Source organism: Stenotrophomonas sp. LST15-1-1.1 (assembly GCF_040815575.1).
Classification (GTDB): domain Bacteria; phylum Pseudomonadota; class Gammaproteobacteria; order Xanthomonadales; family Xanthomonadaceae; genus Stenotrophomonas; species Stenotrophomonas lactitubi_B.
This window is the reverse complement of sequence record NZ_JBFPNJ010000030.1, coordinates 1-425,672: the sequence shown is the minus strand read 5'-3', so window position 1 is coordinate 425,672 and position 425,672 is coordinate 1. Positions and strand designations below refer to the sequence as shown.

The 425,672-nt window shown below is 66.8% G+C and carries 376 protein-coding genes, 1 tRNA gene, 1 pseudogene and 2 riboswitches; of the genes and pseudogenes, 213 read left to right on the top strand and 165 right to left on the bottom strand.

Annotation, left to right across the window (positions count from 1 at the left end; genetic code table 11):
• Positions 1-601 precede the first annotated feature (601 nt).
• Positions 602-1,792: a benzoate/H(+) symporter BenE family transporter gene (locus MRBLST15_RS16700; protein WP_265954337.1), complete on the top strand. Its 1,191-nt coding sequence runs from the start codon at positions 602-604 to the stop codon at positions 1,790-1,792.
• On the opposite strand, the gene MRBLST15_RS16695 is transcribed toward MRBLST15_RS16700, so the two are convergent.
• From MRBLST15_RS16695 to egtB, 4 genes are all read right to left on the bottom strand, one after another.
• Positions 1,786-2,346: a DUF2628 domain-containing protein gene (locus MRBLST15_RS16695; RefSeq protein WP_265954339.1), complete on the bottom strand. Its 561-nt coding sequence runs from the start codon at positions 2,344-2,346 to the stop codon at positions 1,786-1,788. The genes MRBLST15_RS16700 and MRBLST15_RS16695 overlap by 7 nt on opposite strands.
• Before the next feature lie 30 nt (positions 2,347-2,376).
• Complete coding sequence (locus MRBLST15_RS16690) at positions 2,377-4,545, bottom strand: lytic murein transglycosylase (RefSeq protein ID WP_414716153.1); 2,169 nt, start codon at positions 4,543-4,545, stop codon at positions 2,377-2,379.
• A 95-nt stretch (positions 4,546-4,640) separates the two neighbouring features.
• Positions 4,641-5,618: an L-histidine N(alpha)-methyltransferase gene (gene egtD, locus MRBLST15_RS16685; RefSeq protein ID WP_089241992.1), complete on the bottom strand. Its 978-nt coding sequence runs from the start codon at positions 5,616-5,618 to the stop codon at positions 4,641-4,643.
• On the bottom strand, positions 5,615-6,886 hold the full coding sequence (gene egtB / locus MRBLST15_RS16680; protein ID WP_367786858.1) for an ergothioneine biosynthesis protein EgtB: 1,272 nt from the start codon (positions 6,884-6,886) through the stop codon (positions 5,615-5,617). Before egtB ends, egtD begins: the two co-directional genes overlap by 4 nt.
• Before the next feature lie 146 nt (positions 6,887-7,032).
• On the opposite strand from egtB, the gene MRBLST15_RS16675 reads away from it, so the two are divergent.
• Positions 7,033-8,334: a GGDEF domain-containing protein gene (locus tag MRBLST15_RS16675; protein WP_367786856.1), complete on the top strand. Its 1,302-nt coding sequence runs from the start codon at positions 7,033-7,035 to the stop codon at positions 8,332-8,334.
• Here MRBLST15_RS16675 and MRBLST15_RS16670 read toward each other — a convergent pair.
• Complete coding sequence (locus MRBLST15_RS16670; protein WP_367786854.1) at positions 8,316-8,708, bottom strand: YchJ family metal-binding protein; 393 nt, start codon at positions 8,706-8,708, stop codon at positions 8,316-8,318. The genes MRBLST15_RS16675 and MRBLST15_RS16670 overlap by 19 nt on opposite strands.
• Before the next feature lie 72 nt (positions 8,709-8,780).
• Here MRBLST15_RS16670 and MRBLST15_RS16665 point away from each other — a divergent pair, with 72 nt between their 5' ends.
• On the top strand, positions 8,781-9,560 hold the full coding sequence (locus MRBLST15_RS16665) for a sulfite exporter TauE/SafE family protein (RefSeq protein WP_367786852.1): 780 nt from the start codon (positions 8,781-8,783) through the stop codon (positions 9,558-9,560).
• Between the two features lie 155 nt (positions 9,561-9,715).
• Here MRBLST15_RS16665 and MRBLST15_RS16660 read toward each other — a convergent pair whose 3' ends face one another.
• The 4 genes from MRBLST15_RS16660 to folE form a co-directional block, all read right to left on the bottom strand.
• Positions 9,716-13,096, bottom strand: a complete 3,381-nt coding sequence (locus MRBLST15_RS16660) for an ATP-binding protein (RefSeq protein WP_099821648.1) — start codon at positions 13,094-13,096, stop codon at positions 9,716-9,718.
• A gap of 16 nt (positions 13,097-13,112) precedes the next feature.
• On the bottom strand, positions 13,113-13,814 hold the full coding sequence (locus MRBLST15_RS16655) for a DUF4194 domain-containing protein (RefSeq protein WP_100461634.1): 702 nt from the start codon (positions 13,812-13,814) through the stop codon (positions 13,113-13,115).
• On the bottom strand, positions 13,801-15,270 hold the full coding sequence (locus MRBLST15_RS16650) for a DUF3375 domain-containing protein (RefSeq protein WP_367786849.1): 1,470 nt from the start codon (positions 15,268-15,270) through the stop codon (positions 13,801-13,803). Before MRBLST15_RS16650 ends, MRBLST15_RS16655 begins: the two co-directional genes overlap by 14 nt.
• A 109-nt stretch (positions 15,271-15,379) precedes the next feature.
• Positions 15,380-15,991, bottom strand: coding sequence for a GTP cyclohydrolase I FolE (folE, locus tag MRBLST15_RS16645; RefSeq protein WP_089241981.1), 612 nt, complete (start codon positions 15,989-15,991; stop codon positions 15,380-15,382).
• A 611-nt stretch (positions 15,992-16,602) separates the two neighbouring features.
• Between folE and MRBLST15_RS16640 the strand changes: the two genes are divergently transcribed.
• The 6 genes from MRBLST15_RS16640 (at position 16,603) to MRBLST15_RS16615 (ending at position 22,282) form a co-directional block, all read left to right on the top strand.
• Entirely contained in the window at positions 16,603-17,058 is a 456-nt protein-coding gene (locus MRBLST15_RS16640; RefSeq protein ID WP_025875653.1) for a MarR family winged helix-turn-helix transcriptional regulator, read from the top strand.
• A gap of 108 nt (positions 17,059-17,166) precedes the next feature.
• The gene (locus MRBLST15_RS16635) at positions 17,167-17,376 is read left to right on the top strand and encodes a DUF1656 domain-containing protein (protein WP_010487502.1); all 210 of its coding nucleotides are present in this window, start codon (positions 17,167-17,169) and stop codon (positions 17,374-17,376) included.
• Positions 17,373-18,290, top strand: coding sequence for an HlyD family secretion protein (locus tag MRBLST15_RS16630; protein WP_265955972.1), 918 nt, complete (start codon positions 17,373-17,375; stop codon positions 18,288-18,290). Before MRBLST15_RS16635 ends, MRBLST15_RS16630 begins: the two co-directional genes overlap by 4 nt.
• Complete coding sequence (locus tag MRBLST15_RS16625; RefSeq protein ID WP_312705133.1) at positions 18,287-19,747, top strand: efflux transporter outer membrane subunit; 1,461 nt, start codon at positions 18,287-18,289, stop codon at positions 19,745-19,747. Before MRBLST15_RS16630 ends, MRBLST15_RS16625 begins: the two co-directional genes overlap by 4 nt.
• Positions 19,748-19,750: 3 nt before the next feature.
• Positions 19,751-21,790 (top strand): FUSC family protein, encoded by a 2,040-nt coding sequence (locus tag MRBLST15_RS16620; RefSeq protein ID WP_367786844.1) that lies wholly within the window; start codon positions 19,751-19,753, stop codon positions 21,788-21,790.
• Positions 21,791-21,883: 93 nt separating this feature from the next.
• The gene (locus MRBLST15_RS16615) at positions 21,884-22,282 is read left to right on the top strand and encodes a hypothetical protein (protein ID WP_312705135.1); all 399 of its coding nucleotides are present in this window, start codon (positions 21,884-21,886) and stop codon (positions 22,280-22,282) included.
• Between the two features lie 408 nt (positions 22,283-22,690).
• On the opposite strand, the gene recD is transcribed toward MRBLST15_RS16615, so the two are convergent.
• The 3 genes from recD to recC are packed head-to-tail and all read right to left on the bottom strand — an operon-like array spanning position 22,691 to position 31,580.
• Positions 22,691-24,571, bottom strand: a complete 1,881-nt coding sequence (recD, locus tag MRBLST15_RS16610) for an exodeoxyribonuclease V subunit alpha (RefSeq protein WP_367786842.1) — start codon at positions 24,569-24,571, stop codon at positions 22,691-22,693.
• Positions 24,568-28,242 carry an exodeoxyribonuclease V subunit beta gene (gene recB, locus MRBLST15_RS16605; protein ID WP_367786840.1) on the bottom strand — a complete coding sequence of 1,225 codons (3,675 nt, stop codon included), beginning with the start codon at positions 28,240-28,242 and terminating at the stop codon, positions 24,568-24,570. Before recB ends, recD begins: the two co-directional genes overlap by 4 nt.
• The gene (gene recC, locus MRBLST15_RS16600; protein ID WP_367786838.1) at positions 28,239-31,580 is read right to left on the bottom strand and encodes an exodeoxyribonuclease V subunit gamma; all 3,342 of its coding nucleotides are present in this window, start codon (positions 31,578-31,580) and stop codon (positions 28,239-28,241) included. The genes recB and recC overlap by 4 nt, the downstream gene beginning before the upstream one ends.
• Positions 31,581-31,774: 194 nt before the next feature.
• Here recC and MRBLST15_RS16595 point away from each other — a divergent pair, with 194 nt between their 5' ends.
• From MRBLST15_RS16595 to MRBLST15_RS16570, 6 genes are read left to right on the top strand one after another with little or no spacing between them, the layout of a single operon-like run.
• Positions 31,775-32,563, top strand: coding sequence for an ABC transporter ATP-binding protein (locus MRBLST15_RS16595; RefSeq protein WP_099821638.1), 789 nt, complete (start codon positions 31,775-31,777; stop codon positions 32,561-32,563).
• Complete coding sequence (locus MRBLST15_RS16590) at positions 32,563-33,312, top strand: MlaE family lipid ABC transporter permease subunit (RefSeq protein WP_367786836.1); 750 nt, start codon at positions 32,563-32,565, stop codon at positions 33,310-33,312. The genes MRBLST15_RS16595 and MRBLST15_RS16590 overlap by 1 nt, the downstream gene beginning before the upstream one ends.
• A 58-nt stretch (positions 33,313-33,370) precedes the next feature.
• Positions 33,371-33,895: an outer membrane lipid asymmetry maintenance protein MlaD gene (gene mlaD / locus MRBLST15_RS16585; protein WP_006404090.1), complete on the top strand. Its 525-nt coding sequence runs from the start codon at positions 33,371-33,373 to the stop codon at positions 33,893-33,895.
• Positions 33,892-34,554, top strand: coding sequence for an MlaC/ttg2D family ABC transporter substrate-binding protein (locus tag MRBLST15_RS16580; RefSeq protein WP_312705139.1), 663 nt, complete (start codon positions 33,892-33,894; stop codon positions 34,552-34,554). Before mlaD ends, MRBLST15_RS16580 begins: the two co-directional genes overlap by 4 nt.
• Positions 34,544-34,855 (top strand): STAS domain-containing protein, encoded by a 312-nt coding sequence (locus MRBLST15_RS16575; RefSeq protein WP_025875628.1) that lies wholly within the window; start codon positions 34,544-34,546, stop codon positions 34,853-34,855. Before MRBLST15_RS16580 ends, MRBLST15_RS16575 begins: the two co-directional genes overlap by 11 nt.
• Before the next feature lies 1 nt (position 34,856).
• The gene (locus MRBLST15_RS16570) at positions 34,857-35,858 is read left to right on the top strand and encodes an MlaA family lipoprotein (RefSeq protein WP_265952080.1); all 1,002 of its coding nucleotides are present in this window, start codon (positions 34,857-34,859) and stop codon (positions 35,856-35,858) included.
• Positions 35,859-35,968: 110 nt separating this feature from the next.
• Here MRBLST15_RS16570 and MRBLST15_RS16565 read toward each other — a convergent pair whose 3' ends face one another.
• The 3 genes from MRBLST15_RS16565 to rmuC form a co-directional block, all read right to left on the bottom strand.
• A complete protein-coding gene (locus MRBLST15_RS16565) occupies positions 35,969-36,514 on the bottom strand; it encodes a glutathione peroxidase (protein ID WP_025875625.1) in 546 nt (181 codons plus the stop codon).
• A gap of 125 nt (positions 36,515-36,639) precedes the next feature.
• A complete protein-coding gene (locus tag MRBLST15_RS16560) occupies positions 36,640-37,041 on the bottom strand; it encodes a hypothetical protein (RefSeq protein WP_367786833.1) in 402 nt (133 codons plus the stop codon).
• Between the two features lie 71 nt (positions 37,042-37,112).
• Positions 37,113-38,663, bottom strand: a complete 1,551-nt coding sequence (gene rmuC / locus MRBLST15_RS16555) for a DNA recombination protein RmuC (protein ID WP_367786831.1) — start codon at positions 38,661-38,663, stop codon at positions 37,113-37,115.
• 45 nt (positions 38,664-38,708) lie between these two features.
• Here rmuC and MRBLST15_RS16550 point away from each other — a divergent pair, with 45 nt between their 5' ends.
• Positions 38,709-39,314: a glutathione S-transferase family protein gene (locus tag MRBLST15_RS16550; RefSeq protein WP_265952074.1), complete on the top strand. Its 606-nt coding sequence runs from the start codon at positions 38,709-38,711 to the stop codon at positions 39,312-39,314.
• A 145-nt stretch (positions 39,315-39,459) separates the two neighbouring features.
• On the opposite strand, the gene MRBLST15_RS16545 is transcribed toward MRBLST15_RS16550, so the two are convergent.
• A complete protein-coding gene (locus MRBLST15_RS16545; protein ID WP_367786829.1) occupies positions 39,460-40,467 on the bottom strand; it encodes a zinc-binding alcohol dehydrogenase family protein in 1,008 nt (335 codons plus the stop codon).
• Positions 40,468-40,556: 89 nt separating this feature from the next.
• Between MRBLST15_RS16545 and MRBLST15_RS16540 the strand changes: the two genes are divergently transcribed.
• Together MRBLST15_RS16540 and leuE are read left to right on the top strand one after the other, a co-directional pair.
• Positions 40,557-41,531 carry a LysR family transcriptional regulator gene (locus MRBLST15_RS16540; protein ID WP_367786827.1) on the top strand — a complete coding sequence of 325 codons (975 nt, stop codon included), beginning with the start codon at positions 40,557-40,559 and terminating at the stop codon, positions 41,529-41,531.
• 12 nt (positions 41,532-41,543) lie between these two features.
• Entirely contained in the window at positions 41,544-42,173 is a 630-nt protein-coding gene (leuE, locus tag MRBLST15_RS16535; protein ID WP_265952071.1) for a leucine efflux protein LeuE, read from the top strand.
• Here the strand turns inward: leuE and MRBLST15_RS16530 are convergent.
• Complete coding sequence (locus MRBLST15_RS16530) at positions 42,111-43,079, bottom strand: LysR family transcriptional regulator (RefSeq protein ID WP_265952070.1); 969 nt, start codon at positions 43,077-43,079, stop codon at positions 42,111-42,113. The two genes, leuE and MRBLST15_RS16530, sit on opposite strands and share 63 nt — an antisense overlap.
• A 111-nt stretch (positions 43,080-43,190) precedes the next feature.
• Between MRBLST15_RS16530 and MRBLST15_RS16525 the strand changes: the two genes are divergently transcribed.
• The 3 genes from MRBLST15_RS16525 to MRBLST15_RS16515 all read left to right on the top strand — a co-directional run bounded on the left by MRBLST15_RS16525 (position 43,191) and on the right by MRBLST15_RS16515 (position 46,309).
• On the top strand, positions 43,191-44,267 hold the full coding sequence (locus MRBLST15_RS16525) for an aldo/keto reductase (RefSeq protein WP_414716154.1): 1,077 nt from the start codon (positions 43,191-43,193) through the stop codon (positions 44,265-44,267).
• Positions 44,268-44,313: 46 nt separating this feature from the next.
• A complete protein-coding gene (locus tag MRBLST15_RS16520; RefSeq protein WP_312705147.1) occupies positions 44,314-44,727 on the top strand; it encodes a hypothetical protein in 414 nt (137 codons plus the stop codon).
• A 154-nt stretch (positions 44,728-44,881) separates the two neighbouring features.
• Positions 44,882-46,309 carry an amino acid permease gene (locus MRBLST15_RS16515; protein ID WP_265952068.1) on the top strand — a complete coding sequence of 476 codons (1,428 nt, stop codon included), beginning with the start codon at positions 44,882-44,884 and terminating at the stop codon, positions 46,307-46,309.
• Positions 46,310-46,379: 70 nt separating this feature from the next.
• Here the strand turns inward: MRBLST15_RS16515 and MRBLST15_RS16510 are convergent, their stop codons facing one another.
• Positions 46,380-47,621 (bottom strand): dipeptidase, encoded by a 1,242-nt coding sequence (locus MRBLST15_RS16510; RefSeq protein ID WP_367786823.1) that lies wholly within the window; start codon positions 47,619-47,621, stop codon positions 46,380-46,382.
• A gap of 157 nt (positions 47,622-47,778) precedes the next feature.
• Between MRBLST15_RS16510 and MRBLST15_RS16505 the strand changes: the two genes are divergently transcribed.
• Complete coding sequence (locus MRBLST15_RS16505; RefSeq protein WP_367786821.1) at positions 47,779-48,597, top strand: protein klaA; 819 nt, start codon at positions 47,779-47,781, stop codon at positions 48,595-48,597.
• Positions 48,594-49,460 carry a hypothetical protein gene (locus tag MRBLST15_RS16500; protein WP_312705150.1) on the top strand — a complete coding sequence of 289 codons (867 nt, stop codon included), beginning with the start codon at positions 48,594-48,596 and terminating at the stop codon, positions 49,458-49,460. Before MRBLST15_RS16505 ends, MRBLST15_RS16500 begins: the two co-directional genes overlap by 4 nt.
• A gap of 70 nt (positions 49,461-49,530) precedes the next feature.
• Here MRBLST15_RS16500 and MRBLST15_RS16495 read toward each other — a convergent pair whose 3' ends face one another.
• Positions 49,531-50,700, bottom strand: coding sequence for a class I SAM-dependent rRNA methyltransferase (locus MRBLST15_RS16495; protein WP_265952063.1), 1,170 nt, complete (start codon positions 50,698-50,700; stop codon positions 49,531-49,533).
• A gap of 349 nt (positions 50,701-51,049) precedes the next feature.
• Here MRBLST15_RS16495 and MRBLST15_RS16490 point away from each other — a divergent pair, with 349 nt between their 5' ends.
• Together MRBLST15_RS16490 and MRBLST15_RS16485 are read left to right on the top strand one after the other, a co-directional pair.
• The gene (locus MRBLST15_RS16490; protein WP_025875596.1) at positions 51,050-52,006 is read left to right on the top strand and encodes a TerC family protein; all 957 of its coding nucleotides are present in this window, start codon (positions 51,050-51,052) and stop codon (positions 52,004-52,006) included.
• Between the two features lie 106 nt (positions 52,007-52,112).
• Positions 52,113-52,883 (top strand): rhomboid family intramembrane serine protease, encoded by a 771-nt coding sequence (locus tag MRBLST15_RS16485; RefSeq protein ID WP_089241925.1) that lies wholly within the window; start codon positions 52,113-52,115, stop codon positions 52,881-52,883.
• A gap of 149 nt (positions 52,884-53,032) precedes the next feature.
• Here the strand turns inward: MRBLST15_RS16485 and MRBLST15_RS16480 are convergent, their stop codons facing one another.
• The 6 genes from MRBLST15_RS16480 to rpmH form a co-directional block, all read right to left on the bottom strand.
• On the bottom strand, positions 53,033-54,148 hold the full coding sequence (locus tag MRBLST15_RS16480; protein WP_367786818.1) for a glycerophosphodiester phosphodiesterase: 1,116 nt from the start codon (positions 54,146-54,148) through the stop codon (positions 53,033-53,035).
• A gap of 277 nt (positions 54,149-54,425) precedes the next feature.
• Complete coding sequence (mnmE, locus tag MRBLST15_RS16475) at positions 54,426-55,775, bottom strand: tRNA uridine-5-carboxymethylaminomethyl(34) synthesis GTPase MnmE (RefSeq protein WP_367786816.1); 1,350 nt, start codon at positions 55,773-55,775, stop codon at positions 54,426-54,428.
• 3 nt (positions 55,776-55,778) lie between these two features.
• The gene (locus tag MRBLST15_RS16470; RefSeq protein ID WP_265952060.1) at positions 55,779-58,448 is read right to left on the bottom strand and encodes a polysaccharide deacetylase family protein; all 2,670 of its coding nucleotides are present in this window, start codon (positions 58,446-58,448) and stop codon (positions 55,779-55,781) included.
• A gap of 130 nt (positions 58,449-58,578) precedes the next feature.
• The gene (gene yidC / locus MRBLST15_RS16465; RefSeq protein WP_265952059.1) at positions 58,579-60,294 is read right to left on the bottom strand and encodes a membrane protein insertase YidC; all 1,716 of its coding nucleotides are present in this window, start codon (positions 60,292-60,294) and stop codon (positions 58,579-58,581) included.
• Positions 60,294-60,788 (bottom strand): ribonuclease P protein component, encoded by a 495-nt coding sequence (gene rnpA, locus MRBLST15_RS16460; protein ID WP_025875580.1) that lies wholly within the window; start codon positions 60,786-60,788, stop codon positions 60,294-60,296. Before rnpA ends, yidC begins: the two co-directional genes overlap by 1 nt.
• 5 nt (positions 60,789-60,793) lie before the next feature.
• Positions 60,794-60,934, bottom strand: a complete 141-nt coding sequence (gene rpmH, locus MRBLST15_RS16455; protein WP_006404565.1) for a 50S ribosomal protein L34 — start codon at positions 60,932-60,934, stop codon at positions 60,794-60,796.
• 253 nt (positions 60,935-61,187) lie between these two features.
• On the opposite strand from rpmH, the gene dnaA reads away from it, so the two are divergent.
• The 15 genes from dnaA to MRBLST15_RS16380 all read left to right on the top strand — a co-directional run bounded on the left by dnaA (position 61,188) and on the right by MRBLST15_RS16380 (position 78,295).
• Positions 61,188-62,519 (top strand): chromosomal replication initiator protein DnaA, encoded by a 1,332-nt coding sequence (dnaA, locus tag MRBLST15_RS16450; RefSeq protein WP_089241915.1) that lies wholly within the window; start codon positions 61,188-61,190, stop codon positions 62,517-62,519.
• Between the two features lie 276 nt (positions 62,520-62,795).
• Entirely contained in the window at positions 62,796-63,896 is a 1,101-nt protein-coding gene (gene dnaN, locus MRBLST15_RS16445) for a DNA polymerase III subunit beta (RefSeq protein WP_005411731.1), read from the top strand.
• Positions 63,897-64,822: 926 nt separating this feature from the next.
• Entirely contained in the window at positions 64,823-65,917 is a 1,095-nt protein-coding gene (gene recF, locus MRBLST15_RS16440) for a DNA replication/repair protein RecF (RefSeq protein WP_265952057.1), read from the top strand.
• 112 nt (positions 65,918-66,029) lie between these two features.
• Positions 66,030-68,489 (top strand): DNA topoisomerase (ATP-hydrolyzing) subunit B, encoded by a 2,460-nt coding sequence (gene gyrB, locus MRBLST15_RS16435; protein WP_265952056.1) that lies wholly within the window; start codon positions 66,030-66,032, stop codon positions 68,487-68,489.
• Between the two features lie 67 nt (positions 68,490-68,556).
• A complete protein-coding gene (locus MRBLST15_RS16430) occupies positions 68,557-69,375 on the top strand; it encodes a CPBP family intramembrane glutamic endopeptidase (RefSeq protein WP_312705156.1) in 819 nt (272 codons plus the stop codon).
• A gap of 71 nt (positions 69,376-69,446) precedes the next feature.
• Positions 69,447-70,253, top strand: a complete 807-nt coding sequence (locus MRBLST15_RS16425; protein ID WP_312705157.1) for a M48 family metallopeptidase — start codon at positions 69,447-69,449, stop codon at positions 70,251-70,253.
• A gap of 131 nt (positions 70,254-70,384) precedes the next feature.
• Positions 70,385-71,572, top strand: coding sequence for a tetratricopeptide repeat protein (locus tag MRBLST15_RS16420; protein WP_265952054.1), 1,188 nt, complete (start codon positions 70,385-70,387; stop codon positions 71,570-71,572).
• Positions 71,573-71,715: 143 nt separating this feature from the next.
• Positions 71,716-72,384 (top strand): energy transducer TonB, encoded by a 669-nt coding sequence (locus tag MRBLST15_RS16415; protein ID WP_032951834.1) that lies wholly within the window; start codon positions 71,716-71,718, stop codon positions 72,382-72,384.
• A gap of 94 nt (positions 72,385-72,478) precedes the next feature.
• The gene (exbB, locus tag MRBLST15_RS16410; RefSeq protein WP_025875552.1) at positions 72,479-73,240 is read left to right on the top strand and encodes a TonB-system energizer ExbB; all 762 of its coding nucleotides are present in this window, start codon (positions 72,479-72,481) and stop codon (positions 73,238-73,240) included.
• 56 nt (positions 73,241-73,296) lie between these two features.
• Positions 73,297-73,722 carry an ExbD/TolR family protein gene (locus tag MRBLST15_RS16405; RefSeq protein WP_033832642.1) on the top strand — a complete coding sequence of 142 codons (426 nt, stop codon included), beginning with the start codon at positions 73,297-73,299 and terminating at the stop codon, positions 73,720-73,722.
• 3 nt (positions 73,723-73,725) lie between these two features.
• On the top strand, positions 73,726-74,139 hold the full coding sequence (locus tag MRBLST15_RS16400) for an ExbD/TolR family protein (protein WP_025875547.1): 414 nt from the start codon (positions 73,726-73,728) through the stop codon (positions 74,137-74,139).
• A gap of 226 nt (positions 74,140-74,365) precedes the next feature.
• Positions 74,366-75,826 carry a cardiolipin synthase gene (cls, locus tag MRBLST15_RS16395; RefSeq protein WP_312705415.1) on the top strand — a complete coding sequence of 487 codons (1,461 nt, stop codon included), beginning with the start codon at positions 74,366-74,368 and terminating at the stop codon, positions 75,824-75,826.
• A 40-nt stretch (positions 75,827-75,866) separates the two neighbouring features.
• A complete protein-coding gene (locus MRBLST15_RS16390; RefSeq protein ID WP_367786806.1) occupies positions 75,867-76,127 on the top strand; it encodes a hypothetical protein in 261 nt (86 codons plus the stop codon).
• A gap of 9 nt (positions 76,128-76,136) precedes the next feature.
• The gene (locus MRBLST15_RS16385; protein WP_312705413.1) at positions 76,137-76,880 is read left to right on the top strand and encodes a pyridoxine 5'-phosphate synthase; all 744 of its coding nucleotides are present in this window, start codon (positions 76,137-76,139) and stop codon (positions 76,878-76,880) included.
• A 302-nt stretch (positions 76,881-77,182) separates the two neighbouring features.
• Positions 77,183-78,295: a PA0069 family radical SAM protein gene (locus tag MRBLST15_RS16380; RefSeq protein WP_089241897.1), complete on the top strand. Its 1,113-nt coding sequence runs from the start codon at positions 77,183-77,185 to the stop codon at positions 78,293-78,295.
• A gap of 30 nt (positions 78,296-78,325) precedes the next feature.
• Here MRBLST15_RS16380 and MRBLST15_RS16375 read toward each other — a convergent pair whose 3' ends face one another.
• The 3 genes from MRBLST15_RS16375 to MRBLST15_RS16365 all read right to left on the bottom strand — a co-directional run bounded on the left by MRBLST15_RS16375 (position 78,326) and on the right by MRBLST15_RS16365 (position 81,642).
• Positions 78,326-79,036: a 2OG-Fe(II) oxygenase gene (locus MRBLST15_RS16375; RefSeq protein WP_367786803.1), complete on the bottom strand. Its 711-nt coding sequence runs from the start codon at positions 79,034-79,036 to the stop codon at positions 78,326-78,328.
• A 108-nt stretch (positions 79,037-79,144) separates the two neighbouring features.
• Positions 79,145-80,161 carry a class 1 fructose-bisphosphatase gene (locus MRBLST15_RS16370; protein WP_176019180.1) on the bottom strand — a complete coding sequence of 339 codons (1,017 nt, stop codon included), beginning with the start codon at positions 80,159-80,161 and terminating at the stop codon, positions 79,145-79,147.
• Between the two features lie 278 nt (positions 80,162-80,439).
• The gene (locus MRBLST15_RS16365; protein WP_367786801.1) at positions 80,440-81,642 is read right to left on the bottom strand and encodes an aromatic amino acid transaminase; all 1,203 of its coding nucleotides are present in this window, start codon (positions 81,640-81,642) and stop codon (positions 80,440-80,442) included.
• Between the two features lie 171 nt (positions 81,643-81,813).
• On the opposite strand from MRBLST15_RS16365, the gene MRBLST15_RS16360 reads away from it, so the two are divergent.
• On the top strand, positions 81,814-83,928 hold the full coding sequence (locus MRBLST15_RS16360) for a TonB-dependent receptor family protein (protein WP_367786799.1): 2,115 nt from the start codon (positions 81,814-81,816) through the stop codon (positions 83,926-83,928).
• Positions 83,929-84,036: 108 nt separating this feature from the next.
• On the opposite strand, the gene MRBLST15_RS16355 is transcribed toward MRBLST15_RS16360, so the two are convergent.
• Positions 84,037-84,363: a hypothetical protein gene (locus MRBLST15_RS16355; protein WP_089241889.1), complete on the bottom strand. Its 327-nt coding sequence runs from the start codon at positions 84,361-84,363 to the stop codon at positions 84,037-84,039.
• Positions 84,364-84,504: 141 nt separating this feature from the next.
• Between MRBLST15_RS16355 and MRBLST15_RS16350 the strand changes: the two genes are divergently transcribed.
• From MRBLST15_RS16350 to ligD, 3 genes are all read left to right on the top strand, one after another.
• Entirely contained in the window at positions 84,505-84,903 is a 399-nt protein-coding gene (locus MRBLST15_RS16350) for a hypothetical protein (protein ID WP_265951052.1), read from the top strand.
• 91 nt (positions 84,904-84,994) lie between these two features.
• Positions 84,995-85,924, top strand: a complete 930-nt coding sequence (locus MRBLST15_RS16345; protein ID WP_367786797.1) for a Ku protein — start codon at positions 84,995-84,997, stop codon at positions 85,922-85,924.
• 3 nt (positions 85,925-85,927) lie between these two features.
• Positions 85,928-88,405 carry a DNA ligase D gene (gene ligD / locus MRBLST15_RS16340; RefSeq protein ID WP_367786795.1) on the top strand — a complete coding sequence of 826 codons (2,478 nt, stop codon included), beginning with the start codon at positions 85,928-85,930 and terminating at the stop codon, positions 88,403-88,405.
• A 71-nt stretch (positions 88,406-88,476) separates the two neighbouring features.
• Here the strand turns inward: ligD and MRBLST15_RS16335 are convergent, their stop codons facing one another.
• The 3 genes from MRBLST15_RS16335 to adh form a co-directional block, all read right to left on the bottom strand.
• Positions 88,477-88,866: a hypothetical protein gene (locus MRBLST15_RS16335; RefSeq protein ID WP_312705407.1), complete on the bottom strand. Its 390-nt coding sequence runs from the start codon at positions 88,864-88,866 to the stop codon at positions 88,477-88,479.
• Positions 88,867-88,970: 104 nt separating this feature from the next.
• Positions 88,971-89,999, bottom strand: coding sequence for an alcohol dehydrogenase AdhP (adhP, locus tag MRBLST15_RS16330; protein ID WP_265951056.1), 1,029 nt, complete (start codon positions 89,997-89,999; stop codon positions 88,971-88,973).
• Positions 90,000-90,073: 74 nt separating this feature from the next.
• Positions 90,074-91,603 carry an aldehyde dehydrogenase gene (gene adh / locus MRBLST15_RS16325; RefSeq protein ID WP_100461717.1) on the bottom strand — a complete coding sequence of 510 codons (1,530 nt, stop codon included), beginning with the start codon at positions 91,601-91,603 and terminating at the stop codon, positions 90,074-90,076.
• Between the two features lie 222 nt (positions 91,604-91,825).
• On the opposite strand from adh, the gene MRBLST15_RS16320 reads away from it, so the two are divergent.
• Positions 91,826-93,676: a sigma-54-dependent Fis family transcriptional regulator gene (locus tag MRBLST15_RS16320; protein ID WP_367786792.1), complete on the top strand. Its 1,851-nt coding sequence runs from the start codon at positions 91,826-91,828 to the stop codon at positions 93,674-93,676.
• A 51-nt stretch (positions 93,677-93,727) separates the two neighbouring features.
• On the opposite strand, the gene eda is transcribed toward MRBLST15_RS16320, so the two are convergent.
• On the bottom strand, positions 93,728-94,366 hold the full coding sequence (gene eda, locus MRBLST15_RS16315) for a bifunctional 4-hydroxy-2-oxoglutarate aldolase/2-dehydro-3-deoxy-phosphogluconate aldolase (protein ID WP_100461719.1): 639 nt from the start codon (positions 94,364-94,366) through the stop codon (positions 93,728-93,730).
• Complete coding sequence (locus tag MRBLST15_RS16310) at positions 94,353-95,372, bottom strand: sugar kinase (RefSeq protein ID WP_367786790.1); 1,020 nt, start codon at positions 95,370-95,372, stop codon at positions 94,353-94,355. Before MRBLST15_RS16310 ends, eda begins: the two co-directional genes overlap by 14 nt.
• Positions 95,373-95,657: 285 nt before the next feature.
• Here MRBLST15_RS16310 and MRBLST15_RS16305 point away from each other — a divergent pair, with 285 nt between their 5' ends.
• Positions 95,658-98,420, top strand: coding sequence for a TonB-dependent receptor (locus MRBLST15_RS16305; RefSeq protein WP_367786788.1), 2,763 nt, complete (start codon positions 95,658-95,660; stop codon positions 98,418-98,420).
• A gap of 136 nt (positions 98,421-98,556) precedes the next feature.
• Entirely contained in the window at positions 98,557-102,360 is a 3,804-nt protein-coding gene (locus tag MRBLST15_RS16300; protein WP_367786786.1) for a LamG-like jellyroll fold domain-containing protein, read from the top strand.
• Positions 102,361-102,452: 92 nt separating this feature from the next.
• Here MRBLST15_RS16300 and MRBLST15_RS16295 read toward each other — a convergent pair whose 3' ends face one another.
• From MRBLST15_RS16295 to MRBLST15_RS16285, 3 genes are read right to left on the bottom strand one after another with little or no spacing between them, the layout of a single operon-like run.
• Complete coding sequence (locus MRBLST15_RS16295) at positions 102,453-103,040, bottom strand: cysteine dioxygenase family protein (RefSeq protein ID WP_205404633.1); 588 nt, start codon at positions 103,038-103,040, stop codon at positions 102,453-102,455.
• A gap of 51 nt (positions 103,041-103,091) precedes the next feature.
• The gene (locus tag MRBLST15_RS16290) at positions 103,092-104,714 is read right to left on the bottom strand and encodes a carboxylesterase/lipase family protein (RefSeq protein ID WP_367786784.1); all 1,623 of its coding nucleotides are present in this window, start codon (positions 104,712-104,714) and stop codon (positions 103,092-103,094) included.
• The gene (locus MRBLST15_RS16285) at positions 104,711-105,676 is read right to left on the bottom strand and encodes an alpha/beta hydrolase (protein WP_414716156.1); all 966 of its coding nucleotides are present in this window, start codon (positions 105,674-105,676) and stop codon (positions 104,711-104,713) included. The genes MRBLST15_RS16290 and MRBLST15_RS16285 overlap by 4 nt, the downstream gene beginning before the upstream one ends.
• A gap of 175 nt (positions 105,677-105,851) precedes the next feature.
• Between MRBLST15_RS16285 and MRBLST15_RS16280 the strand changes: the two genes are divergently transcribed.
• From MRBLST15_RS16280 to MRBLST15_RS16240, 9 genes are all read left to right on the top strand, one after another.
• Entirely contained in the window at positions 105,852-106,679 is an 828-nt protein-coding gene (locus MRBLST15_RS16280) for a 2-keto-4-pentenoate hydratase (RefSeq protein WP_265951063.1), read from the top strand.
• A gap of 39 nt (positions 106,680-106,718) precedes the next feature.
• Positions 106,719-107,723, top strand: a complete 1,005-nt coding sequence (locus tag MRBLST15_RS16275) for a TRAP transporter substrate-binding protein (RefSeq protein WP_265951064.1) — start codon at positions 106,719-106,721, stop codon at positions 107,721-107,723.
• A 10-nt stretch (positions 107,724-107,733) separates the two neighbouring features.
• Positions 107,734-108,270: a TRAP transporter small permease gene (locus MRBLST15_RS16270; RefSeq protein ID WP_367786780.1), complete on the top strand. Its 537-nt coding sequence runs from the start codon at positions 107,734-107,736 to the stop codon at positions 108,268-108,270.
• A 3-nt stretch (positions 108,271-108,273) separates the two neighbouring features.
• A complete protein-coding gene (locus tag MRBLST15_RS16265; protein ID WP_265951066.1) occupies positions 108,274-109,557 on the top strand; it encodes a TRAP transporter large permease in 1,284 nt (427 codons plus the stop codon).
• 17 nt (positions 109,558-109,574) lie between these two features.
• Positions 109,575-111,164 carry a family 43 glycosylhydrolase gene (locus MRBLST15_RS16260; protein ID WP_367786778.1) on the top strand — a complete coding sequence of 530 codons (1,590 nt, stop codon included), beginning with the start codon at positions 109,575-109,577 and terminating at the stop codon, positions 111,162-111,164.
• A 38-nt stretch (positions 111,165-111,202) separates the two neighbouring features.
• Entirely contained in the window at positions 111,203-112,261 is a 1,059-nt protein-coding gene (locus tag MRBLST15_RS16255) for a LacI family DNA-binding transcriptional regulator (protein WP_025875485.1), read from the top strand.
• A gap of 229 nt (positions 112,262-112,490) precedes the next feature.
• Positions 112,491-113,339, top strand: coding sequence for a 5-dehydro-4-deoxy-D-glucuronate isomerase (gene kduI, locus MRBLST15_RS16250; RefSeq protein WP_089241851.1), 849 nt, complete (start codon positions 112,491-112,493; stop codon positions 113,337-113,339).
• An 80-nt stretch (positions 113,340-113,419) separates the two neighbouring features.
• A complete protein-coding gene (gene kduD, locus MRBLST15_RS16245) occupies positions 113,420-114,175 on the top strand; it encodes a 2-dehydro-3-deoxy-D-gluconate 5-dehydrogenase KduD (protein ID WP_367786775.1) in 756 nt (251 codons plus the stop codon).
• A 92-nt stretch (positions 114,176-114,267) separates the two neighbouring features.
• Positions 114,268-115,365 (top strand): GDSL-type esterase/lipase family protein, encoded by a 1,098-nt coding sequence (locus tag MRBLST15_RS16240; protein ID WP_367786773.1) that lies wholly within the window; start codon positions 114,268-114,270, stop codon positions 115,363-115,365.
• 29 nt (positions 115,366-115,394) lie between these two features.
• Here MRBLST15_RS16240 and MRBLST15_RS16235 read toward each other — a convergent pair whose 3' ends face one another.
• Both MRBLST15_RS16235 and phhA read right to left on the bottom strand, forming a co-directional pair.
• Positions 115,395-116,045: a DMP19 family protein gene (locus MRBLST15_RS16235; protein ID WP_367786771.1), complete on the bottom strand. Its 651-nt coding sequence runs from the start codon at positions 116,043-116,045 to the stop codon at positions 115,395-115,397.
• A 91-nt stretch (positions 116,046-116,136) separates the two neighbouring features.
• Complete coding sequence (gene phhA / locus MRBLST15_RS16230; protein ID WP_367786769.1) at positions 116,137-117,030, bottom strand: phenylalanine 4-monooxygenase; 894 nt, start codon at positions 117,028-117,030, stop codon at positions 116,137-116,139.
• Positions 117,031-117,155: 125 nt separating this feature from the next.
• Between phhA and MRBLST15_RS16225 the strand changes: the two genes are divergently transcribed.
• Complete coding sequence (locus tag MRBLST15_RS16225) at positions 117,156-117,638, top strand: Lrp/AsnC family transcriptional regulator (protein ID WP_025875473.1); 483 nt, start codon at positions 117,156-117,158, stop codon at positions 117,636-117,638.
• Between the two features lie 104 nt (positions 117,639-117,742).
• Positions 117,743-119,746, top strand: a complete 2,004-nt coding sequence (locus MRBLST15_RS16220; protein WP_367786767.1) for a hypothetical protein — start codon at positions 117,743-117,745, stop codon at positions 119,744-119,746.
• A gap of 27 nt (positions 119,747-119,773) precedes the next feature.
• Here MRBLST15_RS16220 and MRBLST15_RS16215 read toward each other — a convergent pair whose 3' ends face one another.
• Complete coding sequence (locus MRBLST15_RS16215; RefSeq protein ID WP_265951075.1) at positions 119,774-120,766, bottom strand: patatin-like phospholipase family protein; 993 nt, start codon at positions 120,764-120,766, stop codon at positions 119,774-119,776.
• Between the two features lie 123 nt (positions 120,767-120,889).
• Positions 120,890-121,882, bottom strand: coding sequence for a TIGR00266 family protein (locus MRBLST15_RS16210; protein ID WP_367786765.1), 993 nt, complete (start codon positions 121,880-121,882; stop codon positions 120,890-120,892).
• Between the two features lie 159 nt (positions 121,883-122,041).
• On the opposite strand from MRBLST15_RS16210, the gene MRBLST15_RS16205 reads away from it, so the two are divergent.
• On the top strand, positions 122,042-124,312 hold the full coding sequence (locus tag MRBLST15_RS16205) for a TonB-dependent receptor (RefSeq protein ID WP_312705396.1): 2,271 nt from the start codon (positions 122,042-122,044) through the stop codon (positions 124,310-124,312).
• Positions 124,313-124,444: 132 nt separating this feature from the next.
• Here MRBLST15_RS16205 and MRBLST15_RS16200 read toward each other — a convergent pair whose 3' ends face one another.
• Positions 124,445-125,284, bottom strand: coding sequence for an acid phosphatase (locus tag MRBLST15_RS16200; protein ID WP_205404645.1), 840 nt, complete (start codon positions 125,282-125,284; stop codon positions 124,445-124,447).
• 233 nt (positions 125,285-125,517) lie between these two features.
• Between MRBLST15_RS16200 and MRBLST15_RS16195 the strand changes: the two genes are divergently transcribed.
• A complete protein-coding gene (locus MRBLST15_RS16195) occupies positions 125,518-126,396 on the top strand; it encodes a hypothetical protein (RefSeq protein ID WP_265951078.1) in 879 nt (292 codons plus the stop codon).
• An 11-nt stretch (positions 126,397-126,407) separates the two neighbouring features.
• A complete protein-coding gene (locus MRBLST15_RS16190) occupies positions 126,408-127,607 on the top strand; it encodes a DUF4785 domain-containing protein (protein WP_367786762.1) in 1,200 nt (399 codons plus the stop codon).
• Positions 127,608-127,653: 46 nt separating this feature from the next.
• Here MRBLST15_RS16190 and MRBLST15_RS16185 read toward each other — a convergent pair whose 3' ends face one another.
• Positions 127,654-128,412, bottom strand: a complete 759-nt coding sequence (locus tag MRBLST15_RS16185; RefSeq protein ID WP_243379997.1) for an ABC transporter ATP-binding protein — start codon at positions 128,410-128,412, stop codon at positions 127,654-127,656.
• A gap of 215 nt (positions 128,413-128,627) precedes the next feature.
• Here MRBLST15_RS16185 and MRBLST15_RS16180 point away from each other — a divergent pair, with 215 nt between their 5' ends.
• From MRBLST15_RS16180 to MRBLST15_RS16150, 7 genes are all read left to right on the top strand, one after another.
• On the top strand, positions 128,628-129,830 hold the full coding sequence (locus tag MRBLST15_RS16180) for a DesA family fatty acid desaturase (RefSeq protein ID WP_099819458.1): 1,203 nt from the start codon (positions 128,628-128,630) through the stop codon (positions 129,828-129,830).
• Positions 129,827-130,162, top strand: a complete 336-nt coding sequence (locus MRBLST15_RS16175) for an EF-hand domain-containing protein (protein WP_100461743.1) — start codon at positions 129,827-129,829, stop codon at positions 130,160-130,162. Before MRBLST15_RS16180 ends, MRBLST15_RS16175 begins: the two co-directional genes overlap by 4 nt.
• A 227-nt stretch (positions 130,163-130,389) precedes the next feature.
• Positions 130,390-131,214 carry a hypothetical protein gene (locus MRBLST15_RS16170; protein WP_367786760.1) on the top strand — a complete coding sequence of 275 codons (825 nt, stop codon included), beginning with the start codon at positions 130,390-130,392 and terminating at the stop codon, positions 131,212-131,214.
• Between the two features lie 84 nt (positions 131,215-131,298).
• The gene (gene mutM / locus MRBLST15_RS16165) at positions 131,299-132,111 is read left to right on the top strand and encodes a bifunctional DNA-formamidopyrimidine glycosylase/DNA-(apurinic or apyrimidinic site) lyase (RefSeq protein ID WP_089241821.1); all 813 of its coding nucleotides are present in this window, start codon (positions 131,299-131,301) and stop codon (positions 132,109-132,111) included.
• 68 nt (positions 132,112-132,179) lie between these two features.
• Entirely contained in the window at positions 132,180-132,746 is a 567-nt protein-coding gene (locus MRBLST15_RS16160) for an ECF-type sigma factor (protein ID WP_025875449.1), read from the top strand.
• A gap of 18 nt (positions 132,747-132,764) precedes the next feature.
• Positions 132,765-135,230, top strand: coding sequence for a serine/threonine-protein kinase (locus MRBLST15_RS16155; protein ID WP_367786758.1), 2,466 nt, complete (start codon positions 132,765-132,767; stop codon positions 135,228-135,230).
• 48 nt (positions 135,231-135,278) lie between these two features.
• Positions 135,279-136,883 (top strand): glucan biosynthesis protein, encoded by a 1,605-nt coding sequence (locus MRBLST15_RS16150; protein WP_312706047.1) that lies wholly within the window; start codon positions 135,279-135,281, stop codon positions 136,881-136,883.
• A 37-nt stretch (positions 136,884-136,920) separates the two neighbouring features.
• Here the strand turns inward: MRBLST15_RS16150 and MRBLST15_RS16145 are convergent, their stop codons facing one another.
• Together MRBLST15_RS16145 and MRBLST15_RS16140 are read right to left on the bottom strand one after the other, a co-directional pair.
• Positions 136,921-137,625, bottom strand: a complete 705-nt coding sequence (locus MRBLST15_RS16145; RefSeq protein WP_265951084.1) for a sel1 repeat family protein — start codon at positions 137,623-137,625, stop codon at positions 136,921-136,923.
• A 98-nt stretch (positions 137,626-137,723) separates the two neighbouring features.
• Complete coding sequence (locus tag MRBLST15_RS16140; RefSeq protein ID WP_108266019.1) at positions 137,724-138,344, bottom strand: thymidine kinase; 621 nt, start codon at positions 138,342-138,344, stop codon at positions 137,724-137,726.
• Positions 138,345-138,446: 102 nt separating this feature from the next.
• Here MRBLST15_RS16140 and MRBLST15_RS16135 point away from each other — a divergent pair, with 102 nt between their 5' ends.
• The 3 genes from MRBLST15_RS16135 to MRBLST15_RS16125 all read left to right on the top strand — a co-directional run bounded on the left by MRBLST15_RS16135 (position 138,447) and on the right by MRBLST15_RS16125 (position 142,101).
• Positions 138,447-140,423 carry a UvrD-helicase domain-containing protein gene (locus tag MRBLST15_RS16135; RefSeq protein ID WP_265951085.1) on the top strand — a complete coding sequence of 659 codons (1,977 nt, stop codon included), beginning with the start codon at positions 138,447-138,449 and terminating at the stop codon, positions 140,421-140,423.
• 87 nt (positions 140,424-140,510) lie between these two features.
• Complete coding sequence (locus tag MRBLST15_RS16130; protein ID WP_265951086.1) at positions 140,511-141,047, top strand: GNAT family N-acetyltransferase; 537 nt, start codon at positions 140,511-140,513, stop codon at positions 141,045-141,047.
• A 46-nt stretch (positions 141,048-141,093) separates the two neighbouring features.
• On the top strand, positions 141,094-142,101 hold the full coding sequence (locus tag MRBLST15_RS16125) for a DUF4272 domain-containing protein (RefSeq protein ID WP_265951087.1): 1,008 nt from the start codon (positions 141,094-141,096) through the stop codon (positions 142,099-142,101).
• 44 nt (positions 142,102-142,145) lie between these two features.
• Here MRBLST15_RS16125 and MRBLST15_RS16120 read toward each other — a convergent pair whose 3' ends face one another.
• Positions 142,146-142,802 (bottom strand): YceH family protein, encoded by a 657-nt coding sequence (locus MRBLST15_RS16120; RefSeq protein WP_312706049.1) that lies wholly within the window; start codon positions 142,800-142,802, stop codon positions 142,146-142,148.
• Positions 142,803-142,902: 100 nt separating this feature from the next.
• Between MRBLST15_RS16120 and MRBLST15_RS16115 the strand changes: the two genes are divergently transcribed.
• The 6 genes from MRBLST15_RS16115 to MRBLST15_RS16090 all read left to right on the top strand — a co-directional run bounded on the left by MRBLST15_RS16115 (position 142,903) and on the right by MRBLST15_RS16090 (position 149,846).
• Positions 142,903-143,823, top strand: coding sequence for a 5'-nucleotidase, lipoprotein e(P4) family (locus MRBLST15_RS16115; RefSeq protein ID WP_367786754.1), 921 nt, complete (start codon positions 142,903-142,905; stop codon positions 143,821-143,823).
• Positions 143,820-144,545 (top strand): orotidine-5'-phosphate decarboxylase, encoded by a 726-nt coding sequence (pyrF, locus tag MRBLST15_RS16110; protein ID WP_265951090.1) that lies wholly within the window; start codon positions 143,820-143,822, stop codon positions 144,543-144,545. The genes MRBLST15_RS16115 and pyrF overlap by 4 nt, the downstream gene beginning before the upstream one ends.
• A 219-nt stretch (positions 144,546-144,764) precedes the next feature.
• On the top strand, positions 144,765-145,589 hold the full coding sequence (locus tag MRBLST15_RS16105) for a S1 family peptidase (RefSeq protein ID WP_367786752.1): 825 nt from the start codon (positions 144,765-144,767) through the stop codon (positions 145,587-145,589).
• A gap of 314 nt (positions 145,590-145,903) precedes the next feature.
• Entirely contained in the window at positions 145,904-146,857 is a 954-nt protein-coding gene (locus tag MRBLST15_RS16100; RefSeq protein WP_367786750.1) for a hypothetical protein, read from the top strand.
• Positions 146,857-149,493, top strand: a complete 2,637-nt coding sequence (gene plsB / locus MRBLST15_RS16095) for a glycerol-3-phosphate 1-O-acyltransferase PlsB (protein ID WP_367786748.1) — start codon at positions 146,857-146,859, stop codon at positions 149,491-149,493. Before MRBLST15_RS16100 ends, plsB begins: the two co-directional genes overlap by 1 nt.
• Complete coding sequence (locus tag MRBLST15_RS16090; protein ID WP_312705977.1) at positions 149,490-149,846, top strand: hypothetical protein; 357 nt, start codon at positions 149,490-149,492, stop codon at positions 149,844-149,846. Before plsB ends, MRBLST15_RS16090 begins: the two co-directional genes overlap by 4 nt.
• A 181-nt stretch (positions 149,847-150,027) precedes the next feature.
• Here the strand turns inward: MRBLST15_RS16090 and MRBLST15_RS16085 are convergent, their stop codons facing one another.
• Complete coding sequence (locus MRBLST15_RS16085; RefSeq protein WP_265951095.1) at positions 150,028-150,231, bottom strand: YdcH family protein; 204 nt, start codon at positions 150,229-150,231, stop codon at positions 150,028-150,030.
• A 90-nt stretch (positions 150,232-150,321) separates the two neighbouring features.
• On the opposite strand from MRBLST15_RS16085, the gene ttcA reads away from it, so the two are divergent.
• The 3 genes from ttcA to MRBLST15_RS16070 are packed head-to-tail and all read left to right on the top strand — an operon-like array spanning position 150,322 to position 152,999.
• A complete protein-coding gene (ttcA, locus tag MRBLST15_RS16080) occupies positions 150,322-151,218 on the top strand; it encodes a tRNA 2-thiocytidine(32) synthetase TtcA (protein ID WP_367786746.1) in 897 nt (298 codons plus the stop codon).
• Positions 151,219-151,254: 36 nt separating this feature from the next.
• Positions 151,255-152,160: a recombination-associated protein RdgC gene (locus MRBLST15_RS16075; protein ID WP_089241793.1), complete on the top strand. Its 906-nt coding sequence runs from the start codon at positions 151,255-151,257 to the stop codon at positions 152,158-152,160.
• Between the two features lie 59 nt (positions 152,161-152,219).
• Entirely contained in the window at positions 152,220-152,999 is a 780-nt protein-coding gene (locus MRBLST15_RS16070; RefSeq protein ID WP_180164681.1) for a M48 family metallopeptidase, read from the top strand.
• Positions 153,000-153,441: 442 nt separating this feature from the next.
• Here the strand turns inward: MRBLST15_RS16070 and MRBLST15_RS16065 are convergent, their stop codons facing one another.
• Positions 153,442-154,311, bottom strand: coding sequence for a methylglyoxal synthase (locus MRBLST15_RS16065; RefSeq protein WP_265951969.1), 870 nt, complete (start codon positions 154,309-154,311; stop codon positions 153,442-153,444).
• Positions 154,312-154,465: 154 nt separating this feature from the next.
• Between MRBLST15_RS16065 and MRBLST15_RS16060 the strand changes: the two genes are divergently transcribed.
• Entirely contained in the window at positions 154,466-156,898 is a 2,433-nt protein-coding gene (locus MRBLST15_RS16060; protein WP_414716157.1) for a response regulator, read from the top strand.
• Here the strand turns inward: MRBLST15_RS16060 and MRBLST15_RS16055 are convergent.
• From MRBLST15_RS16055 to MRBLST15_RS16045, 3 genes are all read right to left on the bottom strand, one after another.
• Positions 156,884-158,329 carry an FAD-dependent oxidoreductase gene (locus MRBLST15_RS16055; RefSeq protein ID WP_180164675.1) on the bottom strand — a complete coding sequence of 482 codons (1,446 nt, stop codon included), beginning with the start codon at positions 158,327-158,329 and terminating at the stop codon, positions 156,884-156,886. The two genes, MRBLST15_RS16060 and MRBLST15_RS16055, sit on opposite strands and share 15 nt — an antisense overlap.
• Before the next feature lie 28 nt (positions 158,330-158,357).
• Positions 158,358-162,812, bottom strand: coding sequence for a glutamate synthase large subunit (gltB, locus tag MRBLST15_RS16050; protein WP_367786741.1), 4,455 nt, complete (start codon positions 162,810-162,812; stop codon positions 158,358-158,360).
• A 172-nt stretch (positions 162,813-162,984) separates the two neighbouring features.
• Positions 162,985-163,374 carry an I78 family peptidase inhibitor gene (locus MRBLST15_RS16045; RefSeq protein ID WP_367786739.1) on the bottom strand — a complete coding sequence of 130 codons (390 nt, stop codon included), beginning with the start codon at positions 163,372-163,374 and terminating at the stop codon, positions 162,985-162,987.
• Positions 163,375-163,490: 116 nt separating this feature from the next.
• Here MRBLST15_RS16045 and MRBLST15_RS16040 point away from each other — a divergent pair, with 116 nt between their 5' ends.
• Positions 163,491-164,552 (top strand): DNA topoisomerase IB, encoded by a 1,062-nt coding sequence (locus tag MRBLST15_RS16040; protein ID WP_265951973.1) that lies wholly within the window; start codon positions 163,491-163,493, stop codon positions 164,550-164,552.
• On the opposite strand, the gene MRBLST15_RS16035 is transcribed toward MRBLST15_RS16040, so the two are convergent.
• Positions 164,540-164,848: a hypothetical protein gene (locus MRBLST15_RS16035; RefSeq protein WP_100461762.1), complete on the bottom strand. Its 309-nt coding sequence runs from the start codon at positions 164,846-164,848 to the stop codon at positions 164,540-164,542. The genes MRBLST15_RS16040 and MRBLST15_RS16035 overlap by 13 nt on opposite strands.
• 217 nt (positions 164,849-165,065) lie before the next feature.
• Here MRBLST15_RS16035 and MRBLST15_RS16030 point away from each other — a divergent pair, with 217 nt between their 5' ends.
• Positions 165,066-166,193 (top strand): SDR family oxidoreductase, encoded by a 1,128-nt coding sequence (locus MRBLST15_RS16030; protein WP_367786737.1) that lies wholly within the window; start codon positions 165,066-165,068, stop codon positions 166,191-166,193.
• On the opposite strand, the gene MRBLST15_RS16025 is transcribed toward MRBLST15_RS16030, so the two are convergent.
• On the bottom strand, positions 166,190-167,248 hold the full coding sequence (locus MRBLST15_RS16025) for a serine hydrolase domain-containing protein (protein WP_367786735.1): 1,059 nt from the start codon (positions 167,246-167,248) through the stop codon (positions 166,190-166,192). The two genes, MRBLST15_RS16030 and MRBLST15_RS16025, sit on opposite strands and share 4 nt — an antisense overlap.
• A gap of 229 nt (positions 167,249-167,477) precedes the next feature.
• Between MRBLST15_RS16025 and MRBLST15_RS16020 the strand changes: the two genes are divergently transcribed.
• Both MRBLST15_RS16020 and MRBLST15_RS16015 read left to right on the top strand, forming a co-directional pair.
• On the top strand, positions 167,478-167,864 hold the full coding sequence (locus MRBLST15_RS16020) for a BlaI/MecI/CopY family transcriptional regulator (RefSeq protein WP_025876036.1): 387 nt from the start codon (positions 167,478-167,480) through the stop codon (positions 167,862-167,864).
• A gap of 3 nt (positions 167,865-167,867) precedes the next feature.
• A complete protein-coding gene (locus MRBLST15_RS16015) occupies positions 167,868-169,808 on the top strand; it encodes a M56 family metallopeptidase (RefSeq protein WP_367786733.1) in 1,941 nt (646 codons plus the stop codon).
• 96 nt (positions 169,809-169,904) lie between these two features.
• Here MRBLST15_RS16015 and MRBLST15_RS16010 read toward each other — a convergent pair whose 3' ends face one another.
• The 3 genes from MRBLST15_RS16010 to MRBLST15_RS16000 all read right to left on the bottom strand — a co-directional run bounded on the left by MRBLST15_RS16010 (position 169,905) and on the right by MRBLST15_RS16000 (position 173,823).
• A complete protein-coding gene (locus MRBLST15_RS16010) occupies positions 169,905-170,228 on the bottom strand; it encodes an I78 family peptidase inhibitor (protein ID WP_367786731.1) in 324 nt (107 codons plus the stop codon).
• A gap of 89 nt (positions 170,229-170,317) precedes the next feature.
• A complete protein-coding gene (locus MRBLST15_RS16005) occupies positions 170,318-171,337 on the bottom strand; it encodes a ribonuclease H-like domain-containing protein (protein WP_265951979.1) in 1,020 nt (339 codons plus the stop codon).
• Positions 171,334-173,823, bottom strand: coding sequence for a DEAD/DEAH box helicase (locus MRBLST15_RS16000; protein WP_265951980.1), 2,490 nt, complete (start codon positions 173,821-173,823; stop codon positions 171,334-171,336). Before MRBLST15_RS16000 ends, MRBLST15_RS16005 begins: the two co-directional genes overlap by 4 nt.
• A gap of 182 nt (positions 173,824-174,005) precedes the next feature.
• Between MRBLST15_RS16000 and MRBLST15_RS15995 the strand changes: the two genes are divergently transcribed.
• Together MRBLST15_RS15995 and MRBLST15_RS15990 are read left to right on the top strand one after the other, a co-directional pair.
• Entirely contained in the window at positions 174,006-174,527 is a 522-nt protein-coding gene (locus tag MRBLST15_RS15995) for a hypothetical protein (RefSeq protein WP_265951981.1), read from the top strand.
• Between the two features lie 37 nt (positions 174,528-174,564).
• Positions 174,565-175,239, top strand: a complete 675-nt coding sequence (locus tag MRBLST15_RS15990) for a hypothetical protein (protein WP_367786728.1) — start codon at positions 174,565-174,567, stop codon at positions 175,237-175,239.
• A 100-nt stretch (positions 175,240-175,339) separates the two neighbouring features.
• Here MRBLST15_RS15990 and MRBLST15_RS15985 read toward each other — a convergent pair whose 3' ends face one another.
• The 9 genes from MRBLST15_RS15985 to MRBLST15_RS15945 are packed head-to-tail and all read right to left on the bottom strand — an operon-like array spanning position 175,340 to position 187,679.
• Positions 175,340-177,145: a hypothetical protein gene (locus tag MRBLST15_RS15985; RefSeq protein ID WP_367786726.1), complete on the bottom strand. Its 1,806-nt coding sequence runs from the start codon at positions 177,143-177,145 to the stop codon at positions 175,340-175,342.
• Entirely contained in the window at positions 177,142-179,307 is a 2,166-nt protein-coding gene (locus MRBLST15_RS15980) for a hypothetical protein (protein ID WP_367786724.1), read from the bottom strand. The genes MRBLST15_RS15985 and MRBLST15_RS15980 overlap by 4 nt, the downstream gene beginning before the upstream one ends.
• Positions 179,304-180,425, bottom strand: coding sequence for a BatA domain-containing protein (locus MRBLST15_RS15975; protein ID WP_367786722.1), 1,122 nt, complete (start codon positions 180,423-180,425; stop codon positions 179,304-179,306). Before MRBLST15_RS15975 ends, MRBLST15_RS15980 begins: the two co-directional genes overlap by 4 nt.
• Entirely contained in the window at positions 180,422-181,318 is an 897-nt protein-coding gene (locus MRBLST15_RS15970) for a DUF58 domain-containing protein (RefSeq protein WP_367786720.1), read from the bottom strand. Before MRBLST15_RS15970 ends, MRBLST15_RS15975 begins: the two co-directional genes overlap by 4 nt.
• Positions 181,319-181,325: 7 nt before the next feature.
• Entirely contained in the window at positions 181,326-182,309 is a 984-nt protein-coding gene (locus MRBLST15_RS15965; protein ID WP_367786718.1) for an AAA family ATPase, read from the bottom strand.
• Between the two features lie 13 nt (positions 182,310-182,322).
• Entirely contained in the window at positions 182,323-183,030 is a 708-nt protein-coding gene (locus tag MRBLST15_RS15960; protein ID WP_165375911.1) for a DUF4159 domain-containing protein, read from the bottom strand.
• The gene (locus MRBLST15_RS15955; protein WP_367786716.1) at positions 183,030-184,364 is read right to left on the bottom strand and encodes a TldD/PmbA family protein; all 1,335 of its coding nucleotides are present in this window, start codon (positions 184,362-184,364) and stop codon (positions 183,030-183,032) included. Before MRBLST15_RS15955 ends, MRBLST15_RS15960 begins: the two co-directional genes overlap by 1 nt.
• Before the next feature lie 21 nt (positions 184,365-184,385).
• Positions 184,386-186,020 (bottom strand): TldD/PmbA family protein, encoded by a 1,635-nt coding sequence (locus tag MRBLST15_RS15950; protein ID WP_025876010.1) that lies wholly within the window; start codon positions 186,018-186,020, stop codon positions 184,386-184,388.
• 27 nt (positions 186,021-186,047) lie between these two features.
• Positions 186,048-187,679: a TldD/PmbA family protein gene (locus MRBLST15_RS15945; RefSeq protein WP_367786714.1), complete on the bottom strand. Its 1,632-nt coding sequence runs from the start codon at positions 187,677-187,679 to the stop codon at positions 186,048-186,050.
• A 693-nt stretch (positions 187,680-188,372) separates the two neighbouring features.
• Here MRBLST15_RS15945 and MRBLST15_RS15940 point away from each other — a divergent pair.
• Complete coding sequence (locus tag MRBLST15_RS15940; RefSeq protein ID WP_367786713.1) at positions 188,373-188,987, top strand: DUF938 domain-containing protein; 615 nt, start codon at positions 188,373-188,375, stop codon at positions 188,985-188,987.
• 88 nt (positions 188,988-189,075) lie between these two features.
• On the opposite strand, the gene MRBLST15_RS15935 is transcribed toward MRBLST15_RS15940, so the two are convergent.
• Positions 189,076-192,762 (bottom strand): indolepyruvate ferredoxin oxidoreductase family protein, encoded by a 3,687-nt coding sequence (locus tag MRBLST15_RS15935; RefSeq protein WP_367786712.1) that lies wholly within the window; start codon positions 192,760-192,762, stop codon positions 189,076-189,078.
• A gap of 171 nt (positions 192,763-192,933) precedes the next feature.
• Between MRBLST15_RS15935 and MRBLST15_RS15930 the strand changes: the two genes are divergently transcribed.
• Positions 192,934-193,569, top strand: a complete 636-nt coding sequence (locus MRBLST15_RS15930) for a tetratricopeptide repeat protein (RefSeq protein ID WP_265951993.1) — start codon at positions 192,934-192,936, stop codon at positions 193,567-193,569.
• A 568-nt stretch (positions 193,570-194,137) separates the two neighbouring features.
• Here the strand turns inward: MRBLST15_RS15930 and MRBLST15_RS15925 are convergent.
• Positions 194,138-195,622, bottom strand: a complete 1,485-nt coding sequence (locus tag MRBLST15_RS15925; protein WP_265952868.1) for an AAA family ATPase — start codon at positions 195,620-195,622, stop codon at positions 194,138-194,140.
• A 123-nt stretch (positions 195,623-195,745) separates the two neighbouring features.
• Between MRBLST15_RS15925 and MRBLST15_RS15920 the strand changes: the two genes are divergently transcribed.
• The 9 genes from MRBLST15_RS15920 to MRBLST15_RS15880 all read left to right on the top strand — a co-directional run bounded on the left by MRBLST15_RS15920 (position 195,746) and on the right by MRBLST15_RS15880 (position 204,717).
• On the top strand, positions 195,746-196,375 hold the full coding sequence (locus MRBLST15_RS15920) for a ParA family protein (protein WP_367786710.1): 630 nt from the start codon (positions 195,746-195,748) through the stop codon (positions 196,373-196,375).
• Positions 196,376-196,412: 37 nt separating this feature from the next.
• The gene (locus MRBLST15_RS15915; RefSeq protein ID WP_032977995.1) at positions 196,413-196,889 is read left to right on the top strand and encodes a SixA phosphatase family protein; all 477 of its coding nucleotides are present in this window, start codon (positions 196,413-196,415) and stop codon (positions 196,887-196,889) included.
• A 4-nt stretch (positions 196,890-196,893) separates the two neighbouring features.
• Positions 196,894-197,511, top strand: a complete 618-nt coding sequence (locus tag MRBLST15_RS15910; RefSeq protein WP_265952870.1) for a YceI family protein — start codon at positions 196,894-196,896, stop codon at positions 197,509-197,511.
• Entirely contained in the window at positions 197,508-199,562 is a 2,055-nt protein-coding gene (locus MRBLST15_RS15905) for a phospholipase D family protein (RefSeq protein ID WP_367786707.1), read from the top strand. Before MRBLST15_RS15910 ends, MRBLST15_RS15905 begins: the two co-directional genes overlap by 4 nt.
• A 10-nt stretch (positions 199,563-199,572) precedes the next feature.
• Positions 199,573-200,007, top strand: a complete 435-nt coding sequence (locus MRBLST15_RS15900; protein WP_099819508.1) for a hotdog fold thioesterase — start codon at positions 199,573-199,575, stop codon at positions 200,005-200,007.
• Positions 200,008-200,126: 119 nt separating this feature from the next.
• Complete coding sequence (locus tag MRBLST15_RS15895; RefSeq protein ID WP_089241724.1) at positions 200,127-200,918, top strand: lysophospholipid acyltransferase family protein; 792 nt, start codon at positions 200,127-200,129, stop codon at positions 200,916-200,918.
• A gap of 7 nt (positions 200,919-200,925) precedes the next feature.
• The gene (locus tag MRBLST15_RS15890; protein WP_265952872.1) at positions 200,926-201,960 is read left to right on the top strand and encodes a YheT family hydrolase; all 1,035 of its coding nucleotides are present in this window, start codon (positions 200,926-200,928) and stop codon (positions 201,958-201,960) included.
• Positions 201,961-202,016: 56 nt separating this feature from the next.
• Positions 202,017-204,095 (top strand): tetratricopeptide repeat protein, encoded by a 2,079-nt coding sequence (locus tag MRBLST15_RS15885; RefSeq protein ID WP_367786705.1) that lies wholly within the window; start codon positions 202,017-202,019, stop codon positions 204,093-204,095.
• Positions 204,096-204,105: 10 nt separating this feature from the next.
• Positions 204,106-204,717, top strand: coding sequence for a YbhB/YbcL family Raf kinase inhibitor-like protein (locus tag MRBLST15_RS15880; RefSeq protein ID WP_367786703.1), 612 nt, complete (start codon positions 204,106-204,108; stop codon positions 204,715-204,717).
• A 110-nt stretch (positions 204,718-204,827) separates the two neighbouring features.
• Here MRBLST15_RS15880 and MRBLST15_RS15875 read toward each other — a convergent pair whose 3' ends face one another.
• From MRBLST15_RS15875 to MRBLST15_RS15865, 3 genes are all read right to left on the bottom strand, one after another.
• Complete coding sequence (locus MRBLST15_RS15875) at positions 204,828-205,292, bottom strand: META domain-containing protein (protein WP_312704913.1); 465 nt, start codon at positions 205,290-205,292, stop codon at positions 204,828-204,830.
• 143 nt (positions 205,293-205,435) lie between these two features.
• Complete coding sequence (locus MRBLST15_RS15870; RefSeq protein ID WP_100461799.1) at positions 205,436-206,263, bottom strand: META and DUF4377 domain-containing protein; 828 nt, start codon at positions 206,261-206,263, stop codon at positions 205,436-205,438.
• Between the two features lie 73 nt (positions 206,264-206,336).
• Positions 206,337-207,131, bottom strand: a complete 795-nt coding sequence (locus MRBLST15_RS15865) for an undecaprenyl-diphosphate phosphatase (RefSeq protein WP_180164621.1) — start codon at positions 207,129-207,131, stop codon at positions 206,337-206,339.
• Between the two features lie 219 nt (positions 207,132-207,350).
• On the opposite strand from MRBLST15_RS15865, the gene glnA reads away from it, so the two are divergent.
• The 11 genes from glnA (at position 207,351) to MRBLST15_RS15810 (ending at position 219,503) form a co-directional block, all read left to right on the top strand.
• Positions 207,351-208,760, top strand: coding sequence for a type I glutamate--ammonia ligase (glnA, locus tag MRBLST15_RS15860; RefSeq protein ID WP_205406109.1), 1,410 nt, complete (start codon positions 207,351-207,353; stop codon positions 208,758-208,760).
• Positions 208,761-209,109: 349 nt separating this feature from the next.
• Complete coding sequence (locus MRBLST15_RS15855) at positions 209,110-209,448, top strand: P-II family nitrogen regulator (protein WP_164275288.1); 339 nt, start codon at positions 209,110-209,112, stop codon at positions 209,446-209,448.
• Between the two features lie 22 nt (positions 209,449-209,470).
• Positions 209,471-210,901, top strand: a complete 1,431-nt coding sequence (locus MRBLST15_RS15850) for an ammonium transporter (RefSeq protein WP_367786700.1) — start codon at positions 209,471-209,473, stop codon at positions 210,899-210,901.
• 143 nt (positions 210,902-211,044) lie between these two features.
• Complete coding sequence (locus MRBLST15_RS15845; RefSeq protein WP_367786698.1) at positions 211,045-211,791, top strand: N-acetylmuramoyl-L-alanine amidase; 747 nt, start codon at positions 211,045-211,047, stop codon at positions 211,789-211,791.
• 70 nt (positions 211,792-211,861) lie between these two features.
• On the top strand, positions 211,862-213,019 hold the full coding sequence (locus MRBLST15_RS15840) for a murein transglycosylase A (protein WP_367786696.1): 1,158 nt from the start codon (positions 211,862-211,864) through the stop codon (positions 213,017-213,019).
• A gap of 108 nt (positions 213,020-213,127) precedes the next feature.
• Complete coding sequence (locus MRBLST15_RS15835) at positions 213,128-213,430, top strand: hypothetical protein (protein WP_033832709.1); 303 nt, start codon at positions 213,128-213,130, stop codon at positions 213,428-213,430.
• Positions 213,431-213,513: 83 nt separating this feature from the next.
• A complete protein-coding gene (locus tag MRBLST15_RS15830; protein WP_367786694.1) occupies positions 213,514-215,559 on the top strand; it encodes a TonB-dependent receptor in 2,046 nt (681 codons plus the stop codon).
• 112 nt (positions 215,560-215,671) lie between these two features.
• A complete protein-coding gene (locus MRBLST15_RS15825) occupies positions 215,672-216,733 on the top strand; it encodes a two-component system sensor histidine kinase NtrB (protein ID WP_367786692.1) in 1,062 nt (353 codons plus the stop codon).
• A complete protein-coding gene (ntrC, locus tag MRBLST15_RS15820) occupies positions 216,726-218,174 on the top strand; it encodes a nitrogen regulation protein NR(I) (protein ID WP_265952885.1) in 1,449 nt (482 codons plus the stop codon). Before MRBLST15_RS15825 ends, ntrC begins: the two co-directional genes overlap by 8 nt.
• Before the next feature lie 93 nt (positions 218,175-218,267).
• Complete coding sequence (locus MRBLST15_RS15815) at positions 218,268-218,837, top strand: superoxide dismutase family protein (RefSeq protein ID WP_099819526.1); 570 nt, start codon at positions 218,268-218,270, stop codon at positions 218,835-218,837.
• A 33-nt stretch (positions 218,838-218,870) separates the two neighbouring features.
• Entirely contained in the window at positions 218,871-219,503 is a 633-nt protein-coding gene (locus tag MRBLST15_RS15810) for a superoxide dismutase family protein (protein WP_367786690.1), read from the top strand.
• Positions 219,504-219,629: 126 nt separating this feature from the next.
• Here the strand turns inward: MRBLST15_RS15810 and MRBLST15_RS15805 are convergent, their stop codons facing one another.
• Entirely contained in the window at positions 219,630-220,634 is a 1,005-nt protein-coding gene (locus MRBLST15_RS15805) for a TonB family protein (RefSeq protein ID WP_367786688.1), read from the bottom strand.
• 165 nt (positions 220,635-220,799) lie between these two features.
• Positions 220,800-221,687, bottom strand: a complete 888-nt coding sequence (locus tag MRBLST15_RS15800; protein WP_367786686.1) for a hypothetical protein — start codon at positions 221,685-221,687, stop codon at positions 220,800-220,802.
• 93 nt (positions 221,688-221,780) lie between these two features.
• Here MRBLST15_RS15800 and MRBLST15_RS15795 point away from each other — a divergent pair, with 93 nt between their 5' ends.
• Positions 221,781-223,076: an acetyl-CoA C-acetyltransferase gene (locus tag MRBLST15_RS15795; RefSeq protein WP_088100805.1), complete on the top strand. Its 1,296-nt coding sequence runs from the start codon at positions 221,781-221,783 to the stop codon at positions 223,074-223,076.
• Positions 223,077-223,236: 160 nt separating this feature from the next.
• Here MRBLST15_RS15795 and MRBLST15_RS15790 read toward each other — a convergent pair whose 3' ends face one another.
• The 3 genes from MRBLST15_RS15790 to MRBLST15_RS15780 form a co-directional block, all read right to left on the bottom strand.
• On the bottom strand, positions 223,237-224,544 hold the full coding sequence (locus tag MRBLST15_RS15790) for a heme biosynthesis HemY N-terminal domain-containing protein (protein WP_367786684.1): 1,308 nt from the start codon (positions 224,542-224,544) through the stop codon (positions 223,237-223,239).
• Positions 224,545-224,550: 6 nt separating this feature from the next.
• Complete coding sequence (locus tag MRBLST15_RS15785; RefSeq protein ID WP_265951680.1) at positions 224,551-225,534, bottom strand: uroporphyrinogen-III C-methyltransferase; 984 nt, start codon at positions 225,532-225,534, stop codon at positions 224,551-224,553.
• Positions 225,535-225,638: 104 nt separating this feature from the next.
• Positions 225,639-226,427 (bottom strand): uroporphyrinogen-III synthase, encoded by a 789-nt coding sequence (locus MRBLST15_RS15780; RefSeq protein ID WP_265951681.1) that lies wholly within the window; start codon positions 226,425-226,427, stop codon positions 225,639-225,641.
• Positions 226,428-226,460: 33 nt separating this feature from the next.
• On the opposite strand from MRBLST15_RS15780, the gene MRBLST15_RS15775 reads away from it, so the two are divergent.
• From MRBLST15_RS15775 to MRBLST15_RS15755, 5 genes are all read left to right on the top strand, one after another.
• Complete coding sequence (locus MRBLST15_RS15775; protein ID WP_100462718.1) at positions 226,461-226,928, top strand: YiiD C-terminal domain-containing protein; 468 nt, start codon at positions 226,461-226,463, stop codon at positions 226,926-226,928.
• Positions 226,929-226,960: 32 nt separating this feature from the next.
• The gene (locus tag MRBLST15_RS15770) at positions 226,961-227,392 is read left to right on the top strand and encodes a hypothetical protein (RefSeq protein WP_025875935.1); all 432 of its coding nucleotides are present in this window, start codon (positions 226,961-226,963) and stop codon (positions 227,390-227,392) included.
• 57 nt (positions 227,393-227,449) lie between these two features.
• Positions 227,450-227,887 carry a rhodanese-like domain-containing protein gene (locus tag MRBLST15_RS15765; protein ID WP_025875933.1) on the top strand — a complete coding sequence of 146 codons (438 nt, stop codon included), beginning with the start codon at positions 227,450-227,452 and terminating at the stop codon, positions 227,885-227,887.
• Between the two features lie 99 nt (positions 227,888-227,986).
• Complete coding sequence (secB, locus tag MRBLST15_RS15760; protein WP_176019295.1) at positions 227,987-228,505, top strand: protein-export chaperone SecB; 519 nt, start codon at positions 227,987-227,989, stop codon at positions 228,503-228,505.
• A gap of 20 nt (positions 228,506-228,525) precedes the next feature.
• The gene (locus MRBLST15_RS15755) at positions 228,526-229,551 is read left to right on the top strand and encodes an NAD(P)H-dependent glycerol-3-phosphate dehydrogenase (RefSeq protein ID WP_025875929.1); all 1,026 of its coding nucleotides are present in this window, start codon (positions 228,526-228,528) and stop codon (positions 229,549-229,551) included.
• Between the two features lie 94 nt (positions 229,552-229,645).
• On the opposite strand, the gene MRBLST15_RS15750 is transcribed toward MRBLST15_RS15755, so the two are convergent.
• Positions 229,646-230,107, bottom strand: a complete 462-nt coding sequence (locus MRBLST15_RS15750) for an SgcJ/EcaC family oxidoreductase (RefSeq protein WP_367786680.1) — start codon at positions 230,105-230,107, stop codon at positions 229,646-229,648.
• A 108-nt stretch (positions 230,108-230,215) separates the two neighbouring features.
• Here MRBLST15_RS15750 and MRBLST15_RS15745 point away from each other — a divergent pair, with 108 nt between their 5' ends.
• Complete coding sequence (locus tag MRBLST15_RS15745; RefSeq protein ID WP_265951683.1) at positions 230,216-230,902, top strand: hypothetical protein; 687 nt, start codon at positions 230,216-230,218, stop codon at positions 230,900-230,902.
• A 30-nt stretch (positions 230,903-230,932) separates the two neighbouring features.
• Here MRBLST15_RS15745 and MRBLST15_RS15740 read toward each other — a convergent pair whose 3' ends face one another.
• A complete protein-coding gene (locus MRBLST15_RS15740) occupies positions 230,933-231,301 on the bottom strand; it encodes a hypothetical protein (protein ID WP_367786678.1) in 369 nt (122 codons plus the stop codon).
• A gap of 645 nt (positions 231,302-231,946) precedes the next feature.
• Here MRBLST15_RS15740 and MRBLST15_RS15735 point away from each other — a divergent pair.
• Positions 231,947-232,711 carry an EAL domain-containing protein gene (locus tag MRBLST15_RS15735; RefSeq protein WP_414716155.1) on the top strand — a complete coding sequence of 255 codons (765 nt, stop codon included), beginning with the start codon at positions 231,947-231,949 and terminating at the stop codon, positions 232,709-232,711.
• Positions 232,712-232,923: 212 nt separating this feature from the next.
• Entirely contained in the window at positions 232,924-234,120 is a 1,197-nt protein-coding gene (locus MRBLST15_RS15730) for a GAF domain-containing sensor histidine kinase (RefSeq protein WP_367786676.1), read from the top strand.
• A 55-nt stretch (positions 234,121-234,175) separates the two neighbouring features.
• Here the strand turns inward: MRBLST15_RS15730 and MRBLST15_RS15725 are convergent, their stop codons facing one another.
• Positions 234,176-234,877, bottom strand: a complete 702-nt coding sequence (locus MRBLST15_RS15725; protein WP_367786872.1) for a hypothetical protein — start codon at positions 234,875-234,877, stop codon at positions 234,176-234,178.
• Positions 234,878-235,035: 158 nt separating this feature from the next.
• Positions 235,036-235,305 carry a hypothetical protein gene (locus MRBLST15_RS15720; RefSeq protein ID WP_099819538.1) on the bottom strand — a complete coding sequence of 90 codons (270 nt, stop codon included), beginning with the start codon at positions 235,303-235,305 and terminating at the stop codon, positions 235,036-235,038.
• 526 nt (positions 235,306-235,831) lie between these two features.
• Here MRBLST15_RS15720 and MRBLST15_RS15715 point away from each other — a divergent pair.
• From MRBLST15_RS15715 to MRBLST15_RS15685, 7 genes are all read left to right on the top strand, one after another.
• Complete coding sequence (locus tag MRBLST15_RS15715; protein WP_367786870.1) at positions 235,832-236,404, top strand: Ax21 family protein; 573 nt, start codon at positions 235,832-235,834, stop codon at positions 236,402-236,404.
• A 115-nt stretch (positions 236,405-236,519) separates the two neighbouring features.
• Positions 236,520-237,287 (top strand): DUF6597 domain-containing transcriptional factor, encoded by a 768-nt coding sequence (locus MRBLST15_RS15710; protein WP_265951686.1) that lies wholly within the window; start codon positions 236,520-236,522, stop codon positions 237,285-237,287.
• 69 nt (positions 237,288-237,356) lie between these two features.
• Positions 237,357-237,725, top strand: a complete 369-nt coding sequence (locus MRBLST15_RS15705; protein WP_367786673.1) for a VOC family protein — start codon at positions 237,357-237,359, stop codon at positions 237,723-237,725.
• A gap of 54 nt (positions 237,726-237,779) precedes the next feature.
• Positions 237,780-238,106, top strand: coding sequence for a hypothetical protein (locus MRBLST15_RS15700; RefSeq protein ID WP_367786671.1), 327 nt, complete (start codon positions 237,780-237,782; stop codon positions 238,104-238,106).
• 9 nt (positions 238,107-238,115) lie between these two features.
• Positions 238,116-238,388 carry a hypothetical protein gene (locus MRBLST15_RS15695; protein WP_367786669.1) on the top strand — a complete coding sequence of 91 codons (273 nt, stop codon included), beginning with the start codon at positions 238,116-238,118 and terminating at the stop codon, positions 238,386-238,388.
• 91 nt (positions 238,389-238,479) lie between these two features.
• Positions 238,480-239,454 (top strand): Dyp-type peroxidase, encoded by a 975-nt coding sequence (locus tag MRBLST15_RS15690; protein WP_367786667.1) that lies wholly within the window; start codon positions 238,480-238,482, stop codon positions 239,452-239,454.
• Between the two features lie 140 nt (positions 239,455-239,594).
• Positions 239,595-240,011, top strand: coding sequence for a hypothetical protein (locus MRBLST15_RS15685; RefSeq protein WP_367786868.1), 417 nt, complete (start codon positions 239,595-239,597; stop codon positions 240,009-240,011).
• 60 nt (positions 240,012-240,071) lie between these two features.
• Here MRBLST15_RS15685 and pnuC read toward each other — a convergent pair whose 3' ends face one another.
• From pnuC to MRBLST15_RS15650, 7 genes are all read right to left on the bottom strand, one after another.
• Positions 240,072-240,656 carry a nicotinamide riboside transporter PnuC gene (gene pnuC / locus MRBLST15_RS15680; protein ID WP_367786665.1) on the bottom strand — a complete coding sequence of 195 codons (585 nt, stop codon included), beginning with the start codon at positions 240,654-240,656 and terminating at the stop codon, positions 240,072-240,074.
• Positions 240,653-242,833, bottom strand: coding sequence for a TonB-dependent receptor (locus MRBLST15_RS15675; RefSeq protein WP_367786663.1), 2,181 nt, complete (start codon positions 242,831-242,833; stop codon positions 240,653-240,655). Before MRBLST15_RS15675 ends, pnuC begins: the two co-directional genes overlap by 4 nt.
• 70 nt (positions 242,834-242,903) lie before the next feature.
• A riboswitch (TPP riboswitch) is annotated at positions 242,904-242,999 on the bottom strand.
• Positions 243,000-243,154: 155 nt separating this feature from the next.
• A complete protein-coding gene (locus MRBLST15_RS15670; RefSeq protein WP_367786661.1) occupies positions 243,155-244,282 on the bottom strand; it encodes a phosphotransferase enzyme family protein in 1,128 nt (375 codons plus the stop codon).
• Positions 244,283-244,411: 129 nt separating this feature from the next.
• A complete protein-coding gene (locus tag MRBLST15_RS15665) occupies positions 244,412-244,822 on the bottom strand; it encodes a glycine zipper 2TM domain-containing protein (RefSeq protein ID WP_059063181.1) in 411 nt (136 codons plus the stop codon).
• Positions 244,823-245,065: 243 nt separating this feature from the next.
• Positions 245,066-247,093 carry a peptidoglycan-binding protein gene (locus tag MRBLST15_RS15660; protein WP_265951698.1) on the bottom strand — a complete coding sequence of 676 codons (2,028 nt, stop codon included), beginning with the start codon at positions 247,091-247,093 and terminating at the stop codon, positions 245,066-245,068.
• Positions 247,094-247,200: 107 nt separating this feature from the next.
• Positions 247,201-247,977: a hypothetical protein gene (locus MRBLST15_RS15655; RefSeq protein ID WP_367786658.1), complete on the bottom strand. Its 777-nt coding sequence runs from the start codon at positions 247,975-247,977 to the stop codon at positions 247,201-247,203.
• A gap of 362 nt (positions 247,978-248,339) precedes the next feature.
• Positions 248,340-248,978, bottom strand: coding sequence for a response regulator transcription factor (locus MRBLST15_RS15650; protein ID WP_265951700.1), 639 nt, complete (start codon positions 248,976-248,978; stop codon positions 248,340-248,342).
• Between the two features lie 75 nt (positions 248,979-249,053).
• On the opposite strand from MRBLST15_RS15650, the gene MRBLST15_RS15645 reads away from it, so the two are divergent.
• The gene (locus MRBLST15_RS15645) at positions 249,054-252,662 is read left to right on the top strand and encodes an ATP-binding protein (RefSeq protein WP_367786656.1); all 3,609 of its coding nucleotides are present in this window, start codon (positions 249,054-249,056) and stop codon (positions 252,660-252,662) included.
• On the opposite strand, the gene MRBLST15_RS15640 is transcribed toward MRBLST15_RS15645, so the two are convergent.
• On the bottom strand, positions 252,656-253,057 hold the full coding sequence (locus MRBLST15_RS15640) for a c-type cytochrome (RefSeq protein WP_367786654.1): 402 nt from the start codon (positions 253,055-253,057) through the stop codon (positions 252,656-252,658). The genes MRBLST15_RS15645 and MRBLST15_RS15640 overlap by 7 nt on opposite strands.
• Positions 253,058-253,122: 65 nt before the next feature.
• Positions 253,123-254,799: an electron transfer flavoprotein-ubiquinone oxidoreductase gene (locus MRBLST15_RS15635; protein ID WP_367786652.1), complete on the bottom strand. Its 1,677-nt coding sequence runs from the start codon at positions 254,797-254,799 to the stop codon at positions 253,123-253,125.
• 303 nt (positions 254,800-255,102) lie between these two features.
• Between MRBLST15_RS15635 and MRBLST15_RS15630 the strand changes: the two genes are divergently transcribed.
• Positions 255,103-256,266, top strand: a complete 1,164-nt coding sequence (locus tag MRBLST15_RS15630) for an acyl-CoA dehydrogenase family protein (protein ID WP_108267387.1) — start codon at positions 255,103-255,105, stop codon at positions 256,264-256,266.
• 82 nt (positions 256,267-256,348) lie between these two features.
• A complete protein-coding gene (locus tag MRBLST15_RS15625) occupies positions 256,349-256,813 on the top strand; it encodes a hypothetical protein (RefSeq protein ID WP_265951703.1) in 465 nt (154 codons plus the stop codon).
• Positions 256,814-257,134: 321 nt separating this feature from the next.
• Here MRBLST15_RS15625 and MRBLST15_RS15620 read toward each other — a convergent pair whose 3' ends face one another.
• The gene (locus MRBLST15_RS15620; RefSeq protein ID WP_367786650.1) at positions 257,135-257,614 is read right to left on the bottom strand and encodes a tRNA (cytidine(34)-2'-O)-methyltransferase; all 480 of its coding nucleotides are present in this window, start codon (positions 257,612-257,614) and stop codon (positions 257,135-257,137) included.
• A gap of 70 nt (positions 257,615-257,684) precedes the next feature.
• Positions 257,685-258,161 (bottom strand): hypothetical protein, encoded by a 477-nt coding sequence (locus MRBLST15_RS15615; RefSeq protein ID WP_265951704.1) that lies wholly within the window; start codon positions 258,159-258,161, stop codon positions 257,685-257,687.
• 404 nt (positions 258,162-258,565) lie between these two features.
• On the opposite strand from MRBLST15_RS15615, the gene MRBLST15_RS15610 reads away from it, so the two are divergent.
• The 4 genes from MRBLST15_RS15610 (at position 258,566) to MRBLST15_RS15595 (ending at position 264,046) form a co-directional block, all read left to right on the top strand.
• Positions 258,566-261,415 (top strand): M16 family metallopeptidase, encoded by a 2,850-nt coding sequence (locus MRBLST15_RS15610; RefSeq protein WP_312704941.1) that lies wholly within the window; start codon positions 258,566-258,568, stop codon positions 261,413-261,415.
• Between the two features lie 162 nt (positions 261,416-261,577).
• Positions 261,578-261,895, top strand: a complete 318-nt coding sequence (locus tag MRBLST15_RS15605) for a DUF4156 domain-containing protein (protein WP_025875855.1) — start codon at positions 261,578-261,580, stop codon at positions 261,893-261,895.
• A gap of 102 nt (positions 261,896-261,997) precedes the next feature.
• Entirely contained in the window at positions 261,998-263,014 is a 1,017-nt protein-coding gene (locus MRBLST15_RS15600) for a 3-oxoacyl-ACP synthase III (RefSeq protein WP_025875853.1), read from the top strand.
• Between the two features lie 141 nt (positions 263,015-263,155).
• Positions 263,156-264,046, top strand: coding sequence for an alpha/beta fold hydrolase (locus MRBLST15_RS15595; RefSeq protein ID WP_312704942.1), 891 nt, complete (start codon positions 263,156-263,158; stop codon positions 264,044-264,046).
• Between the two features lie 76 nt (positions 264,047-264,122).
• Here the strand turns inward: MRBLST15_RS15595 and MRBLST15_RS15590 are convergent, their stop codons facing one another.
• Positions 264,123-264,548 carry a YkgJ family cysteine cluster protein gene (locus MRBLST15_RS15590; RefSeq protein ID WP_004135417.1) on the bottom strand — a complete coding sequence of 142 codons (426 nt, stop codon included), beginning with the start codon at positions 264,546-264,548 and terminating at the stop codon, positions 264,123-264,125.
• 102 nt (positions 264,549-264,650) lie between these two features.
• Between MRBLST15_RS15590 and oleC the strand changes: the two genes are divergently transcribed.
• The 3 genes from oleC (at position 264,651) to MRBLST15_RS15575 (ending at position 267,569) form a co-directional block, all read left to right on the top strand.
• Positions 264,651-266,309, top strand: coding sequence for an olefin beta-lactone synthetase (oleC, locus tag MRBLST15_RS15585; RefSeq protein WP_367786646.1), 1,659 nt, complete (start codon positions 264,651-264,653; stop codon positions 266,307-266,309).
• Positions 266,306-267,292: a 2-alkyl-3-oxoalkanoate reductase gene (gene oleD, locus MRBLST15_RS15580; RefSeq protein WP_265953654.1), complete on the top strand. Its 987-nt coding sequence runs from the start codon at positions 266,306-266,308 to the stop codon at positions 267,290-267,292. The genes oleC and oleD overlap by 4 nt, the downstream gene beginning before the upstream one ends.
• A 121-nt stretch (positions 267,293-267,413) precedes the next feature.
• Positions 267,414-267,569: a DUF1328 domain-containing protein gene (locus MRBLST15_RS15575; protein WP_025875842.1), complete on the top strand. Its 156-nt coding sequence runs from the start codon at positions 267,414-267,416 to the stop codon at positions 267,567-267,569.
• Between the two features lie 48 nt (positions 267,570-267,617).
• Here the strand turns inward: MRBLST15_RS15575 and ddlA are convergent, their stop codons facing one another.
• A complete protein-coding gene (ddlA, locus tag MRBLST15_RS15570; protein ID WP_312704944.1) occupies positions 267,618-268,715 on the bottom strand; it encodes a D-alanine--D-alanine ligase in 1,098 nt (365 codons plus the stop codon).
• 390 nt (positions 268,716-269,105) lie between these two features.
• Between ddlA and MRBLST15_RS15565 the strand changes: the two genes are divergently transcribed.
• Entirely contained in the window at positions 269,106-269,741 is a 636-nt protein-coding gene (locus MRBLST15_RS15565) for a ubiquinone biosynthesis accessory factor UbiJ (RefSeq protein WP_099819562.1), read from the top strand.
• The gene (ubiB, locus tag MRBLST15_RS15560; RefSeq protein ID WP_367786643.1) at positions 269,738-271,393 is read left to right on the top strand and encodes a ubiquinone biosynthesis regulatory protein kinase UbiB; all 1,656 of its coding nucleotides are present in this window, start codon (positions 269,738-269,740) and stop codon (positions 271,391-271,393) included. Before MRBLST15_RS15565 ends, ubiB begins: the two co-directional genes overlap by 4 nt.
• Positions 271,394-271,443: 50 nt before the next feature.
• On the opposite strand, the gene MRBLST15_RS15555 is transcribed toward ubiB, so the two are convergent.
• Genes MRBLST15_RS15555 through MRBLST15_RS15540 form a run of 4 tightly spaced genes read right to left on the bottom strand, consistent with a single transcriptional unit; the run spans position 271,444 to position 274,577 of the window.
• Positions 271,444-272,229 (bottom strand): YaiO family outer membrane beta-barrel protein, encoded by a 786-nt coding sequence (locus MRBLST15_RS15555; protein WP_312705126.1) that lies wholly within the window; start codon positions 272,227-272,229, stop codon positions 271,444-271,446.
• A gap of 5 nt (positions 272,230-272,234) precedes the next feature.
• The gene (locus MRBLST15_RS15550) at positions 272,235-272,840 is read right to left on the bottom strand and encodes an acetyltransferase (protein WP_367786641.1); all 606 of its coding nucleotides are present in this window, start codon (positions 272,838-272,840) and stop codon (positions 272,235-272,237) included.
• Positions 272,827-273,966 (bottom strand): glycosyltransferase, encoded by a 1,140-nt coding sequence (locus MRBLST15_RS15545; protein ID WP_367786639.1) that lies wholly within the window; start codon positions 273,964-273,966, stop codon positions 272,827-272,829. The genes MRBLST15_RS15550 and MRBLST15_RS15545 overlap by 14 nt, the downstream gene beginning before the upstream one ends.
• On the bottom strand, positions 273,966-274,577 hold the full coding sequence (locus MRBLST15_RS15540; protein ID WP_367786637.1) for a PIG-L deacetylase family protein: 612 nt from the start codon (positions 274,575-274,577) through the stop codon (positions 273,966-273,968). Before MRBLST15_RS15540 ends, MRBLST15_RS15545 begins: the two co-directional genes overlap by 1 nt.
• A gap of 308 nt (positions 274,578-274,885) precedes the next feature.
• On the opposite strand from MRBLST15_RS15540, the gene MRBLST15_RS15535 reads away from it, so the two are divergent.
• Together MRBLST15_RS15535 and MRBLST15_RS15530 are read left to right on the top strand one after the other, a co-directional pair.
• A complete protein-coding gene (locus MRBLST15_RS15535; RefSeq protein WP_312705122.1) occupies positions 274,886-275,467 on the top strand; it encodes an O-methyltransferase in 582 nt (193 codons plus the stop codon).
• A 107-nt stretch (positions 275,468-275,574) separates the two neighbouring features.
• Positions 275,575-276,315, top strand: a complete 741-nt coding sequence (locus tag MRBLST15_RS15530; protein WP_099819567.1) for a pseudouridine synthase — start codon at positions 275,575-275,577, stop codon at positions 276,313-276,315.
• A gap of 116 nt (positions 276,316-276,431) precedes the next feature.
• Here MRBLST15_RS15530 and MRBLST15_RS15525 read toward each other — a convergent pair whose 3' ends face one another.
• Positions 276,432-276,950: a DUF2059 domain-containing protein gene (locus MRBLST15_RS15525; RefSeq protein WP_265953635.1), complete on the bottom strand. Its 519-nt coding sequence runs from the start codon at positions 276,948-276,950 to the stop codon at positions 276,432-276,434.
• A gap of 134 nt (positions 276,951-277,084) precedes the next feature.
• Between MRBLST15_RS15525 and arfB the strand changes: the two genes are divergently transcribed.
• From arfB to dcp, 3 genes are all read left to right on the top strand, one after another.
• On the top strand, positions 277,085-277,516 hold the full coding sequence (gene arfB / locus MRBLST15_RS15520; protein WP_089241560.1) for an alternative ribosome rescue aminoacyl-tRNA hydrolase ArfB: 432 nt from the start codon (positions 277,085-277,087) through the stop codon (positions 277,514-277,516).
• Positions 277,517-277,520: 4 nt separating this feature from the next.
• Positions 277,521-278,123 (top strand): lysophospholipid acyltransferase family protein, encoded by a 603-nt coding sequence (locus tag MRBLST15_RS15515; protein ID WP_312705119.1) that lies wholly within the window; start codon positions 277,521-277,523, stop codon positions 278,121-278,123.
• Between the two features lie 111 nt (positions 278,124-278,234).
• On the top strand, positions 278,235-280,391 hold the full coding sequence (dcp, locus tag MRBLST15_RS15510; RefSeq protein ID WP_176019336.1) for a peptidyl-dipeptidase Dcp: 2,157 nt from the start codon (positions 278,235-278,237) through the stop codon (positions 280,389-280,391).
• 170 nt (positions 280,392-280,561) lie between these two features.
• On the opposite strand, the gene MRBLST15_RS15505 is transcribed toward dcp, so the two are convergent.
• Positions 280,562-281,008: a hypothetical protein gene (locus tag MRBLST15_RS15505; protein ID WP_025875822.1), complete on the bottom strand. Its 447-nt coding sequence runs from the start codon at positions 281,006-281,008 to the stop codon at positions 280,562-280,564.
• A 3-nt stretch (positions 281,009-281,011) separates the two neighbouring features.
• Positions 281,012-281,413: a hypothetical protein gene (locus MRBLST15_RS15500; protein ID WP_312705117.1), complete on the bottom strand. Its 402-nt coding sequence runs from the start codon at positions 281,411-281,413 to the stop codon at positions 281,012-281,014.
• A 253-nt stretch (positions 281,414-281,666) separates the two neighbouring features.
• Here MRBLST15_RS15500 and lepB point away from each other — a divergent pair, with 253 nt between their 5' ends.
• Both lepB and MRBLST15_RS15490 read left to right on the top strand, forming a co-directional pair.
• Complete coding sequence (gene lepB, locus MRBLST15_RS15495; RefSeq protein ID WP_312705116.1) at positions 281,667-282,293, top strand: signal peptidase I; 627 nt, start codon at positions 281,667-281,669, stop codon at positions 282,291-282,293.
• Between the two features lie 121 nt (positions 282,294-282,414).
• The gene (locus MRBLST15_RS15490) at positions 282,415-283,671 is read left to right on the top strand and encodes an MFS transporter (RefSeq protein WP_367786633.1); all 1,257 of its coding nucleotides are present in this window, start codon (positions 282,415-282,417) and stop codon (positions 283,669-283,671) included.
• 82 nt (positions 283,672-283,753) lie between these two features.
• Here the strand turns inward: MRBLST15_RS15490 and MRBLST15_RS15485 are convergent, their stop codons facing one another.
• Positions 283,754-284,662, bottom strand: coding sequence for a LysR family transcriptional regulator (locus MRBLST15_RS15485; protein ID WP_230113378.1), 909 nt, complete (start codon positions 284,660-284,662; stop codon positions 283,754-283,756).
• Between the two features lie 328 nt (positions 284,663-284,990).
• Positions 284,991-285,959, bottom strand: a complete 969-nt coding sequence (locus MRBLST15_RS15480) for a LysR family transcriptional regulator (RefSeq protein WP_099819576.1) — start codon at positions 285,957-285,959, stop codon at positions 284,991-284,993.
• Positions 285,960-286,068: 109 nt separating this feature from the next.
• On the opposite strand from MRBLST15_RS15480, the gene aceB reads away from it, so the two are divergent.
• The 4 genes from aceB (at position 286,069) to MRBLST15_RS15460 (ending at position 293,002) form a co-directional block, all read left to right on the top strand.
• Positions 286,069-287,706, top strand: coding sequence for a malate synthase A (gene aceB, locus MRBLST15_RS15475; RefSeq protein ID WP_265955502.1), 1,638 nt, complete (start codon positions 286,069-286,071; stop codon positions 287,704-287,706).
• A 68-nt stretch (positions 287,707-287,774) separates the two neighbouring features.
• The gene (gene aceA, locus MRBLST15_RS15470) at positions 287,775-289,076 is read left to right on the top strand and encodes an isocitrate lyase (RefSeq protein WP_367786630.1); all 1,302 of its coding nucleotides are present in this window, start codon (positions 287,775-287,777) and stop codon (positions 289,074-289,076) included.
• Between the two features lie 368 nt (positions 289,077-289,444).
• Positions 289,445-290,485: a GGDEF domain-containing protein gene (locus MRBLST15_RS15465; RefSeq protein WP_265955505.1), complete on the top strand. Its 1,041-nt coding sequence runs from the start codon at positions 289,445-289,447 to the stop codon at positions 290,483-290,485.
• Positions 290,486-290,500: 15 nt separating this feature from the next.
• On the top strand, positions 290,501-293,002 hold the full coding sequence (locus MRBLST15_RS15460; protein WP_205405706.1) for a putative peptide modification system cyclase: 2,502 nt from the start codon (positions 290,501-290,503) through the stop codon (positions 293,000-293,002).
• 7 nt (positions 293,003-293,009) lie between these two features.
• On the opposite strand, the gene MRBLST15_RS15455 is transcribed toward MRBLST15_RS15460, so the two are convergent.
• Positions 293,010-293,294 carry an NHLP-related RiPP peptide gene (locus MRBLST15_RS15455; protein ID WP_180164498.1) on the bottom strand — a complete coding sequence of 95 codons (285 nt, stop codon included), beginning with the start codon at positions 293,292-293,294 and terminating at the stop codon, positions 293,010-293,012.
• Between the two features lie 120 nt (positions 293,295-293,414).
• On the opposite strand from MRBLST15_RS15455, the gene MRBLST15_RS15450 reads away from it, so the two are divergent.
• Positions 293,415-294,578 carry a putative peptide maturation dehydrogenase gene (locus tag MRBLST15_RS15450; RefSeq protein WP_367786627.1) on the top strand — a complete coding sequence of 388 codons (1,164 nt, stop codon included), beginning with the start codon at positions 293,415-293,417 and terminating at the stop codon, positions 294,576-294,578.
• 24 nt (positions 294,579-294,602) lie between these two features.
• Here the strand turns inward: MRBLST15_RS15450 and MRBLST15_RS15445 are convergent, their stop codons facing one another.
• From MRBLST15_RS15445 to MRBLST15_RS15435, 3 genes are read right to left on the bottom strand one after another with little or no spacing between them, the layout of a single operon-like run.
• The gene (locus MRBLST15_RS15445; protein WP_367786625.1) at positions 294,603-296,585 is read right to left on the bottom strand and encodes an acetyl-CoA carboxylase biotin carboxylase subunit; all 1,983 of its coding nucleotides are present in this window, start codon (positions 296,583-296,585) and stop codon (positions 294,603-294,605) included.
• A 26-nt stretch (positions 296,586-296,611) separates the two neighbouring features.
• On the bottom strand, positions 296,612-298,222 hold the full coding sequence (locus tag MRBLST15_RS15440) for a carboxyl transferase domain-containing protein (protein ID WP_265954799.1): 1,611 nt from the start codon (positions 298,220-298,222) through the stop codon (positions 296,612-296,614).
• A gap of 8 nt (positions 298,223-298,230) precedes the next feature.
• Positions 298,231-299,394 carry an isovaleryl-CoA dehydrogenase gene (locus tag MRBLST15_RS15435; protein ID WP_367786623.1) on the bottom strand — a complete coding sequence of 388 codons (1,164 nt, stop codon included), beginning with the start codon at positions 299,392-299,394 and terminating at the stop codon, positions 298,231-298,233.
• Positions 299,395-299,554: 160 nt separating this feature from the next.
• Here MRBLST15_RS15435 and MRBLST15_RS15430 point away from each other — a divergent pair, with 160 nt between their 5' ends.
• From MRBLST15_RS15430 to MRBLST15_RS15420, 3 genes are all read left to right on the top strand, one after another.
• On the top strand, positions 299,555-300,163 hold the full coding sequence (locus MRBLST15_RS15430) for a TetR/AcrR family transcriptional regulator (RefSeq protein WP_089241525.1): 609 nt from the start codon (positions 299,555-299,557) through the stop codon (positions 300,161-300,163).
• Positions 300,164-300,367: 204 nt separating this feature from the next.
• Positions 300,368-300,886: a c-type cytochrome gene (locus tag MRBLST15_RS15425; protein ID WP_088100772.1), complete on the top strand. Its 519-nt coding sequence runs from the start codon at positions 300,368-300,370 to the stop codon at positions 300,884-300,886.
• Positions 300,887-300,995: 109 nt separating this feature from the next.
• Positions 300,996-302,435, top strand: a complete 1,440-nt coding sequence (locus MRBLST15_RS15420; protein ID WP_265954791.1) for an ExeM/NucH family extracellular endonuclease — start codon at positions 300,996-300,998, stop codon at positions 302,433-302,435.
• A gap of 124 nt (positions 302,436-302,559) precedes the next feature.
• Here MRBLST15_RS15420 and MRBLST15_RS15415 read toward each other — a convergent pair whose 3' ends face one another.
• Complete coding sequence (locus MRBLST15_RS15415) at positions 302,560-303,417, bottom strand: EamA/RhaT family transporter (RefSeq protein WP_367786620.1); 858 nt, start codon at positions 303,415-303,417, stop codon at positions 302,560-302,562.
• Positions 303,418-303,460: 43 nt separating this feature from the next.
• Between MRBLST15_RS15415 and MRBLST15_RS15410 the strand changes: the two genes are divergently transcribed.
• From MRBLST15_RS15410 to MRBLST15_RS15400, 3 genes are all read left to right on the top strand, one after another.
• Positions 303,461-304,132, top strand: a complete 672-nt coding sequence (locus MRBLST15_RS15410; RefSeq protein ID WP_100554413.1) for an alpha/beta hydrolase — start codon at positions 303,461-303,463, stop codon at positions 304,130-304,132.
• On the top strand, positions 304,129-305,229 hold the full coding sequence (gene zapE, locus MRBLST15_RS15405; RefSeq protein ID WP_088100770.1) for a cell division protein ZapE: 1,101 nt from the start codon (positions 304,129-304,131) through the stop codon (positions 305,227-305,229). Before MRBLST15_RS15410 ends, zapE begins: the two co-directional genes overlap by 4 nt.
• Positions 305,230-305,381: 152 nt before the next feature.
• The gene (locus tag MRBLST15_RS15400; RefSeq protein ID WP_367786618.1) at positions 305,382-305,642 is read left to right on the top strand and encodes a hypothetical protein; all 261 of its coding nucleotides are present in this window, start codon (positions 305,382-305,384) and stop codon (positions 305,640-305,642) included.
• A 229-nt stretch (positions 305,643-305,871) separates the two neighbouring features.
• Here the strand turns inward: MRBLST15_RS15400 and MRBLST15_RS15395 are convergent, their stop codons facing one another.
• On the bottom strand, positions 305,872-306,708 hold the full coding sequence (locus MRBLST15_RS15395) for a DUF2884 family protein (protein ID WP_367786616.1): 837 nt from the start codon (positions 306,706-306,708) through the stop codon (positions 305,872-305,874).
• A gap of 574 nt (positions 306,709-307,282) precedes the next feature.
• On the opposite strand from MRBLST15_RS15395, the gene MRBLST15_RS15390 reads away from it, so the two are divergent.
• Complete coding sequence (locus MRBLST15_RS15390; RefSeq protein WP_265955513.1) at positions 307,283-309,694, top strand: ribonucleoside-diphosphate reductase subunit alpha; 2,412 nt, start codon at positions 307,283-307,285, stop codon at positions 309,692-309,694.
• 128 nt (positions 309,695-309,822) lie between these two features.
• A complete protein-coding gene (locus MRBLST15_RS15385; protein WP_025875781.1) occupies positions 309,823-310,842 on the top strand; it encodes a ribonucleotide-diphosphate reductase subunit beta in 1,020 nt (339 codons plus the stop codon).
• Between the two features lie 143 nt (positions 310,843-310,985).
• Here the strand turns inward: MRBLST15_RS15385 and MRBLST15_RS15380 are convergent, their stop codons facing one another.
• Positions 310,986-311,621, bottom strand: a complete 636-nt coding sequence (locus MRBLST15_RS15380) for a LysE family translocator (protein WP_100461880.1) — start codon at positions 311,619-311,621, stop codon at positions 310,986-310,988.
• A 92-nt stretch (positions 311,622-311,713) separates the two neighbouring features.
• Between MRBLST15_RS15380 and MRBLST15_RS15375 the strand changes: the two genes are divergently transcribed.
• The 3 genes from MRBLST15_RS15375 (at position 311,714) to MRBLST15_RS15365 (ending at position 314,179) form a co-directional block, all read left to right on the top strand.
• Positions 311,714-312,124, top strand: coding sequence for an acyl-CoA thioesterase (locus MRBLST15_RS15375; protein ID WP_089241503.1), 411 nt, complete (start codon positions 311,714-311,716; stop codon positions 312,122-312,124).
• 43 nt (positions 312,125-312,167) lie between these two features.
• Complete coding sequence (locus MRBLST15_RS15370) at positions 312,168-312,971, top strand: NAD-dependent protein deacetylase (RefSeq protein ID WP_367786613.1); 804 nt, start codon at positions 312,168-312,170, stop codon at positions 312,969-312,971.
• Positions 312,972-313,075: 104 nt separating this feature from the next.
• Positions 313,076-314,179, top strand: coding sequence for an NADH:flavin oxidoreductase/NADH oxidase (locus MRBLST15_RS15365; RefSeq protein WP_367786611.1), 1,104 nt, complete (start codon positions 313,076-313,078; stop codon positions 314,177-314,179).
• A gap of 3 nt (positions 314,180-314,182) precedes the next feature.
• On the opposite strand, the gene MRBLST15_RS15360 is transcribed toward MRBLST15_RS15365, so the two are convergent.
• Positions 314,183-315,091, bottom strand: a complete 909-nt coding sequence (locus MRBLST15_RS15360) for a LysR family transcriptional regulator (protein WP_367786609.1) — start codon at positions 315,089-315,091, stop codon at positions 314,183-314,185.
• 113 nt (positions 315,092-315,204) lie between these two features.
• Between MRBLST15_RS15360 and purU the strand changes: the two genes are divergently transcribed.
• Positions 315,205-316,056, top strand: a complete 852-nt coding sequence (purU, locus tag MRBLST15_RS15355) for a formyltetrahydrofolate deformylase (RefSeq protein WP_312110709.1) — start codon at positions 315,205-315,207, stop codon at positions 316,054-316,056.
• Positions 316,057-316,143: 87 nt separating this feature from the next.
• Here purU and pncA read toward each other — a convergent pair whose 3' ends face one another.
• From pncA to MRBLST15_RS15330, 5 genes are all read right to left on the bottom strand, one after another.
• The gene (gene pncA, locus MRBLST15_RS15350; protein ID WP_367786866.1) at positions 316,144-316,788 is read right to left on the bottom strand and encodes a bifunctional nicotinamidase/pyrazinamidase; all 645 of its coding nucleotides are present in this window, start codon (positions 316,786-316,788) and stop codon (positions 316,144-316,146) included.
• An 848-nt stretch (positions 316,789-317,636) separates the two neighbouring features.
• Positions 317,637-318,305: an epoxyqueuosine reductase QueH gene (locus tag MRBLST15_RS15345; RefSeq protein WP_367786607.1), complete on the bottom strand. Its 669-nt coding sequence runs from the start codon at positions 318,303-318,305 to the stop codon at positions 317,637-317,639.
• Between the two features lie 141 nt (positions 318,306-318,446).
• Positions 318,447-318,661: riboswitch (cobalamin riboswitch) on the bottom strand.
• Positions 318,662-318,785: 124 nt separating this feature from the next.
• Positions 318,786-320,312 carry a hypothetical protein gene (locus MRBLST15_RS15340; protein WP_367786605.1) on the bottom strand — a complete coding sequence of 509 codons (1,527 nt, stop codon included), beginning with the start codon at positions 320,310-320,312 and terminating at the stop codon, positions 318,786-318,788.
• Between the two features lie 331 nt (positions 320,313-320,643).
• Positions 320,644-322,053: a nicotinate phosphoribosyltransferase gene (locus MRBLST15_RS15335; RefSeq protein ID WP_367786603.1), complete on the bottom strand. Its 1,410-nt coding sequence runs from the start codon at positions 322,051-322,053 to the stop codon at positions 320,644-320,646.
• Between the two features lie 80 nt (positions 322,054-322,133).
• The gene (locus MRBLST15_RS15330) at positions 322,134-323,183 is read right to left on the bottom strand and encodes a bifunctional nicotinamide-nucleotide adenylyltransferase/Nudix hydroxylase (protein ID WP_218946528.1); all 1,050 of its coding nucleotides are present in this window, start codon (positions 323,181-323,183) and stop codon (positions 322,134-322,136) included.
• A 338-nt stretch (positions 323,184-323,521) separates the two neighbouring features.
• On the opposite strand from MRBLST15_RS15330, the gene MRBLST15_RS15325 reads away from it, so the two are divergent.
• Positions 323,522-325,399: a patatin-like phospholipase family protein gene (locus MRBLST15_RS15325; RefSeq protein ID WP_367786601.1), complete on the top strand. Its 1,878-nt coding sequence runs from the start codon at positions 323,522-323,524 to the stop codon at positions 325,397-325,399.
• A gap of 79 nt (positions 325,400-325,478) precedes the next feature.
• Here the strand turns inward: MRBLST15_RS15325 and MRBLST15_RS15320 are convergent, their stop codons facing one another.
• Positions 325,479-326,432: a DUF1028 domain-containing protein gene (locus MRBLST15_RS15320; protein ID WP_367786599.1), complete on the bottom strand. Its 954-nt coding sequence runs from the start codon at positions 326,430-326,432 to the stop codon at positions 325,479-325,481.
• A 377-nt stretch (positions 326,433-326,809) separates the two neighbouring features.
• Positions 326,810-328,204 (bottom strand): helix-turn-helix domain-containing protein, encoded by a 1,395-nt coding sequence (locus tag MRBLST15_RS15315; protein WP_367786597.1) that lies wholly within the window; start codon positions 328,202-328,204, stop codon positions 326,810-326,812.
• An 87-nt stretch (positions 328,205-328,291) separates the two neighbouring features.
• Between MRBLST15_RS15315 and MRBLST15_RS15310 the strand changes: the two genes are divergently transcribed.
• From MRBLST15_RS15310 to mmsB, 5 genes are read left to right on the top strand one after another with little or no spacing between them, the layout of a single operon-like run.
• Positions 328,292-329,797, top strand: a complete 1,506-nt coding sequence (locus tag MRBLST15_RS15310; RefSeq protein ID WP_025875748.1) for a CoA-acylating methylmalonate-semialdehyde dehydrogenase — start codon at positions 328,292-328,294, stop codon at positions 329,795-329,797.
• Between the two features lie 14 nt (positions 329,798-329,811).
• Positions 329,812-330,978, top strand: a complete 1,167-nt coding sequence (locus MRBLST15_RS15305) for an acyl-CoA dehydrogenase family protein (protein WP_367786594.1) — start codon at positions 329,812-329,814, stop codon at positions 330,976-330,978.
• Positions 330,975-331,772: an enoyl-CoA hydratase gene (locus tag MRBLST15_RS15300; RefSeq protein WP_100554433.1), complete on the top strand. Its 798-nt coding sequence runs from the start codon at positions 330,975-330,977 to the stop codon at positions 331,770-331,772. The genes MRBLST15_RS15305 and MRBLST15_RS15300 overlap by 4 nt, the downstream gene beginning before the upstream one ends.
• Positions 331,769-332,947: an enoyl-CoA hydratase/isomerase family protein gene (locus MRBLST15_RS15295; protein WP_367786592.1), complete on the top strand. Its 1,179-nt coding sequence runs from the start codon at positions 331,769-331,771 to the stop codon at positions 332,945-332,947. The genes MRBLST15_RS15300 and MRBLST15_RS15295 overlap by 4 nt, the downstream gene beginning before the upstream one ends.
• On the top strand, positions 332,944-333,834 hold the full coding sequence (gene mmsB, locus MRBLST15_RS15290; RefSeq protein ID WP_049435499.1) for a 3-hydroxyisobutyrate dehydrogenase: 891 nt from the start codon (positions 332,944-332,946) through the stop codon (positions 333,832-333,834). The genes MRBLST15_RS15295 and mmsB overlap by 4 nt, the downstream gene beginning before the upstream one ends.
• A 288-nt stretch (positions 333,835-334,122) precedes the next feature.
• On the opposite strand, the gene MRBLST15_RS15285 is transcribed toward mmsB, so the two are convergent.
• Both MRBLST15_RS15285 and MRBLST15_RS15280 read right to left on the bottom strand, forming a co-directional pair.
• Entirely contained in the window at positions 334,123-334,548 is a 426-nt protein-coding gene (locus tag MRBLST15_RS15285; protein ID WP_004153735.1) for an organic hydroperoxide resistance protein, read from the bottom strand.
• Between the two features lie 111 nt (positions 334,549-334,659).
• Positions 334,660-335,616, bottom strand: coding sequence for a cation diffusion facilitator family transporter (locus MRBLST15_RS15280; protein ID WP_265953212.1), 957 nt, complete (start codon positions 335,614-335,616; stop codon positions 334,660-334,662).
• Positions 335,617-335,848: 232 nt separating this feature from the next.
• On the opposite strand from MRBLST15_RS15280, the gene MRBLST15_RS15275 reads away from it, so the two are divergent.
• Positions 335,849-337,303 carry a SulP family inorganic anion transporter gene (locus MRBLST15_RS15275; RefSeq protein ID WP_367786589.1) on the top strand — a complete coding sequence of 485 codons (1,455 nt, stop codon included), beginning with the start codon at positions 335,849-335,851 and terminating at the stop codon, positions 337,301-337,303.
• Positions 337,304-337,449: 146 nt separating this feature from the next.
• Here MRBLST15_RS15275 and MRBLST15_RS15270 read toward each other — a convergent pair whose 3' ends face one another.
• Together MRBLST15_RS15270 and MRBLST15_RS15265 are read right to left on the bottom strand one after the other, a co-directional pair.
• On the bottom strand, positions 337,450-338,346 hold the full coding sequence (locus MRBLST15_RS15270) for a hypothetical protein (protein WP_367786587.1): 897 nt from the start codon (positions 338,344-338,346) through the stop codon (positions 337,450-337,452).
• 12 nt (positions 338,347-338,358) lie between these two features.
• On the bottom strand, positions 338,359-338,601 hold the full coding sequence (locus tag MRBLST15_RS15265) for a hypothetical protein (protein ID WP_367786585.1): 243 nt from the start codon (positions 338,599-338,601) through the stop codon (positions 338,359-338,361).
• 431 nt (positions 338,602-339,032) lie between these two features.
• On the opposite strand from MRBLST15_RS15265, the gene MRBLST15_RS15260 reads away from it, so the two are divergent.
• The 3 genes and pseudogenes from MRBLST15_RS15260 to MRBLST15_RS15250 form a co-directional block, all read left to right on the top strand.
• Complete coding sequence (locus MRBLST15_RS15260; RefSeq protein WP_367786583.1) at positions 339,033-339,932, top strand: hypothetical protein; 900 nt, start codon at positions 339,033-339,035, stop codon at positions 339,930-339,932.
• The gene (locus tag MRBLST15_RS15255; RefSeq protein ID WP_367786581.1) at positions 339,910-340,443 is read left to right on the top strand and encodes a hypothetical protein; all 534 of its coding nucleotides are present in this window, start codon (positions 339,910-339,912) and stop codon (positions 340,441-340,443) included. The genes MRBLST15_RS15260 and MRBLST15_RS15255 overlap by 23 nt, the downstream gene beginning before the upstream one ends.
• A 245-nt stretch (positions 340,444-340,688) precedes the next feature.
• Positions 340,689-341,111: pseudogene (locus MRBLST15_RS15250) on the top strand (Presumed portal vertex protein); the annotation flags it as partial.
• A 151-nt stretch (positions 341,112-341,262) separates the two neighbouring features.
• On the opposite strand, the gene MRBLST15_RS15245 reads toward MRBLST15_RS15250, so the two are convergent.
• The 3 genes from MRBLST15_RS15245 to MRBLST15_RS15235 form a co-directional block, all read right to left on the bottom strand.
• Positions 341,263-341,796 (bottom strand): hypothetical protein, encoded by a 534-nt coding sequence (locus MRBLST15_RS15245; RefSeq protein WP_367786579.1) that lies wholly within the window; start codon positions 341,794-341,796, stop codon positions 341,263-341,265.
• Between the two features lie 3 nt (positions 341,797-341,799).
• A complete protein-coding gene (locus MRBLST15_RS15240) occupies positions 341,800-342,429 on the bottom strand; it encodes a hypothetical protein (protein WP_367786577.1) in 630 nt (209 codons plus the stop codon).
• Between the two features lie 269 nt (positions 342,430-342,698).
• Positions 342,699-342,989, bottom strand: a complete 291-nt coding sequence (locus MRBLST15_RS15235; protein ID WP_367786575.1) for a hypothetical protein — start codon at positions 342,987-342,989, stop codon at positions 342,699-342,701.
• 813 nt (positions 342,990-343,802) lie between these two features.
• On the opposite strand from MRBLST15_RS15235, the gene MRBLST15_RS15230 reads away from it, so the two are divergent.
• Positions 343,803-344,138 carry a hypothetical protein gene (locus MRBLST15_RS15230; protein WP_367786573.1) on the top strand — a complete coding sequence of 112 codons (336 nt, stop codon included), beginning with the start codon at positions 343,803-343,805 and terminating at the stop codon, positions 344,136-344,138.
• 72 nt (positions 344,139-344,210) lie between these two features.
• Here MRBLST15_RS15230 and MRBLST15_RS15225 read toward each other — a convergent pair whose 3' ends face one another.
• Together MRBLST15_RS15225 and MRBLST15_RS15220 are read right to left on the bottom strand one after the other, a co-directional pair.
• Positions 344,211-344,882: a hypothetical protein gene (locus MRBLST15_RS15225; RefSeq protein ID WP_367786571.1), complete on the bottom strand. Its 672-nt coding sequence runs from the start codon at positions 344,880-344,882 to the stop codon at positions 344,211-344,213.
• Positions 344,879-345,445: a site-specific integrase gene (locus MRBLST15_RS15220; protein WP_367786863.1), complete on the bottom strand. Its 567-nt coding sequence runs from the start codon at positions 345,443-345,445 to the stop codon at positions 344,879-344,881. Before MRBLST15_RS15220 ends, MRBLST15_RS15225 begins: the two co-directional genes overlap by 4 nt.
• A 169-nt stretch (positions 345,446-345,614) precedes the next feature.
• Here MRBLST15_RS15220 and dusA point away from each other — a divergent pair, with 169 nt between their 5' ends.
• The 4 genes from dusA to MRBLST15_RS15200 all read left to right on the top strand — a co-directional run bounded on the left by dusA (position 345,615) and on the right by MRBLST15_RS15200 (position 349,430).
• Positions 345,615-346,646 carry a tRNA dihydrouridine(20/20a) synthase DusA gene (gene dusA, locus MRBLST15_RS15215; protein WP_312705086.1) on the top strand — a complete coding sequence of 344 codons (1,032 nt, stop codon included), beginning with the start codon at positions 345,615-345,617 and terminating at the stop codon, positions 346,644-346,646.
• A gap of 212 nt (positions 346,647-346,858) precedes the next feature.
• A complete protein-coding gene (locus MRBLST15_RS15210; RefSeq protein ID WP_180164427.1) occupies positions 346,859-347,227 on the top strand; it encodes a hypothetical protein in 369 nt (122 codons plus the stop codon).
• Between the two features lie 72 nt (positions 347,228-347,299).
• Entirely contained in the window at positions 347,300-347,983 is a 684-nt protein-coding gene (locus MRBLST15_RS15205) for a response regulator transcription factor (protein ID WP_004136763.1), read from the top strand.
• A gap of 22 nt (positions 347,984-348,005) precedes the next feature.
• On the top strand, positions 348,006-349,430 hold the full coding sequence (locus MRBLST15_RS15200; RefSeq protein ID WP_032978238.1) for a sensor histidine kinase: 1,425 nt from the start codon (positions 348,006-348,008) through the stop codon (positions 349,428-349,430).
• An 85-nt stretch (positions 349,431-349,515) separates the two neighbouring features.
• Here MRBLST15_RS15200 and MRBLST15_RS15195 read toward each other — a convergent pair whose 3' ends face one another.
• Complete coding sequence (locus tag MRBLST15_RS15195) at positions 349,516-350,307, bottom strand: zinc-dependent peptidase (RefSeq protein ID WP_367786566.1); 792 nt, start codon at positions 350,305-350,307, stop codon at positions 349,516-349,518.
• The gene (locus tag MRBLST15_RS15190) at positions 350,274-350,549 is read right to left on the bottom strand and encodes a hypothetical protein (protein ID WP_099819617.1); all 276 of its coding nucleotides are present in this window, start codon (positions 350,547-350,549) and stop codon (positions 350,274-350,276) included. The genes MRBLST15_RS15195 and MRBLST15_RS15190 overlap by 34 nt, the downstream gene beginning before the upstream one ends.
• Before the next feature lie 143 nt (positions 350,550-350,692).
• Between MRBLST15_RS15190 and birA the strand changes: the two genes are divergently transcribed.
• The 6 genes from birA (at position 350,693) to MRBLST15_RS15160 (ending at position 355,174) form a co-directional block, all read left to right on the top strand.
• On the top strand, positions 350,693-351,658 hold the full coding sequence (birA, locus tag MRBLST15_RS15185; protein ID WP_089242004.1) for a bifunctional biotin--[acetyl-CoA-carboxylase] ligase/biotin operon repressor BirA: 966 nt from the start codon (positions 350,693-350,695) through the stop codon (positions 351,656-351,658).
• Entirely contained in the window at positions 351,655-352,386 is a 732-nt protein-coding gene (locus MRBLST15_RS15180) for a type III pantothenate kinase (RefSeq protein WP_089241444.1), read from the top strand. The genes birA and MRBLST15_RS15180 overlap by 4 nt, the downstream gene beginning before the upstream one ends.
• 9 nt (positions 352,387-352,395) lie before the next feature.
• Positions 352,396-353,229: an SPOR domain-containing protein gene (locus MRBLST15_RS15175; protein ID WP_367786563.1), complete on the top strand. Its 834-nt coding sequence runs from the start codon at positions 352,396-352,398 to the stop codon at positions 353,227-353,229.
• Positions 353,230-353,270: 41 nt separating this feature from the next.
• Positions 353,271-353,346, top strand: a tRNA-Thr gene (locus tag MRBLST15_RS15170).
• 643 nt (positions 353,347-353,989) lie between these two features.
• Positions 353,990-354,622 (top strand): hypothetical protein, encoded by a 633-nt coding sequence (locus MRBLST15_RS15165; protein ID WP_367786561.1) that lies wholly within the window; start codon positions 353,990-353,992, stop codon positions 354,620-354,622.
• A gap of 3 nt (positions 354,623-354,625) precedes the next feature.
• On the top strand, positions 354,626-355,174 hold the full coding sequence (locus MRBLST15_RS15160; RefSeq protein WP_367786559.1) for a hypothetical protein: 549 nt from the start codon (positions 354,626-354,628) through the stop codon (positions 355,172-355,174).
• 200 nt (positions 355,175-355,374) lie between these two features.
• Here MRBLST15_RS15160 and MRBLST15_RS15155 read toward each other — a convergent pair whose 3' ends face one another.
• Together MRBLST15_RS15155 and MRBLST15_RS15150 are read right to left on the bottom strand one after the other, a co-directional pair.
• Complete coding sequence (locus MRBLST15_RS15155; RefSeq protein WP_088100779.1) at positions 355,375-355,584, bottom strand: S24 family peptidase; 210 nt, start codon at positions 355,582-355,584, stop codon at positions 355,375-355,377.
• Between the two features lie 29 nt (positions 355,585-355,613).
• On the bottom strand, positions 355,614-355,946 hold the full coding sequence (locus MRBLST15_RS15150) for a hypothetical protein (RefSeq protein ID WP_367786557.1): 333 nt from the start codon (positions 355,944-355,946) through the stop codon (positions 355,614-355,616).
• A gap of 161 nt (positions 355,947-356,107) precedes the next feature.
• Between MRBLST15_RS15150 and MRBLST15_RS15145 the strand changes: the two genes are divergently transcribed.
• Together MRBLST15_RS15145 and MRBLST15_RS15140 are read left to right on the top strand one after the other, a co-directional pair.
• Positions 356,108-356,884 (top strand): DUF3011 domain-containing protein, encoded by a 777-nt coding sequence (locus MRBLST15_RS15145; protein ID WP_312706065.1) that lies wholly within the window; start codon positions 356,108-356,110, stop codon positions 356,882-356,884.
• 58 nt (positions 356,885-356,942) lie between these two features.
• The gene (locus tag MRBLST15_RS15140; protein WP_367786555.1) at positions 356,943-357,887 is read left to right on the top strand and encodes an ankyrin repeat domain-containing protein; all 945 of its coding nucleotides are present in this window, start codon (positions 356,943-356,945) and stop codon (positions 357,885-357,887) included.
• Between the two features lie 18 nt (positions 357,888-357,905).
• Here the strand turns inward: MRBLST15_RS15140 and MRBLST15_RS15135 are convergent, their stop codons facing one another.
• Positions 357,906-358,253, bottom strand: coding sequence for a hypothetical protein (locus MRBLST15_RS15135; RefSeq protein ID WP_088100734.1), 348 nt, complete (start codon positions 358,251-358,253; stop codon positions 357,906-357,908).
• A gap of 130 nt (positions 358,254-358,383) precedes the next feature.
• Between MRBLST15_RS15135 and rocF the strand changes: the two genes are divergently transcribed.
• The 3 genes from rocF (at position 358,384) to MRBLST15_RS15120 (ending at position 360,042) form a co-directional block, all read left to right on the top strand.
• Positions 358,384-359,304, top strand: a complete 921-nt coding sequence (rocF, locus tag MRBLST15_RS15130; protein ID WP_049464163.1) for an arginase — start codon at positions 358,384-358,386, stop codon at positions 359,302-359,304.
• 167 nt (positions 359,305-359,471) lie between these two features.
• A complete protein-coding gene (locus MRBLST15_RS15125) occupies positions 359,472-359,609 on the top strand; it encodes an entericidin A/B family lipoprotein (RefSeq protein WP_019661832.1) in 138 nt (45 codons plus the stop codon).
• A 211-nt stretch (positions 359,610-359,820) separates the two neighbouring features.
• On the top strand, positions 359,821-360,042 hold the full coding sequence (locus MRBLST15_RS15120; RefSeq protein WP_025878332.1) for a CsbD family protein: 222 nt from the start codon (positions 359,821-359,823) through the stop codon (positions 360,040-360,042).
• 78 nt (positions 360,043-360,120) lie between these two features.
• Here the strand turns inward: MRBLST15_RS15120 and MRBLST15_RS15115 are convergent, their stop codons facing one another.
• Positions 360,121-360,927 (bottom strand): hypothetical protein, encoded by an 807-nt coding sequence (locus MRBLST15_RS15115; protein WP_367786552.1) that lies wholly within the window; start codon positions 360,925-360,927, stop codon positions 360,121-360,123.
• A 108-nt stretch (positions 360,928-361,035) separates the two neighbouring features.
• On the opposite strand from MRBLST15_RS15115, the gene MRBLST15_RS15110 reads away from it, so the two are divergent.
• The 4 genes from MRBLST15_RS15110 (at position 361,036) to MRBLST15_RS15095 (ending at position 365,675) form a co-directional block, all read left to right on the top strand.
• Positions 361,036-362,331: a tryptophan--tRNA ligase gene (locus MRBLST15_RS15110; RefSeq protein ID WP_099819623.1), complete on the top strand. Its 1,296-nt coding sequence runs from the start codon at positions 361,036-361,038 to the stop codon at positions 362,329-362,331.
• A 172-nt stretch (positions 362,332-362,503) separates the two neighbouring features.
• On the top strand, positions 362,504-362,800 hold the full coding sequence (locus MRBLST15_RS15105) for a hypothetical protein (RefSeq protein WP_265952137.1): 297 nt from the start codon (positions 362,504-362,506) through the stop codon (positions 362,798-362,800).
• Positions 362,801-362,983: 183 nt separating this feature from the next.
• Positions 362,984-363,916, top strand: a complete 933-nt coding sequence (locus MRBLST15_RS15100; protein WP_367786549.1) for an MBL fold metallo-hydrolase — start codon at positions 362,984-362,986, stop codon at positions 363,914-363,916.
• Positions 363,917-364,022: 106 nt separating this feature from the next.
• Complete coding sequence (locus MRBLST15_RS15095; protein WP_367786861.1) at positions 364,023-365,675, top strand: M28 family metallopeptidase; 1,653 nt, start codon at positions 364,023-364,025, stop codon at positions 365,673-365,675.
• A 184-nt stretch (positions 365,676-365,859) separates the two neighbouring features.
• Here the strand turns inward: MRBLST15_RS15095 and MRBLST15_RS15090 are convergent, their stop codons facing one another.
• Positions 365,860-367,194, bottom strand: a complete 1,335-nt coding sequence (locus MRBLST15_RS15090; protein WP_099819627.1) for an MFS transporter — start codon at positions 367,192-367,194, stop codon at positions 365,860-365,862.
• A gap of 222 nt (positions 367,195-367,416) precedes the next feature.
• On the opposite strand from MRBLST15_RS15090, the gene yedA reads away from it, so the two are divergent.
• Together yedA and rarD are read left to right on the top strand one after the other, a co-directional pair.
• Positions 367,417-368,322: a drug/metabolite exporter YedA gene (gene yedA, locus MRBLST15_RS15085; protein ID WP_312705488.1), complete on the top strand. Its 906-nt coding sequence runs from the start codon at positions 367,417-367,419 to the stop codon at positions 368,320-368,322.
• Positions 368,319-369,245 (top strand): EamA family transporter RarD, encoded by a 927-nt coding sequence (gene rarD, locus MRBLST15_RS15080; RefSeq protein ID WP_367786547.1) that lies wholly within the window; start codon positions 368,319-368,321, stop codon positions 369,243-369,245. The genes yedA and rarD overlap by 4 nt, the downstream gene beginning before the upstream one ends.
• Before the next feature lie 125 nt (positions 369,246-369,370).
• Here rarD and MRBLST15_RS15075 read toward each other — a convergent pair whose 3' ends face one another.
• Positions 369,371-372,229 (bottom strand): TonB-dependent receptor domain-containing protein, encoded by a 2,859-nt coding sequence (locus MRBLST15_RS15075; RefSeq protein ID WP_265952132.1) that lies wholly within the window; start codon positions 372,227-372,229, stop codon positions 369,371-369,373.
• Between the two features lie 354 nt (positions 372,230-372,583).
• Between MRBLST15_RS15075 and MRBLST15_RS15070 the strand changes: the two genes are divergently transcribed.
• Positions 372,584-372,883: a YrhB domain-containing protein gene (locus tag MRBLST15_RS15070; RefSeq protein ID WP_367786545.1), complete on the top strand. Its 300-nt coding sequence runs from the start codon at positions 372,584-372,586 to the stop codon at positions 372,881-372,883.
• A 72-nt stretch (positions 372,884-372,955) separates the two neighbouring features.
• On the opposite strand, the gene MRBLST15_RS15065 is transcribed toward MRBLST15_RS15070, so the two are convergent.
• The 4 genes from MRBLST15_RS15065 to MRBLST15_RS15050 all read right to left on the bottom strand — a co-directional run bounded on the left by MRBLST15_RS15065 (position 372,956) and on the right by MRBLST15_RS15050 (position 377,497).
• On the bottom strand, positions 372,956-374,272 hold the full coding sequence (locus tag MRBLST15_RS15065) for an ABC transporter permease (RefSeq protein ID WP_089241407.1): 1,317 nt from the start codon (positions 374,270-374,272) through the stop codon (positions 372,956-372,958).
• A 13-nt stretch (positions 374,273-374,285) separates the two neighbouring features.
• Entirely contained in the window at positions 374,286-375,443 is a 1,158-nt protein-coding gene (locus MRBLST15_RS15060; RefSeq protein WP_312705484.1) for an ABC transporter permease, read from the bottom strand.
• A gap of 14 nt (positions 375,444-375,457) precedes the next feature.
• Positions 375,458-376,147: an ABC transporter ATP-binding protein gene (locus MRBLST15_RS15055; protein ID WP_025878346.1), complete on the bottom strand. Its 690-nt coding sequence runs from the start codon at positions 376,145-376,147 to the stop codon at positions 375,458-375,460.
• Positions 376,148-376,249: 102 nt separating this feature from the next.
• Positions 376,250-377,497, bottom strand: coding sequence for an efflux RND transporter periplasmic adaptor subunit (locus tag MRBLST15_RS15050; protein WP_367786542.1), 1,248 nt, complete (start codon positions 377,495-377,497; stop codon positions 376,250-376,252).
• Between the two features lie 202 nt (positions 377,498-377,699).
• Here MRBLST15_RS15050 and MRBLST15_RS15045 point away from each other — a divergent pair, with 202 nt between their 5' ends.
• Genes MRBLST15_RS15045 through MRBLST15_RS15030 form a run of 4 tightly spaced genes read left to right on the top strand, consistent with a single transcriptional unit; the run spans position 377,700 to position 381,195 of the window.
• Complete coding sequence (locus tag MRBLST15_RS15045) at positions 377,700-378,596, top strand: ABC transporter ATP-binding protein (RefSeq protein WP_367786541.1); 897 nt, start codon at positions 377,700-377,702, stop codon at positions 378,594-378,596.
• Positions 378,593-379,375, top strand: coding sequence for an ABC transporter permease (locus MRBLST15_RS15040; protein WP_367786539.1), 783 nt, complete (start codon positions 378,593-378,595; stop codon positions 379,373-379,375). The genes MRBLST15_RS15045 and MRBLST15_RS15040 overlap by 4 nt, the downstream gene beginning before the upstream one ends.
• Before the next feature lie 6 nt (positions 379,376-379,381).
• Positions 379,382-380,596 carry a sensor histidine kinase gene (locus tag MRBLST15_RS15035; RefSeq protein ID WP_367786537.1) on the top strand — a complete coding sequence of 405 codons (1,215 nt, stop codon included), beginning with the start codon at positions 379,382-379,384 and terminating at the stop codon, positions 380,594-380,596.
• The gene (locus MRBLST15_RS15030; protein WP_025878350.1) at positions 380,593-381,195 is read left to right on the top strand and encodes a response regulator transcription factor; all 603 of its coding nucleotides are present in this window, start codon (positions 380,593-380,595) and stop codon (positions 381,193-381,195) included. Before MRBLST15_RS15035 ends, MRBLST15_RS15030 begins: the two co-directional genes overlap by 4 nt.
• A gap of 673 nt (positions 381,196-381,868) precedes the next feature.
• Here MRBLST15_RS15030 and MRBLST15_RS15025 read toward each other — a convergent pair.
• From MRBLST15_RS15025 to MRBLST15_RS14980, 10 genes are all read right to left on the bottom strand, one after another.
• Positions 381,869-382,405 (bottom strand): cytochrome b, encoded by a 537-nt coding sequence (locus MRBLST15_RS15025; protein WP_100554479.1) that lies wholly within the window; start codon positions 382,403-382,405, stop codon positions 381,869-381,871.
• Complete coding sequence (locus MRBLST15_RS15020) at positions 382,402-383,508, bottom strand: catalase family peroxidase (protein WP_367786535.1); 1,107 nt, start codon at positions 383,506-383,508, stop codon at positions 382,402-382,404. Before MRBLST15_RS15020 ends, MRBLST15_RS15025 begins: the two co-directional genes overlap by 4 nt.
• A gap of 193 nt (positions 383,509-383,701) precedes the next feature.
• A complete protein-coding gene (locus MRBLST15_RS15015; RefSeq protein ID WP_265952122.1) occupies positions 383,702-385,069 on the bottom strand; it encodes a leucyl aminopeptidase family protein in 1,368 nt (455 codons plus the stop codon).
• A gap of 3 nt (positions 385,070-385,072) precedes the next feature.
• A complete protein-coding gene (locus MRBLST15_RS15010) occupies positions 385,073-385,801 on the bottom strand; it encodes an HAD family hydrolase (protein ID WP_265952121.1) in 729 nt (242 codons plus the stop codon).
• Between the two features lie 68 nt (positions 385,802-385,869).
• A complete protein-coding gene (locus MRBLST15_RS15005) occupies positions 385,870-386,337 on the bottom strand; it encodes a hypothetical protein (RefSeq protein WP_346558826.1) in 468 nt (155 codons plus the stop codon).
• A gap of 93 nt (positions 386,338-386,430) precedes the next feature.
• Positions 386,431-387,537, bottom strand: coding sequence for an AI-2E family transporter (locus tag MRBLST15_RS15000; protein ID WP_100461931.1), 1,107 nt, complete (start codon positions 387,535-387,537; stop codon positions 386,431-386,433).
• A 67-nt stretch (positions 387,538-387,604) separates the two neighbouring features.
• The gene (locus MRBLST15_RS14995) at positions 387,605-388,060 is read right to left on the bottom strand and encodes a protein sip-5 (protein ID WP_265952119.1); all 456 of its coding nucleotides are present in this window, start codon (positions 388,058-388,060) and stop codon (positions 387,605-387,607) included.
• On the bottom strand, positions 388,057-388,527 hold the full coding sequence (locus MRBLST15_RS14990) for a phage holin family protein (RefSeq protein ID WP_265952118.1): 471 nt from the start codon (positions 388,525-388,527) through the stop codon (positions 388,057-388,059). Before MRBLST15_RS14990 ends, MRBLST15_RS14995 begins: the two co-directional genes overlap by 4 nt.
• An 8-nt stretch (positions 388,528-388,535) precedes the next feature.
• Positions 388,536-388,898: a hypothetical protein gene (locus MRBLST15_RS14985; RefSeq protein ID WP_025878359.1), complete on the bottom strand. Its 363-nt coding sequence runs from the start codon at positions 388,896-388,898 to the stop codon at positions 388,536-388,538.
• A 102-nt stretch (positions 388,899-389,000) separates the two neighbouring features.
• A complete protein-coding gene (locus tag MRBLST15_RS14980) occupies positions 389,001-390,434 on the bottom strand; it encodes a Do family serine endopeptidase (protein ID WP_099819644.1) in 1,434 nt (477 codons plus the stop codon).
• Positions 390,435-390,922: 488 nt separating this feature from the next.
• Here MRBLST15_RS14980 and MRBLST15_RS14975 point away from each other — a divergent pair, with 488 nt between their 5' ends.
• Entirely contained in the window at positions 390,923-391,834 is a 912-nt protein-coding gene (locus tag MRBLST15_RS14975; protein WP_312705474.1) for a histone, read from the top strand.
• 137 nt (positions 391,835-391,971) lie between these two features.
• The gene (locus MRBLST15_RS14970) at positions 391,972-392,667 is read left to right on the top strand and encodes a hypothetical protein (RefSeq protein ID WP_367786530.1); all 696 of its coding nucleotides are present in this window, start codon (positions 391,972-391,974) and stop codon (positions 392,665-392,667) included.
• Between the two features lie 15 nt (positions 392,668-392,682).
• Here MRBLST15_RS14970 and MRBLST15_RS14965 read toward each other — a convergent pair whose 3' ends face one another.
• Positions 392,683-393,042, bottom strand: coding sequence for a DUF1428 domain-containing protein (locus tag MRBLST15_RS14965; protein ID WP_312705472.1), 360 nt, complete (start codon positions 393,040-393,042; stop codon positions 392,683-392,685).
• Between the two features lie 279 nt (positions 393,043-393,321).
• On the opposite strand from MRBLST15_RS14965, the gene MRBLST15_RS14960 reads away from it, so the two are divergent.
• Both MRBLST15_RS14960 and MRBLST15_RS14955 read left to right on the top strand, forming a co-directional pair.
• Positions 393,322-393,894: an Ax21 family protein gene (locus tag MRBLST15_RS14960; protein WP_265953114.1), complete on the top strand. Its 573-nt coding sequence runs from the start codon at positions 393,322-393,324 to the stop codon at positions 393,892-393,894.
• A gap of 191 nt (positions 393,895-394,085) precedes the next feature.
• Entirely contained in the window at positions 394,086-394,763 is a 678-nt protein-coding gene (locus MRBLST15_RS14955) for a response regulator transcription factor (protein WP_265953115.1), read from the top strand.
• Positions 394,764-394,772: 9 nt separating this feature from the next.
• Here the strand turns inward: MRBLST15_RS14955 and MRBLST15_RS14950 are convergent, their stop codons facing one another.
• Positions 394,773-395,162 carry a DUF6165 family protein gene (locus tag MRBLST15_RS14950; protein WP_312705471.1) on the bottom strand — a complete coding sequence of 130 codons (390 nt, stop codon included), beginning with the start codon at positions 395,160-395,162 and terminating at the stop codon, positions 394,773-394,775.
• A gap of 165 nt (positions 395,163-395,327) precedes the next feature.
• On the opposite strand from MRBLST15_RS14950, the gene MRBLST15_RS14945 reads away from it, so the two are divergent.
• Complete coding sequence (locus MRBLST15_RS14945) at positions 395,328-396,026, top strand: TorF family putative porin (RefSeq protein WP_312705470.1); 699 nt, start codon at positions 395,328-395,330, stop codon at positions 396,024-396,026.
• Here the strand turns inward: MRBLST15_RS14945 and MRBLST15_RS14940 are convergent.
• On the bottom strand, positions 396,023-397,171 hold the full coding sequence (locus MRBLST15_RS14940; protein ID WP_414716145.1) for an MFS transporter: 1,149 nt from the start codon (positions 397,169-397,171) through the stop codon (positions 396,023-396,025). The two genes, MRBLST15_RS14945 and MRBLST15_RS14940, sit on opposite strands and share 4 nt — an antisense overlap.
• Positions 397,172-397,315: 144 nt before the next feature.
• On the opposite strand from MRBLST15_RS14940, the gene MRBLST15_RS14935 reads away from it, so the two are divergent.
• Positions 397,316-398,203, top strand: a complete 888-nt coding sequence (locus MRBLST15_RS14935; RefSeq protein WP_367786527.1) for a LysR family transcriptional regulator — start codon at positions 397,316-397,318, stop codon at positions 398,201-398,203.
• Here the strand turns inward: MRBLST15_RS14935 and MRBLST15_RS14930 are convergent.
• Positions 398,172-398,639, bottom strand: a complete 468-nt coding sequence (locus tag MRBLST15_RS14930; RefSeq protein ID WP_367786525.1) for a DUF1456 family protein — start codon at positions 398,637-398,639, stop codon at positions 398,172-398,174. The genes MRBLST15_RS14935 and MRBLST15_RS14930 overlap by 32 nt on opposite strands.
• Positions 398,640-398,724: 85 nt before the next feature.
• Between MRBLST15_RS14930 and MRBLST15_RS14925 the strand changes: the two genes are divergently transcribed.
• Positions 398,725-399,219: a hypothetical protein gene (locus MRBLST15_RS14925; protein WP_265953119.1), complete on the top strand. Its 495-nt coding sequence runs from the start codon at positions 398,725-398,727 to the stop codon at positions 399,217-399,219.
• A gap of 88 nt (positions 399,220-399,307) precedes the next feature.
• Positions 399,308-400,060, top strand: a complete 753-nt coding sequence (locus MRBLST15_RS14920; RefSeq protein ID WP_089241353.1) for an SDR family NAD(P)-dependent oxidoreductase — start codon at positions 399,308-399,310, stop codon at positions 400,058-400,060.
• 133 nt (positions 400,061-400,193) lie between these two features.
• Here the strand turns inward: MRBLST15_RS14920 and MRBLST15_RS14915 are convergent, their stop codons facing one another.
• The 4 genes from MRBLST15_RS14915 to MRBLST15_RS14900 all read right to left on the bottom strand — a co-directional run bounded on the left by MRBLST15_RS14915 (position 400,194) and on the right by MRBLST15_RS14900 (position 404,314).
• Positions 400,194-401,087 (bottom strand): SPOR domain-containing protein, encoded by an 894-nt coding sequence (locus MRBLST15_RS14915; RefSeq protein ID WP_367786522.1) that lies wholly within the window; start codon positions 401,085-401,087, stop codon positions 400,194-400,196.
• Between the two features lie 21 nt (positions 401,088-401,108).
• Complete coding sequence (gene argS, locus MRBLST15_RS14910) at positions 401,109-402,797, bottom strand: arginine--tRNA ligase (protein ID WP_367786520.1); 1,689 nt, start codon at positions 402,795-402,797, stop codon at positions 401,109-401,111.
• Between the two features lie 114 nt (positions 402,798-402,911).
• Positions 402,912-403,616: a RadC family protein gene (radC, locus tag MRBLST15_RS14905; protein ID WP_265953122.1), complete on the bottom strand. Its 705-nt coding sequence runs from the start codon at positions 403,614-403,616 to the stop codon at positions 402,912-402,914.
• Positions 403,617-403,687: 71 nt separating this feature from the next.
• A complete protein-coding gene (locus MRBLST15_RS14900) occupies positions 403,688-404,314 on the bottom strand; it encodes a response regulator transcription factor (RefSeq protein ID WP_312705465.1) in 627 nt (208 codons plus the stop codon).
• 223 nt (positions 404,315-404,537) lie between these two features.
• Between MRBLST15_RS14900 and coaBC the strand changes: the two genes are divergently transcribed.
• Genes coaBC through MRBLST15_RS14885 form a run of 3 tightly spaced genes read left to right on the top strand, consistent with a single transcriptional unit; the run spans position 404,538 to position 408,646 of the window.
• Positions 404,538-405,800, top strand: coding sequence for a bifunctional phosphopantothenoylcysteine decarboxylase/phosphopantothenate--cysteine ligase CoaBC (coaBC, locus tag MRBLST15_RS14895; RefSeq protein ID WP_367786517.1), 1,263 nt, complete (start codon positions 404,538-404,540; stop codon positions 405,798-405,800).
• Positions 405,797-406,285 (top strand): dUTP diphosphatase, encoded by a 489-nt coding sequence (dut, locus tag MRBLST15_RS14890; protein ID WP_265953125.1) that lies wholly within the window; start codon positions 405,797-405,799, stop codon positions 406,283-406,285. Before coaBC ends, dut begins: the two co-directional genes overlap by 4 nt.
• Positions 406,286-406,297: 12 nt before the next feature.
• Positions 406,298-408,646, top strand: a complete 2,349-nt coding sequence (locus tag MRBLST15_RS14885) for a phosphomannomutase/phosphoglucomutase (protein ID WP_367786515.1) — start codon at positions 406,298-406,300, stop codon at positions 408,644-408,646.
• Between the two features lie 350 nt (positions 408,647-408,996).
• On the opposite strand, the gene MRBLST15_RS14880 is transcribed toward MRBLST15_RS14885, so the two are convergent.
• The 8 genes from MRBLST15_RS14880 to pyrE all read right to left on the bottom strand — a co-directional run bounded on the left by MRBLST15_RS14880 (position 408,997) and on the right by pyrE (position 418,485).
• Positions 408,997-409,710: a response regulator transcription factor gene (locus MRBLST15_RS14880; RefSeq protein WP_265953127.1), complete on the bottom strand. Its 714-nt coding sequence runs from the start codon at positions 409,708-409,710 to the stop codon at positions 408,997-408,999.
• Positions 409,691-412,351 carry a sensor histidine kinase gene (locus tag MRBLST15_RS14875; protein WP_251477492.1) on the bottom strand — a complete coding sequence of 887 codons (2,661 nt, stop codon included), beginning with the start codon at positions 412,349-412,351 and terminating at the stop codon, positions 409,691-409,693. Before MRBLST15_RS14875 ends, MRBLST15_RS14880 begins: the two co-directional genes overlap by 20 nt.
• A gap of 51 nt (positions 412,352-412,402) precedes the next feature.
• Positions 412,403-413,047: a potassium-transporting ATPase subunit KdpC gene (gene kdpC / locus MRBLST15_RS14870; protein ID WP_367786513.1), complete on the bottom strand. Its 645-nt coding sequence runs from the start codon at positions 413,045-413,047 to the stop codon at positions 412,403-412,405.
• Positions 413,044-415,104, bottom strand: coding sequence for a potassium-transporting ATPase subunit KdpB (gene kdpB, locus MRBLST15_RS14865; protein WP_367786511.1), 2,061 nt, complete (start codon positions 415,102-415,104; stop codon positions 413,044-413,046). The genes kdpC and kdpB overlap by 4 nt, the downstream gene beginning before the upstream one ends.
• Before the next feature lie 10 nt (positions 415,105-415,114).
• Positions 415,115-416,824 (bottom strand): potassium-transporting ATPase subunit KdpA, encoded by a 1,710-nt coding sequence (gene kdpA / locus MRBLST15_RS14860; RefSeq protein WP_165376054.1) that lies wholly within the window; start codon positions 416,822-416,824, stop codon positions 415,115-415,117.
• A gap of 12 nt (positions 416,825-416,836) precedes the next feature.
• Positions 416,837-416,929, bottom strand: coding sequence for a potassium-transporting ATPase subunit F (locus MRBLST15_RS14855; RefSeq protein ID WP_005407770.1), 93 nt, complete (start codon positions 416,927-416,929; stop codon positions 416,837-416,839).
• A 218-nt stretch (positions 416,930-417,147) separates the two neighbouring features.
• Positions 417,148-417,807: a hypothetical protein gene (locus MRBLST15_RS14850; protein ID WP_312705956.1), complete on the bottom strand. Its 660-nt coding sequence runs from the start codon at positions 417,805-417,807 to the stop codon at positions 417,148-417,150.
• 18 nt (positions 417,808-417,825) lie between these two features.
• Positions 417,826-418,485, bottom strand: coding sequence for an orotate phosphoribosyltransferase (pyrE, locus tag MRBLST15_RS14845; RefSeq protein ID WP_025879424.1), 660 nt, complete (start codon positions 418,483-418,485; stop codon positions 417,826-417,828).
• A gap of 163 nt (positions 418,486-418,648) precedes the next feature.
• On the opposite strand from pyrE, the gene MRBLST15_RS14840 reads away from it, so the two are divergent.
• The 3 genes from MRBLST15_RS14840 to MRBLST15_RS14830 all read left to right on the top strand — a co-directional run bounded on the left by MRBLST15_RS14840 (position 418,649) and on the right by MRBLST15_RS14830 (position 421,058).
• Positions 418,649-419,449, top strand: a complete 801-nt coding sequence (locus MRBLST15_RS14840; protein WP_089241327.1) for an exodeoxyribonuclease III — start codon at positions 418,649-418,651, stop codon at positions 419,447-419,449.
• Complete coding sequence (locus MRBLST15_RS14835) at positions 419,446-420,750, top strand: AmpG family muropeptide MFS transporter (protein WP_265955568.1); 1,305 nt, start codon at positions 419,446-419,448, stop codon at positions 420,748-420,750. The genes MRBLST15_RS14840 and MRBLST15_RS14835 overlap by 4 nt, the downstream gene beginning before the upstream one ends.
• Before the next feature lie 77 nt (positions 420,751-420,827).
• A complete protein-coding gene (locus MRBLST15_RS14830) occupies positions 420,828-421,058 on the top strand; it encodes a hypothetical protein (RefSeq protein ID WP_025879428.1) in 231 nt (76 codons plus the stop codon).
• Positions 421,059-421,145: 87 nt separating this feature from the next.
• Here MRBLST15_RS14830 and MRBLST15_RS14825 read toward each other — a convergent pair whose 3' ends face one another.
• Both MRBLST15_RS14825 and MRBLST15_RS14820 read right to left on the bottom strand, forming a co-directional pair.
• Entirely contained in the window at positions 421,146-422,273 is a 1,128-nt protein-coding gene (locus MRBLST15_RS14825; protein WP_265955570.1) for an anhydro-N-acetylmuramic acid kinase, read from the bottom strand.
• A 64-nt stretch (positions 422,274-422,337) separates the two neighbouring features.
• A complete protein-coding gene (locus MRBLST15_RS14820) occupies positions 422,338-423,807 on the bottom strand; it encodes a M23 family metallopeptidase (protein ID WP_367786505.1) in 1,470 nt (489 codons plus the stop codon).
• A 167-nt stretch (positions 423,808-423,974) separates the two neighbouring features.
• On the opposite strand from MRBLST15_RS14820, the gene tyrS reads away from it, so the two are divergent.
• On the top strand, positions 423,975-425,183 hold the full coding sequence (gene tyrS, locus MRBLST15_RS14815) for a tyrosine--tRNA ligase (RefSeq protein WP_265955572.1): 1,209 nt from the start codon (positions 423,975-423,977) through the stop codon (positions 425,181-425,183).
• Positions 425,184-425,672: the final 489 nt, after the last annotated feature.

Below are 425,672 nucleotides of genomic sequence, written 5' to 3'. Positions count from 1 at the left end.
AATGATTCTGGCAACGTATCGCTTGCTTTAAAACAATTAATAGTTGCTTGATCAAACGTCTGCAAGATGGACAATCATCCTTCCTGCAGGCGCCTTCACAAGATACCTGCGCATACTTTCAAAGATCCGGGGAAGTGGCCTCAGCGCCGTTCCCGTGTGCTGCGAAGTTTCCTTCGTAGCGAGCCGCCCATTATAGCCGGCTTTTCCGCTTCGTCAACACCTTTTTTCAAGGCCGCCTCACCGAAGTGGACGTTGTTGCCGATGCTGCTTCGTCGTTGGACCCGAGGGCCTTTCGTCGTTGCGAGCCGCCTATTATGCCGGACTTTTCGAGTCCGTCAACACCTTCGTTCGATCATCTCGTCCGGCGGTGGTGGCGTCGCTGTTCGCGTTGGTGGCTTCCGAAGAAGTCGCCGTGCTGCAGCAAGGGAGCGAATTCTAGAGATCCTGCAGATTTCGATAAATTTTTTTTTCTTGAAGTTGACTTAAAACGGGGTGCGCGCTGTTTGGCGGGGGCTCATAGGTCCCTGGGGGTTTGCCGGGGGTTTGGGCGGCCAACGCCGCAGGCGCTATCAATACACCGATGCATAGCGAAGAGAAGAGCATGGATACGCAGAAACGACAGGGATGGTGGCGGGATCTCTCGATGCCGGCGATCGTCGCCGGCTTCATCACCGTGCTGGTCGGCTTCGCCAGTTCGGCGGTGATCGTGTTCCAGGCGGCGCAGGCCGTGGGTGCAGACCAGGCGCACATCGCCTCGTGGATGTGGGCCCTTGGGCTGGGCATGGGCGTGACCTGCATCGGCCTGTCACTGCGCTACCGCGTGCCGGTGGTCACCGCATGGTCGACGCCGGGTGCGGCGATGCTGGTCGTCGGTGCCGGTGGCGCGTCTCTGTCTGAAGCTACCGGTGCGTTCCTGCTGGCGGCGGTGCTGGGCATGCTCGCTGGCTTCTCCGGGGTGTTCGCCCGGTTGATGAAGCGCGTGCCCATGGCCTTGGCCGCGGGCATGCTGGCCGGTGTGCTGCTGCGCTTCGGCCTGGAGGTGTTCGTGGCAATGAACACCCAGCGCGTGCTGGCGTTGGCCATGTTCGCTACCTGGCTGCTGGGCCGCCGCCTGTTCCCTCGTTATGCGGTGATCGCCACCCTGCTGGTCGGCATCGCCATCGCCGCCAGCCAGGGTCTGCTGCATGCACAACAGGTGCAGCTGCAACTGGCGGTGCCGCAATGGGTCACTCCTTCGCTGTCGTGGACGGCGATGGTCGGCATCGCCCTGCCCCTGTTCGTGGTCACCATGGCCTCGCAGAACATCCCCGGTGTGGCGGTGATGCGCGCCTCCGGCTACGACGCACCGGTGTCGCCCGTGATCGGCTGGATCGGCGTGGTCAACACGCTGCTGGCACCCTTCGGCGCCTATGCACTGAACCTGGCGGCCATCACTGCGGCGATCTGCATGGGCCGTGATGCCCACGAGGATCCGGCACGGCGCTACACGGCGGCGATGGCGGCGGGTGCCTTCTATATTGTCATCGGCCTGTTCGGGGCCACCGTAGCGGCCCTGTTCGCTGCCTTCCCCAAGGAACTGGTGGCCTGCGTGGCCGGTATCGCCCTGTTCGGCACCATTGGCAACAGCCTGGCCAGTGCATTGGCAGTGGAGCGCGACCGTGAGGCCGCGCTGGTCACTTTCCTGGTGACCGCCTCGGGGATGACACTGGCCGGTATCGGTTCTGCGTTCTGGGGCCTGGTCGCCGGGACGCTCTGCCTGTGGGTTTTGCGACCGCGTTCGCCGGCTCAGTGATAGGTCTGCAGGAGACCCTGGATGATGTAACGGAGCGCGTAGATCAGGCCCAGGCAGACCACCACGGCCGAGGCCTTGGTGCCACCACGGCGAAGCAGCTCGGCGCGGATGCGGTTCGGCTGGCCGGCGTAGATCACCTGCACCCGTGCCAGCAGGCGGCTGCAATGGCGGAGATACAGGCTGTTGGCGAAGATGGCCAGCGCGATACGCGGGAGCAGCATGCCAAAGGCGATCTGCGGTACGCCGGCGTCAGCCAGCAGCATCAGCATCGGCAGCAGCGTGGTGACCAGATAGAAGCCGATGGCGGCCAGGTACATCCGGCGATGCACCATCCACAGCGTGCCGAACAGGAAGGCGGGCCAGTTCCAGCGGCGTGGGGGCTTCGGCAGCGCACTATCCACATGCCAGAAGCGACGGTAGGCGGCGGCGTTGGGACCGACCACCAGCGTCAGGTAATCGGCATCTTCCAGCGCGGTGTCTACATCGGCGTCAGCGCCGGGCGCCAGATAGGGGTTCCCGTTACCAGGCGAGGTCTGCGGATCGAGGGTGCTCATGCTGGCCATCCATGCCAAAGGGGGAGCCTGCTATAGCGGCGCGCTGGACAGGATCTGAAGCAGGACATGCCGCCCGCCCGCTGCCACGGTGACTACGTCGGGCCCGGCGTTGGCAGCTTCCAGGCAGACGTAGTCGCGCCAGCCGTCACCGACATCGGCCATCTTCGCGGCAGCGTCGGCGCCAGGGTTCCATGCCACCAGCGAGCGGCTGCCTTCGGTGCGGATGTCGATGCGGCGCTTCAGCACCGGGTCGCGCAGCACATAGTGCCCGCCGGCCTGGGTGTAGATGCGGTCGCTGCGGCCCGGATCGCGTGGATCGCGTAGCGACCAGGGGCCCTGCTGGCGACGCGGCTGGGCGTAGTTCTCGAACTTGTCGAGGTAGTCCAGGCCATCGACGCCGTCGACGTCGACCTTGCTGGCATCACCGACACGGAAGTAGTTGTGCAGCGCCTGGGTGATAGTGGCCGGGGCCTTGCCCGTGTTCTCGGTAACCAGCTGCTGGCGCAGTTCGCGGCCGACGCGCACCGTCATGCTCAGACGCAGGCCGAGGTTGTCCAATGCGGGCGGCGCCAGGGTCAGTTCGATGCTGCCATCGTCGAGGCGGCGCGACTGCTGCAGTTCCCAGGGCAGGGTGCGCACGAAGCCATGGGCCGGCACATCATCGCCCTGCCCCTGGCGGCCGAAGTACGGCCAGCACACCGGGCTGCCGCCGCGGATGGGCGTGGGCAGTGCCGCGCGCTTGGGCGAGAGCCACATCACATCGGGTTGGCCCTTGGGCACGAACGAGAGCAGTTGGCCGCCGAACACACTGATGGCGGCGGTGGCCTGCGGGGTTTCCACCAGCCAGGCATCAAGTCCCTGGAACTGGCCGCTGCTGACACCCTTTATCTGTTGCACGCTGGATCGACTCCGGATGGCCGGCGACTGCGCGGCACTGTAGTTGGTGGGAAGGCTGAAGCGGGTGGATGTGGCCGGAACCTTCGCCTGCGGTTCGCTCTGCAGCGCGCGCAGGATGCGCTGGCCGGCGCGACCATCGGCGTTGGCCCAACCGAGCCGGCGCTGTTCGACCTGGATGGCACGACGGCTGGCGGTACCGATCATGCCATCGGCGGCGCCGATGTCATGGCCGCGCGCCAGCAACAGCGTCTGCAGCTGGCGGCGCTCATCGCGGCCAAGGCCGGGATCATCGGTTGGCCAAGCGGTGGCCAGGCCGCTGCCGCCACGCAGGCGGTCGGCCAGGGTGGCGATGGCCAGGGCATAACTCTCGGCGGCGTTGTAGCTGTAGATCGCGTCGTAGTTGCGGAACACCAGCAGTGCCGGGCCTTTGTTACCGGCCGGCAGCAACAGCGCGGCGCGGGCATCGGCGGGCAGGCCGGCCGGCGCCAGCGCGCTGCCGTCCAGGCCGGTCACGCCCAGTGCGCGCCAGTCGGCCAGTGCCCGGCGCTGGGTGCGGCCGGCTTGGCTGGCGTTGAAACCAACGGGGACGCGGACTTCCATGCCCCAGGGTTCACCGGTCCGCCAGCCGGCGCGCTTCAGATAGTTGGCGGTGGACGCCAATGCATCGGGAATGCTGCCGACCAGATCGCGACGGCCATCGCCATCACCATCCACGGCAATGCGTGCGTAGGTGCTGGGCATGAACTGCGTGTGGCCGAAGGCGCCGGCCCAGGAGCCGGTCAGGCCCTGCGCCTGCAGGTCACCCTTGTCGATGAGCTTGACCAGCGCCAGCAGTTCGCCGCGGAAGAAGGGTTGCCGACGGCCGGCGCAGGACAGCGTGGCCAGCGACTGCAGCAGTGGGCGCTTGCCGAACACGCGGCCGTAGTCGCTCTCCACGCCCCAGACGGCGACGATGGTGACTGGATCGACGCCGTACTGCGCCGAGACACGCTGAAGCAGATCGCGGTGCTGCTGCAGCATGGCGCGACCGTCGTCCACGCGCTGTCGATCAACCAGCGCGGCCAGGTAGTCCCATATGGGCGTGGTGAACTCCGGCTGCGCGTCGAGCAGCGGCAGCACGCTGGGATCAGGCTGCAGTCCGGCGGTGATGGCCGTGAAACGGTCAGCGGCAATGCCCTGGGTGGCGGCAGTAGCCTGCAGGCCCGCCATGCAGCGGGCGAACGCGGGATCCGCGGTTGCCGGCGCTGCGGCCGCTGGCAAGGCAAGCGCGGCGGCCAGGCCGAGCGTGGTCAGAAAGGGCATGGCGTCCTCCGTGTTGCCGGTGCTGGAGCCATGGTAACGCGGAGGGCAGGCAAGGTTGGTCGAGACTGCCGGCCAGCGACCGGCACTACCGGTGGCTAGGGTGAGGGGCGCAGCAGGCGCAGGCCGTATGCAGGATGGTCAGCGTTCCAGTGCGCCACCACCTCCAGCCCTGCCTGCTGCAGCAGGTGGCCGAAGCTGGCGTCGGTGTACTTGTGGCTGTACTCCACGCGGATCGGTTCGCCCACGCTGAAGTGGAAGGTGCGGCCGTCGAGATGGACGTCCTGCTCGCGCTGGCTGACCAGGTCGGTTTCGATGCGCAGGCGCGCAGTGCTGTAACGGGCCTGGTGACGGAAGCCGTCTAGATCGAAGTCACTGCCGACCTCGCGGTTGAGACGCGCCAGCAGGTTCAGGGTGAAGGCGGCGGTGACACCGTCGGCATCGTTGTAGGCAGCCTCGATCAGTGCCGGGTCCTTGTGCAGATCGATGCCGACCAGGGCCAGGCCCTGCCGGCCCATCGTCTGGCGCATCGCGCGCAGCAGCGCGATCGCATCCTCATCGGCGAAGTTGCCCAGCGTGGAGCCCGGGAAGAACAGCAACCGGCGCGCGGCAGGCCGTTCCGGCGCAGGAACCTGCACCGGCCGGGTGAAGTCGGCGCACACCGGCAGCATTTCCACCTCCGGCAGCGCCGGTGCCAGGTGGTCGATGCTGGACAACAGCGCCGCGCGCGATATCTCGATGGGCGTGTAGGCCACCGGATCCTGCAGGGCGGCCAGCAGGCGGGCGGTCTTGCGGCCGCTGCCACTACCCAGTTCGACCACATGTACGCGCGGCCCCACCGCCTGCGCGATCTGCGGCAGTACCCGATCCAGCAGGGCCAGCTCGGTGCGTGTGGGGTAGTACTCGCGGGTGTGGGTGATCTGCTCGAACAAGCGCGAGCCGCGCGCGTCGTAGAAGTACTTGGACGGCAGCTGGCGCGAGGCGTGCGATAGACCCGCCACGGCATCGGCAAGAATCTGCTGGCGGCCGGGGGTAAGGTCGGTCAGCGCCTGCAGCGCATCCTGGACGGTACTCATGAAAGATCCCTTGCCAGGCGCAGGCCTGAGAACTGCCAACGCGCCGGTGGCATGAAGAAGTTGCGGTAGCTGGCGCGTACATGTCCGCGCGGGGTGGCACAGCTGCCACCGCGCAGTACCCACTGGCCACACATGAATTTGCCGTTGTATTCGCCGAGGTTGCCGGCGAAGGGACGGAAACCGGGGTAGGCGCCATAGGCGCTGCTGGTCCATTCCCACACGTCGCCGAACAGCTGGCGCAGTCCGTCGCCCTGCCCTGCCATCGGGTGCAGATGATCGTCATCGGCGAAGTGGCCTGCGACCGGCTGCGTGGCAGCGGCCGCCTCCCATTCGAATTCGGTGGGCAGGCGGGCGCCGGCCCAGCGTGCGCAGGCATCGGCTTCGTAGTAGCTGAGATGACAGACCGGTGCGTGCGGATCGAGCTCGCGCCAGCCACCCAGGGTGAACTCGCGCAGCAGGTCGTCATCCCAGTACAGCGGATGCTGCCACTGCTCGGCCTCGCGCAGCGCCCAGCCTTCGCTCAGCCACCAGCGCGGATCGCGGTAGCCGCCCGCGTCGATGAAGGCGCGGTACTCGGCGTTGCTGAGGGGGCGTTCGGCGATGGCATGCGCAGGAAGCAGCACGCGATGCACGGGCGATTCATTGTCATAAGCGAAGGCCGCGTGCTGCGGCCAAGCGGACGCACCGATGCTGACGATGCGTTCGCCCTGTTCGACCCAGCCCTGCGCGCTGTGGGCGCTGACGGCGACGGGCAGGTCATCGCGATACGGCGGCTGCAGCGGATTGCACCAGAAGGCGTGCTTGATGTCGGTGAGCAGCAGCTCCTGGTGCTGCTGTTCGTGGTGCAGCCCCAGCTGCAGGTGCTGCAGGGCATCGCTGCCCAGATCGCCATCGCGCAGTTGTGCCAGCACCTGTTCATCCACGTGTCGGCGGTAAGCGTGGACCTGCTGCAGCGAGGGCCGCGAGAGCAGACCGCGCTGTGGCCGCGCATGGGCGGGGCCGAGACTCTTGTAGTAACTGTTGAACAGATAGTCCCAGGCCGGATCCCACGGCGTGTAGCCGGGCCGGCTGGCGAGGACGAAGCGCTCGAAGAACCAGGTGGTGTGGGCCAGGTGCCATTTGGCCGGGCTGGCATCGGCCATGCTCTGCAGCAGGGCGTCTTCCGGGCTGAGGGGTGCGGCCAGCTGCACGCTGCGCCCCCGCACGTGGGCGAAGTGGCGGGCGAGGTCACGCTGCGGGGCAGCGACGGCGGCGGGTACGCTGTCCATGTGAGCAGCTTCGACCGCGGCCGGTGAGCGCGATGTCATGGCCCGGTGCCGTGATGTTCACATCAGCGCCCGCGCATTCAAGAAGGGCGCCGTTGCGCCGCTAACGGCAGTGCTGCGGCCGCGTCGTGACCGCGCTGGAATTCCGCGTGTCCCATCATCCGCTCCGACAGCCTGTGCACTATCTGTTCGTGCTGCCCGCCGTGCTGGTCGCGCTGGTGCTGTGGGCGAGCCTGGAAAACGATGATGTCGGCCGAGCCGGGCAGCGCATCCTGCCGTGGTTGCTGGCCTGCCTGGGTGCAGGACTTGCCCTGCTGTACAACCAGGTGCGCACGCTGTGCCTGCTGCTGCTGGTGGCGCTGGCCTTCGCGGTGCTGCACCAGGATCTGGGGCACTACCTGCGCGATGGCCGGGTAACGGCGCTGACGCCACTGCGCTTCCACGCGATCTCGACGTGGCTGCCGTTGTTGTTCGCCGTCCATGCGCTGTGGCCCGAACGCGGACGACGCCGCCAGGACCTGCTGCTGAGGGCCACGACCAGCGGTATTGCCTTGGCGATCTTCATCCTGCTTGCTGCACAGCAGCCGCAGGGCATGCACGACCTGCTGTCGAACCGGCACTTCCCGTGGCTACCGAGCGACTGGAACGCGCTGGCGCAGCTGCCCGCCGTGTTGTTCCTGCTGGCCACCGCTGCACTGGGGTGGCAGGCATGGCGCCAGCCGCGGCCGCTGCATACGGCGATGCTGCTGGCCCTGCTGTGCCTGTGGTGGATGCTGCCGCGGATCTTCCTGCAGCCGGTGCTGCTGCCGGCGCTGAGCGTGGCCGCGCTGCTGCTGATGTTGGCGGCGACCCTGCAGGAGTCCTTCCACATGGCGTTCGGCGACGAGCTGACCGGCCTGCCCGGCCGCCGAGCATTCAACGAAACGCTCAAGCGTGCCACCGGCACCTACAGCATCGCGATGATCGACGTCGATCATTTCAAGAAGTTCAACGACACCCACGGCCACGACACCGGCGATGACGTGCTGAAACTGGTGGCCTCACGGTTGTCGCGGGTGGGCGACGGCGGCCGCGCGTTCCGTTATGGCGGCGAGGAATTCGCCGTGGTTTTCCTCGATCGCCCGGCATCGGCCTGCGTGGACGCGTTGGAGGCGCTGCGGCAGGGCATCGAGCAGAGCCGGATGCAGCTGCGCGACCGCAGCACCCGCAGCCGTGACGATACGCTCGGCCAGCAGCAGCGCGGGCGCGGCGGTGGCGGTGCGGTAGTGCAGGTGACCGTCAGCATCGGCTTGGCCGACAGCCGGGTCGATCCGCGCCCGGCCGGGGTGGTCAAAGCAGCCGACCAGGCGCTGTATGCGGCCAAGGAGGAAGGCCGCAACCGCGTGTGCGCGCATGGCGGCCAGCGCGTGCTGGCCGTGCGCGGCAGCCACGCTCAGACGGCGTCGAGGTAGTACCAGCGGCCGTCGATCCGCAGGAAGCGGCTGTGCTCTGTCATTTTCACTGCGCTGCCGCCGCCGACGCGGTAGCGGGCGGTGAAGCGGACCTCGGCACTGTCGGTGCCGGTAACCTGGTGGTCCTGCACGGTCAGGCCCAGCCACTGGGTGCGCTGGCCGGGGGCATTATCGAGTGACAGTTCTGCCGGACGGGTGTCCGGATGCCAGGTGGCACGCAGGTAGTCCGGGAGATGACGCACATAGGCGCTGTAGCGCGAGCGCATCAGACGCTCGGCATCGGGCGCGGCGTCGCCGGCATGGAAGCGGCCGCAGCAGGCCGCGTAGTCGGCGGCCAGGCCGCAGGGGCAGGGATCAGGGGCGGTTCGGCTCATGCGGGTATTGTCGCGCGGGCGGCAGCAATGTGACAGGCGTATGCTGTCGCGCCCTCACTTCGATCGATCGCCGTGCTGGAACTGATTCCTCCTGAGTTGTGGTGGTTGGTGGTGATCGCCTTCGTTGCCGGTCTGGTCGATGCGGCCGTGGGTGGTGGTGGACTGGTGCAGTTGCCCGGTCTTTTCACGGTGCTGCCGCAACAGACCCCAGCAATGCTGTTCGGCACCAACAAGTTCAGCTCCATGTTCGGTACCGGCGCGGCGGCATGGCGTTATGCACGCAACGTGCGCTTCCCGTGGAAGCCGGTGCTGTTTGCCGCCGGTACGGCCTTCGTGTTCTCCTTCCTTGGCGCTACGGCGGTCAGCCTGCTGCCCAAGGACGCCGTGCGGCCACTGGTGCTGGTGCTGCTGGTGGCGATGCTGGCCTACACGCTGTGGAAGAAGGACTTCGGCGCGCTGCACCGGCCACAGGAGATCGGCCGCCGCGAGCTGGTGATCGCGCTGGCGATCGGTGCGGCGATCGGTTTCTACGATGGCTTCTTCGGCCCCGGCACCGGCAGCTTCCTGATCTTCCTGTTCGTGCGCTTCTTCGGGCTGGACTTCCTGCGTGCGTCGGCGGCGTCGAAGGTGGTGAACCTGGCAACCAACGTGGCGGCGATCTCGTTCTTCGTGCCGACCGGCAACATCCTGTGGCTGTTCGCGCTGCCGATGGCGGCGGCCAACATCATCGGGTCGGTGGTGGGCACGCGGTTGGCGCTGAAGGGCGGCACGCCGTTCATCCGCAAGCTGTTCGTGGGCCTGGTGGTGGTGCTGATCGCGCGGATGGCGTGGGATACGTTCCGAACGTCGTGAATGAGCGTCATGACCTGGGAGGTGCCAACCTTTGTTGGCACGCGGTTTCCGGTCGCGAAGAGCAGCCGAGCATGGCTCGGCTCTACAGGTTCACATGATGATTCCGGCCGCAAGCGCCGCCGGGCATGGCCCGGCGCTACCGCAGGCCGAAGCGGTCAGGCCTCGGCTTCTTCCGGTTCGTCGGCCTGCTGGCGGCTGCGCTCCGGCAGCTTCAGGCGCTTGCCTTCTTCGTCGTACTCGATGAGCAGCACGCCCGAATCGTGGCGGCCGCTGATTTCGACGAAGCAGGCGCCACCGATGAACGGCTCCAGCGTCATCACCGATTTCAGCGGGGTGGCGACCACCATCTGGAAACCGAAGTTGTCGAAGATGTTCATTGCCAGCGCGGTGAACTCGTTGTCGGCCTTGTCGAAGGCTTCGTCGAGCACGACCGCGGCATAGCTGGGCAGCTGGCTGTCGGCACCGCCGAGCTGGTAGCGAAGTGCCGCCGCCAGGCAGGTGGTGGCCAGCTTCTGCCGCTGGCCACCGGACTTGCCGGCGCCACTGCGGTAGATTTCGACCTGCTGGCGCGTTTCCACGTCCAGCTCCACGCCGATGAACTCCACGTGCAGGCGCACGTCCAGCACAATCTCTCGCCAGCGCTTGTCTTCGCCTTCCTGCGAGCCCAGCCGGTTGACCAGCTGGCGCAGGACGGTGAACTGCGTTTCGGCGACGTCGCGCTGCTCGGTCTGCTGCTGCGACAGCACCTCGCGCAGCTGTTGGTGGAACTCCTGCACTTCCGGCAGGCGCCGGTCGTTCAGCTCGATGGTCAGCAGGGTGCCACGGTTGAAGGGCACCTGCTCGAGGCTGGCGTTGACTTCGTCCAGGCGCTGGCCGATCGACTTGCGGGCCTCGGCGCTGTGCCGCTGCAGCGCCAGCAGGTTGTTCTTGCTCTGGTTCTGCAGCAGGTCGAAGAAGCGTTCTTCGTGCTGCGGCAGGCCATCGCGTTCAAGGCGTTCGAGGCGGGCGAGGAAATCCTCGGCCGAGGCCACCGACACGGTGAAGTCGCCCGATTCTTCCGGCCACTGCTGGATGAAGCGACGGAAGCAGCCCAGCAGCAGGTTCTCGACGCGGTTGACGTCCTGCTGCGAGGACGACAGCTGTTCGTTCAGCGCGTTGCTGACCTGGCGCATGTGCGCTTCCAGCGTTTCCAGGCTGAGCGGGCCCTGCTCCTGCAGGCGCTCGGCCAGGCCGGCTTCCTGGTCTTCGGCCAGTGCCGGCAACACCAGTGCACGGCTCTGCTGGCGGGCCCGGTCCAGGCGGTCGCGTTCGCGCACCAGCTGGCCGCGCTCGACGCGGGTGTCTTCGTAAGTGCGGCGGGCCTGTTCGATATCGGCGCGGGTGGCGTCGATCTGCTGGGCGATCCTGGCCAGGTCAGCATTGCCTTCGCGCAGGGCGTGCAGGCTGGCCTCGATGTCGGCCAAGCGCTGTTGAGGCGCGGCGACGTCGATTTCGTTCCAGCTGATGCCGACCAGCTGATGGCAGGCCAGGCGACGTTCGTTGTCGCGGTCACGCTGGCTGCGCAGGCGCGCGATGTCGGTATCGCAGCTGGCGATACGGGCGGCCAGTTCCTGCGCTTCCTTCTCGAAAACAGCAAGCTTGTCGCGGTTGCTGAAGCCCAGCAGCCAACGGCGGCGATCGTTCACCGCACTGCGATCGTCTTTCTCGAAGCGGTCACCCGGATGCTTGACCTGGCCTTCGCGGGTGATGCCGCGGTCGACGTTGCGCAGCTGCTTGGCGTCCACGCATTCGTAGTCGAAGCGCTTGCCCAGTTCGCGGCGCAGCCAGCTTTCGAACACGTGGTCGCGCAGTTCCAGTTTGTGCAGCAGCGACTTCGCGGAGGGCTCGCGAGCGAACGCTTCGTCATTGCGGCGCACGCGGTAGTAGGTGAAACGCATGCCCAGGTGGGTACGGTTCACCCACTCGGCGACGTCGTTGTAGTGCTTGTCGTCGACCAGCAGCGATTGCGCGAAACCACCGAGCACACGCTCGATCGCGCCCTGCCAGCTCTGCTCTTCCGAGCGGACCTGGATCAGTTCGCCGACGAACGGCAAGGCCGCTTCGGAGATACCGGTTTCTTCGGCCAGGCGCGCACGCAGCTTCTGCATCGGTGCCGGAATACTGGAGGGCGTGCGCTGCATGGCCTCCAGTTCGCCACGCACTTCGGAGAAGCGCCGCTCATCGTCACGTTTGCCGCCCAGCCGTTCGCTGATGGCATCGTCCAGAGCGCTCGACGCGCGCTGACGGTCTTCCAGTTCGGACTGCGCCTGCTCAAGCAGCTCGGCGAAGCCATGTGCATCCTCGGGCAGCGCGGCCTGCAGCTTCTGTGCGGCGTCACGCGCCTGCGCCTGCTTGGCCAAGCGGCGGTCGCGCTCCGCTTCGGCGCGGCCCTGTTCGCGTTCCAGTTCCTCGATGCGCTCACCGCCCTGCTGGCGGCGCTGCAGTTCCAGCTCGGCCAGGCGTTCGGTGTGGTTGTCCAGCGCCGCACGACGCTGCGCCTCTTCACCCAACAGGCCACGATCACGCGTGTCCATCTCGCGCAGGCGCGCTTCGATCAGCAACTGGCGGCGGCTTTCGCGGAAGCTGTCGATACCGAGCTTGAGCGCTTCGTCGTCGCCGCGACGGCGGCTCATCGCCTGCAGGTCGCCGTAATGTTCGCGCGCCGGCTGCAGGGTTTCGACCTGACGCCGCGCGGTGACCACGGCCTGGTGCGCGCCATCGAGTTCGGCGAAATCGCTGACCAGTCGTTCGGCGGCGTCAAAGGTCTTCGGCGTGTCGAGCATGAAGTCGCGCAGGAAGACGTTCAGGTCGCCCAGGTTCTTCGCGGACTGCGTCTTGTGCAGCAGCCGCAGCGCCATCTCGTTGTCGATGCCGAGCAGGTGGCGGAAGCGTTCGGCGTAGCCGGAGAACGTATCGAAGTGATGGACGTCGGCCAGCTTCTGCTTGAGCTTGCGCAGATCCAGGTCGAAGCCGCCCAGATCCTTGGCGATGTCGAACGGACGCTCGGCGATCATGTAGTGCTTGCGCACGTCACCGGCGGAGGTGCTGCTGCCGGCGATCCAGAGCAGGCGTACCAGGCTGACCACGCGGCCATCACCGGCCCGGTACTCCAGCACCAGCGCGGTCCAGGTGGCGCCCTTGCGCAGGTACTGGGTGGCGATTTCGCCGGTGCCACTGTCCTGCTGGTCGGCCCATGCGCCGCGCACGTAGGACACCAGGTTGCGGTCGCGGCCACTGCGCTCGGCTTCACGCGCAGCGGCGTTGAAGTCGACGATGGCCGGTGGCGTCAGCAGTGCGGACATGGCATCGAGCAGGGTCGATTTGCCAGAGCCGGAGCGGCCGACGAACAGGAAGCCACGCTCGGCGATCGGCACTTCGGTCAGGCCGTTGAACGTGCCCCAGTTGTGCACCTGCAGGCGACGCATGCGGAACTGCTGCAGGCGCGGGTCCGGCAGGCCGTCGTTGAACAGGGCGGGAGTGTGCTTGGAAATGGCCATGCGGTGCTCGGGTCTCTCAGGCTTCAGCGGCCGGGGTTTCACGCAGCTGGCGGTAGACCGCCGAAAGCTGGGATACGTCTTCGGCGGAGAACAGCAGCTTCAACGCCGGCGAGACTTCGTGGCGGTCTTCCTGGCCGCCGAGGCGGGTCAGGATGTGGTTGTCCTTCATCTTCTGCACCGCCGAGGCGACACGGCGGTTGAAGCCGGCGCGGTCGGTGGACAGATTCTTCTCGTAGATGGCCAGCGCCTCGGCCATTTCGGCGTCGGCGACCACGGCACGGTTGCCGCGTGCATCGGCTTCGCCCAGCTGCTGACGCAGGTACAGCAGCAATACCGAATCGATGAAGGTCAGCGGCGACGTGCGCAGCAGTACCGGCGCATCGACGTCCTCGGTATCGGCCTGGCGGGTGAACGCCACGCCACTGTCGCGGTCGAGCACCAGTTCCAGGAACAGGTCCGACAGTGCCGAACGGATGCCGGCTTCGCTGCGGATCAGTGCCGGCCACAGTTTGGCGTGGCGCAGCTGGTCGATGCTGGGGCCGATCAGCAGCTGGCACAGCGCGCGGCGCGCATCCAGCGGCAGGCGGCCGGTGTCGCCCATGTAGTAGACGTCGTTGCCGCGCCGGGGCTGCACCACGGTCGTCACCGGCTCTGCCTCGTAAGCGTCTTCGGCCAGGTCGGCATGCGGTGCGTCGATGGGGTCTTCATGCCAGCTCATGGCGTCTCTCCTGGGTAAACCAAACCAGCGGGATGCGGGCGCGACGGATCTGCCCGTCGCCACCACGCCATTCGGCAAGCTCCTGCTCGCCGGCGATCACGCTGCCAAAGCGCGTGCCCAGCGAGAGGTAGCCAATGACACTGCCCAGCCCCTGCGGCGCTTCGCGCTGCGACAGGGCCTGGGCGATGCTGAGTTTCGGCTGCGCGTCGAGCAGGTCGTGCAGGTCGCGGCGCAGGGTGCGGAAATCGATTTCCGAGGAGGCCACCAGGTCGCCCACGCTTTCCAGGCTGATGCTGGCCGCATCGTTGTATTCGACGTTGCCATCGACCTGGGCGCTGCGCGGGTCGTGCAGCTTCCACTGCGACCACGAGCGCAGGCGGCTGGTGGTCAGCTGCAGGTCGCGGCCGATGGCGCGCTGCGCCGGGAAGTCATCGCGCAACGCCAGTGCTTCGGACTGCGCCTGTTTCAACAGTTGGTTGAGGCGGCGCTGTTCCAGGTAGCCACGGCTCTGCACGAAACCGCGCAGGCTGCGCGCGAAGTTCTGCAGCACGTCATGCACCTGGCCACCGCGCTCGAGCATGGTGCTGGTGAAACCACGCAGGAAATTGCGCTCGTTGCGGTCCAGCCGTCGGGCAAAGCCACGGGCCAGCAGCGTCTCCAGCGCAGCATCGAGCTGGGCGCTCTGTTCGGCGTCGTTGAGCAGGCGCCAGAACGCCTGGAAGCTACGACCCGCGTCGCTCTCGCCGATCACGTCCACGCCCTCAAAGAGCTTGGACAGCACGTCGCCGCGCTCGCCCTCGTCATCGATGATGCGTTCGCGGAAATCACGGTTGAGCTGTTCGAAGTCGTCGCGCACGCGGCGGAAGTCTTCGGTCAGTTCGTCGGCCAAGCCGATGATCTGCCGCGTACGTTCCAGCGCGCGCTTGCCATCCAGCGCGGTCACACGGCCGGCGCCGACACGGGCGATCTCGGCATCGATGCGGTCGCGCTCGTCGCGCAGTGCGGACAGGCGTGCGTCCGGATCGGCCTCGGTCTGCGCGGCGAGCTGCGAGAGCTGTTCGATCACCAAGGCCAGTCGGCTCTCGGTGGCGGCCACGCGGGCCTGCTCCATGCTGTCGGCGAAGCGGATCGCCTGCAGCGCCTGGGTCGACAGTTCGTACTGTTCCTGGTCGGCGCCTTCGGGCAGCCGGCGTTCCAGCCAGCCCTGCGCCAACCAATGGGCGACGTAGGCCTGCGCGGTCCGCGGCAGCTCGCGCGACAGCTCGTCACCGTTGAGCTGGTCCAGCGCGCGCTGCAGGCGCTCGTTGAGGACCGACGCCGGCAACGTGCGATCGCCTTCCATCAGCAGGCCCTGCAGCAGGCCGATGATTTCCGGTGCGTGGTCGGCGGCGAGCAGCTTCCATTGCGGCTGTTCGCGCAGGTGGCGATAACGGGTGATGCGTTCGCGGTGCTTCATGCAGCGAGATCGGTCCGAAGGGCGCGGCGGCCAGCGCGCGCGCGCAGGCGCGGCGCAGGCACGGCGAAAGCGGCGGCCACGCAGGGCCGCCACCGGGAGGCGACGGCGCTCAGCGCTTGCCGCCCACTTCGATGAAGCGCAGGAACTCGGCGCGGGTGCGGGCGTCTTCACGGAAGCTGCCCAGCATCTTCGAAGTGACCATGCTGACGCCACGCTTGTGGATGCCGCGGGTGGTCATGCACTCATGGGCGCCTTCGACGACGACGCCGACACCAACCGGCTGCAGCACATCCTGGATGCACTGGGCGATCTGCGCGGTCATCTTTTCCTGCACCTGGAAGCGGCGGGCGTAGGCTTCGACCACGCGCGCCAGCTTGCTGATGCCCACCACCTTGCCGGCTGGCAGGTAGCCGACGTGCACGCGGCCGATGATCGGCGCCATGTGGTGCTCGCAGTGGCTTTCGTATTCGATGTCGCGCAGGACGATCAGTTCGTCGTAGCCGGCCACTTCCTCGAAGGTGCGTTCCATATAGGCGCGCGGGTCGTCGCGGTAACCGCTGAACCAGTCGCCATAGGCTTCAGCCACGCGGCGCGGGGTATCCAGCAGGCCTTCGCGGGTGGGGTCCTCACCGGCCCAGCGCAGCAGGGTGCGCACGGCATCCTCGGCCTGGACCTGGGTCACATCGCCCTGCGGGGCGGCCTTTTCGTTGTTCTTGCTCATTGCATACAGCGCCCGAACGGGGGGCGAGCATCGTACCCGACCGGGGGGTGGGTCGTCCTCTGGGGACGGTTCATCGGGGGTGACGCGCGGCGCCGGACTGCTATCGGTTTGGAGCGGGAAGGGCGGCAGGGCAGGACACGCCGTAAACCCATCCCTGGGGGCTCGGTCGGCGCATCCATGCGCCTCACGGTCCTGCCCTGCCGCCCTTCCCGCTCCCTGACGGTTTCCTGCGGGCGCGGCCGGACCGCCCGAAAGCGGGGTCAAAAGCTGGGGTTCATGGCTTCGGAGACTGCGCGCGCCGCCTTGGTGGTTGCGGACCGTTGGTCCGCCCTGCTTCTGCCCTTGCCTTTAAGCCCTTGCCTTTAAAGAGCCAACCCTCCGCGCTCGCGGGGTGATGGGTGAGTGGTGGAGGGCCGGGCGGGGCAGGTCCGTGAGGCGCATGGATGCGCCGATCGAGCTTACAGGGACGTACTTGCAGCGTGCCCTGCCCCGCCCGGCCCTCCGCCGCCCGAACCGAGACCCAGCAGTCGCAACGCCTTCCTCACTACACCTCACCCATTCAGCAAAACCTATTGATAGGAATGAAATTAGTAGTATCCTATCTATTACTTATGGACCGACCCCTCGACGAGCGCACCGTGCTGCAGATGCAGCTCAGCTCCGGCCTGCTGTACGCAGGGCGGCAGTGGCAGCGCTTGGCCGACAGCCGGTTGGGCAGCTACGGCATCTCCACCGCCTGCACCATGCCCCTGCTGATGATCGGCCGCTCCGGCGGTGGCATCCGCCAGGTTGCACTGGCCCAGCAGCTGGGCATGGAAGGCCCGTCGCTGGTGCGCCTGCTGGACAAGCTCTGCGCCAGTGGGCTGGTCCGCCGCGAATGCGATGCCAGCGACCGCCGCGCCAACCTGCTGTGGCTGACCGAGGAAGGCCAGGCGCTGGTGCGCGAACTGGAAGATCAGTTGATCGGCCTGCGCCAGGACGTGTTCGGCGAACTGTCCATGGATGAACTGCACGCCGTACTGAAGGCGTGGCGCCTGCTGGCCGAGGCTGCCGACCGCATCACGTAAGCCCGCTGTCCGTGAACACCGCCGCTGCCGTGCATGCGCCAGCGGCTTTTGCCCGTTGCCGTTGTTCTGTTCCGCCTCCCCTTCCCCATACCGCCCCCGCCCCTACCGATGCCCGGTGAATTCAGTCTCCACGGAGTGTTCGTCCCGACCCTGCTCGGGTTGATGCTGCTGGCCTACCTGGTCAACAGCGGCCTGCACGCGCTGCTGCAGCGTGCCGGCGCCTATCGCCACGTATGGCACCCGGCGCTGTTCAACCTGGCCTTGTACGGGATCGTGCTGGGCCTGCTGTTCCACCTCCTGCGTTGGATGCAATCGTGAACAAGATCGTGAAGAAAACCCTGCCGGTGCTGCTCACCTGCGCAGCCGTGATCGTCGCCCTGCTGGTGCTGCGCCAGCTGTGGGTCTACTACATGGACGAGCCATGGACCCGCGATGCGCACGTTGGCGCCGACGTGGTGCAGGTAGCGCCGGATGTGTCCGGCCTGGTCGAAACCGTGCAGGTGGCCGACAACCAGGCAGTGAAGAAGGGCGACCTGCTGTTCGTGATCGACCGCGCGCGCTATCGCATCGCACTGGAGCAGAGCCGCGCCAGCCTGGCCGAACGGCAGGCGTCGGTGGCGCAGCTGCGCCGCGAGATCGGCCGCGACCGCAGCCTGCAGGATCTGGTTGCCGCCGAGGACGCCGAAGTGCGCCGGGCCAAGCTGCAGGCCGCACAAGCCGCACTGGCCACTGCACAGGCCGCGGTGGACCTGGCCGAGCTCAACCTGGCCCGCACCGAAGTGCGTGCGCCGGCCAATGGCCGGGTCAACGACCGCACCATGCGCGTGGGCGACTACGTGGTGGCCGGCAAGCCGGTGCTGGCGCTGCTGGATACCGGTTCGTTCCGCATCGATGGCTACTTCGAGGAAACCCGCCTGCGCGGCGTGGCCCCGGGGCAACGCGTGGACATCCGCCTGATGGGCGAGGACACGCCCCTGCATGGCCATGTCGAGAGCATCGCCGCCGGCATCGAGGATCGCTACCGCAGCAACGGCAGCACCCTGCTGCCGAACGTGACCCCGGCCTTCGACTGGGTGCGGTTGGCGCAACGCATTCCGGTGCGCATCGCCATTGACGAAGTGCCTGCCGGGGTGGAACTGATCGCCGGGCGCACCGCCACGGTGACCGTGGACACCGGCCGCCGCGTGCAGAACAAGAAGGCCGGCGCTGCGCCGACACAGGCGGGCCTGTGAACACCGCCCTGCCCCGCCTTGGCCTGATCGTCGCCCTGACCAGCCTGGCCGCGTGCAAGACCGTCGGCCCGGACTATGCATTGCCGGAAGGCTCGGCGTTCAAGCGCCCGCAGGCCAATGCGGCCTTCATCGACACCGATAACCCGCAGGTAGCCGCCAACCAGGCGCTGCCGGCGCGCTGGTGGTCCCTGTACAACGACCCGGTGCTGGACGGGCTGATCACCCAGGCGCTGCGCGACAACGTCGAACTGAAGGCCGCCGATGCGCACCTGCGTCGCGCCGCCGCCGTGTACGAGCAGGCGATGGATGCCGGTGGCTTCGAGTACGAGGCCGAAGCCGGGGTCAGCCGCGCACAGTTGTCGGCCGAGTCGTTCCTGCAGGAGCACGAGCTGCCGGTGATCAACCTCGCCGACGGCAAGTTCGCGGTCAGCTACCAGTTCGACCTGTTCGGCAAGCTCAAGCGCGGTGCCGAAGCGGCGCGCGCCGACGAACAGTCGGTGGCCGCCGCACGTGATCTGGCCCAGGTGAGCGTGGTGGCCGAGGTGGCCGACAGCTACCTGGAGATCTGCCACGCCAACCATGAGCTGCATGTCGCCGAGCACTCGCTGCAGCTGCAGCAGCGCAGCCGCTCGGTCACCCAGCGGTTGATCAGCGCAGGCCGCGGCACGCCGCCGGAGCTGGCCCGCGCCAATGCGCAGGTGGCCCTGTTGGAAGCCGCGCTGCCGCCGTTGCGCGCGCAGCGTTCGGCCGCGGCCTATTCGCTGGCGGCACTGCTGGGGCAGACCCCGGGCCAGCTGCCGGCCGGGGTGATCGACTGCGCGCACGCACCGACCCTTGCCCAGCCGCTTCCGGTCGGTGATGGTCGCGCCCTGCTGCAGCGCCGTCCCGACATCCGCCAGGCCGAACGCAAGCTGGCCTCGGCCACCGCGCGGATTGGCGTGGCCACTGCCGAGCTGTACCCGGACATCCGCCTGGGCGCCTCGGTCGGCGCCGCCGGCCTGCTGGAAGACTTCGGCCAGCCGATGACCCAGCAGTGGTCGTTCGGCCCGCTGATCTCGTGGACGCTGCCGTCCTCGGGCACGCATGCACGCATCCACGCCGCCGAGGCTGGCGCCGATGCAGCGCTGGCCGAGTTCGACCATGCCGTGCTGCAGGCGCTGCGCGAAACGCAGACCGCGCTGGACCGCTATGCGCAGGATCTGCGCCGCCTGCAGTCGTTGAAAGTGGCGCAGGAGCAGGCCGCGCTGGCCGCCGAGCAGAACCGCCGGCTGTACCAAGGCGGCCGCACGCCGTACCTGTCGAGCCTGGATGCCGACCGCAGCCTGGCCAGCAGCGATGCCACCCTGGCCGCGGCCGAAGCACAGGTCTCGCGCGACCAGATCCACCTGTTCCTGGTACTGGGCGGTGGCTGGCAGGACAGTGCCGCTGCTATGGCTGCGCCGACGGCGGCGAGGTAAGCGATGAACGGGCTGACCGACCGCCAGGCCTGGCTGTTCTCGATCAAGACCTACCTGGCAGCAATCGTTGCGCTGTACATCGCCATGGCCGGCAACCTGTCGCGCCCGTACTGGGCGATGGGCACGGTGTACATCGTCAGCCAGCCGCTGCTGGGTCCGACCCGGGCCAAGGGCGTGTACCGCATCCTCGGCACGCTGGCCGCCGGCCTGGCCACCCTGCTGATGCTGCCCGCGCTGGTGGAAACACCCCTGGTGCTGAGTGCGGCGATGTCGATCTGGCTGGCCGGCTGCCTGTTCCTGGCCCTGCTCAACCGAGGCCCGCGCGGCTACGCGTTCCTGCTGGCCGGCTACACCACTGCGTTCATCGGCTTTCCGGCGGTGACCTCACCGGAGACCATCTTCGATACCGTGGTGGCGCGCAGCGAGGAGATCATTCTGGGCACGGTAGTGGCGGTGCTGTTTGCTTCGCTGCTGTTCCCGGCCTCGGTGCGGCCGATGCTGGGCGCGCGCATCGGCAACTGGATGGAGGACGCGGCGCAGTGGTGCCGGCAGATCCTCGAACGCGGCCGTGCGCATGCGCCGCGCAACCGGTTGGCGGCCGACCTGGTGCAGTTCGAGGCACTGATCGAGTTCCTGCGCCGCGATGACCCGCGCCACGCCGGTGCGGCGGTGTCGATGGAGCGCCTGCGCGAGCGCATGCTGTTGCTGCTGCCGGTGCTGTCATCGATCGCCGATCGCCTGAGTGCGCTGCGCAGCGATGGACAGCCCCTGCCCGAGGGCCTGCCGACGCTGGTCGATGACATCCACGACTGGATCGACACGCCGTCCAGTGCCAGCGACTACGCGCGCCTGCGCGCACGCATCAGTGCGCTGAAGCCGCAGGTGGACCGCGATCTGCAGCACCTGCAGCTGGCCAGCCTGCTGCTGCGCCTGGAGGAGCTGGTGGACCTGTGGCAGGACTGCCGCACCCTGCAGCACGCGATCGACCAGGGCACCGCGCCACTGGACCGTGCGCACTACCGCATCCGCACCGAACGCACCGCCACCGACAAGCACGTGGACTACGGCATGGCGCTGTTCTCCGCGCTCAGTGCCGGCGTGGCGCTGATGAGCTACTGCGTGCTGTGGATCGGCCTGGGCTGGGAGGGCGGTGGCAACGGCGCGATGATGGCCGCGGTGACCGCCGCCTTCTTTGCTGCCCAGGATGACCCGGCGCCGAGCATGGTCTCGTTCCTGGTTTGGGCGATGGTGGCGTCACTGGTGGCCGGTGTGTACCTGTTCGGCGTGTTCCCCGCCGTGCACGACTTCGGGCTGCTGGCGCTGGTGCTGGCGGTGGTGTTCCTGCCACTGGGCCTGCTGCTGCACCACCCGAAGAGCGCGCTGTTCGCGCTGCCGCTGACGGTCAACCTGGCCGCACTGCTGAGCCTGCAGAACACCTACAGTGCCAACGTGCAGACCTTCGCCAACTCGTCGATCGCGATGTTCATCGGCATTGGGTTTGCCGTGGTGATGACGCGGTTGTTCCGCTCGGTGGGTGCCGAATGGACCGCGCGCCGGCTGGTACGGCAGGGCTGGACCACGTTGGCTGAAGCGGCCGAGGGCCGTGGCCAGCAGGATCGCCAGCGCTTCGCCGCGCGCATGCTGGATCTGCTCGGCCTGCTGGCACCGCGCCTGGCGGCGACCCCGGAAGGTAGCGACATCGCCTCGGTGGACATGCTCAACGAAGCCCGCATCGGCCTGAACATCCTGCAGCTGCGCCGCGCGCGGCTTGAGCTGCCGGAGCGCAGCCGCGAGGCGGTCGAGCACATCCTGGAGGAGATCGCCGCGCATTACCGCCGGCAGATCGCCGCGCGCAGGCCGATCGCCGCTGCCGAGGCGCTGCGCGAGCGACTGGACACGTCCTTGGGGCGGGTCGGCAGCGTCGCGGCGTGCAAGGCGCGCGACGAGGCGCTGATGGGCCTGGTCGGCCTGCGGTTCGCGCTGTTCCCGGAGGCCAAGGCGTTGACGGTGGGGCTGCTGACAGCCGAGGCACCGCAGCCCTAGCACGCTACCCTGTGCGGCCACAGACTCCGCACCGGGGTCGGACCCTTCTCCGTAGGAGAAGGCTCTGACCCCTGCACTGCACAGGACGTTTCAATGAGTTACGACATGATGGTGTTCGAGGCCAGCGTCGCCCCGCGTGAAGCGGCGGCCTTCATCGCCTGGTTCGAGAAGCAGACGCAGTGGAACGAGCGCCACGAGTACGACGATCCGGCGGTCAGCAGCCCTGCGCTGCAGGCCTGGTTCGCGGAGATGGCGGCGGTCTTTCCGCCGCTGAACGGGCCGCTGAGCAACGACGATGACGATCGCGCCGAAGTGACCGAGTACAGCATCGGCCGCGATGTGATCTATGGCGCGTTCGCGTATTCGGTGGCCGAGCGCGCGCATGGGTTGGTGCAGGACCTGGCCGAGAAGCACGGCGTGGGGTTCTTCGATGTCAGTGCTGACGAAGCGGCGATCGTGTATCCGGATGGGCTGGTGTTGATGCCGGAGTAGGTTTGGCGGCAGGGCTGCGCCCTGCACCTGCCGAGGCAACATCAACGTCAAGGTCAAAAGCCGGCATTCCGTGGGATGGCGGGGTGGGTCCGGTGGCGGGGGACGCCGCAAGTACGTCCCTGTAAGCTCGGTCGCGCCATCCATGGCGCTCACGCCCCCGCAACCGGACCCACCCCGCCTTCGACAGGTTTCCGCGATCTGTCGGAATTGCATGGCCTGCTGTTGGTGGGTGTCGACCTTGGTCGACACATGGATCCACGCCATCCGTGGATGAACGCCAAAATGATCGAAGTGCGCCGTTGTAGAGTCGAGCCATGCTCGACTGCTTCTGGCTAGTGATTCCAGAAGGGCAAATGCGACATCGGAGAGACGAGGTCAGAGGCCTTGGGAAAGGGATCCGACCCCGGTTCAGAACAATTGGCCCTGCACCGTGGGTTGTTCGATGCGCGTTGGTTCGTCGGGCTCTTCTTCCGCGCCCAGCCGCCAGGCCAGTCCGCCGAGGCGGCTGGCATGCCGCTTCAACGCGGCCTCCAGTACGTCGGCGCTGCCGGCTACCTGCAGGCGCTGGCGGGCGCGGGTCAGGCCTGTGTAGACCAGTTCGCGTGAGAGCACGCGGCTATCCTGCCGTGGCAGCTGCAGCCACACTTCATCGAACTCCGAGCCCTGCGCCTTGTGCACGGTCATGGCGAAGGCGCTCTCGTGTGCGGGCAACGCTGCCGGGTGGAAGGCTCGGGGCTGGTCTGCGGTCTCGCCAGGGAACCAGGCCACCATCGCGCCGCTGCCATCGCGCAGGCAGATGCCGATATCGCCGTTGAACAGGCGATGGCGGTAACTGTTCTCGGTGATCAGCAGCAGCCGGCCCTGGAAGTAGCCCGGGGTGTTGCCGGCCAGCAGCTGTTCGATGCGGCTGTTGAGGCCGCGCGCGCCCTGCGGGCCTTCGCGCAATGCGGTCAGCACCCGCAGGCGGCCAGCCTGCTGCAGCGCCTGCGCCGGATCCGCCGCGTCGGCCAGCGCGCGCCAATGATCGAGCAGATGCTCGCGCTGGCCGCGCAACGGATCGGCTTCGCCTTCATGGAAGCGGACGCCGGCCAGTTCACCACTGCGCAGCAGGCGAAGGGCGGTGCCACTGTCGCCGCCGCGCACGGCCTGCGCCAGTGGTGCCAGGTCCAGCGCATCACTCTGCCGGTAGCCACGCTGCAACTGCACACGGCGGCCAGCGAACGCGCGCGGTGCTACCTGCGGCTGCAGCGTGGCCGGTGCCAGCAGGCCATGCAGCGCTTGCGCGTCGTCGGCGCGGGTGCCGATGCCATCGCCGCTGGCGCGCAGGATGGCGCTGAGCACATCGCCGGCTTCCACCGATGGCAGCTGGTCGGGATCGCCGAGCAGGATCAGGCGGGTGCCGCTGGCGATCGCGTCGACGAGCTTGGCCATCAACGGCAGGTCGATCATCGAGGCTTCGTCGACCACCACCACGTCCACCGGCAACGGGTTGTCGGCGTGATGGCGGAAGCGCGGTGAATCGGGAATCACCCCGAGCAGGCGATGCAGGGTGGTGCCAGTGCTGGGCAGCGCGGTGCACAGCGCCGGGTCCAGCCCCTGCTCCTGCAGCCGCTGCACGGCCAGTCGCAGGCTTTCGGCCATGCGCTCGGCGGCGCGGCCGGTAGGTGCAGCCAGCGCTACCTTCGGTACGGGCAAGCCCTCGTGCACCGCCTGTGCAGCCAACAGCAGCAGCAGACGGGCGATGGTGGTGGTCTTGCCGGTACCGGGGCCACCGGTGACCAGAGCCAACGGGTGGCGCAGGGTCACGCCGGCGGCGCGTGCCTGCTGGTCTTCGCTGGTGGCGGCCTGCGGGAACAGCCGCGCGAACAACGGCGCCACGGCAGCCATCTCCGGTGCGGGCAGCGGATGGCGGCCGATGCGCTGCAGGCCGACCGCCAGCTGCCGCTCGTACTCGCGGTAACGGCGCAGGTACAGCAGGCCGTTCTCCAGCACCAGCGGCGCTTCCTCTGCGGCGACGCTGGCGTCCTGCGGCGTCGCTACCCAGGGCGAGGCCTGCAGCTGCGCCAGCCACTGCGCAGGCTCGGGCCATGCTGGCACGCCGTCGATCAGGCGCTGTGGCTGGCGTGGATCGAAGCCAGCGTGCCCCTGCGCCACGGCCAGCGAGGCCAGTGCGGCCGCCAGCGCCACGTTGTCCGGGGTGTCCTCGCGCAGGCGCTTGAGGCTGGTGGCCAGGGCGTGGTCCAGGGTGCGCAGCTGGCCACCGCGATGCAGATCGCGCAGCAGGCTCATGCGGTTTCTCCGCGCGCGCGCGCCGCCATATCGGCCTGGGCCGCTTCGCCGCCGGCAAACAAGGCATCCAGCGCATCCACCAGTTCCGGTGCGAAGCGCTGCACGTGCACGCCGTTGCCGGCAACGTCCAGACCCCGGCAGAACAGATAACGGATACCGCCCATGTCGCGCGCGTAGTCGTAGGCCGCGCCCAGGCGGAAGCGCAGCCAGCGATGCAGTGCGACGGTGTAGATCAGCGCCTGCAGGTCGTACTCGCTGTGGCGCATTGCGATCTCCAGCAGGTCCGGGCTGTAGCCCGGCAGCCGGTTGGATTTGTAGTCCAGCACATACCAGCGGCCATCACGCACGTAGGTCAGATCGATCTTGCCGGTCATCAGGCCTTCCAGCCTTCTGCGCAGGCCAAAGCCACGCCGCGCGCTGGAGATGCCGTGGTCGTGCAGCAGCTGCAGCAGCACCGGCACCGCGGTCGGCTCGATGGCGAAGTGGAACTCGATCTCGGCGCGGCGCTCATGCTCGGGCACGCTGCACAGCGCGCCGCCTTCGGGCAGCGGCACGGTGAGGGTGTGGCCCACCAGCGGCACCAGCACCGCCACACCGTCGTCCAGATCCTCGTCGGCATAGCCTTCGTCGTGCAGCGAGCGGCGCAGTACCTCGGCCTGTCCTTCCGGTGCCGGTTGCTCAGGCTGCCAGCCGGTCCACAGTGCGAAGTCGACGTTCTCCAGTGCATCGTGCAGGACGTTGCCGAAGCGGCTGCCCATGAAGCGCGGATCCGGCGGCGCCGTGTCTTCCGCAGCGGCTTCGGGCAGTGCCGGTTCCAGCGGCAGCTCGGCACCGGCGGGTTCGTCGGCGGCCGGTGCCGGCAGCTCGGTGGCCGCCGCTTCGATGTCGTCCCCGTTGCCCGCATCGGCATGTGCCAGCTGGGTAAAGCTGTAGACCCACCAGTCATGGGGCACACGCCGGGTCAACGCACGCACTGCGGGCAGCTCGCCTTCGGTTTCGGCCAGCAGCTGTGGCAGGCGGCCCGGCAACGCGCTGTCATCCAGCTCCACGTCCGCGTGCGCGCGCAGCGCCTGCAGATCGCCCAGCAACGGGGCCAGGCGGGTTTTCGCGTGGCCAGCCAGATCGCCGGTGGCGATCCATAGCGCATGCTCGGCGCGGGTCAGGCCGACGTACAGCAGGCGCGCGTCTTCTGCCCGCTGTTCGCGCTCGCGCTGGCTGCTGGCCGCTTCCCAGGCGTCGTCCTTGTCCAGCTTCCAGTGCAGCTGGCGCTCGCCCTGCAGATGCACGGTGCAGTGGGTGGCCGTGTTCGGCGCGCCACCATCGATCCCCACGAACGGCAGGAACACGAGCGGGTATTCCAGGCCCTTGCTCTTGTGCAGGGTGATGATCTGCACCCGCCGCGCGTCGGACTCCAAGCGCAGCAGCTGCTGCTCATCGTCCTGGTCGGCGTTGGCCATCTGTCCCTGCAGCCAGTCCAGCAGGCCGTGCATGCCCAGTGCCTGCGCCGAGGCTTCCTGCAGCAGCTCGCCCAGCTGCAGGTAGTTGGTCAGGCGCCGCTCGCCATCGATCAGCGCCAGCAGGCGTTCGCCCTGCGCCGCGCAGACATCGGCAACCACCGCGAACGGACCGCCTCGCTGCCAGCGTTCACGCCAGTGCAGCAGCTGCGACTGGAACCCGCGTTGCAGGTCCCCTTCCCGTTCCATGCTGGCAATCGCGCTTGCGCGCTGCCCCAGCAGCACGGTTGCCAATGCGGTGCGCAGGCGCCCTTCGTCGGCCGGTTGCAGCAGGGCCAGCAGCAGCGCACGCAGGTCACGGGCCTCGCTGGTGGCGAACAGGCTCTGCTTGCCGGCCGCCACTGCGGGAATGCCGACCGCAGCCAGCGCGCGCTGCACCAGCGTGGCTTCGCGATGCGAACGCACCAGCACGGCGATATCGCCAGGCTGCAGCGGGCGCCCACGCAGCAGCGCAGTGCCAGCACGCGCCTCCAGCAGGATCTGGTGGATCGCGGCGACGCAGGCCTGGGTCGCCGCGTCGCGCGACGCATCGGCGCCGAAGGCCTTTTCACCCTCGCTGCGCAGCAGGCGCAGGGTGAGTGCAGGTGCGGCCCGGCCATCACGCAGGTAATCCTCATCGGCACGCACGCCGCCCGGGCGCACCGGCTCGAACTGGATGTCGCGTTCAAGGAACGCGTCTTCGCCAGCGTTGTCGTACAGCGCCTGCAGCGCGCGCAGCACGGATGGGCGCGAGCGGAAGTTCTGGTCCAGCGCCGGTGCCTGCTCGGCCACCTGCTTGGCTTTCAGATAGGTATGGATGTCGCCGCCGCGGAAGCCATAAATGGCCTGCTTGGGGTCACCGATCAGGAACAGCGCCGGCTGCAGCCCCAGTTCGTCCACCTCCGGCGAGGCGCCGAACACGGTATGGAAGATGCCCCACTGGCGGTCGTCGGTATCCTGGAATTCATCGACCAGGGCGATGCGGTACTGCGCACGCAGCTGCTTGACCAGGGTCAGCCGCTGCGGTCCTTCCAGCGCGCGAGCCACACCGTCGATCAGATCGTCGTAGGTCTGCACGCGGCGCAGGCGTTTCAATGCAGCCAGGCGCTGGGTGGCTTCCTCGCGCAGCGCATGCAGGAGCTTCAGTGCACTCGCCCGCAGCCACTGTTCGCGCTGGGCCAGCAGTGCCACGTAGCGCTGCAGCGGTGCCTGCAGTGGCGAGGACGGTGTGCGCTCGGTGAACTTCTTGTTGGTCTTGGCCACCAGTGCATCGGGCAGTAGCGCCGGCAGGCGGTCGCTGGACAGCAGCTCGGCGGCGTCGCCGCGCTCGGCCCAGCCCAACAGCTGCCGGCCCAGCGGGTGCAGCCAGCCCAGCTTGTAGGAGACGCCGTTGATCCACTTGTTGTCGACCGCTTCGCACAGGTCCAGGAAGAAGCGCTCACCGTGCTCGCGCACGGCCATCGACAGCTCCACCGCCGCGTCCTGCAGGGCCGGGTGCGGGTCGTCCACCGCCAGCGGCTGCGGCCGCGGGTGCAGGGGGGGCGAAGCCAGCAGCGCGCGCAGGTCAGTCGCCAGCGCATCCGGGGTGGACCACAGCCAGGTCAGCGGTTCCAGCGTGGCCGGGTCGTTGGCGTGCACGCGCCAGAGATCGGCGGCCAGTTCTTCCAGCAGCTCGCGATCGCTGGCCAGCAGCTCCGGCGGGTCGAAGGTATGCCCGCTCTCCAGCGCATGTTCGCGCAGCACGCGGGTGCAGAAGCCGTGGATGGTGAAGATCGCCGCCAGGTCGATTTCATCGGCAGCCACCTGCAAGCGCCGCTTCAACGCCTTGGCGCTTTCAGTGCCGTCCTGCAGATGGCGTTGCAGCACCTGCCGGGTCAGCGCCGCGTCGGGCGTTTCATCATCGCCGGGCGGCAGATCGACCAGGCGTGCGGCCAGGGCCAGGCGTTCGCGGATGCGCTTGCGCAGCTCCTGGGTAGCCGCATCGGTGAACGTCACCGCCAGGATCTGGCCGATGCGCAGACCCTGCTCGACCACCAACCGGGTGAACAGCGTCGCCAGGGTGAAGGTCTTGCCGGTGCCGGCACTGGCTTCGATCAAGCGCGTGCCGTGCAGCGGCAACGCCAGGTAAGGGTCGGGCAAACGCGTGTCGATGAAGGGGTCCCCGGCAACGCTGCTCATGCGTGGCCTGCCTGTGGGTCAATGCCGAAGCTGCGGCCCTCGCGCACGGCGCTGAAGACCACTTGGCTGTTGCGCAGCAGGTCGGCGTAACTGGCGTCGTCGGCAAACGGATCGGCGCCACGCAGCAACAGCTGCCACGCATCACTGTTGGCTTCACCCCAGCTGCGGTCGCTGCCATGCCATTGTTTCCAACCTTCGCTGCGCTGCTTTTCCACCGGCGCGTTGAACAGCACCCAGCCGGTGTAAGGCGCGAAGCGCAGCGGCTCGCGCAGACCACGCTGGCGCAGCTGCAGCAGCGCGCGCAATGCCGCGCGGGCTGCGGTCACGGTCAGCGCAGGCAACACATGCGGACCGGGGCCGGCATCACCACCGTCGTGGAACTGCACCAGCGGCAAGGCATCGCCTGCGGCGTTGGCCAACAGCCAGTCCAGCCCTTGGCGGATCACCGCGTTGCCGTTGAGGGCACCGGCGCGCAATCGCACCAGGCCGTCGGGATGACGATCGCCGACCCGGCCATGCAGGCGCACACCGTCGATCTCCACTTCGTAGCGGCGGCTCTCCAGCGACGTGCCCTGCAGCCAGCCGAGCATGGCCGTGGCGTACGGCCGTGTCTTGAGCTGCTCCATTTCAAACTGACGCTCGCCGAGGATGCCCGACGGCAGCAGCCCGCGTGCGCGCAGCCGCGGGTACAGCGGCTCGCTGTCGCCGGCGAGGGTGGCCTGCACCACGGCCAGCTGCACGCTGCGCTTCTCCGGCCCGCGCGAAGACAGCACCAGCGGCTCCAGGTCGTCGACGTCCTCGACGTCATCAGCCAGGCGCAGGCCCAGCGACTGCGCGAGGAACTGGCCGGCCGGATCGCACAGGAAACGTCGCAGGCTGTCCAGCGGGACCTCTTCTTCCACCGCGTCGTCCGCCGGTGGCGGCAGTGTGGTGTCGAACCACGGCAGCAGGCCGCCGCGCTCCCCACCCAGCCGCCCGGCGGCCGGATGCCACTGTCGGCGGTAGCTGAAGCGGCGCGGATCGCCATCGCCGAAGGCGGCCGGCGAGAACGGCTGCAGCGCGTGGCGCACGGTGAAGTCCCGCGTGGCGGTCAGCGGATCCAGGTGATAGGCCGCGGCGGCATCGATCAGTTCGCTGACCAGCACCGAGGGTTCGCGCACGCTGCCATCGCGCGGGTCCGCGCCAAGATAGCTGAGGTAGAACACATCCTGCGCGGCAGCGAACAACTGCAGGAACAGGAAACGATCGTCTTCGCGGGTGGAGCGGTCGCCCGGGCGGCGGCGAGGGGTATCCAGTTCGGCGGTGAGCTGGTTGAGGCCGGCGGCAGGGTCACGACGCGGGAAATCACCGTCGTTGAGGCCGAGCACGCAGATCACCCGGAACGGCAGCAGGCGCATCGGCACCATGCGGCCGAAGCTGATGCCACCGGTCAGCAGCGGCGCCCGCGTATCGGCCTCGGCGAGGGCACCGGCGAAGTGCGCACGCACCACTTCCGGCGGCACGCCGTCGACGAACCCGGCCCTGTACGCGTCCTCGGCGAACTGGTTGAGCAGCTTGCGCAGGCGCTCCAGCGCGCGCTGGCTGTTGGGTGAGCTGGGCGGCGTCGGCAGCAGCGCATCGAGCAGCGACAGCAGGCGCTGCCGCCACTGCGTCGGCGTCAGCAGCTCGCCGAGCCGGCGCTGGTAGATGGCCAGCACACGCAGCAGGCGCAGCAGCCGATCCAGCGCATCCAGCGCACCGCCTTCCAGTTCGATCCACGGCGCCACCCCGGCCAGGTCCACCTCGCTGCCGGTGGCGTGGCCCAGCAGCAGGCGATCCAGCGCGAACTGCCAGGTGTAGGCGTCATCGCTGGGTGCCTGCAGCTGGTCGCGATGATTGGCATCCAGGCCCCAGCGTGCGCCCGCCTGCTGCAGCCAGCCATGCAGCCGATCAAAGTCGACCGCTTCCAGACCGGCGGCCTCGGCCAGCGGCGCACTGGCCAGCAGGTCCAGCACCTCGTTCAGGCCGAAGCGCGAAATCGGCAGGCCGAGCAGGTGCACGAACACATCGGCCAGTGGCTCGCCGGCCAGGGGGCTGCTGTCGGCCAACGCGTAGGGAATGTGCTCGTCGTCGCCCCCCCGTCCGCCGAACACCGCTTCCAGATAGGGCACATACGGATCGATGTCCGGCGCCAGCACGGCGATCTCACGCGCCTGCAATGGTGGGTCGAAGCGCGGGTCCTGCAGCAGGCTGCGCAGCTGGTCGTGCAACACCTGCAGCTCGCGCAGGCGGGTGTGGCAGGCATGCACCTGCAGGCTCGGGTCGTCGCTGCGCAGGCCGTCGCGCAGTTCGCCCGACGGCAATGCGCGGCGGTGGAACAGGTCACGCTGCAGGCGGTGCAGCAGGCTGTCGGACAGGCCGCCCTGGTCCATGGTCGGCCGCGAATCTTCTTCCGGGTCGGAATAGGCGGCGATCTCACCGGCCGGATGCACCACCTCGTAGCTGCCCAGCACCGCCATGAAATCGCGGCCGGCCGCACCCCAGGCTTCCAGCAGGCGGTTCTCGCCGGCGGCCTCGCCAAACGGGTCCGGCGCACCGCTGCGCAGGCGCTCTGCCAGGGTCTGCAGGTCGCCCCAGTAGGACTGCACCGGCGTGGGCAGGTAGAAATGCAGTTCGCCCACCCGCGACTGGGTGGCCATCACCCGCAGCACGTCGGGCGAGATGTTGAGCGTGGCGAACGCCGACATCCTCGGTGGCAGGCCCTGCGGCAGGGGTTGGCCGGCGCCCTCGAAGCGGTCCAGGTAGGCCTGGATGCGGCGCGCGCGGTAACCATGGCCGGTGGCGATGCTGCGCCACAGGATGGCCTGCGGGTCGGCCGCATCGGCGCCGGCTTCCCAGCGCAGCAGCCAGTCGCGGCGCCAGGCCTGGTACTTTTCGAACACCGACGCCAGTTCACCGGCCAGGGCCCAGGGTTTCAGTGCGTCGCCACCGGCAAGATAGGACTGCAGCGCACGCATCGGTGGCTGCGCCAGGAGTTGCGGATCGCGCAGGGCCTGGTACAGGCGCCAGTGCAGGGCGGCCGCGTCCAGGTCGTCGGCTTCGCCATCGACATTGGCGTTCAACGCACGGGCGACGAACTCACCGGGGGTCAGGAATTCCAGATTGGCGGCCACGCCATACTCGGCAGCCAGGGTGGCCTGCAGCCAGCGCCGCATCGCCACCTGCGGGATCAGCACCACCTCCGGCGCCAGCAGCGGCTGTCCCGGCACCGGCACACGCACGTTGCGCGCCAGCAGGGCGGCCAGCACGTCCAGCGAATTGGAATGGTAGAGACGGAAATCGCTGCGCGGATCACTCATTGTGCACAGTGTGCAGCACACCCGGCCGTATTCAATCCCGGGGTACGGTGATCGCGACGGATTGTTCCGGCCGTTTCCGGAATTGTCCCGGTCTGGCGGCGGCCCGGCCGTGCAACAATACTGGACCGTCCAGTCTGCTTATGTTCAGCAGCCTGACCCGATGCTTCAATGTCGAAAAAACGTTAAGGGTGCCCATGTCGGCTTCCACTCCCAGTCTGGTGCAGTTGTCCAACGTCCGCATCGACCGGAGCGGGCGCACGATCCTGCGCGACGTTTCGCTGCAGGTGCCCAAGGGCAGCATCACCGCGGTGCTGGGTCCGTCCGGCAGCGGCAAGTCGACCCTGCTGGCGGCGCTGACCGGCGAACTGCGCCCGGTCACGGGTGATATCACCCTGTTCGGCAAGCCGATCCCGCAGCGCACCGCCGAACTGCTGGAGATGCGCAAGAGCGTCGGCGTACTGCTGCAGGGCAATGGCCTGCTGACCGACCTGACCGTGGCCGAAAACGTCGCCCTGCCGTTGCGCACCCACACCCGCCTGCCGGCACCGGTGCTGCGCCGGCTGGTGCAGATGAAGCTGCATTCAGTGGGCCTGCTGGCGGCCGCCGATGCCTGGCCGCGTGAACTGTCCGGCGGCATGGCCCGCCGCGTGGCCCTGGCCCGCGCGTTGGCCCTGGACCCGCCGCTGATGATCTACGACGAACCGCTGACCGGGCTGGACCCGATCGCCTCGGGTGTGATCATGAGCCTGATCCAGCGCCTCAACCACAGCCTGGGCCTGACCAGCATCATCGTCAGCCACCACGTGCACGAGACCCTGCCGATCTGCGACCAGGTGATCGCGATCGCCAATGGCGGCATCGTATTCCAGGGCACGCCCGAGGCGCTGCAATCCAGCCAGGACCCGCTGCTGCGGCAGTTCCTGCACGGCCAGCCCGACGGTCCCATCCCGTTTGATGCCGCACCGCGTGCGAGGGTTGCCTGATGCCGTTCGTGCAAGCCACCCGCTCGCTGGGTCGTGCCGGCCTGTTCTCGTTGACCGTGCTGCGCGGTTCGCTGCCGACCCGTGATTTCCTGGCCGAGCTGACCCGAGAGATCTACAAGATCGGTGCGCGCTCGCTGCCGATCATCGCCGTCGGCGGCGCCTTCGTCGGCCTGGTGCTGACCCTGCAGGGCTACCGCACGCTGACCACCTTCGGTGCGGCCGACGCGTTGTCGACCCTGCTCGGCCTGTCGCTGTACCGCGAACTGGCACCGGTGCTGACCGCGTTGTTGTTCATCGGCCGCGCCGGCAGTTCGATCGCCGCCGAGCTGGGCCTGATGCGCGCCACCGACCAGATCAAGGCGCTGGAGCTGATGGCCATCGACCCGGTGGCCAAGGCCGTGGCACCGCGCTTCTGGGCGGCGGTACTGACCGTGCCGCTGCTGACCGGCATCTTCTGTTCGCTGGCGATCAGTGCCAGCTACTTCGAAGCCGTGCACGTGCTGGGCCTGGACAACGGCGTGTTCTGGTCGGCACTGCGTGGCAGCGTGGACTTCTGGGACGACTTCGGCGTGGCGATGCTGAAGTCGGCGATCTTCGGTGGCACCGCGGCCCTGGTGGCCTCCTATGTCGGTTTCCACGCCGAACCGACCATCGAAGGCACCTCCGTCGCCACCACCCGTGCGGTGGTCAACGCCTCGCTGCTGGTGCTGATGTTCAACTTCGTGCTGTCGGCAATGTTGTTCACCTAACCCCTCCATCGGCGGTGCGCATCGGCGCGCGGCCACCACGACTGATCAGGTAATCCACATGGCCATCCGCGGTCCCAGACTCGAATTCTCCGTCGGCGCTTTCCTGCTGCTGGCCCTGGCCTCGCTGATGGTGCTGGCCGTCGCCTCGACCAACCAGCGCTGGAGCTGGGGTGGCGAAGGCTATGAACTCAAGGCCCGCTTCTCCCAGGTCGGCCAGCTGCGCAAGCAGGCACCGGTGAAGATCGGTGGTGTCACCGTCGGCCAGGTCGCCGCGATCGACCTGGACCCGGTGAAGTTCGAATCGATCGTGACCCTGCGCATGGACAGCAAGGTCAAGGATCTGCCGGCTGATACCTCCGCCGGCATCTTCACCAGTGGTTTGCTCGGCGAGAGCTATATCGGTCTGCAACCCGGCGGCGATCCGGACGTGCTGAAGCCCGGCGAAGAGATCGTCTTCACCCAGCCGGCCGTGGACCTGATCCAGCTGGTCGGCAAATACATGTTCAGTGGCGGCGCCGGTGGCGGCGCTGCTCCGAAGCCCAACGATGGCGCGCAAGCGCCTGCAACGGAACCGCAACCATGAAGATGAAACTGATCCCGGCCCTGCTCGCCTCGTCGCTGCTGCTGGCCACCCCGATCCTGGCCCAGGCGCAGGCCGCCGCCCCCGCTGCTGCCGCCCCCCAGGGCCAGGCTGGCAAGGTGGTGATCGACGCCAGCACGCGCATCCTCAACACCCTGCAGCAGCGCCGTGCCGAATTCAGCGGCAACCCGGCCAGCCTGCGCAGCTACATCGACAGCGAGCTCAACCGCACCTTCGACCGCGACTATGCCGCGCGCCTGGTGCTGGGAACGCACGCCCGTGGCGCTGCCGACGCTGACATCAAGCTTTTTGCCAATGCGATGGCCGACAACCTGATGCAGCGCTATGGCTCGACCCTGCTCAACATCCAGGGCAAGCCGAGCTTCCGCCTGAAGGGCGAGAGCCCGCTGCCGGGCAACCGCGGCGTGCGCGTGAGCACCGAGCTGGTGCGTGCCGGCAGCGAGCCGACGCCGGTCGAGTACTGGATGCGCAATGAAGGCGGCCAGTGGAAGATCTTCGACGTCAACATCGAAGGCATCTCCTACGTGCAGACCTTCCGCAACCAGTTCGATGCCCCGCTGCGACAGAAGGGCATCAAGCAGGTGGCCACCGAACTGCGCAGCGGCAGCATGCAGGCCGGGCCGGCCGGCAATGGCAAATAAGGCGCTGGCGCTGCTGGAAGGTGACACCCTGCGCCTGCGCGGGGTGCTCGACCGTGCCGCGGTGATCGCGCTGTGGCCGCAACTGCAGGCCCTGCCGGCGCAGCTGTCGCGGCTGGAACTGGCAGAGGTCGAGCGCGTCGACAGCGCCGGCCTGGCGTTGCTGGCCGAGCTGGCCGCACGCGCGCGCCAGGGCGGCCATCCGCTGACAATCTCCGGCGCCCCCGCCGGCTACAACGAACTGAGCGCGGCCTACCGGCTGTCGCCCGACCTGGACTTCAACGCTACTTCTGCTGCGAGCTGACATGAACGTCGTGCGCGTTTTCCCTCTGATCCTCCTGGCCGCCGCGCTCAGCGCCTGTGCCGGCAAGCCGGCACGCAGCGACGCGCCGGTGGCCGACACCGTGGTGCCGGCGACGAGTACCGCCCCCGTCGATAGCACAGCGGGTGCCGATGCACCTGCTGCGAGTGCTATTGCCGACGCCCCCGTACCTGCAGCGGCCACGCCGGCTTCGGCTACCGCTTCGCAGGGTGCAAGCGGCAATGATGCCGCCGCCACCGCTCCGGGCGGCGATGACGACTTCGACGCGTTGTACGGCGCCAACGGCAGCACCACCAGCACCACTGCGTACGACCCGTGGGAACCGTTCAACCGCAAGGTGCACGGGTTCAACAATGCGGTCGACCGCGGTATCGCCCGTCCGCTGGCAACCGCCTATACCCACGTGGTGCCGCGCTTCGCCCGTACCGGCGTAAGCAACTTCTTCAGCAACCTGCGCGCGCCGCTGACCATCACCAACCAGCTGTTGCAGGGCCGTCCGGCCGATGCGTGGGACAGCCTGGGCCGGTTCCTGATGAACAGCACGCTGGGCATTGGTGGCCTGTTCGACCCGGCCAGCAAGGCGATGGTGCCGCGTCGCAACGAGGACTTCGGGCAGACCCTGGGTGCCTGGGGCTGGCGTCGTTCGCGTTATGTGGAACTGCCGTTCTTCGGCCCGCGTACCGTGCGTGATGTGTTCGGCCTGGCCGGTGACATCCCGCTGTCGCCGATCCGCCGCATCGAGAGCGACAAGTACCGCATCGGCCTGCAGGGCCTGCAGCTGGTCGATACGCGTGCACAGCTGCTGGCGATCGACGACCTGCGCGATACCGCGGTGGACGAATACGCCCTGGTCCGCGATGCCTGGATGCAGCGCCGCAACTACCAGATCGAGAACGATCTGCGCGGCAAGCGCGAGCGTGGCAGCGACGATGCGAATTCGCCGATCCCGGTCGATGCAATGCCGATGCCGCAGTGGACCAACTGATCCACGTTGGCCCCGCATGAACGAAAAACCCCGCCTCGGCGGGGTTTTTTTTGGGCGCTGTGGGTCGGGTCGGAGCCCTTTCCCGTGAAAAGGGATCCGACCCTGGCCGATCAGGCTGCCAGTGCCGCCTCGACCGCTTCGCGCAGGCGCGCATCATCGGCGGCAACGTCCGGGGCGAAGCGGGCGATGACCTTGCCATCGCGGCCGACCAGGAACTTCTCGAAATTCCACAGCACCGCCGGTGCCGGGTGGATCGGAATCTCCTTGCTGGCCAGGCGCTCGCGCAGCGGGCCTTCGCCGATCGCCTGCGGCTGCGCGGCGGTCAGCTGCTGGTACAGCGGGTGGGTGTCTTCACCGGCCACGCTGATCTTGGCGAACATCGGGAAGCTCACGTCGTAGGTCAGCTGGCAGAACTGCTGGATCTCCGCCTCGCTGCCCGGCTCCTGGCCGAGGAAGTTGTTGGCCGGGAAGCCCAGCACTTCCAGGCCCTGCGCGTGCTTCTCCGCGTACAGCGCCTGCAGGCCTTCGTACTGCGGGGTCAGGCCGCACTTGGACGCCACGTTGACCAGCAGCAGGACCTTGCCCTGGTAGTCAGCAAGCGAGGACGGCTGGCCGTCGATGGTGGTGAGGGAAATGTCCTGGATCGAGGTGCTCACGCGGGGCTCCGGCTACAGCGGGGAAAGGCCCACCAGCATACCGCCGCACGCGCTGTTGTAGAGCCGAGCCCATGCTCGGCTGATGCCACGGTAGCCGAGCATGGGCTCGGCTCTACAGGACGTCCTCAATCAACGCAGATCGTGCCCTGCGCCTTGCCACCGTCGATGCGCTGGCGGCAACCAAAGGTCTGGCTGGCATCACGCTGGCAGGTGCCGGTCGCCACCGCACCGGCAGCGACCTCGCCCGTCGCCAGGCACTGGCCACTGCAGTCGCTCTTGCTGCCGCAGGACTTGCCGGCGTCGGCATAGGGAATCACGCACTGCACGCGTTGCAGGCGTCCCAACGGCTGCAGCGTGCCGCCAGCCGCGCGACAGTCCACATCGCGCGCTTCTTCCAGGGCTGCAGCGGCTTCAGGGCTGACGGCCGCTGTGGCTGCCGCGCCGGCATCTTCACTGGCCGGTGGGGTGCTGCTGCAGCTGGCAAGCAGCGCGCTCAGCGCAAGGCAGGCAAGAAATCGGAGGCGCATGGCGGTACCTGATTCGGTATGGACGGCGCCAGCATACGCATCCGCCCATGCAGGCGGCGTGTCAGCCGGCGTCAGGCGTCCTCACCCTCGCCTTCTGCCGCCTCTTCGTCGCTGGGTGCTTCGCTCAGATCGCCCAGCAGGCCCTGCGCCTGTTCGGTCGCCAGTGATTCCACGCCACGCAGTCGGCGTTCGATGGTGCGGGTCTTGCGGCTGGCCTCGCCGATGCTGCGGCCCACGGTGGTGATCTGCTTCTCGGCCTTCTCGAGGATGCCGGCGAACTTGCCGAACTCGCTCTTCACTGCGCCCAGCAGCCCCCACACTTCGCTCGATCGCTGCTCGATCGCCAGGGTACGGAAGCCCATCTGCAGGCTGTTGAGCAGCGCGGTGACGGTGGTCGGCCCGGCCACCACCACGCGATGCTCGCGTTGCAGCAGGTCGACCAGGCCCGGACGCCGGATCACCTCGGCATACAGCCCTTCGGTAGGCACGAACATCACCGCGAAATCGGTGGTGTGCGGCGGCACGATGTACTTTTCGCTGATCGACTTGGCCTGCACGCGGATCGCGCGTTCCAGCTGGATGCCCTGCAGGCGCACGCCCTCGGCATCGCCCTGTTCCTGCGCATCGAGCAGGCGCTCATAGTCTTCGCGCGGGAACTTGGAATCGATCGGCAGCCAGACCGGCGTGTCGTCGTCGCGACGGCCCGGCAGGCGCACGGCAATGTCGACCATCTCGTTGCCGTCAGGACGCACCTTGACCCCACGCGCGTACTGTTCCTGGGTGAGGGTCTGCTCGAGGATGTTCTCCAGCTGCACTTCTCCCCAGCTGCCGCGGTTCTTGACGTTGGTCAGTACCCGTTTCAGGTCGCCCACGCCGGTTGCCAGCTGCTGCATTTCACCCAGCCCGCGCTGCACCTGTTCCAGGCGTTCGGACACCAGCTTGAACGAATTGCCCAGCCGCGTTTCCAGCGTGGACTGCAGCTTCTCGTCCACAGTGTGGCGCATCTGCTCGAGCTTCTGCGCGTTGTCGGCCTGCAGCGCGCGCAGCTGTTCTTCCAGGGTGGTGCGCATTTCCGAGATGCGCTGTTCGTTGCGCTGGGTCAGCTCCTGCAGGCGCAGGCCCAGGCTCTCGGTCAGGCGCTGCTGCGACTGCGCGCCCTCTTCGCGGCCCTTGCGCGCGTCCTCCACCAGGGCCTGCCGCAGCGCACCGAACTGGGTATCGGTACGGGCGGTCAGTTCCTGCAGCTGCTGGCCGAAGGCATGGATGCGCGCCTCCTGCTGCTGGCCGAACACATCCAGCTGCACGCGAAGTTCCTGCAGGCGTTCGCCCAGCGAGACGGCACTGCGTTGCTGACTGTCGGCCGCCTCGGCGCGGGCCTTGCGCGCATCTTCGCCCAGCGCTTCACGCAGCAGATCCAGGCGCTGATCGGTGCGGGTGGACAGATCGGTCAGCGCGCGCGCGAACCCATCGAGCTGCTCGCGCAGCTCGCTGCGGCCGACGCGCGCTTCATCACGCACGGCCTGTTCCAGGCGGTCGTGGGGCGGGCGGCGCAGCAGCGCCACCAGTTGCAGGACGAGCACGACCAGCAGCAGGCCGGCGACGAGGAGGAATTCGGTTTGCATGTGGCAAGTGTAGGCTGGCCGAGTCTCAGCTGCTGAAACGAGCCCATGATTGTTCTGTACGGAAAGCCCACCTCGATCAACGTGCGCAAAGTGCTGTGGCTGTGCGCCGAACTCGATCTCGCGTTCACGCATGACCCGGCACCCGCGCCGGACCTGTTGGTCACGCTCAACCCGAACCGGCAGGTGCCGGTGCTGCGCGACGGCGACTTCGTGCTGTGGGAGTCCAACAGCATCTGCCGCTACCTGGCCGCACGCCAGGGCCGCGATGACCTGCTACCCACCGTGGCGGAGGACCGCGCCAGGGTCGAGCAGTGGATGGACTGGCAGGCCACCGACCTCAACAGCGCCTGGCGCCACGTGTTCATGGCCCGCGTGCGCCAGCACCCCGACTTCGCTGATGACGCGCGCGCGGAGGCCAGCCTGACGCACTGGAACCAGCTGATGGGCACGCTGGACGCGCAACTGGCGGCCAGCAACGCCTACGTGGCGGGAAGCACCTTCACCCTGGCCGACATCGTCCTGGGCCTGTCGGCGCAGCGCTGGCGCAGCACACCGGGCAACAAACCGGCGCTGCCCCACGTGGAAGCCTGGTTCGAGCGCCTGCGACAGCAGCCGGGTTTCAGCGCCTACGTGGACAACGGCGTGGCCTGAGGAGAGGTTCTCGCCGCTGTTGGCAGGTGTCGACCTTGGTCGACACGTTGGAAGGTACGTGTGTAGAGCCGAGCCTATGCTCGGCTGAACGGCATGTGCCAACAGCAGCCGAGCGTGAGCTCGGCTCTACAGGAAGGGCGTGGCCTTACCAGCCTTCCAGCACGATCTTGCCCTTCGCCCGATGGCTCTCCAGCAGCGCATGCGCACGCCGCAGGTTGGCCGCGTCGATGCGCCCGAAGTGCTCACCCAGCGTGGTCTGCAGCACACCGGCATCGACCAGTTCGGCGACCCGGTTCAGCAGGTCATGCTGGCGCTGCATGTCCGCGGTCCTGTAAAGCGGCCGGGTGAACATCGATTCCCAGTGCAGCGACAGCGCCTTGCGCTTCAGCGCCATCACATCGATCTGGCCCGGGTCATCGATCAGTCCCAGCTGCCCCTGCGGCGCCAGCAGCTCGACGATCTGTGCGTAGTGCTGGTCGGTGTGGGTCAGACTGGCCACGTGGTCCACCTCGGTGATGCCGAGCCGGGCCAGGCCCTCGGCCAGCGGCCGGGTGTGGTCGATCACATGGTGCGCGCCCATCGCCTGCACCCAGTCCTGGGTCTCCGGGCGCGAGGCGGTACCGATCACCGTCAGCTTGGTCAACCGACGCGCCAACTGCACCAGGATCGAACCGACGCCGCCCGCTGCACCGATCACCAGCAGGGTCTGGCCATCGCCGCCGCCTTCGGCAATGCGCAGGCGGTCGAACAACAGTTCCCACGCGGTGATCGCGGTCAGCGGCAGCGCCGCCGCGGCGGCATCGTCCAGGCTGGCCGGCTTGCGGCCAACGCTGCGCTCGTCCACCAGCTGGTATTCGGCGTTGCTGCCCGGGCGATCGATCACGCCGGCGTAGTACACCGCATCGCCAGGCTGGAACAGGGTCACTTCGCTGCCGACCGCATCGACCACACCAACCGCATCCCACCCCAGCACGCGCGGGCCGTCGGTGGCAGCGCCGCGTCGCACCTTGGTGTCGACCGGGTTCACCGCCACCGCGCGCACCGCCACCCGCAGGTCGCGTGGGCCCGGCTGCGGTACGGGCAGGTCGAGGTCGATCAGGGCCTGCGGGTCGTCGATCGGCAGGCCGGCATGGGTGTAGGCAATAGCGCGCATGGGGGAGATCCAGTGAGGAGAGGCCACAGCGTGCGCCGTGCGCAGGGAGGCAGAAAGGCGCAGAATCGGTCAACACTTTCACTGCAGCAATGAAAATGGTCCGTTTCGACGATCTGCAGCTGTTCGTCCGCACCGCCGCGCTGGGCAGCTTTTCGCAGGCCGCGCGCGAGGCCGACCTGCTGCCGGGCCAGGTGGCCGCAGCGGTGGCGCGGCTGGAACGCGAACTGGACCTGCGCCTGTTCGTACGCACCACCCGCAGCCTGCGGCTGACCGCCGAAGGTGCGCTGTACCTGCCCTACGCGCAGGACGTTCTGACCACCCTGCGCGAAGGCCAGGCGCGGGTGCAGGGCGAGGATGCGGAACTGCACGGCACCCTGCAGCTGTCGGCGCCCTCGGACTTCGGCCGCAACCTGCTGCTACCGTGGCTGACTGCGTTCCGCGCCGCGCATCCACGGCTGCGCCTGCACCTGCGCCTGTCCGACGAAGTGGCCGACGTGTTCCGCGACCCGGTCGACGTGGCCATCCGCATCGGCCACTTCGACGACGCCAGCTACGTCGCCCTGCCGTTGCTGGAAGGCAACCGGCGCGTGCTGGCCGCATCGCCCGAGTACCTGCGGCGGCGTGGCACGCCGACCCGGCTGGACGATCTGCGTGAACACGATTGCCTTGTCTACCAACTCGGCGGGCGCGCCTACGATCGCTGGTCGTTCGAGCTGGAGGGGCGCCGCGTAGTGATCCCGGTGCGCGGGCCACTGGTCTGCGACGACGCCGACGTGGTGCGGCGCTGGGCGGTCGCCGGCGAAGGCATCACCTACAAATCCTGGCTGGACGTGCGCGAGGACGTGCTGGGTGGACGCCTGCAGGTGCTGCTGGATGGCATCGGCAGCCACATCCCCCTGCAGCTGGTGTGTCCGCACCGCAAGCAGTTCTCACCGGCGGTGCGGCAACTGCACGCGCAGCTGCGCCAGTACCTGCAACCGCTGCTGTCCGCGATACCCGGCCATGGCGACGTGCCCCTGTCGCCTGCAACGTCACTGGCCGACAATGGCGCTCCCCCGTTGTAAGAGAATCGCGCCATGCCGTGGATGGGCATCCAGGACCTGTGGACATTTCTGGTCGCCGTGCTGGTGTTTCTGGCCCTGCCCGGGCCGGGCACCTTCACCCTGCTGACCGCCACCGGTCGTGGCGGTGTGCGCGGCGGCTACACGGCGCTGGCCGGCCTGCTGGTCGGCGACCAGATCCTGATGTGGCTGGCGCTGGCCGGCGTGGCCGCGCTGCTGAAGGCCAATCCGACGGTGTTCCATGCCGTGCAGTATCTCGGCGCGGCGTACCTGGTGTGGGTCGGCATCAGCCTGCTGCGCACGCCCAAGGGCGACGGTGCCGAGGTTGGCCCGGTGCGCATGCAGCCGGGCCGCTACTTCCACCAGGCGATCCTGGTCAGCCTGCTCAATCCGAAGGCGATCCTGTTCTACATGGCCTTCCTGCCACTGTTCATCGACCCGAAGGCCCACCAGGGCATCGCCACGTTCGCCGCGCTGGCCGGGATCATCTTCGTGGTCAGCATCGCCTACTGCTCGCTGCTGATCTGGGTCGGCAACCTGGCCCGCCGTCGGTTGATCCAGCACCCGCGGGTCAGCGATGCGCTACGGCGTGTGGCCGGCCTGTTCCTGGTCGGCTTCGGCATCCGCCTGGGCCTGAACGGCTGAGAGCCCGTCGGCGCGGAGGGCCGCGCGCAGGTGGTCGATGAACACCCGCAGCTTGGGCGCCATATGCTCGCGCGCCGGGTAGTACAGATGAAAGCCGGGGAACGGCGGCTGCCAGTCCTCCAGCACGCTGCGCAGGCGGCCGGCAGCCAGGTCGTCGGCGACCAGCGAAGCAAAGCCCTGTGCCATGCCGAGCCCAGCCAGCACCGCCGCATAGGCCAGTTCGGCATCGTTGAACACCAGCCGCCCCGCGACGGCTACGTCCAGGTCACGCCCCTCACGGCTGAATTCCCAGGGCATGAGCCGGCCATTGGCGCGGCGATGGACGATGCAGTCGTGGCCCTGCAGCTCCTGCGGGCTCAGCGGCACCCCGTGGCGCGCGAAGTAGCCCGGCGTGGCCACCACCACCTGGCGCTCGGGCGGCCCGATCGGCACCGCGATCATGCCCTGCGCCAACGATTCACCCAGGCGGATGCCGGCGTCGAAACCCTCGGCGACCAGATCGGTCAGCGCCGGCTCCACGCACAATTCCACCTCTACCTGCGGATACCGGGCCAGGAAGGACGGCAGCGCCGGCAGAACCCGGCGTTCGGCAACGATGCGTGGCAGGGTGATGCGCAGCCGACCGGCCGGCACCGTCCGCGCGCTGTCCAGGTCGTCGAAGGCCGATTCGATCTGTGCCAACCCGCCACGCACGCGCTGCAGGAAGCGTGCGCCGTGCTCGGTCAGACCCACCCGGCGCGTGGTCCGTTGCAACAGGCGCACGCCCATCCGCGCCTCCAGCGCACGCACGCTCTGTGACAGCGCCGAGGTCGAGACGCCCAGGGCATCGGCGGCGCGGGTAAAGCTGGCGTGGTCGGCCACGTGGACAAAGGCAACCACCGCAGACAGCGGTGCGGAGGGATCCATTGTGAAGCCTTCCTTCATTGTCAGTTCGACTGCATCCAGTTTATCCACAAGATCATCGGACGGATGCTTGGCCTCCCGGCGGAACACCCGCCTCCTCCGATGGAATGCCACATGTCACTTGATCACTACCGCCTGCTCGGCCGCTCCGGCCTGCGTGTCAGCCCGATGGCGCTGGGCACGATGACCTTCGGTGCCGACTGGGGTTGGGGCGCGGACGAAGCCGAGGCCCGCCGCATCTTCGATGTCTACGTCGAACGTGGTGGCAACTTCGTCGATACCGCAAACAACTACACCAATGGCAGCGCAGAGACCCTGCTCGGGCGGTTCGCCCAAGGCCGCCGCGAACGGCTGGTGATCGCCAGCAAGTACACCCTGGCGACCGTGCCGGGCGATCCGAACAACGCCGGCAACCATCGCAAGAGCATGATGCGCTCGGTGGAGGACAGCCTGCGCCGGCTCGGCACCGACTACCTGGATCTGCTGTACCTGCACGCCTGGGACGACACCACCGGGGTGGACGAGGTGATGCGCGGTTTCGACGACCTCGTGCGCAGCGGCAAGGTGCTGTACGCCGGCATCTCGGACACGCCAGCCTGGCAGATCGCGCGCATGCAGACCCTGGCCGATCTACGCGGCTGGTCGCCACTGGTGGCGCTGCAGATCGAATACAGCCTGATCCAGCGCAGCGTCGAACACGAACTGCTGCCGATGGCCGATGCGCTCGGGTTGGGCGTGGTGGCGTGGTCGCCGCTGGGCAGCGGCGTTCTGACCGGCAAATACAGCGCGGCGGACCTGGCCGCAGCCGAGACCGCCGAGGCCGCGCCGGGTGGTTCCAGACGCAATGTCGCGCTCATCAATGGCGCGTTGACGCCGCGTTCGTTGAACATCGCCGGGGAAGTCGCTGCGATCGCGGCAGAGCTGTCGCACTCGGCTGCGCAGGTCGCTCTGGCCTGGTTGCTGCAACGACCCGCGGCCGGGGCCATGCCGATCGTCGGTGCACGCACCCTGGACCAGTTGGAACACAACCTGGCGGCGCTGGAGCTGGCGCTGCCGGCTGAGGCGTTGGCACGGCTGGATGCGATCAGCGCGGTCGCGCCTGCCTTCCCGCACGACTTCCTGCAGATGCCGCTGCCGCGCATGCTGATGAGCGGTGGTACGCGTCTGCAGCCACGCGCACCGGGCAGGTAATACCGGGGGCGCGCTATGCTGGCGCCCCATGCTGGAAGGAGGCGCCATGGCCGCAACACCAACACTCGCGGTCGCTGCAGCCCTGGTGTTGCTGCTTGCCAGTGCACCGGCCACGGCCGCACCGGATCACCGCTGCCTCACCGGCGGTGCCAACGGCACGATCCACCTGGAATGGCGCTGGCTGGACGATGGCCGCGCCGATGTGCGCTACGCCGGGCACCGCGAGCGCCTGCCGCTGCACCGGGTTTCCGAAGAAACCACGGTGCTGGACGAAGACCGCCCCTACCAGTTCGATACCGTCTGGGAAGAGCGCGTGGAGGGCCGCATCAACGGTCACTACACGCTGAGCACGCAGGGCGCACGGATCTACAGCTTCAGCTACGTGCGGGCCCGAGACGGTCGCCGAACGGATTTCGAAGAAGACTTCAACGCCTTCCAGGACGACGGCTGTCACTGGTAGCCGCCTGGACTGAGGCCGTTTGTGCCGATTCCGGCAGCGTGCCCACAGTCCAGCGCGCGCTGTGCCGGCCATGCCCCCCGTCAGTGGCAATGCTGCGCTGCGTTCGGTCACACTCGGGGACTTGTCGTTCTCAGTCACCCCTTCCGAGGCCTGCATGTCCCTGCTCCGGCGCAAGTCCCTAGATTCCGTCACCGTCCATGAAGCCGGCCGGCGCCTGGTCCCGACCCTCAGCTGGCCGCACCTGATCGCGCTGGGCATCGGTGCCATCGTCGGCACCGGCATCTATACCCTGATCGGCGTCGGTGCCGACCGCGCCGGCCCCGCCGTGCTGATCTCCTTCGCCATCGCCGGCGCGGTGTGTGCCTGCGCGGCACTGGCCTACGCCGAACTGTCCACGATGATGCCGGCCGCCGGCAGCGCCTATACCTACAGCTACAGTGCCCTGGGCGAAGTCTTCGCCTGGGTGGTGGGCTGGAGCCTGATCCTGGAGTACTCGCTGGTGGTGAGTACCGTGGCGGTCGGCTGGTCGGGCTATTTCGTCGGCTTCCTTGAATGGGTGCATACCCAGTTCGGCTGGGACCTGCGCCTGCCGGCCATGCTCGCGGCGGGCCCGCACGTCGACGGCGGCATGATCAACCTGCCCGCCATCGTCATCACCTGGCTGGTGGCACTGATGCTGATGGCCGGTACCAAGGAGAGCGCCACCCTCAACGCGATCCTGGTCGTGTTCAAGCTGATCGCGCTGGCCATCTTCGTGGCGGTGGCCCTGCCGGCGTTCGACGCCAACAACCTGCAGCCGTTCATGCCCTACGGGTTCGCCAAGACGCTGGGACCGGATGGCGTCGAACGCGGCGTGATGGCCGCGGCGGCGATCATCTTCTTCGCGTTCTACGGCTTCGATGCGATCTCCACCGCCGCCGAAGAAACCAAGAACCCGGCGCGCGACCTGTCCATCGGCATCATCGGCTCGATGGTCGGCTGCACCATCGTGTACGTGCTGGTGGCGCTGGCCGCGATCGGCGCGATGAGCTACACCGTGTTCGGCCAGAGTGCCGAGCCGCTGGCACTGATCATGCGCCAGCTGGGCCAGCCGACCGCCGCGATGCTGATCGGCGTGATCGCCATCATCGCCCTGCCGACCGTGCTGCTGGCCTTCCTGTACGGCCAGAGCCGCATCTTCTTCGTCATGAGCCGCGATGGCCTGCTGCCGCGTGGCCTGTCCAAGGTCAACGCGCGCACCGGCACGCCGGTGGCGACCACGCTGTTCACCGCCGTGGTGGTGTCGGCGCTGGCCGGTGTGGCGCGCCTGGACGAGATCGCCGCGCTGGCCAATGCCGGCACCCTGGCCGCGTTCACTGCCGTTGGCATCTGCCTGGTGGTGCTGCGCGTGCGTGAGCCGAACCGCGAGCGCACCTTCCGCACGCCGTTGGCCTTCATCGTCGGCCCGCTGGCGGCACTGGGCTGCATCTACCTGTTCATCAGCCTGCCGCACACCACCCAGCTGTACTTCCTGGCGTGGAACGTGGTCGGCCTGGTGCTGTACTTCGCCTACAGCCGTCGCAACGCGCTGATCGGCCGGTAAAGGTAGCGCCGGGCCATGCCCGGCGGTCTTTGGGGATTGCCGGCCAGCGGCCGGCCCTACCGCAGGGCGGCTAGCCGCCCTGCTTTGCCGCGTAGTCCTGCGCCTGGCGCATCACCCGCAGCAGGTTGCCGCCCCAGATGGCGGCGATCTGCTGCTCGGTGTAGCCCTTGCGCAACAGCCACGCGGTGATCTTCGGCAACTGGCTGACATCGGGCAGGTCGCTCAGGCCACCGCCGCCATCCCAGTCCAGGCCGATGCCGACGTGCTCGGGGCCGACCACCTTGAGGATGTGCTCGAAGTGGGCGAAGAAGTCGTCCAGGCTGGCGTGGCGCACCGGATGCTCGTGGTCCAGTGCCTGTTCGGCCTTCTGCAGCGCCACGCCCTGTTCGATGGTCATGCCTTCCCAGCCACCCAGCTGCTTGCTCAGGGCTTCTTCGGCCTGCTTGCGCTCGGGCGACTTGGCGGTGTCGATCAGGTAGCCGCCATACGCGTTCACCTGGATCACGCCGCCGGCCTTGGCCAGGCGGCGCAGGCGCGCGTCATCGAGGTTGCGTGGGTGGTCGTAGATCGCCTTGGCCGAGCTGTGCGACAGCACGAACGGCACCGGCATCATCGCCAGCAGATCATCGAATACGGCATCGGATGCGTGCGACTGGTCGATGACGATGCCCAGCTTCACCGCCTGCCGTACCAGGTCCTTGCCGGCCGGGCTCAGGCCTTTCCACTCCGCGCCCTTGGGGTCGGTGGCCGAATCGGCGAACTCGTTGTTGGCGAAGTGCACGGTGCTGAGCAGGCGCAGGCCCGCACGGTGATAGAACGAGAGCAGGCTGGGATCGGCCACCAGCGGGCTGGCGTTCTCCATGCTGATGTAGACCACGCGCTTGCCGGCGGCCTTGATGCGCGCCGCATCATCAGCGGTCAGCGCCAGCGCGAAGCGCTCGGGGTTGGCGGCCAGCATTTCTCGGATCTCCAGCAGACGCTGCAGGCCGTGATCGCGCTCGGCCAGATGCTCCGCGGCAGTGCGATCGCCCTGGTCGGTGTAGATCGCAAAGAAGCCGCCATCCAGCGCGCCTTCGACCATGCGCGGGTAATCCACCTGCGAGAGCGCGTTGCGGTCGTGCCGCTGCTCGATGTCGAAGCCGTCGCGGCCGAAGTTGGCCGGCGTATCCAGATGGCTGTCCAGGGTCAGCAGGCGCTGCTGCAGTGCCTTGGCCCGGGCCAGTTCCTGCGCGCTGAAGTCGATGGCATGGGCGGACAGCGGCGCACTCAGCGCCAGCGCGAGCAGCAGGGAGAGACGACGCAACGACGGCATGGGCATCCACCGGCAATGGGAAGGACACGACCATAGCGCCGGGACAGCCAACGCGGGTAGTGCCGCATTGGCCAGCCAGCTCCATTACACTCGCCCGCAGCCGATAAGGGCAGCGTGCAGCACCGCGTGCTGCGTCGACCATGGAATGGAAACACCGATGTCGAAGTCCCAGCCTCCGGCGCTGCCCGTGCAGGGCGAAGCGCCTGTCCCCGCCAGCATGGTCACCGTTGAACAGCTCAAGCGTGATGTGCTGCCAACGTTGTTCGCCGGGCGCACCGATATCGGCCGCTATGGCCCGGCCGACCTCGCCAGTGCCAGTGCCGAGCCGGCCTGGCAGGATGGCAGCGCCAACGCGCTGGCCCAGGCGCTCGCTGAGCTGGTCAGCCGGCTGTCCGAACACGATCCCAATGCGCTGCTGCAGCGCGCGGGGTGGTGGGAGCGGTTCACCGGTGCCGATATCGAAGACCGCCTGCGCCGGCGCATCGCCATGGGCAGCAACGGCGATGTACTGGCCAGGATCGAGCGCGAGGCCATCGCTGTACGCGCCAGCGTCGATCGACTGGATGCGCAGCTGCACGAACATGACGTGCAGGGTGTGCGACTGCAGGTGTACATCGATGCAGGCGTGCAGTTCCTGCAGGAACTGCCAGCGACCGTCGACAGCGCCGATGATGCGCCGGTGCTCGACCGCCCGGTTGAGCGCCTGCAGCGCCGGGTGGCCAACCTGACCGCCCTGCTGGCCAGCCATTCGATGAGCCGGATGCAGGTGCAGCTGGCTCGCAGCAATGCCATCGACCTGTTGGACCGCTACAGCGAGACGGTGCAGATCCTGCTGCCGATCTGGCGCCAGACCCTCCAGGCGCTGCACAACAGCGACAACGCCAGCCCACAGATGATCGCCAGTGCTGCGCAGGCGCAGGACCAGCTGAAACAGGCCCTGCAGCAGTTGCTGCGCGCGTCCGGGGTGCCGGCATGAGCGCGTCGGTACGCGATCCGCTGCAGATCCCGCCGGATCTGCAGGCGCGGGTGGAAGCTGTTCCGGGCCTGCGCGCGTTCTACCGGCGGGTCTCGCTGCTGCGGGTCTTCGGCCTGGCCTGCCTTCCGCTGGCGGCCACGGCGCTGGCCTACATGGCGCTGGCATTCACCGGCACCGAGCTCGGTCCGCCGTCATGGGCGCACGTGCCGGCGGGCTATGGGGCGAAGGACACAGGCAAGCAGCTGCTCACCCTGATGGTCATGGCCCCCTTGCTGCTGGTGTGGATGTTCTTCGGCGTGCGCGACCTGCTCGGCCGCCATCGTGTTCGCCACTTCGCCTGGTCGTTCGCGCTGGGTTCGATGCTGCTGTGCGGTGCATTGGGAAGCATGGGCATCACCGCACCCGCCATGGGCCAGGGCGATCGGCTCGACCATCGGCAGCTGGACGCGCTCATCGCCAGTCCAGACTTCAGCAGCTTCAGCCCGCAGTGGCAGGCCTATCTGCGGGCACAGCAGGAGCTGCCCTACGGCGTGGCCTCGCCGGCCGTGGTTGCCACCGCACGCGCGCTGGCCAATGGCGAGGACATCGGCGTTCCGGTATCGCCGGCAATGCAGTCCCGCTTCGAGAAGGCAGCCGGTCTGCCCCGCTCCGAACGGTCACAGCGATGGCACGGCCAGCGTCTGCTGAGCTGGCTTCTGTTCGACGTTGGCTGGGTGCTGGCACTGCTGGCCGTACCGGCGCTGCTGGCGCTGGGTACGGTGGCGATCGTGCTCGGCCGCCACCTGCGCCGCAGGTCCGAGGTGATCAACGGGCTACTGCAGCAGCTGCAGCCGGTTCCTGCGCCGCCGCGCGCGCAGCCCTGAGGCTGGCGCGCGGACAGTCTTCCGCACCGTGTGCGGGCGCCGGGCATGGCCCGGCTTCACCTGCCGTGGGTCAGTCCACCACGCGGCAGAACACGGCCTTCAGGTAACGCGATTCCTGCACGTGGGCCATGAACGGATGGTCCGGACCAGCGCCGGCCACCTTCAGGATCTGGATGGTGCGGCCGGAGAAGTACGCTGCACGACGCAGCATGTCCAGGAACTGGTCCTCGGCCACCAGGCCGGTGCAGGAGAACGTGGCGAACAGGCCACCGGGCTTGACCACGCCCAGCGCCAGCTTGTTCATGTCCAGGTACTTCTTCAGCGCGGTGATCACCTGCTCGCGGTCGCGGGTCATCTTCGCCGGGTCCAGGATCACCACGTCGTACTGCTCACCACGGTTGGCCGCATCACGCAGCCACGGGAAGATGTCGGACTGGACGAACTTCGGGCGCACGTTGTTCAAACGCGAATTGCCCTTGGCGATCTGGATGACGTCTTCATCGATGTCGATGCCAACCACTTCCGATGCACCGCGCGCGGCCGCATACACGGCGAAACCACCGGTGTTGCAGCACAGGTCGAGCACGCTCTTGCCTTCCACCTGCTGGCTCAGCCACTCACGGTTCTCGCGCTGGTCGGCGAAGAAACCGGTCTTGTGCGCACCGGCCGGGTCGGCGCGGAACTTGATGCCGTACTCGGTGATCACCGACGCTTCGGTGGTGGTGTTGCCGTGGAAGTCGAAGCTTTCCTGCTTCTGCACGTGTTCGTCGGCGAAGCTGTGGAAACGGCAGCCCGGGAACTGTTCGCGCAGGGCGTCGTAGATCCATTCGCGGTGACGGAACATGCCGGCGGCAAAGAACTCCACCACCACCAGGTCGTTGTAACGGTCCACCACCAGGCCGGACAGACCGTCGCCTTCGCTGTGTACCACGCGCCAGGCGTCGGACACCGCATCAAGCTTCAGCACCTCACGACGCAGCGACACCGCCTGGGCGATCTTGCGCGAGAACCAGCCGGCATCCAGCGGGATCTGCGGGTCGGTTTCGAGGATGCGTACGGCAATACGCGAATGCCCGTTGTAGAAGCCACGGCCGATGAACTCGCCATCCACGCCGACGACGTCGACGAGAGAGCCGGGCTTGGGCCGGACGGTCGGCTTCTCGACCAGTTTCTGGAAGATCCACGGGTGGCTGGAACGCCACGCGTTCTTGAGGCGGACAACGGGAAGGGGGGTAGTCATCCACCTATTGTAAACCGGGCGCCGGGGTCAGATCCCCACAGGGGCTCTGACCCCGGCCGGTGTGCCAACCCAGGTTGGCACCTGCCAGAGCTGGCCCCGGCAGCCGGGCATTTGACGCCGGCCCGGCCAGGCCGCAGAATCGGCGGCAGAAGGGGAGTAGCTCCCAGACGTTGTCGCCGTCAATTCGAGCCCGCAGGCTCCGGTGCAACGGCAGTTCCGGCCCATCGGAACTGCGAGCGAGACCTTCGCCGTACTGGCGAAGCTCTGTCCCTGGATCCCCTCCCGATCCTCCGTTGCAGATCCTCGCCGTCCGGCTTGAGGCATTTTTCATTTCCCAACGGACAAACCCATGCAGACGATCGGTAATTTGTGGTTGTGGGGCGGCTTCGCAGCGGTGGTGGTCATCGCCCTGCTGGTCGACCTCGTGTTGATGCGCCACGGTGGCCCGCACAAGGTCACCTTCAAGGAAGCCCTGTGGTGGTCCATCGGCTGGGTCGCGCTGGCGCTGGCCTTCAACGGCGGGCTCTGGTTCTACCTGAACGAAACCGCCGGCCAGGTCGTGGCCAACAAGGTCGGCCTGGAGTTCCTGACCGGCTACCTGGTCGAGAAGGCGCTGGCGGTGGACAACATCTTTGTCTTCCTGATGATCATGAGCTACTTCGCGGTGCCGGAGGAACAGCGCCAGAAGGTGCTGATCATCGGCATCCTGGGTGCGATCGTGCTGCGTACGATCATGATCTTCGCCGGTAGCGTGCTGATCACCCAGTTCCATTGGCTACTCTACGTATTCGGCGCCTTCCTGCTCTTCACCGGCTGGAAGATGTGGTTCGCCGCGGGCCAGGAACCTGACCTGGAAGCCAACCCGGCCCTGCGCTGGATGCGCAAGCACCTGCGCCTGCTGCCGGATTACGAAGGCAACGCCATGAGCGTCAAGCGCGACGGCGTGCGCTGGTTCACCCCGCTGTTCGCGGTGCTGATCCTGATCGCAGTCACCGACGTGATCTTCGCGGTGGACAGCATCCCGGCGATCTTCGCGATCACCACCGACCCGTTCATCGTGCTGACCTCCAACGTGTTCGCGGTGCTCGGCCTGCGTGCGATGTTCTTCCTGCTGGCCGGCATGGCCGACCGCTTCCACCTGCTGCCGTACGGCCTGGCCCTGGTACTGGCCTTCATCGGCATCAAGATGATGATCATCGACCTGTTCAAGATCCCGACCCCGATCTCGCTGGGCGTGGTCGCGGTGATCATCGCTGCCACGGTGGTGCTGAGCCTGAAGAACCCGCCGAAGGAAGGCGGCGCCTGATCCAGGCGGATTGAAGGATGCGGCCGGTGGATTGTCCCGCCGGCCGCAGCCACTCTCCCGCAGCGGTGGCCTTGGTTTCGCGCCGGCCACCGCCATTGCTGAGGGTATGAACACGAACGCGCCCCTGCCCGCCGGCGACGCGCCGGCCGACCGCAACGACCGCACGCGCATCCTGCGCGCCTTCAATGCCAGCCTGGCCGCCGTGCTGGTGCTGGTGGCCGTGTTCGCCCTGCAGGACCATTTCGACTGGCGGCCCTGGGCCGTGGCACCGCTGGAAGCCAAGGGCCTGCTCGGCCTGATCGGCGGGCCGCTGCTGCATGCCTCGGTCGAACACATCGCCGCCAACAGCGCCGCGATCCTGATCCTCGGCACCCTTGCCGGCAGCGTTTATCCGAAGGCCACGCTACGTGCCCTGCCCCTGCTCTGGGTCGGTTCGGGCATCGGTGCGTGGATGCTGGGCAATCCCGGCAGCTTCCATCTCGGCGCCAGTGGTGTCACCCACGGCCTGATGTTCCTGCTGGCCAGCCTCGGCCTGCTGCGCCGCGACCGCGCGGCCATCGCCACCGGGCTGATCGGCATGCTGTTCTACGGCGGCATGCTGATGACCGTGCTGCCGCACGCCGACGGCGTGTCCTGGCAATCGCACATGGGCGGTGCCTTCGCCGGCATCATCGCCGCGCTGCTGTTCCGCAACGCCGACCCGTTGCCGCCGCGCCCGCGCTACAGCTGGGAGGACGAGGAAGAAGAGGTCGAGCCGCTGGCCGACGACGAACTCGAGCCGCCGTCGCCGCAGCGCGTGCCGGTACTGTGGCAGCCGCGCGAAGGGCAGGACTATGTGGTCGTCCCGTTCCGCCGGCCGGAAGATCCGCGCGGTTGAGCTGTGACGGGGTCGGATCCCCGAAGGGGCTCTGACCCCGATCACCGATGGCCTGGTAGCCGCCGACCTTGGTCGGCGCTCCTGCCTCCGGCGTTCATGCCCCTGCGGCGACCGTGTGCCAACCAGGGTTGGCATCTACCACCGGTGCATCAATTCGCCGCGTTTCCCGCCGCGCCCATTCCATCCACCGCCTGCCGGCCCAGCGCCGGGTCATCGGTGAAGAACGCATCGATGCCGGTCGCCAGGTAGGCGCGCATCTCGGCGATCGACCCTTCCGCATTGCGCGCAGTGTCCGCGCCCTTGCGCAGGTTGCTGGCCTGGAAATGGTTCTCCGGGCGGAAGGTGTACGGGATCACCATCAGGCCCACCGCGTGCGCATCGCGCACCAGCGACGTCGGCGTACCCAGCGCACCGTTGGCATCCAGCGGGATGATCGAGCGCAGCTCCGGGCCGATGCCATCGGCATAGGCCGCGATGTCCTTCAGCCCTGCCGGAGTCATCATCTGCGCATAGGTCAGCGCACCGCCGGCCTTGGCGATGTCGGCCGGCTGGGTATCGCCCTTCCACAGCAGCTGCAGCAGGCGGATGTTGCTGCCACGCGGGATCTTGCCGCGCAGGTAGCGCAGGTTGGCGGTCTCGAACGACTGGATGGTGACCGGGCCGACGTTGGTATAGGCGTTGCCACGCAGCGCAGCCAGCAGCGTGTCTTCCATCGGCAGGCCGATCGACTGGAAATAGGTCGGGTGCTTGATCTCCGGCACCAGGCCGATGCCACGGTTGGCACGACCGGCCTGCTGGACCAGGAACGCCAGGATCTCGTCCAGGCTGGCGATGCGGAACTGGCCGTCATAGGCGGTGCTGCGGAATTCCGGCAGTCGCTCGCGGGAGTACAGGGTCTTCAGTTCGGCCAGGGTGAAGTCTTCGGTGAACCAGCCTTCGACCGTCTGCCCGTCGATGACCTTGCGGGTCTTCCGCTTGGCGAATTCCTTGTGCTCGGCCACATCGGTGGTGCCACCGATCTCGTTCTCGTGGCGGGCCACCATCACCCCGTCCTTGGTCATCACCAGGTCCGGTTCGATGTAATCGGCGCCGTCGGCGATCGCCTGCGCATAGGCCGCCAGCGTGTGCTCGGGCAGCAGCGCGCTTGCGCCGCGATGACCGTAGACCGACACCTTGGGCGCGGCCGCAGGGGAGGATTCAGCACTCATGGCCACCGATGGTGCCACGGCCAGCGACAACAGCAACGCACGACCCCACGACTTCACTGCGACTTCCCCAAGCGGTTTGTGATGGGCGTCAGTATGCGGCGGGAATGTGACAGGTTGGGGGAGCCGGGGTCGGATCCCCGAAGGGGCTCCGACCCCAATCTGCCAGATGCGGATCTCCAGGATCCGGTAGTCGCCGACCTTGGTCGGCGCTCTGCTATTGGGGGGCCATGGCCCCGGATGCCCAGTGCCAACCAAGGTTGGCATCTACCAGAGCGTGAGCCGCGCGGTTGATCGATGTCGAGGATCACAGGCCGTTCGGGGATCTGACCCGGGCTTACTTGCCGATGCAGAAGCTGGAAAAGATCCTTCCCAGCAGATCGTCCGCACTCATCTGCCCGGTGATCTCACCCAGCGCATCATGCGCCAACCGCAGTTCCTCGGCGGCCAGCTCCAGGCGCTCATGCACCAGCTCTGCATCAGCGCGATGCGCGTGTTCCTGCGCACGCTCGATGGCATCCACGTGACGGGTGCGCGCCGAGAACTCACCGTCCACCTGCTCGCCCGCGCCGGCCGAGGCGATCAAACGCAGGCGCGCATGCAGGTCGTCCAGTCCCGCGCCGGTGGCAGCGGAGACGAACACGCGGTCCGGGTCGTCCAGCAGCGGCATCGCATCCAGCAGATCCGACTTGTTGTGGATGAACACCTTGTGCGGTACCGCCAGCACGGCCTCACCGATGGCCGCTTCACCCGCCGCCGGCTCGCGTGCATCCAGCACGATCAAGGCAAGGTCGGTACGTTCGATCTCCGCGCGCGCGCGGCGCATGCCTTCGCGTTCGATGGCGTCGCCGCCATCACGCAGGCCGGCGGTGTCGACCAGGGTCAGTTCAAGTCCGTCCAGTCGGATCGTCTCGCGCAGGGTGTCGCGGGTGGTGCCGGCGATGTCGGTGACGATGGCGCGCTCACTGCCGGCCAACGCGTTCAACAGTGAACTCTTGCCGGCATTCGGTGGGCCGATCAGCACGGCATGCAGCCCATCGCGCAGGCGACGGCCGCGCTCGGCATCACGGCGCAGCAAGGCCAGGTCACTACGCGCCTGCTCCAGCCCACGCCGCACCTGCGCGCCGCCGAGCGTATCCAGCGGTTCGTCGGCGAAATCGATCGCCGCTTCCACGTGGATGCGCAGCAGCACCAGCTGTTCGACCACAGTGTCGATGCGATGCGAGAACACGCCATCCAGCGAACGGCGTGCCGCACGTGCGGCGCGGTTGTCACCGGCGGCGATCAGATCGGCGATGGCTTCGGCCTGGGCCAGGTCGAGCTTGCCGTTGAGGAACGCGCGCTCGCTGAACTCGCCGGGCCGGGCCTGGCGCGCACCCAGTGCGATGCAGCGCGCGACCAGCTGCTGCAGCAGTACGGGGCTGCCATGCCCCTGCAGCTCCACCACTTCCTCGCCGGTGAAGCTGTTCGGCGCCGGGAACCACAGCACGATGCCGTCGTCGATCACTTCACCGTCTACATCGCGCAGGCGCGCGTAGTGCGCATGGCGCGGGCGCAGCGTCGGCGCACCGAGCGCGTTGGCAATCGCTGCGGCGCGCGGGCCCGACAGGCGCAGCAGGCCGACGCCGCCCGCACCCGGTGCGCTGGCAATGGCCACGATGGTCTCGGTGCGCGTCATCTCATTCATCGCTCAGAGCTTCTCCAGCTGTGCACGCGCCTGTGCCGCACCACTTCCCTGCGGCTGCAGCGCCAGGTAGGTGGTGTAGGCCTGCTTCGCCTTGGCCTTGTCGCCCGCGTGGAAGTACGCATCGCCCAGGTTGAGGTGGGCCACCGCGCGCGACGGATCGATCTTCAGTGTGTTCTCCAGCCAGCGCGCCGCTTCGGCGTAGCGTTGCTGGCGGTAGTAGACGAAGCCGAGATTGTTGGCCGCCTGGGCGAAGTCCGGGCGCAGCTTCAGCGCCTCGGTGAACTGGAGGGCGGCTTCGTCGTACTGCTTCTCGCGGTACAGCTGCAGGCCACGGTCATTGGCCTGCTGCGCACGCTGGCGGTCGGAGGCCGGGCCGGCAGTGGGCACCACCAGCTTGGCCTTGCCGCCCTGCAGGTCGGCCACGGTCACCGGCGCCTGGGCGCCCTTGGCATCCTGCGCGGCGTCAACCTTGTTGTTCAGTGCAATCGCATCGGGCGTCAGCTGCCGGGTATCGGCGTTGAGGTATTCCTGGCTGTCCGGCACCTGGAACACGAACTCGCCCCCCTGCGAGCCGGGCAGGCTGCCGAACGCCGGTGTCTGGTGCGAGACCGCCGACACCGCCGGCGCCACATAGGCGGCCAGCTCGGTGCCGGTGATCAGGCCATCGCCATTGAGATCGCCTTTGCCGGCCAATGCCTGCAGCAGCACCCAGGTAAACACCGAGTGTCCGTTCGGGCCCGCATCTGCCACCTGCTGGTCGGCGCCACCGGCGGTCAGCATCTGTCGCGCGCTGCGGCGTGCGTTCTCGCGCAGGAACGACGACGAGGATGGGCCGCCGCGGGTCAGGCCGAGGCCGCTGTAGCAGGCATCCATAACGAACATCACATGCTTGGCCTGCATGCTCTCGGCAATGTTCTGGATGTCGGTCATCGCGATGGCATCGGTGGCGAATTCCTTCGGGTCCGAATCGACCGGGATGATGTAGCCCAGGTCACGGCCGGAGGCGAGCTGGCGCGTTGCGCCGTGGCCGGCAAAGAACACGAACACGCGGTCGTTCTTTCCCGTGCGGTCATCGGACAGGCGGTCGTGGAAGGCGGCCAGGATGTTGTTGCGGGTGGCCTGCTCGTTCTTCAGCACGATCACCTGCGAGGACGGGAAGCCGAACTGCCCGGTCAGTGTATCGGCCACGGCCTGCGCATCGTGGCTGGCATATTCCAGCTTCGGCCACTTGGCGTAATTGTCGATGCCGACCACGATCGCCCACGATTTTTCATAGCCGGTGGTGACGGTGGCATCGCGGTCGCTGCCCTTGCGCGGTCGGGCGACGCTGAAGTCGCGGCCATTCCAGCCGGCGAACTGGTAGCCGTCGGCGATCAGGCGATCCAGGATCTGCGGCAGTGCCTTCACCGCGCGGTCGTGGATATCGTGGAACAGGATGATGCCGCGCTGTTCCTTGTTCACCTGGTCGAGCACGCGCTGCACGATCGATTCTGGCACCGGGTCGGCCCAGTCCATCGAATCGATGTTCCACATGATCGACTTCAGGCCCGCTTCGTTGAGCAGCTGCAGGCCTTCGGCGTTGCGCGCGCCGTACGGGAAGCGGAACAGCGGCGCGCGCTTGCTGTCGACGTCCTTCAGCAACGTGTCGGTGTCCAGCACCTGCTGGCGCAGTGCATCGCCAGTGGTACGCGACAGCTGCGCATGGGTCAGGCTGTGGTTGCCGACGGCGTAGCCCTCTTCCATCAGGTTGCGGCTGATCTTCGCCATCGGCCCAAGGCTGACCTTGCCGTCGGTCTCGACCTTGCCCAGGTTGCGGCCGACCTCGAAGAACACGCCCGGTACGTCGTAGCGCTTGAGGATGGCCACCACCTCATCGGTGTAGGCCTTGTGCGGGCCATCGTCGAAGGTCAGCACCACCGTCTTCGGCGGCAGGTCGCGACCGAAGATCTCGCGGTCGCTGTCCTTCATCGACATCGGGTACGGCTCGATCACGCCGTAGTCGCGCAGGATCGCTTCGCGGCTGTAGTCCTTGTGCAGGTGCGCGATGTAGTCGTCCCACTTCTCGCGCTTCAGTTCGATGGCACGGGTGCGCTCGAAGCGGCTGAAGATGCGGGTCAGTTCCTGGTTGTAGTTGCGCTCGATCTCGTCCAGCGCCTCCAGGTCTTCGCCGATGCGCTGGTGCAGCTTCACCGCCGGCAACGAGGAATCGGCGCCGATGCGTTCGTGCAGATCACGCAGCACTTCGCGGAACGCCAGGCGATCGGCATCGAACAGTTCCGGCGCCGACTCGATGTAATCCAGCACCGTGCCCAGGGTAGCGAAGCGCTGCGGGCTGGTACCCCGCAGCAGCATCTCGAACTGCGTGGCGATGGCGCTGCGCTGTTCCAGGCCATCGTGGAACAGCTGCTGGCCGATGCGGGTGGAGGTGGTGCGATCGGCCGCGGACTGCTGTTCCTCGTCAGCCAGCAGCACGATGATCCGGCGATAGCCGTCGAGCTGCTTCTGCAATGCGCCAAGCAGCGGTGCAGCGGCCGGGTCGGCGGCAGCGGCAGCCTGTGCGCTCGGCTGGGTGACCGCCGCTGGTGCCTGCGCATCCTTGTCGCCGCAGCCAGCCACAAGCAGGGTCAGCAGCAGGCTGGGCAGGAACAGGCGGAACGACGGCGCACGCGGCATGGCGGACTCGAACAATGGGGAATGGTGTGCCGGCGATTCTAACGCCGCATGCGAAAAGCCCGCCTTGCGGCGGGCCTTTGCTGGGTCGATCGACCCTGGGAAGCAGTCGACCAAGGTCGACGTCTACCTCTTACTTCTTCTTGGCCGGAGCGGTGGCCACCGTGGCCGGCACCGGATCGCTACCGTGGCGCTTGGTCATCCACCACTGCTGCAGCAGGCCCAGGCCACCGTTGACCACCCAGTACAGGACCAGGCCGGACGGCATGAAGGCCATCATGACGCCGAACACCAGCGGCATGAACTGCATCATCTTCTGCTGCATCGGGTCCATGCCCGGCGCCGGCGTCAGCTTCTGGGTGAACCACATCACCGCCACGTTGATCACCGGCAGGATGAAGTACGGGTCGCGGGCGGTCAGGTCCTGGATCCAGCCGAACCAGGGCGCCTGGCGCAGTTCGACCGATTCCACCAGCACCCAGTACAGGGCGAAGAAGATCGGCATCTGGATGAGGATCGGCAGACAGCCGCCCATCGGATTGATCTTTTCCTTCTTGTACAGCTCCATCATCGCGGTCTGGAACTTCTGGCGGTCATCGCCATAGCGTTCCTTCAACTGCGCGATGCGCGGCTGGAAGCGACGCATCTTGGCGCCACTCTTGTACTGCGTCGCCGACAGCGGGTACAGCACGATCTTCAGCAGCACCACCAGGCCAACGATGGCCCAGCCCCAATTACCCACCAGCTTGTGCACCTGGTTGAGCACCCAGAACAGGCCCTGGCCGATCACCGCCATCATCGAGAAGCGGCTGTAGTCGACCACACGGTCCAGACCCGGCACGTCTTCCTTGGCGATCAGGTTGACCAGCTTCGGGCCGACCCACAGGCGGGCCTCGGTGCTGGTGGACTGGCCCGGGGCCACGGTGAAGGCCGGGCCGCGCGCTTCGATCAGGTCACGACCGGCCACCTGCGACAGCACGTAGTGTGCGGTCTGGTCCTTCTGCGGGATCCAGGCGGTGAAGAAGTGGTGCTGCAGCATCGCCAGCCAACCACCGGTGATGTTCTGGTTCAGCGCGCCATCGTCCAGGTAATCCTTGAACGCACGACGCTGGTACTTCTTGTCGTTGTCGTACCAGGTGGCACCGTTGAAGCTGAACGAGTCCGGGTTGGTCATGCTCCGCGACAGGATCGTCGGGGTGCGGTCCAGGGTGCGGTAGACGTAGCCGTTCCACGGCGCGGCGCCAGCGTTGCTGACCTCGTCCTTGAAGCGGATCGCATACTCGTTGCGGCCCACGATCAGGGTGCGCTTGATGGTCACGCCGTTATCGGCGGTCCACACGAACGGGACCTGCAGTTCGTCCTGGCCCTTGGCCAGCACGAAGTCGCGGGTGTCACCGACCAGCTTGAAGCCGTCGGCGCCCGGCACGGGGGTGTTCTTGTCTTCGCTGGCCCAACCACTGATCGCGCTGTACGGATGCGCGGGGTCTTCGGTCAGCAGGCGCACCGGCGGGCTGCCTTCGTCCTTGCTCTGCGGGAACTGCAGCAGTTCGGCATCAAGCACGCGGCCGCCATCGAGCACCAGGCGCAGCACGTCGGTGGTGATGGTCACGCGCTGTGCGGACGGGGTGGCGCTGGCCTGGGCCTGGACAGCGGGCTGGCCCGGAGCACCGGGAACCTGCGCGCTGGGGATGCTGCCCGGGGCTGCACCAGGGACGCTCTGTGCGGCGGCCGGGGCCGAGCTGGTCGTCGGCGCCGGGGTCGGGGCGGACTTCTCGCGGCTCCACTCCATCCACAGCAGCACGGCCACCATCAGCCAGGCAAAGATCAGGAAAACACGGGTCTGGTTCATCAGCAGGCAGGCTCAGCGGGGCCGGGACGCGGTGCCGGCTCGGTGACGGAGGAAATGGCAATGCCATCAGGCGGCGGCATTGTGCCGTCCACGCCCGGCGCGGGCAATGCGCGCAGGCGCCGCAACAGGCGCAGGAAGGCCTGGCGGATATCTTCGTTGCTGGCATGACGCGCAGCAGTACGAGCCACGACGACGAAGTCGCCTGGCTGTATGTCGGTTCGTGTCTGACGCAAGGCGTCGCGCAGGACGCGCTTGATCCGGTTACGCCCAACGGCGTGAGGATCGACCTTGCGGGAAACCGCCAGACCCAGCCTGGCCGGCCGGTCAGCCGGTAGCCAGTGCAGGGTCATCAGCGGATCGGACACACGGCGGGCGCCGTTGAAGACCGTTGAATATTCGGCACGCGTGCGAACCCGCGCAGAGCGAGGGAATCGCTTGCGCGGGTCTGCAGTATTCACTGTCGAATGGATTGCGTCTGCCGCTGGATGCGGCATGGCAATCAGGCGCTCAGGACTTTGCGGCCCTTGGCGCGGCGACGCGACAGGATCTTGCGGCCGTCAGCGGTCTTCATACGGGCACGGAAGCCGTGGTCGCGCTTACGCTTGAGGTTGCTGGGCTGGAAGGTGCGCTTGGTGGCCATGTGGGCCTCTCGTATGAATGGGACGGAAAGAACCGGAAATTTTAGAGAGGTGTCCCCCCTCCCGTCAACCCCTGTCTGCTACGCCAATTCACCGGGCTGTGCAATAGCTGTGGATCTTTTTGTGAATAAGTAGGGGACAAGCATTCCGAAGGCGGGCGCTCGGTGGTAGGCTGAGCCATCCATTTCCCCCTTTCAGGCCTGTGTTTGGGCGCCTTTTCGCGCCTATGCATCGGCCACCGGACAATTATTGCTGATGGATGCCTGGTCACGTAGTCTCGAGCGACTCGAGGCGGAGTTCCCGCCCGAGGATGTTCACACCTGGTTGAAGCCGCTGCAGGCCGATCTGCGCGCTGACAGCCTGGTGCTGTATGCACCGAATGCCTTCATTGTCGATCAGGTGCGCGAACTGTACCTGCCGCGGATCCGCGAGCTGGTCACCCACTTTGCCGGTTTCGGCGACGTTTTTCTTGAAATCGGCTCGCGCCCGCGGCCCGTGGACGCGCAGATCGCGCCGGTTTCCAGCCATTCGGCGCAGGCGCCGGTGCAGCCGCAGGTCCCGTTCGCCGGCAACCTGGACAACCACTACACCTTCGCCAACTTCGTCGAGGGCCGCAGCAACCAGCTGGGCCTGGCCGCGGCATTCCAGGCGGCTCAGAAGCCGGGCGACCGCGCGCACAACCCGCTGCTGCTGTACGGGGGCACCGGCCTGGGCAAGACCCACCTGATGTTCGCCGCCGGCAACGCGATGCGTCAGGCCAATCCGGGTGCCAAGGTGCTGTACCTGCGTTCGGAACAGTTCTTCAGCGCGATGATCCGGGCCTTGCAGGAAAAGACCATGGATCAGTTCAAGCGCCAGTTCCAGCAGGTCGACGCGCTGCTGATCGATGACATCCAGTTCTTTGCGGGCAAGGACCGTACCCAGGAGGAGTTCTTCCACACCTTCAACGCGTTGTTCGATGGCAAGCAGCAGATCATCCTGACCTGCGACCGCTATCCGCGCGAAGTCGAAGGCCTGGAAGCGCGCCTGAAGTCGCGTCTTGCCTGGGGCCTGTCGGTGGCGATCGAGCCGCCGGACTTCGAGACCCGCGCTGCGATCGTGCTGGCCAAAGCCCGCGAGCGTGGTGCCGAGATTCCCGATGACGTTGCGTTCCTGATCGCCAAGAAGATGCGCTCCAATGTGCGCGACCTCGAGGGCGCGCTGAATACCCTGACCGCCCGCGCCAATTTCACTGGCCGCGCGATCACCACCGAATTCGCCCAGGAAACCCTGCGCGATCTGCTGCGCGCCCAGCAGCAGGCGATCAGCATTCCCAACATCCAGAAAACCGTTGCCGACTACTACGGGCTGCAGATCAAGGATCTGCTGTCCAAGCGTCGGACCCGGTCGCTGGCCCGTCCGCGTCAGGTTGCCATGGCGCTGACCAAGGAACTGACCGAACACAGCCTGCCCGAAATCGGCGACGCCTTTGCCGGTCGCGATCACACCACGGTGCTGCATGCCTGCCGGCAGATCCGCACCCTGATGGAAGCCGACGGCAAGCTCCGCGAGGACTGGGACAAGCTGATCCGGAAGCTGAGCGAATGATGCACGTACGCCGATGAGGCGTCACCGCATAAAACGGTGCAGAATCCGGTAGCAAGCGCGGGACAGGGTGTGGATAAAAATGCCGTTGGATTTCGCGGAGAATTTATCCACAGCTTTCCCCACCCCTTGGGGGCTGGTAATGCAGAGGGTTTCGAAGCGTGAAACCCCTTTGTTTACAAAGACTTAGCTGTGTTTTCCAGCGATTCTGGCTCTACCAGCACCACCAAGCTTTTGATTTATTCCACATTTTTTTAAAGCATAGGGGCACGGAACCACATGCGTTTCACACTGCAGCGCGAAGCCTTTCTCAAGCCGTTGGCACAGGTCGTCAACGTGGTCGAACGCCGCCAGACCCTTCCGGTTCTGGCCAATTTCCTGGTGCAGGTGCAGAACGGCCAGCTGTCGCTGACCGGTACCGACCTGGAAGTGGAGATGGTGTCGCGGATCGCGGTTGAAGATGCCCAGGACGGCGAAACCACCATTCCGGCCCGCAAGCTGTTCGAGATCATCCGTGCACTGCCCGATGGCAGCCGGATCACCGTCTCGCAGACCGGTGACAAGATCACCGTGCAGGCAGGTCGCAGCCGCTTCACCCTGGCCACCCTGCCCTCCAACGACTTCCCGTCGGTGGACGAAGTGGAAGCCACCGAGCGCGTTGCCATCGGCGAAGCCACCCTGAAGGAGCTGATCGAGCGCACGGCGTTCGCGATGGCCCAGCAGGACGTGCGCTATTACCTCAATGGCCTGCTGTTCGATCTGCGGGGCGATGCCCTTCGCACCGTCGCGACCGACGGTCATCGCCTGGCACTGTGCGAAACCGATCTGGCCAAGCCCAGCGGTTCCAAGCGCCAGATCATCGTGCCGCGCAAGGGCGTCACCGAACTGCAGCGCCTGCTGGAAAGCGGCGATCGCGAGATCGAGCTGGAAGTCGGCCGCAGCCACGTTCGTGTCAAGCGCGACGATGTCACCTTCACCTCGAAGTTGATCGATGGTCGCTTCCCGGATTATGAGGCAGTGATTCCGATCGGTGCCGACCGTGAAGTGAAGGTCGACCGTGAAGCACTGCGTGCCTCGCTGCAGCGTGCCGCGATCCTGTCCAACGAGAAGTACCGCGGCATCCGCGTGGAAGTCTCGCCTGGCAACCTGAAGATCAGCGCGCACAACCCGGAGCAGGAAGAAGCCCAGGAAGAAATCGAAGCCGACACCACGGTCAGCGATCTGGCTATCGGCTTCAACGTGAACTATCTGCTGGATGCCCTTTCCGCTCTGCGCGACGAAGAGGTGATCATCCAGCTGCGCGACTCCAACTCGTCGGCGCTGGTGCGTGAATCGAGCAGCGAGAAGTCGCGTCACGTGGTGATGCCGTTGCGTCTCTGACCTTCGCGCAGTTCCACGTGGAACACATGGACGCTCGGGATTTCCCGGGCGTCTTTTTTTTGTTCCACGTGGAGCATCGTTGCCGAATGTTCCTGGCATCGTTCACGCGTTCGCGCTGTCGAGTTGTTCCAAACTTTCCTGCACTTGCAGGTGATCCTGGTCCCGACGGAATCAGTTGCGCAGTTCTGGCCCGGCGGAATGCTGAGACGCTTTGCATGCGAGTGGAGACTGCGTTCGATCAAGGCACTTCCGATGTCTGCTGACCTCTCTGTCCACAGGCCTCATTCTCGGAAATTCGGGGCCTCCCTAGCTTCTAAATCTGGGTATAAATCAAAAGCTTGGTGGTGATGGTAGGGCCAGATTTCATGTAAAAGTAGGCTATGTTTTTGATTTAAAAGAAATTTATAGGGCTGAAACCCCCTGTATATGGGCCATCAAGCCTGGGGGGGAACCTGTGGATAGTTTTGGTGCGAGGGAAAAGTGCCTTTTTTATCCACAGTTCGCCCACACCTTGTGTATAAGTCATACAGTCCCGCTGTGGATGGCGTGGAACGGATGCTTGGAATTTCTTGAAATCTGTGAAACCTGGCAGGGACGCTGTCAGCAGATTTCAAAGAATTTTCGGAGTACCGACGGTCACCGCGGCGCACCGTCAGGCCGGGTGCGCGTGCAAGGGCCCGCCGGATCGTTGAAATCTGGGCTCCTTGAGACTTGTCGGGCTGCTGGATTTGAACGATTTCGGCCGCTGTCCGGTCGCCTGTCGCTGGCAGTCACACCCCCAATCACGTGAAACACGTGTTCTCCGACGTCGCGAAGGGTCACTGATGCCGGCCCGCGTCCCGCCATGACGGCCGGCTTGACCAATGCAGTAAGCTGGGTGATTCCCTGCCCCTCTACCGCCATGTGCGGATGGTCTGTCGCATCCCATGCAGATTCGTCGTCTTGCCCTCCATCAGTTGCGTCGATTCGATGCGGTGGAGCTGTCGCCCCAGCCAGGGGTGAATCTGCTGACCGGTGACAACGGCGCTGGCAAGACCAGCGTCCTTGAGGCGCTGCATCTGATGGCCTATGGGCGGAGTTTCCGCGGGCGGGTACGCGACGGTCTGGTGCGTCAGGGCCATGAAGCGTTGGACGTCTTCGTGGAATGGGACGAACAACGCGGTGATCTGCCCGTGCAGCGGCGAAAGGCGGGGCTGCGGCACAGTGGGCAGGAGTGGAAGGGCCGTCTGGACGGCGAAGACGTCGCCCAGCTCGGAAACCTGTGCGCTGCCTTGGCGGTGGTGACCTTTGAACCGGGCAGTCACGCTCTGGTGAGCGGCGGTGGTGAACCGCGTCGGCGGTTTCTGGATTGGGGCCTGTTCCACGTGGAACCAGACTTCCTTTCCCTGTGGCGGCGCTATTCGCGGGCGCTGAAGCAGCGCAATGCACTGCTCAAGCAGGGCGGGCCTTCCCGGATGCTCGATACCTGGGATCACGAGCTGGCAGAGGCAGGAGAGCCGTTGACCAGTCGCCGGCAGCACTATCTGGAGCGGCTTCAGTCCCGAACGATCGCGCTGGCCGAGGCATTGGCTCCGCAACTGGGTATCGTGGGCCTGAATCTGAGCCCCGGCTGGCGCCGGAACGAGGTTCCACTGGCAGATGCCCTGCTGCTGGCGCGGGAACGCGACCGACAGGCGGGCTATACCTCGCTGGGCCCGCATCGGGCGGACTGGAGCGTGGCGTTCCACAGCATTCCAGGTCGCGATGCGCTCTCACGAGGCCAAGCCAAGCTCACCGCCCTCGCCTGTCTGCTGGCACAGGCGGAGGATTACGCCGAGCAGCGTGGCGAGTGGCCGGTCATTGCGCTCGACGATCTGGCCTCGGAGCTGGATCGCACCCACCAGGCCCGGGTCCTGCACCGCTTGTTGGCGGCGCCGGCGCAGATATTCATCACCGCAACAGAAACGCCTGCGGCGCTGGAGACGCTGAGCAACATCACCCGGTTCCACGTGGAACATGCACAGATCGTGGCTGTGCCATAGTGGGCACGGCAAGGCCGCTCAGCCCCGGCTGGTATAATTCAGGCTGCTATCCCTTCATTCTCGGCACATCGCTCAAAGCGGTGTCCGACCTGCGGAGCCTACGGCAAGCGCAATGACCGACGAACAGAACACCCCGGCAAACAACGGCAACTACGACGCCAACAGCATTACGGCCCTGGAAGGCCTGGAGGCTGTCCGCAAGCGCCCAGGCATGTACATCGGCGACGTCCATGACGGCACCGGCCTGCATCACATGGTGTTCGAGGTCGTCGACAATTCAATCGACGAAGCCCTCGCCGGCCATGCCGACCACGTCTCGGTGACGATCCATGCCGATGGCTCGGTAGGCGTGTCCGACAACGGTCGCGGCATCCCGACGGGCAAGCACGAGCAGATGAGCAAGAAGCTCGACCGCGATGTGTCTGCAGCCGAAGTGGTGATGACGGTCCTGCACGCAGGCGGCAAGTTCGACGACAACAGCTACAAGGTTTCCGGCGGCCTGCACGGCGTGGGCGTCAGCGTGGTCAACGCGCTGTCGCAGAAACTGGTCCTGGATATCTACCAGGGTGGCTTCCACTACCAGCAGGAGTACGCCGACGGCGCAGCACTGCATCCGCTGAAGCAGATCGGCCCCAGCACCAAGCGCGGGACCACCCTGCGCTTCTGGCCCTCGGTAAAGGCTTTCCACGACAACGTGGAATTCCACTACGACATCCTGGCCCGGCGCCTGCGCGAACTGTCCTTCCTCAATTCCGGCGTCAAGATCGTGCTGGTGGACGAGCGTGGTGATGGCCGCCGCGACGACTTCCATTACGAGGGCGGCATCCGCAGCTTCGTGGAGCATCTGGCGCAGTTGAAGACGCCGTTGCACCCGAACGTGATCTCGGTGACCGGCGAATCCAATGGCATCACCGTGGAAGTGGCGCTGCAGTGGACCGACTCCTACCAGGAGACGATGTACTGCTTCACCAACAACATTCCGCAGAAGGACGGCGGTACCCACCTGGCCGGCTTCCGTGGCGCATTGACCCGCGTGCTCAACAACTACATCGAGCAGAACGGCATCGCCAAGCAGGCCAAGATCAACCTGACCGGCGATGACATGCGCGAAGGCATGATCGCGGTGCTGTCGGTGAAGGTGCCGGATCCCAGCTTCTCCAGCCAGACCAAGGAAAAGCTGGTCAGCTCGGATGTGCGCCCGGCCGTGGAAAGCGCGTTCGGCCAGCGCCTGGAAGAGTTCCTGCAGGAAAACCCGAACGAAGCCAAGGCCATCGCCGGCAAGATCGTCGACGCTGCCCGTGCCCGCGAAGCGGCGCGCAAGGCCCGCGACCTGACCCGCCGCAAGGGTGCGCTGGATATCGCCGGCCTGCCGGGCAAGCTGGCCGACTGCCAGGAAAAGGATCCGGCGCTGTCCGAACTGTTCATCGTCGAGGGTGACTCGGCAGGTGGTTCGGCCAAGCAGGGTCGCAACCGCAAGAACCAGGCGGTGCTGCCGCTGCGCGGCAAGATCCTCAACGTGGAACGTGCGCGCTTCGACCGCATGCTGGCGTCCGACCAGGTGGGTACGCTGATCACCGCGCTGGGTACCGGCATCGGTCGTGACGAGTACAACCCGGACAAGCTGCGGTACCACAAGATCATCATCATGACCGACGCCGACGTCGACGGCGCGCACATCCGCACCCTGCTGCTGACGTTCTTCTACCGTCAGATGCCGGAGCTGATCGAGCGCGGTTATGTCTATATCGGCCTGCCGCCGTTGTACAAGATCAAGCAGGGCAAGCAGGAGCTGTACCTGAAGGACGACCCGGCGCTGGACAGCTATCTGGCCAGCAGCGCGGTGGAGAACGCTGGGCTGGTGCCGGCCAGCGGCGAGCCGCCGATCGACGGCGTGGCACTGGAAAAGCTGCTGCTCGCCTACGCTGCCGCGCAGGACACGATCAACCGCAATACCCACCGCTACGACCGCAACCTGCTCGAAGCGCTGGTCGACTTCATGCCGCTGGAGCTGGAAAACCTGCGCACTGCAGGTCCTGGCGAAGGTCTGGACGCGTTGGCCAAGCACCTCAACCAGGGCAACCTCGGCAGCGCCCGCTTCACCCTGGAACTGCAGGAACCCAACGAGCAGCGTCCGGCGGCCGTACTGGTGACCCGCAGCCACATGGGCGAACAGCACATCCAGGTGCTGCCGCTGTCCGCGCTGGAAAGCGGCGAACTGCGCGGCATCCATCAGGCAGCGCAGCTGCTGCACGGTCTGGTCCGCGAAGGCGCGGTCATCACCCGTGGCGCCAAGTCGATCGAGATCGACTCGTTCGCACAGGCCCGCAACTGGCTGTTGGACGAAGCCAAGCGCGGCCGGCAGATCCAGCGATTCAAGGGTCTGGGCGAAATGAATCCGGAACAGCTGTGGGATACCACCGTCAATCCCGATACCCGTCGCCTGCTGCAGGTGCGCATCGAAGACGCGGTGGCCGCTGACCAGATCTTCAGCACCCTGATGGGTGATGTGGTCGAACCGCGTCGTGACTTCATCGAAGACAACGCGTTGAAGGTCGCCAACCTGGATATCTGACACAATCGGATCGTGGCCGGCGCACGGGGAGGTGCGCCGGCTTTTGTCCCTTGATCGCAGGTAATCGATGTCCGCTTCCGCCCCGGTTTCCGCTCCGCCGCCGGTCCCGCCGGCAACCGCAGCCGCCCGCGCCTCCTCGCCGCTGGCAGGTTTTTTCATTGATCTGGGCATCGCGACAGTCGCCCTGTTCGGGTTGAGTGTCATCTGCGGGGCGATCTGGGGGCTCTACCGCAGCCTGCAGATCAGCGCGGCCAATGCACAAGGCGCTGCCACCTCGGTTGGCCAACCCGGTGCGCTGGGACAGATCCTGATGGCATTGATCGCCACCGGTGGCGCAGCGCTGCTGGTCTACTTCTGGCGACGCCCGGCCAATGCCGCCGAACGCCAACTCTCGCGCCAGGCACTACGGCGGCCCTCCACCTGGGGTTGGACCCTGCTGGTCGCCGCACTGATCGTGCTGGGCAGCAATGGCATCGCCTTCCTGGCCAAGCAGATGGGCATCGAGCCGGTACCCACCAACCTGGAACTGATGCAGAACGCGATCGCGCGTTTCCCTGTGTTCCTGGCGTTGTTTGCGATTGTGTTGGCACCGGCCTACGAGGAACTGCTGTTCCGCCGCGTCCTGTTCGGGCGCCTCTGGCAGGCGGGGCGTCCCTGGCTTGGCATTGTTCTCAGCAGCCTGGCGTTTGCCCTGGTCCATGAAGTGCCCGGGGTCAGCAAGAATTCCCTGCTCGGGACTGCACAGCTGTGGCTGGTTTATGGCGGTATGGGCGCTGCATTCTGCTGGCTGTACCGCCGCACCGGCACCTTGTGGGCCGCGATCACCGCACATGCACTGAACAATGCCGTGGCGCTTGCGGCCCTGGTGTTTTTCGGGGCAACGTAAGGCGCTGTCCGCTTGACGAAAGATTAAGCAGACCCGTTACACACTGGGCTTCTGAACACGGGGGTGGGTCCATGAAACAACTGCTGCTGGCCATCGTCATCACCACTCTGGTCAGCGCCTGCGCGACCACCACTTCACCCACCGGCCGTCGGCAGATGGTGGGCGGTGTGTCGCAGGCTCAGCTGGACCAGCTGGGTGCGCAGGCGTTCGCCGAAACCAAGCAGAAAGAGAAGATCAGCAGCGACGGCCGCCAGAACGGCTACGTGCAATGCGTGGTCAACGCGCTCGTTGCACAGCTGCCGCCACAGTACCGTGGCGTACGGTGGGAGACGGCCGTATTCGTCGACAAGGAACCCAACGCCTTCGCCCTGCCCGGCGGCAAGGTCGGGGTCAACACCGGCATCTTCACAGTCGCCAGGAACCAGGACCAGCTGGCCGCAGTGATCGGCCATGAGATCGGCCATGTGATCGCCCGCCACCACGAAGAGCGCATTACCCGGCAGATGGGCGCGCAGACCGGATTGGCGGTGCTGGGCGCGTTGGCTGGTGCGTATGGTGGGGAAGGCGCGGCCAGCACGGTCAACCAGCTGGGCGGGATGGGCGCGCAGACCGCGTTCCTGTTGCCCGGCTCACGCACCCAGGAGAGCGAGGCTGACGTGATCGGTCAGCGGTTGATGGCCGAGGCCGGATTCAACCCCGCCCAGGCGGTCGATCTGTGGCAGAACATGATGGCCGCCAGTGGCGGTCGCAGCCCGCAATGGTTGTCCACCCATCCCGATCCAGCCAATCGGATCAGGGAGTTGCAGCGTGATGTACCGGCGCTCGGCCCCGTCTACCAGCAGGCCCAGGCCGCCGGACGCCGGCCAAAGTGTGGCTGAGTGCGCAGATTCATGCTGTATTGCAGCACATAAAACGATTTCTCACGCCATCTGTTTCTGATACGTTTGGCGGCTCAGATTTTTCTGACAGTCCGACTTTGCCGCTACCGGCGGTTCGATCGAGGTGAACGATGATTTTCCGTAACCACAAAGCTGTGCTTTCCGTCCTCATCGCCACTGCCCTGACCGGCGCCGTGGTCACCGATGCGTTCGCGCAGTCCTCGCGTTCGTCCGAGCGTGGCAACCGTGGCGGCAAGCAGGCCAAGGCCGAAGTGCTGTTCCCGAACGCGACCCGCCAGGAACCGGCAGCGAAGTCGTCGGCCAAGCTGGGCAGCAAGCTTCAGAAGATGATTGACAGCTACAACAAGGAAAAGTTCCCGGAGACCCGCACGCTGGCCGACGAGATCCTGGCCACCGACGGCGCCAACGAGTACGACAAGTCGCTGGCCGCGCAGCTCGCCTCGCAGGCCGCCTACCAGACCGACGACACCGCCGCCGCCATCGCCTACCTGAAGCAGGTGCTGCAGTTCAACGGCCTGGACAACAACGGCCACTTCCAGTCGATGCTGATGCTGGGCCAGCTGCAGATCCAGGAAGACAAGACCGCTGAAGGCCTGGCGACCCTGGACAAGTACTTCGCCGAGAGCAAGTCGACCAAGCCGGAAGAGCTGATCATCAAGGGCCAGGCGCTGTACCAGCTGGAGCGCTACCAGGAAGCGATCCCGGTGCTGAAGCAGGCCATCGCCGGCGCTGCCGAGCCGAAGGACAACTGGAACCAGCTGCTGATGGCCGCGCTGTCCGAAGCCGGCCAGACCGGTGAGGCGGTGCAGGCTGCCGAAGCACTGGCCGCCAAGAACCCGAATGACAAGAAAGCGCAGCTGAACCTGGCCAACATGTACATGCAGGCCGACCAGATGCCGAAGGCCGCCGCGGTGATGGACAAGCTGCGCAGCAGCGGTCAGCTCACCGAAGAGCGGGAGTACAAGCAGCTGTACTCGATCTATGCCAACACCGAGAACAAGGAAAAGGACGTCATCGCGGTCATCAACGAAGGGTTGCAGAAGGGCATCCTGAAGCCGGATTACCAGGTCTACCTGGCACTGGCCCAGTCCTACTACTACTCCGACCAGGTACCGCAGGCGATCGAAGCGTGGCAGAAGGCCGCCCCGCTCTCCAAGGACGGTGAGACCTACCTGAATCTGGCACGTGTTTTGCACAGTGAAGGTCGTGTCCCGGAGGCCAAGCAGGCCGCCCAGCAGGCGCTGGCGAAGGGCGTGAAGAACCAGGCGGATGCCAAGAAAATCATCAACCTGAAGTAAGTAGGAATAACGCCTGAACGCCTGCCCAGTTGATGCGCAAGCGCTCAGGATTGGTATAAGCTTGGAGGTTCCTGCGGTGTCATGCACCGCTGATCAGGGATCCCGCCCCCGGGATTCCGGCCCCACTATTGAGCTCTTGGCGCATGACGGAACAACTAGTCGTTCACCGGTACGAACAACCCGATGACAAGGGGCTGAGCTGGCCTCGCATCGTCGGTATCGCGTTTGTAATCGCCCTGCATCTGGCCGCCTTCATGATGCTCCTGATTCCTGCCGTGGCTCCCAAGGCCGTGGCGGAGAAGGAGCGCAACGTCATGGTGACCATCGTCGACGCGCCGCCGCCGCCGCCACCGCCGCCGCCGCCGCCGCCGCCGCAGGACACCCCGCCGCCGCCGGTGAAGAATCTGTCGCCGCCGAAGCCGTCGCCCGTCCCGCCGCCGCCGCAGGCGCCGGTCGTCGACGTGCCGGAACCGCGCCCGAACGATATCGTCACCCCGCCGTCGCCGCCCTCGCCGCCGGCACCGCCGACCTCGATCGAGGCCAGCGTGGACATCTCGTCGAAGGCCATGAATCCGCCGCGCTATCCGCCGGCCGCCTTCCGCGCTGGTATCCAGGGCGAAGTGATCCTGATCATTGATGTCGATGCCAGCGGCAACGTCACCAATGTCACGGTGGAAAAGTCCAGCCGTAACCGCGACCTGGACCGTGCTGCGATGGAAGCTGCCCGCAAGTGGCGTTTCAACGCCGCCGAAGCTGGCGGTAAGAAGGCTGCTGGCCGCGTCCGCGTCCCGGTCAACTTTGCGCTGAACTGATGCGCCCGGGTGGCCACCTGGCCACCCTCGCCTCCAGTTCGATTGTTTAGCTTAGCTACACCCTTTATCACCACACACAACAAAGGTAAGCGTCATGCTGCAGGAAATTTTCATCGCCGCTGCTGCCGGGGGCAATCCGTCCAACGCCCTGTCGCAGATGGGCTTCGAGCATCTGATCCACGAAATGACCACCAAGCCGGGTGATTTCGCGGTTTCCTGGGTCGTGCTGCTGACCCTGGTCGTCATGTCCGCCATGTCCTGGTACTGGACCGTCATCAACATCTTCCGTGCTACCCGCCTGAAGAGCGCCGCTGATCGCGTCGTCAGCCTGTTCTGGGATACCCCGAACGCGCAGGACGCCATCCGTGCAATGGAAGAGCAGCCGGCTTCGGAGCCGTTCTCGAAGATCGCACTGGACGCTGCACAGGCTGCTGCGCACCACCAGCGTGCTGAAGGCGGCGCTGTCGGCGGCGTGGGTGAGAACCTGAGCCGTTCGGAGTTCGTCGACCGCGCTCTGCGCCAGGCCGTGACCCGCGAAAGCAACAAGCTGCAGTCGGGCATGACCCTGCTGGCTACCGTCGGTGCAACCGCTCCGTTCGTCGGTCTGCTGGGTACCGTGTGGGGCATCTACGGCGCGCTGATCAAGATCGGTGCCACCGGCTCCGCTTCGATCGACGCCGTTGCCGGCCCGGTGGGTGAAGCGCTGATCATGACCGCCATCGGTCTGTTCGTCGCGATCCCGGCCGTGTTCGCCTTCAACTTCTTCAGCAAGATCAACAGCGCGACCATCAGCAAGTTCGATACCTTCGCGCACGACCTGCACGACTTCTTCGCCACCGGTTCGCGCGTCCGCTAATTGCGACGCGCTGTACCCGCGAGAACGTAGTCACCAAGATCTAGACGGAGCCCGTTATGGCTTTCAGTAGTGGTAACAGCGGCGGCCCCATGGCCGACATCAACGTTACGCCCCTCGTGGACGTGATGCTGGTGCTGCTGATCATCTTCATCATCACGGCGCCGCTGATGTCCCACAAGGTCAAGGTGGATCTGCCGGAGGCCAATCTGGTCCAGAAGCCGGACGACACCAACGACCGCAAGGGTCCCATCACCCTGGCAGTCAAGGAAGACGGTTCGATCTACTGGAACGACGAGAAGATCGACAAGCAGACCCTCGAGTCGCGCTTGGCGACCGCCGCCCAGCAGACCCCGCAGCCGCCGTTGAACCTGCGTGGTGACCGCACCACCAAGATGCGTGTCATCAACGAGATGACCAAGGTCGCGCAGGAACAGGGCATGCTGGACGTCGGCTTCGTGGCGACCAAAGAGAAGGGGCAATAAGCCATGGCATTCAGTAGTGGTGGTGGCAAGGGCCCCATGGCAGACATCAACGTCACGCCCCTCGTGGACGTGATGCTGGTGCTGCTGATCATCTTCATCGTGACCGCGCCGATCATGACGTACCCGATCGCCGTGGACCTGCCGCAGCGCGTGCTCAACCCACCGCCGCAGCTGGTCGAACCGCCGCCGCCGATCGAGTTGAAGATCGACGCCAGCAACCAGGTCTCGTGGAACAACAGCCCGATCGGTACGCACGAGCTGCAGCAGCGGATGGAGCAGGAGGTCCAGCGTGACCCGACCAACCAGCCGGAACTGCGGATCGATGCCAGCCCGGATTCGGAGTACGACGTGATGGCCAAGGTTCTGGCCGCCGCGAAGAATGCTCAGATGAAGAAGATCGGCTTCGTGCAGCAGTAAATCGCTACACCGCAATACATCAGTCATGACGCGACTGCAGACGCCCCTGGAAACAGGGGCGTCTTTTTTTTGCTTGGTGGTGGTCTGCCGGCCCTACCTCGCTGCCATTGGTAGGTGTCGACCTTGGTCGACACGTGGATCCACGCCATGCGTGGATGTGTCTTCCTGGGAACGCGCCTGGGAACAAATGCCTCTGACCGGTGCGTGTCCCCGCTATGATCGGCGGATGCTCGCCCTCTTCGATTCCGTGCGCCATTGGCTTGATGGCATCGCCCACCTGGGAACGATCCTGGCAGTGGCCTATCTGCTGTACCTGCTCGCCCTGACCGGTTGGATCATGCTGCAGAAGCGCGAGCCGGTGGCCACGCTGAGCTGGATCCTGTCGCTGGCGCTGCTGCCCTACCTCGGCCTCTTCATCTACTACCTGCTGGGACCGCAGAAGGTGAAGCGGCAACGGCTGCGTCGCGGTCGCGCGCGCTCGGGCATGGAGCACTACAGCGATGTGTGCCCGCCCGATGCCGACTGCACCGAGCTGGCCAAGATCGCGCAGGCGACCACCGGGTTGGCGCCAAGCACCGCCACCGAAGTGACCTGGCTGGTCGACGGCGCGACCACCTACGCCACGCTGTTGGAAGCAGTGGCGCAGGCGCGTGACCACGTGCATCTGGAGTACTACATCTTCAATCCCGACCACGCCGGCACCGCGTTGCGGGACGCCTTGGTGGAACGGGCCCGTGCCGGTGTGCAGGTGCGGCTGCTTCTCGACGCAGTGGGCTCCTCCACCGTACGCAAGCGCTTCCTGCAGCCGCTGCTGGATGCCGGCGCGGAAGTGGTCTGGTTCCATCCGCGGCAGCTGCTGAAACCGTTCAAACGCCCTTGGTTGAACCTGCGCACGCACCGCAAACTGGTGATCATCGATGGCCGGCTGGCCTTCACCGGCGGCATCAACATCACCGACGACGAAGACGAAAGCCGCAACCCGAATGCCTATCGCGATCTGCACATGCGCCTGCGCGGGCACGTGGTGCGCAGCCTGCAGCTGGTGTTTGCCGAGGACTGGTTGTACGCCAGTGGCCAGGATCACTCGCGGTTCGACATCGCCCGGCTGTGGCCGAGCGATATGGCCCTGCGCGGCGACGGCGCGATCGACGCGCAGGTGCTGGTCTCCGGCCCGGATTCGGGATGGGAGACGATCCACAGACTGCATGTGGCCGCCATCCAGGAAGCACGTGAGCGGGTCTGGCTGGTGACCCCTTACTTCGTACCTGGCGAGGCGGCGCGGATGGCGCTGACGTCGGCGGCACTCGGCGGCCTGGACGTGCGCCTGCTGGTACCGAAGATGAGCGACTCCTGGTTCGTCACCCAGGCCGCCCGCTCGTACTTCGACGAACTGCTGCATGCGGGAGTGAAGATCTACGAGTACGGTCCGCGCATGCTGCATACCAAGGCGTTCATCGCCGACGACGATGTCTGCATCGTCGGCAGCGCCAATTTCGACCACCGCAGCTTCCGCCTGAACTTCGAGCTGTCGATGATGATCAGCGACCGTGGCCGGGTGGCGGAACTGTCTACGTTGCTGCAGTCAGAATTCGAGCGTGCCACCCGCGTACACGACCAGGCAGGACGCTCGTTGTGGCTGCATCGGTTGCCCGAGGCCTTCGCGCGATTGGCCTCGCCGCTGCTGTGAGGCAGCGCTACACTGCGGCGGTGGCCCGGGGAGACTGACAATGTACTGGCTGTACCTGCCGTTGGCGCTGGGCTGCTTCGCCTTTGCCCTGAAAACACCGAACATGGGGTTGATGTCACTGGCCCTGCTGGGCGCCCTCGCCTTCCTGCTGGCGTGGGTGCGCGGTCGCTACGTGGCACGCTTTGGCGACCTTCAGTGTGATCCGGCGACACTGGTGGACAGCGATGAACTGCGGCGGCTGCGCGAACAGGCCAAGGTGACTCCGACCGATGGCAGCGACCCTCCCTCTCACTCCTCGTAGTCCCGTTCCATGACCCAGCTCAGCGTCAACGTCAACAAGATCGCCGTCCTGCGCAATTCGCGTGGCGGTGCCGAACCGGACGTGGTGCGTGCCGCCCAGGCCTGCCTGGACGCGGGCGCGCATGGCATCACCGTGCACCCGCGGCCGGACCGCCGCCACATCACCGCCGAGGACGTGCTGGCACTGTCGGCGCTGACCCGTGCGCGGGGCGTCGAGTTCAACATCGAAGGCAACCCGTTCGCGCCGCCGCGTGAGGGCTACCCCGGGCTGCTGCCGCTGTGCGCGCAGACGCGCCCGGCACAGGCCACGCTGGTTCCCGATGGCGATGGCCAGATCACCTCCGACCATGGTTTCGACTTCGAGCGCGACGCGCAGCGACTGCGCCCGCTGGTGGCCGAGTTGAAGGCAATGGGCTGCCGGGTGAGCCTGTTCGTGGATGCCGGCAACCCGCTGCTGGAGCAAGCGGCCGAGGTCGGTGCCGACCGCATCGAGCTGTACACCGGCCCGTATGCCGAGGCCCATGCTGCCGGCGACGCCCGGGCCATGCTGCAACTGTTCGCCACTGCCGCGCGCCGTGCACAGGCCGTCGGCCTGGGTGTGAATGCCGGACACGATCTGTCGCAGGACAATCTGCGTGACTTCCTGTCCGATGTGCCGGAGGTGCTGGAAGTGTCGATCGGCCACGCCCTGATCGGCGAGGCGCTGTACGACGGCCTGGATGCCACGGTGAAGGGCTACCTGGCACTGCTGTAGCAGTGCATGGGACTTCCCCTCCAGATTGAAGCCGGAGGACGTGCGGCAGGTCGCCGTATTCCGGCCTGGCATGCGCCCCTGTAGCGGATCTTCCCATCGCAGCTGTTGAGACACCCGTGGCCCATGCTGGCCTGCCGCGGCGATGGCGCGCGCCCGGTCGCAAGCCACGCAACCCTGTGGACAAGTCTGGGGTCAACGTGCGGTCCCATACGCCTCCGCGCCTACAGCTACGTGAATCCTGGCCGCTTGCGCCGCCTGTGGTTAGCAATAATACTAATGTTCCGTAACGGCCGGAGGGCAACATGCAGCACCCCCCTCGCAACGCCCAGGCCGCCATCAAGGGCCGGGGTTCCACGTCCCACCTTGCCGGGCGCTTCGAAAGCACCGTCAGCGAGGCGGTGGACGACGGCTGGGCGATGGACGAGAGCGAAGAATTCCTCGCTCCGCGCCTGCGCACCGAAGTACGCGCGGAGACCGCGCGCAGCATCATCAGCCGCAACAACTCCCCGGACGTCGGCTTCAGCCAATCGGTGAATCCGTATCGCGGCTGCGAGCATGGCTGCTCCTACTGCTTCGCGCGCCCCTCGCACGCCTATCTGAACCTGTCGCCCGGGCTCGACTTCGAGACCAAGCTGTTTGCCAAGACCAACGCGCCGCAGCTGCTGCGCAAGGAACTGTCGAAGCCGGGCTACGTGCCGCAACCGATCGCGCTGGGCATCAACACCGACGCGTATCAGCCGATCGAGCGCAAGTTCAAGCTGACCCGTCAGCTGATCGAAGTGATGCTCGAAACCAAACACCCGTTCTCGCTGATCACCAAGAACGCGCTGGTCGAGCGCGACATCGATCTGCTCGCACCACTGGCGGCGGAGAACCTGGTCAGCGTGCATTTCTCGGTGACCTCGCTGGATCCGCACCTGTCGGCGAAACTGGAGCCGCGTGCCTCGGCACCCCATGCGCGCCTGCGTGCGATGAAGCGCCTGCATGAAGCGGGCATTCCCGTCGGTGTAATGGTGGCACCGGTGATTCCGTGGATCAACGACAGCGAACTGGAAGCTGTTCTGGAGGCTGCGCATGATGCCGGCGCCAGTACTGCAGGCTACGTGCTGCTGCGCTTGCCGCTGGAAGTGGCGCCGTTGTTCCGCGATTGGCTCGATACCCATCATCCGGATCGTGCCGCGCATGTGATGAGCACGATCCAGCAGCTGCGTGGCGGCAAGGATTACGACAGCCAGTTCGGCACGCGCATGCGTGGCCAGGGCGTCTATGCGGAGTTGTTGAGCAACCGCTTCAAGCTGGCGCGCAAGCGCCTCGGGTTCAATGCGCAGAACAGCCACTGGCCGAAGCTGGATTGCAGCCGGTTCGAGAAGCCGTTGCCGCCGAAGGTGGATACACCGCAGGGCAGCCTGTTCTAGGTAGCGGCGGTCACAGCGCGGTGCAACTGGTCAGCCGCCACCGAACAACTTCTGCGCGCTCTGGAACAGGATCCAGCTGGTCGCGATGAACTTGTCGCCGCCCTGCGGCCGGTTGCCACGATGCGTGTGGGTGAACGCCGTCGGCGCGATCAGCAGGCTGCCGGTGCGCGGTGCGATCTTCCGACCTTGGAACAGGAACTCGGTTTCGCCTTCGTGGAAGTCGTCGTTGAGGTACAGCGTCCACAGCACATGCCGGTGCAGCGTCTCGGCCTGTGCGTCCTTCGGGTACAGCTCGCAGTGCCAATACGGGTAGCCGCCCTCGCCCGCTGCGTACCACTGCAGGTTGATCGCGCCCGGGCGCAGGCAGGTGCGCGCCAGATCCGCGAGCTGCTCCGGCGCCATGTCGGGAAAATCCTCGGCCGACAGACGTCGCGGCTGGCCGTTGCTGTCCTGGATCTGCAACATCAGCGGCGCGATCAATGCCTGTGGATAACGGCGTAGATAAGTCTGCAGACCGGCAAAAACCGCCTGCTGCAGCTGCTGGTCCACATCCTGCCATCCCTCCAGGCCGCTGATCCGCAGATCCTTGCTGTGCTTGAGTTCCGGGAATACACCGCTGCCCACTGCACCGGGTTTCAGGCCCTGACTTGCACGCATGCGGGCGACGATCGCAGCGCATACATCGCTGGGGACGGCGTTGTGGATGACCTCGATGAAATCGACAGGGCCCGGCTCGTGCATGCGTGCATTCCTTCGACGGCAAGGGCTTGATGGTGCCGCTTGCCGCCGCTGCTGTCACCCTGCGGTCATGTCATCGATCTGCCATGACCGCTGTAGGGATGGCCGCAGTCAGACGCTCTTCGCGTCATGCTCCTGGTGATAACGCACGGCCTCGGCGACCTCTTCGCGCGAACCGAGGAACACCGGCACGCGCTGGTGCAGCTGGTCGGGTTGCAGGTCGATGATGCGTTCGCGACCAGTCCAGGCCGTACCGCCCGCCTGCTCCACCAGCAGCCCCATCGGGTTGGCTTCGTACATCAGGCGCAGCTTGCCGGCCTTGCCCGGTTCCTTCTTGTCCCACGGGTAGATGAAGATGCCGCCGCGGGTCAGGATGCGATGCACGTCGGCGACCATGCTGGCGATCCAGCGCATGTTGAAGTTCTTGCCGCGCGGGCCGTCCTTGCCGGCCAGCAGATCTTCCACATAGGCCTGCATCGGCGCTTCCCAGTGCCGCTGGTTGGACATGTTGATGGCGAATTCCTGGGTGGCCGCCGGGATCTGCATGTTCTCGGTGGTCAGCAGGAACTCGCCGGTTTCGCGGTCGAGGGTGAAGGCGTGGGTACCGTGGCCGACGGTCAGCACCAGCTGCGTGCTGGGCCCGTAGATGCAGTAGCCGGCGGCGATCTGCTTGCTGCCCGGCTGCAGGAAGGCATCATCGCCAGGCAGTTCGACGTTGGTCGGGCAACGCAGCACCGAGAAGATGGTGCCGACGGAGACGTTGACGTCGATGTTGGAGCTGCCATCGAGGGGATCGAACAGCAGCAGGAAATCGCCGCGCGGGTAGATGTCCGGCACCGGCTGGCTGTGGTCCATTTCCTCCGATGCGCAGGCAGCGAGGTGACCGCCCCAGGCATTGGCTTCCAGCAGGATCTCGTTGCTGATGACATCCAGCTTCTTCTGCGCTTCGCCCTGCACGTTGCCGGTGCCGGCCTCGCCGAGCACGCCACCGAGGGCGCCCTTGCTGACGGCGATGGAGATGCTGGTGCAGGCGCGGGCGACGACCGCGATCAGCTGGCGCAGGTCGGCGTTGATGCGGCCGGCGTGCTGCTGCTGGATCAGGAAGCGGGTCAACGAGGTACGGGACATGGGCGGGCAGGTCTCGGCAACGGGAAAACGCCTATTGTCGCTGGTCTGACTTGCGCGTGGGTGAGCGCGGGGAAGGCGTAATCGTTTCCAGAGGCGTTGCGCTGCAGAAGCGGGGCGCTCTGCTTCTGTAGAGCCGAGCCCGCGCTCGGCTGCTCTTCGTCCGTCACGCCGCGCAAGCCGAGCGCAGGCTCGGCTCTACAGCAACCCTTGGCGAAACCAGGACCCAAAAACAAAGGCGCCTTGCGGCGCCTTTGTCTTCAAACCACTGGAGTGGTGCTTCAGCCCTTGGCGACGGTGGCCACGGCCTTGGCGACGTACTCCAGGTTGTTCTGGTTCAGCGCGGCCACGCAGATGCGGCCGGTGCCGACGGCGTAGATGCCGAACTCGTCGCGCAGGCGCTCGACCTGTTCGCGGCTCAGGCCGGAGTACGAGAACATGCCCGCCTGTTCGTTGATGAAACCGAACTGCGGGGCACCGGCGGCGGCCAGCTTCTCGACCAGGCCCTGGCGCAGGGCGTGGATGCGCTCGCGCATCTCGGTCAGTTCCTGCTCCCACATCGCACGCAGTTCCGGGTTGGTCAGCACGCCGGCAACCAGTGCAGCACCGTGGGTGGACGGGCTGGAGTAGATCGTGCGGATCACGCGCTTGACCTGCGACTGCACGGCCTTGGCGTCAGCGGCGGTCGGCGCCACCATCGACAGCGCACCCACGCGCTCGCCATACAGCGAGAACGACTTGGAGTACGAGTTGGCGACGATGAAGCTGTCGATGCCGGCCTCGGCGATGATGCGCACCGCGGCGCCGTCCTGCTCGATGCCCTTGTCGAAGCCCTGGTAGGCCATGTCGATGAAGGGGAACAGCTGGCGATCCTTCAGCAGCTGCGCGACCTGCTTCCACTGGGTGACGGTGAGGTCGGCGCCGGTGGGGTTGTGGCAGCAGGCATGCAGCAGCACCACGGTGCCCGCTTCCAGCTTGCCCAGGTCGGCCAGCAGGCCGTCGAAGTTGACGCCATGGGTGGTCGGGTCGAAGTAGGTGTAATCCACCACCTCGAAACCAGCGGCGCTGAACACGGCGCGGTGGTTTTCCCAGCTCGGGTTGCTCAGCGCGACGGTGGCATGCGGCAGCAGCTTCTTCAGCACGTCGGCGCCGACGCGCAGCGCACCGCTGCCACCGACGGTCTGTGCGGTGGTGACGCGACCGGCGGCCAGCAGCGGCGAATCCTTGCCGAACACCAGCTCACGGGTAGCCTGGGTGTATGCCGGCAGGCCATCGATCGGCAGGTAGCCGCGCGGTTTGGCTTCGTTGGCGAGCTGCTGCTCGATCTGCTTGACGGCGCGCAGCAGCGGAATGCGGCCGCTCTCGTCGTAGTAGATGCCCACACCCAGGTTGACCTTGGTCGGGCGGCTGTCGGCGTTGTACGCCTCGGTCAGGCCCAGGATCGGGTCGCCTGGGACCAGTTCCACGTTTGCAAAGAAGGACACGGCGGTACTCGTTCGGTAGACGGAAAGGGGGAGGAATTGCGCCACGCGGTTCGCGGCCTGTCGGCCGAAACCGACCCATCGTAACAAAGCCTGCCGGGGCTGGCCGCCGCCATCGTCATCCGCCTGCCCGTACCATGGCGTGCGTTGCCGCCCGATCCATCAACCTGAATCATGAATTCCGCCGCACGACGTCATTGCCTGCCGCTGTCCGCCCTGCTGCTGTCGCCTTTTTCGGTGGCGGCCGCGCCCTCGCCCACCGCGCTGCCGGCTGTGCAGGTGCAGGCAGCGCGGGTGCCGGGCGTGGATCCCTTCGCCCTGCCCGCCAGCCTGGATACGGTGTGGATCGATGCCGACCGTACCGGCCCCAACGCGCAGCTGTCCGAGGCGCTGGACGGGGTGCCGGGCCTGCTGGCCCGCGACCGGCAGAACTTCGCGCAGGACACCCAGTTGTCGATCCGTGGCTTCGGCGCCCGCTCGACCTTCGGCGTACGCGGGGTGCGGGTGCTGATCGACGGCGTGCCGGCGACCATGCCCGATGGCCAGGGCCAGCTGTCGCACGCCAGCCTGCTCGGTGCCGAGCGCATCGAGGTGTTGCGTGGGCCGTTCTCGGCCCTGTACGGCAACTCGTCCGGTGGCGTGCTGCAGGTGTGGAGCGCGCAGGGCCAGGCCGGTGACCCCTGGCGGCTGCGGGTGAATGCCGGTGCCGACAACACGCTCAGCGTCGGCGCGCAGCTGCGCGGCGCGGGCAAGGGCATCGACTACAACGTGGCCGCCAACCATTTCAGCACCGATGGCTGGCGTGACCACAGCCGTGCGCGCCGCGAATCGTTGAACGCGCGTCTGGGCACCGAGCTCGCTGGCGGCCGCCTGGAGCTGCTGCTCAACGCCCTGCACGCACCGAACGCGCAGGACCCGCTGGGGCTGGCCCGCGTGCAGGTGGCGGCCGACCCGCGCCAGGCCACGGCGGTGGCCCACCAGTACAACACCCGCAAATCGGTTCGCCAGCAGCAGGCCGGCCTGCGCTGGACCCGGGAAGCCGGTGCGCAACGCTGGCAGCTGATGGGCTATGCCGGGCAGCGCGCGGTGACCCAGTACCTGCCGATTCCGCCGGGACCGCAGGCCAACCCATTGCACGCCGGTGGTGTGATCGACCTGGATGGCGGTTACGGCGGGCTGGACGCGCGCTGGGGCTGGAACGGCGATCTGTGGGGGCGCCCGCTGGATCTGGTGGTGGGCGTGAATGCCGATCGCCAGCGCCAGCACCGCACCGGCTATGAGAACTTCGTCGGCACCACCGTGGGGGTACGCGGCCGCCTGCGTCGCGACCAGATCGACATCGTGCAGAACGTGGACCAGTTCGCGCAGGCGTGGTGGCAATGGAGCCCGCGCTGGTCGCTGCTCGCCGGAGTCCGCCACAGCACGGTGCGCTTCGAATCGGATGATCGCTACATCGTCGGGCGCAACCCGGACGACAGCGGTCGCCGCCGCTACCAGGCCACCACGCCGGTGGCGGGTGTCAGCTTCGAGGCAAGCCCGCAGTGGCGCCTGCACGCGGCCGTGGGCCGTGGTTTTGAAACCCCGACGTTCAACGAACTGGGCTACCGCGCCGACGGCCAGGCCGGGCTGGCGCTGGATCTGGCGGACGCCCGCAGCCGCAGCCTGGAAGTGGGCAGCAAGTGGCACGCACAGGATGGAAGGCAGCTCGATGTCAGCCTGTTCCGTGCAGATACCGACGATGAGCTGGCCGTTGCCAGCAACACCAATGGCCGCAGCACTTACCGCAACATCGGCCGCACCCGCCGCCAAGGTGTGGAGCTGCAGTACCGCCAGCCGCTGGCCGAGCAGCTGGAGCTGCAGCTGGCCTGGACCTGGCTGCAGGCGCAGGTGCGTTCGTCGTACTTGGCCTGTGCGGCCAGCAACTGCGCCGTGCCCGACACCGTGGTTGCCGCTGGCAGCCGCCTGCCCGGCGTGCCCCGGCAGCAGGCGTATGCCCGCCTGCAGTGGTCGCCGGGGGACTGGCAGTGGGCGCTGGAAGCTGCCGCCAGCAGCGACGTGGTGGTGAATGACATCGCCACCGAGCGCGCACCGGGATACGCGCTGCTGAACCTGGAGGCCGGCCACAGGTGGACGCTGCAGTCCGGTGACCTGCGCGCATTCGCGCGTATCGACAACGTGCTGGACCAGCGCTACATCGGCTCGGTGATCGTCAACGACGGCAACGGCCGGTTCTTCGAACCGGGGCCGGACCGCCGCGCCAGCGTCGGCCTGCAGTGGTCATGGCGCTGAAGCGGTAGTGCCGGCCGCTGGCCGGCATCGCTCCGTGCAGGAGTCAAGGAGGTTGCCGGCCAGCGGCCGGCACTACCCGTCAATCGGTGGCCTTGGCCGGCGTGGCGATCAATCCGGGGCCTTGGCTGGCACGAACGGTGAGGTCGGGTCGCTGGCCGGGAAGGTCTCTTCCAGCGCCTCGTCCTGGTTGTCGCTGGCGTGCTGCTTGCGCTCGCGCCGCTTCAGCGGGCTTTCCTGGCCACCGCGGTTGCGATCGCCACAGTCCTTGCGGTCCTGTGCGGCCTGCTCAGGCCGGCGCACGACCGGCAATGCACCCTCGTCGGGTGTCGACATGCCGGCGCCACGGTCCTCGGCGTCGGCCAGATCGTGTTTGCCGCGCTGCTCGCCCGGCTCGGGGGTGTGGTTCTCACGCAGGGGGTCACGGGTGGTGGTCATGGGGCATTCCTCCGGTAGGCCTCCACTACAGCGCGGACGAGGTAAAGCCACTGCGAACCCCGCGTCATGAACATCTTTGTCACGACTGGATAACGGCACCGCGCGTATTCCTGCCCACCCGCCCTGCTGCAGGAGCCGGCCATGCCCCGTCTTGAACGCCCCGCCCCGTCCGTGTTCAACGCCCTGCTGGATCCGCTTGGCCAGCGCAGCACGCAGCGCCGGACGCGCCGCCTGGAGGATCCGCAGGCGGTGGCGCAGGATTACCTGCAGTACATGCTGAGCGACTACGAGGAACGCCGCGGACAGGGGCATCGCAACTGGCGCGATCTGTGCCCGGTGTATGCCTTCGCGCTGACTACCCATGCTGCCGACTGGCCGCGTGGCGGTGGTGCCGATACCTGTGGCGAGCTGGCCGAGCACTGGGACCAGATGCGCGGACAGTCGCGCCTGAACTGGGCACAAGCGCAGCCGGTGGTGGAAGATGCCTGGCGCGCGCTGGACCACATCCCTGCCGCTGCGGTGAGGCCGCTGCTGCAGTAGCGCCACCCGCACGGCGTGCACGTTGCCGACACGGTTGTTTCACGGTAGCCGGCCGAAGCTGGCTACCCCTGCTGAAACCCAGGTGCGCATCATGGCCCGCCCGATCTGGACCGGTACGCTTTCCTTCGGCCTGCTCAACGTACCGGTCTCGCTGATGTCCGGTGAGCGCAAGGTCGACCTGCACTTCCGCATGCTCGATTCGCGCGACCGCAAACCGATCCGCTTTGAACGGGTCAACGCCGATACCGGCGAGGAAGTGCCGTGGAAGGACATCGTCAAGGCCTTCGAGTACGACAAGGGCAGCTACGTCGTGCTGGAGGAAGACGATATCCGTTCGGCGGCACCGGAAAGCCATGAAGCGGTAGAGGTGGAAACCTTTGTCGACGCCAGCCAGATCGACCCGCGCTACTACGAGAAGCCCTACCTGCTGGTGCCGGGTAAAAAGGCCGAGAAAGGCTACGTGCTGCTGCGGGAAACGCTGCGCAGCACTGGCAAGGTCGGTATCGCGCGGGTGGTGGTGCGAACGCGCGAGTACCTGTGCGCGGTGATGCCCAACGACGACGCACTGGTGCTGATGATCCTGCGCTATCCGCAGGAACTGGTCGAGCCTGACGACTACAAGCTGCCCAGTGGAAAGCTCGCCGATTACCGCATCACCAGCAAGGAAACGGCGATGGCCGAGCAGCTGATCGAGTCGATGGCCGGTGAGTGGGATCCGTCGCAGTATCACGATGAATTCCGCGAACGCCTGCAGCAGGTGCTGAACAAGCGCATCAAGTCCAAGGGCGGCACGACGAAGGTGGAGGACGAGCCGGCACCGCGCGAAGATGCCACCACCAACGTGGTGGATTTCATGTCGCTGCTGCAGAAGAGCCTGGATGCCAACAAGCGCACGCCGGCGAAGAAGGCGACAGCGGGCAAGGCACCGGCCAGGAAGACGGCGGCGAAGAAGACACCGGCAAAGAAAGCCCCTGCGAAGAAGGCTGCAAAGAAGACCGCCGCGCGACGCAAGGCAGGTTGAGCCATGTCGTTGCATCAGTACCGGCGCAAGCGTCGGCTGGGCGGAGGCAGCGGGCAGACCCCCGAGCCGGATGACGCACCTGCACGGGGCAACCCGAAGCGACGGCCGATCTTCGTGGTTCAACTGCATCACGCCAGCAGCCGCCACTACGATTTCCGCCTGGAGATGGATGGCGTGCTGAAGAGCTGGGCGGTGCCGAAAGGGCCGTCGCTGCGGGTGGGCGAGAAGCGCCTGGCGGTGGAAGTGGAAGACCATCCGCTGTCCTATGCCGGCTTCGAAGGTGACATTCCGGAAGGACACTACGGCGCCGGCCACGTCGATGTATTCGACCACGGCAGCTGGGCCTGCGAAGGCGATCCGCTGCAGGCGATGGCGGCCGGCAAGATCGACTTCGTGCTGCATGGGCAGCGTCTGGCGGGTGGCTGGAAGCTGGTGCGCACGGCGATGAAGGGCCGCCAGGTGCAGTGGCTGCTGATCAAGCGCGATGACGAGCAGGCACGGGATGCCGAAGCGGATGATCTGCTGCACGCGCCGCCCCGGAAGCCTGCGAAGACCAATCGGGCCTCTACGAAGAAGGCGGCGCCAGCGCCGCGTACCGCACATCCACGCAAGGCCGATGCACGCTGGCATGCGCGCGCGCTGAAGCTGGATGGGGCGCGTGACAAGAGCTACCCGCGCCAGTTCAAACCACAGCTCACCGATCATCGCGACACCGCGCCCGATGGTGAGCGTTGGCTGCACGAGATCAAGTGGGATGGCTACCGGCTGCTGGCCGATCTGCACGAGGGCGAGGCAAAACTGCGCTCGCGCAATGGCCTGGACTGGACCGCGGATTTTCCCGAAGTGGTGCAGGCCGTACAGGCGCTGCCGGTACGCGATGCACGTCTGGATGGGGAACTGGTGGTGCTGGACGACAACGGCCGCAGCGACTTCGCCGCGTTGCAGCGGGTGATCGACGGCAGCTCGAAACAACCGCTGCGCTACATCGTGTTCGATCTGCCGGGCGTGGCCGGGGTCGACATCAGCCGCGCGCCGCTGCTGGAACGCAAGGCACTGCTGAAAGCGCTGATTGGCGATACGCCTGGCACGCTGGCTTTCAGCGAGCATGTCATCGACCACGGCCCGGCGGTGTTCGAGGCCAGCGGCAAGGCGGGCTTCGAAGGCATCGTCAGCAAGCAGGTCGACGCGCCCTACGTGAACACCCGCGCGCGCAGCTGGGTGAAGGTGAAGCACGAGGACACCGATGAATTCCTGATCATCGGCCATACCGCACCAAAGGGATCGCGGGTGGGGTTCGGCTCGCTGCTGCTGGCCGCACCGGACAAGGGCGGGCTGCGCTATGTCGGTCGGGTCGGTACCGGCTTCGATGATGAAAGCCTGCGTGCGCTGTCGGCAGTGCTCGCGCCGCTGGCGGTGAAGGCAGCGGTGCTGCAGTTGCCCGCGCACGTGCCGTTCCGCGCGGCCAGCGTGCGCTGGGTGAAGCCGGTGACCGTGGCCGAGGTCGCGTTCCGTGGTTGGGGCAAGGAAGGATTGCTGCGCCAGGCCAGTTTCAAGCGACTGCGCAGTGACAAGAAGGAGGAGGACCTGGCGATGAGTGCAGCACCGGCCGATGACGGCGACGATGTGGCCATCACCCATCCCGAGCGTGTGGTGTTTGCGAAGAAGAAGCTCAGCAAGGGCGACGTCGCCGACTACTACCGGCAGATGGCACGCTGGATCCTGCCGGAAATCAGTGGACGACCGCTGTCACTGCTGCGCTGTCCCGATGGCGTAGGCAAGGCCTGCTTCTTCCAGAAGCACCACGGCCAGGGCCTGGGCGACGCCGTGCATGCGGTGCCGCTGCAGCAGAAGAGCGGGCGCGAGGACTACGTCTACATCGATGACGAACGCGGGCTGCTGCAGCTGGTGCAGATGAACACCCTGGAGCTGCATCCCTGGGGCGCGACGGTGGCCGATCCCGAACATCCCGACCGGCTGGTATTCGATCTTGATCCGGGTGAGGGCGTGAGCTGGGCCGACGTGAAGCGCGGCGCGCGTGATGTGCGCGACCGGCTGCAGGAGACCGGGCTGCAGAGCTTCGTGCGGTTGTCGGGTGGCAAGGGTGTGCATGTGGTGGTGCCATTGCAGCCGAAGGCGGACTGGGAGGACGCGAAAGCGTTCTGCGAGGCGTTCGCGCAGGCGATGGCCGAACAGGCGCCGGACTGCTACGTGGCGACGATGAGCAAGGCCAAGCGCAGCGGCGTGATCTTCATCGACTGGCTGCGCAATACACGCGGTGCGACAAGCGTATGTTCGTGGTCGCTGCGTGCGCGCGAGAGCGCGGGCGTGGCGGTGCCGCTGCGCTGGGAAGAGCTGGCGCGGGTCAGCGCTGCCGACGCGTTTCCGATGGACAAGGCATTGGCACGGGCGAAGCGATTGAAGTCGGACCCGTGGCAGGGCATCGACGCGTTGAAGCAGATGCTGCCGACGCTGAAGCGGTAGTGGCGGCCGCTGGTCGGCAACTGAAGGTTCGCTGGGGTTGCCGGCCAGCGGCCGGCACTACCGGTATGCGCTCAGCGCGGATCGCGCGACGCGCGACGACCGAACCACCAGCCAACCAGCAACTGCACCGGCAGCGAAACCAGCAGGCCGATGACGAACCATTGTGGGAAATCGCCTCCCATCACCCACAGGCCATAGCCCGCGCCGAGCACCAGCAACGACCAGATCGAAGTGCCATGCGCGCGCGGCCAGCACGGTGCGTAGTAGGTGGCAAAGGCAATGGCGGCGATGCCGCCGAGCACGGTGAACGCCAGGTCCCAGCCGAGCTGCACTTCGCTTCCCGGCGTCAGGCCCAGCAGCGACGGCAGCCAGCCGGCGGCGCTGCTGACCAGGGCCAGCGCGAGCAGCGCCCCGATCAGGGCGAGCAATGAGAGAAAGATGGTCTTGAGCGTGGCGGGCATGCGCGCATTGTACGGCCGCCAGGCTGCCCGACGCTGCCGGTGGATCGGCATGGCCGCCGTGCCCGTGGGAGAGGGAAACGGGCACGGCGGCCATGCACAGGGGGTCAGGCAGCGAAGTCGATCACCACGCGGCCTTCGATGGTGCCGGCGTGCATGCGCGCGAACACCTCGTTGACGTTCTCCAGGCGGTCGGTGCTGACCGTCGCCGCAACCTTGCCTTCGGCGGCGAACTGCAGCGACTCCTGCAGGTCCAGACGGGTGCCGACGATCGAACCGCGCACGGTGACGCCGTTGAGCACCATGCCAAAGATGTCCAGCGGGAAGTTGCCCGGTGGCAGGCCGTTGAGCGAGACCGTCCCGCCGCGACGGACCATCCCCAGCGCCTGTTCGAACGCCTTGGGCGAAACTGCGGTGACCAGTGCACCATGCGCGCCGCCGATTTCCTTCTTCAGGAAAGCAGCCGGATCGGTGGTGCGCGCGTTGACGGTGACCTGCGCGCCCAGGCGCCTGGCCAGGGCCAGCTTGGCGTCGTCCACGTCCACCGCAGCAACGTTCAGGCCCATCGCGCGGGCGTACTGCACGGCCATGTGGCCGAGGCCGCCGATGCCGGAGATCGCCACCCAGTCACCGGGCTTGGTGTCGGTGACCTTCAGGCCCTTGTACACGGTGACGCCTGCGCACAGCACCGGCGCGATCTCGATAAAGCCCACTTCCTTTGGAAGCAGGCCGACATAGTTGGCATCGGCCAGTGCGTACTCGGCGAAGCCGCCGTTGACCGAGTAGCCGGTATTGCGCTGCGTTTCGCACAGCGTCTCCCAGCCCCCCAGGCAGTGTTCGCAATGGCCACACGCCGAGTACAACCAGGGGATGCCGACCCTGTCACCTTCCTTGATGTGCCCTACCCCGCCTCCCACGGCCACGACGTGCCCCACGCCCTCGTGGCCGGGGATGAACGGCGGGTTCGGTTTCACCGGCCAGTCGCCCTCGGCGGCGTGCAGGTCGGTGTGGCAGACGCCACAGGCCTCGATCTTGACCAGCACCTCGCCCGCCCCCGGGCGCGGTACCACGACTTCCTCGATGACCAGCGGCTTGCCGAACTCACGGACAACGGCGGCCTTCATGGTTCTATTCATGCGTGCTTCTCCGTAGTGCGCTTGCAGACAGGATGGCGCCGGCCCCATGCCCGCGCCTTGATCCCGATCAATCCTCAGAAGAAGCCGAGCTTCTTCGGTGCGTAGCTGACCAGCAGGTTCTTGGTCTGCTGGTAGTGGTCGAGCATCATCCGGTGGTTCTCGCGGCCGATGCCGGACTGCTTGTAGCCGCCGAACGCGGCGTGTGCGGGGTAGGCGTGATAGCAGTTGGTCCATACCCGCCCGGCCTGGATCGCGCGGCCCACCCGGTACAGGCGCGCGGCATCGCGGCTCCAGACGCCGGCACCCAGTCCGTACAGCGTGTCGTTGGCGATCTGCAGCGCTTCTTCCTCGGTCTTGAACGTGGTCACCGACACCACCGGCCCGAAGATTTCCTCCTGGAACACACGCATGCCGTTGTGGCCCTTGAACACGGTGGGCTGCACATAGAAGCCGCCGGCCAGATCACCACCGAGCGCGGCCTTGTCGCCACCGATCAGCACCTCGGCGCCTTCCTCGCGGCCGATGGCGATGTAGGACAGGATCTTCTCCAGCTGTTCGCCCGATGCCTGCGCCCCCACCATGGTGTTCGGGTCCAGCGGATTGCCCTGCCGGATCGCTGCCACGCGTTCGAGCACGCGCTCCATGAAGCGTTCGTAGATCGATTCCTGCACCAGCGCGCGCGACGGGCAGGTGCAGACCTCGCCCTGGTTGAAGGCGAACATGACGAAACCTTCCACCGCCTTGTCGAGGAAATCATCGTCCTCGGCCATCACATCGGCGAAGAACAGGTTCGGCGATTTGCCCCCCAGTTCCAGCGTCACCGGAATCAGGTTCTGGCTGGCGTACTGCATGATCAGGCGGCCAGTGGAGGTCTCGCCGGTGAAGGCGATCTTGGCGATGCGCGGGCTGCTGGCCAGCGGCTTGCCCGCCTCCAAGCCGAAGCCGTTGACCACGTTGAGCACGCCCGGCGGCAGCAGGTCGCCGATCACTTCCATCAGCACCAGGATCGATGCCGGCGTCTGCTCCGCGGGCTTGAGCACCACGCAGTTGCCAGCGGCCAGTGCCGGCGCCAGCTTCCAGGCCGCCATCAGCAGCGGGAAGTTCCACGGAATGATCTGCCCGACCACGCCCAGCGGCTCGTGGAAATGGTAGGCCACGGTGTCGTCGTCGATCTGCGACAGGCTGCCTTCCTGCGCGCGCAGGCAACCGGCGAAATAGCGGAAGTGGTCGGCCATCAGCGGCACGTCGGCGTTGAGCGTCTCGCGGATCGGCTTGCCGTTGTCCCAGGTCTCGGCGTGGGCCAGCAGTTCCAGGTTCTGTTCGATGCGATCGGCGATGCGGTTGAGCAGCAGTGCACGGTGTGCGGCTGATGTGCGGCCCCAGGCATCCTTGGCGGCGTGCGCGGCATCGAGTGCGGCGTCGATGTCCTCGGCGTTGGAGCGGGCCACTTCAGTGAACACCTGGCCGTTCACCGGCGAGATGTTGTCGAAGTACTGGCCGCTGCGCGGGGCGATCCATTCGCCACCGATGTAGTTGCCATAGCGCGGCTTGAACAGGGAGCGCGGATCGGTGGCATGCGGGCGGGTGGACGGTACGGCGTTCATGGCGGCTCCTGTGGTGGGCGTGGTGCATCCACAGGCGCAAGGACGATGCCAACCCTGGCCTGCTGCGCTGCATCACGCCTTCATCGCCCGGCCATCGGTCATCGTGTCGCGCAGGCTGCCGCAGTGCAGCAGGCGTGGCCGTTGCAGGCCGGCGCGGGGTGTGCTGTTAATCGGGACAGGTCCCGCAACAACTGTCGCAATGTGCGACACAGGAGGCTGTCGGTGTCCCCGCTTGCTCCCGATCCCCGCCTGGGCAGTGCCCGGCGCAGTTTCTTCGAGCGCGGCGCTGCCCCGGTCGGCGCGGTGCCCGAGGCGATCCTGCATTCGTGGCAACGGTGTCAGCGGCATGGCCTGCTGGTGGATGCGCAGCCGGCCGCCGAACCACTGACCGACCACCGCCTGCGCGAACTGCGCCAGCGCCGCGAGCGCCTGTGGCGACAGGCGCGCCCGGAGCTGGATGGACTGGCGGCGGAAATGACCCACAGCGGCAGCATCGTGCTGCTGACCGATGAAGACGGCTGGATCCTCGACGCCGAAGGCAGCACCGGTTTCCTCGACAAGGCCGGTCGTGTTGCGCTGATGCCGGGCATGCGCTGGGACGAAGGCACGGTCGGCACCAACGCGATCGGCACCGCGCTGGTGGATGGACGTGCGCTGCAGGTGCGTGGCGGTGAACACTACTTCGCCCCGCACGGCATCCTCACCTGTTCGGCGGTGCCGATCCTCGATCCCTACGGGCAGTGCCTGGGTGTGCTCGATGTTTCGGGCGACGCGCGGCTGCCACACGTGCACGCGCTGGCGCTGGTGCGGCAGGCGGTAGCGCAGATCGAGCACCGCAGTTTCGCCGACGGCCTGGCCGACTGCGAGCTGCTGCGCCTGCATCATCAACCCGCGCTGCTCGGCAGTGCGCGTGAGGGTGTGCTCGGCTTCCGCGGCGGTCGTCTGGTCGCGGCCAATCGTGCTGGTTTGGCCTTGTTCGGACTGGATCGGCAGGACATCGGCCGCACGCCGTACGAAGCGTTGTTCGAACAACCGCTGTCACGGCTGGCCGATGACGGTGTGCTGCTTGATCGCCAGGGGCGTCGTCTGTACGGCGTGCGCGAAGCACGCGCGTCGCGACGCAGTGTGGCCACGCCGGTGGCGACCGCGCAGGCGCCGGCCCGTGCGCAAGGGCCGCTGTTCGATACCGTGCAGCAACAGCAGCTGGCCACAGCCGGGCGTGTGCTGCAGGCCGGGTTGCCAGTGCTGCTGCAGGGCGAGACCGGCACCGGAAAAGAAGTCTTCGCGCGTGAACTGCATACACGCAGCGCGCGCGCGGGGAAGTCCTTCGTCGCGGTGAACTGTGCTGCGTTGCCGGAAGGCCTGATCGAAGCAGAGCTGTTCGGCTACGAGGAGGGTGCCTTTACCGGTGCGCGCCGGCAGGGTAGCCCGGGCCTGCTGCGGCAGGCCGAGGGCGGCACGTTGTTCCTCGATGAGATCGGCGACATGCCGTTGGCGCTGCAACCGCGCCTGCTGCGCGTGCTGCAGGAACGCGAGCTGTCACCGCTGGGCGGCGGCAAGCCAGTGAAACTGGATTTCGCACTGGTCTGCGCCAGCCACTGCGAACTGCCGCAGGCGGTGGACGCAGGCAGCTTCCGTGCGGATCTGTATTACCGCATCGCCGACCACGTGGTGACCCTGGCGCCGTTGCGGCAGCACCCCGATCGCGCTGCCATGGTGGATGCGCTGTGGCAGCAGCTGGGACACGGCCATGTGTTGTCTGCGCAGACGCGGGCGGCACTGGTGGCCCATGCCTGGCCCGGCAACCTGCGCCAGCTGAGCGCCTGCCTGCGCACGCTGGCCGCCCTGGCTGAGCCGGGTCAAGCGGTGGATCCGCAGCTGCTGCCGGCGGACGTACGTGCTGGCACGGTGGCCGGGCCAGCACTGCCTGCCAGCGGTGCGCTGGAGGAGATCGCCGAGGCGGCCATGCGCCAGGCGCTGGCCGAGTGCCAGGGCAACGTCAGCGCGGCGGCCAAGCGGCTGGGGATCAACCGCAGCACCCTGTATCGACGGCTGGGTACGCCACGCGGCTGAGCGGATGCACTGGCGCCGGGTCCGTGCCCGGCTCCAGCAGGGGCCGAGGGATCAGCCCGCCAGCACTGCGGCTTCGCGCGCCAGGCGCTCGACGCTGTCCCAGTCGCGGGTCTGCATCAGCGCGGCGGTGGTCAGCCAGGAGCCGCCCACGCACAGCACGTTGGGCAGATGCAGGAACTGGCTGGCGGTCTGCGCACTGATGCCGCCGGTCGGGCAGAAACGCACGTCAGCGAACGGGCCGTGCCACGCCGACAGCATCGCGGCACCCCCGGCCTGCACGGCGGGGAAGAACTTGAAGGTATCCAGGCCATGTTCCAGGCCGACGATCAGCTCCGAACCGGTGGCCACGCCCGGCAGGTAGGGCAGATCGGCATCGCGCGCGGCGGCGTACAGCCGTGGGGTCGCCCCGGGCGACACCGCGAAGCGGCCACCAGCTTCCTTCACGGCCTGCATCTGTGCAGCATCGAGCACGGTGCCGGCACCGATCACCGCATCCGGCACCGCTTCGACCATCGCCTTGATGGCCTCCAGCGCACGGGGCGTGCGCAGGGTCACCTCGATCACCGGCAGGCCGCCACGGAACAGTGCCTGCGCGACCTGCACCGCATCGTCGATGTCATCGGGGGTGAACACCGGAATCACCGGTGCCAGTTTCAGTACCGCACGAACACGTGGATCAGCGCCGGACATCGAATCGCTCCTCGCCCATCAGGGCCAACACATCAGCTTCGCTGACGGGATTGAAATCGCCGGGAATGGAGTGCTTCAGGCCCCCGGCGGCCAGGCCGAAGCGCACGGTGGCGTCGGCATCGAAGGCGGACAGGATGCCATGCAGGATGCCTGCCGCGAAGGCATCACCGCCGCCGATGCGGTCGACGATGCCCTGCAGCTGGCGCACCGGCGCCTGTGCACGGGTGCCATCGCGGCCCAGCAGCAGCGCGCCCAGCGCGTGGTGGTCCACGCTCAGCGTCTGCCGCTGGGTGCAGGCCAGCCACTGCAGCTGCGGGAATGCGTCGAATGCCGTTGCGGCTGCCGCTTCCACCCGCGCGACCACGTCGGCCTGTTCGAAACGCTGGCCGAGGATGACTTCGATATCGCGGTAATCGGCAAAGACGATGTCGGCCTGCGCGAACAGTTCGTGCAGGATCGCCTGCGCATCGCCGCCCCAACGCTGCCACAGCTTCGGCCGGAAGTTGCCATCGAAGGACACACGCACGCCCTGCGCACGGGCGGCGCGCGCTGCGGCCAGCGTGGCCTGGGCCACGTCCGGGCCCAGCGCCGGGCTGACCCCGGACAGGTGCAGCCACTGCGCGCCCTGCAGCAGCGTCGGCCAGTCGTAGTCGGCGGCAGTGCTGTTGGCGAATGCGGAATCGGCACGGTCATAGACCACTTCACTGGCCCGTTGCACCGCGCCGGTGGTCAGGAAATACAGGCCCATGCGACCGTCGGCATCCTCGCGCACGCTGCGCGTATCGACGCCATGCCGGCGCAGTTCGGCCAGCGCATGCGCGCCGAGCGCGTTGCCGGCGACGGTGCTGACCATGGCCACGTCATGTCCAAAGCGGGACAGCGAGACAGCCACGTTCGCCTCGGCGCCGCCGACGTGCACCTGCAGCTGCGGCGACTGCAGCAGCAGTTCGCGACCGGGTGCACCCAGGCGCAGCAGCAATTCCCCGAAACACACGATACGACCCATTTCTGCTCCTTCACGCGTGCCGCCCGCATGTGACACTGGGCGGCGTGGTAGTGGACCACGCGTGGGGCGTGGAATTGGCTAGCGGTGTCATTTCAATCCCGCTCGGCCTTGCCCTAAGCCTACCAAACTGTTGGAAGCATTGTCCTGCAAGCGTCTTGGAGACATTTCAGATCTGTTGCGGTGCAAGATGCCGGATCGGGAACGTGCTGTTAACGTCCGGCCTGACCAGCGGTGTCATCACGCTGAAACAGCCGCGATACCAGACCTTTGGGAGAGGGGAAAGGCATGCATTCTCGGAACCATGAAAAAAAGACACCGGTTACCTTGCTCGCGATGGCCGTAGCACTGGCCCTGGCAGGCAACGCCGGCGCGCAGCAGCAGAGCGCCAACCCGAACGCCACCGACCTGGATACGGTCACCGTCACCGGCTACCGCGCCAGCGTGGAGAAGGCGCTGGACATCAAGCGCGGCGAAGCCGGCGTGGTCGATGCCATCGTGGCCGAGGACATCGGCAAGTTCCCCGACCTGAACCTGGCCGAGTCGCTGCAGCGCATCCCCGGCGTGGTCATCACCCGCGAGGCCGGCGAAGGCCGCAACATCTCGGTGCGTGGCCTCGGCCCGGAATTCACCCGCGTGCGCATCAACGGCATGGAAGCGCTGACCACGGTCGGCGCCGGTGACCAGAGCGGCGGCACCAACCGCGGCCGTGGCTTCGACTTCAACGTGTTTGCCTCGGACCTGTTCTCGCAGCTGCTGGTGCGCAAGACCGCCTCGGCCGATGTAGAGGAAGGCTCGCTGGGCGCTACCGTCGATCTGCGTACCGCGCGCCCGTTCGACTACGACGGCTTCACCTTCGCCGCCAGCGGCCAGGCCAGCTACAACGCGATGGCCGAGAAGGCCGACCCGCGCATCGCCGCGCTGGTCTCCAACACCTTCGCCGATGGCACCTTCGGCGCCTTGCTGTCGGTTGCCTATTCCGAACGGCAGGCGCTGGAGGAAGGTTCCAACACCGGCCGCTGGGCCAACGGCCCGAGCAACGGCAACTTCGCCGCGTCCTCGCCGTTCGCCGCCGCGCGTGGCGCCAACGTGTTCCATCCGCGCTTCCCGCGCTACGTGCAGATGGAACACGAACAGAAGCGGCTGGGCGTGACCGGTTCGCTGCAGTGGAAGCCGAACGACGCCACCGAGATCTCGCTGGATGCGCTGTACTCGAAGATCGATGCGACGCGCGACGAGCACTACATCGAAGCGATTTCCTTCAGCCGCGGCGCCAACGCGAGCGCACGCCTGTCGGGCAAGCCGACCACCATCGTCAAGAACGGCGAGATCCGCGACAACGCACTGCTCTACGGTGAATTCGACAACGTCGACATCCGCACCGAGAACCGCCACGACGAGTGGAGCACCGAATTCAAGCAGATCGCGCTGAACGGCCAGCACCGCTTCGGCGATGACTTCACGCTGTCCGGCAAGCTCGGCATCTCACGCTCCAAGCACGAGAACCCGGTGCAGACCACCGTCATCATGGACAAGTACGACGTCAAGGGTTACAGCTACGACTACCGTGGCAACAGCCGTGCGCCGGTGCTCAACTACGGCATCGACCCGACCAATCCCAACGGCTGGGAACTGGCCGAGATCCGCCTGCGTCCGCAGTACGTGGACAACGACTTCGACACCGGCCAGATCGACTTCAACTGGAACATCAGCCCGGGCTTCCGACTGAAGGGCGGCGTGCTGGCCAAGGACTACACGTTCAAGACCGTCGAACTGCGCCGCGCCAGCGAACTGGCCGTGCCCAACTTCGCCGGCGGCAGCAAGATCGTGCCGGTGAACCTGACCGAGCAGGCCGGACTGAAGGGCATCAGCGGCAGTCCGTCGAACTGGGTCGTGCCGGACCTGGATGCGATCGCCGAACAGCTGGACATCTACAGCAACAGCGGCACCTTCGCCGTTGCCCCGCGTGCCAACAACGTGCGCAGCGTTGAAGAGAAGGACCGTGGCGCCTACCTGATGGGTGAGTTCTCCACCGAACTGGGTTCGCTGCCGCTGTCGGGCAACTTCGGCGTGCGCTACGTGCGCACCAAGCAGTCGTCCACCGGGCAGTCGACGCTGGCCAACGGCACCGTCGAAACCACGGTCAGCCGCACCTACGACGACACCCTGCCCTCGTTCAACCTGGTGGCTGAAGTCACCCCGGACTTCCTGATCCGGCTGGGTGCGGCCAAGGTGATGAGCCGTCCGGGGCTGGGCAGCCTGACGCCGGGCGCGACGGTGGCTGTGGCCGGTGGTGCACGCACCATCTCCAGTGGCAACCCGGTGCTGGATCCTATCCGTGCGACCAATGTCGACCTCGGTTTCGAGTGGTACTTCGCCGAAGGCGCGATGGCCGGCATCGGCCTGTTCTACAAGGACATCGAGAGCTTCGTGCAGACCACCCGCGAAGTGCGTCCGTACAGCGACAGCGGCCTGCCGGCTTCGCTGCTGGCCGGCACCGGCGCCTCGGCCAGCGATGACTTCACCTACAGCAAGCCAGTCAACACTCCGGGCGGTGAGCTGCATGGCGTGGAGGCCAACTACACCCAGCCCTTCACCTTCCTGCCGGGCAAGTGGGCCAACCTGGGCGTGCAGTTGAACTACACCTGGGTGGAATCGAAGATCCAGTACATCAACGCGGCCGGGCAGCCGGTGATGAAGACCGACCTGACCGGCCTGTCGAAGTCGTCGTGGAACGCCACGCTGTTCTATGAAGGCGAGAAGTTCGCCGGGCGCATCTCGGCCACCAACCGCGATGACTACCTGACCCAGGCACCAGGCCAGGAAACCGGCTTCAACCTCGATGGCTACCACGGCATGACCGGTACCACGGTGTTCGATGCGTCCATCCGCTACAAGATCAGCGACCAGCTGGAACTGAGCCTGGAAGGCATCAACCTGACCAACGAAGCCTCCGACGAGTGGGTGTACTCGCCGCTGACCGGTCGCCTGCCGCTGCAGTACACCGAGACCGGCCGCCAGTACCTGCTCGGGCTGCGCTACAAGTTCTGAGCAACGCCGACGGCGTGCCACCCGGCACGCCGTCGTTCGCCACGATCGCTGCTGCGCCGCAAGGTGCCGTCGCGGCGTGGCCTTGCTACGGTCCGGCGGCCCTTGCCGGCCGTCGCCCGTTGAAAGGAAACGCCTGATGCCGCACCGCTCGATCCTGTCCCGCTGCCTGTTGCTGGCGGTGGCCCTGGCTGCCGGCCCCGCGATGGCCGCCGCCGATGCGCCCACGCTGCTGTTCCATGTCGATGCCGGCAAAGGCCTTGAGGCCGTGGTGGCGCAGGGTGAGGCAGTGCCGAACTTCCGCGACAAGGTCGACATCGTCGACGACGGAGCGCGCGGCAAGGCGATCCAATGGCAGGACGACGGCGTGCTGGCCTGGGATGCGCCGGGAAACATCCTTGCACAGCGCGGCACCCTCACCTTCGACTGGCGCGCGCGCTACGCGGTGGGCGAAGCACCGTTCGTGATCTTCCGCGTCGGCTATGCCGACCACAGCAGCTGGGACATGGCCTGGCTGCGCATCGACTGGAACGGGCACGGCTTCGATGCGTTCGTCACCGATGCCAACCTCGCCCGCACGCGCGTGTCGTTCCGCATGGACACGCCGCCACGCGCGGACCAATGGTTGCACCTGGCCTTCGCCTGGGATGAAGACCAGGGCGTGCGCCTGTTCGTCGATGGCCGCGAGGTGGCGCGTGTGCAGGCCAGCGGTGACTACGATGCAGCGCTGGACCAGCTTGGCCTGGCCGGACGGGTGATGGCGCCCTACCAGGTGCAGAGCCGCTACAACTTCCTGCGCGGCAGCGATTTCCAGCACATCCGCGTGTATGACCGCATGCTTGATGCTGCGGCGGTCAGTGCGCTCGCGCGTGGCAAAGCTGTCAGCAGCGCCGTTGCCAACGCTGCAGATGACCGCGCCTGGCGCCATCGCTTCGGCTGGGACGGCGCACCGCCACCGGCATTGACCGCCGCCGGCACGCGCATCCGCAAGATCGAGTTCGCCGATACCCGCGATATGAAGGCGTGGATGTGGAAGGCCACCGACGGCATCGCCGAAACCACCTGGCCCGGCGTCTACAACCGCTCGCGCCTGCCCGGCCGCAACGACTACTTCCAGTTGCCGGACTGGAACACCTATGTGGAAAGCGGCCAGCATCTGGACCTGACTGTGCCGGCGGGCGAGACCGTCAACCGCGTGGAGATCCGCGGTGCGGCGTTCGGCACGCTGGCCCACGGCCGTGATGCGGCGCACGCCACGCAGGTGCTGGCAACGCGTCCCCAAGGCGTGGTGCGCAGCGTCGACGATATTCCGGCGCAGACCGGCGGCGTGCTGCGCTTCAGCAACGTCGAACAGGAAACGCCGATCCAGGAGATCTGGGCGTATGACGTGAGCGAAGGTGCCGAGCCCGATGGCACGGTCAAGCAGACCTATGTCATCGACAGCCAGGCGCTGCCCGACTACACCAATCTGGACACCCTGCGCCGCTACATCGAGGGCCGCTACCCGATGGCCGAACGCAGCACGGTGATGGCATTGCCGAAGGGCGCAGGCTCGCGGCGCCGCAGCGCCGACACGCTGCCGGCCCAGCCGAAGCCGATCGTGCACGTGCTGATTCCCTCCGGCGTGGGCGATGCGCCGGCCAACCAGCCGTTGATCCGCAGCTGGGCCTACAGCTGGGAAAACATGCATGACGGCCTGGACGGCGTGGCCATCGACATCCCCGCGCTGGACCTGCCGGCTACGCACGATGGGCTGATCCCGCTGAACATCCGCATCAAGGATCCGATCTGGCCGGCACGCGACATGATCGATGTTTCGGTCTCGGTACAGCCCGGGCAGAAGCGCACGCTGTGGCTGGACCTGCGCGACCGCATCCTGACGCCCGACAGTCTGTGGTTGAGCATCGCCTCGGCTGCGCCCGGCTTCGACGCCAAGGCACTGGACGGTGCGCAGGTGCGTCTGGTGTTCAAGCCACGCGCCGAGGCGATCAAGGAGCACGTGGCCGACCGCTTCAACCAAGTGCGCGACAACTGGGGCTTCCTGGTGGAGGAACACACCACCTCCAAGCGCCAGCGCCTCTACGCGCGCGTATACGCGGACCTGAGCGATCTGCTGCGGGTCGACCCGGACCACGAGCTGGGCCGGTTGTATTGGAACTACATCAGCTACAACAGCCAGGGGCGACCGCCGTACACCGCGCCGGAGGTGCCCAAGGGGGTACCGGCGTGGGCGTTCCACCAGGTGCAGGATCTGGCCCAGGTGCGGCAGTTCGTCGACTGGTGGATCGATCAGCGGCAGGTGGCCTACGGCGATTTCGGTGGCGGCATCTCCGACGATTCCGACCTGACCCAGCAATGGCCGGGGCTGGCCCTGATGGGCGTGCAGCCGGACCGCCTGAATGCCTCGCTGACCGCATTGTCCGATGCGGTGTACCGCAATGGCATGTTCAGCAATGGCCTGAGCACCATCGAGACCGACGAGCTGCATGCCTACGAGGAAGGCATCAACACCAACAGCGCGATGCTCTACCTCAACTGGGGCGATCCGCTGACCCTGGAACGACTGATGGAAACGGTGAAGGCGTTCGAGGAGCGCATCATCCTGCGCAATCCACAGGGTCATCTGCTGTTCTCCAGCAACTGGTTCGGTGGCAACAAGGTCTATCGCGAACCGAACTGGCAATGGCAGAAGCCGTACTCGTTCCCGGTGCTGCATCCGGCCTTCCTGCTGGGCCAGTACAACGCCGACCCGACCGGGCGCCGGCTGGTGATCGGCCTGGCGGATGGCTATCTGGCCCACGCCGGTACCGACGACAAGGGCCGCTTCACCCTGCCCAACGAAATCAACTGGGCGACCGGTGAGACCCGCGGCGGCGAACTCAACAACGGCTCCGGCAGCGGCGACACCATGCATACGTTCTGGGCGGCATGGCGCTGGACCGGCGACGCAAAGTACCTGCGGGCGTTGGACTACCGCGTGCAGCGCGGAGGGCCCGGCGCGCTGGCCAACCTCGGCGAGAACTACGTGGAGGCGCTGGGCCGGCAGCAGGACTGGTACCCGCTGCTGACTGCCGAGGCCGATGCCGGAAAGACCGGCTTCGCCAGCCTGATGGCCTGGCAGGCCAGCGGCGACCGCAAGTACATCGACGCGCTGCATGCCGAGGGCCTGCAGGCCAAGGCGCAACGCGCGTACATGAACACCGAGGGCCATTGGTGGTCCGACCGGGTGGAAGCGCCGAGCGAGTTCCTGCAGCGTGCACGGCTGGGTGGCATCGCCCTGAAGCGCAACCAGAGCTGGCCCGGTCACACCGTCAGCTGGCGCTTCGATCGTGAGGGTGCCGCCGAACAGGTGGCGCTGCTGGTGCATGCGCCCTCGCGCGAGCGTTTCACGGTCACCAGCCACAACCTCGGCGCGCGCGTGATCGCCGCCGACATGACCGGTTGGAACGTGGGCAGCGGTACCTGGCGGGTGCGCAGTGGCGTGGATGCCAACGGCGATGGTCGCATCGACGGTACGCCGCGCGAGCGCATCGTGCAGCTGGAGACGAGTGCTTCGGTACCGATGCAGTTCCAGCCTGGGCGCACCGAGGTCTTCGAGTTCGAGCGTGTGTCCGCGGGGACGCCGGTGGAAACGCGTCCGGATCTGGGCGTAGGCCGTGGTGATGTGCGGGTGGACGGGCGCCAGGTACACGTGACAGTGCACGGCCTTGGGCATGTGGCCAGCGGCGTGGGCGTTGCGGTGCTGGAAGATGCGCGTGGCCGCGAGATCGCACGTACCGAAGTACCGGCGATGGCCGCACCGACCGACCTGCTGCCGAAGACCGCAGTGGTGTCGTTGCCGTTGCCGGCGGGTGATCGCAGCGGCCTGCGTGTGCGGGTTGCGCTGGCCGATGGCGGTGAGGAAGTGACGCGGCTCAACAATCTGGTGGATGTGCCGCGATGAATTCCGCGTTCCGCCGGGCATGGCCCGGCGCTACCGATGAATCGGTTGCCCACAAGCCCTGGTAGCGCCGGGCCATGCCCGGCGGAACGCTATCAGGACGCCTCGGTCTCCATCACCTTCACCCGGCGCTGGTACCAGCCGTCATCCAGCGGATCGAACACAGCGCTGCGCTCCATCACGCCCTGGTAGACGTGGACGGATACGGCTATGTCCTCGTCGCTGGCGTTGCGCAGCGTGTGGTACTCGTACGGTGGAATCAGGCTGCCGGCGCTGCCACGGTGCCCGTACAGCGTGTCCTGCGCGGCGAAGCGGTGACGCTCGCCACGCTGTTCCAGCAACGCATACGGGGTCACGATCAGCTCGCCCTGCCAGACGCCCTCCACGCACCACATCGCATCGTGGTCGTGCAGTGGCGTGCCCTGCCCCGGGCCCCAGCACATCGCGATCACGCTGTAGCCCAAGGTAGGGCTGCGGTGCAGTTCGCGGCGTGCGTAATGGCCATCCACCGGACGACGTACGCAGGGAGGCAGCTCGATCAGGGGATCGATGATGGCCTCGCGCAGCACCCGCTGCAGCGCATCGGTGATCGCCTTCGGATCAACCAGGCAGACGGCGCCGTCGATCCCTGCAATCAAGCGTTCGCGGCCGGCGAACGGCGGTGGCGTGAACATCGCTTCCATGAACCGACTCTAGCCGAGGCGGGTTAACAGAATGTTTGCATCGCGGTGTCATCACTGCGTGCCGCGCTGCACGAAGGGCACTTTCGCATAGAGCGCACGCTCTCCCGCGCGTGGATCGTCAACCACGCGGCTGTGCCGATCGAACAGCATCGTCTGCCGTTGTGGCAGTGAATACGGGGCCCATTGCGACATTCCTGCGTGATTCGGATCACCAGAACGCGCAAACGCAATCAGGGCATCGCTCATCGTCGCCGCCAGTGCAATGGCGTCGTCACCACCGCCGGTGCGGGCACCGGGCAGGCCAGCGTTGTCGAACACCAGCGGGATATCGAGCGTGTGGAACGCACGCAGACGTCCCTCTTCCACCGGTGACGGCCAATCGAGCTGGTAGGCCCAGGTCGGTGCGGCACCGGTTGTCTGCCGGGCGCGTGCTTCCAGCTCTTCCACCGCGCCGCGCCAGGAACGGCCGGCCGTGGTGGCGGCAAAGAACACCTCTGATGGCGTGTAGTGCGGGTACAGGCGTCGATATTCTGCGATCACCACCGAGGGCAGAAGATCGACGAACTGCTGCTTCTGCAGCTGCGCCGGCAGACTCTCCCAGGTCAGGCTGAAGTTGGCCGGGTCGTTGCCAAGAAACGCGCGTGTCTCATCGCGGGTGTTGCCGATCACCATCGGAATCGACGCGGACTGCGCCGGTGCCTGTGGCCAGAATGGATGCACCGGCAGCACCACCTCATCCAGCACCGGTCCGAAGTACAGCGCGGTGCTTTCCACCCGCGAAGGATCGCGTGCGCGCGTAGCGGCCAGCAGGTCAGCCGTCGGCAAGCGCAGCAGTGCCTGCAGGTCGCGCGCGCCCACCGCGTCCATTGCAATGGACGCCCGTTGCGCCGCCGCACGTGGACCGGCTGCGGTGACCTGCTGCCCACTCATCGTCCACGCGCGCTGGAACAGGCCCTTCGCCGCGGGCATCGCCATCAGCGTGGCGATCTTGGCGCCGCCACCGGATTGCCCGAACACGGTGATGTTGCCGGCATCGCCACCGAACACCGCGGCGTGCTCGCGCACCCACTGCAGTGCCTGCACCAGGTCGAGCTGGCCGACGTTACCGGAGGCCGCATAACGCGGGTCGCCCAGCGCGCCCAGGTACAGGTAGCCGAAGGTGTTCAGGCGATGATTGACGGTGACCACCACCACGTCGCCACGCCGGCACAGCGCGCTGCCTTCGTACAACGGATCGCTGCCGGAACCGTTGTTGAAGCCGCCGCCATGGATGTAGACCAGGATCGGCCGCTTGCCGCCGTCGCCCAATGCCGGCGTCCAGACGTTGAGGAACAGGCAGTCTTCGCTGCCCGGTCCGTCCGCTCCGGTCTGGGGCGCAGAGGCGGCGTATTCCAGCGCGTCGGCGATGCCACGCCAGGCCGTCTCGCGGCGCGGTGGCTGGAAACGGTAGGCGGAGGTGTCCGCGCCGTAACGCAGGCCACGGAACACGTGCACGCCGTGCTCGCGCTGGCCACGCGCGCGGCCGCCACGGACGCGCGCAACGAACTGCGTGTCATCGCGTGGTCCGGGCGTCGCGGATACTGGAAGCGCTGTGAGGGTAGCGGTGGCCAGCGCCCAGCGTGCACTGTCGCGCAGGAAACGGCGGCGCTGCAGGTTGGTATCGGCTTGGTTCAATGTGCCGCCTCCGTTGCCTGCAGCCAGCGTTGTGCCAGCAACGGCCACACCGCCAACGTCGAATCGGGTGGCATGCGCATGCCGAAGCCATGGCCGCCGTGGGCGAACAGATGCAGTTCGTGCTCGACGCCCGCTTTGGCCAGCGCCTGCGCCATCACCTCGCTGTTGTGCACGCTGACCACGCGGTCGTCGTTGGCGTGGATCAGCAGCGTCGGTGGCATGTCCGCGCGTACGTGCTGCTGCATCGAGTACTGCGCGGCCAGCGCCGCATCGGCCTGCCCGCCCAGCAGGCGTCCGCGTGAGCCGCTGTGTGCATGCGGGCCCATGTCGATCACCGGATACACCAGCACCGCGCGGGCGGGACGCGCGCTGAGGCGGTCGATGGCATCGCGCGGCGGGTAGACCGGTGCATCGAAGCCGGTGGCCAGCCGTGCGGCGACGTGGCCACCGGCGGAGAAGCCCATCACCGACACGCTGTCGGCATCCAGCCTGCGCCGTGCGGCCTGGTCGCGCACCACGCGCAATGCGCGCTGTGCGTCTGCCAGCGCCGCCTGGCGGTCGCGGCCGGCCTGCGGCAGGCGGTAGCGCAGCACGAACAGGGTGTAGCCGGCGCGGTCCACCCACGCCGGCACCAGCGCACTGTCTTCCTTGTCGATCACCACGCGCTGGTATCCGCCACCGGGAATCACCAGCAGCGCGCGGCCGTTGCCGTGGGCCGGCGTGTGCACCAGCAGGTAGGGCGCATCGACCTGGTCGATGAAACGATCGGGGTGGGCCGGATCTGTGCTGCGCTCGACCACGCGGGCCGGTCGCGCAGTGCCGGTTTCACCGGGCACCTGCCCGGCCGGCCACAGGGGTATCTGTTCTCCAGCCAGCTCCTTGCCCAACCGCTCGCCCGCGCGCAGCGGCGCATCAGTAGCGGACGCAGGGATGGCCAGCAGCAGACCGGACAGCAACAACAGCACACGGGAAAAACGCATGGTGGGCAGGGCTCCGACGGGGATGCAACAGAGTGGCCGAGGTCACCGGCAAGCGCTCGTGATGCGCTGCGGCTTGCACGATGACACCGGTTTACCATATACACCTCCTGCAGACGCTGTCGATGGGCAGTGCAACAACGCCAGAGGGAGACCGTTCTTGAGCAACGAACACGGCATACATGGGCAGACGCCGCCGCCGGACGATGCGGCCGCGATCGCCCACGCCTTCACCACCGCGCGCCGCGCCGGCCAGGCCCTGTCCGGCTTCCCGGGCCTTGTCCCGCCTGACCTGGTGGCTGCCTACCAGGTGCAGGATCTGGCCATTGCCCGCTGGGATGACCAGGTGGTGGGCTGGAAGGTTGGCTACATCGCTGCCGAGCGCCGAGACGCATCCGGCGACGACCGCCTGCTGGGCCCGGTTTTCTCGCGTCAGCTGAAAAATGCTACCGGTGGAACAGTGGACATCCCGGTGTTTGTCGGCGGCTTCGGCGCGGTCGAGGCCGAGTACGTGCTGGAGCTGTTGGAGGACGCTCCGGCCGCACAGCTGCACTGGTCACCCGAGCAGGCTGAAGCGCTGCCGGCGCGCCTGTACATCGGCGTGGAAGTGGCCAGCAGCCCGCTGGCGACGATCAACGAGCTTGGCCCGCGCGTGGTGGTGTCCGACTTCGGCAACAACAACGGCCTGGTGCTGGGGCCGGAGATTGCCGACTGGACCGCCCGCGACGAGACCGGCCTGCGCGCCGAAACCCTGATCGAGGGCGAGGTGGTCGGCACTGGCGGAGCGACCCGCCTGCCCGGCGGCCTGCGTGCGGCGTATGCGTTCGCGCTGTCCCGTTCGGCGCTGCGCGGCCGGCCGTTGCGGCGCGGCGACCTGATCGCCACCGGCAACGCCACCGGCATCCATGACATCACCGCAGGACAGACGGCGCTGGTGCGGTTTGCCGGCTTCGGCGAGATTGCCTGCAGGGCCGTGCCGGCCGGGTAACCGCCGCACGATCCGGTGAACACGCGCGGGAGGGCGCAGATGATCACACGACGACACTTCCTGGCCGGTGGCGCTGCTGCGCTGGCCACCCCGATGCTCGCGGCCTGTGGCCGTGGGCCCGCCGATGCCATCGACGGTGGCCAGCTGCTGACGGCCACCGACGTGCATGTGGCCGACTACCCCACCGTGACCGCGGTGAAGTGGATCGGCGAAACGCTGCAGCGCGAAAGCAACGGTCGCCTGCGCCTGCGGCAGTACCATTCCGGCCAGCTCGGTCGCGAATCGGAAGCGATCGACATGGCCCGTTTCGGTGCCATCGACATCACCCGCGTGTATGCCGGTGCGCTGAACAACGCATTTCCGCTGACCCAGGCACTGTGCCTGCCGTATGTATTCGAGTCGGTGGCGCACCAGCGCGCCGCACTCGATGGCGGCATCGCCGAGGCGGTGCTGCGGGGTTTCGAGAGCCGTGACCTGGTCGGCCTGGCGATCTACGATTCCGGCGCGCGCTGCTTCTACAACACCAAGCATCCCATCGTGCAGCCCGGTGATCTGCACGGGCTGAAACTGCGCGTGGCGTCCTCGGACATCTTCATCCAGCTGATGCGCCTGCTCGGCGCCAACCCGACGCCGATGTCGCTGGGCGATACGTTCTCCGGCATGGAGACGCACATGATCGACGGCGCCGAGAACAACATGCGCAGCTTCCATTCCAGCCGGCATTTCGAGGCCGCGCATTACTGGTCGCAGAGCGATCACTCGTATGCACCGGACGTGCTGCTGATGTCGCGCGCCAGCTTCGAGCGCCTGCAGCCGGCCGACCGCCAGCTGCTGCTGGAGACCGCACGCGCTTCGGTGAAGGTGATGCGCGAGCAATGGGATGCGTCTGAAGATGCTGCGCGCCGCGCGGTGCTGGCCTCTGGCGTGAAAGCCAACGAGGTGGACCTTCCCGCGTTCCGCGCTGCCGCCCAGCCGCTGCTGCAGCAGTACCTGCAGCAGCCCGAACTGGCCGCGCTGGTCAACCGCATCCACGCCGCCGCCTGAGGACACTGCCATGACCGAGACGACGATTCCCGCCGCGGGCCCCGGCCAGCGCCTGCTGGACCGCATCGCCGACATCGCCATCTACTTCGCCGTGACTGCGCTGCTGGGGCTGGTGGTGGTGCAGGGCTGGCAGGTGTTCGCCCGCTACGTGATCAACGATTCGCCCAGCTGGACCGAGCCGGTGACCCTGCTGCTGCTGGCCACGGCGATGAGCCTGGGCGCGGCCTGCGGCGTGCACACCAACCGCCACTTCGGCTTCTTCCTGCTGCACGCCTACATGGGTGCTGGTCTGCGCCGGGCCGTGGATGTATTCACCCAGCTGGTGGTGGCCGTGCTGGGCGGCTTCATCGCGTTCTGGTCGGCCGACCTGCTGCTCGATGGCATGGACATCAAGACCGCAGGCGCCAACCTGCCGCAAAGCATCAACTACCTGCCGCTGGCCGTGGGCGGTGCGCTGATGCTGCTGTTCGCACTGAACCGTGCGTGGAAGGCGCTGCATGCCACGGCAGCTGACGCCGACGCTGCCGACGCTGAAGGAGATCGTTGATCCATGGGTATCACCATCCTGTTCTCTGTTTTCGCCGCGCTGCTGCTGCTGGGCGTGCCGGTGGCCTACGCGCTGGCCGCCGCCGCGCTGGCTACCCTGCTCTACCTGGACATTCCCAGCATCGTGCTGGTCCAGCAGATTTCCGCCGGCACCGGTTCGGCCTCGCTGATCGCCATTCCACTGTTCATCTTCGCCGGCGAGATCATGATGCGCGGCGGCATCTCCGAACGCCTGATCGCCCTGGCTTCATCGCTGGTGGGGCGCATGCGTGGCGGCCTGGGCCAGGTGTCGATCCTGTCCTCGCTGTTCTTCGGCGGTGTGTCCGGCTCGGCCATCGCCGATGTCTCGGCCGTGGGCGGCACGATGATTCCGCAGATGGTCAAGCGCGGCTACGACCGCGATTTCGCGGTGAACGTCAGCATCACCGCCGCGCTGGTGGCGCTGCTGGTGCCGCCGTCGCACAACCTGATCCTGTTCTCGGCCGCTGCCGGTGGTGGCCTGTCGATCGCCGATCTGTTCGCCGCAGGCATCGTGCCGGCGCTGCTGATGACGCTGGCATTGATGATCACCGGCTATGTGGTCGCGCGTCGCCGTGGTTATGGCGTGGAAGTGTTCCCGGGCTGGCGCGCAGTACTGCTGCGCATCGTCTCCGCCCTGCCCGGTCTCGGCCTGGTGGCGCTGATTTTCGTCGGTATCCGCGCCGGCATCTTTACCGCGGTGGAGAGCGCGGCCATCGCCGTGGTCTACGCCCTGCTGGTCACCACTGTGCTGTACCGGCAGCTGCGCTGGCGCGAGTTCTTCGACACCGTGATCCATGCCGCGCGCAGCACCGGCGTGATCCTGTTCGTGATCGCCACTGCGGCAGTGTTCGGCTGGCTGCTGGCCTACCTGCAGGTGCCTGCGGCGGCCGTGGACTTCCTGCAGTCGTTCGCGCACAGCCAGTTCATGGTGCTGCTGATGATCGTGGTGATGCTGTTGCTGCTGGGCACCTTCATGGACCTGGCACCGATGATCCTGATCTGCACGCCGATCTTCCTGCCGGTGGCCAAGGCCTATGGCATCGATCCGATCCACTTCGGCCTGGTGCTGGTGCTGACCGGTGGCCTTGGCCTGGTCACCCCACCGGTGGGCTCGGTGCTGTTCATCGGCACTGCCATTGGCAAGATCAGCGTCGGCCAGAGCATGCGCACGATCTGGCCGTTCTGGTTCGCCGCGTTGGGCGTGCTGCTGATCGTCACCTTCTTCCCGTCGCTGTCGCTGTGGCTGCCCACCGCGCTGCGCGCCTGATGACCGGAGCCGATCCCATGACACAGACGCTGCACCGCGCAGCTGCAACCGCCCTGCTCGGCCTGCTGCTGGCCGCGTTGCCCGCACTGGCTGCCGATCCCGCGCCCGCGCAATGGAAGCGCGGCATCGAGCAGCAGCGTCAGGCTGACCTCGGCGATGGCACCTTCCTGAATCCGGTGCTGGCTGGTGACAGGCCCGATCCGTCGGTGCTGAAGGACGGCGAGGACTACTACCTCACCCTGTCTTCGTTCGACGCCTACCCCGGCCTGCCGATCTGGCACTCGCGCGACCTGGTCAACTGGCAGCCGCTCGGTCATGCGATCACGCAGAACGTGGGCGCGATCTGGGCGCCGGACATCGTCAAGCACCAGGGCCGCTACTTCATCTACTTCCCGGCACGCACCGGTGAGCGCCGCAGCAACTTCGTGGTCTGGGCCGATGACATCACCGGCCCCTGGAGCGCACCGATCGACATCGGCCTGGGCGGCTACATCGACCCCGGCCACGCGGTGGGTGAAGACGGCAAGCGCTACCTGTTCCTCAGCGGTGGCGACTACGTGCAGCTGGCCGATGATGGCCTGAGCGTGGCGGGTACGCCGAAGCATGTGTACGACGGCTGGCGCTACCCGGAAAGCTGGGACGTGGAGGCCTATGCGCAGGAAGGCCCGAAGATCCATTTCCGCGATGGCTGGTACTACATGACCACTGCGGTGGGCGGCACTGCCGGCCCACCGACCGGGCACATGGTGATCACCGCGCGCTCGCGCTCGATCCACGGCCCGTGGGTGAACGCGCCGAACAACCCGATCATGCGCACGCAGTCGGCCGCCGAACCGTGGTGGTCGCGGGGTCATGCCACGGTGATCGAAGGCACCGACGGACGCTGGTGGATGATGTACCACGGCTACGAGAACGGCTTCTGGACGCTGGGCCGGCAGGCCCTGCTGGAGCCGATCGAGTGGACCGCCGATGGCTGGTTCGTGGCCAAGGGCGGGGACCTCGGGCAGCCGCTGCGCAAGCCATCGGGCAGCGCGCTGACGCCGCACGGGATGGCCCTGTCCGATGATTTCAACGGCCGCACGCTCGGCCCGCAGTGGGCGTTCTTCAACCCGGCGGTGGATGAATACCGGCGCCTGCGCTTCAGCGGCGACGGCCTGGTGCTGCAGGGCAAGGGCAGCACGCCGCGCGATGCCTCGCCGCTGACCACCATCGCCGGCGACCCGGCCTACCAGTTCGAGGTGGAGATGGAGATCGCCCCCGGCGCGGTCGGCGGTGCCCTGCTGTTCTACAGCGACCGCCTGTACGTGGGCGTGGGCAGCAATGGCGAGCAGTTCGTCATGCACCGCTATGGCGAGGAGCGCCCCACCCGGCTGGCGGCCAGTGCCAAGGGCGGCCGGCTCTGGCTGCGGGTGACCAACAACCGCCACATCGTCACCATCCACTCCAGCGCCGATGGCCAGCGCTGGCAGAAGTATCCGGTTCAGATGGAAGTGTCCGGTTACCATCACAATGTGGCCGGCAGGTTCCTGGCACTGAAACCGGCGCTGTATGCGGCCGGCAACGGTGCGGTAACCTTCCGCAGCTTCCGCTATCGCGCGCTGGACTGAGCGCGCGCTGGAATCCCCAGGCTTATCGGGTTCACTACATGTCAGTGCGCAACAAGAACGATGCCGCTACGCCGGCATTGGCAAAGGGCAAGGCAGCCACGATCAACGACATCGCGCGACTGTCGGGTGTATCCAAGAAAACGGTTTCAAGGATCATCAACAACTCGCCGCTGGTGCGCAAGGACACGCGCGACAAGGTGGAAGCGTTGATGCGCGAGGTCGGTTACACCCCCGACCCGCTGGCCCGTGGCCTGGCCTTCCGCCGCTCGTTCCTGATCGGCATGGTCTACGACAACCCCACCGCGCAGTACATCGTGGACATGCAGTACGGCGCACTGGATGCGCTGCGCGGCTCCAGCTTCGAACTGGTCGTGCACCCCTGCGACAGCCGCAGCCCGGGTTACATCGACGGCGTGCGCCGTTTCGCCCAGCAGCAGAAGCTGCATGGGGTGATCCTGGTGCCGCGTGCATCCGAAGACCAGGCGCTGGCGGACATGCTGGACGAGATCGGCTGCCGCTTCACCCGCGTGGCGGCGCTGCCGCTGGATGAAACCTCGCAGATGGTGGTCACCCACGACCGCGACGGTGCCGCCGAAGCGGCCGATTACCTGCTTTCGCTGGGCCACCGCGATATCGCCCTGGTAACCGGCCCGAGTGCCTACCGCTCGGCGCACGAACGCACCGCCGGCTTCATCGAGGCGCTGTCGCAGCGTGGCATCGAGCTGCCGAAGGATCGCATCATCGAGGCCGGCTACACCTTCGAATCCGGTGTGGCCGCCGCCGAGAAACTGCTGCTGGGCAAGCGTCGGCCGACCGCCATCTTCACCGGCAACGATGAAATGGCCGCCGGCATCTACAAGGTTGCACTGCGCGCGGGCATTAACATTCCGCGCCAGCTGTCCATCGTCGGCTACGACGACAGCCCGCTGGCCTCGCGCCTGTGGCCGTCGCTGACCTCGGTGCGCCGGCATACCCGCGATACCGGCCGCACCGCAGCGGCGATGCTGATCCAGCCCGAAGGCCAGCCTGCGCTGCAGATCGCCAGCGTGCGTCCGCACCTGATCGTGCGCGATTCCTGCCAACCGCCGGAGGACTGATTCCGAAGGAATCAGTCGTGTAGGTCGCCAGCTTGCTCGCGACGCGTCCAAAGGGATCAATCCGGTAGGTCACGACCTTTGGTCGTGACACTCCACCCGCCCCACCCCGCCGAAGCCGCCTGACCGGTATCGTGCGGCGCAAAATGACACCGGTTTCCTGTCTGGCTAGAATCGACCGTGAACCGTGCCGGGGCCGAACCATCGGCCCGCCCCCTGCTCTGGAGAAGCCATGTACTGCAAGACCCATTACGCCACTCATCCCGATGCCATCAAGGGCGCCAGCAACGATCAGCTGCGCGAGCTGTACCTGCTCGATGGCCTGTTCAACGCCGATGCGGTGACCCTGAAGTACACCCACTACGAGCGCTTCGTGCTGGGGGGCGCCGCGCCGGTCAACGGCCCGCTGGCCCTGCCCGCGCAGACCGAACCGGCCTCGGCCGCCGGCCATCCGTTCCTGGAGCGCCGAGAGCTGGGCATCATCAACGTCGGCAGCGGCACCGGTACGGTCACCGTCGATGGCACCGTGTACACGCTGGGGCCGAAGGATGGCCTGTACGTGGCGATGGGCAGCAAGGACGTCGTCTTCGCTTCGCAGGATGCGGCCAACCCGGCGCAGTTCTACCTGGCCTCGACCCCGGCCCATGCGCGCTTTGAAACCAAGCAGCTGTCGATCAAGGACGCGGTGGCACTGGATCGTGGCGCGCTGGAAACCAGCAACGAACGCACCATCTACCAGTACATCGTGCCGGCCACCTGCCAGTCCTCGCAGCTGCTGCTGGGCCTGACCGTGCTCAAGCCTGGCAGCGTGTGGAACACCATGCCGCCGCACCTGCACGACCGCCGCAGCGAGGTCTACTTCTACTTCGACCTGGGCGACAGCGACCGCGTCTACCACTTCATGGGCGAGCCGGACGCACAGCGCCACATCGTCATCCAGAACAACGAAGCGGTGGTATCGCCGCCGTGGTCGATCCACATGGGTGCCGGTACCAGCAACTACGCCTTCATCTGGGCGATGGGTGGCGAGAACCTGGACTACACCGACATGCACGTGCTGGACATCTGCCAGCTCAAGTAAGCGCTGACGGGCCACCGCGCACGGCGTGCGGTGGCCGCTTGCCTGCATCACGCACGCCTCTACCAAGGAACGCATACGCAATGACCAATCCCTTCAGCCTGGATGGAAAAGTCGCTCTGGTAACCGGTGGCAACACCGGCCTGGGCCAGGGCATCGCGGTGGCACTGGCCGCCGCCGGCGCCGATGTCGCCGTGGCCGGCATCGCTCCGCCGACCGAAACCATCGAAAAGATCACCGCACTGGGCCGCCGCTGCCTGGCAGTGGAAGCCAACCTGATCAGCATCGAGCCGGTCGAGCGCGTGGTGCGCGAAACCATCGAAGGCCTCGGCAGGCTGGACATCCTGGTCAACAACGCCGGCCTGATCCGTCGTGCCGATGCGGTGGACTTCAGCGAGCAGGACTGGGACGACGTGATGAACGTCAACATCAAGTCGGCATTCTTCATCTCGCAGGCTGCCGGCCGCCATTTCATCGCCCAAGGCAGCGGCAAGATCATCAACATCGCCTCGATGCTGTCGTTCCAGGGCGGCGTCCGCGTGCCGTCGTACACCGCCAGCAAGAGCGGTATCGCCGGCATCACCCGCTTGCTGGCCAACGAGTGGGCCGGCAAGGGCGTGAACATCAACGCCATCGCGCCGGGCTACATGGCCACCGACAACACCGCCGCGCTGCGCGCCGATGCAGACCGCAACAAGGCGATTCTGGAGCGCATTCCGGCCGGCCGCTGGGGCAACCCGGAAGATCTGGCCGGTGCGGCGGTGTTCCTGGCCTCGTCGGCGTCGGACTACGTCAACGGCGCAGTGCTGCCGGTCGATGGTGGTTGGCTGGCGCGCTGAAGCACACCGGTCTGTAGAGCCGAACCATGCTCGGCTGTCGCGCTCTGATCAAAAAACAGCCGAGCGTGGCTCGGCTCTACAGGGGGCTGGCGATGCGAAGGCTGTTGTTGCTGTTGCTGCTGTCGAGCGCCGCCGCGCATGCGGCGCCGGTGCGGTTGTTCATTGCCGGTGACTCCACTGCGGCCGAATACGGGCCCGAGCGTGCGCCGCAGGCGGGGTGGGGCCAGGCGCTGCAGAGCTACCTGGATCCGGCGCGCTTCGAAGTGCGAAACCACGCCAAGGGTGGGCGCAGCACGCGCAGCTTCATCGACGAAGGACGCCTGGATGCCATTGGGCGCGAACTGCGTCGCGGCGATGTGCTGCTGATCCAGTTCGGCCACAACGATGCGAAGTTCGAAGACCGGACGCGTTATACCGATCCGGACAGTGACTACCCGCGGATGCTGATGCGCTACGTGCAGGTGGCGCGTGACAAGGGTGCCACGCCGGTGCTGGTCACGCCGGTGGCACGGTTGCTGTACGACTTCGGTTCGCTGCTGGATACGCACGCGCGTTACACGTTGGCGATGCAGCAACTGGCCACACGCGAGCACGTGGCACTGATCGACCTCAACGACCGCAGCATGCGCTGGATCCGGGCGCTGGGCGAGCAGGGTGCACGCCCGTACTTCCTGTTCGTGCCGGAACAGCACAAGGCCGACGGCACCCACTTCAGCGTGGCCGGCGCCAACGCGGTGGCGTGCCTGGTGCTGCGCGAGGCGGTGCAGGTTCTGCCGGCGCTGCAGCCTGCACTGGTGCGCGATATCGACTGCGATGTAATGGGGGTGGGGCAGGGCGGCGATCCTGCGCGTGCCTCGCAGGTGGTGCACGAAGACACTCTGGCGCGCGCACAACCGGGCCCACATGGCGGCGCCGGGCCGACCACGGCGTACCCGTTCTTCGCCGATGCGCAGGGCCTGCCGTTCGTGCTGCGCAAGCGCGTGCTGCACAAGGGCGCGGGCATCGGCCTGCATCCGCAGCACAAGGATGAGATCTACTACATCGTGAGCGGGCAGGGCAGCTATGTGCTGGACGGAAAACAGCACGACGTGCGTGCGGGGCATGCGTTGCTGACGCGCAAGGGCAGCAGCCATGCGCTGCAGCAGGTGGGTGATGAGGATCTGGTGGTACTGCTGGCGTATCCGCGGTAACTGAAACGCAGCCGAGCGTGCGCTCGGCTCTACAACGGCTCCGGGCCGAAATGCTTCAAACCCAACCGGGCCAAGTCTTCCGGCCGCGCGAAATACGCTTCATCGAAGGCATGCAGTGCCTCCTGCTCCTGCTCGGTCATCGCGCCATACAGGTCGGTCAGTTCCTTGATCGCCGGGTCGTCTTCCAGACGATCCAGCAGCCCGCGCATGCCCGCCAGGATCGCGTGGGTCTGTGTTGCGCTCATCGCCTGCAATGCGCGCAGCGCCAGCTGGCAGGTGGGGTCGCCCCAGTTGCACAGGAACTGCATGAAGCCGCCGTTGTTGATGTCTGCTTCCATCCGCCACAACGCGACCAGCTGCTGGTCTTTGTCAGACAGCGCATCCAACTTCCAGGCATGCGTTTGCAGGCGGGCGAGGGCGGCTTCATAGCGGTCAATCCACACCTGGTTCGGAACATCGACCACGCCGCGCTCCTGCGCCGACAGCAGCGCCGGCCAGTTCACGCCCAGGCCATCGGCGGTGGTGACCCACTGCGCACGTTGTTCGGCATTGGCTTCGAACAGGGCTGGCGCCCAGCGCAATGGCTGCCGGGTGTGGCGGCCATCGGCCAGGGTCAACAGGACGAAGTCGTCGTTGAAGGCAACGTCGGTAACCCGCAGGTCGGTAAACAAATCGGTCATGGCCTGCAGGATACCAGAGGCCTGAACCAGGCCCCTTAAACTTCAAAAGCTGCAGATGCTTTTGAAGTTCAGCCGGACCTCTGCTGCCTACTCACACATCCCCACCATCAGCCCAGCCTTCGCCCGTACCCGCCTGGAACACGCGGTCGTCGGCCTGCACGTCGCCCGCCGGCAGGTGCGCCTGGTCGGCCAGCGCGGCATAGATCGGGGTGAAGTCCGGCGACGTCGCCTGCATCAGCTGCTCGAAGCTGTCGATGACGAAGTAGGTCTTCTGGAAGGTGTCGATGCGGTAGCGCGTGCGCATGATCCGCTGCAGGTCGAAACCGATGCGGTTCGGTGCGGCCGACTCCAGCGAGTACAGCGATTCGCCCTTCGAGGAGACGATGCCGGCACCGTAGATGCGCATGCCTTCGGGCGTGGCGATCAGGCCGAACTCGACCGTGTACCAGTACAGGCGGGTCAGGTTCTGCAGCGCCTCGGGGCCGATCGCGTGCGCTTTGACGCCACCACGGCCGTACGCCTCCATGTAGTTGGCGAACACCGGGTTCATCAGCAGCGGCACGTGGCCGAACAGGTCGTGGAACAGATCCGGTTCGGCGATGTAGTCGATCTGGTCGGGGCGGCGGATCCACCAGGTGACCGGGAAACGGCGGTTGGCCAGGTGATCGAAGAAATCCAGCTCCGGCAGCAGGCCTTCCACGCCCACCAGTGTCCAGCCGGTGGCCGCACCGAGCACTTCGTTGAGCTGGTCGAAGCGCGGGATCATGTGCGCGCTCATGCCCATTTCGTCCTGTGCATCCAGGAATTCCTGGCAGGCGCGGCCGACCAGCAGCTCGCGCTGGCGCTGGTACAGCGTGCTCCAGGTAGCGTGGTCGTCGGCGCTATAGGTGTCCCACGGCTGCTCGACGAGCGCGGTGGTGTACACCGGCACGTAGCCCTTGTCGGTCTGCTGGTGTTCGACGCGGCGGGGCTGGGCGAGGTCCATGGAAGACTCCTTGACGGGATACCGTTGATGCTAGGGCAGGGGGCGCGCAACAGGGTTGCAAAAGTTGCGCGGATCAGCCGCCTTGGCGCAATATCATTGCGTACTCACCATGTTGCGGGGCAACAATGGCCGGAGAAGTCCAGTTCGATCGCACGGATATACGTCTGCTGGCCGAAATTCAGCGTGATGGTCGCGCCACCAACGCCGAGCTGGCGACACGGGTGAACCTGTCGCCGTCGGCCTGCCTGCGTCGCTTGCAGCGGCTGGAAAGCGAAGGGGTGATCGTCGGCTATGGCGCGCGCCTCGAGCCGCGCCGGCTCGGCTTGGGGCTGCAGGCCTTCGTGCGCGTGCAGCTGGAAAAGCATGACCAGGCCGCGATCGGGCACTTCGTCGACAGCGTGCAGGCCTGGGATGAAGTGGTGGCCTGCCACGCCCTGACCGGCGACATGGACTACCTGCTGCATGTCTATGTGCGCGATCTGGAGCACTTCTCGCGTTTCCTGCTGGACAGGCTGCTCAACGCCGGTGGCGTGGCCGACGCCAATTCCAGCTTCGTGCTGCGCACGGTGAAGGGTTTCCAAGCGCTGCCGTTGTCGCAGCTTGAATGAGCGGGACGCCGTGATGTTTGACGGCGCGCGCGCACTGGTCGAGCATCGTGCCCCGCGACGGCCGTCAACACGCAGGCAGCGCAGTGATTCCTTCTGGCTCCGGCATGTCTGATACCCCATCCTCGACGTCTTCCCTGGTGTTCCTTCCGCTGCGCGAGCAGAGCCTGCTGCGGCACCTGACCGACGGTACGCCGCCGGACACCCCGCTGGAGCAGGCCGGCCTGCTGGTGGCCATGCTGTGTCGCCGGCAGAAGCAACCGGCCGCCCAGCTGCAGCGCGTGCTGCACGATGCCTGTGCGTTGTTCGCTGCGGATGATGGCCATGCTGCGCAGGCACAGCTCGCGGCCAGCGCTGGACAGGATGCGCGTGCGCTGGAGGCCTGGCTGGGCGTGCTGGCCGCGCAGGACGTGCTGCTGGCACCGGACGAGGTGATGGAGGCGGTGCTGGCCGTGTCGCCGCACGCATATCCCGGCGCAGACTTCCAGGCGGCCTGCAGTATCACCCTGGAAGAACACACGATCCATTTCCCGGCGACATCGCTCGCCGAAGGCGATGACGAAGACGCCGGCGATGACGAACAGACGACGCACGCGACCCAGCACAACGGCCTGTTCACCTCCGAACAGGCACGCGTGCTGCGCGCGATCGCGGCCAATCCCGATGAGCTGATCGACCTGCAGGCCTATGCCGGCACCGGCAAGGGCCATCTGGTGCTGGCGCTGCTGCAGGCGCGCCCGGGCCGCTACACCTACGTGGCGCCCACGCGTGGCCAGGTCGAGGCATTCCGCGCGCGGCTGCCGGCCGACGCACGCACGCGCCTGCTGACCCAGATCGAGTTCGCCAACACGATCGCCCGCCATGCCGCCGCCAACGGCCTGACCGGCGGCTTCGTACCCACCTACCGGCAGAGCACGCTGACCCTGCGCGAAGCGGCTGCCCGCCTCGGCCTACCGGCGATCGGCGTGCGCCGGCCGGACCAAGTGTTGATGATCGCGCTGGATGCGATCAACCGCTGGTGCGCGTCGTCAGCGCCGAACCTGCAGGCCTGGCATTTCCAGCGCTCGCTGGGGGCAGCGCAGCAGGAAGCCACGCCGTTTGTCGCGGCGGCGGAGTTCGTCTGGCGCTGCATGTTCGATGCGGTGGTGCAGAAGGGGGGGTGCCTGCGGCTGGATGCGGGCCATATCGGTAAATGGCTGGCGCTGCGTGGCGTGCCGCTGCCGGTGTCGCTGGGCATGGTGCTGGTCGATGAGGCGCACGATCTCAGCCCGGCGTGGAAACAGCTGCTGGCCACCCACGCGCCCGGCGTCGTCAGCCTGGGCGATCCGCATCAACGGCTGAGCGGACGGGTACAGCGCTGGTCGTCGGCGAAAACGCTGGAGATGCACCAGTCGGTGCGCCAGGGGCGCCAGGTCGATGCGCTGGTCAACCAGTCGCTGGCGCTGGACGATCTCGGCGAGCCGGCACCGTTCATGGGGGCCAGCGACCGCGCCACCGGCCTGCGCCGCTACGACGACTGGTCGGTGGTGCCCAGCACTGGCGCCCGCCTGTACGGCAGCCTGTGGCGGATGCTGCTGGAAGCCAACGAGTTGGTTGCGCGCGGCGCGCGCGTGCACCTGCATCCGACGTCGCGGCAGGCCCTGCTGAAAGAGGTGGACGGCCCGATCGATGCATGGCGCAGCGCCGCCGGTGGTGGCCCCGGACAACGCTGGGAGAGCTTCGTGCAGGTCTGCGCCAAGCGTGGGCAGGCGGATATCCCCGCGTTGTTTGCCGGCGGCTTCGATGCTGCCGCGTTGCAGCGCCTGCTCGGGCAGCTGGTCGATGCGGGCGAGGCCAGCATCGTGCTGTGCCTGGCCCAGCATGCCAAGAACCTGCAGTTCGCCACGGTGTCCATGGCGCCGTGCTGCTTCGACAGCGGCCATGATGCGCGCGCGCTGCACAGCCCGGTGCGCGCAGCCTACGTCGCGATCACCCGTGCGCAGCAGCAGCTGTGGCTGCCGGGCGACGCGATGGAACAGTTGCAGCTGAGTGCACAGCGGCACGACCGGGCGGTCGATGAGCGGCGCCGGCAGCGACGCCTGGCCAGTGGCTACCCGCCGCCGCGGCGCTGACCGCGGCGGTCGTTCAGGCAGCGCGCTTCAGCACTTTTCCTTGCGGCCCATCAGCTTGCCCAGGCGCGACGGCTCGTCGCACTTCGGTGCAGCCACCGGGGCCGGTGCCAATGCGGCGGCGCGGGCCTTCTGCAGCTGCTGGATCTTGGCGCGGATCTGCGGCATCGCCGCCATCGCGGCCTTCTCGCCTTCCAGGATGGCAGTGCCACGCTGGCTGAAGTCGGCCGCACCGATGTCCAGCACCTTCGGCCGGATCACGATGTCGGCGCGTGCCAGTTCCTGCTCGCCCAGGCGCTGGCCCATGATCGCGATCGACTGGTTGACGATGCCGAGCATGCCGGTCGGCGCCTTGCCGCTGGCCTTGCTGGAGATGTCCACGGCGATCACGAACTCGGCGCCGAGCTGGCGCGCGGCGTCCACCGGCACCGGGCTGACCACGCCGCCGTCGATGTAGTTGCGGCCGCCGATCTTCACCGGTTCGAACACGCCGGGGATGCTGCTCGACGCGCGCACCGCCTGGCCGACGTTGCCGCGCACGAAGATCGAACGCTCGCCGGTTTCCAGCTGGGTGGCGACGGCAGCGAACGGCTTCTTCAGGCGCTCGGCCGGGCGGTTGGCCACCTGTTCGTTGACGTAGTCCTGCAGCTTCTGGCCCTGCACCAGGCCACCGGAGAACAGGCGTACGTCGCGGATGCTGGCTTCATCCAGCGCCACCGCCTTGCTCTGCATCTGGAAGGCGTCCATGCCGCTGGCATACAGGGCGCCGACCACGCTGCCGGCACTGGTGCCGGACACCACCACCGGTTCGAAGCCGTTGGCCTCGAGCATCTTGATCACGCCGATATGCGCAAAGCCCTTGGCCGCGCCGCCGCCGAGTGCGATACCGATCTTCACCGGCTTGGCCTGCGGCACCACGGTCGGCTGCGCGGGCGGGGTGGGGCGGACCTCTTCGCCACCGCAGCCGGCCAGCAGGCCGAGCAGGGCGACGGACAGCAGCACACGGGGGCGGAACAGGCTCATCGGCAGTGCGCTCGCGGCGCCGGATTCAGGAAAGGGCGCCAGCATACCGAAGGCGTGGCGGAGCGGGCAGAGTGGGTCGGCTCCCCATTCATGAAATCACCCGCCGTCCGGCCTCCGGTTCACTCAGCCCAGCAGCGAACTCTCGCCGCGGCTCTTGCCGCCACCCTGCGGCGCGGCCATCCACATGCGGCCGGCCAGGCGCGAGAACGGCAGCGACTGCAGCCAGACCTTGCCCGGCCCGGTCAGGGTGGCCAGGAACACACCCTCGCCACCGAACAGCACGCTTCGGATGCCTTTGACCCGGCGTACGTCCATGTCCACGGTCGGGTGATAGGCGACGATGCAGCCGGTATCGACATCCAGGCGTTCGCCGGCGGCCAGCTCACGCTCGACCACGCAGCCGCCGGCATGGATGAACACCCAGCCGTCGCCCTCCAGCTTCTGCATGATGAAGCCCTCGCCGCCGAACAGGCCGGTCATGATCTTGCGCTGGAACTGCACGCCGATCTGCACGCCGCGCGCGCCGGCCAGGAAGCTGTCCTTCTGGCAGATCAGGCGCCCGCCGTGCTGGTCCAGCTTCATCGCCAGCACGGTGCCGGGATAGGGCGCAGCGAAGGCAACCTTGCCGCGGCCCTGGCCGGTCTGCGTGTAGACGGTGGCAAACAGGCTCTCACCGGTCAGCACGCGCTTGCCGGCGGCCATCACCTTGTCCATGAAACCGTTGCCCTGGCCACCGCGTGCGCCGCCGCCGAAGACGGTATCCATCTGCACCGACGCGTCCTTGAACATCAGCGCGCCGGCCTCGGCCACCGCACCTTCGCCAGGGTCCAGTTCGATTTCCACGAACTGCATTTCATGGCCGACGATGCGGAAGTCGATGCGGTCGGCACGGCTGCCGGTTGATGCTGTTGCGGCTGCGGGCATCGGCGGCGGAACTGCCGTGGCGGTGCTGGCCTGCTGCAGGGCGACGATTTCGGACACCGGTGTCCACCCTGTCATGCCCTGGCACCAGGCCAACGCGCGTGGATTGGCCTGTGCGAAGCGGTGCGCGGCCTCCTCGTCGAACGGACCGACACGGTCGGCCTGGCCGGGAGCATGGAAGTACCACTGGGTCATCGCAGCAGGTCCGTTGCGGGGGAAAACCCCGAGTCTAGCGGCAGCTTCCGGCGGCGCGCGAGGCGGCCATGAACGATCGGCATTTGCGAGGGAGGTGCTGTATTGCAACAATTATCTGGTAGCGCCGTTTTACCACCCCTCCAAACACAGCCTACCGCCATGTCTCCGACCCGTACTTCCCGTGGCCGCTCTCCGGTCGCGCGCCCGCTCGTTGTCGCTCTTTCCGCCCTGCTGCCGCTGGCAGCAGCCGCCCAGGAAACCCCCGCCGCCAAGGATCCGGTCGCCCTCGATGCGCTGCAGGTGACTGCACAGCGTCGCGTCGAGAACGCCAAGGACGTACCGGTTGCGATCAGCGCGATCCAGGGCGAAAAGCTCGACGTGCTCGGTTCGGCGGGCGATGACATCCGCTTCCTTGCTGCGCGCGTGCCGAGCCTCAACATCGAGTCTTCCTACGGCCGTGCCTTCCCGCGCTTCTACATCCGCGGCCTGGGCAACACCGATTTCGACCTCAATGCATCGCAGCCGGTCTCGCTGGTGTACGACGATGTGGTGCAGGAAAGCCCGCTGCTGAAGGGCTTCCCGCTGTTCGACCTGGCCGGTGTGGAAGTGCTGCGCGGTCCGCAGGGCACCCTGTTCGGGCGCAACACCCCGGCCGGCGTGGTCAAGTTCGATTCGGCGCGTCCGTCGCAGGATGCCGATGGTTACGTGCGCGTGGGCTATGGCACCTACAACAGCTGGAACGTGCAGGGTGCCTACGGCGGTCCGCTGACCGACCGTTGGTCCGCACGCGTGTCGGCCATCTACCAGCGTCGTGACGACTGGGTCGACAACACCCGTGCCGGTGCGCCCAACAGCGGCTTCGAAGGCTATGACGAAGCCGCCGGCCGCGTGCAGTTCCTGTACGAAGGCGATGATTTCGAAGCGCTGTTCAACCTGCACAAGCGCAAGCTCAACGGCACCGCCCGCCTGTTCCGCGCCAACATCATCGAGAAGGGCGGCAATGCGCTGGTCGAGAACTTCGACCGCGACAAGGTCGCCAATGACGGCGTCAACTTCTCCGACCTGGAAACCTGGGGTGGCAGCGCGCGCCTGCAGTGGAACCTCGGTTCGGTGACCCTGCATTCGATCACCGGCTATGAGACCGCCGAATCGCTCAACCGCGGCGACATCGATGGTGGCTACGGCGCTGCGTTCCTGGGTGCAGGCAATTCCGGCCCCGGCCTGATCCCGTTCCCGTCCGAGTCGGCCGACGGCCTGCCGCACCACCGCCAGTGGACCCAGGAATTCCGCGTGGAATCCAACGAATGGGGCCGCTTCGACTGGCAGGCCGGCGTCTTCTACTTCGATGAAGACGTCACCATCAACAACTTCAACTACGACTCGCTGACGCCGGGCAACCCGCAGACCGGCCACGTCGTGCAGCAGCAGCGCAACAAGGCGTGGGCGGTGTTCGCCTCGGGCGACTTCGATGTCACCGACCGCTTCAAGCTGCGTGCCGGCGTGCGCTACACGCAGGACAAGAAGGACTTCAGCGCCAGCGTGCTGCAGCAGACGCCGGGCGGCACGCCGGTCAGCGGCCCGTACCTGGCCAACACCGACGTCAACGACGTCAGCTGGGATGTCAGCGGCGTGTACAAGCTGACCGACAACGTCAATGCCTATGCCCGCGTGGCCAAGGGCTTCCGCGCGCCGTCGATCCAGGGCCGCCTGGCATTCGCGCCGGGCCTGTCGCAGGCCGATTCGGAGAAAGTGATCTCCTACGAAGCCGGCATCAAGGCCGATCTGTTCGAGCGTCGCGCACGCCTGGGCTTCAGCGTGTTCCGCTACGACGTGGACGGCCAGCAGCTGATCGCCGTCGGCGGCGGCAACAACACCGCCACCCTGCTCAACGCCGACAAGACCATCGGCCAGGGCGTGGAGCTGGACCTGGAGGCCTACCTGGCCGACAACGTCCTGCTGACCTTCGGCAGCAGCTACAACGACACCGAGATCAAGGACAAGAACCTGGCGGTGGCGGTCTGTGGCGGCGGCTGCACCATCACCGACCCGACCACGATCATCAATGGTGGCACCTACGCGCTGGTCAACGGCAATCCGCTGCCGCAGGCGCCGAAGTGGATCCACAACGCGACCCTGCGCGTGGGCTTCCCGCTCAGCGATGGCAGCGAGCTGTATGCCTACACCGACTGGGCCTACCGCAGCGCGGTCAACTTCTTCATCTACGAGTCGCCGGAGTTCCGCGGCCGCAGCTCGCTGGAGGGGGGCCTGCGCCTGGGCTACAACTGGGATTACGGCCAGTACGACGTGGCCGTGTTCGGCCGCAACCTGACCAACCAGACCCGCGTGGTCGGCGCGATCGACTTCAACAACCTGACCGGCTTCCTCAACGAGCCGCGTACCTGGGGCGTGGAGTTCACCGCAAAGTTCTGATGCGGTTGCTGCGGTAATGCAATGAAGAAGGGCCGGCGCAATGCCGGCCCTTCTGTTTTCTGCTTCCTGTAGAGCCGAGCCTGCGCTCGGCTGCTCTGAGCCGAGCATGGCTCGGCTCTACAGAGGCATGGCTTACAGCGCGCTCTGCGGGCGCACCTTCAGCACCGCGTTCTCGGTGGCGCAGTCGCGGCTGGAGTGCAGGCCTGCCTTGCGTGCGGCAGCGATTTCCCTGCGTGCCGCCAGCAGATCCTTGTTGAACGCGGCATTGTCATGCAGGCGGGCGACGGCGGCCGCAGCCATGAAACGGCCTTCGAGGATGTCGCTCTGCCAGTGCACGTTGCACACCAGGCGGCTCTCGCCGTAGTTGCGGCCGCGGGCCTGGATGGCATCGGCGCGGTCCGGTGCGATCTCCGACAGGATCAATGCCCATGCCCAGCCGATCGAGGTGTGGCCGGACGGGTAGGAGCCGTTGCTGCGCAGACCCTCTTCATCCTTCGGCGAGCAGGTCGGCTCGCCGTTGACCATGAACGGACGCGGGCGCTTGTACGTGTTCTTGGCAGCCTTGGTAGCCGCACTGGCATCGATCCGGCTGCGCTCCAGCAGGCGGTACAGCGCCGGAGTCTTCACTGCATCGACGTCGATGTCGGCGGCACAGGAAAAGTGGTTGGCGCCTTCCGGGAAGCCCAGTTCGGCATCGACACCGGCCTGGGCGAAGCGCGGGCTGCCGCGCAGCGCACGTGCCTCGCGGCTGACCTGTTCATCCAGCGCGAAGGCGGCCGAGCCGGCGGCCGGTGGTGCCGGTACCAGATCGATGCTGGCCGGCACTGCGCTCTTGTCCAGGTAACCCACGGCCTTGGTGGTGATGTTGGCTTCGACGGCGGTCGGCTTGCTGGCGGTGGCGGCACAGCCGGCCAGCGACAGCGCGATGGCCAGGCCCAGCAGTGGACGGGCAGGGGGAAGGATCGACGACATGGGCAGACTCGGGGAGGAAACTCGCCGGCCATGATCGCAGCCTCGATTGCCGGCCGCAGCGCCCATCGGTCAAACGGCCAGACCCGGCATGGTCAGTCGCTGGGCGATGAAAACCGTCATCAAATGCCGGCAATCTCCTGAATCCGGGCGCAGCGCACGGACTTTCACGCGACGCCGCCATGAGCATCAGGTCACAGCCGGGCCGGGGGGATCCGCTGAAAGGGAGAGAAGCGATGCGCAGCACCGCAACAGGAAGTACCGTCCTGGCCTTGGCACTGGGGCTGGCGGCCGCCCCGGCGCAGGCCGCCGACGTCTACGGCGTGGCCTTCGTGCATGGCACCGGCGCGCAGACCAATGCCACGCAGGACTACTGGCAGCCGGCGATCATCGACACCGTCCGCCAGGGCCTGCCGAACAGCAGCAACTACGTGGTCATCAACTGCGATTTCACCCAGTACATGTGGAAGCCGGAAGCGGCCGGTTGCCTGGCCAACCAGCTCACCGGCTTCATCGACAGCCGTGGCATCACGCAGCTGGTGGTGATCACCCATTCCAACGGCGGCAACGTGATGCGCTGGATCCTGTCCAACCCCACCTACGACAGCCGCTACCCGAAGATCATCAACCGGCTGCGCAAGGTCACCGCGCTGGCGCCCTCGTCGGCAGGTACGCCGCTGGCCGACGCCGTGCTCAACGGCAACACCTTCGAAACGTCGCTGGGCTGGTTGCTGGGCTACAAGAATGATGCCGTGCGCATGCAGCAGGTGGGACACATGGCCACCTACAACGCGCAGAACCTGTATGGCACCGCCGGCCGCCCGGCCCTGCCCAAGCCGTTCCGCGCAGTGGTTGGCAGCGATGTCGAATCGGCGGTGTGGGACAGCAACAGCTACTGCGGTGGCTATGCCGCCAACGTCGGCCTGGAGTTCACCCAGAACTGGCTGTCGTCGTGCTCGGACGGTTTCCTGGAATGCAGCAGCCAGAAGGCGGCCGGCACCCTGTGGTTCACCGACAAGGCGCGCACCCAGGGCGCCGAGCCGCTCAGCCACAACCAGAGCCGCCGAGAGTGCTTCGGCCTCGGCAGCATCCTGCGCAACGACCTGACCCAGTGAGGGAGATGACCATGACGATCCATTCCACCCTGCTGGCTGCCGCCGTGCTGGCGGTCCTTTCCACCGCATCGGCGCAGGCCGCGCAGCCGCTGCGCGTCGCCGCTGGCGACCAGATTCCCGCCGGCCTGGTTGCCGCGCCGCTGCCGGCCGATGAAAGCGAACACGCGCCGCTGGCGTTCGCCTGGGCGCTGGACCCGGCGCAGCTACTGCAGGCCCCCGGCCCCCAGGCCGCGATCAGCCGCAGCTACTGGCAGCAGGTCGACGGTGCCGAGCTGCAGCGCGGCCTGGAACTGCCGCTGAGCGCACCGGATGCGGTGATCCAGCTCAGCCCGGCGCCGGGTGCCCGCGCGCTGCCGGCCAGCGCACTGCAGGTGCGTGATCCGGCGGGGCGCAGCAGCATCGCGCGCAGTGTCGATGCACGCCAGCTGCAGGATGCGGGCATGCCGGTCAGCGATGGCAGCAGCATGCTGCGCACCGGTGCCACCAGCGCAGCCGGTGCTTACCGCCTGCAGAGCGCGCAGGCGCAGGGCCGCTACGTGGTGCAGGTGCTGGAGCCCAACAGCCCGCTGCGGTTGGAAGTGCAGGCCAGCCAGACGCAGGTGCTGGCCGGTGGCAACGTGCAGCTGCAGGCACGGCTGCTGGAAGACGGTGTCAGCGCGGCGGCGTTGCGCACACGACGCGGCAGCCTCGGCGGTGAAGCACTGCTGGTCGCACCCGATGGCCGCAGCTGGCCGCAGCGGCTGCTGCGCACCACCGATGGCAGCCTGCGCGCACAGGTGAGGATTCCGGCCGAGGCCAGCAACGCACAGGGTTTGTGGGAACTGCAGGTGTTCGCCCAGGCCGACGGCGTGCTGCGCGATGGCAAGGTTGCCTTCGCGGTGGCCAGGCCGACCGCCCGCTTCGCTGGCGAGGCCATGCCTGATCCGGCCAGCCGCCGGGTCAGCCTGCCGTTGCAGGTGGCCGCCGCCGGCCGCTACGAGGCGCGCGGCACGCTGTATGCCACCGCAGCCAACGGCCAGTTGCAGCCGGTGGCGCAGGCCCATGCCGCAGCGTGGTTCGATGGCCCGGGCCGCGGCGCGCTGGTGCTGCCGTTCGACCAGGCCGCGTTGCCTGCCGGCTTCGGTGCGCCGTATGAACTGCGCGACCTGCAGCTGCAGGACCAGAGCCGGATGGCACCGATCGAGTCGCGCGCGCTGGCGTTGCGGTTTTGAAGCAGGGCGTGGCGGGCCGGATGTCCGGCCCGCCACCGATGCGCTGTCACCCCGCGTAGGCGGTCAGCCGTCCTTCCTGTTCCACCACCGTGATCGCTCCGCCGAACACGGCCGACAGCGGTTCGTCGCGCAGCAGTTCGGCGCGCGCGCCATCGGCCACCACGCGGCCGTCGCGCAGCAGCACCACCCGCTCGATCTCGGGAATCACTTCCTCGATGTGATGGGTGACCAGCACCAGGGTGATGCCCTGCTGCGCAAGCACGCGCATGGTGGCGATCAACTGCTGGCGGGCCACCAGGTCCAGCCCGGTGGAGGGTTCATCCAGCAGCAGCGCCTGCGGCCGGTTGACCAGCGCACGGGCGATCAGCACGCGGCGGGTCTCACCGGCCGACAATTCGGCGTAGGCACGCTCACGCAGGCCCGACGCACCGGTCATGGCCAGGGTCTCGCCCACACGCCCGCGCATGTCGGCGGTCACCTCGCGGAAGGCCGGCACCATGTAGCTGGCGAAGAACCCCGACAGCACTGCCTGTTCCACCGTCAGCCCCGGCATGTCGGCCAGGTTGCTGCTGAGGTCGCCAGTGACGATGCCCAGCTGCGAACGCAGACGGTCGACCTGCCAGCGGTTCTGCCCCAGCACCTTCACCGCCACCGTGCCGTCGGCCTGCGCCAGCGGGTACAGCTCGCGGGTGATCAGCTTGATGAAGGTGGACTTGCCACAGCCATTGGGGCCGAGCAGGGCGGTGTGCTGGCCCTGCGCGATGCGCAGGCTCAGCCCGTGCAGGACCTTCACCTGGCCGCGCATCACGCTGGCGCGGTCCAGTTCGATCAAGGGCGGCAGGTCCCCGGCGGATGGGGCAGGGTCTACGGCGCGGATGCGCGGATCAAGGCTCGACAACACGGGTCCCCAACTGTGAACGAAGCCACGGAATGGCGCTGCCAATCCAGCGGTGCAAGGTGCAGTTTGCAACGCAAGCGCCCATGATGTCTTCCACACCTGTGTCGCTCTGGAGAGCCGCCATGCCTGATGCCCTGATGTCCCTGCTGACCGGTGGCGTGCTGGGCCTGGGCTGGTGGCAGCTGGCCCTGGTGCTGCTGGTCTTCACCCAGCTCACGATCTTCTCGGTCACCCTCTACCTGCACCGCAGCCAGGCGCATCGGGGCGTGGACTTCCACCCGGTGGTCGCGCACTTCTTCCGCTTCTGGACCTGGCTGACCACCTCGATGATCACCAAGGAATGGGTGGCGATCCATCGCAAGCACCACGCCAAGGTGGAAACCGAGGACGACCCGCACAGCCCGGTCACCCGTGGCATCGGCCAGGTGTTCTGGCGCGGCGTGGAGCTCTACCGCGAAGCACGCGGCATGCGCGAGGACATCGAACAGTACGGGCGCGGCACGCCGGACGACGCGATCGAGCGCCGCCTGTACACCCCCTATGCCACCTTCGGCCCGGTGCTGCTGTTTGCGATCAACACGGTGCTGTTCGGCCTGCCGGGCATCGCCCTGTGGGCGATCCAGATGGCGTGGATTCCGTTCTGGGCCGCCGGCGTGGTCAATGGCCTGGGCCACTGGTGGGGCTACCGCAACTACGAGTCGGCCGACACCTCCACCAACCTGACGCCGTGGGCGTTCTGGATTGGCGGCGAGGAACTGCACAACAACCACCATGCGTTCCCCAGCTCGGCGCGCTTTGCGATGCGGCGCTGGGAGTTCGACATCGGTTGGAGCGCGATCCGCCTGCTGCAGGCTCTGCGCCTGGCCAAGGTATTGCGGGTGGCGCCGGCCATGGACGTGCGCCCGAACATCGCCGTGCCCGACGCCGACACGCTGAAAGCCCTGTTGTCGCATCGTTTCCAGGCGATGACCGACTACCAGCGCAACGTGTTCATGCCGGCATTGCGCGAGGAAGCACGGTACGCCGGTGCCAAGCTGCGCCGGTTGCTGCCGCGCCGGCTGCGCCGTGGCCTGGTCAACGACGGCCGCTGGTTGAAGCCGGACAGCCGCGCGCAGCTCAGCGAATGGGTCGCCCAGCGCCCGCGCATCCGTACCCTGGTGGAATACCGCGCGCGCCTGGCAACGCTGCTGGAAGCGCGTGGCCACGATGCCGCCGAGCGTCTGCGCCAACTGCAGGCCTGGTGCCGCGAGGCCGAGGAAAGCGGCATTGCCGCGCTGCAGGCCTATGCCGCGCGGCTGAAGGGTTACACCCTGGTGGGCGGATGAGGGCTGCGCTGACGGTGTTGTTGCTGGTCGCGGTGTGGGCGCCTGCCGTGCAGGCCCAGGTCAGCGACACCGCCAGCTACCTGCAGCGCATGGACAGCGACGGCGACGGCAAGGTCAGTGAAGCCGAGTACCTGCAGTGGATGCTGTACGCCTTTGATCGCATGGATCGCAACGGCGATGGCGTGCTGAGTGCCGACGAGCTGCCCGGCGGCAAGGGCAGGGCCATCACCCGCGAACAGCAGCGGCAGACCATCGTGCAGCGTTTCCACAAGCAGGACGCCAACGGCGATGGGTTCCTGGATGCGCGCGAACTGGCTGCACCACCACGCTGAGCGGCGCCAGTCGTAGCGTGTCCGGCTAAAGTTCGTCGGCGCGCTGCCGATGGTCTCTACGACTCGAACCCGGCGTACCGGTCGATCAGCAGAGACAGTGCGGGCTTGGCATGTCGACCGTGATGGAACGCGGTTGTGGGGACATGGAGGTTGGAGCAGTGCCGTTGCGATGATCGCTGCGCGTTGGGATCGCCCGCACTGACCTGACCGAAGCCCAAGACCCCCCAATGAAAGCGAAACCTACCCTTCTCACCGCCATTCTGCTTGGCGGCGTCGCCTGGTCTGCACCGGCACCGGCACTGGCCGACGAGCCGGCGATAGCCGTGGCGGCCGACGCCGAACCGCAGCAGGCCTCGGATACCGCACCGGCAGCACCTGCCTGGGAGCATCGGGTTCCGACCAGTACCAAACTGGAGACCAATGCCGATGGCCAGCCGATCGGCGACCGGACGCTGCGTCTGGTGCAGCGTTCCACCACCGGCAAGGTCATCGCCGCACAGGCTGCCGTATCGCTGTTCGCCGGTGTCATAGGCGGCAGCGGCTTCAGGAAGGACCAGCTGAAAGGCACCCGCGTGGACGCCGTGCCGAACCCGGCCTTCAGTTCGATGGAGCAGCAGGCACGTGCGGCCCTGGCGGCCTACTTCAGCGCCCATCCTGGCGCCATTCCCGAGCAGTCGCGGCCGGTGCAGGTCACCGTGGGGGACTTCACCCTGATCTACAAGGAGCTCGGCAATGCCGGGACCGAATACGAACTGCGCCAGAACGTCGACCTGGGCTTTCCATACCGACGCAAGCTGCCGACCATGCGCCTGACCGGTGGCGAAGGCGCGCATTGCCGCATTGCCGAACCGGTCTCGGCGTCGCTGGAAGCGTGGCAGGCCGATGACTACGCGTTGGCCCGGCAGACTGCCGAGCGCTACGCCGAAGCGTGCGTGGCCAGCTTCGCCGCCACACTGCCGACCCTGTTCCCGGACGGCACCCCGGCGGCGACCGTGACGCCGCCGCAAGAGGCTCCCGACGCGGCCTCGGCCGCAGTGGGCCAGGACGCCTGAGGGCGGCACACCGCCGGGGTGCGCGTTGCACCCAGGCGGTGGTGGCCGCGCTGCCCGCAGGGCAGGAGGGCATAGAATCGTCCCATGCCCGAACTGCCCGAAGTAGAAACCACCCGCCGCGGCCTGGCGCCGCACCTGCAGGGCCGCCGCGTGCACGGGGTGATCCTGCGCCGTGCCGATCTGCGCTGGCCGATCCCGCCGGAAGTGGCCGAGCTGCTGCCCGGCCAGCGCATCGAAGACGTGCGCCGCCGCGCGAAGTACCTGCTGCTGGATACCGCCATCGGCAGCGCTGTGCTGCACCTGGGCATGTCCGGCAGTCTGCGCGTGCTGCCCGGCGACACCCCGCTGCGCGCCCACGACCATGTGGATATCAGCCTGGACAACGGCCGCCTGCTGCGTTTCAACGACCCGCGCCGCTTCGGCAGCCTGCTCTGGCAGCCGGCCGGCGAGATCCATCCGTTGCTGCAGGGGCTGGGCCCGGAACCGCTGGATGACGCCTTCGACGGCGACTACCTGTTTGCCCGCAGCCGGGGCCGCAGCGCGCCGGTGAAGACCTTCCTGATGGACCAGGCAGTCGTGGTCGGCGTGGGCAACATCTACGCGGCCGAAAGCCTGTTCAAGGCCGGTATCAGTCCGTTGCGCGAGGCCGGCAAGGTCACCCGCGAGCGCTACCGGCGGCTGGCCACGGCGGTGAAGGAAACGCTGGACTACGCCATCACCCGCGGTGGCACCACCCTGCGCGATTTCATCAGCCCCGATGGGGCGCCCGGCTACTTCGAGCAGGAGCTGCTGGTGTACGGCCGCGATGGACTGCCGTGCCCCAGCTGCGGCCGCCCGCTCAAGCACGCGATGATCGGCCAGCGCGCAAGCGTGTGGTGCAGCCGCTGCCAGCGCTGAACGTCTTCATGCGCTGCACACGCGCAGCGCTATAGTCCAGCCGACATCCGCTGCGGGGAGCGTTGGCGATGGACGAAGGCCCGGATATCACCGTCTGGCTGGATGCTGCGCGCGGCGGTGACCGCGCAGCGCTCGACCGCGTGCTGACCACCCTGTACCAGGAGCTGCACAGCATGGCCCGGCGGCAGTTGGCCGGGCAGCAGGGGCGCACACTGGACGCGACCTCGCTGGTCCACGAGTCCTACCTGAAACTGCTCGGCAGTCGCGGTGCGGCGCGCTTCGAGGACCGCGCGCACTTCTTCGCCTATGCCGCGTCGGCGATGCGCAGCGTGGTCGTCGATTACGCGCGCAACCGCTTGGCGCGCAAGCGCGGTGGCGACCTCAAGCGGGTGGCTGAGATTCCCGAGAACAGCAGCAGCGGCGTGCGCCTGGACGAGGATCTGCTGGCCCTCGACGTTGCGTTGGAACGCCTGCAGGCCGTCGATGCGCACCTGGCCAAGGTAGTGGAACTGCGCTATTTCGCGGGCTTGTCCGAGCTGGAGATCGCCGAGTTGAGCCAGCGCTCGGAGCGCAGCATCCGCCGCGACTGGCAGAAGGCGCGACTGTTCCTGCTGGCCGCGATGCGCAGCGACTGAGTCGCCGCCGCCGACGTCATGGACACCGCCCGCTGGCAGCAATTGTCGTCCTGGCTGGATCAGCTGCTGGAGCTGGCGCCGGAGGCCCGACAGCTGCGCCTGCAGCGCTTGAGCGCGCAGGACCCGACGCTGGGGCGCGAACTGGAACACCTGTTGCAGCAGGAAGCCGACAGCCACGAGTTCATGGCCCAGCCGCTGTGGACCGCCACGCCACCGGGCCGCGCTGGAAGCGAGGTCGGGCCCTATCGACTTCTGCACCCGCTCGGTGAAGGTGGCATGGGGGAGGTCTGGTTGGCCGAGCGCTGCGATGGCCTGTACCAGCGCCAGGTCGCACTGAAGCTGCTGCGCAGTGGCGTCGCCGATCCCGGCCTGCGCCAGCGCTTCGGCCGCGAGCGGCAGATCCTGGCCCGCCTGCAGCACCCGCATCTGGCACAACTGCTGGATGCCGGGGTGGACCAGCACGGGCAGCCCTACCTGGCGCTGGATTACGTGGAAGGCGAGCCGATCAGCGACTACTGCCGGCGCCTGCAACCTCCGCTGGAAACGCGTCTGCAGCTGATGCTGCAGGTGTGTGCGGTGGTCAGCCACGCGCATGCCAACCTGGTGGTGCACCGCGACCTGAAGCCCTCCAACATCCTGGTACGCGCCGATGGCACGGTAAAACTGCTCGACTTCGGCATCGCCAAGCTGCTCGACCACGACGATCCAAACGCGGCCCATCCGGCCACCGAAATCCGCGCTTTCACCCTGCATTACGCCGCGCCGGAACAGGTGCGGGGCGAGGCGGTGACGACCTTGACCGACGTCTATTCGCTGGGCGTGGTGCTGTTCGAGGTGGTCACCGGGCACAAGCCCTATCGCCTGCGCCGGCACAGCGACGCGGAATGGGAGCGCTCGATCCTGGATGTGCAGGCACCGCGCGCCTCGGCGCTGCTGCAACGGCTGGCCGCCGAGCCCGGAGCGCCAAAACGCGCCCTGCAGCGGCAGGCGAAGCGATTGCGGGGCGATCTGGACGTGCTGTTGGAAAAAGCCCTGCAGAAGGACCCGCAGCAGCGCTACAGCTCGGCCGAAGCGCTGGCCGGCGACCTTCGCCGCTACCTGCAGGGGCAGCCGATCCAGGCGCGACCGCCCGGCGTGGGCTACCGGGTGCGCAAGTACATTGGCCGCCATCGCTGGGGCGTGGCCTTGGCAACGCTGTCGGTGCTCGCGCTGCTGCTGACCACGTCCATCGCCCTGTGGCAGGCGCGCCAGGCGCGGGTGGAAATGGCGCGTGCGCAGGCCATGCAGGATTTCACCGTCGGCCTGTTCGACAAGGCGGCCAGCCAGCGCCACGGCCATTTCGACGTGCCGCAGCTGCTGGCTACCGGCCAGCAACGCGGCGAAGCCGAACTGGCTGACCAGCCGCTGGCGCTGGCCGAGCTGCAGGGGGTGATCGGCCGCCTGCGCATCGGCCTGGGCGACTACCAGCTGGCGCTGCAGACGCTGGACCAGCAGCGGCGGCTGCTGCAGGCAGTGGGCGAGGTGCCGCCGGCACTGCAGATCGAGGCGGTGACCCAGCGTGGGCGCGCGTTGCGCATGCTTGGCCGCGCGCGCGAGTGCCTGGCTCACCTGCAGCCGCTGCAGCCGCTGGCGGCCAGCGAGGCGGCGGCCCTGCCGGCGGCCGTGGCCGAATTCCACAGCCAGCTGGGGCGGTGTCAGGCCCAACTGGGTGACGCCGATGCGGCGCGCCGCTCCTTCCAGCAGGCGCTGGCGCTGCGCCACCAAGGGATGGTCGAGCGCTTCGGGCGTGCGGAATCACTGGCCGACCTGGCCGCGCTTGACGCCACCGCTGGGCGCCTGCCGGCCGCGCTGGCCGGGTACCGGCAGGCGCTGGCCCTGCTCGGCCAACGCGCCGACGCCAGCAGCCCGCAGGTGATCAGCCTGCACCGGCAACTGGGCGATGTGCTGGCCCGCCAGGGCGACACCAAGGCGGCAGCGGCCGAGCTGGAGCTGGCCTGGCAGGCAGCACAGGATGCATGGGGCCCGCGCCACCCGGAGGCGCTGGTGGTACGCCGCGCACGCGCGCTGCTGGCCCTGCAGCGTGGCCAGCACGCGCTGGCCGGCCAGGAACTGCGGCAGGTGCAGGCACAGCTGCTCGGCGCCCTGGGCCCGGATCATCGTGAGATCGGCTACGGCGAATTCGCCTTGGGGAAATGGGCCAGCGCCAGCGACGACCCCTCGGCAGCGGCGGCGCACTACGCCCGTGCAGTGGCGATCTGGCGCCAGCCTGACCACGTCGCCTTGCTGCCGCAGGCACTGCTGGCGCAGGGGCAGGCCCTGCAGGAGGCCGGCCAGACCGCACAGGCCCGCAGCGTGCTGGCCGAGGCACGACAGCTGCTGCTGGCCCAGCGTGGGCCACAGGCGCCGGCCCTGCAGGAGCTCGACGCGCGCCTCGCGGCATTGGCACAGGCTGAACAGCGCATCGATTCCACCGCTACCCGTTAACGTTTGTCTGCCTATGATGGCCGACCTTCCCTTTGCTCCCGCGCCTGCATGCAACGACGCGACTTCATCCGCAATGCCTCCCTGGCCTTGGCCGCCTTCGGCCTGCCGTCACTGCCGGCCTGTGCGGCCAGCAAGAGTGGCCAGCTTGGGCTGCGCCGGCTTGGCCAGCCGCAGCCGTTCGATTTCGCCACCCTGAAGGGCCAGGCGCGCGCGCTGGCGCAGGCGCCGTACAAGAGCCACAAGCGGGTGCTGCCAGGCAAGCTGGAAGCGCTGGACTGGGATCAGTACCAGTCGATCGGCTACCGCCAGGACCATGCCCTGTGGGCCGACCAGCCGGGAAAATTCCAGGCCAAATTTTTCCATCTGGGCCTGTACTTCCATTCGCCGGTGCGCATGTACGACGTGGTCGACGGCAAGGCGCAGGAACTGGCCTATGACGGCGCTGCGTTCAACTACGGCAAGAGCGGGTTGAAGAACGGTGAGCTGCCGGCCGACCTCGGCTTTGCCGGGTTCCGACTGAACACGCGCAAGGACACCGACCGCGATTTCGCCGCGTTCCTGGGTGCCAGCTACTTCCGCGCCGTGGGCAAGGAAGGCCAGTACGGCCAGTCCGCGCGTGGCCTGGCCATCGACACCGGCATGGGCAAGCCCGAGGAATTCCCGGACTTCATCGCCTATTACCTGGAACAGCCTGCGGCCGACTCGGACACGATCATCGTCTACGCGCTGCTGGACTCGCCCAGCGTTGCCGGCGCCTACCGCTTCGCCGTCACCAACGGCGATGTGCTGCTGATGGACATCGACAGCGCGTTGTACCCGCGCAAGACCATCGAGCGGCTGGGCATCGCGCCCTGCACCAGCATGTACCAGGTGGGCGAGAACGACCGCCGCATGGGCTGGGACTGGCGCCCGGAGATCCACGATACCGATGGCCTGTCGCTGTGGACCGGCGCTGGCGAATGGATCTGGCGGCCGCTGCTGAACCCGCGCAACCTGCGCTTCAACATGTTCGTCGACCGCAATCCGCGTGGCTTCGGCCTGCTGCAGCGCGACCGCAACTTCGATCACTACCAGGACGACGGCGTGTTCTACGAGAAGCGCCCGTGCCTGTGGGTGGAGCCGAAGGGTGACTGGGGCGAGGGCTCGGTGCAGCTGGTGGAGATTCCCACCGTCGATGAAACCTTCGACAACATCGTGGCCTTCTGGAACCCGAAGGAAAAGCCGCAGCCGGGCCAGGAACTGCTGGTCGGCTACCGGCTGTACTGGGGCGCACAGCCGCCGGCGCATACGCCGCTGGCCCACTGCGTGGCCAGCCGCACCGGCCTGGGCGGGGTGATCGGCAAGAAGCGGGAGTATTTCTCGTGGCGTTTCGCGGTGGACTTCGAAGGCGGCGAACTGGCCGGCCTGATCGACAAGGCCGACGTCGAAGCGGTTGTCGAGACGAGCCGTGGCCGGGTGGAGATCGTCTCGGCGCGGCCGTTGCGCGAGATCAAGGGCTACCGAGCGATGTTCGACCTGGTGCCGCCGGAGGGCAGCAGCGAGCAGATCGACATCCGCCTGTACCTGCGCAGTGGCGGCAAGACCCTCACCGAAACCTGGTTGTACCAGTACACCCCGCCGCCGGCCGGTGCGCCGGAGCGCACGCTGTACTGACGCGTAGCGGTGCCGGCCAAGCGCCGGCACCCTTGTTTCACGGCTTGGCGTCGGTGGCGTGCGATTGCGTAGGCACGCCCACTTCCACCGTGCCACGGCGGATCTTCATCCAGGTTTCGTCCTGCCAGCGCTCGTACTGCTTCGGATCCCAGTACTTGGGGTCGTACAGGCGGTCGGCCTTGATCGTGCGGGATATGCCGCCGTCCATGTACACGATGTCCACATTGTTGGACATCGAGCCTACGCGGCTGCCGGTCATCTCGCGCCGTCCCTTCCTCAGCACTTCGGCCATGCGTGGGCGCGCGACCTCGTCGCCATACTCGGCGCGCAGCGCGCTTGCCTGCGCCCGCGCGGCGTCGTGCTGTTCCAGTGGCAGGGTGGCCCAGTACTCGTTGCGCAGGTCCACGAACAGCGGATAGCCACGTTCGGCGGCGACGTCCATCCAGGCATAGGCCATGACCGGATTGCGCGGTTGTTCGACGCCATACCAGTACATCTCGCCCAGGTAACCCTGCGCGGGCTTGTCGGCATAGCGTGCGGCCAGCCGGAAGTTGTCCATCGCACCGTTGACGTCGTTGCGGCGCAGGGCGTTGACGCCCCACTGCCGATACATCATGTCCGGATGGCTGTCCATGAAACCAGCACCGATCACGGCCGCGTCCTCTTCGCCGGACGGGCGCTCGGTCGCCGTGGCAAACAGGGGCAGGAACAACACAGGAAGCAACAGCAGGGCGGGGCGCATGACGGACATCCAGTTCGGCAGCAGGTAGTGCCGCAGCCTAGGCCCGACCACGCGGCCTTGTAAACCGCAGGACGTCATGGCCAGCGCAGGACCACGGGCTACAACGGCAGCGGTGCCTGCGCCGGATCGATACGGCCTTCACCCCGGGTGATCTTCTTGAACTCGGCCCGGCTGACCGACACGTAGCGCTCGTTGCCGCCGATCTCCACCTGCGGGCCGTCCTGCACGGCATGGCCGTGCTCGTCCACGCGCACGGTCATGGTCGCCTTCTTGCCGCTGTGGCAGATCGTCTTGATCTCCTGCATCTCGTCGGCCCAGGCCAGCAGGTACTGGCTGCCCTCGAACAACTCGCCGCGGAAATCGGTGCGCAGGCCATAGCACAGCACCGGGATGCGCAGCTGGTCGACCACTTCGCTGAGCTGCCAGACCTGGCTGCGGCTGAGGAACTGCGCCTCGTCCACCAGCACGCAGCCCAGCGGCCCGTTGGCCTGCAGATCCTGCGCGACCCACTGCTGCAGGTCGGTGTCGCGTTCGAAGGCCATGCCGTCGGCGCGCAGGCCGATCCGCGAGGCGACCACGCCCGCGCCGGCACGGTCGTCCAGGCGCGGGGTCAGGATCGCCACGCGCATGCCGCGCTCGCGGTAGTTATGCGCGCTCTGCAGCAGGGTGGTGGTCTTGCCGGCGTTCATCGCCGAATAGTAGAAATAGAGCTTGGCCATCGGCCGATTGTACGACGCCACCCGGCACCGGCCGAAGCCGTTCAGCAAGCCCACCGGCCGGCGGCTGTGGCCGCCATCAACGCCCGCTACAATCCCCACCCAATGCACGGTCTCAATCCCCCCCAAGCTGCCGCCGTCCTCCACATCGAAGGACCGCTGCTGGTGCTCGCCGGTGCCGGCAGTGGCAAGACGCGCGTGATCGTGGAAAAGATCGCCCACCTGATCGGCTGTGGCCGCTACCCGGCCAAGCGCATCGCCGCGATCACCTTCACCAACAAGTCGGCCAAGGAAATGCGCGAGCGCGTGGCTAAGCGCCTGCGCGAGCAGGACGCCGATGAAGTGACCATCTGCACCTTCCATGCGCTGGGCCTGAAGTTCCTGCAGATCGAGCATGCCGCCGTCGGGCTCAAGCGCGGCTTCTCGATCTTCGATGCCGATGACGCGGCCGCGCAGATCAAGGACCTGATGTACGGCGCCAAGCCCGACGACATCGAGGACATGAAGAACCTGGTGTCGCGCGCCAAGAACGCCGGCCTGTCGCCGGAGCAGGCGATGGCCGCTGCGCGCAGCAACCGTGAAAAGGAAGCGGCCGGCATCTACGAGCGTTACCAGCTGCGCCTGAGCGCGTTCAACGCAGTGGACTTCGACGACCTGATCCGGTTGCCGGTGCAGATCCTGGAAGAGAACCCGGACATCGCGCTGGCCTGGCGCGAGCGCATCGGCTATCTGCTGGTCGACGAATGCCAGGACACCAACGATGCACAGTACCGCCTGCTCAAGCAGCTGGCCGGTGACAAGGGCAACTTCACCTGCGTGGGCGATGACGACCAGTCGATCTACGCCTGGCGTGGCGCCAACCCGGAAAACCTGCAGCAGATGGGGCGCGATTACCCGGCGCTGGAAATCATCAAGCTGGAGCAGAACTACCGGTGTTCCAACCGCGTCCTGCGCGCGGCCAATGCGCTGATCGCCAACAATCCGCACGAACACCTGAAGAAGCTGTGGAGCGACCAGGCCGATGGCGAGCGCATCCGTGTGTGGGAGTGCCGCAACAGCGAACACGAGGCCGAGAAAGTCGCCGCCGAGATCGCGTTCGTGGCGCAGACGCGCAACGTACCGTGGAGCGATTTCTGCATCCTGTTCCGCGGCAACTTCCAGTCGCGCCCGCTGGAAAAGGCGATGCAGCTGCTGCGCATCCCCTACCACCTGACCGGCGGCACGATGTTCCTGGAGCGCCAGGAAGTGAAGGACACGCTGGCGTGGCTGCGGCTGCTGGTGAACCCGGACGATGACACCGCGTTCCTGCGCGCGGTGCAGTCACCCAAGCGCGAGGTCGGCGCCGGCACCCTGGCCAAGCTGGCCGAGCTGGCCTCGGAAAAAGACATGCCGATGGCGCAGGCCGCCGAGGCAATCGGCGCGCTGCAGCAGTTGCCACCGCGCGCGGCCAACAGCCTGGCGCGCTTCACCGACATCCTGCGTGACCTGCGCGCGCAGACGCGGCAGATCAGCTCCGGCGACATGATCCGCAAGGTCGCCAAGGAATCGGGCCTGCTCAGCGAGCTGCGCCAGCAGGCCAAGGAAGAAGCCAGCTACCAGCGTCGTGCCAACAACATCGAGGAGTTGGCGCAGTGGTTCGAGGGTGGCCCGCGTGGCGCCACCGCTGCCGATCTGGCCGGCCAGCTGGCGTTGTTGTCGCGCAGCGACAAGGACGAGGGGGGCAACCAGGTGCGGATGATGACCATGCACGCCTCCAAGGGCCTGGAATTCCCGTACGTGTTCATCGTCGGCTGCGAGGATGGCGTGCTGCCGCACCAGGTCAGCCTGGACGAGGGCAACCTGCAGGAAGAGCGGCGCCTGCTGTACGTGGGCATCACCCGCGCCAAGATCCAGCTGTGGATGAGCTACAGCAAGCTGACCCGCAAGTTCGGTGAGCATGTGCGGCTGAAGCCGAGCCGCTTCTTCGACGAGATTCCGGCCGAGGAGATCCAGCGCGATGGCGCGGATCCGGTGGCCGATGCGGCGCGCAAGAAAGAGCGCGCCAGCGCCGGCCTGGCCGCGATCGAAGCCCTGTTCGATTGACCCGGGGTCGGAGCCCTTCCCGCAGGGAAGGGCTCCGACCCCTGCACATCGCCCTACAATCAGGCCTCTCCCTCAACAGGTCTGCGCATGCACCCCATCGAAAGCGAACGCCTGCGCCTGCGTGCCCTGGAGCCCGATCGCGATGCGGCGCCGATGCTGGCGCTGCTCAATGATCCCGGCTTCCTGCGCTTCATCGGTGACCGCAACGTGCGCACGGAGGAACAGGCGCGCGAGTACATCGCGCTGCGGGTGCTGCACAGCTATGCGTTGAACGGGTTCGGCATGTACGCCATCGAGCGCCTGTCCGATGGCGCCTGGCTGGGCAATGCCGGTCTGGTGCGGCGTGATGGCCTGCCGGGGCCGGATATCGGCTATGCGGTGCTGGCGGCGTTCGGCGGCCAGGGCTATGCCAGCGAGGCGGCGCGGGCCGTGTTCGCGCATGCGCGTGCGGAGCTGGGCATCAAGGATCTGTACGGCATCACCGACCTGGACAACGTGGCCTCCGGGCGCATCCTGCTGGGCCTGGGCATGCAGGAACGCGGGGTGATCCAGCTGCCGGGCGTGGACGCGGCCAGCCGCTTGTATGCCACCGCGGGCGCTGCGGCGGTTCAACAGCCAGCATGAGCCAGTGGAGTAAGGTGCAGGTCTGTTTTCCTGCACGGATGCTCCCATGCTGATCAACGCGTATTCCACCCTCGGCCACGTACTGGCACCGCCACCACAGGCCGACGCTGCCAACGTCCGTGGTCTGGATGACCCTGCACTGGCCCCGCACCTGGGCGGCTTCGTCAACTACGTGCTGGGCCATGGCGACGGGCAGATGACCGCCGCGCGCTATCACCTGATGCGGCACGTGCAGCGCGTGCGCCAGCACTACCTGTTCGAGCTGGCCGAAGCTGATCTTGAGGCGCTGCAGCCTTGGCTGCTCCAGGCCAACGCGGTGTGCTTCCTGGAAGATGGCAGCGTCCGCGATCCGGCCGGCAAGGTGCTGTTGGGTGACGCGTTCGATCCGCAGGCGCAGGTGCCCTATCCCGTCGACGCCGAGCAGCGCCGGGCGCGCAGCCAACAGCAGTTGCAGGCCCACGCGGTGCATGCCCCGCCGTCATTGCCACCCGTGGTGGGCGCGGCCGAGGCACAGCTGCGCGCGCCTGCGCAGGTCTGGGCCAGAGCGCAGGCGCTGCTGGCGTGTGCGCTGCGCGCCGAGGCGCTGCAGGCCGGTGACCGACCGTTGAGCCTGGCCGAGTTGGCCGAGCGCCTGCCGGCCCTGCCCGAGGCCTTGAGCCCGGCCGAGGCCGCCTTCATCGAGCACGGGGACGCCGAGGCTGCTCTGCCGTTCGGCTGGCGCTACGAGAGCCTGGCGGTACTGTTGTGGGCGCTGGGCCTGTCCGAGGCGCTGCCGTGGCCGCAGGCGACCTGTGCCGTGCCGGATGTGGTGGGTGCCTTGCTGCAGAAGGCTGACAGTGGCAGCGAGCCTGCGACCCTGCGCGATACCGCCGAGCTGCTGGATGCGCTGGATCTGCACTACCGCCTGCACTGGGCTGCGCGCGAGGCCCAGCGCCAAGGTGCACCGATGCCCGGTGCGCTGGTGGGCGGCGTGATCTACGAGCGCCACTACGCGCTGAACTGGTTGTTCTGCTTTGAACAGGCCGACTGGGACGACGTGGATACGCCGACCTGAGTCTGCAGGGCGAGGGCGGTCAGGCCGCCCTCGCCGGAACCCCCTCAGCCGCGCAGTTCCGCCAGCTGGGCCTGCAGTTCTGCCACGGTGGCTTCCAGCTGCTCCACCCGGGCCAGCAGGTCCGGGTCGGCGCCGGCGGGACTGCTGCCACCGCCGCTGCTGGCGTACTTCGCTGCCAACGCCGCGCCGTCCACTTCACCGCACAGCAGGTGCATGTAGCGGTCTTCGCGCTGGCCGCTGGCGCGCGGCAGCACCACCAGCAGCGCACGCTGCTGCAGGCGCTCGATCGCGTGGCGGGCTTCGTCGGTATCGGCGAAGCGGTGCAGGCGCTCGGCGCGGGTGACCAGTTCGCCAAGGGTCTGCGGCCCGCGCAGCAACAGCAGGGCCAGCAGCACGGTCTGCTGCCGGGTCAGGTCCAGCGCGCTCTGCAGGCGGTGCTCGTAGCGGTCGGCGCGCGAAGAGAAGTGCTGGCGGGCCAGGCCCAGGGTCTCCAGCTGGCGCAGCGCATGCTCCACGCTGCCGGCGCTCACGTTCATCACCGGCTCGCGGGCGGTCTTCTGGTTGGCGGCCGATTGCGCGGCATTGACCGTCAGCGGGTAGGTGTCCGGGGTGGTGGCTTCCTTCTCCACCAGGCAGCCCAGCAGGCGGGCCTGTACGGCATCCAGCAGCGGAACGTCGGGGGGCTGGGCAGGGTCGGTCATGGCGGCTTCCGGAAGACAACGGGTCAACCGCCAAGCATAGCCGTCCCGGCGGCGCCTTTGCCGGTAAAATGGGCCGGTATATCTGATTGCCGGTGAATCCATGCGTCGTCCCGTTTCCTTGTCCCTGACCCTGCTCGCCACTGCGGCGCTGGGCCTGTCCGCCTGCAAGCGCGTGGAAGCGCCTGCCGAAGCTGCCACCCCGCAAGCGCCGGCCGCTGCCGCCAAGGCAGACGGTGCGCTCGACGCGACCGCCAACGACAACCTCAACGCGGTGCTGTGGATGCAGCGCGCGCAGGAATACAAGGCGATCACCGAGCAGACCTACCGTGCCGCCGCCGACCACTTGGACGTCGCGCTGAGGGAAGCCCACTGGGATGCGCTGGTGCCGGAAGAGCGCGGCAACGACGCCAAGGGCCTGAAGCCGGCCGTGGTGCTGGACGTGGATGAGACCGTGCTGGACAACTCGCCCTACCAGGCGCGCCTGGTGCGTGACGGCAAGGAATACGACGAACTCAGCTGGGACCAGTGGGTCGCCGAAAAGAAGGCCAAGGCCATTCCCGGCGTGGTCGACTTCGCCAAGGCCGCCAACGCCAAGGGCGTGACCCTGCTGTACATCTCCAACCGCGCCGTACACCTGAAGGACGCGACCCTGGCCAACCTGCGCGAGCAGGGCCTGCCGGTGGCCGATGACAGCGTGTTCCTCGGTCTGGGCACCGTGGTGGAAGGCTGCGAGCAGGCCGGCAGCGAGAAGAACTGCCGCCGCCGCCTGGCCGGCCAGAAGTACCGCGTGCTGATGCAGTTCGGCGACCAGCTGGGTGACTTCGTGGAAGTGACCGCCAACACCAATGATGGCCGCGACGCGCTGCTGCAGCAGTACCACGACTGGTTCGGCGAGCGCTGGTGGATGCTGCCGAACCCGACCTACGGCGGCTTCGAGCCGGCGCAGTTCAACAACGATTACTCGCAGTCGCGCCAGGCCCGCCATGACGCCAAGCGTGCCGCGCTGGACTACGCGCCGTGAGCCGCGCCCCGCTGCCGCTGCGTGACCACGAGCGTCTGATCTTCGCGCTGGACGTGCCTGACCGCGTGCAGGCGTTGGAGTGGGTGGACCGCCTTGGCGACAGCGTGGCGTTCTACAAGATCGGCATGGAACTGCTCGCCTCCGGTGAGTACTTCCAGGTGCTGGACGAGCTGGCACGTCGCGACAAGCGCGTGTTCGTCGACCTCAAATTCTTCGACATTCCGGCCACCGCCGCAGCGGTGATCAAGCGCCTGGCGCAGTGGCCGGTCAGCTACGCCACCATCCACGGCTGGCACCCGGCGATGATGGAGGCCTGCGCGGCCGCCAACAGCGGCGATATGCGACTGCTGGCGGTGACCGTGCTGACCTCGATGGGTCGCCCGGACCTGGCGCAGATGGGCATCGACCGCGAGCCGGTGGAAGTCGTGGTCGAACGCGCGCTGGCCGCACAGGCTGCGGGCATCGACGGCGTGATCGCTTCCGGCCAGGAAGCGGGTCCGATCCGCACCGCGACCGGCGCCGGTTTCTCGATCGTCTGCCCGGGCATCCGCCCCGGTGGCCCGGTCGGCGATGACCAGAAGCGCACCGTGGGGGTGGCGCAGGCCTTTGCCGATGGCGCCGATGCCATCGTGGTCGGTCGGCCGATCCGCCTGGCAACCGATCCGCAGGCCGCAGCACGGGCGATCCAGCAGGAAATCGCGACGGCTCTGACCGCGCGCTGAGCCCCGCTCCGACGGCAGTCACGCCGGCACCACGAACGCCATCCCGTTGAATGCGGGATGGCGTTCGCATTTGTTCCTGTTGCCCTGACGCACCCGACCCCAGCCCGGAAAACTGTGCGCCACATCGCGCTGCGCGGGTAGAGCGACCTCTATCAATCGATGCACCGGCACGGACCGCGGCCGCGCCGGTTCCCATCATCGATAGAGGAATACACGGATATGTATCGCAGCACCTCTTTGCTGTTCGGCAGCCTGCTGGCCGCCGCCATCGCCTTTCCCGCTGCGGCGGCCCCCCAGCCCCGCGAAGTGCCGCGCATCATCGGCGGCGAGGCTGCCAAGCCCGGGGACTACCCCTTCATGGTCAGCCTGCAGGGCGTTTCCCGTGGTGATACCGATTACGACCGGCACTTCTGCGGCGGCACGCTCATCTCACCGTCCTGGGTGCTGACGGCCTCGCACTGCGTGGAAGGCGATCGTCCCGGTGATCTGGCCGTGCTGGGCGGCGTCACCGCGTTGTCCACCGAACCGTCGGCACGCGCATCCAATGTCAAGGCCATCCATGTCCATCCAGCGTTCAACAGCGGCAATTCGCTGGAGCATGACGTCGCCCTGATCCACCTGAGTGCGCCGTTGGCCGATGCGCAGCCGGTGGCGCTGCGGTTGCGACCCGATGCCAGCTATCTCAAACCGGGCCGGGAGTTCACGGTGATCGGCTGGGGCGACACCGATATCACTGACGGGCGGGTCTATCCCACCCAGCTGCAGACGGTGCAGACCCCGTTCGTGCCCTTCGCCACATGCCAGCAGGCGTATGCGGGCGAGCTGGCACGCGGCAAGGTCATCTGCGCCGGGCGCGAGGGCATCGACAGCTGCCAGGGCGATTCCGGTGGTCCGCTGCTGCTGCGCCTGCGCGAGGGCTGGACCCAGTTCGGTGTCGTCAGCTGGGGCGAAGGCTGCGCGCTGGCCGGCTACCCCGGCGTTTATGCCCGAATCGCCGAAAAACATGCCGTAGATTTCATTGAATCGGTCTGGCAACGCGATTGACTCAATAAAATCAATGAGTTGAATGATGTTTTGTCATGTGTTGCGTTAACTTTGCGGGCAGCGTAGGATCGCCGCCATCCGGTCTTCGGGCCGGACATGCGCCACAACTGTCCACCGGCCTTGCGCCGGTTTGAAGAGTCCGCGATCCCTGTGATCCGGGCTCTTTTTTTATCCGCCCGGTGCGGGCAGGACCCGTCGGCACATGGCGCGAATCCACCGCGCAGCGCGGGCCATGGCAGAAACCGTGACGCCCCGGCTTGCCGCTGTCACGTCGCAGGCCGCAAGATGCGGACCGGTCCGGGGAGTCCGATTGCATGAGCGTTGTAGTGCGAGGAAGGTCTGCGCGGGGATGGGGGCTGGCGGCCATGCTGCTGCTGGCCATCGCCGCGTGCCGTGAATCCGGCAGTGATCCGGCCGCCGCGCCGGCCGAGCCTGTCGCCGCGGTGCAGGCGATGGCGCAACGGCTGGCCGAGGACGACCTGGTCGGCTACGCAAAGCTGTCGGTGCCCCCCAGCCAGTACCAGCGCCTGCAGCAGGCCTGGGCCGACGGCCACAGCCAGTGGCCGCTGACGGGGCTGCCGCTCGGCGACCAGCTGCTGCCGATGCTGGCCGCGCTGCGCGAGCCGGGTGCCAGCGTGCAGCTGCAGCGCAGTTTCGATCGCCAGCTGGCCGGCCAGGCCCGCGCCGTGCGCCAGGCCGCGCAGTCGATGGGCAACTTCGGTGTGCAGTACCTGCGGCACCAGAAGGGCTACACGCCTGGCCAGCAGGCGCATTACATCCAGCTGGTGCAGACCCTGGCGGCGTGGGCCCAGGACGCGCCGATCAGCGACCGTGCCAGGGCCCGCAGCAGCATCGCTGCGCTCGTCGGTGCCGCGGCCAAGGTCGGCTTCCAGGACGACGCCGGCCTTCAGGCTGCGGGCATGGAAGGCAGCCTGCAGCAGCTGGCGCCCTTCATCCAGACAGTGAAAGCCGTGCTGGCCAGCTACGGCCTGGGCGTGGACGAGGCGCTGCGCAGCGTGCGTGGCGAGCTGTTGTCGGTAGAAGGCGACAACGCCCTGGTGCGCCTGCAGTACGAGCTTGCCGGCCGCGCAATGACCGTGCAGGTGCCGCTGAGCCGGCGCGAGGGCCACTGGTACCTGACCCGCACTCTGGCCGATACCGACGCCCTGTTGCGCCAGGCCGATGCCGCGCGCGCCGCCGCTGCTCCGGACCCTGTGCCCGCCCCCACAACCGATGGGGAAGCGGCAACGCCATCGGCTAAGCCATAATGACGTCGATGTCGAAACAGAACCCGCTGCCGTTCCCCGGCGAAGAATCCCAGCCGACGCCCGCCGACATGGCGCCGGCGTCCCCCTCGACCGACGCCGGCACCCCGCCGGCGGCGACGCCCGCGCACGCGCGTCCTGCCGGCCGCCGCCCGCTGTGGGCGCGCCTGCTGGGGCGCCTGGTGGAACCCTGGCTGTCGCTGAAGATCGAGCCGGAAGACCCGGGCCAGTACAACGATGGCCGCCCGGTCGTGTACGTACTGGAAGACTACGGCCTGTCCAACGCGCTGATCCTGGACAAGGCCTGCCGCCAGGCCGGCCTGCCGTCGCCGCTGGTGCCGCTGGCCGGTGACCCCACCGGCCGCAAGCGCGCCTACCTGGCCCTGTCGCGCCGCAGCTCCAGCAACTCGCTGATTCCCGAACAGCGCGGCGCCAAGACCCATTCCGATTCGCTGGCCAAGGTCCTGCAGGCCCATCGCGTGCGCGACGACCTGGATGTGCACCTGGTGCCGGTATCGATCTTCGTCGGTCGCGCCCCGGACAAGCAGAGCGGCTGGTTCGCCGTGCTGTTCTCGGAAAACTGGGCGCTGGTCGGACGTTTCCGCCGCCTGCTCGGCCTGCTGCTGAACGGCCGCAACACCATCGTCCGCTTCGCACCGCCGATCTCGCTGCGTTCGACCATCGACGAGGGCCTGGAGCCGGAGCGTACGGTGCGCAAGCTGCAACGCGTGCTGCGTACCCATTTCCGCCGCATCCGCGAGTCGGTGATCGGTCCTGACCTGTCGACCCGGCGCCTGCTGGTGGACCAGGTGCTGGCCGCCGAGACGGTGCGCGAAGCGATCGCCTCCCAGGCCAAGCGCGACAACAGCAAAACCAGCGATGCCTGGAAGAAGGCGCACGCCTACGCCTGGGAAATCGCCGCGGACTATTCCAGCCCGGTGGTGCGCTCGGCCAGCTTCATGCTCAGCCACGTGTGGAACCGCATCTACGCCGGCGTGCTGGTGCATCACCTGGACAAGTTCAAGGCCGCCGCGCCGGGCCACGAAGTGGTCTACGTGCCCAGCCACCGCAGCCACATGGACTACCTGCTGCTGTCCTACCTGCTGTACGACCGCGGCATCGTGCCACCGCACATCGTGGCCGGCATCAACCTGAACCTGCCGGTGGTCGGCACCCTGCTGCGCAAGGGCGGTGCGTTCTTCATCCGCCGCTCGATCCGTGGCAACGCGCTGTATTCGGCGGTGCTGAGCGAGTATGTGGCGCAGCTGGTCGCAGGCGGCTATTCCATCGAATACTTCGTCGAGGGCGGGCGCTCGCGTACCGGTCGCCTGCTGCAGCCCAAGGGCGGCATGATCTCGATGACCCTGCGTGCGTTCCTGCGCCAGCCCCGCAAGCCGGTGCTGTTCCAGCCCATCTACATCGGCTACGAGAAGCTGATGGAAGGCGGCAGCTACCTGGATGAACTGTCCGGGCGGCCGAAGGAAAAGGAATCGATCTGGCAGCTGCTGTGGGGCATCCCCAAGGTGCTCAAGCAGAACTACGGCCAGGTGGTGGTGAACTTCGGTGAGCCGATCGCGCTGAACGACGTGCTGGCCGAGAAGGCCCCGGAGTGGGGCGGCGAGGCGGTGTCCGAGGACGAGAAGCCCTCGTGGCTGTCGACCACCGTCGACACCCTTGCCGAACGCATCCAGGTGCGTATCAACGGCGCCGCCGACGTCAATCCGATCAATCTGCTGGCGCTGGCCCTGCTGTCCACGCCCAAGCATGCGATGGGCGAGGCCGACCTGATCGCGCAGATCGAGCTGTGCAAGACCCTGCTGGTGGAGATGCCGTATTCGGGCCGGGTGACGGTGACCCCGCACTCGCCGGAGCGGATCATCGCCCACGCCGAAGAGATCAACGTCCTTACCCGCATCAAGCACCCGCTGGGCGACGTGCTCAGCGTCAGTGGCGATACCGCGGTGCTGCTGAGCTATTTCCGCAACAACGTGGTGCACCTGTTCACCGCGTCGTCGTGGGTGGCCTGCTGCTTCCAGAACAACCGCCGCATGAGCCGCACCGGCCTGGTCCAGCTGGGCCGCACGGTGTACCCGTTCCTGCAGGCCGAACTGTTCCTGCCCTGGACCGAGGACGAGTTCGCCCAGCGCATCGACCAGACCATCGACGTGTTCGTGCGAGAGGGCCTGCTGCAGAACGTCAACGAAGACGACGGCGGCATCCTTGCGCGCAACACCGGGCAGACCGACGAAGTGTTCCGCCTGCGGGCGATCGGGCATTCGCTGCAGCAGGCGTTCGAGCGCTATTACATCGCCATTTCGGTGCTGGTGAAGAATGGCCCGGGCACGCTCGGCGCCGCCGAACTGGAAAGCCTGTGCCAGCAGGCCGCGCAGCGCCTGAGCCTGCTCTATGCGCCGGCCGCGCCGGAGTTCTTCGACAAGTCGCTGTTCCGCGGGTTCATCCAGAAGCTGCGCGAGCTGCGCCTGGTGTGGCCGGACGAGAACAGCAAGCTGCTGTTCGACGAGCGGCTGGATGCCTGGGCCAAGGATGCCAAGTTCATCCTCGGCCGCGAACTGCGCCACACCATCGAACGGGTGAGCCCGGAAGCCGCGCGCCCGGACGAACCGGCACCGCAGGATTGAACCTGCGGCGCCTGTCGGGCCTGGCCGCGTTGATCGCGGCCGCAGGCCTTGCGGCTGCTTCGGTGCAGGCTGCAGAGGTCTGCGTGGACGATAACCTGCCCGGGCGGCTGGCCGATGCCCCGGTGCGCCTGTGTATCGAGGCAAAGGCCGGGCAACCGGCGCACTACCACCTTTGGCTGGCCGACGAGGTGCGCATCAGTGGTGATGAACCTGCTGCGCGACAGGGTCTTGCCGGGGACTGGTACGGCCATCCGCTGGGGCTGCGCTGTACCGGTGCCGGCAACGTGCGCCGCTGCGATCTGACCGTGGACGGCGAGGCGGCCTGGAATGCGGAGCTGGTGCTGCCGCGTTGAAGCAGGCCGCATCCACGCATGGCGTGGATCTACCGGGATGTGCCGGCATGGCGTGGATCCAGGTGTGCCGGGTCGCGTCATCCACGCATGGCGTGGATCCACAGATTGTCGGGTCGTTACCGGACTTCGGGCCGGGCACGGGCCTGCAGTAGATCCACGCCATGCGTGGATGGGCCACCGGTTACGCCGGCTCGTCCGGAATCTGCAGGCTTTCCAGCTTGGTGATGCAGTCCTTCAACTGCAGCTTGCGCCGCTTCAGCCGCTTGAACTCCAGCTCATCCTCGCCGTTGGCGGCCATGCGCGTGATCTGTTCATCCAGCGAGCGATGCTCCGCGCGCAGGGCGAGCAGGCGTTCGACGATTTCGGCGGGGTTGTAGGTGTCCACGGTCTCCGAGCATACACAGCGACGATGACTGCCGGGAGAGGGGAATCCCGACCCCGGGTCCGGGCTGCCGCAAGCCGGTAGAATGGAGCCATGTCCGCCGTGATCTCCCTGCCCGATCCCCCGCAGCGCGTTTCGCGCGACCCGCGCGTGGCCGGGCACGGGGCGGACAAGCTGGGCAAGCGCCTGCGCCGCCAGGTCGGCCAGGCCATCGCCGACTTCGGCATGATCGAAGCAGGCGACAAGGTCATGGTCTGCCTGTCCGGCGGCAAGGACAGCTACACCCTGCTGGACCTGCTGCTGCAGCTGCAGAAAAAGGCGCCGGTGCCGTTCGAACTGGTAGCGGTGAACCTGGACCAGAAACAGCCCGGGTTCCCCGAGCACGTCCTGCCGGAGTACCTGGCAGGGCTGGGCGTGCCGTACCAGATCATCGAGCAGGACACGTATTCGGTGGTCAGCCGGGTCATCCCGGAAGGCCGGACGATGTGTTCGCTGTGCTCGCGCCTGCGCCGGGGCGCGCTGTACAACCACGCCAAGGTGCACGGCTTCAGCAAGATCGCCCTGGGCCATCATTGCGATGACGTGGTGGCCACGTTCTTCCTGAACCTGTTCCACCATGCCAAGCTGGCCGCCATGCCACCGAAGCTGCTCAGCGACGATGGACAGCACGTGGTGATCCGCCCGCTGGCGTACGTGCGCGAGCACGACATCGCGCAGTACGCGCAGGCCCGCCGCTTCCCGATCATCCCCTGCACCCTGTGCGGCAGCCAGGAAAACCTGCAGCGTCGGCAGGTCGGCCTGATGCTCAAGCAGTGGGACCAGGACCATCCCGGGCGCATCGAACAGATCGCACGGGCGATGGCCGACGTGCGACCTGCGCAGCTGGCCGATGCCGCCCTGTTCGATTTCATGGCCCTGGGCCGCCGTGGCGATGCGGCGCTTGCCGATGCCTGGCTGGCCGACGCAGTTCCCGAGACGCCTGCCGTTTAAGGTCGGGCGCCCTTCTTCTTCAGACACCGGAATTCCATGTTCTTTCGCAACCTGACGTTCTTCCGCTTCCCGACCTCCACTGATTTTTCCGAAGTCGATACCCTGCTGCCGCACGCCCTGCTCAAGCCGGTCGGCGCGCTGGAAATGAACTCGCGTGGTTTCATCTCGCCGTTCGGCCGCGAAGAGAAGGAAGCCCTCTCGCACCGCATTGCCGAACACCTGTGGCTGACCGTCGGTGGCGAGGACAAGATCCTGCCCGGCGCGGTGGTCAACGACCTGCTCGAGCGCAAGCTGGAAGAGATCGAAGAGAAGGAAGGCCGCCGCCCCGGTGGCCGCGAGCGCAAGCGCATGAAGGACGACCTGCTGCATGAACTGCTGCCGCGCGCCTTCGTGAAGTCCTCCCGCAACGACGCTTTCATCGACCAGTTGCACGGCTACGTGGTGGTGGACACCTCCAGCCGCAAGACCGGCGAATACTTCATGTCCGACATCCGTGGCCTGCTCGGCAGCTTCCCGGCAATGCCGCTGAATGCCGAAGTCGCGCCGCGCTCGATCCTGACCGGCTGGATCGCCGGCGAGCCCCTGCCCACCGGCTTCAGCCTGGGCGAGGAGTGCGAGATGAAGGACCCGGTGGAAGGCGGCGCGGTGGTCAAGTGCCAGCACCAGGAACTGCGCTGCGACGAGATCGACAAGCACCTGGACGCTGGCAAGCAGGTGACCAAGCTGGCCCTGGTGTTCGAGGACAACCTGTCCTTCGTGCTGGGCGACGACCTGATCGTGCGCAAGCTGAAGTTCCTGGACGGTGCGCTGGACCAGCTGGAGCACGCGGACGAAGACGGCCGCCGTGCCGAGTTCGACGCCCGCTTTGCCCTGCAGAGCGCGGAGATCCGCCGCCTGTTCCTGCTGCTCGAAGAAGCCTTCAAGCTCAGCAAGGCTGACTGAACAGGCAGGCCGTCGGCCGCCGGTCATCCGGCGGCCCCGCACGGCGCTATGCTGGGACCATGAGCCGTCTGCTGCGCCGCCTGATCTCGCCGGTCCCTCCCGCCACCGTACAGCGCGACACCGTTCGCCTGCGGCTGGAGGATGTCGAGATCGAAGTACTGCGCGTGCGCGATCCGCGCGCGCGCCGGATCAAGCTCAGCGTCGATGAGCGCGGTGCACGACTGACACTGCCGCCGCGCGCCAGCCTGGTGATGGGCGAGCGCTTCCTCGAACAGCATCGTGACTGGCTGGGCCTGCAGCTGCGCCTTTACCAGGGGCATGGACTGCCCGCCGCGTTGCAGCCTGGTGTCGACGGTGTGCTGCCGCTGCGCGGCGAACTGTTACCGCTGCGCTGGCAGGAAGGCCGCTACGCACGACTGGAAATCGACGAACACGGCGCCTGCGTGCAATGGCCGAGCCGTGGCGGCGACGCGACCCTGCGCCGCCTGCTGCGCGAGTTCTACGAAGCACAGACCCGCGCCGACGTCGGCCGCTGGCTGCCGAAGTACCTGCCCGGCCTGCCGCGCGCGCCCAGCCGTCTGCGCCTGAAGGTGATGTCCTCGCAATGGGGCTCGCTGGCCCCCGACGGCAGCATGGCGTTGGACCTGGCACTGGTACTGGGCAGCCCCGCCGCCTTCGAATACGTGCTGGTGCACGAACTCTGCCACCTGATCCAGGCCAATCACTCGCCGGCGTTCTGGCACGAAGTGGAACAACGCTTCCCTGACTGGCGTGCGCAGCGCGACTATTTCCAGCTGGAAGGGCGCAGATTGAAAGCAATGCTCCGGCAGCTGCTGTAGCGCCCGCGCTACAGCAGCTGCCCGCGCATTCTTCCTCTACCCCCGCCTTCGGCGCGCCCCTTCAACAGAAGGGGCTCCACTCCAGAGAGGGTATCGAGCGGCCGAGCATGGGCTGTGGCTACTGAAGCGCGCACAGCGCGCGACCCGCTTTGCCCCTGCTCTTCTTTTTCTCTTCCGTGGTGGCACGGAAACTGTCTGAGGTCGGGCGGGTGGGTCATGCAGGGGCGTTGGCGCCATGGATGGCGCCATCGAGCTTACAAGGGTGAGGGCGCTTTGCTTGCGAAGCACTGCTTCGCAAGCGACCGAACGCACAGCCGCCAGCGGCTGGGCCGGGCCCCGGAGGGGTACTTGCAGCGTCCCCTGCATGGCCCACCCGCCCGGCCAAGCGCGGCTTTTGATTGTGCCCCTGCGCCACGAGGGGCTCAGCCGTTGGCCGCAGACCTTATCGACCCGCGCGCAATGCCGCCGCCTCCGCCCATCGCGCCGCCACCCGCGGAGCGGTGATGCACACCGCCTGATCGGTCACCGTGGTCACCGCCCGCTCCAGCAGCTGGATGTCCGCTTCGTGCTGGCGCGCCACATGCGGATCCTCGAAGAAGATCGCGCGCTGGCAACGACCTTCCAGCACGCGGTCGGCAATCTGCGCATCGCCGCCCATCGGACCGCTCTGGTAGCGCGTCACCCACGCCCTGTCCGCGGGCCAGCCGCGGCTCCAGGCCAGCTCGTTCAAGCGCTGGCCGGTGGTGCCGGTAGCTACGCGTTCGCCGAAGCGCGCCAGCACGTCAAAGTGCTCATCGGCGAAGGCCAGCATCGCTGGCTTCATCGCATCGTGTGCGATCAGCGCCAGCGTCTGCCCTTCGAACGCATGCAGATTGTCGGCGCCTGCATCGGCAGCCAGGCCCGAATGGATGCGCTCAACCTCGATCCAGTCGCGGGCGGTGGCCACGGTGGAAATGAACGGCTTGCCGTGGATCACGCACTGGCGCTTGAGCGCGGTCGCCTCGGGGAACACCGAGGAGGGATCGACCGGATCCATCAGGTAGACCGCACCGTCCAGCGTACGCTCGGCGCCCATGCCCACCACTTCGGCCACCAGCTTCATCAACCCGCCTTCGCGACCGTACGGATAGCGCTGCAGACCGTCGTAACCGGCAAGAAACCCGTTGCGCTCGATCGCCTCGTGGGTACGCCCGACCGCACACAGGGTCACGCCCAGTTCGCGCAGCCCGGGTTCGCTGGCGCGCAGCCAGCGGAACAGTGCCGCGCGCGCGTCGTGGTGATGGAGACGGTTGGCGGCCAGGCCGATGCGCATCGAGAGCTCCGGGATCGGTAGAAGCGGCAGTGTATGTCGCTATTGGCGGTTTCGGAGCGTTTTACACATTTCCTCATTGTTGCTGGGAAATGCTTCGCTAGCGTGGCAGGAGGTCGTACCGCGATGCGGCCATGCCCCTGCATGCGACATGAGGATGTCCACCGTGAATGTCGCTGGCGCCCTGGCCCGCATCGTCGCCCTGTCGTTGTTGTCGGCGCCGGCCTGGGCCGGACAGTGCCAAGGCCCCATCCTGCTTGCCTACCCCGCCGATCGTGCACCGCTGTCATCCAGTCTGGACGACGCGCCACAGGGCCTGGTGGCGGTCTACCTGGCGCTGCTGCAGGAGCAGTACGCCACGCTGCGCGCCACACCGGTCGCGGCGACGGCGCTGGCTGCCGGCGCGCTGCCTGCCGGGACGCACGCCGTGCTCGGCTGGCCACGCGCGCAGAAACCGAAAGGCTGGGTGGTCAGCGTGCCCTACCTGCAGGTGCCGCAGGTGATCGTGCGACGCCCTGATGCGCTGCCGATCATCGGCCTGGATGGACTGCACGGTCGCGGCGTGGCCAGCCCCGACATCGTGCCACTTGCCCGGATGCTGGAGGAATCGGGTGCGGAGGTGCCACTGCTGCAGGTGGCGTCGCTGGACAAGGCACTGCAGCTGCTGAGCAGCGGCCAGGTCGATGCGGTGGTGGGCAATCTTGTGGAAGTGGAAGCCACGCTGCGCAGTCAGCCTGGCGGCGGGTTGGACGTGGCAGCGCCGGCCGGCTTCAGTGATTCACTGGTATTGGCCGCACTGCCGGCATGCGCGCATCTGGTGGCACGCTTCAACCAGCTGCAGGCAGGCATGACGCCGGAGCAGCGCGAGGCCTTGCGGGCACACTGGATCTCGACATCCCCTCGCCGTGGCTTCGCGCCGGTGTCGCCCCTGCGCGGGTCGATCGCCGTGCTGCTGGCGCTGCTGACAATGGGCCTGGTGTATGCATTCGGTTACTGGCGACTGCACCGCGAAGGCCTGCGCAGGCAGGCGCTGGAACAACGCCTGCAGGAGGTCACCGCCAACCTGCCGGCGGTGGTGTACCAGGCGCGGCGCAGCAGCACCGGCGAGTACAGCGTTCCCCACATTGCAGGCGACGTGCACGCCCTGTTCGGGGTCAGCGTGGATACCGCGCGGGTCGACCATGGAAGCCTGCTGGCTGCAGTCCATCCGCAGGATCGCCGCTCGGTACTGGCCTGCGTTGACGCCGCCGCGCTGGTGCGCGGGCCCATCGACATCACCTTCCGCACGCGCGGCCCCAACGGCTGGCGCTGGGTACGTTCCCACGGGCGGCCGATTGCCTGCAGCGACAGCGGCGTGGAATGGAGTGGATACTGGATGGACGTCACCGAGGCGCGCGCACGTACGCAGGCACTGAACGATGCCCGCCGTGATGCGGAGCAGGATGCGGCCGCGAAGGCCCATTTCCTGGCCACCATGAGCCACGAGATCCGCACGCCGATGAGCACGCTGCTGGGGATGCTGGAGTGCCTGGGCAGCGGCGCACTGGATGCGCGCCAGCGCCAGGTACTGGCGACCATCGATGATGCCGCGCAGATGCTGCGCCAGATCCTCGATGACGTGCTGCACAGCCAACGCCTGCAGTCCGGGCCACGGTCACCGCAGTGCCTGCCCACCGATCTGGCCGGACTGCTGCGGGCGGTGCAGCGCCTGCTGGCTCCGGTGGCGGCAAGCAAAGGTCTGCATCTGCGCTGCGAGGTGGATCCCGTGCTTCAGCGTGGGTCGTTGGCGGATGCGCTGCACCTGCGCCAGATCCTGTTCAACCTGGCGGGCAATGCGCTGAAATTCACCCTGCAGGGCGGGGTGGACCTGCAGGTGCGGGTGCTGCAGCAGCACGAGCATGGCCAGCAGCTGCGGCTGCAGGTGACCGACACCGGAGTGGGTATCAGCCGCGAGCGCCAGCGGGCGGTATTCGCTGCGTTCACCCAGGCCGATGCGTCCACCACCCGGCGCTTTGGTGGCAGCGGCCTGGGCCTGGCGATCTGCCGTGAACTGGCGGTATCGATGGGCGGACAACTGCACCTGTGCAGCACGCCGGGCGCGGGCACCACGGTGTGGCTGGACCTGTACCTGCCGGCCTGCGAGGCGCCATTGGTGGAGCATCGTGATGATGCGGCGGGCCTGCCAGTGTTGCCGCCGGTGCGGGTACTGGTCGCCGAAGACCATCCCACCAACCTGCAGCTGCTGGTCCAGCGGCTGCAGGAACTGGGCCTGCAGGTGCATGCCACGGCCAATGGCGAGCAGGCATGGCAGGCGTGGCAGGCACACCGCTTCGCGCTGGTCATCACCGATTGCCACATGCCGGGCATGGACGGCTTTGCCTTGGCCCGCGCGATCCGCGCCGATCCACGGGCCGACGCAGCGCGGGTACCGATCATCGCGTTGACCGCCAGCGTGCTCGACAGTACCCGTCAGGCCTGCCTCGACGCTGGCATCGATCATTTCATCGCCAAGCCGGTCGAGCGCGACGCACTGCACGCCACGCTCGCCGCAGTGCTGACACCGCTGGCCGGTCTGTCAGTGCGCCAGTAGCCGGACGATGCTGGCGGCGGCGTCGCGACCTTCGGCCACTGCGGTCACCACCAGGTCGGCACCACGCACCGCGTCGCCACCGGCGAACAGGCGCGGATGGGCGGTCTGGAAGGGCAGCTTGCCCTTGCCTCCGGCGAGGATGCGCCCGTTCGCCTGGCCCTCCACGCCATGCTCGGCCAGCCACGATGGCACGCTGGGCGAGAAACCGAACGCGATGATCACCACGTCCGCTTCCAGCAGCGATTCGCTGCCCTCGATCTGCACCGCGTTCTGGCGGCCGTTGGCATCGGGCTCGCCCAAGCGCGTCTCGATGACGGTGACCCCGATCACTTCGTCATCGGCACCGGCTTCGATCGACAACGGCTGACGGTTGAACAGGAAGCGCACGCCTTCCTCGCGCGCATTGGCTACTTCGCGCGCGCTGCCCGGCATGTTGGCTTCGTCGCGGCGGTAGGCGCAGGTGACCTTGGCTGCGCCCAGTCGCACCGCACTGCGCACGCAGTCCATGCCGGTGTCGCCACCGCCGAGGACCACCACGCGCTTGCCATTGAGGTCAGGCAGGGCGATCTGGTCTTCCCAGCCGGCGATCGGCCGGCCCTGCGGATCATCGCCGCCGACGATGCGGCTGTTCTGCACCAGGAACGGCAGTGCCGGCAGCACGCCTTTCAGGTCCTGGCCGTCGAGGCCACCATCGGTGTAGCGGTAGGCGCCGGTACCGACGAACACCGCATCATGGCTGTCCAGCAGCTGCTGCAGGCTGATGTCGCGGCCGATCTCCACGCCGAGGCGGAACTGCACGCCCATGCCTTCGAGCACGTCGCGGCGGCGGCGGATCACGTCCTTGTCCAGCTTGAAACTGGGGATGCCGAACTGCAGCAGGCCACCGACCTGCTCGTAGCGGTCGTAGACCACCGCGGTGATGCCGGCATGCGCCAGGCGATCGGCACAGGCCAGGCCTGCCGGGCCGGCACCGATCACGGCCACCGTGTGGCCGGTGGGCTGCACCGCCGTCATGTCCGGCCGCCAGCCGGTGGCCAGTGCCGTGTCGACGATGTACTTCTCCACCGCGCCGATGGTGACTGCGCCAAACTCCTCCAGCGTGCAGCTGCCTTCGCACAGGCGATCCTGCGGGCACACCCGGCCGCACACTTCCGGCAGCGGGTTGGTGCTGTGGCACAGCGTGGCCGCTTCGTGGATGCGGTTTTCCTGCACCAGCTGCAGCCATTGCGGGATGGCGTTGTGCACCGGGCACTTCCAGCTGCAGTACGGGTTGCCGCAGTCCAGGCAACGGCCGGCCTGGTACTGCGCATCTTCCTTGCCGAACTTTCCGTACAGCTCGCCCCAGTCGCCGGAGGTGCGCAGTTCGACCGGGATGCGCTGCGGCATGGTCCGGGGCAGGTCGAGGAACTGGAAGGCGTGCTTGCGGCTCATGATCGTCTCGGCAGTGCGGTGCGCGCGCTCACGCGGCGCGGCGCAGGGTTTCGGTCAGCGACTCGATGCTGGCGGCCTTGGGTTTGACCAGCCAGAACTTGCCGATGTAATCGCGGAATTCGTCCATGATCTGCTGCGCCCAGATGCTGCCTGTCAGCTCGCGATGACGGCCGATCAGGCGGTGCAGGTGCTGGCGGTAGTTCTCGAAACCTTCGGCGGACACGCGATGGATGTCGATCAGCTCGTGGTTGTAGCGGTCGACGAAATCGCGGTCCACGTCCAGCACGTAGGCCAGGCCACCGGTGAAGCCGGCACCGAAGTTGAGGCCGACCTTGCCCAGCACCAGCACCACGCCGTCGGTCATGTACTCGCAGCAGTGATCACCGGCGCCTTCCACCACCGCCAGTGCGCCGGAGTTGCGCACGGCGAAACGTTCACCGGCGCGGCCGGCGGCGAACAGCTCGCCACCGGTGGCGCCGTACAGGCAGGTGTTGCCGATGATCGCGGTGCTGCGTGCCTCGAAGCGTGCGCCACGCGGCGGACGCACCACCAGGCGGCCGCCGGCCATGCCCTTGCCGACGTAGTCGTTGGCTTCACCTTCCACTTCCAGATGCAGGCCACCGACGTTGAAGGCACCGAAGCTCTGCCCGGCGCTGCCACGGAAGCGCAGGTCCAGCGGCGATTCGGCCATGCCCTGGTTGCCGTGCGCGCGTGCCACCGCGCCGGCCAGGCGGGTGCCGACGCTGCGGTCGGTGTTGTGGATCAGGAAGCGGTGTTCGCCGCCGCGCTTGTGCTCGATGGCCTCGGCCAGCAGGCCGTCCATCTGCGTGGCCAGGCTGTCCGGTGATTCGTACAGGCGCTGTGCGGCGCAGTGGCTGCCCGGGTAGTTGGCGTCGGCCAGCAGCCGCGACAGATCCACGCGCACGTCCTCGCGTGGCGAGACCTCAAGCTGGCGCAGCAGGTCGGTACGGCCGACGATCTCCTGCAGCGAGCGTGCGCCCAGCACCGACAGCCAGCCGCGCACTTCCTCGGCCAGCAGGCGGAAGAAGTTCTCCACGCGCTCGGGTTGGCCGGTGAAATGGTTCTCGCGCAGGCGCTCATCCTGGGTGGCCACACCGGTGGCGCAGTTGTTGAGGTGGCAGATGCGCAGGTACTTGCAGCCCAGCACGATCATCGGCGCGGTGCCGAAGCCGAAGCTGTCCGCGCCCAGCAGCGCCGCCTTGACCACGTCCAGGCCGGTCTTCAGGCCGCCGTCGGTCTGCAGCAGGGTGCGCCCGCGCAGGTCGTTGGCCACCAGCGCCTGGTGCGCCTCGGCGATGCCCAGTTCCCACGGCACGCCGGCATAGCGGATCGAACTGACCGGCGACGCACCGGTACCGCCGTCGTGGCCGGAAATGGTGATGAGGTCAGCGCCGGCCTTGACCACGCCGGCGGCGATCGTACCGACGCCGGCATGGCTGACCAGCTTCACCGACACCAGCGCGGTCGGGTTGACCTGCTTGAGGTCGTAGATCAACTGCGCCAGGTCTTCGATGGAGTAGATGTCGTGGTGCGGCGGCGGCGAGATCAGGCCGATACCGGGCCTGGCATAGCGCAGCCGCGCGATCAGTTCATTGACCTTGTGCCCGGGCAGCTGGCCGCCTTCGCCGGGCTTTGCGCCTTGCGCGACCTTGATCTGCAGCACTTCGGCATTGACCAGGTATTCGGCGGTGACGCCGAAGCGACCGGACGCCACCTGCTTGATCTTGCTGCGCTTGTCGGTGCCATAGCGTGCCGGGTCTTCGCCACCTTCGCCGGAATTGCTGCGGCCACCGAGGCGATTCATTGCAATGGCCAACGCCTCATGTGCCTCGGGCGAGAGCGCACCGAGGCTGATCGCTGCGGTATCGAAGCGCGGGAACAGCTCGCCGGCCGGTGCGACCTCGTCCAACGGTGTCGGCGTGGCCGCCGGCACCAGCTGCAGCAGGTCGCGCAGCGCCGACGGCGGCCGCGCATGCACGGCATCGCAGTACTGCTGCCACGCACGCGGGTCACCGCTGCGCGCCGCGCGCTGCAGGGTGGTCACCACGTCCGGGTTGTACATGTGGTATTCGCCGCCGTGCACATACTTCAGCAGGCCGCCGACATCCACGCCCTGCTGCGCATCCCAGGCCTGCGCGCACAGTTCACGTGCATCGGCATCCAGGCGCGCGAAGCCGGCGCCGCCGATGCGCGAGGCGGTATCGGGGAAGCACAGGTCGACGACCTCCGGCTCCAGGCCGATGATCTCGAACAGCTGCGCACCGCGATAGCTGGCCACGGTGCAGATGCCCATCTTCGAGATGATCTTCGACAGGCCCTTGTAGATGCCCTTGCGGTAGCGGCGGCCGATCTGCGACTGCTCGCCGCCCTTGCTGAGCTTGAGGATGCCGCGACGACCCAGGTCGAACAGGGTCTGGTAGGCCAGGTATGGATAGACCGCCGTGGCACCGAAGCCGAGCAGGCAGGCCATGTGGTGCGCGTCGCGCGCGGTGCCGGTTTCCACGATCAGGTTGACGTCGCAGCGCAGGCCCAGGCGCGACAGGTGGTGGTGGATGGCACTGGTGGCCAGCAGGGCGTGCACCATCGGCCGCCCAGCCACCGGGTAGCGGTCGGACAGCAGCAGCATCACCATGCCATCGCGCGCGGCCTGTTCGGCTTCGGCGCAGATGCGTTCGATGCCAGCACGCAGGCCTTCCTCTTCGCTGTAGGACAGGTCGAGCAGGCGGTTGGCCTGCACGTACTGGTCCATCTTCAGCAGCTGGCGCAGCTTGCGCTGGCTCAGCACCGGCGAATTGAGGATGACGTGGTTCACCGTCTCCGGGCCGGCATGGAAGATGTTGGTCTCCTTGCCGAGCTGGGTGGACAGGGACATCGCGCAGTCTTCGCGCAGCGGATCGATCGGCGGGTTGGTGACCTGCGCGAAGGCCTGGCGGAAGTAGTCGTACAGCGGACGGCTGCGCTGGCTGAGCACGGCCATCGGCGTGTCATCGCCCATCGAGCCGGTGGCTTCCTGCTCGGTCTCGGCCAGCGGCCGCAGCACCTGCTCCACTTCCTCGCTGCTGAGCTGGTACAGCTTGTGGTAACTGCGCAGGGTGCTTTCGTCGAACGGCTCTTCCACCAGCGACGGATCGATCAGTTCGGTCTGCAGGTAGGTGACGCCCTGCTGCAGCCACTGCTTGTACGGTGCGCGGCCGCGGTTGATGCGATCGATGGCTTCCGAATCGAGCAGGTCTCCGCGCTTGAGGTCGATGGCGATCATCTCGCCCGGACCGAGCTTGCCCTTGCGCACCACGCGCTCGGTCGGCACTTCCCACACACCCGCTTCGGAAGCGACCAGGAAATGGCGATCGGCAGTCAGCATCCAGCGCGCCGGGCGCAGGCCGTTGCGGTCGAGGGTACACACGGCGTAGCGGCTGTCGCAGGCGACGATGCCGGCCGGGCCGTCCCATGGCTCGCTGTTGAGGCCGTGGAATTCGTAGAACGCCGCCAGGTCCGGGTCCTTGAATTCCAGCGACTGCGTTGCCGGCGGCACCAGGATGCGCAGGGCCTGGATGAGTTCCATGCCCGCGGACACCATCAGTTCCAGCATGTTGTCCAGGCTCTGCGAATCGGAGCCGTGCATGGAGATGACCGGATCGAATTCGCCGATATCGAAGCGCGGCGTCTTCCACACCTTGCTGCGCGCCTGCGCCCAGCGCCGGTTGCCTTCGATGGTGTTGATCTCGCCGTTGTGGGCGAGCATCCGGAACGGGTGCGCCAGCGGCCAGCGCGGCAGCGTATTGGTGGAGAAGCGCTGGTGGAACACGATGGCGCTGGAGGCCAGTTCGCGCCGCTGCAGGTCCGGGAAGAAGCGGCTGAGCTTGTCCGGCAGCACCATGCCCTTGTAGCTGATGGCGTTGGGGCTGAGCGTGGTGACGTAGTAGTCGGCATGCGCGCGCAGCTGCTGTTCGCTGCGGCGGCGGGCCAGGAACAGGGCCAGGCCGAAGCCGGCGTCATCCTGGCCGACGCCGGCATCGACGAACACCTGCTCGATGCGCGGCAGGGTGTCGCGTGCCAGTTGGCCACAGACGCTGTCGTCGGTCGGGACCTCGCGCCAGCCGGCCACCTTGCAGCCCACCGCTTCGATCTGCTGCTGCAGCTGTGCACGGCAGGCCTGCGCGGCGTCGGCATCGTGCGGCAGGAACACCAGGCCGGCGGTGAAGCGCGCGCCGACGGCAATGCCCGCTTCACTGGCCAGCAGTTTCAGGAAGGCATCGGGGCGGCGCAGCAGCAGGCCGCAGCCATCACCGGTCAGGCCGTCGGCGGCGACACCACCACGGTGGGTCATGCGCGAAAGCGCGGCGATGGCGGTATCGACCAGCAGGCGCGAAGGCTGGTCGTCGAGCTGGGCGACCATGCCAAATCCACAGGCATCGCGCTCGGAGCGCGGGTCGTAAAGCCCTTGGCGGTTGCGGGGGGCCATCTCTACCTCGATGCAGATTGAAATGAACGGGGACACTCCTGCCCGCCCAATCCCTGGAGCGCATCGTGAGGCCACCGGATGCCTCGACTAGATCACAGGTTGCTGCAACGCCGCAATACACGGTTGCAGCCGCAACCAAAGCGCCGGCAAACGCATGCCGGCGCGGGATGGGTCAGCCGCAGCGGACGCCGCTGACCACGTCCTTTGCGTCCACTTCGATGTTCAGGCGATCGCCCAGGAACTCCATCGTGGTGACGTCATTGGGGTGCAGGACGCGGATCTGCTTGGCCGCCGCATCTTCCTGGGCCTGCTTGCCCAGCGCATCGGTATAAGCCTGGCCGACCAGGCTCTGCACCTGGCTGGCGTCGCAGTTGCCAACCGGCGGTGCTTCGGTGGCCTTGCCGGCTTCGTCGGCCGGCGCCTTGGCAGCTTCGGCGGCCTGCTGTGCGTGGGCGGTGGCCGAGTCCTGCTCATCCAGCGACGGCGCCTGGCAGGCGGTCAGGGCCAGCACGGCCGGCAGCAGCAGGGCGGAGAGGGAACGGGCGCGGATCGGGAACGACATCATGACTCCGGAAGGGAAGGGACGGTGAAAGGCCGAGCATAGCGGCGAACCCACCCTCACGTGTTTGTCTTGCGTTATTGACGTGGCCACGCCGCGTCGATCGGCAGACTGATGGCATGCCCGCCACCCCTACACCCGAACGCCAGGCCGCGCGCGCCGCCGGCCTGCGCTACGTCGATGACACCCAGCCCGGGTTCAGCCGTGTCCGCGCCGGCAAAGGCTTCTCCTATCGCGATGCCGATGGGCATGCCGTGCGCGATGCCGCCACGCTGCAGCGCATCCGCTCACTGGCGGTGCCCCCGGCCTACACCGCGGTGTGGATCTGTGCCCATGCCAACGGCCATCTGCAGGCCACCGGCCGCGACGCACGCGGGCGCAAGCAGTACCGTTACCACGCCGACTGGGCGGCGGTGCGTGATGCGGGCAAGTTCGACCGCATCATCGCCTTCGGCGAAGCGCTGCCGGCGCTGCGGCGGCGTCTCGGCCGTGACCTCAAACGCAGCGGTTTCCCGCGCGAGAAGGTGCTGGCGGTGGTGGTCGCGCTGCTGGCAGACACGCTGGTGCGCGTGGGCAACGAGACCTATGCGCAGGAGAACAAGTCGTACGGCCTGACAACGCTGCGCAACCGTCACCTGGACCTGCTTCGGGGGGGCCGGGTGCGCATGCGCTTCCGCGGCAAGTCCGGCCAGTTGCATGAGGTGACGGTGGGCGATCGTCGGCTGGGCGCGCTGGTGCGCAGCGTGCAGCAGCTGCCGGGGCAGGCCCTGTTCCAGTACCGCGACGACGTGGGCGAGGTGCAGCCGGTGGATTCGGGCGCGGTGAACGACTACCTGCGCGAGGTGATGGGTGAGGATTTCACTGCCAAGGACTTCCGCACATGGGGCGGCACGATGGCGGCAGTGCAGGCCTTCGCCGCAACCGAGCTGCCCGAACCGCCCAGCCAGCGCGCGCTGGCCAAGGCGCAGCGCGAGGTGGTGTGCCAGGTGGCCGCGCGGCTGGGCAATACTCCGGCGGTATGCCGCAAGGCCTACATCGATCCCTGCGTGTTTGCCGGCTGGGAACGCGGCGAGCTGACCGCACTGGCGGGCCTGCGCGGCCCGCGGCAGTGGGAACAGGCGACGCTGAAAGTGCTGCGTCGGGCGCGGCGGCTGAGCCGCAAGGCAGGTCAGCCGCAGTAGATCGCGGTGATGTTGTTGGTGCGGCCCTTTTCGATGGTCAGGCGCTCACCGCCTTCGCTGGCCGGCGGCACGCGCGGACCGTCGTGACGCAGTACCTGCACGTGCAGGCTGTCGCTGTCGACGCGGGCGCGCTCGACGGTGGCATCCGATGCTGCCAGACCGACCGCGCCGCGCACCATGTCCGAATGGCACTGGCCGGAAATCACGCCATCGATCGGCTGGATCTGGGCGACGGGGCTGCTGCTGCAGGCGGCGAGAGCGAAGCAGACGGCGGCGGTGGCAATGGCATGTTTCATGGGGGACGTTCCTCGTGTTGTGGCCTGCAGGGTGCGACGACACGCGTGGTGGCGGAATGAATGCCGTACACGCGATGGACACGGCGCGATCACTGCCGCCAACAGCCTGCGTGGGGACACTGCACGAGCGGCGCACGCCGCCCCCGGTACTGCGGCCCACGCGCCCCGGTAGTGCCGGCCGCTGGCCGGCAACCCCAATTCCCCCGAGGAGACCTGCATGGCCACCACCAGGAAGACCCCCGCCCGCCGCAAGGCATCGCCGAAGGTTCGCAAAGGCACCCAGGCCGCCCCAGCCGCCGCCGAAGCCACCACGTCCGAGCGCCTGCGCGTGGTGAAGACCGCCACCCGCAAGGCCGCTGCTTCCGACCCGCGCGCCGCGCGTGTGGCAGCGCGGCAGCGGCGCCTGCAGGACCAGGAAAAAGCGAAGGACATACGCGCAGCGAAGAAGGCAACGAAAAAGGCGGCAAAAAAGACCGCCACCCAGGCCGGTCCGCGCCGTCAGCCGGAGGCGATGCCGGCGCAGCAACTGGCCAAGCCGGGTCATGAGCATGCGCTGGAACTGGCGCCGCGCTTCCTCGCCCCGGACTACGTCGGCAGCGGCAAGCTGCAGGGCATGCGCGCGATCGTCACCGGTGGCGATTCCGGCATCGGCCGCGCGGTGGCGGTGCTGTTCGCCCGCGAAGGCGCTGACGTTGCGGTACTGCATCTGGACGAAGCCGAGGACGCCGAGCTCACTCGCCAGCACGTGGAGAAGGAGGGCGGCCGCTGCGTGGTGATCGCCGGCGATGTGCGCGATCCGCGCTTCTGCAACAAGGCAGTGAAACAGGTGGCCAAGGCCTTCGGCGGCATCGACATCCTGGTCAACAACGCGGCGTTCCAGCTGCACTGCGAGCGCCTGGAAGACCTGGAAGACGCGCACCTGCAGGAAACCCTGCAGACCAACATCGGCGGCTACATCCAGATGGCGCGTGCGGTGCTGCCACATCTGGGCGAGGGCGCCAGCATCATCAATACCGGTTCGGAAACCGGCCTGTTCGGCAGCAAGGCGCTGATCGATTACTCGGCCACCAAGGGCGCCATCCATGCGTTCACCAAAGCACTGGCCAGCCAGCTGCTGCCGCGCGGCATCCGCGTCAACTGCGTGGCGCCGGGCCCTGTGTGGACACCGCTGAATCCCGCCGACAAGCGGGCAAAGGACGTGGCCGAGTTCGGCAAGGACAGCGACATGGGCAGGCCGGCACAGCCCGAAGAACTGTCGCCAGCCTATGTGTTCCTGGCCTCACCAGCCTGCGCCAGCTACATCAACGGGGTGATCCTGCCGGTGATGGGCGGGCCGCGCGGTTAGCGCGCGGCGGAATAGAAACCGGCGATGCGCGGGATGAACTGCTGCGGATTGGCGCCGACCAGATTGGTCAGCACGACAACAGCGAGGTCGCGCTCGGGATAGACGATGAAGGCCGAGCGCGCGCCGCCCATGCCACCCACCTGCAGGTCGGGCGCGGTGTTGAACACCGGCCAGCCTGCGGCCCAGTCGCCGGCGCTGCCATCGTTGAGGCGCTCGCCCGTCCACATCTGCTGCACCGCGCGCCGCTCCAGCAGGCGTCCATCCTGCAATGCAACCAACCAGCGCGCGGTGTCGTCGGCCGTGGTGAGGATGCCGCCCCCGGCCCACAGGCTGGGCGGCATGTCGTAGAACCAGTGCGACAGCCGTGGTGTCGCATCCTTCGCATCGGTTGCGCGTGGCAGGTAGCTGTACATCGTCGCCGCATCCGGGACCAGGTCGTAGCTGTCCCCAAACGTGGTGCGTGCCATGCGCGCGGTGGAAAACTGGCGGGTGGCCAGGAAGCGTTCGTAGGGCATGCCGGATTGCTGCGCGATGATCCGCGCCAGCAGCACGTAGTTGGTCTGGTTGTACTGGAAGCGCTCGCCCGCCGCGGCCTCTGCCGGCAGCGCGCGGACTGCCTGCCATGCGTCCTGTTCCGAGCCACCGCCCAGCAGTCCTTCTGCATCGAGGATATCGGGCAGGCCAGAGGTGTGGGCAAGCAGTTGGCGCACGCGTACCGCACGCCAACTTCCGGGCAGGTCATCGAGATAGCGCGAGGCCGGTGCGTCGAGATCCACCCGCCCGTCCTCTGCCAGCTGCGCCAAAGCGACGCCGGTGAAGGATTTGGTGGCCGAGTTGAGCGGGAACCGTGTGCTGCGGGTAGCGACTACGCCGTTCTCGACGTTGGCCAGCCCGTAGGTTTCCGACAGCACCACCTGGCCATCCTTGACCACGGCGATCTGCAGGCCCGGAATGCGCTGTTCCTGCATGGTCTGGCGGATGAAACGGCGGGTCTGGTCGTTGGCCTGGTCCTGGTTGGCGGAGACAGCGGCGAAGGGCAGCAGGCTGATGATCATGAGCAGGGTTCGTAGCGTCTGGCGAGGCATGCGGGATCCCGGAGGGCAGGAAGATCGGCGGCGATGACGGCCGCCGCAGGTGTCAGGCCAGGGATCGGATGCGCGCGCGGCGTAAAAGGTTTAAGCCGGCCGCGCGCCCTACCGTTTGTCGGCCCATGACTTCCGGGGGGTTGACTACAGGTGTCGTCATGGCAACAGTAGCGACACGTGTAGTCAAGGGAGTGTTGTCATGCGTGGCAAGACCATCGGGGACCAGGAACTGGCCCTGCTGCAGTATGTGGATGAGCAGGCGCCGGCCAGCGTCGGCGAGGTCGCCAGCGGCTATGGCGAACCGCGCGGACTGGCCCGCTCCACGGTGTTGACGATGATGGAGCGCCTGCGCGCCAAGGGTTACCTGCAGCGCCGGCAGCAGCAGGGCGTCTACCGTTACCAGCCCACCCGCGGCCCGGAGAGCGTGCTGCAGGGCGCCGTCGCCCAGTTCGTCGACAACACCCTGCAGGGCTCGGTCTCGCCGTTCGTGGCGTACCTGTCGCAGCGGCAGAAGGTCAGCGACAACGAACTGGCCGAACTGGAAGCGCTGGTGGCCGAACTGCAATCGCGTCGCCAGGAGGACTGAGCCATGGATACCTCGATGTTGATTCCGATGCTGGAGCGGCTGGGCTGGACCAGCCTGCAGACCGTGCTGCTGGTGGCGCTGGTGTACCTGCTGTGCCGCGCATTGCCGTCGCTGTCGGCGGCCACCCGTTGCCGCTTGTGGTGGCTGGTATCGCTGCAGGCCGTGGTCGGCCTGTTGTGGAGCCAGCCGCTGCAGTTGGCCTGGCTGCCCGCACCCGATGCGGTGGCAATGACGACCGTGGATCTTGCCGCAGACGCCATGTACACGATGGCACCGGAGGCATCGGCGCACCTGCTGGCGAACACGCCGATGGGCGATGTCGGCAGCACGCCGGTGGCCTGGTGGGCATTGGCACTGGCCGCGCTGTGGATGTCCGGCGTCCTGCTGATGGCGTTGCGGACCTTCGGCGAATGGCGCCGTTGCCGCGCGCTGCTGGCTGCGTCGTATCCGTGCGAGGACCAGGCACTGGTGCAGGCGCTGCAGCTGGCCGCGGATGCGCACGGCCTGCGCCGCGCACCACGCCTGTGGATGAGCGACCAGGTTGATGCGCCGCAGCTCGTCGGGCCGTTCCGTCCGGTGCTGCTGCTGCCGGCGGGAATGAACGCCCTGCAGGGCGATGCCCTGGATCTTGCGCTGACCCACGAGCTGCAGCACCTGCAGCGTCGTGACCTGCAGTGGGGACTGCTGCCGGCCCTGGCCCAGCACCTGTTCTTCTTCCATCCGCTGCTGCGCCTGGCCGTGCGCGAATATGCCCAGGCCCGCGAGGAAGCGGTGGATGCGGCCGTGGTCGGCCAACATGGTGCCAGCCGCCATGCCTATGGCCGCCTGTTGCTGCAGCTGGGTGTGGCGCCGCAGCCGCACCTCGGCGTGGCCAGCGCAGCGCCCAGCACCACCAGCCTCAAGCGCCGCCTGCTCTCGCTGCAGTCGCACCGGGCGTGCCCGCGCCTGCTGGCCGTCGGCTTGACCCTGGTGGTGTTGGCCGTGGGTGTGGCGCCGATGCGCCTGGTGGCCGCCCCAGTTCCGCCCGCGCCGCCGGCACCGCCGCGTGCTGTGCCAGCGCCGCCGCCGCCAGCCGCGCCTGCCGCCCCCGCGGCCCCCGCGGCACCGCCAGCGGCCGCCGTGCCTGCAGAGCCTGCCGACTGGGCTGAGCCGGCTGAGCCGGAAGAGCCTGCCGATGCTGACGAGTACGACGAGCAGGACACGAGCACCCACACGCGCTCCGAAACCACGATCGTCACCCACGGCCAGCTCGATCTCGGCACGCCGCCGCAGCAGGCCTTTGTGCTCGTCGATCATGGGCAGGCGTTCGCCAATGCCGGCATGGACGATGTAATGCAGGCGCGCAGCCGGATTGGTGACGGCCCGGCACTGTGGTTCCGTCAGGGCGACAAGCGCTACGTGGTACGTGATCCGATGCTGATCCAGTCGTTGCAGCGTGCCTATGCCGGCGCCGCCGATCTGGGCCGCCAGCAGAGTGAACTGGGGCGCCAGCAGAGCGCGTTGGGCCGTCAGCAGGGTCAGCTCGGCCGCGAGCAGGGCGAGCTGGGCAGGCTGCAAGGTGAAGAGGCGCGTGAGATCGCCCTCGCCGCCGCACGGGCTGCGCGCAGTGCGCTCAACGATCGCGACATCAACCGTGAAGCGGCCGCCGAAGCGGCGCGGGCCACCCGTGGCGCGGTGGATGATGCGGCGATTGCACGGCAGGCAGCGGCTGAAGCACAGCGCGCGTCACAGGTTGCCCGCAACCAGGGGCTGCAGTCCGAGCGCAGCCGCGAGATGAGCCGTCTCGCCAGTCAGCAGGCTGCGCTGGGAAGCCAGCAGGCCGTGCTGGGCAGCAAGCAGGCGGCATTGGGTGAGCGCCAGGCACGCCTGCAGGTGCAGGCCGCGAAGCAGGCAGAGCAGGTAATCGCGCGTGCGCTGGCCAGCGGCAAGGCCGAGCGGCTCTGATCGTGCGGTAGCGCCGGGCCACGCCCGGCGAGCGCAGCGGTGCAGTTGGCAAGGGAAGTCGCCGGGCATGGCCCGGCGCTACCCGAAGGGCCCGGATCAGCCGCAGCTGGCGCGCTCGATGCGGTTCTGCGCGTCCACCTGCACGGTCACGCGGTCCTGGCGGAAGTCCATGGTGACGGCCATGCCGGGCTTGACCACGCGTGCATTGCGCGCGCCGCTGTCTGCAACCAGCTTCTTGATCGTCGCTTCGTCGGCGGTCTTGCCGGTGAAGCTTTCCAGCTTTTCAGGCTTGCACTCCTGGGGGCCGTCAGACACCTTGGCCGGCAGACTGCCGACCTCGGCGGAGGCGTTGCCACCGGCATGGCTGCAGGCCGCCAGCGGCAGGATGGCCGCAAGCAGCAACAGGGAGGATCGACGCATGGAAGTACTCCTGGGTGGTGTTCAGTAGCGGCAGTGTCGCCGGGACGTGTGTCAGTGATGTCAACGCGGCCTGAACCCGCCCTTCCCGATCATCCGCTTACCAGCGCCAGCGTCTCCCGCTCGCGCTGCTCTTCCCGCACCAGCCGCTGCAGCAGCAGCGCCAGGGTCACCACGTCCTGGTGGTTATGCTCGGCCACCCGGCGCAGGTTCACCGCATCGCCGCCGCGCAGGAAACGCAGCCACGCAGCGGGGGCTTCCGAACCGGGCAGATCGTCCTCGCGCACCACGCGCAGCAGTTGCCGCTCGATGGTGGACAGCTTGCAGTTCTCCCACGTGCCGCGATAACGGCGGCGGGTGGGATAGAGCAGGTCGACGTGGTCCAGTGCGGTGATGGGATCGGCTTGCCGGGCCAGCCGGTAACGCGTCTTCAGCAGTGGTGCGTCGTAGCTGCGGCCGTTGTAGCTGCAGAACACGGTATGCGGCTGCAGCCAGTGGGCGAAGGTGGCCAGCATGGCTTCTTCAGCGGCCATCGTGGAGATCAGCAACTGGCGGATGCGCAGGCCCTCGCCGCGCTGCGGGCACACGTGCCAATCGGCGGCGCCGATCATGAAGGCGCGGGTGCCGGTGCCGCCGGCCAGGCCGGTGGTTTCGGTATCGAAGAACAACAGGTCGCGCGCGGACACGTGCTGGTCTTCGCGCTTGGCGAACGCCAGCGACAGCGGCATGGTGGGAATGGCCTGCGGCTGCAGTGACTCGATCAGGAACAGGCCGGGCGCGATTTCTTCGCCGGGCAGCTGGCGGTCCTGCGCATTGGCGCGTGCCGGCGCCGGGCCGCCACGCGAGCGCATGCCGAGCAGGCGATGCAGGCTGCCGACCTCGGGCCGTCGCAGTGTTGCCGGCGCAGGCGCGGAGGTGGCCGGGCCGGTCGGCTTGTGGCGGATCTCCTGTTCCACCCAGGCAAACACCGAACGCTCGGCCGGCGGCTGCCGCGCATCGTTGGCGGCCACGGGGGCCGGTGGCGTGTCCTGTGCCGGCGCGGCAGGCGTGGCTGCTTTCGGGTCACCGGCCTGCTTCCGCAGCAGGCGCAGCTTGTCCAGGCTCAGGCTCACGGGGCGATCAGCTCCACCGGGTCGCGCGTGCTCACCACTGCGTCGGCGACATGCTGGCAGGCATCGGCATCGAACAGGTCGAGCACGCGCAGCGCCAACGCACGCGGCGAGGTTTCATCTTCTTCCTGCGCGGCCAGCACCGGGCCGACGCAGGCCGGGCAACCCGCCCTGCAGTCGCAGCGCTGTACCAGTTCGCGCGCGCGCTGCACCAGCTCGGCCTGGCGCTGCCACAACGGCTCGCTCAGACCGACGCCACCGGGGAAGTTGTCGTACAGGTAGACGGTCGGCACGAACTCCTGCAGCAGTTCCACCGCGCCAGGCTCGCCATCGCTGCCACGCAGCTGGCCGCGGCCGCTCTGGTCGGCAATCGCGATCCAGGTGCCATCGCCGTTGCCCACCGACTTCTGCAGGTCGCGCGCATCGGCCATCACCGCCACCGTGGCAACGATATGCAGTGCATAGGCCGCACCGAGGAAACCATCCAGCGCGTCCTGCTTGCTGGCGAAGGCGCGCAGCAGCAGCGCCTGCGGCAGCTGCCACCATACTGCGGTGGTGTGCAGTTCCTGGTCGGGCAGGTTGACCGGGCCGTAGCCGATGTTCTCGTGGGTGTAGTAGCGGATCTTCTTGTAGCCGGCCACGCGCCGCACCACGTGCACTTCGCCATGGTGCGAATCACCACGGCCGGCCACGCCGCCATCGAAACGGTCCAGCACCTTGAGCTTGGTGAAGTCGATGCTGTCGGTGTAGTAGTCCACGTGGGTGCGGGTGACGTAGGCCTTGCGGCCTTCCCAGTCCAGCGTTTCCACCTGGTAGGGGGTGGACTGCACCATGTGGATGGCGCCTTCGTACAGGGTGAGCGCGGCAGCCGAATAGTCGACCTCGGCGATGATCTGCTGGCGGCCATCGCTGCGGTCGACCACCACGAAGTTGCCGTCGGCCACCGCGCGCAGGCTGACCGCGTTGGCCGGGTAGCTGTCGGCGATCCATTCCCAGCGCTCACCTTCGCGGTGGATCACCTCGGTTTCGGCCAGTGCTTCCAGGAACACTTCCGGATCGATCGGGCCGAAGCCATCGCCGACCCGGAACGGCAGTTCAAACGCCGCGCAGCGGATGTGGTCGAACAGGATCAACGGCTGGTCGGGCGCGATGCGCGCGTGTTCCGGCGACGCTTCGGCGAAGAAGTCCGGATGGCGCACCACGTACTGGTCCAGCGGCTGCGAGCTGGCCACCATCACCCCGAGTGCAGGTTGCTGGCGGCGACCGGCGCGGCCGAAGCGCTGCCAGGTGGCGGCCACGCTGCCCGGATAACCGTTGAGGATCACCACGTCCAGGCTGCCGATATCCACGCCCAGCTCCAGCGCCGAGGTGCTGACGATGCCGTCGATGTTGCCGGCACGCATCGCACGCTCGGTTTCGCGGCGCTCGGTGGGCAGGTAGCCGCCGCGGTACGCGCGGATGCGCGCTGGCTTGCGCGGGTCGTGGTCGAAGATGTCCTTCAGGTACTTGGTCAGCACCTCCACCATCAGCCGGGTCTGCGCGAACACAAGCGTCTTCAGCCCGGACTTGATCGCGATGCGGGCGATGCGGTTGCTCTGCGAACGCGCCGAGGCACGCAGGCCCAGGTCCGGGTTGATCACCGGCGGGTTCCACAGCAGCACCTGCTTCGGCCCACTCGGTGCGCCGGATTCAGTGATGGCGGTGACCGGCGCTTCGATCAGCGCCTCGGCATGCGCCTGCGGGTTGCCGATGGTGGCCGAGCACAGGATGAACTGCGGTTGCACCCCATAGAACGCGCAGATGCGCTTGAGCCGGCGCAGCACGTTGGTGACGTGGCTGCCGAACACACCGCGATAGGTGTGCACTTCGTCGATGACGATGTAGCGCAGGTTCTCGAAGAACTGCGCCCACTTGGTGTGATGCGGAAGGATCGCCTGGTGCAGCATGTCCGGGTTGGAGACCACGATGTCGCCATGCAGGCGGATGGCCTGACGGGCATCGCCGGGGGTGTCGCCGTCGAAGGTGAAGGCCTTTACCCCGAGGTCGCCGGCGCGGTTGAGCTCCAGCAGCTCGGCCACCTGGTCCTGGGCCAGTGCCTTGGTCGGGAACAGGTACAGCGCCTTGGCCTTGTCCTGCATGGCGGCGCTGACCACCGGCAGGGTGTAGCACAGCGACTTGCCGCTGGCAGTGGGGGTGACGATGGCCACGTGCTCGCCACGCTGGCTGGCATCCCAGGCCTCGGCCTGGTGGCTGTAGAGCTGCTCGATGCCACGTGCCTTCAGTGCCGCGGCGAGCGCCGGTGGCACCGAAGCGGGAATCGGCGCATAGCGGCCTTCGCGGCCGGCAATGGCGAAGCTGCCGGTGATGCGGTCCTGGTAGCGGCGCTGCAGGCGTGCGCTGAGCAGGGCGCCATCGCGGGCGGGCAGGCCGTCGCGGGTGGCGAGCTGCTGCTCCGCATCGGCGGTGCGCTTGGCGAGTTCGTAGGCCATGGGAAGAGGATTTTCAGGGGGTCACATGGCACCACAGATGGGTCTCAGCATGTGAGACACCGTGACGGGAGGGAGTGAATCATTCAGTGCGGCGCGCTGTGCGCTGAACGCCCGTGCCACCGCCAACGAAATCTGAAGCCCGCATCCGTATCCTTGGTCGCTGGACGCAACCAACAGGGTGGATGGCTGTGGTACGACGTGGAACGCAGGGAGCACTTCTGGCCAGCCTGCTGCTGACCGGCATCGCGCAGGCGCAGCAGGCCGCGCCGGTCACAGTGCCCGACCCTGCGCCTGCTCCCCCTGCGGACGCACCGGCAGCAATCACCGCGCCGGTTTCCAGCACCCTGCCGCACGACAACGTCACCACCCTCGGTGAAGTGCGTGCGCTCAAGCCTGAAGACGACCAGCCGCTGGACCTGTACCGCTTCAAGAATCCGCTGAAGGCCGAGAACAACCGCTTCAGCCGCAACTGGAGCGAGCCGCCGTCGCCCGAACAGGTCAGCATGGCCGGGGGCTACATCATGATGGGCGTGGTCAAGGGCGTGATGGCGGCCGCAAAGGGAGTGAACAAGCTCACCGGTGGCCCGGACCAGATCCAGTCGGCCATCGCGCGGCCGCCACCGGAACTGAGCGCCGAGCAGCAACGGCGCGCACTGCAGTTCTGCGCGCAGCAGGACGGTTGCGGGGCACCGCCTCAGAAGTAGGCGGTATCCTGCGGACCTTCCCTTCGAGGCTGCCTGGATGCTGCTGCGTACCCTGTTCCTGCTTGCAACGCTGAGCCCGCTTGCCGCGTCCGCCAGCGAGCTGACCGATGGTGGCTCCTGCCGCAATGGCGCGTTTCCTTCGGAGCAATCGGGCTTTGCCCTGGCCAAGGTGGTCGGCACGCCGCGCCTGTACCTGCTGGGTGATATGGACGGCTGCCCCGCGAAGGGCGAACCCGCCTGCCGCCAGCGCAGCTACGTGGTGAGCGGCGATACGGTGGTGACCGGGCGCGATCTTGGCGATTACCGCTGCGCGTTCTTCCCGAACAAGGTGGGTGGCAGCGCAGGCTGGGTGGATCGCAGCAAGCTGCAGGCGTTGCCGGTTCCCGCCCCTACGCTGCAGGCCTGGTCGGGAGACTGGAAGGACAGTGACAACGGCCTGCGGATCCGCGTGCGCGACGGCCAGCTGCACGTGGAAGGCGATGCTTACTGGCCCTCGGCCAATCCGACGCTGGCCGAACGCCCGGGCGGCCCGAACATCGGCGCGGTGAGCGCGCAGGCGGTGCCGCGTGGCGCCCGGGTCGACTTCGTGGAGGACACCTGCACGGTGCACGCGCAGCTGTTGGGGGACGTGCTGATCGTGGCCGACAACAGCGAGTGCGGCGGCATGAACGTGCGCTTCAACGGTGTGTACCGGCGCGCGGGGAAACGTTGAGCGGCGCATTCCGTTGATCCACGCCGTGCGTGGATGGTGTTTGCGATCCAGTCGGTGGGGTCAGAGCCCTTTCGCACGCGAAAGGGATCCGACCCCGCGATCAGCGTCGTCGCTCAAGCCACCACAGCAGCGATGCGCACAGCACGAAGGCCAACCACCACGGCCAGCGCGGCCCCGGCACGCGCTGGTCCGCCTGCGTGGGTGCAGGTGCGGCAGCGGCCAGCCGTTGTGTGGTGGCATCGATCATCGCTTGCCGGTGCAGCGCTGGGGCCTGCTTCGGATCGAACACGTAGCGCCAGTGCGTGCGGTCGCCGTGCTGCAGGCGCTGCCAACCGGCCTGGCGTGGCCACCAGCCTGCGCATCGCGCTGTGCCGGTGCTGCTGTCGACGATCAACTGCACGCCCTTGCCGTGTGCGTCGAAGGCCTGCAGCGGTGCCTGCACGCCACACAGCGACTGGCGTTCGCCGGCCCAGGCCAGTGCCTGTGGCGACCATGGGCCTTCGGTGCCAGCCTGCGCGCGTGCCAGGGTGGCGAACACCGAGCTCCACAACTCGCCGTGGCGATCCTCGCGACCGGCCAGTACCCAGCGCCAGCTGTCAGTGATCGGCAGCATGCCGATGCGACCCTTGCCGACGGCGCGCCAACCGCCGATGGGCTTGCCGTCGCGATCCTGCAGCAGGGCGCGGCTGTCGGCAGCCTGCAGTGCCAGATACTCCAGCGCCGGCAGCGCCGCTGCATGGGACGCGCGGTCCGCTTCTTCGCCATCACCGGTGGGCAGGGTGCCGGCGGCAAGGGGCCCGCGACGTGCCTGCAGCATCGTGGCGTCACCCTCGCCTGGCATCGCCGCGACCTGGCTGCTGGCATCGCCCTGCAAAGACAGGCCGAGATCGCGCAGGCGTTGCCGTGCGCTGGCCGATGGCGCGCCGGTACTGCGCACCAGCAGGCCCAGGCCATCGCGCAGCGCCTGGCGCACGACTGCCATCTGACCCGCGCCGAGCGCGGCCAGGCTGCGTTCGTCGAGCAGCAGCAGGTCGCTGCGCGCCAGCGTGGCTGCGTCCAACGCCACGCTGCCATCGCCCAGGCTGAGGCCCGCACCGGTCTCGGCCTGCAGCTGCACGCGGATGCCGGCATCGGTGGCCCAACGACGCAGGTACTTCAGCTCGGCGCCCGGTGCAGCAGCGCGCACCAACAGGCGTAGCGGAGCGGCGGCCAGTGTCTGCTGCGGTACCGGCACGCTGTCGGCCACATGGCCCTGCGCATCCAGCAGGCGCAGCTGGAACACGCTACGGCCTTCGGCGCGGGCGACGCCGCTGAGCTGTACACGGCCATCGGCCGCCAGCGGTGCACGATCAACCACCGCGCCGGCCGGATCGAGCAGCTCGGCCTGCGCACGTTCCACGCCGCGTGCCTGTGCGTGCACATCGAAGCGCGCACCGGGAGCTACGTCCGCAGGCGGATGCAGCGTGATCCAACCGTTGAGCGCAGGCGCTGCCTGCCAGCGCGTATCGGTGGGCAGTGCGGCATCGCGGTCACGTGCGGCCAGGCCGGCACCGACCAGGGTCACCGTGGAGGACGGATAGCGGCGCAATGCGGTGGCCAGGTCCGGAACGCGCGCTGCACCCGCCACGTCCGTTGCTTCCGGCAGCAGCACCCGGGTGGCGCCGGCCGGCAGTGCACCCGCCTTGTCGGCCTCGGCGCCGATCACCACCAGGCCGGTCGGGGCAACGCGTTGTGATGGCGGCAGCAGGCAGACGTACAGCAGCGCAGCGGCGGCGGCCTGCAGCGTGAGTACGGCGATCAGACGGCCGCGACCCCGCGTGGGCGAACGCAGCTGGCGGGCACTGGCGACGAGCACGATCAGCCCCAGCACGAGCGCGATCCACACATTCAATGCCGATGTGCTCATGGCTGGGCCTCCAGCGCGTCGAGGTAGCGCTGCCCCATGGCATCGGCTGCACTGCGTCGCATCACCTGCGGCAGTGGCCGCTGCAGTGCGCGCCACAGCTGCGCACGCAGGCGCTGTCGGCACTCGGTGCAGCCGGGTTCGATGCGCAGTTGCTCGATGGCGGCAGCCAGGTCCAGTGCCTCGGGCAGGAAGGCGCTGTTGCGCTGCTGCCAAGCGGCCAGCATGTTCAGGTCGGGCGTACCGCCCTCGTCGCCCAATCGCTGCCAGGCCTCGACGACGGCTGGGTCAAGGGGCGTGCGCGCGGCCAGCGGCAGTGCGCGGCTGGCCAACCCGGCACGGTCGCCACTCAAGCGTCGGCCCTCGTCGATCGGCGGCAGCTCCGGGCCGACGCGGGCGAGGTAGATGCGCTCGGCCTGCTGCACCTGCTTGATGAATGCCAGCGCTTTGTAGGCAAACGGCAGGGCCTGCTCGGGGCGCCCCTGGCGCAGCTCGCCTTCGGCCGACCACATCTGGTCCAGTGCTGCCTTCAGTGTGGCGCGCGTCTGCGGGTCAAGCAGTGTCGCCGCCTCGGCGTGGTCGTGGGTATGCCCGTACTCGGACAGCACGTCGGTGGCACTGCCGAACACCGGCGGCGTGTCGCTGCCGTTGGCCGCGCCGCCGTGGTCGTGGCCGTGCTCGTCATGTGCGCCTGCCTGCGCCTCGTGATCGTGGTCATGATCGTCATCGTGCGCGTCCGCCGCGGGGGTATCGCTGGTGGGCAGGTCGCTGGTCGGCGGTGGCTTCGGCGCGCCCTCGCTTTCCTCGCCCAGGAACTGGCCGTAGCGCAGGCGCAGGATGCGCTGGTCGACGCCGATGGCATCGCTGCGCTTGATGAAGATATCGGCGGCAACGCCCCGGCGTTCGCGGATCAACGCCTCGGCATCGATGATGATCTGCCGCTGGCTGCGGAAGTACGCAGGCAGGGTCTTCTTGATGCGGCCTTCCAGTTCGGCACCGAGCACCGCTTCGGTGCTGGGCAGGCGCAGGATCACGCTGCTGCTGCGGCCGACCTGTGCTGTCGGCGCGTGGTTGTCGCGCACTTCCAGCTGGGCGATCACATCGTTGCCGGGCTGTGCGCCCAGCGCGGCCAGGTCGAGGGTGTGGGCAAAGCGCCGCGCCGTCGACTCGCCACTGCCGTTGAGGGTCACGCTGCGCCGGACGAAGGTGATGTTCTCGCCGCTGCCCTGGGTGGTGGTGATCGACAGTGTCGCCTGCGGGACGACGCCATGATCGTCGCTGGCCTCGAAGCGCAGCGCCCACTGCCGCTGTCCGGGACTGCCCAGCACCAGGCTGGCAGCGGGTTCGATCACGCGTACCGTGGGCGCACGGTCGGCGACCACGTCGAGCCGATGCAGGCGGGTGTCGGCCAGTGCCGGTTCGCTGACCACGCGATACAGCAGCGGGGTGCGCGCCACGTCCTGCGCCTGCCACTCGCCGTCGTGCTCGCGCAATGGCAGGCGACGGCCATCGTGGAACTGCAGCCAGGCCTTGCTGGGTGCACGGTCGAAGCGCAGCGACCAGGACAGGCGACTGTCGGCGGCGACCTTCGCGTCGAGTGCGTTCTGCGTACGCGTGGGTTGACCGGTGTAGGCCGGTGCATCGATGCGCAGGCGGGTGGACTGCAGGCGCAGTGGACCGGCCTGGCTGCTGCCTTGCGGCGGCGCAAGGGCGGCAGTGCGCGGTGCCGTGTTGTGCGGCCAACCCAGCGCCAGCACAGCGACGGCGATGCCGCCGATCCAGCCCAGCGCCATTGCCCTGCGCGGCCAACGTGGTCGCAGCTCGGGGAGATTGCGTTCAAGCGCCGCCAGCACGTGCATGCGCTGGCGTTGCTGCAACGGGTTGAGCGCAGTGACATCAGCAAACAGCAGGTCGGCGCTGTCTTCGCTGGCACCACTGGCATCCAGCCTGCGCTGCAGCCAGCGTCGATCCAGCTGCCGGGCGCGCGCGGTTGCCACGGCCGCAATGACGAGCAGGGACACGGTTGCGACGACGCAGGCGCTATCGAAACCGGACAGGCGCAACGCCAGTGCCGTTGCCGCCAACGCCCATGGCAGGCCCAGCAGCAGAGTGATCGCGGCGCGGCGCCGGCGTGCGCGCTGCCATGCCTGTTGCAGCGTCTTCATGGTGCAGCCCTGCGTCGCGCGCTGCTCGCCATCCAGCGCTCAAGCGCGAACAGCAGCGCGATCATCAACAGCAGCCAGGAGGTCGGTTCACGCAGGGGCGTCGTCGCCGCTGGCAGCGGCGCGCGACGTGGCGCCTGGTCCTGCGCATCGCCCAGGTGCGGGGTCGTTGGCGGTTGCAGGGCGTGCAGCAGGTCGCGCGGCAGGCGGACATCGCGGAGTGCACTGTTGCGGGCCACGTTCCATTCGCCGCGCAGATGCAGCAGTCGGCCTTGGCCGATGCGCTGCTGCCACAGCAGCGGTGCATTGTCTGCATCACGCAGCAGGACGGCTGCACCCGCGGGCGGCTTGGCAGCGGTCAGCACTGTGCCGCCCTGCTGCAGCCAGCGCTGCCAGGTGCCAGGCAGTACATCGGTGCCGGTCCACACGCCGATCTCGCCGCGACCCGGCAACGCATCGTCGGCCAGGGGCGCCGCCAGTGGTTGCGTGCTCCATGCGCGGTGCAACGCGCCCAGCCATTGCTGCGCTGCCGCCGGTGCATCGCTGCGCGTACGCAGGCGTGGCGCCATGGAGGCGTGCGCTGGTGCGGTGACGGCCAGCGTGTGCGGCTGCCACTGCACCTCGCGCGACAACTGCAGGCGGGCGCCATCAAGGCCGGGCAAGGGATCGGGTACGTGTACGGTCAGCGCGGTGCCGGCCGGCAGCTGCGCATCCAGCTCGCGCAGCAGGCTGGGCAGGGAAGCAGCGTCTGCCGGCGCAGGCTGGTCGATGGTGGGGAAGCCCGGCGCCAGCCAATGCCAGTTGCGTGCATCGGTGCTGCCGCGCAGCGCGGTCGCGTCCAGGCCCGGTGCCACCACCGTCCACGCCGCTGGCACCGGTGCAGGCCCGGTCAGCGCCGGGCGCGCCAGCAGCAGGGCCAGTGCGGCCAGCAACAGCAGGCGCACCAGCAACAGCGGCCAATCATCGAAGCGGATGCGCTGGCGTGGCCGTACCTGGGCGCGCAGCCAGCGCAGCGCGGCGAAATCCAGCGGCGTATAGGGATGACGACGGGCGAGGTGGATCAGCAGTGGCAACAGCCATGCGGCCAGCGCTGCCAGGCCCAGCGGAAACAGCAGGCTCATGCGCCGCCCCTGCGGCCGAACAGCGCCTGCAGCGGTTGGTCCAGCGGCTGGTCGAGCCAACCGGTGGCGGTGGCGATGCCACTGGACTGCAACCGCGCCCGCAGCGCGGCATGGGCCTCGGCGAAGCGCTGCAGGTAATCAGCGCGGATCGCGGCGCCATCGCCGAGCAGTTCCTCGCCCGTTTCCGGGTCGCGGAAACGATGGCCTGCGTCGAACGGGAAATCGCGCTCGTCGGCGGTCAGCACCTGCAGCAGCATCACCTCGCGGCGCGCGCTGGCCAGCTGCTCCAGCAGCACGATGCCCGCGTCATCGAAGCCATCGCCGATGGCCAGCAGCAGATCGCCGGGGCGAACGCGCTCCCACAATGGCCGCAGGCGCTCGGCGGCCGGCCATCCGCCACGCGCCTGCAGGGCCTGCAGGTGCAGGTGCACGCGGTCGCGCTGGCGCGCGCCATGTGCGGCTGGCACCAGCTGCAGGCCTTCGCCATCGATGGCCAGCAGGCCGAAGCGATCACCCTGCTGCAGCGCCAGCTCGACCACGCAGGCTGCCAGTTGCCGCATGTGATCCAGGCGGCTGCGTCCAGGTGCCGCACGGTCGGCCTGGCCCGCCGAGGCGGTGGCATCAAGCAGCAGCCAGACCGTGACGGGGCTTTCGCGCTCCGATTCGCGCACGAAGAAGCGGTCCGAGCGCGCGTACAGCTTCCAGTCGATCTGGCGTAGTTCGTCACCGGGTTCGTAGGCGCGGTACTGGGCGAACTCCAGGCCGGCACCGCGGCTGCGGCTGGCGTGCTGGCCGATGCCGCTTGCACCACTGGCCAGGCGTGGCCACAGCCGCAGTGCACGCAGTCGCGCACGCAGGTCGGGTGGCAGCAGCAGCGGCGCGCCGACGGTCACCAGTGGATCAACCCGGGAATGGAACGGCCTGCAGCAGTGCGGCGACTACGTCGTCGGCCCGCTTCTGCTCGGCCTCGGCGGCGAAGGACAGCAGCAGGCGATGACGCATCACCGGTGCGGCCAGCGCCTGCACATCCTCGCGGGTGGCGGCGAAACGTCCCTGCAGCAGTGCGCGCGCCTTGGCGGCCAGCACCAGCGACTGCCCGGCACGCGGGCCCGCACCCCATTTCACCCACTGGTTGATCGCCGCCGGCGCGCCCTCTCCGGGACGGCTGGCGCGCACCAGCCGGGTGATCCAGGCCAGTACGTCGGGGCTGACATGCACCTGGCGCACCGCCGCCTGCAGCGCGATCACCGCTTCGGCATCCATCACCTTTGGCACGCTTCCAGTGGCGTTACCGGTGGTCTGTTCCAGGATCTGCCGCTCTTCTTCCTCGCTGGGGTAATCGACCAGCACGTGCAGCAGGAAGCGGTCCAGCTGAGCTTCGGGCAACGGATAGGTACCGGCCTGTTCGATCGGATTCTGCGTGGCCAGCACGAAGAACGGCGCCGGCAGCGTGTAGGTCGTGCCGGCGTAGCTGACCGTGCGTTCCTGCATCGCTTCCAGCAGCGCCGCCTGGGTCTTCGGCGGAGTACGGTTGAGCTCGTCGGCCAGCAGCAGGTTGGTGAAGATAGGGCCCTGCTGGAAGCGGAAATGGCGATGGCCGGTACCGTGGTCTTCTTCCAGCAGTTCGGTGCCGAGGATGTCGCTGGGCATCAGGTCCGGGGTGAACTGCACGCGCCGGAACTGCAGCTCCAGTGCCTGCCCCAGCGAGCGAACCAGCAGGGTCTTGCCCAGCCCCGGCGCGCCTTCCAGCAGGCAGTGACCACCAGCCAGCAGGCCGATCAGCAACTGCTCAACCACCGTGTGCTGGCCGACCACGGCGTGGGCGAGCGCAGCGCGCAGATCGTGCAGGCGCGGCAGCAGGGTATCGAGGTCGGGGGAGGTCATGGGCGTGGTCCGTTCAATTGTTCAATGCGTACATCACGATGTTGACGCCGAAGCGGGTGTTGTCTTCGGCCAGGAAACGCTTGTTGCGCCAGTCGTAGTCCCACTCGCAGCCGTAGTCCTTGTTGCTGTAGAGCAGACCCAGCCGGCCATCGACGTCGATGCCCTTCAGGTAGTCGTGCACCAGGTCATCGCCCCAGCCGTTGAGCTCGAAGCTGGTTGCGGGAGGGCCGTCGGGGAAGCGGAAGAAGCTGCGGTACAGCGCGTGGCTGTTGGGCAGCTTCTGCAGCGCCTTCGGCCCGAACAGCCGGCCCATCTGCGCTTCGAACGAGGTGGCAAACAGGCCATCGATATCGTGGTTGCAGTCGTCGACGAATACGAAGCCCCCATTGCGCACGTAGCGCACGAAGTTCTGCCGTTCGGCGGCGTTGAACTCGACCAGGGTGTGCCCGGCCAGGTAGCAGAACGGCGCCTCCAGCATGCGTGGGTCGGCCAGGGCCACCACGCGTTCCTGCGGGTCCACACGCAAAGAGGTGTAGTCGATCAGCGAGGTGATCAGGTTGGACGGCATGCGCGCATCCACGTCCCAGTCACCGGAGTCGTACTGCAGACGGGTGAACCAGAAGTCGTAGCGCGAACTGCGCGGGCCTGCCTGCGCCCATGCCGGCAGCGCCGCCGCCGAAGCGGCAGCGGCCAACCAGCGCAGGCAGGCCCGCCGATCCATCAGACCGCGTCGGACAACGAGGTAAAGGTGAAATCGCGCAGCTTCATCGGCGGAATCATCATCACGAAGCTGGACTCGTCACCGGCCACGCGTACCGGCTTGCCCAGCTCTTCGATGTTGTTGAGCATGATCACCGGCGATTCGTTGAAGCGGAAGTTCTTCACCGGGTGCTTGATCTGCCCGTTCTCGATGTAGAAGGTGCCATCGCGGGTCAGGCCGGTCAGCAGCACGGTCTGCGGATCGACCATGCGGATGTACCAGGTGCGGGTGACCAGGATGCCCTTCTGGGTGCCGCGCACCAGTTCGGCGGTGTTCTTCTCGCCACCACTCATCAGCAGGTTGCCGGACGTGGCCTTGGCGGTCTTGCCCTGCTTCTGTGCCCAGAAGCGCGAATAGTCGAGGTTGGCGATCTTGCCGTTCTCGATGATGGCGATACGCTCGCGCGGCATGCCCTCGTTGTCCCACGGCAGCACCGGCGCATCCGGATGCCACGGGTCGGCATGCATGTTCACACGCGGATCGTAGACCTGCTCGCCCAGCTTGTTGCCGCCACCCTTTTTGGACAGGAAGCTGCGGCCTTCATCGGCCGAGCGAGCGCTGAAGAAGTTCATCATGAAGCTGATCAGGCCCGCAGCCGCCGCTGGCTCCAGGATCACCGTGTACTTGCCGGGCTCCAGTGCCTTGGCCTCCTGCGACTCGGTCGCCTTGCGCATGGCGATGCGGATGTCCTGGTCGGCCTTGAAGTCGGCCGCGTCTTTCAGGTTGCGACCCACCCAGCCCGAGCCACGGCCGTCTTCGGTGCGCACGGTGCAGGTGTAATCGAAGTTGGTAGTGCGCTGGTAGCCGAAGTTGCCGTTGCTGTTGGCCGTAGCGTAGAAGCCTTGGCCATCCTCGAGGAAGCCCGCAGCGATCAGCCCGTTGCCACGGCACGGCGCGATCGAATCGGCGGCGACCTTGGCGCGGAACGCCGGATCGATGGCGGCAGTGGATTCGCTGAAGGTCGGGCTGGCGCGGTAGCTCTGCTTGCCGATGGCCGGCATGAATTCCGGGTTCTCCGGGGCCAGGCGGGCCAGGTCTTCGGCGCGGCGCACCACGCGCTGCAGCGCGGCGTCGTCGAACTCGTTGATCGAAGCGGTACCCACGCGCTTGCCGAAGGCCACGGTGACGGCCAGTTCGGTGTTGTCGACGATGCCACTGGTGGACACGTTGTTCAGTGCGAAACGGATGTTGCCGTTGATCGATCCTGCCAGTACGGCGGTGCACTCATCGGCCTTGGACAGGGCGATGACCTTGTCGAGGATGGCCTTGGCCTGGGCTTCGGTGAAGATACTCATGGTGTAAGGGCTCCTGACCGGTCAGCCGAGGCTGCGTGCGGTGTTGATGACGTTGATGCCGTTGAAGCGCGCGGTCGACGACCCGTGCGAGACCGCCGAGACTTGGCCGGGCTGGCCCTTGCCGTCGAAGAACGAACCGCCCAGGCGGTAATCGCGCTCGTCGGCGACGGCGCTGCAGGCGTTCCAGAACTCCGGCGTGCGGATCTGGTAGGCCACGTCTTCAAGCATGCGGGTGATCTTTCCGTTCTTGATCTCGTAGAACAGCTGGCCGCCGAACTGCGCGTTGTAGCGCTGCTGGTCGATCGAGAACGAACCGTCACCGATGATGTAGATGCCGTTCTCCACGTCCTTGATCATGTCCGACACGCTCAGCGGCGACTTGCCCGGCGCCATCGACACGTTGGCCATGCGCTGGAACTGCACGCTGGACCACGAGTCGGCGTAGCAGCAGCCATCGGATTCGGTCTTGCCGAGGATGTGGGCCTGGTCGCGGATGGTCTGGTAGTCCACCAGTTTGCCGTTGCTGATCAGGTCCCAGCGCTTGCACTTCACGCCTTCGTCGTCGTACGCGACTGCGCCGAGGCTGCCCGGCTGGGTCTTGTCGGCGAAGATGTTCACGTGTTCGCTGCCGTACTGGAAGTGCTGCTCGCGCTTGTCCAGGGTGGCGAAGCTGGTGCCGGCATAGTTGGCTTCGTAGCCGAGCACGCGGTCCAATTCCAGCGGGTGGCCGATCGACTCGTGGATGGTCAGCCAGGTATGCGACGGATCCAGGATCAGGTCGTACTTGCCAGGCTTCACCGACGGCGCCTTCAGCTTCTCCTGCGCCTGCTTGGCCGCTGCGATGGCGTCTTCCTTCATGTCGTAGGACGAGCCGTAGTTGACCACGCCGTTGGGCGTGAGCACCTTGCCGGCAGCTGCGCCATCGAGGTACTCGTAGCCCAGGCCCATCGGTGCGGACAGGCCTTCGCGGGTGCGGAACTTGCCGCTGGCCTTGTCGATGGCGGTGATCGTCATCGGTGCCCAGATGCGGTGCACGTCCTGGTCGATGTAGGAGCCGTCGGTGGAGGCGAAGTACTTCTGCTCGTTCACCAGGAACAGCATCGAATTGACGAAGCTGGCGCCAGCGCCCATCGCCGCAGCGTTGACGTCCAGCAGCAGGTCGACCTTCTCCTTGATCGGCACCTCCATCGCATTCTTGCGGATCGGCGTCTTCCAGCTGACTTCGCCCACGCCCGGCGCCTTGGCCAGCTGCACCGGCGCGGTCTGCACGCCCGCGTTGGCCTTGGCGATGGCCGCCGCCTGCTGCGCGGCACGGGCCACGTCGGCAGTGCTGAGCGCATTGGTGGCGGCAAAGCCCCAGGCGCCGTTGACGATCACGCGGATGCCCACACCGGTGGACTCGGTGTTGACCACGTTCTGCACCTTGTCTTCGCGGGTGATCACGAACTGCCGCAGGTAGCGGCCGATGCGCACGTCGCAGTAGGTGGCGCCGGCGCTGCGTGCGGCCTGCAGGGCGGCGTCGGCCAGGCGCTTTTTCAGCGCAGGGTCGAGGCTGGACTGCAGTTGCTCGGCGGCGATCGCCTTGCCGAAGAACGACGGCACGATCAGGCCGCCAGCGGTAAGCCCGGTCAGGGCCAGGAAGTCACGTCTGTGCAAGGCTGCTCTCCATGAAGGACGGGTGGCTCAAGCGCCGAGACTGCGCGCGGTGTTGATGATGTTGATGCCGTTGAAACGGGTGGTGGACGAACCGTGCGAGACCGCTGACACCTGGCCGGGCTGGCCCTTGCCGTCGAAGAACGAACCGCCGAGGCGGAAATCGCGTTCATCGCAGATGGCGGTGCAGGCGTTCCAGAACTCCGGCGTGCGGATCTGGTAGGCCGCATCCTCGACCATGCCGGTGATCTTTCCGTTCTTGATCTGGTAGTACAGCTGGCCGCCGAACTGCGCGTTGTAGCGCTGCTGGTCGATGGAATAGGAGCCACGGCCGTGGATGTAGATGCCGTTCTCCACGTCCTTGACCATGTCCTCCACGCTGAGCGGCGCCTTGCCCGGTGCCAGCGAGACATTGGCCATGCGCTGGAACTGCACGCTGGACCACGAGTCGGCATAGCTGCAGCCATGCGAGGCGTCGCGGCCGAGGATGTGCGCTTCATCGCGGGTGGCCTGGTAATCGACCAGGATGCCGTCGCGCACCAGGTCCCAGCGCTGGGTCTTCACCCCTTCGTCGTCGTAGCCGACCGCACCGAGGCTGCCCGGCTGGGTCTTGTCGGCGAAGAAGGTGACGATGTCGCTGCCCCAGCGGAAACCGGCATCGCGCTTGTCCAGGGTGGCGAAGCTGGTGCCGGCGTAGTTGGCTTCGTAGCCGAGTACGCGGTCCAGCTCCAGTGGATGGCCGACGTTCTCGTGGATGGTGAGGAACAGGTTGGACGGATCCAGCACCAGATCGTACTTGCCAGGCTTCACCGAGGGCGCCTTCAGCTTCTCGCGCGCGTGGCGGGCGGCGGCGATGGCGTCCTCGACCGGGTCATAGGAATCGCGGTACGCGGTGATGCCACCGGGCAGCTGCACCTTGCCACGTGCCTCGCCATCGAGGAATTCGTAGCCCATGCCCATCGGCGAGGACAGGCCGGCGCGGGTGCGGAACCTGCCGCTGGCCTTGTCGATGGCGGTGGCGGTGAACGGCAGCCAGATACGGTGGATGTCCTGGTCGATGAACGAGCCGTCGCTGGAAGCGAAGTACTTCTGCTCGTTGACCAGGAACAGGGTGGAATTGATGTAGTCGGCGCCCGCATTCAGCGCGGCGGCATTGAGCGCCAGCAGCAGCTCGACCTTGTCCTGGATCGGCACTTCCATCGCATTGCGGCGGATCGGCGTCTGCCAGCGCACCTCGCCTACCGCCGGGGTGGGCGCCAGCTGCACCGGACGGGTCTGGATGCTGGCATTGGCGCGGGCGATGGCGGTGGCCTGCTCGACGGCGGTGCGCACCGCCGCTTCGGTCTGCTGGTGGGTGGCGGCGAATCCCCAGGCACCGTTGACGATCACCCGCACGCCCACACCGGACGATTCGCGGTTGGTCACGTTGCCGACCTGGTGCTCGCGGGTGATCACCGACTGGTTGAGGTAGCGGCCGATGCGCACGTCGCAGTAGCTGGCCTTGGCCGCGCGTGCGGCGGCAAGGGCGACCTCGGCCAGGCGTCGGCGTTTGGCCAGGTCGACCGGGGCCAGCAACTGCTCGGCGGCGATCAGCCGCGAATGCGGCAGGACCAGGCCCGCCAGGCCCAGACCGGAAAATGCCAGGAACTCACGTCGTTGCACTGCGTCTCTCTCTCACTTCCGTGCGGCCGGCAAAGGACCGATCCGATCACGTCAACTCCTCGACTTTCGCCAGCGGCGGGCATTCGGGCAAGTGACTGCAGTCATGGTAGGGGTGGGTTCGGCAGGGCTGCGCCCTGCACCTGCAGAGGCCGAATCAACGGCAACAGCCGAAGCAACGGCAACAGCGGGCTATCTGTGGGATGGCGGGGCGGTGTGGGCTGGCAGGACACGCCGTAAACCCGTCCATGGGGGCTCGATGGCGCCATCCATGGCGCCAACGGTCCTGCCACCCCACACCGCCCCACCTCTGACAGTTCCCTGCGGCTGTTGGTAGGTGTCGACCTTGGTCGACACATCTGTCAGATATCGAAATAAATCTGGGGTCAGATCCCGTTGCGTAGCAACGGGATCTGACCCCGTGCCGTTCCGACAGATCGCGGTCAACTGTCGAAGGCGGGGTGGGTCCGGTTGAGGGGGTGTGAGCGGCATGGATGCCGCGACCAAGCCCCCATGGATGGGTTTACGGCGTCCCCCTCAACCGGACCCACCCCGCCAACCCACAGGGAACCAGCTTTTGCTGTTGCTTCGGCTGTTGCTTCGGCCGTTGCCGTTGCCTCTGCGGGTGCAGGGCGCAGCCCTGCTCAGTAACCCCCTCGTGCACAATGAGGCTGACCCCGCCTGGACGCCGTCTCGATGTCGAGCAAGCCGTATTCAGAAGCCTGCGAACGTAACCGCGAACCGATCGCAGCTGCGCTCGACCCGTGGATGGGCGATCGCCACCGGGTGCTGGAGATCGGCAGCGGCACCGGCCAGCATGCGGCCTTCTTCGCCGAGCGCTGGCCATGGCTGCGCTGGCAGCCCAGCGACCATCCCGATCATCTGTCCGGCATCGAGGCCTGGCGCGCGGAGGCGGCGCTGCTGAACCTGCTGCCGCCAGTGGCGCTGCAGGTCGAGTTGCCGCCTGCCACCGGCCTGAGCCTGCCGGAAGGCAGCACGTTCGATGCCGCCTTCAGTGCCAATACCCTGCACATCATGAGCTGGGAACACGTGCAGGCCCTGTTCGCCGCACTGCCGCCACTGCTGCGCCATGGCGCGCTGCTGTCGGTGTACGGCCCGTTCAATTACGGCGGCCGTTACAGCAGCGACAGCAATGCGCAGTTCGATGGCTGGCTGAAAGCGCGTGATCCGCGCAGCGGCATCCGCGATATCGAAGCAGTGCAGGCGCTGGCCGCAGACAACGGCTTTACCCGACTGGGTGACGTGGCCATGCCGGCCAACAACCGCCTGCTGCTGTGGCGCCTGGGCTGAACCACCGGTAGTGCCGGCCGCTGGCCGGCAACACATTGTCCGGGAAGGGCAGATGCCGGCCAGCGGCCGGCACTACCATCTGCCGCTATTACGCCACCTGCACGATATGCAGCGCTTTCGGGTTGCGCCACTGCGCCAGCAGCACCGCTTCGCGGGCCTTGGCCTTTTCGAAGTGCGCTTCCTTGACGTGACCGAAGCCACGGATGTGCTCGGGCACGCTGGCGATCTCCACTGCCAGTGCCAGGCGATCGTCATCCAGGCCGTCCAGCAGCACCTGCACGGTCGCCTCGTAATCGCCGATCAGCTTGCGCTCCATGCGGCGCTCCTCGGTGCGGCCGAACACATCCAGGCGACCGCCTCGCAGGAACTTGAGTTTCGCCAGCAGGCCGAACGCCTTGAACATCCACGGGCCATATTCCTTCTTCAGCAACCGGCCCTGTTCGTCCTTCTTCGCGAACAGCGGCGGCGCCAAGTGGAAGCGCAGCTGGTAATCGCCCTCGAACTGCTGCTGCAGGCGGCGTTGGAAATCGCCGCTGGTGTACAGGCGCGCCACTTCGTACTCGTCCTTGTACGCCATCAGCTTGAACAGGTAGCGGGCCACGGTCTCGGTCAACGCGGTGGAGCCGCCGATGCGCTCGGCCTCGGTCGCGCGCACGCGTTCGACCAGCGTGCGGTAGCGGTTGGCGTAGGCGGCATCCTGGTAGTCGGTCAGGAAGGCCGAGCGGCGCTCGATCATCTCGTCCAGCGAGCGTGACAGGCGCGCGTCGTCCAACGGCAGGAAGGCGACATCGCCGCCATGGGTCGGCAGTCCACGCAGCTCGCGCTCGTCACCGGTGTTGCGCGGTGCGGCGGTCGCGCCCCACTCGTTGCCTTCCCATTCGCCCGGCGGCAGTGCATGCAGCGGGCCCGGCGTGTTTTCGGTGTCGGTATGGCGGTTGCGCACCACGCCTGCCGCCTGCTGCACGGCCTGCGGATCGACCGCGGCCAGGCGTCCCCAGGCGAAGGCCTGCTGGTTCATCGCCACGGCCGCGCCATTCAGTTCGATGGCACGCATCAACGACTCGAACGACAGCGGCACCAGGCCCTGCTGCCAGGCGTAGCCGAGGATGAACAGGTTGGCGGCGATCGCATCGCCGAGCAACGCGGTGGCCAGCTGGGTCGCGTCCAGCAGCAGCGGATCTTCGCCACCCAGAGCCACGCGCACGCCGGCGATGATGTCGGCGGCGGGGAACTGCATGTCCGGGCGTGTGGTGAACGTGCCCGGCATCGCTTCATAGGTGTTGAGCACCACCTGCGAACGGCCGGCGCGCACCTTCGACAGCGCCCAGTAGTCGTTCACCACCACCATGTCGCAGCCCAGCACCAGGTCGGCTTCACCGGCGGCGATGCGCACCGCATGGATGTCGTCCGGGCGGCGGGCGATGCGGATGTGCGTGGTCACCGCGCCACCCTTCTGCGCCAGGCCGGTCTGGTCGAGCACCGAGGCACCCTTGCCTTCAAGGTGACCGGCCATGCCCAGCAGGGCGCCGATGGTCACCACGCCGGTGCCGCCAACGCCGGTGATCAGGATGTTCCAGGGCTGCTCCAGGGTGCCGCGCACCACCGGTGCCGGCAGGTTGTCCAGCAGCGTGGAGGCATCGCGCTTGCTGCCCTTGCGTGGCTGGCCACCGTGCACGGTGACGAAGCTCGGGCAGAAGCCGTTGACGCAGGAATAGTCCTTGTTGCAGTTGGACTGGTCGATGTCACGCTTGCGCCCGAACTCGGTTTCCTTTGGCAGCACCGACACGCAGAAGCTCTTCTTGCCGCAGTCGCCACAGCCTTCGCAGACCAGCGAATTGATCATCACCCGCTTCTGCGGATCTTCCAGCTTGCCGCGCTTGCGGCGGCGGCGCTTCTCGGTGGCGCAGGTCTGTTCGTAGATCAGGATCGAAACGCCCTTCACTTCGCGCAGGCGCTTCTGTACCGCATCCAGCTCGCTGCGGTCGTGGAACTCCACGTCGCTGGGGAAATGCTCGCGCTGGCGCGTCCACTTGGTGATGTTGTCCGACAGCACCATGATGGTGTGGATGCCCTCGGCACGCATCTGCCTTGCGATGTCCGGCACGCTCAGCGGACCGTCCACCGGTTGTCCGCCGGTCATCGCCACCGCATCGTTGTAGAGGATCTTGTAGGTGATGTTGACGCCGGCGGCGATCGCCTGGCGGATCGCCAGTGAACCGCTGTGGAAATAGGTGCCGTCGCCCAGGTTCTGGAACACGTGCTGGGTATCGGTGAACGCGGCCTGCCCGGCCCACGTCACGCCTTCGCCACCCATGTGGGTGAAGGTATCGGTGCTGCGGTCCATCCAGGTCACCATGTAATGGCAACCGATGCCGGCCAGCGCACGCGAGCCTTCCGGCACGGTGGTGGAGGTGTTGTGCGGGCAGCCGGAGCAGTAGTGCGGAACGCGCGGGAAGCTGGCGCGTGGCAACGCGAGCTCGGCTTCCTTTTCCTGCATCCACTGCAGGCGCTGCTCGATGGAGTCGTTGTTGAAGAACTTCTGGATGCGGCGACCGATCACGCCGGCGATGGTGGCGGGGGTCAGTTCGCCGGTGGACGGCAGGATCCACTCGCCGGCCTCGTCGTACTTGCCGACGATGGACGGGCGCTGGCCCCAGCTGGCCGGCCAGTTGAAGAACTGTTCCTTCATCTGGCGCTCGATGAAGGCGCGCTTCTCCTCCACCACGATGATGTCTTCCAGGCCCTGCGCGAAGCGCGCGATGCCTTCCGGCTCCAGCGGCCAGGTCATGCCGACCTTGTACACGCGGATGCCGATGTCGGCGCAGGCCTGCTCGTCCAGGCCCAGGTATTCCAGCGCCTGCAGTACGTCCAGGTAGCTCTTGCCGGTGGTGACGATGCCCAGCCGCGCACGCGGCGCGTCCATCACCACCTTGTCGATGCCGTTGGCACGGGCGAAGGCCTGCGCGGCTTTCACCGCGTAGCGGTGCAGGCGCATCTCCTGGTCCAGCGGCGGATCGGGCCAGCGGATGTTGAGGCCACCGGCGGGCATGTCGAAGTCTTCCGGCAGCACGATGCGCCGGGCCAGTGGATCGACCTCGACCGAGGCCGACGATTCCACCGTCTCGGCGATCGTCTTGAAACCGACCCAGCGCCCGGTGTAACGGCTCATCGCCCAGCCGAGCAGGCCCATGTCGAGGATGTCCTGCACGCCGGCCGGGTTCAGCACCGGCATCATCGCGCTGACGAATTCGTCTTCGCTGCCATGCGGCAACGTCGAACTGCGGCAGGCGTGGTCATCGGCAGCCAGTGCCAGCACACCACCATGGCGCGAGGTGCCGGCGGCATTGGCGTGCTTGAACACGTCGCCGCAGCGGTCCACGCCTGGGCCTTTGCCGTACCACATGCCGAACACGCCCTGCACGTTGGCGCCGGGGAACAGGTTGGTCTGCTGGGTGCCCCACACCATGGTCGCGCCCAGGTCCTCGTTGAGGCCGGGGGTGAACTTCACCTTGGCCGCTTCCAGATGCTTGCGCGCACGCCACAGTTCCAGGTCGAAACCGCCCAGCGGGCTGCCGCGATAGCCACTGATGAAGCCGGCGCTGTCGATGCCGGTGGCCTCGTCGCGCAGGCGCTGCATCAGCGGCAGCCGCACCAGCGCCTGCACGCCACTCAGGTAGATCCGTCCTTCGTTGCGGGTGTACTTGTGGTCGAGCGTGTAATCACGGTCGAGCAGGTCGGCGGAGGCGGGTGAGGTGAGTTGCGCGGTACTGGTCATGGCTGGCCTGGTCAGGATCGGCTGGCACCGGCCGCGCAGGTACACGCGGCGGGAAAGGCGCGAATTGTAACAGTGGGGGGCGAAGGCCCCGGCACTCGCGCCAAGGACGTGCTGGGGTTAGGATCGGGGTGAGAGAGGGAGGGTTGGTGTTTCAACCTTGGGGGAATCTGGATGTCAGTTGCAGGACAGTTCCTGGCCGGCGTGTTGCTGGTCTCGGGAGCGGCCACTGCGTGGGCCGCGCCGGCATTGCCGGCACCGCAGGAGTTCTATTTCGACAGCGACGCCGCCGCCGCGCCGATCATAGTGGTGCAGGGTGAAGGCGAAGACCTGGTGGCACAGCTGCTGAAGCACCGCGAGCGTGGCCGCAAGGGGTTGGAAGCTACGGCGCAGCTGGCGTCGGTGGCCATCGCACAGGGGCGCGCGGAGCTGGGCGACAAGCTCTACCACGAGGCACTGGCCGAAGCGCCGGTGCAGAGCGCGCTGGGCCGCGGCGTACGCTGGAACTATGGCTGGGACCTGTTGCGGCAGGGCCAGGCACTGGCTGCGCTGGAGCAGTGGCAGGCCGCGGCCAGCACCCTGCGCAGCAATCCCGGCTGGGTGCCGCCGAGCTATGCGTTGGCGCTGTGGCGGGCAGGCCAGCAGCAGGAAGCAGTGAAGTGGTACGCCGCTGCCGTACGCACCGAGCCGGGGCAATGGCGCGACAGCAGTCGTTACGCGCAGCTGTTGCCGGGCTGGCGCGATGACGAACGCGCGACGCTGGCCGAAGTACAGCAGGCCTGGGCGGCCGCGCCACCAGCCTGGCCCTGAGGGTGGGGGTTCGGCCGGGTTGCACCCGGCACCCGCAGAGGCAACGGCCAAAGCCAAAGCCAAAGCGGGTTTGCTGGGGGATGGCGGGGCACTGTGGGTTTGCGGGGCCGCCGTAAACCCGTCCATGGGGGCTTGGTCGCGGCATCCATGCCGCTCACACCCCGCAAACCCACAGTGCCCCGCCTTCGACAGGTTTCCGCTGCTGTTGGTAGGTGTCGACCTTGGTCGACACGTAGATCCACGCCATGCGTGGATGAATCTGCATCGGAATCGAATGATCGATATCTGATCGAAATGCAGCCGAGCGTGGGCTCGGCGCTACAAAAAGCGGCCAGAAAACCGGCTTTTGCTTTTGCTCTTCTTTTTTCTTTTCCGTGGCTGATCGCCCCCGGAAACTGTTCGTGGCCGGGCGGGTAGGCTGCGCAGGGGCGTGAGCCGCATGGATGCGGCGACCGAGCTTACAGGGACGTACTTGCAGCGTCCCCTGCGCAGCCTACCCGCCCGGCCAACCCACAGCTGGCGCCTTCAGCGACCACCCACGAGGGGCTGCGCCGTTCGCAGGAAACCCTCAGTCGTCCGCGGACACCGTGCGCCCCGACGCCCACTCCCGCAACGCCGCCACCTGCTCGGCCATCAACACCGACAACGGCCGCGTCGTGCGGATCTCACCCATCAGCAGCTCGGTATCCAGCGGCCGGCCTTCGGCGTGCGCCGAATACAACCCGGCCACGATCGCCTGCTCGATTTCCGCACCGGAAAACCCGTGGGCCGCCGCTGCCAGTGCCGGCAGCGCGAAGTCGTCGGCATTGAGCTGGCGCCGCCCCAGGTGCAGCCGCAGCAGTTCCACGCGCACATCGGCCGAGGGCAGGTCGACGAAGAAGATCTCGTCGAAGCGACCCTTGCGCAGCAGCTCGGCGGGCAGTTCGTGTACCTGGTTGGCGGTGGCCACGATGAACACCGGCGCCTTGCGCTCGGCCATCCAGGTCAGCAGATAACCGAGCACGCGGCGCGACACGCCGCCATCCTCGGTGCCGGTGGCCAGGCCCTTCTCGATCTCATCCATCCACAGCACGCACGGTGCCAGCTGCTCGGCCGAGGCCAGCGCCTGGCGCAGGTTGGCTTCGGTCTCGCCGTGGTACTTGTTGTACAGCGCACCCACGTCCAGGCGCAGCAGCGGCACGCCAAAGCCTGCAGCAGTGGCCTTGGCCAGCATCGATTTGCCGCAGCCCTGCACGCCCAGCAGCAGCATGCCGCGTGGTGGGTCCAGCCCGGCCGGTGCCGAGCCGGCGATGAAGGCGACGCGACGCTGGTTGATCCAGCGCTTCAGCCGATTGGCCCCGGCCACATCGCCGAAGCGGGCGCTGTCATGCTCGAAGAACAGGTGACCGCTGCGGTTGAGCAGCTCGAACTTCAGCCGCGCCAACTGTGGCAGGTCGTCATCGCGCAGCGCGCCATCGGCGTAGATCAGCTGCCGCGCGATGCGCCGCGCATCGACCAGGCTCAGCCCCTGCAGGTTCTTCAGGATCTTCTTGACCGCCTCGCTGTCCACTTCCACCCGGCGCCCGCCGTGTTCGCGTGCATAGGCATCGGCTTCCTCGCGCAGCATCTTCAACAGCGCATTGGCGTCGGGCAGGCGCGGGTTGAAGCGCACCGCCAGCGCTTCCAGTTCGGCCGGGAGCTCCACCTTGGCGCCGATCAGCACCAGCACGTGCGGTTCGCTGTGGCGGCGCTGGATCAGGTCGCGCAGCGCACGCTGGTGGCTGGCATAGCCCAGGTAAGGGTGGAAATCGAGCAGCAGGTACACCCCGCGCTGGTCGGCCTGGCGGATCATCTGCAGTGCGGCGCTGGCGTCGGGCGGGCCCACAGGCTCGTCCTCGCGTTCCAGGTCGATGCGGCGCAGGCCCTCGGTGATCGACCAGCGGTGCAGGGCCCGCCAGACATGCATCAGCGTCTGCCGGAACAGCTCGACGATGCGACCCTCATCCTGGGTCTCGACCACGATCAACGGCGTGTTGGCGCGGATCAGTGCGCTCAGGTCCTGCAGTTCGCTCATGGCGGTTCGGTCCTTCGGGGGCGCCACGATAGCAAAGGCAGGGGGCGCTGGTTCAGCACGGCTCTACCTTCCGTCACCATCGGCGGTGTACGCTCGGGGCACGTACCCGGAAGCGAGGCTGGCATGAAGACGATCCTGGTGGCCGGTTCCAAAGGCGGGGTGGGCAAGTCCACCATCGCCACCCACCTGGCCGCGTACGCGGCATTGCAAGGCAAGGCCACGGTGATCGCCGATGCCGACCCGCAAGGCTCCAGCACCCGCTGGGCACAGCGCCGGGCCGGGCTGGAAAGCGCGGTGCTGCCGATCGACGTGTACCGCAAGAAGCAATGGGCGCAGAAGCTGCCCGACGGTACCGAAACCGTGGTGATCGATGCACCGGCCGGCGCACTGGCCGACGATATCCCGCATTTCCTCGACGCTGCCGATGCCGTGGTGGTGCCGGTGCTGCCCTCGGCACTGGACATCGAAGCCATCGTCGGCTTCCTCAACAGCCTGGCCCAGGTACCGCGCGTGCACAGCCGCAAGCTGCCGGTCGGGCTGGTGCTGAACCGCACCAAGCCCTGGACCCAGACCTCGCAGCAGGCCCAGCAGATGCTGGCTGACTGGCCCTATCCGGTGGTCGCCCAGCTGCGCGACAGCCAGAGCTATGTGGTCATGACCGGCCTGGGTCGCAGTCTTTTCGATTACCGCTCCGCCCAGGTGCGCGAGCACCAGGCCGACTGGGAACCCCTGTTGTCCTGGCTGAAACTGTAAGAGCCGTAGGTCTCCATCCCTTTATTGGAATCCCGCAATGCGCGAACTGATCCTGCTCCGCCACGCCCACGCCGAACCGGCCACTACCGGCCAGGCCGACCTCGACCGGCCGTTGTCGCCGGTGGGGCTCGCCGAAGCCGAAGCCGCCGGCAAGTGGCTGAAGGAGAACAACCTGCTGCCCGATTGCGTGCTGTGTTCCCCCTCGCGGCGGACCCGCGAAACCCTGGAAGCGGTGATGGCAGCCATCGGCTATGTCGAAAAGCGCCTGGAAGACCGCATCTACGAGGCCACCCCGGGCACCCTGGCGGCGCTGGTGGACGAGCGCCGTGACCTGGACCGGGTGCTGATCGTCGGCCACAACCCCGGGCTGGAGCAGCTGGTGGCACTGATGACCGATGGCACCAGCAGTGATTACCGTGGCATGCCGCCGGGCGGCGTGGCCGTGCTCGGTTTCGCCCGCGAGGCAACGATCGAGCCGGGCGTGGCCAGCCTGAACGCCTTCTGGTGGCCGTGAGCCGATGAGGGTGGCGTTGCCGGGCCGCTGCCTGCTGCCAGTCGTTCTGGCGATCGGCCCGGCCTGGGCCGCCGCACCGCCACCGACCGCGCTGCCGGCGGTCGTGGCCGAGTCGCCGCGTACGCTGCAGCTGGATGTGGTGCGCTCGCAGATCGGTTTCGAAGTCCGCACCCGTTTCGGCCAGCGCATCGAGGGCGTGTTCCCGCGGTTCGAGGGGCGTATCGAGGTGCTGTCCGATGGCCGTCACCAGGTTCACCTGAAGATGTTCACCCGCACCGTGGAGATCCCCGGCAAGGACCGCTATACCGGCTGGATGCGCGGCCCGGAGTTCTTCGACGCTGGCCGTTACCCGTTCGTGGAGTTCGACTCGCTGCCGTACTGGCCGGAGACGGTCGCCGAGGGAGGCGGCATCGATGGCCGGCTGACCCTGCGCGGCGTCAGCCATCCGGAGACACTCAAGGTCGAGAAAGCGGAATGTGCCCGACCGGGCTATGATTGCGACGTCGTCAGCCGCGGTACCGTGCAACGAGGTCGGTATGGCATGGACAGCTGGCAGCTTGCCTTGAGTGACCGAGTGACTTTCGTATTGCGTGCGCGCCTCAGCGAGGCGCCGAAACCGTGAATCCCTTGCTGCGTGTATTGGCGCTGGCAACCGTGTTGCTGGGCAGCGGCTGCGCGTCGCTGTCGCATGCCCAGCGTGATCGCGCCGAGGCGATCGCCGTACAGGCACGCTCGACCCAGGTGGATTGCCAGCAGGCCGACCGCTGCGCGCTGGACTCACCCCTGCGGGCCTTGGCCGGCAGGGCGTTCAGCGAATCGACCCCGGAACAGCCGCGGCACTACGCCACCCTGCTGGACGAGGGCGAAGGCGCGCTGGTCGCGCGCCTGAACCTGCTGCGCAGCGCCACCCGCAGCATCGACCTGCAGACCTACATCTTCGACAAGGACGACAGCGCCCGCCTGGTCATCGACGAATTGCTGGCGGCGTCGCGGCGCGGGGTGAAGGTGCGGCTGTTGATCGACCAGCTTTCGGCGATCTCCGACCTGCAGATCCTCGGCGCACTGGCCGGCGCCCACCAGAACTTCCAGCTGCGGGTCTACAACCCGACGTTCGGCAAGGCCCGGTTGAACTACTTCGACTATGCCGGCAGCGTGCTGTGCTGCTTCCGCCGCTTCAACCAGCGCATGCACAACAAGCTGCTGGTGGTCGACGATGCGGTTGGCGTGGTCGGTGGGCGCAATTACCAGGACGACTATTACGACTGGGACCGCGAATACAACTTCCGCGACCGTGACGTGCTGATCGCCGGGCCCGAAGCACGGGCGATGGCGGCCAACTTCGATGCGTTCTGGCGCGCGCAGCGCAGCGTGCCGGCCGAGCGCCTGAACGATGTCGGCCGTACCTTGCTCAAGCAGGGTGTGCCGGTGCTGCCGCCCGCGCAGTTCCGCAGACCCGAACGAGTGGAGCGGGTCAGCGAGGAGGCCAACGACGTCGACTTCGTCACCCGATCGTTCGTGGACACTGCCTTGCCGGTCGCCTCGGTGCGCTATGTGGCCGATCTGCCGCGCAAGCACCGCCGCGAGCGCGCCGACGCGCCCCTGGCCGGGCAGCATGTCACCGAGCCGCAGCTGGATGCACTGATTTCCAACGCGCAGCACGAAGTGATCCTGCAGACGCCCTACCTTGTGCTGTCCAAACCGGCACAGAAGCTGTTCCGCGAGCTGCGCAAGCGCCCGCAGCCACCCCGCGTGGTGGTGTCCAGCAACAGCCTGGCCGCCACCGACAACCCGATCGTGTATGCGCTGTCGTACAAGTACAAGCGGCGCAACATGCGCGAACTCGGCTTCAACATTTTCGAATTCAAGCCGTTCCCGCTGGATGCTCCGGTCGATTACCGCAACCTGCTGCCCGACCCGATCGCCGCGCCGGGCAGCGATACCGGCCGCAACCCGCTGCTCGGTGGCAGCGCGGCGGGCAGCAATGCCGGTGGCGGCGGTGGCGATGTGGTGGCCACTGCGGAAGCGGACGCCCCGCCGGCGCGGGTGATCCATCCGCGTACCGGCAGCGCCTATGAGAACGGTCGTGCGCGTCGGCGTGCCGCCGGCAGCGAAGTCGAGACCCGCCTGCTGCGTACCGAAACGCGCCCTTCGTTCCTGGGCAGCAAGGCGGTCAACAAGCCGCTGCCGGTCACCCGCAAGGGCGCGCGCATGGGCCTGCATGCCAAGTCGCTGGTGGTCGACCGCCGCATCGGCGTGGTCGGTACCCACAACTTCGACCCGCGCAGCGAGAACTACAACACCGAAGGCGCGGTGATCATCGACGATCCGGCCTTCGCCGAGCAGCTGGCCCAGAGCATCCTGCGCGATACCCATCCGCAGAACTCCTGGACGGTGGCGCCGCGTGCCAAGCCGCCGGTCCTGTCCGGTCTGAACTACAGCGTCGGCAAGGCCTCCGAGGCGCTGCCGATCCTCGACTTCTGGCCGTGGCGCTACGCCACCGACTACGAGTTCAAGCCGGGCCCGGACTGCCCGCAGCCACTGCCGCGGCAGAGCGCCGATTTCCACCGCTGCTATGTCGCGGTGGGCGACTTCCCCGAGGTCAACGTCGGGCCGAAGTGGCTGCTGGTACGCATGCTGACCGCATTCGGCGCCGGCCTCGTCCCCATCCTCTGAAGGTAGCCGCATGACCCAGGTATTCCGCGAAGCCGTTTCCATCGAGCAGCTCAACGCACTCAGCCACAACACTGCCATCAGCACCCTGGGCATCGTCTTCAGTGCCGCTGGCGAGGACTGGCTGCAGGCGACCATGCCGGTGGATGAGCGCACCCGCCAGCCGTACGGCATCCTCCACGGCGGCGCCTCGGTGGTGCTGGCTGAAACCCTGGGCAGCAGCGCCGGCAACCTCTGCGTGGATACCGCCAAGCAGGTCTGCGTGGGCCTGGAGATCAACGCCAACCACGTCCGCGCCGTGCGTTCGGGGACGGTCACCGGCACCGCGCGCGCGGTGCACGTGGGCCGCAGCACCCAGCTGTGGGAAATCCGCATCGAGGACGAGCAGGGCCGGCTGGTCTGCATCTCGCGGCTGACCCTGGCCGTGGTGGCGGCCGGCCACGGTTGAGTCCTGGCGGCAGCAGTGACGGCGGCGGAACCCAGCGTTCCCCGCCAATGGCCGCCGTCAATGAGACTTATGGCCGAATTCGGCTGGCAGCGATGGCAGCCCTCCGGTATCGTGCGCGGATGACTTCCCCCACTCCGGCCCCCCGCGGCGGCGTGGCGCGTGTGTGCCGTTACCTGTACCGCGTACCGCTGCTGTTGGTCCACATCACCGTGTTCCTGCCGCTGATCCTGATCGGCATGCTTCCGCCATGGGGCGAGCTGCGCGTGGGCGACGATACCTTCGGCGCCAAGGTGGTGAACTGGTGGCAGGGCGGGCTGATGTGGATCTTCGGCTTCCGCCTGTCGCGTGTCGGCCAGCCGCTGCCGGGCGCGGTGCTTTTCGTCGCCAACCATGTCAGCTGGGTCGATATCTCCATCCTGCACAGCCAGCGCATGATGGGCTTTGTCGCCAAGCGCGAGATCGCCAGCTGGCCGGTGGTCGGTTGGCTCGCCGCGCGCGGCCAGACCATCTTCCACCAGCGTGGCAACACCGAATCACTCGGTGGGGTGATGCAGGTGATGGCCGACCGCCTGCGCGCCGGCAAGGCCGTGGGCGTGTTCCCGGAAGGGCGTACCCGCGGCGGTCACGACGTTGGCCCGTTCCATGCGCGCATCTTCCAGGCGGCAGTCGAAACCAGCGTGCCGGTGCAGCCGGTGGCGCTGGTCTATGGCGTGCGCGGCGATGCACAGACCATCGTGGCCTTCGGCCCGGGCGAGAGTTTCTTCGCCAATTTCCTGCGCCTGCTCGGTGAGCCGGCGCGGCATACCGAAGTGCATTTCCTGGAGCCGATCGGCACCCAGGACCTGGAAGGCCGTCGGCGCATCGCGGAAACCTCGCGCGCGCGCATCGTGGCGGCCATGAGCGGGGATTGAGGCGAGGGTGGCCGTGTTTCCGCCACCGACCCTCGACGCTGATGCGCCGATGCTTACCGCGTCCGACTATCAGCCGCCGCGCTGGCTGCGCAATCCGCACCTGCAGTCGATGCTCAGCTCCAGCCGCATGCGCCTGCAGCGCGGCCTGCTGCTGCTGGCCGCCACCGGCGCGGTCAGCGAGGAGCTGATCCTCGATGGTGGCGAGGGGGTGCGCCTGCAGGGCTGGCACAGCCATGTCGAAGGGCGCGAACCGCGCGGCATCGCCCTGCTGCTGCACGGCTGGGAAGGCAGCGCCGAATCGAGCTACATGCGCATGGCCGCTGCCCGCATGCTGGAGCAGGGGTTCGACGTGGTGCGGCTGAACTTCCGCGACCACGGCAATACCCATCACCTCAATCCCGGCATCTTCCACTCCAACCTCATCGACGAAGTGGTGCATGCCGCGGGCGATGTCGCCCAGCGCTGGCCTGATCTGCCGATGGTTGCGGCCGGCTATTCGCTGGGTGGCAACTTCGTGCTGCGGCTGGCCCTGCGCGCGCCGGCCGCCGGTGTGCCGCTGCAGCATGTGGCCGCGGTCTGCCCGGTGCTCGATCCGGGGCTGACCATGGAGAACATCGAGAACGGCCCGGCGATGTACGACTGGTATTTCCGCCGCAAGTGGGCCGGCTCGCTGCGTCGCAAGCGCGATCTGTTCCCCGAACTGAGCGATTGCGACGACCGCGTGCTGAACATGGACATCCGTTCGCTGACCGCCTGGCTGGTCGAGCGGCACACCACGTTTGGTTCGCTGCAGGCCTATTTCGATGGTTATTCCATCGCCGGCGACCGCCTGTCCACGCTGCAGGTGCCCGCTGACATCCTGATGGCGCAGGACGATCCGGTGATCCCCTACGCGACCTTCCGCGATTGGCAGCTGCCGCAGCAGGCGCGGCTGGAAACCGCCTGCTGGGGCGGCCACTGTGGGTTCCTGGAAAACTGGCGCGGCGATGGCTTCTCCGAACGCTGGGTCGCACAGCGCCTGCGGCGGGTCCTGCCGGGCTGAACCGGCACCGGCGCGCGGCCCGCTACAATGCGGGTTTGACCTTGAACCGGACGGCCATGCAAGACCAGATCCTCCAAGCGTTGCGCCAGAACGATGCCGGCCAGGCCGTGCAGCTGGCCCAGGCGTGGACCCGTGACGAACCCGGCAAGGCCGAGGCCCACCGCTGGCTGGCGCTTGCGCTGCAGCAGCAGGGCCAGGCCGAGGCCGCGATGGAGGCGTTGCAGCAGGCGCTGCAGCTGGCGCCCGATGATGCCCAGCTGCACCTGCAGCACGCCGGCCTGCTGCTGGCACTGCGCCAGTTCGACGGCGCCGATGAAGCCCTGCTGCGCACCACCGGGCTGGACCCCAACGCTTTCCCCGCCTACCTGATGCAGGCGCACCTGGCGGTGGGCCGCAATGATTTCGACGAGGCCCAGCGGCTGTCGACCCTGGCCTCGCGGCTGGAGCCGGACCATCCGGAACTGCTGACCATCGATGGCATGGTCGCGCTGCGCCGCGGCGACGCCGACCGTGCGCTGGCCCTGCTGTCGGCGGCCAGCCAGGCGCTGCCGGACGATACCCGGGTGCTGTACGCACTGGGCTTCGCCTATATGGGCAAGGAGATGCTGGCGTTCGCCGAGCAGGCGTTCCGTCGCGTGCTGGCGTTGAATCCGAAGATGTCCTCGCTGCACGGCATGGTGGTGCAGCTGGCATTGCGCCAGGGCAACGTCGATGCCGCCGCCGAGGCAATGCAGCAGGCGTTGCAGCAGCCGGAGCTGGACGTGCCGCCGATGCGCCGCCTGGCCGGCGAACTGGCACTGCGCAGTGGCCAGCCGCTGCAGGCGCTGGAACACCTGCTGCCGCTGCTGCAATCGCTGCAGGGTGATCGCCAGGTGCTGCAGCTGCTGTTGATGTCCTGGCAGCGCCTGGGCCGCGAAGATGAAGCCCGCGCACGCCTGGATGAGGCGCTGGAAAGCAATGACCAGCTGCATGACCTGTGGCTGGCCCGACTGGCCGTGGAAGACGTCGGCAGTGCCGGCGCCGTGGCCGCCGTGGAGCGCTGGATGGCAGCCATGCCCGGCCACCTGCCTGCGCTGGAAGCGCGCATGCGCCTGCATGACATGGCCGGCGAGCACGAGCAGGGCGAAGCCATCGCCGAACGCATCACCACCCTGGAACCGGGCCGCGTCAGCGGTGAGAGCCGCCGCGTCGAAGGGCTGCTGCAGCGTGACCCGGCCGCCGCCGTGGAGCGCGTGCAGGCCTTGATCGCACAGGCACCGGAGGCACACCGCGCCGACCTGCGCACCTGGCTGGGCGAAATCCAGGATCGCGCCGGGCAGCCGGAAGAAGCGCTGCGTACGTGGATGGCGCTGCAGACCGACCAGGCCTCGCAGCGGTTGCCGCTGCCGCCGCAGGCCAAGGCACCGCCGAGCTGGCCGGAGATGGCCAGCATCGACGAGGCAACGCGCGACAGCGGCTCGGCTCCGATCTTCCTGTGGGGCGCGCCGGGTTCGGGCGTGGAGCGGGTGGCAACCGGCCTGGCCGCTGCCAGCCCGGTACTGCGCAGCGATCGTTACACCGCCAATCCACCCGACGATGCCTTCCAGAACTACAACACGCTGCAGGACCTGGCGTCGGGCGTGCTGAGCCCGGAACGCCTGGTCGAGCGCTGGCGCGAACACCTGCCGGCCCGCGGCCTGGAAAGCGACACCGTGATCGACTGGCTGCTGTGGTGGGACAACGCGCTGTTGTGGGCATTGCGCCCGCAGTTGCCGCAGGGCCGCCTGCTGCTGGTGCTGCGCGACCCGCGCGACATGCTGCTGGACTGGATTGCCTATGGCGCCGCCGCACCGCTGGCGATGACCTCGATGGCCGAAGCCAGCCAGTGGCTGGTGCGCTCGCTGACCCAGATTGCCGCGCTGCACGAAGAGGATCTGTATCCGCACGTGCTGCTGCGCATCGATGACATCGGCAACGATGCACATGCGATGGCCGATCTGCTGGGCCGCGTGTTCGGCCGTCCGATGCCGCCGGCTGCACAGTTGGGCGCACCGCGTCTGCCCGCCGGCCACTGGCGCAGGTATCGCGACGTGATGGGCGCCGCCTTCGCCCAGCTCACCCCGGTCGCAGTGCGATTGGGTTACCCGGAAGAGTGAGGAGCATCAGATGCAACTGAGCAGTCACAGCCTGGTCAACGCTGCGCCTATCGACCGTGAGTTCGCCGCCGGCGATGCCAACGGCTTCGCCCCCGACCGCAACCCGCACCTGGCCTGGAGCGGCGCGCCCGACGGCACCCGTTCGTTCCTGCTGGTGTGCGTGGACCCGGACGTACCGACGGTGCCGGAGACGGTCGGCCGCGATGACATGCGCGTGCCGCGCGATCAGCCGCGCGGCGATTTCGTGCACTGGGTGATGGCTGACATCCCGGCCTCGGTGCAGGAGATCGCCGCGGGCAGCTGCAGCGATGGCTTCGTGGTGAAGGGCAAGACCGCGCCGGCCGGCCCGGCCGGCAGCCGTCAGGGCCTGAACGATTTCACCGGCTGGTTCGCCGGCAATCCGGACATGGCCGGTGACTACCTGGGCTACGACGGCCCGTACCCACCGTTCAACGACGAGCGCGTGCACCGCTACTTCTTCCGCGTGTTCGCGCTGGACGTGGCCGCGCTGCCGCTGCCCGAGCGCTTCACCGCCGCCGATGCGTACCGTGCCATGCACGGCCACGTACTGGCCGAAGCGGCGCTGCACGGCACCTACACGTTGAACCCGGCGTTGGCCTGAGGCCAGGCATCAGGGAGTGCCGGCCGCTGGCCGGCATCCGCTGTATGTGGCAGCCGGCCAGTGACCGGCTCTACCCGTCAACGAGGAAGGGCGGCCCAAGGCCGCCCTTTTCATTTCACCGGCAGCGGCGCGGGTTTGAACACCAGCACTTCGCCCTTGGCATTGCGCACGACCAACGCACCGGTATCGTCCAGCGCGAGGGTCGGTGCGGTATCGCGACCGTGAAACAGCGTTTCGGCTCGCCGTTCCTGCGCATCCACCTTGGGATTGATGCACAGCGCGGTGGTCTGGATGCCGTTCTCCAGGATCAGCCGGTCGTCCTGCAGGCGGTAATGACTGCTGGCCTGGTTGCACAGGTTCAACTCGCTCATGTAGCCGGGTTGGAAGCGCAGGGTGTACGGCTGCCGGCCCCTGACGAACAGCGCGTCGATCCGCTTGCCCTGCGCGTCGGTGGCGCGCGCGAGCTGCCACAGACGGGCTTCAAGCTGCTCGGTGGTGGGTGTGCTGGCGGCGTGTGCATTGCTGCCAGCACCGATGGCCAGCAAGGCCAGTGCGAGCATGTACGTCCTTTTCATGTCGGTCTCCCTGATGCATAGGGGTAGTGCCGGCCGCTGGCCGGCATGTTCCGTAGGTCGCCGGAGCTGTGTGCAGCTGCCGGCCAGCGGCCGGCACTATCCACAACGAAGAAGGGCGACCTCGCGGCCGCCCTTCTGTTTTCTTACTTCTTCTCGATGGCTGACTCGACCACCATGTCCAGCACGTACGCCTGCGACGGCGCATCGGCCGGCGGGTTCTTCACTTCGTAGCGCTTCACGCGCACCACGTTGCGCACGCCGTCTTCGTGGGTGTAACCCTCGATGCTGCCGTAGAAGTTCTCGAACTTGCCCGGCTCACCCTGCTTCAGGCCCTTGTCGTCGAACTTCACTTCGCGCACCTGCAGGCACTGGTAATCCGGGATCAGCGGGTGCGAGCACTTCTCGGTCTTCGCCGCCACTTCCAGGAACACGGTCTCGCCGGCGCCGCCATAACGGGTTTCAGCGGTCGGTTCCGGGTTGAACACCAGCACGTCGCCCTTGGCGGTGGTCAGGGTCAGCACGCCGTTGGCGTCCTGTTCGGCCTTCAGTTCGCCCTGCAGACGGCTGGAGACGGCTTCGTCCAGCGCCATCAGCGCCTTGTCGGTGCAGGCCATCATGGTCGAGGCCATCGCGCTGACGCTCAGCTTGCCGTCGGCCAGGGTGTAGCCGCCGCCCATGCGGTTGCAGGTGTTGCTGACCGACAGGCGGCCATCAGCGAAGTCCAGGGTGACCGGCTTGTCTTCGCGGGCGAACAGCGCATCGATGCGCTTGCCGTCGGCCGCGGTAGCCTGCTGCAGCAGCCAGTGCTGGCTCTGCAGGCGCTGCGCATCCAGGTGTGCCAGCGCCTTCTGGTCGCCGGCCTTGGCTGCCGCCGGGGCCAGGTCGTCACCACCGGTACCGGCCGGGGCGGGGGTCTGGCTGCAGGCGGCCAGCAGGGCCAGCGGGAGGAGCAGGGTGAGCTTGCGGTTCATGGTGATTCTCCTTGGGGAACCGAGGGGGAAACGGATCGGGGCCGGCAACGGGGTTACCGTGCCCCGGCGCTGTTCAGCTGCCTGACGGCAACCACAGCAGCAACGCAGCGCCCAGGGCGATGCGGTAAATCGCGAAGGCCGTGAAGCGGTGCGACTTGATGTAGCCCATCAGCCACTTCACTACGACGAAGCCGGTGATGGCAGCGGCAACGAAGGCGACGCCGACGTCGGTCCAGTTCTCGCTGGCCAGGTTTCCTTCCTTGGCCAGTTCCAGGAAGGTGTAGGCGCTGGCGGCGAACATGGTGGGGATGCCGACCAGGAACACGAACTCGGCGGCGGCCGCGCGGCGGCTCAGGCCCAGCAGCATGGCCAGGAAGATCGCCGAGGCCGAGCGCGAGGTGCCGGGGAACACACCGGCCACCACCTGCGCCAGGCCGACGCCGATGGCCACCGTCCAGGTCACCTGGTCGCGGTCGGGCAGGCGCGCGGTATAGGCCTCAACCAGCAGCATCCAGATGCCGCCGATGATCAGCGCCCAGGCCACCGGGCTGACGGTTTCCGGCAGCGACCAGCCAGCCTTGCGCACCACCAGGCCGACCACGGCGGTTACCAGGAAGGCCGCGCCGAGCTTGAACACGTACTCGCGGTTCTCGCGCTGGCCGAAGCCGGTGGCCAGCTGCAGCAGGCGCTGGCGGAACACCAGCACCACGGCCAGGATCGCACCGGCCTGGATGATGATGTTGAAGAAGTCCGATCGCGCGCCCAACCAGTGCTGGGCGATCAGCAGGTGGCCGGTGCTGGAGATCGGCAGGAATTCGGTCAAGCCTTCGAGGATGCCCAGCAGCAGGGCGGAGAGCAGATCAGACATGGACGGTGCGGGCGCGGGCGGCGGAAGAAGCTCGAAAGAATAGACGATCCACGCTGCACCAAACGGGTGCGTCTGGTCATCGGTGCACCCGTTTGGTGCGCATGGTTCTGCACCTCGCTGGGGCGGTCGCTTTGAAATCAACGACTTGTGAAGGCCAAAAAGTTGGCACGGTCATTGCTGTACCTCAGCAGGCATTCATTCCCATCCGAGGTCGTACCGATGTCTGTGGAAACCGTAGAGAAGCTGATCAAGGACAACCAGATCGAGTTCGTCGATCTGCGCTTCGTCGACATGCGTGGTGTCGAACAGCATGTGACCTTCCCGGTCAGCATCGTCGAGCCGTCGCTGTTTGAAGAAGGCAAGATGTTCGATGGCAGCTCGATCGCCGGCTGGAAGGGCATCAACGAGTCGGACATGGTGCTGCTGCCGGACACCGCCAGCGCCTACGTCGACCCGTTCTACGCCGATCCGACCATCGTGATCAGCTGCGACATCCTCGACCCGGCCACCATGCAGCCGTATGGCCGTTGCCCGCGCGGCATCGCCAAGCGCGCCGAGTCCTACCTGAAGTCCTCGGGCATCGCCGAAACCGCGTTCTTCGGCCCGGAGCCGGAGTTCTTCATCTTCGACTCGGTGCGTTTCGCCAATGAAATGGGCAACACCTTCTTCAAGGTCGACTCGGAAGAAGCGGCGTGGAACAGCGGCGCCAAGTACGACGGCGCCAACAGCGGCTACCGTCCGGGCGTGAAGGGCGGTTATTTCCCCGTTCCGCCGACCGACACCCTGCACGACCTGCGTGCGGAGATGTGCAAGACCCTGGAACAGGTCGGCATCGAAGTGGAAGTGCAGCACCACGAAGTGGCCACCGCCGGCCAGTGCGAGATCGGCACCAAGTTCAGCACCCTGGTGCAGAAGGCCGACGAACTGCTGCGGATGAAGTACGTCATCAAGAACGTCGCCCACCGCAACGGCAAGACCGTCACCTTCATGCCCAAGCCGATCGTCGGCGACAACGGCAGCGGCATGCACGTGCACCAGTCGCTGTCCAAGGGCGGCACCAACCTGTTCTCCGGTGACGGCTACGGTGGCCTGAGCCAGATGGCGCTGTGGTACATCGGCGGCATCTTCAAGCATGCCAAGGCGATCAACGCCTTTGCCAACTCGGGTACCAACAGCTACAAGCGCCTGGTGCCGGGCTTCGAAGCCCCGGTGATGCTGGCCTACTCGGCGCGCAACCGTTCGGCCTCGTGCCGCATTCCGTGGGTGTCCAACCCGAAGGCGCGTCGCATTGAAATGCGCTTCCCCGATCCGATCCAGTCGGGCTACCTGACCTTCACCGCGCTGATGATGGCCGGCCTGGACGGCATCAAGAACCAGATCGACCCGGGCGCACCGAGCGACAAGGATCTGTACGACCTGCCGCCGGAAGAAGAGAAGCTGATTCCGCAGGTCTGCTCTTCGCTGGACCAGGCCCTGGAAGCGCTGGACAAGGACCGTGAGTTCCTCAAGGCCGGTGGCGTGATGAGCGATGACTTCATCGACGGCTACATCGCGCTGAAGATGCAGGAAGTGACCAAGTTCCGCGCGGCGACCCACCCGCTGGAATACCAGTTGTACTACGCCAGCTGACCGGTTGCGATGGCGGTGGGTACCCCCTCCCTCCTGCCGCCATCGCATCCGTCTTCGCGGCTGGGGAGCCGCGGTCAGATCGGGGTCGTTGCACGGGGTCGGATCCCTTTCATGCATGAAAGGGCTCTGACCCCACGCCAAGGACCCCTGATCCAGGGGCAAGAGAGAGACCGGATACGCGACATGGGCCGCCCTCCCTCCCGCGTCGGCCGTGCAAGGAGAGAGGCACGGCTGTCCCGGCCCGGTTCGTGTCCGGTGCAACAGCCACGGCCATCACCACGATGGCCCGTGGTTGCCTGATGCCATCGCGCGTTGGCGCGCTGGCCCCATCCACCATCGGGACATGCGCATGAAACTGATCTCCGCCATCATCCGACCGTTCAAGCTCGACGAGGTCCGCGAGGCCCTGTCCGATGCCGGCGTGTCGGGCATCACCGTGACCGAAGTGAAAGGCTTCGGCCGCCAGAAGGGCCACACCGAGCTGTATCGCGGTGCCGAGTACGTTGTCGACTTCCTGCCCAAGATCAAGATCGAAACCGTCGTCACCGACGAGCGTGCCGAGGCAGTGATCGAAGCGATCCAGTCGTCTGCCGGCACCGGCAAGATCGGCGACGGCAAGATCTTCGTGACCGCTGTCGAGCAGGTCATCCGCATCCGCACCGGCGAAATCGGCGCCGACGCGCTGTAAACCCCCTTCCGGAGACTCCCCCATGAAGATGCGCCTTCTCACCGGGTGGCAAGCCCGGTTCCATCTGGTGTGCCTGCTGATGCTGCTCAGCGCGCTGGCCGCCGGTATCTGGCCAGGCAATGCACATGCCCAGGCCCAGGTCACGCCGCTGCAGAGCGAGGCCGTGGCCGTCGAGCCCCTGCAGGACCCGACTGCCGCTGCGCCGGCTGCTGCCGAAGCGGTGGCTGCGCCCGCCTATGACCATGGCGACGTCGCCTGGATGCTCACCTCCACCCTGCTGGTGCTGCTGATGGTGGTGCCGGGCCTGGCCCTGTTCTACGGCGGCCTGGTGCGCTCGAAGAACGTGCTTTCGGTGCTCAGCCAGATCCTGGTGGTGTTCTCGCTGGTGCTGCTGTTGTGGGTGGCCTATGGCTACAGCGCAGTGTTCAGCGCCGGCAATCCGTTCTTCGGCTCGTTCACCGAATTCGCCTTCCTCAAGGGCTTCACCCCGGAGTCGGTGGGCAACACGCCGATCAAGGGACTGCCGGATTACCTGTTCGTCGCCTTCCAGTCGACCTTCGCCGGCATCACCACCGCGCTGATCGTCGGTGCCTTCGCCGAGCGCATCAAGTTCCGCGCGGTGCTGCTGTTCTCGGCGCTGTGGTTCACCCTCAGCTACATCCCGATGGCGCACATCGTCTGGGGTGGTGGTTACCTGGGTGAAATGGGCGCGATCGATTTCGCTGGTGGCACCGTGGTGCACATCAACGCCGGCGTAGCCGGTCTGGTGGCTGCATGGTTCGTCGGCAAGCGCCTGGGCTACGGGCAGACCGCGTTGAAGCCGCACAACGTGCCGTTCACCTATATCGGCGCGATGCTGCTGTGGGTCGGCTGGTTCGGCTTCAATGCCGGTTCCGCCGCCGCCGCCGACACGGTTGCCTCGCTGGCCTTCCTCAACACTGTGCTGGCCACTGCTGCAGCGGTGCTGGGCTGGACGCTGGTTGAAGCGATCAGCAAGGGCAAGCCGTCGGCACTGGGCGCGGCCTCGGGCGCAGTGGCAGGCCTGGTCGGCATCACCCCGGCGTGCGGTACCGTCGGCCCGCTCGGCGCGATCGTCATCGGCCTGGTGGCCGGCGTGGTCTGCGTGTGGGGCGTGACCGGCCTCAAGCGTCTGCTGAAGGTGGACGACACCGCCGACGTGTTCGGTGTGCATGGCGTGGGCGGCATCGTCGGCGCGATCCTCACCGGTGTGTTCAGCGCGCAGTCGCTGGGCGGCACCAAGGCCAATCTGGATATCGGCCACCAGGTGTGGGTGCAGGTGGTCAGCGTCGGCCTCACCGTGGTCTGGTCGGCCGTGGTGACCGCGGCCATCCTGCTGCTGGTCAAGGTGGTCGTCGGCCTGCGCGTGACCGAGGAGGCCGAGCGTACCGGCCTGGATGTGACCTCGCACGGTGAATCGGCCTACGAGGCCTGATGCATCTACATGGTGGGTGCCGACCGTTGGTCGGCACTGCACCTGCTCTGGTAGGTGCGAAGCTTGCTTGGCACATCGGTGGGCCCAGCCACGCATGGCGTGGCGCTACTGCATCGCCCGCGCTTATCGCGCACAATCAGGACATGCACCCGATCCGCACCTCCCTGATGCTCTCGGTCTGCCTGCTGCTGGCCGCCTGTGCTTCCACGCCGCAGGAAATCCGCAACCCGCTTGCCACCTGGGTGCCGTCGCCGAACCAGAACGCGCGCACGCCGGTCATCATCGTCATCCACCACACCGAGCAGAAATCGGTGCAGCAGAGCCTGCACACGCTGCGTACCGCCAACAGCGGCGGACGGGTCAGTGCGCACTATCTGATCGGCGCCGATGGCCATCGCTACCAGCTGGTGGCCGATGAACGCCGCGCCTGGCATGCCGGTTCCGGGCGCTGGGGCACCATCACCGACCTCAACTCCGCGTCCATCGGCATCGAGCTGGACAATGACGGTCGTACGCCCTTCAGCCCCGCGCAGATCGAATCGCTGATCGTGCTGCTGCGCGATCTCACTGAACGCCTGAACATCCCACCGCGGCAGGTGATCGGCCACGCCGACCTGGCGCCGACGCGCAAGGAAGATCCCAGCCGCTTCTTCCCGTGGCAACAGTTGGCCGAAGCCGGTTTCGGCGTGTGGCCGCGCCCTGCCGATGGGGCTGCGCCGGAAGGCTTCGACGCATGGGCCGCGCTGGCACGCTTCGGTTATCCGCTGGACAACCGTGAGGCCGCCGTCGCCGCGTTCCACCGCCGCTTCCGTGGCAGCGATACCCTGCCGAAAACACTCGACGCCGAAGACGCGCGCATCCTGCATTCGCTGCTGCTGCAGACCCCATGACCGGGCCCTCGGCTGAACGTCGACAGGACGCGTGGTTGCCGGCCAGCGGGCGGCACTACACCATGGCGGCATGACTGATTTCCTCCCGTCGTTCGTACGTATGCGTTGGCCGTTGCTGGCCGTGGCATTGCTTGCCGGCTGTTCCACCACCGGCACCCGTCCTGAAGCGCCCGCTGCAGTAAAGCCTGCCGCTACCTATGCCAAGGTCGACTGGAACACGTTGCCGGCCGTATCCGATACCGACCTGCAGGCCGGCTTCACCGCCTGGCGCAGCAGCTGCACCCGGTTGAAGAACGATGCGATCTGGGCAAAACCCTGCGCGACCGCCAGCACCGTGTCCGACAAGGACGCCAGCGCGATCCGCGCATTCCTGCAGCGCGATCTCGATGTCTATTCCCTGCGCGCCGGCGGCCATCGTGCAGACGGCCTGATCACCGGCTACTACGAACCCATCTATCCGGGCAGCCTCACCCGCACCGACACCGCCACCGTGCCGGTGTACGGCACACCCGATGATCTGGTGGTGGTGCAGCTGGAGAGTGTCTATCCCGAATTGAAGGGCAAGCGCCTGCGCGGCCGCGTGGAGGGCAAGGTGCTGAAGCCCTACGACGATGCCGGCAGCATTGCGACCAAAGGCGCCAAGGCGCCGGTGCTGGCCTGGCTGACCGATCCGATGGACCTGCAGCTGCTGCAGATCCAGGGCTCGGGCCGCGTGCGCCTAGCCGATGGCAAGCAGGTGCGGCTGGCCTATGCCGAGCAGAACGGCCATCCCTATCGCGCGATCGGCCGCTGGCTGGTGGAGCAGGGCGAGCTGAAGAAGGAAGACGTGACCATGGACGCGATCCGCGCATGGGCGAAAGCACATCCGGCACGCGTACCGGAGCTGCTGCGCAGCAATCCCAGCTACGTGTTCTTCGTGCGCAGCGCGGACAGCCCGGAAGGCCCGCGCGGTTCATTGAACGTGCCGCTGACTGCCGGCTACAGCGTGGCGGTGGACCGCACCGTGGTGCCGCTGGGCAGCCTGCTGTGGCTGTCGACCACGCGCCCGGACGGCACGCCGGTGGTGCGCCCGGTGGCCGCGCAGGATACCGGTGGTGCCATTGCCGGTGAGGTGCGCGCCGACCTGTACTGGGGCAGTGGCGATGCCGCCGGCAAGCTGGCCGGCGACATGAAGCAGCAGGGCAGGATCTGGATGCTGTGGCCGAAGGGCGTGGCGTTGCCGCAGTAGGTCAGCAGGGGTCAGATCCCCTTCCGCAGGAAAGGGATCTGACCCCATATGCCTGATAATGGCGCCCTTCCGATCTCTCCGACCGCACCTGCGGCCAGGACAAACGCAATGAAATACGCAAAGAACAACGCAAAATCCAACACCAAGAAGTATTACAAGCACTGGGCCGAATCGGGCCTGGGCAAGGGCAACGTGCTGATGGAAGCCCGTGGCGAGAAGATCGTGCGCCAGGTGGAAATCTACGGGGCCAAGGTCGTGTGGGCCGATGAAACCGGCCAGAGCGATGACCGTTTCGTGCTGGCTGACCAGCCGGTGTCGTTCATGGATTTCGACGAAGACGACGAGATCAGCGCGCGCGAGTTTGAGATCGCTTGGAAGAAGGCCCGGGAAGCCACCGGCTACCCCGTCTAAGGTCGAGGGACCTGCAGTCATCGGATGGCTGGCGGGATCGAAATGTTATAAAGTTTCATTTCCAGCCTCGCACCCGCCTCCCGATGAAGACTCCCACGCTGGTGGCCGCGCTCGCGGCCGCCCCGTTCGCCCCTGAAGCATTCGCCCAGTCCGCCGACGCCGCGCTCACCCTGGGCAAGGTCGATGTGCACCAGCACAGCGAGGGACAACTGAGCGCGCACCAGGTGCTGACCTCGGTGGACGTGCTGGGCGCGGACCAGATCGAAAGCCGCAATGTGTCGCACAGCTGGGAACTGCTCGGGCAGATGCCCGGCATCCAGCTGACCGAAACCCGGCAGGGCGCCGAGTCGGGCAAGGTCAGCTTCCGCGCCTTCAACGGCGAGGGCTACCTCAATGCCATCAAGACGCTGATCGACGGTATCCCCAGCAACGTCAACAGTGGCAACCAGCGCTTCATCGACATGCTGTTTCCGCTGGAAATCAGCTACATCGAAGTGGTACGCGGTACCAACGACCCGCGCTACGGCCTGCACAACATCGGTGGCAACGTGAACTTCGGTACGCGCCAGGGCGGCACCTACACCGACGCGCGCCTGGCCTACGGCAGCTACAACACCCGCGATGCACAGCTGGCGGTGGGCCGCGAAGCCCACGGCTTCGCGCAGAACTACTTCGTCGGTACCCAGGCCAGCGACGGCTACCGCGACCACGACAGCTCGAAGAAATACTCGTTGGGCGGCAAGTGGTTCTTCGGTTCGCTGGAGGACGGGCTGCGCATCGGCCTGACCGCGCGCGCCTACCACCATGAGGCCGACGAACCCGGCTTCATGACAGCCGAAGAGCTGCACGCCGGCCGCCGCCACAGCGACCTGCGCAACGCCAATGACGGCGATGACCGCGACATGCGCCAGTTCGCCGCGCACCTGGACATGAAGCTCAGCGACGCGGTCACCTTCGGCACGCGGCTGTACTACAACCGCTATGAAGACGACCGCCGGGTGACCTTCAGCGACCTGCCCACCGGTAATCTGCCGCGCCAGCGCAGGCTGTGGGACGAGCGCCAGGCCGGCCTGCTCGGCACGCTCACCTGGCAGGCCAGCCCCATGCTCACCGTGGAGGGCGGGCTGAACTACGAGCAGCAGGACAACGGCTACATCCGCGAGCGCTACGCCTACGCCGAACCCACCGATTTCAGCCGTCCGCCGGCACGCGTGCAGAACAACGACCGCCACAGCTTCGACAACTGGGGCGCCTACGTGCAGGCGATCTACCAGCCCGCCGACGCATGGAAGATCGTGCCGGCCTACCGCGTGGACCGTTTCAGCGGCCACACCCGGCTGATGAACGGCACCACCGGCCGTCTGCAGGAGTACGGCAGCATCGGCCAGCCCAAGCTCAGCGTCATCCACAGCCTGGGTGAGCACACCCACGTCTATGCCAACTGGGGCCGCACGTTCCAGGTGCTGACCGGTTCCACCGCGCCGGCCTACCTCACCCCGGGGCAGGCACCGATGCAGCCCTCCACCAACACCGGCATGGAGCTGGGCCTGAAATTCCAGCCCTTTGCCGGCAGCCAGGCCCGCCTGGCGGTATGGCAGCAGGATGCGGAAAACGAAGTGTCCAACATGCCGGCCACCGGCACCACGGTAACGCTGGGCAAGACCCGCCGCCGCGGTGTGGATGCGCAGATCAGCGCGCAGTTGGGAGACGCGTGGACGCTGTGGGCTTCGCATGCCTACCAGGAGGCCAAGATCACCCGCGACGACCGCGCCCCCGGCGTGTCCCTGCAGGGCCGCGAAGTGGCGGCCACGCCGCGCCACATCAGCAACCTCGGCCTGGACTACCAGGCCAGCGATGCCCTGCAGCTGGGCCTGCAGGCGCGCGCGCAGGGCGATTACTACCTGGAAGAGCGCAACGTCACGGGCAAGTTCGGTGGCTTCGCGGTGCTCGACCTCAGCGCCAGGTACCAGATCACCCCGGCCTGGAGCGTGGACCTGCAGCTGAAGAACGTGACCGGCCGCGAGTATGCCTACGCGTGGTACGACAGCTTCTTCTGGGACAGCGCCCGCCCGATGTTCTCGCCCGCCCCGGGCCGCGCGGTCTTCGTTGGGCTCAACATGAAGCTGTAATCCGCAACGCCGGTAGTGGTCGAGCTTGCTCGACCCGCGCAAGGGGTCAGATCCCTTTCCGACCGGAAAGGGCGCTGACCCCTTGCCCCGGTTTTTGCACTACATTGGTGCAATGTCCGACCCCGCACCTCCGCCGTCCCTCGACGCCCTCGGCACACCGCTGGCCTGGTCCGGGCCCGATGGCCGCATCGCGGGCTGCAACCCGGCCTTCGCGCGCTGGCTGGGCGTCAGCGGCCGGCGCCTGCTTGGCCAGCCGTTGGCCGCGCTGGAAGTGCAGGGCGAGGCGCTGGCCCATTTCCTGGCCCGCGACGAGCGCGACAGCCTGCGCCTGAACCGGTTGGCGCTGGCCTTGCCCGGCGAGGCGGCGCGTTTTGCCGAAGGCTGGATGAGCCGCCGCGACGATGGCGGCTGGCTGCTGGAGGCGCATCCGGTCGATGAGTTTCCCGGGCTTGACCCGACCCAGGCCCTGCCCAGCGCGCTCAGTGCGGCGCTGAAGGGCCTGGCGCATGAGCTGCGTAATCCGCTGGCCGGGTTGAAGGGCGCCGCACAGCTGCTGGCCCGCCGCGCGGCGCAGCGCGATGCCGGCGAACGCGAGTTGATCGATCTGATCGGTTCGGAGATCGAGCGGCTCAATGGTCTGCTGGAGCAGCTGCTGTCGCCGGCGCCGGCCGCACCGCATGCGGCGCTGAACATCCACGCCGCGTTGGAGCGCGTGCTGCGCCTGGCCGAGAACGAGGCCGGCTGGGCGGTGCGCCTGCAGCGCGACTACGACCCCAGCATCCCCGAATTCGACGGCGACGCCGACCGCCTCACCCAGGCGGTATGGAACCTGGTGCGCAATGCCATCCAGGCCGGCGCTGGCACCATCACCCTGCGCACCCGCGTTGAACACGGTGTGCGCATTGCCGAACAACTGCACACCCTGGCATTGCGCCTGGAAATCGCTGACGACGGTCGTGGCGTGCCCGAGGAACTGGCCGAACACCTCTTCCTGCCGCTGGTCAGTGGTCGCGCCGAAGGGACTGGCCTGGGCCTGGCGCTGGCCCAGCAGGTCGCGCGCGAACATCGCGGCACGCTGACCTACCGGTCGCGTCCGGGCCATACCGTATTCACCCTGCTGCTGCCCATCGGCAACGGCACCGCCGCTGCCGAGGAGGCCCCGCGCGATGTCTGAGTCTTCCTCGTCCGCGCCGTGCATCTGGGTGGTCGATGATGACCGCGCCGTACGCTTCGTGCTGTGCACCGCGCTGCGCGAAGCCGGCTACCAGGTGGTCGACTTCGACAGTGCCGCCCCCGCATTGCAGGCGCTGGCCGAAAGCCCGCCGCCGGCGCTGCTGTTCACCGATGTGCGCATGCCCGGCGACGATGGCCTGGTGCTGCTGGACAAGCTGAAGGCCGCGCTGCCGCAGCTGCCGGTGGTGGTGATGTCGGCCTACACCGATGTCGCCAGTACTGCCGGTGCGTTCCGCGGCGGCGCGCACGAGTTCCTGTCCAAACCGTTCGACCTGGACGACGCGGTGGCGCTGGCCCAGCGCGTGCTGCCTGCAGTGGCGCCAGCGCTGGCCGCGCCCACTCCGGCTGCAGAAGCAGCCAGCGACCAGCCACCGCAGCTGGTGGGCGACACGCCACCAATGCGCGCGCTGTTCCGCGCCATCGGCCGCCTCGCGCAGGCGCCGCTGGCGGTGTTGATCATCGGCGAGACCGGCACCGGCAAGGAGCTGGTGGCCAATGCGCTGCACCGCGAATCACCGCGTGCGCAGCATCCGTTCGTCGCGCTGAACACCGCCGCGATTCCCGCCGAGCTGCTGGAAAGCGAGCTGTTCGGTCACGAGGCGGGTGCGTTCACCGGCGCGCAGCGGCGCCACATCGGCCGCTTCGAACAGGCCAACGGCGGCACTCTGTTCCTCGATGAAATCGGCGACATGCCGTTGCCGCTGCAGACGCGCCTGCTGCGTGTGCTCGCGCAGGGGGAATTCTTCCGTGTGGGTGGACGCGAACTGATCCGCGTCGATGTGCGTGTGGTCGCCGCTACTCATCAGGATCTGGAAGGCCTGGTCGCGCAGGGAAAATTCCGTGCCGACCTGCTGCACCGCCTGGATGTGGTGCGCCTGCAGCTGCCGCCGCTGCGCGAGCGCCGCGAGGACATCGCGCAGCTGGCCACCACGTTCCTGGCCGCTGCCGCACGCAAGCTCGATACGCCGCCCAAGCGCCTGACGGCGGCTGCATTGCAGGCGCTGCGCGAGCACGACTGGCCGGGCAACGTCCGCGAACTGGAGAACGTGTGCTGGCGCATGGCTGCACTGGCTGCTGCAGACACGATTGGCGTGGCCGATGTCGATACCGCGCTCAACCGCACCCGCAGCCGGCGCAGCAGCATGGCCGCCGGTGACCCGGGCCAATGGGAAGCGCTGCTGTCCGAATGGGCACGCCGGCAGCTGGCCGAAGGCACCGAGGGCCTGCACGCACAGGTACGTGAACGGGTCGACCACGCCCTGCTGGAGGCCGCGCTGCAGATCACCCACGGTCGCCGCGCCGAAGCTGCCGCGCGGCTGGGCCTCGGCCGCAATACGCTTACTCGCAAGCTGGGCGCCGGTCGCCGTCGCGGCGGCCATTGAACGATGCCTGCACGCGATCCTCGCACCCGCTTGCCGAACTGTTGATCCTCCATGGACGATGCCGTCCGTAGTGTTACCTGCAAGGAGTCCTCGATGCGTTTGTCCTTCGCCCTTCTGCCGCTGTCCGCCGCCGTGCTCCTGTCTGCCTGTGGCAGCGCCCCGAAGAAGCCGCAGCCCACACCGCCGCCGGCAACGGTGGTCAGCACCGCCAAGCAGGCCGAAGCCAACCTGGCGCCTGCCTCGGCCAGCATCGTCAGTGGCCGCCTGGCGTTGATGGTGGAACCCGGCGGCGTGCACCTCACCGGTCTGGTGGGAGGCCTGCAACCGATGCAGCAGGCCGGTTTCCACATCCATGAGCGCGGCGACTGCAGCGCGGTGGACGCCAGCAGCGCCGGCAACCACTTCAATCCCGCCGGTGTCGCGCACGGTCGTGCCGGCAGCGGCAAGCACCACCTGGGTGACATCGACAATCTTCAGGCCGATGCACAGGGCCGCGCCAACATCGATGTGCATCTGAAGGGCGTTACCCTGGGCGGAGGTGCCGCCACGGATATCGCCGGACGTTCGCTGGTGGTGCACGCCAGGGCCGACGACTATCGCAGCCAGCCCGCCGGCAATGCCGGCGTCCGCATCGCCTGCGGCGTGATCCGGGTAACCCGCTGATCACACCCCCGGCATTTTCCAAGGAGAGTTTCCATGCGTCTGATCCACACTTCGCTGTTCGCCGCCATCGCTGCACTGGGCCTGGCCGCCTGCAACCAGCAGCCGGCCGCACCGGCCGCCGAAGCCCCGGCCACCACCCCGGCCGAAGGTTCGGCAGCACCGGCCGATCCGGCCACCGCACCGGCTACCGCAGCGGCCCCGTCAGCCAATGCCTCGGCCACTGCCGAACTGGCACCGACCCAGGGCAATGAAACCAAGGGTTCGATCACCTTCAAGCTGGTCGACGGCAAGGTTCACGCATCCGGCCAGATCACCGGCCTGAAGCCAGGCAGCGAGCACGGCTTCCACATCCACGAGAAGGGCGACTGCAGCGCGCCGGACGGCATGAGCGCCGGCGGCCACTTCAACCCGGGCAAGCAGGACCACGGCAACGTGGCCACCGATCCGCACCACGGCGGTGACATGCCCAACATCAAGGCCGACGACAAGGGTGTAGCCACCATCGACAGCCCGGTGTCGAGCAACGTCAACATCGGCAAGGGTGATGATTTCGACATCATCGGCCGAGGCCTGATCGTCCACGCCGACGCGGACGACTACAAGACCCAGCCGACCGGCAACGCCGGTGCGCGCCTCGCGTGCGCGGTGATCAGCAAGGCCCCGTAAGAAATGAAAAAACGCCGGCGCAAGCCGGCGTTTTTCTTTGCACTGCTTCCTGTAGAGCCGAGCCCACGCTCGGCTGCTTTTCCGGGGGCCTGGGCCGAGCATGGGCGCGGCTCTACAGGATCCCAGTCAGCGGGACCGCAGGATCAGTGCATCGCGTCGCTGCCGCAGTTCAGCGCATTCGGCGGGGCCGCTTTCACACAGGATCGAGATGTCGGTCTGCATGTGGGACTTGCCCGTCGTGTCATCGATCACTTCGCGCTTGGATGTGCGCACCACCGCTGGTGCCGTGCGGTGGGGCGGCACCATCACCAGCCAATGGGTCAGGGTGACCGGCTTCAACAGTCCCTTGGTCGTCTCAATCTCCCGCATGATCGCGCCAAGACTGGTGTTGTAAAGCGTCACTCCGGGCTGACTGGACTGATCCGGCGCAAGATCTACGCCCTTCATCTTCGGCAGCTCTTCGACGAAGCCGGCGACGGTGCCGAACTCCAGCAGTGCATCATTTGCGATAACGACATCATCCGGCGCCGGCTCTGATGCCGCCGGGGCCGGCAGCTGGCTCCGCGGTTGGAAGTTGAACGACTGGGTGAAGCTGATCCAAGGGTGCTTCACGGGCGTGTCCCGCGGGCAGGTCAGCCGCCAGTTCCGTGCGGCGGTGAGCAGGGCGTCATCGATGCGCGCATCACCGCTGCTCCTGCCGATCTTCACCTCCGTTCCTGCAGGATCGCCGGCCATCGGGCGCAACCAGACCTCCACCGAGCCGCGCAGACCGCTGGACCGCAGTGCGCTGGAGAACCTGGGCTCGTTGTCCGCCCAGCTCAGGCGGTCCAGCCGGCAGGCCGGTTCCGGAACAGGCACGACCGGTTGCGCGATGCCGCCCTGGCCTTGGCACAGATACTGCCAGCTGAGGGCCGCCTTCCGGGCTGCATCATCCAGCAGCCGGTTGCGGGAGCCGTTCAGCACACGCGCATCGTGGGCGCGGCCCTGCGCATCCACGCTGACCTGCACCTTCACCGTGTTGCTGAAGCTGACATTGCTGTCATAGACCTCGGGCTCCGCCACGGCAGCAGCGAAGGCCGGCGCAAGTGTGCAGGTGGGTGTCGCGGCGATCGGTGCTGCCGCCTGCGCCATGATCGGAAGGCCACATACAGTGGTGGCAAGCAGGGTCAGCCCTGCGGATTGAATCGTATGCAGCATGCAGTTCGTCGTTGTCCGCGCATGAGCGGTCCATGCACAAGCCCGCAATGATCACACATTGAGCCGCCGAACCGGTCGGCGCCTCGATGTGTGCCTTGATCAGCGCGCCAGCAGTTCGCGAGCGTCCTGCCCAGCCTCGCAATGCACGAACAGCACCGGCACACCGTGCGCTTCCAGTACCGCGGCCATCTGCCGCTGGCGCATCAGGAACTGCTCGTAGATGCCCTGCAGGCGTTCGCAGTCACCCTTGCCGTGGTTGTAATGCGCGCACCAGCCGGCCGGGTCGAACAGCGCCATGCGCGCTTCACCCTGCGTATAGCGCAGCAACGGCTCGGGCGCGTCGGCCAGCCACTCGTCCTGGCCCGGGGCCATGATCGCGGTTTCAATCAGCGGCCACAGCGCGGCCAGGCCTTGGTTGTCGTACTGCATCGACATCATCGCGGCCAGGTCGTTCACGGTGAAATAGCGCGCATGCTCGACGCGCGCACCGAACGTGTTCTGTGCCATCAGCGCGGTATCGGCATGGGCCATGCCATTGGCCAGCAGCACGTCTTCCAGGGCATCGGCCACGGCCGCCGTGGTCGCCACCTCGCTGCCGGTCAGCAGGAACGGCACCACCCGCAGGCCACCGCCGACCAAGGTTGCGTCGGCCTGGAACGGCAGCGGCACATCACCGTTGGCATCGGCGCCGAAGGCCAGCACGCGCGGGCCCTGGTTGCGACCGGGCGCGCGCATCTGCAGTTCTTCCAAGCGGCGATGGATCGGCCAACCCGGGCGAAGGACTTCGGCCGGATCGAAATGGGCGGCGGCGAACACCAGATCCAGCTCGGCCACCTGTGGCACCAGCTTGGACAGGTCGCGGCCGACGCGTTCGGCCAGTTCACCGGCCTGTTCAGCGCTGAGCACCGCCTGGCGGGGGATTTCACCGCCGGCCAGTTCCAGGGCCAGCACGCCAAGGGCATTCATCGCAGGGTCGGGTTTGCTCATGGTTCCACGGTTGGCCCATCACAGGGCGGCAGCTACACTTGGCCCCATTATGCCTGCTCTGTCGTGCAGGCCATGTTGCAGACACCCTCATCCATGCCAGGTATCTCCATGCCCAACGCTCGTCCCGTCGCCATCCTCGGTGGCGTCCGCATTCCGTTCTGCCGCCAGAACACCGCGTATTCGGATGTCGGCAACCTCGGCATGTCGGTGCGCACGCTTGGAGCGCTGGTCGAGCGCTTCGGCCTGCACGGCCAGCAGCTGGGCGAAGTGGCGATGGGTGCGGTCATCAAGCACTCCAGTGACTGGAACCTGGGCCGCGAAGCAACGCTGTCCTCGGGCCTGTCGCCGTTGACCCCCGGCATCACCCTGCAGCGCGCCTGCGGTACCTCGCTGGACAGCATCATCACGGTTGCCAACAAGATTGCGCTGGGCCAGATCGAGTCCGGCATCGGCGGCGGTTCGGACACCACCTCCGACGTGCCGATCGTGTATGGCAAGAAGCTGCGTGCGCGCCTGCTGGCGGCCAACCGTGCCAAGAGCACCGGCGACAAGATCCGCGCGCTGACCTCGGGCTTCAAGTTCGCCGAGCTCAAGCCGGAGTTCCCGGGCGTGGCCGAACCGCGTACCGGCAAGAGCATGGGCGACCACTGCGAAGACATGGCCAAGGAGTGGAACATCTCGCGCGACTCGCAGGACGAGTGGGCGGTGTCCTCGCACAAGAAGCTGGCGGCCGCCTACGAGCGCGGCTTCTTCAACGACCTGATCGCACCATTCCGCGGCGTCGAGCGCGACAACATCCTGCGCGCCGACACCTCGCTGGAGAAGCTGGCCACGCTGAAGCCTGCCTTCGACAAGGTATCCGGACGTGGCACCCTGACTGCTGCCAATTCCACCCCGCTGACCGACGGCGCCGCCGCCGTGCTGCTGGCCAGTGAAGAGTGGGCGCGGGCGCATGGCCACGAGCCGCAGGCCTACCTGCGCGACGCCCACGTGTCGGCCGTCGATTTCGTGCACGGCGAAGGCCTGTTGATGGCGCCGACCGTGGCCGTGCCGGAGATGCTCAAGCGCAACGGCCTGACCCTGCAGGACTTCGACATCTACGAGATCCACGAAGCCTTCGCTGCACAGGTACTGTGCACCCTGCGCGCGTGGGAGAGCGAGGATTACTGCCGCAACCGCCTCGGCCTGGATGCGCCGATGGGCCGCATCGACCCGGACAAGATCAACCTGCTGGGCTCGTCGCTGGCCACCGGTCACCCGTTCGCCGCTACCGGTGCACGCGTGATCGCCACGGCGGCCAAGCAGCTGGCCGAGCGTGGCGGTGGCCGTGCGCTGGTGTCGATCTGCACCGCCGGTGGCATGGGCGTGGTGGCGATCGTCGAACGTTGATGCGACTGCTCTGGTAGATGCCAAGCTCGCTTGGCACTGCTCTAGGAGCATCCACGCATGGCGTGGATCTACACACAAGAACGCCGCCCGATGGGCGGCGTTTTCGTTGATTGCATCCTCTGGTGGGTGCCGACCGTTGGTCGGCACACTTCAACCATGGTTACGGCAACCGCGGGTTGCCGAATTCATCGCGCTCTTCGTTGGCGTCATACACCGGCGGCAGTGGTGCGATGGGCTGCTCTTCGACGGTCGCATGCAGCGGCGCGTCGACCACCGCTGCCGATGCCCGCACCAGCGCCACGCTGTCTTCGCCACGCTGCAGGCGCAGTGCATTGGCCAGGCACTGCGCGGCCAGCACGTGTTCGCCACGCTGTGCGAACGCTTCGCCCAGCGCCTCCCATGCAGGGGCGCCGGCACCCGCGGCGATCGCCTCATGCAGGAACGCGTCGGCGGCGTCCCACTGCTGCTGCGCCAGCGCGATGCGGCCCTGGGCCAGGCGCAGGGCGGCCGAATCGTCGTGCACGTTGCGCCAGCGCTGCAGGTTGGCCTGGCGTGTAGCCAGACGCTCGGCCGGCAGACGGCCATACACGGCCACCAGTTCGTCATCCCAGCGGTGGTCCAGCGCCTGCTCAAGCGCCAGCAGTGCCGGTTCGTCCCAGTCCAGTGCAACTGCACGGGTGGCGTAGGCGGCAACCACGTCGGGGGTCGGTCGCAGCGCCTTCGGCGTGGCTTCCCATTGCGTAGCCAGTGCGTTGACGTCGCCTGCTTCCAGCAGTGCCTGCGCGGCCAGGCGGGCTTCCAGTTCGCTGCTGGCCTCGGCCGGCAGCACCTTGGTCTGGCGCAGTGCACCCAGCTGGCCGTAAGCCTCATGCGCGCGGCCAGCACGGGCCAGCGCTTCAGTACGCAGCCACAGACCGCGCGGCGGCAGCGGCTGGATCGCGGCCACGTCCAGTGCGTTGATCGCATCCACCGGCAGATCGTTGGCCAGCAGCTGTTCGGCACGCAGCAGCGCCTGCAAGGTCGCATCGCTTTCGCCCAGGCGCTGCAGCAGTGCTTCGGCAGCGGGTGCATCGGCGCGCACCTGCGCACTGCGCACGGCGTTGGCCAGCGCAACGCCACTGACTTCCGGATCCTTGGCGGCGCCGTCCAGCAGCTTCTCCGCGCGCTGCCACTGGCCATGCTCGTAGGCCAGCAGGCCATCGATCAGGCGCACCCGGCCCTGCTTGCGGCGGTAGCGGCCCCAGGCACGGAACGGTGCGGCGATCAGGCTCCACAGCAGCCACAGCACCAGCACACCGATCACCGACAGCAGCGCCACCTTTGGCAGGTTGCTGTGGTAGTCGTAGCCGGCGTAGCGCAGGGTTACTTCGCCGTAGCGGTTCAGGTCATCGGTGCCGAGCCATTGCGCAGCAACTACGCCAATGGCCACTGCCAGCAACAGCACGACCAGTGATTGCAGGGGTTTCATACGGGCTTACCTCCGGTCGGTCTGGGTACGCAGTTGTTGCAGGGTGCTGCCAAGCACGGTGTCGTCGGCCTGCAATGGCAGCGTGCGCAGGGCATGGAGTTCAGCACGTTGCGCGCGCAGGTCCGGTGAATCCGGCCAGCGCCGCTGCGCCCAGAGATCGATTCTGTTCAGCGCGGCATCGCGGCCGCTGCCGTCGCCGCGCTCGATCGCGGCGCGGGCCAGGGTCAGTTCCAGCTGCAGCGCCGTGTCGATGGTGGTGCGCTCGGCCGAGGTCAGCGGGCCGTTCAGACGGCTCGGGGTGATGTCCACGAAGGGCGCCAGCGCGGCCTGCCACCACGGTTTCGCGGTGTTGTCGGCGGGCGTCTGCGCGATCTGCGAAGGCAGGCCCTGCAGCGCCTTGCCCAGCGCGTCCAGGCGTTGCAGCGACTGCACGCGAGGGCCCGCGCCCAACGCATCCAGCGCGTTGCGTTCCTGCACCAGTGCCTGGCGCAGGTTCAGGCCGTCGCTGTCGGGAAGATCGGCCAATGCCGTGGCGGCCAGCGCATACAGCCGGCGCGAGCCCTCCACGTCATCGGCGAAGGCCAGACGCTGCGCAGCCTGGGTCAGAAGCAGTTCGGCCTCATCACGCTGCACCGCTTGGCGGCCCTGGTTGGCGCTGTCGGCCAGCTTGGCCAGGTTTTCTTCGAGCAGGGCACTGCGCTGCGACAGGCCCAGCATTTCGTCGCGCAGCACCCGGTTGGTGGTGGCCGCATCCTGCAGGCGCTGGCTGGCAGCGCGCTGGTCGCGGCGCAGGGCCTCGACCGTGGCTTCCAGCCCCTTCAGCTGCACGGCGGTGGTCTGTGCCTGCGCCAGCTGGTCGCTCTGCTGCTTCTGCCAATAGTGGTAGCCGGCATAGCCGCCCGCGCCCAGCACCGCCAGCGCGGCAAGCGGCAGCAGCCAGCGCATGGGGCGATGGGGCGATGATGGAGCGGGCGGCAGAGTGTCGTTCATCGGGCTTCCTTGTCGGCGGCAACACCGGAACAGATCCGGCAGGCAGCGTTGTGCACAGCATCACTGTTGCCGACGACACCGGCAAGCCGCTGCCGGGTGCCTGTTCAGGTCGCTGCCGGGCCGGTGAGCGCAGCGTGTGCAGCGGCGATCAACTGAAGGTGGGTGGGGCCCTCGCTGCGTACTGTCCGGGTCAGCCCCAGCGCCTGCGCCTGCACGCCCAGCCGGTCGCTGGCCACCAGCGCGATCGCGTTCGCCTGCAGCCGCTGCTGCCAGTGCGCAGGCAGCTGCTGCCAGAAACGCTGCAAGGCCTCGCCACTGCTGATGGCCAGCAGCCAGGGCGTCGGGGAATGGGCCAAACGCGCCAACATGCGCCGCGACAAGCGCAGCGGCAGCCGTCGGTAAACATCGGCGCGGATGATCTGTGCGCCGGCGGCCTGCAGTTCGGCGGCAATCAGGCCACGCCCTCCCGGTGCGGTCACCAGCCCGATCCGCATGCCGCGTACATCGCCCAGCACCGGCAGCGCCAGCAGGCCTTCGCTGTCCATCCGCTGGGGCGCATGGACGTCGGCGACGCCATGCGCCAGCAACGCACGCGCGGTGCCTTCGCCCACCGTCAGCCACGGGCTGCGTTGCGCTGCTGCCAGCGGTATCAGGCTGGCAGCCGCAGCGACGGCCGCCGGGCTGGTGAACACCACCCGATCGCCGGTCAGCGCCCGTTGCAATTGCTGCAGTGCGGCAATGTCCTGCAGACGTTGCAGCCGCCAGGGCGAAAGCGCGACGGTACGGCCTCCCAGCCCTGCTGCGGCATGGCGCAGCGCCGCCTGCTGACCCTGCGGGCGCAGTGAGATCAGGGTCCAGCCAGTGGGTATCGTATGGTTGGCCATTCCCGTCATTATGCGGGCCCTTTGTTGTCGTGGTTGCTGCTGATGGCTGTTGATGCCCTGACCTCTTCGCTGGCTGCCCTGCAGGACGTGCTGGACTGCATGCCGGCGGTCCGCGCGATGCAGATCCGCCTGGATGGCTATGCCGACGGCGTGCTGCGCATCACCGCGCCGCTGGTGGCCAACGTCAACGACAAGGGCAACGCGTTCGGTGGCAGCCTGGCCTCGGTGCTGACCCTGTCCGGCTGGGCGCTGGTCAGCCTGCGCCTGCGCCTGGCCGGCCACGACGCCGAGGTCTACGTGGCCGACAGCAACCTGCGCTATCTGGCGCCGGTCTACGAAGACCTGCATGCCCACGCCGAAGCCACCGCAAGCGGCGCCTGGGACACCTTCCTGGCCACCTTCCGCCAGCGCGGCAAGGCCCGCATCAGCATTGTCGCGACCCAGCCCGGCGCCGATGGCAAGGCCGCGGCCGAATTCAGTGGTCGTTTTGTTGCCTTCGCCAAAGGGTAGGATGGCAGGCTGACGCCCTGCGGAACCCACCGATGCGCCGCCTCATCCAGATCCTCCTGTGTTCCCTGCTGCTGCTCAGCGCCGCTGCCGGCGCTGCCGCCGACGACCTCAGCCGCAAGCAGCGCAAGCTGCTGGAAGAGACCCAGATCGCCTATGGCGCCACCATCCGCTGGGGCAGCATGGACGACGCCATCGCTTATCTGGACCCGCAGCTGCGCAAGTCCAAGCCGCCGACCGAGTTCGAGCTCAACCGCTATGCGCAGCTGCGCGTGTCGTCCTACCGCGAGCGCAGCAGCGCATCGCTGGAGGGCGGCCAGGTCGAGCGCCGGGTTGAAATCGGGGTGATCAACCAGAACACCCAGGCCGAGCGGACCGTGGTGGTCACCGAGCGCTGGCGCTGGGATCCGGAAGCCAAGCGCTGGTGGCAGAGTGCGGGCCTGCCGGACCTCTGGCAGGGGCAGTGACGGGTCGCGTCCGGCTTGTGCGACAATCGGCGCCCGCTTAATCGACCCGTGACCTGAGTGAATTACGAAGAGTTGCTGGCCTTCGCAGGCCGAAACCCGATGCTGTCCGCGGCCCTGGTCGGCCTGACCGTGGCCCTCATCGTCACCGAAATCCGCCGCCTGTTCCGGGGCTTCAAGGGCATCAAGCCCGCCGAACTGACCCAGCTGATCAACGCGGGCGGCACGGTGGTGGTGGATCTGTCGCCCAGCGCTGATTTCGAAAAGGGCCACATCGCCGGCAGCCGCAGCGCCCAGGCCAGCGCGTTCGGCCCCGAGCACAAGCTGGTGGCCAACGCCAAGCAGGCCCCGGTGGTACTGGTGTGCCGCAGCGGCAACGCGTCCGAGACCGCCGCCAAGGCGCTGAAGAAGGCCGGCTTCGAGAAGGTCTTCGTGCTCGACGGCGGCATCCCCGCGTGGCAGCAGGCAGAACTGCCGCTGGTCAAGGGCCGCAACTGATCGCAGGCGGTGGCGGATGTGGCCTTGTTTGCGCCCTCCGCCGCCCCCATCGCAGTAATTCGACCATCGTTTTCATTGCATTCACTGGAGTTACTGGAAATGTCCGAAGAGACCACCAACGGCGCTGTCGCGCCGGTCGATGCCGCCACCGGCCCCGCGTTCACCGTCGAGAAGATCTACGTCAAGGACGTTTCCTTCGAGTCGCCGAATGCCCCGTCGATCTTCAACGACCAGGTGCAGCCGGAACTGCAGCTCAACCTGAACCAGCAGGTCCAGCGTCTGGGCGAGAATGCCTTTGAAGTCGTGCTGGCCGTGACCCTGTCCTGCAAGGCCGGCGAGCGCACCGCGTACGTGGCCGAAGTGAAGCAGGCCGGCGTGTTCGGCCTGGTCGGCCTCGACCCGCAGTCGATCGACGTGCTGCTCGGCACCCAGTGCCCGAACATCCTGTTCCCGTACGTGCGCCAGCTGGTCAGCGACCTGATCCAGGCCGGCGGCTTCCCGCCGTTCTTCCTGCAGCCGATCAACTTCGAAGGCCTGTACGCAGAAACCCTGCGCCAGCGCCAGGAGCAGGGCGACGCACCGTCGCTGGCTGACTCCGAGCCGGTCGGCAACGCCTGATCCCGGCTGCGACGTCACGGATGAGCACTACCGCTGACAAGATTGCCGTACTCGGCGCTGGTTCCTGGGGAACCGCGCTGGCTACGCTGCTCGCCCGGCACGGTCGCCAGACCGTGCTGTGGGGGCGCGATGCCGCCGTGGTTGAAGCCATCGACCAGCGCCACGAGAATCCGCGCTACCTGCCGGGCATTCCGTTGCCGGAATCGCTGCGCGCCACTACCGACCTGGCGTCGGCGGTGGAGGGTGCCGCCTGGATCCTGGTGGTGACCCCGTCGCATGCATTCGGTGAAACCGTGCGGGCGCTGGCGCCGCTGCGTCCGGCCGGTGCCGGCGTGGCCTGGGCCACCAAGGGCTTCGAGCCCGGCTCTGGCCGCTTCCTGCATGAAGTGGCGCGCGAAGTGCTGGGTGAAGACGTGCCGCTGGCCGTTGTCACCGGGCCGTCGTTCGCCAAGGAAGTGACCCTGGGCCTGCCGACCGCGATCACCGTGCACGGCGACGTGCCCGAGTTCGCACAGACGGTGGCCGAGGCGATGCATGGCCCGGCGTTCCGCGCCTACACCGGCGACGACATGGTCGGTGCCGAGCTGGGCGGTGCGATGAAGAACGTGTTGGCCGTGGCCACCGGCGTGGCCGATGGCATGCAGCTGGGCCTGAACGCCCGCGCCGGCCTGATCACCCGTGGCCTCAACGAGATGCTGCGCCTGGCCGCGGCGATCGGCGCCAAGCCGGAAACGCTGATGGGCCTTGCTGGCCTGGGCGATCTGGTGCTGACCTGCACCGGCGACCTGTCGCGCAACCGTCGCCTGGGCCTGGCCCTGGGCCGCGGGCAGACGCTGCAGGACGCCATCCGCGAAATCGGCCAGGTGGTCGAGTCGGTGCAGACCGCCGACGAAGTGATGCGACAGGCGCGCCGCCATGGCATCGACCTGCCGATCTCCGACCGCGTGCGCGCCGTGCTGCATGGCGAGCAGACCCCGGAAGAAGGATTGCGTGCGCTGTTGGCACGCGAACAGAAACCGGAGTATCCGGATACGCTGTTCAAGTGAATCGAAAACCCCGGCCCAGTGCCGGGGTTTTTTTGTGCGTGCGCGAAACCCATCCACGCATGGCGTGGATCTACTGTGGAACCCGTGGCGCCCATCATCGCGGCCGCGGCGGCGCGTTGGTGTTGTCCATGTCCGAAAAGATCATCCACGGCCCATCCGCTACCCGCTTAAACGTCAGCGTGAACTTCCCGGTATCACCCACGTTGTTGCCGTAGGTATAGGCACCGACGATGTAGCCCGTGGTTTCCTCTGCGGCAAAGGCAAGCGCACGCAGCCGCAACGGGCTGCTTCCCTGGCCGGCATACGCTGCCTCGATCGCCGCGCGCCCGCGCACAGGCGGCTGATTGCTCTGCAGGATGAAACCGTCCTCGGCGAACAACCCGGCCAATGCCTTCGCATCACCCGTGCGCCACGCCTGTTCGTAATCGCGCAGCACGCGATCCAGCGCAGCGGGCAGGGCGACATCGGCAAGGCGTGCGGCGGACTCCTGCGCAACAACAGGCCCGGCCATCAACAGGCCACTGAGAAGAATCACGGCAAGTCTTGAACGACGCATGCGTCTGCATCCTGGCGGTGCTGGAAGGCGTGACTGCCAGAGTATCCGTCTTGGCTGGCGGGTAGAATCACGCGGGCGCCAGCTGGGCGAATGCACACAGGACAGGGAATGACGTCTCGAATGATGGGAATGGCGGCGATGGTCGCGTTGCTGGCCGCCTGCACGCAGACACCGGCACCGGCACCGGACGCAGGCACCGCTGCCGCGCCCGCCGCTGCCGCCGCACCGGCGACAGAAGCTCCAGCCGCCACCGCTACAGTGGTCGAGAACGAGCCGTCCATCGAAGACGGCGTGGACCCTTCGGTGTGGGACAACGAAGGTGAGCCGGAAGGAGAGACCCCCGGCGCGGAACTCACCTGCAAGGACAATCCGCTGGCCACCTATTTCTTCACCCTGGTCGGCGGCAACATCGTGGACGACTGCGGCCGCAAGGACCCGAAGGTGCTGGCCGCGTTCAATGCCCTGATGAAGAACACTGCGGCGGCCGAATCGCCCGACAAGAGCATCCCCTCCCTGCGCGAACGCCTGCTGAGCGGTCCCAGCGGACCCGGCGAACTGATGGTGCTGCAGGGCGAGCCGTGGTGGCTTTACACCGCCTGCCAGGCGCACCAGTGCCCGACCACCGCGTTGGCGATGCTGTACTCGCCGAGCCAATCGAAGATGGTCGGCCGCCTTACCGCCCGCTGCAAGGTGTGGTGGCTGGGCGAGCCGAACGCGGAGCAGCGCGCCCTGATCGATCGCGAGCGACCGGTGGACGAGGCGATGCTGAAAGAAGAAGGCGATTCCTGCGAGTGACAGGCGGTAACGCCGGAAGCGTTGCCGGCGTTACTCCTCCGGGCGCATCCGTGCACTGACCTGCGCGGTCAGCGCCAGGCACGCCATCATCAGGCCTTCCATCACCCGATCGCCCACGTATTCGTCGTCCGGGCCGTTCTGGCGGACGCGCTCGGCCGCCAGCAGCATCTCCAGCGCGATGCGCAGGCCTGCCAGTGCGCAGTCCGCATCGGCCAGTGCCATGCGACGGCCCGGCATCTGATGACGCTCCGGCCACGGCTGGCCGTCGGCGGCTGCGCCGTTGCCGATCCGCGTCAGGGTGGCGATGAAGGCTGTGGGGTCGAGCGCGGGTGTTTCTTCCGGTGCCCCATCGTCCGCAGCGCGATAGGGGTGGGGGCGGGGGAATTCCGGTGTAGTCATGGCTGGGGCTCCGTGCAGGACAGACGGTAGCCGCCACACAAAGGTGGCGGGCGGAGACGTGGCTCGAAAACCGGGCGCTTGTTGAAGCCGGCAGGCACAGGGCCTCCACGCTCCGCCCGCCATAGCCGGCAGACGGATTGCCAGCCGGCGTCACGCGGGGTGACGCCGGCTGGCAAGCGTAATCAAGCAAGCGCACGGGTTTTCGAGGCCCGGCCATCCTTTTTCGATGGCCCGTCATCTGTACCTGTGCCGACGCGTAGCGCCAATCAGAAGAGTTGCATTCAACGCTTGATGCAAGACGCTTTCGGCATTCTTGCATGCTGTTAAGCCGCCCCAGACGCCGATGGCGCAAGGGCCCTAAGCGATAGAGGAATATGCGACATGGGTCGTGGTTGCCAGCGTAGTGTGCTGTCACCTCAGCGAGGCAATGACGACAAAGCCGCCAAAAGGCGGGCGCAACTGGACTAAGCTCCTGTCGTGCTGCAGGAGCTCGTTTTGGAAAAGCCCTTGATCGTCACCCTGGAAGCGACCTTCGCAGGATTCACCTTCCTTCCCTGGTTTGCATGGGCGCGCCGATGGCCTCCACATGGCGCTGATGGGCGTCGGCTATTCTCGTGGCGTTAGCCCGAACATGGAATCAACCGCATGCCTCCCTCCGATATGCGCGCCGGATGTGCACAGTGCCGCGATGCGGATCCGCTGCAGTTCGAATTCAGTTACGCATTCCAGCCGATCGTCGATGTGCATGCACGCAAGGTGTTCGCGCATGAAGCGCTGGTCCGCGGTCCGGCCGGAGAGCCCGCAGGTTCGGTGCTGTCACGTATCACCGCGGAGAACCGTTATTCGTTCGACCAAGCCTGCCGTGAGAAGGCGATCCGGATCGCGGCGTCGTTGAATCTGCGCTCTCATCTTTCAATCAATTTCCTGCCCAATGCCATCTATCGGCCCGAGGTGTGCATCCGTTCCACGCTGCAAGCTGCGGATCGGCATGGTTTTCCTGTTGAGCGAATCATCTTTGAAACCGTGGAGGGAGAGCAGATCAGCGATGGAAAATGGTTGGCCGAGATCCTGAGCGAGTACAAACGTATCGGCTTCAAGACGGCCATTGATGATTTCGGTGCCGGTTTTGCCGGCCTGAATCTGCTGGCCGACTTCCAGCCGGACATGGTCAAGCTGGATATGGCGCTGATCCGGGGAATCGACCATAGCCCCTCGCGTCGCGCGATCGTAGCGGGCGTGGTGTCCATGTGCGAGCAACTGGCCATCAATGTCATTGCCGAGGGCATAGAAACCCGCGATGAGGCGCACTGTCTGTCTGATCTCGGCATCAGCCTGATGCAAGGCTACTGGTTCGGTCGGCCGCAGTTCGAGTCTGCCGCCCGCGAGGCTGACATCACCTGGACAATGTGATCGGCACACGGCGCGTCCGATCCCGGTCAGGTGTGGCCGCCTGAGGCACGCCTGCCTCCCCCATGCCCGTGCCAACCCATGGGTTGGCCTGGCAGATCCGCGTATTCGACCCAGGGCCCGTCACGGCTTGGCCTGAAAAGGCGGCAATCACCCTCGCATCAACCTTCGCCCGGGTTCCATGGGATGATGCGCTGCCCACCGGACGACCGACCATGCAGAAGCTGACGGACCCCCATCTGCTGGACGACATCGCCGAGATTGGTCGCATCCAGGCCGTGCCGCGCATCCTGGAGACCGTAGCCCACATCACGGGCTCGCGCTTCACCGCCATTGCCCGCGTGACCCAGACCACCTGGACCGCGTGCGCCACGTTCGACACCCTGGGGTTTGGGCTTGTTCCGGGTGGCCAACTGGTGCTCGAGACGACCATCTGCGATGAGATCAGGCAGTCGGCGACGTCGGTGGTATTTGCGCATGCGAGCAAGCACCCGGTTTACTCCACGCATCACACGCCGCGGATATACGGGCTCGAGAGTTATGCGTCCGTTCCCATCCATCGGCCGGACGGCAGTTTCTTCGGCACACTCTGTGCGATTGACTCGGCACCGGCCAGCTTCGACGTCGCCCACGTGCAGAGATCCATGGAGCTGCTGGCCGATCTGGTAGGAAGCTACCTCGACAAGGAAGATCGCCTCGAGCGAGCAGAAACTGCGCTCTCCGACGCGCGCCGCGTCGCCGACCTGCGCGACCAGTTCATTGCAGTGCTGGGTCATGACCTGCGCAGCCCTCTGCAGGCCATCAGCATCGCCGCGGATTCGCTGGCATGTGAGCTGAACGCTGAGCGTCAGCAACGAATGCTCGCGCACATCGCCTCAGGCGTTGCCAGAATGGATGGACTGATCAACGACGTGCTTGATTTCGCCAGGGGGCGCCTGGGTGGCGGCATTCCCATCGCGCTGCAGCTGACCAGCACGTTGAAAGAAGACCTGAAAAAGGTTGTGGAAGAGGTGGCCATTGCCACTGGCCGTCAGGACATCAAGGTATGCATACAGGTAGAAGGCGGGGTGGTCTGCGACCCGAGCAGATTGGCACAGCTCCTGGCCAACCTGCTCACCAATGCAGCCGTACACGGAGAGCGCTCGTCTCCAATCTCCCTGACCGTCAACGCCGCGCCCGAAGTGTTTACGCTCGAAGTACACAACGACGGGCACATTCCATCAGAGAGGATGGACGCCATATTCAGTCCGTTCTCTCGCCAGAAGAGTGAGCAGCCACGGCCCGGCCTCGGCCTCGGCATCTACATTGCGTCGGAGATTGCGCGTGCTCATGGCGGCACGCTGGAGGTGGAGTCCAGCGCGGCCACCGGCACCTTGTTCACGTTCAAGATGCCGCGGTTGGAGCTTGCGTAGCGAAGCACGTCTCGCTGCGCTATGCCTCAGCCACATCCTCAGCCTTCAACGTCCCTCACTTGCTGGCGTGGCGTGCGTCTTTCTCGTCGTCGCCCTTCGCAGCCGCGCGACTCTTCGCGAACTCCGGGAACGTTTCCTCGATCGAGTCCTTGTCCGGCAGCACGTAGAACACGCCGCCCTTCTCGAACGTGGGGTTCACGATCTGCTCGTAGAACCCGGGAGAGACGTTGATGCAGCCGTGGGTGACGCGGTTGTCGTCCGGCGTGGCCGATGCCAGTCGTTCGCTGCGCTTCTCTTTCGGGGTGCCGGGTGGGAGCGGATGCATGGACACGGCGGAATCGTAGTCCACCCACAGCACGCGTCCGGCGTCCTCGGACGGGCCGTAGCCACCAATGAAACGGCCGGCCGGGGTAGTGCGGTCGTGGCCGGGAATCGCGCTCAGCGCGAGCTTGGCGACGCCGGGCGCCGAGTGATCGCCGATGGCCGAACCAAACAATGCCGGCGCCGCGCCACGCAGCTTGCCGTCACCGCCGAAGACCAGGACCTGTGCAGCGGCCTTGTCCATGATCGCGAACGGATAGCCCTGGTTGTCCTTGCTGGCGACTACCCAGCCGGCCAGTGCAATCACGGTCTCGGATACTTCCTGGCCCTGCGGAAGTTCATCGGCGGCGTTGGCCGTTTCCGCGGCAGGTGCTTCTTTTGCTTCCTTGCCATTCTTGGCACTGGCCACGCTGGTGCCTGCCAATGCCAGCACGATGGTCAGCGCGGCCGACACGGCCCGGCGTGCAGGGAATGAGTACGTACGAATGGGTCGGCTCCTTCGGATCAAGACCGGGAGGCTGAAAGACACCAGTGGCCGGCGAAGGCCACTGGTGTCTGGTTCAAGCGTTGATCAAACAGTGAGTAAGAGAGCGGTTACCCGCGCGGCTTGCGGCCCGGGACCCTTTCGAGCTGCTGGACGCGGCCTTCAATCTGATCCAGACGCTGGTTGGCCTGCTGTGCGGACTGGTTGGCGGATTCGGCGCTCTGCGCCGCGCCCTGCACCTTCACGTCGAGCTGGTCGAGACGTGAGTTGATCGTTGCAAACTCGTCTTTGTAGGTGGCGCAAGCACCGAGGCTTACGGTAGCAACGATGGCTACGGTGACGGCACGTGCCGCGTTGATGTGCTGCTTGGTCAGGAACATTCCACTCCCTCCTTCGTCTGGGGAGTCTGGAATATAGCGGCGTTTGTTCCCGCCGCAGCGAAGTGCTTTCAGCTGCAGTTGGAAGACGTGGATGGGCTGTGAAGGTGCGGCAAGCAGTCAACCTTAACAAGCGGGAACAAGCGAGCTGTGCTGCATCGGTCGATGCCCTTGCGCCGCTTCGATACAGCCAATTCATCAGGATGAAGCGGGCTCACGCTGTCCTAATGAATGGGCGCAGATGAGCGTCGCGCAACAGCGGCTCCCGTATGCCGCTGCCACGTGTGCTGTCGTCATCGGCGATCAGTGCGACGACGTAGTCACGCACGTCGTACTGCACCCAAGTGGCGCTACTACATGACGGATGGAGAGTTCCCTGAACAGGAACCTCATTCATGTACCGGTCAGTTCAATATTCAGGGCCGATTTCATCAACAAACGGATAATTCACACCTGTCGAACGCCCCTTATCCCTCCCCTCCCGAGGGGCGTTCGACGAAACCAAAATAATTAAAGGTGTATCCCGATGATCAAGAATTCGCTGCTTGCCCTGGGTCTGTTGGCCGCGCTGCCGTTCGCCGCATCGGCTGCCGATGGTCTGTCGTACAACTACGTTGAAGGCGGCTATGTGAACACCGATGCCAAGGGCGGCGACGCTGATGGCTGGGGCGTGAAGGGCTCGGTTGCCGTGCACCCGAACTTCCATGTCTTCGGTGATTACAGCAAGCAGGAAACCGACACCTTCAAGAACGATGTCGCCCAGTGGCGCATCGGTGCCGGCTACAACTACGGCATCGCACCGAACACCGACCTGGTGGCTCGTGTTGCGTACCAGAAGTTTGATATGAAGCACGGCCTGGACTTCAACGGCTACTCCACTGAAGTGGGCGTGCGCACCGCGTTCAACCCGTACCTGCAGGGCTATGCGCTGGCCGGTTACGAGGATTACAGCAAGAAGCACGGTATCAACCCGGACGGCGAGTTCTACGGCCGCGTCGGCGCCACCGCCAAGTTCAACCAGAACTGGGGCCTGAGTGGCGAAGTGAAGCTGGCCAAGGCCGGCGACCGCGAGTGGTTCGTGGGCCCGCGCTTCAGCTGGTAACAAACGCCTGTCGTTAGTGCGTGTAACTGGCGTGTGACCTCTCTCCCATACGCCAGTGAAGCCCGGCCTCGTGCCGGGCTTCTCTTTTTCCGGTTTCGCTTTGCCACAATGGGGCATGGGCGAACCCTCCACTCTCGCTGGCACCGGCACGGCCTACCAGGAACACCTGGCGCCTATGCCGCTGCGTGGCCAGTTCGGCCAGCTCTGGCAGAGCCAGTTGTCGGCCGACGCCAGCGGCAGCATCACCGTGCTGCCGGATGGCTGCGTGGATATCCTCTGGCGTGATGGCGCGTTGTTCGTGGTGGGTCCGGACCGGACCGCCGCGCATCCACAACTGGCGCCCGGTGCGCAGGTGTTGGGCGCGCGCTTCCGGCCTGGGCAAGCATCGGCTGCGCTTGGCATCGACTTGTCCGACATCGTCGGTCAGGCCGTGCCTCTTGTTGAATTCAATGCCCGCTGGGCAACACAGGCGGCGGCATCGGTCGGTCGTGCCGCGCCCGAGCAGCGCCTGCAACGCCTGGCCGATTGCCTGCAACAGAACATGACCGCGGCCGTGGTGGACGAACACACGAAACGTGCGCATGCGCTGTTCGCGCACGCAGCCAAGGGCGACGTCAGCATCGATGCACTCGCCGCCCATCTGGCGATGAGCCCGCGCACCCTGCGCCGCTTCAGCCAGGCGCAGTTCGGTTACGGTGCAAAGTCGCTGGAGCGGATCCTGCGCCTGCAGCGGTTCCTGCGCTGCAGCCAGGCACAGCCCGCGCACAGTCTGGCGATGCTGGCCGCCGAGGCGGGCTATGCTGACCAGGCGCACCTCAGCCGCGAGGCCCGCGAGCTGTCCGGCCTTACGGCCAGTGCGCTGCGCCAGGAGTGGGGGCGTTGATGGCCGTTTCGTTCAAGACCGCAGCCCAACGCTGACCGATGCTGGGCGCTCCAACCACGGAGCCGCCCCATGAGCCACGCAGAGACCACCGCTACTGAACGCCGCATCGACAACATCGAATTCAACGTCGCCGACATCGCCCGCAGCAAGCAGTTCTATGGGCAGGTCTTCGGCTGGTCCTTCACCGACTACGGCCCGGCGTATACCGAGTTCGATGATGGTCGTCTCAAAGGTGGATTCGTCGCTGACGAGGCGGTGACAGCCACGGGAGGTGCGCTGGTGATTGTCTACTGTTCGGATCTGGCGGATGCACAGCAGCGTATCCTCGCGGCCGGCGGTGAGGTCGTGCAGGAAGTGTTTGCTTTCCCCGGTGGCCGTCGCTTCCACTTCCGCGATCTGGACGGTTACGTGCTGGCGGTGTGGAGCGACGCTACCTGATTGCCGGTCCGCAGCGCGATGCCTCTGGGCGCGCGCTGCCTCTACAATCCGCCAATGGAAACGCACATCGACGCCTACGTGAGGCAGGCCGACGGCAACTGCATCAAGGTGATGCTGTTGAACGGCCGCCCGCGGACCTCGCTGCAGGCGCTGGGATTCAGCGCTGGCGAGGCAGACACCCTCACCCTGCCGGTCGCCGACGACGCAGCCAAGGCCACCGTCTTCATCCGTCTGCGTGACCTCGGCGTAGCCTTCTCGGCGGGCAGGGAGTGGTGCCCGGCCGACGTGTTCGAATACTTTCGCGATGGCGGCTTGCTGCAGGGCGCCTACCTCCGGGTTGCGTGGCGCACGCCGCAACAGTTCACCGTGACCACGGCGTAGTCGCACAGCATGGACGTGATCGAGATCGCCGGGGCGCATCTGCTGCGCGATGCTGCGGATGGCTGGCAGCTGCTGGACGCTGTTGTCTCCCAGGACGGCATCCGGCTGGTCTGCATTCATGCTGTCGGGCAGAGCTTCCGCGTCGAGCGTTCTCTGCGCGGACACATGCTGCCGCAATGGCAGGGAGAGTGGTGGCTGCAGCAGCCGGAGCATTCGATCACCGACAGCGAACAGCGGGCACGCGCGCTCGCCAACGAATGGCTCACGCTCGCCGCGAACTGAGAACCGCTCCGTCGCCGGCAAGGCCGTTCCGCTATGATCGCCCGCACATCGCCCCATGCGATGTGCCCGCCTCAAGCCAGCAGGAACTGCCGTGAACGCCCAGCCCGCCCCCATCACCGCCCTCAACCACACGCTCGACAACGAGCCGCAGCAGATCACCGCGCCGCTGACCCATTCGGCCGCGTTCCTGGTGCTGACGGTGAAGGACGATGACGCGTCGCTGGCGAAAGTACGCGAGGTGCTGGCCAGCACCGATGACCTGATCAAGAACACCGCCATCCGCGAGATCGAGCGCACCTTCACCTGCAACGTGGCCATCGGCCACCGCGTGTGGGCGCCGCTGGTGGGCAGCACGCCGCCGCGCGAGTTGAAGCCGTTCCAGGAAGTGAAGGGTGCCACCCATACGGCGGTATCCACGCCGGGTGACCTGCTGTACCACATCCGTGCACGCACGATGGACCTGATCGTGGCGTTCGAGAAGAACCTGCTCCTCGCCTTCGGTGATGCCGTGGAAGCAGTGGATGACGTGGCTGGTTTCCGCTACTTCGATGGCCGCGACCTGCTCGATTTCGTCGACGGCACCGCCAATCCGGAGGGTCTGTCGCTGCCGGAGGCGACCATCGTCGGCGACGAAGATCCCGAGCATGCCGGTGGCAGCTACGTGGTGGTGCAGAAGTACCTGCACAACCTCGATGCCTGGCGTGCGCAGAAGACCGAGGCGCAGGAAGCGATCATCGGCCGCACCAAGCACGACAACATGGAGCTGGACGACGCGCCGGCCGACGCGCAGAAGTCGCACAAGACGCTGTGCACCATCGAGGATGCCGACGGCGAGCACGAGATCCTGCGCGACAACATGCCCTTCGCCAACCCGGGTCGCGGCGAGTACGGCACCTACTTCATCGGCTACACGCGTCGGCTGTGGGTGATCGAGCAGATGCTGGAACGGATGTTCATCGGCAATCCCGCGCCGCTGCATGACCGCATCCTCGATTTCTCCACCGCCACCACCGGCGTCACCTTCTTCGCCCCCTCGCGCAAGGTGCTGGCCGACCTGGGAGAGTAGACCCACGCAATGCGTGGCTTTCGCTGTGATTGGTCCGGTGCAGCCACGCATGGCGTGGCTCTACTGCGGTGGCGTCCGCCATCTGCCTGTCATCTACAGCGCCGACCATGACGCCTTGGACGGCAGTGGAGGCGTGGATGATGGATTCTGCAGGCAACAGGCGCACCACACGCCGCGGCTGGCGCCCGTTGGCATGGTTGCTGGGCCTGCTGGCACTGGGCAGCGCCAGCGTGTCCGCACAGGACGCGCCTGCGCATTGGATGGCCTATGCCGCCTCCGTCAGCGGCGAGTTGCAGCAGCGCCTGCAGCAGGAACAGGATCCACGCGCCCAGCGCCTGCTGGCCTGGCTGCAGGAGCATCCCGATACGCCGGCGCCGTTGGTGGTGAGCGTGTGGATCGCGCGCGATGGCGCCATTTCCAAACTGGAATTCGACAGCTTGGGTGATGCCCAGGTGGATGCCGATCTGCGTGCGACGCTGCAGGCCACGGCGTTGCCGGCGGCACCGCCGAAGGACATGCGCCAGCCGCTGCGGTTGGGGCTGGTGCTGACCCAGTAGATCCACGCCATGCGTGGATGGCGCGCCGGTCGCCCCACAACAGCCACGCATGGCATGGCTCTACCGCGCAGGTACTGCCTGCGGTTCCCGCGCGGCGGCACGCCATGCTCGCAGCCCGAACAATGCCAGGCCCAGGAAGAACACGTACAACGCAGCAGTCACGTGCAGCGACTTGAACAGATACGCGCCCACGTAGAGCACGTCCACCACGATCCACACCCACCAGCAGGCGGCGTGCCGGCGTGCCTGCCACCACTGCCCGACCAGGCTCAACGCGGTCAGCATCGCGTCCAGCCATGGCAGCGCCGCATCGGTGAAGGTGTGCATGCCGGCGCCAAGCGCGACGCCGCCACACAGGCCAATGGCGAGGTCGCGCAGCAGCGTGCCGCGCGCCAGCGGCACGATGCGGATGCTGCCTTCATCGGCCGCATGCTGGCGCCAGTTGATCCAGCCGTAGACCAGGAAGCCACCGAAGGCGACCTGCAGCAGCGTGTCCGAGTACAGCTTGGCCTCGGCGAACACCGCGCCGTACAGCGCGACCGACAGCAGGCCGACCGGCCACGCGGCCAGCCGTCGCTTCGCCATCAGCCACACTCCGAGGATGCTGAAGAGGGCCGCAGTCCACTCGAGCGCCACGCCGCTCACAGCGCGAACGTCACCGACAGGCGTGCCTGTCGCGGTGCGCCCGGGAACAGGTAGTAGTCACCGCCGCTGCTGCCGGTGTCGCGCCAGTAGAAGCGGTTGAACAGGTTGTCCACCGACAGGTTCCAGGTCACGGCACGCTCGTGCAGGCGGTGCTGGAAACGCAGGCCAGCGTCGAACACCGAGTAGTCCGGTGCGCGTACACCGCCGTCGGCACGGGCGACATTGGCGGCGGCATAGCGCCAACCACCGGTCACGTCCAAGCCCTCGGCGAACGGCAGTGCATAGGCCAGATGCACGCTGGCGCGCACCTTCGGCACGTTCACCAGCTGATGGCCTTCATAGGCCGGAGTACCGCTGTCGCGTGCGCGCGCCTGCAGCACGCTGGCGCTGGCGACGATCTGCAGGGCGTCGGTCAGCTGGCCGTTGGCGGTCAGTTCCAGCCCGGTATGGCTCTGCTGGCCTTCTTCGACGAAGGTGTAGCCGGCATCGCTGCGGTCCGGCTTTGCGTACTGGTAGGGCTGGGTGGTGCGGAACACCGCGGCGCCCAGGGTGAGGGCGTCCACCGGCACGTACTTCACACCCACTTCCAGCTGCCGCGACTGCATCGACGGCAGGAAGGTATCGGCGTTGGACGTCCAGAACGGTGCTTCCTGGCCCAGCGAAATGCCGCGCACGTAGCTGGCATAGGCGTTGAGCTGGTCGGTGGCCTTCCACACCAGCGCGGTCTGCGGCAGGAAGCGCGACAGGCGGCTGTGCCGCTGCGGCGTGCCGCGCTTGTCATAGGCGCGCTCGTCCAGGCGGACGAAGCGGCCACCGGCCAGCCACTGCCAGTCATCGCCGAAACTCATCCGGTCCAGTGCGAAGAACGCGGTCTGGCGGCTGTCCAGGCGTCGTGCCGATGCACCGGGCATCTTCGGTGAGGGCTCGAACACCGGCACCTGCGCATCGTGGATGTTGCTGGTGCCGACGTACTCGTTGACGCTCGGGCGCTTGTCGACGGTGCGGCGGAAGTAATCGGCGCCGATGCTCAGCAGGTGGCCGACGCTGCCGGTCTCGAAGCTGCCGCGCAGTTCGGCACGCGCCTGCTGGTTGCGGCGGGTATCGTCCGGGCTGCGGTAGTCGTAGATGTCGTAGTCGCCGTTGGGGGCGAAATAGTTGCCAGGCACGCTGCCGTCCGCGCACCCTGCGGTGTAGTAGCAGCCGTAGGCGAAGGCGACGTTGTCATCGATCACCGAGCGGCTGTGGCCGATCGACAGCCGCGACTGCCAGGCGTCGTTGAAGTCGTAGGTGTGCAGGGCGGTGATGTTGGTGCTGGCGATGTCCACCGGCCGCTGCCACGGCTGGTAGCCGAGCAGGCGCTCGCGGTCGACGCCACGCGGCAGGTCGCGCGCGCCCAGCAGCTGGAAGCCGGACACCGAGCGCTGCGAGCTGGTCTGGTAGTTGGCATCCACTTCCAGCTTGCCGTGTTCGCCGATCAGCCAGTCGGTGGCCAGCGAATAGAAGTTGCGGCGGCCGTCGGCATGCTCGACGTAGGAATCACTGGCATCCCAGGCGGCATTGAAGCGGACGCCGAAGCGCGGGGTCAGCCAATGACCGACATCCACGGCGGCATAGCGCGAGCCTTCCGAATCCGTGCCCAGAGTGACCGTGCGCACTTCCGCCGGGCGCTTGCCCACGTAGTTGATGATGCCGCCGGGCGCCATCACGCCCGCCGCCAGGCCGGCTTCGCCCTTCAGGATCTGCACTTCCTGGATGTTCTCCAGCGCCAGGCGCTGTTCGCCGGCGATGGACATGCCGTTGAACCGGTAGCCGGTGGCCGCGTCCAGCGCGAAGCCGCGGATGGCGATGTTCTGGTAGTAGCCCACCGGCGCATAGGCATCGCCCAGCGAGGCATCGTTGCTGGCCAGCTCGGACAGCGAACGCACCTGGCGGCGGTCGAGGTAGTCGCGCTCCAGCACGTTCACCGAAGCGGGCGTGTCCTTCCAGGAGCCGCCACCGAATGCGTTGACGCGCGAGGTGTCGGGGGCCGGTTTGCCGGCCTGCACGCGTACCGCCGCCAGCTCGGTGGGCGAGGAGGGCGCATCATCAACGGCGTCGGTGCCTGCCTCGCTGGCGTACAGCGGCAGGGCAGCGCACAGGGCAAGGGCGAGCAGGGTGGGGCGCAGGCAGCGGTTCATTCGATTCGTCTTCAGACAACAAGGGAGACGAAGCGACGGCGCGCAGGTGCACCGGCCCATGACGGGGGTGTGGCTGCGGCTCAAAGCTCCCTACGCCGGTGCAAACCGGATCAGGTTCCAAGGGACTCTCTCAGCCTGGCAGATCCAGGCACCCCCGCTTCAGGTGACCATTTCACTACAAATGGTACGGATTTGCGAGCTACCGCCCTTCAGCCGGGGACCGATCCCTTTACAGCGGAAACGGATCTGACCCCGGCCGAGCGCATCATCGACGCATGGCGTCGATCTACTGGGTACCCAGCGGGTTGGGTGGCTCGCGGCTCACGCGGCGGCGTGCAGGGCCGCCAACAGGGCCTGGCCGGGCGCCGTGGCGAACCAGGCCGGATGCCCGAGCATGAACGGCTGCCAGGCGACGTCGGCATTCGCGGTGGAGCCGGTGACGCCCTCGAAGTACTCCACTTCGGACAGAGCGAAGTCGAAATGGACCATCGGCAGCAGGTCGGCCAGCAGGTGCACGCGCGTGGGCGACAGCGGCAGTTCCTGCCGATAACCCTTCAGCAGGGCCAGGGCGATATCGATGCGTACCGCGTCGGTGCCGCGCTCCAGCTGCAGCCAGGCCACCGCGTTGCGTTCGATCGCGGTGGCCAGGTCGAACAGCGCGCTGGTCGGCGAGGCCAGGCCGAAATCGAGCACCGTGGCAATCGTGCCGTCGTCGTTCCACAGCAGGTTGGAGACGTGCCAGTCGTTGTGCGCCCACAGCCGTGGTTCGTCCTGCAGGCGCGCGGCCAGGCCGTGGTGCCAGGGCAGCACATCGCGGTGCAGTTGTTCTTCCCAGGGAATGCGCGCCAGGTAGCGGGCCAACCCGGGGCGGTTGCCGAGGTCGGCCTTCAGCGCGGCGATCGGGTCATCGGCGCGGATCAGGTCGTCGCGTGCCACCAGCAGATGGGTACTGCGTTGCGGGGCGTGGTAGCCGGTCGCCCCGCGGTGCAGCGCGGCCAGCATGCGCCCTGCCTCGTGGGCCTGGGCGACGTCGGTCAATGGCGACCACGACGGCAGCTCGCGATACAGGTCCTTGCCGGTGCCCACCGCATGCAGTTCGTAGGTCCACTGGCCGTGTTCGAGTGCGGTGCGGCCGTCGTTGCTGGCCAGCACCTGCACCACCGGCATGCCGGCGGCCGCCAGATGCGCGATGAACCGATGTTCTTCTTCCAGGGTTCCCGCACTGCGCACACTGTGGTGGTGGCGCTTGATGAAGACAGGACCGCCCGTGCCGTCGACGATGGCCGCGGCCGACAACGGACGCGGGCTGTGCCAGCGCAGCGTGCTGTCCGCGCCCAGCTGCGGAAAGTGGCCACGCAGCCAGGTGATCTCCTGCGCGTCGATCGCCGGCCAGTCGGCGGCGACCTCGTCGTTGTTGAGGCCCTGCACGCGATGGGGGGAAGAAGTCATGCCACGGCCGCTGCTGAGTAAAGGAACATCCAAGGCTGCGCATTCAACGCCATGGGCGCCACAGACGCAAACGGGCGGGTCATCGACCCGCCCGTCAGGGACGCCATGCGCGGCCTGTGGCCTGCGCCTTTACCAGCCGCGATGGCGGCCGCGGTCGTGGTAGTAACGGTTGTCATGGCGCTCGCGCTGCCAGCGACGGTCATCGCGGCGGTCGTAGCCATAACCGCGGTTGTAGCCCCGGTCATAACGGCGATCGTAGCCACGGTCATAACGGCGGTCATAGCGCCCGTCGTAGCGGCGGTCATGGCGGTCGGAGGTGGTCAGGTTGCCGATGGCGCCGCCGGCAACCGCGCCGCCAACTGTGGCGGCCGGGTCGCCGTTGGAGATCAGGTGACCCGCCACGCCGCCGACGACGGCACCGACCACGGTGCGCTTGTCCTTCCTCGACATCGCGCTGGCATCACTGACCACGGCCACGCCGGCAAGAAGTGCCAGGGCCATCGCCAGACCACGGAAGCTGAGTGCGGAAGTGCTGAGCATGTTGGGTTCTCCTGTGAGGTGCATGCCACGGTGGGCAGGGAGGGCGCTGGGCGCCCCGGCTGCCGTAGGGACCACGCTGGTGCCCGGACATTGCCGGAACATTGCGCCTGATCCCGGTGCGGCTTGCGCATTCATCTAGCGTCAGGCGGCATGAAGCGAGGCTGAAAGCGCTGCGGCCGCTCAGCTGCCAGAAAGGAAAAGGGCCGCAGTACGCGGCCCTTTTCCTGGTCTTTCCCGGCTGGTTCAGTGGCCCATGGCGCGCTGGGCCTGCTTCACCTGCTCCTGCTGGACGTCCTGCTGCTGCAGGACATTGGGTGCACCATGCACCGCACCACTGCTGAGCGCCATGCTCTGCTCGCTGGCAGCACGCGTGTCCACCGCCGCGCGGCAGGCGGCCGGGTCACCGGCGGTGCCCTGTACGGCAAACATGCGCTCGCCGTTGGTGCTGGGCACCACCGAATCGATGCGCTGCATGCCGCTGGCCTGTGCTTCCTTGGTCAGTGCGGCGGCGGCCGCCTCCAGTGCATGACGGTCCTTGAAGGTGCCTGCCGGCAGGCCTTCCATGCCCTTCACGGCCTGGTTGTACATCGGGTTCTGCGGATGGCGCTCGTCATTGAGCAGCGGGCGCTCGCGCGCATCCTTGATCGCATCCAGCGTCTTCGGGCCGATGATGCCGTCCACCGCCAGGCCGTTGTCCTTCTGCAGCTGGCGCACGGCAGCCTCGGTGTTGCGACCGAACTTTCCATCTTCGACCAGCGGCTTGCCGTCGGCACCCACATACCCCAGGTGGCCCAGCTGTTCCTGCGCCCTGCGCACACCTTCGCCGTGCGCACCCTGCTTATGCACTTCGTTGCTGGTCTGCGGCTTTTCCGGCGCTGCCGGCTTCGGCTCGGCCGCACCCTTGGCCTGCGCCTGCTCGTGCGTCTGGCTGCGGTTTTCCAGCAGGTCGCGCGCCTGGTGCAGCGGATCGGAGGCGAACAGCTTCCAGTTCGGGTGGTCCTTCACCTGCTTGAGGTAATCCTCCACCGGCATCGTGTGCACACCCAGCTTGCCGGTGGACTGGCTGATCAGCAGCTTGTCGGTGTTCGGGTCACGCACCACCATCACGATGTGGTCGATGCCATTCCAGTGCTCATGCTTGGTCTTGGCCGTATCCAGGCCGATCACCATGCCTTCCTTCAGCGCCCCCGGCTTGAGGATGTCGTCGCGCTTGAGCAGCACGCCCGACTCCTTGTAGGCCTCGTGCACGATCCCGCCGGAGCCGGCGAAGCCCAGCTTGATCTTGTCGGCGTCGGCGAACACTGCGTGGCCGGCCTTCTGGTTGATCTCGTCCTGGGTCTTGTTGAGCATCGTGCCGACCCAGCCGGAGCAGTCGATGTAGCCCTGGTCGACGTTCTTGCCGGTGACGCCCTTGCCACGGTAGTACTGGCTGGATTCGATGTTGATCGCGTACTTGACGTTGTCGTACTTCACGCCGGCGTTGTAGGCCGCATCCAGCGAAATGCCGGGTGCATCCGGCTTGGCTGCGGCAGCCGTGGCGGTGGCGGCGATGGTCGCGGCACCGGTGGCAACAGCGGCCTGCGCGGCCGGGGCCACGGTCTGCGTCGGTGCGGCCTGCACCGGTGCCGGACGTGCCTGGGCCTCGGTGATCGGCGCGATGTTCTTTTCCGGGATGCTGATCGCGTCGTACTTGCGGTCGTAGTACTGGGCGAAGGTGCTGGCCAGGTCACGATCATTCATCGTGCGCATCTCGGCGCGCGTATGCCCGGTCAGCGCTTCCACGTCACCGCCGATCTGGCCCATGATGCGCGGGCGCATGTCGATCGGATCGCCGTGGCCGTCGCGCACCAGGCCGAACGTGCCGGTGGCGATCGCGGTCTGGATCGAACCGTAACCGGCCGCACCCTGCTGGTGTGCCAGATACAGGTCCAGGCCGCTCGGCTTGTCATCACCGGACAGGTACGGGTGGCCGGTACGGTCATGGCGCTTTTCCATGTCCACCAGGTTGCGCTTGAACATCTCCGCTGCCGCTTCGGTGTTGCGGGTCGGGTCGTATTCGTGGCCGGTCAGGCCGTACTGCTTGGCCGACGACGGCAGGAACTGGAACAGGCCCTTGGCATCGGTCTTGTCGTTGTGCGCGCGTTCGTTGAAGCGGCCACCGGTCTCGATGTGGGCAAAGCGCAGGAAGTCCTCGCTGGCGATGCCCTTGCGCTGTGCAACCTGCTCGATGATGTCGAGAACTTCCTTTCTGCTGTAGTCACGTTGTGCCATGACACTTCCTCTGGGGTTGATGGTGCGGCCTTTGCCGCGATACGCCAACCGGACTCATCCGTGAGTCTTCAACATGTCGGTCAACAGGTGCTGCGGGGTGGTGCGTCTTACTTTTCGACGTAGGCCTTGCGGGCGGCGTCGTAGTGGTACTGGCGTGCATCGGCCGCACCCAGCGCACGGGTCTGCCCCGGGCCGGAAATGGTGGTGCCGGTGGCGGTGACACTGATGCTGGGCAGGTCGCTGCCGGCGACGGCGTTGAAGGCCAGAACGCCCCGGTTGCTGACGCACGGCATCACCTGGCCGTCGTCGCAGGCGGCCGAATTGTCTTCGCCGGTGATCACCGTGCCGAGGCTGGCCCAGACCTGGCCGTCTTCGGATTTCTCATAGTCCGGGTTGAACACCAGCACGGTGTAGCTTTCGATGCTGGTACCGGTGGCGAAGGTGCTGGTCGGCACCGCCAGCACCAGCTTGCCGGCCGGGGTGCGGTACTCCAGCGGCTTGCGCTTGCTGTCGATGTCCGGCGCGCTGCCATAGGCGCCGACGGTGCCGATCCACGGTTCGGCACCCTTGAACACCCAGGGACGATCCGGCTTGTCGCCGGTCAGGGTGAAGGTAGCCTCGGTCAGCGTGACCTGGCTGTCCGGACCGGCTTCGTCCTCGCCGGGCTTGCCGTACTTCTGCGGCGTGTTCCAGGCAAAGCCGGTGTAATAGCGGGTGCCGGCCACGTCGAAGGCGTGGCCGAACCAGAAGGTGGCGACACTGCCATTGGCTACTTCGTACGAAACGGCGCCATCGCCGTCGACGTCGTAGATGAAATACAGCACGCTGCCGGCATCGGGGGGCGTGGCGGTGGCCGTGGTGGCGGGTGTGGCGGAGCTCTGCATCGGGGCAACATCCTGTCGTGGCGCGGTGGCGCCCTGTGGTGACGCGGTCGAAGTCGAGGGGGTGCAGGCGCTGGCAAGCAGCGCAACGAGCAGGCCTGCGAACGTCGCACACAGACGTGGGCGGACACGGGCCAAGCGGGATTGCGGAAGGATCTTCATGCACCTCTCCATGGTTTGCGGGCGTCGGACAGGAAGGCCAACGCAGAACACGCCCCACCCTCGATGAGGGGGAACGTCGTGATGAGCCGGTCGATTCCTTCGACCTCGCATAGGAAAACCCATCGGGTCGGATGATGGCACAGATGCGACGTCGATCACAGGGGGCAGGGGGAGCCTCCCTCCAAAGCGCTGTGAACGGTGTCTCAGATCCTGCCGTCGCGCAGGTAGTCGAACAGTTCCGCGTCGCCCTTCAGCCCCAGCTTGAGCATGGCATCGCCCTTCTGGCGGCTGATGGTGCTGACGCTCTTGTGCAGCTGCAGCGAGATTTCCTTCACCGTCATGCCGGTGCCGAGCAGGCGCAGCACCTCCACTTCGCGCGGCGACAACGGCTTGCCATCGCCCTCGCGCATGCGCCAGCTGCCGGCTTCCTCCACCCGCTCGCGCAGGCTGCGGCTGATGTAGGACTGGCCGCGATAGACCGCCTGGATCGCCTGCGGCAGTTCATCCATCGACGAACTCTTGTCGACCAGGCCGAGCACGCCGCTGTCGAGCACCATGCGCAGGATCGCCAGGTTGTTGGAGACACTGAGCATGAGCACCGGCAGGTCGGGATGGCGGCGGCGGATCATGCCGATCATGGCGAAGCCATCGGCCTGGGGGCTGCCGGGCATCGAATAGTCGGTGACCAGCAGATCGCAGGGCTGGGACGTCAGCAGGGTCATCAGCGCCTGCGCGTTGTCTGCCTCGCCAACGACTCTGCCCACGCCGCTGGATTCGATGACGGCGCGGGTACCGATACGGACCACGGGGTGATCGTCTGCGATGATGATGCGCAAGGTCATGCTCTAGTATGGCCATCGGCACGCCGGACCGCGACCGTCGCGGTCCTTGGCAGAACTTCCAGGAGATCGTTGCAGATGCGCAGCTGGGCGGCTCGTGGACTGGTCCTGTTGGCGACCCTGCTGGCTCTGCCGGCGCTGTCCCAGCCCGCGTCCCTGCCGGGACCGTTGCCGCTCAGCCCCCTGCAGCGCGAGTACCTGACCGCGCATCCTGTTGTCGTTGTTGGACAGTATGACAGTGGATGGCCTCCTTTTGAGTCGATCCAGGACGGCAAGCAGGTGGGCCTCGGCCCCGACTACTTGACGCTTTCGGCCCGGCAGCTTGGCCTGAAAGTGGAGACGCGCCGCTATCCGGACTGGCCCTCCGTGCTGGATGCGGCATGCCGCGGCGAGATCGACGTGGTGATGAACATCGCGCTCAGCGCCGAGCGTACCCGTTGCATGGTCTACACCGCCGCCTATGCCGAAGCACCGCTGGCCATGGTCGGACGTCCCCAGGACCTGCGTGCCTCGGAGGCACCCGATCTGGATGGGCTGCGCGTTGTGGTCGAGCAGGACTTCATGACCGGACCGCAGGTGCGTGCGCGGTTCCCACGGGCACGGCAACTTGTCGCAGACAACACGTTGACGGCGTTACGCATGGTCAGAGACGACAAAGCCGACATTTTCATCGGCAATGCCTACGTAGCCACGGAACTGATCGCCGCCGCCAGGTTGAAGGGTGTGGCGTTGCTGCGGCCCAGCGACCTGCCCCCGGAGCGCTTGCACTTCGGTGTGCCCAACAGCAAGCAGCCGTTGTCCGAAGCACTGGATCTGGCGCTGGCCGCGGTCAGCGAAGCCCAGCGCGACGCCCTCGCGCAGCGCTGGCTGCCACCGCCGCAGTGGTCGGCATCGGCGCAGCTGGCGTTGAGCCAGGCCGAAAAACGCGTGCTGCAGCAGCCGTTGAAGATCGGCTTTGCGCCCAACGCCGCTCCCCTGTCGTTCGCCGACAGGCATGGCAAGCCCAGTGGCCTGACCAATGAATACCTGCAGCGCCTGCTGCAGGCAGGCGCCAACCTGCAGGTTGAAAACAGCCATGACTGGTACGAGGTGCGCGAGAAGGCACGTCGCGGGGAACTGCAGGCGGTGATCGGCATTCCTGCCGATTCACGTTATCTGGGGCCGGAATGGGTGTTCAGCCAACCCTTCATCACCGTGCCCAATGTGATCGTCACCCGCATTGACAGTCCGTCGATGCTGGGCCTGTCCGACCTGGACGGCAAGCGCGTGCTGCTGTCCGATCCGGAGCGCATCCGCGGCTACGTGCAGCAGCAGGCACCATCGGTGAAGATCGTCGCCGCGCGCAGCGCCGAGCAGGCCCTGCAACGCCTTGCTGATGGCGAGGCCGATGCCTACGTGGGCAACCTCGCGCTGGTCGACCAGCTGCTGCGCAACCGCTTTCCGGGGCGCCTGCAACTGGCCGCACCTGCGGGGTTCAACGACCAGCTGGCGCTGGCGGTGGAGCGTCGTCATGCGGCATTGGCCACCACCTTCGACCGCCTGCTGCTGCAGATGGGGCCACGCCAGCGCGAGGCCCTGCGCGGCGATTGGCTGTCGGTGGAGTATCGCGATGGGGTGGACTGGCGCACGCTCCTGCGCTGGGGCCTTCCGCTGCTGCTGGTGCTGGCCACTGCGGTGGCGGTGCACGGGCTGGGCCACTGGCGGTTGCGCCGCGAAGTGGCCGGCCGCCGCGAGCTGGAGCAGCGCCTGGCCGAGGTGACCGACAACCTGCCCGCCATCGTCTATCAGGCCCGCCGCGAAGCGGACGGCACCTTGAGCTTCCCCTTCATTGCCGGCGATGTGCAGTCGATGTTCGGCATCAGCCGCCAGCAGGCGGAGACGGATGGGCAGGCGCTGTTGGCATGCATCGATGCCGATGACCGCCAAAAGGTGTTGCGCGCGATGGAACTGGCGGCGCGCAATTTCGCACCGCTTTCCTTCGAGTTCCAAGTCCATCGCGAAGGAAGCGCACCCTGCTGGGTGCGCAGCCAGGCGCACCCGTATTCCACCGAAGCGGGCGCGGTGACCTGGAGTGGTTACTGGGTGGACGTGAGCCAGGCGCGCGCGCAGGCCGACGCGCTGGCGGCGGCGATGGTCGAAGCCGAACAGGCAGCGGCAGCGAAATCGCGCTTCCTGGCCACCATGAGCCATGAAATCCGCACACCGATGAGCGGTGTGCTGGGCATGCTGGAAGTACTGGCGCATTCGCCGCTGGACGCCGAACAGCAACGCATCCTTGGCGTGATCGAAGACTCGGCGCAGATGCTGCGGCAGATCCTGGACGACATCCTCGACTATTCGCGGATGGAAGCGGGCGCGTTGCGCCTGGAGCCGGTACCGCTGCCGCTGCGGCCCCTGCTGGAGGGGGTGCATCGATTGCTGCTGCCACAGGCCGCGGCGCGTGGCCTGGACCTCCAGCTGGACATCGACGAGCAGCTGGCCCCAGCGCATGAAGTGGATGGCGTGCGTTTTCGACAGATCGTGTTCAACCTGCTCAGCAATGCCATCAAGTTCACCGTGAAGGGTTCGGTGCGGCTGCAGCTGGAGGTACTGGCGCCAACTGCGGAGGATGGCAGCCAGCCGCTGCGCCTGAGCGTCACCGATACCGGTATCGGCATTGCGCCGGAGCAGTTGCCGACCCTGTTCGAACCCTTCACCCAGGCCGGTGCGTACATCCAGCGCGACCATGGGGGCACCGGGCTGGGCCTGAGCATCTGCCGGCGCCTGGTGCAGAAGATGGACGGCGAGCTGAAGCTGGAAAGCACGCTGGGCGAAGGGACGCGGGTCGAGGTGCTGCTGTCGCTGGTGGAGGCGCGCAGCGAGGATGTACTGGCGCTGCAGACAGAGCATCAGCAGAGCGCGCTGCTGCCCCCTGATCTGCGCCAGGCACGGGTGATGGTCATTGAAGACCATCCCACCAACCAGGCGATGATGGCCTGGCGCCTGCAGCAGCTGGGCGTGCCGCATGTGCTGGTCGATGACGGGCAGCAGGCACTGGACCGGCTGGCGGAGGAATCCTTCGATCTGGTCATCACCGATTGCCGAATGCCGGTGCTGGATGGATTCGGCTTCACCCGGCTGCTGCGCGAGCGCGAGGGGCGCAACGGCCAGCCGCGGATGCCGGTGCTGGCGCTGACCGCCAGCGTGCTCGACGACGACGCTCGCCGCTGCCGCGAAGCCGGCATGGATGACGTGCTGGCCAAGCCGTTGTCGTTGGCGACGCTGCGACAGGCGCTGCTGCGCTGGCTGCCGCGCGCAGACGGTGCGGAGGATGAACAGGCCGCCGTGGACAGCGACGATGAACCCGATGGCGATGAGGGACTCCCCGACCTGGCGACCCTGCAGCGGCGCTTTGGTTCACGCGAGATCGCCCGGCAACTGCGGGACAGCCTGCTGAAGGCCAGTGACGAGGACATCGCGGTCCTGCAGCGCGCGCTGCACGAAGGCGACGGGGTGACGGCCGCGCTGCACCTGCATCGCCAGGCCGGTGCGCTGGGGGCGGTGGGTGCACGGGGCCTGGCCGATCGTGCCAACGCGCTGGTGGAACGGTTGCAGGCTGCAGGCGAGGAAGAGATCGCAATGGCGATCGCCGAGGCCGGACAGTTCGTGGTGCATCTGCAGCAGCAGCTGCAGCGCCTGGCTCACTGAGCTGCGTGTTCCTGCAGGTAGGCGATCACCAGTGCGCGACGCTCCGCGCTGGGGAACGCGTTGTACATGCGGGTGCCGGGTACCAGATGGGTGGGCGACTGCAGGAAGGTGTCCAGCGTCTGCGCACTCCACACGATGTCGGCGCGGCGCATGGCCGGGGAGTAGCCGTAATCGGGCAGGCTGCCTGCACGGCGGCCGATCACTCCGTGCAGGTTGGGCCCGTAGCGGTGGATGCCGCCGGCCTTGACGGTGTGGCAGCCGGCACACAGTTCGAACGCCTGCTGCATCGCCTGCTGGCGTGCCTGTTCGGGCGTGCTGGGCGCAGCCGGTGGGCGCTGGCACGCGCTGGCGGCCAGGGTCATGGCAACAACAAGAAGCAGACGAAGGGCGCGCATGGCGGGCAGGATAACGGTCGCACGCAACGTGGGGCTGCGACCGGCGGTCGCAGCCCCATTACCGGTCACATGCCGGAGTAGTTCGGTCCGCCGCCGCCCTGCGGAGTCACCCAGACGATGTTCTGGGTCGGATCCTTGATGTCGCAGGTCTTGCAGTGCACGCAGTTCTGCGCGTTGATCTGCAGCCGCGCATCGTTGCCGTCGCCGACGAACTCGTACACGCCCGCCGGGCAATAACGTGCTTCCGGACCAGCGTACTCGGCCAGGTTCACCTTCACCGGGATGCTCGCATCCTTCAGCGTCAGGTGGCTGGGCTGGTTCTCGTCGTGGTTGGTGCTGCTCAGGAACACCGAGCTGAGGCGGTCGAACGTCAGCACGCCATCGGGCTTGGGATAGGCAATGCGCGCGTGCTTGGATGCCGGCTCCAGGCACGCATGGTCCGGGATGCTGTGGCGCAGGGTCCACGGCGGGTTGCGCACGCCCAGCTTCGGCAGCAGCCACTGCTCGATGCCGGTCATCAGCGTGGCCACGGTCTGGCCCTTCTTGAACCACTGCTTGAAGTTCTTCGACAGCTTCAGTTCGTCGTGCAGCCAGCTGGTCTCAAAGGCGGCCGGGTAGGCGCTGAGTTCGTCGTGCTGGCGATCGGCCACCAGCGCGTCGAAGGCGGCATCGGCGCACAGCATGCCGGTCTTGATCGCCGCGTGGCTGCCCTTGATGCGGCTGACGTTTAGGTAGCCGGCTTCGCAGCCGACCAGTGCACCGCCGGGGAACACGGTCTTCGGCAGCGACATCAGCCCGCCGGCAGTGATCGCACGCGCGCCGTAGCCGATGCGGGTGCCACCTTCCAAGTGCTTGCGGATCGACGGATGGGTCTTGAAGCGCTGGAACTCTTCGAACGGGCTCAGCCACGGGTTCTTGTAGTCCAGGCCGACCACGTAGCCGATGGCGACCTTGCCGCCGTCGGCGTGGTACAGGAACGCACCACCGTAGGTATCGGTGTCCAGCGGCCAGCCGGCGGCGTGCACCACCAGGCCCGGCTCATGCTTGGCCGGGTCGATCTGCCACAGTTCCTTGATGCCGATGCCGTAGGCCTGCGGATCCTTGCCTTCGTCCAGCTTGAAACGGCTGATCAGCTGGCGGCCGAGATGGCCGCGCGCGCCTTCGGCGAAGATCGTGTACTTCGCCTGCAGCGCCATGCCGCGTTCGAACGCCGGGCCGATGCTGCCGTCCTTTTCGATGCCCATGTCGCCAGTGGCCACGCCGATCACCGCGCCGTCATCGCCGTACAGCACTTCGGCGGCGGCAAAGCCCGGGAAGATCGCCACTTCCAGCGCTTCGGCCTGCTGCGCCAGCCAGCGGGTGACCTCGCCCAGGCTGATGATGTAGTTGCCTTCGTTGTGGAAGCACTCGGGCAGCAGCGCGTGCGGGGTGGTGCGCGCGCCGGTCTCGCTGAGGAACAGGAACTCGTCGCGGGTGACCTTCTGCTTCAGCGGCGCGCCGCGCTCGGCCCAGTCCGGGAACAGCTCGGTCAGCGCGCGCGGGTCCATCACCGCGCCGGACAGCACGTGCGCGCCGGGCTCGGAGCCCTTCTCCAGCACACAGACCGACAGTTCACGACCGGCTTCGATCGCGCGCTGGCGCAGGCGGATCGCGGTGGCCAGGCCGGCCGGGCCGGCACCGACGATGACCACGTCGAATTCCATGACTTCACGCGGGGGCAGGGCGTTGGCTTCAGCACTCATCGATTGCATGACTCGTGGGTAGTGCCGGCATCGGGGCCACCGGCGGTTGCCTGGGAATCGCGCGTGCAGCCACGGGCGAAACGGTTGTTTGAATGTTGTCAGGGTACCGGGCTGCGCGTGATCGAGCTAGATCGCCGATGTTCACACCGCGATTGCTGCAGTGCAGCGTACGCAGCGTCGGTAGCCGCCAACCTTGGTTGGCGTCCGCAGAAACCCCAGCGCCGACCGAGGTCGGTCTCTACCAGCACACCAAACCCACCCGGATGACCGACAATGGCCAGGTCCCGTCTGCGTGTGAGTGCCATGGCTTTGGATCCGTACGACCTGTTCGATGTCCGTTCCCTGCTCAGCGAGGAAGAGCGCGCAGTCCAGGAAAGCGTGGCCCGCTTCACCAACGAGCGCGTGCTGCCGATCATCGGCGATGCCTTCGACCAGGCGCGCTTCCCGTCGGAACTGGTGCCGGAGATCGCCTCGCTTGGCCTGCTCGGCGCCACCCTGCCGGCCGAGTACGGCGGCGGCGACCTTGGCGCGGTCAGTTACGGGCTGATCTGCCAGGAGCTGGAGCGCGGTGATTCGGGCCTGCGCAGCTTCGTGTCGGTGCAGAGCTCGCTGTGCATGTATCCCATCTACGCGTACGGCAGTGAAGAACAGCGCCGGCAGTGGCTGCCGGCAATGGCGCGCGGCGAGCTGATCGGCTGCTTCGGCCTGACCGAGGCACACGGCGGTTCCGACCCGGCCAGCATGAAGACCCGCGCGGTGCGCGATGGCAGCGACTGGCGCATCAGCGGCAGCAAGATGTGGATCACCAGCGGCCCGGTGGCCGACCTGGCCATCATCTGGGCGCAGACCGAAGACGGCATCCAGGGCTTCGTGCTGGAGAAGGGCATGCCCGGTTTCACCACCCAGGAAATCAAGCACAAGATGAGCCTACGCGCTTCGCTGACCGGCGCGCTGTTCTTCGACGACGTGCGCGTGCCCGACAGCCACCGCCTGCCGAACGTGAAGGGGCTGAAGGGGCCGCTGGGCTGCCTGACCCAGGCGCGTTTCGGCATCAGCTGGGGCCCGATCGGCTCGGCCATCGCCTGCTTGGATGAAGCGCTGGGCTATGCCAAGGAGCGCGTGCTGTTCGGTCGTCCGCTGGCCGCCACGCAGAGCGCGCAGATCAAGCTGGCCGACATGGCCCGGCGCATCACCATGGCGCAGCTGCTGGCGCTGCAGCTGGGCCGCCTGAAGGAAGCCGGTCAGGTGCAGCCGCAGCAGGTCAGCCTGGCCAAGTGGAACAACTGCCGCATGGCGATCGACATCGCCCGCGAATGCCGCGATCTGCTGGGCGGCGCCGGCATCACCACCGAGCACGTGGCGATCCGGCATGCGCTGAACCTGGAATCGGTGATCACCTATGAAGGCACCGAGACCGTGCACCAGCTGGTGATCGGGCGTGAGCTGACCGGCATCAACGCGTTCTGAGTGCACCGGTAGTGCCGGCCGCTGGCCGGCATTGCCGAGTAGGGTGGGCGGCAAAGGACGCCTATCCGGAGATGCAAGCTGAATGAAGAACAATCCCTCTGTAAGGCTGCTGTGCCTCCCGCTGCTCTTCCAAGCCTCCGTGCTGCAGATGGCGTGGGCAGGCAACAGGGATGATGGGGCATGGGCAGGCAGCTATTCGCAGGCGAGCGATCTGTGTACCGAACCGGGCAGCGGGCGTAGTTGCCGCGATGGATTCAGGGACAGCCTGTCGATTGTCGGAGAATCACTGGGCTACAGGGTTGAGCTGCACAGTACCCAGGCGATGCAGCACGTCTGCTCCTTTGTGCTGCACATGAAGCCAGAGGGCGGAAAGCTGATTCATCAGTCCGAACTAGGCACAGTGGCTATCGAGAAACATGCAGGTGCGCTGAGAGTCTTATCCGGCGGAATCGACCCGACGGCAACGGGTTTGGGATTGTGCGGCACGCATGCTGATATTGATGGTCTGGAGTTTTCTTCTGTGGGCAATCGCACGCGTTCCAGGTAACGCCATGGCGCCCGCACCTGATTGATCCAGCCGGAAGACATCCACGCATGGCGTGGATCTACTGCGCGGCTGTTGGGTCCGCCTTGAAGCGAGCCGAGCACCGCAGGTCCGGCGGGGGCGAAGAGGCGCGGGTGTCTGAGCGCAGCGAGTTCCGCGCCGTCCCCCGGCGGGCCGAGGAGCGCAGGGTACCGGTGCGCAGCACCGGCTCGCGGATGGCGGCGCGTTTCTTTTGGTTACTTTTCTTTCCGCGCGGAAAGAAAAGTAACGCCCATGAACGCATGCGCGCGCTTCAGCAATCGGGCGCAAGGGAGAAGCATGGCCTCACGCGCCGCCGGCAAACCCGTGCTGGAGCCACGCTTCGTACATCACCACCGCAACGGTGTTTGACAGGTTGAGGCTGCGGTTGTCCGGCCGCATCGGCAGGCGCAGGCGACAACCATCGGGCAGGGCATCGAGCACGTCCTGCGGCAGGCCACGACTTTCCGGGCCGAACAGGAAGGCATCACCGTCTTCGAACGCCACGCTGTCATAGCGGACGCTGGCACGCGTACTCAGGGCGAACAACCGCTTCGGTGCGATCCGTGCCAGCGCAGTGTCCAGGTCTGGATGCACCTGCAGGCGCGAGTACTCGTGGTAGTCCAGGCCGGCGCGCTTGAGCTGCTTGTCTTCCAGTGCGAAGCCGAGCGGCTCGACCAGGTGCAACTGCGCGCCGGTGTTGGCGCAGAGCCGGATCACATTGCCCGTGTTGGGCGGGATTTCCGGTTGGAACAGGATCACGTGGAACTGGGGCGCGGCATTCATCGGCGCAGTGTACCTGCGACGGCCGCCGCCTTTACGACGCACGCCCTGCACGGGGCAGGGCGGACGTCGCTTACGGGCGCAGCAGGACCTGGGCGGTTTCGGCAGCGAAGGCCTGCAACTGGGCGGCGCTCGGACGCACCTGCAGGGCCGGCAGGTTGACGATCACCTGGTTGGCGACGCTGGTGGCGGCGGCGGCCAGGGTGGCGGCGTAGCGCTGGGCTTCCTGCTCGGCAGCCAGGGCGACACGCTGCTCCAGGCTCGGGCGGACTTCAACCGAGGCCAGGGTGGTGACCGGCAGCGCGGCGGCGACCGGGCTGGCGATGAAGCCGTCGCGTTCGGCCAGCTGGTCGACGCTCGGGCGCACTTCGACAGTGGCCAGGGTCGGGATGCCGCTGGCCTGTTCCCAGGCCTGCTGGACCAGCTGGTCGGCGGCCGGGCGGACCTGCACGGTGGACAGGGTCTTGATGGATTCGGAGGCCTGCACCGACGAAACAACCGCGGTGCCGGCGATCAGGGCGATGGCGATGGCAATGGTCTTGGCGTTCATGACGGGGCCTGTTTAGTGTTGGTGAGCAGTGGTGTGGTAGTAAGGTAGAACACCAATTCTGGGGATGCAAGCGGAATTTTCGATTTCCTGCTTTTGTTCAGTCTTCAGTCAGGTTTTGTCTGAAGCCCTTGTTGGCGCAGGAAGTACAAAGCAATCCCCGTGCCAACTTTTACTCATTGATTCATAAGAGTTTTATGGCGGGCGGAAAGTGTCCGGCGGGCGGACACCTGTCCATTCGGGGTGCCGCGGACACTGTCCGGACGTGAATCACCGCCGTTCGTGACCCTGAAAAGGTGATCGCGATGGCCGATGTGGCCGATCACCCCCAGTGACTGGTGGCCGATACCGGTGGCCGCACGCCCGCGCTAGGATCGGGATTCACCTATGTGACCAAGGACCCGGATATGTCGCTCACCCTGCGCCCGCGCGCCGCGCTGCTCGCTGTTGCTCTCAGTACTGCTCTCGGCACGCTCGCGCCGACCTACGCGCTGGCGGCCAAGCCGGCTGCGACCAGCAAGGTCGATATCCCGTTCGAGCAGTTCACCCTGCCCAACGGCCTGCGCGTGGTGGTGCATACCGATCGCAAGGCACCGATCGTTGCGGTCAACATCTGGTACCACGTCGGCAGCAAGGACGAGCCCGCCGGCCGTACCGGTTTCGCGCATCTGTTCGAGCACCTGATGTTCCAGAGCAGCGAGAACCACGACGGCGAGTACTTCGAGCCCTTCAAGCAGGTGGGTGCCACCGGCCAGAACGGCACCACCAATACCGACCGCACCAATTACTTCGAGAACGTGCCGACCACCGCGCTGGACATGGCGCTGTGGATGGAATCGGACCGCATGGGCCATCTGGTTGGCGCGATCGACCAGGCCGCGCTCGACGAGCAGCGTGGTGTGGTGCAGAACGAGAAGCGGCAGGGCGAGAACCAGCCCTATGGCCAGGTGTGGGAACAGCTCAACCGCGCGCTGTATCCGGTGGGCCACCCGTACCACCACAGCGTGATCGGCTCGATGAACGATCTCAATGCCGCCTCGCTGGACGACGTCAAGACCTGGTTCCGCACCTGGTACGGCCCGAACAACGCGGTGCTGGTGCTGGCCGGTGACATCGATCTGGCCACCGCCAAGGAAAAGGCGGCCAAGTACTTCGGCAGCATCCCGGCCGGCCCGACCATGGCGCAGCCGAAGGTGGACGTGGCCAAGCGCCCAGCCGACACCCGCGAGGTGATGACCGACAAGGTGCCGCAGGCGCGCATCTACCGCGCCTGGAACGTGGCCCAGGTCGGCACCACCGACATCGACCAGCTGCAGCTGCTGGCCTACGTGCTCGGCGGCGCCAAGTCTTCGCGCCTGAGCCAGCGCCTGCAGCACCAGGACAAGCTGGTGGACAACATCAGCGCAGGCGCCTACGCCTCGCAGCTGGGTTCCAACTTCATGGTGATGGCCACGGTGAAGCAGGGCCAGGATCCGGCCAAGGTCGAAAAGATCATCGATGAGGAAATCGAACGCCTGCTCAAGGACGGCCCGACCGCCGAAGAGCTGGCACGCGCCAAGACCGGCTCCCGTGCCGGTTTCATCCGCGGAATCGAGCGCATCGGCGGCTTCGGCGGCAAGGCCGACGCGCTGGCCGAATGCACCGTCTACACCGGCGACCCGGGTTGCTTCCGCACTTCGCTGGCCAACATCGACAAGGCCACGGCTGCCGACCTCAAGCGCCTGGGCGCGCAGTGGCTGGACAAGGGCAGCCACACCCTGGTGGTCGAGCCGGGTGAACGCGTTGCGCTGAAGGAAGATCCGTCGCAGGCGCCGAAGCCGTTCAACGTGCCGGCCGTGGACAGCAAGTACAGCACCCTGCCCGAGCAGGTGGACCGCAAGGCCGGCGTGCCGCAGACCCGCGAGTTCCCGCAGCTGAAGTTCCCGGCACTGCAGCGCGCCACGCTGAAGAACGGCACTCAGGTGGTGCTGGCCGAACGCCATGAAATTCCGGTGGTGCAGTTCAGCTACCAGTTCCCGGGCGGCTTCACCGCTGACCAGGGCCGCAAGCCGGGCACCGCCAACTTCACCATGAGCCTGATGACCGAAGGTGCCGGCAAGCTGGGTTCGCTGGCCTTCGCCGATGCGGCCGATGCGCTGGGTGCGGACCTCGATGCTTCCGCCGGCCTGGATTCGGTGGACGTGGAACTGTCCGCGCTGAAGGAAAACCTGGTGCCGTCGCTGGCGCTGTATGCCAGCCTGCTGCGCGAGCCGCGCTTCGAGCAGAGCGAGATCGACCGGGTCAAGGCGACCTGGATCGCCGGCATCCAGCAGGAGAAGGTCAACCCGGGTGCGGTGGCGATGCGCGTGCTGCCGCCGCTGCTGTACGGCAAGGGCCACCCGTACGCGATCCCGTTCACCGGCAGCGGTGACGAAGCGGCGATCAGCAGCCTCGGCCGCGAGGACCTGGTCGACTTCCACCGCGACTGGCTGCGTCCGCAGGACGGCACCCTGATCGTGGTCGGCGATACCACCTTGGCCGAGATCGTGCCGCTGCTGGACAAGCAGCTGGGTGACTGGAAGGCCACCGGTGATGCGCCGACGATCAAGGCCACCACCGCCGTGGCACTGCCGAAGCGCCCGCGCGTGTTCCTGATCGACCAGCCGGGCGCGGTGCAGGCCAACCTGTTCGCCGGCCAGGTCGTGCCGCCGTCCAGCGACGCCAGCTCGACCCGCTTCGACATCGCCAACGGTGTGATCGGTGGCGACTTCACCTCGCGCCTGAACATGAACCTGCGCGAGGACAAGCACTGGTCCTACGGTGCCCGCACCAGCGCCAGCAACACCGTGGGCCAGCGCCCGTGGATGGCGATGGCACCGGTGCAGATCGACAAGACCGGCCCGGCCATGGCCGAAATGCGCAAGGAGATCGCCGAGTTCGCCAACGGCAGCAAGCCGGCGACCGACGCTGAAGTGGCGCGCATCCGCAACATCCAGACCCTGAGCCTGCCCGGTGCCTACGAGACCGCCAGCGCGGTGGCCGCGACCATCGGCACGATCGTGCAGTTCAAGCGTCCGGATGACTACGTGCTGCGCCGCAAGGCTGAGATCGAAGCAATGACCCCGGCACAGGTGCAGCAGGCGGCGGCGGAGATCAAGCCGCAGGCGTTGACCTGGGTGGTGGTGGGTGACCTCAAGCAGACCGAAGCGGCCGTACGCGCCTTGAACCTGGGCGAAGTGACCGTGATCGATGCCGAAGGCAACCCGGTAAAGAAGTAAGGCAATACGCCGGCCAAGGGTCGGATCCCTCCCCTCGGGAGGGCTCCGACCCCGTCGTGCTCTGGGGTCAGAGCCCCCTGCGGGGGATCCGACCCCGCTCCGGCTATCCCTGATTCAGACGGTTCAGGCACACTCCTGACATTCCCTTCCAGGATCCTGCCCATGCGCGTTCTGCTGCTGTCGTCCCTGTTGCTCACCGTCACCGCCTGCACCTGGGTGCCGATCGAACCGGCCGGCAAGGCGACCCGCGTGCTGCCGGCAGGCCCGGTACCGGCCGGCTGCATCTCCAAGGGCGAAGTGGTGGTGACCGTGAAGAGCAAGGTCGGTTTCTACAACCGCAACCCGCTGCGCGTGCAGGAAGAGCTGGAAACCCTGGCCCGCAACGAGGCTCCGACCACCGGTGCGAACGCCGTGCAGGCCGCTGCAGCGCCCGCCGATGGCAGCCAGCGCTTCGCTGCTTTCCAGTGCCCGCCACGCTGAATCCTTCACCATACGGCCAGGGCTGAATTCGTAAAGATGCGGTGAAGGCCCGGGGGGTTATAGAATAGCGCCCCCTTTGCCTGAGCCTTGGCGCTAACCTCGATGCTCTTCAAGAATGTCTCGATTGCCGGCCTGGCTCACGTTGATGCGCCGCACACGCTGACGACCAAGGAAATCAACGAACGGCTGCAGCCGACGCTGGATCGCCTTGGTATCCGTACCGATGTCCTCGGTGACATCGCCGGCATCCACGCACGCCGCCTGTGGGACAACGGCGTGCTGGCGTCCGACGCGGCCACCATGGCCGGCCGCAAGGCGCTGGAAGACGCAGGCATCGATGCGACGCAGGTGGGCCTGTTGATCAACACTTCGGTCAGCCGTGACTACCTGGAGCCGTCCACCGCGTCCATCGTGTCCGGCAACCTCGGTGTCAGCGACGAATGCATGACCTTCGACGTCGCCAATGCCTGCCTGGCCTTCATCAACGGCATGGACATCGCGGCGCGCATGCTCGAGCGCGGTGAGATCGACTACGCGCTGGTGGTGGATGGCGAGACCGCCAACCTGGTGTACGAAAAGACCCTGGAGCGGATGACCGCGCCGGACGTCACCGCCGACGACTTCCGCAACGAGCTGGCGGCGCTGACCACCGGTTCCGGTGCGGCTGCGATGGTGATGGCCCGTTCGGAGCTGGTGCCCGACGCGCCGCGCTACAAGGGCGGCGTGACCCGCTCGGCCACCGAGTGGAACCAGCTGTGCCTGGGCAACCTGGACCGCATGGTCACCGACACCCGCATGCTGCTGATCGAGGGCATCAAGCTGGCCCAGAAGACCTTCACCGCCGCCAAGATCGCACTGGGCTGGGCCGTGGAAGAGCTGGACCAGTTCGTCATCCACCAGGTCAGCCAGCCGCACACCGCGGCGTTCATCAAGAATTTCGGCATCGACCCGAAGAAGGTCATGACCATCTTCGGCGAGCACGGCAACATCGGTCCGGCCTCGGTGCCGATCGTGCTGAGCAAGCTCAAGCAGCTGGGCAAGCTGAAGAAGGGCGACCGCATCGCGCTTCTGGGCATCGGCTCGGGCCTGAACTGCTCGATGGCCGAAGTGGTCTGGTAAGACCCTTCTGCCAGACTCCCTGTAGAGCCGAGCCCACGCTCGGCTCACGCGCGCAGCGCGGTTCTTCCGCGGCCTGACCGGAGAGCAGCCAAGCATCGGCTCGGCTCAACACTGCGCCGCGATTCTTCCAAGGTGCTCCGCATGCGCGATCTTCCCGGTTACCCCGCCCACCCGCAGCGTTTCGAGGTCCGCCCCGGCCTGTCGATGAACTATCTCGACGAAGGCCCGCGCGACGGCGAGGTGGTGGTGATGGTGCACGGCAACCCGTCGTGGAGCTATTACTGGCGCACGCTCGTGGCCGGTCTGTCGGACCGCTACCGCTGCATCGTGCCGGACCATATCGGCATGGGCCTGTCGGACAAGCCCGACGACAGCCGCTACGAGTACACGCTGCAGTCGCGCGTGGATGATCTGGATGCGCTGCTGAAGCATCTGGGCATCACCGGCCCGGTGACCCTGGCCGTGCACGACTGGGGCGGCATGATCGGCTTCGGCTGGGCGCTGGCGCACCACGACCAGGTCAAGCGCCTGGTGGTGCTCAACACCGCCGCGTTCCCGATGCCGGCGGCCAAGAAGATGCCGTGGCAGATCGCGCTCGGGCGGCACTGGAAGATCGGCGAGTGGATCATCCGCACCTTCAATGCGTTCTCGTCCGGTGCGTCGTGGCTGGGCGTGGAGCGGAAGATGCCGGCCGACGTGCGCCGCGCCTACGTGTCGCCGTACAACAGCTACGCCAACCGCATCAGCACCATCCGCTTCATGCAGGACATCCCGCTGTCTCCGGCCGACAAGGCGTGGTCACTGCTGGAGCGTGCCGGCAAGGCGCTGCCGTCCTTCGCTGATCGCCCGGCCTTCCTCGGCTGGGGCCTGCGCGATTTCGTGTTCGATCACCACTTCCTGAAGGGCTTCCAGGCCGCATTGCCGCGGGCGCAGGTACATGCCTTCGAAGATGCCGGTCACTACGTGCTGGAAGACAAGCATGAAGTGCTGGTGCCGGAGATCCGCGCGTTCCTGGACAAGAACCCGATCTGAGAGGTGTGCCGACCAACGGTCGGCACCCACCGGGAGAAGGAGTGGGTAGGTGCCGACCGTTGGTCGGCACACCGGACTACGCCGCGATCGGGGCCTGCGGCGAGGGGCTGTTGCCGTTGTCGTCCGGGTGGTCGTCGTCGTTGCCTGCTTCGTCGCGCCAGCGCCAGTCGGCCAGGGTCAGCGGATCCAGGCCATAGGCGATGCGCGCCTTGTCGCACTGCGGGCTGGCCTTGCCGTACTCCCACGACGCATCCACCTCGCGGCACACGCTGGGCCGGTTGGGGTGGATCGTGCAGCGCGAATAGACGCCGATCTGCGCATCCAGCGCCACGCAGCGCACCGGCTTGGAATGGGTGCCGCGCATGCACAGGCGATGCGGGTCGAGCACCTCGGTGAGCTGGTGCGGCACGCCGCCGGGGGTGACCTCGTCCGATTCCATCCAGTGGAAGGCCACGCGGTACTGGGTGCAGCAGGCGCCGCAGGTCATGCAGGGATGTTGCATGGGCAAGCCGCCTCGGGCGGCATCGGGAAAGGGACGAGGATGCGGATTTTCCACGCTGGCGGCCGCCGCGCAAGAAATTCCGTAAGCGGCGACAATGAACGGATGAACCGATCCTGCAACATCGCCGCGCGGCTGCCCGAGCTGGCGCGTGAACGCCCCGACCAGATCGCCATCCGCTGCCCGGGCCGCCGCGGCGCCGGCAACGGCATGGCGGCCTACGACGTGACCCTGGATTACCGCCAGCTGGACGCCCGCAGCGATGCGATGGCGGCCGGCCTGGCCGGCTACGGGATCGGCCGCGGGGTGCGTACGGTGGTGATGGTGCGGCCGTCGCCGGAGTTCTTCCTGTTGATGTTCGCCCTGTTCAAGCTGGGCGCGGTGCCGGTGCTGGTCGATCCGGGCATCGACAGGCGCGCGCTGAAGCAGTGCCTGGACGAGGCGCAGCCGCAGGCCTTCATCGGCATCCCGCTGGCCCATGTGGCGCGGCTGGCGCTGCGCTGGGCGCCTTCGGCGACCCGTCTGGTTACCGTCGGTCGCCGGCTGGGCTGGGGCGGTACCACCCTGGCCGCACTGGAGCGTGCCGGTGCCAACAGCGGCGCGATGCTGGCCGATACCGATGGCGAGGACACGGCAGCGATCCTGTTCACCAGCGGCTCCACCGGCGTGCCCAAGGGCGTGGTTTACCGCCACCGCCACTTCGTCGGCCAGATCGAGCTGCTGGGCAGCGCCTTCGGCATGGAGGCGGGTGGGGTTGATCTGCCGACCTTCCCGCCGTTTGCGCTGTTCGATCCGGCGCTGGGCCTGACCTCGGTGATTCCGGACATGGACCCGACCCGGCCGGCACAGGCCGACCCGGCGCGCCTGCATGACGCCATCCAGCGGTTCGGGGTGACCCAGCTGTTCGGGTCGCCGGCGTTGATGCGGGTGCTGGCGCGGCACGGGCGGCCGCTGCCGTCGGTCACCCGGGTGACCTCCGCCGGTGCGCCGGTGCCGCCGGACGTGGTCGCCACCATCCGCAGCCTGCTGCCGGCCGATGCCCAGTTCTGGACACCCTATGGCGCAACCGAGTGCCTGCCGGTGGCGGTGGTCGAGGGGCGTGAGCTGGAGCGTACGCGCGCGGCCACCGAGGGCGGTGCCGGCACCTGCGTCGGCAGCGTGGTCGCACCGAACGAAGTACGCATCATCGCCATTAACGACGCGCCGCTGCCGGACTGGTCACAGGCGCGCGTGCTGGCCGTGGGCGAGGTCGGTGAGATCACCGTGGCCGGGCCGACCGCCACTGACAGCTATTTCAACCGCCCGCAGGCGACCGCAGCGGCGAAGATCAGCGAAACCCTGGCCGATGGCAGCGTCCGCATCGTGCATCGCATGGGCGATGTCGGCTACTTCGATGCGCAGGGGCGGCTGTGGTTCTGTGGCCGCAAGACCCATCGCGTGGAAACCGCGCACGGGCCGCTGTACACCGAACAGGTCGAGCCGGTGTTCAACACCGTGCCCGGGGTGGCACGCACCGCGCTGGTCGGTGTCGGCGCCGCCGGTGCGCAGGTGCCGGTGCTGTGCGTGGAGCTGCAGCGTGGCCAGTCCGACAGCCCTGCCTTGCGCGAGGCGCTGCATGCCACGGCCGCTGCGCGTCTGCCCGAGATGACGCTGGAACACGTGCTGATGCATCCGGCGTTCCCTGTCGATATCCGTCACAACGCCAAGATCGGTCGCGAGAAGCTCGCCGTCTGGGCCCGCGCAGAACTGGAGAAGCGCGCATGAAGATCCTGGTCACCGGTGGTGGTGGTTTCCTTGGCCAGGCGCTGTGCCGTGGCCTGCTCGAACGTGGCCACCAGGTGCTGGCGTTCAACCGCAGCCATTACCCGGAACTGCAGGCGCTGGGCGTGGGCCAGATCCGCGGCGACCTGGCCGACCCGCAGGCGGTGCTGCATGCAGTGGCCGGCGTCGATGCGGTGTTCCACAACGGTGCCAAGGCCGGCGCCTGGGGCAGCTATGACAGCTACCACCAGGCCAACGTGGTCGGTACCGACAACGTCATCGCGGCCTGCCGCGCACATGGCATCGGCAAGCTGGTCTACACCTCCACGCCCAGCGTGACCCATCGCGCCACGCACCCGGTGGAAGGACTGGGTGCGGATGAAGTCCCCTATGGCGAGGACTTCCAGGCGCCGTATGCAGCGACCAAGGCCATTGCCGAACAGCGGGTGCTGGCCGCCAACGATGCGACCCTGGCAACCGTGGCATTGCGTCCGCGGTTGATCTGGGGCCCGGGCGACCAGCAGCTGGTGCCGCGCCTGGCCGATCGTGCACGCGCTGGCCGCCTGCGCCTGGTGGGCGACGGCAATAACAAGGTGGATACCACCTACATCGACAACGCCGCGCTGGCGCATTTCCTCGCCTTCGAGGCGCTGGCACCGGGCGCGGCCTGCGCCGGCAAGGCGTACTTCATTTCCAATGGCGAGCCGCTGCCGATGCGCGAGCTGGTCAACAAGCTGCTGCAGGCGGTGGGTGCACCGACCGTGGACAAGGCGATCAGCTTCAGGACGGCGTACCGCATCGGCGCGATCTGCGAGCGGCTGTGGCCGCTGCTGCGCCTGCGTGGCGAGCCACCGCTGACGCGCTTCCTGGCCGAGCAGCTGTGCACGCCGCACTGGTACAGCATGGAACCGGCACGTCGTGATTTCGGCTACGTACCGCAGGTCAGCATCGAAGAAGGACTGCGACGGCTGAAGGCGGCATCATGACGGCGGCATCACCGCGCTGAAGCCTTCATTACGCGCAGAGATCGCCATCACCGGTTGCACACCGGCAGATGCGCAGGATGGACACAACGCCACCCACGGCCGACCACCTGCGAGGAGCACCATGCTGCATTACGCCGTCATCTTCTTTGTCATCGCCATCATCGCCGCCGTGCTCGGCTTCTCCGGCATTGCCGGCGCCGCCAGCAACATCGCCTGGATCCTGTTCGTGGTGTTCCTGGTGCTGGCCGTGATCTCGATGTTCCGCAAGCGCACATGACCGCTTGAGCGGTAGTGCCGGCCAGCGGCCGGCACTACCAGCGCGCTGTTACCGCACCGCGCTATGCAGCCCGCGATCGGCCTCGTGCCGTTCCAGCGCCAGTTCGATCAACCGCGTGATCAAGGCGGTGTAGCCCACGCCACTGGCGCCCCACAGCTTCGGATACATGCTGATGCGGGTGAAGCCGGGCAGCGTGTTCACTTCGTTGATGACGATCTGGCCATCGGCGGTGAGGAACACATCGACCCGCGCCATGCCAGCGCACTCCAGCGCCTGATAGGCCTGCAACGCGATCCGCTGGATGCGCGCCTGCGTCGCCGCATCGATTGCGGCCGGCACCACCACCTCAGCGCCGTCTTCGTTGATGTACTTGGTGTCGTAGGCGTAGAACTCGTCGTGCAGTACGACCTCGCCACAGACGCTGGCCTGCGGCCGTTCATTGCCCAGCACCGCACATTCGATCTCGCGGCCGACCACGGCCGATTCCACCAGTACCTTGTGGTCGTAGCGAAGCGCGGTCTGCAATGCCTCGGCGAAACCCGCCGCGTCCTTGACCTTGCTTACGCCCACCGATGAGCCCTGGTTGGCCGGCTTCACGAACAGCGGCAGGCCAAGCGCTTCGATCAGCGCCGCAACATCGACCGCATCGGCCTCGTGGCGACGGATGCATACCCACGGTGCCACCTGCAGGCCCGCATCACGCAGCAGGCGCTTGGTCACGTCCTTGTCCATGGCCACCGCCGAACCCAGCACCGGCGAGCCGACGAAGGGCAGATTGGCCATGCGCAGCAGCCCCTGCAGCGCGCCGTCCTCGCCCAACGGGCCGTGCACGATTGGCAACACCACATCGATCTGGCCCAGCGCGCTGCCCGCATCGGTCGGTTGCAGCTGTGCCTGCTCGGTACCGGGCAGCACCGCCAGCGCGGTACCGGAAGCATGCAGGGCGATGCGTGCCGGATCATCCGCATTGAGCAGGAAGGTATCCGGCTGGCTCAGGTGCCACTGGCCCTGCTTGTCGATGCCGACCAGCACCGGTTCGAAGCGCTCCCGATCCAGGGCATCGAGAATGTTCTTCGCCGACTGCAGCGAAACTTCGTGTTCGGAAGACCTGCCACCGAAGATGATGCCAACCCGGGTCCTTGCCATGGAAGTGCGATGTCCTGTGCGTTGCGTGGCTCCATAGCATGAACCTTCATCGGCCCTCCGCGTGAGGCACAGATGAACCAGAAATCCAGTCGCGCGTGTCATCCACGCATGGCGTGGATCTACCGTGTCGACCAAGGTCGACACCCACCAACAGCAGCAGAAGCCTGTCGAAGGCGGGGTGGGTCCGGTTGCGGGGGTGTCCGCGGCATGGATGCCGCGGCCAAGCCCCCAGGGATGGGTTTACGGCGTCCCCCGCAACCGGACCCACCCCGCCATTCCACAGATAGCCCGCCTTTGATGTTGATGTTGCCGTTGCCCTGGCCGTTGCATCTGCGGGTGCAGGGCGGCAGCCCGGCCCAAGCCCGCCACCCACGCAGGTAGAATGCGCACATGGCTCTTTCCCTGCTCAAGTCCCTCAAGCCGGTCGCTGGCCGCGCGCTGCAGATCGCCCTGAACCGCGCGCTGGCGCTGGATCCGGATACCCGCCACGCACTGGCCAGCCTTGACGGTCGCCATATCGACCTGACCCTGGACGCGCCGCCGCTGGCGATGCGCATCAGCGTCGATGGCAACCAGTTGCGGGTTGGCCCGGTGGATGCGCAGGAAGCCGACCTGGCCGTGCGCAGCAGCCTGGCCGGCGTGCTGGCGCAGCTGCCGCTGCTGGCGCGTGCCCGCCAGGGCGCTGACAACGGCAAGGGCCGCGTACGCGTGGCCGGCGACGCCGAACTGGCGCGCCGCCTGCAGCAGCTGGCCAAGGGCTTCGATCCTGACTGGCAGCAGCCGTTCGTCAGCGTGTTCGGCGACGTGCTGGGCGTGCAGGTGGCCAACACCCTGCGCAGTGCCCTGCAGCACGCCCGCCAGGGCGCGATCGATCTGGCCCACAGCGCCGCTGAATTCATCACCGAGGAGTCGCGCGACGTGGTGCCACGTGCCGAACTGGATGCCTTCCACGACGACGTGGACGTGCTACGCGATGATGTCGAGCGCCTCGGCGCACGCGTGCAGCGCCTGCGGGGTGCCGCATGAAGGCGCTGTTGCGGGCCAGCCGCATCGGCCGGGTGATCCTGCGTTACCGCCTCGACGACCTGCTGCAGGACACGCCGGCGGAGCGCTGGCTGCGCCTGGCCAAGCCGTTCGTACCGCGCGCTTCGGCCGACATCGCCGCACAGTCGCGCGGTGCGCGCCTGCGCCTGGCGCTGCAGGACCTGGGGCCGATCTTCGTCAAATTCGGGCAGATCCTGTCGACCCGCCGCGACCTGGTGCCGCCGGATGTGGCCAATGAGCTGACCCTGCTGCAGGACCGGGTGAAGCCCTTCGACGGCGACGCGGCGCGCCGTATCGTCGAGGAAGCGCTGGGCCTGCCGGTCAGCGAAGCCTTCGCCAGTTTCGACACCGAACCGCTGGCCTCGGCCTCGATCGCGCAGGTGCACGCGGCCACCCTGGCCGATGGCCGCCAGGTGGTGGTCAAGGTGCTGCGCCCGGGCATCGAGAAGCAGATCGACGCCGACATCGCCCTGCTCAACTCGCTGGCAACGCTGGTCGAGCGCACCCATCCGCGAGCCGACAAGATCCGCCCGCGCGAAGTGGTTGCCGAAGTCGAAAACACCCTGGCCGCCGAGCTGGACCTGCAGCGCGAAGGCGCCAATGCCAGCGTGCTGCGCCGCTTCTGGGAGAACTCCGACGACCTGTACGTGCCGGAAGTGATCTGGAGCCATACCGCCGAGCGCGCGCTGACGCTGGAGCGCGTATGGGGCATTCCCTCCGATGACGTCGCCGCACTGGACAAGGCCGGCATCGACCGCAAGGCGCTGGCCGCCAAGGGCGTGCGGGTGTTCTACACCCAGGTGTTCCGCGACAACTTCTTCCATGCCGACGCGCACGCCGGCAACATCTGGGTCGACATCGATCCGGCGCGCCGCGACAACCCGCGCTTCATCGCGCTGGACTTCGGCATCATGGGCCAGCTCTCGCAGGAAGATCAGTACTACCTGGCCGAGAATTTCATGGCCATCTTCAATCGCGACTATCGCCGCATCGCCGAACTGCACGTGCAGGCGCGCTGGATGCCCGACAACGTGCGCATCGATGATCTTGAGGCGGCGGTGCGCTCGGTGTGCGAACCGTACTTCACCCGCCCGCTGTCGCAGATCTCGCTGGCCGAAGTGCTGATGAAGCTGTTCCGTGTGGCCCAGCGCTACCAGCTGACCCTGCAGCCGCAGCTGATCCTGCTGCAGAAGACCCTGCTCAACATCGAAGGCGTCGGTCGCCAGCTCGATCCGCAGATCGACATCTGGGCCGTGGCCAAGCCGGTGCTGGCGAAGATCCTGCGTGAGCGCTACAGCCCGCGTCGTGTCGTGCGCGAGATCGGCAAGCGCCTGCCGGAAATCATGACCCATGCACCGGACATGCCGCGCCTGGTGCACGCCTGGCTGACCCAGCAGGTGGAAGGCCGCCATGAACTGGCGATGCGTTCGCGCGATCTGGTCGCACTCGATGCCAGCCTGCAGCGGCTGCAGAAGCGCGCGGTCGGGGCGATCACCGGCGTCGGTCTGCTGGCGATCGCCGCATTGATATACGTGCTGCAGCCGCCGGGCTGGTACTGGGGCGAGGTACCGGCGTGGAGTTGGGTGTCCGGTGCGGTTGGCGCATTCGCGCTGGCGCGCGCCTGGTGGCGATGACCGCAGCCTGCTGAAACAGCGACGACGGCGGACCGTCGTCGCCGGCTGGATTACCAGCGGTAGCCCAGGCCCACCTGCGTATGCACGCTCTGGAAGCGATCCAGGCGCGTCTTGTGCCAGGTCTTGCCCAGTCCGACGTCGAGTACCAGATGCTCTCCCAGTGGCTGGCTGCGGCGCAGGAACACGCGCTTGGCATCGTGCTCGCGCAGCAGCAGCGGGTCGGCGTCGGCGGTATAGCCCGACGTGCCACTGCCCAGCCACAGCTGCGTCGAGCCATGACCCTGGCGATCCTTCAGGCGCAGCGACACGGTGCTGCCATGGCCATCAGGCCCGTTGGACTGGCGATGGCGCTCATGCTTGACCGATGCCGTGACTCGCGGGAAGTAGTGGGTGGCACCGATCGACCAACCGCTGACGTAGCCGCTGCCGTGGTACTCGGCGTACTTGCCGCCCACGCTCAGCACGGTCTGCCCGGCGACCTTCCACAGGATGTCCTGGTTGATCTGGCGGTTGACGAAGACCGGATCGTCGTTGGACGCAATCACTGACGTGCGCGTGGCGACGGTGGCTGACCAGTCGTGATGCAACGAACCCTGCACCCGGTTTCCGCCGTAGCGCGAGCTGCCGTAATCGCGCTCGCCGTGGGCCAGGCCCAGGTGCCAGCGACTGGCACCGGTGCGGCCTGCCACATCCACTGTCTGCACGTCGCGCTTGCCGAAGCCCTCGTTGTAGTCGGTGTGGTCCAGTTGCAGGGAAACACGATCGACACCGGCATGGGCGCTGGCGGCGGCCAGCAGCAGGGCGCACGGCAGTACGCCACGATTGATGAATCGCATGGTGATTACTCCAGGGGTTGGGAATGCAGGTGTTGCAGCAGGCGATAGCGGCCCGCAGGCAGATTCCGTTCCACGGTGATCCGCGGACCGAACTGGCTGCCCGGTGCGACGATGCGACCGGGCAGGATGATCACGCCGACGCCCAGCGCCGCACCTGCGCCGACCCAAGCGCCGAGCTTGTCGCGCTGGCTGTTGATGACCTGGCCATCGACATGCACGGCGATCGACGCGCCGTCCAGGCGGTGGTTGCTGGTGCGCACGAGGGCACCCAGATAGGCGTCGTCGTCGATGCGGCTGTCGCCGATGAAGCACTGCGGACCGATGCTGACCCGCTGGCCGACCACGGTGTTCTTGAGCTCGCTGGCAAAGCCGATGCGGGTGCCGTCACCGATGCGCAGCGGACCACGCAGCAGCGCATCGTTGCCGATCAGGCAGTCGCGTCCGATCGACACCGGCCCCTGGATATGAGCACCATCGCAGATGCGGCTGCCGACGCCGATGCGCACCGCACCGCGTACCGTGGCCTGTGGCGATATGTCCGCGCTTGGATCGAGGCAGGGCTGCAGCGATGCCAGTTCGCCGGCCATTGCTTCCAGGTCATTCCACCACATGCGGATACCTCGTCGGCTTGTCGCGTTCCGGCTCGCGGCCAGTGAACAGCCCCTTCAGTCCATGGATCAGCCAGACCGCATAGGCCAGCAGCACATACAGCACGGAGAACGCTGCAGCCGGTACCAGCCAGGCGCGCCGGTGGTGCACGGCACTGACCAGGCCCAGCGCCATCACGATGCCGATCCAGACCAGTGGCACCACCGCCACCACCAGGCCAGCGGGTCCATGAACCGTCGCGGCGCCGAATGCCACCTGCAGCCCCGCAGCGATGCCCAGCAGCGCCAGCAGGATCATCGGCAGGATGCTGAAGAGGCCGAAGCGGGTCAGCAGCAACTGTCGATGCAGGCGCATGCACACGGCGTAGCCGACGATCCAGCGCCGCCAGCGGCGCCATTCCTCCAGCAACGTGCTGCATTCCTGCGGGTAGACCACGCAGCGGATGCTCTGCCGTACCCGATAGCCCTGGGCCACCAGCGACCAGGACATGTCCAAGTCTTCGACCCGGGTACGGTCGGAAAAACCGACCTTGCGCAGAACGCTGGTGCGGAACAGCCCGCACGAGCCGGAGACGATGAACGGCGCACCGCCCAGCCACTGCTGGAAGCTGCGCTTGATGACGATCATCGGCAGCTTCAGGCTGGCCCGCACGTGCGGAAGAAAGCCGGCGCCCTGCAGGCATGACGATGGCACGCCACCCACCGCGTCGGCGCCACGTTCTATTTCCGCCAGCAGGTGGCCCAGCCCGGTACTGCGCGGATCGACGCGGGTGTCAGCATCGGTCAGGAATACCTGCGGGGTGGTCACATGCTGCAGCCCGTGCATCAGCGCACCCCCCTTGCCGGTGTTGGCCTGGTGCACGGCAAGCAGGCGACCAGGCCACTGCAGCTGCAGCGTGTCCAGCACCTGCGCGGTGGTATCGGTGGAGCCGTCGTTCACGCAGATCACCCGCGCGATGTAGGGATTCTGCAGCAGGTCGGTGAGCGAACGTCGCAGGCACGGTGCTTCGTTGTAGGCCGGCACAATCGCATCGATGCTGCGTAGTTGCGTGCTGGGCCTGCGCGTTGCGTGGACCAGCAGACGCACGACGATGAAGGCGCACATGGCCAGGAACAGCAGGGTTTTCATCACAGCACCAGCCGATGAGGCAGGAAGCCCTCGCTGGGGCCGATACCCACCTGTTGCCCGCGGAACTGGGCGTGGCAGCGCAGATGGCTTTCCTGCATGTAGTGGCGATCGCCCTGGCTGGCGTGTTCGCGCAGCGCGCGGATCTTCAGTTCCAGCTGCACGCTGATGTCTTCAAACACCTGTGGAGCGAACAGCGGCAGTGTGCTTGGGCTTTCGTAGCAGAGAATCTGCGGCACACTGCGGCAGGCGACGATCGAGGCTTCATGGACGGTGCGATGATCCTGGTGATGGTCTTCGCCGCACATCGTGTAGACGCGCTGTGGCCGGATGGCGTCGCAGGCCTGCTCCAGCGCGCTGATGATGTCGTTGCGGCAGGACGGAAAACAGGTGTCCGGGAAATCATGCTGCAGCACCTGGCGAACGCCGAGTTGCCGCAGCGCGCGATGCGATTCGTCGCTGCGGTCAGCGCCATCGTGACAGCCGCGCCCGCCGCGGCTGAGTACCAGGGCATGGATGCGGGCGCCGGCGAATGCGAGCTTGGCCAGGCTGCCGCCACAGCCCAGTTCGATGTCATCGGGATGGGCGCCGATTGCCAGGATGTCGTGGGCCATGGCCATGTCCTTGCGGGAATCCAGGGGAAATGCGGCAGACGCGTTGAACGCACTGCAGCGGGCGCGGACTATCGCAATGGCCAGGTGAAAAAGGACCTAGGAACATTACGAAAACGCGTCGACGCTCCGCCCAGGGCTTGCCGCGCAACAACCTGGCGTGACAAGGCATCGGCCTCCGGCAGCCGCTGCAGGGCTCCATGGAGGCCGATGACGTCAATAGACAGATGCGGACATGCGCTTTGGAAGCAGCGAGAATGGTGCTGGCGCATCGCCATCCGGCGTTTGCCCGTACTGCGGAGATCTAGCCGATGGACCTGGCTGCACTGAAGGATGAACTGGCCCGCTTCGGCACCAACAACGATGCGTGCGAATCCGAACGCGGCCGCCGCATGCTCAACATCACGCCGGACACCGGCGAATTCCTGTCGGTGCTGGTCCGTTTCGGCAACGCCCGCCGTGTGCTGGAGATCGGCACGTCCAATGGCTACTCGACGCTGTGGCTGGCCGAGGCGGCAGCCGCCATCGATGGCCACGTAACCACGCTGGAGTTCGCCACCGACAAGGTGGCGATGGCCGGTGCGAATTTCGCCCGTAGCGGATTGCATGAGCGCATCGAACTGGTCCACGCTGATGCCGGGCAGTGGCTGGCGCAGGCCGACGAGGGCTGCATCGATCTGCTGTTCCTGGATTCGGATCGCGGGCAGTACGCCGGCTGGTGGCCGCAGCTGCGCCGCGTACTGCGCCCCGGCGGCCTGCTGGTGGTCGACAACGCCACCTCGCACGCAGAGGAGATGGAACCGCTGTGCAGTCTGCTGGCCGCAGATGCTGGGTTCGCCACCAGCCTGGTGCCGGTGGGCAATGGCGAGCTGCTGGCGCTGCGCAACGCCTGACTGCTTTACAGGGAGGTGCCAACCTTGGTTGGCACGCTATTGCCGGTCGCGCGGAGCAGCCGAGCGTGGGCTCGGCTCTACGGAGGGCAGGCCTTTATAATCCCGCGGTGAGTACCGAACCTGACACCCTCGCTGCGGTCGAGATTGAAACCGCGCCCCTGCAGCTGCTGCACCTGGACGAACGCCTGGCGGTGGTCAACAAGCCGGCCGGGCTGATGGTCCACGACAGCAAGCTGGCCCGTGGCGAAGACGATTTCCTCGCCGATCGCCTGCGTGAGCAGCTGGGTCGGCCGATCTTCCTGGTCCATCGGCTGGATCGTGCCACCAGCGGTTGCCTGCTGCTGGCCTTCGACCGCGACGCCGCCAGCATGCTGGGCAAGGCGCTGATGGGCGGCGAGGTGAGCAAGGACTACCTGGCGATCTGCCGCGGCTGGCCGGCCGAGGAGGCCTGGCAGGTCGACCATGATCTGGATGGCGGTCCGGGCAAGCCGGTGAAGAAGCCGGCGGTGACCGACTTCCAGCGTCTGGCGGCCGGCGAACTGTCGGTGCCGGTGGGTGAGTTCGCCAGTTCGCGCTACGCGCTGCTGCGCTGCCAGCCGCAGACGGGGCGCTTCCGGCAGATCCGCCGGCATCTGAAGCACCTGTCACACCACCTGATCGGCGATACCAGCCATGGCGATGGCCGGCACAACCGCAACTTCCGCATGCAGGGGGTGCACCGCATGCTGCTGCATGCCGAACGGCTGCGCTTCCCGCATCCGGATGGCGGCACGGTGGACGTGCGCGCCCCGGTCGACGGTGAGTTCCAGAAGGCGCTGGACCTGTTCGGCTGGAGCCAGGATCTGTAGAGCCGAGCCCACGCTCGGCTGCGCTTCCCGGCGCTTCCCGGCGCTGCGCGCCGCCGCCCGAGCATGGGCTCGGGCGCTACGGAAATCCGGGTTGCCGGCCAGCGGCCGGCGCTACCTCACTTTTTTTCCGGCTCGTTGACGATCGCTTCCAGATCCTTCTGCAGATCGGCGAACAGCGGCTGCATGCGCGTCTGGATCGCCACCATCACGTTCTGCATCAGCGCCGGGGTCTTGTCGAGCAGGCTCTGGCCGGCCGGGCTCTCGTAGAACTCGGCCATGGCCAGCACGTCTTCCTTGCTGAAGGTCTTCTTGTACAGGTCCACGTACATCGGCCGCAGCTGCTGCCACGACAGTGCCTGGCGCAGGGTCTGGCTGGTACGCGCCTGGATGCGCTGCAGCTGTTCCTGCTGCTGGGCGTTGAGCTGGCGCTGGGCAGCGACCTGCTTGAACTGCTGCTGCTGCATCGCTTCGATCTGCGGCAGCATGGTGTCGATCATGCTCTGCGCACGCGAGGCCGACAGCAGGCGGTTGATGTCGCCATCGGTGGGCGCTGCGGCCAGCACCGGCGCGCTTGCTGCGGCCAGCGCCAGCAGCAGGGTCGCGCGGCGCAACACGGAGGGAACGAAGCGGATCATGCGGAGCGTCCTGCAGTACACGGGACGGCAAGCATACCCCCGGCAAAGGCGAAGGCGGCGTGTTCGGTGCCTGATCGGCGGCATACGGTGCGCGATGGCAGCCACGGCGACGCGCCTGCCGCTACAATGCGCGGATGGGCAACGGACCGGTCACCATCAGCGCGCAGCTTGAAATCCCCGACGGCGAGATCGTCGAGCGTTTCGTGCGTGCCAGTGGTGCCGGCGGCCAGAACGTCAACAAGGTCTCCACCGCGGTGGAACTGCGTTTCGACGTGGCCGGTTCGCCCTCGTTGCCCGAACCGTTGCGCGAGCGCCTGCTGGCGCGGCGCGACCGGCGCATGACCGGCGAAGGCGTGCTGGTCATCGACGCGCAACGTTTCCGCACCCAGGATCGCAATCGCGAGGATGCGCGCGAGCGGCTGGCGGCCTTCATCCAGGCCGGGCTGAGCGTGCCCAAACCACGCAAGGCCACCAAGCCGACCTTCGGGTCGAAACTGCGTCGTCTGGACGCCAAACGCGGGCGCGCGCAGATCAAGCGCGGGCGCTCATCACGTGACTGGGAGTGATTGCTTGAACAACCCGACGCCGTTGCTGCCGGCCATTCCGCCGAACATGCCGCAGGTCAAGCCCAACCGTTTCCTGCGCTGGCTGGCGCGCTGCACGCTGCGCATGGGCGGCTGGAAGGTGACCGGCACCCTGCCTGACATCCCGAGGCTGGTGTTCATCATCGCCCCGCATTCGTCCAACTGGGACGGCCTGTGGGGTATGGCGGCGAAGATCGCGCTGGGCATGAAGGTGAAGGTGCTGGGCAAGGCCTCGCTGTTCTGGTGGCCGCTGGGTCCGCTGCTGCACAAGCTGGGCGTGATCCCGCTCGATCGCAGCTCGCCGCAGGGCACCGTCGGCCAGGCCGTGGATCTGCTGCGCGACAACGAGAAGATGTGGTTCGCGATCACCCCGGAAGGCACCCGCAAGGCCGTCAAGGAATGGAAGGCCGGTTTCCTGAAAATCGCGCGGATGGCCGACGTGCCGATCCTGGCGGCGTACTTCCACTACCCGGAGAAGATCATCGGCATCGGTCCGGTGTTCACGCCGACCGGCGATGATGCCGCCGACATGGCCGCCATCCGGGAGTTCTACCGGCCGTGGATCGGCAAGACCCGCGGCACGGTCTGAGCCGGTCGCTGCCGGCAGCGTAGACGCCACGTCCGGCACATGCCGGGTGCCCGTGACAGGAGTAGGGTGGACGGCTGCCATCCCGTACCGTCTGCCCAAGGAGCGTTTTACATGTCGCGTACCGTAGTCCTGGCCGCCGCCATCAGCCTGGCGCTGGCGGCCTGTTCCGGCAAGGAGTCCACCCCCGTGTCCGAAGCCCAGAAAGCACCGGCCCAGCAGCCGGCCGAAGCCTCCACCAACCCGTTGCTGACCGCCAGCAGCCTGCCGTTCCAGGCACCGCCGTTCGACAAGATCAAGGACAGCGATTACCTGCCGGCCTTCGAAGAAGGCATGCGCCTGCATCTGGCCGACGTGCGCAAGATCGCCGACAGCGCCGAGCCGGCCACCTTCGACAACACCATCGTGGCGATGGAGCGCAGCGGCGAGACCCTGACCCGCGTGTCGCGCATCTTCTTCGGCCTGGTCCAGGCCGATACCAACGATGCCCGCCAGAAGATCCAGGAAGAAGTAGCGCCGAAGCTGGCCGCGCACCAGGACGAGATCAACCTCGATCCGAAGCTGTTCGCGCGCGTGAAGTCGCTGTACGACCAGCGCGAGACGCTGGGCCTGGATCCGGTGCAGAAGCGCCTGGTCGAGCATTACTACGATGGTCTGGTGCGCTCGGGCGCGCAGCTGTCCGACGCCGACAAGGCGAGCCTGCGCAAGCTCAACGTGGAAGAAACCACGCTGTCCACCCAGTTCCACACCCGCCTGGTGGCGGCAACCGCCGCTGCCGCGGTCGTGGTGGACGACAAGGCCAAGCTGGCCGGCCTGGACGAGGGCGCGGTCAACAACGCCGCCGCCGCCGCCAAGGACCGCAAGCTGGACGGCAAGTTCCTGCTGCCGCTACAGAACACCACCCAGCAGCCGGTGCTTGGCTCGCTGACCGACCGCGACCAGCGCGCTGCCGTGCTGAAGGCTTCGGAAACCCGCGCCGAGCGCGGCGATGCCAATGACACCCGGCAGACCGTGCAGCGCCTGGCCCAGCTGCGTGCGCAGAAGGCCAAGCTGCTCGGCTTCGACACCTTCGCCGACTACCAGCTGGGCGACCAGATGGCCAAGACCCCGGCGGCCGCGCTGAAGCTGCTGACCGACACCGTGCCTGCCGCCACCGCCAAGGCGCGTGCCGAAGCCGGCGAGATCCAGAAGGTGATCGACGCCCAGAAGGGTGGTTTCCAGGTGGCCGCCTCGGATTGGGATTTCTACGCCGAGCAGGTGCGCAAGGCCAAGTACGATCTGGACGAGTCGCAGATCAAGCCGTACTTCGAGCTGGACAACGTGCTGCAGAACGGCGTCTTCTACGCCGCCACCCAGCTGTACGGCATCACCTTCAAGCCGCGCACCGACATTCCGACCTACAACCCGGACATGAAGGTGTACGAAGTGTTCGACAAGGACGGCACCTCGCTGGCCCTGTTCTACACCGACTACTTCAAGCGTGACAGCAAGTCCGGCGGCGCCTGGATGGACGTGTTCGTCGAACAGGACGGCCTGACCGGTGCCAAGCCGGTGGTCTACAACGTCTGCAACTTCACCAAGCCGGCCGCTGGCCAGCCTGCGCTGATCAGCTTCGACGACGTCACCACGATGTTCCATGAGTTCGGTCATGCACTGCACGGCATGTTCTCGAACGTGAAGTATCCGTCGATCGCCGGCACCGCCACCTCGCGTGACTTTGTCGAGTTCCCGTCGCAGTTCAACGAACACTGGGCGCTGGACCCGAAGGTGTTCGCCAACTACGCCAAGCACTACAAGACCGGCGAAGCGATGCCGCAGGAACTGGTCGACAAGATCCTCAAGGCGCGCAGCTTCAACCAGGGCTATGCGACCACCGAGTACCTGTCGGCGGCACTGCTCGATCTGGCCTGGCACACGCAGAAGGCCGATGCCCCGCTGCAGGATGTCGGCGCCTTCGAAGCCAGCGCGCTGAAGAAGTTCAAGGTCGACCTGCCGCAGGTGCCGCCGCGTTACCGCACCACCTACTTCGACCACATCTGGGGTGGCGGTTACTCGGCTGGCTACTACGCCTACTTCTGGGCGGAAGTGCTGGACCATGACGCCTACCAGTGGTTCACCGAACACGGTGGCCTGACCGCCGCCAACGGCCAGGAGTTCCGCGACAAGATCCTCTCGCGCGGCAACAGCGTGGAACTGTCGACCCTGTACCGCGATTTCCGCGGCAAGGACCCGTCGGTGGAACCGCTGCTGAAGTTCCGCGGCCTGAAATAAGCGCGGCCTGAAGTACGAAAGAAAAAACGGCGGGGGCAACCCCGCCGTTTTTCGTTGTGTAGAGCCGAGCCATGCTCGGCTGATGTTTTCTGGAAAGGCAGCCGAGCATGGGCTCGGCTCTACAAAGGCGGAAAAGCGAGTCGAGCATGGGTCGACTCTACCGAAGCGCATCACGTCCCTACATGCACCCGGTTCGCCTGCTCGGCCAACCCCAGGTGATCCAGCGCGATATCCAGCGCCAGCACGTAGCTCTGCGCGCCATAGCCGGCCGCGATCCCCAATCGCTGGCCCACGCCTGCCGGCAGGCACGGCTCCGCCACTGCGCCGTCGTCATGCACTTCCACATAGGCGTTGTGCAGGTACGGCAGCAGCCGCTGCAGACGCAGGCTGTCGGCGCATGCGCCCGGATCGAGCAGCGTCACTTCGCCACGGCTGTGGTCGGCCACGCGCAGCGCGTCCAGCAGTTCCTGCTCCGAACCGCAGGCGCGGATCGCCACGCTGGTGCCCGCATCGATCGCACGATGCACCAGTGATTTCAGCACCGGCGCCGGCAGCGGCGCGGCGGTACGGATCAGCGCGCCCGCCGCTTCCGGGCCACGGATGATGAAGATCGACATGGCTCAGCCCTCCCGTGCCAGGCGGCGGCCGACGATGGCCAACGACAGCGGATAACCCGCCTGCTGGCTGCGCTGGTCGACCACCACAGCGGCCGGGCCATGCTGCAGGCGCAGGCGCGCTTCCAGACCGGGCTGATGGGGTGACTGCAGTTCGATGTACTCCGCCGGCAGACCGTCCAACGCCGCCTGCAGCGCACCGCCCTCGGCACACCATTGCGCCTCGTCGGCCACGCCTACATCAAGCAGCACCCAGTCCGCGGTGCGCGCCTGCGGCTGGCACAGGCACTGGCGCACATCGGCCAGGCTGGCGCAGTCGGTGCACAGCACCGGATGGCCGGACAACTCGGCCGGCAGCAGCGGACGCGGCACCGACGGCGACGCATGCCGGATCACCAGGAGGGTCATACAACACCTTGCGCAAAGCGCCCTGCGGCGCGGTAGGCACACGATGCGCGTGGTGGCCGTAAAGGTGCGATGCCCGATGACGCGCAGTGGCGTAAAACCTGCGTAACCCCTCCTGTAGCGCCGAGCCCATGCTCGGCTTGCTCGACGCTACGGAACGGCAGCCGAGCATAGGCTCGGCTCTACAGTATGCGGGCGCGGGAACCTCTTCTGTCCTTCGTGGTCTGACGCCGATACCAACCACCCGGAGCCTGACATGGATGCTGTTGCCCGCCCGCCGTTTTCGCAGCGCACGCTCACTTGGCTGAAGAAGGAGGCGCTGCCCCTGCTGGTGATGCTGGGCCTGCTCGCGGCCGCCCGCGATACCCTTGCCAACCACTACGTCGTGCCCAGCGGCTCGATGCAGCCGACGCTGCAACCGGGCGACCGGGTGGTGGTGGACATGCGCGCTTATGGCCTGCGCCTGCCGTTCACCAGCAAGGAACTGCTGGGTACCGGCACGCCGCAGCGTGGTGAGGTGGCCGTGTTCGATTCACCGGCCGACGGTACCCGCCTGATCAAGCGCGTCGCCGCCGTGGCCGGCGACCACGTGCAACTGCACGATGGCCACCTGAGCATCAACGGCCAGCCGCTGCAGATTGCTGACCTGGCCGATACCGAAGCCTTCGGTGAGCGCCGCGCCAGCCTCGACCTGGACAGGGGCGGTGGCCCGGACATCGCGGATCTGCAGGTGCCCGCCGGCAAGGTACTGGTGCTGGGCGACCATCGCGGCAACAGCTTCGATGGCCGCTTCTTCGGCTTCGTCGATGCGGACAAGATCTACGGCCGTGCGGTGGCGGTCTACTACCGCCGTGGCGACGGCTTCGAGTGGCAGCGGCTATAAGCTGAATCGATATGCCAGAAGTATCAATCCTTACCTATCAGGTTATGGATCGACTGGATGGACGGGCCTAGTCTGAGGCCCGTCCCCTCCATTCCGGCCGCCCCCACGGCCCACCGCCCCCATGACTGGCGAAACTCCGGCGACCCTCGCCGACCGTCCCCGTACTGACCACGCTGCCGCCGATACCCGTATCCAGCAGGGAACGCCGGCCTTCCGCCGCACCGCGCTGGCGCTGTTCCTGGCCGGCTTTTCGACCTTCGGCCTGCTGTACACGGTGCAGCCGCTGCTGCCCGAGTTCAGCCGCCACTTCGGTGTGTCCGCTGCGGGCAGCGCGATGTCGCTGTCGCTGACCACCGGCACCCTGGCCGTGGCCATGCTGCTGGCGGGCCTGTTGTCCGATGCGGTCGGCCGGCGCCCGCTGATGATTGTTGCGCTGCTGGCTTCGGCCACGTTGTCGCTGTGCACCGCACTGGTCGATGACTGGGCCACCCTGCTGGTGCTGCGCACCCTGCTGGGGCTGGCGCTGAGCGGCGTACCGGCAGTGGCGATGACCTACCTGGTGGAAGAGATGGACAGCCGCGCGCTGGGCCTGGCGATGGGCCTGTACATCGGCGGCAATGCCATCGGTGGCATGAGCGGGCGCCTGCTGGCGGGCATCATCGCCGACCATTGGGGCTGGCGCTGGGGCATCGGCGTGGTCTCGATCATCGCCGTGGCCAGCACCGTGCTGCTGTGGCTGCAGCTGCCGCCGTCGCGCCACTTCCAGGCCAGCCGCAGTGGCCTGCGCCAGTTGCCCGCGCGCTGGCGCACGCTGTTCGCCGACCCTGGCCTGCCGTGGTTGTTCGCCACCTCGTTCGTGCTGATGGGCGTGTTCGTCACCCTCTACAACTACCTCGGCTACCACCTGCTGGCGCCGCCGTACCACCTCAGCCAGACCGTGGTCGGGTTGATCTTCAGCGTGTACCTCGTCGGCACCTTCAGTTCGGCGTGGATGGGCCAGCAGGCGACGCGCTATGGGCGCGGCCGCATCCTGTCGATCTCCTTCGGCCTGATCGCCGCCGGCATCGTGCTGCTGGCGATGCCGTGGCTGTCGGCGATGGCCGTGGGCATCGCGCTGGTGACGTTCGGCTTCTTCGGTGGCCATTCGGTGGCCAGCAGCTGGGTCGGCAGCCGCGCTGGTTCGATGCGTGCGGAAGCGTCGGCGCTGTACCTGTTCGCCTATTACCTGGGTTCGAGCGTGCTGGGCGGCGTGGGCGGCCTGGCCTATGCCGCGTGGGACTGGCTGGGCGTGTGCGCGTTCGCCGCGCTGCTGACCGTGATCGGCGGTGGCATCGTCTGGGCGCTGCAGCAGCGCGCCCCGCAGCCGGTGACGGCCTGATCCTGCTCTGGTAGATGCCGACCTTGGTCGGCCCTGTGCTCCTGGGCCAACCAAGGTTGGCCACTACCGGGTGCGATGCAGCTCACTCTTCGGCAAACGCCTCGCGCAGCAGCCCGGCGAAATTGCGGATCAACGGCGTCACACCCTCGCGGCGCCACGCCAGCTGCACTTCCGAATGCGCACCGGCATCGGCCAGCGGCACGAAGCGCGCACCCTCCACCCGGATGTGGTCGCACGACGAAGGTAGGATCGCCGCACCCAGTCCCGCAGCAGCCAGACTGATCAACGTCGAAGCCTCACCGGCTTCCTGCACGATGCGCGGCGTGAAGCCCGCCGCCGCGCATAGCGCGATCATGTGGTCATGGATGCCCGCCCCGGCGCTGCGGCGGAACGCCACGAATGGTTCCTGCGCCAGATCCCGCAACGCCAGCGTGCCGCCTTTCGACAGTCGGCGCAGGGCAGGGTGGTCGGCGTGCACGATCAACGCCAGCGGATCGACGAACAGGCTGTGCGCCACCAGCTCGGCCGGCAGCGTGCGCTTGCGGATGATGCCCACGTCCAGCGAGCCATCGAGCAGCGCATCGATCTGCTGCAGGGTGTTCATCTCGCTCAGCTGCAACCGCACCTGCGGGTACTGCTGTCGATACTGCAGGATCGAACGCGGAATCTGCGGTGACAACGGCGTGGCCCGGGTCAGGCCGATACGCAGCTCACCCTGCTCGCCACGCTGCGCACGCTGCACTTCATCCACCGCCGATTCCACCTGCTGCACGATGCCGCGCGCACGTTCCTGCAGCAGTTCTCCCGCAGGCGTCAGCTGCACGCGTCGATGGCTGCGCACGAACAACCGCGCACCGATCAGCTCCTCCAGCTGCCGGATCTGCTGGCTGAGCGGCGGCTGTGACATCCCCAACCGTTCGGCCGCCTGGCCGAAGTGCAGGGTATCGGCGACGGCGAGGAAGTAACGCAGATGGCGGAGTTCGATGGACATGCGTGCAGTCTATCCAGCCCGACCCCACGAGTCCCCATCCACGCATGGCGTGGATCTACCGAAGTTTTCGATCCCTACCAAGCAGGGGTCAGAGCCCGTTGCGTAGCAACGGGATCCGACCCCGACAGATCGCGCAAATCTGTCAGAGGCGGGGTGGGTCCGGTTGCGGGGGTGTCCGCGGCATGGATGACGCGGCCAAGCCCCCATGGAAGGGTTTACGGCGTGTCCTGCCCACCCACACCACCCCGCCATCCACGGAATGCAGGCCGTTGCCGTTGCAGTTGCAGTTGCTTCTGCAGGTGCAGGGCGCAGCCCTGCCGGCAAACCCTCACCGCTCCGAATGCCCGCTCTGGTCGTAATCGCGCGGACTGAACAGCTCCGGCTGGATCAGCTCGACAAACGCCCGCGCCTGCGCCGACAGCGCCTTGCCGCGGCGCACGATCACCCCGTAACTGCGCTCCGGGAACCAGCGCTTCATCGACCGTGCGGCCAACCGCTCGTGGTCGGCATCGTTCAGGCACAGCGCCGGCACGATGGAAATGCCCATGCCCATCGCCACGTACTGCTTGATCACTTCCCAGCCACCCACTTCCAGCGCAACGGTGTAGGCGATGCGGTGGCGCTGGAACACCTGGTCCACCAGCCGGTAAGTGATCTGCCGCTTCGGAGGCAGCACCAGCGGGTAACGGGCGATGTCGGCCAGTTCCAGCTCGCCGCCGCTGGCCAGCGGATGGTCATGCGGGGCAATCAGCACCTGCTCGAAACGGTAGGCCGGGGCGTAGCTGAGGTCGGCCGGCACATCGGTCATCGAGCCGATCGCCAGATCGGCGGCATCCTCGCGCAGCAGGTCGGTGCCGTCCGCACTGATGGCGTTGTGCAGGGTCAGGCGCACATCGGGGTAATGCTGGCGGAAGCGTTCGACGATCTTCGGCAGCAGGTACAGGATGGTCGAACTGTTGGCGGCGATGTTCAGTTCGCCCGCGTCCAGACCGCGCACCTTGTCGCGGAAGCGTGCTTCCAGGCCGTCCAGGCTTTCCACCAGCGGCTGCGCCATTTCATACAGCAGCTGGCCCTCGCGGCTGGGCACCAGGCGCCGGCCGCTGCGCTCGAACAGGGGCACCCCCAGCTCGCGCTCCAGCGCCTGCAACTGCAGGCTGATGGCCGGTTGGCTGACGAAAAGCGCCTCAGCCGCCCGTGAGACCGAGCCCAGACGCACGGTCTGACAGAACGCGCGCAGCGGCTTCAGTCGATCGGATTTGTAGGAAAAACGAGGACTTGGCGAGGTGCGCGTGGTCATGGCGTCACAAGTATTAGCACAAGTTATGTAAAGCATTGCAAAAACTGTTTTGCCAAATACAGGGCTGCGGCCGCACGGTGGAGTCGTTCCCCCACGCTGGAGTCCTCCCATGTCCGCCGTCGCTTCCGCTGTTCCTTCCACCGCTGCCAAGGCCACGCCGGGCATCGCCCTGGCGACCCAGGTGGCGGGCCAGGCCACCGTGCTGCCGGCGCCGTTGCTGGCCCTGCTGGTGTCCCTGCACCGGGCGGTGGAACCCGGCCGGCAGGCGCGGCTGCAGGCCCGCCGCGAGCGCCAGGCGTTCTTCGACCAGGGCGGCCTGCCGGACTTCCGCCAGGACACCGCCAACATCCGTGCCGGTGACTGGACCGTAGCGCCGCTGCCGGCCGCGCTGCAGGACCGCCGCGTCGAGATCACCGGGCCGACCGATCCGAAGATGGTCATCAACGCGCTGAACTCCGGCGCCAAGGTGTTCATGGCCGACTTCGAGGATTCAACCTCGCCGACCTGGCGCAACCTGCTGGCTGGCCAGCAGTCGTTGGCTGCTGCGGTGCGCGGCGACCTGCAGTACACCGCACCGGCATCCAACGGCAAGGCGGGCAAGCATTACGCGCTGCGCCCCTACGACGAGCAGGCGGTGCTGATCGTGCGCCCGCGCGGCTGGCACCTGGACGAAAAGCATGTGCGCGTCGATGGCCAGTTCCTCGCCGGCGGGCTGTTCGATGCGGCGGTGTTCGCCTTCCACAATGCGCGCGCGCTGCAGTCCAGGGATCGCGGCCCGTACTTCTACCTGCCCAAGCTGCAGAGCATGGAAGAGGCGGCGCTGTGGGAGACCGCGCTGTCGCACATCGAAGGCATGCTCGGCCTGCCACACGGCCAGATCAAGGTGACGGTGCTGATCGAAACGCTGCCGGCGGTGTTCGAGATGGACGAGATCCTGCACGCCCTGCGTGACCGCATCGTCGGCCTCAACTGCGGACGCTGGGATTACATCTTCTCGTACCTGAAGACGTTCCGCCGCCACGCTGACCGTGTGCTGCCCGAGCGCGGCCAGGTGACCATGACCCAGCCGTTCCTGAAGGCGTATTCGGAGCTGCTGATCCAGACCTGCCATCGCCGCGGCGCACATGCGATGGGTGGCATGGCCGCGCAGATTCCGATCAACAACGATGCGGCCGCCAACGAGCAGGCGATGGCGCGGGTGCGTGCCGACAAGCTGCGCGAAGTGAGCGCCGGCCACGATGGCACGTGGGTCGCGCATCCGGCGCTGATTCCGGTGGCGATGGCGATCTTCGACGAACACATGCCCACGCCCAACCAGCACCACGTGCTGCGCCAGGACGTGCGCGTGGGCCGCGATGAACTGATTGCGCGTCCGCCGGGCACGATCACCCGCGCCGGCTTCGAAGGCAATGTCGAAGTCTGCGTGCGCTACCTGGCCGCGTGGCTGGACGGCAATGGCTGCGTGCCGATCCACCACCTGATGGAGGATGCAGCGACTGCCGAGATCAGCCGCAGCCAGCTGTGGCAGTGGCTGCACACGCCGGGCCAGCAGCTGGACGATGGCACCGCGATTGATCTGGCACTGCTCGATACCACCCTGGCGCAGCTGCCGGCGCGCCTCGGCGATACCTCGGCGCTGCCCGGTGGCGGCCGCATCGAAGAAGCCATCACCCTGCTGGCCGAGCTGAGTCGCAGCAACGAACTGACCGACTTCCTGACCCTGCCGGCGTACGCGCGCATCGACTGATCGCTGCACGTCGCTTCCCCGCCGTTTCCTTCCCCGCTGCATCCGCACGAACCGAACTGGAGATAGACATGAGCACGCTGCCCACTGCCGAACAGATCCAGCACGACTGGGACACCAATCCGCGCTGGGAAGGCATCCAGCGCAACTACAGCGCCGCCGACGTGGTGCGCCTGCGTGGCACCGTCCATATCGAGCATTCGCTGGCCCGGCTGGGTGCGGAAAAGCTGTGGAAGTCGCTGCATGAGCGCGACTTCGTCAATGCGCTCGGCGCGCTGACCGGCAACCAGGCCATGCAGCAGGTGAAGGCCGGGCTGAAGGCAATCTACCTGTCCGGCTGGCAGGTGGCGGCCGATGCCAACCTGGCCGGGCAGATGTACCCGGACCAGTCGCTGTATCCGGCCGATTCGGTGCCGGCAGTGGTCAAGCGCATCAACAACACGCTGCTGCGTGCCGACCAGCTGCACCATGCCGAAGGCAAGGATGACATCGACTTTCTGCAGCCGATCGTGGCCGACGCCGAGGCTGGATTCGGTGGCGTGCTCAATGCCTTCGAACTGATGAAGGCGATGATCGAAGCCGGTGCCGCCGGCGTGCACTTCGAAGACCAGCTGGCCTCGGTGAAGAAGTGCGGGCACATGGGCGGCAAGGTGCTGGTGCCGACCCGCGAGGCGATCGAGAAGCTCAACGCCGCGCGGCTGGCCGCCGACGTGCTGGGCGTGCCGACCCTGCTGGTGGCGCGTACCGATGCCGAAGCGGCCGATCTGCTGACCAGCGACATCGATGCGAACGACACCCCGTTCGCCACCGGTGAGCGCACCGTGGAAGGCTTCTACAAGACCCGCAACGGCCTGGACCAGGCCATCAGCCGCGGCCTGGCGTATGCGCCGTATGCCGACCTGGTGTGGTGCGAGACCGGCAAGCCGGACCTGGAATTCGCACGGAAATTCGCCGAGGCCATCCACGCGAAGTTCCCCGGCAAGCTGCTGGCCTACAACTGCTCGCCCAGCTTCAACTGGAAGAAGAACCTGGACGACGCCACCATCGCCAAGTTCCAGCGCGAGCTGGGCAGCTACGGCTACAAGTTCCAGTTCATCACCCTGGCCGGTTTCCATGCGCTGAACTACGGCATGTTCAACCTGGCCCACGGCTATGCGCGCAGGCAGATGAGCGCCTTCGTGGAGCTGCAGGAAGCCGAGTTCGAAGCGGCCGAGCGTGGCTTCACCGCAGTCAAGCACCAGCGCGAGGTCGGCACCGGCTACTTCGATGCGGTGACCCAGGCGATCCAGCAGGGGCAGTCCTCGACCACCGCGCTGACCGGCTCGACCGAGGAAGAGCAGTTCCACGGCGGGCGCAGCGAACGCGCCGCGTGATCCGGTAGTGCCGGCCGCTGGCCGGCAACCACACGATGCTCCGGGCGCTGCGTGGCAGCCGGCCAGCAGCCGGCTCCACCGGGGCTGCGGATCCGATCAGGGTGGCCAGGGAAGGGCCAGACGACGCCGGCAGATCGGGGGATCTGCCGGCGTTGTTGTATCTGCGGCCGCTGCGACAATCGGCGTCGCGGCCACGCCAAGGCATTGATATGGCTTGCTTTCCTTCTGCTGCCAACACGCGTGAATGGGGCATTTCCGTGCGGATGATGCGGAGCGCTGCGTCTTCACAAAAATGAGAAGCGGCGCACAGTTTGATTCACTGATATGCTCCGCGGCTCACCAGGGGACGCTGGCGGCGGGTGCAGGGAATGACCGGCAGGGGTGCGGCCGAGAACATCGACACGACAACCGGTATCGCCAAGACGGCGATGGCCGAGATCGTGCATGCGCTGCTCTCCGAAGAAGAGGTTGCCCTGTTCGCCCGGTTTGCCCAGCCCTGCAGGCTGGAAGCGGGCCAGTGGCTGTTCCAGCGCGGCCATCGCGGCGAGTGCATGTACATCATCCTCGAAGGCCTGATCGAGCTGGATTTCGGCGAGGACCTGGTGCTGAAGACGCTCGGCCGGCATGAGTTCTTCGGTGAGCTCGGCCTGTTGATGGGCGACCATCCGCGCAGCGCCAGCGCACGGGTGATGGCCGACTGTCACGTGCTGGAACTGGGGCCGGCGGATTTCCATCGCCTGGTCGAGTCCGACCCGGGCCTGGTGGCCTACTTCCTGCGGCGCACGATCCTGCGCGTGCTGACCAACGAGCAAGCCCTGATCAGCCAGCTGCGGCGGCGCAACCATGACCTGGAAGCCGCGCTGGACAACCTGTACATCACCACCCACCAGCTCACCCATACCCGCGAACTGGTGCGCACCGACGAACTGACCGGCCTGCACAACCGCCGCGGCCTGGCCCTGTACCTGCAGGAATGCCGCAGCCATCCCGATGGCGCGCCGCAGGCCCTGCTGCTGATCGACTGTGACCGCTTCAAGCAGATCAACGACCGCCACGGCCACCAGGCCGGCGACCGGGTGCTGCAGAGCATGGGCAACATCCTGCGCTCGATGGCCGGCGAGCACGACCTGGCCTGCCGCCTGGGCGGCGACGAGTTCTGCCTGATCCTGCGCCGGGCCAATGTCGAGATCGTGCAGCATGCCGCCGAGTTCATCCTGAGCGCGGTGCACGGCCTGCTCGAACGCAGCCATGGCACCCCGCACGTCAGCCTGGCCAGCATCGGTGCCAGCCTGCTGGCTCCTGACGCGGACTGGAGCGGGTGGTACGCTCGCGCCGATCGAGCGCTGTACCAAGCCAAGCGGGCAGGCGGCAACTGCCTGCGGTGGGCCGATGGTCCGGATGGACAATGAGCGGAGACCCTGGCGATGAATGGCGACAACGGAACGTCGGCTCCACATAACGCCCAGCTGCGGGCGCTGCTGTTCACCGACCTGTGCGATTCGCTGCAGCTGGTGGAGCGTATCGGCGATGTCGCCGCCGCCGAATTCTTCCAGCAGCATGACCGTCTGGTCCTGGGGCTGCAGCAGCAGTGGAACGGCCAGCTGATTGATCGCTCCGATGGCTTGTTCGTTCTGTTCGAACGTCCCATCGATGGCATCGGTTTCGCCATTTCCTACCAGAACGCGGTCGACGCGATGGGCCACGAGCGCGGCATCGTGCTGCGCGCTCGCGCTGGTCTGCACGTGGGTGACGTGCTGCTGTGGGACAACAGTGCCGAGGCCGTTGCCCACGGCGCAAAGGCGGTGGAGGTCGAGGGCCTGGCCAAGCCGATGGCCGCGCGTTTGATGCAGCTGGCGTGGCCTGGGCAGGTGCTGCTGTCCTCAGCGGCCGAACAGATGGCGCGGCGGGCCGACAGCGAGTTGCCTTGGGCGGCGGACGAACTGCGTTGGAAGGACCATGGGCTTTGGCGCTTCAAGGGCATTGGCGAGCGCCAGCATGTGTTCGAAGTCGGCATCCGTGGCCGCGCGCCGCTGCGCCGGCCGCGTTCGGGCGACAAGGCCTGGCGGGATCTGCCGCTGTGGCGTCGCCCGGCTGCGCTGTTCACCGAGGCGACGCTGGCGGTGGCGCTGGCCGTGGTGATGTGGACGCTGCTGCGGCCGGCGCCGGCAATCGCATTCGCCGAGCGCGACTGGGTGATCCTGGCGGCGGTGAGCAACAGCACGGCCTATCCGCAGCTGGATTCCAGCCTGGAACAGGCGCTCTACATCAGCCTGGGGCAGTCGCGCTTCGTCAACATCCTCAGTGAACTGAAGGTGCGTGACACCCTGCAGTTGATGCAGCGCCCGGCCAATGCACGGCTGGACCGCGCCCTGGCGATCGAGGTTGCGCTGCGCGATGGCGCGCGTGCGGTACTGATGCCCACCGTGCTCGAGCTCAACGGCAAGGTGCGGGTGGGCGTGGAGGTGGTGGACCCACGCACTGGGCAGACGGTGTACACGCATTTCGCCGATGGCAACGGCCTGGATTCGATCCTGGCCTCCACCGATACCGTGGTGAAGGCACTGCGCAGCGACCTGGGTGAGGCGCTGCACGATGTCAGCCGCGAGCAGAAACCACTGCCCACGGTGGCCACAGCCAATCTTGATGCGCTGCATGCCTATGCCAAGGGCAGCGATGCGCTGGCGCAGGAGCGTTTCGATGAAGCGCTGCTGTTCTTCCAGCAGGCGACCCGCCTGGATCCACAGTTCACCTTTGCCTACATCGGGCAGATGCGGCTGCAGTACGCCATGGGCAACGTGTCGGCGGCCGGCGAACTGTACCGTCAGGCGGTGTCGGGGCGCACGCGGTTGAGTGCGCGCGACCAGCTGTATCTGGACGCCTGGGGTGCGGACTTCAGTGGCGCTCCCCCGCAGCGCAGTGCGGAAAAGTGGCGGATGCTGACCCAGCTGTATCCGGATGATCCGGCCGGTTGGATGAATCACGCGATGGCCCTGTTTGCCTATGGCGACTATGACGGCGCGTTGGCCGACATGATGCCGCTGTTGGAACGCCATCAGACACATCGCGCGCTGGTCCTGTCCTTCGTTGGCCGCACCCAGCTTGCGCGTGGCGAGGTCAAGGCCGCCGTCGCTGCGTTCAAGGAAGCAGGCGCGTTGCCGAACTGGCACGGCGACATGCTGGAGGCGGTCGCGCTGCTGCTGGATGGCGAGGTACAGAAGGCGCACGAGCGCAGTGAAGCCATTACCTCTCGCGGGCTCGGCGCGCGCATGGAGTACGGCGGACTTCTCGCCCTGCAAGGTCGGGTCAACGATGCGGCCGCTGAGATGACGCAGGCCGTCGAGCAGTGCGCGAGTGTGCCGGAGCTGTGCGACATCCTGGCCCTGCAGTCACTGGCATGGACTGCACAGGCCGGCGGCAGCGGTTCCCGAGTGCAATACGCACGGTTGCTGGACCGTACCCTGGCGGCAGTCGATGAGGGAGTCGGTGCCGCACCGCGTCATCGGGCTTTCATTGCGCTGTCCGTGGCCTACCACCTGCAGCGCGCCGGCCTGGACGCCGAGCTGCGCTCCCGCCGGCCTGCACTGCAGGCGTTGGTTGAACGCAGCACCGACCCGCGGCTGCAGGAATTGTGGCTGCTGCTTCGCGCGCGTGGCGAACTGGACGCCGGCAATGCAGAGGCCGCTTCGGCACTGTTGAAGCCGCTGGCCAACGGCACGCTGTACCAGTGGCATGTACTGCAGCTGGATATCGATCGCGCGCTCGGCCGCGATCAGGCCGTGCAGCGCCGGGAGCGCTGGTTGCGCCAGCGCACGGGCATGGCCTTCGCCGAAGACGCCGGTGCCCTGGTCCTGCTGCCATTGAACGTGGCCGATGCGCGCCGGCTGGCCGATGCGGCCAGCGCGCAGCAGGCAGCAGGCGCACCCTGAGGGCGGATCAGTCCTGCAGCCCCTTCAGGCCGCTTTCGAACATGAAGGGCACCTTGAACGGTCCGGTCACGGCCAGGCGTTCGCTCAACAGCGCCGCCGCCCGGGCAAATTCTTCCTTGCCGCCCAGCGAGTCCAGCGGCGTGTTGCACGCACCAACGCTGTCAGCATCTGCGCCCAGCGCAATCAGTGCCTTTGCCGGGTCGGCAGCGAAGGCACTGCGGAAGGCATCGTCGCTGGAAAGGTGCTTGAGCAGGGTCTGGACCACTTCGGGGGAGAGAGGAGCACGGGACATGGTTCACTACCGGCAGGGAGGGGAAAAAAACAGTATCGGCTGGACGCAGCGGGAATTGATGGTGCGTGTCGGCCACCACGCTATCATCGCCGGCCACCCACGCTTCCGGATGCGCATCGAATGAACTTCCGTCGCTGCAGGACGATGATCGTCGAACCGGTGGAGCGGGCGCATTTCGACCTGGATGCGCTGCTTGCCGGCGGCAGTGGCGTTGGCTTCGAACAATCCCTGCAGGTACGCGCCGCACATCTGCCGTCGCCATGCACGGTCGACGCGGTCAGCTGCCTGTGGCTGCTCCAGTGCAGCGCGGAGCAGTGGCAGCCACTACCGACAGAGCCGCAGGCACGGCAGCGTGTGCTGGCGCTGCTGGAGCAGGGGCTGCTGGTCAGCGACGATCCGGCGCATGCCGGGGCAGCAGCGGTCGAACAGCAGGTACGTGACAGCCAATGGTGGCCGCTATCGGCGCTGCACTACCAGCACTCGCGGTGGGATGGCGTGGACAGTGTCGGCGACATGGAGCGCAGCCAGCTGATGACCGCGCAGGACCTGGTGCGCAGCTTCGGCCCGCCGCCCGCCGAAGCGCCGGCCCGTCGGTCCGATGCGCGGCCCTTGCCGCGCTGCGATGACGACCCGATGCAGGCGCAGCTGCAGGCGCGTGCGACCTGCCGCAATTTCGACGATGCGCGCGCTGTGCCGTTGCCGATGCTGGCCCGGCTGCTGCAGCAGGTGCTGATGGCGCAGGCGCACGTGGAAACCGAACCGGGGGTGCGTTTCCTGAAGAAGAACATTCCGTCGGCCGGCAGCCTGCATCCATTGGAAGCGTATGTGGTGGCGCGCAACGTGGAAGGGCTGCCACCGGGCCTCTACCACTACCATGCCACCGCACACGAACTGGGCCCGATAGCGGTACCGCCCGGCGACCTGGACAGCTTCTGCCAACGCCTGCTGGCGGGTCAGCACTGGTTCGCCAACGCGCCGGTGCAGCTGATCCTGGTATGCCGCTTCGAGCGCATGTTCTGGAAGTACCGCGGCCATGCCAAGGCCTATCGCGCGCTCACTCTGGATGCTGGCCACGTATCGCAGGCGATCTACAGCGCGGCAACCGCGCAGGGGCTGGGCGCATTCGTCACCGCAGCGATCAACGAGGCCGAGGCCGAGCGGGCGCTTGGCCTGCAGCCGATGGCCGAGGGCGTATTGGCGGTCTGTGGCGTTGGCTGGCGTGCAGCGGAGCGGGTGACGGCCGAACTGGACCCGCTTGGCCAGGTGTGGCCGGTCACGCGTTGATCGACAACGCGTGACCGGACGGGATCACGCCGCTTCGAAATCCACCAGCACTGCACCATCTCCCACCTGGTCACCGGCCTTGGCGCGATAACCCTTCACCGTGCCATCGACCGGTGCCTGCAGGGTGTGCTCCATCTTCATCGCTTCCAGCACCACCAGCGGCGTGCCGCGCTTCACCTGCGTGCCTGCCGCCACCAGCGTTGCCACGATTTTGCCGGGCATCGGTGCCAGCAGGCTGCCGGCGTCGGCGCTGGCCTGTTCCGATTCGCCCACCGGGTCGTGCAGGGTGAAGCGGTGCTGGCCATCGTCGCCGAACAGGTATAGCTGGTCGCCGTCGCGCTGCAGCTGCAACCGCCAGCGACGCGCGTCCAGCTGCACCGACAGGGTGTGGCCATCGACACGGCCGACAACCTGCTTCGGCGCGGCGTCATCGCACTGCACGCGCCAGCCATCGGCCGTGGCCCACACCTTCAGCGTGTGCGCCCGCTCTCCCTGCTGCAGCGGCACCACGCGTGCGGCCGGCGCGCCCAGCCGCCAGCCATCCTGTGCCTGCCACGGCGAATGCGGGTCGCGCACATCGGTGGTAGCGACCGGTGTGCTCACCACGGCGGCGATCGCTGCCAGTTCCCACAGCGCCTGCTCACCGTCACCGGTCACCGCCAGTGCGGCCTGCTCACGCTCGATCAGCGCGGTATCCAGCTTTGCGTTGGCGAACGAATCAGTGTGCAGCAGGCGGCGCAGGAAGCCGGCATTGGTGGTCACGCCCACCACCTGGCAGTCGGCCAGGGCCTGGCTCATGCGCCGCAGCGCAGCGTCGCGGTCCACGTCCCAGACGATCAGCTTGGCAATCATGGGATCGTAGTACGGGGTGATGCTGTCGCCTTCCTCTACCCCCGTATCCACCCGCACGTTCGCCGACGGGGTCGGCAGGCGCAGGCGGCGCAGGGTGCCGGTGGACGGCAGGAAGCCACGGTCGGCATCTTCGGCGTACAAGCGCGCTTCGAGCGCATGGCCGTGGATGGTCAGTTCGTCCTGGCGCTTGGGCAGCGGCTGGCCGGCGGCCACGCGCAGCTGCCATTCCACCAGGTCGGTACCGGTGATGAACTCGGTGACCGGGTGTTCGACCTGAAGGCGGGTGTTCATTTCCATGAAATAGAAATCGCCGTCCGGACCGGCGATGAACTCCACCGTGCCCGCACCAACGTAGCCCACCGCGCGCGCGGCATCGACGGCGGCCTTGCCCATCGCGGCGCGGCGGTCGGCGCTCATGCCCGGGGCCGGCGCTTCTTCCAGCACCTTCTGGTGGCGACGCTGCACCGAGCAGTCGCGCTCGAACAGATACACCGCCTCGCCATGACCACTGCCGAATACCTGGATCTCGATGTGGCGCGGGCGCTCGACATACTTCTCGACCAGCACGTGGTCGTTGCCGAACGCCGAGGCCGCCTCGCGCTGGCAGCTGGCCAGCGCATCGACGAAGTCCTCGCTGCGCTCGACCTTGCGCATGCCCTTGCCGCCGCCGCCGGCGCTGGCCTTGATCAGCACCGGGTAGCCGATGCCATCGGCCTGGGTGCGCAGGAACTCCGGCGCCTGCTGGTCGCCGTGGTAGCCCGGCGTCAGCGGCACGCCGGCCCTGGCCATCAAGGCCTTGGCCGCGCTCTTGTCGCCCATCGCGCGGATCGCACTGGCGGGCGGGCCGATGAAGGTGATTCCCGCCGCGACGCAGGCGTCGGCGAAGTCGGCGTTCTCGGACAGGAAGCCGTAGCCGGGATGGATGGCCTGCGCGCCGGTGCGGCGTGCGGCATCAAGGATGGCATCGCTGCGCAGATAGCTCTCGCGCGCGGCGGCGGGACCGATGTGGATGGCCTCGTCGGCCAGGCGCACATGGCGTGCATTGCGGTCCGCATCGGAATACACCGCCACGGTGGCGATGCCGAGGCGACGGCAGGTGGCGATGACGCGGCAGGCGATCTCGCCGCGGTTGGCGATCAGGACTTTGCTGAACATGGCAACAGACTCGGTCATGGCACAGGTCACATGCGGAACACGCCGAAGCGCGTCTGCTGCGGGGGAGCGTTGAGGCTGGCCGACAGGGCCAGGGCCAATACCCGGCGGGTATCGACCGGATCGATCACACCGTCGTCCCACAGCCGCGCACTGGCGTAATACGGGTGGCCCTGCTGTTCGAACTGGTCGCGGATCGGTGCCTTGAACGCCTCCTCTTCCTCGCCCGGCCACTGCCCGCCCTTGGCTTCGATGCCATCGCGCTTGACCGTGGCCAGCACGCTGGCCGCCTGTTCGCCGCCCATCACGCCGATGCGTGCGTTGGGCCACATCCACAGGAAGTTGGGCGAGTACGCGCGACCGCACATGCCGTAGTTGCCGGCACCGAACGAGCCGCCGATCACCACGGTGAACTTGGGCACCTTGGCGCAGGCCACCGCCATCACCAGCTTGGCGCCGTCCTTGGCGATGCCGCCCTGTTCGTACTTGCGGCCGACCATGAAGCCGGTGATGTTCTGCAGGAACACCAGCGGGATGTTGCGCTGGGTGCACAGCTCGATGAAGTGCGCGCCCTTCAGTGCAGACTCGGAGAACAGGATGCCGTTGTTGGCGATGATGCCGATCGGATAGCCATGCAGATGGGCGAAGCCGGTCACCAGCGTGGCGCCATAGCGCGGCTTGAACTCGTCGAAACGCGAGCCGTCGACCAGCCGCGCGATCACTTCGCGCACGTCGTAGGGCTTGCGCGTATCGGCCGGGATCACCCCGTACAGTTCGTGCGCTGGCAGCAGCGGTTCTTCCACCGGCTGCAGCGCCATTGCTGCTTCGGGCTTGCGCCAGTTGAGCTGGGCGATGATCGCGCGTACCCGTGCCAGTGCCTGCAGGTCGTTGTCGGCCATGTGGTCGGCCACGCCGGAAATGCGCGTGTGCACATCGGCACCGCCCAGTTCTTCGGCCGTCACCACTTCACCAGTGGCCGCCTTCACCAGCGGCGGGCCGCCGAGGAAGATCGTGCCCTGCTCGCGCACGATCACCGTCTCGTCGCTCATCGCCGGCACATAGGCGCCACCGGCGGTGCAGCTGCCCATCACGCAGGCGATCTGCGGAATGCCCTGCGCGGAGAGATTGGCCTGGTTGTAGAAGATGCGGCCGAAATGGTCGCGGTCGGGGAACACCTCATCCTGCAGCGGCAGGAAGGCGCCACCGGAGTCGACCAGGTAGATGCACGGCAGGTGGTTCTGCTCGGCGATCTCCTGCGCACGCAGATGCTTCTTCACCGTCACCGGGTAATAGGTGCCGCCCTTGACCGTGGCATCGTTGGCCACGATCACACACTCCACACCGCTGACGCGGCCAATGCCGGCGACCACGCCAGCAGCGGGCACCGCGTCGTCATACATGCCGTGCGCGGCCAGCGGCGCGACTTCCAGGAACGCACTGCCCGGGTCGAGCAGGGCATCGATGCGGTCGCGCACCAGCAGCTTGCCGCGCGCGGTGTGCTTGGCGCGCGCTGCTTCGCTGCCGCCCAGGGCGGTGCGGGCGAGGGTGGCGTGCAGGTCGTCGACCACGGCCTGCATCGCAGCGCGGTTGCTTTCAAACGTATCGCTGCCCGGTTGCAGCTGGCTGCCTAGGATGCTCATGGGGTGCCTTACAGGGTGCGCTGGAACAGTTCGCGGCCGATCAGCATGCGGCGGATCTCCGAGGTGCCGGCGCCGATTTCATACAGCTTGGCGTCGCGCCACAAGCGGCCGGTCGGGTATTCGTTGATGTAGCCGTTGCCGCCAAGGATCTGGATCGCCTGGCCGGTCAGCCAGGTCGCCTTCTCGGCGGCGTACAGGATCGCGCCGGCCGCATCCTGGCGGGTGGTGCGGCCCTGGTCGCAGGCGCGCGCCACCGCATACACATAGGCGCGGCAGGCACCCAGGCCCACGTACATGTCGGCGATCTTGGCCTGGATCAGCTGGAAGCTGCCGATCGGCTCACCGAACTGATGGCGTTCGTGCACATACGGCATCACCACGTCCATCGCGGCGGCCATCAGGCCAAGCGGGCCGCCGGACAGCACCACGCGCTCGTAGTCCAGGCCGGACATCAGCACGCGTACACCGCCGCCGACCGTACCCAGCACGTTCTCTTCGGGAATCTCACAGTCCTGGAACACCAGTTCGCAGGTGGGCGAGGAGCGCATGCCCAGCTTGTCCAGCTTCTGCGCGGTGGAGAAACCCTTCATGCCCTTCTCGATCAGGAAGGCGGTGATGCCCTTGGCACCGGCCTCGACATCGGTCTTGGCGTAGACCACCAGCACGTCGGCGTCGGGGCCGTTGGTGATCCACATCTTGTTGCCGTTGAGCACGTAGCGGTCACCGCGCTTGTCCGCGCGCAGCTTCATCGATACCACGTCCGAACCCGCGCCGGGTTCGCTCATCGCCAGCGCACCGATCCTGGCGCCGCTGCACAGGTCCGGCAGGAAACGTTGCTTCTGCGCCTCGGTGCCGTTCTTGCGCAGCTGGTTCACGCACAGGTTCGAGTGCGCACCGTAGGAGAGGCCGATGCCACCAGAAGCACGCGAGACTTCTTCCATCGCCACCACGTGGGCCAGGTAGCCCATGCCGGTGCCGCCGTATTCCTCTTCCACGGTCAGGCCCAGCAGGCCCTGCTCGCCCAGCTTGGGCCATAGTGCCAACGGGAACTGGTTGGTCGCATCGGTCTCGGCCGCGAGCGGCGCGATCTCGGCAGCGGCAAAATGGGCCACGCTCTGGCGCAGCAGGTCGATATCTTCGCCGAGGTCGAAGTTCAGGGATGGCACGTGCATTGCGATGGCTCCACGAGGGAAGGTGGGGAATGGACGCACCCGGAAGGGGGAAGCGGGCCGCTGTTCACAGCAGCAGCCCGCACGGGCGATTGGACCCCAGCGTAGCGGGGTTCGGGTAAGAAGTGAACACAAATTCAAAAATTGAAACTAGACTCAGAACATGGCCTATAAACGCTCAGCATTGATGGAAGAACGCCTGGCCGGGGCCCGTGAACGGATCCTGCTGGCCACCCGCGAACTGGTCGCCACTGGCGGCTGGCGCAATGCGCCGGTAACGGCCGTGGCAACCCAGGCCGGGGTCTCCACCGGCTTGATCTACCGCCACTTCCCGTCCAAGGCCGAGCTGTTCGTGGAAGTGCTCAACGCCGCCGTGGCCCACGAGGTGGCGATCATGGAGCGCATCGCCAGTGCGCCGGAGCCGGCCAGCGTGCGCCTGCGCCAGGCCATCACCGCCTTTGTCCGCCGTGCCCTTGCCGGCCCGGGCCTGGCCCACGCCTTCATCGTCGAGCCGGTGGACCCGGACGTGGAAGCCGAGCGCATGCGCGGCCGCCGTGCCTTCGGTGACGTGTTCCTGCGCCTGGTGGAGGAGGGCGTGGCGGCCGGTGAACTGCCGGCGCAGGACGCGCATGCTGCCGCCGCCTGCCTGGTGGGGGCCTTCACCGAAGCGATGGTCGGCCCCACCGCGCCCAGCCGCGAAGCGCACCGCGACGAAGATGCCCTGGTCGAGGCCATCTGCAGTTTCTGCCTGCGGGCTGTTGGCGCAGGGTGATGCTGTTGTTGCGCATGCCCGGCGGCTTCTGCCGCGCTTCGCGCTCGCCGGGCGCGGCCCGGCACTACCCGCATGCGGCCACGGCGCATGCTGCGCCGCACCAGCCCTGACGCCTGTTGTCGGGCGCGGCGTGCGTTCTATACTCGGCCCATCACGCAGTCGCTCAGCCGTGGTCCAACGACTATCAGCCAGGGGTAACGAAGAGTGCGGAATTACGATCTGGAGTTCCTGAAACGCTTCTCCATGGTGATCGCGCTGTTGATGGCCATCACCCTCGGTCTGATCCTCCTGGCCGCGTTCATCCACACCCGGATTCCGCCCGAGGTGTCGCCTACCGCCGCCAAACGCACCGAACAGCGCATTTCGCCCACCGGCGCGGTGTACGCAGGCAGTACCGGCGCGGCCGCACAGGCTGCAGCGCATGCCGCCGCGCTGGCCAAGGCCGCTTCGCAGGTGGCCTACGGCGGTACCAAGGACGGCAAGGTGATCTTCGACAACCTGTGCACCGCCTGCCATACCACCGGCGTGGGCATGGCGCCGACGCTGGACCACTCGCACTGGGACAAGCGCCTGGCGCAGGGCAAGGACACCCTCTACAAGCACGCCATCGAGGGCTACACCGGCCCCGACGGCGGCATCATGCCGCCCAAGGGCGGCAACCCGGCGCTCACCGAAGAGCAGATCCACGCGACCGTGGACTGGATGCTGGGCAATCTGAAATAACGGGCGCCGCAGCACCCCCTTTGCCCACCAAGGCCGAAACCCCGCTGCGCAGGCGGGGTTTCGCATTTCAGGGTTAGTCTGTGCGCCTCTTCCGTGGAGTCGTCTGTCGATGCGTCGCCGTTCCCTCGCCCTTGCCCTGTCCCTGCTCCTGCCGGCATCCGCTTTCGCCCAGGCCCAGCCGCAGGTTGCGCCGACCACGGCGACCGCGCCGCGCAGCCCGGCCACCGTCACCCTGGCCGCCGCGCCGGCCGACTGGCGTGCACTGGAGGGCCAGCACGTGCGCATCGCCGCGCCGCTTACCCTGGCCGGCACCGATGGCCTGGAGCGCTTCGGCCAGCTCACCGTCGCCTTCGATGGTCGCCTGTGGCAGCCGACCGAAGTGGCCGTGCCCGGCAGTGCCGGTATCGAACAGGTGATGGCCGACAACCAGCGCCGCCGCCTGGTGCTGGACGACGGCAGCGATGCACGTGACCCGGCCAGCGTCGCCTATCTACCGGGCAACCCGGTGCTGCGTACCGGCATGCAGCTGCGCAACGTGGAAGGCACCGTGCGCGTCGATGCGCAGGGCCGCCCCAGCCTGCAGGTCGATGGCACATTGAAGCTGCCGGAACTGCAGCGGCCGGCCGTGCCGAGCGTGCCCGGCAGCCTGCATATCGCCGCCTTCAACCTGGAGAACTTCTTCAATGGCGACGGCCAGGGCGGCGGATTCCCGACCCTGCGCGGCGCGCGCACGCTGGACGAGCACAAGGCGCAGGTCGGCAAGCTGGTCGCCACCGTCAACGCGCTGGGCGCCGATATCGCCGCGCTGATGGAACTGGAGAACGACGGCTACGGCCCGCAGTCGGCCATCGCTGAACTGGTAAACGCACTCAATGTCGGTCTCGCGGCCGACAAGCAGTGGGCGTTCGTCGATGCCGGTGAAGGCCCCGGCAGCAATCCGATCCGCGTCGGCATCATCTACCGCAGGAGCGAATTCAAGCCGCTCGGCAAGCCGCTGACCAAGCTCGACGGTCCCTTCGTCGAACACAGCCGTGCACCGCTGGCGCAGGCGTTCCAGGGCAAGGGCGCGCCATTCATGGTGGTCGCCAACCACTTCAAGTCCAAGGGCTGCCGCGAGGCCAGCGGCGCCGACGCCGACCGCAATGACGGGCAGGGCTGCTGGAACGCCACGCGTGTGGAATCGGCCAGGCAGCTCAACACCTGGGTGCAGGCCGAAGCCGCGCGCATGAAGGTGACGGACGTGGTGCTGATGGGCGACTTCAACGCCTACGCCATGGAAGATCCGATCCGCACCCTGCACGACCTGGGCTGGCAGGATGCCTTCAAGGTGGCCAAGGTCGAACAGCCCTACAGCTACGTCTACAACGGCTATACCGGCCGCCTCGATCACGCGCTGCTCAGCCCGACGATGGCCAAGCGCCTGCGTGGCGCCGCCGAGTGGCACAGCAACGCCGACGAGCAGGACGCCAGCGGCTACCAGGGCCGCAACGTGCAGGGCCCGTGGCGCAGCTCCGACCACGACCCGCTGCTGCTGGGTTTCGGTAAGTAAGTAAGCCAACACCGGGGTCGGATCCCATTCCAACGGAATGGGCTCTGACCCCAATGCATCGCGGGGTCTCAAACGCAGGGATCAGAGCCCATTCCGTTGGAATGGGATCCGACCCCGGGCGGACTTACCCCCAGGCGATCAAGCCAATCGCCAGCACCGCCAGCGCCAGGCCGGCACGGTTCCAGCGCGTGGTCGCCTCGCCGAAGGCGAACACGCCCACCAGCGCACCCAGCACCACCACGCCGATGTTCATGCCGGCGAACACGGTGGCCGGGCTTTCCGGCATCGACTGGTGCGCATGCACGTAGAACAGGATGTTGCCGCCGTTGAGCAGGCCCAGCAGCGCGCCCGCACCGAGGTTGCGCCAGGCCAGGCGGCTGCGCCCACTGAAATGCCGCCACAGCTGCAGTGCCAGCATCAGCACGAAGGCCACGCTGAAACTGGCCAGTACTGCCGCCATCGACGGCGTGCCCGACAGCGCCACCTGCTTCAACAGCACATCCACCACCGCAAAGCCCGCCCATACGCCCAGCAACCAGCCCCAACCGCCGGCGGAAGCGGCCACTGCCGGGCCGCGTGGACGCAGGCTGATGGCCACCATCGCCAGCAGGCCCAGACCCAGCCCAACCAGCTTCCAAGGCGTGGCGGTCTGCCCGAAGAACAGGAACGCCGCCGCCAGCGACAGCAGCAGCGACAAGCGCTGTGCCACGTCGCTGCGGACGATGCCGGCCACCGCTACCGCGCGGCCGAGTACCAGGAAGATCGAGGGCAGCACCACCGCCAGCGCCAGCAGTGACACCCACGGTGCATGCGGTGCGCGCAAGGCCTCCAGCGGCGGCTGCAGCACCACCGCCGTCATCGTCGCGGCGACCAGATAGTTCCAGGTCACCATCTGCGCAACATCCAGCTGGCGACGACCAGCCAGCTTCAACACCACCGAAACCAGCACACTGCAGATCACGGCCAGGGACAGGTAGAGCATGGGGCGGGCACAGGGCAGCGGCGGGGGACGCTATCATGGTGCCATGCACAAGCCCTCGTTCCCCGTCGCCCCCGGCGAAACCGCCTGCATCTCACTGGAAGGCCCGGTTGGCCCGCTGGAAGTGCTCGTCGACCTGCCCAAGGCCGATGTGCCGGTGCAGCCGATCGTGGCCGTCATCTGCCATCCGCTGTCCACCGAAGGCGGCACCCTGCACAACAAGGTGGTCACCATGACCGCCACCACCCTGCGCGAGCTGGGCATCGCCACGGTGCGCTTCAACTTCCGCAGCGTCGGTGGTTCTGCCGGTGAATTCGACCACGGCGTGGGCGAGCAGGAGGACCTGAAGGCCGTCACCGCCTGGGTCCGCCAGCAGCGCCCGGACGACCGCCTGTGGCTGGCCGGCTTCAGCTTTGGTGCGTTCGTTTCGCTGAAGGCCGCCGCCGAGCTGCAGCCCGAAGCGCTGATCTCGATCGCGCCGCCGGCGGGCCGTTGGGACTTCGGCGGCATCACGCCGCCGGCGCGCTGGCTGGTGATCCAGGGCGAGCAGGATGAAATCGTCGACCCGCAGGCCGTCTACCAGTGGCTGGACACCCTCGATGCGCCGCATGAGCTGGTGCGCATGCCGGACACCAGCCACTTCTTCCACCGCAAGCTGATCGACCTGCGCGGCGCGCTCACCCATGGCGTCAAGCATTGGCTGGGCACGGCGGCATGAGCGAGGTGGAACTGACCCCGACGCAGCGCTATGCGGCCGGGGTGGAACGCGGCGATTGGCAGAACGACCCGGCCCAGCATGCGGCCCTGGCCGAGCTGGACAGGATCCACCTGGCCCTGGTGGACAGCGCCGAGGATGGCTGGTTGGACCGCCTGTCCTCGTTCTGGAAGAAACCCGAGCCGGTCAAGGGCCTGTACTTCTGGGGCGGCGTCGGCCGCGGCAAGACCTTCCTGGTCGACCTGTTCTACGACGGCCTGCCGATCAAGCAGAAGTACCGCACCCACTTCCATCGCTTCATGCGTAGCGTCCACGAGCGCCTGCGCGAGCACCAGGGCCAGAGCGACCCGCTGGCGAAGATCGCCCAGGAATGGCGCAGCAACCTGCGCGTGCTGGTGCTGGACGAATTCTTCGTCACCGACATCGGCGATGCCATGCTGCTGGCGCGCCTGCTGGAGCGGATGTTCGCCGAGGGCGTGACCCTGGTCACCACCTCCAACACGGCGGTGGAAAACCTGTACCTCAACGGCCTGCAGCGCGAGAGCTTCATGCCGGCCATCGGCCTGCTGCAGCGCTACTGCGTGGAACTGTACGCCGAGGGCACCGAGGACTACCGCATGCGCGCGCTGACCCGTTCGCCGGTGTACCGCGCGCCGCTGGCCGCCGACAGTGACGCCTGGCTGGCCACGCGCTGGGGCGAACTGAGTGGCGGCCAACCGGCCAAGGCTGGCAACATCGAGATCGAGAGCCGCAAGATCCCGGTGCGCGCGCGTGGCAAGAGCATTGCCTGGTTCGACTTCGCCGCCCTGTGTGAAGGGCCGCGTGGGCCGTCGGACTACATCGAGATCGCGCACGAGTTCAACACCGTGCTGCTGGGCGGCATTCCGGCCTTCGACCGGTTGAACGAGGATGCCGCGCGCCGCTTCGTCAACCTGATCGACGAACTGTACGACCGCCACGTCAACCTGGTCTGCACCGCCAGTACTTCACCGGTGGAGCTGTACACCGGTACCCGCCTGCAGGGCGCGTTCGAGCGCACGGCCTCGCGCCTGATCGAAATGCAGAGCGCCGAGTACCTGGGTACCCCGCACCGGGCGTGAGGGCGGTTTACTGTAGAGCCGAGCCCACGCTCGGCTGCTTCTGGATGATGTGCCGAAAGGCAACCGAGCCCATGCTCGGCTCTACCTGACGTGCCAGGTCCAGAATGATTCAACTGCGCGCTGGGAAGTGCCTGTACAAGTAAAGGTGATTCGTGAGTCAGGAAATCAACAAGCACGTTGCGCGAGCGATCGTTGAGCTTGCCATCTTCCTCGAGTTTTCGACGGATGACGTATTGGATCCAGATGCTGCAGTGCAGGGGCTCGAACGATTGGCTTCGACATTGCAAATGATGGATGTGGAGTCCAAATCATCTTTGTGCGTGCAGTTTGAAAGCATCGCGATGGAGTATTCAGGGGAGCAGGCCGGGTTTGTTGAAGGCTTGGGTGAATCGCTGGGGTTGATCGAAGCGTAGTCTGCTCATGTGTAGAAGCCCCAGATTCCTCTGGCACCAGCAGTCAGAAATTCCGTGTTCGCGCGCACCGCCTCGCGCCTGATCGAGATGCAGAGCGCGGAATACCTGGGTACCCCGCACCGGGCGTGAGGGCGGTTTACTGTAGAGCCGAGCCCGCGCTCGGCTGCTTCTGGACGATGTGCCGAAAGGGAGCCGAGCATGGGCTCGGCTCTACAGCAGCGCCGCGCAGCTATCGGGAAGGTGCCACAGCGTTGTCACGCGGCCGCTCATCCGGCCCGGCCGACATATGCAGCCCCGAGCCGCTGTCGTGCTCCACCCGTACGCTCTCGCCGCGCTCCAGCAACCGCAGCGGCTGCCCCTGGTAGCGCACCTCCAGCGCGTCATGGGTCGCGGCCAGTGACTGCACCAGCGGACACAGTGCCATCGCCTTGGCCTCCAGCTGCTGGCTGCGTGCTTCGATGCGGCGGTCGACTTCCGCATCGAGGCGGTCGGCGCGGCGCTCCATGGCCCCGGCGCGGCCGGTGAACACCTGCCACAGCACGCTGCGGGTCATCGACCCGGCCATTGTCTCGGCCATCTGCTCGATGTGCGCGTCGAAGCCGTCGCCGAAGGCGTCCTGTTCCCAGTAGCCACGGCCCAGGCTGGCGTCGATCCACTCCTGCATCTCGCCACGCATCGCGCGCATCTGGCGATTGCGGGACTTGCCGGTGATGGCCTCGAAGGCGGCGTCCAGCGCATCGAAGGTGACTCCGGAGACTTCGTGGGCCAGCGCGGTGGCCGCCGGCATCAGCTGGCGCGCACCGGCTTCCATCTGCCGCAGGCGGGCGGCGTCGGCGGCGCTGACCGTGACCATCCTGCCGTCCAGGCTCAGTTCGCCGTCGTGGAACACCACTTCATGCGGCGCCTGCGGGCCATGCCGCAGCCAGATGCCGCCGCTGTCCACCAGCACGTCGTAGTCGGTATGGATGCCGCACTGGTCCGAACGCAGGTCCGGCCCCTCGGCGGCCAGCGCCGGGGCAATGAACAGGGCAGGCAGCAGGGCCAGCGCGGGCAACCGCAGGTGCATCGGAGCATCCTTTTCCGGGAGCGGGCGGCCAGCATCCGCCGCCAGCGCGCGGGCGTCACCGGCCGGAAGTCACCCGTCCACCGGATTCCCACCGGCTGCCCACCACCTATCCACAGGGTTGTCCCTAGCCAGTTTCATCACTGTCATGTGAAGCTGTCATTGTTCCGTTTTCGCGGTGCGTTGTACCACCGCAATGACGCCTTTCGGGCTTGACTGCGCAGCCCGTTCCAGCAGGTCCAAAGCGTCCAAACCGGGCGCCGATGGCACGATCCTTGCGGCGCAAGGGATTGACGAATTTCACTACATTTGGCGTTGACGGACCCAACTACCCCCACTATCTTGTGGCTGTCGGTTGTGGGGACCCCAAGCCGCCGGGTCCATGGAATGGATCGCCGGACCCTCCGGTGATACGCCCTCCATGCCCGCAGCGGCACCGGTCAGCACTGCCAGCGGCAGCCACAGGCGCAGGGTCTCACTTCCTGCGACACCGGCCTGCCACCCTGGGCTGTCATGTCCCGGGCCGCGTCACCCGATGCTCCGAGCCACCATCCATCACGCCAAGAGGACACACGCCGTGACCACCGAGACCAGCGCCACCATCGAGAAGGAAAGCGAGTTCCTGTTGACGTCGCCGCCGACGTCCAACGCGATGAGTGTGACCAAGCGCAATGGCACGACCGAGCTGGTGGATCTGAACAAGATCGTCCGCGCGGTGCAGCGTTCCTCTGAAGGCCTGCACGCCGTCGATCCGATGCGCGTGGCCACCCGCACCATTTCCGGCCTGTACAACGGCGCCACCACCCAGGAGCTGGACGAACTGTCCATCCGCACCGCGGCGCTGCTGATCGGCGAAGAACCCGAGTACGGCCGCCTGGCCGCGCGCCTGCTGGCCAACTTCATCGCCAAGGAAGTGTCCAACCAGGAAATCCACGCGTTCTCGCAGTCGGTGGGTCGTGGCCACGAAGTGGGCCTGATCAACGACCGCCTGCTGAACTTCGTGCAGACCAACGCACGCAAGCTCAACGATGCCATCGACATCTCGCTGGACCTGAACTTCGATTACTTCGGCCTGCGTACCCTGTACGACCGCTACCTGCTGCGCCATCCGCACACCCGCAAGGTGATCGAGACCCCGCAGCAGTTCTTCCTGCGCATCGCCAGCGCGCTGAGCGAGGACGTGCCGGAAACCCTGGCGCTGTACAAGCGCATGGGCAACCTGGACTACCTGCCGTCCAGCCCGACCCTGTTCAACTCCGGCACCACCCACGAGCAGCTGTCCTCGTGCTTCCTGCTGGACTCGCCGCAGGATTCGCTGGAATCGATCTACTCCAAGTACGGCGACATCGCCCAGCTGTCCAAGTTCTCCGGCGGCATCGGCGTCAGCTACACCCGCGTGCGTTCGCGTGGCTCGCTGATCAAGTCGACCAACGGCCATTCCAACGGCATCGTGCCGTGGCTGAAGACCATGGATTCGTCGGTGGCTGCGGTGAACCAGGGCGGCAAGCGCAAGGGCGCGGCCTGTGTGTACCTGGAAACCTGGCACGCTGACATCGAGGACTTCCTCGAGCTGCGTGACAACACCGGCGACGAATCGCGTCGTGCGCACAACCTGAACCTGGCCAACTGGATCCCCGACCTGTTCATGAAGCGTGTCGAGTCGGACCAGGAATGGTCGCTGTTCGATCCGCGCGTGGTGCCCGAATTCACCGACCTGTTCGGTGAAGCCTTCGAGGCTGCCTACCTGCAGGCCGAGGCACAGGGCAAGGCCAACCGCACCATCTCCGCACGCAAGCTGTACTCGCGGATGATGCGCACCCTGGCCGAGACCGGCAACGGCTGGATGACCTTCAAGGACAAGTGCAACCGCGCCAGCAACCAGACCCTGCGCGCCGGCAACGTGATCCACCTGTCCAACCTGTGCACCGAGATCCTGGAAGTCACCTCGGCCGAAGAAACCGCAGTGTGCAACCTGGGTTCGATCAACCTGGGCAACCACTTCGACGGCAACGGCGAGTTCGATTTCGACAAGCTGGCCGACACCGTGCGCCTGGCCGTGCGCCAGCTGGACCGCGTGATCGACCTGAACTTCTACCCGATCGAATCGGCACGTCGCGGCAACCTGCGCTGGCGTCCGGTCGGCCTGGGCTGCATGGGCCTGCAGGACGTGTTCTTCCGCAAGCGCCTGCCGTTCGATGGCGCCGAAGCCCGCGCGCTGTCGAAGAAGATCGCCGAGACCATCTACTTCCACGCGCTGGAAACCTCGGTGGAACTGGCCCAGGAACGTGGCAAGCACCCGTCCTTCGCCGACACCCGTGCGGCCAGCGGCGAGCTGCAGTTCGATGCCTGGAACGTGGTGCCGGAAGATGCCGCTCGCTGGGACGCCCTGCGTGAGCGCATCAAGGAACACGGCCTGCGCAACTCGCTGATGATCGCGATTGCCCCGACCGCCACCATCGCCTCCATCGCCGGCTGCTACGAGTGCGTGGAACCGCAGGTGTCCAACCTGTTCAAGCGTGAGACCCTGTCCGGTGACTTCCTGCAGGTGAACCGTTACCTGGTGAACGAGCTGAAGAAGCTTGGCCACTGGACCCCGGAAATGCGCGATGCGATCAAGCTGGCCGACGGTTCGATCCAGGCTCTCACCCAGATTCCGGAGACGCTGCGCCACGTCTACCGCACCGCATGGGAACTGCCGATGCGCTCGCTGATCGACATGGCCGCCGACCGTGGTGCCTTCATCGACCAGTCCGCCTCGCTCAACCTGTTCATGGAAAGCCCGAGCATCGGCGCGATGTCGTCCATGTACATGTACGCCTGGAAGCAGGGCATCAAGACCACCTACTACCTGCGTTCGCGTCCGGCCACCAAGATCGCCAAGACCACCGTCAGCCACGTGGCCACCGCCGGCCCGGAGAAGGTGTTCAGCCCGGAAGAGGCCATCGCCTGCTCGCTGGAGAACCCGGAAGCCTGCGAGGCCTGCCAGTAAGACGCGCCGTGCCGGCGATCGCCGGCACCTCATGCCTGTAGAGCCGAGCCATGCTCGGCTGCAGAGAGACACCCACGGTAGCGCCGGGCCATGCCCGGCCGCTCACCCAGGAATTCAAGGAAACACCCATGGCCGACAAGCCCAAGCAGATGCTGCTCGATCCCGGTTTTGAACTGACCCTGCGCCCGATGCGCTACCCGCAGTTCTATGACATGTACCGGAATGCGATCAAGAACACCTGGACGGTGGAAGAGATCAACTTCCAGATCGACATCAGCGACCTGCACAGCAAGATGTCGCCGGGCGAGCGTCACCTGATCCACCGCCTGGTCGCGTTCTTCGCCACCGGCGATTCGATCGTGTCCAACAACCTGGTGCTGAACCTGTACCAGCACTTGAACGCGCCCGAAGCGCGCATGTACCTGTCGCGCCAGCTGTATGAAGAAGCGCTGCACGTGCAGTTCTACCTGACCCTGCTGGACAACTACCTGCCGGATCCGGACGAGCGCGTCAAAGCCTTCGCTGCGGTGGAGAACATCGACTCGATCAAGAAGAAGGCCGATTTCTGCTTCAAGTGGATCGACTCGATCCAGGACCTGAAGCGCATCGAGACACGCGAAGAGCGCCGCCAGTTCCTGCTCAACCAGATCTGCTTCGCTGCGTGCATCGAGGGCCTGTTCTTCTTCGCTGCGTTCGCCTACGTGTACTACTTCCGTTCGCGCGGCCTGCTCAACGGCCTGGCCTCGGGCACCAACTGGGTGTTCCGCGACGAGAGCGCGCACATGGAATTCGCCTTCGAGTGCGTGGACGTGATCCGCGAGGAAGAGCCGGACCTGTTCGACGACAAGATGAAGCAGGATGTCTACGACATGCTGGCCGAAGCCATCGAGTGTGAAGTGCAGTTTGCCGAGGACGTGCTGTCCGGTGGCGTGGCGGGCATTTCCACCCGTGACATGCGCCAGTACCTGCAGCACTGCGCCGACAACCATTTCCATCGCCTGGGCATGGAGCGCAAGTACAACGTGCGCAACCCGCTGAGCTTCATGGAACTGCAGGACGTGCAGGAACTGACCAACTTCTTCGAACGCCGCGCCTCGGCCTACCAGGTGGGCGTGAAGGGCGAAGTCGCCTTCGACATGAACTTCTGATCGATCCAATCAGGCCTGTCGCGAAAACCCCGGCCAACGCCGGGGTTTTTCGTTTTTACGGTAGCGCCGGGCCACGCCCGGCGAGCGCGCAGCGCGGAAGTTTTTCAGGGCGCCGTGCGCAATCGGCCGGGCATAGCCCGGCGCTATCGCCGCCCATCCACCGCCATGCGCACGGCCAACCCGGCCAGCACCGTGCCCATGAACCACCGTTGCACCGCCTGCCAGGTGGGACGGGCCGCCAGGAAGCCGGCGATGCTGCCGGCCATTATCGCGATCACCGCGTTCACGCTCACGCTGACCAGCAGCTGGGTGGAGCCGAGCACCAGCGACTGCATCAGTACGCTGCCCTCGCTGTCCGGGTGCAGGAACTGCGGCAGCAGCGACAGGTACATCACCGCGACCTTGGGGTTCAGCACGTTGGTCAGGAAGCCCATCGCGAACAGCTTGCGCGGGCCGTCCACCGGCAGGTCACGCACCGCGAACGGCGAGCGGCCGCCCGGCTTCAGTGCCTGCCAGGCCAGGTACAGCAGGTACAGCGCGCCGCCGATGCGCAGCGCGTCGTAGGCGAACGGCACGGTCATCAGCAGCGCGGTGATGCCCAGCGCCGCGCACAGCATGTAGAACACGAAGCCCAGCGCGACCCCACCCAGCGAGATCAGCCCGGCCACGCGGCCCTGGCAGATCGAGCGCGAGATCACGTAGATCATGTTCGGCCCGGGCGTCAGCACCATGGCCAGCGAGACAAGGGCGAAGGCCAGCAGGTCGGAGGTGGCGGGCATGGCGGTTTCACGCAGTGGGGGTGCCGAAGTGTAGCGCCGCCTGCACGCCACCTGCCTTAAAATCCGTCTTACCCCACACCCGAACCGCCCCCATGACCCCCATCCCCGAGACCGTGCCGCCGACCGAAGTGCGCATGGCCGAAATCGTCTTTCCCAACCACACCAACCACATGGGCACCCTGTTCGGTGGCCAGGCACTGGCATGGATGGACAAGGCCGCCTTCTTGGCCGCCGCCCGCTATTCGCGCCGCACCGTGGTGACCGCGCGCAGCGACCAGGTCGATTTCAAGCTGCCGATCCGCATCGGCCAGATGGTGGAGACCATCGGCCGCATCGTCGAGGTCGGCCGCAGCTCGATGAAGGTCGAGGTGGAACTGATCGCCGAGGACCTGCACAGCGGCGAGCGCAAGCTGTGCACCCGCGGCCACTTCGTGATGATCGCCCTGGGCGAGGATGGCCACCCGGTGACCGTGCCGCAGCTGCCCGGCGCGCCGGCGGCCTGAGCCGATGCTTGCGGGGGCGCCCGCGCGTCCCCATCTGGCTGCCATGACCCTGCCGCTCACCGACTTCATCGACCGCGCCCAGCGCCTGTTCGTGCTGACCGGCGCCGGCTGCAGCACCGCTTCGGGCATTCCCGATTACCGCGATGCCGATGGCCAGTGGAAGCGCACGCCGCCGGTGACCTACCAGGCCTTCATGGGCGAGGCCGCCACCCGCCAGCGCTACTGGGCGCGCAGCCTGCTGGGCTGGCCGCGCTTCGGCCGGGCCCGGCCGAACGGCGCGCATCAGGCGCTGGCCGCACTGGAAGACAGCGGCAAGCTGCAGGTGCTGCTGACCCAGAACGTGGATGGCCTGCACCAGCGTGCCGGCAGCTGCAACGTAATCGACCTGCACGGTCGCCTGGACCTGGTGCGCTGCATGGGCTGCGAACGTCGCAGCGAGCGTGAGGCCTTCCAGCAGCAGCTGCTGGACGCCAACCCCGGCTGGGAATCGTTGCAGGCCGGTATCGCGCCCGACGGCGACGCCGACCTGGAAACCGACTTCTCGGCGTTCGCGGTGCCGGACTGCCCGTACTGCGGCGGCCTGCTGAAGCCGGACGTGGTGTTCTTCGGCGAGAACGTGCCACGTGAGCGCGTGGATGCGGTGCATGGGCACCTGCAGCAGGCGGATGCGGTGCTGGTGGTGGGCTCCTCGCTGATGGTCTATTCCGGCTTCCGCTTCGTGCAGGCCGCAGCCAAGGCTGGCCTGCCGGTGGCCGCGCTGAACCGTGGCCGCACCCGCGCCGACGACCTGCTGCAGTTCAAGGACGAGCGTGATTGCGCCGAAGCGCTGGCCGGCTGGGTGCGCTGACACATCGGCTGCGCCTTCCCACGAAACAGCGATCCACCCACACGGTTGATCTATCGGCCGCGCAGCGGTGCAATACGCACCCCCTTTGATGCACCCCCACTGCCGTGAGCCAGCTGTTTTCGCCGATCTCCTTCGGCCCCCTGACCCTGTCCAACCGCATCGTCGTCGCGCCGATGTGCCAGTACTCCGCCGAAGACGGCCGCGCCAGCGACTGGCACGCCATGCATCTGGGCAACCTGGCGCAGTCCGGTGCGGGCCTGCTGATCCTGGAGGCCACCGCGGTCGAAGCGCGAGGCCGCATCAGCTGGGCCGACCTGGGCCTGTGGGATGACGGCACCGAAGCGGCACTGGCGCAGGTGCTGGCCAGCGTTCGCCGCTGGTCGCAGATGCCGTTGGGTGTGCAGCTGGCCCATGCCGGCCGCAAGGCCTCTACGGCGCGCCCGTGGGATGGCGGTGGCCAGCTGCCGGCCGACGATGCGCGCGGCTGGGCCACGGTTGCACCGTCGCCGCTGCCGTTCCATGCCGCCGATCCGGCGCCGCAGGAACTGGACGAGGCCGGCATCGCCGAAGTCGTTGCTGCCTTCGCCGCCAGCGCAGTGCGCGCCGAGCGCCTGGGCTTCGAGCTGATCGAGATCCATGCCGCGCACGGTTATCTGCTGCACCAGTTCCTGTCGCCGCTGAGCAACCGACGCACCGATGGCTACGGCGGCTCGCTGCCGAACCGATTGCGGATGCTGGTGGAAGTGTTCGACGCGGTGCGTGCCGCGGTGTCGGACAAGGTCGCCGTGGGCGTGCGTATTTCCGCCAGCGACTGGGTCGAGGGCGGCTGGGACATCGTGCAGAGCGAGGCGCTGGCACAGGTGCTGGACGCGCGTGGCTGCAATTTCCTGCATGTCTCCAGCGGCGGCCTGCACGAGCGCCAGAAGATCAGCGTCGGCCCGGGCTACCAGGTGCCGTTCGCGGCGGCGATCAAGGCCAAGAAGGTGCGCATGCCGGTGATCGCGGTAGGCATGATCACCGAGCCGCAGCAGGCCGAGTCGATTCTGCGCCACAACCAGGCCGATGCCATCGCGCTGGCCCGCGGCATTCTGTACGACCCGCGTTGGCCGTGGCACGCCGCTGCGGCGCTGGGTGACAGCGTGGTGCCGGCGCCGCAGTACCTGCGCTGCGAGCCGCGCGACGCCCGCGGCGTGTTCAGTCCGCGCTGAGCACTACACCTGCCAGGCCGGCGGCAGGCCGGCCTGCAGGTGCTCGAACAGCGCGCGGATCTTGGCGGTGAAATCGCGGCGGTCGCTGACGCAGAAGTAGACCTCCATCGGCTCCGGCTTCCATTCGGTGGCGGGCCCGAACACCGCCTGCAGTCGCCCGTCGCCCAGGTACGGTTCGGCCACGAACGCGGCCAGCCGCGTGATGCCGGCTCCGGCAGCGGCCAGTTCGGCCAGCGCATCGATGTCATCGCAGACCATGCTCGGCGGCAGCACCGCGTCCACCCGCTCGCCATCCCTCAGCAGGCCCCAGCGCAGCGGCCGGCCATCGGTGGGAAAGCGGTGCAGCAGGCCGCGATGGGCGGCCAGCTGTGCCGGTTCCAGCGGTGTGCCGCTGGCCTTCAGATAAGCCGGCGACGCACAGAACACGAACGGGATACGTGCCAGTGGCCGCGCTACCAGCCCGTCCTCCAGCTGCGCACCGATGCGGATGCTTGCATCCACCGCCTCGGCACCGTGCTGCACGGCGCGGTCGGTCAGGCGCAGTTCCAGCTGCAGCTGTGGGTAGCGCTGCTGCAGCGACGGCAGCAATGGTGCGAGCACGTGCCGGCCGAACGCGCTGCTGCTGGCGATGCGTAGGGGCCCGGCCGGTTCGACATCGCCGGTGACCATGGCCTGCGCGCGTGCCAGATCGGCTTCGAGATGCCGCACCTGTGCCAGGTACACCGTGCCGGCCTCGCTGAGTGCCAGCTGGCGCGTACTCCGGTTCAGCAGGCGCACGCCCAGGTGGGCTTCCAGACGGTTGATGTTCTGGCCCACGGCGGTGGCGCTGATGCCAAGGGTGCGTGCCGCAGCGGCAATGCTGCCGGTCTCTGCGGTGCGGGTGAAGCTGCGGATGAGCTGCAACAGGTTCATGACCGACCAGCTTGCCATGCGGAAGGGCAAGTATCGCTTGGGTCTGTACCAAGCAGTCGGTTGCATCGGTGACCATCGTCCACTGCGCCACGGTGCTGCCCTACACTCGGGCCATGCGCCCCGATTCCATCCTCACCCTCTCCTGTCCCGACCGCACCGGCATCGTCTACCGCGTGTCGGGCCTGTTGTTCGACCACGGCTGCAACATCCTCGACGCCCAGCAGTTCGGCGACGAGGAGAGCGGCCGCTTCTTCCTGCGCGTGCACTTCGACCGCGATGCGGGCCTGCCGCTGGACACCGTGCACAACGCGATGGCCGCACTGGCAGCGGACTTCGGCATGGACTGGCAGCTGCATGACGGGCGCCGCCGGCCACGCCTGCTGGTACTGGTCAGCAAGCAGGGCCATTGCCTGAACGACCTGCTGTTCCGTGCACACAGCGGCCAGCTGAAGGTGGATATCGCCGCAGTGGCATCCAACCATGCGGACTTCGCAGCGCTGGCAGCGTCCTATCAGGTGCCGTTCCACCATCTGCCGGTGAACGCGGACACGCGCGCGGCCCAGGAACAGCAGATCATCGACCTGGTCGAACGCGAGCGCATCGACCTGGTGGTGCTGGCGCGCTACATGCAGATTCTTTCGCCCACGCTGTGCCGTGCGCTGGCGGGCAGGGCAATCAACATCCACCACAGCTTCCTGCCCAGCTTCAAGGGCGCACAGCCGTACCACCAGGCGCACGCACGCGGGGTCAAGATCATCGGCGCCACCGCGCACTACGTCACCGAGGATCTGGACGAAGGTCCGATCATCGAGCAGGACGTGGCCCGCGTGGACCACGCGATGACCCCGAGGGAGCTGGTGCGGCTGGGCAGCGATACCGAATCGCAGGTGCTGGCGCGGGCGGTACGCCGCCACGTGGAGCACCGCATCCTGCTCAACGGGCACCGCACGGTGGTGTTCAGGTAACGGCCGCGTCGCCCGCTCGCCGGGCATGGCCCGGCGCTACCAGGATCGGACGACGGGTAGCGCCGGGCCATGCCCGGCGGAAGCGGGTCAGAGGATCGCAATCCTCGCCTTCGCCAGGGCCTCGCGCACCATGCCGTCGTTGGCATCGGTCACCGGGCGGGTCAGCTCCCACAGGAACTTCACCCGGAAGCCGGACTTCACCGCGTCCTGCGCGCTCCACAGCACACAGTAATCGCGTGCCAACCCGCACACGTGCACCTCGCGGATTCCACGTTCGTGCAGCCAGCCGGCCAGTCCGGTCGCCGGGCGCGTGCCGTCGGGGCCGTGGTTTTCGCGGAACGCGCTGTACGAATCCACCTGCTGGCGGGCGCCCTTGCGCAGGATCAGGTCGGCCACGGTCCAGTCCACTCCCGGGTGCAGTGCGGCGCCCGCGCTGCCCTGCACGCAGTGGTCCGGCCACAGGGTCTGCGGCTGTGCGTGCAGCAGGATCGCTTCAAAAGGCAGATGCCCCGGATGCTGGCTGGCAAACGAGGCATGGTCGGCCGGGTGCCAGTCCTGGGTTGCGACCACGGTGCGGTAGCGGCGCTCGGCCAGCAGTGCCGTGATCGGCGCCACCAGCGCATCGCCCTGTTCGCAGGCGAGGGCGCCACCGGGCATGAAGTCCGGCTGCAGGTCGATCACCAGCAGGGCGACATCAGCGGCTATTGCAAGATGATCGAGTGTTGGCTGAATCACGTATTTCTATGACCCTACACCATTGGATTGGTATTCACTAGATGATTTCGTCACAAAAAATGCACTAGCTCTTTACATCTGCAGGTTGTTCAGGATAGACTATGAACTGGATAAAAAAATCCACCCCGGTCTCATTGAAGGGACCGAGGGGCTCTTTAAAACATTGATATATAAGAATTTAGGGTCTTGGACGCTGCAACGTCCTCAGAACCTAAATCAGGTCCGAGGCGTAAGGAGTTGCGGGTGCTTCACTCTGTACGTCACTCGTTCAGTCTTCATTCAGACTTTCGCTTGGCAGCGGGTTTGATTGGAACAATCCGGGAATTATAACAGCTTGTCAATTGATTTGGACAGTAGTTGTTCTGTTCTTGGATTGGATGGACGGATCGGTCCCAGTAGGCACCCTCCAACTCAATGGAGGTAGCCATGTCGAATTCTCGTCCGAAGACGGTGTTCGTACGCAACTACTCTCGCTTCCGATTCGGGAAGTGGGAGAGCGTATGCAATCACTGGCGCTCGGCCCCAGGGGCTTAAGCGTCATACCTCACGAGGGGGCTTCCCCCTCGTGAGGTACTTCGAGACATGAACGACACAGCTCCTTCCGTCCACCCCTAAAAAGGAATAATCATGACTAGCAAGTCTTCTTCAAGAACTACGGCCCATAGAAGCTCGGTATCTGGTCGCTTTGTCACAGAGCGCTATGCCTTGAAGCATCCAAGCACCACCCAGCGAGAAAGAAACCCGAAGCCGTCAAGCAAAAAGTAATTAAGGAAAGAGCCCGCGATCTTTGATCGCGGGCTCTTTAATTTTTGGCGTCTCTTTGGCGTCTCTAGCGAGAGGAATCGTTAGTCCTTGAGGGGCTGTGGCTCATCTCCGTAATACAGCAGGCCGATCTTGATGCGCTCGCGGCCGTTCTCGCGGCGGTGGCGGTTGGCATCGCGCAGCGAATATACGCAGCCACAGTATTCCTGCTGGTAGAACTGCTCGCGTTTGCTGATCTCGACCATGCGGCTGGCACCACCACCCTTGCGCCAGTTGTAGTCCCAGTACTGCAGGCCTTCGTAGTGCGAGGCGGCGCGCACGCCGCAGTCGTTGATCTGCGCCATGTTCTTCCAGCGCGAGATGCCCAGCGACGAACTGATGGTGTCGTAGCCGTGTTCGTGCGCGTACAGCGCGGTGCGCTCGAAACGCATGTCGAAGCACATCGTGCAGCGGATGCCGCGCTCGGGTTCATTCTCCATGCCACGCGCACGGCTGAACCAGTTGTCGGTGTCGTAGTCGCAGTCGATGAAGGGAATGCCGTGCTGTTCGGCGAAGCGGATGTTCTCCTGCTTGCGCAGCTCGTATTCCTTCACCGGGTGGATGTTGGGGTTGTAGAAGAAGATCGCGTAGTCGATCCCGGAGGCGGTGATCGCCTCCATCACTTCGCCCGAGCACGGCGCGCAGCACGAATGCAGCAGCAGGCGCTGGCCGTTGTCGGGAAGAGTCAGGGTGGGGCGTTGGAGCTCGGTCATCGTCGGGTGCGTCTTGGCGTGGGCAACGGGTCTGGCCGGAAACCGTGAACAGGACGCGCGCGGCCACGCAGCCTGCACGCGCAGGACGACGATGGCCCCGGCAACCTCCCCGCGGAGATTCCAGGTCGAGTCAGGGGACGGTCGAGTCCCCCGGCCGGGGCCGGTATTCGGGCTGATGGACACGGGCCGCAGCCCACCTACTACCTGCCGCTTCCCAGGCGCGAGCCCAGTGCTGTTGGCAGGATTCGTTTCCATTCACCGCTGCGGGGCAGCTCCGGAATGGGCGCGCGAGGCACCTTCACCGGATTCCCGTTTAAATCCCTGTCGTCATCCAGACCACGGCAGGGATACCTTCGGCGCGCCTACGGTGGACGCGTTGGCGGCGCCAGTCAAGGGTCCTCCGACGGCAGCAAGATTCTGCCCATCCTCCCCCAACCCGTAGCATGACAAGCGTGGCACCATCAGCAAAGATTCCGTAGATCAGCTTGGCGTGCTGGCTGGCTTCTCTTCCATTTGTCCGCTCACTGCCACACCCTCTTCGACTTTCTGTGCCTGCTCGCGGAGCAGACTATCTCGTCGTTCTGAGAGAGCCTTTGCGACTGCGGATAGTCCCGGAATCTTTGACAGAGAATCAATGGACTCGGAAAGACGAGTGCTCTTCTCAAGCACGTCCATCAATGGGTGATCGGACTTGTTGTAGTCTGTGATCAGCTTTCCGGGGTTTTCGGCGCTGACCTGCAAAACATTGAATAGCAAACGGGTACGGAGCTCGGCCTTCACTCCGCCTTCCTGAGAAAGGGATTCAATCTGGTTCGAGAGCCCGGAGAACGTCTTGCCGAGCACTGATTTGTGCGTATATTCCTCGATCAGTCGCTTGGAAAGGTTAAGTCTTTTATTTGATGAATATGCCATCCAGAGTACGGGGAAGTAGAGCGGAAGGATGGCAAGAATTAGTTGTGGAGTCCCTTGCAGAACTTTAGTCAATTCGTCGCCGCGAGCAAGGAGATGAACATCGACTCCGAATGGGATTAGTGAAATAAGAATCAAGCCGAAAACGGCCGCCATGAAGTTTCGCTCGTGGGTCGCGAGAGAGCTTGCTTCCTCATTTTTCTTGCTGTCATAAGCAGCACTGAGTCCCGCCGCCAGTGCGCCGGGCAATAGTGCTGTGAGTTGATCGGAAACATCTTTCAAATCAGCCTTTCCCTTCTCAAGTACTGAATTGAATTCATCATTCTGTGCGCTTCTCGTGAATCTCTGAGCTCCTTCCACGCGCTCAATCGCTTCTGCAGCGGTCTTATCGAGATTTTCGAGATCCCCCTTGAGCGAATTGTACGTCTTGCTCAGTTCATCTCGTAAGCCGTCAACTCTCTGGGAGTTCCCTTCAGCGTCTAAAATCTCATGCCCAAACAGAGCCTTGTGCAGTTCGTCGAACTCACCCTTTCTTTTCATCGAGTGCGTGAGCAAGCTCTTGATGTTCTCGCTCTCAGCGCTGGCATCTTGTGCCGTCTTCTTGAGGGCTTCAAGTTCACTTGGAATTGCGCGAGCTTGTTCCAGTAGTAGCTGTACTTCACCCAAGCGGCCTTGTATGTCGGCTGCCGCCGACTGTGTCTGTGCATCCGTAAGCAGCAAAGACTGATGCAGAGATAGCGCTTCAGTTGACGTCGACAGCAAACTTGCCGCGTTTGCCAAGAAGGCTGCCTGTTGATTTGATACGTCTTCTATCGTGGCAACGAGCGCGGACTTGGCCTGTTCGATCTCGGCGTGAGCTTCGTCCATTTCCGCCACAATCTTCTCAAGCTGTTCGCGACGATGGGTGACAGCTTGCAGAGCTTCGAACGCTGCATCTGCGGACTCGCTTGCAGTTTGAGTGATACGGGACTCCAATGCTGGAATCCTTTCAGAAATCGTATCATTCGCCAGCTTTTCAACTGATTCGAAACGCGATACCACCCAGGCCTTGTACTTTTCAAAGTCAGAGGCGCTCACGCCTCCCAAAAAAGTTGCCATGTCATCCCCTAATGACGTTACACGCTCGCCAGTATGGCAGGCGATTGACGCCTAGATTGGCAGGCCATTGCCATTGCTTCAAGCAGTGACTGAGCGTGGCCGATTGAGAAAGGTGGCAGCTCGGACAGGCTCGTGCTGGTGGTCCAGTCCGGTTGAATGGCAGACGAGTGCCAGGAATAGGGGGCGTACTTGCGCGAATCTGCTGGAAAATTCCTGTGCTCGCATTTATTCCCTGGCATCCGTATCCGAAATGCCCGGAACGACGCTGAGCGTCGGCCGGGCCACGTTGGCTACGTACGACTGCGGGCCTACCTAAACCGAGATTGCCTACTCAACGCCCCGCAGCGGCCCGCGCGCGGATGTCATCCAGGCGCTGGTCGTGCAGCAGTCGGCCGTTCTCCCACACGGTCACCATCGCATCCTCGAAGCCGGCCGGAAGGGTGTCATCGCCACCGGCCGGCAGCGGCACCGTATGCAGGCTGCCGTCGTCCAGACGGCGCAGCAGGCGCATACGGCCGCGCTTGCTGGCCTTGCCGGCATCGGTGACCGGATCCTTGTAGACATCGATCCAGTCACCGTCCACCCGCGCGGCCGAGCACTTCAGCGCGAACTTCTGGGTATCGCGGTCCAGCCGCTGCAGCAGCGCGCCGCCCATGCCGAAGGCCACGTTGTCAGCCGCGTAGCCATCATCGGTGGTGCGCTGCAGGATCGCGCGGATCGTGTCCGGGTTGATGCCATCGCCCTGGATGACGCGGACATGGTTGAGCACCTTGTAGCCCTTGCCGTTGATCGTGTGACCGAACGCGGCATCCAACCGCAGCAGGCTCTCGGCGACCACCTCGACCGGGTCGCCAGAATCCGGGCGGATGACCAGCGTGGCGCCAGAAGCGATCACTTCCTCGCGCAGGGTGGTACCCCAGTGTTCGCTGATGGCACGGTAGATGTCATAGCTGTCCGACACCACGGCCACGATCGCACCGGGCGTGCCGAACTGGCGCAGCATGTTGCGGTACGCATCCACTTCGCGCTCGCGGCCCCAGCTGGTGATGGTGCTGTGCTCGGCGGCGGGAATCGAATAGCCCGCCATCGGCGCGTGGTAGTGCGCACGTGCAAGGCACAGCGCCGACACCGTATCGGTGCCGAGGAAGTTGACCAGGTGCGCGGCACCACCAAGTGCGGCAGATTCCAGGCTGGAGACGCCGCGTGCGCCGAAGTCGTGCAGCTTGAACGGCAGCTGCCCCTGGGGGTCATCGCTGGTCTGCTGCAGGAAGCCGGCGATGGTCTGCCGCGCATGCCAGCTGATGGTCGCCACGGTGACCGGGTACCACACGCGCAGCAGCAGGGTTTCCAGGTAGGACGGCACCCAGAAGGCGGCGGGGTCGGTCGACTCGATGGTCATCAGTGCCTGGTGCGTGGGCACCACGCTGCCTTCGGGTACGGCGCGGATGCGTACCGGCAGATGGCCGCCGAGACGGTCAACGATATCGCGCCAGCCGGCTTCGTTGAACGGTTCGCCATGCGCGGCGAACAGCGCTGCGGCGTCGTCGATGTCGGCGTGGGTGACCGGCCGTGCCAGGGCATCCTTGAGGATCGCCTGCAGGCCGAAGAACACCGTGCGATCGTGCAGGCCGCCGCGCGACTCCACGTAGAAGAACGTGGCGTCGGCACCCGGCGGATACTGCAGCCAGTGGCTGGCCTTGTAGCTGTCGGTGTTGAGGAGAAGGTTATCGAGGTAATGCATGACGGAAGCTCCTTCGCGTCGAGTGGCACCGGCGGTCTGTCCGCCGGTGGGGAAAACGGGTTCTGCAGGGCCCGGTCGGATCAGCCCCGGCCCAGGAAGTACTCCAGGATGTGCAGGTGGTCTTCAAACAGCTGCGGGCCCATGTCCAGCGCCTCGCTGACCGGAATCCAGCGCGCCTTGTCGGCGTCGTCGCCACCGCGCACCGCCGGCAGTTCGCCAGCGGGGAATTCGAAGTGGAAGGCATGGGTGATGGTGCGGCCGCGCTGGCTGCGCTCGGGGTGGTCGAACACCTGCTGGCCCTTCAGCGAGCCCTTCAGCACCGGCAGTGGAATCTTCAGCCGGGTTTCCTCGCGCAGTTCGCGCAGGCAGCTGTCGAGCAGGCTCTGTTCCTGGCCGACGAAGCCGCCGGGCAGCGCCCACAGGCCCTTGCCCGGTGCCGAACGACGGCGGACCAGCAGTACGTGGCCCGAGTGCACGACCACCGCATCGGTGGTGACAAAGGTCGGTGCGTATGGCGCATCCTTCCAGGCGGCCTTGTACTGCTCGATGAAGCGGTACTCGGCCACCAGCTGCGCGTAGGCCGGTGAGCTTCTGCGGAACGCCTCGAGCATGTCGTACACCGGTGCCGGTACATTGCCGCGCAGCATCAGCAGTGCACCGTGGAAATCCACGTCGCCGGCTTCGAACAGGTAACGGCGCAGCTCGGTGGCCGACAAGGTAGCAGTGTGCTGCACGTCGACCAGCGGCCATTGCGGGAACTCCCGCAGGTAGTAGCTGGAAGCATCCTTGTCCATGCCGATCAGGCCGACCTTCGCATCGGATGCGGCACCATCGTTGCGCAGGGCTTCGGCCACATGACGCTGCACGCTGGCGATCCACTGGGCTTCGTTGTACAGGTGGTCACGCAGTGGCTGGATCAGCAGGCGATCGGCGTTGCCATCGAGGGCGGCCTGGATCATCACGGCGCGTTCGGCCACGGTCCAGGGATTGCGCAGGCTGCGGGGGGTATCGGCAGAGCCGACCAGGAAGATCAGCTTGCGGGCCCTGCTCAGGGCAAGGCGGGCAACGGCGGCATGGCCGTTGTGGAAGGGCTCGAAACGCCCGATGAAGACGAGATAGTCGAATTCCATGAGAATCCCTCATGTCGTTGTGGCAGCGAAGGGTCTGTCCCTTGGCTTGCTGCAGATGCTACGCCTTCGGTGCCGCCGGTCAAGTATCCGCCAGTGGTGCCAGACAGCTGCCAGCACGGTATGGCGGCTGCCTGCCGGCCACGTGCCTGCACAACTGCGGCGGTGGTCTCAGGCGGTGAGAGGGCTCCACGTCATACTGCATTCCTGGCGTTGGATGGGAGCCTTTCACACGTTCCCGTGCCCCGCGCCCAAGCGCTATGGCAATGACAGGCAGGTCTCACCGGTCCAGGGATGGCAGTACGCGCTGCGGCGCGCCGTTGGCAAGCGGAGGAAGGGTAGTGGCAGACAAGTACTGCGATCTGGTCATGAAAGGCGGCATCACCAGCGGCATCGTGTATCCCAACGCGGTGCTCGCACTGGCCCGCGAATACCGTTTCAAGAGCATCGGCGGCACCTCGGCCGGTGCGATCGCCGCTGCCGTGGCGGCCGCTGCGGCATACGGCGACCGCCGCCAGCAACTGGGCGAACACCTGCCGGGCGATGCGGGATATGGCGGCCTGTCGGCGGTGTCGGCACAGCTGTCGCGGCGTGGATTCATCTACAGCCTGTTCCAACCCGCCGCTGGCGCGCGCGCAGCGTATCGGCTGCTGGTGGTGCTGACCGGCAACGCCGGCTGGCCGCGCAAGCTGCTGTGCCTGGCTATCGCGGTGTTCCAGATCGCGCCGCTGGAAGTGCTGGTGTCGCTTGCACTGCTGCTCGGCCTGGGCTGGTGGGGCGGTGGCTGGAGCGGCGTGGCGGCGACCCTGCTGCCGTCGCTGTTGTGTGCCTATGGTGCAGGTGTAGCCGGGGCGGCGCTGCGCGTGGCACGGGTGGCGCGACGCAACCTGCTGGGGCTGTGCAGTGGACTGAGCCGGGACGCAGGTACGCCGGCGCTGACCGAGTGGCTGCATGAAAGCCTGCAGCAGCTGTCGGGAAAGCCGATGGATGCACCGCTGACCTTCGCCGATCTGCACGACGCGCCCCGTTATGCAGGCGAGCCGGACAGCCCGCATGCGATCACCCTGCAGATGATCACCACCTGCGTGTCGCACAACGAACCGCGCACGCTGCCGTTGGGTGGTGCGCAGTTCTGGTTCCTGCGCGAGGAATTCGAGCAGCTGTTCCCCGCCAGCGTGGTGCAGTGGATGGTCGACCGCGCCGGTCCACCGCGCGAGGTTGAAGGGCGCAACTACTACCACCTGCCGCAGGGCGCGTCGCTGCCGGTACTGGTGGCCACGCGCATGAGCCTCAGCTTCCCGCTGCTGATCAGCGCGGTGCCGCTGCATGAGCCCTCGCGTCGCGAGCGTCGCTGCGAACCGACATCGACGGCTGGAGGCGAGGCCGGGCACAACGTGGCCGACAGCATGGAAGGCCTGACCAGCGCAGGCCAGGCCTGCGGTCCGGTGATCACCGCGTTCCGGGTGTGCTGGTTCTCCGATGGCGGCATCAGCAGCAACTTCCCGATCCACCTGTTCGATGCGGCGCTGCCGCGCTGGCCGACCTTCGCCATCAACCTGGTTTACCCGCAACGCCCCGAGCCGGTGGTGCGCGAGAGCGACAGCCGCCAGGCGCTGGAACGCTCGGTGTTCCTGCCCACCGAGAACCGCCATGGATGGCAGCGGCACTACCAGTCCATTGCCACGCCGTTGGCGGCCGGCGAACTGGGCCGCTTCCTGTTTGCGGTGGTGGCCACCATGCAGAACTGGCGCGATCTGCTGCAGGCGCGTGCGCCCGGGTATCGCGACCGCATCGTGCATGTGAGCCTGCAGGGCGACGAGGGCGGCATGAACCTGGACATGCCACAGGAGGTGCTGACCCGCATCGCCGACAAGGGCAGCCTGGCCGGCGCACGCTTCTGTTCGTTCTCGTTCGAGAACCATTACTGGATCCGGTGGCGCAACCTGGCCTCGGCCTACCAGCGCTACACGCTGGAGATTTCGCGCACCGATGATCCGGCGCAGCAGGTGCTGGCCTATCGCGCGGCCTATGCGATGGTGGCCACAGGCACGCCGCCACCGCCGTCCTACAAGCTGGGCTCGGAAGACAAGCGGCTGGCATCGCAGCAGCTGTGGGGGCTGATGGTGGAGCAGGGACGCAGTTGGGATGACCTCGGTCCCGACCTCACCGACGGCTCGCCACGGCCGTTGCCGCAGATGAAGGTGACGCCGATCTATTGATCGTTGTCCGGTAGCGCCGGACCATGTCCGGCAACCTTTCGTACCGCTGCGCTCGCCGGGCATGGCCCGGCGCTACCGCCTATCGCCACGGCTCGACCACCGCATCGCCGCGCAATGGCGCGTACAACGGCAAGGCCAGTTCCTGCTTCACCCATCCCGGGTTGAGCGCGCGCAATCCCGCCAGGTATTCGCGGGCCAATGCGGTTTCACCGTGTGACATCGCCAATCGCGCGGCACGCGCCCATGTGCGGTCCCAGCCATGCGCGAGCGCCAGCGATGTGGCGAGCGATGCGCGCGCAGCCGCAACATCGTCGCGTTCCCACTGCTGCTCGGCGCGGATGATCGCGTCATTTGAAAGCCGCATGTCGTACAGCTCGCGCAATCGCGCTACGGCGCGCGGGTCGGCATCCACGCGCAGGTCGGTGTCCTGCCAGTCGCCGCCCGGCGTGCGCACCAGCAGTGCCGCCGACCATTGCCCACTGCGTTGCCCGCCTGCCGCTTGTCCTGCTTCCAGCGCGGCCAACAGGCGCGCGGCAAGCTCACCGTGGGTGGCCGCAAACGCGCGTTGCATCGCCGCCAGCACGTCCGGCCCGGCCAATCCGTTGCCCTGCACGCTCACCTTGCCCTCGCCAACGGCACCCGCCCAAACGGCCTGCTGTGCGGTGGCGCCGGTGTACTGCGCGTTGCCGCCACGCGCACTGACCAGCCCGACCTGGCGTTCGGCGATGGTGGTGCCATCGAAGTCGCCGTCCTCGTCAAGCAGCTGCTTGAGCACCTGCGCCGGCGTGCGGCCTTCGGCCAGCAGCGCCAGCCCCTTCGAGCCATAGGTCGGGTTGGTTTCGAACTGGCTGGCGACCGCGCCAACCTTGGCCTGCGCCCACGGCACACCGACACCGCCGACGGCGAGGTTGTGGGTGGCGACGGCAACTCCGCAGTCACCGGCCTCGTTGCAGGCGGCAATGGAGAACGTGGCCCATGCCGGCGCAGCGACGGCAGCAAGCAGCAGGGCGAGGCAGGGTCGCAGCAGGGACATGGCGGTCTCCGGGGAGGGCATCCCCAGTGGGATGCAGCCTACGCGAGGAAGGTTTAGTAGATCCACGCCATGCGTGGATGGATCTCCATCGAAATTGAATAGTCGACAATTCATCGAAGAACATCCACGCATGGCGTGGATCTACCGTGTCGACCAAGGTCGACACCCACCAACAGCGGCGGGAACCTGTCGAAGGCGGGGTGGGTCCGGTTGCGGGGGCGTGAGCCGCATGGATGCGGCGACCGAGCTTACATGGACGTACTTGCAGCGGCCCCCGCAACCGGACCCACCCCGCCATCCCACGGAATGCCCGCTGTTGCTTTTGCTGTTGTCTTGGATTGAAGCAGGTGCAGGGCGCAGCCCTGCCGAACCAACCCCTACCTTCCCGGCAACTGGGTAAACGCACGCTGCATGCAGTCCTCGCGGGGGCACACCCGGCAACCCGGCCCGATCGACACCGAATTGCCCGGGCTCTGCACGTCCAGCCCCAGCGAATACACCAGCCTGTCCGCATGCTGCAGATCACAGCCCAATGCCACCGCGAAGGTCTTGCGTGGCTGGCCGTGGCCGACCGGGCCGCTGCTGACCTGCCGTGCCAGCCAGAAATGGCGGCGGCCATCAGGCATGCGCGCGGTCTGGGTGAGGATGCGTCCGGGCTGGTTGAAGGCCTCGTAGACGATCCACAACGGGCACGACCCGCCCACCTGCGAGAAGTGGAAATCGGTGGCCGAGTGGCGCTTGGACACATTGCCGGCGCGGTCCACGCGGATGAAGAAGAACGGCAGGCCCGGGGCGCTGCGGCGTGCCAGCGTACTCAAGCGATGGCAGACCGCCTCGAATCCCACGCCGAACTGATGCGCCAGCAGCTCGATGTCATAGCTGCTGGCTTCGGCCGCGCGCAGGAAGCGCATGTACGGCATCACCAGCGCGCCGGCGAAATAATTGGACAGGCCGATGCGCGCCTGCGCGATACGCGCGTCGTCGGTGAAGCCGGTGCGCGCGATCACCGCATCGATCTGCGGCAGGTAGCCGCGCAGCGCCAGCTCGACCGCCATCTGGAACGCCTGTTGGCCCGGTTCCAGGTAGTCGGGCAGCCACAGCGTGCGGCTGCCGGCATCGTATTGGCGCTTCTCGCGGCCGGCCTGCAGCGCGGCCACTTCCACCAGCACCCCGTGGCGGTCGGCCAGCAACTGGCGCAGCCGGGGCGCTACGTGTCCCGGCGCCAGCCCCCATTCGGCGAACAGCTGCTCGGCCAGTTCATCCAGTTCGGGGATGTGGTTGTGCATGCGGTTGAAGAACTCGCGCACCTGGTCACCGGACGGCAGCGTGCTGCCCGCGCCTGGCTCGCCCAACTGGAATTCCAGCGCGGCGGCATGCTCGCGCAATGCCAGATGGCGGCGGTGCAGGTCCAGCAGCGCGCGGCTGACCTGCGGCAGGTTGCCGGCCAACGCCCGCAGTTCGGTCGCGCTGACGTCGGCCAGGCCGAGATCGCGCAGGGTCTCGCCCAGCGACTCCTGCAGCGCGGCGGGCTCATTGTCGTCGAACAGGGCGGAAACATCGCCCAACACCTCGCCCAGCTTCTTCTGCACCGCAGGCGTCAGCGGGCGCTTGTTGCGCTCGATCTGGTTCAGGTAGCTGGCCGACAGCCCCAATGCGCGGGCAAGGTCGGCCTGGCTGTAGCCGCGCTGCTCGCGCAGGCGCAGCAGGCGCAGGCCAAGTTGGCGCTGGGGGGCTGAATAATTCACAGAATTAACAGGAATCGTGGCGGGCATTGGCCAGATTAAGCGGATTCAGGCCGGAAATCGAGTTGGATGCTGTGAATAATGCCAAGCATCTTTCGCACCCCGTGGATTGTCGTCATGACTGTTGCAGCGCCCCGTATCCGCATGCTGATCGATGGCCAGTTCGTTGAATCGGCCACCTCCCACTGGCAGGACGTGATCAATCCGGCCACCCAGGACGTGCTGGCCCAGGTGCCGTTCGCCACCACGGGTGAAGTCGACGCGGCCGTGGCCGCCGCCAAGGAAGCCTTCAAGACCTGGCGCAAGACCCCGATCGGTACCCGCGCGCGCATCTTCCTGAAGTACCAGCAGTTGATCCGCGAAAACATGAGCGAGCTGGCGCACATCCTCACCGCCGAACAGGGCAAGACGCTGCCGGACGCCGAAGGCGATGTGTTCCGCGGCCTGGAAGTGGTCGAGCATGCGGCCGCCATCGGCAACCTGCAGCTGGGCGAACTGGCCAACAACGTGGCCAACGGCGTGGACACCTACTCGATCATGCAGCCGCTGGGCGTATGCGCAGGCATCACCCCGTTCAACTTCCCGGCGATGATCCCGCTGTGGATGTTCCCGATGGCCATTGCCACCGGCAACACCTTCATCCTCAAGCCGTCCGAGCAGGACCCGATGGTCACCATGCGCCTGGTCGAACTGGCGCTGGAAGCGGGCATTCCGAAGGGCGTGCTGAACGTCGTCCACGGTGGCGAAGAAGTGGTCAACGCCATCTGCGACCACCCGGACATCAAGGCCGTTTCGTTCGTCGGTTCCACCCGCGTCGGCACCCACGTGTACAACCGCGCCTCGCTGGCCGGCAAGCGCGTGCAGTGCATGATGGGCGCCAAGAACCACGCCGTGGTGCTGCCGGATGCCAACAAGGAGCAGACCCTCAACGCGATGGTCGGCGCTGCCTTCGGTGCGGCAGGCCAGCGCTGCATGGCTGCCTCCACCCTGGTGCTGGTCGGTGAAGCGCGCGGTTGGGTGCAGGACCTGGTCGAGAAGGCCAAGACCCTGAAGGTCAGCGGTGGCACCGTCGCCGGCACCGACGTCGGCCCGGTCATTTCCTGCAGCGCCCGTGATCGCGTCGAAGGCCTGATCGCGTCGGGTGTGGAGCAGGGCGCCAAGCTGGTGCTCGATGGCCGCAAGCCGCAGGTCGATGGGTTCGAGAAGGGCAACTTCGTCGGCCCGACCATCTTTGCCGGTGTCACCACCGACATGCGCATCTATCAGGAAGAAATCTTCGGGCCGGTGCTGGTCATCCTCGAAGCGGAAACGCTGGATGAGGCCATCGCGATGGTCAACAGCAACCCGAACGGCAACGGCACCGCGCTGTTCACCCAGTCCGGCGCCGCTGCACGTCGCTTCCAGGAGGACATCGACGTCGGCCAGGTCGGCATCAACGTGCCGATCCCGGTGCCGGTGCCGCTGTTCTCGTTCACCGGTTCGCGCGCTTCCAAGCTCGGCGACCTGGGTCCGTACGGCAAGCAGGTAGTGCTGTTCTACACGCAGACCAAGACCGTCACCGCGCGCTGGTTCGACGACGAGACGCTGAGCCACGGCGTCAACACCACCATCAGCCTGAAGTAAGGGCAGGAGCAGCCATGAGCCACTCGATGACGACGGAGCAGGAAGAAGCGCAGCAGGCCTATCGTGAGGCTGCGCGTGACTTCGCACAGGCCGAACTGGAGCCGCACGCCGCGCGATGGGATGCGGAGGGCATCTTTCCGCGCGAGGCGATCGCCAAGGCCGGTGAACTGGGCTTCTGCGGTCTGTACATGGACCCGGAAGTGGGCGGCAGCGGCCTGAGCCGACTGGACGCCGCCGTCGTCATCGAGGAGCTCGCCAACGTCGATCCGTCGACCGCGGCCTACATCAGCATCCACAACATGGCCTCGTGGATGGTGTCCACGTGGGGCCAGCCGGCCCTGCGCGATGCATGGGGCAATGACCTGTCGTCGGGCAGCAAGCTGGCCTCGTACTGCCTGACCGAGCCGGGTGCCGGCTCGGATGCAGCCTCGCTGAAGACCAGCGCCGTGCGCGATGGCGATTTCTACGTGTTGAATGGCTCCAAGGCCTTCATTTCCGGCGCCGGTGCCACCGAACTGCTGGTGGTGATGGCACGCACCGGCGGTGCTGGTGCAGGCGGGGTCAGCGCGATCGCGGTGCCGGCCGACCTGCCGGGCATCAGCTACGGCCGCAAGGAAGAGAAGATGGGCTGGAACAGCCAACCCACCCGCGGCATCACCTTCGAGAACGTCCGCGTGCCGGTCAGCCACCTTCTGGGAGAGGAAGGCGGCGGCTTCAAGCTGGCAATGAAGGGGCTCGATGGTGGCCGCATCAACATCGCCGCATGCTCGCTGGGTGCTGCGCAGGGTGCGCTGGATGCAGCGCGCCGCTACATGGGCGAGCGCCGCCAGTTCGGCAAGGCGTTGTCCGAGTTCCAGGCACTGCAGTTCAAGCTGGCCGACATGGCCATCGAACTGGTCGCGGCGCGGCAGATGGTGCATACCGCCGCGCGCAAGCTCGATGCCGGTGCCAGCGATGCCAACGTGTGGTGCGCGATGGCCAAGCGTTTTGCCACCGATGCCGGCTTCAACATCTGCAACGAAGCCCTGCAGATCCACGGTGGCTACGGCTACATCCGCGAATATCCGATCGAGCGCCTGCTGCGCGACAGCCGCGTGCACCAGATCCTGGAAGGCACCAACGAGATCATGCGGGTGATCGTTGCCCGTCACCTGCTCAACACCGAAGAGGAACTGCGATGAAGGATTGGCGTACCCAGGAGCACGTGGGCCTGAAGGTCGAGGCCGATGGCCACACCGCCGTGGTCACCCTGAACAACCCGCCGGCGCATACCTGGACCGTGCACAGCCTGTCGGCGCTGCGCGACCTGGTGGGCGCGCTGAACGCAGACCGCGACATCTACGCGCTGGTGATCACCGGTGACGGCGAGAAGTTCTTCTCCGCCGGTGCCGACCTCAACCAGTTCGCCTCCGGCGACAAGGCGGCCGCTCGCGAAGCCGCGCGCCGCTTCGGTGAAGCCTTCGAGGCGCTGTCCGCGTTCCGTGGCGTATCGATTGCCGCGATCAACGGCTACGCCATGGGTGGCGGCCTGGAATGCGCGCTGGCCTGCGACCTGCGCATCATCGAAGACCACGCCCAGGTTGCGCTGCCGGAGGCCACCGTTGGCCTGCTGCCGTGCGCCGGTGGCACCCAGAACCTGCCGCGCCTGGTCGGCGAGGGCTGGGCCAAGCGCATGATCCTGCTCGGCGAGCGCATCAACGCCGAGACCGCGGTGCGGATTGGTCTTGCCGAAGAAAAGGTCGGCAAGGGCGAATCCAAGGCGCTGGCACTGGAATGGGCGAAGAAGGCTGGCAAGCAGAGCCCGACCAGCATCGCCGCCTGCAAGACCCTGGTGCAGTCCACCCGCACTGGCACCCATGCATCGGCGCTGGTGGCCGAGCGCGAGGCCTTCGTCGATCTGTTCGACACCGCCGATCAGGTCGAGGGTGTGAGTGCCTTCCTTGAAAAGCGCGCCGCGCAGTGGAAGAACGCATGACTGCGGTCGACACGAACGTTGCCGAAGCACCGGTACTGTTCGAAGAACGCGCCGCTGGCAACGGCACGCGCATCGGCATCGCCACGCTCAACGCACCGCGTACGCTCAATGGCTTCTCGCTGCCGATGGCACATCTGCTGCTGACGCAGCTCAACGCCTGGGCTGACGACGACGGCATCGCGCTGGTGGTGCTGCAGGGTGCCGGCGAAAAGGCATTCTGTGCCGGCGGTGATCTGCACAGCCTGTACCAGAGCATGCTCGCCTACCGCGAGGCCGGCCACACGGACATCCGCGAGAACGACTACGCCGCCGAGTTCTTCGACGTCGAGTACCGCGTCGACTACCTGATCCATACCTACGCCAAGCCGATCCTTTGCTGGGGCCATGGCATCGTGATGGGCGGCGGCATCGGTCTGATGTCCGGCGCCAGCCATCGCGTGGTCAGCGAGCGTTCCAAGCTGGCCTTCCCGGAAATCACTGTCGGTCTGTTCCCGGACGTGGGTGGCAGCTGGCTGCTGCCGCGTGTGCCGGGCAACGGCGGCCTGTTCCTTGCACTGACCGGTGCGCTGCTCAACCCCGGCGATGCGATCTACGCCGGCCTGGCCGACGTGCACGTGGCCGAGGAGCGCCGCAGTGCGGTGTTCGATGCGCTGCTGCAGGTCGCGTGGTCGGCCGATGCCGCACGCAACCACGAACGCCTGTCACAGCTGCTGCTGTCGTTCGCCAGCGATGCGGCTACCGGCCCGCTGCTGGCCAATGCCGCGCAGGTCGATGCGCTGTGCGAAGGCGATGATCTCGCCGCCATCGTCGAACGCATCAGCACGCTGCAGACCGATGATGCCTGGTTGCAGGCCGCACAGAAGACGCTGGCCGCCGGTGCGCCGGGTTCGGCACGGCTGGCCTTCGAACTGCAGAGCCGCAGTGCTGGCCAGGACCTGGCCAGCGTGTACCGGCTGGAGTACATCACGGCGCTGCATTGCGCTGCGCATGGCGATTTCGCCGAAGGCATCCGCGCGCTGCTGATCGACAAGGACCGCACTCCATCGTGGAACCCGGCCTCGCTGACCGAGGCCAGCCGCGCATGGGCCGATACGTTCTTCGCTTCTCCCTGGGCCGATGCCGCGCATCCGCTGGCCGACCTGGGTACCTCCATTGCTGAAAGGAGCCTTGCATGAGCCGCATTGCATTCATCGGGTTGGGCAACATGGGTGGCCCGATGGCCGCCAATCTGGTCAAGAACGGCCACACCGTGCGCGTGTTCGATCTGGTGCCGGCCGCCGTACAGGCTGCTGTGGATGCAGGCGCAAGCGCCGCGCCATCCGCACGCGATACGCTTGCCGACGCCGAGGTTGTGATCTCGATGCTGCCGGCCAGCCGCCACGTCGAAGGCGTGTACCTGGGCGACGACGGCATCCTTGCCGCGATTCCCGCCGGTGCGCTGGTCATCGACTGCAGCACGATTGCACCTGCCAGCGCGCGCAAGGTTTCCGAAGCGGCCGCGGCACGAGGCCTGCAGATGATCGATGCACCAGTGTCCGGCGGTACTGCTGGCGCACAGGCCGGCACGCTGACCTTCATCGTCGGTGGTGAAGAGGACGCGCTGGAACGCGCCCGCCCCGTGCTGCAGGCGATGGGCAAGAACATCTTCCATGTGGGTGCCAGCGGCGCCGGCCAGGTCGCCAAGCTGTGCAACAACATGGCGCTGGGCGTGATCATGGCCGTCACCGGCGAAGCCATCGCGCTCGGCGTGGCACACGGGCTGGACCCGAAGGTGCTGTCGCAGATGATGGCGGTCAGCACCGGCCGCAGCTGGGCCACCGAAGTGTGCAACCCGTGGCCCGGCGTGCTGGAGAACGCACCGGCGTCGCGCGGCTACAGCGGCGGCTTCGGCAGTGACCTGATGCTGAAGGACATGGGCCTGGCGGTGGAAGCGGCGATGAGCGTCGGCGCCTCGATCCCGCTGGGCGAAGTGGCCCGCAACCTGTACTCGATGAACCACCAGGCCGGTCGCGGCAAGCTGGATTTCTCCAGCGTCGTGCAGCTGATCACCAGCGAAAAATAGGGCTTGGACGTGTAGAGCCGAGCCCATGCTCGGCTGCCTTTCCACCGCGCATCGCGGCGCCGGATGGATCAGCCGAGCATGGGCTCGGCTCTACGCAAGCGAATGCGCCCCCGGCCACGTGCCGGGGCCCACCCGAGGTGGGATGGGCGGATGCACGGTTTCGACCGGCATCCGCCCATTTTTTTGGGTCGGATCCCTTTCGCAACGCGAATGGGCTCTGACCCCAGACACACCGCAACGGGGTCAGAGCCCTCTGCCTTTGGCAAAGGGATCCGACCCCTCGTTGCATCAGGCAACGATCAGCGTCACGTCGATGTTGCCGCGGGTGGCGTTGGAGTACGGGCAGACGATGTGCGCCTTCTGCACCAGCTCTTCCACCTGCTCGCGCGGCACGCCCGGCACGTTGATGGTCAGCTCGGCTTCAATGCCGAAACCAGTCGGGATCTGGCCGATGCCGACCTTGCCGGTCACGGTGGTGTCGGCCGGCAGCGCGACCTTGGCCTGGCCGGCCACGAACTTCAGTGCGCCGAGGAAGCAGGCCGAATAGCCCGCAGCGAACAGCTGTTCCGGATTGGTGCCCGGGCCGCCTGCGCCGCCCAGCTCGCGCGGGGTCGACAGCTGGATGTCCAGCACGTTGTCGGAAGAAACGGAACGACCTTCGCGGCCGCCGGTGGAGGTGGCCTGGGCGGTGTACAGAACCTTTTCGATGGACATCGGGATGCTCCTGGTCAGTGGGTGGGTGATGCGTTGGAGCCTACTTTGCCCGGATTCTGCGCACGTTGGGTTACAACACGTCCGAAAAACTTGATTGAACGTCCTGTCAGCCTAGATCGTCCATTCCCGGTCAGTGGTGAACATGATGGTCAGCCAGCGGTCCGGCGATGATTCGCCCAGCGCGTCGCCGATTTCGTCGCGCAGGTGATCCCACTCCAGCAGAGGCCGCGGCGGGTCGTCCTCGCGCACCACGAAGAACAGCTCGATCTGTTCGCCACGGCCCACCTGGGCCACATAGCTGCGGTGTTCGACGAAGCCGTGCTTTGCAACGATTCCCCGCGCCACGGCATCGACGTGTGCCTGCAGTTCCGGCGGCGTGACCAGCAGGATGCCGGCCAGCGCGCGCCGCACCGTGCCCAGCGGCGCGATCATCACCAGCACGCAGACGAACGCCAGGATGGCCGGATCGATGTACGGCCCGACCCATGCCCATGAGGTACCGTGGACCAGCACACCGCCGAGGAAGGCCGCCAGGTAGCAGGCCGACATGCTCGCGGCGATCACCCAGTTCTTCGCATCCAGTGCGATGAACTCCGAGCCGATGCGCCGGTTGGCACGCAGCACGAACCAGGCCAGCGCGCTCTCGGCCACGATCGACAGTGCCGCGAAGATGATCGCGGGACCAAGCGCGATCTGCCGCCCACCCGACATCAGCGCATCGACCGCATTGACCAGGGCATACAGCGCTGCGCCGATCATCAACGTACCGCTCACACCCAACACGATCGGTTCCAGGTGCCAGAAACCCATGGTGAAGCGCTGGTTGAGGCGTGACTGCAGGGCGTCGGTCTGCGTGGACAGCGCGATCAGCCGCGCGACCAGCAGCGACAACCAGGTCATCACCACGTCGATCAGGCCGTAGATGCCGTCGAAGATGATCAGCGAAGAGTTGGCCAGCAGGCCGAACACCACCGCCGCTGCGGCCAGCAGCAGCGAGCCGACAATGGACAGGCGCAGCACGCCCTGTTCGGTGCGTGGATCGAAGAAGCGGGGAGGGGCCGTGACCATGCGGCATTGTAGAGCGGAGCCATGCTCCGCTGCCTCTCACGCCGTCTTGCCTACCTGCGGGTCATCGGCTGCAGTACACTCCGCACCCTCCACGCTTTCCGACGACGCACTGCAGTGATCACACCACCCTGACCCTTGCCGCCCTTCGGCAGCCGGCCCATCCGGCTCAGGAACCCGTGTCTTCACACTGCAGCGCCACGTGGCCCCGCCCGCGTGTGCGCGGAGCTTTTCCATGCAAACGTCTTATCCCCTGCGCCGGCAATGGCTCGGCAATCTCCGTGGTGATCTGCTGTCCGGCACCGTCGTCGCCCTGGCGTTGATTCCCGAAGCCATCGCGTTCTCGCTCATCGCTGGCGTCGACCCCAAGGTCGGCCTGTATGCCGCGTTCTCCATTGCCGTGATCACCGCTATCGCCGGTGGCCGCCCGGGCATGATTTCCGCTGCCACCGGTGCGATGGCGCTGGTGATGGTTGATCTCGTACGTGATCACGGCCTGCAGTACCTGTTCGCCGCCAGCATCCTGGCCGGCCTGCTGCAGGTAGTGGCCGGCCTGTTCAAGCTCGGTTCGTTGATGCGTTTTGTTTCGCGCTCGGTCATCACCGGCTTCGTCAATGCGCTGGCGATCCTGATCTTCCTGGCGCAGCTGCCGGAACTGGTCGGTCGCGGCCCTACCGTTTATGTGCTGTGCGCGGCCGCGCTGGCGATCATCTACCTGCTGCCGCGCATCACCCGTGCGGTGCCCTCTCCGCTGGTGGCCATTGGCCTGCTCACTGCCGTGGTGGTGGGGTTCGGCATCGAGGTGCGCACGGTTGGCGACATGGGCCAACTGCCCGACAGCCTGCCGCACTTCCTGCTGCCTGATGTGCCGCTGACGTGGGACACCCTGCGCATCCTGTTGCCGGTGTCGGCGACGCTGGCCGTGGTCGGCCTGCTCGAATCGATGATGACCCTGCAGATCGTCGAGGACATCACCGAGACGCCCAGCGAACGCAACCGCGAATGCGTCGGCCAGGGCGTGGCCAACACGATTACCGGCTTCCTGGGTGGCATGGCCGGCTGCGCGATGATCGGCCAGTCGGTCATCAACGTGACCTCCGGTGGTCGCGGGCGCCTGTCCTGCCTGGTGGCCGGCGTACTGCTGCTGGTGCTGGTGGTGTACGGCAGCGACCTCGTGCGGCAGATTCCGATGGCCGCACTGGTGGCGGTGATGATCATGGTCAGCATCGGCACCTTCAGCTGGCGCTCGCTGCGCGACCTGCGCACGCATCCCCGCAGTTCCTCAGCCGTGATGCTGCTGACCGTTGTGGTCACCGTGGCCACCCATGATCTGGCCAAGGGCGTGCTCAGCGGCGTGCTGTTGTCGGCGCTGTTCTTCGCCCGCAAGGTGGGCCGCATGTTGGATGTGCAGCGAGAAGACGCAGGCCATGCGCAGGTTTACCGTGTGCGCGGCCAGGTGTTCTTCGCCTCCGCCGGGCAGCTGGGTGCGGCGTTTGATTACCAGCGTGTGGCGGCGAAGGTCGAGATCGATCTGCGCGAGGCCCACCTGTGGGATCTGACTGCCGTGGCCGCACTGGAACGCGCGCAGGAAAAGCTGGCCGCGCATGGTGCGCAGGTGACGGTGGTGGGCCTCAATGCCGCCAGCCAGACCTTGGTCGAGCAGGTAGGGGGGCGCGGTGGTGGTCACTGAGTTCGTACTCACCGGCCGTCACCTACTATCGGAAAAGGCGGGACCATAAGCGCTTTGGCAGGCGCCGGTGACATCCACCTGCGTCTGCCGCTGATTCAACAGGGCGCACCCGGGTGACCGTAGCGGCGGTCACCCGTGCTGTTGCATCAGTGCCTTCGCCCCATGCACCTGACCTCTACCCGCATGTCGGCGTCCATTACCTCGCTCGTGCAGATCATCTGGTTGTCGCCCGGCCCAATGTTGGGGCGCACGCCCAGATCGAAGAGGTAGCGAATGAAGTCCATATAGGCGTCACTGGTGATGCCACCGGGGAATTCGTACACCACCGGCCTGCCGTCCTTGGCAACGTCCTCTTTCGTCTCTGGAACCGGGTTGCCGTGAACGTCGCTGCCGGTGCCGGGGATCGCCGCCCAGCTCTTCATCTCGATGTTGTAGGAGGCCTTGATCTTCGAGCCATCGGCGAAGTTCAGGGTGGTCACCGGGCGGCCCGCGGTCAGCGAAATGTTCTTTCCCCTGACCGAGTTGATGAACGTCATGTGCGCCGCGTACCCGCGGGCCAGCCAGGAGGCATTCAATTGCTCGATCGCGTTGTTCATTCTGGCCGGACTCTGCAGTGCTTCGTACACGGTTGCCGGAACGGGTCTGTCTGCAGTGGGGGCCGCCAGTGCCCGTCGCACGCGTGCAGTCCCCATCGCCTGCTGGGGGAGCCTCCATGTGTTCGACGCAAGGTCGTAGTTCATTTCAAGGCTGCGTCCATTCGCGTGCCAGAAGCGGACCAGTGCTACGAAGTAGTCTTCCAGGTCCTGCTCGATCGGCAGCTCCTGGATCCTGCGATCCCACAGGATGACGAACTTCCGTATTTCTCCCGTGGAAATGCTGGTTACCAGAGCACCGCCGACGTCGACGTCCGACAGCGCGGCTGCCTGCATCTGAGCGTATGAACAACCTTCGCACGGGATGTCTTGTATGTGCTTCAACTGCGCGTGCGCTCCCTGCGCACAGAGCAGCAACGCCACAGCAGTGGCGTAGCGGAACAGCCTCATCGAATTCGATTCCTAGATGGATGGATTGGGTAGGAAATGAATGACGATCCTGGCTACTGCCGCAATGACCAGCGCAATCGAAACGGCGCGGGTGAAGCGATGGACCTCGCGCCGTTGGAAGGGGATCCATACCGTGAGCAGGATGGTCGAGAGACCAAAAACCACCACCGGGATGCCGGAGGTCGTCATCGCCATGCACAGGCTGATGAAGGCGAACAGCTCCAGGACCAGTTCGATATAGGTGCGTTGCTGCATTACATGTTCCGTTTGCTTGGGACATCCATGGCCGCACATCGTTATGCGGCGCACAAATGATATCACTTCTCATTCGTATTTGGTGGTGTGGCGCCCCCGCCGCCATTCATCCGCGCGGTGTAAACTATTGATCTCACTGGCAATGCCAGTCTCCACGATCAACCGCCCGATGACGTCCGCCACCGCCCGTTACGCTGATTCCCTGCGCCTGTCCGTCGCCCCCATGATGGATAGGGCCGACAGCTTAGCCGGGCAACGGTTTCGGAGCACCCGGTACATTATTGGCACAGGTGATCGCCTAAGCGCTTAGAACTTCGCATGGTGCATTTGACGGTGACGGATGGAAGCTGCGCGTAAGCCCGTCCTCAAACAGCATCCGCGTGCTAGCATTCGCTGCGTTCATTTTTCAGTCAGGAAGACGGATGGGCAGCGTGAATAAGATCGTCGCGGTAACCGTAGCTGCTGTGCTTGTGATTGGCGTGGCTTGGTACGGCGTTGGTAGGTATCAATCGCCCCCCAGTGTTCCAACTGACGCAGGGGCTTCAGAGCAATCTGGCGGCCAGCCTGTGGCAAAAGGGGGGCGCGCAACTTCCGTGAACTCCATTGAATCGATACCTTGGGCACGGGCCGAGTCCCATGTGTCGGGGAGTTGGTTCGCAGACCTTCGTTCTCGCGCCGATGCGGGAGATGTCGTAGCGCAAAGGGATCTAGCGGAGATCTATCAACGCTGTTCGGTCTTCAGCCTATCCCCGGCGAACATGTACTCGACATTGGATGCGTACGCTCGCATACGTGGGGCACCAGAAGGTGCCTATGACGATATCAAGAAGCGATTTGCAGCTGCCTGCTCCGGCGTCGATGGTGGTCAAGTCATACCGCAAGAGGCCTACGGGAACTGGTTTGAACGTGCTGCCGCTCAGGGCGACCCGTACTCCAGGGTTGCGATTGCTTCCCGCAACTGGAGTGAACTCAAACCTGGGGACTATCAGTCTCTCGCTCGGGACGTGGTCAATTCAGCCGATCCGGAAGCAATTTTTGCACTCGGTGACTTGCTGGCTCTCGCTCCGGAAACCGCTGAGCTTGCGGAGTTCAAGTCCGGTATGACGGGTCCATATGCGAGTTATGCGTGGGGGATCGCCGCTTGCCGCTTGGGTGCTGATTGCTCGAGTGGCTCGTATCGAATGGACTCGCTCTGCGTCAATACAGGAATTTGCGGTACAGGTGATTTTGAAGATGCCATCCGGACCCAGGCGGTCCCGGTCGGTCAACAAGAAGCGCTGGATAAAGCGATAGCTGAAGTGCAGAGGATTGTCGGCAAAAAACCATCTTGAAAAGGAACTTTTGCTGAGTCGGATTTCTCGAAAGAAGAAGTGGAGCTTAGTAGGGTTGTCTTTCGTCGCGTTCTCTGTCATTGCGGCGACGATCAGCATCAATGCCCAGGCATTCCCGTATAACCAGGTTCCAGCGGCACAAGGTCTGTCTGCTTATGAAATGGCAGAACTTCGCATCGCAGGCCTCACCGGTTTGGCTGGTATGTATCGATGCACCAACGGACTTGGCTCTGCTCCTGTTGGTACCAAGATCAAGGTCACTTGGGCCGATGGCTCGACCGAGGAAGCGACCGTCGTATGTCTAGCCGGGAGCGTCTGTGTGCAGCCGACTCCCGGTACGCAGAAGCCGGCCAGCAGTGGTAATGGTGGTACCGGCAGCGGTGGCGGTGGCGGTGGTGGTGGCGGTAGTGGCGGCGGTGGCGGCTACATCGGCGGAGGTAGTGGTGGTGGCGGTGGTGGTAGTGGTGGTGGCGGTGTGGTTATTGTGGGTCCGCCAAAAAACGCTGACTAAATCCCGAGCTGTTGTTGGGCGAAGAGCGCGCAACAGGCGCGCGGCATGCTGCCAATTCCCTGCGCTGTCTTCAAATTGAACGTATCTCGATTGACGTGGGGTTGCTGCGACATGCAGCAACCCTTTTTCTTTTCACAGCCTCTGCCACTGGCATCGGCGATCAACGTCGGCCGAGACTGAGAGCTATTGGGCCGGACCATCGTGGCGGCTGCTTTCCGTTTTTTACGCGGCACGGCCACTTCGTTGCCGGATTCATTCTGTACCTGACTGATCCGCAGCCCGAGGACGGGGACGTGTCCAAACTGCGCGAGGCGCTGCGGCAGTCGCGCGGGCCGGGCAATTTCCGCAACCTGTTCGTGCATTCACCGAACGAGAAGAAGGACGGCCTGCAGCTGATCCCGGTCAGCGAGGTGGCGGCGAAGGATGAATTCACCGGCATCAAGAGCGTTACCCGCGACGACATGCTGGCATCGCTGCGGACCCCGCCTCAGCTGCTGGGCATCGTGCCGCAGAACAGCGGTGGCTTCGGCTCCATCCGCGAGGCGGCAATGGTGTGGTCTGCCATGGAGCTGGCGCCACTGCAGACGCGCATGACTGCGGTCAACGAATGGCTGGGCCAGGACGTGATCGCCTTCGATCCCTTCGAGCTGGCCGCAGTGACCGCGTGATTCCGCACACCAGATAGCTGATCTGCCGACATTCGCCGCGATTCGCACCATCTCCTCCGGACAGATACCTGCGAGATGGTTCAATTGGGCGCACAAAAAAGCCGTCAGCTAGGGCAGCTGACGGCCTGGTCATATCTTGCTTGAAATTCAGTTACTTCATCCGCAACCGGGCCTTAGTTACGGCAGCAGGAGTAATTTCCACCCGATTCATGCAGTTCAGTTTTTTTGCGGGAAAGGAGTACGCAATGATTGCGTCGCCAACCTGAGCCCCGAATGTGTATGTGGCGTGCTCGCTGTCGCCGCGCGCGTAGTCCATCACGATCAGGCTTGGGTAGCGCGAACGAAGAGAGGCAACCGGAACGCAGCTCCCGGACAAGTTGAATGAGACGGAATCAGCACGATGTCCTGCGCCCATCACAATGGCGGAGTCACGCGTAAACAAAGACGGTCCGATTTCCTTGTCTGGCAAAGTACTTCCTTGACTCAACCGCTCCGCAGTCGTCTTAGCGGATCCGGAGACAATTTTCGAGACATCGTCCGAGTGACCCGGGAGATTGAGGGCGATCTCCTCAGAGAATGCCCAGAGTTTGGCTTCCGCCGCAGAATTGGCTTGAGTGCTTGCTGCAATTGCCGTGAAGGGGGTCAGGGAGACCACGGCAGCAATAGCGTAGGTTACGAGATTCATTAATTACTCCTCCCCTTTCGGATCCGGCTTGGGTCCGTAAATTGTGTCATATTCTTTGCCGTAGTAGATTTTGTAGTTCTCGCCCGTGGTTGAGGCCACATTGCCATCGCAGAAGGTGTCGCCGACCCGCTTTGCGAGATTGGCGCCGCCGCCGGCAATAACAGCCAGCAATGCAGTTGAATTTGCCGCCGCCAAACCGATATCTACGGTGTTCTCTGAAGTGGCGATGATCTCGTTTCTCGCCGTGACATTATTCAATACCGCAAGCCCCTCATTGGTGCATGCTTTTTCGATGTAGTCAGCCCTCGTTCCTAGTGGCCACCCTTGATCGAGGTAAAGGTGGCCCATCTCATGGGCAACTTGAGCTACCGCATAATTTAAGCCCGCGAGATTGTTTGGGCTGCAAGTGTAGTTGCTGACATACACCTTCTTGCCCGGTTTATCAAGGTAAGATCCGGGCCCATATAGGAACTGAAAGTCAGTGCTGTTAACCTGAGTCGTCAACGTGGGCGATCCATAGATGACGAAATCTACGCAGTCGCCAAGGCCCGTATCGACGGGTTGATCCTGAGATTGTGCCTGTGGCACATAAATTCCAAGCAAGACAAGAAAAAGTAAAACTGCCGACTTCATGTCTACTCCCTTCCGGTGTGGTGGATACTTCCTTTTTGCGCCTCGTGCGCATGTTGATTGTAGCAATCAGGCATTTACGCGCTGAGACAAGGTTCCGGTTTCGGGGTAGGGTTAATCCTACATGCGGCGCCCCGTGCGGCCTTCCCGATGATTAATGAGGGTGGGGTCGCCGGTTTGCTTGGTGCCGGCAGATCGCTGATTTCTTGCGCAGGCACGCCTCCATTGAATAGCAACTGAGAAAGGCCGCCCTATTGGGCGGCCTTTCCCGTCTACGCCTTGCTGCTTTGCGGCAGGAAGAGACACTGTCCATTAGTGCCGCCAGCCGCCCGACACTCGGCGAACGGGCCAGCCTTGGCCTGCCACATCGAACCTGCGATGGCGAACAGGACCGCCGTCAGCGCGCACCATGCCATGAACGGGCGCTCAGGCGTGGGAACGCCGTTGAAGTAGGCGACAACCCGACGGAAGCCAAACCCGACAGCGACGACCAGGGGTCCGGCTGCTGCGCCGATGAGGGTCCAGATGCCCAGCGCGAAACCTTCTGACAAACCTTGCAGCATGAAGCGTTCTCCAGTCTGAGTTGATGTGTCCCCTGTGGGGATATCGGCGGCAGGTGCGCGTCCTTGAGGGCGGAGCCAAGCGCCCTGCCAGGTCTCGCTGGTCTGCCGACGGTCGATGACGCGGCAACACCGTACTAAAATTATCTAATCAGTACGGAGTGACCGTTCGGACCCCGACGCGCGCACTCGTCTCCCCGCCACGCCTGCGCACTTCATGGGGTGTTTTTCCTGCACCCCCTGCAGCAGCCCCCCGGCGAGGCCCTGTATGGCTTTCTCCGGGGTGTCCGAGTGCCTGCCGACCCTGCGGTTCCCTGCGCGCAAGGGGGCTTTTCTACGTGCCCTGGGTGGCGAGCGCCGTCGGCGTGTCCGTTTAGGGGGATGGGGGGTGTCCGGAAAGGGGCAACATCTGCAATCGGCCGTCGTTTATCCCTGTAAGTCATTGATATCTATGGGTATGTGAGATTGCAAAAGATGTTAATTCAGAGCAATTTTTAAGGCCCCAAAATGTAATGTCATTGATTTTTAAGGGAAAAAAATCCTGTCGAAGTTGCCCCCCTCAAAAGGCAATGTGGTTGCTCGAAGGTTGCCAAACTATTGCCATTGATATAGATGGATAAATAATTGATTTATAAGTAATTTATAGGGATTGGAAGCGTCGATTGCAGAAATTGCTACTTCCCGGTGGCCGAATGATTTTTTGCAACTAAAGGGCCGGAAGGTTGCCTTGGCATCTCTGCTGCCGCACCTGCACTCTCACTGGACGCACGTCGTGTTGCCGCAGCCTTTGCGACGGCCAGCCGTATCCTGCCGCCCATGCCGCTGCCCCCCGACTTCTACTGGACGACACGCTGGCCAAGTGATCCGCTGACCGTGATTGCTTGCGATGGGGTGTGGGTGGTCGCCATGTCACAACGCGTTGACGACGAGACCTGGATCGCCTTGCTGGATCGCCACCGCAATGGCCCCGGTGGCCCTTCCCGGCGGTGCACCAGCTATGAGCAGGGGCGCGCCGGCGCTGAGCTGTGGGTGGCCAGGCATGAGGCACGGCTCCGCGAGGAGGTGGCAGCCATCAACCGCTGGCGGGAGGCTGTGCGCGCGAACAGGCTGGCCAAGTTGAACACCCCGCCGCCCTTCGGCTGGATGGGGTAGGTCCGATTGCGAGGCGGGGCGGAGCGTAGTGATTAGAAAATCCACGCCGCGTGATGCCCTTAAGTCCCGCGATCACATAGAGCTTTTGAAGAGCCCTCTCACTTCGTCCGCAGCATAGACAATGCCTTTCCCGATGCCGTCTTGGCCATCTGCGCCAGGGAACAGAATGGCTGAAATCTGGTCGATCAGCCGGTATGCGTTCTTCATGGGGGGGGTGTCTCCAGCCGCCTCTCTCAGCGTAATCGTTTGCTGATAGGAGTTGAGGACAGTGAAATGGATGGCAACAAGACCATCGATGGCTTTCCGATGTTTCTCCCCAAAGATCGCGGCGACGTGATTCGACAACCCGGCAAGTTCGGCGGCGTAATCTTTCGACTTCAGCGCTGCCAAGCGACTGCTATAAGAGAAAGAATGCAGGACTCGATCACCGTGCTCGCGATCAATCTCGAACGCCTCCGGGGCACGTCGCGCATCCTTCATGTTTCGCACCAAACCTTCGACGGCGACCATGACCTGCACAGCCAGTTCTGAGTTGCGCTTGTACCGCAGCTCCTTGCGCCATTGGTTGACGCCCCACACCGCTGCCGCCGCGCCTAGGATGGCGGCCTCGCCCTGCAGCATTGTCCCTGTGGCATCCCAATCGACAGGGTAGCCATGTGTTGCAGCAACGTATGCAAGAACCGCTCCCGCCACTCCAGATGGGAGCGCGATTCCAAGTATGGCCAGCACTGAAGGTGGCTTCATGCAGCATCAACTCCTGAGAGGTGGGCGGTGCGGTGGAGGGATTCCGGACGCAGCTGCGTGTAGCGCTTCAACTCGTTCCACGACGTATGAAGCGTAACGGCGGCGACCTCGGGGATATCGTAGCCCTGCTCGAACAGCCGCGACGTGGCTTCGTGCCGCAGGTCGTGGAAACACAGGTCCTCGATCCCGAGCGCGCTGCAGGCGCGGGTAAAGGACGTGCCTACGGATTTCGAGTTGTAGGGGAAGATCCGGTTTTCGCCGGCGATCTGCGGTTGTCGCTGCACCAGGTCCCAGGCTTCGCCCAGCAGAGGGAACGTCCTATGGTTGCCGATCTTGGCGCGGGGGTGCTTTGCGTCCCTGAGCATCGCCGTCCGCTTTTCGCTGTCCAGATCCGACCACAGCAGCCGGGTGATTTCGCTTTCCCGCTTCGCCGTGAGGATGGCGAAGGTGACGATATCGCTCATCGGAATGGTTGAGCGCCAGGCTGCCGCTACGTAGTACGCGTGCAGGCGCTGCAGTTCTTCGTCGGTCGGTCGCCGGTCGCGCTTCTCGGATTTGGCCACCAGCTTCAACAGTCGCAGTAGTTGCCCGTCTGGGTCGGGCCAGCCGCCTTCACAGCGGCCAGGTCATCGATACGTCAGTCGATCAACTGCTTTATGGTCAGATTCTCGCCGGGCGGAGCCACCCCGGCTCCGTTCAGCCCGGCGGTGTAAACTATTGATCTCACTGGCAATGCCAGTCTCCACGATCAACCGCCCGATGACGTCCGCCACCGCCCGTTACGCTGATTCCCTGCGCCTGTCCGTCGCCCCGATGATGGACTGGACCGACCGCCACTGCCGGGTGTTCCACCGCCTGCTGGCACCGGGTGCGCGGCTGTACACCGAAATGGTGCACGCCAACGCTGTGATCCACGGCGATCGCCAGCGCCTGCTTGGTTTCGATGCCAGCGAACAACCGCTGGCGCTGCAGCTGGGTGGCAGTGATCCGGCCCTGTTGGCACAGGCTGCGCGCATCGCCGCCGAGTGGGGCTATGACGAGGTCAACCTCAACTGCGGCTGCCCGTCCGACCGCGTGCAGGCCGGACGTTTCGGCGCTTGCCTGATGCGCGAGCCGGTGCTGGTGGCCGAGTGCGTGTCGGCCATGGTCGAGGCGGTGGACATTCCGGTGACGGTGAAGTGCCGCCTGGGCGTGGACGAGGACGACAATTACGACGTATTCGCCAGCTTCGTCGACCACCAGGTCCAGGCCGGTGCCGCGATGGTGGTGGTGCACGCCCGCAATGCCTGGCTGAAGGGCCTGTCGCCGAAGGAGAACCGCGAGGTTCCGCCGCTGAAGTACGACTGGGCCTATCGCCTGAAGCAGGAGCGCCCGGCGCTGCCGGTGGTGCTCAATGGCGGCCTGGCCAGCATCGAGGCGGTGCAGGCGCAGGCCGCGCACGTCGATGGCGTGATGCTCGGCCGCGCGGCCTACCACGACCCCTACCTGCTGCATCAGCTGGAGGCCCTGCATACCGGCGCGCCGCTGCGACCGCGCGGTGAACTGCTGCGCGCCCTGCGCCCGTACATCGACGCCCGCCTGGGCGAAGGCCTGGCCCTGAAGCACATCACCCGCCACATCCTCGGCCTGTTCCATGGCCAGCCCGGTGGCCGCGCGTTCCGCCAGGTGCTGAGCGAGGGCGCCCATCGCTCCGGCGCCGATTGGACGCTGATCGAGCAGGCGCTGTCGGTCACCGAACGGGACGCCGATCGCGCTGCTGCGTGACGCCAGTCACATTCCTGACTTGACAAGGGCGGCCATTTCGTCCCGAATGTTCACTTAGCTGAACAACGGTCTGGAGCATCTGGAAAAGTTCAGACCGGATTCACTGCCCGAAACCAAGAATTTGCAAAAGATTTGTAAAACGCCGGGTTCCATTCCGGTGCCCGGATTTACGACTTTTGAACGAATCGCCGTGCTCGGCTAGGATCGCATCGATGTCTTCCGCTCCCTTCCACCGCTGTTTTGCCCTGGCCACCTGCGTGGTCCTGGCGGCTGCCCCGCTGTCTTCGGCGCTGGCGCAGGACCCGCAGCGGGAACAGGGGCGCGCTGAAATGATGGAGCGCGGTGGCCGTGGCGCCAGCAACGAGCGTTCGCTGTCCGATGCCGTGCGCCGCGTGCAGCGCACCACCGGCGGCCACATCCTGGGCGCCGAGCGGGTGCCGTTCGATGGTCGTGACATCAACCGGGTCAAATACATGGACGACCGCGGTCGGGTCCGCTACATGGACGACCCCGCCCCGGCACGTTCACAACCGCGCACACCGCGGTCGGATATGTCATCACTACGCGGCGATAACCCCTGAACAGGGATAGTTGTCGCTATCAACCCGTACCCACAGGCCTCCGGGCCGCACCCAGCACACTAGGGAGAGTTCATGCGTATCCTTCTGGTCGAAGACGAAGCCCCGCTGCGTGAGACCCTGGCAGCCCGGCTCAAGCGCGAAGGTTTTGCCGTCGATGCAGCGCAGGACGGCGAAGAAGGCCTGTACATGGGCCGCGAAGTCCCGTTCGACGTCGGCATCATCGACCTTGGCCTGCCCAAGATGTCGGGCATGGAGCTGATCAAGGCCCTGCGCGACGAAGGCAAGAAGTTCCCGGTGCTGATCCTGACCGCGCGTTCGAGCTGGCAGGACAAGGTCGAGGGCCTGAAGCAGGGCGCCGACGATTACCTGGTCAAGCCGTTCCATGTGGAAGAGCTGCTGGCCCGCGTCAACGCGCTGCTGCGCCGTGCCGCAGGCTGGAGCAAGCCGACCCTGGAATGCGGCCCGGTCGCCCTGGATCTGGCAGCGCAGACCGTCAGCGTGGCCGGCAGCAATGTCGACCTCACCAGCTACGAGTACAAGGTGCTGGAGTACCTGATGATGCATGCCGGTGAACTGGTCTCCAAGGCCGACCTCACCGAGCACATCTACCAGCAGGACTTCGACCGCGACTCGAACGTGCTGGAAGTGTTCATCGGGCGCCTGCGCAAGAAGCTGGACCCGGATGGCGAACTGAAGCCGATCGAGACCGTGCGCGGTCGCGGCTACCGTTTCGCGATCCCGCGCAACGAGGGCTGAGGCCTTCAGCAGGCGATAAACGATGTCCGGCCGTCTGTGGTTCTTCCGACGCTGGCGGCCGCGCTCTCTGCAGGCGCGCCAGATGTTCGCCGCGTCCGTGGGTCTGGTCGCGTTCCTGGCGTTGGCCGGTTACGCGCTCGATGCCGCCTTCGCCGACACGGCGAAGGCGAACCTGCGTGAGCGCCTGAAGAATTACGCCACCGCCTATGCGGCCGGCATCGACTTCACCCGCGACCGCTCGCTGTACATCCGCGAGCAGCCACCGGATCCTCGTTTCGACGTGCCCGGCAGCGGCCTGTACCTGCAGGTCGTCATGCCTGACGGCAAGGGCAATTCGATGTCCGCCGAAGGCCCGATGCTGCCCACCGTTGGCGGCGGTCTGTTGGCCCCGCGTCAGGAAGTGTTCGAAGGCCCGCTGCCGATGATCCAGATCGACGGCAGCCAGGGCTCGGTGTACCGCTATGGCCTGGGCCTGGTGTGGGATGCCGACGCCGACCCGGCCACCGAATTCCCGTACACCATCTACGTGATGGAAGACTCGCGCGCGCTGGGTGCGCAGCTGCGCGTGTTCCGCAGCCGGGTCTGGTTCTACCTGGGCGGCATCGGCCTGATCCTGCTGCTGCTGCAGACGGTCATCCTGCAGTGGAGCCTGCGTCCGTTGCGGCGCGTGATCACCGAGCTGACCAAGGTCCAGCGCGGCGAGACCGAGCGCATGAGCGAGCGCCACCCGCGCGAGCTGGAGCCGTTGACCGACAGCATCAATGCCTTCATCGAGGGCGAGCGTGAGAATCTCGAGCGCCAGCGCAATACCCTGGCCGACCTGGCGCACAGCCTGAAGACACCGATTGCGGTGCTGCGCACGCAGATGGACAGCGGCGCCGGTGATGGCGCTCTGCGCGAAGAACTGGACGTGCAGCTGCAGCGCATGAACAACCTGGTGTCCTACCAGCTGGCACGCGCGGCCTCGTCAGGCCACAAGCTGTTCTCGGCACCATTGCCGATCGAATCGAACGCCGAGGAAATCGTGCGCGGCCTGGAGAAGGTCTATGCGTCGAAGGGCGTGCTGTGCGAGTTCGACATCGACCCCGCCGCACGCTTCCACGGTGAACCGGGCGATCTGCAGGAACTGCTGGGCAACCTGCTGGAGAATGCGTTCAAGTGGGCCAAGCGCCGCGTCCTGTTGACCGCGCAGCCGCTGCCGGCACCGAACGCGCGTCGCGCCGGCCTGCTGCTGGCGGTGGATGACGATGGCCCGGGCATCGCACCGGAAGACATCGGCAAGGTGCTGCAGCGTGGCGTGCGTGGCGACGAGCGCGTACAGGGCCACGGCATCGGTCTGTCGATCGTGCAGGACCTGATCAAGGACTACCGCGGCGAGCTGCAGGTGTCCCGTTCCAGCGAACTGGGCGGCGCCCGTTTCGAAGTGCGTCTGCCGCCGGGGCCGTAAGGCCGCGCAATAGGTAGTGCCGGCCGCTGGCCGGCAACGTCATGATCTTCGGTGGCATTGCCAGGTTGCCGGCCAACGGCCGGCACTAGCGTATTCCGATCTTCGGCGGCTCGCCATAGAACCGCCTGAGATGCGCGGCCACCTCCGGCAGCGCTTCGGCCAGCAGGTCCGGCGCAGAGAAGTGGTACTCGCTGGCCACCGCGAAGAATTCTTCCGGTGCTTCCGCCGCGTACGGGTCGATCAGCGTTTCCGCGCCCGCATCCACCTGCGCACAGAACGCGTCGTACGATTTCTGGAAGTCCGCCGCCCACTCGCGTTGCCACGCGCGCGGCAACGGCGGCGTGCCATCCATCGCGCCATCCAGTGCGTCCAGCTTGTGCACCATCTCGTGCACGGCTACGCAGAAGCCATCCTGCGGTGAAGCCAGTTCGGATTGCACATCGGCCCACGACAGGATCAGCAGGCCGTCGTCCGATGCTTCACCGATCACTTCGCCATTCCATTCGTGCAGGACGCCGTCTGCGTCCATGTGGCTGCTCTGCACGCGGAATGCATCGGGGTAGACGATCAGCTGCGACCAGCCTTGCAGGCCCACCTCGCCGAACTCCAGCAGTGGCAGGCAGCACAGTGCGGCCAGCAGCACGCCATCGGCCGGCTGCAGCTGCAGCTCGCCGACAGGGAAGATGGTCTTCTCATGCAGGAAGCGGGTAGCCAGCGCGCGCAGGCGGGTACGCCGTTCGTCGTCCAGGCCGCGCAACCACGCGGCGCGGTGACAGGCATCGTTCCAGTGTGCGTCTTCGATCGGCCGCGGCGCTGGCCGCAGCCACTGCAGCAACGTCTTGATCAGCGGAACATGCCCGGCAGGTAGCTGTGCCACTTCGGCGCGCGGATGCGCTGCAGTACATCGTCGTCACCGCCACCGCCGCTGCTGGTCGTGGCGGCCGGGCGTACCGGTGCCGGCTTGGCGGCAGCTGCGGCAGGCGCCGTGGTCGGTGTGCGCTGCGAGGCCGCATCGCTCGCCGAGTAGACGCAGGCGCCACGGCTGTCATCAAGCGCTGCTGTGGCAGACGCCGCGAAGGGCATCGTCAGCAGGATCAGGCAATGGGCATAACGGCGCATTGACGACATCCACGTTAAGGGAAGGTGAGCTCTCGATTCTAGCCCGAACCCGGCGCCAGATTGGAAGCCCGGCGGAACCAGGCTTGGCGGGCGTCGCTGGCGGCTTTCCCGCATAATTCCGTTCTGACCTTGTGGAAGCTGCCGTGGACGATCGCCAACTGCTGGCCAAACTCGCTGCCGGTCGCCTGTCCGGCGACGCCCTGGCCCGTGAGCTGGGCCAGACCCGGGCCGCCATTTGGAAGCGTATTCAAGGGCTTAGGGCCGCCGGTGTCGAGGTGGAAGGACGCGCAGGCGAGGGCTACGGGCTGACCCGGCCGGTCGACCTGCTGGAGGCCAAGACCATCCGTGCTGGCCTGCCCAAGGACGCCGCAGCGCTGCTGCATGACCTGCAGGTGGCCTGGACGGTGGACTCCACCAACGCCGAATTGCTGCGCTGCAGCGCGCCGCAGCGCGGTGTCAGCGTCCTGCTGGCCGAGCGCCAGACCGGTGGCCGTGGCCGTCGCGGCCGCACCTGGGCCTCGCCGTTGGCCGCGCACGTGTATCTGTCGGTGCTGCGTCTGTTCGAGGGTGGCCTGGGCCGACTGGCCGGCCTGAGCCTGGTCGCTGGTGTCGCCGTGGCCGAAGCGCTGCACGACCTGGGCTACGCGCAGGCGCAGCTGAAATGGCCGAACGATGTGCTGGTGGATGGCCGCAAGCTGGTCGGCCTGCTGGCCGAGGGCGGTGGCGAGTACGCCGGCCCGGCGCGCGCAGTGATCGGTATCGGCATCAACGTACACATGCCGCCGGCCTTCGCCGAACAGATCACCCAGCCCTGGGTGGATCTGGACACGCTGGCCGGTGCATCGGTGGATCGCAACACGGTGGTGGCCGCGGTGCTGGCGCGCCTGCTGCCGGCGCTGGAAGAATTCGACCGCGAAGGGCTGGCACCGTTCCTACCGCGCTACGCCGCGTTCGACATGCTGGCCGGTCGCGAAGTGCGCGTGCAGCTGGATGGACAGTGGCAGCACGGTACCGCGCTCGGCCTGGCCGATGATGGCGCGCTGCGCGTGGACATCGATGGCCGCGAGCGACTGCTGCATGCGGGCGAAGTCAGTGTGAGAAAAGCATGAGCGACTGGTTGTTCGACCTGGGCAATTCGCGTTTCAAGTTTGCCCCCTTGCATGGCGACCGTGCTGGCGACGTACAAGCCTGGGCGCATGGTGCCGAAGGCATGGCCGGGCAACCGCCGCACAGCCTGCCCAGTGGTGAAACCGCGTTTGTCGCCAGCGTCGCCGCGCCGTCGCTGACCAGCGCCATGCTGGATCAGCTGCAGCGCCGCTTCGAGCACGTGCATGTGGTGCGCACCAGCGCCCAGTGTGCAGGCGTACGCATTGCCTACGCCAAGCCGGAAAAATTCGGTGTCGACCGTTTCCTGGCCCTGCTTGCCGCCGCCAAGGCGCAACGGCCGGTGCTGGTGGTCGGTGTCGGCACCGCCCTGACCATCGACCTGCTTGATGCCGATGGCCAGCATCACGGTGGACGTATTTCCGCCTCGCCGACCACCATGCGCGAGGCATTGCACGCGCGCGCGGTGCAGCTGCCGGCCAGCGGTGGTGACTACAGCGAATTCGCCAACGACACCGCCGATGCGTTGGCGTCCGGTTGCGATGGTGCCGCCGTTGCCTTGGTCGAACGCAGTGCCCGCCAGGCGCAGGCGCTGCTGGGGGTGATGCCGTCGCTGCTGGTGCATGGCGGTGGCGCGCCCGCGCTGATGCCGCTGCTGGACGGTGCCGACTACCACCCGTCGCTGGTGCTGGATGGCCTCGCCCGCTGGGCGGTGCACCAGCCCGCAGGCTAGTATCGGCGCATGCTGACCCGTGCCCTGATCGTCGTGCTGGCGATCCTCAATCTTGGTGTCGCCACCTGGTGGCTGCTACGCGATGAGCCCGCGCGCGCGCCGTTGCCGCCGCCCCCGACCGGCGTGGCCGAACTGCGCTGGCTGCCCGGCGGGACCGATGCGGCCGTGGCCGCGCAGGCCTCAGCAGCGGCACCCACAGAAGCATTGGTGGAGCGTGAGGCCGCACCGGCCAATGCCGTGGCCGCTGCGCCCGCACCGGCAGCGGCGACACCCGCAGTAGTCAGCAAGCCGGCCGAACCGGTGAAGGCGCTCGAACCGGTCGCCGCCATCGCCAAGCCAGCGCCGGAACCGGTGGCCGGGAAGCCCGTAGCCCCGCCTGCACCGCCGCGCTGCCTGGCACTGGGCCCGTTCCCCGACCGTGCCGCCGTCACCGCCGCACAAGGCCGTGCCGGCAACCTGCTGAGCCAGGTGCGCCTGCGCGAGCAGCCCGCCGCCAGCGGCAGCGCCCGTTACCGCGTGCTGCTGCCCGCCGCCGCCAGCCGGGATGACGCGCAGGCCACGGTCAAGCGCATCGTCGCCGCCGGCCTCAGCGACTACTACATCATCAGCCAGGGCGAAGAGACCAACGCCATTGCACTGGGCCAGTACCGCAACCGCGAGGGCGCCGAGCGGCGCATGGCTGCGGTGCAGGCCGCTGGCTTCCAGCCGCGTCTGGTCGCCAGTGGTGATGCCGGCCAATGGTGGCTGGAAGGGCAACTGGCGGCTGCCGCCGAACCGGCCCAGGCACAGCAGCGCAGCGGCGCCGCGCAGCAACGGTCGCTGGAATGCACGCGACTGCGCTAGAATTCCCCCACCACGGCGCTGCCGTCGGCGTTTCACCCCGTGCCGCTTTAGCTCAGTTGGTAGAGCAACTGTCTTGTAAACAGTAGGTCATCCGTTCGATTCGGATAAGCGGCACCATTTCGGAAGCGCCGAAACGCCTTGAAAATAGGGGTTTCAAAGAAAAGGGCCAGCGCGGTGCGTTGGCCTTTTTGCGTCTACCGGGAAAATTACCGGCTCTTTTTTGGTTTCACGGCCGCTTTGACCACCGGCAGGGAGTGGTCGTACAGCTGTCGCATGGCCTCGGTCATGTGGCCACCGCATGCCTTGTCCCCCGCTGTCGGTGATGCCTCGATGTTTCAGGCTGTGAAGCGCGAAGCGGCTCTTCCTGTCGATGATCCCTCGGACATGGCACGTCGGATCAACCCCTGCCAGGCGCTGTCCAGCGCCGACTTGCTCAGGGGGGGGCCGACTCTGTGACGATCAGGCGCCGCTGTTCCGGGTTGATCGGCGTGGGCCGGCGATGGGCGCCCATCCGCTCTTTCCTGTACGCCTGAAGCCAGCTGGCGGCGTCGCGCAGTTCTTACGTCCACTTCGTGACGGTGTCGCGGGAAACGCTTGTCTCATGCTTCAGGCCATGGCCAGCCTCGCCGCTCTCATCGCTCGCGGATGCGCTCATGAAACGTGCGTCACGCTTTGCTTGCCGAGAAATACCCCTCTAGGATCGGAACCGCAGCGCTGTGGCGTTGCAGGGGGGATCCCACTTTCTCGCAAAGGAGCATGCATGAAGTTGGTCATATCTGGGACACTGCTATTGGCTTTAGTAGTAAGCGCGCCAACAAAAGCGCAGCAGCAGCCCGTGCAGACAGGATTGGGTGAATGCGTAGATTTCATGATCTACGGTTCGTCTACATTGACAAATCAAGTGAATACCGCTCCCTACACCTTTGTGTACTCGAGCTCTTCATGGATCGATAAGGACAACAAGGTGGTTTACGTGATGAACTACACCTGTTCTCCGACCAATCTTCATGGCCTCTATGGAGCCGTGGGCCAGGTCTCACATGAGATGGGGCATGCATTTTTTGATGCGCCGGCATCCTTGGCAGGACCCAAGGATGCATTCGTCAAGCGCATGTGCACGGATGAGGGGCGTGCTGTCCTGAACAATTGGAAAGCCCGATCAGAGATCTTGGATACATCAGAGGGGACGGCAGAAATTCCACTTATCGCTTCGAATGCCTCACAGCTACAGGCAATCATATTGGCCGGCGGCGAGAAGCTTGACGAAAGGGTTGGGAGCAGCTTCTGCGACAACAACACCAATTCATTGACAGGCGAAAACTATCGCACCTTCTATGGGAGATGGTACGACGAGAACGTGGGCGTACAATCCCTCTATGGCACGGAGGTCTGAACTATGAAGATCAAATTTTTCGCCGCCATGTCGGCATTGGTTATACTTCACGTGGCGCCTTTGCACGTGCGAGCGGCAGGCACGGATTTATCCATTCCTAAAGCCTCAGAACCGGCTTCTCGTGAAGACCAAAGAGCTTTGTGGAAGAAGGTGGAACAACTCTCATTTGCCGCCGTGGCGGGTGCGGACAGCGTCAAGCGTGCTATTGCGCTGGAGCACGGCCGTCTGCCTAGCGGAGAAGTATCTGATCTGGCTATCGGTGATCAACTCACTGGCACAAATGTTGCGCTACAGCTCGATCCTGTGGGAAAGCTGGAAGAGCTTTCATTCGACCTTCGCGGAGGCTGCATTTCGACGCGAACTCTTCTGTCGCAGTATCCCAATCTACTGGTTCTTCAGGTTCCGCATGACCCGCGGGCCAATTCGCTGGTCGGCACCACCATTGGAGGTGCACTGGCAACATTCCGAATGGCCCCAGGACCAGGACCTTGCGCGATCGGTGTGACCGTCCAGACCATTGAAATGGCCAAGGCGCAGCTTCTGCTGCGCTGAGGTAAAACGCGCCGCCGGCAGTTGCACGTCGGCGGCGCCTAACGCAAGCAATTCGTGCGGAATTGAAGCCAGACGCCTTACGCGATCTGGCGGGGGCTGTACTGAACAACAGCCTTGCCGGCAATGAACAGGTCATCGGGGGCAGCATATGGCGGGAACAGCAGGTCGGCGCTGACGATGTAGACCCCATCGGACCGGCGCTACAGGCCCTTGATCTGCGTTTCGCCGCCAATGTTGATCACGTAGATGGCGTCACCATCGAAGTAATCGACGGCGGTATCGACCATCACCACGTCACCATTGTTGATGACGGGTGCCATGGACGGGCCTCGACCAGGGATGAGTTTGAGACGACCAAGCTGGGGCAGGAATCCAAGGCGTTGCCGGATATCCCACTCTGCATAGTCCATGCTCCGGATCACTGCCGGGAACTCCTCATTCACCACACCCACTCCCACTCACGCGTGCCATTGGCCCCTTCGTCCGGGCCGGTGAACGACAGCGACATGACTGCATCGCCCACGCGCTGATCGGACAGGCAGGCCAGCGTCCATGCGAATGGTTCTTCCCATGGGTTGCCGAAGAACTCCACGTGCAGGCCGCCGTACAACGGCGCCACGGTCACCCGTTCCTGCAGCGCTGCCCACAGCGGGCCGGCCGGGTCCTGGATATCCAGCTCATGCTCGGCGGCACTGTCCAGATTGAAGGCATGGATGCCTTGCTGCAGCGCCAGCAGCTGCTGCTGCGCGTGGTCGAAGGGCGGAACTGTCATGTGTGCATACCGGACGTCCGTGTGATGCGCCCGATGATAGCGCTGGCTCGATGGCGGTGGTCTGCGGCCCGTGATCGGTTGCTTGATATTCCTCACGGTCGAGCAACTCCGGCAGCCCCCATACTGGCGCCCTCCGCTCAATTCTTACAAGGAAGCCGACCATGCGCCGCCACCGCTTGCCGTTGACCGCCGCGCTGCTCGCCAGCGCCTTCACAGCACCGGCGATGGCCGCCGTGCCGTTCTTCAATGCCAGCTGCCCCGGTGGGCTGGATGTCCATGCAGACGAGGGCGGGCCGGTCTACGTGCAGGGCCGCGAGACCACCCTCAAGCGCTTCAACGATCGCTATTTCGAAGCGCGCGATGCCAACAGCGGCACCACGCTTTCAATCAGCACCGGTGACGACGGTACGCCACAGGTCAGCTACACCGGGCGCGGCGGCGCCAACGGCATCTGCCAGGTCAGCAACAACGGCACGCCGGCGGCTGCCGTGGAAGGTGGCAGGCACCACCGTGATCAGGATCGCGATGACGATGAAGCACTGCCACGCGAGGTGACCTGCGAATCCACCGACCAGCGCCAGGTGTCCTGTGACATGGACACGCGTGGCAACGTGGAGATCGTGCGCCAGCTCAGCCGTACCCGTTGCGAGCAGGGCAGCAACTGGGGCCTGTCGCGGCATTCGGTCTGGGTCAACGGTGGCTGCCGCGCGACGTTCCGCAACATGTCCAAGGCTGCAGCCAACGCGCCAGCGGGCGATACCGCGCTCGGTTCGTGCAATGCAAGCAAAGGCGCACAGGGCACGCTGGTGACCCAGGTGCCGGTCGGCACCGATTACCAGGAACTGATCATCGATTATCCCGATGGCCGTTTCCTGTGCATGATGCGCAACGACGGCCGGGTGCAGAGCGTGACGCCGATTCGCCGCCGCGGGGGTTGAGCTCATCGTGCCTGCAGCCCTAAGGTGACCACCCTTACACCCGTCTGGCGGCACCACCATGTCCCATCTTCTGGCCAAGGCAGCCGAGAAACAGGATCTTGACCGAATCGACGCATTGCTGGATGCGGGTGCCGATATCGAGTGGCAGCACAAGGGCACCGGACGTACTCCGCTGCTTTCGGCTGTGATCGCCGGAAAGACTGACTCGGTGTTGCGGCTTTTGGACCGTGGCGCCAACATCCAGCACGCCTGCACGGCGGTGGGCTTTACCGCAATGGGATGGGCGGCCGAGCGCAACGACGCAGACATCGGACGCCTGCTGATCGCACGCGGCGCCTCGCTGGACGCGGCCTCCCCGGAACTGCATCGCACACCGCTGATGGTGGCGGCACAGGGCGGTCATCTGCCGATGGTCGAGCTGCTGCTGGCTGGCGGTGCTGATGTCGAACGCGTGGATTTCGAAGGACGTAATGCGCTGTCGCTGGCCGAAGCGCGCGGGCATGCGGCTGTGGTGCAGTGCCTGCAGGCAGCGGGCGCGCAGATGCCACCGATGTTGGAGGAGGCGCCGCCGCTTGCGTGGCCTGAACCGGCCGCAGAGGGGGAACCGGCATCAGTGGTGCGTGGCTATATGCTGGCCTGCAATGAGTGGGAAACGCGTGGTTACCGTGATGCCAAGGTCGGTGGAGTCCTGCTCGGTAGTGCAGCATTCCAACAGGAGCGCGCGGACATCCTCGCGGCCTGGTGTACCGACCGGAAGCGGGTGTATTCCACGGGCATGTCGGTGGGCAATCCGCCGGTGCACGTGCCGGAGGACCTGCTGGCCGCGGTCGGTCAGCCGACGGCCTCCAAGGCCGAAGTCCTGGTACGTGACCATGCACAGAAATCCCGCGCGCTGCGTTACGAGCGCCTGTTCGTGCTCAAGCGCGTGGCTGGGCAGTGGCGGATCGACATGCTGAAGAAGCGCCTGTTCCGCACCGAAGCGTGGTCGTCGGCGATTCTCTGAGCACGGCCCGAAGTGCCGTCAGCCGGCGGCGTTGTACAGCACTACCCACGCCAGCATCAGGGCGAACATGCCGGCGAACGTCAGGCCAAACCACAGCGCCGCCACCTTCACGTTGCCGATCAACGCTGCCAGCATCCGCTGCGGCTCGCTCTTCAGGATCGGATATTCGGCGTGTGCCTTGCGCAGACGCTGCCAACCCAACCCGAGGAATACCAGGGTCGAGAACGGCACCAGCAGGAGCGTCGCCTGCATCAGCCAGCCATTCGGCGACGCATCCATCGAGCTGCTCAACAGAATCGCAAAAGCGGCGATGGGCAGCGCCCCGATGAAAAAGCGCGGCCAAGCGGTGTTGATGAAGGGCGACATCGCAATCTTCCATGAAGGGCGGTCGGGTCCGCGCGGCATCATGCCATGCGATGGCCCTGCTGCACCGCCGCGAGTGGTGTCACATGCGTCTGGCTAGACTGTGCTTCTTTTTCGTTCGCAGGAGGCACCCATGGCCCATCATCCCGCCGTTACCCTGATCGGCGTCCCTACCGACATCGGCGCGGGCCATCGCGGCGCGCGGCTGGGGCCGGAAGCCCTGCGCGTGGCTGGCCTGCCTGAAGCCCTGGAAGCGCGTGGCGTGGACGTGCGCGACCTCGGCAACCTGGACGGCCCGCGCAACCCGTGGACCGCGCCGGTGCAGGGCTACCGTCACCTGGACGAAGTGGTGGCGTGGAACCACGCGCTGATGGAAGCCAGCTATGCCGAGCTGCAGGCCGGGCGAATGCCGATCATGCTCGGTGGCGACCACTGCCTGGGCATCGGTTCGATCACCGCCGTGGCACGCTGGTGCCGGGAACAGGGCAAGGACCTGCGCGTGCTGTGGCTGGATGCGCATTCGGACTTCAATACCAGTGAGGTGACCCCGTCGGGCAACATCCACGGCATGCCGGTGGCCTGCCTGTGCGGCCTTGGCCCGGATGCGCTGACCAAGCTGGGCGGTACCTCGCCGGCCATCAAGCCCTCGCAGATGCACCAGATCGGCATCCGTTCGGTGGACCCGGAAGAGAAGCGCCTGATCAAGACCCACAAGGTCGATGTCTACGACATGCGCTACATCGATGAGAACGGCATGAAGCGCACCGTGGAAGCGGCGCTGGCCGGCATCGACGAGAACACCCACCTGCACGTCAGCTTCGATGTCGATTTCCTCGACCCGAGCATCGCCCCGGGCGTGGGTACCACCGTGCCGGGCGGGGTGAACTACCGCGAAGCGCAGCTGGTGATGGAGATGATCGCCGACAGCGGGCGCATGGGCTCGCTGGATATCGTCGAACTCAATCCGCTGCTGGACAACCACAACAGCACCGCCGAACTGGCCGTGGATCTTGTGGAAAGTCTGTTCGGGAAATCGACCCTGATGCGCGACTGAGACGGCCCAGCCTGAACGGTTGGACGAACCGTTCACACGCGCTCCACGCCCCTGCCGCCAGATTGCACCTCACGCGGCAGTGTTGGCTTCGCACCAGCCTGCCGCCCCGATCACTACAACCGAACCCCGTGATTGAGCGGTGTAGCGGCAAACCCAAGGAGAAGCCCATGAAGCGCGTAGTTGCCCTGATGCTGTTGTCGATGTTCTCGGTGGCCCTGCTGGCCGGTTGCAACACCGTTGCCGGTGCCGGCAAGGACGTGCAGAAGGCTGGTGAGAAGGTTGAGGATGCTGCCAAGGGCAACTGAGCCTGAGGTGGTGCGCAGTACGGAAAAGGCCGGGATCTTCCCGGCCTTTTTCATGCGTAATTGCCAAGTGTGGACGCCGCGTGTGGATGCGTAGTGAACCATTCAAGCAGGTGAGCAGCGTTTTCATGGCCGGTTGACCGTGCTTCAACGTGCACTGCGCGATGCTGCAGCCACGGTAACAACGCCGTTGCATTCCAAGGAAGCCTCAGCAATGAACAAAGACATCATTTCCGGCAAGTGGTCCCAGCTCAAGGGCAAGGCCCAGGCGAAGTGGGGCGATCTGACCAATGACGATTTCGATGTAGCCGAGGGCAATGCCGAGTATCTGGCGGGCCGCCTGCAGGAGCGCTATGGCTGGGCCAAGGACCGCGCCGAAACCGAAGTGCGCGATTTCGAGAAGGCGATGCACAAGGATTACCCGGACTACAAGTAACCGGGCACTGCACGCCTGCGTTCTGCCCCCACACACAACGCCCGTGCCGGAAGGTGCGGGCGTTGTGTTGTGTGGCCCTCAACGTGCCGGCGGGTCGGGCACGTAGCGGTTGGGGAAGGCCTGCGGCTGGCGGTCCAGGCGCGACGGCGAATCGAGCAGGATGCCGCGTGCGCGCAGGTTGCGGGCGCTGTCGTAGCGCAGCTGCAGCACCTGTGCCGGGCTGCGGGTGGCGCGTTCGAAATCGGTATCGCGCACCGAGGAACTCTCGCGCGCACCGTGGCCGGTGCCGAGCGCAGGTGCCTGCGACTTGGCCGAGTAGCCTTCGATACGGCTGGCGCTGGCGTCGGCGGCCGCCGAGGCTTCGGCCGCCGCCGGTGCCGGCCCGGCGCGCTCGCGCAGGATCGGCTGCGGACGCGGGTACCAGCGGCGCGCTTCCTCGAACACTGCTACGCCAACCACGCCGACGTTGTCGGGGCGGCCGGTGCGGCTGGCGTAGCTGCCGCTGGGGCTGCTGAAGACGAACTGGGCCACCTCGTCCTGGGTCTTGCGCCAGCCGGTGATGTCCGCGCGCTGGCCGGGGTTGAGCACGTAGCCGGTCTGCGACGGATCGGCATCTTCGCCGGAGATGGCGTTGACGCCGTCCACCGACAGCACCACCAGCACCCGGCGCGGGCTGTCGTTGTACAGGCGCACCGCATAGCGGTGGCCGCGCTCACCGGCCACCCAGCGCTGGCCGTCGGCCGGGTAGCTGCGCAGCTCGGTGCCGCGGTCGCGGTCGACCAGGGCCACGCGCACCGGGCCGTCCTGCGGCACCGGCGGGGGCAGCGGGGCCGGGCGGAAGCCGGCCAGGGGCAGGATCAGCAGCAGGGGCAGCAGGCGTTTCATCGGGCGTCTCCAGCGGGGTTGGGTGAATGAACGTGCCGGGGGCCCTGACGGGGTTGACCGTGTGCACGGTAAACTGGCGCCGTTCATAGAAGGTTTCCGTACGCAGTCATGACGACCCGAGTCCTTACCGGCATCACCCCCTCCGGCACGCCCCACCTGGGCAACTACGTTGGCGCCATCCGTCCGGCCATCGCGGCCAGCCGCGCGCCGGACATCGAGAGCTTCTTCTTCCTGGCCGATCTGCACAGCCTGATCAAGTCGCAGGACCCGCAGCGCACCCAGCGCGCGACCCTGGAGATCGCCGCCAGCTGGCTGGCCTGTGGCCTGGACCCGGAACACGTGTGGTTCTACCGCCAGAGTGACATCCGCGAGACCACCGAGCTGATGTGGTTCCTGACCGCCATCGCCAGCAAGGGCATCCTCAACCGCGCCCATGCCTACAAGGCGGCGGTGGACAAGAACCGTGAGGAAGGCCAGGACGAGGACGCAGGTGTCAGCGCCGGCCTGTTCATGTACCCGGTGCTGATGGCGGCCGACATCCTGATCTTCAAGGCCAACCAGGTACCGGTGGGCCGTGACCAGATCCAGCACATCGAGATGGCGCGCGACTTCGCCCAGCGTTTCAACCACGTGTACGGCAAGGAGTATTTCCCGCTGCCGGACGTGGTGATCGACGAGCAGGTGGCAACCCTGGCGGGCCTGGATGGCCGCAAGATGAGCAAGAGTTACCACAACACCATTCCGCTGTTCGTGCCGCGCGAGGAGTTGAAGAAGCTGGTGTTCTCGATCCTGACCGACTCGCGTGCACCGGGCGAGCCGAAGGACACCGAAGGTTCGGCGCTGTTCCAGATGTACCAGGCGTTCGCCACCCCGGAACAGACCGCCGCATTCGCCAAGGCCTTCGCCGACGGCATCAGCTGGGGCGATGCCAAGCAGCAGCTGTTCGAGCGCATCGACAGCGAACTGTCGCCACTGCGCGAGCGCTACAACGCGCTGATGGCCGAACCGGAGAAGATCGAGGCACTGCTCAAGCGCCGTGGCCAGCAGCTGCGTGAGCAGCTGGCGGCACCGCTGCTGGAAGAGTTGCGCCATGCGGTGGGCCTGCGTGATCTGTCCGATGCCGGCGACATCGCCAGCGAAGATGCCGGTGAAGCCCGCGCCGCGCCGCCGCTGTTCAAGCAGTACCGCGAGAAGGATGGCCGCTTCTACTTCAAGCTGACCGCAGGCGACGGCACGCTGCTGATCCAGAGCGAAGGCTTCGACTCGCCGCGCGATGCCGGCCAGCTGATCGCCGTGCTGAAGCAGGCCGAGCAGGGCGACCAGCTGCAGAGCGATCTGTTCAAGCTGGAAGCCGAAGTCGATGCGGTGCTGGCGGCGCTGGCCGTGCTGCGCGAAGCGGCCTGACCTGCACCACCTTTGTAGAGCCGAGCCCACGCTCGGCTTTGCTTTGCATATGTAGCGCCGAGCCCACGCTCGGCTTGGCGGAAAAGCAGCCGAGCATCGGCTCGGCTCTACAGGGCATTGCGGCCATGGCATGATGTCCGCGCGCCCCTGGCGCGATGACATGGAGTCTGCAATGGCCTGGTTGTCGCTGCTGCTGTTCCTGCCCTGGTTCATTCTGCTGGGCAGCCTGTACTGGCTGTTCCCGCGCCAGCCGCGTACCACGCGGCGACGCCTGTTCGATGGCGCCACGCTGGCGCTGGCGCTCGCCCTGAGCATCGTGGCCATGCTGTGGGGCCACCACATCGGTCTGGTACAGCCGGGCGCCGGACCAATCTGGCCGCAGGTGCTGGCGGTGCTGTATGCCTATGGCGCGTTCCTGGCGGTGCTGGTGATGGCCTTGTTGCTGCGGCCGCGCTGGTTGCGCCTCTGATGTAGCGCCCCGCGTGTGCCCTCTGTAGAGCCGGGCCCATGCTCGGCTCATGTCTGGCAGAAAGGCAGCCGAGCATGGGCTCGGCTCTACGGAATTGCCCCCTCCGACCAAAGCCGCATCGATCACGCCATGCTGGCGCGCCTACCATGGGCCTCTGTTCCCGATCCTGCCAGGTGCGCGTCGATGACCGCCGATCCCAGCATCCACACCATCGATACCGGTTTCCAACGGCCTGATTTCGATGCCGCCTACCTGATCATCGAAAACGGTCGTGCCGCGTTCGTCGACTGCGGTACCGGCCTGTCGGTGCCGGCGATGCTGCAGGCCTTGACCGACAACGGGCTGGGCGTGGAGGCGGTGGACTGGCTGCTGCTGACCCACGTGCATCTGGATCATGCCGGCGGCGCTGGCCTGCTGATGCAGCAGCTGCCGAATGCGCGTGCGGTGCTGCATCCGCGCGGCGCGCCGCACATGATCGATCCGACGCGGCTGATTGCCGGGGCCACCGTCGTCTATGGCGCCGAGGAAATCGCCCGCAGCTACGGCCGCATCGAAGCGATTCCCGAGCATCGCGTGGTGGTGGCCGAGGACGGCCAGCGCATCGACCTGGCAGGCCGCGAGCTGGTGCTGCTGCATACCCCGGGCCATGCGCTGCACCACTACTGCGTGTGGGATGCGCGCAGCCGCAGCTGGTTCACCGGCGATACCTTCGGTATCTCCTACCGCGAACTGGACAGTGCGCAGGGCGCTTTCATCTTCCCCACCTCATCGCCGGTGCAGTTCGATCCGGACGCGATGAAGGCATCGATCCAGCGCATGCTCGGCTACGCACCACAGGCGATGTACCTGACCCACTACGGTCGTGTCGAACAGGTCGAAAAGCTGGCCGAGGATCTGTTCGAACAGATCGATGCGATGGCGGCAATCGGCCGCCAGTGCGACGGCCGCCCCGATCGTCATCGCTGCCTGCAGGCCGCGTTGCAGGCGCTGTACCTGGAGCGTGCACAGCAGCATGGCTGCGCACTGGACCAGGCTGCGGTGACCGAGGTGCTGGCGATGGATATCGAACTCAACGCGCAGGGCCTGGCCTGCTGGCTGGACCGCGCGTCGCGGTAGATCCGCGCCACGCGTGAATGCCGCCGCGCGCAACCCGCGCCGTCATTGCACTGTCACGTTACACTCTGGCTATTCCCAAGCCTGCCGTGGTACTGCCGTGAACCCGATGCGCGTGTTGCTGCTGTCGTCCTGCCTGTTCGTCGGTGGCCTGGCCCATGCGGCCAATGACCTGCCCGGCGGCGGCATCGATCCGCAGGCGCTGTCGCGTCATGTGCGCGTGCTGGCATCGGATGAATTCGAAGGCCGTGCACCGGCCACCGAAGGCGAAGAACGCACCGTGCAGTACCTGATCGAGCAGTTCCGCAGCTACGGCCTGCAGCCGGGTGGCGTGGACGGCAGCTGGGTGCAGCCGGTGCCGCTGGTGCGCGCGCAGCTGGATGGCCCGGCCAAGGCCAGTCTTGCCCTGAAGGGCGGCAAGCGGGCGCTGGCCAATGGCGTGGACGTGACCCTGCAGAGCCTGCAGCCGCGCAGGCGTGTGCAGATCAAGGATGCGCCGCTGGTGTTCGTCGGCTACGGCATCGATGCGCCCGAGCGCCATTGGAACGACTACAAGGACGTGGACCTGCACGGCAAGATCGCCGTGATGCTGATCAACGACGCCGACTTTGAAGCCGATGCGCCGGGTGCGTTCGATGGCAAGGCGGTGACCTACTACGGCCGCTGGACCTACAAGTTCGAGGAAGCCGCACGCCGTGGTGCCGAAGGCGTGCTGATCGTGCACGAGACCGCACCGGCCGCCTACGGCTGGGCCACGGTGAAGAGTTCGGGCACCTCGCCGCTGTTCGATATCGAGCGCGGCCAGGCCGAAGCGATGGCCCAGCACACGCCGCTGCGTGGCTGGATGCAGCGTGAGCTGGCCGAAGCAATTTTTGCCGACGCGGGCCTGGATTTCGACACTGAGAAGCGCAAGGCGATGAGCGCGGACTTCCGTCCGGTTGCGCTGGACAACGCCAAGCTGAGCGTCGATTTCGCGCTCAAGCGCGAGCAGGTGGTGACCCGCAACGTGGTGGCCAAGCTGCCCGGCGGCGAGCACGCCGATGAGGCGGTGATCTTCTCGGCGCACTGGGATGCCTTCGGCATCGGCCAGGCCGACGCCAAGGGCGACCGCATCCGCCGCGGTGCGATCGACAACGCCACCGGCGTGGCCACCGTGCTGGAACTGGGCCGGGTGTTCGCCGCCGGCCCGCAGCCGCAGCGCACCCTGTACTTCGTCGCGCTGACCGCCGAAGAGAAAGGCCTGCTGGGCGCCAGCTACTACGCCGCGCACCCGCTGGCGCCGCTGGACAAGACCGCTGCGGTACTGAACATCGAGATGTTCAGCCCGGATGGTGCCACCCGTGACATCGCCTCGTGGGGCAAGGGCCGGGTGTCGCTGGAAGGTGACCTGGAACGCGTGGCCAAGGCCCGTGGCCGCAGCTACAGCCCGGACCCGAATCTGGAAGCCGGCTTCTTCTATCGTGCCGACCACTTCGCCTTCGCCCGCCTGGGCGTGCCGGCGATCACCATCGGCCCGGGCCTGGACAAGCTGGACGGCGGTGTCGAGGCTGGCCGCGCGCTGCGCGAGAAGTACTTCGCCGACTGCTACCACCAGGCCTGCGATGCATGGACGACGAGCTGGGATCCGGCCGGTCACGCGGCCGATACCCTGCTGGTCTACGACCTGGGCGCGGAGCTGGCCAACAGCCGTCGCTGGCCGCAGTGGGAGAAGGAATCGGAATTCCACGGCGCCCGCGAGAAGAGCGAAGCCGCCCGCCGGTAAGCGCACGGCAACGGCGGCCTCTGCTGGCCGGCAACCTCATGAACCTTCCGAAGGGATGTGCAGTTGCCGGCCAGCGGCTGGCACTTCCACGTCTTCAGCCGCGCTGCCGCGCCGCAGCAGCGTCCACGCGGAAAACAAAACGGCCACCGGCATTGCACCGGTGGCCGCGATCGCTACGGCGCGCTTACTTGCGGGTGCCGTCGAGCCAGTTGGGGCCCTTGTTGGTGAGGAAGAACACATAGACCACCAACGATACCGCGATCGTCGCGGTGACGTAGATGGCAAACCAGTCCACGTGGCCGGTCTTCAATGCGCCCTGGTACAGCAGCGGCGCGGTACCGCCGAACAGCGAGTTGGCCAATGCATAGCCGAAGCCCACGCCCAGCGCACGGATGTGGGTGGGAAACAGCTCTGCCTTCACCACGGCATTGATGGAGGTGTAGCCGGTGAGGATGACAAAGCCCAGGGCCAGGGTGAGGAAGGCGAGGGTGGCATCGTGCTGGTGCGGCAGCTGGGTGATCAGGTACCAGCTGTACAGCACGCCGCCCACGCCGAAGAACACCAGCAGGCTCTTGCGGCCGATGATGTCCGACAGCCAGCCGCCCACCGGCTGCAGCACCATCAGGAAGGCCAGTACCCCCAGGTTGATCAGCGTGCCGGTCATCGGATCGTTGCCGGCGAAGGCGCTCTGGATCATCTTCGGGCCGTTCACCGAATAGGTGTAGAAGGCGATGGTGCCACCGGCGGTGATCAGGAAGCACAGCAGCAGCGGACGCCACTGGTGCACGAACAGTTCGTACATCGAGCCGGACTTCTTGTCCTTGCCCTCGCGCGCGGCTTCGATGGAGGATTCCGACAGCGATTCGTCCATGCCACGGCGCAGCCAGAACACGACCACGGCGGCGATGCCACCGATACCGAAGGCGATGCGCCAGCCCCACTCGGAGATTTCCGGCTTGGCCCAGAACGTCAGCATCACGAACAGGGTCAGCTGGGCCAGCACATGGCCGCCCACCAGGGTGACGTAGTGGAACGAGGACAGGAAGCCGCGGCGGCCGGGAATGGCGGCCTCGGACATGTACGTGGCACTGGCACCGTACTCGCCACCGGTAGCGAAGCCCTGCAGCAGACGCGCGAACAGCAGGATGATCGCCGCCCAGATGCCGATGCTGGCAGCGGTGGGGGTGATGGCGATGATGAACGAGCAGAAGGCCATCAGCGTGACCGACACGGTCAACGCCAGGCGACGGCCATGACGGTCGGCGAAGCGGCCGAAGAACCATGCGCCGATCGGGCGCATCAGGAACGTCGCGGCGAAGATCGCCCATACGTACATGGTGGAGTTCTTGTCTTCTGGCGAGAAGAACTGCGATTCGAAGTACACGGCGAACACCGAGTACACGTAGACGTCGTACCACTCCACCAGGTTGCCGGCGGAGCCTTTGAGGGTGTTGGAGATGGAACGCCGCAGGGCGGCGCCATCGCTGGCGGGTACGGCGGGTTGGGACGTGGTGCTCATCTGGGTGGAAATCCTCGATGCGGTGCGTCCATGCGGGAAAGATCGGTGCCAGGGGCGCGCAGTGCGCTGCCGGCCAGCCTCCTGGGTACTGCATCCCACGTCAACGCCGGGTGCCGGAAGGGCGGGCGGGACATGGATGGATGACAGCGTGCCACTACACGGGCTGCCGGACCATAACCAAAACGTCCTAAAATCCCGGTTCCCCCAGCTCCCTGGTGTGTCATGTCGGCTCCCCCCGTTCCGTCTGCGGCTGCCCCACGGGGCGGCCTTGTCGTGCTGGCATTGCTGCTGGTCTACGTGGTCTGGGGCTCGACCTACCTGGGTATCGCCAAGGCCCTGCACGGCGGCGCGCTGCCGCTGACGATGGTTTCCGGCAGCCGGTTCATCATTGCCGGCGGCGTGATGTACCTGGCGCTGCGCCTGTTCTGGAAGATGCCGCGGCCGAGCCTGCGGCAGTGGCGCAACCTGGCCATCATGGGCGTGACCATGCTGGTGCTGGGCAACGGCATGGTGGTGCTGGCCGAGCGCGAGGTGTCATCCGGCCTGGCCGCCACGGCGGTGGCCTCGGTGCCGCTGTGGATGGCGTTGTTCTCGGCCCTGCGCGGGCAGCATGCCAGCAAGGGTGAATGGCTGGGCATCGCCGTTGGCTTCGTCGGCGTGGTCTGGCTCAACGCCGGCAGCAGCCTGACCGCATCGCCGACCGGGCTGGTGTTGCTGCTGATCGCGCCGGTCGGCTGGGCGTTCGGTTCGGTGTGGGCACGCGGGCAGGACCTGCCGGGGCCGTTCATGACGGCCGCCGGGCAGATGATCTGCGGTGGCGTGCTGCTGGTGGTGATCGGCCTGGTCGTCGGCGAGCGCCCCACCACGCTGCCCGATAGCGGTGGCCTGCTGGCGATGGCCTACCTGTGCGTGTTCGGTTCGATCGTGGCGTTCACCGCCTACGTCTGGCTGCTGCAGAACGTGCGCCCGGCGCTGGCCGGCAGCTATGCCTACGTCAATCCGGTGATTGCTGTCCTGTTGGGGGCTGCATTGAATGGTGAACGCTTTGGTTGGCGCGACTTCCTGGCCATGGCGGTGATACTTCTGGGTGTGGTGGTACTGACGATGGCAAGGACACGCAAGCGATGAGCATGGACGAGAAAGAACAACGCCGGGGCCTGCTGGTCACCGCGTCCACCTTCGTGCTGTGGGGGCTGGTGCCGGTCTACTGGCATCTGCTGAACGAAGTGCCGTCGTTCCAGATCATCGCCCACCGCATCATCTGGAGCACCGTGCTGGTGGTGGCCTGGCTGCTGATCGCCTCGCGCTTCGGCTGGTGGAAGAAGATCGCCGCGCAGCCACGCGCGCTGCCGATCCTGGCGGTGTCGAGCCTGACCATCGCCTTCAACTGGGGCCTGTACATCTGGGCGGTCAACGCCGGTCACGTGATCGAGACCAGCCTGGGTTACTTCATCAACCCGCTGGTGAACGTGCTGCTGGGCGTGCTGGTGCTGAAAGAGCGCCTGCGCCGCGTGCAGTGGCTGGCCGTGGCCATCGCTGCGGTGGGCGTGGCCTGGTTGACCATCGATGCGGGTACGCCGCCGTGGATCGCGCTGGGCCTGGCCTGCTCGTTCGGCCTGTACGGCCTGCTGCGCAAGCTGGTGTCGGTCGATCCGGTGGCCGGGCTGGGCGTGGAAAGCCTGTATCTGTTCCTGCCGGCGCTGGGCTTCGCACTGTGGGCCGAGAACGGACATGGCGGCGGTTTCTTCGGCGGCTGGGGCTGGGGCAACGATCTGTTGTTGATCTTCGGTGGGGTGGTCACGGCGGTGCCGCTGATCGGTTTCGCCTACGGAGTGAAGCGCATTCCGCTGTCGCTGGTCGGCATCCTGCAGTACATCGCACCGAGCCTGCAGCTGCTGCTGGGCGTGTTCTTCTTCCACGAGGCCTTCGACACCGGCAAGGCGATTGGTTTTGCGGCGATCTGGGCCGGGTTGATCCTGTTCGTCGCAGACAACATCCGCACGATGCGCGCGGCGCGGGGTCGGATCCCTGCGCAACGCGGAGGGCTCTGACCCCGAACCCTGGAAAAGCGCTGGGATCCGACCCCGCAAAAAAAGAACGGCGCCCCGAGGGGCGCCGTTCTGCTTCCATCCACGGCCAGGAGAGAGTTGGCCGAGGCGGGAACGCGGCTGCAGGCTTAGAAGCGCTGCTGGTACTTCATGTACATGAAACGACCGATGTCGAAGCCACCGTAGTAGGTGAAGCTGCTGTTCGGCTGGCTGTACATGATCGGACCCTGGTGGTCGAACACGTTGTTCAGGCCCAGCGACACGGTGCCATCCCACGGCAGGCTGTAGCGCACCTGCAGGTCGTGGAAGGTGTTGGAACCCACCTTGCGGCTCGGCTGTGCATCGGTATACGGCGAGGAGAAGTCGGCCATGTTGCAGTCCGGGCCACCGCCCAGATCGTACGAGCAGGCTTCCTTCATGCCCGAGTAGTAACGGGCGGTCCAGCCGATGCCCAGGTTGCCGTACTGCCAATCCAGGTTGACGGTCGAACGCACGCGGAAGTCGCCGGCCCAGCCCACGCGCTGTTCCACCGGCGTGGTGGCGGCGCTGTCGTTGCGCTGCTCCAGGTAGTCGGTGTAGGTGGTGTTCCAGTTGATGGCGAACTTGCCGTACGCGGTTTCCGGCAGGCGGTAACGCACACCGATGTCATAGCCGGCGGTTTCGCGGTAGCCGGCGTTCACCAGCGAGCGATCCAGCGCCGAGACCTGGCCACGGGTGGCCGCAGCGGTGGAACGGGTGAAGCGACCGCATGCCGAATCCACACCCTGCACGTAGCACTGGTTGAGGATGTCGGTAGCCGACTCGCCGACGATGGCGTTGTCGATGCGGATCTTCCACCAGTCCAGGCTGACATCCAGGCCCTGCACGAAGTCCGGGCTGTAGACCAGGCCGACGGTCCAGGTCTTGGCGGTTTCCGGCTTCAGTTCCGCGTTGGAACCGGAGTTGAAATCGGAGGTGGCCTGCTGGCCCGGGCGGTTGGCAAGGTTGCCGTCCGAACCGGTCTGTTGACGGAAGTTGGCCGGCACGTTCAGCGCCTGGCAGCGTGCTGCCACGGTCGGGCTGCTGGCGGCGATGCCGAACTTCGTATCGCACGGATCGGTGAACGAATCGCGGCTGGACACTGCGCCGCCGTAGAGATCGTCCACGGTGGGGGCACGGAAGCCGGTGCCGTAGGTCGCACGCACCAGCAGGCTGTCGATCGGCTTCCACTTCAGGCCGAACTTGCTGTTGGTAGTCGAACCGAAGGTGTTGTAGTCGGTGTAGCGACCGGCCAGGTCCAGCGACAGCTCGCGGGCGAAGGCCATGTCGGCCAGCAGCGGCACCTGCATTTCCAGGTAGACCTCGTTGAGCGAGTAGTCGCCACGCGTCGGCTGGCCGGTGGTACCGGCGATCTGGCCCTTCTGCACCATCAGGTCCGGGGTGTAGCTGGCTTCTTCGCTGCGGTGCTCGAAGCCCATCGCGCCCATGATGTCGCCGGCCGGCAGGGTGAACAGCGAGCCGGAGATGTTGGCGCTGGCGACCTTGGTGGTGCTGCGCATCTTGTCGACGAAGCGGGTGAACAGGTAGTCCTGTACGTCCTGGTTGCCCAGCGAGCCCGGGCCGGTGTAGCCCATCGGCGCGGCCGGATTCCACGGCACGCAGCCGGCGATCACCGCACCCGGCGTACCGCAGCGGGCAACGTCGCCGTCCATGAAGGACGGGCCGACGGCCAGGTTGACGTGCGGCTGGTACATGCTGCCGGTGCCGACGCGCTCGCCTTCATTGCGGTTGTACATGTAGCTGACGTTCCAGTCCCAGTAACGCGAACCGGTTTCGAAGCTGCCTTCCAGGCCGAGGCTGGCACGCTTGGTTTCCAGCGTGTTTTCGGTACCGCGCGGCAGCTCTTCGGTGCGGTGCGAGAACAGCACGTCCTGGCCCCACTTGTTGAAGGTGCTGTCCTTGGACAGCGCAGCGCGCGTGCCGTTGCGCGACTGCGCAGCCGAGACCGAGTACGGGTAGCCGGCCAGGTGCTTGGTCGACTCGCGCTTGCTGTACAGCGCGTCGGCGACGATGCGCAGGTTGTCGGTGATCGAGAAGCCGCCGTTGGCGAACACCGAGGTGCGCTCCAGGCCGCTCAGCAGGCTCATGTTGGTCTTGGCGTTGGCGCCGTCGGCCGGGTTCGGCGTGTGGAAGTTGCCAGCGCTGCTCGGGTCGCCGCCCGGGCCAACGGTCAGCGGCTTGCCACCGACGGTAACGGTGCCCCACTGGGTGGTCGGGCTCAGCGCGTCGACGTCGTCGGCGTGGCGCGGGCCACCCGGGTAACGGCTGAACTCGCGCGCATCGCCGAGGATCTCGTCTTCCTTGGTGCGCTCGGCGCCGACGCTGAACCAGCCGCGGTCGAAGGTCTTGCCGAAGGTGGCGCTGTAGGAGCGCTTCTGGCCGTCGCCTTCACCGTACTGGCCGACATAGACGCTGGCTTCGCCACCGTCGAAGTTCTTGCGGGTGATGATGTTCACCACGCCGGCGATGGCGTCCGAGCCGTACAGTGCCGAAGCGCCGTCGGTCAGCACTTCCACGCGCTCGACAATGGCGGACGGAATCGAGGCCAGATCGGAGTAACCGCCGGCGCTGACGCCCATGCGGCGACCATCGATCAGCACCAGGCTGCGTTCCGGGCCGAGGTTGCGCAGGCTGACATACATGCCGCCGAAATCGCGCGAGGAGCTCAGCGAGGACGAACGGCTCAGGCTCGGTGCGCCGGCTGCAGTGACGTCCTGCAGGATGTCGGCAACGTTGACGTAGCCCTTCTTCTCGATGTCGGCGCGGTTGAGTGCCACCACCGGCTGCGCGGTCTCGACACTGGCCTGGCGGATGCGCGAGCCGGTGATCTCGATGCGGTCGAGGTTGGTGGGGGTATCACCGGCTTCCTGTGCGAAAGCGGGCGTGGTGCAGCTGGCGGCCAGCGCGATGACAATCGCGTTGCGCAGCGGGGTGGTCTTCAGGGACATCCGTGAAATCTCGTGTTTCAGAAAAAACATGCGTCCGTTCTATGGACGCGTGGGGTGCTGCAAACCAACGTGGGGGCCGGATTCTAGAGTGTTTTCATTGGTAACTGTTTGTCCGCGCGCGCTGTAACGCCGCGAAAATGAATCGCAACCAACAATCCACAGGTGCACTGTGCGCAACGTCACGCGCGTTGTGTCTGCGATGGGCAGAGGCATCGATAGCGGCACGAAACCGGCACGCTTGAGTGGTTGCAACAACGCATCGCAGTACGTACGTCGCTATAAGTTGTGGTATCCCGTCCCGCATGAAATGCTCTTCGCGTTGTCGTCGAGAGAAGGAGATGAAGGGATGAAAGGATGATCCACCTCGAAGAGGCACGCCGCCGAGTGGAGGCTGCACTTGCCACCGACGATGAGCCGGTTGTCATCACGCACGAGCATGAAGTCGTCGAAGGCTGGCTGTTCTATTTCCAATCGCTGCGCTACCTGCAATCGGGCGAGATATCGGATGCGTTGGCCGGCAATGGACCGATCTTCGTCGACAGGCATACGGGCGAGCAGCACGCGCTGGGCACGGCATATGCGCCGGAGGAAGCCCTGCGCCAGCATCTGGCCTCGCGTGCCTCGCCAATTGAAACCACGTCGGTGGACTTCTGAGTTCGGCAACGAAAAAGGGACGGAGCCTTCGCTCCGTCCCTGCGCAATGCTCATTCAATCAATGCCTGGTGCTCAGGTCTCGCGCAGTGCCGTGGTGATCGGCAGCCGCGCGGCGCGCAGTGCCGGGAACAATCCACCGACCAGGCCGATGCCCAGCGCCCACTTCAACCCGCTCCACAGCAGTTCCGGCGATACATGGAACTTGAACACCACCGCGCTGAAGTTGCTGCCGATGGTGGACACGCTGTAGCCGTTGAACAGCAGCCACGCGACTGCACAGCCAAGCAATCCGCCGAGCAGCGCCAGCAGCATGGTTTCCAGCATCACCGCAGTCACCACCGGCAGGCCGCGGAAGCCGATCGCACGCATCGTGGCGATCTCGCGCGCGCGCGTGGCCACGGCGGCATACATGGTGTTGAGCGCGCCGAACACCGCACCCACCGCCATGATGGTGCCGATCACCTTGCCGAGGATGTCGATCAGCTTGGTCAGCCCGCCACCCTGCTTGCTGTAGTAGACGCGGGTGGTTTCCACGTCCAGCTTCAGGCGCGGATCGGCGGCGACGGCGGCCTTGAACTGCTCGAAGCCGGCCTTGCCATCGGTGCGCACGCTGATCGACTGCCAGGCACTGCGCTGATAGGTGGTGGCCAGCGTGTCGGCGTCGGTCCACAGTTCCGAATCATGCGCATCGCCGGTGGCGAACACACCTACGACCGTCCAGGTCTGGTTGCCCAGGGTGAGCGTTTTGCCAACGTCCATATCGCGGAACTGGCTCTTGGCACCCTGGCCGACCACGATCTCGCGCAGGCCGGCGGCGAACCGGCGGCCTTCGACGATCTTGACCTTGTCATGCACCGCCCACGCCTGCGGGCCGACGCCGCGGAACTGCGCGTTGACGTCGGTGCCATCGGCCTTGGACACCAGGTTGACCACCTGCGAGAGCTCCGGTGACAGCAGCGGCCGCCCCTGCGCATCGCGGGTGATGCCGGGCAGGGTGGACAGCGTGGGCACCTGTTCGCGGGTGATGACCGAGTTGGTCTCGGCCTGCGAACCGCCGCGCAGCACGATCGCGGTGGTGTCATCGCCGGTGTTGTTGAGCGTTGCCTGGAAGCCTTCGCCCATCGCCAGCATGGCCACCAGCACGCCGACCACGCCGGCGATGCCGACCACGATCACCGAGGACGCGCCCCAACGTTGCGGCAGGCTGGCAATGCCGATGCGGGTGGCGGCCAGCGCCAGCCGTCCACTGCGGGTGAGCGCCAGCCACAACCCCACCAGCACCGCGATGGCCAGCACGCCGATCCACGGCAGGCCGATCCACACCGCCAGGCCGACGGCCAGCAACAGCACGGTCACCGCGTTTCCCAGCCACTTCTTGAGCTTGTTCATGTCGGTGTCCTCTTCAGCGGCCGGCGAGCGCGTCGACGATCTTCAGGCGCTTGGCACGCAGTGCGGGCAGCAGCCCGACCACGATGCCGATCACCACGATCAGGACGATGCCCACCAGCCAGGTCGGCGTCGGTACGTGCGGTGGCAGCATGCCCATGCTCTTGGGGCTGATGGCCGGCAGGATCAGCGCTGCCAGGCCCATGCCGATCAGTCCGCCGAGGCCGATCAGCAGCACCGATTCGACCATCACCAGGGTCAGCACCGTGCTGTCCTTGAAGCCCAGCGTCTTCAGCGTCGCCAGTTCCGGAATGCGCTCGCGCACCGCCTGGGCCATGGTGTTGCCGGTCAACAGCAGCAGGGTGAAGAACACCGCGCCCATGATCGAGGTGACGATCATGCCGATGTCGGCGAATTGCTTGACGAACGCCTGCTGGAACGCCGACTCGGTCTGGGTCTTGGTTTCGTGGTCGGAGTTGGCCGAGATCGCATCGATGGCCTGCGCCACCCGCGACGACTGCTCCGGGTTGTCCAGCGTCACCGTGTACCAGCTCACCTGGTTCTTGATGTAGTCGTTGGACTCATCGAAGTACTTCCAGTTCATCATCAACTGGCGTTCTTCGTTGGCCGCCAATGCACGATCCTTCGAGCGGTAGATGCCCTTCAGTTCCAGCGGCCAGTCGTTGCTGCCGCCACGCGGGAAGATGGTGGCCTGCAGCGGGATGGTGTCGCCGACCTTCCAGCCGAACTGCTTGGCCAGCGTCTCGCCGACGATCGCACCGGTGCGGGTCTGCTGCCAGTCCTGCAGCTGCGCCGGGTCGATCTGCAGTTCGCGGTAGACATCGAAGTAGTTCGGTGCCACCGAGAAGTTGGGGAAGAAGTTCTTCGGGTCCTGGTAGATGCCGCCGAACCACATGCCGTAGGTGACATCGCGCACGCCACTGACCTGGCGGATCTGCGCTTCAAGGCGGATCGGCAACGACTGGGTGATCGACAGGCGCGAGGCTGTCACCAACCGGTTGGCGCCTTCCACACTGCCGCCGGACGAGAACGCCACGCGTACCGAGTCGAGCATGCCGAACAGCAGGAACGCGGCCACCACCGACAGCAGGGTCAACAGGGTGCGGGTGCGGCTGCGGAACAGCTGCGCCCAGACCAACGAGAAGTATTTCATCGCTGTGGCCTCCGTCAGTGGGCCAGCGGGGCGTCAGCCAGCTCGCCCTTGTCCAGGTGCACCGTGTGGGTGGCGTACTCGGCGGCCTTCGGGTCATGGGTGACCATGATGATGGTCTTGCCGTGTTCGCGGTTGAGCTGCTGCAGCAGGCCCAGGATCTCTTCGGCGGACTGGCGGTCGAGATCGCCGGTCGGTTCGTCGCAGATCAGGAAGGTCGGGTCGGAGACGATCGCGCGGGCGATCGCCACGCGCTGCTGCTGGCCGCCGGACAGTTCGTTGGGGCGATGGCTGCGGCGGTCGGCCAGGCCGACCAGGGTCAGCGCGATCTCGGCGTTGCGCTTGCGCTGCGCCGCACTGAGGTGGGTCAGCAGCAACGGCAGTTCCACGTTCTTCTGCGCGGTCAGCATCGGCATCAGGTTGTAGAACTGGAACACGAAGCCGACGTGATGGCTGCGCCACGTCGACAGCTGGCCGCCGCTCATCTGGTCGATGCGCTCGCCTTCGATGCTGATCTCGCCGCCCGTGGGGTTGTCCAGGCCGCCGATCAGGTTGAGCAGGGTGGTCTTGCCGGAACCGGACGGGCCCATCAGCGCGACGAAATCGCCGCTGGCGATATCCAGGTCGATGCCGTGCAGCACCTGCACTTTCTCGGGGCCACGCTGGTAGGTCTTGGTGATGTTGCGCAGTGAAACCAGGGTCGACATGGGTGGTTCTCCACGGAAGGCGGGAAACGGGGGAGCGCACCGGCGGAGGCCGCGGGCGTGCGTCGAGCGGTGCTGCCGGCGGCGCCCGTGGGCGCCAGGCCGTTACTGCGCTTGTTTCTGTTGCACCTTGGCGCCATCGCGCAGGGTGTCCGGCGGGTTGACCACGACCGACTCTCCCGCGCTCACGCCCTTGAGGATCTGGCGGTCCTTGCCCATCGCCTGGCCTGCCTCGACCGTGCGTTGCTGCACGCGGTTCTGGTCACCCAGCACGAAAGCCACCGAGGCGCCCTCGCGCTGGACCACGGCACCGCCCGGCACGCGAACGCCCTGCGGCTTGCTGGCCGCCTGCGGCTGCGCCTGTTCCAGGAAGCTGACCCGCACGCCCATCTCCGGCACGATGCGCGGGTCTTTCACTTTCAGTGCCACCCGCACCTTCACCGTGGCCTTGCCGCGGTCAGCGGTGGGAATGATGGCGATCACCTCGGCCGGGATCTTCCAGTCCGGATAGGCGTTGAGCGTGGCTTCCACCGGCATCTTCGGCTGCACGCGGCCGATGAAGGCTTCGCCGACCTCGACTTCGATCTCAAGCGATTCCATGTCGACGATGGTACCGATGCCGGTACGGGTGAAACCGCCACCGGCCGACAGCGGCGAGACGATCTCGCCGGGCTGCGCGGCCTTGGCGGTGACCACCCCGGAGAACGGCGCGCGCACGATGTTGTTGTCGACGCCGAGATCGGCGATGGACAGCTGGTCGTTGGCCACCTTGACGTTGCGCCGTGCGGTTTCCAGCTGCCCACGCAGGCTGTCACGCTGGGCCACGGCCTGATCGTACTGCGAACGCGAGACCAGCTGCTGGCCGACCAGCGCCTGCAGGCGGCTGGCCTCGGCGGCGGCCTGCTTCTGCTGGGCTTCCAGACCGACCACCTGGCTGCGCGCGGCCTGCAGCTGCGAGGCATACAGGCTGCGCTGCGCGTCGGCATCGATCGGGTCCAGGGTGGCCATGACCTGCCCCTGTTCCACCCGCATGCCTTCTTCGATCATCACCTCGCGCACCTTGCCGGTGATCTTGGCCGACACCGTGGCCATGCGCCGTGCGACGACGTAGCCGCTGGCATCGAGCACCGAACTGCTGGCGCTGCCCTGCTGGATGGCCACGGCCGGCGCGGTGTCCACTTCCACGGTGGGCGTGCGGCCGAACAGCGCGAATGCACCGCCGGCCAGCAACACGATGATCACGACCACGGCGACCCACAGCCAGCGGCGGCCACCACTGCCACCACTGGAGGCAGGCGGCGGCGACTTGCGGTCGATACGGAGTTCCTTCAACAGCTCGGCAGAAGCGTTCATTCGTTCCATCACAGGCGTTCGGGCGGGTGTGACCGGAAGGGCAGGCAGCGGCGGTTCCGGCGGTGGAGCGTGCGGCACAGCATGAAGGCAGGTGCATCGGTGATGGCAGTGACAGCTGTCATCCGATGTCATTGACGGCGGCAACTGCGAAATGTGACCACGGCGGCACAGGATGGCAACGTCCCCGCTACCGGTACTGCCCATGGATCCGATCGCTCCGTCGCTGGCCCGCCTGCAGCACGTGCAGGTGCGTTACCGCGACCATACCGCCCTGCAAGGCATCGACCTGCAGGTCCGCGCTGGCCAGGTACTGGCCCTGCTGGGCCGCAATGGTGCCGGCAAGAGTACCGCGATCAGCGTGCTGTTGGGCCTGCGCCGCGCCGACGCCGGCCAGGTCGAGCTGCTGGGCGGCGATCCGCAGCAACGCGATCATCGGCTCGGCCTCGGCGTGATGCTGCAGAGCACCAGTCTGCCGCCGATGCTGCAGGTGGATGAACTGGTGGCGCAGGCCAGTGCCTGCTATCCCGATCCATTGCCGCTGGGCGACGTACTGCAGCGTGTGGGCCTGCAGGACCTTGCCCGGCGTCGCTATGGCCAGCTGTCCGGCGGTCAGCAGCGCTGCGTGCAGTTCGCCATCGCCATCTGCGGCCGCCCGCGCGTGCTGTTCCTCGATGAGCCCACCACCGGCCTGGACATCCAGGCGCGGCAGGCGATGTGGCAGGCGATCCGGCAACTGGTGGCCGAAGGCTGCGGCGTGCTGCTGACCACCCACTACCTGGAAGAAGCCGAGGCGCTGGCGCAACGGGTGGTGGTGCTGGAGCAGGGCAGGATACTGGCCGATGCGCCGCTGTCCGAACTGCGCCTGGCCGACCGGCCGCGACGCATCCGCTGCCGCAGCACGCTGGCCGCCGATGAAGTGCAGCACTGGCCCGGCGTCCAGCAGGTGCAGCGCGACGGAGAACATCTGCAGGTGCTGGCCAGCCCGGCCGAGACGGTGGTGGCCCGCCTGCTCGCCGCTGATGCGCAGCTGCGTGAACTGGAAGTACAGGGCGCGGCACTGGCCGACGCCTTCCTCGACCTGACCCGGGAGGCCGCATGAACACGTTGACCCGTACCACCGGCGCCGGTGCAGCGCCTTCCGCCTGGCTGCGTATCCTGCGTCCCTATCGCGCCGAACTGCTGGCAGAGCTGCGTCGCGCTTGGCGCTCGCCGTCGTTCGTGCTGCCCTCGTTGTTGTTTCCGGTGCTGTTCTACCTGTTGTTCGGCGTACTGCTGGGCCGTGGCCACGCGCCGGTCTATCTGCTGGCCACTTATTGCGTGTTCGGCGCGATGGCACCCTCGCTGTTTGGCTTTGGCGTGCAGCTGGCGCTGGACCGCGAAGGCGGCCTGCTGACCCTCAAGCGCGCACTGCCGTTGCCTTCTGCAGCGCCGCTGCTGGCGCGGTTGGCAATGGCCATGCTGTTCGCGGTGCTGATCGCCGCGATGCTGATGGCGGTGGCGTGCCTCTTCGGTGGCGTGCAGCTGCAGGCGGCGCAGGTATTGCAGCTGCTGGCCGTGGCGGCGTTTGCGGCATTGCCGCTGGGGTCGATCGGCCTGCTGATCGGCAGCCATGTCGGCGCCAGCGCGGCACCGGCCATCGTCAACCTGGTCTACCTGCCGCTGGCCCTGCTGTCGGGGCTGTGGCTGCCGTTGTCGGCGTTGCCGACGGTGTTTTCGACGATGGCGCCGCTGTGGCCGACCTGGCACCTGGCGCAGCTGGCCCTGCCCATTCTTGGGCAGCCGGCACATGGCGGTACCGTTGGCCATCTGCTGGTGTTGCTGGGCGTGAGTGCGGTCGCACTGCTGCTGGCGCGCCGTCGCCTGCGCCGGGTCGGCTGAACTGGCATGATCGGCAGCGATCGTCCCCGCCTGGAATCTTCCGTGCCACCGAGCTGGCTTGCGTCCCTGCTGCGCCCCGCCCCGGATTCGGCGGTGGCCGAACTGCTGCGGCGGGGCAAGTCGCCCTGGAGTGGTGCGATCCACCTGCTGTGGTCGGTCTGGATCTTCCTCACCCCGCTGCTCGGGAATGGCTTCACGCTGCGCTGGTTGTTGCTGACGCTGGCCAGCTATCCGTTGTTCCTGCTGTTCTATGCCAAGGTGATGCTGGCGCCACGTCACCACGCCTGGCGCTACGCGCTGGGCATGATTGCGATGGCCCTGGTACTGCTGCCGTGGTATCCGTCGGGACTGAGCTACTTCGTGTTCGGCTGCGTGATGATCCGCATGAGCAGCCGCGGCGGCTGGTGGGTGTACCTGTTGCAGCTCACTGGCCTGAATCTCCTGTTCTGCAGCACCGCGCTCTACTTCGGTTATCCGTGGCAGGCCATGGTGTGGATGCCGGCGGTGTCGTTCATTGTCGGCCTGGTGGTGAACGTGGAGGCCTTGAGCCATCAGCGTGACGTCGCCCTGCAGCTGTCCCAGGATGAGGTGCGGCGCCTGGCGACCACCGCCGAGCGCGAGCGCATCGGCCGTGATCTGCATGACCTGCTGGGGCATACGCTGTCATTGATCACGCTGAAGCTGGAACTGGCGCGCAAGCTGTACGACCGCGATGACGCGCGTGCCCGGCAGGAAATCGGCGAGGCCGAGGACATTGCCCGCGAGGCGCTGGCGCAGGTACGCAGTGCGGTCACCGGCATCCGCGCCAGCGACCTGGCCGGGGAACTGGCCTCGGCACGCCTGCTGCTGGAATGCCAACAGGTACACCTGCAGTACATGCCGCCGCCGCCGATGCCAGTGGAGGTGGAGCGTGGGCTGGCACTGGTGCTGCGCGAGGCGGCGACCAACATCGTGCGCCACGCGCAGGCGACCCGGGTGCAGGTGGATTTCATGCTTGAGGACCGACAGTTGGCAATGCAGATACGCGATGACGGCCGCGGTGGCGTGCAGGCCGAGGGCAATGGACTGTGTGGCATGCGTGAGCGGGCAGCGGCGCTGGGTGGCCAGTTGACGCTGCAGTCGCCGCGCGGGGAAGGCACGGTGCTGACCGTGCGCGTGCCCCTGATGGCCGCGACTGCGCCGCTTTCGCCGGCATCGCTGGCACAGGGAGGCGCGGCATGATCCGCATCCTGCTGGCCGAGGATCAGGCGATGGTGCGTGGCGCATTGTCGGCGTTGCTGGGCCTGGAGCCGGATATCGAGGTACTGGGCAGTGCTGCCGACGGCGAAGCCGCCTGGCGCATGCTGCAGCAGCTGCAGCCGGACATCCTGGTCACCGACATTGAAATGCCCGGGCTGAGCGGGCTGGAGCTGGCCCAGCGCATCGCCCGCCATGAACTGCCGATCAAGGTGGTGATCGTGACCACCTTCGCCCGCGCCGGTTTCCTGCGCCGTGCGCTGGAAGCGGGCGTGCTGGGCTATCTGTTGAAGGATGCACCGGCCGAGAACCTGGCCGAGGCACTGCGCAAGGTGAAGCAGGGGATCCGCGCGATCGACCCGCAGCTGGCCCTGGACGCCTGGTCGCAGGCCGACCCGCTGACCGACCGCGAGCGCCGCGTGCTGCGCCTGGCGGGCGAGGGCCGTACCGCCAGCGAGATCGCCGAGCAGCTGGGGTTGTCGCACGGCACAGTGCGCAATTACCTGTCCGAATGCATCGGCAAGCTGGGCGTGGCCAACAGGATCGAGGCGTATCGGCTGGCGCGGCAGAAGGGGTGGTTGTAGTAGCGTGCGCCGACGCACCGGTAGCGCCGGGCCATGCCCGGCGGATCATTTCCGCGACCGCGGAGGGGTGTCACTTTCTTGCTCGTGCAAGAAAGTAACCAAAGAACACGCCGCCAGGTCGCGAGCCGGTGCTGCGCACCGGTGCCCTGCGCTTCTCGGTGAATCAGGGGACGGCGCCGAACTCGCTGCGCTCAGACATCGGCGCCTCTACGCCCCTGATTCCCCTGCGATGCTCGGCTCGCTAGAAGGCGGACCCAACGTCAAACGCCAGACCTGCACCCAGTAGATCCACGCCATGCGTGGATGCTGTCGCTGTCGCTGTCGCTGTCGCTGTCGCTGTCGCTGTCGCTGTTGCCCTTCCCGTCCGCCTTGAGCGAGCCGAGCACCGCAGGTCCGGCGAGGGCGAAGAGGCGCGGGTGTCTGAGCGCAGCGAGTTCCCGCGCCGTCCCTCGACGGACCGAGGAGCGCAGGGCACCGGCGTGCGAAGCACGTCGGCTCGCGGCCGGCGGAGCGTTTCTTTGGTTACTTTCTTGATGGCGCACATCCCTGTGCGCCCCCCTGCGGGCCGGCTGCGCCGTTCCGCGCTGCTCCTGCAGCGCGGTGCACGAGCAAAGAAAGTGACACCTCCCCGCAGTCGCGGAAATGACCCGCCGGGAACAACCGGCGAACCCCGTCAATCCTTCCCGCGCGCCATCGCCTGGAACACCCCATCGCGGCGCACCCACAGGTGGAACAGCGCCGCACCCACGTGCATCAGCACCGTGGCGAACAACACATAGGCCAGCAGACTGTGCGCATTGCGCAGCGCGGCGTACAGCGCCGGGGTATGCGGCACGATCGGTGGCAGGTGCAGGCCACCGCCCAGCACGATCGGGTAACCGCCGGCCGACAGCATCGCCCAGCCGATCAGCGGCATCGCCAGCATCAACGCGTACAGCATCCAGTGCGAAGCCTTCGCCGCCAGCACCTGCCATGCGGGAAGATCCGCCGGCAGCGGCGGTGGGCGATGGCGCAGGCGGTTGTACAGGCGCAGCACCACCAGCAGCAGGATGGCGATGCCCAGCGGACGGTGCAGGTCGATCAGCATCGGCCGCAGGTGCAGCGAGGCGACCATGGTCACGCCGACGAACAGCATCGCGATGATCATCAGCGCCATGGACCAGTGCAGCACCCGGGCGAGCAGGTTGAAGTGGCCGTTGCCGGTGTTCATTGCGCAGCCTCCTTCGGTTGCTCGACGTTGCCGCTGGCGCGCTCGCGCTCGCGGCGGTTGAACGACTGCGAATACACCGCCGAGCGCGCCGCCAGGATCGGATCATCACTGCCGCGCACGCCGCTCGGCACGATCAGTGGGTCGAAGTTGAGCTGGCCGCAGGCGCCTTCTTCCTGTGACTGCATGCGGTCGAGGCTGAGCACACCGGCCACCACCTGATCGCGCGATTCCGGCCACGGCACCGAGGGATCATCGATGGCATCACCGGGCGCGGCCAGGCTGACCACCAGGTTCCAGCGCACCGGCCCGGTGGCCAGGCGTTGCTGCAGTTCCTGGCTGAGGAAATCGACGTTGGCCTGCTTGCGTGCGTCCGCATCCATCTCCACCACCGGTGCCTGCGGCTGCCAGCGCCAGCGCACCGCGCGCTTCTGCCCCTGAGCGTTGGTGAACCAGAAGCTGTTGACGCTGTTGAAGGTGGTGTTGGCCCAGCTGCTGGTCCACGGTGCACTCTTGGCCCATTGCTGGAAGGCCTGCGCGCTGGGGTACTTTGCCAGCACGGCGGCCATCTTCTGTGGGTCGGGCTTGCCGGTGGCCGGGTCCGGAATCTGCGCGCGCGTCTGCTCGTAGAAGGCTTCGGCGGTGGGCACGGCGAAGAACGGGAAGCTGTTCATCGCCATCCGCCATTCCTGGCCGTCATCGCCGACCATCTGCACCGCGATGCTGCGCACCCGTGCGGTGTTGTCGGCGCCGTAGGGGTCACCGCCGCCGATCGACAGCCTGCCCATCACCGGCACGCGCGCCTGCGAGAACACCCGCGCACTGGACAGCGTTGGTGCCTGCGCGCTGGGTTCGAACCAACCACTCACGCACACGCCCTTGCTGTGCGCGCGGCGGAAGCCGGGATGCGCAGGGCCGGTGGCCTCGATGGTGTCGGTGAAGCGCTGTGCGGTCAGCCGGTCGCGGCCGATCCAGCCGGCCAACCAGGCGAAAGCGAGGGCGACGACGCCCAGGATCAGTGCGATCAGGGCGATCCAAGGCAGCGGTGAATGCGTGCGCGGTGACTGCGGCCCTTGGCCGGCGCGGGTGTAGCGGAAGAGCGACATGGTCGGAGTCCTGCCTTCACGGACGTGTGGGGGGGCGACCACCACATCCTCGCAGAACCCTTCCAGGCCCGGTATTCAAATTTTCGTCAAATCTGCCCCGCGATGCAGTGCCGACCAAGGTCGGCACCCACCGGAATTGCGGATCAGCACCCGCACCGGCATCGGTAGCGCCGGGCCATGCCCGGCGGCTGCATCAGGCGTAACGCGCTTTCAGCATCGCCCAGGCCGAACGCAGGGCCAGGGCTTCACCACCGGCCGGGCGGCCCGGGCGCTCGCCATCGTTCCAGGCATACACGTCCAGATGTGCCCAGCGCTGACCATCTTCCAGGAAGCGTTCCAGGTACAGCGCGGCGGTGACCGAGCCGGCCATGCGCGAACCGGCATTGGCCAGATCGGCGATGCCGCTGCTGAGGTAACGCAGGTAGGGGCGCCACAGCGGCATGCGCCACACCGGGTCGCGAGTGGCGTCGCCCGCCTGCAGCCACTGCTGGGCAACCGTGTCATCGTTGCTGAACAGCGCCGGCAGATCGGGGCCCAGCGCGATGCGTGCCGCGCCGGTCAGGGTGGCGAAGTCCAGCACCAGGTCCGGCTTCTGCTCGCCGGCGAAGGTCAGCGCGTCGCACAGGATCACCCGGCCTTCGGCGTCGGTGTTGTCGATCTCCACGCTCAGGCCCTTGCGGGTGGCGATCACTTCGCCCGGACGGAAGGCATCCGGACCGATCGCATTTTCCACCGCCGGAACCAGCAGCGTCAGGCGCACCGGCAACTGCTGGGCCATCACCAGCCCGGCCAGCGCCAGCGCGTGTGCGGCGCCGCCCATGTCCTTCTTCATGTTGCGCATGCCATCGGCCGGCTTGATGTCCAGGCCGCCGGTATCGAAGCACACGCCCTTGCCGACCAGCGCCAGCGCCGGGTCGGACTCCTTGCCCCAGCGCAGCACGATCAGCCGCGGTGCGCGGTGCGAGGCACGGCCCACCGCATGGATGGCCGGGAAGTTCTGCGCCAGCAGTTCGTCGCCGGTGATGGCTTCAACCTGCGCACCATGCGCTTCAGCCAGGGCACGCGCGGCGTCTTCCAGCTGCTGGGGGCCCATGTCTTCGGTCGGCGTGTTGACCCAATCACGCACGCGCAGGCTGGCGGCGATCAGGTCGGCCACCTCGCCGGTCGGTGCGGCAACCAGCTGGGCCGGCGTGCGGTTGCGCTTGCGGTAGCGGTCGAAGCGGTAACTGCCCAGGCCCCAGCCCAGCTGCAGCAGCGCCTGTTCGGCGGCCGGCAGTTCGCTGGCCAGCTGCCACACGCTGCCTTCCGGCAGGGCATGCGGTGCATGGGCGTAGCTGTAGGCATCGCCGCGATCGCCAACGCCGATCACCGCGCCCGCAAGGCCATCGGCGCCGGGCAGCAGCGCGACGGAATGCGCGCCGGCAGTGAACCCCTGCGACTTCAACCACGCCTGGGTTGCAGCGGACTGGCTGTTCTTCCACGCCTCGAACTGGCTGCGGTCCAGCACGTGCAACGGCAGCGCGGCGGTGGTGTCGGCGGTGAAACCAGTGATCTCGCTCATGCGTCAGGTACTCCGGGATTCGTCAGCGTCGGCGGCGTCGAGGTTGGCATCGAGCCAATCGGCCAGGCCGGTGAGGGTGTCGAACTGCAGGTCAGGTTGCAGCTGCGGATGGTTCCAGGTGGCCGCTTCGCGGTTGATCCAGCAGCCGCGCAGGCCGGCAGCCATCGCGCCGGCCACGTCCATCTCGACGTGGTCGCCCACGTGCAGCACCTGCGCCGGGGCGACGCCCAGGCGCTCGCAGGCAGCGTGGAAAATGCTCGCTTCGGGCTTGGCCGCGCCATGCTCGCGCGCGCCCAGCTGGAAGCTGAAGTGGTGGGCCAGGCCGATCCGTTCCAGGTCGGCGTTGCCGTTGCTCAACGCGGCCACCGGCACCCGCGCGGCGATCCGCGCCAGGGCGTCGAGCGCATCGGGGTAGCACTCCACCTGGTTGCGCGCGGCGTAGAACACTTCATACGCCGGTTCCAGAAGATCCAGGCTGGCGCCACTGTTTTCCAGCGCCTCCTGGATTGTCAGCCGGCGCAGCGCGCTCAGGTCGAAATGCAGGTGGGGGTTGTCGCGGAACGAGCGCTCGCGCAGTTCGCGCATGGCCGCCACCGGATACATCGCGGCGGTGGCGGGGCTGTGTTCACGCATCCAGTCGAACAGGACCTGGTCGATGCGGGCGCCGATCGGAGCGAACGGCCACAGCGTATCGTCGAGGTCGAGGGTGATGGCAAGGACAGGAAATTTCACCCCGCCATTCTACGCCTGCCCGCGCGCGCTTTCATGCGCGCGACGGGCAGGGGGCGCTGCAGGGTGCGTCAGCGCAGGTCGTAGGAGCAGCTGATGGTGGTCTGGCCGTCGAACCGCCGCACATCCAGGTTGTGCCGGCCCACTTCCCGCGTGTAGCTGCCCGCCACTGGGTCGGACAGCTTCGCCAGTGCCGCGATCTGTTCGACGCTGGCGGTGCTGAAGTACGCGGTGAAACTGTCGACGCCATCCTCGCCGCTGTCGCCGTCATACGCCTGCAGCCGGTTCACTGGCTGGCCCAGCACCATCAGCGGCGTGGTCAACAGGAACTCACCGCTGGACTCCCCGTTTTCCGCCCGCAGCGGCGGCGGCGCCAGCAACTGGGCGATCGTTTCGAACTGCTTGGGGCTGAGGTGGCGCTGGCAGGTGACCGCTTCGACCAGCTGGGCACGCGCCTGCTCGATTGCCGGTGGCGTCGCGGCGAAAGCAGGGGTGGCAAGGCAGGCAAGGGCGAGGCAGCGCGTGGCGAACGAGGTCATCCGAACGGATCCATCCGAAAAAAGGGGGACTATTCTGCCAGTTCTGCCCTTGTTTCCGGCCCTGCCATCGGCGCGATGACTGCCTTGGCCGGCTCACTCCAGCAAGCGCGCCCAGCCCTGCATGCCCTCCAGTCGTGCCAGCACCAGCTTGATGCACACCAGCAGTGGCACCGCCAGCAGCAGGCCGATCATGCCCCAGGCCCAGCCGAACACCATCAGTGCCAGGATCAGCACCAGTGGTGACAGTTTCATCTGCCGGCCAAGCACGATCGGCGTCACCAGCTGCCCTTCAAGGGTATGCAGGGTCAGGTAGGCGGCCGCAGGCAGCAGCGCCTGCAGCGGGTCGCGGAACTCGACGAAGCCCATCAGCAGCATCAACGCGACGCCGAGCAGCGGGCCGACATAGGGGGCGAAGTTCAACAGCGCTGCCACGGTGCCCCACAGCAGTGCTTCCTGCAGGCCGATGCCCAGCAGCATCAGCACGCCGGCCAACAGCAGGCCGACCACGGTGTTGATCACGCTGATGGTCAATACATAGCGCGATACCTCATGTTCGATCGAGCGCAGGATGTCGCTGGTGAAGCGCTGCTGCTGCCGGTTCGGGAACAGGGCGATCGCCGCGCGCTGCAGGCTCTGGCCGTAGATCATGAAGAACAATGTCAGCAGCACCACGGCCAGCACCGAGGCGGCCAGCCGCGGCGCGCGCGTCAGCATGCGGTAGGGGTCGTCCAGCTGGGTGCGGATCACCTGCACCTTGCGGTTGCCGTCGCCACCGGCCACGCGCGCGAAATTCTCCGCCGCCTGGTTGGCCTGCTGCACCGGCTTGGTCAGGTCCTGCACCTGGCGCGCGACCTTGCGCAGCTGCTGCGGTGCTTCCTGTGCCCAGTCCATCGCCGGGCCGATCAGCTGCACCGCCAAGGCGCCGGTCACGCCCAGTCCGGCGCCCAGCACCAGCAGGGCGCCAAGGGCGCGCGGAATCCACAGCTTCTGCAGCAGGCGCAGGATCGGGTTGCCGACCAGGGCGAAGAACATCGCCAGCAGGACCGGCAGGATGATGTCCTGTGCCGCCCACAGGGTGAACGCCACGGCGAGGGTCGCCAGTATCACCAGCGACATCGGGCCACGTGGGCGGGAGGCGGGAGGCAGCGGTGCGGGGGCGTCCGGCGCAGGCGACGACGGGGACAACAGGGACTCGCTCATCGACATACCGACCGGGAAAAGAAGCCCATTATCGACCCGCCGCGATCAACGCGGCGGGTAAGGATCATCAACGTTCGGACATCTCGGTGGCCGCTTCGGCCGGACGCGGCCCACGCAGCTCGGTGTCGACCGAGGGCGCCGGCTGCGCTGCCGGTCTTGCTGCCGGCCGTGCAGCTGCGGGCGCCGGCTGCTCGGTGGCCTCATCCGCCTGGTCGGCGGCGTCGTCCGCGGTTTCCGCCGCCTGCGCCGCCACCACGGTGGCGAACGCGGCCTGCGCGCTGGCGAACAGGCTGGACACCGAACCCACCATCTGCAGCCAACGCGCACCGTTGACCTTGCCAGGAACCTCCAGCTTGCCGGCAATGAAACCTCCCGCCAGGCCCACCAGCACGATGCGCAGTGGCGACCAGCCCTGTCGCCAGACCTGGCTGAGCACGCCCCAGTTGTCCTGGGTTTCGCCAATGCGCACGGCCATCACCTGTTCGCAGCGCTTTACCCGCCGCTGCAGTGCACCGAACTTCATGGCTTGCCCTCCGGAATCTGCACGCCGGCATCGGGATCATCATCGCTGGGCTCATCGAACAGGCCCAAGCGGGACAACTGGCGCCGGGTGGCGTGCATGCCGGTGTGGTGGAAGAAGTACGAAACCCGCCAGATCGCATAGCCGGTGACGGCCAGGCTCAGCAACGAGGTGATCAGCAGCGCCTGCAGCCAGCTCAGGCCGAGGCTCTGCAGCAGGGCGATCAGGGTGGCGGCCATCAACAACCAGGCCGAGGCGCCGAACACGATGGCGACGCCGGCCCAGGCCAATGCACGCCCGAATGCGCTGCGTGCAAGCGCGAAGTCCGCCGACGCCAACCGGCGCAGCGAACGCAGCGAGTGCTTGGCCGAATCGACGGTCGCCCGGCCGGCAGCGCCGACCTGGCGGATGCTCTCGTCCAACGGCGGCGTGGCCGCCGGATCAGGACGTTGCGTGGTGTCTTCGCTCACGCCGCAGCTTACTTGTCGCTGCCGCGGGCCAGCTTGGCGATGATCCAGCCGGTAGCGAAGGCCACGCCGAACGAGGCCAGCGGACGTTCGCGGATCAGTTCAGCGGCGCTGTCGATCAGGTCCTTGCCCTTGTCCATCAGTGCGTCGACCTGTTCCTTGGCGGCGGCACCACCGAACTCGGCGGCAGCCAGGCCCGACAGCGCGCTGTCGGACAGTTCAGCCTTGACGTTGGCCTTGCCGATGCGCAGTTCGTCAGTCGCGGCACCGGTAGCGCCCTTGATCGCACCGCCGGCAGCGCTGGCGGCCTGCTTCAGGTGGGAACCGGCTTCACCCAGGTGGTCCTTCAGGTTTTCGGTATTGGTGGGGCTCATCGAATCACTCCTGTTGCGATGGGGGAACGGGCGATCGGCTCAGCCGACCTGGACATACAGCAATAGCATCACGGGGGTATAGGGGGCGTTACGGCCAGGCGATCACCGCATCACCAACTGGCCCTGCTGCTGGCCATTGTTGCGCAGCACGCGCAGCACCAGGGTTGGCGGGCGCTGCTGGAAATTGGCGCGCCAGCTGGCCAGGTCGGCGAATTCGCCAACCGTGGCATCGGTGATGATGTCGCCCTGCTGCAGGCCATTGGTCGCCGCGCGGCTGCCGCGCTTGACCTCGCTGACCAGCACCCCGCCCACGCCGGACTGGCGCAGCGATTCGGGCAGGTCGACGAAGCTGGCACCGGTCAGGCGCGGGTCCAGGCTCTCGCCGCTGACCACGCGCGCCTGTTCCTTCAGCGTTGCCTTGATCTGCAGCGGCTTGCCTTCGCGGCGGACGTCGAGGGTCAGCACGCTGCCCACCGCCGCCAGGCCTTCCACGTTGTGCAGTGCTTCGGCACTGTCCACCCGCTGGCCGTTGGCCGAGACCACCACGTCGCCCGGCTTCAGCCCTGCGGCGGCACCGGCCGAACCGGCCAGCACGCGGGTCACCAGTGCGCCACGGGTTTCGCCCAGGCCCAGGCCTTGCGCGATCTGCGCGCTCAGGTTCTGGCTTTCGATACCCAGCGTGCCGCGCACCACCACGCCATGCTTGACCAGCTGGTCGACCACGCTGCGGGCCAGGTTCGATGGAATCGCCAGGCCCAGGCCGATGTTGCCGGCCATGCTGCCCTGCGGATTGAAGCTGGCGGTGTTGATGCCCACCAGCTGGCCCTGCAGGTTGACCAGCGCGCCACCGGAGTTGCCCGGATTGATCGATGCATCGGTCTGGATGAAGTTCTGGTAGCCCAGCCCGCGGATGCCACTGCGGCCTACCGCCGAGACGATGCCCGAGGTGACCGTCTGGCTGAAACCGAACGGATTGCCGATGGCGACCACGAAGTCGCCCACCCGCAGCTGGTCGCTGTTGCCCAGCTTGATGTCGGTCAGGTTCTGCGCCGGAATGCGGATCAGCGCGATGTCGGTGTCGCGGTCCGAGCCGAGGAATTCGGCCTTGACCGTGCGCCCATCGGCCAGTGTCACCTGCACGTCATCGGCATTGTCGATGACGTGGTGGTTGGTCAGCACCAGGCCTTCGGTGGCATCGATGATGACGCCCGAACCGAGCGATTCGTTGATCCGCTCCTGCGGAATGTCCGGGAACAGGCGGCGGAAGAACGGGTCGTTGAAGAACGGGTTGCGTACCCGCACCACCTGCTTGGTGTTGACGCTGACCACCGCCGGCATGGCTTTTTCCAGCATCGGCGCAAGCGATGGCACCGCCTGCCCGGCGACCGATGCTGGCAGCGCTGCGGTGGTGGGCAGTACCGCCGGCAGCGGAGCGGCATCGGCACGGTTGTCCAGGTGCGCGTTGAGGCCGGTGGCAACGAAGCCGCCGAAGGCAGCGGCGATTGCGAGCGTAAGCAGGGTGGGAAGCGGTCGCATGGGAGTCGGTTCGCAGGCTGGGGTGGGGGCCGTTGACGCATACGGTAGAACAAGCTGAATGAGTGTGTCGCGATCTGGATAAATGCCCCATGAAAATCCGACCCGTGCCGAGGGCGCCGGGAAGGTGCCGCGCGTGCCGTAACGTCGATCGCGACAGCCGCAAGCGAGCGTCGCAAGGCAAGCGGACGGTGCCGTGACACACCGCGATACTTGCGCAGTTCCGCGCATCCTGACCTTGCAGTGACGCTCATCGCGGCGTGGACGTGTTGCTGCTGCCAGGCCAGCATCGGCATGCCGGCAGCAGGCAGGTCGCGCAGCACACTGCTTAAAAAAAGGGGTTTCCTGACTGCGCGGCGCGTCAGCCGTCGCTATCGCTTACATCAGTTGCGTCGCACCGGATGCGATTGACTGGCCATGCCCGTTCCACGATAGCCATTGTCGGTATAGCATCGCCCCGTTTTGACAATCCAGGCCCCTAGGAGGGCAACATGAGCAACGGTAATGGTGTGTCGGTCGTGACCGACGCCGTCGAGAACGTGAAAGAAACCGCCACCAACGTCGGCGAGACCATCGCCCACGCCGCCGAAGACGCAGTGAAGTCGGTCAAGAAGACCGTCAAGCGCGCCCGCAAGGCTGCCACCACCCGCGTCGCCAAGGCCAAGAAGGTCGTGGCCAAGGTCGAGAAGACCGTTGCCAAGAAGGCCGAGAAGGCCGCCAAGTCGGTCGGCAAGACCGTTGCCAACGCCAAGAAGAAGCTGGAAGCGGCCAAGAAGAACGCCAAGGCCGAAGCGGCTGCCCTGAAGAAGGAAGTGGCCAAGAAGAAGGCGGCTGCCGGCAAGACCGTGACCAAGAAGGCTGCTGCTGCCAAGAAGACCACCAAGGCTGCCGGTAAGAAGGTCGCCACCGTGAAGAAGGCCGCCACCAAGAAGGTTGCGACCGCCAAGAAGGCTGTGGCCAAGAAGACCGCTGCTGCCAAGAAGGTTGTCGGCAAGAAGGTTGTCGGCAAGAAGGTTGCGACCGCCAAGAAGGCTGTAGCCAAGAAGACTGTGGCCGCCAAGAAGGTTGTCGGCAAGAAGGTCGCCGGCAAGAAGACCGTCGCTGCCAAGAAGGTCGTCGGCAAGAAGACCGTCGCCGCCAAGAAGGTTGTCGGCAAGAAGACCGTCGCTGCCAAGAAGGTTGTCGGCAAGAAGACCGTCGCTGCGAAGAAGGTTGTCGGCAAGAAGACTGCCGCTGCCAAGAAGGTCGTCGGCAAGAAGACCGCCGTCGCCAAGAAGGTTGTCGGCAAGAAGGTCGCCGCTACCCGCAAGACCGTGGCCAAGAAGGCTGCACCGCTGAAGAAGGCCGTGGCCAAGAAGGCTCCGGCCAAGAAGGCCGTGCGCAAGGCTGCCAAGCGCAAGTAATCGCGCGTGGTTCGAAGGCCCTTCCGCTCATCGGGCGGGAGGGCCTTCTGCGTTTTCGGGGGCGCTCATCCGCGCCTGACGTGGATCTGCGGCCGCAGGCTGGGGCAAGATGAAGGTCTTCCGCAGGAGCTGTGACCATGCGCGGTATCGATTTCAGTTCCTGGCAGGGCGTGCTGTCCACCCTGGCCGGGCTGGTTCTGATCACCCTGCTCGGCGTGGGAATCCGCCTGCTGGTGATGCAGACCCTGCAGCAGCGCCGCGAACGCGAGAACCGCCAGATCAACGAGCGGCTGCGTACCTTGATGGCGGCCTACAAGACGCTGGGCGGTTCCTTCACCGGTGAGCTGGGGGTCGACCCGGCCCATCTGCGTGACCTGCGCCAGCGCGCCCACGAAGAAGGCATCGCCGAGCCGGGCTCGGATCGGGCAAGGCGCATCCGCGACGCGGTCGAAGCGGCCTTGTCGGACATCCTGCTGCTGGGCACCGACGAGCAGGTACGGCTGGCCGCGCGCGCTGCCAGTGAACTGGCACAGGGGCGTGCGGTGCACACACACGAACTGGTGATCTCGCTGCGCGACTTCGTCCGCGAAGCGCTGGACCTTGCGCCGGTGCCGGCCGACCTGGAGATCCCGCGCCAAGGGCCCACCCGCCCTGCGGGCAGCGGGGGCGGAAGTGGCAAGGGCCGCAACGAAGGCGAAGGCAAGGGAGGTCGCACCGGTGGCGGTGGCGGTGGCGGCGGCATGGGCGCCGGAATGGGCGGGCTGGGTGTTGGCGCAGGTGCTGCGCTGGGTGCGGGCCATGCGGCCGGTGAGGATGAAGCGGGCGCCCGCTGAGGACGCCCGCCCGGGTCAGTGCTTGAGTTCGAAGATCGGCTCGAATCCGCCGTAGATCATCCGCGCACCGTCGAACGGCATGGGATTCTTCGCCGGGTCCAACCGCGGGTCCTCCATCATTTTCTGCATGCCTGCATCGCGGGTGGCCTTGTCCGGCCACTCGATCCAGGAAAACACCACCGTTTCCTCCGCCGTGGCTTTCACCGCGCCGAAGAAGTCGGTGGTCTTGCCGTGCGGCACGTCATCGCCCCAGCACTCGACCACACGCAGCGCGCCGTATTCAATGAAAACGGGATCACCTGCACGTGCATGGGCGAGGAACTTCTCCTTGTTGGCGGTAGGCACTGCCAGTACGAAACCATCGATGTAGCTCATCGCTTGCCTCCGGAATGGACCGTGCCAGGTGCACGGCCTTCATTGAGTCGACGCTGCAGGGCGCGGGAAATCGACATCGTCTACCCCACCGTCGAATCGAAGCGCGTGCGCGCACCGCGCGCGTATGCCTGAGCCTTGCTGAATCAATGCAAAAAATTCAGCAATGCGAAGACCGCTGTTTTCAGGGAGCGTTGTGGCGAATAACGGAGAATTTACATTCCCGATGCGATGGCGCCCTGGCGCTGCTGCACACCATAAGAAAGTAAAAGGTGTACCCCCATGAAGAATTCGCTGATTGCTCTGGCTCTGGCCGCTGCCCTGCCGTTCACCGCTTCGGCTGCTGAGAACCTGTCCTACAACTACGCCGAGGCTGACTACGCCAAGACCGACGTTGACGGCATCAAGGCTGATGGCTGGGGCGTGAAGGGTTCCTACGGCTTCCTGCCGAACTTCCATGCTTTCGGCGAGTACAGCCGTCAGGAAGTCGACCACACCAACATCAAGGTTGACCAGTGGAAGGTCGGTGCCGGTTACAACGTCGAAATCGCTCCGTCGACCGACTTCGTTGCCCGCGTTGCCTACCAGAAGTTCGACCGCAAGCACGGCCTGGATTTCAACGGCTACAGCGCTGAAGCCGGTATCCGTACCGCGTTCGGCGCCCACGCTGAGGTCTACGGCCTGGTCGGTTACGAAGACTACTCGAAGAAGCACGGCATCGACATCGACAGCCAGTGGTACGGCCGTCTGGGTGGCCAGGTCAAGCTGAACCAGAACTGGGGCCTGAACGGCGAGCTGAAGATGAACCGTCACGGCGACAAGGAATACACCGTCGGCCCGCGCTTCAGCTGGTAATTGCATCTACGGCGCCCCCGCTCGCCGTTCATGCTGCAACAGGCCCGGCATTGCCGGGCCTGTTGCGTTGTGCAGGAATCAAAACAGAGTCTGACTGCGATGCACGGCTCATGTTGCATTGCAATGAATTGGATTCCGCCACTGCCGGTGGCGGCCTACGGTGGATATCCCGTGCTGCCGGATACACCGCTATGCCGCCCGTACTCCCACCGTTGCTCCCTGATCGGCCGCGCCATCTGGCACTACTGGATCCGCATCCGGTGCTGCGGCTGGGGGTGGAGGTGTTGCTGCGCCAGCAGAACGGCGTGCACGTGCGGGGCAGCTACGCCAACGAACGTGACCTGTTGCAACTGCTGGAAAGCGAACCCGGCTGCGTTGACCTGCTGGTGATCGATGCACTTCCGCTTGGGGATCTTGGCGATGGCCTGCAGCTGCTGCGCGGGTTGTCCAGACGCTGGCCCAGCGTGCCGATACTGGTGCTGTCGGCACACTGCAATGCCAGCACCGTGGCCACGGCGATGCAGGCCGGCGCCCGCGGTTTCCTGTCCAAGGCGACCACACCGGAAATGCTGCTGCGCGCGGTGGACGTGGTGGCCCGCGGGGGGCGTTTCGTGCCCCCGGATCTGCGCACCCAGCTGAATCGATCACGCTCGCGACGCATGTCGGCGCCCACCCTGGCGCCACTGAGCCAGCGTGAACGTGAAGTGCTGCGGTTGGTGCTGCAAGGGTGCAGCACCGGCGAAGTGGCCCGGCGCTTCCAGCGCTCGGCCAGCACGATCAGCACGCAGAAGAAGACGGCCTACCAGAAGCTTGGCATCCGCAGCGATGTCGAACTGTTCCGCATCCGCCACCTGCTCGAGTGCGGCTGACGGGCGCGCTTACTCGCCCTGGTACTGCTTTTCCTCGACCAGCGCCGAACCGGCGACACGGTTGATCTCGTTCTTCACCTGCACGCGTTCGCCATTGGTGCCGTACACGCCGCGCGCCAGCTGGATGAACGCCTCGTCGAACACCTGCGCCGCTTCCTTGTCGCGCAGCTGGTCCTGGATCTCCCACATGCGCTCGTTGATGGCCTTCAGCTGCGTCTTCAGCGCGGCCAGTGCCGGCTGCGCGTCAAGCTGCAGCTGCAGCAGCGGCAGCAGGCCGTCAAGCTCGGTGCGCACGTTGGCCAGCTTGGTTGCGTCGTCGATGCGCTCGGCCTTGATCTCGAGAATGGTGATCTTGTCGATCAGCTCGCCGATCGATACCGGGGTCAGGATGGCGTCCACGGGATTGGTTCCTGGAAATAGGCCCGCATGATACCGCGCTCACCGCGGCGCGGATTTACGCTGAATTTGCGCTGGCACGGCGGCATCGCCATCGAACCGTTACGGCCATGCCGTCGACACTGCCGTCCCGGCGGACAGACCGCCTTCGACGAGGAAGTGAGTGCAGTGAAGAGCAAGGGGATGATCGTGGCCAGCGCGGCCGCACTGGCGGGGCTGCTGTGCGCCGGCAGCGTGCAGGCGCAGGTGCAGGTGAGTGGCACGGCGGCATTGACCAGCGACTATGTGTGGCGCGGCAGCTCGCAGAGCGACGGCGATCCGGCCGCGCAGGTGGGGGCAAAGGTGACGGTGGGTTCGGGCTGGTATGCGAGCGCGTGGGGCTCGAATGTCTCGTTCATGCCGGACAACGGTGCGCGCAGCGAGTTCGATCTGGTCGCCGGCTGGTCCGGCGCGCTGTCGCCGGACTGGAGCCTGGATGCGAACCTCACCCGGTATGTCTATCCGGGCACCGGCCGCGCCCTGGACTGGACCGAACTCAATGTCACCACCACCTGGAAGCAACGCGCCTGGCTGCAGGTTGCCCACTCCAACGATGCCCTGGCCGGCGGCCATCGCGGCACCTACGCGCAGCTGGGCGTGCGGGTACCGTTGAACGAGCGCGTGCGCTTGGAAGCAGCGGTGGGGCAGTACTGGCTGGCCACCGCACAGGGGCCGGACTACCTGCATGGCCAGCTCAGTGCCATCGCCACGTTGACGCCGGCCTGGGAACTGCGCGCCACCGTGCATGACACCGACAGCGCCGCCAAACGGTTGTTCCCGGGCAATGCGGGTGGACGCTGGGAGCTGGCGCTGCAGGGCAGCTTCTAGTCGGCCGATGTTGCCTGGCGGGTGCGCCAGGCGGAGGGCAGCCACACCAGCAGGGCCAGTACCGCCACCGCGGTACCGGCCACGCACACACCGGTCCAGCCGAAGCGCTGGTAGACCTGCGCCGACAGCAGCGAGCCCAGCGAGCCACCGATGAAATAGCCGGTCATGTAACCGGCATTGAGGCGATTGCGTGCCTCCGGCTGCAGCGCGTAGATCAGGTTCTGGTTGCTGACATGCAGCAGCTGCGCGGCCAGGTCCAGCACCACCACGCCGATCAGCAGCGCCAGCAGCGAGTGCGCCGACAGCCCCAGCGGCAGCCAGGACAGCAGCAACAGCACCAGCGCAATGGCCGTGGCTCGACCGGTCTGGCCACGGTCGGACATGCGCCCGGCCAGGCCGGCAGCCAGGGTGCCGGCGGCTCCCACCAGGCCGAACAGGCCGATGGTGGCGTCGCTGTAGGCATACGGCGGCTGCGCCAGCAGGAAGGCCAACGGTGTCCAGAAGATCGCGAACATCGCAAAGCTGCAGGCACCGAGCAGCGTGCGCTGGCGCAGCACCGGTTCCTGCAGGAACAACGTGCCGATCGAACGCAGCAACGCGAAATAGCCCAGCCCGGCGGTGTGGTGGAAGCGCGGCAGGCCGCGCTGCAGGGCCAGCGCGGTCAGCACCAGCGTACCTGCAGCGATCGCATAGACCAGGCGCCAGTCGCCCAGGCTCGACAGCAGCCCGGCCACGGTGCGTGCCAGCAGGATGCCCAGCAGCAGTCCGCTCATCAGGGTGCCGACCACACGGCCGCGATGCTCCGGCGCGGCCAGGGTAGCGGCGAACGGCACCAGTACCTGCGCCACCACCGAGAACAACCCGGTGATCGCGGTTCCGGCCAGCAGCCACGGCAACGACGGCGCGCATGCGCTGATCACCAGTCCGCTGGCCGACAACAACGTCATCACCACGATCAGCCGGCGGCGCTCGAACAGATCACCCAACGGCACCAGCAGGATCAGGCCGGCGGCGTAGCTCAACTGGGCAGCGGTCACCACCATGCCGACCTGGCCGAACGGCACGCCGAAGGCATCGGCGATGGTATGCAGCAACGGCTGCGCGTAGTAATTGCTGGCTACCGCGACGCCGGTGGCGACCGCCATCAACAGGATCTGCCAACGCTGCAGGGGAGGAAGGGAAGGGGACACGCGATGTTCCGTGAAACAGGGCAGTACAGTGTCCGCCTGCTGCGGGCATGATGGAAATGAATCATCATCATCCCTGTCATCTGGAATTGAGATACTGGCGTGAACCTCAAGCAGCTCGAGTTCGCCGTGGCCCTGGCGGAAGAAGGCAACTTCACCCGTGCGGCCGCGCGCTGCCACGTGGTGCAGTCTGCCCTGAGCCATCAGATCGCCCATCTGGAGCAGGAACTGGGCACGGTGTTGTTCGAGCGGCTGCCGCGCCAGGTGCGTGCTACGGCCGCGGGCGAAGCGTTGCTGGTGCACGCGCGGCAGGTACTGGCCAGCCTGCGCCACCTGCGTGCCGACGTCGCCGCCGTCAGTGGTGAGGTGCGCGGGCTGCTGGCGATCGGGCAGATCTCGTCGCTGACCGGCATCGACGTGGTCGCGATGCTGGCGGCCTTCCAGCAGCAGCATCCGCAGGTCGAATTCCAGTTGCGGGTGGACAAGAGCGAGACCCTGCTGGAGCAGGTGCAGTCACGTGCATTGGACGTGGCGCTGGTGGGGCTGGCACCGTCGGCCGATCTTGAAGGCGTCTGCCACCAGATGCTGCAGGAAGAGGATCTGGTGGCCGTGCTGTCACCGCAGCATCGGCTGGCCACGCGGCTCCGGTTGCCGTTGGCGGCGCTGCAGGATGAGGCCCTGGTCGATTTCCCGCGGGGGACCGGCGCGCGCCGGCAGACCGATGATGCGTTCGCCGCAGCGGGCCTGCCGCATCAGGTGCGTTTCGAGGTCAACCTGATGGAACTGGTCGAGCGCTTCGTCCGCCACGGCCTGGCGGTGGGCATCGTGCCGGTGCGGATCGCCGACGGTTTCGAAGGGGTGGTGCAGGTGCCGCTGCAACCGACCCCGACCCGGCACGTACATCTGATCTGGCAGCGCCTGCCGACGCCAGCCGCACGCGCCTTCGTCGATGCCGTGCTCAGCCGCGCAGGTGCAGGCTCAGGCCCTTGAGGAAGTTGCGCAGCATCTGGTCCAGGCAGCGCCGATAGTTCTTGTGGCCGGGCTGGCGGAACAGCGCGCCGAGTTCGGATTTGGAGACATTGAAGCCGATGCTGGTGAAGATCTCCATCATGTCGACATCGCGCAGCTGGAAGGCCACGCGCAGCTTCTTCAGCACCAGATTGTTGTCGATGCGGGTTTCCACCGCGCGCGGGGCCTGGCCCTCATCCTGACCGCGCAGGTGCAGGATCAGGCCATCAAGGAAGTGCGCCAGCGCACTGTCGCTCATCGGCTGGAAGCCCGGCTCGTCTTCACGCAGCAGCCAGGCCTTGGCCTGCTCGACATCCACCTCGAACGCCGGATCGGCCATCTGGCACAGGGTCACCACGTGGTGGTCGCCGAGGTCCAGGGAGTAGCGCACGCTGCGCAGCACATCGTTATTGATCATGGCCCATTGTACCGGCCCGGCGGCTGTAACCGGACTGTCACCGGATTGCAGCATCGTGAGCGCTGTTCTGCAGAGACTCTTCCCGATGCGCCGGTATCTCCTTTCCGTTCTGCTGGTCGCCAGCAGCTTCGCCGCCACCGCCCAGGACCGTTTCGTGCCCGTGGAGCAGCGTCTCAGCGCGGCCCAGCTGGCTGAAGTGGGCCTGGACGCGACCCAGCTGCAGACCCTGAACCGCGTGCTGCGCGAGGCCGAGGCGTCGACGCCCGCCCCCACGCGCGCGCCGATAGCCGCCAGCACCGGCGCACCCTTGCCGGCCAACGTTCCCGCCCCGGCGGCCATGCACCTGGGCCTGGAAGAGGGCCCGGTCAGCGCCCGCGTGGTCGGCGACGTTGCGGGCTGGGAGCCGGGCACGGTGTTCACCCTCGACAACGGCCAGCAGTGGCAGGTGATGAAGGGCCAGATGAAGCTGCGCAAGACCCTGCAGGCGCCGCAGATCGAGGTGATCCCGGGTATCGCGGGGCGCTGGTTCCTGCAGGTTGACGAAGACCTGCCGAAGGCACGCGTGTTCCGCCTGCGCTGACCGCGCGCGACGCAGCGGGCCGATCAGGCAACGCAGCCGTGGACCGACGGTGCCAGAATGGCGGTCTGGTTTCCCACGGAGTTGTCTGATGACCCGAACCGTCCTGATTACCGGCGCCACCTCCGGCTTCGGCGCCGCTGCCGTCCACCGCTTCGCCCAGGCGGGCTGGAAAGTGATCGCCACCGGCCGTCGCAGCGAGCGCCTGCAGCCGCTGGTCGAGCGTTACGGCAAGGAGGTGGTGCACGCGGCCGTGTTCGACGTGCGTGATCCGATCGCGATGGAAGCGGCGCTGCTGGCACTGCCGCCGGCCTTCGGTGACATCGACCTGCTGGTCAACAATGCCGGTCTCGCCCAGGGCACCGCGCCGGCGCAGAGCGCCAGCCTGAAGGACTGGACGACGATGATCGACACCAACATCACCGCGCTGGTCACCCTGACCCATCGCCTGTTGCCGCAGCTGGTGGAGCGCAAGGGCGCCATCATCAACATTTCGTCGGTGGCCGGTGTCTATCCGTATCCGGGCGGCAATGCCTATGGCGGCACCAAGGCCTTCGTCAGCCAGTTCTCGCTGGGCCTGCGTTCGGACCTGCACGGTACCGGCGTGCGGGTGACCACCATCGAGCCGGGCATGGCCGAAACCGAGTTCACCGTGGTCCGCACCCATGGCGACCAGGTCGCCTCGGACAAGCTGTACACCGGCGCCAACCCGATGACCGCCGAGGACATCGCCGAGCAGATCTTCTGGGTAGCGAGCCTGCCGCCGCACCTGAACATCAATCGCCTGGAACTGATGCCGGTCAGCCAGTCGTTCGCCGGCTTCCAGGTTGCCCGCGAGGGCTGATCCGCGCCCTGGATGCGTTCTGTAAAGCCGAGCTGATGCTCGGCTTGATGGACGATCAGCCGAGCGTTGGCTCGGCTCTACAGGCAAAAAAAAAGCCGGGCAATGCCCGGCTTTTTCGTTCATGCCCGCAGACTTACTGTGCCTTGATCGCCATCGCCTGCAGGCCGGTGCCATCCAGCTTCTGCTTGGCTTCGGAAAGCTCACCGGCGCTGCCATACGGCCCCATGCGTACGCGGTACACGGTCTTGCCGTTGATCTGCGCCGACTCCACGCGTGCGGCCAGGCCCATCATCGCCAGCTTGGCCTTGGTTGCTTCGGCATCGCCGGAAGCGCCGAATGCACCTGCCTGCAGGATGTAGCGGGCATTGTCGGCCGGTGCCGGGGCTGCCGCAGCGCTGGCGGCGGCCGGCGCGGCTTCGCTGCGTGCCGCAGGAGCGGCAGCAACGGTGCTGGTGCTGGCCGGCGCGGTGGTACCGGCCGCTGGCGTCGCTGCCGCCGGGCGTTCACTGACCGGGGTCGGCAGTGGACGGCTGGTGGCGGTCACCGGCGCGGTGCTGGCAACGCTCGCGGTCGCTGCAGGTGCGGTGGCCGCAACCGCGGGTACCGGCTTGCCTTCCAGTGCTGCCTGCGCGCGCTGCGCTTCGGCCTTGGCCCGGCGCTGGTCTTCGGCACGCGCGCTGGCGGCCAGTTCGGCATCGGACATCTCAACTTCCTTGCCCGGCAGCAAGGTGTAGAAGTCGTACTGGGTGGCGGCCGGCTTTTCCGGTTCGGCCGGTTTCGGCGTGGCCGGCTGTGCGGCCGGCTGGGTGCCGACATCGCTTTCGCCATCGGCCACCGGCGCCGGCTGCGCGTTCGGGTTCGGCTGCGGACCGGCGCGCAGGAAGCCATCGCCCTCGCCCTTGAACAGGTTCGGCGCCGCCAGGAACACCACGGCGGCGATCGCCACGCCGGCAACCAGCCACACCCATCCGGGCGTGCCTTGGCTGCTGTTGCGCCGAGCCTGTGTCTTGCCGCGTCGTGCTGCCATGTCTACTGCGTCTCCTGAGACTTACATTTTTTCCGGGGCGGAAACGCCCAGGAGGTCGAGGCCGTTGGCCAGTACCTGGCGCGCCGCGCAGGCCAGGGTCAACTTGGCATTGCGATCGGTCGCGTCGTCCACCAGCACCGGCGTCCCGTGATACCACGTGTGGAACGCGTGCGCCAATTCGCGCAGGTACTGCGCGACCAGGTGCGGCTCCAGCGCCACGCCGGCCGCTTCCACCACTTCCGGATAACGCGAGATCTCGTTCATCAGGGCCAGCGATGCGTCATCGGCCAGGCGGCCCAGGTTGGACAGGCCGGTGCCCTGTTCGTAGACCAGACCCTTCTCCTGCGCCTGGCGCAGCAGGCTGCAGACGCGGGCATGCGCGTACTGCACGTAGAACACCGGGTTGTCGTTGCTCTGCTGGCGGGCCAGGTCGATGTCGAAGGTCAGCTGCGAATCGGGCTTGCGCGCGATCAGGAACCAGCGGGTCGCGTCGCGGCCGGCTTCTTCGATCAGGTCGCGCAGGGTGAAGTAGCTGCCGGCACGCTTGGACAGCTTCACTTCCTCGCCGCCGCGCATGACGGTCACCATCTGGTGCAGCACGTATTCCGGCCAGCCCTGCGGGATGCCCACTTCCATCGCCTGCAGGCCGGCACGCACGCGCGCCAGCGAACCGTGGTGGTCCGCGCCCAGCTCGGTGATCGCGCGCTCGTAGCCGCGCTGCCACTTCGACAGGTGGTAGGCCACGTCCGGCACGAAGTAGGTGAAGGTGCCGTCGGACTTGCGCATCACGCGGTCCTTGTCGTCACCAAAATCGGTGCTGCGCAGCCACAGCGCGCCGCCTTCTTCATAGGTGTGGCCCGACGCCTGCAGCTTGGCCACTGCCTCGGCAACCTTGCCATCGGCGTACAGCGAGCTTTCCAGGAAGTAGATGTCGAAATCCACGCCGAACGCGGCCAGGTCCAGGTTCTGCTCGTTGCGCAGGTACGCCACGGCGAAGCGACGGATCGCCTGCATGTCGTCCGGGTCCTTCGCACCGACCACGAGGGTGCCTTCCAGGTCGACGCTGGCGCCGGACATGTAGGCGCGCGCCACGTCGGCGATGTAGTCGCCGCGATAGCCGCCTTCCGGCCAGCCTTCCTGGTCCGGAGCGATGCCCTTCACCCGGGCCTGGGTCGACAGCGCCAGGTTCTCGATCTGCACGCCGGCATCGTTGTAGTAGAACTCGCGCTTGGCGTTCCAGCCGTTGGCATCGAGCACGCGTGCCACGCAGTCGCCGATGGCCGCAGCGCGGCCGTGGCCGACATGCAGCGGACCGGTCGGGTTGGCCGACACATACTCCACGCCCACCGTGCGGCCATTGCCGGACAGGTTGCGGCCGTAATCGGCGCCTTCCTTGATCACGGTGACGGCTTCACGCTGGTACGCGGCCGGTGCCAGGTGGAAATTGATGAAACCAGGACCGGCGATCTCGACCTTGCTGACGTCTTCGCTGCGCGGCAGCGCCTCGACCAGCGCCTGCGCCACTGCGCGCGGATTGCTGCGCGCGGCTTTGGCCAGCAGCATCGCGGCGTTGGTGGCGAAGTCGCCATGGTCGCGGGTCTTCGGGCGCTCGACCACGAAGTCCGGCGGCAGGGAGTCGACGGGCAGGGTGCCATTGGCGCGCAAGGCTTCGATGCCTTGGCTGATCAGGGCGCGGAGGAGATTTTTCACGAGGCCTGCTGTGAGAATGAGCGGCGGAATCGCCCATTTTAGCGCAGATGCCGGCCCCAACGCTGACCGGGGCCTGCCTGCCAGGGCGGGCGTGGCCGCCTGTTGCCGCGGGGATCATCCGACCAGGCGAGCCTGAAGCGGCGGGAGAAGGCCTCGTTCAGCAAACGAAACGGGACGCCCCTCGCCCACCACGAAGTGGTCCAGCAGGCGGATGTCGACCAGGGCGAGGGCCCGCTGCAGTTCCTCGGTGATCTGAGCGTCCGCGGCCGAGGGTTCCGGGTCGCCGGAGGGATGGTTATGGCTGAGGATGACCGCAGCGGCGTTGTGCAGCAGGGCTCTGCGCACCACTTCGCGGGGGTAGACCGGGGCTGCGTTGATGGTGCCGGCGAACAGTTCCTCGCAGGCGATCAGGCGGTGGCGGTTGTCCAGGAACAACACCACGAACAGTTCGCGGGCCTGCCCGCGCAGGCGGTGCTGCAGGTAACGGCCGACGGCGGCAGGATTGTTGCCGACCGATTCGCCCTGCTGCAGTTCAGCGGCCAGGTAGCGATGGGCCAGCTCCAGCCCCGCGGCCAGCGTACAGCTGCGCGCCGGCCCCAGGCCGGGCAGTTTCGACAGTTCGCGGGCGGGGCGGTCCAGCAGCACCCGCAATGGACCGTGGGCAAGCAGCAGATCGCGCGCGGTCTGTACCGCATCCCGACCGCCAATGCCCGAGCCCAGGAACAGGGCCAGCAGTTCGGCGTCTGACAGTGACGTGGGGCCCCGGGCCAACAGCTTTTCGCGGGGACGCTCTTCTTCGGGCCATTCATGGATGGGCATGGCACCCATCATGGCGATCATCGCCGACCGCTCCCATAAGCCCTTGCCGTACCCGCGGGTCGGCCGAGTCCTCAGTTGCGCCGGGTCTGCAGGTAGTCGTACAGCTCCTGGTTGGTCTGCAGGCCCAGCTTGCGCATGGCTTCGGCCTTCTGCCGGCTGATCGTCTTCGGGCTGCGTCCGCCGCGTTCGGCGATGGCATTGATGCTCAGCCCGTCGGTCAGCAGTTGCAGCACTTCCAGTTCGCGTGTCGACAACGCGGCCGGTGGATGGGGAAACAGCAGGTCGCGGGCCTGCAGGTGGCGCCGCAGCTGATCGGAGACGAACACCTGCCCCGCCATGGCGGCGTGCAGGGCCTGCGGTAGTTCGGCGAAGTCGGCGCTCTTGTCGACCAGACCGTGTACGCCATCGCGCAGCAGGCCATCGAGCAACCCCGGGTGCCGGGCCCCGGTCAGCACCACCACGGGAAGGTCGGGATGGCGTTGGCGCAGCACGGCCAGCAGTTCGGGGCCGTCCGGGCCGGGACCGGGCATGGACAGGTCGGTGAGTACGGCATGGCAGGGCTGCTGTACCAGCAGCTGCAGCAGTCCGGCACCGTCGGCAGCGGCACCGGCCACCTCCATCTGGTGTCGCTGAAGCACGATTCGGATGCCGTGCAGGACGACCGGATGGTCGTCGGCAATGATGATGCGCGGTTGCACGGGAACTCCTGGGAAATCGAACGGCGCACCAAGGTGGCCTGCGACGATTCTGCAAAGAGGGGACGCGAAGAGGTATAGGAAAGTTCCGAAACGGAGCGCCGCAAACCCGGAAAACTCCTTGGGGACCGTCCATGTGCTGATAGCCGCCCGCTATGTGCTGCGTGTACCGGGACGTTGCTGGCCTTCGGGTAAGCTAACGCCCTCGTTTGCACAGGAATTCCAGGTGGCTGATTCTCCCAACGCTTCCCCGACGCGGATCCGCGCGCTGGAAGGCCAGAAACTGCTCTTGTGTGTCGGCGGCGGGATCGCGGCCTACAAGGCCCTGGAACTGGTTCGACGGCTGCGCGACGCCGGCGCGCTGGTGCAGGTGGCGATGACGGCCGGCGCCCAGCAGTTCGTCACACCACTGAGCTTCCAGGCCCTTTCCGGCCAGCCGACCCGCACTACGTTGTGGGACAGCGCCGCAGAGCAGGCCATGGGCCACATTGAACTGGCACGCTGGGCCGATCGCATCGTGATCGCGCCGGGCACCGCCGACCTGCTGGCACGCCTGGCCCAGGGCCAGGCCGACGACCTGGTCAGCACCCTGTGCCTGGCCAGCACCGCGCCGCTGACCGTGTGCCCGGCGATGAACCATCGCATGTGGCTGCATCCGGCTACCCAGGCCAATATCGCCCTGCTGCGCCAGCGTGGCGCGCAGGTGATCGGTCCGGTCGATGGGCCGTTGGCCGAAGGTGAGTCCGGCCCCGGCCGTTTGGCTGAGCCGGGCGACATCGTCGCTGCGCTGGCCGCCAACGGCACTGCCGCCGCCGTCGCTGCGGCGCCGGAAACGCTTGCGCTGCAGGGCCTGCGCCTGCTGATCAGCGCCGGCCCGACCTATGAAGACATCGATCCGGTGCGTTATGTGGGCAACCGCAGCAGCGGCAAGATGGGTTACGCGCTGGCCGCCGCTGCCGCCGGGCTGGGTGCCCAGGTGGTGCTGGTCAGCGGCCCGGTGCAGCTGCCGACGCCGCCCGGCGTGCAGCGCATCGATGTGCGCTCCGCCGCGCAGATGCGCGAGGCGGTACTGAATGCGCTGCCGGCCGACATCTACATCGGTGCTGCCGCCGTTTCCGATTACACCCCGCGCCAGGTCGCCGCACAGAAGCTGAAGAAGACCGCCGACAGCCAGTCGCTGGTGATCGAGCTGGTGCGCACCCCGGACATCCTGGCCGAGGTTGCCGCGCAGACGCAGTCGTTGAAGCTGGTGGTCGGCTTTGCCGCCGAGACCCACGACGTGGAGAAATATGCGCGCGGCAAGCTGGTCGACAAGCGCCTGGACCTGGTGATCGCCAACCAGGTGGGCATCAGCGGCGGCGGTTTCGAAAGCGACAACAATGCCGCCACGGCCTTCTGGCAGGATGGCGAACAGGTATTCCCGGCTACTTCCAAGCGTGAGCTGGCCGAACAACTGCTGGCGCTGATCGCGCGGAGGCTTCAGGCATGACCCAGGCAGGCAACACCCCCGGATTTTCCCCGCAACCGTTGCAGGTCAAGCTGCTCGACCCGCGCTTCGGCGACAGCTGGCCGCTGCCGGCCTATGCCACCGAAGCCAGCGCCGGCATGGACCTGCGCGCGGCGCTGGAAACCGCGCTGACCCTGCAGCCGGGCGATACCGCACTGGTCCCCAGCGGCCTGGCCATCCATATCGCCGATCCGAACCTGTGTGCAGTGATCCTGCCGCGTTCGGGCCTGGGCCATCGGCATGGCATCGTGCTCGGCAACGGCACCGGCCTGATCGACGCCGATTACCAGGGGCCGCTGCTGATCAGTGTCTGGAACCGTGGCCGCGAGGCCTTCACCATCGAGCCGGGCGATCGCATTGCCCAGCTGGTGGTCGTGCCGATTGCCCGCGTCAGCCTGCAGGTGGTGGATACTTTCACCGACAGCGTGCGGGGAACGGGTGGATTCGGCCATACCGGGGTGCGTTGACAGGGGACATCGATGAGCGGCATCGGGGAAGCACAGCGGGGAAAGTCGTTGGGACGGAGCGCGCCATTGCTGGGCGTGCTGCTGGTGCTGCTGGCCGCGTGGTTCGGCTGGAGCGCGGTACAACAGTGGCGGCAGGTGGCCAGCGGGGACGCGCTGGAACAGGCGCGCGACCAGGCCGTGCAAGGGCTGCAGCAGGCTGCCGCCGGCCAGTTGCAGCAGCTGCAGCAGCAGTTGAAGGGCGACCGCGTCCAGCAGGCGCTGCAGGCCGGTGATGCCGCCGGCGCTGCGCTGGCGCTGCGGGAAAGCTGGACCGGCGTCGAACAGGTGGAGGTGCTGGGCGCTGACCTGGCTGCGGGCTATGCCGATGCGGCCACCTTTGGCTACGCACGCCTGGCCCTGCTGGAATCGGCGCTGGCCGACGGCAAGGCATCCCTGCGCGTGGTCCGCGATGGCGGCGGCAACCGCCTGGGTCTGGCCGCGCCGGTACAGCTGGCCGGTGTCGGACCGGCGGTGGTGTATGTGCGCCAGCCGCTGCTGCGGTTGACCGCGCCACTGGACCAGGTGCGGGCCCCCGGCAACGGCTTCCTGGCGCTGCGCCAGGGAACGCACAACATCGTGGTGCAGGGCGATAGCGGCCTGTCCGAGAGCGCCGAAGCAATGGCGCGTCCAGTGGCTGGAACCCCGCTGCGACTGGCCGCCGGGGTGCCGAACGTGGAACCCGGTCCGCTGGGGTTGGGAGCCCTGGCAAGCGCGATTGTTGCCCTGCTGCTGGCCTTCATCGCGGTACTGCTGGTGGTAGGCCGTGGCCGGCTGCCGAAGTCGCTGCCGCTGCCGAGCCGGCGCAGTGCAGTGGCTGACGCCGATCATGGCCCGACCCTGCGTGAAAGCCTGCAGATGGTCCCGCCAACGGTACCCGGCGAGGCGGTGGCAGAGGCTGCGCCGCCTCCGCCGCCACCGGTTCCCGCCGAGGAACTGGCTGCGGGCATTTTCCGCGCCTATGACATCCGCGGCGTGGTCGGCAGCGAACTGACGCCGCGCACCGCCGCGCTGATCGGCCAGGCCATCGGCACCGTCGCCCTTGAGCAGGGTCTGCGCGAGGTGGTGATCGGTCGCGACGGGCGCCTGTCCGGTCCGGAACTGTCGGCCGGTCTTGCCGAAGGCCTGCGGCGAGCCGGCTGTGCGGTGATCGATATCGGCCTGGCTCCGACCCCGGTCGTGTATTTCGCGGCCTTCCATCTGCGCACGGGAACCTGTGTAGCGGTCACCGGCAGCCACAATCCGCCGGACTACAACGGTTTCAAGATCGTCATCGGCGGTGAGACCTTGTCCGGCGACGCGATCACCGACCTGTACCAGCGCATTGTCGAAGGCCGTCTGGTCCAGGCCGCGGAACCGGGTGACTACCAGCAGCGCGAGGTCGCCGCAGACTACATCCAGCGTATTGCCGATGACGTGCAGCTGGATCGCCCGTTGAAGGTGGTCGCCGACGCGGGCAATGGCGTGGCCGGTGCCTTCGCGCCGCAGCTGCTGGAAGCGATCGGCGCCGAAGTCATCCCGTTGTACTGCGATGTCGACGGCACCTTCCCCAACCATCACCCCGATCCCAGCGAGCCGGCCAACCTGGAAGACCTGGTGCAGACGGTCAAGCGCTTCGGCGCCGATCTCGGCGTTGCGTTCGATGGTGATGGCGATCGCCTCGGCGTGGTCACGGGCGAAGGCAAGATCATCTACGCCGACCGTCTGTTGATGCTGTTCGCCGCCGACGTGCTGATGCGCAATCCGGGCGCGATGGTGATCTACGACGTGAAGTGCACCGGCAAGTTGTCCGATCACGTGCTGCGCAATGGCGGCAGCCCGTTGATGTGGAAGACCGGGCACTCGTTGATGAAGGCGAAGATGCGCGAGACCGACGCCGAACTGGCGGGCGAGATGAGCGGCCACTTCTTCTTCAAGGAACGCTGGTTCGGCTTCGACGATGGCCTGTACGCCGCCGCGCGCCTGCTGGAGATACTGGCCCAGCGCGAAGAAGCACCTGACGAGGTGCTGGCCGAACTGCCGGAAATGGTGGCGACGCCGGAGCTGAAGGTGCCGGTGGCCGAGGGAACCCCGCATGCGTTGGTGGCGATGCTGGTGGCTGCTGCGCAGTCACCGGACAACCCGTATGTCGGCGGTCGCCTGTCGACCATCGACGGCCTGCGGGTGGACTTCGCCGACGGCTGGGGCCTGGTGCGCGCGTCCAACACCACGCCGGTGCTGGTGCTGCGTTTCGAAGGCAACGATGAAGCGGCACTGGAGCGCATCCAGGCGCTGTTCCGCAGCCAGCTGCAGCCGGTGCTGGGCGACACCCCGCTGGGCTTCTGAGGTGCCGCCGGGCTGCGCCCGGCACCCGCCGAATCCAAGGCAACAGCCGGAGCAACAGCGTGCATTTCGTGGGATGGCGGGGTGTGTCCGGTTGCGGGGGACGCCGTGAACCCATCCATGGGGGCTTGGCCGCGGCATCCATGCCGCGGACACCCCCGCAACCGGACCCACCCCGCCTTCGACAGATTTCCGCGATCTGTCGGAACAGCGTTCTGTGCTGCTGTTGGTAGGTGTCGACCTTGGTCGACACAGTAGATCCACGCCATGCGTGGATGCGCTTCAATGGATGTCCATCCACGCATGGCGTGGATCTACGTGTCTGGTGGGTGCCGACCGTTGGTCGGCACGCCTCACCCCTTGAACCGCAACCCCACGCCCGGTTCGGTGAACAGGTAGCGTGAATCCAGCGCCGAGTCGCCCAGCTTGTGCCGCAGCTTGCCAACCAGGATGCGCAGGTAGTGGGTGTCGTGCTGGTGGGTGGGTCCCCAGATTTCCTGCAGGATCTGCGGTTGCGTCACCACCCGCCCGGCATTGCGCAGCAGCAGCGACAGCAGCGCGTACTCCTTGCGGGTCAACGCCACCAGCTCGCCGTCGATCGCCACTTCGCGGCGCACCAGGTCCACGTGCAGGTGGCCATCGTCGAACAGCGGCGGCGTGCCATCGGTCGGTACGCTGCGTGTGCGCAGCAGCGCCCGTACCCGCGCCATCAGCTCCTGGGTACCGAAGGGTTTGGTCACGTAGTCGTTGGCGCCGTTGTCCAGTGCACGCACCTTCTCGGTTTCGCCGGCACGCACGGTCAGCATGATCACCGGCACCTGGCTCCACTGCCGCAGCTGCTCCAGCACCTCATGGCCTTCCATGTCCGGCAGGCCGATGTCCAGGATCACCAGATCCATGTCCTCGCTGGCGGCCATCTGCAGGCCTTCCTGGCCGGTCGCGGCCTGGCGCACCTGGTAGCCCTGCGCGCGCAGGCTGATGTCCAGGAACCGGCGGATCTGGGTTTCATCGTCGATCACCAGCACGCGCGGGGCCGGCGCGCTGGCATCAGTCGGGGTCGGACTCATCGTGGGAGGCTGGCTTGAGCAGGGGCAGGGTGATGCGGATCAGGGTACCGCGACCGTCGCGCCCGGGCAGCGCCTGCACGCTGCCCCCGTGTGCGCCGATCATGCCCTGGCAGATGGTCAGGCCGAGGCCGGTGCCGTGCCGGCCGCGGTCGCCGCGTTCGACGCTGTAGAACATGTCGAAGATGCGCGCGCGCTCGTCGTCGGGAATGCCGGGGCCGGCATCGATCACGTCGATGCGCAGCTGACCGTCCAGTTCGCGCGCCAGCACCTGCACGGCGGCATCGGCTGGCGAGAATTTGGCAGCGTTCTCCATCACATTGAACACCGCCTGCTCGACCAGTGCCGGATGCACCCAGATCGGTGCCAGCGTCGCCGGGATATCCAGCTCCAGTCGTACCTTTGGCTGGTAGCGCTGCAGGCGGCGGGCGGCAGAGCCAATCAGCTCATCCACGCCTATCCAGTCGCGGTTGATCTTCAGGCCCTCGTGGCCCAACCGGGTCATGTCCAGCAGGTTCTGGATGTAGCGGTCCAAGCGCTCGCCTTCGACCAGGATGGTGTCCAGCAAGGCGCGGCGGTCGGCCAGATCCATCGCCGCACCGTAGCTGGCCAGGCTGTCGGCCGAGCCGATCATCGCCGCCAGCGGCGAACGCAGGTCGTGCGACACCGAAGAGAGCAGGGCAGAGCGCAGCCGTTCGGTCTCGTTGCTGACGTGCGCCTGTTCCAGCTCGGCGACCAGGCGCGTGCGCAACGCGGCCTGGGCGATGTCATCGACCATCGCTTCGGCCAGCTGGCGCTGCTCGGGCAGCAGCCGCGCCTGCGCGCCCGGCAGGTACAGGCCGGCTACGCCGATCGCACGGTCTTCGCCGTCCAGCAGCGGCAGGAACCACCATTGCGCGCCAGCGAGGGTATCGGTGAAACGACCACTGGGCTGTCCGTGGCGCAGGGCCCAATCGGCCGCCGCCAGATCGGTATCACCGGGCAGGTGACGGCCACCGGCCGCGATATCGGCGCCGATCCGCAGCCAGGCGGGCACATCCATGGCCTGTTCCAGCGCATGCCGGCCGGCCTGTGCGACTTCGCCGTTGCCGGCCGCACTGGCCAGTTGCCGGCCCAGCTGCTGACGCGCGCGTGCATGGCGGTTGGCCGCGCGCAGGGCGATCACCTGCATGCGCAGGCGCGACGCCAGACGCCCGGCCACCAAGGCAGCCGCCAGGAACAGGAACACGGTGATCACGCCCTGCCGGGCGCCGATGGCGAAGGTGAAGCGCGGCGCGATGAACAGGAAGTTGTAGGCGAGGAAACACAGGATCGCCGCCATCACCGCGACGCTGGCGCGGGTGCGCGCGGCTACCAGCACCACGGCCACGATGAACACCATCGACAGATCGGCCATGCCCACCCAGCGTTCGGCCAGCCACGCCACCAGGCAGGCCAGCGCAGTAGCCAACAGCGCCTGCAATGGTTCGTGGCTGATCCCACGCATCGGTGGCAGCAGCCCCTCCCGACGGGAACGCGCACGCGCCTGCGGCGTGCTGATGATGGTGATCTCGTAGTGCGCGCCGCGCTGGATCAGCTGCTGGGTCAGGGTGCGGTTGAACATCCGCGCCAGCGGTCGTTCGCGGGTGCGGCCCAGCACCAGAGTCGATACGCCGTTGTGCGCGGCATGATCGAGCAATGCGTCGGCGATGCTTGAGCCGTGCAGCAGCTCGGCTTCGCCACCCAGGCGGCGGGCCAGCGCAAACGCCGCATCGATCTCGCGCCGGGTTGCTTCGTCCTGGCGGCGTCCCTGCACCGTCACCACCGTCCACGGTGCATCGCGGCGTTCGGCGATGCGGCGCGCCACCCGCACCAGATATTCACTCTGGCCGCCGCCATCGATCGCTACCAGCACGCCGCGACGCAGCGGCAGATTGCTCTCACCGCGCGCGGCGCGCGCTTCGCGCAGGCTGCTGTCAACACGGTCGGCGGCCTCCTGCATGGCCAGTTCCCGCAATGCGGTCAGGTTGGCCGGCGAGAAAAACGCCTGCAGTGCCTGCGCGGCCTGCTCGGGCACGTACACCTTGCCCTGCTGCAGGCGCGCGATCAGTTCGCGCGGCGGCAGATCCACCAGCACGATGTCGTGCAGGCGGTCGAGCACGCCGTCGGGCACGGTCTCGCTGACGCGTACGCCGGTGATGCGCATCACCACATCGTTGAGGCTTTCCAGATGCTGGATGTTGACCGTGGTCCAGACGTCGATGCCGGCGTCCAGCAGTTCCATCACGTCCTGCCAGCGCCGTTCATGACGGCTGCCCGGCGCATTGCGGTGGGCCAGCTCGTCCACCAGCACCAGCGCCGGCCTGCGTGCCAGCACGGCGTCCAGGTCCATCTCCTGCAGGTCGTGGCCATGATAGGCGACGTCCTTCAGCGGCAGCCGTGGCAGGCCTTCCAGCAACGCCTGGGTATCGGCACGGCCGTGGGTCTCCACCAGCCCGACCACCAGGTCCACGCCACGGCGCAGCTGTTCCTGCGCACGGGTCAGCATGGTGTAGGTCTTGCCGACGCCGGGCGCAGCGCCGAGGAACACGGTGAGCTTGCCACCGGCTTCGCGTTGCAGTCCTTCCACCAGGGCGTTGGCCTGGCGGGTCCGCAGGTCAGTCATGGGAGCCGCTGTCATGGCCGCCATTGTGCGCGCAGCGGGTGCAGGCCTGCATCACGGTGCGCGTTCCGCGTGGTCCAGGGCGAAGTTCAGCGTCACCACGTTCACCCGTGGCTGGCCGAACACGCCCCATTGCCGCCCTTGCGTGTTGGCCTTCACCAGCGCCTGCACGCGCTCCACCGGCAGGCCTCGTGCATGCGCCACGCGTGCCACCTGCAGCTGTGCTGCCGCCGGCGACAGCTGCGGATCGAGGCCGCCGCCGGACTGGGTGACCAGATCGGCAGGAACCTGCGCAGGCGCTACGCCTTCGCGCGCGGCCACTGCCGCAGTACTCGCTGCCACGCGTTCGGCCAGCGCCGGGTTGCTGCGAGCCAGGTTGGAACCGGCCGCCGCCATCGGGTCGTAGTTGGCCGCCGACGGTCGTGCCTGGAAGTAGCCATCGCCGGTGAACGGCTGCGACAGCCATGCCGAAGCACGCACCTGGCCGCTGCCATCGCGCAGCAGGCTGCCTTCGGCCTGCGCCGGGAACGACAGGCCGGCGAAGCCGGTGGCGATGCCGGCGTAGACCGCACCGGCCAGCAGCAGGGTAGCCACGCCCAGGCCGATGGCCGGACGCCAGCTGGCGCCATCCTGCAGCGTGGCCACGCGCGCCTCGCTTTTCAGTTCGCGGGAAAGGGAAGGGGAGTCAGAACGGTTCATGCGCCGAATACCAGGACAAGAAGAAGGTCGATCAACTTGATCGCCGCGAACGGCAGCAGCACGCCACCCAGGCCGTACACCAGCATGTTCCGGCGCAGCAGCGCCGTTGCGGTGGCCGGGCGGAAGCGCACACCGCGCAGCGCCAGCGGGATCAGGGCCGGAATCACCAGGGCATTGAAGATCAGCGCCGCCAGCACAGCATTGCGCGGGCTCGACAGCTGCATCACGTTCAACGCGGCCATCGCAGGCACGGTGGCGGCAAACAGCGCCGGCAGGATCGCGAAGTACTTGGACACATCGTTGGCCAGCGAGAACGTGGTCAGCGCGCCGCGGGTGATCAACTGCTGCTTTCCCACCTCCACCACCGCCAGCAGCTTGGCCGGATCCGAATCCAGATCCACCATGTTGCCGGCCTCCTTGGCCGCCTGCGTGCCCGAGTTCATCGCCAGGCCGATGTCGGCCTGGGCCAGCGCCGGCGCATCGTTGGTACCGTCGCCGACCATCGCCACCAGGCGGCCACCGGCCTGCTCGGCACGGATACGTGCCAGCTTGTCCTCGGGCCGCGCCTCGGCGATGTAGTCGTCCACACCGGCTTCGGCAGCGATCGCGGCGGCCGTCAGCGGGTTGTCACCGGTGATCATCACCGTGCGGATGCCCATCGCCCGCAGCTGCGCGAACTTCTCGCGCATGCCGTGCTTGACCACGTCGGACAGCTCGATCACGCCCAGCACATGGCGACCCTCGGCCACCACCAGCGGCGTAGCACCGTTGCGTGCGACCTGATCCACGCGACCGGCCAGTTCGGCCGGTACGGTGCCGCCGAGCGCCTGCACATGGGCGCGGATCGCATCGGCAGCGCCCTTGCGGATCTGCCGGCCGTGCATCAGGTCGACACCGGACATGCGGGTCTGCGCACTGAAGGCCAGGTAGTCGGCCTGGTCCGGCTCGGCGGTGGTGCAGCCCTGTTCGCGGGCCAGGCGCACGATCGACTTGCCTTCCGGGGTCGGGTCGGCCAGCGAAGAGAGCAGCGCCGCCTCACGCAGCTGGTCGGCGTCGATCCCGGCCAGTGCATGGAAGTGGCTGGCCTGGCGGTCGCCGTAGGTGATGGTGCCGGTCTTGTCGAGCAGCAGCACGTCGACGTCACCGGCCACTTCCACCGCCTTGCCCGACTTGGCCAGCACATTGGCGGCCAGCGCGCGGTTCATGCCGGCGATGCCGATGGCCGGCAGCAGGCCACCGATGGTGGTCGGAATCAGGCACACCAGCAGCGCGATCAGCAGCAGCGGATCGACCTTGACGCCCACCGAAGCGCCGATCGCCGGCAGCGTCGCCACCACCACCAGGAAGGTCAGCGTCATCGCTGCCAGCAGCAGGGTCAGCGCGATTTCATTCGGCGTCTTCTGGCGGTTGGCGCCTTCTACCAGCGCGATCATCCGGTCCAGGAAGCTGTGCCCCGGCTCGGCGGTGATGCGCACGACGATCTGGTCGGACAGCACCTTGGTGCCGCCGATCACGCCGGAGCGATCCGTACCCGCCTCGCGCAGCACCGGTGCCGACTCGCCGGTCACCGCCGCTTCGTTGATGGTGGCCAGGCCTTGCACGATCTCGCCGTCGGCCGGCACCAGCTCGCCGGCACTGACGATCACGTTGTCACCGGGGCGCAGCTCGGCGGCCGGCACCTGGGTTTCGCTGGCACCGGCCTGCGCCGACGCCAGACGGCGCGCCACCAGGTCCTGGCGGGCGCGGCGCAGCGAGGCGGCCTGACCACGGCCACGTGCCTCGGCCACGGCCTCGGCGAAATTGCCGAACAGCACGGTGACCAGCAGGATCGCCGTCACCGCCAGGCCGAAGCCCAGTGGCGCGTTACCGGTCAGGGTGATGATCGCGGCGACGATCGTGCCGGCCATCACCACCGCCATCACCGGGCTGCGCACCAGGTGCATCGGCGAAAGCTTGCGTACGGCCTCGATGAGCGCGCGGCGCAGGCCGGCGGCATCGAGCAGGGCCGGGCGGGACGCCACGGAGGAGGAACGGTTTGCGGTTGCGTGACTACTCATGGGGGTGTCCTCAGTGCAGTCCCAGGCTCAGGTGGTCGGCGATCGGGCCGAGTACCAGCGCCGGCATGAACTGCAGCACGGTCAGGATGACGATCACCGAGACCAGGGTCAGGGCGAACGTCGGAGTTTCGATCTGCAGGCTGCCAGCCGATTCAGGCGCCTGCCGCTTGGCGGCCAGCTGCGCGGCCACCACCAGCGGGATGATCAGCAGCGGGAACCGGCCCAGCAGCAGCACCAGCGAGCAGCTCAGGTTCCACCATGGCGTGGCGTCCCCCAGGCCCTCGAAGCCCGAGCCGTTGTTGGCGTAAGCCGAGACATACTCGTAGAACACCTGGCTGATGCCGTGGAAGCCGGGGTTGGACGTACCGGCCAGCCCGGGCACGGCCAGCGTGATCGCGGTGAACAGCAGCAGGGTGATCGGCTGCAGCAGCACCAGCAGGGCCAGCAGGCGCACCTGCGGTGTTTCCAGCTTGCGGCCGAACAGTTCCGGCGTACGGCCGGTCATCAGTCCGGCCAGGAACACGCCCAGCAGCAGGTACACGATGAACTGCTGCAGGCCGCAGCCGATGCCGCCCCAGATCGCGCTGACCAGCATGTTGACCATCGCCAGGCCGCCAGACAGCGGGCTCAGCGAATCGTGCATGCCGTTGACCGAACCGTTGGAGACCTGGGTGGTCACCGCCGCCCACAGCGCGGTGCCATCGGCGCCGAAGCGCACTTCCTTGCCTTCCATCAGCAGCGGCGTGGCCGCGCTGGCGCTATGGCCCTCGCTCCACACCATCGCGCCGGTGGACAGCAGCGACATGCCGAGCATGCAGCTGAACACCAGCGCGCCGAAACGACGGCGCCCGGTGAACGCACCGATCATGAAGATCACCGCCATCGGCACCAGCAGGATGCCGATCACTTCCAGCATGTTCGACACCGGGGTCGGGTTCTCCAGCGGGAAGCTGCTGTTCGGGCCATACCAGCCGCCACCATTGGCGCCCAGCTGCTTGGCCGCGACCATCGCCGCAACCGGACCCAGCGGCAGCTTCTGCTGCGCCATGCCGGCACTGGCGTCGATCGGCGTGGCCTGCGGGCCACCGGCCATCGTGGAGGGCACGCCCTGGCTGGTCAGCAGCAGCGTCCACACCAGGCACAGCGGCAACAGGAAGCGCACGCACAAGCGCACGACGTCCGTGTAGTAATTGCCCACCGCCACCTGGCGGTCATCGCCCGCAACGGGAGCGGTGACCGATTTCGGCGCACGCGAGAACAACGCCCGCAGCGTCGCCACGGCCAGCGCCAGGCCCATCATCGGCGTCACCACCTGCAGGCCGGTGATGCCGGTCATCTGCGAGAAGTAGGACAGCTGTGCCTGGCCGGAGTAGTGCTGCTGGTTGGTGTTGGTCAGGAACGAGATCATCGTGTGCAGCGCCGTGTCCCAGCGCATGTTCGGGATCTGGTCCGGATTCAACGGCAACCACGCTTGGGTCATGAACACGGCCTGGGTCAGCACCGCGATCACCACGTTGCTGAGCACGAATGCCAGCACGTAGCCCCGCCAGGACATCGAACGTGAAGGATCAACGCCGAGCACCTTGTACAGCGGCTTTTCAATCCAGTGGAACAGCACGTCGACCTTCATCGGCGTGCCGCGCATCACCCGGGCGAGGTACAGGCCCAAGGGCCAGGCCAGCAGCAGGCTGGCGGCAAGAATGGCAAGAATTTCAGTCATGGCAGGCTCCGCTCAGAACGACTCGGGCCGCAGCACGACATAAAGAAGATAGGCGGCGGCAACCAGCACCAGCACGCCACACAGCAACGACAGCCAGGGGGACATGGAATTGAGACCTGGTGGAACCCCTCCACCTCAGGCCGTCATCGTCGTCCCCGCCCCCATAAACGCACTACGCGCCGGACCGGGCCGACGCGTAAAGAGTGCATAAATTCCGTGGGCCAACCCGTAACCAGCCCCGCCTGCTGTAGAGCCGAGCCTACGCTCGGCTGCTCTTTCCCGAGGTCAAGCGGAGCCGAGCGTGGGCTCGGCTCTACCGGCAATCACGGGGCTTGGCTCGCCGGCGCCAATCCCTTCAGCTGCCGATAGCGCTGCAGGCTGCTCTCGATCTCGACCTTCAATGCCTGCTGCTGCTGCTCGAAGCTGGCCAGCAGGCGCTGCTGCGACTGCAGCTGCGCATGGCGCTGGCTGATCGCCTGGGCCTGCTTGTCGGCCACCTTGCCGCCGGCCAGTTCGCGGTCACCGGCGGCAGCAAGCAGGGCCACCAGCGAATCGCGCAGGCTGGCCACGTTGTACTGGGCGGTCTTGAGGTTGTTGTCGAGCACCTCCTGGCGCTCGGCGAACACGCGCCGCAGCGCGTTCTCATCACCGTAGGTGGTCAGCATCGCCTGTTCGGTGCGTTGCCGGGTCTGCTCGGCCATCTGGTCCAGCTGGACCTGCGCCGCCGCCGTGCTGGCGGCAGCGCGTTCCTCATCGCTCAACGCGCGCTGCACCTGCGCGTTGCGCAGGCCGCTGTTGGCGCTGAACTCATCACGGGCGTGGTTGACCGCATCGGCCGGCAGCGCATCGCTGCAGATCCGCTCCTTGCCCTCGTTCCAGCAGTACAGCTTCTTGTCTGCGGCCTTGCCGCCGGACTGTGCCAGCAGCGTCTGCGGCATCACCAGCAGCAGGCTCGCAGCAACGATGGCAGGAACTCGGAACATGCGACCTTCCCCTGATGGTCAGCGCGTGGAACGGACGCCGTACTGGGCGCGATAGGCCTCCAGCGGCTGCCGGTAGCCTACAAGTTCCGGATTTCCGGACGCGAAATCAAGCAGGTCGGCCAGTGTCGCCACGGCGATCACCGGGATGCCGGCTTCTTCGGCCACGGCCTGAGCGGCGGAGCGATGGTCGCTGTCCGAGGCGATCTCCTGGCGGTCCAGGGCCACCACGATGCCGGCCGGAATGCCGCCCGCAGCGCGGATGATCGCCAGCGCCTCGCGGATCGCGGTGCCAGCGGTGATCACGTCGTCGACGATCAGCACGCGCTTGCCGGTCATGTCGGCGCCGATCAGCTGGCCGCCTTCACCATGGTCCTTCACTTCCTTGCGGTTGAACGACAACGGCAGGTCGCGGCCACGCTGGGCCAGCTCGCAGGCCATTGCGGTGGCCAGCGGAATGCCCTTGTAGGCCGGGCCGAACACCACGTCGTACTTGATCCCGGTGGCGTCGATGGCGTCGGAATAGCACGCGCCCAGCTGCGACAGCAGGGAGCCGGAGTCGAAACGGCCGGCGTTGAAGAAATAGGGGCTCAGCCGGCCGGACTTGAGGGTGAACTGGCCGAAGCGCAGGGCATCGGCGGTCAGGGCCAGCTGCAGGAAACGGTGACGGTGGTCGCTCATCAAAACTCGATTCATCTTCATTTGGAGCGCAAATCCTAATCCAGCTGGGCTTTCTGCGCTCGTCCTGCCCCTTCACGCGGGTGTCCAGAGCTGCCCCCGCGGGCTGCTCAGCCCGGCAGGCAACCGGTATGCTTGCCCGGTTTCCCGCCGTAGGTTCTTCCGCATGCGCATCATCAGTTTCAATGCCAATGGCATCCGCTCGGCCGCGACCAAGGGCTTCCTCGACTGGTTCCGTGGCCAGGATGCCGACGTCCTTTGCATCCAGGAGACCAAGGCCCAGGAAGACCAGCTGACCGACCCGATGTTCCGCCCGGACGGCCACCATTGCTTCTACCGCGATGCCATCACCAAGAAGGGCTACAGCGGCGTGGCGATCTACAGCAAGCGCGAACCGGACCAGGTCATCACCTCGCTGGGCTGGGCCCCGTTCGACGACGAAGGCCGCTACATCGAGGCGCGCTTCGGCAACCTCAGCGTGGTCTCCTTCTATATTCCGTCCGGCAGCTCGGGTGACCTGCGCCAGGGCTTCAAGTTCGAAGTGATGGAGTGGCTGCGGCCGATCCTCGAAGAGTGGGCGCGCAGCGGCCGCGACTATGTGCTGTGTGGCGACTGGAACATCGTCCGCTCGGCGCTGGACATCAAGAACTGGAAGTCCAACCAGAAGAACTCCGGCTGCCTGCCCGAGGAGCGCGACTGGCTCAATGCCCTGTGCGCCGACCACGGCCAGGCCACCGACGTGGCCACCGGTCGCGGCTGGGCCGACGCTTACCGCCTGCTCAATCCGACCGGTGAGGACTACACCTGGTGGAGCAACCGTGGCGCCGCCCGCGCCAACAACGTGGGTTGGCGCATCGACTACCAGTTCATCACCCCGGGCCTGCGTGACCGCCTGCGCAGCTGCTCGATCTACCGCGACCAGCGCTTCTCCGACCACGCACCGTTCATCGTGGACTACGACCTGTGACCGAGGCTGCCAAGCCGGCGGGCTACAAGGGCTGGGCCGGCATCAAGCGTGCGTTCGGCACGCCCTCGGCGCTGACCATGGCCCTGCTGGGCTTCGGCAGCGGCCTGCCGTTCCTGCTGATCGCCTCGCAGACCCTGTCCACCCGCCTGCGCGATGTCGGCCTCGATCTGGGCAGCATCGGCCTGATCAGCCTGGCCAGCTTCTTCTACCTGCTCAAATTCGTCTGGGCGCCCCTGCTGGATCGCTACGCGTTTCCGTTGCTGGGTTTCCTCGGCCGCCGCCGCTCGTGGCTGCTGGTCTCGCAGATCCTCGTGCTGGTGGGCCTGGTTGCACTGGCGTTCGTGCGGCCGGAGCAGGGCGTGTGGCCGCTGGTGGCCTGGGTACTGGTGGCGTCGTTTGCGGGCGCCACCCAGGATTCGGTGGTCGACGCCTACCGCATCGAGATCGCGCCGCAGACCGCGCAGGCCGCTCTGGCCGCCACGTACACGCTGGGCTATCGCATCGGTCTGATCCTGGCGGGTGCCGGCGCGTTGTATCTCGCGCAGTTCGAAGGCTGGATCATTGCCTACCTGGCCATGGCCGCCCTGATGATCGTGCCGATCATCACCACCCTGTTCTGCCGCGAGCCCGAGCGTCCGGTCAACGCCGTCCAGCGCCGCATCGACATTGCCGAAGCGTTCGTGCAGCCCATCACCAGCTTCTTCAGCCGCAACGGCATGGCATTGGCGCTGGCACTTCTGGCGTTCGTCGGGTTCTTCAAGTTTCCCGACCAGGTCATCGGCGTGATGGCCGGACCTTTCTATCTCGACTCTGGCTTCGACAAGGCCGACATCGCTACAGTTTCCAAGCTGTTCGGCGTGTGGATGGGCATTGGCGGCGCCTTCCTCGGCGGTATTGCCGTGGCCGCCTTCGGTTTCCGCCGGATGCTGCTTGTCGCCGCGCTGGGTGTGGCCCTATCGAATCTGGCCTTCCTGCTGATGGCGCACAATCCGGGGCAGTTGTGGGCGTTCTACGCTGCGCTCAGTGCCGACAACCTGTTCCAGGGCTTCGCCGGTACGGTGCTGGTAGCGTTCATGTCTTCGCTGACCGATCGCAACTTCACCGCGACCCAGTACGCCCTGCTGGTATCGCTGGCCAATCTGCCGGGCAAGTTCGTCGGCGGTGTCTCCGGTTACATCGTGGAGGCCACCTCGTACAGCACCTTCTTCATGCTCAGCGCTGTCACGGTGGTGCCGACCATGCTGCTGCTGGCCTGGCTGTGGCCACGCATCCTTGACCGTGGGCCGTCGCCCGCCGCCTGATTGCCTGTCCGCGCTTACTGCGGGATGATCGCCCCGACGCGCCGAGGGGGCGGTGCCTTGCGAACGGGGAAGTGAGCATGGCCGACGTAGTGCTGCGGGACCTGGACCCGCTGCTGCTGGAACGCATCAAACGGGTCTCGGTTGCCCGAGGCTGGACCCACGAACAGACCTGCGCGGTCCTGCTGGAGCAGGGCCTGTTCAGCAGTGAACTGGAGGTCCGCTCCGGCTTCGGCGATCCCGAAGTCGACGCCCTGTCCGACGCGATCGCCGCACTGCAGGCGCTTCCCGCAGGCCAAGGCTTCGATTGATCTGATGTCGTGTCGCCGGGCATGGCCCGGCGCTACCGCGCGCCGCCGACGGGTAGCGCCGGGCCATGCCCGGCGGATGGCGTCACCTCACGCCAGATGGATCGCCCCGAGAATCCGCGGCCCCTTCGCCCCGGTCACGCTCGGCAGGTTGCCCGGCAGCCCGTCCATCGTCCGCTGCGCCAGCCAGGCAAACCCCATCGCCTCCACATACTCCGGGTCCAGCCCGTACAGCGCCGTGGACTCGACCACCACGCCCGGCAGCCGCGCCGCCAGCCGCCGCATCAATTGCGCGTTGCGCACGCCACCGCCGCACACCAGCACCCTACGCGTGTCCGGCTGCTGGGCCAGCAGCGCATCCACCACTGTCGCCGCGGTCAGCTCCAGCAGCGTCGCCTGCACATCGGCGGCAGCAAACTGGCCTTCCTCCATGTGCGCTTCGGCCCACGGCAGGTGGAACTGCTCGCGCCCGGTGCTCTTGGGCGGTGGCAGCGCGAACCACGGGTCTGCACGCCAGCCGGCCAGCAGGCTGTCATCCACCGCACCACTGGCCGCGTAGGCACCGTCAGCGTCGAAGCTGCGCCCGGTGTGGCGCTGGCACCAGGCATCCATCAGCGCGTTGGCGGGGCCGGTATCGAAGCCACGCACGACGCCTTCGCGCGGAATCAGGGTCAGGTTGGCGATCCCGCCCAGGTTCAGCACCGCGCGGTCCTCATCGGCCGCACCCAGCATGCCCAGGTGGAAAGCCGGCATCAGCGGCGCGCCATGGCCACCGGCGGCAACGTCGCGGCGGCGGAAATCGCACACGGTGGTGATGCCGGTCAGTTCGGCGATGCGGTTGCCGTCACCCAGCTGCAGGGTGAACGCCGGATCGGCCAGCGGTCGATGGCGCACCGTCTGCCCGTGCGAGCCGATGGCCCGCACCTGCGAACGGTCGACACCGGCTTCGTCCAGCAGCTGGTTGGCGGTGGCGGCGAAGCTGATCGCAATCCGCGCGTCCAGCTCGCCCAGCTCCTCCAGCGACTGCAGTGGGCCGCCCTCGCCGAGCGCTACCAGCCGCGCCCGCAGCACCGGCTCCCAGCGGGCGGTCAGCCCATGCACGAAGCGGCAACCTCCGTCGGCCGGGAACTGCACCAGCGCGGCATCGATGCCGTCAGCGCTGGTGCCCGACATCAGGCCCAGGTAGAGGGGAAGGGACGGATCGGCAGTGGTGTTCATGGCGGGCATAAAAAAAGGACACGGCAAGCTTGTGCTGCCGTGTCCTCCTTCGTCAACGCGGGGCTCAGCCGCGCTTGCGGCCTGCCGGTGCCTTGTCCTTGGCGCTGGCCACCTCGGTGGTCGCGCTTTCGGCGGCCGGGGCGGGGCTGGCGTCGGCGTAGATCAGCTTCTCCATGCCCTGGATGCGGGCCATCGCCGGCGCGGTCTGCGCCCGGAAGGCCACCAGCTCGGCGCCCTTCAGCGGCTCCGGCGGCGGCATGGTCACCGTCAGCGGGTTGCGGTGCTCGCCATTGACCCGGAATTCGTAGTGCAGGTGCGGGCCGGTCGCCAGGCCGGTCGAGCCGACATAGCCGATCACCGTGCCCTGGGCCACGCGCTGGCCGGTCTTGATGTTCGCAAAGCGCGACATGTGGCCGTACAGGGTGGTGTGGCCGCGGCCGTGGTCGAGGATCACCACGTTGCCGTAGCCGCGCTGCACGCCGGCGAACTGCACGCGGGCATCGCCGGCGGCCATGATCGGGGTGCCGGTGCGCGCGGCGTAGTCCACGCCCTTGTGCATGCGCATCTTGCCCAGCACCGGGTGCTTGCGCGCGCCGAAGGTCGAGCTCAGCCGCGCGAAGGGGATCGGCATGCGGATGAAGCTCTTCTTCAGCGAACGGCCGTTGATGTCGTAGTACTCGGACTTGCCGTTGCGGTCGAAGCGGAAGCCGGAATAGGTCTTGCCGCCGGTGGTGAAGGTCGCCGCCAGGATCTTGCTGGTATCGACCTTCTCGCCTTCGCGCCAGGTCTCGTCCATCACCACGCTGAAGCGGTCGCCCGGCTGCAGGTCCTTGGAGAAGTCGATGTCGTACTTGAAGATGTCGTCGGTCATCGTCGCGATTGCCGATGGCGACAGTCCGGCGCGGCGTGCCGCTGCATACAGCGAGCTGGTGATCTCGCCACTGGTGACCACCGTCCGCGTGGACGTCTCGCGCTTGGTCACCGTTTCCTTGATGTCATCGCCGCTCAGGCTCAACTCGACCCGGTTGTCGGCGTCGCGGTCGAAGCGGATGCTGCGCAGGTCACCGGACAGCGGCATGTCGAAGGCGATCTCGGCGCCCGGGCGCAGCTTGGTCAGCGATTCGCGCGCACCTGGATGGTCCAGCACCCGGTGCAGGGTGGTCGCGGAGATGCCGGCTTTGTCGAAGAGGTCGCTCAGGGTCTGCCCGCGCTGTACCCGCAGCACCTGCCAGCTGTCGCCGGGGATCTGCTGCTGGCGGGCCATTGCCAGCGGCGGCAACGGCAGTGCCAGGCTGGTATGGCTGTCGGCGTAGGGGGCATCGATGGTGTGCGAGAAGCCCGGCACGATCGTGGCCACCAGTGCGCCGATGGTCACAAACAGGCTGGCGTGCATCCAATGACGGCGCGTCCAGCGCTCATTGAACGCAGCGGGGAGGTGTTGCCTCAGCTTCCGGTGCAGGGCGTTGTCGTGCAGGACGTGGAGTCGTTCCTGGAAGCGCTGCTTGCGTGCGCGGCCTTGATCGGAATTGAGCATCAGATGTCGGTCTCTGGCTGACCCGGGAACGCGGGCCCAAACGCCGGTAACATAGACACCTAACAAATTCGCGTCAAACCCTTGTGCCTATTGGCTTTTGTGAAGCCGATCGGGTTAACTTCGCTTTAACACCCCACATAAGAAACGGCGTTGCCGGGAGTAGTCACGTGTCCTCGATTGAAGAAGCCCTTGCCCTGATCGGCCGCGGTGCCGACGAGATCCTCAAGCTCGAGGATCTGCGCGCGCGCCTGCAGGAAGGCCGTCCGCTGCGCATCAAGGCCGGCTTCGACCCCACCGCGCCTGACCTGCACCTGGGCCACACGGTGCTGCTGAACAAGATGCGTCAGTTCCAGGACCTCGGCCACCAGGTCATTTTCCTGATCGGCGACTTCACCGGCATGATCGGCGACCCCTCCGGCAAAAGCCTCACCCGCAAGCCGCTCAGCCGCGACGACGTGCTGGCCAACGCCCGCACCTATGAAGAGCAGGTGTTCAAGGTGCTGGACCGCAGCCGCACCGAGGTCCGCTTCAATTCGGAGTGGTTCGGCAAGATGAGCGCGGCCGACATGATCCGCCTGGCCGGCCAGCACACCGTGGCGCGCATGCTCGAGCGCGACGACTTCGCCAAGCGCTACGCCGCCCAGCAGTCCATCGCCATCCACGAATTCCTGTACCCGCTGGTGCAGGGCTACGACTCGGTGGCCCTGGAAGCGGACGTCGAGCTGGGGGGTACCGACCAGAAGTTCAACCTGCTGATGGGCCGTGGCCTGCAGGAGCACCACGGCCAGAAGCCGCAGGTGGTGCTGACCATGCCGTTGCTGGAGGGCCTGGATGGCGTCAACAAGATGTCCAAGTCGCTGGGCAACTACATCGGCATCAGCGAACCGGCCATCGACATCGTCACCAAGACCATGAAGGTGGATGACGCCCTGATGTGGCGTTGGATCGAGCTGCTGTCCTTCGATATCAGCCAGACCGAAGCGGCCTCTCTGCGCGAGCAGATCGCCGCTGGCCTGAACCCGCGCGTGGTGAAGCTGCGCCTGGCCCGTGAACTGGCCACCCGCTTCCACGACGCTGCAGCCGCCGAACAGGCGATTGCCGGCTGGGAAGCGGCTGTCACGGGGCAGGGCGATATCACCCAGCTGCCGCTGCAGGACGTGGCGATCCCGGCCGAGGGCCTGCGCATCGCGGCTCTGCTGACCGCTGCCGGACTGACCCCGAGCAACTCCGAGGCCAACCGCAAGCTCAAGGAGCGTGCGGTGAAGGTGGACGGCGAAGTGGTGGAAGACGGCCAGCAGGTGCTGCAGCCTGGCTTCGAGGGCCTGCTGCAGGTCGGCAAGCGCACCTTCGCACGCGTGCGCCTGGTCGCTGCCTGACCGGAGGCAGGGGCCGGCGCAGCCGGCCCTTCCTTGTGCTCTTGTAGAGCCGAGCCCACGCTCGGCTGCTTCTGCTCTCCGCGGAATAGTCCCTGCCAGGACCTTCTGGATGAACGGATGCAACATCCGATGAAAAAAGTTGCCACACCCCCTTCACAAAGGCCGCGAATAGGGACATACTTTCCCTCCCCCGTCGCAGGGGTCGCCAACAAGGGGCTTCAGCGGCACAAGGGACGCCATCACCGCCGAACGAGATGATCGAACGAAAGGTGTTGACGGACTCGAAAAGTCCGGCATAATAGGCGGCTCGCTACGAAGGAAACTTCGCAGCACGCGGGAATGGCGCTGAGGCCACTTCCCAAGATCTTTGAAAGTATGCGCAGGTATCTTGTGAAGGCGCCTGCAGGAAGGATGATTGTCCATCTTGCAGACGTTTGATCAAGCAACTATTAATTGTTTTAAAGCAAGCGATACGTTGCCAGAATCATT

What these genes read in the sequence shown, in the direction of transcription:
- MRBLST15_RS16700 (WP_265954337.1), top strand. Translation starts at nt 602, where the DNA reads ATGGATACGCAGAAACGACAGGGATGGTGGCGGGATCTCTCGATGCCG.
- MRBLST15_RS16695 (WP_265954339.1), bottom strand. Translation starts at nt 2,346, where the DNA reads ATGAGCACCCTCGATCCGCAGACCTCGCCTGGTAACGGGAACCCCTAT.
- MRBLST15_RS16690 (WP_414716153.1), bottom strand. Translation starts at nt 4,545, where the DNA reads ATGCCCTTTCTGACCACGCTCGGCCTGGCCGCCGCGCTTGCCTTGCCA.
- egtD (WP_089241992.1), bottom strand. Translation starts at nt 5,618, where the DNA reads ATGAGTACCGTCCAGGATGCGCTGCAGGCGCTGACCGACCTTACCCCC.
- egtB (WP_367786858.1), bottom strand. Translation starts at nt 6,886, where the DNA reads ATGGACAGCGTACCCGCCGCCGTCGCTGCCCCGCAGCGTGACCTCGCC.
- MRBLST15_RS16670 (WP_367786854.1), bottom strand. Translation starts at nt 8,708, where the DNA reads ATGAGCCGAACCGCCCCTGATCCCTGCCCCTGCGGCCTGGCCGCCGAC.
- MRBLST15_RS16660 (WP_099821648.1), bottom strand. Translation starts at nt 13,096, where the DNA reads ATGGCCATTTCCAAGCACACTCCCGCCCTGTTCAACGACGGCCTGCCG.
- MRBLST15_RS16655 (WP_100461634.1), bottom strand. Translation starts at nt 13,814, where the DNA reads ATGAGCTGGCATGAAGACCCCATCGACGCACCGCATGCCGACCTGGCC.
- MRBLST15_RS16650 (WP_367786849.1), bottom strand. Translation starts at nt 15,270, where the DNA reads ATGAAGCACCGCGAACGCATCACCCGTTATCGCCACCTGCGCGAACAG.
- folE (WP_089241981.1), bottom strand. Translation starts at nt 15,991, where the DNA reads ATGAGCAAGAACAACGAAAAGGCCGCCCCGCAGGGCGATGTGACCCAG.
- MRBLST15_RS16640 (WP_025875653.1), top strand. Translation starts at nt 16,603, where the DNA reads ATGGACCGACCCCTCGACGAGCGCACCGTGCTGCAGATGCAGCTCAGC.
- MRBLST15_RS16635 (WP_010487502.1), top strand. Translation starts at nt 17,167, where the DNA reads ATGCCCGGTGAATTCAGTCTCCACGGAGTGTTCGTCCCGACCCTGCTC.
- MRBLST15_RS16620 (WP_367786844.1), top strand. Translation starts at nt 19,751, where the DNA reads ATGAACGGGCTGACCGACCGCCAGGCCTGGCTGTTCTCGATCAAGACC.
- MRBLST15_RS16615 (WP_312705135.1), top strand. Translation starts at nt 21,884, where the DNA reads ATGAGTTACGACATGATGGTGTTCGAGGCCAGCGTCGCCCCGCGTGAA.
- recD (WP_367786842.1), bottom strand. Translation starts at nt 24,571, where the DNA reads ATGAGCCTGCTGCGCGATCTGCATCGCGGTGGCCAGCTGCGCACCCTG.
- recB (WP_367786840.1), bottom strand. Translation starts at nt 28,242, where the DNA reads ATGAGCAGCGTTGCCGGGGACCCCTTCATCGACACGCGTTTGCCCGAC.
- recC (WP_367786838.1), bottom strand. Translation starts at nt 31,580, where the DNA reads ATGAGTGATCCGCGCAGCGATTTCCGTCTCTACCATTCCAATTCGCTG.
- MRBLST15_RS16595 (WP_099821638.1), top strand. Translation starts at nt 31,775, where the DNA reads ATGTCGGCTTCCACTCCCAGTCTGGTGCAGTTGTCCAACGTCCGCATC.
- MRBLST15_RS16590 (WP_367786836.1), top strand. Translation starts at nt 32,563, where the DNA reads ATGCCGTTCGTGCAAGCCACCCGCTCGCTGGGTCGTGCCGGCCTGTTC.
- mlaD (WP_006404090.1), top strand. Translation starts at nt 33,371, where the DNA reads ATGGCCATCCGCGGTCCCAGACTCGAATTCTCCGTCGGCGCTTTCCTG.
- MRBLST15_RS16580 (WP_312705139.1), top strand. Translation starts at nt 33,892, where the DNA reads ATGAAGATGAAACTGATCCCGGCCCTGCTCGCCTCGTCGCTGCTGCTG.
- MRBLST15_RS16575 (WP_025875628.1), top strand. Translation starts at nt 34,544, where the DNA reads ATGGCAAATAAGGCGCTGGCGCTGCTGGAAGGTGACACCCTGCGCCTG.
- MRBLST15_RS16570 (WP_265952080.1), top strand. Translation starts at nt 34,857, where the DNA reads ATGAACGTCGTGCGCGTTTTCCCTCTGATCCTCCTGGCCGCCGCGCTC.
- MRBLST15_RS16560 (WP_367786833.1), bottom strand. Translation starts at nt 37,041, where the DNA reads ATGCGCCTCCGATTTCTTGCCTGCCTTGCGCTGAGCGCGCTGCTTGCC.
- rmuC (WP_367786831.1), bottom strand. Translation starts at nt 38,663, where the DNA reads ATGCAAACCGAATTCCTCCTCGTCGCCGGCCTGCTGCTGGTCGTGCTC.
- MRBLST15_RS16550 (WP_265952074.1), top strand. Translation starts at nt 38,709, where the DNA reads ATGATTGTTCTGTACGGAAAGCCCACCTCGATCAACGTGCGCAAAGTG.
- MRBLST15_RS16545 (WP_367786829.1), bottom strand. Translation starts at nt 40,467, where the DNA reads ATGCGCGCTATTGCCTACACCCATGCCGGCCTGCCGATCGACGACCCG.
- MRBLST15_RS16540 (WP_367786827.1), top strand. Translation starts at nt 40,557, where the DNA reads ATGAAAATGGTCCGTTTCGACGATCTGCAGCTGTTCGTCCGCACCGCC.
- leuE (WP_265952071.1), top strand. Translation starts at nt 41,544, where the DNA reads ATGCCGTGGATGGGCATCCAGGACCTGTGGACATTTCTGGTCGCCGTG.
- MRBLST15_RS16530 (WP_265952070.1), bottom strand. Translation starts at nt 43,079, where the DNA reads ATGGATCCCTCCGCACCGCTGTCTGCGGTGGTTGCCTTTGTCCACGTG.
- MRBLST15_RS16525 (WP_414716154.1), top strand. Translation starts at nt 43,191, where the DNA reads ATGTCACTTGATCACTACCGCCTGCTCGGCCGCTCCGGCCTGCGTGTC.
- MRBLST15_RS16520 (WP_312705147.1), top strand. Translation starts at nt 44,314, where the DNA reads ATGGCCGCAACACCAACACTCGCGGTCGCTGCAGCCCTGGTGTTGCTG.
- MRBLST15_RS16515 (WP_265952068.1), top strand. Translation starts at nt 44,882, where the DNA reads ATGTCCCTGCTCCGGCGCAAGTCCCTAGATTCCGTCACCGTCCATGAA.
- MRBLST15_RS16510 (WP_367786823.1), bottom strand. Translation starts at nt 47,621, where the DNA reads ATGCCGTCGTTGCGTCGTCTCTCCCTGCTGCTCGCGCTGGCGCTGAGT.
- MRBLST15_RS16505 (WP_367786821.1), top strand. Translation starts at nt 47,779, where the DNA reads ATGTCGAAGTCCCAGCCTCCGGCGCTGCCCGTGCAGGGCGAAGCGCCT.
- MRBLST15_RS16500 (WP_312705150.1), top strand. Translation starts at nt 48,594, where the DNA reads ATGAGCGCGTCGGTACGCGATCCGCTGCAGATCCCGCCGGATCTGCAG.
- MRBLST15_RS16495 (WP_265952063.1), bottom strand. Translation starts at nt 50,700, where the DNA reads ATGACTACCCCCCTTCCCGTTGTCCGCCTCAAGAACGCGTGGCGTTCC.
- MRBLST15_RS16490 (WP_025875596.1), top strand. Translation starts at nt 51,050, where the DNA reads ATGCAGACGATCGGTAATTTGTGGTTGTGGGGCGGCTTCGCAGCGGTG.
- MRBLST15_RS16485 (WP_089241925.1), top strand. Translation starts at nt 52,113, where the DNA reads ATGAACACGAACGCGCCCCTGCCCGCCGGCGACGCGCCGGCCGACCGC.
- mnmE (WP_367786816.1), bottom strand. Translation starts at nt 55,775, where the DNA reads ATGAATGAGATGACGCGCACCGAGACCATCGTGGCCATTGCCAGCGCA.
- MRBLST15_RS16470 (WP_265952060.1), bottom strand. Translation starts at nt 58,448, where the DNA reads ATGCCGCGTGCGCCGTCGTTCCGCCTGTTCCTGCCCAGCCTGCTGCTG.
- yidC (WP_265952059.1), bottom strand. Translation starts at nt 60,294, where the DNA reads ATGAACCAGACCCGTGTTTTCCTGATCTTTGCCTGGCTGATGGTGGCC.
- rnpA (WP_025875580.1), bottom strand. Translation starts at nt 60,788, where the DNA reads ATGCCGCATCCAGCGGCAGACGCAATCCATTCGACAGTGAATACTGCA.
- rpmH (WP_006404565.1), bottom strand. Translation starts at nt 60,934, where the DNA reads ATGGCCACCAAGCGCACCTTCCAGCCCAGCAACCTCAAGCGTAAGCGC.
- dnaA (WP_089241915.1), top strand. Translation starts at nt 61,188, where the DNA reads ATGGATGCCTGGTCACGTAGTCTCGAGCGACTCGAGGCGGAGTTCCCG.
- dnaN (WP_005411731.1), top strand. Translation starts at nt 62,796, where the DNA reads ATGCGTTTCACACTGCAGCGCGAAGCCTTTCTCAAGCCGTTGGCACAG.
- recF (WP_265952057.1), top strand. Translation starts at nt 64,823, where the DNA reads ATGCAGATTCGTCGTCTTGCCCTCCATCAGTTGCGTCGATTCGATGCG.
- gyrB (WP_265952056.1), top strand. Translation starts at nt 66,030, where the DNA reads ATGACCGACGAACAGAACACCCCGGCAAACAACGGCAACTACGACGCC.
- MRBLST15_RS16430 (WP_312705156.1), top strand. Translation starts at nt 68,557, where the DNA reads ATGTCCGCTTCCGCCCCGGTTTCCGCTCCGCCGCCGGTCCCGCCGGCA.
- MRBLST15_RS16425 (WP_312705157.1), top strand. Translation starts at nt 69,447, where the DNA reads ATGAAACAACTGCTGCTGGCCATCGTCATCACCACTCTGGTCAGCGCC.
- MRBLST15_RS16420 (WP_265952054.1), top strand. Translation starts at nt 70,385, where the DNA reads ATGATTTTCCGTAACCACAAAGCTGTGCTTTCCGTCCTCATCGCCACT.
- MRBLST15_RS16415 (WP_032951834.1), top strand. Translation starts at nt 71,716, where the DNA reads ATGACGGAACAACTAGTCGTTCACCGGTACGAACAACCCGATGACAAG.
- exbB (WP_025875552.1), top strand. Translation starts at nt 72,479, where the DNA reads ATGCTGCAGGAAATTTTCATCGCCGCTGCTGCCGGGGGCAATCCGTCC.
- MRBLST15_RS16405 (WP_033832642.1), top strand. Translation starts at nt 73,297, where the DNA reads ATGGCTTTCAGTAGTGGTAACAGCGGCGGCCCCATGGCCGACATCAAC.
- MRBLST15_RS16400 (WP_025875547.1), top strand. Translation starts at nt 73,726, where the DNA reads ATGGCATTCAGTAGTGGTGGTGGCAAGGGCCCCATGGCAGACATCAAC.
- cls (WP_312705415.1), top strand. Translation starts at nt 74,366, where the DNA reads ATGCTCGCCCTCTTCGATTCCGTGCGCCATTGGCTTGATGGCATCGCC.
- MRBLST15_RS16390 (WP_367786806.1), top strand. Translation starts at nt 75,867, where the DNA reads ATGTACTGGCTGTACCTGCCGTTGGCGCTGGGCTGCTTCGCCTTTGCC.
- MRBLST15_RS16385 (WP_312705413.1), top strand. Translation starts at nt 76,137, where the DNA reads ATGACCCAGCTCAGCGTCAACGTCAACAAGATCGCCGTCCTGCGCAAT.
- MRBLST15_RS16380 (WP_089241897.1), top strand. Translation starts at nt 77,183, where the DNA reads ATGCAGCACCCCCCTCGCAACGCCCAGGCCGCCATCAAGGGCCGGGGT.
- MRBLST15_RS16375 (WP_367786803.1), bottom strand. Translation starts at nt 79,036, where the DNA reads ATGCACGAGCCGGGCCCTGTCGATTTCATCGAGGTCATCCACAACGCC.
- MRBLST15_RS16370 (WP_176019180.1), bottom strand. Translation starts at nt 80,161, where the DNA reads ATGTCCCGTACCTCGTTGACCCGCTTCCTGATCCAGCAGCAGCACGCC.
- MRBLST15_RS16360 (WP_367786799.1), top strand. Translation starts at nt 81,814, where the DNA reads ATGAATTCCGCCGCACGACGTCATTGCCTGCCGCTGTCCGCCCTGCTG.
- MRBLST15_RS16355 (WP_089241889.1), bottom strand. Translation starts at nt 84,363, where the DNA reads ATGACCACCACCCGTGACCCCCTGCGTGAGAACCACACCCCCGAGCCG.
- MRBLST15_RS16350 (WP_265951052.1), top strand. Translation starts at nt 84,505, where the DNA reads ATGCCCCGTCTTGAACGCCCCGCCCCGTCCGTGTTCAACGCCCTGCTG.
- MRBLST15_RS16345 (WP_367786797.1), top strand. Translation starts at nt 84,995, where the DNA reads ATGGCCCGCCCGATCTGGACCGGTACGCTTTCCTTCGGCCTGCTCAAC.
- ligD (WP_367786795.1), top strand. Translation starts at nt 85,928, where the DNA reads ATGTCGTTGCATCAGTACCGGCGCAAGCGTCGGCTGGGCGGAGGCAGC.
- MRBLST15_RS16335 (WP_312705407.1), bottom strand. Translation starts at nt 88,866, where the DNA reads ATGCCCGCCACGCTCAAGACCATCTTTCTCTCATTGCTCGCCCTGATC.
- adhP (WP_265951056.1), bottom strand. Translation starts at nt 89,999, where the DNA reads ATGAATAGAACCATGAAGGCCGCCGTTGTCCGTGAGTTCGGCAAGCCG.
- adh (WP_100461717.1), bottom strand. Translation starts at nt 91,603, where the DNA reads ATGAACGCCGTACCGTCCACCCGCCCGCATGCCACCGATCCGCGCTCC.
- eda (WP_100461719.1), bottom strand. Translation starts at nt 94,366, where the DNA reads ATGTCCGGCGCTGATCCACGTGTTCGTGCGGTACTGAAACTGGCACCG.
- MRBLST15_RS16310 (WP_367786790.1), bottom strand. Translation starts at nt 95,372, where the DNA reads ATGGGTCGTATCGTGTGTTTCGGGGAATTGCTGCTGCGCCTGGGTGCA.
- MRBLST15_RS16305 (WP_367786788.1), top strand. Translation starts at nt 95,658, where the DNA reads ATGCATTCTCGGAACCATGAAAAAAAGACACCGGTTACCTTGCTCGCG.
- MRBLST15_RS16300 (WP_367786786.1), top strand. Translation starts at nt 98,557, where the DNA reads ATGCCGCACCGCTCGATCCTGTCCCGCTGCCTGTTGCTGGCGGTGGCC.
- MRBLST15_RS16295 (WP_205404633.1), bottom strand. Translation starts at nt 103,040, where the DNA reads ATGGAAGCGATGTTCACGCCACCGCCGTTCGCCGGCCGCGAACGCTTG.
- MRBLST15_RS16275 (WP_265951064.1), top strand. Translation starts at nt 106,719, where the DNA reads ATGATCACACGACGACACTTCCTGGCCGGTGGCGCTGCTGCGCTGGCC.
- MRBLST15_RS16270 (WP_367786780.1), top strand. Translation starts at nt 107,734, where the DNA reads ATGACCGAGACGACGATTCCCGCCGCGGGCCCCGGCCAGCGCCTGCTG.
- MRBLST15_RS16265 (WP_265951066.1), top strand. Translation starts at nt 108,274, where the DNA reads ATGGGTATCACCATCCTGTTCTCTGTTTTCGCCGCGCTGCTGCTGCTG.
- MRBLST15_RS16260 (WP_367786778.1), top strand. Translation starts at nt 109,575, where the DNA reads ATGACACAGACGCTGCACCGCGCAGCTGCAACCGCCCTGCTCGGCCTG.
- MRBLST15_RS16255 (WP_025875485.1), top strand. Translation starts at nt 111,203, where the DNA reads ATGTCAGTGCGCAACAAGAACGATGCCGCTACGCCGGCATTGGCAAAG.
- kduI (WP_089241851.1), top strand. Translation starts at nt 112,491, where the DNA reads ATGTACTGCAAGACCCATTACGCCACTCATCCCGATGCCATCAAGGGC.
- kduD (WP_367786775.1), top strand. Translation starts at nt 113,420, where the DNA reads ATGACCAATCCCTTCAGCCTGGATGGAAAAGTCGCTCTGGTAACCGGT.
- MRBLST15_RS16240 (WP_367786773.1), top strand. Translation starts at nt 114,268, where the DNA reads ATGCGAAGGCTGTTGTTGCTGTTGCTGCTGTCGAGCGCCGCCGCGCAT.
- MRBLST15_RS16235 (WP_367786771.1), bottom strand. Translation starts at nt 116,045, where the DNA reads ATGACCGATTTGTTTACCGACCTGCGGGTTACCGACGTTGCCTTCAAC.
- phhA (WP_367786769.1), bottom strand. Translation starts at nt 117,030, where the DNA reads ATGGACCTCGCCCAGCCCCGCCGCGTCGAACACCAGCAGACCGACAAG.
- MRBLST15_RS16225 (WP_025875473.1), top strand. Translation starts at nt 117,156, where the DNA reads ATGGCCGGAGAAGTCCAGTTCGATCGCACGGATATACGTCTGCTGGCC.
- MRBLST15_RS16220 (WP_367786767.1), top strand. Translation starts at nt 117,743, where the DNA reads ATGTCTGATACCCCATCCTCGACGTCTTCCCTGGTGTTCCTTCCGCTG.
- MRBLST15_RS16215 (WP_265951075.1), bottom strand. Translation starts at nt 120,766, where the DNA reads ATGAGCCTGTTCCGCCCCCGTGTGCTGCTGTCCGTCGCCCTGCTCGGC.
- MRBLST15_RS16210 (WP_367786765.1), bottom strand. Translation starts at nt 121,882, where the DNA reads ATGACCCAGTGGTACTTCCATGCTCCCGGCCAGGCCGACCGTGTCGGT.
- MRBLST15_RS16205 (WP_312705396.1), top strand. Translation starts at nt 122,042, where the DNA reads ATGTCTCCGACCCGTACTTCCCGTGGCCGCTCTCCGGTCGCGCGCCCG.
- MRBLST15_RS16200 (WP_205404645.1), bottom strand. Translation starts at nt 125,284, where the DNA reads ATGTCGTCGATCCTTCCCCCTGCCCGTCCACTGCTGGGCCTGGCCATC.
- MRBLST15_RS16195 (WP_265951078.1), top strand. Translation starts at nt 125,518, where the DNA reads ATGCGCAGCACCGCAACAGGAAGTACCGTCCTGGCCTTGGCACTGGGG.
- MRBLST15_RS16190 (WP_367786762.1), top strand. Translation starts at nt 126,408, where the DNA reads ATGACGATCCATTCCACCCTGCTGGCTGCCGCCGTGCTGGCGGTCCTT.
- MRBLST15_RS16185 (WP_243379997.1), bottom strand. Translation starts at nt 128,412, where the DNA reads ATGCGCGGCCAGGTGAAGGTCCTGCACGGGCTGAGCCTGCGCATCGCG.
- MRBLST15_RS16180 (WP_099819458.1), top strand. Translation starts at nt 128,628, where the DNA reads ATGCCTGATGCCCTGATGTCCCTGCTGACCGGTGGCGTGCTGGGCCTG.
- MRBLST15_RS16175 (WP_100461743.1), top strand. Translation starts at nt 129,827, where the DNA reads ATGAGGGCTGCGCTGACGGTGTTGTTGCTGGTCGCGGTGTGGGCGCCT.
- MRBLST15_RS16170 (WP_367786760.1), top strand. Translation starts at nt 130,390, where the DNA reads ATGAAAGCGAAACCTACCCTTCTCACCGCCATTCTGCTTGGCGGCGTC.
- mutM (WP_089241821.1), top strand. Translation starts at nt 131,299, where the DNA reads ATGCCCGAACTGCCCGAAGTAGAAACCACCCGCCGCGGCCTGGCGCCG.
- MRBLST15_RS16160 (WP_025875449.1), top strand. Translation starts at nt 132,180, where the DNA reads ATGGACGAAGGCCCGGATATCACCGTCTGGCTGGATGCTGCGCGCGGC.
- MRBLST15_RS16155 (WP_367786758.1), top strand. Translation starts at nt 132,765, where the DNA reads ATGGACACCGCCCGCTGGCAGCAATTGTCGTCCTGGCTGGATCAGCTG.
- MRBLST15_RS16150 (WP_312706047.1), top strand. Translation starts at nt 135,279, where the DNA reads ATGCAACGACGCGACTTCATCCGCAATGCCTCCCTGGCCTTGGCCGCC.
- MRBLST15_RS16145 (WP_265951084.1), bottom strand. Translation starts at nt 137,625, where the DNA reads ATGCGCCCCGCCCTGCTGTTGCTTCCTGTGTTGTTCCTGCCCCTGTTT.
- MRBLST15_RS16140 (WP_108266019.1), bottom strand. Translation starts at nt 138,344, where the DNA reads ATGGCCAAGCTCTATTTCTACTATTCGGCGATGAACGCCGGCAAGACC.
- MRBLST15_RS16135 (WP_265951085.1), top strand. Translation starts at nt 138,447, where the DNA reads ATGCACGGTCTCAATCCCCCCCAAGCTGCCGCCGTCCTCCACATCGAA.
- MRBLST15_RS16130 (WP_265951086.1), top strand. Translation starts at nt 140,511, where the DNA reads ATGCACCCCATCGAAAGCGAACGCCTGCGCCTGCGTGCCCTGGAGCCC.
- MRBLST15_RS16125 (WP_265951087.1), top strand. Translation starts at nt 141,094, where the DNA reads ATGCTGATCAACGCGTATTCCACCCTCGGCCACGTACTGGCACCGCCA.
- MRBLST15_RS16120 (WP_312706049.1), bottom strand. Translation starts at nt 142,802, where the DNA reads ATGACCGACCCTGCCCAGCCCCCCGACGTTCCGCTGCTGGATGCCGTA.
- MRBLST15_RS16115 (WP_367786754.1), top strand. Translation starts at nt 142,903, where the DNA reads ATGCGTCGTCCCGTTTCCTTGTCCCTGACCCTGCTCGCCACTGCGGCG.
- MRBLST15_RS16105 (WP_367786752.1), top strand. Translation starts at nt 144,765, where the DNA reads ATGTATCGCAGCACCTCTTTGCTGTTCGGCAGCCTGCTGGCCGCCGCC.
- MRBLST15_RS16100 (WP_367786750.1), top strand. Translation starts at nt 145,904, where the DNA reads ATGAGCGTTGTAGTGCGAGGAAGGTCTGCGCGGGGATGGGGGCTGGCG.
- plsB (WP_367786748.1), top strand. Translation starts at nt 146,857, where the DNA reads ATGACGTCGATGTCGAAACAGAACCCGCTGCCGTTCCCCGGCGAAGAA.
- ttcA (WP_367786746.1), top strand. Translation starts at nt 150,322, where the DNA reads ATGTCCGCCGTGATCTCCCTGCCCGATCCCCCGCAGCGCGTTTCGCGC.
- MRBLST15_RS16075 (WP_089241793.1), top strand. Translation starts at nt 151,255, where the DNA reads ATGTTCTTTCGCAACCTGACGTTCTTCCGCTTCCCGACCTCCACTGAT.
- MRBLST15_RS16070 (WP_180164681.1), top strand. Translation starts at nt 152,220, where the DNA reads ATGAGCCGTCTGCTGCGCCGCCTGATCTCGCCGGTCCCTCCCGCCACC.
- MRBLST15_RS16065 (WP_265951969.1), bottom strand. Translation starts at nt 154,311, where the DNA reads ATGCGCATCGGCCTGGCCGCCAACCGTCTCCATCACCACGACGCGCGC.
- MRBLST15_RS16060 (WP_414716157.1), top strand. Translation starts at nt 154,466, where the DNA reads ATGTCCACCGTGAATGTCGCTGGCGCCCTGGCCCGCATCGTCGCCCTG.
- MRBLST15_RS16055 (WP_180164675.1), bottom strand. Translation starts at nt 158,329, where the DNA reads ATGAGCCGCAAGCACGCCTTCCAGTTCCTCGACCTGCCCCGGACCATG.
- gltB (WP_367786741.1), bottom strand. Translation starts at nt 162,812, where the DNA reads ATGGCCCCCCGCAACCGCCAAGGGCTTTACGACCCGCGCTCCGAGCGC.
- MRBLST15_RS16045 (WP_367786739.1), bottom strand. Translation starts at nt 163,374, where the DNA reads ATGTCGTTCCCGATCCGCGCCCGTTCCCTCTCCGCCCTGCTGCTGCCG.
- MRBLST15_RS16040 (WP_265951973.1), top strand. Translation starts at nt 163,491, where the DNA reads ATGCCCGCCACCCCTACACCCGAACGCCAGGCCGCGCGCGCCGCCGGC.
- MRBLST15_RS16035 (WP_100461762.1), bottom strand. Translation starts at nt 164,848, where the DNA reads ATGAAACATGCCATTGCCACCGCCGCCGTCTGCTTCGCTCTCGCCGCC.
- MRBLST15_RS16030 (WP_367786737.1), top strand. Translation starts at nt 165,066, where the DNA reads ATGGCCACCACCAGGAAGACCCCCGCCCGCCGCAAGGCATCGCCGAAG.
- MRBLST15_RS16025 (WP_367786735.1), bottom strand. Translation starts at nt 167,248, where the DNA reads ATGATCATCAGCCTGCTGCCCTTCGCCGCTGTCTCCGCCAACCAGGAC.
- MRBLST15_RS16020 (WP_025876036.1), top strand. Translation starts at nt 167,478, where the DNA reads ATGCGTGGCAAGACCATCGGGGACCAGGAACTGGCCCTGCTGCAGTAT.
- MRBLST15_RS16015 (WP_367786733.1), top strand. Translation starts at nt 167,868, where the DNA reads ATGGATACCTCGATGTTGATTCCGATGCTGGAGCGGCTGGGCTGGACC.
- MRBLST15_RS16010 (WP_367786731.1), bottom strand. Translation starts at nt 170,228, where the DNA reads ATGCGTCGATCCTCCCTGTTGCTGCTTGCGGCCATCCTGCCGCTGGCG.
- MRBLST15_RS16000 (WP_265951980.1), bottom strand. Translation starts at nt 173,823, where the DNA reads ATGGCCTACGAACTCGCCAAGCGCACCGCCGATGCGGAGCAGCAGCTC.
- MRBLST15_RS15995 (WP_265951981.1), top strand. Translation starts at nt 174,006, where the DNA reads ATGGCTGTGGTACGACGTGGAACGCAGGGAGCACTTCTGGCCAGCCTG.
- MRBLST15_RS15990 (WP_367786728.1), top strand. Translation starts at nt 174,565, where the DNA reads ATGCTGCTGCGTACCCTGTTCCTGCTTGCAACGCTGAGCCCGCTTGCC.
- MRBLST15_RS15985 (WP_367786726.1), bottom strand. Translation starts at nt 177,145, where the DNA reads ATGAGCACATCGGCATTGAATGTGTGGATCGCGCTCGTGCTGGGGCTG.
- MRBLST15_RS15980 (WP_367786724.1), bottom strand. Translation starts at nt 179,307, where the DNA reads ATGAAGACGCTGCAACAGGCATGGCAGCGCGCACGCCGGCGCCGCGCC.
- MRBLST15_RS15975 (WP_367786722.1), bottom strand. Translation starts at nt 180,425, where the DNA reads ATGAGCCTGCTGTTTCCGCTGGGCCTGGCAGCGCTGGCCGCATGGCTG.
- MRBLST15_RS15965 (WP_367786718.1), bottom strand. Translation starts at nt 182,309, where the DNA reads ATGACCTCCCCCGACCTCGATACCCTGCTGCCGCGCCTGCACGATCTG.
- MRBLST15_RS15960 (WP_165375911.1), bottom strand. Translation starts at nt 183,030, where the DNA reads ATGGATCGGCGGGCCTGCCTGCGCTGGTTGGCCGCTGCCGCTTCGGCG.
- MRBLST15_RS15955 (WP_367786716.1), bottom strand. Translation starts at nt 184,364, where the DNA reads ATGAGTATCTTCACCGAAGCCCAGGCCAAGGCCATCCTCGACAAGGTC.
- MRBLST15_RS15940 (WP_367786713.1), top strand. Translation starts at nt 188,373, where the DNA reads ATGTCGAGCAAGCCGTATTCAGAAGCCTGCGAACGTAACCGCGAACCG.
- MRBLST15_RS15935 (WP_367786712.1), bottom strand. Translation starts at nt 192,762, where the DNA reads ATGACCAGTACCGCGCAACTCACCTCACCCGCCTCCGCCGACCTGCTC.
- MRBLST15_RS15930 (WP_265951993.1), top strand. Translation starts at nt 192,934, where the DNA reads ATGTCAGTTGCAGGACAGTTCCTGGCCGGCGTGTTGCTGGTCTCGGGA.
- MRBLST15_RS15925 (WP_265952868.1), bottom strand. Translation starts at nt 195,622, where the DNA reads ATGAGCGAACTGCAGGACCTGAGCGCACTGATCCGCGCCAACACGCCG.
- MRBLST15_RS15920 (WP_367786710.1), top strand. Translation starts at nt 195,746, where the DNA reads ATGAAGACGATCCTGGTGGCCGGTTCCAAAGGCGGGGTGGGCAAGTCC.
- MRBLST15_RS15915 (WP_032977995.1), top strand. Translation starts at nt 196,413, where the DNA reads ATGCGCGAACTGATCCTGCTCCGCCACGCCCACGCCGAACCGGCCACT.
- MRBLST15_RS15910 (WP_265952870.1), top strand. Translation starts at nt 196,894, where the DNA reads ATGAGGGTGGCGTTGCCGGGCCGCTGCCTGCTGCCAGTCGTTCTGGCG.
- MRBLST15_RS15900 (WP_099819508.1), top strand. Translation starts at nt 199,573, where the DNA reads ATGACCCAGGTATTCCGCGAAGCCGTTTCCATCGAGCAGCTCAACGCA.
- MRBLST15_RS15895 (WP_089241724.1), top strand. Translation starts at nt 200,127, where the DNA reads ATGACTTCCCCCACTCCGGCCCCCCGCGGCGGCGTGGCGCGTGTGTGC.
- MRBLST15_RS15885 (WP_367786705.1), top strand. Translation starts at nt 202,017, where the DNA reads ATGCAAGACCAGATCCTCCAAGCGTTGCGCCAGAACGATGCCGGCCAG.
- MRBLST15_RS15880 (WP_367786703.1), top strand. Translation starts at nt 204,106, where the DNA reads ATGCAACTGAGCAGTCACAGCCTGGTCAACGCTGCGCCTATCGACCGT.
- MRBLST15_RS15875 (WP_312704913.1), bottom strand. Translation starts at nt 205,292, where the DNA reads ATGAAAAGGACGTACATGCTCGCACTGGCCTTGCTGGCCATCGGTGCT.
- MRBLST15_RS15870 (WP_100461799.1), bottom strand. Translation starts at nt 206,263, where the DNA reads ATGAACCGCAAGCTCACCCTGCTCCTCCCGCTGGCCCTGCTGGCCGCC.
- MRBLST15_RS15865 (WP_180164621.1), bottom strand. Translation starts at nt 207,131, where the DNA reads ATGTCTGATCTGCTCTCCGCCCTGCTGCTGGGCATCCTCGAAGGCTTG.
- glnA (WP_205406109.1), top strand. Translation starts at nt 207,351, where the DNA reads ATGTCTGTGGAAACCGTAGAGAAGCTGATCAAGGACAACCAGATCGAG.
- MRBLST15_RS15855 (WP_164275288.1), top strand. Translation starts at nt 209,110, where the DNA reads ATGAAACTGATCTCCGCCATCATCCGACCGTTCAAGCTCGACGAGGTC.
- MRBLST15_RS15850 (WP_367786700.1), top strand. Translation starts at nt 209,471, where the DNA reads ATGAAGATGCGCCTTCTCACCGGGTGGCAAGCCCGGTTCCATCTGGTG.
- MRBLST15_RS15845 (WP_367786698.1), top strand. Translation starts at nt 211,045, where the DNA reads ATGCACCCGATCCGCACCTCCCTGATGCTCTCGGTCTGCCTGCTGCTG.
- MRBLST15_RS15840 (WP_367786696.1), top strand. Translation starts at nt 211,862, where the DNA reads ATGACTGATTTCCTCCCGTCGTTCGTACGTATGCGTTGGCCGTTGCTG.
- MRBLST15_RS15835 (WP_033832709.1), top strand. Translation starts at nt 213,128, where the DNA reads ATGAAATACGCAAAGAACAACGCAAAATCCAACACCAAGAAGTATTAC.
- MRBLST15_RS15830 (WP_367786694.1), top strand. Translation starts at nt 213,514, where the DNA reads ATGAAGACTCCCACGCTGGTGGCCGCGCTCGCGGCCGCCCCGTTCGCC.
- MRBLST15_RS15825 (WP_367786692.1), top strand. Translation starts at nt 215,672, where the DNA reads ATGTCCGACCCCGCACCTCCGCCGTCCCTCGACGCCCTCGGCACACCG.
- ntrC (WP_265952885.1), top strand. Translation starts at nt 216,726, where the DNA reads ATGTCTGAGTCTTCCTCGTCCGCGCCGTGCATCTGGGTGGTCGATGAT.
- MRBLST15_RS15815 (WP_099819526.1), top strand. Translation starts at nt 218,268, where the DNA reads ATGCGTTTGTCCTTCGCCCTTCTGCCGCTGTCCGCCGCCGTGCTCCTG.
- MRBLST15_RS15810 (WP_367786690.1), top strand. Translation starts at nt 218,871, where the DNA reads ATGCGTCTGATCCACACTTCGCTGTTCGCCGCCATCGCTGCACTGGGC.
- MRBLST15_RS15805 (WP_367786688.1), bottom strand. Translation starts at nt 220,634, where the DNA reads ATGGCGCAGGCGGCAGCACCGATCGCCGCGACACCCACCTGCACACTT.
- MRBLST15_RS15800 (WP_367786686.1), bottom strand. Translation starts at nt 221,687, where the DNA reads ATGAGCAAACCCGACCCTGCGATGAATGCCCTTGGCGTGCTGGCCCTG.
- MRBLST15_RS15795 (WP_088100805.1), top strand. Translation starts at nt 221,781, where the DNA reads ATGCCAGGTATCTCCATGCCCAACGCTCGTCCCGTCGCCATCCTCGGT.
- MRBLST15_RS15790 (WP_367786684.1), bottom strand. Translation starts at nt 224,544, where the DNA reads ATGAAACCCCTGCAATCACTGGTCGTGCTGTTGCTGGCAGTGGCCATT.
- MRBLST15_RS15785 (WP_265951680.1), bottom strand. Translation starts at nt 225,534, where the DNA reads ATGAACGACACTCTGCCGCCCGCTCCATCATCGCCCCATCGCCCCATG.
- MRBLST15_RS15780 (WP_265951681.1), bottom strand. Translation starts at nt 226,427, where the DNA reads ATGACGGGAATGGCCAACCATACGATACCCACTGGCTGGACCCTGATC.
- MRBLST15_RS15775 (WP_100462718.1), top strand. Translation starts at nt 226,461, where the DNA reads ATGGCTGTTGATGCCCTGACCTCTTCGCTGGCTGCCCTGCAGGACGTG.
- MRBLST15_RS15770 (WP_025875935.1), top strand. Translation starts at nt 226,961, where the DNA reads ATGCGCCGCCTCATCCAGATCCTCCTGTGTTCCCTGCTGCTGCTCAGC.
- secB (WP_176019295.1), top strand. Translation starts at nt 227,987, where the DNA reads ATGTCCGAAGAGACCACCAACGGCGCTGTCGCGCCGGTCGATGCCGCC.
- MRBLST15_RS15755 (WP_025875929.1), top strand. Translation starts at nt 228,526, where the DNA reads ATGAGCACTACCGCTGACAAGATTGCCGTACTCGGCGCTGGTTCCTGG.
- MRBLST15_RS15750 (WP_367786680.1), bottom strand. Translation starts at nt 230,107, where the DNA reads ATGCGTCGTTCAAGACTTGCCGTGATTCTTCTCAGTGGCCTGTTGATG.
- MRBLST15_RS15745 (WP_265951683.1), top strand. Translation starts at nt 230,216, where the DNA reads ATGACGTCTCGAATGATGGGAATGGCGGCGATGGTCGCGTTGCTGGCC.
- MRBLST15_RS15740 (WP_367786678.1), bottom strand. Translation starts at nt 231,301, where the DNA reads ATGACTACACCGGAATTCCCCCGCCCCCACCCCTATCGCGCTGCGGAC.
- MRBLST15_RS15735 (WP_414716155.1), top strand. Translation starts at nt 231,947, where the DNA reads ATGCCTCCCTCCGATATGCGCGCCGGATGTGCACAGTGCCGCGATGCG.
- MRBLST15_RS15730 (WP_367786676.1), top strand. Translation starts at nt 232,924, where the DNA reads ATGCAGAAGCTGACGGACCCCCATCTGCTGGACGACATCGCCGAGATT.
- MRBLST15_RS15720 (WP_099819538.1), bottom strand. Translation starts at nt 235,305, where the DNA reads ATGTTCCTGACCAAGCAGCACATCAACGCGGCACGTGCCGTCACCGTA.
- MRBLST15_RS15710 (WP_265951686.1), top strand. Translation starts at nt 236,520, where the DNA reads ATGGGCGAACCCTCCACTCTCGCTGGCACCGGCACGGCCTACCAGGAA.
- MRBLST15_RS15705 (WP_367786673.1), top strand. Translation starts at nt 237,357, where the DNA reads ATGAGCCACGCAGAGACCACCGCTACTGAACGCCGCATCGACAACATC.
- MRBLST15_RS15700 (WP_367786671.1), top strand. Translation starts at nt 237,780, where the DNA reads ATGGAAACGCACATCGACGCCTACGTGAGGCAGGCCGACGGCAACTGC.
- MRBLST15_RS15695 (WP_367786669.1), top strand. Translation starts at nt 238,116, where the DNA reads ATGGACGTGATCGAGATCGCCGGGGCGCATCTGCTGCGCGATGCTGCG.
- MRBLST15_RS15685 (WP_367786868.1), top strand. Translation starts at nt 239,595, where the DNA reads ATGGATTCTGCAGGCAACAGGCGCACCACACGCCGCGGCTGGCGCCCG.
- MRBLST15_RS15675 (WP_367786663.1), bottom strand. Translation starts at nt 242,833, where the DNA reads ATGAACCGCTGCCTGCGCCCCACCCTGCTCGCCCTTGCCCTGTGCGCT.
- MRBLST15_RS15670 (WP_367786661.1), bottom strand. Translation starts at nt 244,282, where the DNA reads ATGACTTCTTCCCCCCATCGCGTGCAGGGCCTCAACAACGACGAGGTC.
- MRBLST15_RS15665 (WP_059063181.1), bottom strand. Translation starts at nt 244,822, where the DNA reads ATGCTCAGCACTTCCGCACTCAGCTTCCGTGGTCTGGCGATGGCCCTG.
- MRBLST15_RS15660 (WP_265951698.1), bottom strand. Translation starts at nt 247,093, where the DNA reads ATGGCACAACGTGACTACAGCAGAAAGGAAGTTCTCGACATCATCGAG.
- MRBLST15_RS15655 (WP_367786658.1), bottom strand. Translation starts at nt 247,977, where the DNA reads ATGCAGAGCTCCGCCACACCCGCCACCACGGCCACCGCCACGCCCCCC.
- MRBLST15_RS15650 (WP_265951700.1), bottom strand. Translation starts at nt 248,978, where the DNA reads ATGACCTTGCGCATCATCATCGCAGACGATCACCCCGTGGTCCGTATC.
- MRBLST15_RS15645 (WP_367786656.1), top strand. Translation starts at nt 249,054, where the DNA reads ATGCGCAGCTGGGCGGCTCGTGGACTGGTCCTGTTGGCGACCCTGCTG.
- MRBLST15_RS15640 (WP_367786654.1), bottom strand. Translation starts at nt 253,057, where the DNA reads ATGCGCGCCCTTCGTCTGCTTCTTGTTGTTGCCATGACCCTGGCCGCC.
- MRBLST15_RS15635 (WP_367786652.1), bottom strand. Translation starts at nt 254,799, where the DNA reads ATGAGTGCTGAAGCCAACGCCCTGCCCCCGCGTGAAGTCATGGAATTC.
- MRBLST15_RS15630 (WP_108267387.1), top strand. Translation starts at nt 255,103, where the DNA reads ATGGCTTTGGATCCGTACGACCTGTTCGATGTCCGTTCCCTGCTCAGC.
- MRBLST15_RS15625 (WP_265951703.1), top strand. Translation starts at nt 256,349, where the DNA reads ATGAAGAACAATCCCTCTGTAAGGCTGCTGTGCCTCCCGCTGCTCTTC.
- MRBLST15_RS15620 (WP_367786650.1), bottom strand. Translation starts at nt 257,614, where the DNA reads ATGAATGCCGCGCCCCAGTTCCACGTGATCCTGTTCCAACCGGAAATC.
- MRBLST15_RS15615 (WP_265951704.1), bottom strand. Translation starts at nt 258,161, where the DNA reads ATGAACGCCAAGACCATTGCCATCGCCATCGCCCTGATCGCCGGCACC.
- MRBLST15_RS15610 (WP_312704941.1), top strand. Translation starts at nt 258,566, where the DNA reads ATGTCGCTCACCCTGCGCCCGCGCGCCGCGCTGCTCGCTGTTGCTCTC.
- MRBLST15_RS15605 (WP_025875855.1), top strand. Translation starts at nt 261,578, where the DNA reads ATGCGCGTTCTGCTGCTGTCGTCCCTGTTGCTCACCGTCACCGCCTGC.
- MRBLST15_RS15600 (WP_025875853.1), top strand. Translation starts at nt 261,998, where the DNA reads ATGCTCTTCAAGAATGTCTCGATTGCCGGCCTGGCTCACGTTGATGCG.
- MRBLST15_RS15595 (WP_312704942.1), top strand. Translation starts at nt 263,156, where the DNA reads ATGCGCGATCTTCCCGGTTACCCCGCCCACCCGCAGCGTTTCGAGGTC.
- MRBLST15_RS15590 (WP_004135417.1), bottom strand. Translation starts at nt 264,548, where the DNA reads ATGCAACATCCCTGCATGACCTGCGGCGCCTGCTGCACCCAGTACCGC.
- oleC (WP_367786646.1), top strand. Translation starts at nt 264,651, where the DNA reads ATGAACCGATCCTGCAACATCGCCGCGCGGCTGCCCGAGCTGGCGCGT.
- oleD (WP_265953654.1), top strand. Translation starts at nt 266,306, where the DNA reads ATGAAGATCCTGGTCACCGGTGGTGGTGGTTTCCTTGGCCAGGCGCTG.
- MRBLST15_RS15575 (WP_025875842.1), top strand. Translation starts at nt 267,414, where the DNA reads ATGCTGCATTACGCCGTCATCTTCTTTGTCATCGCCATCATCGCCGCC.
- ddlA (WP_312704944.1), bottom strand. Translation starts at nt 268,715, where the DNA reads ATGGCAAGGACCCGGGTTGGCATCATCTTCGGTGGCAGGTCTTCCGAA.
- MRBLST15_RS15565 (WP_099819562.1), top strand. Translation starts at nt 269,106, where the DNA reads ATGGCTCTTTCCCTGCTCAAGTCCCTCAAGCCGGTCGCTGGCCGCGCG.
- ubiB (WP_367786643.1), top strand. Translation starts at nt 269,738, where the DNA reads ATGAAGGCGCTGTTGCGGGCCAGCCGCATCGGCCGGGTGATCCTGCGT.
- MRBLST15_RS15555 (WP_312705126.1), bottom strand. Translation starts at nt 272,229, where the DNA reads ATGCGATTCATCAATCGTGGCGTACTGCCGTGCGCCCTGCTGCTGGCC.
- MRBLST15_RS15550 (WP_367786641.1), bottom strand. Translation starts at nt 272,840, where the DNA reads ATGTGGTGGAATGACCTGGAAGCAATGGCCGGCGAACTGGCATCGCTG.
- MRBLST15_RS15545 (WP_367786639.1), bottom strand. Translation starts at nt 273,966, where the DNA reads ATGAAAACCCTGCTGTTCCTGGCCATGTGCGCCTTCATCGTCGTGCGT.
- MRBLST15_RS15540 (WP_367786637.1), bottom strand. Translation starts at nt 274,577, where the DNA reads ATGGCCCACGACATCCTGGCAATCGGCGCCCATCCCGATGACATCGAA.
- MRBLST15_RS15535 (WP_312705122.1), top strand. Translation starts at nt 274,886, where the DNA reads ATGGACCTGGCTGCACTGAAGGATGAACTGGCCCGCTTCGGCACCAAC.
- MRBLST15_RS15525 (WP_265953635.1), bottom strand. Translation starts at nt 276,950, where the DNA reads ATGATCCGCTTCGTTCCCTCCGTGTTGCGCCGCGCGACCCTGCTGCTG.
- arfB (WP_089241560.1), top strand. Translation starts at nt 277,085, where the DNA reads ATGGGCAACGGACCGGTCACCATCAGCGCGCAGCTTGAAATCCCCGAC.
- dcp (WP_176019336.1), top strand. Translation starts at nt 278,235, where the DNA reads ATGTCGCGTACCGTAGTCCTGGCCGCCGCCATCAGCCTGGCGCTGGCG.
- MRBLST15_RS15505 (WP_025875822.1), bottom strand. Translation starts at nt 281,008, where the DNA reads ATGTCGATCTTCATCATCCGTGGCCCGGAAGCGGCGGGCGCGCTGATC.
- MRBLST15_RS15500 (WP_312705117.1), bottom strand. Translation starts at nt 281,413, where the DNA reads ATGACCCTCCTGGTGATCCGGCATGCGTCGCCGTCGGTGCCGCGTCCG.
- lepB (WP_312705116.1), top strand. Translation starts at nt 281,667, where the DNA reads ATGGATGCTGTTGCCCGCCCGCCGTTTTCGCAGCGCACGCTCACTTGG.
- MRBLST15_RS15490 (WP_367786633.1), top strand. Translation starts at nt 282,415, where the DNA reads ATGACTGGCGAAACTCCGGCGACCCTCGCCGACCGTCCCCGTACTGAC.
- MRBLST15_RS15485 (WP_230113378.1), bottom strand. Translation starts at nt 284,662, where the DNA reads ATGTCCATCGAACTCCGCCATCTGCGTTACTTCCTCGCCGTCGCCGAT.
- MRBLST15_RS15480 (WP_099819576.1), bottom strand. Translation starts at nt 285,959, where the DNA reads ATGACCACGCGCACCTCGCCAAGTCCTCGTTTTTCCTACAAATCCGAT.
- aceB (WP_265955502.1), top strand. Translation starts at nt 286,069, where the DNA reads ATGTCCGCCGTCGCTTCCGCTGTTCCTTCCACCGCTGCCAAGGCCACG.
- aceA (WP_367786630.1), top strand. Translation starts at nt 287,775, where the DNA reads ATGAGCACGCTGCCCACTGCCGAACAGATCCAGCACGACTGGGACACC.
- MRBLST15_RS15465 (WP_265955505.1), top strand. Translation starts at nt 289,445, where the DNA reads ATGACCGGCAGGGGTGCGGCCGAGAACATCGACACGACAACCGGTATC.
- MRBLST15_RS15460 (WP_205405706.1), top strand. Translation starts at nt 290,501, where the DNA reads ATGAATGGCGACAACGGAACGTCGGCTCCACATAACGCCCAGCTGCGG.
- MRBLST15_RS15455 (WP_180164498.1), bottom strand. Translation starts at nt 293,294, where the DNA reads ATGTCCCGTGCTCCTCTCTCCCCCGAAGTGGTCCAGACCCTGCTCAAG.
- MRBLST15_RS15450 (WP_367786627.1), top strand. Translation starts at nt 293,415, where the DNA reads ATGAACTTCCGTCGCTGCAGGACGATGATCGTCGAACCGGTGGAGCGG.
- MRBLST15_RS15445 (WP_367786625.1), bottom strand. Translation starts at nt 296,585, where the DNA reads ATGTTCAGCAAAGTCCTGATCGCCAACCGCGGCGAGATCGCCTGCCGC.
- MRBLST15_RS15440 (WP_265954799.1), bottom strand. Translation starts at nt 298,222, where the DNA reads ATGAGCATCCTAGGCAGCCAGCTGCAACCGGGCAGCGATACGTTTGAA.
- MRBLST15_RS15435 (WP_367786623.1), bottom strand. Translation starts at nt 299,394, where the DNA reads ATGCACGTGCCATCCCTGAACTTCGACCTCGGCGAAGATATCGACCTG.
- MRBLST15_RS15430 (WP_089241525.1), top strand. Translation starts at nt 299,555, where the DNA reads ATGGCCTATAAACGCTCAGCATTGATGGAAGAACGCCTGGCCGGGGCC.
- MRBLST15_RS15420 (WP_265954791.1), top strand. Translation starts at nt 300,996, where the DNA reads ATGCGTCGCCGTTCCCTCGCCCTTGCCCTGTCCCTGCTCCTGCCGGCA.
- MRBLST15_RS15415 (WP_367786620.1), bottom strand. Translation starts at nt 303,417, where the DNA reads ATGCTCTACCTGTCCCTGGCCGTGATCTGCAGTGTGCTGGTTTCGGTG.
- MRBLST15_RS15410 (WP_100554413.1), top strand. Translation starts at nt 303,461, where the DNA reads ATGCACAAGCCCTCGTTCCCCGTCGCCCCCGGCGAAACCGCCTGCATC.
- zapE (WP_088100770.1), top strand. Translation starts at nt 304,129, where the DNA reads ATGAGCGAGGTGGAACTGACCCCGACGCAGCGCTATGCGGCCGGGGTG.
- MRBLST15_RS15395 (WP_367786616.1), bottom strand. Translation starts at nt 306,708, where the DNA reads ATGCACCTGCGGTTGCCCGCGCTGGCCCTGCTGCCTGCCCTGTTCATT.
- MRBLST15_RS15385 (WP_025875781.1), top strand. Translation starts at nt 309,823, where the DNA reads ATGGCCGACAAGCCCAAGCAGATGCTGCTCGATCCCGGTTTTGAACTG.
- MRBLST15_RS15380 (WP_100461880.1), bottom strand. Translation starts at nt 311,621, where the DNA reads ATGCCCGCCACCTCCGACCTGCTGGCCTTCGCCCTTGTCTCGCTGGCC.
- MRBLST15_RS15375 (WP_089241503.1), top strand. Translation starts at nt 311,714, where the DNA reads ATGACCCCCATCCCCGAGACCGTGCCGCCGACCGAAGTGCGCATGGCC.
- MRBLST15_RS15370 (WP_367786613.1), top strand. Translation starts at nt 312,168, where the DNA reads ATGACCCTGCCGCTCACCGACTTCATCGACCGCGCCCAGCGCCTGTTC.
- MRBLST15_RS15360 (WP_367786609.1), bottom strand. Translation starts at nt 315,091, where the DNA reads ATGAACCTGTTGCAGCTCATCCGCAGCTTCACCCGCACCGCAGAGACC.
- purU (WP_312110709.1), top strand. Translation starts at nt 315,205, where the DNA reads ATGCGCCCCGATTCCATCCTCACCCTCTCCTGTCCCGACCGCACCGGC.
- MRBLST15_RS15345 (WP_367786607.1), bottom strand. Translation starts at nt 318,305, where the DNA reads ATGACCGAGCTCCAACGCCCCACCCTGACTCTTCCCGACAACGGCCAG.
- MRBLST15_RS15340 (WP_367786605.1), bottom strand. Translation starts at nt 320,312, where the DNA reads ATGGCAACTTTTTTGGGAGGCGTGAGCGCCTCTGACTTTGAAAAGTAC.
- MRBLST15_RS15335 (WP_367786603.1), bottom strand. Translation starts at nt 322,053, where the DNA reads ATGCATTACCTCGATAACCTTCTCCTCAACACCGACAGCTACAAGGCC.
- MRBLST15_RS15330 (WP_218946528.1), bottom strand. Translation starts at nt 323,183, where the DNA reads ATGGAATTCGACTATCTCGTCTTCATCGGGCGTTTCGAGCCCTTCCAC.
- MRBLST15_RS15320 (WP_367786599.1), bottom strand. Translation starts at nt 326,432, where the DNA reads ATGTCCCTGCTGCGACCCTGCCTCGCCCTGCTGCTTGCTGCCGTCGCT.
- MRBLST15_RS15315 (WP_367786597.1), bottom strand. Translation starts at nt 328,204, where the DNA reads ATGCCCGCCACGATTCCTGTTAATTCTGTGAATTATTCAGCCCCCCAG.
- MRBLST15_RS15310 (WP_025875748.1), top strand. Translation starts at nt 328,292, where the DNA reads ATGACTGTTGCAGCGCCCCGTATCCGCATGCTGATCGATGGCCAGTTC.
- MRBLST15_RS15305 (WP_367786594.1), top strand. Translation starts at nt 329,812, where the DNA reads ATGAGCCACTCGATGACGACGGAGCAGGAAGAAGCGCAGCAGGCCTAT.
- MRBLST15_RS15300 (WP_100554433.1), top strand. Translation starts at nt 330,975, where the DNA reads ATGAAGGATTGGCGTACCCAGGAGCACGTGGGCCTGAAGGTCGAGGCC.
- MRBLST15_RS15295 (WP_367786592.1), top strand. Translation starts at nt 331,769, where the DNA reads ATGACTGCGGTCGACACGAACGTTGCCGAAGCACCGGTACTGTTCGAA.
- mmsB (WP_049435499.1), top strand. Translation starts at nt 332,944, where the DNA reads ATGAGCCGCATTGCATTCATCGGGTTGGGCAACATGGGTGGCCCGATG.
- MRBLST15_RS15285 (WP_004153735.1), bottom strand. Translation starts at nt 334,548, where the DNA reads ATGTCCATCGAAAAGGTTCTGTACACCGCCCAGGCCACCTCCACCGGC.
- MRBLST15_RS15280 (WP_265953212.1), bottom strand. Translation starts at nt 335,616, where the DNA reads ATGGTCACGGCCCCTCCCCGCTTCTTCGATCCACGCACCGAACAGGGC.
- MRBLST15_RS15275 (WP_367786589.1), top strand. Translation starts at nt 335,849, where the DNA reads ATGCAAACGTCTTATCCCCTGCGCCGGCAATGGCTCGGCAATCTCCGT.
- MRBLST15_RS15270 (WP_367786587.1), bottom strand. Translation starts at nt 338,346, where the DNA reads ATGAGGCTGTTCCGCTACGCCACTGCTGTGGCGTTGCTGCTCTGTGCG.
- MRBLST15_RS15265 (WP_367786585.1), bottom strand. Translation starts at nt 338,601, where the DNA reads ATGCAGCAACGCACCTATATCGAACTGGTCCTGGAGCTGTTCGCCTTC.
- MRBLST15_RS15245 (WP_367786579.1), bottom strand. Translation starts at nt 341,796, where the DNA reads ATGAATCTCGTAACCTACGCTATTGCTGCCGTGGTCTCCCTGACCCCC.
- MRBLST15_RS15240 (WP_367786577.1), bottom strand. Translation starts at nt 342,429, where the DNA reads ATGAAGTCGGCAGTTTTACTTTTTCTTGTCTTGCTTGGAATTTATGTG.
- MRBLST15_RS15235 (WP_367786575.1), bottom strand. Translation starts at nt 342,989, where the DNA reads ATGCTGCAAGGTTTGTCAGAAGGTTTCGCGCTGGGCATCTGGACCCTC.
- MRBLST15_RS15230 (WP_367786573.1), top strand. Translation starts at nt 343,803, where the DNA reads ATGCCGCTGCCCCCCGACTTCTACTGGACGACACGCTGGCCAAGTGAT.
- MRBLST15_RS15225 (WP_367786571.1), bottom strand. Translation starts at nt 344,882, where the DNA reads ATGAAGCCACCTTCAGTGCTGGCCATACTTGGAATCGCGCTCCCATCT.
- dusA (WP_312705086.1), top strand. Translation starts at nt 345,615, where the DNA reads ATGCCAGTCTCCACGATCAACCGCCCGATGACGTCCGCCACCGCCCGT.
- MRBLST15_RS15210 (WP_180164427.1), top strand. Translation starts at nt 346,859, where the DNA reads ATGTCTTCCGCTCCCTTCCACCGCTGTTTTGCCCTGGCCACCTGCGTG.
- MRBLST15_RS15205 (WP_004136763.1), top strand. Translation starts at nt 347,300, where the DNA reads ATGCGTATCCTTCTGGTCGAAGACGAAGCCCCGCTGCGTGAGACCCTG.
- MRBLST15_RS15200 (WP_032978238.1), top strand. Translation starts at nt 348,006, where the DNA reads ATGTCCGGCCGTCTGTGGTTCTTCCGACGCTGGCGGCCGCGCTCTCTG.
- MRBLST15_RS15190 (WP_099819617.1), bottom strand. Translation starts at nt 350,549, where the DNA reads ATGCGCCGTTATGCCCATTGCCTGATCCTGCTGACGATGCCCTTCGCG.
- MRBLST15_RS15180 (WP_089241444.1), top strand. Translation starts at nt 351,655, where the DNA reads ATGAGCGACTGGTTGTTCGACCTGGGCAATTCGCGTTTCAAGTTTGCC.
- MRBLST15_RS15175 (WP_367786563.1), top strand. Translation starts at nt 352,396, where the DNA reads ATGCTGACCCGTGCCCTGATCGTCGTGCTGGCGATCCTCAATCTTGGT.
- MRBLST15_RS15165 (WP_367786561.1), top strand. Translation starts at nt 353,990, where the DNA reads ATGAAGTTGGTCATATCTGGGACACTGCTATTGGCTTTAGTAGTAAGC.
- MRBLST15_RS15160 (WP_367786559.1), top strand. Translation starts at nt 354,626, where the DNA reads ATGAAGATCAAATTTTTCGCCGCCATGTCGGCATTGGTTATACTTCAC.
- MRBLST15_RS15155 (WP_088100779.1), bottom strand. Translation starts at nt 355,584, where the DNA reads ATGGACTATGCAGAGTGGGATATCCGGCAACGCCTTGGATTCCTGCCC.
- MRBLST15_RS15150 (WP_367786557.1), bottom strand. Translation starts at nt 355,946, where the DNA reads ATGACAGTTCCGCCCTTCGACCACGCGCAGCAGCAGCTGCTGGCGCTG.
- MRBLST15_RS15145 (WP_312706065.1), top strand. Translation starts at nt 356,108, where the DNA reads ATGCGCCGCCACCGCTTGCCGTTGACCGCCGCGCTGCTCGCCAGCGCC.
- MRBLST15_RS15140 (WP_367786555.1), top strand. Translation starts at nt 356,943, where the DNA reads ATGTCCCATCTTCTGGCCAAGGCAGCCGAGAAACAGGATCTTGACCGA.
- MRBLST15_RS15135 (WP_088100734.1), bottom strand. Translation starts at nt 358,253, where the DNA reads ATGTCGCCCTTCATCAACACCGCTTGGCCGCGCTTTTTCATCGGGGCG.
- rocF (WP_049464163.1), top strand. Translation starts at nt 358,384, where the DNA reads ATGGCCCATCATCCCGCCGTTACCCTGATCGGCGTCCCTACCGACATC.
- MRBLST15_RS15125 (WP_019661832.1), top strand. Translation starts at nt 359,472, where the DNA reads ATGAAGCGCGTAGTTGCCCTGATGCTGTTGTCGATGTTCTCGGTGGCC.
- MRBLST15_RS15120 (WP_025878332.1), top strand. Translation starts at nt 359,821, where the DNA reads ATGAACAAAGACATCATTTCCGGCAAGTGGTCCCAGCTCAAGGGCAAG.
- MRBLST15_RS15115 (WP_367786552.1), bottom strand. Translation starts at nt 360,927, where the DNA reads ATGAAACGCCTGCTGCCCCTGCTGCTGATCCTGCCCCTGGCCGGCTTC.
- MRBLST15_RS15110 (WP_099819623.1), top strand. Translation starts at nt 361,036, where the DNA reads ATGACGACCCGAGTCCTTACCGGCATCACCCCCTCCGGCACGCCCCAC.
- MRBLST15_RS15105 (WP_265952137.1), top strand. Translation starts at nt 362,504, where the DNA reads ATGGCCTGGTTGTCGCTGCTGCTGTTCCTGCCCTGGTTCATTCTGCTG.
- MRBLST15_RS15100 (WP_367786549.1), top strand. Translation starts at nt 362,984, where the DNA reads ATGACCGCCGATCCCAGCATCCACACCATCGATACCGGTTTCCAACGG.
- MRBLST15_RS15095 (WP_367786861.1), top strand. Translation starts at nt 364,023, where the DNA reads ATGCGCGTGTTGCTGCTGTCGTCCTGCCTGTTCGTCGGTGGCCTGGCC.
- MRBLST15_RS15090 (WP_099819627.1), bottom strand. Translation starts at nt 367,194, where the DNA reads ATGAGCACCACGTCCCAACCCGCCGTACCCGCCAGCGATGGCGCCGCC.
- yedA (WP_312705488.1), top strand. Translation starts at nt 367,417, where the DNA reads ATGTCGGCTCCCCCCGTTCCGTCTGCGGCTGCCCCACGGGGCGGCCTT.
- rarD (WP_367786547.1), top strand. Translation starts at nt 368,319, where the DNA reads ATGAGCATGGACGAGAAAGAACAACGCCGGGGCCTGCTGGTCACCGCG.
- MRBLST15_RS15075 (WP_265952132.1), bottom strand. Translation starts at nt 372,229, where the DNA reads ATGTCCCTGAAGACCACCCCGCTGCGCAACGCGATTGTCATCGCGCTG.
- MRBLST15_RS15070 (WP_367786545.1), top strand. Translation starts at nt 372,584, where the DNA reads ATGATCCACCTCGAAGAGGCACGCCGCCGAGTGGAGGCTGCACTTGCC.
- MRBLST15_RS15065 (WP_089241407.1), bottom strand. Translation starts at nt 374,272, where the DNA reads ATGAACAAGCTCAAGAAGTGGCTGGGAAACGCGGTGACCGTGCTGTTG.
- MRBLST15_RS15060 (WP_312705484.1), bottom strand. Translation starts at nt 375,443, where the DNA reads ATGAAATACTTCTCGTTGGTCTGGGCGCAGCTGTTCCGCAGCCGCACC.
- MRBLST15_RS15055 (WP_025878346.1), bottom strand. Translation starts at nt 376,147, where the DNA reads ATGTCGACCCTGGTTTCACTGCGCAACATCACCAAGACCTACCAGCGT.
- MRBLST15_RS15050 (WP_367786542.1), bottom strand. Translation starts at nt 377,497, where the DNA reads ATGAACGCTTCTGCCGAGCTGTTGAAGGAACTCCGTATCGACCGCAAG.
- MRBLST15_RS15045 (WP_367786541.1), top strand. Translation starts at nt 377,700, where the DNA reads ATGGATCCGATCGCTCCGTCGCTGGCCCGCCTGCAGCACGTGCAGGTG.
- MRBLST15_RS15040 (WP_367786539.1), top strand. Translation starts at nt 378,593, where the DNA reads ATGAACACGTTGACCCGTACCACCGGCGCCGGTGCAGCGCCTTCCGCC.
- MRBLST15_RS15035 (WP_367786537.1), top strand. Translation starts at nt 379,382, where the DNA reads ATGATCGGCAGCGATCGTCCCCGCCTGGAATCTTCCGTGCCACCGAGC.
- MRBLST15_RS15030 (WP_025878350.1), top strand. Translation starts at nt 380,593, where the DNA reads ATGATCCGCATCCTGCTGGCCGAGGATCAGGCGATGGTGCGTGGCGCA.
- MRBLST15_RS15025 (WP_100554479.1), bottom strand. Translation starts at nt 382,405, where the DNA reads ATGAACACCGGCAACGGCCACTTCAACCTGCTCGCCCGGGTGCTGCAC.
- MRBLST15_RS15020 (WP_367786535.1), bottom strand. Translation starts at nt 383,508, where the DNA reads ATGTCGCTCTTCCGCTACACCCGCGCCGGCCAAGGGCCGCAGTCACCG.
- MRBLST15_RS15015 (WP_265952122.1), bottom strand. Translation starts at nt 385,069, where the DNA reads ATGAGCGAGATCACTGGTTTCACCGCCGACACCACCGCCGCGCTGCCG.
- MRBLST15_RS15005 (WP_346558826.1), bottom strand. Translation starts at nt 386,337, where the DNA reads ATGACCTCGTTCGCCACGCGCTGCCTCGCCCTTGCCTGCCTTGCCACC.
- MRBLST15_RS15000 (WP_100461931.1), bottom strand. Translation starts at nt 387,537, where the DNA reads ATGAGCGAGTCCCTGTTGTCCCCGTCGTCGCCTGCGCCGGACGCCCCC.
- MRBLST15_RS14995 (WP_265952119.1), bottom strand. Translation starts at nt 388,060, where the DNA reads ATGAAGTTCGGTGCACTGCAGCGGCGGGTAAAGCGCTGCGAACAGGTG.
- MRBLST15_RS14985 (WP_025878359.1), bottom strand. Translation starts at nt 388,898, where the DNA reads ATGAGCCCCACCAATACCGAAAACCTGAAGGACCACCTGGGTGAAGCC.
- MRBLST15_RS14980 (WP_099819644.1), bottom strand. Translation starts at nt 390,434, where the DNA reads ATGCGACCGCTTCCCACCCTGCTTACGCTCGCAATCGCCGCTGCCTTC.
- MRBLST15_RS14975 (WP_312705474.1), top strand. Translation starts at nt 390,923, where the DNA reads ATGAGCAACGGTAATGGTGTGTCGGTCGTGACCGACGCCGTCGAGAAC.
- MRBLST15_RS14970 (WP_367786530.1), top strand. Translation starts at nt 391,972, where the DNA reads ATGCGCGGTATCGATTTCAGTTCCTGGCAGGGCGTGCTGTCCACCCTG.
- MRBLST15_RS14965 (WP_312705472.1), bottom strand. Translation starts at nt 393,042, where the DNA reads ATGAGCTACATCGATGGTTTCGTACTGGCAGTGCCTACCGCCAACAAG.
- MRBLST15_RS14960 (WP_265953114.1), top strand. Translation starts at nt 393,322, where the DNA reads ATGAAGAATTCGCTGATTGCTCTGGCTCTGGCCGCTGCCCTGCCGTTC.
- MRBLST15_RS14955 (WP_265953115.1), top strand. Translation starts at nt 394,086, where the DNA reads ATGCCGCCCGTACTCCCACCGTTGCTCCCTGATCGGCCGCGCCATCTG.
- MRBLST15_RS14940 (WP_414716145.1), bottom strand. Translation starts at nt 397,171, where the DNA reads ATGGCGGTCGCCACCGGCGTCGCGGTAGCCAGCAATTACTACGCGCAG.
- MRBLST15_RS14930 (WP_367786525.1), bottom strand. Translation starts at nt 398,639, where the DNA reads ATGATCAATAACGATGTGCTGCGCAGCGTGCGCTACTCCCTGGACCTC.
- MRBLST15_RS14925 (WP_265953119.1), top strand. Translation starts at nt 398,725, where the DNA reads ATGCGCCGGTATCTCCTTTCCGTTCTGCTGGTCGCCAGCAGCTTCGCC.
- MRBLST15_RS14920 (WP_089241353.1), top strand. Translation starts at nt 399,308, where the DNA reads ATGACCCGAACCGTCCTGATTACCGGCGCCACCTCCGGCTTCGGCGCC.
- MRBLST15_RS14915 (WP_367786522.1), bottom strand. Translation starts at nt 401,087, where the DNA reads ATGGCAGCACGACGCGGCAAGACACAGGCTCGGCGCAACAGCAGCCAA.
- radC (WP_265953122.1), bottom strand. Translation starts at nt 403,616, where the DNA reads ATGCCCATCCATGAATGGCCCGAAGAAGAGCGTCCCCGCGAAAAGCTG.
- dut (WP_265953125.1), top strand. Translation starts at nt 405,797, where the DNA reads ATGACCCAGGCAGGCAACACCCCCGGATTTTCCCCGCAACCGTTGCAG.
- MRBLST15_RS14885 (WP_367786515.1), top strand. Translation starts at nt 406,298, where the DNA reads ATGAGCGGCATCGGGGAAGCACAGCGGGGAAAGTCGTTGGGACGGAGC.
- MRBLST15_RS14880 (WP_265953127.1), bottom strand. Translation starts at nt 409,710, where the DNA reads ATGAGTCCGACCCCGACTGATGCCAGCGCGCCGGCCCCGCGCGTGCTG.
- MRBLST15_RS14875 (WP_251477492.1), bottom strand. Translation starts at nt 412,351, where the DNA reads ATGACTGACCTGCGGACCCGCCAGGCCAACGCCCTGGTGGAAGGACTG.
- kdpC (WP_367786513.1), bottom strand. Translation starts at nt 413,047, where the DNA reads ATGAACCGTTCTGACTCCCCTTCCCTTTCCCGCGAACTGAAAAGCGAG.
- kdpB (WP_367786511.1), bottom strand. Translation starts at nt 415,104, where the DNA reads ATGAGTAGTCACGCAACCGCAAACCGTTCCTCCTCCGTGGCGTCCCGC.
- kdpA (WP_165376054.1), bottom strand. Translation starts at nt 416,824, where the DNA reads ATGACTGAAATTCTTGCCATTCTTGCCGCCAGCCTGCTGCTGGCCTGG.
- MRBLST15_RS14855 (WP_005407770.1), bottom strand. Translation starts at nt 416,929, where the DNA reads ATGTCCCCCTGGCTGTCGTTGCTGTGTGGCGTGCTGGTGCTGGTTGCC.
- MRBLST15_RS14850 (WP_312705956.1), bottom strand. Translation starts at nt 417,807, where the DNA reads ATGTTCCGAGTTCCTGCCATCGTTGCTGCGAGCCTGCTGCTGGTGATG.
- pyrE (WP_025879424.1), bottom strand. Translation starts at nt 418,485, where the DNA reads ATGAGCGACCACCGTCACCGTTTCCTGCAGCTGGCCCTGACCGCCGAT.
- MRBLST15_RS14840 (WP_089241327.1), top strand. Translation starts at nt 418,649, where the DNA reads ATGCGCATCATCAGTTTCAATGCCAATGGCATCCGCTCGGCCGCGACC.
- MRBLST15_RS14830 (WP_025879428.1), top strand. Translation starts at nt 420,828, where the DNA reads ATGGCCGACGTAGTGCTGCGGGACCTGGACCCGCTGCTGCTGGAACGC.
- MRBLST15_RS14825 (WP_265955570.1), bottom strand. Translation starts at nt 422,273, where the DNA reads ATGAACACCACTGCCGATCCGTCCCTTCCCCTCTACCTGGGCCTGATG.
- MRBLST15_RS14820 (WP_367786505.1), bottom strand. Translation starts at nt 423,807, where the DNA reads ATGCTCAATTCCGATCAAGGCCGCGCACGCAAGCAGCGCTTCCAGGAA.